This is a genomic window from Bradyrhizobium sp. NP1, assembly GCF_030378205.1.
Taxonomy (GTDB): Bacteria; Pseudomonadota; Alphaproteobacteria; order Rhizobiales; family Xanthobacteraceae; genus Bradyrhizobium.
In genome coordinates, this window is the sequence record NZ_CP127385.1 from 3041164 (window position 1) to 3480787 (window position 439624).

Here is a 439624-nt window from a genome sequence, read left to right on the forward strand (position 1 = left end):
CATCCTTCTCGTCGCGGCAATCGTGGTGCTTACCCAGGCTTTCAAATACTTTCGTGGCGAACAAAGGCTTGGGGAGCCGGAGTCTGCGACATGACGACGGAGAGCTCCGATGCCGTGCGCAGCGACTTCTTCGAGAAGGTGACTGGGCGCGCCGAGTTCATCTCCGACCTGACGTTGCCTGGAATGCTTCAGGGGAGGGTGCTCAGAAGTCCTATTCCGCATGGTTTCATCAAGAGCATCGACGTCAGCGCGGCGCTTGAGATGGAGGGCGTCGTGACCGTCCTGACGGGAGCGGACCTGGTGGGACTCGATGCGAACTGGGGGTTGTTCCTGAAGGACAGGCCGGTCATCGCGGTCGATCGCGTCCGCTACGTCGGCGAGCCCGTCGCAATGGTGGCGGCGATCGACGAACGAACGGCGGAAGAGGCGCTGGAGCTCATCCAAATCGACTACGAACCGCTGCCATTCGTGACCGATGCCAGTGAAGCGATGGGCAAGGATGCTCCGCTCCTGCACGATGAGCACCGGACGCTGAAGGACTTCTACTTCAAGGGTGAAGCCAAGCCGGTACCAGGGACCAACATCTATCAGAACTATCGGTACGAACACGGCGACGTGGAAAAGGCATTCGTCGAGGCGGACCGCTGTTTTGAGGATGAGTTCGACTTTCCCATGGTCTTCCACTACGCGATGGAACCACATTGCGTCGTGGCATCCTTCGGCGAAGATGGACTGACCGTATGGAGCTGCGGGCAATCGCCAACCGCGGTGCAGAAGGTGCTGGCGCGCATCTTCAATCTGCCGCTGGCAAGGGTTCGGGTTCTGTCGCCCTATGTGGGCGGCGGTTTCGGAGGCAAGGCTTCCGTCAAAATCGATCCGCTCGTCGCGGCTCTTGCCTGGAAGGCGCGCAGGCCGGTTCGTGTATGCCTCTCCATCTCGGAGTCCATGCTGACCGCGCGGCGGCTGAGCGCCCGCGTCAGCATCAAGACGGCCGTTCGGAACGACGGCACTCTCCTCGGCAAGAGCGTGCGCGTCATCATGAACGGAGGCGCCTATGCTGATACAGGTCCAGCCGTCGCGATAAAGGCCGCCAATCGCGCAATCGGGCCGTATCATTTTCCGAATCTTCGGCTGGAAAGCCTGGCGGTCTACACCAACACGGTGCCCGGTGCGGCGTTCCGATCGATTGGCGGCCCGCAGGCGGTCTGGGCGACCGAATCGCAAATGGATATCATCGCGACGACGCTCGGGCTCGATCCCGTCGAGTTTCGTTACCACAACATGCTCAAGCGCGGGGAGCATGTACGTCCGGACCTGCGGCCGATCGACGTCGATATGGCGGAAGCAATGGGGCTGGCATCGCAGGCCATGAGCCGGCTCGAAGCGGGCGCGCCGGGACTGCGACTTTCAAACGGGACGGCGCTCGGCGTGTCCGATCCCGGCATTCTTCCTGTCGCCTCGCTGATGCTGAGGCTGAAGATCGATGGCTCCGTGCTCGTCGTATGCAACAGCGTGGAGATCGGTCAGGGGGTCCGCGAGGTTTTGCGCCGCTTGGCGGCCGAGCACCTTCATCAGAAGCCATCTGCGGTGTCTGTTTTGACGCCGGACACTGCGACGGCGCCTTTCGATTGGGGGACCGGTGCAAGCCGGTCATCACTGATGATGGGGATGGCAATTGAAGACGCGGCCAGGGATATCAGACGACAGCTCTGCGAAGTTGCCGCCATTGTCCTGGGCGTAGACCCCTCCACAGTCGATCTCCGCGATGGTGGAGTGGTCGCCGGCGATCGCTTCGTCACCTTCATGGAACTGCTGCACGCCTACTATGGCATCGATAGCGGCGAGATCGTCGCCATCGGTCGCATATCGCCACATTCCCGGGATGGAAACCTGGCGCTGGCGCCGTTGTTCTGGGAGACGGCCGCCGGCCGATGCGCCGTTGAACTCGACGAGGATACGGGAGAAATTCGCGTCCGTCGCTACGTCAGCGTTGCCGATATCGGCAGGGTCGTGAATCGAGCCGGCGCGGAGGGGCAGGACGAGGGCGCCGCCATCATGGGGCTTGGGCACGCCCTGTCCGAAGAACTTCTTTACAGCGACGGACAGCCGATCAATGCAACCATGATCGACTATCACGTCCCGACGATCGACGAAGTCCCCGACGTCTTCGCAACTATCCTGATCGAGAATCGCGATGGCCCGGGCCCTGGGGGCATGCGGGGCATGGGGGAGGGCGCGATCCTGCCGATGGCACCTGCGATTGCAAACGCGCTGGCTGCCGGCTTCGGCATCAGAGTGCGCGAGCTTCCTCTCACGCCCGAGCGAGTGTGGCGTGCGCTGCAAGCGAAGAAAGGTGCCTGACGATGGATTTCAGGATGGAAGCGTCGCTTCCGAGTGCTCCCGATAAGGTGTGGCTCGTCATGGTCGACATCGGTCGCATCGCGACGTGTGTTCCGGGCTGCGAACAGGTCGAGGAGCACGAATGGCTCAAACGCTATAGCGCCGTGCTCAAGCAGAAGATCGGTCCCTTCAAGCTGGAGGTGCCCGCGGAGATCGTTGTCGATGAGCACGAAGAGCCGAACTTCGTGCGCGCTCATGCCGTCGGCAAGGACAAGATTACCAAGACGACCCTGACCGTGAGGTTCGATGTCAAGCTGAGCCCTGCGGGCGCCACCGGAAGCAAGCTGACGGTCGATGCGGATTTGCAGATCGCCGGCCGGCTGGCCTCGCTCGGCTATTCGCTCATCAAGAAGAAGGCCGAAGAAAATTTCGCCCAGTTCGACCAGCGGCTGCGGGCCCAGTTGGAGAACATCTGAGTGCTGCTGTCGAAATTCCAGTACCATCGACCCGCCAATCTGGCCGCCGCTCACGAGATGATCGCGGCCTACGGGAGCGATGCGACGGTCTATGCCGGCGGGACGGAACTGCTTCTCGCGATGAAGGCGCGTGTTCTGAGATACGAGCACTTGATTGATCTGAAGCATATCGCAGCGCTGAACGAGCTGCGACGTGAGGACGGCTGGATCGCCGTCGGTCCGCTCGTGACGCATCATCGGCTGGCGACCGACGATATAATCCGCCGGCTGGTTCCCTCCTACGCCGCACTCAGCGACAACATCGCCAATATCCGCGTAAGGGTCGCCGGGACACTCGGCGGAAACTTGTGCTTCGCCGAACCGCACGCGGACCCACCGGCGTTGCTCGCCGCCATGGGTGCAACCGTGACGCTCAGTGGCCCGAACGGTGGCAGGTCAGTGCCGGCCGGCGACTTCATAGAGGGCGAGTTCACGACAGTTCGAGCCGACGACGAGCTGATGACGGAGATCCGGATTCCGATCACGAAACCGGGCGACCGCTATTCCTACAAGAGCTTCGGACACCTGGAGCGCCCGGCCGTCGGGGTTGCGGGCGGCCATCTCCGGCGCGACGGCAAAAGCGAATACAGGATTTGGATCGGCGCGATCAGCGATCGCCCCTTGCATATGAATATGGTCGAGGACGAGCTGGCAGGTGTGCCTCCGGGCGAAATTATGGATGTTCTGCGGCAGGTGACCGAGAAGGCCGCTTCCGAACTGCCGGCCCACGACGACTTGCATGGAGGCGCGGATTACAAGCGGCACCTGGCTGCAGTGCTGATGCGCCGGGCAATTCTGGAGGCCGCGGGTGCGGCAGGGGATTTTCCCAATGGTTGATACCCAGACTGTCGAGATCGCGATCTCAGTCAATGGGTGCGATCGGCGTCTTTCGGTCGAGCCGTCGGATCTGTTGATCGACGTGCTGCGCGATCGGCTCTCCCTCAAGGGAACGAAGCGCTCGTGCGATGTCGAAGTATGCGGCGCGTGCACGGTGCTTGTCGATCGCCTTCCGGTAAGCAGCTGCACGACGCTTGCGGTGGACGTCGATGGCAGATCCCTGACGACGGTCGAGGGTCTGGACGAAAATGGTCGGCTGAGCCGCGTTCAGCAGGCGTTCGTTGATCACGCTGCGATGCAGTGCGGCTTTTGCACGCCCGGAATGGTTCTGGCTACGACCGCATTGCTCGAGATCAATCCGAAGCCTTCCGAAGCGGAGATTCGTCACTTTCTTCGCGGCAACATCTGTCGCTGCACGGGCTACATCAAGATCCTTGAAGCGGTGAAGAGCCTTGTCTGACATCTCCATCTCAAGTGATGGGCGTGACGCGCCATCGGAGTTCAACGAGAAGGCCGCGGTCGGCGAAGCGGGAGGAGCTTCAACCTTCTGGATCGCAAATCATTTGTTTTTGCGCGATCCGGTCGTCCTGGCCACGCGAGCGCTTTCGCAGACGGAGCGTATGAGTGTCGCGTTGATGGCAGTGAGTCCGTTGACGCTGCACCCGGTGCAGATCGCGATGGCGGCAGCGACGCTGGACGAAGCGTTTCCCGGACGTGTGAAGCTGTGTCTTGGCGTCGGTGCGCCGGCCGACCTCAAGGCCCTTGAAATCGACGGATCGAGACCATTGAGGGCGATGCGCGAAGCACTGCGCATTATCCGCGCGCTGCTGGCTGGCGAAACCGTCAATTATCACGGCGAGACGTTTACCGTAGCAAGCCGGCGTTTGGTGACGGAGCGTCGGCCTGTTCCGCTCATCCTTGCGGCTTCCGGACCGCAGACGCTGAAGCTCGCCGGGGCAGAGGCCGATGGTGTGCTGATAAGCGCCGGCTCGTCCGTCCAGTTCGTCGAGCAGACGCTCAAGCATGTCGATGAGGGCACGAATGGGCGCAAGGTGCGGACACATGGACTTGTCTATGCAGCGGTCGGCGAGAGTGAAAGTGTAGCCAACGACCGCTTGAGGCGAATATTGGCGATCCTGCTGCGCGGTCCTCATCACCGGGCGAACCTTGATGCTGCGGGAAGCGCCCTGGACCAGGCAGCGCTAAACCAGGCTGTTGTTGCAGAGGACTGGGACCGCGCCCAGGCGATGATTACCGACGACATCGTTGCGCGTCATGCCGCCAGCGGCCCGCCGGCGCGGGTGAGAGAGCGGTTGGCCGCTTATCACGCCGCAGGCCTGGACGAAGTCATCGTCGCCGGCGCACGCGACGGCGATCAAATCCGCAAGATCCTGAGATCATTCAAGGGGTGAGAAGATGAAGTTCAGTGTGTGTCTTTCGACCGGCTTTGAAGGCGTGATGTACCCGATCCCCTTTGCCGGGCCGGAGGATTTCATCCGGCAGGCGCAGCTCTGTGAACGCCTGGGCTACGATTCTGTCTGGGGAAATGACCACATTACCACGCAGGATTATGTCAGGGATCTCTTCCCGGGAAGACCACCCAACTTCTATGAACCATTGGTGGTACTCGCAGCAATCGGGGCGGCCACAAAGAGACTGAAGCTTGGCACCGCGCTTACCGTGCTTCCGATGCGTGATCCCGTCTATCTCGCGAAGCAGGCCATCACGCTGGACCAAATGTCGAACGGCCGGTTCATCATGGCTGTGGGTCTCGGCGCTTACCGCGAAGAATTCCTCGCCTGGGGAGGTTCGCGTGCCGCCAAGGCGAGACGGGGCGACATGATGGACGAAGGGCTCGAGGCGTTGGAGCTGCTGTTCAACGAGAAGAGCTGCAGCTATGAGGGCAAATACTACACGTTCAAGGACGTGGAGATGTTTCCCAAGAGCACGGTTCAGCCCTTTCCGCTGTATATCGGGGGTCACAATCTTGAAGCGGTTGAGCGGGCGGCCCGCTACGGACAGGGTTGGCTGCCCGGATGGCGTCCGCTTGCGGAAATGGAGCAGCGGATTGCTGACCTCAAGGTGCGCGCCGCGAAGCTGGGACGCAATCCGTCCGAGATCGAAATCGCTCCCCAATTCTCGGTTACCGTCGACAAGACGCTGGAGGCCGCCGAGAAGCGGTATATGGAGAGCGGGCTCGTCGCTCATCGCGTCTCGCTGTCCTATACGGGACGTGACCTGAGCCATCAGGTCGTCGCAAACCTCGTCGGCTCGCCCGACGTGATCCTCGAGAAGATCGACAAGCTCCGCAGCATCGGCGTCGATCATTGCAGCGCGCTGATGTTCCCCGCCGATTCTGTTGCCGAAATGAACGAGCAAATTGAATGGTTCGCTTCGGATGTGATGGCAAAGGTGCCCAAATGAGCGAGGCTGGGGCGCCGGCTTCGTCGGACGAGTTCGATTGCTTCGACCTTGCATTGCTGACCCGGGCCGAGCGCTACAAGATCCTCACCGGTGCGGTGATTCCGCGACCGATCGCGTTCGTGACTTCACTGGGTCCGGACGGATTGGTGAATGCCGCTCCGTTTAGCCAGTTCGTCATTTTGGCGGTGGATCCCGGTCTGCTCGGTTTCTCCGTCGGCCCGCGACTGGCCGGGTCACATCCGAAGGACACGCTGGCGAATGTCAGGGCGGCGCGCGAGTTCGTCATCAACATGGTCCCGGAGGGGTGGGAGGATGTCGTGCAAAGGGCGAGCGACGAGCATCCCGCGGATGTCAGCGAAGTCGATCTGCTGGGTTTCAGGACGACGCCATCGACGCGGATTAAGACCCCAAGACTGTCGGGATCGAAGATCCAGTTTGAATGCGTCCTGGACCAGATTGTCAATTTTGGCGATGCGCCGAATCATCTTGTCGTCGGGAAGGTCGTCGCGATGCACGTGAAGTCTGGTTTGGCGCAGGATTGCAAGATCGATCCCAAGGCATATTCTCCGATCGCGAGAATAGGTGGTCGCAACTATGTGCGGTTAGGCGATCTGGTGAAAGCGTGAGCCGGATAGATATCGTCTTTTCTTCGTCGCCGCATCCGCGACTGACAATGTCTTGCGAGCTCTGGGTTTCTCTGCGCAATGGCCAGCTGATATGATGCTGGCGCACATCATGGCTATAGGTCAGGAACGGGCCTCTCATGGATAAGGTCGTGGCTGGGTCGGGAAGCCAAACTGTTTCTCGTGCGTTAAACGTCCTGGAGATGCTCGGAAACTCGGGTGAAATGGGCGTCAGGGAGATCGCGCGGAATCTCGGCATTGCTCCGAGCATGGCCCAGCGCCTGGTGAATGCCCTCGCGCGGGCGGACTTCGTGGAAAAGGCGGCAGAATCGACCAAATGGAAGATCGGCTACAAGGCGTTTCAGGTCGGCTCCGCTTTCTTGTCCAGCGTCGATCTGAACGCCGCGACCACGCCGGAGTTGCACTTTCTCGCGGATGAGAAGCAGGTCAACAGCTTTCTCGGCGTTCTGCGTGATCAGTCCGTGATCTATCTCGCAGCCGTTCAGAGTGGAGGCGGAATAACGATCACGAATGCTCCGGGATCACGCACCTACCTGCATTCAACTGCCCTTGGCAAAGCATTGCTGTCATCCAAGACCGACGAGGAGGCCGGGCACTTGTTGGGCCCGGCTCCCTACAAGCAACTGACCAGGAAGACCAGGCGGTCCTTTGCCGCCCTCGTGAAGGATCTCAACGAATGCCGGCGGTTGGGATACGCGATCTCTGACGAAGAAAACATCGATAACGTGTTTGCGGCAGGGGCGCCCGTGCGCAACGCAAGCGGTCAGACAATTGCGGCCTTGAGTGGCGCGGTCCCGCGACAAAAGCTCAGCGCGAAAGCCATAAGTGAGCTCTGCCAAACGGTGAAGGATGCCGCCGCGAGAGCTTCTCGGCGGCTGGGGGCTCCAGGCTAGACGTAACGGTCAGGCGGCACTGACCGCAAATATCCCGAGCACGGCATCTTCCAACTTGTTCAAAGCTGTTCCAGCCACGTTGCGACGCGAAGCAGATGCTGATCGGCGAAACGTGGTGCGACGATTTGCAGGCCTATCGGCAAGCCAAGCTTGCCGTGGAGTTTTGGCAGCGTGATGCAGGGCGCATGCAGAAGGGTCCAGAACGAATTCATGGCCGGATCGCCCGTGGAGGCGTGACCTTGGGGCGCCTCTCCGGTTGCGGCAAGGCTCAGGACCGTTCGGCCAGCCAAGACACCGGCGAGCTTCTCGCGGCAGGCTTCGCCGAGTTCGACGGCCTGCTCGTAGTCGGAAATTGAGATGCGCGACGCATGTTCAAAGCCCTGGCGGAATTGTTCGCTGAGCTTGTCGGCGTGATGGATATACTCGGTCAGGAAGCCATGCCGCATTTCGAAGTCGTGGATGAGCTTCGCGGCTTCCGGCAGTGACGCGAACTCTGCCGGCAGCTCGATTTCATCGATCATCAGCCCGCGGCCGCGCAGCGCCTTCACATAGTCGACCATTGCCTCGCGCGCGTCAGCATCGGCCCGCGCCCATGCTGGCCCCTGGCAGAAGGCGAGGGGAGGCGGGCGGTCGCCGGCCGCTGCCGGCTCTGTCATGGCCGCATGGTCGGCAAGGATGCCGTAGACATGAGCGCATTCCGGCACGCTGGTCGCAAAGACGCCAACCGTATCCAGTGAATCCGCGAGCGGGCGGATGCCGACGCGACTGATGCGGCCGAAGCTCGGCTTGAAGCCGACAACGCCGCAATAGGAGGCCGGGCGGATCACCGAGCCCAGCGTCTGCGTGCCGAGCGCGACTGGGACCATGCCGGAGGCGACCGCCGCGGCGGAGCCGCTGGAGGAGCCGCCTGGCGTGTGATCGGGGTTGCGCGGGTTGCGCGTGCGCGAAGGGGGCCACGCGGCGAACTCGGTGGAGACGGTCTTGCCAAGCACGACGGCGCCGTTGGCGCGCAAGCGGGAGACGACGGCGCAATCCGAGGCGGGCCGGTGGCCGCGATAGATCGGCGAGCCGTAGGATGTCGGCATGTCGCAGGTGTCGTGGTTGTCCTTGACGCCGACGATCCAGCCATGCAGCGGCTTCCCGGCGTGGATCCGATCGGTTTGTGCGGCCGCGTTCAACGCCGCTTCGCGGTCGAGAAATTCCCAGGCACGAATCGAGGGGTCGATCTCTTCGATGCGATCAAGGCAGGCCATCACTCGGCCAACTGCGGAGAGCTGCGTCTGCTTGTTCATTCTGATCTCGCTATCGATAAAGGTTAAGGGCGATGCCGGACCGCGTCCGATCTAATGATCCACCCAATCCGGCCACGGCCGGGCGGTTTCGAAAGCCGCCGCGGCGGCCAACACTGCGGTGTCGGCGAAACGGTGTCCGACGATCTGCAAGCCCACAGGCAGGCCGTCCTTGGTCCGGCCCGCAGGCACGGAGATTGCCGGCTGCCCGGTGAGGTTGAATGCAGGACAGAATGGTGACCACCCGTAGAACGAGACATTGCGTCCTGCCACCTGGCCGGGGGTTTCCATCCCCAGCGCAAACGGCGCGCAGGCCACGGTCGGCGTGATCAGGAGATCGCATTCCTCAAATGTCTTCCGCACCCCTTGCCACCAGTCATTGCGGGCAAGGCAGGCACGGTAATAGGCATCAGCCGGAAGCCGCCTGCCCTCGAGAATGAATTCACGCAGCGTGGGCTCGATGTCGTTGGCGCGGTCGGGGAGAAACGCGCCGAGCCGGTCGGCCGCCCCGGTGACGAAGATCGTCTGCCAGAAAGCCATCGGAGATGACCATTCGAGCTCGCGTTCGACGACATCGTGTTTCATCTCGGCGAAGGCTGCGACTGCCTTGCGGCAGACATCAACGATCTCTGGATCGATCGCCTCGGAGAATCCGAGGTCGGGTGCGAAGATGATCTTCAGAGGTCGTCGTGTCGGCTCCCGCACCGCTTCATCGGCCCGGCGTGCGGGCAGGCAATAGGGATCGCGGTCATCGGGCTGTGCGATGGCGTCGAACGCGATCATGGCGTCATCGATGGTGCGCGCCATGGGCCCGATATGCTGCAGGCTCCAATTGGCACCTGTCGGGTAGTTCGGGACCCGTCCATATGAGGGCTTGAAGCCGACTGTCCCGGTAAAGGCTGCGGGAATTCGCAGCGACCCGCCACCGTCCGTTCCGATGTTGATCGGCGCGAGCGCGGCGCAGGCCGCGACCGCCGCGCCGCCGCTCGAGCCCCCGGGGGTCACCGTCGGTCGCCAGGGATTGGGCGTCGCTCCGAAGAGGAAGTTTTGCGTCACGCCGACCCAACCGAAAGCGGGGGTATTCGTCTTGCCGAGCAGGATGGCGCCGGCCTGTTTCAATGCTGAAACGGCGGCCGCATCTTCCGTCGGCACGAAATCCGCAAACAGCCGCGAGCCGAAAGTGGTGCGGACACCTTTCGTCGGCAGCGTGTCCTTGACCGAGAAAGGGATGCCGAAAACGGACGAGAGCGACTCTTTGTCACCCGACCGCAGGCGAGCCTCGGCCAATTTTGCTTCGCGCCGCGCGGTCTCAGCCGTGACCAGGACAAAGGCTTTCAGCGCCGGGTTAAGCCGCTCGATTCGCTCAAGAAACGCATCCACCACGTCGACAGGCGAAAGCGAGCCATCCCGATAGCGCCGGGCGATCGTGCTCACGCTTAGCCGGCAAATCTCAGCATCCATAAGGGCGTCCAGCTCAAAAATTGATCTTGACGCTCCCATCCTGCCGTGGTCCCTTCTGCTTTGCAAACTGAAATTTCAGTTTCAATAAATCTGGGAGCGAAAGTGACATTGCAGCCCGCCCGCGCGTCTTCGGAGGCCGGTCCTCTGCGCAACAGCGCCTACGACCGGCTGCTGGACGCGATCATTTTCGGGGAGCTGCAGCCTGGATCGTCGGTCGACGAGAAGTTTCTGGCGGGGCGTTTCGAGTTCGGGGTCGCGGCGATCCGCGATGCGTTGCTGCGGCTGTCGCTGGAGGGAATTGTCGAACGGCAACCGCGGATCGGCACCCGGATTTCGGATCTGAGCCTGCGCGAGATGCAGGATGTTTTCGAAGCCCGCGTGCTGATCGAAGGCGGCTGCGTGTCATTGGCAGCCGAGCGCGCGAGCCCGGAAAATATCGCTGCGATGCGATCTGCGCTTGACGGCTTCGAGGCCGTGATCGAGCGGCGGGACTTCCGAAGGCTCGTTCACATGGACCAGCGCTTTCACCGCGCGCTGGCGGCCGCGACACACAACCGTCAGATCGAGCAGAAAGTCGTGCAGCTCCACGATGCCGCGTGCCGGTTTTGGTATTTCGGCTTGCATCGCATGGATTCGCGCACCGTGCTCACCGACATCGCCACGCATCTAGACGTCGTTTCGGCCATCGAGCAGCGCGACGCGCCGGCGGCGGTCGCCGCGATGCGCGCAGTGCTCGGGCATTTTCCGGAAACCGTGCGGAACTTCTTTTCGGCAGGCCCAATACCATAGCATGAGGAGTTACTTCGGATGTCTCAACCAACGCTGCGTGGCGGAAGCGAAGCCGACCGGAAGATCATTCTCGACAAGCACCAGAAATACCTCGAAGCCAACGCAGAGTTCGACTGGGTGACGTTGCGCGACCAGCTGTGGAGCGCCTCGCCCGACAGCGTGTTCTTCAATCTGAATGGTCATACCTATCGAGGTCGGGACCACTGGATCCAGCTCTGGAAGTTCTACAAGGGGCAGCTCACCACCGGCTACTGGGAGCCCTACGATATCGGTGGCGTGGTGACCGGTGACATGGCGACGGTCTGGTGCCATCGCAAAACCAAGGCCGCCTGGGTCGGCGCCAATCCGCGCCCGGACGGCAGCGCTCACGAGGACCGCCAATTCGTTTCCCGTTCGACGATGGTATTTCAGAAGGAAGCCGGCGACTGGCGCGTCGTTCACGTGCATTTCTCCGAGCACGGCACGAGCCCACGGCCCGGCGGGATCTGAGCTTCGCTTCCGCGCCGCATCGAATCGAATCGAGTAGTCGGGATCAACTCCCAATGATGGAGAGAATGATGAAGAATCGGCGACAGGTCTTCTCGCGCATGGCCGGCTTGCTTTCCTGCGCCGTGCTGGGCGTCTCCGCCATGATGCCCGCGGGAAAAGCGGCGTCCGAGCCGCCGATCAAGGTCGGTGTGGTGCTGCCGCTCACCAGCGTGCTTGCTGCCTATGGCAAGCCCTATCTGGATGCGATGCAGATGGTCGTGGACGACGCCAACAGCAAGGGCGGCATCAATGGTCGTCAGATCGAGCTCGTGGTCGAAGATAGTCAAGCCTCGAACACGGTGGCAATCAATGCCTTGAACAAGGTGCTGCAATCAAACCCGGTGGCGGTGTTCGGGCCGGCGCTGGGTACCCAAATTCTCGCCATGATGCCGATCACCGAAAAGGAGAAGGTATCGCTGATCGGCGGCCCCAGCACGCGCCGCGTCTCGCAGCAGGGCGCGAAGTTCTTCTTCCGCAACTCGCCGCACGACGCCATCGGCAAGGAGAATACCACCCGCTTCCTGGTCGACACCCTCGGCAAGAAGAAGATCGGGATCATGCATGTCGGCAATGAGTGGGGCTATTCCGGCCGCGACAACGTCACCGACTTCCTGGACAAGCTCTACAAGCTCAAGCCGGTATCGATCGCATCGTACCAGCCGACCGACAAGGACCTCACCGCGCAGATTCTCCAGATGCAGCGCGACGGCGCGGACGCCATCGTGATCCAGGGGCATCCCGTCGACGAGGCGCTCGCGATGCGGCAGACACGACAGCTCGGCATCAATGTGCCGATTGTCGGCTCCGGCTCGCTCTGCTTTGCCTATTTGCGCAATCTGGTCGACCAGGCCGATATTTCCGGTCGGTACTGCGAGGCTCCCGGGGCATTTCCTTCGCTCAGTGCCAACAAGGACGCGACGAAGTTCGCCGCCGACTACAAAGCCAAGACCGGATTCGAACCTGAAATCTACACGCTGCAGTACTACGACAGCATGGGAATGCTGATTGAAGTCATGCGCAAATACGGCGTCGACCGTGACAAGATCCGGGAAGGAATGAGCCAGCTCTCCTATCAGGGGCTGGCGGGGACCTACAAAGCCGACAGCGAGGGCAATCTCCGCCACGATTCGGTGATCATGGAATTCATGCCCGACCACAGCGTCAAGGTGGTCGGAGAGAAGCGCCAAAGCTAGCCCCGGATCGATCCTCCAATCGCAGGGCGGTGGTGCATGGCCCAGGTGCTCGCAACGGGACTGGCGATGGGATGTATCTATGCCCTCGTCGGCCTCAGCTTCATCCTGATCTACAACGCGACGCATGGCCTCAACTTCGCGCATGGCGAACTCGTCATGCTGAGCGCGTTCGTCTTCTACTCGGCAATCGGCACCGGCGCGCCATATTGGGCGGCCGTGGCGATGACCTTCGCAGCGATGGCAATGTTCGGCGCGGTCTATCAGCGGCTGCTGTTTTATCCGCTGCGTGATCGGCCCATGCTGACCTTCGTGATCGCAACGATCGGCTTTTCGATCTTTGCACGCAACTTCGCCCTGCTTGTGTGGGGACCCAACCCGCTGCGGGTGCCGTCGGCGTTCTCGAACAGCTCCGTCAAGGTATTCGGCATCGTGCTCGCGCCCGAGCACCTTTTCATCGTCGCGGTCACGATGTGCGTGCTCGCGGCCCAGTACGCCGTTTTCTTCCATACCGACCTCGGTCGGCGGCTGCGCGCAACCGCGCAGAATATCGAGATGGCGCGGCTGATGGGTATTCGGCCCAACCGCATGATCGCGATCACGTTCGTGGTGTCGGCGCTGCTATGCGGCATCGCGGGAGTGCTGGTGGCGCCGATCTTCCTGGTCGACACCGACATCGGCCTCAACCTGATCCTCAAGGCGTTCATTGCCGTGATCATTGGAGGCTTCGGCAGCGTGCCGGGCGCAGTCGTCGGCGGTGTCCTCGTGGGCCTGCTGGAGATCCTCGTCGCGGTGTTCGTCTCCTCCGTCTACAAGGATGCGATCTGCTTTTCGTTCTTGATCCTGCTGCTGATCGTCTTTCCGCAAGGAATATTCGGCGAGCGCGTCGCGGAGAAGGCCTGATCATGCGCCGTCTCGCGATTCCCGTCCTTCTGATTGCGATCCTGCTGCTGCTTCCGCTCGTCGTCACCTCCAGTTATTACCTTCGCCTCATCAATCTCGCGCTCGTCTTTGGACTGTTGGCGGTCAGCCTCAACGTGGTGCTCGGCTACGCCGGCCAGCTTTCGCTCGGCCATGCCGGGCTGTTCGGCATTGGCGCCTATGTGAGCGCGCTGGCCACGTCCGGGCAGAGCGGTGCGCTGTTCTGGCCGGCCTTTGCAGCTTCAGGCCTGGTGGCCGGCGCGGTCGGCCTTCTTATCGGCTTTCCTGCGCTGCGGCTGAAAGGGCACTATCTCGCGCTGGCGACGCTCGGCTTCGGCGAGATCATGCGCAACATCTTCTTCAACTGGCGCGAGGTTACGCATGGCATGGACGGGATCGGCAATATTCCTCCGCCCTCGCTGGGATTCGTCGACTTCGGGGGAGATGCCCGCTTCTTCTATCTGGGCCTGCTGACGTTGTCGGTCACGATCCTGCTGGTTCGACGGCTCGAGCGGTCGAAATACGGACGCATGCTCGCGGCGATCCGCGATGCCGAGCTGGCTGCCGGCGCCGTAGGGGTCAACGTGCCGCGACAGAAGGTGATGGCGTTCTTCATCAGCGCGGTTCTGGCGGGCTGTGCCGGATCTTTGTATGCGCATCTCACGAGCTATATCAGCCCCGACGTCTTCGTGTTCGACGTCAGCGCGCAGGTGCTGAGCATGGTGCTGATCGGCGGCATCGGGACCACCATGGGCCCTGTGCTGGGCGCGGTCGTCCTGACCTTCCTGCCGGAAATCCTCCGAATTTCGAAGTCCTACTATCAGCTGATCTATGGCGCCGGCATCGCCGCGATGATCATCTTCTTTCCCGGCGGCCTGCTCGGACTGGCCAGACAGCTCTGGGGCCTGTTCGGAGCCGAGAAGACCGTCGCGCCGTCCGCCCGCGATGATCTCGACGAGGAGGTCGCGCCGGTCGCTGTGGTGCCGCGGACGCAGCCGGCTGGCGGCGGATCGGCCATGCTGGTCGCCGACGGCGTGACAAAGCGGTTCGGCGGGCTCACCGCCCTCAGTGATCTTTCGCTCGAAGTACGTGAAGGCGAGATTCATGCTCTGATCGGCCCCAACGGATCGGGGAAGTCGACCTTCATCAATGTCGCGAGCGGCATCTACCGGCCGACCAGCGGACAAATCAGTTTCCTGGGCGCGCCCATCGCAGGCCGAAAGCCGTGGCAGATCGCGGGTGTCGGGCTCGCCCGCACGTTCCAGAACTTGCGTCTGTTCCAAAGTCTTTCGGTATTGGACAACGTGCTGGTTGGCTGTCGCACCGAGCATCCGGCCGGCTGGCTCGGCGTCCTCTCGGCATCGGAGCTGGCGCGGTCCGAAGATACGAGGCTGCGCGCGATCGCAGAATCAGCGCTCGCATTCGTCGGGCTGTCGAGATTGCGTGATCATCCGATCCGCACCCTGCCGCACGAGCAGCAGCGCATTGTCGAAATCGCGCGCGCGATTGCGATGCAGCCGCGCCTGATCATGCTCGACGAGCCGGCCGCGGGCATGAACCCGGCCGAGGTGGAGCGGCTGATTTTGCGCATCAAGCGATTGCGCGATTCCGGAATGACGATCCTGCTGGTCGAACACAACATGCCTCTGGTGATGAGGCTGGCCGACCGGATCACCGTGCTCAATCACGGCCGCAGGATTGCCGAAGGCGATCCGGCAGCCATTCGTGACAATCCGGAGGTCATCCAGGCGTATCTCGGCCACGGCACGAAAAAGAGACTCGCGCGATATGCCACTGCTTGAGATCAAGGATCTGCGGGCCTGTTACACGGATGCGGTCGAGGTGCTGCACGGCGTCAGCCTCAGCATCGACGCCGGTGAGCTCGTCGCGCTGATCGGCGCCAACGGCGCGGGAAAAACCACGACGCTGAAGGCGATCATGGGATTGGCGCAGACGTCGGCCGGACAAATATCGTTTTTGGGAGAAAGTATCGTCGGCCGTGACACGCCCGACATCGCGAGGCGCGGCCTGTCGATGGTGCCCGAGGGGCGTGGCGTATTTCCCGGCCTCAGCATCCATGACAATCTGAGGATCGCGGCGACGCCCTGGATCAGGCGCGGTCTCAGCGTCGTGCGCGATTTCGATCTGGTGTTCGATCTGTTTCCGGTGCTCGCAGAGCGCCGCAACCAGTTGGCGTGGTCGCTGTCTGGCGGCCAGCAGCAGATGCTGGCGATCGGCCGGGCGCTCGTGGCGCGTCCGAAGCTCATGCTGCTCGACGAGCCGTCGCTCGGGCTTGCGCCGAATCTCGTTGATCAGGTCTTTGACGTTCTCCTCAAGATCAACCGTGAGGGGGTCGCCATTCTTCTTGTCGAGCAGAACGCCTTCATGGCACTCGAAGTCAGCAATCGTGGCTATGTGATCGAGCGCGGGGCCGCTACCATCGAGGGTCCCGCGGACATGCTGCTCAATGACGAACGCGTCAAGGCTTCTTATCTGGGAGGTTGAGATGTCCAAATTGCCGGCGATTGGTATGCGGGTGCATGGCGGCATGGCGCCTCGGCGTTGCATCGACCTGGCGGCGGGAGCCGACAAGCACGGGCTTGCGTCGGTATGGTTCGCGGAAAATCCGTTCAATCGCGGCGTGCTGCCCGCCGTCGCGGGGGCGGTGCTTGCGACCAAGCGCATCAAGATAGGCATCGGCGTTTTCAATCCGTACAACCGGCATCCGACCCTGATCGCAATGGAGATCGGCGCGCTCGACGAGCTCGCCGAGGGGCGTGCGGCGTTGTCGCTGGGCTCCGGCATTGGCGATCGCGTGACGCGCATGGGCCTGTCCTACGAGAAGCCGCTGGGAGCGGTTCGCGACGCGGTCACCATCGTGCGTGGAATGATGAAGGGGGAAACGGTCACCCATCAGGGCGCGGTGTTCTCGGTCTCCAACGTCAAGATGGAGTATGTTCCACCGCGGCCGCAGATGCCGATCTACGTCGCCGCGATGGGCGACCAGGCGCTGCGGCTCTGTGGGCAGATCGGCGACGGCGTGATGATCTCCAATATGTGTCCGCCTGGCTATACCGAGCGTGCGCTTCAGGTGGTTCAGGAGGGGGCGAACAAGGCGGGACGGCCGCGGCCGAAGGAAGTCGTGCAGTATGTGCTGTGTTCGGTAAACGCCGATCGCGGCGAGGCGCGTGCGGCCGTGCGGCGGACCATTGCCGAGATGCTGCCGGCCTATTGGGCGATGGGCGCGCGCTGGCCGGCGGTCCGCGAGGCGATGCACGGCAGGAGCGGCATTCCGGAGCAGGAATTTGTTGCGGCGATCGATCGCCTGAAGGCGGGCGATGACCCGCAGCAGGTGCTCGACGACCGCTTCGTCGACGCCTATTCGATCTCCGGCACGGTGGATGATTGCCTGAAGGCCGCGGCCGGGTTCGGAGCCGTCAATGTGACCGAACTGGTGGTCACCTTTGTTGGCAAGGCGCCGCTCGATGAGATGGCGCTGCTCGGCCCTGCCTTGAGGGCGAACGCATGAAGCTAAGCTGCACCGTCAATGGCGAGGAGGTCCAAGCGGACGTGCCGCCCCGGCTGCTGCTGTCGGATTTCATCCGTCACGAGCTGCGGCTGACGGGGACGAATGTCGGCTGCGAAATGGGCGTGTGCGGGGCATGCACCGTCATCGTCGACGGCGAACCGGTCCGATCCTGCCTGATGTTCGCGGTGCAGGCGGATCAACGAAGCATAAGCACGGTGGAAAGTCTCGACCAGAATGGCAAGCTGGGGCCGCTGCAGCAGGCCTTTCACGAAAATCACGCGCTGCAGTGCGGCTTCTGCACGCCCGGAATGCTGATGACGCTCGCGTCGCTGGCGGCGCAAGGGACGCTGCCCAAGACCGAGCACGAGGTCCGCGAGGTTCTGTCGGGCAACATCTGCCGCTGCACGGGATACCAGAACATCGTCGATGCCGTTCTCAAGGTCGCGTCGTGAAGCCGGCGCCGTTCGATTTTTTTTGTGCCGGGACCGTCGACGAGGCGGTTGCGCTGCTGGCGCGCCTGGGCGAGGACGCGAGGCCGGTTGCCGGCGGGCAAAGCCTGGTGCCGGCCATGAATCTTCGAATGGCGACGCCGACCGCGCTGGTCGACATCAGCCGGATCGCCGAGCTGCGTGGCTGGAGGCAGGTCGGAGACCGCATCCATATTGGCGCGGCGACCACCCAAGCCGAGCTGATGCGGGATTCGGATCTCGCCGTTCGTCTGCCGCTGCTGGCCGCTGCACTGCCCAACATTGGCCACGTGCAGACGCGGAGCCGGGGGACGATAGGCGGCAGCCTGGTCAACGCTGACCCGTCGGCCGAGATCGGTCTCGTGGCGGCGACGCTCGAGGCGATCCTGGTGTTGCGTAGCGCCCAAGGCGAGCGTCGCCTCGCTGCGCGCGAATTTCAGTTGGGCGCCCTGACCACTGCGATTGCGCCGGGCGAACTGCTGGTCGAGATCATCATGCCGACCGCGCCGGCGGGTGCGCGCTGTGCGTTTCGCGAGCTGGCGCGCCGGCACGGCGACTTCGCGCTGGTTGCCGTTGCCGTGCAAAGGTCTGCCGGCGAGCTCAAGGTCGGCATCGGTGGCCTTGAGGAAGCGCCGCGGCGCTGCGACCGGCTGACCGCGCGGCTCGCGGAGGAAGGCTTTGCGGCTGACGCGATCGACGATGCAGTCCGCGTCGAGCTTGCGGATGTAGCTCCGCTTTCGGACATTCATGCCAGCGGCGACTATCGTCGGCATCTTGCGGCGGTGTTGCTCAAGGATTGCCTGATGGACGTGTTGCGATGAAATCAGGATCATCATCCCGCCACGCCGGCCCGCTGCGCAAGGAAGACGCCCGGCTGCTGCGGGGGCGGGCGAAATATGTCGACAATATCCACCTCGATCGCATGGTTCACGGCGCCTTCATCCGCAGTCAGCTGGCTCATGCGCGGGTCGTCAATGTCGATGGGGCCGCAGCACTTGACGCCGGCGCGCTGCTGGTCCTGACGGGCAAGGATCTGCCTTTCGCCGACAAGCCATGGGTCACGCGATACTGGCACGAGGCGATCCGCAACGGGCTTCCGTCCTTCCTCGCGCGCGATCGCGTCCGCTATGTCGGCGAGCCGGTTGCGTTTCTGGTGGCGGCCGACCGGTATGTCGCCGAGGATCTCGCCGCGTTGGTCGAGGTCGAACTCGAGGCGCTGCCGGCGCTCGGCTCGACACAGGCGGCATTGGCCGCCGGCGCGCCACGCCTGCACGAGGATTGGGTCGACAATGTCGCGGCCGCCTTCAGCAGCGCGCATGGTGATGCGGACAAGGCCATGGCGGCCGCGGCGCATCGGGTCTCCCGTCGTTTCAGCTTCGCGCGGCAGACGCCGCTGCCGCTGGAAGGGCGGGGCATCGTCGCCGAATTCGATTCCGACCGGACAAGCCTCACGGTCTGGATGTCGACGCAGGCGCACTACAATGTGCGGCAGAACCTGGCCAGCATTCTCGACATTCCGGAATATCAGGTCCGGGTCATCGCCGAGGACGTGGGTGGCGGATTTGGTGCGAAGTCGCGTTGCTATCCGGAAGAGATCATCGTCTCGCACGCGGCGCGGCTGTTGCGCCGGCCGGTCAAGTGGATCGAGGATCGGTTCGAAAACCTGCAAGCCACGACGCATTCGCGCGCCATCGACGTCGATCTCGAGCTTGGCTGCGACGCGGAAGGACGCCTGTTGGCACTCAGGGCCGACGTCGTCACCGATGTTGGCGGCTATGTCCACAACAGCGGCATCATGACCTCGGAGATCGTTCCGGCTCACATCGCCAACGGCTACCGAATCGCGAACGTGAGGGTCGATGTCCGGTGCGTCGGCACCAACAAGACGCCGATCGCGACCTATCGCGGCGCAGGCCAGCCCGAGGCCGCCTTTCCCATCGAGTGCCTCGTCGATGTGCTCGCGAAGGAAGTCGGCATTTCCGCGCTAACCTTGCGCCAGCGCAACCTGATCGAACCGGCTGACATGCCGTATCGATCGGGTGCGAAGCTCGCGGGCCTGCCGATCTGTTTCGAAAGCGGCGATTTTCCTGCCTTGCTCGCGAAGGCGGTGTCCGATAGCGGCTACAGCGAACAGGCCAAGATATTGCCCGGCGGCGAGCGCGAGGCATGGGGTCTCGCTTGCGGCATCGAGGCCGGTGGCCTCGTGAACTTTGAATCCGCGCTGGTGCGCATCGACGCAGCAGGGAACGTGGTCGTTCTGTCCGGCATGACGACGCAGGGGCAGGGCCAGCTCACGACCTACGCCCAGGTCTGTTCGGAAGCGCTCGGCGTTGATTTCGAGCGCGTCCAGGTGCGGCTGGGAGATACCCAGCTTGTCCCGTTCGGACGCGGCGCCTTTGCCAGCCGGGGTGCGATATTCGGCGCCAGCGCCGTGCATCAGGCGACCCTCGCGCTTCGCGCGAAGGTGCTTCAAAAGGCTGGCGTCCTGCTGCAATGCGATCCGGCCGATTTGTCGATTGCCGGCGGCTTCGTGGTCCGGGCAGACGGGGAGGCGACTGCTCTCGACATCGGCCAAATCGCGCGCGCGGTGATGCCGGGCGGAGCGCTGTTCGAGGGCGATGGCGCGCTTGAGGCCCAGCATGTCTTCAAGTCTGATCAGCCGCTCACCTACGGACTTTCCGTTCATGTCGCCTGCGTTCGCCTTGACCCGCGAAGCGGTTTTTTCACCATTCGCGATTATCTCGTCGCTCATGATGCGGGACGCAGCCTGAATTCGATGGTCGTCGAGGGGCAGGTCGTCGGCGGCGCCATCGACGGCATCGGCGGCGCGCTGTTTTCGGAACTGGTCTATGACGAGCAAGGCCAATTGCTGACCGGATCGCTCGCGGACTATCTTGTCGCGACCGCGCCGGAAGTCCCACGCGTCCGGCTCACCCATATGGAGACGAGGCCGCAAACCAATCCGCTCGGCGTGCGGGCCGTCGGCGAGGCGGGAGTCATCCCGGCGGCGCCTGCGATCGCCAACGCGCTGGCGCGCGCAATTGACGATCGGCACAGTGGCCACGAAGCGGCGCTGTTCGCGTTGCCTCTGAAGCAGGAGCGGGTCTATCGTGCAATCCTTGCGGCGAAAGATCGATCGCGGAGCGAGACATGAAGCGGCTTGATCCGGCGGACGCGCGGTTCGCAGCCATTCCGACTCCGGCGCTGGTGCTGGATGTCGCCGCACTTGACGCGAACATCGCCCGGATGGCGGCGGTGGCGTCCCGCCACGGCATCGGGCTTCGCCCGCACGCGAAATCGCACAAGTCGGTGGAGATCGCGCGCCGGCAGTGCGCCGCGGGCGCGATCGGGATTGCGTGCGCCACGTTGGCGGAGGCCGGAGACCTGATCGAAGCGGGGATCCCCGATGTCCTGGTCACGTCTCCGCTCGCCGGCGCGGAAAAGTGCGCCCGGTTCGTGGAGCTCAGCCGGAATGGCCGGATCGCAGCGGTGGTCGACGATGCAAGTCAGGTCGCAATGCTCGGTGCAATGGCCGGTGGCGCTGTCCTGGAGTTGGCCATCGATGTCGATGTCGGCCAGGCACGAACCGGCGTCACGACCGTTGAAGACGCGGTCACGCTCGCGAAAGCCATTGCCGCCGATCGGTCGCTGCGCTTTGTCGGCATTCAGGGCTATGCGGGCCATGCCCAGCACATCACAGACTTCGGTGAGCGCACGGACGGCGCCCGCCGCGCGGCAGCACGGTTGCGCGAGGTCGTCTCGGCGTTGGCCGGCGTCAAGCTTGAGCCTGGCTTCGTCTCCGGCAGCGGCACCGGGACGAGCGAGATCGACATGCGCGAAGGGCCGTACACCGAACTGCAGGTCGGCTCTTATGTCCTGATGGACGCCGAATACCGCACCATACGAGACGACAACGCCGATCCGCCGCCGTTTCTTCAATCGCTCTACGTGCTTGCGACCGTCGTATCGACGCAGCGACCGGGAGAGATCACGGTCGATGCCGGAACGAAGGCGTTAGCGGTCAACGGACCGCCGCCGGATTTCCTGATCGGCGTGGCAGGAGGCGCGCGTTACCGTTTTTGGGGCGATGAGCACGGAGTCATCGCTTTGCCTCCGGGAGCGCCGGCACCGCCTGCGGGATCGCGCGTTCTGATCCCTGCAACGCATTGCGATCCGACCGTGAACCTGCACGCGGCCTATCACGTCGTGATCGATAACGGTCCCGTCGAGGTCTGGCCCATCGGTGGGCGCTACCGGCCCCTGACGCATGGCTCGGAGGTTTGGAGAATGCCGCGCGATGATGGGGCATCAGCATGACCTACGATCTCGTCCTGCGTGGAGGCAGGGTGATCGATCCGTCGCAGCAGCTCGACATGATCGCCGACGTCGCCTTCGAGGGCGGCAAGGTCGTAAAGCTGGCACCCCGGCTCGACCTTGCCGGCTGTGCCGATGTGCGTGACGTGTCCGGATCGCTTGTGGTGCCCGGATTGATCGACCTGCATACCCATGTCTATTGGGGCGGCACCTCGATCGGCATCGACGGCGAGGAATTTGCGCGCAGGAGCGGGGTCACGACCGCGGTTGACACCGGATCGGCCGGTCCTGGAAATTTCGCCGGCTTTCGCAAGCATGTGATCGATCGATCGCACATCCGTATTCTGGCCTATCTTCATGTCTCCTTCGCGGGCATTTTCGCCTATTCAAGGACGGTGATGGTCGGAGAAAGCGAAGAGATGCGGCTGATGGCGCCGGCCGACGCCGTCCGCGTCGCCGACGAAAACCGCGATGTGATCATCGGCATCAAGGTCCGTGTCGGAAAATATTCGTCCGGAACCTCAGGCCTGCATCCGCTGAACATCGCGCTTCAGGTCGCTGACGAAACCGGCCTGCCGCTGATGGCGCATATCGACGATCCTCCGCCTTCCTATGAGGAGGTCTTGGACCGCTTGCGTCCAGGCGACGTGCTGACGCACGCCTTTCGGCCGTTCCCGAACGCGCCGACGACACGGCAGGGCAAGGTGAAGCAGGCCGTGCTGGATGCGCGCGGCCGCGGCGTCCTCTTCGACATCGGTCATGGTAAGGGATCGTTCGCCTTCTCGATTGCGCGCGCGATGCTCGCCCATGGCTTCAAGCCGGACACGATCTCGTCTGACATCCATTCGCTGTGCATCGACGGACCCGTCTTCGACCAGCTCACGACGCTGTCAAAATTCCTCTGCCTTGGCATGTCGCTTCCGGACGTGATCGCGGCGTCCACCGTCAACGCGGCTTCTGCGCTCCGGCGGCTCGAACTCGGAACGCTGCGCGCCGGCTCAGCCGGCGATGCAACGGTGCTGGCGCTTCGGGAAGGGCGCTTCGACTATGTCGACGTTACCGGCGAACACCTGACGGGAGACAAGCGACTGACTTGCGAGGGCATCGTCGTCGGCGGCCGATGGTGGCATCCGAGATAGGATAGGTGGGCGGTTAAATGGTGGATGTCGCGCTTGGCCGGCCCAGCGTCAACAATGCGTTTTTCATGCGGTCCTGATCCACTTCCGACGACGGCTTCTCCTCGAACTGACTGATTTGTCCGAGGCGGCAAGCTAGCTTTCGGAGAGGTGATTTCCACACCTGGCAGTTGAAGGCGTTGCGCTGGCGGCGGCTCAGACGTGCCTCGTCAGCTTGATGTCTTCAGTTGTGTGGAGGGAACGGCTGCATTCCTTTGGCCGGGCGGACGATAAACAGGCTCGATAGGTGGCCTGGGAATTTCTCTCCTCTTGATCCGATAGGATGCGCCAAGCAGGAGCAGGAACAAGGCTCTGTTGGCAACATAGCGAGCAGCGGTTCGGGAGCATTCTGATCCCTGCATAGCGAGCGTCCCCTCGGCGGTCCATATCGACCACCTCCACATACGGCCACGCTTCCGGAGAGTTGCTTCGTAGATCGCGAACTGATGCGCCATGGTTCAATGATTTTCTCGAGGTTTCGCTCAGAGATTAGTCGTTACGACAGCTCAAAGGTTCATGTGCTTTTGTTGCTGCGGCGGCGTTGGGCTGGAGCATTCCGGTTACTCAACGCACCATGCAGCACATCGACCTCTGCTCCTTCATCGAGCTTGATCAGTTTTGCGGAGTTGTGCTACGCGACGCTGCTTTGGAGCTATAGCCGGTGACCTTCAGCGGGCTCATGTCGCGGCGCTCCGAAGCGTCGCGATCTCGTCAAGGGGCCGACCGCGGGGCGCGGAGCGGTCATGCCACACGACGCCATGGGCGGCATCAACGCGAACCGATTCCCACTTCGCTCGAAGACGTTCTACGCTGGTTTCGTTTTCCGTTGCTCAAGATAGCCTCGCAGCCGGATCCTGTGGTCGTCTAACGTGAACATGAAGCTCTGGACGTAAGCTTCGTAGGAAATACAGGTCTGGAAGTCGGCTTCTTCCCCGCGCGCCACGCTGAACTTCGTTGCTGCGACCGCCCGACGTGGGCCGTTTGCTTCGATTTGTGCGGCGAGTTCCTGCGCGCGTGACAGCAGCCTATCGGCGGGGCAGACCTCGACGAAAAGGCCGGCAGCCTTGCCTTCCTCGGCGTCGATCGCGGCTCCCGTCAACAGCCATTGCTTGGCGCGCAACGTTCCGACGATCTTGGGTAGTAAATAGGCGCAGCCCATATCGCAACCAGCTGCGCCGACGCGCCCGAAGGCGAAATGATAGCGGGCCGTCGGCGCCGCGATGGCAAAGTCGCAGGCCAAGGCAAGCGCGGCTCCTCCGCCGACCGCGATCCCGTTCACGGCGGCGATCACCGGGAGGTCGATTTCGCGGATGCGCTGGGCCAATTTGAAACAGTCACGCAGAAGCTGGAACTGAAACTCGCCGTCGAGACCGTCTGGATGGATAATGGTGCCGAGTTCTGCCCCGGCGCAGAACACGGTGCCGGCACCGGTCAGGATCACCGCACGAATGCCGGCGTCTCGTTCGAGTTCATCAAGCGCGCCGGTGAGGTGTTGCAGCAGCTCCGGATTCAGGGGGTTGCGCTGCCGCGGGCGGTCGAGCGTAATGGTTGCCACGGCTCCCTGCCGCGTGACCCGGATGGGACCTTCGCCACTCGGCATGTCCCGGTTCGCCGTATCCTTCATGACCCATTCTCCCTTGAATTCAAGAACGTCGCCAGGGATGCCGGCGCTTTCGCCGCCTGTAGTGCTTCACGTCGCGGTATGATTGCGCGATCACCGTTACACAATGTCTCACGACTTGATGCGCGCGAGCAGACGCCTGGCTCGTATCAGATGCGGCCGGTCGAGCATGTTGCCGCCGAGGCCGATGACACCCGCAGCCGGGTTGCTTGCAAACGCATCCACCACGGCTTGCGCGGCCGCGATCGCGGCTTGCGTCGGCGTGAAGATTTCATTGATGACCGCGACCTGTGCCGGATGGATCGCCATTTTTCCGGTAAATCCGTCTCGAAGCGCCTCTTCGCATTCGCGGCGCAGCCCTTCGAGATCCCGGAAGGCCGGAAAGACGGAATCGATCGGCTCGGCGTCGGCCGCGACAGCTCCGAAAAGGCAGAGCGAGCGGGCGAGGCGAAACGGTTCGGTATACCGACCATTCTCATCGCGATTGGTCTGCGCGCCAATGGCCGCGGAGAGATCCTCGCCGCCCCAGGTCAAGGCGATCAGTCGCTTGCTCACGCCTTGATAAGTACCGAGATTGAAAACCGCTCGGGCGGTTTCCGTTGCAATCGCCATGATCTTGATGCTGCCCTCGCTGAGACCGTGCGCTGCCTCTCGCGACTTGAGCCTGGCATCGAGATCGCCCACATCCGTGCCGCCTTCGGCCTTCGGAAGCACGATGGCGTCAGGCCGCGCAGGCACGACGGCGTCGAGATCGTCGTCGGTCAAGCTGGAGTCGAGCGCGTTCACCCTGACCATGAGGAGCGGTCGGTCGGGCTTCGCGCCGTGAGCTACGAGGAAGGCATGCGCCAAATTCCGCGCGAGCGGCTTGTTGGCGTGGGAAATCGAGTCTTCGAGGTCGAGGATCAGCGCATCCGCTCCGGCATCGAATGCCTTGGCAAGCTTCTTCTCTGAATCCGCGGGTACAAACAGCAGCGAACGCATGGGCTATCCCGTTTCCTGCGCGACAGATAATCCATTGTGGCAAGCGAGCTTGTCGCATTCACTGACGTGAACCAAGCCTGATTTCATCAGCGCCATGGCGTTATTCCGCCGGATCACGCTACACCGGCTGTCGAAGCATGACGCCCCGCGTTCGCGCTCGCTCCAGCATCCAGACCAATGGGCAGGAGAGGGCGACCGATGCCGCGAGCGCGAGAAGTCCGATGGAGAAACCGCCGGTCGCGTCCTTGATCATCCCCAGCGCCAGCGGCCCGAAATATCCGCCGAGGTTGCCGACCGCGCCGATGATCGCGATGCCTGCTGCCGCGGCGCTACCCGAGAGAGTTGCCACCGGAAGAGCCCAGAACGGCGGTATGGCGGAGAATACGCCGACCGAGGCCAGCGTGAAGCCGGTCATGATCAAGGCCGGCGTGCCACCTTTGGCGGCAAGGAGTAGTCCCGCGACGGCGACGAGCGCCGGCAGGATCGTATGCCAGAGGCGCTCGCCGCTGCGGTCGGAGTGAACCGACCACGGAATCATCAGCGCGGCTGTGACGACGGAAGGTATCGCAACGAGCCAGCCGACTTCGCTCACCGAGAAGCCGAGCGCGCGCACGACTTGCGGCATCCAGAAACCGACTCCGTAAAGGCCCGTGACCACCAGGAGATACCACAGGCAGTAGCCAAGGACACGCGGGTTGCGCAGGGCCTGGCCGACGCCGTGGATGCGCGCCTCGGCCCGCTGCGCGTTCTCCGCTGCGAGCTTGCTCGTCAGCCAGGCGCGCTCGTCACGATCGAGCCATTCGACGCTTTCGGGCCGGTCCGGAAGCATGAACAGGACATAGACGCCCACCAGCACCGTGGGCAATCCTTCCAGGATGAACAGCCATTGCCATCCGCGCAGTCCGCCGGCGCCGTCAAGTCCGAGAAGAGAACTCGATATCGGTGCGCCGATCAGCGTCGACAGCGGGGCCGCGGCGAGAAACAGCGCGATCATGCGCGAGCGCGTGCGCTCGGGAAACCAGTACGTCAAATAGAGGATCACGCCCGGAAACAGGCCAGCTTCGGCGAGCCCCAGCAGAAAGCGCGTGGCATAAAAGCTCACCGGCCCCGACACCAGCGCCATCGCGGCGGAGATCGCGCCCCAGGTGATCATGATACGAGCCAGCCAGACGCGCGCCCCGAAGCGCTCCAGCGCCAGATTGCTCGGTACTTCGCCGAGGAAGTAGCCGACGAAAAACAGGCCGGCACCCCAGCCGTAGATCGTGGCGGTGAACGCGAGATCCTTGTTCATCGTCAGCGCCGCGAAGCTGACATTGACGCGGTCGAGGTAGCTCAGGAAGTACATCAGGATGATGATCGGCAGCAGTCGCCATCCGATCTTGCTTACCGTTTGCCGTTCCAGCGTCTTGTCCATGGCATCGCTCCCCATTTTGTCGTCTTTTTTGTTTCGATACACCGCGCGGAAGCAGTTGGATTCGGTGCGGCCTATCCAGCCGCGTCCGCCGGACGGCGCCGCATCAACGCCACGCGCTGACAGTTCGCCACTTCCTGACCCCCCTGGTTGAAGGCCCTGTGCCTGAAGGTGACGAGACCGGCGTCTGGCCGCGATTTGCTTGGCCGTATCGCCTCCACGCTGGTGACGACGCGAATGCTGTCGCCGTGGAAGACCGGGGCAGGGAAATTGACGTCCGTCATGCCGAGATTGGCGACCGTCGTCTTCAAGGTGGTGTCGTGCACCGAGATGCCGATCATCAGGCCCAGCGTGAACAGCGAGTTGACCAGCGGCTTGCCGAATTCGGTGCTGGCGGCGAAATGGAAGTCGATATGCAGGGGTTGCGGGTTGAGGGTCATGTTCGAGAACAGCATGTTGTCCATTTCGGTCACCGTTCTGGTGATCGGATGATCGAACGTCTGCCCCACCGAAAACTCCTCGAACCACAATCCCGGCATGATCGTCTCCTTATGACCTCATGATTTCAGCGGTTCGGCCAACTCGACCGAAACGATCAATGCATTGGCGGCGACCGTCTCGCCCGGTGCGGCCGCTACCCGCGCAATTCGGCCGGCCGACGTCGCCTTCAGATCGGTGAAAAGCTTCATGGATTCGAGGACGGCGATGGTCTGTCCCGCCGTGACGTTGTCACCCACCGCGACCATGATGTCGGCGATAAGGCCCGGCATCGGGGCGATGATGCTGGAGCCGTCTCCGGCGCTCGCGTTCACAGCCCCGTTCAGGGCCGCATCGACGGCCGGCTGTACCTCGAAAATTGCCTCGACGGACCGGGCGCGGATGAAAACGCTGCGGCCGCCGATCGCGAAGGGAAAGCGATGCGAGGTGCCGTCGAGCACCGCGGTCAGGATACCATCTGCAACGGTGGCATCGATCACGAGCTCGCCGTCGGCATCGGACACGACAAAACGTCGAGGCCCGCCGGTGAGCTTCACCCTCGCGCCCGTCTGTTCGGACGTCACCGAGAAATGCGCGACGGCGGGACGCCCCGATTTGTCGAGCATGCGAAAGCCGGAGAGGCCTGTCCACGGCGAGGCCTGGGCCTCCGGCGGACGCCACCCGATCCACGCGGCCACGGTCGCCAGACGACGCGCCAAACAAACATCGGTGCCGTTCAGCGACCAGCCATCCGGCCAGTTGTCCTCGATCAGCCGGGTGGTGGCGCGGCCTTTGGCAAAATCGGGCGTTCGGATTGCGTCGCACAGGAATGCCCGGTTCGTTGCGGGCCCGAGCACGGTCAGTTCGTCCAGCCCACGGCTCAGCCGCGCCAAAGCCTGCGCACGATCGGCGCCGGTTGCGATGACCTTCGCCAGCAGGCTGTCATAGTGAAGCCCGACCACCGTTCCACTCGTGACGCCCGTATCGATCCTGATTCCGGGCGGCGGCGACCACATTTCGATTCTGCCGGCGTCGGGCCGAAAGCCCTTGTCGGCCCGCTCGGCCGTGACCCGCGCCTGGATCGCATGACCTTCGCTGCGGATATCGCCCTGCAGGAACGGCAGCGCTTCGCCGGCAGCGACCCTCAACTGCCACTCGACCAGATCGAGGCCGGTGATTTCCTCCGTCACCGTATGCTCGACCTGAAGCCGCGTGTTCATTTCCAGGAAGAAAAATTCTTCCGTCGCCGCATCGACGATGAACTCCATGGTTCCGACGGAATCATAATCGATGGCGGCGGCGAGCTGCACCGCGTGGCGATGCAGCGCGGCGCGGGTTGCGTCCGACAGGTTGGGAGCGGGAGCTTCTTCGAGGAGCTTCTGGTTGTTGCGCTGAACCGAACAATCCCGCTCGAACAGGTGAACGAGGTTGCCGTGCTTGTCGCCCAACACTTGCACCTCGATATGGCGGGGCCGGGTGATGAGCTTTTCGATCAGCAGGCGTCCGTCGCCGAATGAAGCCTCGGCCTCTCGCCGCGCGGTCGAAAGCGCGGCCGGCAAGGCGTCAAGGGAGGCGACCTGCCGCATGCCTTTTCCGCCACCGCCGGCGGTCGCCTTGATCATGACCGGCAGGCCAATGCGTTTGGCCTCGGCAACGAGGCTGCCGTCAGTCTGATCGTCGCCATGGTAGCCGGGCACGACGGGGACGCCGGTGGCCGTGGCGAGCCGCTTGGCCTCGATCTTCGAGCCCATCTTGGCGATGGCTTCGGCATGCGGTCCGACCCAGACGATGCCGTTCGCCTGGCACAGATGCGGCAGCTCGGTTTTTTCGGACAGAAAGCCATAGCCGGGGTGAATGGCTTGCGCGCCCGTCGCCTGCGCCGCTGCGATGATCCGGTCGGCGCGCAGATAGCTGTCGCGCGCCGCCGCGGGACCGATCGGCACGGCGACATCGGCAAGCCTCACATGCACGGCGTCGCGGTCGGCCGCGGAATGGACGGCGATCGTACGCAATCCCAGGCGCTTCGCCGTTCGAATGATCCGGACCGCGATCTCGCCGCGATTGGCGACCAGAAGAGAGCTGAACATTGCGGCACTCACATTCGATAGACGGGTCGGGGCGACATATCGCGCGGTTCGTCCGCGGACAGTGCAAGACAAAGGCCGAGGACGTCCCGGGTCTGTGCTGGCTCGATGATGCCGTCGTCCCAGAGCCGGGCGGTAGCGTAATAGGGATCGCTTTGCCGCTCGAACTGGTCGCGCGTACGCCGGTCGAGCTCGGCGAGCGCAGCCTCGCCGGCGGCGCCCTTGAGGCTCTGGCGACGCAGCTCGGTGACGACAGTTGCCGCAACATCCGGGCTCATGGTCGCAAGGCGCGAGTTCGGCCAGGTGAACAGGAAGCGCGGACGGAAGCCGCGGCCGCACATTCCGTAATTGCCCGCCCCATAGGAACCGCCGATAAGCACGGTATATTTCGGCACGCGCGCGTTGGAGACGGCATAGACCAGTTTCGCCGAGTGCTTCGCGATGCCGGTGCGCTCGGCTTCGGTCCCGACCATGAACCCGGTGATGTTCTGAAGAAATAGAAGCGGAATGTGGCGCTGGTCGCACAGCTCGATGAAATGCGCTCCTTTCACCGCCGATTCGGAGAACAGCACGCCATTGTTGGCCAGGATGCCGACCGGAAAGCCGTGAATGCGCGCGAAGCCCGTCACCAGCGACGAGCCGTAGGCCGGCTTGAATTCCTGGAAGTCGCTGCCGTCCACGATTCTTGTGATCACCGCGTGCACGTCATAGGGCTTCTTGAGATCGACGGGGACGAGCGACAACAGCTCTTCCGGATCTTCCGCGGGCGGAACCGATGCGAAAGGTGGTCGCGCAACCCGCCGCAGCGCGCCGAAGCCAAAGATGATTTCACGCACGCGCCCGATCGCTTCCGTTTCCGTATCAGCGACATGGTCCGTGACGCCGGAGACCGTCGCGTGCATGTCGGCGCCGCCAAGTGTTTCGCCGTCGACGATCTCGTTGATCGCGGCCTTGACGATGGGAGGCCCGCCGAGATGGATGCGCCCCGTGCCGCGCACCATCACGGCCTGATCGGACAGGGCAGGGATGTATGCCCCGCCGGCCGTGCAGCCCCCGAATACCGCCGAAATCTGCGGTATGCCCGCCGCCGACATCCGGCATTGGTTGTAAAACGTCCCGCCAAAGTGATCGCGGTCCGGAAACACGCGATCCTGTTCGGGAAGAAAGGCGCCGCCGCAATCGACCAGGTAAACGCAGGGAAGCCGGTGCTGCTCGGCGATCTCCTGCGCCCGCAGATGCTTGCGAACGGTCTCGGCAAAGAACGAGCCGCCTTTGACGGTGGCATCGTTGGCGATGACCATGCAGGGCGTGTCGTGAACGATGCCTATACCCGTGACGATACCCGCCGACGGCAATTCGCCGCCGTAGAGCCCGTGCGCCGCGAGCGGCGAAAGCTCGAGAAACGGACTTCCCGGATCGAGCAGCAGATCGATCCGGTCGCGCACCGGGATCTTGCCGCGCGCGCGATGCCGCTCGACGAGAGCCTCGCCGCCGCCCTCCAGCACCGATCGATGCTGGTCCCGCAAGGTTTCGATCAACCCCTCGAACTGAAATGCGGGCATTCAGCTATCCTCTCGTTTCAGCGTATGGGCAGGCGCGCGGCGGATCATTTGATCATCGGGCAAGGGCTGTCAGCCAAAGGCCGGATCGCCTCTTCGGCCGGGATTTCCCGGACCAGCTTGTAATAATCGTACGGTCCCTTCGATTCCGCCGGGGCCTTGACCTCGAACAGGTAGAAGGGGCGCAGGATGCGGCCGTCCTTTCGGATTTCTGCCGACGGCAGGATCCTGTCGCTCACCTTGGTTTCGAGCATCTTGGCGGCGACGGCCTCGGCATTGTCGGTCCCGGCGGCCTTGATCGCCTTCAGATAGTGGGTCACGGCGCTGTAGACGCCGGCGTGGACCATGGTCGGCATCCGGCCTCCCATTCGTTCGCCGAAGCGTTTCGACCAGGCGCGCGATTCCGGTGTGAGGTCCCAATAGAAGCTTTCGGTCAGGTTGAGGCCTTGCGAGAGCTGCAGTCCGAGGGAATGGATGTCCGACAGAAAGATCAGCATGGCCGCAAGCTTCTGCTTGCCGGCGGCGATGCCGAATTCGGACGCGCCCTTGACCGCATTGATCGTGTCGTTTCCGGCGTTGGCGAAGCCGATGACTTTCGCGTTGGAGTTCTGGGCCTGAAGCAGGAACGAGGCGAAGTCCGCGGTGCCCTGCGGATGGCGCACGCTTCCGACCACCTTTCCACCGGCTTCAGAAATGTAACGCCTGGCATCAGCCTCCATCGCGGTGCCGAACGCGTAGTCGGCCGTGATGAAGAACCAGCTGTCCCCGCCGGATTTCGTGACCGCCGACGCCGTGCCCCGGGCGAGCGCGATGCTGTCGAACGTCCATTGCGTTCCAAACGGCGAGCAGGCCTTGCCGGTGAGATCGGAGCTGCCGGCGGCCGAGAACATGACGATGCGCTTGCGTTGCCGCGCGACCTCCTGGACCGCAAGGGCCACCGAGGACACCGGCACGTCGACCACCGCGTCGACATGATCGACGTCGTACCAGCGCGAGGCGATGGCGGAGCCGACATCGGGCTTGTTCTGGTGATCGGCGAAGATGATTTCGACGGGTTTCCCCAATACGGTGCCTCCGAAATCCTCGACCGCCATGCGGGCTGCGACCACCGAGCCCTGTCCCGACAGGTCCGCATAGATGCCTGACTGATCGTTCAACACGCCGATCTTCACAACATCGTCCGACACCTGCGCGTTTGCCTGCGTGGCAAACAGCGCAAGACCTGTCGCGATGACCCGAAACGCCGCCTTCATTGCTTCCTCCGGCTGGGTTGCATTCGGCGGCTTGCTGCCGCTCGATCGAGGAGCTATACCTAACAATCGTTAGGCAGGGAAGTGGGGAAATCGGAAATGACACTTGTCGGAGCGACATATCAGGAAGTTTGCGCCAACTTCCGATGGGAGATCCCGACCGAGTTCAATATTGCGGAGGTGATATGCGACCGGCATGTCGGCTCCAATCGCACCGCCTTGCTGGTCGAAACCGCCGGCGGCCGCATGGCGGAGATGAGCTTCGAACATCTGCAGCAGCGCTCGCGACGGCTCGCCAACGCGTTGAGTTCGGCCGGTATCGCAAAGGGCGACCGGGTCGGAATTCTGCTGCCGCAGTGCCCCGAGACGTTGATCGTTCACCTTGCAGCCTATCGGCTGGGCGCGATCGCCTTGCCCTTGTTCACGCTGTTCGGTCCGGATGCGCTCGAATATCGCCTCAACGACAGCGGGGCCAAAGCGGTCGTTTCCAACGCGGCCGGCATCGAAAAGCTGCTCGGGATCGTGGATCTGCTCGCGGCACCACCTGTTCTCATCAGCATCGACGAGCGCCGCGATGGCCGCGTGCTGCAATGGGATGCATTCCTCGCCGCCGCCTCGGCGGATCACACAAGGGTTGCGACCGCCGCCGAGGATCCGGCGATCATCGTCTACACGTCCGGCACCACGGGCAATCCGAAAGGGGTGCTCTATCCCCATCGAACCCTGCTAGGGCATCTTCCGGGCGTGGAATTGCCTCATGATTTCTTCCCGCGGCCGGGCGACCGCATGTGGACCCCTGCGGATTGGGCCTGGGCCGGCGGTCTGATGGACGTGCTGCTGCCGTCGCTTTTCCATGGCGTGCCGGTGGTCGCGAAACGGATGCAGAAATTCGATCCGGAAGAAGCCTTCGCCCTGATATCGGCGCTCGATATCCGCAACGCCTTCATGCCGCCGACCGCCTTGAAGATGATGCGGCAGGTCGAGGCTCCGCAATCGAAATTTCGCTATGCGATGCGCAGCATCGCGAGCGGGGGAGAACGGCTCGGCCAGGAGATGCTGGAATGGGGGCAGCGGACGTTCGGGCTGACCATCAATGAGTTCTACGGTCAGACCGAAGCCAACCTCACGGTGGGCAATTGCGCGTCGATCATGAAGTTGAAGGATGGCTCGATGGGTCGGGCGATCCCGGGACATGTCCTGGAAGTCGTGGACGATGATGGACGGCCGGTGCCGCCCGGCACCGCCGGCACGATCGCGGTGAGAACTCCCGATCCGGTATTCTTCCTGCGCTACTGGAACAAGCCCGACGCGACGAGGGAGAAGTTCCGCAACGAATGGCTTCTGACCGGCGATACCGGTCACCGCGACGAAGAAGGCTATTTCTGGTTTCACGGGCGCAACGATGACGTCATCATTTCGGGGGGCTATCGCATCGGCCCGACCGAGATCGAGGACTGCCTGATGCGGCATCCGGCGGTGGCCATGGTGGCAGTGATAGGCGTGCCCGATAAAGTCCGCGGCGAAGTGGTGAAGGCTTTCATCGTTCCACGGGAAGGATTTGTCATGGACGACGCGCTCCACGCGGACGTCCAGGCCTTCGTCAAGTCGCGCCTTTCGGCGCATGAATATCCGAGGCAGATCGAATTCCGCACCGAGCTGCCGCTGACTATCACCGGCAAGATCCGCAGGATGGATTTGCGCAAGGAACCGCAGGCGAAATCATGACCTATTCGACGCTGTCGCTGGATTGGCCGGGTGCCGGGATCGGGCGGGTTCGCCTGACCCGCGAAAGCGAGATGAATTCGCTCCGGCTTGAACTTCTGGAAGAACTCGACCGGGCGATCGATGCGGTGATTGCAGCGCGGGCGCGTGTGCTGGTCATCACCGGAACGGGGCGTGCCTTTTGCTGCGGAGCGCACCTCAAATATTTCGCCGGACCGGAGCGGGTCTTCACCGATCGCTTCGAGACCCGCGACCGCTATTTCGGGAAGATCGCGCGGCTGTTCGACAGGATCGAGGCGATCGGGATTCCCGTGATCGCCGCGGTCAACGGCTTTGCGATGGGAGGTGGTTTCGAGCTCGCGCTGGCATGTGATTTCAGAATTCTCGCCAGCACCGCGCGGGTCGGCCTGCCGGAAGCGAGGCTGGGCGCCACGCCGGGCGCGGGCGGCGTGCAGAAGCTCGCGCGCTACGTCGGACGCGGAAAGGCGCTGGAATGGATCATGCTGGCCCGCCATGTGGGCGCCGTCGAAGCAGCCGCCTCCGGGCTGGCCTATCGCGTGGTCGAGCCGGACGAAGTCGATGACGCGAGCCTGCAGCTCGCGCAGGACCTGATGGCTCTCAGTCCCCGTGCGCTGACGCAGTGCAAGGCGTCGATCCACGTTTCCGGCGATGTCGACTTGCGCAGCGCCCGGCGTTTTGGCGTCGAGGCGCTGTCCGCATTGGTCGATTGCGACGACTGGCGCGAGGGCATGAGCGCCTTTATCGAGAAGCGGCAGCCCAATTTCGGGACAAGCCTCAAAGGAAACGATTGATGGGTCGGCTTTTCGGCGAGTTCACGACGGGGCAGCGTTTCGAGACGCCGGGACGGACCATCACCGAAGCGGACATCGTCGCGTTCGCCGGCCTGACGGGCGACTACAATCCCGTGCATATGGACGAGGTCTTTGCTGCCGAAACCGAGTTCGGCGGCCGGATTGCGCACGGGCCATTGGGCATCGGCCTGGTGTTCGGGTTGGCGTCGCGGCTTGACCTCATCGACGGAACGGTGGTCGCCCTGCTCGGGGTGACGTGGGAGTTCAAGGCGCCGGTCCGGCCGGGCGATACGGTCAGGGCCCTGATCGAGGTCATGAGCACGCGCGGCGTCAAGAATCCGGACCATGGTCTATTGGAGCTGGGCTTCACCCTGCTTGATCAGCACGGCACGATCGTGCAAACCGGGTCGGCACGTCTTTTGATGCGACGGACGCCGCATCCAAAAGCCAAATGGGGCGGCGTCGAGGCTGGAGCGGATGATGACAGGTATGGCCGGGACGGTCCCTCAACGATCGCGCCGCAAGGGAGCCATCGGTGATCGCGCGAAACCGGCGGCTGTCGAAGCGCCGCAGGAGCACGTCGGAGCTGCGGGCCTGATCCTCGACACCGCGGCGAGGCTGTTGCGGCAGAAGGGATACGAGGCCACCACGATCCGCGCCATCGCGCTCGAGGTCGGTATCAAGGCGGGAAGCGTCTACCATCATTTCCCCTCGAAGGACGATATCGTTGCGCGGGTCGTCAACGAAGGTGTGAGGGTGGTGCACGAGGCTGTGGTCAGCGCGCTCGCAGCTTTGCCTCCGAAGACCAGTCCGCGGAAACGGCTGGAAATCGCGGTGCGCGCGCATCTCCTGTCGTCGCTGGAGCACAGCGACTACACCTCGGCCAGTATCAGGGCTTTCGCCTTCCTGCCGCCGAATGTCCGCCAGGAATGCCGCCTCGAGCGCAAGAAATATGAGGACGTCTGGCGGAAGATCATTGCGGATCTGGGAAAGGCCGGAATCATCAAGCCGGGGACGTCGCAGGACGCGGTGCGTCTGCTGCTGCTTGGTGCGGTGAACTGGGCGGGCGAATGGTATCGCCCGGGCCGCCTCAGCATCGACAAGATCGCGCGCGATTTCGCGGCCAGTATTTTTCCGGCGCCGTGACAAGCGGCAGGCGTCACCCTGCCGCTTGAAGTGTGGTGATGCCGGTAGAAGAATCAGACGTTTTTGACCGCGGCCAATACCGCCTGCACCGCCGCCGGATCTTCCAGTCCGGCGGTATCTCCGCGCACGATTCCGGTTTCGGCCGCCTCGCGCAGAAGCCGTCGCATGATCTTGCCGGCGCGTGTCTTGGGGAGTGCCGCGGACACATAGACCCGGCCAAGCCTCGCTATCCCGCCGATCTCGCGTTCGACCGCCGCCGCCATGCCCGCGCGCACCACCGCAGGATCGGCGCCGGGCCGCAGTGTCACGAAGGCAACCGGCACCGTGCCGCGCAGTGCGTCATGTACGCCAACCACGGCGACCTCCGCCACACCCGCCTGGCTTGCCGCCGCGCTTTCGATCTCCATGGTGCTGATGCGATGGGCCGCGACGTTGATGACGTCGTCCGTCCGCCCGAGCACCCAGATTTGTCCGTCGGCGTCGATCACCGCCTCGTCCGAGGTGGCGTATCGATGACTGAAGCGGGTGAAATAGGCGGTGCGGTACCGTTCCTCGTCGTCCCAGATCGTGCGCGCCAGCGTCGGAAAGGGGGCGGTCAGCACCAGATTGCCGCGTGTCCCGGCCGGAACGGGCTTGCCCGCGTCATCGACGACGGCACATGCATGACCGGGCACAGGGGTTCCGCAGCTTCCCGGCTTTAGCGCGCCAACGCCGTAGACCGGATAGGTCCAGGTCGAACCGGTCTCCGTTTGCCCATAGGCATTGACGACCGGCACGTCGAATATGCGCTGCGTCCATTCCGCCGTGTCGGGGTCGAGCGGCTCACCCTGCGTCGTGACCAGGCGCAGGCCGTGCGGGGCATGCGCCTTTACCGCATCGTCGCCCGCGGCTCGCAGCATGCGTAGGCCGGTGGGGGCGACGAGGATCTTGGTCACGCCGTGCCGCTTCGCGCTGTCCAGCAGCCGGGTCTGTTGGGGATAGTCGAGCGCGCCCTCATAGCAAAACAAGGTGAGGCCGTGCGAAAGCCCGCCGGTGACGGCCTGGATAGGAAAGGTCAGCCAGCCAACGTCGGCTGCGCACCAGTAGACATCGTCCGGCTCCGGGCCAACCTGCCATTGCACGTTGGCCCAGGTTCCGACCAGAAATCCCGCGGTGCTGTGCACGACGCCCTTCGGCTTGCTCTCGGTCCCCGACGTGAAGATCAGGAAGGCGGGCTCGTTGGCTTCGATCTTTTCGCAGGGACAATCGGCAGGCATCGATTTCAGCAGCGCCTCCCAGCCGCTTTCGTTCGGCTGCAAACTCGGCGCGGCGCCGGTGCGGTTAACGACCACCGTGTGGCGCAACTGCGGGGCGTCCTTGCGTGCCTCGCGAAGATTGCCGAGCAGCGGAACCGTGCGCCCGCGTCGATAGGAGCCATCTGCCGTTATGACGACGACGGCCCGCGAGGCCTGTAGCCGCAGCCGTATGGCATCGGGCGCAAAGCCGCTGAACAACACGGTGTGGATCGCGCCGATCCGGTTGCAGGCATGGATCGCGACGAAGGCTTCCGGAAGGTTCGGCAAATGGATGGCGACGACGTCGCCGCGTCGCACGCCGAGTGACTTCAGGGCATTGGCGCAGCGGCAGACCTCGTCGCGCAACTCGCGATAGGTCAGGCGACGTATGTCTCCCGGTTCTCCCTCCCAGATAATGGCGTGCCGATCCGCACGGGCCGGGTCTTCGGCGTGTCGATCGACGCAATTGTCGGCGACATTGAGCTGGCCGCCGACGTAATAGCGGGTTTTTCCGAAGTCGCCGTCATGCAGGCGGTCCCATGGGCGCTGCCAACGCAGGCGCCGGGCTGCCCACTCCCAATAGGCGTTGTTGCCGCGACTCTCGGCCGCCCGCGCCTCTTCCAACAGGGCGGCCTGGCGCGGAACATGCCATCGGCCTGGCAGCGGCTGCAGCGGGATCGCGGTCAACGCTTCGATGGCGTCCATGGTGCTTCCTTCCAATATGCCCGTGTTTTCACAGGTCGTCTGGATCGCTGGGAACGATCGGGTTGCGGCGGCCTGGCTCCTCTCGGGCTTGGGCGAAACCTCTTGAGGTGACGCGTCCTGCCTCTCGGGGATGAACCGTCGTATCGATTGCGGATATTTCCTACCTAACGTATGTTAGGTAGATCAAGCAGCAAACCGGCTGCCGCGTCAAGCCGGCAGTCGCAGCCGACCGAAAGGGGACACCAGATGGATGAAGCGAGCAGGCCGAATGTTCTGAGGGCGGGCGGCCGGAACTCGGCCTTCTTCACGGAGGAACATGAGATGCTTCGCGACCAGGTTCGCCGCTTCGTCGAGGAAGAGATCAAGCCGCACGGCGAGGCATGGGAAGCGCAAGGCTTCGTCCCGCGCGATGTGCTGCGGCGAATGGGATCGCTCGGCTTTTTCGGGATTCGCTACCCCGAGGCCTATGGCGGATCGGACATGGACACGCTCGGCAGCGTCGTGTTCGCGGAAGAACTCGGACGATCCACTTTCTCCGGTGTTGCCATTACCGCGCTGGTCCACACCGACATGGCTTCGGTGCATGTGTTCAATGCCGGGACCGAAGCGCAGAAAAACCGATGGATGCGCAAGATCATTGCGGGCGAGGCGATCTGCGCGGTCGCGGTCACCGAGCCGGACGCCGGCTCCGACGTGAAGGGCATCCGCACCACGGCGCGCCGATCCGAGGCCGGCTACGTCCTCAACGGGTCCAAGATGTTCATCACCAACGGGGTCTATGCCGATCTCTATTGCGTGGCTGCGAAGACCGGCGACATCGGCAGCGGCAGCAAGGCGGTGACGATGTTTCTCGTCGAAAAGGGAACGCCGGGTTTGCGCGTGAGCCGGGCGCTCGACAAGCACGGCTGGCGCTCATCCGATACAGCCGAGCTGGTGTTCGAGAACTGCCTGGTACCGCATGACGCGGTCCTGGGAGAGGAAGGTCGCGGCTTCTACGCCATCATGCGAAACTTTCAGAACGAGCGGACCGTGATCGGCGCCATGGCGATGGGGGAGGCGCAGGCCGCGCTTGATCTCACGGTCGCCTATCTCAAGACCCGCAAGGCCTTCGGCGCGCCGCTATGGGACAAGCAGGGCATCCGGCAGCGCATCGCGATGCGCGCGGCTGAAGTGGAAGCCGGCCGTCAGCTTGTCTATTCCGCCGCCTGGCGCGACGCGCAGGGCCACGATGTGACCCGCGAGGTTTCGATGGTGAAGGCCTATTGCGGCGAATTGGTCAATGCCGTGATGTACGACTGCGTGCAGTTTCACGGCGGCATGGGCTTCATGCGCGAGAGCACCATCGAGCGGATGGCGCGCGACGCCCGTGTGCAGGCGATCGGGGGCGGAGCCACCGAAGTCATGCTTGAAGAAGTCGCCAAGCGACTTTGAGGAAGCAGCCATGGATGCCTCGGACGGTTCCCGGATATCACTCGACGACAAATATGCTGCGGATGCGGGCCGCATTTATTTGACAGGCGTACAGGCGCTGGTTCGCCTGCCGATGGTGCAGCGGCGCGCCGACCGGGCGGCCGCCTTGAACACTTCGGGCTTCGTGTCCGGCTATCGGGGCTCGCCGCTCGGGACATACGATCGCGAATTGTGGGCCGCGAAGCGGCACCTCGAGAAGGAAAATATCGTCTTCCAGCCGGGTCTCAACGAGGATCTGGCCGCAACCAGCGTGTGGGGAAGCCAGCAGGTCGGATTGTCGCCCGGGGCGACCCGCGACGGCGTGTTTGCGATCTGGTACGCCAAGAGTCCCGGCGTTGATCGATCGGGCGACGTGCTCAAGCACGCGAACGCGGCCGGCACCGCGCCGCTCGGAGGCGTGCTCGCGATTGCGGGCGACGACCACGCGTGTAAATCCGCCAGCCTGCCGTCGCAGTCGGACTATGCGTTTCTCGATGCTTCGATTCCGGTGCTGCATCCCGCCAACGTGGCCGAGGTGCTTCGCTTCGGCATGATCGGCTGGGCGATGTCGCGCGCGACCGGACTTTGGGTCGGCATGAAGGCGCTGGCCGATACCATGGACTCGGCCGCCGTGGTTGATCTTGCCAGCGCAACGCCACGGCTCGTCATACCCGACGGGCCGGGCGATGTATCGATCCGGTGGCCCGACAGCCCACTGGAACAGGAGCGTCGGCTGTTCGACGTCCGCCTTCCGGCGGCGGTCGCCTTCGGCCGCGCCAATGGATTGAACTCCGTCGTGGCCGATCCTGGCATCAGCCGCCGCCGATTGGTGATCATGGCGGTCGGCAAGTCGCGCCTCGACGTCATCCAGGCGCTGGCGCTGCTCGGCATCGGCCGCACGGAGCTGGACCAGTTTGGCATTGGGTTCTGCGCCATCGGCATGCCATGGCCGCTCGACCCAACCTTTGTTCGCGATCATTGCGCCGGAGCCGGTGAAGTTCTGGTCGTCGAGGAGAAGCGGCCGCTGGTCGAGGATCAGCTGGCCCGCATTCTTTTCACGATCGATGCAGACCGGAGGCCGGCGTTGGCCGGCAAGGTCGACGTGGATGGCAAGCCGCTCCTCTCCGCGCGCGCCGCCTTTAGCGCGGATCATCTGGCAGGGGTCATCGGGGAACGGCTGGCGGGGCTGGGGCTTGGCGACGCAATTTCACCGCGCCTCGTCGCGCTCCGCACTATGGCGCAAGAGGCAGAACCCGCGCTTGCCAGGCGGTTGCCCTATTTCTGCTCGGGCTGTCCGCATAACCGCTCGACGGTTGTGCCGGATGGAAGCCGGGCGCTCGCCGGAATCGGCTGCCACTACATGGCGCAGTGGATGGACCGGGCCACAACGACGTTTACCCAGATGGGCGGCGAAGGCGCGAGCTGGATCGGGCAGGCGCCGTTCACAAGAACGAAGCACGTCTTCGTCAATCTCGGCGACGGCACCTATGCGCATTCGGGGCTGCTCGCCATTCGGGCCGCAATCGCGGCCGGCGTCACCATGACGTACAAGATTCTCTACAACGACGCTGTAGCCATGACCGGCGGCCAGACGGCTGAAGGCGGCTTCAGTGTCGCGCAGATCGCCCGCCAGCTGGCAGCCGAGGGGGTTCGCCACATCCGTATCGTCGCGGAAGAGCCCGAACGCCACCATGGCGAGGTCATGCCATCAGGCGTGCTGATCGATCCGCGCGACCGGCTCGAATCCGTGCAGCGCGCCTTGCGAGAGACCGAAGGGGTCTCGGTCCTGATCTACGATCAGGTCTGTGCCGCCGAAAAGCGCCGTCGCCGCAAACGCGGCCAGATGCCCGACGCCGGCAAGCGTATCGTGATCAATGAGGCGGTATGTGAAGGCTGCGGGGATTGTGGCCAGCAGTCGAATTGCGTGTCCATTATTCCGCTGGAAACCGAATTCGGCCGCAAGCGACAGGTCGATCAGACGACCTGCAATCAGGACGCGACGTGTGTCGATGGTTTCTGTCCGAGCTTCGTTACGGTCGAGGGAGGTATCTTAAGGAAACCCGGCATCGACAGCGCGCGACCTCCGCAAGTGCCTGCTCCGGCGCTCGATCTGCCGCGTTCCGCCAATCTCGTGGTCGGAGGTATCGGCGGTACCGGTATCGTTACTATTGGGGCGATCATCGGCATGGCGGCGCACCTGGATGGGCGGGGCGTATCGGTGATGGATCAGATCGGTCTTGCCCAGAAGGGCGGCGAGGTGACCACCCATATCCGGATCGCGGCGAATCCCGATGCGATCGGTCCGGTACGCTTCGCGGCTCGCGAAGCCGATACGCTGATCGGCTGCGATCTTGCGGTCGCCTCAAGTCCGGAGGTGCTCTCGCTTCTGTCCGAGCGCGCGCTTGCGATCGTCAATGACCATGTCGTGATGACGGGCGAGTTCACGGCGCAGCCGGACGTCGTTTTTCCCGACGCGCTGATGAAGCGCCGGATCGAAAGCCATTCCGACGCGACATTTACGGATCTTTCCGAACTTGCGACCCGACTTCTGGGAGACGCGGTCGGCGCCAACATGATGGCGCTCGGCATGGCCTGGCAGAAGGGACGCGTCCCCGTCACCGAAGACTCCATCCTTCGAGCGATCGAGCTGAACGGGGTTGCGATTGCGATGAACAAGGCGGCCTTCGCCTGGGGACGCGCGATCGCCAGTGATCCGGGCGCGGTCGCGGCGCGAATGCCAGGCTCCGGCGCGGCGACGTCCGCGACGACGCTCGACGCGATTGTTGAAATTCGCGCGGCCGAACTCGCCCGCTATCAGGACGAAAGGCTGGCGCGGCGGTTCAGGGCTCTGGTGGCGAAGGCCGCGGACGCCGAGAGAAATTGCCTCCCAGGTTCGAGCGAACTGGCCGAGACCGTTGCTCGCGCCTTTCACAAGCTCCTCGCCTACAAGGATGAGTACGAGGTGGCGCGCCTCCATGTCCAAACCGGCTTTCTTGACCGGCTCGCGCGGGAATATGATGGCGGCACCATCGCCTTCCACCTGGCGCCGCCGCTGTTTGCGCGACGCGACCCCGTCACCGGCCATCCGCGGAAGATGCGCCTCGGGCAATGTGTCGTTCCGGTTTTCAGGATTCTTGCGCGATTGAAATTCCTGCGCGGAACGTGGGCGGACCCGTTTGGATACACCGCCGAACGGCGGCTGGAGCGGCGAATGATCGACGCTTATGAAGCCTTGCTCGTATCGCGCATCGTTCCCGGTCTCACAGTCGAAAATCACGCGCTGGCCGTCGAGATCGCGCGCCTGCCGCTTTCGGTCCGGGGTTTTGGCCACGTGAAGGCGGCTGCCGAAAAGGTCGCCGCGGCAAAGCTTGCTCGATTGCTGGACCGATGGTCCGGCTATTCGGCAATGCAAACGGCCGCCGAATGAAGAGAGCGGGGATACGATGCAGGAACCGGCAATAACTGCGACGATCGCTGAGCAGGTCGCGACAACGGGAGACAAGCGTGTGCGGCGTTCGGACGTATCGCGTCGGCAGATCCTGGATGTTGCCGCGAAACTGTTCCGCGCGCGAGGTTATACCGAAACCTCGCTCCGCGACATCGGCAAGCAAGCAGGCATGAAGGCGGGAAGCATCTATCACCATTTCGTATCGAAGGAGCAGCTCGCCACCGAAGTTTTTGGGATCGGCGTGCAAAGGGTTCATGACGCCGTGGTGACGGCGGTGGAGGGGCTTGGCGCGACGGCGAGTGCACAGTCGAAGCTTCAAGCGGCCATGGCAGCGCATCTCGAGACGCTGCTCGATGAGAGCGACTATACGTCGGCCCATATTCACTGCTTTCCCTATGTTCCGAAGACGCTGCGGGATCAGCTCAGTACCGCCCGGCGGGAATATGAAGCGCTATGGCGGGTGCTCCTGAACGACTTCGCAGCCGACAACTCTCTTCCTCCCGGCGCGGACCCAAGCGCGGCACGCCTCGTCATCCTGGGGGCGCTCAATTGGTCGCTGGAATGGTACGATCCGGCACGAGGCAAACCATCGGAGCTTACTCAAACCTTGCTTGCAGCGTTTTCACGTTGAAGCGGAGATGCGGAGCTCCCGGAGTACGCTTTCGCTCGATGTGGTAAGCTTCGTTGAACGGAGCAAAGCGTTCTCGCCCTGTACGCCAAAAAGTCGCAAGCTCCACGGTCGTGCGCGCTCACGTGGCGCGGCGGGTAGCCGCTCGGAGCCGCGGTCGAGCTTGCACCGATTTCGCCTCTATCTGTTGAGGTTCCACAGCTAGGGCGTCGAGCCCGTCGCCAGGATTCGCTTCCGCAGCGATTCAATGTGGGCTTTCATCGCCTCGGCAGCGGCGCCGGAATCATGCTTCTCGACAGCCTTGAGCAATTTGTGGTGCTCCGAGCTGGTCATGTCATAGTCGGAAAACTGCCAGTGCGGCATGAACCACAGCCGAGACATGCGTTCGTGAATGGGCCGCAGCACCTCGACAATCAGCTTGTTGCCGGCTACCCGCGCGATCGTCGTGTGAAAGCGGCGATCAAGCTCCATCAGGCGGATCGAATCGGACTTTTCCCGGAGCTTTTCGTACTCGTTCAGGATTTCCTTCAGTTCGGCGACATCGGCCATCGTCGCCCGTTCCGCGCATTGCGACGCGCAGTAGGGCTCGATCAAAGCGCGCACTTCGAGCGCCGTGAAGATCTCGGTGAGCGAATCGACCTTGATGAAAATACCCTTGCGCGGGATGATCTCGAGCAGGCCCTCCTGCTGGAGCTGATGCAGCGCCTGGTGCACGGGTGTGCGTCCAAGCTTCAAATCCTCGCAAATGGTGCTTTCCTGCAGGAACTGGCCGGGTACATAGCGGGCGGAAACCAGCCGCTCCTTGATCAGGTCGTAGGCCAGAGCCTGAAGCGTCTGGCCCGCGACGGGTTTTGGCGAAGAACGTGAGGCTGACGGGCTGGTTCTCGCGCGCGCACTCCGCGCCATGAGAAAACTCCAAGATGAGAATCGATAGAGATACGCTTAATATATCAATTGCACCCGGCCTTCAATGAAGGCGCGGCGACGCATCCTAGCGTCGGCCGGCCCCGATATGGGCGACGCCTTCGATTTCCACAAGGATTTCGGGCGAAGCCAGGTTGGAGACCTCGACGAGCGCGGAGGCGGGGAAATCGCCGGTGAAGAACTCCCGGCGCGCCTTCCAGACCTGCTGACGATTCTGGATGCGTGTCACGAACACGTTGATCTTGACGATGTCCGCCATGGCGCCGCCGGCCGCCTCGATCAGGGCCTTGAATTTCTCGAAAATCGCCTTGGTCTGCTCATACTCGTCGGCACCCGCGATGGACTTGCCGTCCATTCCACGCGCGGTCAGTCCGGAAAAATAGGCGATGCCGCCGACGACGAGGCAATTCGACCAGAGACCCGGCTCGGCCTCGGCGACGGACGGCGATGTGATGCGACGAATTTCCATGGGAGACTCCTTTCAGTACCGACTCAGGATGGCGTTTCGGTCATGCGCCCGATCGCGCGGGCGATCGCGCGGGGAATGAGGTGGGCGCGATAGCTCGCGCTCGCATGCATGTCGTCATTGAGATCGTCAGGCGCGACGATGTAGTCGCGCAGCGCGGCAGCCGACAAATTGTCGCTCAAAAGCCGCTCGCAGGTCTTGTCACGATAGACGCATGTCCGCGCACCGTTGATCGCGACGCGAACATGGTCGCCGAAGTCGGCCACGAAGGCACCCACCGTGACATAGCCGGACGCCGGATTGGCGACCTTGAAGTAGCCGGCGCGGCGGGCTTTCGGAAAGCGGACGGCAACGATGATTTCATCCGGCTCGAGCGCCGTGCTGAAGAGATCGGTGAAGAACCGATCCGACGCGATTTCGCGGCGATTGGTGATGACCCTGGCATCGAGCCCGAGCACCGCCGCCGGATAGTCCGCCGCGGGGTCGTTGTTGGCGATCGAGCCGCCGATCGTGCCGAGATTTCGCACCTGCGGATCGGCGATGCCGCACGCGAGCATGGCAAGCCCCGCTGCGCCGCTATCCTTGAGCCGGGCAACCTGTGCATGGCGGACCATGGCTCCGACTGTCACCCCATCATGCCCGATCGAGAGGTCGGAAAGACCGGCGATATCCTGCAAATCGATCAAGAGCGACGGCGCATTCAGTCCGTGCTTCCAGGCAGGCAACAAGGTTTGGCCGCCGGCCAGCAGTTTGGCGTCCGGATCGGAGCCGAGAAGGCGCTCGGCCTCGGCGAGGCTCGACGCACGGATATAATCGAAGGCGTGCAAATCGGGCCCTTTCGGTCAGCGGGCGTTCGAGCCGCGCATGGCGGCTGCGCCGGCGACGACGGCGTCGACGATGTTGAGATAGCCGGTGCAGCGACACAAATTGCCATGCAATTGATCGCGGGCCACTTCGGGGGTCACTTCCTCGTTCTCGCGTGCGATGGCCATGGCCATCATGATCATCCCGGGCGTGCAAAATCCGCATTGCAGCGCATGATGGGCCATGAACGCCTGCTGCATCGGGTGCAGGTCGTCGCCTGCGGCAACGCCTTCGATCGTCGTGACCGATTTCCCGTGCGCCTGAACGGCGAGCATGGTGCATGACTTCACGGCCTTTCCGTCGACATGCACCGTGCAGCAGCCGCATTGGGAGGTGTCGCAACCCACATGCGTGCCCGTGAGCCCCAGATGCTCGCGGACAAACTCGACCAACAGCAGGCCGGGATCGATCGTCTGCCGAACCGGGCGGCCGTTCACCGTCAATGCGAGCTCAAACATGCGGACTGCCATTTCGGAAGGCGTCACTCGGGCTTGGCGAGAAACTCGCCGATGGTCTTGTCGGTGTGGAAGACGGGCTTTTCGTAGTAATGCGGGCCGTCATAGATCTCGATGAGCAGCGACCGTTTGCGCGCGATGGTGGGCCCGTGCGGGCTGTCCTTCGGATTCATGTAGAACGAGCCGGCCCGCAAGGTCAGGTTGGAGCCGGAATATTCATATTCGCCCGAAATGCAGTACATGAACTGATTGGAGGCGTGCGAGTGGGCGACCGGCACGCCGCCGCCTTCCTGGAAGTCCAGCAGAGCGATGCTCGCGCCGCTGGTGGGATGCTTCCAGAGAAAATACTGCTTGAATCCGTATTCGGGAAAATCGAGCCAGTTGTCCTTGTCCAGCTTGGCGGTGTCGATCAAAACTTCCAGGCTCATCAGTTTCCTCCGGGTGCCGTGATTGTGATGCTGCGCAAGCAGTTCGAAGACCGCTCGCGGAGTGAAGGGCAGGTTGATCGGCATATCTATCCGCGCGCCAAGCGCGTCGGCGACGGCTTGCGTGATCGCGGGCGGAGCGCCGATGGTCCCGACCTCGGCTCCGCCCTTTACGCCAAGCGGATTGGTCGAGGTCGGCACCGAGTGCTCGATCGAGGTGATCGGCGGAATATGCTGGGCGCGCGGCATCGCGTAGTCGAGAAAGCTGGTAGTGAAGAGCTGGCCGCTCGTGTCGTAGACCACGCGTTCGCCGATGGCCTGGCCGATGCCCTGCGCGGTCGAGCCGTGAAGCTGGCCCGCGAGCAGCGTCGAATTGATGACGTTGCCGACATCGTCGGCGGCCACGTAGCGCACGACATTGACGGTGCAGAGATCGGGATCGATCTCGACCTCGGCGATATGACAGCCATTCGGGTAGTTCTGCGGCGTCGCCGCGAAGTAGCCGACGGCTTCGAGGCCGACCCCGAGATGAACCGGAAAGCCGAACGGCTGATAGGACGCTTTCGCGGCATCGCGCAGATGGATGGTCGCGTTGCTCGAACGATGGCTGAATATCCCATCCTCGAAGCTCACCTCGGCCGGGTCCACCTTCATCATCCAGGCGGCGATATCCCTGGCCTTCGCAACAATGATGTCAGCCGCGTTCTTCAGCGCTGAACCGCCGACGGTCAGGGAGCGGGAGGCGTAGGTACCTCCGCCATGCGAGACCTTGTCGGTGTCGCCCTGGATCACCCGGATGTTGTCGGGCGCGAGCCCCAGCCACTCTGACAGAAGCTGGGAATAGAGGGTTTCGTGCCCCTGGCCGTGCGAGAATGTGCCGGCGAGGACGCTGACGGTGCCGCCCGGATCGAACCTGATTTCCATCCGTTCGTTGCTGATCGCCGCCACTTCGACGAAGCAGCAGATGCCGCGGCCTCGCAGCTTGCCGTGCCGCTCGCTTTCGCTTCGCCGCGCGGGAAATCCGTCCCAGTCGGCGGCGAGCAGCGCCTTGTCCATCACCGCTTCGAACTCGCCGCAATCGAACTTGTCGTTGACGGCGGTCCTGAACGGCATGGCCGTGGGCTTCACGAGATTCCGGCGGCGGATAGTGACCGGATCGAGCCCGAGATGTCGGGCCGCCGCATCCATCGCCCGCTCGATGAAATAGGTCGCTTCCGGCCGTCCGGCGCCGCGATAGGATGTGGTCGTGCGGGTGTTGGTGAATACGCCTTGCAGCCGCACGTGCGCCGTCGGGATAGCGTAGGGACCGACGATCATGCGCGCAGTGAGGAACGGCGAGACGCCGGTGGCCGGTCCAAGGCGGCATCCGAGATTGTGCCGCGTCGTCACGTCGATCGCGAGAATGCGGCCATCTTCGTCAAGCGCGATGCGGCCATCGGCGGCCTGGTCGCGGCCGTGGAAATCCGCCAGAAAACTTTCGCTGCGGTCGGCGGTCCATTTCACCGGCCGGCCGAGCCGACGCGATGCCCAGAGCACGAGAACGTCCTCGGGATAGAGCCGTCCCTTGGTTCCGAAGCCGCCGCCGACATCCTGCGCGACGACGCGGACCGCGTTTGCGGGCACTCGCAGCACGTTTTCGGCAAGCAGGCGGCGTACGCTGTGCGGATTTTGTGTCGAGGTCGTCAACGTCCAGCGTTGGTCGGATGGATCGTACCAGCCGATCGAACAGCGCGGCTCAAGCGCCGCGCCGATCAACCGAGGCTGGCGGGTCGCCACGTCGATGATATGAGCCGCGCGAGCAAAGGCCGCCTCGGTCGTCTTGACGTCGCCCAGCGTGACATCGAAACACACATTGCTCGATTTGTCGGGATAGAGCCGCGGCGCGCCGTCGGCGAGCGCATCCTCGATCGATACGACGGCCGGTCGCGCCTCGTAGGAGACGGCCACGAGTGCCGCCGCGCGCCGGGCGGCGATCCGGCTCTCCGCGATCACAAGCGCGACCGCATCGCCGACGGCGAGAACGCGGTCCGCGATCAGCGCCTGAAAGGGCGTGCGCTGCCAGCCGTTGCCGGCGACCGCGGCGGGAATGCTTTCGCACGGGATATCGCCGAACTTGTCGGCCGCGAGGTCGGCGCCGGTCAGGACGGCGATGACGCCGGGCAGGGCGGCCGCCTCGGTGGTGTCGATCGCCACGATATCCGCGTGCGCTTCGGTCGAGCGGACAACGACCGCATGGCAAAGCCCGGGGAGCTTCAGATCGTCGACGAAGCGCCCCTGGCCCGTGACAAGACGCCGGTCCTCCTTGCGCCTGAAAGCGCCGGTCGATCCAGGCTGATCTTGAGCGGTGATCATTGCAGGCGCGGTCAATCGAAGAATGACGGCGGAGGAGCCATGCCCCATTGCGTCGTCTCGTGGGCCTGGCCGACGAAATACACCGGCTCGTAGTCGTCATTGACGAGATCGGTGTCGGTATAGTGCTCGATTCGATTGCCGAACGGATCGAGCCAATAATCGTAGATCAGGCTGCCGAGATAATGCCGTCCATAGCCGGCGTCGAGCTTCCATCCCTTTGCCGCCAGATGCTCATGCCCCGCGATGACGGCGTCGAGGTCGAGCACCTCGTACGAGCTGTGATGGCAGCCGAAATTCTTCGATTCGTTGACGAGGATGCAGTGATGCTCGACATATTCCTTGCCCTCGTCGTAGCGAAGGAAGGTACCCTTGATGATCGGGTCGGGATCGCCTGGCGCGCAGATATAGTCCGACGGCACCAGCCGGAAATACTTGCGGAACCAGTCGACCTCGGCCACCGCGTCCTTCACCCAGAGCACGAAATGACCAATCCGCAGTACCGGCGTTGCTTCGGCGCGCTGGCGAACGGTGCCGTTGAAACGCAAATGCTCGGAGGCGAAATTCATGCGGTAGGAGCGGCGGATCGGCTGCGCGGCGACTTTTGCGGCGCCGTGCTCGATCCAGATCGAATGACCGTTCGGCGTCGTCAAGGTGACGCGAAAGCCGCCACCCGGATCGAGGATCGGCTCGACGGCCGACGCGCCGGGAATGCCTGCCGCCTTCTCCAGCTCCTCACGGCTTTCGACCGTGAATGCGCCGCCGAGGAATTTCGGTTCAGCGCCGAGCCGGGTGACATGGATGTGATGCGCATCACCGGTGCCGCGCATGAAGAGGCCGGTTTCGGTTCTGGCCGACCGCATCATGCCGAAGTCGACCAGGAACTGCTCCATCACGTCGAGATCGGGGGCCTGGTAAGCCGTGTAGGCGACCCATTTCAAACGAACCCGTTCCACGCCCGACCTCGCCCTGCTGTCAACATGAGATACTATTATGATATATTATGTGCATTGTCCAGAATTCTGCTATTTCCCTGACCGGACGGCGCGAGCAGCCGGTCCGGCGTGAACGGAGGGGCGGGCAGGCGGCGTCCCGAGGCGCGCGAGATCGCACTGCCGATTGCACAAACCGTCGCAAGGCATGCCGCCTCGCGGATCTGGCCCGGTTCGGCCTGTGTTTCATCGACGCTCGACGCGGTGAAGACCGTGACGTCGGGCGCCTGAATCGTCGCCGGAAAATCCTTCGGAAACAGTACGGCTTGGCTTGCGCTCGCCGCTTCGCTTCGACGCAACGCGATGAAGAACGCATCCATCACCGCCGCCTCGGCGATCTCGGCGCAGCCCGACGGCAACGGGTTCGCGGAGACGACGGCCACCACCTTGCGCAGGCTGACGATCGCTGTCTCTGCGTCGAATTCGAGGTCGACGAGGGCGATGGACGTGATGCCTGCGTGCTCGACCAGCGCCACCGCCGCGGCTGGAAGATGCCGCTGCGCCGATTGAACGGGAGGATTGCGCCGCGACGGCCAGTCGAAAGCAGCGGCGGCCTGATCGAGCGCCGGCAACGCGCCGGCCTCCGCCACGCGCGAGCGCAATGCCTCCAGCGGATCGATGTTTTTCAGTGCGTTATCCTGATCCACCGCCTGCTGGAGCGACAGCGCCGCGACGATCTGATCCCTCGAGGGAAGCGCCTCGTGCGGGATGAAGGTTTCATCCGGCTGCTCGCCGGCGGCGATGACGGCATCGATGATGCTCGAATAGCCCAGACACCGGCAGACATGGCCGGCCAGTGCATGCCGGACGTCGTTTCGGGTCGGACGCGGATTTGCGGCGAGCAGCGAAGAGGCGGAGATCAGGATTCCGGAAGCGCACGCACCGCATGGATTGATGTCCGTGCGGGCAAACAGGCGCCTGAGCGGATTGAGCTTTGCGCCGCGTAGTCCGGCGGCGGTGACGACGCGCCCGCCGCGGCTCGCGCCCGCCAATGTCAGGCACGCGAGCACGGGCGCGCCGTTCAGGAGAACGGTGCAGGCGCCGCATGTGGCGGCCTCGCAGGAAGGTTCGTTTTTCGGCTCTGCACAGTCGTTCGCCTTCAAAGCCTGCCGCAGCGTCGCGCAGGTGTCGACTTCCATCTCTACGGGACATCCGTCGATGTCGAGCGCCAGATACATCGCCTACAACATGCTTTCTGCGTCATCGAAGGGGTTGTGCTTGGACCGAGCCCGGCTCGCCGCTTGTTCGAGCGAGTCGCGCGCCAGCACGGCGGCCAATCTGATCCGCAATTCGCGATCGGCCAGCGGCGTGTCCAGCGTTCGCAGGCTTTCCGCGGCCTCGCGTCCGGCCCGCTCGTAGCTCGCCGTCCTTGCGGGCGCGCCGCGCAACAGGGATTCCGCGGCCGATATGTGCAATGGCGCGGGCAGGCATCCTCCCAGCACAAGCGTGGCTTGTTCGATCGAATTGGCGTCGGCGCTAAGCGCCACATAGGCGGCGGCGATCAGCGGCTTATCCGCAACCACGATCTTGCGGAAGGCGCTGCCGGCGTCGGGCGAAGGCGGCTGAACGAAGATCTCGCGGACGATCGTTCCGCGCCCGAGCGAGAACCGTCCAGCGTGGTCATAAAGATCGTCGAGCTTGAGGGAAACGGTGTCCCCGTTTGGCAAGACGGCGCGTGCGGTTGCTCCCAGCGCCATCAATGCCGGCATCAGATCGTAGTCGGGGCGGCCGCAGCAGACGTTGCCGACGACGGTCGCCATCTGGCGGATTTGCGGGAGCAGCATTTGCTCGACGGCTTCGTGTAGCGCGGCCCAGCGCTTGGCGACCCATAGATGGTTTGCGATCGCATCGATGCGTACCAGGGGGGCGATCGAAAGCCCGATCTTGGGATGAGCTGTCAGCCGATCCGCACCGGCGATATCGGACAGCGCGATCAGCCGGTCGGGACGAACTACCCCGGCGCGCAGGCTCATGGCGACCTCGCATCCGCCGGCGACGACAACCGCGCCGGGCTCGAAAGCCATGCGCGCAGCCTCCGCGAGCGAATGGGGACGAAGCCAGGCGGTCTCGCCGGCTTGGGGGCTGTCGCTGCTGCGGGTTTCCGATTCCTTCATTTCGGCAAATACCGGCTATCTCTTGTGCGCATGATATATTAGAAGATGGTAGATGCAACTGGGCTTCCGGAGCCATTTTGAGGAAACAGGCGATGACTCTCTCGGTTGAGGCGCGTGACATGCTTCGCGGCGTGAATGTCGCGACGCTGACAAACTGTCTGCTTTCGCGCGGGCTGCGCAATATCTTTCTCCACGGCATCTCGCCGGTCGCCGCGACCGCGGAGAACATGGTCGGAGAGGCCTTCACCATGCGCTTTATCCCCGCGCGCGAGGACATCGACAATATGGCGGCATATGCCCGGCCCGATCACGTGCAGCGGCGGGCCATCGAGGAATGTCCGGCTGGGTCAGTGCTTGTTATCGATTCGCGCGGCGATGCCCGCGCGGCCTCCGCCGGTGATCTTCTGGTCGCGCGGCTAAAGGCGCGAGGGGCGGCCGGAATCGTCACGGATGGCGGCTTTCGCGATGTGGCCGGCGTGGCAAACACCGGCCTGCCGGCATACCAGAAACAGACCGCCTCGCCGGCGAGCCCGATCATCCATCATGCGGCCGATCTCAATCTGCCGATTGGCTGTGCCGGCGTTGCGGTCTATCCCGGCGACATCGTGGTCGGCGACCGCGAAGGCGTCGTGGTCTTTCCCGCGAAATTTGCCGAGGAAGTGGCGCGTGAAGCCTATGAAGCGACGCTTTATGAAGAATTCGCCGATGCCGAGATCCGCCGCGGCCGATCCATCTTCGGCCTGTTTCCCGCCACCGACGAAAGCCGCAAGCAGTACCAGGAATGGCGCAAGCAGCAAGGCAAGGTCACATTGCCGCGGTAATTCCTCGCATGCTTGACCGAACTTAAGAAATATCATACGTACATCAAGCGAATATTTCACGGATTGATCGCATGTTGCGGGTCTTGATCGCAGGGGGCGGGATCGGCGGGCTGACCGCGGCGCTGCATCTGAGGCGGCGTGGCTTCGAGGTCGAGATTTTCGAGGCGGCTCCCGAAATCCGCGAGCTCGGGCTCGGCATCAACATCCAGCCGCACGGTGTTCGCGATCTCGTCGTGGTCGGTCTGGCGGAAGCGATCGCGCGCGATTCCTGCGCCGTGGCGAAGCTGGCTTATTTCAACAAGCACGGCCAGGAGATCTGGCACGAGCCGCGCGGTCGCGCGGCGGGCTATCTCTATCAGCAGGCTGCCATCAATCGCGGCCGCTTGCAGGGGCTATTGCTGGAAGCCGTATCGGCGGCGCTCGGGCCTGACCGGATCCACGCCGGACATCGTCTCGAACGTTTCGAGCAGTCCGAGCAGGAGGTTGTCGTGCATTTCGCGGCCGGTCCCGATGGGCAGCGGCCGTCGTCCCGGCGCGGCGATATCCTGGTCGGCGCCGACGGCATCCACTCGGCCGTGCGCAAGACGTTCTATCCGAACGAAGGCCTGCCGAAGTTTGGCGGGCAGATCATGTGGCGCGGCATCTCCCGCGTTCGCCCCTTCTTTGACAGCCGGACCATGATCATGGCCGGACATCGGGACAAGAAGGTGGTGGTCTATCCGGTTGATGCTGCTGTCGGCGAGGATGGGCTCATCAACGTCAACTGGGTGGCCGAGGATACCATCACGGACAGTATGCCGCCGCGCGAGGACTGGAACCGGCAGGCGTCCGTGCCTGACGTCGCGGCAAGGTTCGTCGACTGGCGCTTTTCCTGGCTGGACGTGCCAACCGTGCTCGCGGCTGCGCCCACCTGCTACGAGTTTCCCAAGGTCGATCGCGACCCTGTGACGCAATGGAGCTTTGGTCGAGTCACATTGCTGGGCGACGCGGCTCATCCGATGCATCCGGCTGGCTCGAATGGCGCCACGCAGGCGATCATCGACGCGCCAGCGCTGGCGGACAGTCTGGCCGAAGGCGGCAATCCCGTGGCGGCGCTGCGTGCCTATCAGGACAAGCGCCTTCCGGTCCTGGCCGAGCTGGTGCGTATCAATCGCGAGAAGATGGGGCCGGAGTCGGTAATGATTCTCGCCGAACAGCGCGCGCCGAATGGGTTTACCAACGTGCTCGATGTGCTGACGCAAGAAGAACTGGACAACGCGTCGAATGCATACAAGGCCGCAGCCGGGGCTGAGCGCGCGAAGGGATAGGACTTTGGGACGGCACGGCGTTGGCCGGCCGGTTATCATCGATCCAGGCAGGGGGGAGTGATGCGAGTGAATAAATTCTTTCAGGGGGCCATCTTGGCTTTGGCGTTGACCGGTTTTGGCCACGGCGCATGGGCCGGCGAAGTCGAAGACCGCCTGAAGCCGCTGCTTGAAAAGCTCGGCTACGCCGACGGCAAGCTTCCGGTGCCAAAGCCGGCGATGGGCAATTATGTCGACGCCATCCAGGTCGGCAAGATCCTGTATCTGTCGAGCGGCGGGCCGCAGACCCCGTCGGGAGAGTTTGTCAAGGGTCGCGTTCCCGACCAGGTCAGCATGGAGGCCGCGGAAACGGCCGTTCAGCTCGCCTGCGTTCGGCAGCTTGCGCGGATCAAGGTCGCCGTCGGCGATCTCGATCAGGTTAAGCGCATCGTCTTTCTCCGCGTCAAGGTTCGCACGGTCGAGGGCTTTAACGACCTGACCAAGCTGTCCGACGGCTGCTCGGCGATGCTCGTGACGGCGTTCGGCGATGCGGGCAAGCACACAAGGACCGGCGAAGGATACGTTGCATTGCCCTTCGGTCTGACTTCCGAAGTCGAAATGACGGTCGAACTGAAGTAAGCCCCGAAGGTCCAGCTCCGAGGAGACAGACGATGTTCATCAACCGCCGACTTCTTCTTTCGGCCGCGGCGATGATCGCGGTGCACATCGTGCCCGCTGCTGCCCAAGACAAGACGCCGGTCAAGATCGGCTTTCACGCGGGCCTGACCGGACCGGCGTCGGCGGACGGCCTGTCGGCCGAAATCGCGGTCAAGCTGGCTGTCGAGGAGGCGAACAAGGCCGGCGGCATCGACGGGCGGCCGATCGAGCTCGTCAGCTATGACGATCAGGGCAAGCCGGACCAGGCTGTCCCGATCGCCAACAAGCTGATCGGCGACAAGGTTGCCGCCGTCATCTCGGCCGGCTTCTCCGCGCCCACCAAGGCCGCCGCGCCCGTGTTCCAGGAAGCGCACATTCCCTATGTTGTCGCCATCGCGTTGCAGCCGGATATCACGAAATCCGGCGATTATGTCTTCCGCGTCGGCAGCATGGGCGAGGTGGAGGGGCGTGCCGGGGCGAAGCTGATCGGTGACGTGCTGAAGGCGAAGTCGATCGTGCTGCTCACCATCAAGACCGATTTCGGCAAGACCGTCGCGGCCGGCCTCAAGAGCGCGGCGGACAAGTTCAACTTCAAGATCGTCAGGGAATACGAGTATTCGCCGGCCGACCGCCAGTTCGGTCCGATGATCGCCAGCATCAAGGAAGACAAGCCTGACCTGATCTACGCGTCGGGCTTTTATTTCACCGGCGGCCCGCTGCTCAACCAGATTCGCGCCGCCGGCGTCAGCGTGCCGTTCGTCGGCGCGCAGTCCTACAGCTCCACCAAGTTCATCGATATCGCCGGGCCCGCGTCGGACGGTGCCATCATCACCAATGTGATCGACTGGTCCGGCACGACGCCACAGGAAAAGGCGTTCTTCGACGTCTTCGAGAAAAAGGCGGGCTTCCGCCCCGAGGCCGCGGGCTCGCAGGCCTATGCAAGCGCTGAAGTGCTGATCGCGGCGCTGCGGGCCGCCAAGAGCACCGATCCGGCCGCCATTCGCACGGCGCTGGCGGCAACCAGGATGCACACCGTGGTCGGAGATCTGAGCTTCAACAGCCTGCACGAGGTGCAGCGATCGTTTCCTGTCAGCATCGTGAAGGACGGCAAGTGGCAGTCCTATGGCGTGATCGAGGATCCGGTGCTGCTCGCGCCACCGACGCAGTAGCGATCCCGAGGCGGAGCCTTTCGTACCGCATCATGAAACTGATCTGGGAGCTGGCATTCCAGGGACTGCTGAACGGCTGCATCTACGCGTTGATCGCGGTAGGTCTTGTCATGGTCTATGGCCTGCTGCGGGTGCTTCACATCGCGCATGCCGGGCTGTTCACGCTCGGCGCCTACGTCTCGCTCACCATCACCAATGCCAGCGGCAGCCTGGCGCTGGCGCTGGCCTGCTCGGTCGTCGTGGTGGGCTTGGGCGGCGTTGCGATCTATCGCTTCTGCTATGAGCCGATCCTGAACCGGCCGCCCTACGTGGTCCTGATCGTATCGATCGGCCTCTTCATCACAATGGAAGAGGTCTTTCGCATCGTGTTCGGGCCTTACGGTCTATCCTACCTCAAGCCGCCGCTGCAGGAGCGGTTCAATATCCTGGGCATCGGCGTGACCGCGGCAGAACTCAGCGTCATTGTCGTCACGCTCCTCTTGTTCGCGACGCTGGATGCTTTCAACCGCCTGACCCGCATCGGGATCGCATCGCGGGCGACGGTGTCCGACCCGCAGATGGCTTCCTCATTCGGCGTCGATATCCGGCTGATCCGGGACATGACCTTCTTCATCGGATCGGCCTTCGCCGCGGTGGCGGGCACGATGGTCGGGGTGCTGAACAACATCGTCGAGCCGACGATGGGAAGCGTGCCGAGCTACAAGGCCTTGGCCATTATTGTTCTGGGCGGCATGGGCAGCATCAGGGGCGCACTGGCTGCGGCCCTGTTTCTCGGCCTGATCGAGGCGTTCGGCACGACCTATCTTGGAACGCTGCTCGATCGCGACGCCATCGCGTTTGCCGTGCTGCTTGTCGTGCTGATGTTGCGGCCCGCGGGCCTGATGGGGAGGACCGCGTGAGCGCCTATGTTCTCTCGATCGTGTCGCTCGTCGGCATCAACATCATCCTGGCGCTCGGATTGCATCTGATTTCAGGGCTTTGCGGTCAGGTGAGCCTCGGCCATGCGGCATTCTACGGCGTAGGCGCCTATACCGCGGCCCTGCTGGCCAAGGCCGGATATCCGATCGGGTTCACGCTTCCGGCCGCCATGGCGGCGGCGGCCGTGGCTGGCTTTGTCGTCGGATTATGCAGCCTGCGCGTCCGCGAGGACTTTCTGGCGATCGCAACCATGGCGGCGGGCTTCATTTTCCTCGGCGTCGTCAAGCAGAACGATGCGCTGGGTGGCGAGATCGGGATCAGCGGCATCGCGACGCCTTCTTTCGGACGCGACGGCTTTGTCGCCCTCGAGCTGGTGACGACCGTCCTGGTGATCCTGTTTTGCCTGCACGTCCGGCGCAGCTGGCTCGGCTTCGGCTTTTCGGCTGTGGCCGACGACGACGTCGCGGCGCAGATGATCGGAGTCGACAACAGGGTCTACAAGCTGACGGCATTCTGCATCGGGACGGCGCTGGCAGGACTTGCGGGCGGTTTTCTGGCCTACTATCTGCGCGCCGTCAGCCCCGACGCCTTCGGCTTCACCACGTCGATTTCGGTGCTGTGCATGGTCGTGCTGGGCGGGATGCAATCCATCACCGGCTGCATCGTCGCGACGACGATCCTGACGATCATGCCGGAACTGCTGCGATTTGCCGACAACTACAAGCTCCTGATCTTCGGCGCGTTGCTGTTTCTCACCATGCGATTTCTGCCCGAAGGCCTTGGCGGTCTGCTCGCTCTGGTCAGGCGGAAGGAAGCCGGCTCGCCATGACCGCCAGCGACGCAGCGTTTCCCGCCCTTGAGGTGAAAGATATCGCCGTGCAATTCGGCGGCATCCGGGCGATCGATCATGTCTCGTTCGCCGTCGGCAAGGGCGAGCTCGTCGGACTGATTGGACCGAATGGCGCGGGCAAGACGACCATGCTGCGCGTCGTCTCGGGGCAGGTTCGGCCGCAGGTCGGCCAGGTCCTGCTCGATGGACGCGATATGCGCCGCTTCCGCGTGGCGCAGCGGGCGCGCGCGGGCCTCGGCATGTCCAATCAGATCGTCCGTCCGTTTCGCCATCTCACGATTCTCGACAACGTCGCGCTCGCCGTCGGGCACGACCGTACCGCGTCTCCCTTGGTGGCGATCGGAAGCGTCAGCCGCAAGCGGCAGCGAGAGCAGGCAATGGAGCTTCTTGCGCTCGTTGGGATCGCCTCGCTTGCGCATGCCGAGCCTCGCTCGCAGCCGCTTGGCGTCCTCAAGCGCCTGGAAGTCGCACGCGCACTCGCGATGAAGCCGGTCGTCCTGTTGCTCGACGAGCCGCTCGCCGGTCTCAACCAGGCCGAGGCCGGCAAGCTTGCCGATACGATCCTTGAGCTCAACGGCGGGGGGGTTACGATCGTGCTGATCGAGCACAACCTTGCGGAAGCACAACGCATCTGCCGGCATTTTCTCGTCCTCGATAACGGGCGAAAGATCGCCGACGGTCCGGTGGCCGCCGTGATGGCGGACGATGCGGTCATTACCGCCTATCTGGGTGAGGGGTGGCGGAATGCTGCGCATTGAGAACCTCACCTGCCGCTACGGCAAGATCGAAGCCGTGAGCGGGATCAGCCTCGAGGTGGGCGAGGCCCAGATCGTCGCGCTAGTCGGCGCCAACGGCGCCGGAAAATCCTCCACGATCCAGAGCGTCGCCGGGCACGTGCAGCGTACGGAAGGCCGCATCTACCTTGCTGGCGAGGATATCACCGCGCTGCCGCCGCGGGAGCGCGTCCGCAAAGGCGTTGCGGTCGCGCCCGAAGGCCGTCGGCTGTTTCGCGACCTGACGGTGCGCGAAAATCTGCTGATGGGCGGCTTCTGCCGCCCCCGCGAACGCGAGACGGCGAATCTAGGGCGGGTGCTCGACCTGTTTCCGCGACTGGCCGAGCGCATGCATTCCCGCGCGGACAACCTCTCCGGAGGCGAACAGCAGATGGTCACGATCGGACGGGCCATGATGTCGGAGCCGCGGCTCCTGATGATCGACGAATTGTCGCTGGGCCTGATGCCCAAAAACGTCGACCTCTGCTACGAGGCCATCGAGCGTCTCAGGCAGCAGGGCCTCTCGATCCTTGTGGTAGAACAGAACACCACCAAGGCGTTGCAGGTGGCGCAGCACGCCTATGTTCTTAGCTCCGGACGCTTGATCTGGAGCGGTAGTGCCGCAGCGGCTCGCAGTGACCCCTCAGTTGTTCAGGCCTATATTGGTTCAGCCTAGCATGAACTGCGAAACGATGATTGACCCGGATGTCAAGACCATCCAGGGCGGTGGCTGACGCCGAACACGGCCAGCCCTGCCGGGCACCGCCCAGCCGCATCGAGGCGGTCTTTGTGAGCCCGTCAGGTGTCAATTTTCTGCGTGAAAATCCACTGCGTGCCCCGTTGCGATAACGCCGCTGGATCTACTGCTCGAGCGGCGGGATGGCCTCGCCGTGTCGCCGTTCGGCCAGGATCGTCATCAATCTGGCCTTCGCGGCTTCGAGGTGCTGACGACAGAGCCGACCGGTTGATATCGTGGCAAGGCGAAGGGAAGGATCATCGTCAACGTCTGAGAGACGTGAGCGTCGCTCGCCGGTGACACGCCTAGCCGGCGGTCTGTCGCGCGCCCTTTTCAAGCGACTTCGATATGACGGGTCGAGGCCCACCGCAGGACGGTGCCTGGAATCCGGCCACCGCGAAGGTCGTCAATTGCCGGATCGCATCATCGGCGCTCCCGGAGCGGACGCGTTCAGAGCGCTTGAGCCCGCGCGGCAGCCGCGTCATGCGCGAGGGGCCGCCCATGGCGTAGATGATCGCGCCGACCATGTAGTTGTAGCGCCAGAGCACGTCCTCGATCGCAAGATGGGGCAACAGCTGACACAACACCTCGATATAGCGCGTACGGACTGGCTCGTAATAGGCTTCGAGGAACCCGGCTTCGCCGGGACTTGAGAACGCATGAGAAAGAAACTGCATCACGACCAGCGCGCGGCCGCTGCCGGATGCATCGGCGATTAGTTGTAGTGGAGGCGTCACGAAGGCTTCGACGACCTTTTCAAGCGCGGGCAGTTTCTTGTCGCCCGATTGCGCCAGAAGATTGTCGAGCAGTTCGAGTCTCTGATCGTTGAGCGGAACGACTCGGCGGCGAAAAATCTCCTCGAACAGCTTCTCCTTCGACGTAAAATGATAGTTGACGGCGCCGAGATTGACATTGGCCTCGCTCGCAATGGTTCGGATCGAGACCGCCTCGGGGCCGTGCGTCGCAAACAAGCGTTCGGCGGTATCGAGCACGTGCTGCCGGGTGGCCTGGCCGCCGGCCGCTCCTCGCTGGACTTTTCCTTTCTTGGCCTTCGCCTTCGCCGCCTCATTCACATTTCGTACTCCGTCCGTCGCGGCCCTTTCCCGACAACCCGACATGTCGGACCGACCGCAGATGTGACACGATTTCGCCAGCCTCGAAATAGCTTTCACAAGCCGCAATCAAGCGGCGCCCATGGCGCCGCAGACCTGTATCGCTCGCGATTGTCCTGCGCGGTGCCGCTTCGCTTTGTCGCGGCAAGCAGGCGCGTCCGGGCGTCGATGCGCCATCGAGACTGACGGCTCCTGACGCTATCTTGTCCTCGCGCTGCGGGGGCTGCCCTGACCCCGCGGGACAGCGGCTATTGACTTTTGCCTGCAAATTCATCAAATAGCTTTTAGTTCATACAGACGTATGAATCAAATGACGTAAGTGAGATATGCAGAGCAGAACGATCCTCACCTGTGCGGTTACCGGCGGTGACGACAATGCCGGTCGTTATTCGCAGTTGCCGGTCACGCCCCGGCAGATCGCCGAATCCTCGATCGAGGCGGCGAAGGCGGGTGCCGCGATCGTGCATCTTCATGTTCGTGACCCCGCGACGGGCAAGCCGAGCATGGAGCTCGCGCTCTATCGCGAGGTGGTCGAGCGGATTCGTTCGTCCGAAACCGACGTCGTGATCAACCTGACCACCGGTCCGGGTGCGCGCTTCGTGCCCGACATCACCGCGGTAAACGCTGCGGCGCCCGGTTCCAATGTGCGGCCGGCGGCCGAACGCGTGCGGCACATCATCGAGCTTCAGCCGGAAATCTGCAGTCTCGACATGGGCACGCTGAATTTCGGCGCCGGCGCGCTGATCAACACGCCGGCGCAGATCAAGGTTATCGCGGCGGGCATCCGGCAGGCCAACGTGAAGGCGGAGCTGGAGATCTTCGATACCGGTCATCTTGCGCTCGCGCGCCAGATGATCGCCGACGGGCTGGTCGATGAGGACGCCTTCTTCCAGATCGCGCTCGGGATTCCCTGGGGCGCGCCGGCGACGCCGCAATCCATGATGCTGATGAGCCACGCGCTGCCGCATGGCGCAAACTGGGCGGCCTTCGGCGTCGGACGCTCGGAATTTTCGATGGTCGCGCAAGCCGTGCTGCTCGGTGGCCATGTGCGCGTCGGGATGGAAGACAATTTCTTTCTTGATCGGGGTGTGCAGGCAAAGACCAATGCGCAGCTCGTGGAGAAAGCCGCCGCAATCGTCCACTCGCTCGGGGGGACGCTGGCCTCGCCGGCAGAGGCGCGCGCGATCATTGGCATTGGAAAGAACTGATCCAATGGCTGGACTCACGGTCGCATGCGTGCAACTCAATCCGGGCGACGATCTCGCGGCAAACGTCGCGACGGCATCTGAATTCATTCGGCAGGCGGCGGTAGGCGGGGCGCAATTCGTCGCGCTGCCGGAGTTCTGCACTTTCCTGCATCGGAGCGGAACTGCGATGCGGGCCGCGGCCAAGCCGGAAGACGAGCATCCGGGCCTGCAGGGATTGCTGGTTGCGGCACGAGATTCCGGCGTCTGGCTGCTTGCGGGCAGTATTGTCGTGAAGTCGGAGGACGACGCCGGCCGCCTCGCCAATCGCAGCTATCTGATTTCGCCGGAAGGCGCATGTGTTGCGACCTACGACAAGCTGCATATGTTCGACGCGATCCTGCCCGACGGAAGGGAGACTCTGGAATCGCGCTCCTATCGCGCAGGCCGGCATGCGGTGGTCGTCCGTCTTCCTTCGGCCACGCTTGGCCTCAGCATCTGCTACGACCTGCGGTTTCCCTCATTATATCGCGCGCTTGCGCGCTCGGGCGCGGACATCCTGATGGTGCCTTCGGCGTTTGCGGCCGCGACCGGCAAAGCCCATTGGCACACCTTGTTGCGGGCGCGCGCGATCGAGAACGGATGCTTTGTCGTGGCGCCCGCGACGTGCGGCATGCATCCGGGCGGATGGCAGACGTTCGGCCACTCCATGATCGTCGATCCCTGGGGCGAGATCCTCGCCGAGAGCGGTCAATCGCCCGGCCTTGCGACGGCGACGATCGATCTTTCCGCGGTCGCCAGCACGCGGTCGCAGCTGCCGACGCTGCGCTCCGATGTGAGCTTCGACGTCGAGGAATTTGATTCCACAAACCCGGTCAAGAGGCCGTCAGATGAACTCTCCCATCACTAACGCTCCCCAGTTGCGATCGAACTTCGTCGACGCGCGGTCGATGCCGTGGCAATCAACCGATTTCGAGGGCATCGAAATGAAGATCCTCTACAAAGACAATGAAGGCCGCTCGACCATCCTGTTCAAATTGGCTCCGGGCGCCGTCGTGCCGCTGCATGAACACACCGACCTTGAACAGACCTTCATGCTCGAAGGGGCGCTCGAGGATGACGAGGGCGTGGTTGCGGCCGGCAACTTTGTCTGGCGTCCGGGCGGCAACATGCATATTGCGCGCGCGCCGAACGGCGCTCTCTTCCTGTCAGTGTTCAATCGGCCGAACCGGTTTTTCGACGGAACCAAGTTCTTCACCGCCAAGAGTTGAAACGCCGGGAACTGACGCTTCGAGAACTGAAGCCAGGAATTGAAAACGTTGGATCGAGGACCGCTCATGACCGAGGGCTTGCAGACGCCCGTCGCGCTCAATATGAAACGCGTCGAAAAGACCTATATGCTCGCGAACGGCACGTCGGCGATCGCGCTCGCGCCAGTCACGACGCGAGTTTTCGCCGGCGAGTTCGTGAGTTTCGTCGGTCCCAGCGGCTGCGGCAAGACGACGCTGCTCAAGATGTGCGCCGGGCTCGTATCGCCCTCGCGCGGACATGTCGGCCTGGGGGAAACCGACGTCCCGGTAGGGCCCGGCTCCTATGGCTTCGTCTTCCAGTCGGCCGCGCTGCTGCCGTGGAAGACGGTGCTCGCAAATGTGATGCTGCCCGCGAACATTCTTCACCTCGACAAGCAGCAAGCGAGGCAACGCGCGCTGCAATTGCTCGACATGGTGAAGCTGTCGCGGGCGCCGAACAAATATCCGCACGAGCTGTCCGGCGGCATGCAGCAGCGCGTATCGATCGCGCGCGCCATGCTGCATGATCCCGAGCTGATCTTCATGGATGAACCGTTCGGCGCGCTCGACGCCATGACGCGCGAGGAGTTGAACATCGAACTGCAGAGACTGCATCAGAAGAACCGCAAGACGGTGCTTTTCGTGACCCATGACATCGACGAAGCCGTCCTGCTCTCGGACCGCATTCTCGTTCTGTCTGCCGGCCCGGGCCGCGTGGTCGCCGAGCTGAAGATCGACCTGCCGCGGCCGCGAAGTGCCGCCGACAAGCTGTCGCCGGAGTTCCGGCGCTACGCCCTTGAAATCCGGGCCCTGCTGGATGAACAGCGCGATCCTGCCGAGGAGATGCATTGATGTCGGTGACTTCGGATACACATCAGGACCGGAAAGTCGCCGCCGGCGAGGCTCCGTCGTTGCCAAGGCCTCAATTCAATATCCCGACCCGGCTCTCGTCGTTCATTCTGGTCGTGCTGTTGCTTGGCTTGGCCGAATATGCCGCCAGGGGCGGCCACGTCTCCCGCCTCATCCTGCCGGCGCCGAGCGAAGTCGTGTCCGTTCTGTGGGACGGCTTCAAATCCGGCTTCCTTCTCGAACATGTGCTGTCTTCGACCTATTCGACTCTCGTCGGTTTCCTGCTGGGCGCGGCGATCGCGATCGGCGCCGCCGGATTTCTCGCCACGATCCCGGCTCTCGAGAAGATATTGACGCCCTTCATCGTCGCTTTTCAAAGCCTGCCCAAGATCGCAATTGCGCCCCTGATCGTGCTTTGGCTCGGTTTCGGCGACCTCTCGAAAATGACGATCGTGATCGTCGTCTGTTTCTTCCCGATCATGATCAATGCGCTGCAGGGCTTCAAGATCCGCGACCGCAACCATTACGAGCTGTTCAAGTCGCTTGGCGCCACGCGCATGCAGATGTTCTTCGGGCTGCGCCTTCCGCACGCCATTCCCTACATCTTCGCCGGCCTCCATATCGGCGCGATTTTTGCCCTGATCGGAACCGTGGTCGCCGAGTTCGTCGGCACCGACAAGGGACTTGGCTACGTCATGTTGCAAGCCAAGGCCAATTTCGACGTTCCTTCCGTGTATGCGTGCCTGGCGCTGTTGATGCTCATGGGCATTCTGCTGAATGCGTTGATGAGCTTTCTCGAAAGGAAAGTCTCGTTCTGGGCGAACGACGTGAGCGCGATGCCGTAGAGCAGCCTCGCGTCAAGTCCATCAAAAACAGGGGAGGAACCATGTTCTGCTACGGTCGCGTCTACTCGATCGGGATTTCGACAATGTCGGCCGCTTTGCTGTGGCTCGTCGCGGCAGTTCCTCTGCGCGCGCAGACAGCGATCACCGTTGCGATGCCGACGGCGGTACTGCAGCCGCTGACCGCATACTACACATCGATTCCCGCGACGCTGTTCTGGAAGGAAGAGGGGCTCGACGTCACGATCCTGGCGCTGAGCGGGGCCAACACGGCGGCGCAGGCGCTCGATGCGAACCGGGCTCAGGTCGCCTTCACCGCCAATACCGCATTGTTCTCGTTGTTGCAGGCCTATCCCGACACCAACCTGGTCGCGTTCTACACCTTCATCCAGAACTTCCAGAGCATGCCGCGGGTTCTGCCGGATAGCCCGGTAAAGACCGTGGGCGATCTGGAAGGAAAAACCGTCGGCCTGCAGTCGCTTGGCAATTCCCAGGTGCAGACCACCAAAGCCCTCGTCAAGCAGGCGGGCAAGGATCCCAACAGCATCAAATTCGTCGCCGTCGGCGAGGGCGCGGAAGCAGCCTATGCGCTGAAAACCGGACGGGTCGACGCGCTGGCGCTGTTCGATGGCCTTTACGCGCTGATCGAGGCGGAGGGCACGCCGATGCGCAAGCTCGAGAGCGACGCCGCTTCGCCGGACCGGGTGGGCTTTCAGTCATCCATCTTTACCAAGCGCAGCTATCTAGAGCAGCATCGGGATGTGCTCGTGAAGCTCGGTCGCGGCGTGGCCAAGGCAACGATCTTCGCGGAAGAAAACCCGGAAGCCGCAGTCCGCATTCACTGGAAGGTCTACCCGGCGACCAGGGCGCGCGGCAGTTCCGACGAGCAGGCGATGCGATTGAGCCTTGCCACGCTCCGAGCCCGGCTGAAGAACGTGACCGTGGTTGACGGTTTGATCGGCAATGCGAGCCGCGATCAGATCGCAGGCTATATGCAGCTGATCATCGACGGCGGCGTGCTGAAGCAGCCGCTCGATATCGACAAGCTCTGGACGCCCTCGCTTCTGAAAGAGATCAACGATTTCGATAAGGAAGCGGTCCGGCGCATGGCGCGCGAATGGAAGCCGTGAATCAACTGGACACGACGAGCGAGCACGGTCCGGAGGAGTGGATGCCGGCTTTCCGAGAAAGATCATGCTCAAACAACAAGATGGAGCGAGCGGGCTTTCGAAGAAAAGTCATCGCGCTCCGGTTCTGGAGTTGACCGAGTGAATTCGACGTTCTGCCTTACCGCCGTCGGCGACGTCTATCTGGCGAAGCGGCTGCGCGACGAAAGCCATCCCGGCTTTCTCGAAGTCGCAAGCCTGCTGCGCGCCGGCGAGGCCCGGTTCGGCAATATCGAGATGCTGCTGCACGACTACGACAGCGCGCCGGCCGCGCAATGCCAGGGTGCGTGGGCGGCAGCCCCCACGCATCTCGCGGAGGAGATCGACTGGCTCGGCGTCAACCTCGCGTCGCTTGCCCATAATCACACCAGCGATTACGGCCATGGCGGCGTGGCGAGCACACGGCAGGCGCTCGATCGGCTGAAGATCACTCACGCCGGCACCGGCCTTCATCTCGCGGCCGCGCGGGCGCCGAGCTATCTCGAAACGTCGTCGGGGCGATGTGCGCTGATCGCCGCGACCTCGACATTTCTGCCGCAGGCGCCTGCGGGATATCAGCGCGCCGATGCCTTGGGACGGCCGGGGGTGAACCCGCTTCGCTTCGAGACGGTCTATGAAGTCGACGATACAGCCTTCAAGGCGCTGGAACGGCTGCTTGCCGAAATTCCCGCAAGACCCCTCAGGGGTCATCGCGAAGGCCCAATGCAACACCGCGGCGCCGCCGATGGCGCTCTCGACTTCATGGGCAATCGGTTCGTGCAGGCGAAAGCCTTCGCGGTCCGTTCACGCTGCAATCTGGTCGATCTGGTTGAAATCTGCGCATCCGTCGCGGAGGCGAGAAGCCAAGCCGATTGGGTCGTGGTGAGCATTCACTCGCACGAATACGACCGGACGCAAGAGGAGCCGCCGGCGTTCGTCACCGAATTCAGCCGCGCCGCGATCGACGCCGGGGCCGATATCGTGATCGGGCATGGCCCGCATGTGCTGCGCGGCGTTGAGGTCTATAATGGCCGGCCGATCCTCTACAGCCTCGGCGCCTTCGTTTTCCAGCCCTATCTGTTTCCCCAGCAACCTGCCGACTTCTATGAGGCGCTCGGGCTCGATCGCGACGCGAGCCTTGAGGACGCCTATGCGCTGCGCAGCAAAGGCGGCGGCTTCTTCGAAAACCGCAAATTCTGGGAGACGGTTGTCGTTCGCTGCGAATTCGGCCCGGCTGAAACCCGTCTCGTCTTCCATCCGATCGATCTCTTGACCGGTATCGAGGACACCACGGGCCTGCCCATGGTCGCCAAGGGAGAGCAGGGGCTTGCAATCCTGAATCGATTGATCGGGCTCAGCGAACCCCTGACACAACGCTTCACCATCGATCGCAACGCCTGCACCGCAACGCTCGTCATCCACCGCAACCAATCCAAATCATCGTAGGGAGCATTTATGAAACTCTGGTACCAGCTCGTCTCTTCGGAATCCGGAATGAAGGATTTCATCAGCGCCACCCAGGCGCTTTGCGATCGTGCTGCCGCGCCCGGCACGAAAGTGGAGGTGCGCGGCACCACCGAGGGTGCGCTCGGCGACCAGTTCCGGCTGTTCTGGCACTATGATGTACGCGAGATCATCGCTAACGCGCTCAACGTTCGCAAATCGGGAGGCTATGACGCGTTCGTGCTGGCGAACTCGCTCGACCCGGCGCTGGTCGAGCTGCGCGAAATGCTCGATATTCCCGTCGTCTCCTTCATGGAAGTGTGCTGCTTCATCTCCTGCACGATGGGAGAGCGTTTCGGTCTCGTCGTCCCTAACCGGAAAATGACCGCGCGATATCGTGAAATCCCGATCGGCTACGGCTTGCGGGACCGGCTCGCCTCGGTCGAGGCGATCGAGTTTGACAATATCCGCGGCTTCAACGACGTCTTCGTCGACGAAAAGCTCGGCGACCGCTGCGTCGATCAAATTCTGGCGGCCAGCCGGCGTGCGATCGACAATGGTGCGGAAGTCGTCATTCCGGCTGGCCCGCCGGCGACGCTGCTGGCGCAACGCGGAATATTCAAGCTCGGCGGCGTGCCGCTGCTCGACAGTTACAGCCTGCTGGTGAAGGCGGCGGAAATGATGGTGTCGATGCACAAGCTGACGGGCGTGCATGTCAGCCGGCATCTTCTCTATGAAGCGCCGAGCTCCGAATACATCCAGCGGGTAGCCAATGTCCGCAACATCGACGCTCTCCGCGCCGGCTAAAACGTCCACTTAACGAGGAAAGGAACTACCGGAAATGGAAAAGAAAATCATGCTTGTGGTCGAGTTCGAGATCAAGCCCGAGCATCGCGACAAGTTTCTGACGCTCATTCATGGCCATGCGCGCCGGACGCGAAGCCGGGAGGAGGCGTGCCTGCAGTTTGACGTCCTCATTCCGCAGGAGAAAGGCAACAAGGTCTTCCTGGTCGAGGCCTACAAGGACAGCCAGTCGCTCGACAGCCACTTCAAGAACTCCGGGCTGGATTACGTGCGCGAGATCTACAAGGACTGGATCGTCAGTCGCACCATCACGATCTGCGATAATCTGATCTGACGACCATCGCCGCCATGGATCGCTCGCGACTGGCCATCAACCAGATTACGACCCCGCGTTGGTCGCTGTCGCAGGCGATCGATGGCTATGCGAGGGCCGGTGCGACCGGCATCGGCATCTGGCGGGACAAGCTCGCGGAGGCAGGCCTTGCCTCCGCGCGCGCGATGATTCGGGACGCGGGCCTTTGGGTGCCGAGCCTGTGCAAGACAGGTGACGTCGGGCGGCTTGATACGGAAGGCGCAACGGCGGCTGTCGACGACTGCCGCCGGGCCATCGACGAAGCGAGCGAGATAGGCGCGGCTTGCGTCGTCTTCGTAAGCGGAGGTTCCGCGCCCTCCCGGGCCGGCGTTGACGAGGCCCGCAAGCGTGTCGCCGACGTCCTGCGGGCGGCGGCCGACTACGCGCGTTCAACCAATGTGCGGATTGGGCTGGAGCCCTTCCATCCCATGCATACGGCCGAACGCGGCTGCATCAACACCCTGTCGCAGGCCTTCAGGCTCCGGGATTCTATCGGAGACGGCGTGTCGGTCGTGTTCGATATTTTTCATTGCTGGTGGGACCCAGGCCTTCTGTCCCATATTCGAGGACGCGACCTTTCGGCGATCGCAACGGTTCATCTGTGTGATTGGCGCGTGCCGACCCGGCATCCGGTGCAGGATCGGGCGATGCCGGGTGACGGCGCCGCCGATGTCGCGAACGTCGTGCGCGAATTCGAGCGGAGCGGATATCGCGGCCCCTACGAGATCGAGGTCTTTTCCGACGATTGGGCCGAGCGCGATCCGAGCGAAGTTGCCGACATCTGTGTCAAGCGCTACGATTCCCTGGCGTAAGCAAGCGCAATCGAGGCCGCCTCGGTCCGAGGATTGTCGTGTGATCGGGCAGCGTTCGACACAGCGAGAGCTCTGATTTCCTAGTGAGCAGGCGGTCCGAGGCGTCATGCTGACGTCGAATTGACGAGAGCAGGGCAGCGACCTGTGAACGAGAAGCTGATCTCGTTTGTTTGTCGGCGGTGGCGAGCAGACCTGCCTTCGTCTCGTCGGTGGGGTAGGGGGCTGCCGTCCAGCGCAACGGTGAAGAATGCTGAGGTCGCCCATCCGGAGGCGGGCATGAAGAATCCGAGTGCAATTATTGTCGGTGCCGGTCCTGCTGGCCTTGCCTGTGCGGCTAGTATGCGCGCTCAGGCGATAGACGTTACGGTATTGGAAAAGGCAAACGCGGTCGGCTCAACGTGGCGACGTCACTACGATCGCCTTCATCTCCACACGGATAGCAGCCATTCGGGTCTGCCCGGAATGGAGATGCCACGCAGTTTTCCGACCTACCCCTCGCGAACACAAGTCGTTTCCTATTTGGAGAGTTACGCGGCGCACTTTGGCATCCGGCCTGTTTTCGACACCACAGTAACTGGCATCAGGCGGTATGGTTTGCAGTGGTGTGTGGAAACAACTCGAGTACCCGTGTCAGCGGAGGTGGTGGTCGTTGCTACCGGATGGGCCGATTTTCCCTACCGGCCGTTTTGGCCCGGATCGGAGGCGTTCCGCGGAGACTGCATCCATAGTTGCGAATATCGTAACGCTTCGCCCTATTTGGGAAAGCGCGTTTTGGTTGTTGGATTTGGCAATTCCGGCGGTGAAATTGCGCTCGATCTCGCGGTCGCTCGGATCGACACCACCTTGGCGGTGCGCGGTCCGGTTCAAATCCTGCCCCGCGATCTATTGGGCATTCCAATTCTGACCTGGGCAATCGCACAACGGAGCCTGCCGGCCAAATTTGTCGATTACGTCAACGAGCCGATCATACGTTTGGCCATTGGGCCAATTGAGCGGTTCGGATTGCGCCGCGCCGGCAAAAGACCTCGCCGCATGGTCGAGGAGGACAGACGAGTTCCATTACTCGATGTCGGTACACTGGCAAAGATCAGAGACGGGTCGATCAAGGTGCGTAGGGGCGTCGATCGTTTCACGCCCGACGGCGTGGTCTTCTCGGACCTCAGTGCAGAGCAGTTTGATTCTGTCATACTTGCGACCGGCTTCCGCCCCGATCTGCGGCAACTGCTTTCGGATGCGAATGATGTGTTGGACGAAAACGGAAAACCCGTGGAGACGGGAAAGACGACGAAAGAGCCTGGGTTGTATTTCTGCGGCCTTACCGCATCTCCTACCGGGCAATTGCGCGAGATTGGCCTGGAAGCCAAACGTATCGCTAAACTCGCGAAGCATTACCTGGCGAGCGTTCGCACCTAGCGACACTCTGCCAACTCCGCGGCTTCATGGCGCGCGTGCATTGGAAGGCGGCGTGTGCACGACGTGTGCACCGGGAGATCAAGAAAAATGTTGTGACAACCAGTGTGAGCAGGCCCTTTGGCGTGAGGCACGGCGACGATGTGCACGACAAAGGTTCTCCGGGGGGAAGAGGAGGTGTGCGAGCGACGGAGTAAGAGCAAGCCTTAGTTGTCGGAGGTGAAAGACAGTCACACGTCACTGCGCAGGAGGCGCGCCAATCCGTGCCGTCTTGCAACCTGGCCGCAACAACAGGCCTTCGAACAAGCGTCCGAGATGGCTCCGCTAGCGCGTATCCCTCAACAGGTCACGTGAAAGAGCCCGATCCTCTTCGCGCGCGACCGGTTGAATGTCCGGATCGCCTCGGGTGTCGGTTTCAACAAGACTTCGCAGTCCTTTCTTTCGAAATAGGCTTCAGCTTCCGGTGACAGACGCACGTTGCCCATCTGACCCGAGCCAATGACGACTTGGTCGCACCCCTTTTCGAAGAGAAATTTTGCCTCATCTTCTGAAAGCACGTGCGAGGTGCCATAGAGCTTCTTTGATAAATTTTTTTTCCGTTTTACCACTTTGCCGGAAAGGCGAACGATCACATCGTGCTCATACGTCTTTCCGTCAATCGTAATCGCGCCAAATATGGTGCTGTCAATCGTCATCGCGAGCTCCCAGACTACTCAGGCCCCAAATCGCGGCGTTTCAGTGCGCCTTCATGGGAAGGACAAAGATCTGGCCGGGATAGATATGATTTGGATCTCGGATCCGCTCTCGGTTCGCCCTATACACGAGCATGTATTGCGTGCCCGCCCCGTAAGTGGTGCGGCTGATCCGCCACAGGCTGTCACCAGGGGATACGACCCGGGTCAAACTCCGGTGCGCGACCAAGGGGGACAATGAACGTCCATTTGAAGGAGCGGCGGCAAACATGTGCGGCCGCTGCAAAGTAGCATTGTCCAGCAGTTTCGCGGCGGGCAAACGGGGTTGTGGCGACAGACGCGCTTGAGAAGACTTACCGGTGTGATCCAGCGGTAACCCCTGCGTCGTCACCGTCTCTGCAGCATTGAGCGGCGGCGCGTCGGCGCGCGACCGGGCCGCGCCAGAGTCGGACCTCACTTCGTCGAGTGCGACTGCGACACCCTGTTTCGACGTTGCCAGCGTGCCGTCCAGTGATCTGGCGGTCAACGTCAGCTCGTAGCTCCCGGGGGGCAGGAGCGGGGCCATGACGAACTGTCCAGATGAATCCGCGACCGTTCGATCAAGACGCTCGCCACTGCGCAACAGGTCCACGATCGCGCCAGGGTCCGCTCTACCGGCGATAACCGCGTCGCCCGTTGGTTCAATGCGAGCGATGTCGAAGACGGGCACAGACTTATCCGTGACCGGATCAGTGACCGGCGAGGCTGGAGATACGGCAGATGCAGCCGCCCCGGCGGCTGTTTGAGTCTCCGTCGCCGTGAGCGCAGGCGAGCTCTCAATCGGAGCGCCGGATGCAGGATACGAGGGCGTCGACGCCGTGGGTGCGAGACTCGCCTCAACCGCCGGCTCGCGCGGTACATCCTTGACGGCCACAACAAGCGCTATGGCGGCAAGCGCGACAAACGGAACGAGTATCCGGCCTATCGACGTAGCGGTCATCATAACGACCCCGATCGATAGATGCTTAATCAGCAGCTGAAACCCTGCGCCGATTTTTTCCGGTCATCAAGTCTGCCCGGCCGCAAATTTATCAGTCAATGGCGCTGACCAATCCGCCTCAACGACTCACGCGGTGGAACCAGACGGGATCGAGTGTTGATGCGGCTGCATTCGCTGCGAGCACGGCCGCGGCTCCGGCGCGTGCCGCCCGATACAGGTGAACGGCGGGCGTCGGCCATTGAGCACCTCTGGCACTCTTCAGCCGCAGCACTTGAAACAAGCATGGTAAGAGTCGCGGCAAGAACCCTCATTGTTCTGCCCCCCGCTATTGCGATTTGCACCACCTCGGTCGACCGCTTTCGCGATCGAGGCGGCCTGCCTCGTCTCTCATCTGGGCCGCGAGCCGATCGAGCTGACTCGCCAGGCCGGTAAAGCTTCGCGCAATGTTCTTCAGTATGGACGCGCGATTCTTGGAAACTCCGGGGGCTTGCGCGAGCGTTTTATATTCGCGTGCGAGCACTTGGCATTGTGCGGCCGTCAGCATTTATGGCTCCTACGAGTGCGAAAACCAGGTTCTCGGAATACTCAGACGTCGTCCTTTGTTAAGCACTTCATACGAAAAGAGCACGCGGCTCGGGCGCTGATGAGCGCAGGATCCGCCAGCTCCGGCCGAGTTCAGGCGGAGATCTAGCCAACCCCAAAAGGCGCTGGATATTCCTTGCTGCCGAATTGTTCGGGTAGCCGTTAATGTGTGGTCGGGTTAGGCAAGAGGACAGCACCGCGGTCGCTGATTGCGCCACTTAAGTAAGTAACTCGGTCCCAATCCGCGCCTCGGGGCTGCTCTCGCAAGTTGCCGCCATCATCGATCGTGGAACATGGAGTCAGTGCGTGAGACAGTGAAACGCTCTGCGGGGCGGAGCTTGCCAGCATCGCGGTGCGTCGGCTCCGCAATGGTTTTTTCGGCACCAATCGGTTCGGAAGCGGTACCCGACCGGTTCCACACCAGTACCGTGTCCACGCGCACGGTACCGTTCTCGTCCGAAGGGCTGCACCGTTCCCACTACAGCTTGTAGCCGATCTTTCGCAGCAGGTCTTTCCGCCACGCAATGTCGGCGTCGGCTTCGACACCCAGCGGCGAGGCGCCATCCACCACGCCGAGCACGCCGCGGCCCAGCTCAGTTTGTGCGACGATCACCTGTGTCGGGTTGGCCGTCGCGCAATAGATGCGGCAGACCTCCGGCACGGCGCGCACAGCAGCCAGCACGTTGACGGGAAAAAATCCGTCGCCCAGGAAGATCAGGAAAGCGTGGCCGGCGCCGATGGCCAATGCGTTGTCGCGTGCGAGGGCGAGGGCGGCTTCGTCATTGCCCGACCAGCGCACCAGCCGCTTACCGGAGGCCTCGCAGAAGGCCAACCCGAAGCGGATGCCCGGAACCGCGCCCACCAGCGCCTCGTGGAGGTCTTCCACGGTCTTGATGAAATGCGACTGGCCAAAGATGAAGTTGGCGGCGTCCGGCTTGACGATGGGCACCACGGTGAGTTCCATGGCTCCGCTCCTGCAGGATGAGCTACGCAAATCCATGGTAGGCCGCCGGAAGGTGATTGCAAGCCGCCACAAGCTATCGATCTGTGCTCGCTGATGTGGCGAGAGCCAATCTCGCACGAGCCGCTGGCATGAGGCGACCGGCGCCGGAAACCACATCGATGGCCGCGGGTTAGATCTTGCCGGCTGGAGGCCCCGACGGGAGGAACCCCCGAGATGGACGAACAAACGAGAACTGAACTTTGGGACCTGGCCGCCGGCACATTCATCGCAGTCTCGGTAGTCAGCAGCCTCGCGTTTGTCATTGTCAGCGCGATTCGCTAAGCGCGCGCGGCGCCGTGTCCTAATTCCCACAGTGCGAGCTGAACGGCGCCGCTGTGTCAGCCAGCGAACAGACTTGTTTGATCCACCCTTCAAGCTACAGGCGTTTGATTACCGATTGATACTGGCGGGTCGCCCGGTGGCCTTGGTAGGTGGCCACCGGGCTTTCGCGTCGTGGTGGACGAGGGCGATTTTCCTTCGCCGAAAAAATTTACGCAAAGGCACTTGGCTGCGAGAGGCTAGCTCACCAATAGCCCCAGGGTCCGTAAGGCCTGTAGAACCGGGCGATCCCAGGTTCCTGGATTGCTTGCCAAGGACCGTAATCGTAATAGGGGCCATAACCGACGTATGCTGGATAGTTGCTATAGCCGGCGTAGTAGCCGCCATAGTACGGGGCGCCATAGTAGCCGTAAGCGCTGCTTGCGATCGCGCCACCGACTAGGGCACCGGCTAAAGCGCCCGCTCCCCAACTCCAACCTCGTCCCCAGCCTCCTCTGTATCCCCAGCCGCCGCCGCGCCAGCCGCCCCACCGGACTTGGATCGAACTGTCGGCAACCAGCGATTTCATCGCTGTCAGGTTAGTCGGTAACGGTGCCGCACAGAGCGAAGCGGCGCTGAAGGCCATCAAGGTTCCAGCCAATGCGCATGCGAAGCCCAATCTGATGGTATGCATGTTTTCCTCCATCACTTGGTGCCAGAGGCTTCCGAACAGATACTCCGCAGGTTCGGTGATCAGTGGACGCGACGCTCCCAGCACAGTAGCCATTCCGGCATCACGTCGAGCGCATGGCACAGCTTTATCAGCTCGATCGGGTAGAGCTCTGCTCGCCCGCGCTCCCAGCTCACGATCTGTGCCTCACTGTAGCCCGTCAGTTCGGCGAGCTCCCTGCGATCAATGTGGGCCTTGGCCATCGCGCGCGTCAGGCGCTGGCCAATCCGCTGCTGCTTGGCGACGTAGTTCTCCCTGGGCATCGCCATGCCTCCCTGATCGGACTACATCCTACACTGAATTTGTCTGCGATGGCAGTCTCGGGTGAGTTTGGAGCATCGTCACGACGAGACTGGAGAATCAGCTCGCTGGAAGATATCACCGGCCCTGCGAGCGCCTTTCCCTCTCACGTCAACTCAGATGGTCACGCCCGCGCCGGCACGACTTTGTTGCCCGCCTTCACCGGCGCGCTCGACGCGAAGCAAAGCTATTTCACGCTGCAGAGTAGAAGTGGGTGTAGGGCAGGGACGTGATACCGAGTTGGACGTACCAAGCACGCTCAAATACACGGTTTTAGACGGGCTGGACGGCTTCGACGGACCTCTGACCTTACTCTAGGTATCGTCTATACTAGGCACGCCGTCCGACGGTCTGCCCTCGACCAGCCGCAAACTGAAAGAGGGTTATTTAGCGCGGACTTCCCAGCTATGGCGAGATCTTTGTCCGCCGGGTTCGGTCGATCGGCATTCGAGACCGCCCGACGTCTTCCCGCTCACCCTGGCAAAACGCCTACGCAGAACGGTTGATCGGCTCAATCCGGAGGGAATGCATCGATCATGTCGTGGTCCTCGGCGAACGCCATCTGCGCCACGTTCTGCTGTCGTACACTACAACGCGACGCGCACTCATTTGTCATTGAACCAGGATGCCCCGATCCCCCGCGGCGTCGAGTGGGCCGGGACTATCGTCCGCCGCCCGATCCTGGGCGGACTGCACCATCAATATGGCCGGATGTGATTTACGGTAGGCACAGCTGAGAACGCGGGGGCTTCGAGGTCAGTTGATCAGCCGCGCCTTTCGATCGCGGCTGCAAGACGATCCCTGGTATAAGCGGCAAGTTCGGTCAATGCCTCGACGGCGAGCGTCTTCTTGCGATCGGCGATGGCCGCAAAGATGCGCTTATGAAACGCGACGATCTCTTGTCGCTCTCGCACACGGAAAATAATCATATTGCTGATTGGCTGAAGGCCTTCGATGACCGAATGCATCAGAAATTGCATGAGGGAATTCGCGCTAGCGTCGACAATGGCGCGATGAAACCGGACGTCGGATTCGCAGAACTCCTCGTCAGTGAGGCTTCCCTTCCTCTGCAACTCAAGTTCAGTCCTCATAAGCTCCAACTGATCGTTGGTGCGGTGTTCGCATGCCAATTTGACGCAGACCGATTCAAGCTCCAGTCGCGCAGTCACGATTTCATCGACGTTGATGTCGCCGACCGCCACCATGAGCGTGGTCGTATTGGCAAGCGAACGTCCCGCTTCCGGCGGCGCAGGCGCCGTGACGAAGTTTCCACCGGCTGGACCGCGGCGCGACCTGATCAAATGTTGGGCCGCCAAGCGCTTCAACGCTTCGCGAATCGTCGGTCTGGATACGTTGAACTTCGCAGCCAGCTCGTCCTCCGACGGCAGTCGGACGTCGACTTTAAGCCTGCCTTGAAGGATCGCGGCCCGAATATTCTCCGCAATTTGCTTGGCGGCACTGGCTGTTACCACGTCGCCCAGATCGACCTGAAGGTCTACCGCTTTCGCCATCTACCTTCTCTGATTCCAGTCAAGAGTTTCACTGGTAGCAGTAGCGGCAAGCCGCGCCTTCCACAAGAGTAAGCACCTTAATCGTATATTTGTTTGACAAATAGATATTTGACGTTAGGTTTCATTCCCGAAATCCGTAGCGGCGCGGCAGAAGGCACCGTGTCCAATGCGATGGGCGTTCGATGGGAAGGAAAACAAGCATGGTTGATGCTGTTCCGGTCGGTGAATTGCCACCAGTAGGCATCGTCCCCCGGCGAATGCATGCGCAGGTCATCAGAAGCGATCGGTTGGGCGATCCGGTGAAGGCATTCCGGATCGAGGAGATCGACACGCCTAGGCCCGGAAAGAAAGAAGTCCTGGTCGCGGTCATGGCCGCCGGCCTCAATTTCAACAACGTCTGGGCGGCCCGCGGAGTCCCAATCGACGTAATTGCTGCTCGGAGGGCCCAGGGTTCTCCTCACGACTTTCACATCGGTGGAAGCGATGCCTCCGGGATCGTGTACGCGGTGGGAGAAGGGGTCACAAACATCAAGGTCGGCGATGAGGTCGTCGTGCATCCGGGCTTTTGGGATCCTAATGATCCGGATGTCCTTGCCGGCCGTGATCCGATGCTCGCGAACAGTGCGCAAATCTGGGGGTACAACACGAACTTCGGTTCATTCGCGCAGTTCTGCCTCGCCTACGATCATCAAATCCTCTCGAAGGCAAAACATCTCACCTGGGAGGAGGCTGCGGCTCCCACGTTGGTCGGAACCACGGCCTATCGAATGCTCCATGGTTGGCAGGGGCATACGGTTCAAGAGGGGGATGTCGTCTTGGTTTGGGGCGGCTCCGGAGGCGTCGGGTCACAGGCCGTCCAAATCGCCAAGGAAGCCGGCGCGTTGCCGATCGCGGTGGTCTCCGATGCGAAGAAGGGAGAATACTGCAAGTCGCTGGGGGCGATCGGATTCATCGATCGTCGAGAATTCAATCATTGGGGTCAGCCCCCGCACTGGACCGACGACAAAGGGCAAAAGGCCTGGACGGCGCAAGCGCGCGCATTCGGCAAAAAGATTTGGGACATCCTGGGCGAAAAGCGCAGCCCGCAAATCGTTATCGAGCACCCCGGAGAGGATACGATTCCTACCTCGATCTTCGTGTGCAACGCGGGTGGCATGGTCGTGATCTGCGCGGGGACGACCGGCTACTCGGCCGTGGTCGACCTTCGATACCACTGGGTTCGCCAAAAGCGGCTGCAGGGCTCCCACGGCACGAACACCGAGCAAGCCAAGGCCTACAACGAGCTCGTAATCGCCAAGCGAATTGTTCCCTGCATGGGAGAGGTGCGCTCATTTGATCAAGTTGGTCAGGCTCACCAGGACATGATGAACGGCAAGCTTGCCCACGGTAACACGACCATCCTGGTTGGAGCTTCCAAAGCTGGCCTCGGCGCTTCGAATTGACGATGCGACTTCTCATTGCGTCGCGCGGAATACTGTCGGCACACGCCGACACTGCCATTGAGCGGCCATTCCCTGGCTAACCTTCGAGCAACTCGAAGTACGAGCTCAAGCCGCTGATGAAACAAACTCAAGGGAGGGTAAGATGAAGACTACGGTGTGCGCGTTGGCTCTCGCGTTGCTTCCGACGTGCATAAATGCGCAGACGATGCCAACCTTCAAGGCCGGCGTTCTAAACGACCAATCGGGCGTGTATGCGGACATCGACGGTCCCGGTTCGGTTCTCGCTGCGAAGATGGCGGTTGAAGATTTCAACCCGGAAAAGCGCGGTTTCAAGGTCGAGGTGCTCGCGGCCGACCATCAGAACAAGGCGGATGTCGGCGTCAACATCACCAGGAAATGGTTCGATATCGACAAGGTTGATGCGGTCGTCGACGTTCCCACCTCCTCTGTAGCCTTGGCTATCTCGCAGCTCGTTAAAGACAAGGACAAAACGTTCTTGATTGACGCGGCCGGTTCTTCAGACCTCACTGGCAAAGCCTGCACGCCGAACAACGTTCACTGGACTTACGACACCTGGGCCCTCGCCAACGGTACCGCAAAGGCGGTCGTCGGGACGGGCGGCAAGACCTGGTATTTCCTGACCGCAGACTATGCCTTCGGGCACGCGCTCGCGCGCGATGCGACGGACATCGTGAAGGCTCAAGGCGGCACGGTTGTCGGTCAGGTGCTCGCTCCGTTCCAGACGACGGACTTCTCCTCGTTCGTGCTCCAAGCACAAAGCAGCAAGGCACAGATCATCGCCCTGGCAAACTCCGGCGGCGACACCGTGACGTCGGTAAAGCAAGCGCAAGAGTTCGGATTGACCGCCGGAGGCCAGAAGCTGGCGGGTCTTCTGGTGTTCGTCTCGGACGTCAAGTCGATGGGCCTGCAAACCGCTCAGGGTCTGCTTCTTACAGAAGCATTTTACTGGGATCTCAACGACAAGACCCGGGCATGGTCCAGGCGTTTCGCGGCCCGCAACGAGGGACGTTACCCGACCATGAACCAAGCGGGCGTCTACGCGTCCATGTTGCATTGGATGAAGGCCATTGAAGCGATGGACAAGGAAGAGGCGCGCTCGGGAACGGCTGTCGTTGAGAAGATGAAGCAGATGCCGACGGAAGACGATCTCTTCGGCAAGGGATCGATCAGAAAGGACGGTCGCAAGATTCATAACATGTATCTGTTCGAAGTGAAAAAGCCCAGCGAGTCCAAGATGGACTACGACTTCTACAAACTCATCGCCACGATCCCGGGAGACGAAGCCTTCCGTCCAATGGATCAAGGCGGCTGTCCTTTAGTAAAATAGCGGGGTCCGTTGGTTCGATCTGGCTCGAAGAACGTCTCGCTCGCTATGCTGCTGGTGGCAGAGATAGCGGCTATGTCGACCTGGTTTGCAACGAGCGCGTCCATCAATGTCATCAAGGCCTCGTGGCATCTTTCGTTGGTACATGAGGCAATGCTCACGAATGCCGTTCAGGCCGGCTTTGTCGTTGGAACACTCGTCAGCGCCGTGCTCGCACTTCCGGATCGCGTCGACTTGCGAAAGGTATTTGCCGGATCGGCTTTGACCGCTGCCATAGCCACCTTGTCGATCGTGTTCTTCGAGCCGACCTCGCTCTTCGTGCTCGTACTGCGCTTCATTACGGGCGCCTGCATGGCCGGCGTCTACCCCGTAGGCATGGCCATCGCATCCACTTGGGCCACGGGGGACCTGGGCTTGCTCATCGGCCTTTTGGTCGGCGGACTTACTTTGGGCTCCGCCGCTCCTCACATTGTGGCTACTACGGATTGGACAGTCCCCTGCGTGGCGGCTGGCTGCAGTACCTTGCTGGCGGCCGTTGCAATATGCTTTGTCGGGCTTGGCCCAAACGTCTGGGCTGCGCCGAAGTTCAAAGCGTCCCATATCTTGCAGGGTTGGAAAAACCGGGCGGTCCGGACGGCGAATTTTGGCTATTTCGGTCACATGTGGGAGCTCTACGCAATGTGGTCGTGGATCGGTTCGTTTGTCCTTGCGAGCTTTGCGGACGCACAACAGCAATCTCCTGTCAGCGCTACTCTTGTGACGTTCGCAATAATCGGATCGGGAGCCGTGGGAGCCTTGGTGGGCGGTTGGTTGGCAGACCGATGGGGAAGAACAGCCGTAACCAGCCTCTCCATGATGGTAAGCGGTTGCTGCGCGGTTCTGATTGGCTTTACATTTGGGGCATCGCCCATTCTCACCATCTTGGTCGGCGTCATATGGGGGGTCGCCGTGATCGCGGACTCAGCGCAATTCTCCGCATCGGTTGCGGAGCTTTGTGACGCGCCGCTCCGTGGAACGATGCTCACTCTTCAAACGAGTCTCGGTTTCCTGATCACTCTTGTAAGCATCCAGGCCATGCCATTCGCTGTCAAAATGGTTGGATGGCATCTCGCATTTTCTGTACTTGCGATTGGGCCGTTTCTCGGCACAATCGCGATGTTGCAGCTTCGCCGCATGCCGGAATCAAAAAAGCTTGCCCAAGGACGCCGATGAAGGGAGACGGTCAATGAACCTAGCGTACGTCCAATATCAACGCGTCGACTCGGCGGCGCACATCGTTCTAACGCGTCCCGAAAGGACAAACGCGCTCAATGGCCAGATGCTCGCGGAAATCATGTTGGCAATGGACGCGGCGGAAGCGGATGCCGAAGTGCGAGCGATCGTGGTGAGCGGCAGCGGGACTTCGTTTTCCTCCGGTTTCGACCTCAAGGAACAGATGGAGAAGCGGCCGACCGGCGTCACGCAGTGGCGTCCTCTGCTTCAGAAAGATTTTGACGTCGTCATGCGCTTCTGGCGAAGCCCAAAGCCGACGATTGCGAGCGTGCGAGGCGCGTGTCTCGCCGGCGCGTTCGAGCTGATGATGGCTTGCGACATCACCATCGCTAGCGAAACAGCATTTTTCGGAGAGCCCGAGCTGAAGTTTGGCGCGGGTATCGTCGTCATGCTTCTTCCGTGGTTAGTTGGCCCGAAAGTGGCAAAGGAGATCATTCTAACAGGAGAGGATAGAATCTCCTGCGACCGAGCGTACCAGCTCGGTCTGGTGAACCGCATTGTCGCGGACGCGAAGCTCGAAGAAGTTGTGGCAGGGGTAGCTCAGCATATCGCTGCGATAGATCCCGATCTCGTCAAGCAGACGAAGCGCGCGCTTAACAAGTCCTTCGAAATGCGCGGGCTCACGGAAGCGCTCGATGCCGCGCTTGACATTGATCTTCAGATTGAGGGCGGTGGCTCTCCTGACAAGATCCAGTTCATGGAAATTGCCCGCTCGCAGGGTCTGAAGGCGGCCTTGACTTGGCGTGACAGCCGCTTTCCGAGCCGCAGCCAATGACAGTGCGTTTGAATGATTGGATCCTGCGTCAATCAGGCAACGACATTGGCCTTGAAGGCGCCGATTCAAAGTTTACCCACTCTGAACTTGCTCGCGAGGCTTCGCTGCTCGCGAGCAAACTTCGAGACGCTGGAGCTACACGCTCTGAACCGATCATCCTTCAAATTGGTAACGAGCCAACGGATGTCATCGGCTTCCTGGGGATCTGGGCCGCCGGCGCGGTCGCCGTCCCGGTGCATGTAGGGGCGGCGGCATCGACTCGTGAAATGGTCGCGCGTCGAACGAGAGCGCGCTTTTCGGTGGCTGCGAGCTCCGTGACGTCAGTTGCGGAAGGTGTGCCACCGAATAGGCCGTTGCTTAATGATGCGGCTCTTATCGTTTTTACGTCAGGCAGCACAGGGGTGCCAAAGGGAGTGGTGATTGGGCACGAAGGCTTCATAGCGAAGCTCGAGATGCTCTCCGGGCTCCTGCCACTTACGAGAACCGACGTCGTGCTCTGCCCCTTACAACTCACGTTCATCTTTGGAATGTGGGTCACCTTCTTGGGCCTCGCGAGCGGTGCTCGTGTCGTCCTATTACCGAAATTCTCCATGGACACCGTTGGCGGGTTGCTGCGCGACTGCACGACGCTTGCAGTCGTCCCCACGATGCTCAAGCTGATCGTGGCAGGTCCCAAACTGGACTCTTCCAAATTGCGCAAGATCCTCACCGGGGGGGAGTCACTGGGGTTGACGCTTCCGAGTAAGCTCAAGGAGCATTTTCCGGCAGCGGAATACTTCGATCTGTTTGGCTTGACGGAAACCGGATCCTGCGACTTCTGTCTAACGCCTTCGGATCAATACATCGGCCTTGGTACCATTGGTCGCCCAGTCCCCGGCGTGCAGTTCAAACTGGTCCCGGCTGAGTTTTCCCGATCGGAGAAAGAGGGAGAACTTCGGATCAAGACGTCCTCTCGAATGCTCGGTTACCTCGACGATCCAAGCTTGACGGATGTTTCGTTTGAGGGCGCGTACTTCAAGACAGGCGACCTGGCAAGGATACGGGATGATGGGCTGGTAGAACTCATAGGTCGATCCAAGGAGATCATTTCGAGGGGAGGGAACAAGATTGCTCCGCTCGAAATCGATAATCTCTTTGCCGAGCACCCCTCAGTAGCCGCCGCACTGTGCTTCGGTGTCCCACATGCCGATCTGGGCGAGGCGCTGCACATGATGGTCGTCCTACGCTCCCCAACCAATGTTACCGATCGAGACTTGCGCGCTTGGGCCTCCACAAAAATCGAAAAATACAAGATCCCTGATCAAATCCATGTCGTCGAAGCTTTGCCGCTTGGACGTACCGGCAAGGCCGATAGACGAGCGGCAGCAAGCTCGATTCTATCGAAAATAAGTTAGCAACTCGGCCGGGACTAACTTCTTCCACGAAGTTGACGGGCGGCGGCATCATGCCGACGTCCCGCTTACTTTTCCTACCTTGCGCAGACGGGTTGACGTTTGACGGCAGCTTGGGCGTCGGCAGGCCAGGTTGGAAGAGGCGAGCCTAATTTACCCGGTTCGTCCCGCCGCGAGGCAGCAAAACAGGCTGGCGCCGATCGGCAGAATGTCGTCGTTGAAATCGTACTCGGGGTGATGAACCATCGGGGAGGCCGGGCCGGTCCCCTGGCCGATCAGCAGATAGGCGCCTGGGCGTTGCTGCAGCATGAACGCAAAATCCTCCGCGGCCATCAGTGGTGGAAACGCAGCGGCAAAGCCGTCGCGGCCCAGCGTGGTCTCGATCGCAGCGGCTGCCCGGCGGCTCGCGGCGGCGTCGTTGACCAGCACCGGGTATTCCCGCACGTAAGTGATCTCGGCCTCCGCGCCATAGGCCTGCGCGACATGCTGCACGGTGCGGGTGAAGCCGGCCTCGATGATCGCTCGCGTCGCCTCGTTGAGGGCGCGGACGGTTCCGGCGAAATGCGCCTCGCTCGCGATCACGTTGTGGGTGGTGCCGACATTCATCTGGGTGACGCTCAGCACCGCGGCCTGCAATGGATCGGTGTTGCGCGCAACCAGCGCCTGCAGTGCCACCACGACATGCGCCATCGTGAGACCAGGATCGACCGTCTTGTGCGGCATGGCGGCGTGTCCGCCGACGCCCCGGATGGTGACCTCGAAGCGGTCGAACGACGCGAGGGCCGGGCCCGGACGGACCGCGGCCTGGCCGAACGGCAACAGCGGCATATTGTGCAGCGCATAGATCTCGTCGCAGGGAAAGCGCTCGAACAGGCCGGCCTCGACCATCGCGCGGCCGCCGCCGAGCCCTTCCTCGGCGGGCTGGAAGATGATCACGACGCGGCCGTCGAAGTCGCGCGTGCCGGCGAGATGCTGTGCGGCGGCGAGCAGCATCACCGTGTGGCCGTCATGGCCGCAGCCATGAAAACGGCCGGGAATGGTCGATCGCCAGGGGCGGTCGCCGGCCTCGTCCATGGGCAGGGCGTCCATGTCCGCGCGCAGGCCGATGCTGCGCGCACCCGGCCGCCCCTCGATCACGCCGACGACGCCTGTCCCGGCGAGCCCGGTATGGACCGTGATGCCGGCCGACCGCAGCCGCTCGGCGACGAACGACGCCGTTTCGGTTTCCTCGAAGCCGAGCTCGGGCCGGGCGTGCAGCTGGCGGCGCCAGGCCGTCAGCTCGTCCTGACGGGCGACGATCGACGGGATCAGGTTCATGGCAGAGGTTTCCCTTGGCGCGATGAGTTTCGTCGTCAGGTCGCCGCGCTCTCGGCGCCGGCGTTGATTGCCTTAAAGGACGCGGCGGTGCTGAAAGTGCCGCGCCCGATCGCATAGATCTCACCCGCGTCGTCGCTGATCTCGACGTCGGCAATCGACATCGTCTTGCCGGCCCGAACCAGCCGTCCGGTGGCGATCAGGTCGATCTTCGCCGGCGACTTCAGGAAATCGACGCGGAAGTTCGCCGTGGGCGTCGGCCGGCCGGTTTTGAGGCCGCAGGCGACCGCGCCGGCGACGTCGATGAGCGCGGCGATAACGCCACCATGATACGCGCCCACGTCGGGAAAGATGCTGAGCTTGGGGTCATAGGGCTGGCGCAGCACCACGACGCCGGCGGCGACATCCGCCCGGTCGAGCTTCAGTCCGATGAGCTGGTGAAAAGCGGCCGTTTCCACGATGCGGCGAAACGCGTCAACGTCGAGCATCATCACGAAACCTCGTTGGCAGGAGTGACTTCGAAGGCAAAGGTGAACGCGCCGAGCGCGTTCGTGATGGGTTGCAAGTGCGCCGGCGCGGCGCGCACCTGGACGAGCAGGCCGTGCCGCGGATGGGGCGCGATGGTCACGGTGGCGGGCTGGTCGGGGCCGGTGACCGCGCGGACGACGTCCTCGACCACGCGCTGCGTGATGTGCAGCTTCAGGGGCTGCTTGTGCACCTTGCCCACCGCAGTGACCGGCAGCTGCGGCAGGACGATGATTTCCTTCGGAATCGCGGCGCGTTCCCGGATCCGCTCGCCGGCGAAGGCGAGCAGCTCGGCTTCATCGACCGCAGCGCCCGGGCGCAGCTGGACGTAGGCGACCGGAATTTCACCCGCATAGGCGTCCGGCCTGCCGACCGCCGCCGCTAGCGTGACGCTGTCGTGCGCGGCAAGGACGTCCTCGATGGCGCCTGGATCGATGCCGTGGCCGCCGCGCTTGATCAGCTCCTTGGCGCGCCCGGTCACCCAGACGAAGCCGTCGCGATCGACGCGGCCGAGATCGCCGGTGTCGAGCCAGCCATCCGCAAAGAACGGCTGGTCCTTGGCGTCGCGGTTGAGATATCCGGCGAAGACCATGGGGCTGCGGATCGCGAGCACGCCGATGTCCTCGCCGGCGTTGCCGATCGCGCGTCCGTCGGCATCCGTCCGCACGGCCTTGACCTCGCAATAGGGCAGCGGCAGTCCGACCGAGCCTTGCCGGTTGGCGCCGTGAGAGGGGCCGCTGGTCACGGCGAGCGTCGCCTCGGTCAGTCCCCATGGCTCGACAACGGGAACGCCGAGGCCGTTGCTCAGGCGTTCGCCGACCGCGCGCGGCAGCGCCGCGGCGCCGTTGACCAGCAGGCGCAAGTTGGGAAGGCGCGCGCGATCCGGCAGGTCGGCGGCGAACTGCGCCATGACGGTCGGAGGACCGACGATCACGCTGACGCCATAGTCGACGACGGTCGCGGGAAGGCCGGCGATCACCCCGTCGCCGCGATAGCCCAGCGGTCCGAGGATGACGAGGCGGCTGCCGGCGCTGAGCGGAAACAGCGAGCAGGCGAACAGGCCGCCGACGTGGAACATCGGCATCGCGCAGAGCACGCGGTCCTGGTCGCCATAGCCATAACCGAATCCCGAGATCAGCGCGGCCGCCGCGATGTTGTGCGCTGTCAGCGGCACGAACTTCGGCAGGCCGGTGGTTCCGCCGGTGTGAAACAGCGCGACGCGATCCTGCGGCGCACGCGGCTGCAACGGCGGCGCGTCCGCGGCCGGGGACGGCAGGTGCGCGGTGTCGATCTCGATCAGGGTGAGGGCACGCGCGATGCAGCGCTCACGCAGCGTGGCGAGCATTTTCGCCAGCACGGCAGGCGGGTGGGCCGGAACGAGGACGACCCTGGCGCGGCACTCGTCGATGAGCGTGAGGACCTGCGCCGGTTCGAGATAGAGGTTGATCGGCGCGAGCGTTCCGGTCGCGATCGCCGCGATCGTCGCGGCGATGGTCGCCGGGCCGTTGGGCAGCAGCGTCGCGACGACGTCGCCGGACCTGATCCCTGCCTGTCTCAGTTGTGCGGCGATGGCGCGCGCGCCGTCATGCAGCTGTCGGCGCGTCGCGGCGACGGCGATGTCGCCGGCGCGCCCGGACGGGACATAGTGGATCGCGTCCGCGCCACCGTCGCGGTCGGCGTGCGCAGTGATCATCGCGATGATGTCGCGTCCGTCGAGCCGCTCGGCGAGTGGAACGGCGGCGAACGCGGCGACGTCCGCGGACGTCGCAAAGCGGTGAGGGGGGCTGCTCATGCGGTCACGGCTTCACGATGACCTTGCCGACGACGGCGCGCTCCTCGATGGCGCGGACGGCGGCGATGCCGTCCGCAAGCGCACACACGCGATCGATCGGCGGATCGAGCCGGCCCTGGGCGACGAGGTCGAGGCAGACCTCCTGATCCTCCCGCGCCCAGCCCGTCGAGCCGATGATGCTCATTTCCGACATGAACAAATAGGGGATGTCGGTGACGGCGGCGTAGCCGCCGGTGCCGCCGCAGCACAGCAGGCGACCGAACCGCTTGACGCAGCGCATCGACGGCGCCCAGGTGTCGCCCGCGGTGAAGTTGACGACGACGTCGACGCCGCCGCCGCGCAGCAGGCTGCCGGTCGTCTCGCGCACATGCTTGTCGATCTTGACGGTGCTGTAGTTGACGGCTTCGTCGGCGCCGAGGTCGAGCAGCCGCGCGCATTTCTCGTCGCTGCCGGCCGCGGCGATCACCTTGCAGCCGGCAAGTTTTGCGAGCAGCACGCAGGCCGTGCCGACGCCGCCGGATGCGCCGAGCACGAGAACGGTCTCGCCCGCCTTGATCTGTCCGCGGGCGTGCAGCATGCGATGCGCGGTGCCGTAGGCGCAGGGCAGCGCGGCGGCCGCCTCGTCCGAGACATTGTCGGGGATGCGCATCAACTGGCTGGCGCGGATGGTGCAGTATTCGGCCATCGCGCCGTTGCGCGTCTCTCCGAGCATTTCGAAGTGGCCGGTGGTCCAGTCGACATGATGCGAGACAGGCAGCACGCGCTCACCGATCGTCCAGCCTTCCACGCCGTCACCGAGCTTGTCGATCACGCCAGCGCAATCGCCACCCGTAATTCCCGGCAGCTCGATCTTGATCCCGGGCATGCCGCGTCGCGAGAAGATGTCGAGGTAGTTCAGGCCACAGGCGCGGACACGCAGGCGAACCCAGCCGGGTGCGGGCTCGGGCAGCGGCAGGTCGCCGTACTGCAGAACTGACAGATCGCCGTGCGTCTTGAAAAAAACTGCCTTCATCCGCGCCTCAATTCGCTCAACAAATCCTCTTGCATATTGTGCATATGATTGCACAATATGCAATGATAGAAAACGGCGGAGGGAAGAAGTCATGTGGAAGCGTGTTGTGTGGGCGCTGGCGATCGCCGGTGTCGTGACATCGAGTGCATCGGCGCAGAGCAAGCGCATCGCGATCGCCGGATGGGGGCCGCATCCGACGCTCAACGAGACGATCGCGGGTTTCAAGAAGGGGCTCGCCGAAGGCGGCTTCGTCGAGGGGCGCGACGTGACCTTCGACGAGACCAACGTCAATTTCGATGCGGCGCTGATCCCGCAGATGCTGACGCGGCTTGCCGGTGCGCAGCCCGATCTGATGGTGACGGTGGCGACTCCCGTCTCGATCGCCGCGCGCAATCAGCTGCGCACGCGCAGCTTTCCGATCGTGTTCATGCCGATCGCCGACCCGGTGCACGCCAAGCTGGTGCCGTCGTGGGACAAGGGCGATCGCCTGATGACTGGATCCTCGGTCGCGCTCGACTACGTAGCGGGTCTCACCTTCTTCAAGGGACTGCTGCCGAACATGAAGCGGCTCGGCGTGCTCTATGATACCGGCGACGACAGCTCCAAGGCGGCCGTCGATGGCATGGAGGCCGCGGCCGCCGGCAGCGGCGTCACGATCGTGAAGATCGGCGTCGACAATCCCAACGAACTGTCACAGCGGGTCCAGTCGGCGGTCGGACAGGTCGATGCCCTGTTCACCGTGGCATCGGGACGCATCCAGCAGGGCATGGCGGCGATCTCGGCGACCGCCGATCGCGCCAAACTTCCGGTCATCACGTCGATTCCCGACGCGGTGCGACAGAATTACGCGCTGGCGGCCTTTGCAGTGTCGTTCGCGCAATCGGGCGAGGCGGCCGGGCGCATCGCGGCGCGTATTCTAGAAGGGATGGATCCTGCGACCATTCCGCCGTATCGCGCCACCGCCGCCGAGCACGTTCCGATGATCAGCAGCCGCAAGCTCACCACGCTGGGGCTGCAGGTGCCGCCGGCCCTCAGCGCCTGCAACTGCCTCGTGGATTGAGATCGATGATCGTCGCTTCCAGTCTACGCAAGGTCTTCAATACAGGGACGGCATCCGAGAAGATCGCGATCGCCGGCCTCGATCTGCAGGTCGCGGCCGCGGACGTCATCGCCGTGATCGGCGGCAACGGTGCGGGCAAGAGCACGCTGCTCAACCTCCTGGGCGGTGCGCTCAGCACCGATGCCGGCCGCATCACGATCGACGGAACCGATGTGACGCGCATGTCCGAGCATGTCCGATCCAGCCTCATTGCGCGCGTGTTCCAGGATCCCATGATCGGCACCGCGCCCTCGCTCACGGTCGGGGAGAATATGACGCTGGCCCTGATGCGGGCGAGCGGCCGCGGGCTGCGCCGCGCAGTCACGCGCAGCCGCTTCGAGGACTACCGCGCGGTGCTCGCCGGGCTTCGGCTCGGTCTCGAGGATCGGCTGGACGCACAGGCCGGCAGCCTGTCCGGCGGGCAACGACAGGCGCTGGCGCTCGCGATGGCTACGCTGCGGCCGCCGAAACTATTGCTGCTCGACGAGCACACGGCGGCGCTCGATCCGCGAACGTCGGAGCTCGTGATGGAGGCGACCGCGGCGCTCGTGCGCCAGGGCCGCCTCACCACGCTCATGGTGACCCACAACATGCAACATGCGCTGTCGTATGCGTCCCGGATTGTGATGATGGATGCCGGCCGCATCGTTGCCGATATCGGAGAGGAGAAGGCGACCATGACGGTGGCCGATCTGGTCTCGCGCTTCCATCTCACCGACGATCGCATCGTCCTGGCGCGGGCAGGTGCAAGATGATCGGCGTCTTCCTCAATCTCGTCCCCGTCACCCTGGTGCAGAGCCTGGTCTACAGCCTCGTCGCCATCGCGATCATGATCCCGTTCCGGACGCTGTCGCTGCCGGACCTGACGGTGGAGGGCAGCTTTCCGCTGGGCGGCTGTGTCGCGGCCGCGCTGGTCACGGCGGGGCTCAATCCCTGGGCGGGGACCGTACTCGCCGTCGCGGCGGGTGTTCTGGCCGGCGCCGCGACGGCCCTGATCCACCTGCGGCTGCGCATTCCCTCGCTGCTCGCCGGCATCCTGGTCGCGACGATGATCTGGAGCGTCGACCTGCGGGCGATGGGCATGCCGAACCGCTCGGTCGCGCCGGAGCTGTCGGTGTATGACGCGATCACGCCCGACATCCTGCTCAGCAACTGGCTGCAGGTGGCGCTGTTCGCCGGCCTCGTCAGCGTGGTGGTGCTCGCCCTGATCGGCTTCTACCGCACGGAGATGGGGCTGTCGCTGCGCTGCGTCGGCGCCAACGCGCGGCTGTCGCCTGCGCTCGGCATCTCGTCCAGCGCCTATGTGGTGCTCGGCTTCGGCCTCGCCAATGGGCTGGCGGCGCTGGGCGGCGCGCTGGTGGTGCAGCAGCAGGGCTATGCCGACGTCACCATGGGCTTCGGCATCCTGGTCAATGCGCTCGCCGCGCTGATCATCGGCGAGGCGATCGTCGGTCAGGCATCGATCGAGCGGCAGATCATCGCGCCGGTGGTCGGCTCGATCGTCTATTACCAGCTGGTCTCGCTGGGACTTGCGACCGGACTGCATCCATCGGATCTCAAGTTCCTCACCGGCGCTTTCGTTCTGATCACGCTTGGGCTGCCGCTGCTGACCGGCCGGGTCCGGCTGGCGAGCGGCACATGAGCTGGACGCGGGCAACACCGGCGGTGCGGCGACAGCGCCGCCGCCTCGGCCTGATCGGCGGCATGAGCTGGCGATCGACCGCGCTCTATCATGAGCGTCTCAACCGGGCGGCCGAGCGTGCATTCGGGTCCCACGGCACCATCGTGGGACAGATCGACAGCCTCGACTACGCGGAGCTGTTGTCGCTGGCCTCGCGCGGCGACATGGCGGCGATCGAGGCGCATCTGGTCGACGCCGCGACACGGCTGCGCCGCGCAGGCTGCGAGGTGATCGCGCTGACAGCGGTCACCGCCCACCGCTGGCACAAGGCGGTCGCCGCCGCGGTCGACGTGCCGGTTCCGCATGTGCTGGCCGCCGTCGCGAGGACGCTTCGGGCGACCGGCACCGGCGACATCGGCGTGCTCGGCACTGCGCTGACCTGCCGTTCGGACGCCGTGCGCAGCCATCTCGGCGAGGGCCGGCGGCTGCTGTTTCCGGACGACGGCGACCAGCCGCGTATCGACGACCTGATCCAGCGGATCTTGACGGTTCGCGACGCCGGCGCCGAAGGCCGCGACACGCTGGCCGCCGTCAGCCGGACGCTGCAGGGGCGCGGCGCACGCGCCATCGTGCTCGCCTGCACGGAGCTTCCGTTGCTGCTGCCGGTCCCGGCAGTCGACCTGCCGGTTATCGACGCCGTCGCGCTCCACGTCGACGATATCTTCGACCGCATCTGTGAGTGAAACCATGGCCGACCATCCCATCGCCGAAATCGATCACCTCCTGACCTACGTGCGCGACCTCGACGCCGCTGCGTCGCTGTTCCGCCGCATGGGATTCACGCTGTCGCCGATCAGCCGCATCGAGCCGATGGGCATTTCCAACCATCTCGTCCTGATGCAGCCGCAGACGGCCGGGTTCGCCAACTACATCGAGCTGATGGCGTCGCACGATCGGACCCGCCTGCCGCCGGCGATGGTGCGGACGCTGTCGGGCGAGCAGGGCGTCAAGTCGATGGTGCTGGGCGCCCGTGACGCCGCGGCGGCTCATGGGGTGATGACCGCCGCGGGCTTCGATGCAGGGCAGCCTGTCCATGTCCGCCGCCAGTGGGTGATCGCGCCCGGCGAATCCGTGTTTCCGGAGTTCGACGTGATCCTGCCGGTCGAGACACCGCTCGCCTTTAATGCCTGCCGCTACTACGACGTCGGGCTCTATCTGCGTCCCGCATGGCTCTCCCATGCCAACACGGCGCGGCACCTGAGCGGCGTGTTCGCTATCGCGGCCGATCCGGCCCGCTGGCGGGACGAGTTCACTAGGCTGTTCGCAGGGGGGCAGGACGGCCGCCCCAGTCCGGGGCAGGTCTGGCTGGACGTCATCTCGGCCGCAGATGCACAGAGCCGCTTCGGCGCGGGCCGCGACCTGCAGGGCGCCGAGGCGCGCTATCTCGGGTACGAGATCGCGGTTGATTCCATCGCCGCGCTGCGAGCGTGTCTTGAGCAGGGCGAGGTCCGTCACCGCGTCGACGGCGACGTCGTTTACATCGACCCGGAAATCGGCTTTGGAAACCTGATCGTTTTCCGACAGCACGGGCGCTAGCATGGCAAGAAAGACGAGGTCGACAGGGCGCGGGCAACCAGCCAGCGCACGGACGTCGGCCGCCGATCGGGTCCAGGGAATCCAGTCGGTCGAGATCGGATTGGCGGTTCTCGATGTCCTGGCGGACAGTCCGGGGCCGCTGACGCTGGGCGAGGCGGCGCGCCGCGCCGGGATGTCGTTGAGCCAGACCCGCCGCTACCTCGTCAGCCTCGTGCGCTGCGGTCTCGCCACCCAGGACGACGCGACCGGGCTCTATGATCTCGGCTCGCGCGCGCTGCGTGTCGGCCTTGCCGCGCTGGCGCGCGTCGAGGCCATCGATCTTGCGACGGCCGCACTCAAGGAACTGGTGGCCAAGACGCTGGAAGGCGGCACGCTGGCGGTGTGGGGCGACGGTGGTCCGACCGTCGTGCGCTGGTTCAGGGGGGGAGGCATCGGCGTCACATCACTGGGACTCGGTACCGTGTTTCCACTGTTTGCGTCCGCGACCGGCCATGTCTTCCTGACCTACCTGACGGAGGACAACACCCGCACGCGGCTCGAGCGCGAGCTGGGCGCCAAGTTTCTCGCATCGCCCGAAGGGCGGCGGGCGGTGGACGCGGTCAAGGCCAGGGTGCGCAAATCGGGCTTCAGCTGGCTCAAGGGCCACTTCGTCGAGAACATCCGCGGCGCAGCCGCGCCGGTGTTCGATTCCCAGGGCGAGCTCGTCGCGGTGCTGGCGATCGCAGGCCCCGACCGGCAGGCGACGGCCACGGATCCCGCCGTGCAGGCCTTGGTCGAGGCCGCCGCGCAGGTGTCGCGGCAGCTCTGCTTCTCGGGTGTTCCTCGGGTGAACCAGAAATGATTGACGATCCAGCCATCGCTTCCCTGCTGTCGGGCGCGGCCGGGGCCGGCCTGCAGCACGCGGCCCCGCCCGCCATCGATCGCGACTGGGCGACGCAGGCGCTCGCCCTGATCGAAACCGATCAGCGGCGGTCGGCGGACGCCCATCTTCTTCATTTCGACGTGCCGGCACTGAGCGGGCTATCGATTTACCTAAAGGATGAATCGACCCATCCCTGTCGCGCAATGCGTTCAGAGCGGAATCGATGCGTGGCGGTATCGCACCCCGCTCCAGCACGCAGAAGCGCCGAAGATCGACAATCGCGTCGATGATTGCGTCTAACTGAACTCACTCATTCAGGCCCGGCCATTGTGCGCACCGATCTCAAGTTCATCGGTGACCTCGGTGCGCAGTCCTCGGCCAGAGGAGCTCCGCCGCCGCCGCAACAGCGCGCTTGTGCGCTCGTCTGGCGTTCCGGGCGCAAAGATCTCCAGGCGAATCCAGCAGATCGCGGCAACTCGCACCGAGAGCGACGTTTTTATCGCGCTCGATTGCCGGGCGCGTCGTTAAGTTGGGCCGGCGGGATGATCGAGTGACGCGAGGCAAAATCTATCAGAGCGGTTCGCGTGGCACTGCCCGGCTCCAGCAATTCCCTGTGCGTGCCGAACAATGTCACGGCGACCTCGATCTCTCCTTGCCAATTGGTGATCGCAGACGAAATCGCGATCAAACCGGGAATGTAGCGACCGTCGACATGCGCGATACGCTCACGCCGGATTTTTTTTATCAGTGCCTCGACGCTACCCAAATCGGGATCCAGATCGGGCCAGCTAATCCCACTTGTAGCGGCCCGATTGATTTCGGTTCGGAGCCGCGGCATCAGCTGTTGACGGGGTAGATAAGAGAGAAAGACACGTCCGGTCGCGGAGTCCAGCAGGGGAAATGTGCTGCCAAGGCCGATCGACGTCGTCGTCAGACTGGGGCCTCTCTCCAGTCTGACCACAGTCGGGCCACTGTGGCTCCACACCGCAAGCAGCGCGGCTTGTCCGGTCGCCTCGGCCAGTTCTTCAAGCTCTTCGGACGCTCGGACGACGAAGTCATTCCGGCTGATTGCCGCGACACCCAGCTCTGCTGCCTCGCGACCGAGGTCATACCGGCCGGACCGCTCCTTCTGCACGGCAAGGCCCGCATGAATGAAGCTCGCCAGATATCGATGCACTTTGCTTGGAGGCATCCCCGCTTCGCGCGCAATATCCGACAGGGCCGCCGGCCCATCGAAGGATCGCAGGACCCGCAGGACCGAAAGCGCTGCGTCGAGAGCCTGGATGCCGCCCGGGGCCGTCCCACCGCTGTCTTCGCCAGTGTCTTTCGGAGGCGTACGTTTCATTTCAACAGTTCCTTGAACTCGGGCGGCACGCTCGCGCCGCGGAGTTCACCCGTGCCTGTGACAGATGCCCAGGCGCGCTGTTCGAATCCGCTCGCAACCTGCATGTTCCCCACCGAAAGCTTGTAGTCGATTCGAAACCGCCGCTCCCGCCACTCGGTCACTCCCGCACTGACCACCAGTTCATCGTCGTAGCGGGCAGGACCCACAAACTGGGCGCCGACATTGACGAGCGGCGTGACGCTCTTGAAGCGGCGCCGCAGCTCGCGCTGGCTCAATCCATGTCTGCGCAGCCAGCGCTGATAGGTGCAGTCAAACCAGTAGAAGTAGTTGGGATAAAAGACGATTCCGGCTTCGTCGCAATCGCCCCACTCGATCGTAAAAGCTGTCTCAAACATCCGAAACCCTCGCGCCGAACAATGCCGGGCCGAAGCTTAGGCCCGGTCTTGAGATTTCATATAGAAAAAGTAATTCCTCCTTGCGTAAAAATGTGTTGCATATCAGGAAATAGATTGCATGATGCGTAATTGGACCAGTAAGCAAAAGCAAACAGGCAAGGAAGGTCATGCGGCTCGGTCGCATCGCTGTGTTGGGGGGAGGCCCTGCGGGGCTGTACTTCGCCTACCTATGGAAACGCCGGCATCCCCAGGATCAGGTCGATGTCTTCGAGCAGAATCCCGAGGGCGCCACGTGGGGATTCGGAGTCGTTTTCTCCGACAAGGCGCTCGACTTCCTTCGCGCCGATGATCCTGAGACGGCGGAAGCCGTCTCGGCTCGCATGGAGACATGGCGTGACATCACACTCGTTCACCGCGGTGAACGCGTCGTGCTCGATGGCGTCGGATTCTCCGCGGTCGGACGGCTCGATTTCATCACGCAATTGACCGAGCGCGCGCGATCCGCCGGTGCGGATCTCCGGTTCGGCACCGCCGTGCGCTCCGTCGATGAACTCGCGGGATACGATCTGATCGTCGCCTCCGATGGCGTGAACTCGCTGGTCCGAAGGACCTACGAAGGCGACTTCAAGACCTCCCTCTCATATGACGACAACAAGTTCGCCTGGTACGGCACCACCAAGCGCTTCGAGACGCTGACCCAGACCTTCGTCGAAACGGAGTTCGGCAGCTTCAACGCCCATCACTACCGATACTCGCCCACCATGAGCACGTTCATCGTCGAGTGCGATCGCGCAACGTGGCTGCGCGCCGGCTTTGCCGAAAAAACGGAAGAAGAGAGCAGGGCCGTTTGCGAGAAGGTGTTCGCCGACACCCTCAAAGGGCATCCTCTGGTCAACAACAAGTCGATCTGGCGGAATTTCCCGTGGCTGTGGAATGACCGCTGGTCGCACCGAAACATGGTGCTCGTCGGAGACGCGCTTCACACTGCGCATTTCTCGATCGGATCAGGCACGCGCCTGGCAATCGAGGACGTCATCGCCCTCGTCAATGCCCTGGGCAGTGAACCGCACGATCTCCGCCGTGCACTGGAAGCTTATGAGACCGCACGACGCCCGGCGGTGGAGAAGCTGGTCAAGGCCGCAAAGACGAGTGCGTCCTGGTACGAACGCTTTGCAGAGCACATGAAGCTGGCACCGCTGGATTTCGGCTACAGCTACATCACTCGCTCCGGCCGGATCGACGACAGTCAGCTCCACGCGATGTCGCCACGCTTCATGGCGCGCTACGACGCGAATTCATCAGCCCCCAACAAATCGCGATAATGAGGAACGCTCCCATGACGGACGGAATCGGCCATGCGATCGTGGACCATGTGCCAGACGACGCTCCCGGTGCGCAGGAGATCGGCTTCGAGATTCCCGAGCGCTACAACGCCAGTGAAATCCTGTTTGGCAATCTGCAGGCGGGCCGCGCCGACAAGGTCGCCATCTACACCGCGGCAGGCAACACCAGCTACGGTGAACTGTGCGTCAAGGCCGCCAAAGCCGGCAACGCGCTCAGGTCGCTCGGACTTGCCGCGGGTGACCGCGTGCTTCTCCTGCTGAACGACACGGCGTCCTATCCGGCGGTATTTTTCGGGGCAATCCGCGCCGGCTTCGTGCCGATGCTGATCAACACGCTTTCGCCGAAGGACCTCATCGGCTTCTACTTGCAGGACTCGGCCGCGCCGGTCGCCGTCGTCGACGCCGAGTATGCTTTCCTGTTCGACCAGGAGACGATCGCGGGGACGCGGCTTCGGGCACTGATCGTCCTCAACGGTGACGCTGCGTGCGAACTCTCCTCGATCAATCTGCTGAATGGCGACCAATGGTTCGCCCAGTTTCCTTCGGAGCTGGAAGCGGCGCCCACAAGTCGCGACGACATGGCTTTCTGGATGTACAGCTCAGGCAGCACCGGCCGGCCGAAGGGCATCGTGCACCTGCAGCACGACATGGCCTATACGGCGGAGAGTTTTGGCCGTCACATCCTGGCGATCGAAGAGAACGATATCTGTTTCTCGGTGCCGAAGGTCTTCTTCGCCTACGGCTTCGGCAATTCGATCACGTTCCCGTTCTCCGTCGGTGCCAGCACGGTCCTGCTCGCCGGTCGGCCCGAGCCGAATGCGGTTCTCGATATGATCGAGCGATTCAAGCCGACGCTCTTTTTTGGGCTGCCGACCCTCTACACCGCGCTGCTTCATCACCCGCGCATCGAGTCTGCCGACCTCTCGAGCGTGCGCCTTTGCCTGTCGGCCGCCGAGGTGCTGTCTCAGGACATTTTCAACGACTGGAGGCGACGCTTCGGACACGAGATCCTGGAAGGGCTCGGATCAACCGAGGTCCTGCACATCTATCTTTCGAATACGCGCGGCCAGAGAAAAATCGGAACGGCCGGCAAGCGTGTGCCTGGATACGAGATCCGATTGACCACGCCGGAAGGCGAGCCGGTCGGGCGAGGCGAGGAGGGCGTCATGTGGGTCCGCGGCCATTCCAGTGCGCCTTGCTACTGGAATCGACCGGACAAGACCGAACAGACCATGCGCGACAGCGGCTGGATCTGGACCGGCGACAGGCTTGTCGAAGACGCTGACGGATTCTTCACCTTTGTCGGTCGCGTCGATGATCTCATCAAGGTGAGCGGTCAATGGATCTATCCCCTCGAGATCGAGCTCTGCCTGTCCGAACATCCTGCGGTTCGGGAGTGCGCCGTCCTCGGAATGGAGCTTCCCGACCGTCGCATGACGACGAAAGCATTTGTGATCCTTCGCGACGGTTACTGGGCGAGCGAACTGCTGACGCGGGAACTGCAGGATCACGTCAAGTCGAAGCTGCTTCCCTACAAATATCCGCGCCTGATCGAATACTGGTCCGATTTGCCGAAGACCGGAACGGGCAAGATCGATCGGCAGAAGCTGCGTAGCGCGCCAATGGGCGCCTGAACAAGCGGCTAGTCGTTCTCGTCCTCAAGCACAGCGAGACAAACGATGTCCCACGATACGATCATCGCTCCGACCGCCGACACAGCGGAACGCCGGGCCTTCTACGACAAGATCGACAAGAAGAACCTCACGGCTCTGTGGCTGTCGCTGGCCGACCTCGTGACCCCCGAACCGAGGAGTGCCTGTCGCCCGGCGTCCTGGCGCTTTGACGACATCCGCGCGTATATGCTCGAGGCCGGAGGTCTCATCACCGCCAAGGAGGCGGAGCGGAGAGTTCTCGTCCTCGAGAATCCCGGTCTTCGCGGACAATCCAGGATCACGACGGATCTCTACGCCGGCGTGCAACTGGTCATGCCTGGCGAGGTCGCGCCGGCTCACCGCCACACCCAGTCGGCACTGCGGTTCATCCTCGAAGGCGAGGGCGCCTACACCGCCGTCAATGGCGAACGCACTATCATGCATGAGGGCGACTTCATCATTACGCCTCCCTGGGCCTGGCACGATCACGGCAATCCCAGTCCCAACCCGGTCTTCTGGCTGGATGGTCTCGACATCCCTGTCCTGCAGATGCTGGACGCGTCGTTCGCCGAACATCTCGATGTCGACGAACAGCCGATCACCCGACCAGTCGGCGACAGCGACGCCCGTTACGGCCACAACCTTCTCCCTGTGGATCACAAGGGAGGCGGTGGCACCTCGCCGGTGTTCAACTATCCATACGTGCGAACGCGCGAGGCGCTCGAGCGGCTGCGGCGAGCCGCCGCGTGGGACCCTTGCCACGGTCTCAAGATGCGCTACACCAACCCGATTACGGGCAATTACGCCATGGCCACGATGGCGACCTTCATCCAGCTCTTGCCGAAGGACTTTGCAACCGCGGCTTACCGGTCGACGGATGCGACGGTCTTCGTGCCGATCGAAGGGAAGGGCCGCAGCGTCATCTCGTCTCGATCCGGCGAGGATATCGTTATCGAGTGGGGCAAGCGAGACATCTTCGTCGTCCCCTCCTGGCATCGCGTGCGTCACGAGGCGATCGACGGCGACGGGGTGATCTTCTCATATTCGGATCGACCAATTCAGGAAGCCCTACATCTGTTCCGGGAGGACCGCGGCAATGCCTAATGCCATCACCCACTCCGATTTCGTCCTGCCACCTCCGCCGCAGGCCTCGGTCGCGGTTCACAACTCGACAGCGCGCTTTCCGGTGCGTCGTATCATCTGTGTCGGCCGCAACTACGCGGCGCATGCGCGGGAGATGGGGCGCGATCCCGATCGTGAGCCGCCGTTCTTCTTCATGAAACCCGCTGATGCGGTCGTGGACGGGGGGACGACCGTTCCGTATCCGCCCCAGACGAAGAACTTCCACTACGAAATCGAGCTGATCGTCGCGATCGGGAAGGGCGGGACAGACATCGCGGTCGAGCACGCACCCGATCATGTCTGGGGCTACGGCGTAGGCGTCGATCTGACCCGTCGCGATCTGCAGCTTCAGGCCCGCGAGCAAGGCCGTCCCTGGGACTGGGGCAAAGGTTTCGACCGGTCGGCGCCGATCGCCCCGTTGCGGCCGCTCTCACAGGTCGGGCACCCCAAGGCCGGACGCATCTGGCTCGCCGTTGACGGCGTGCTCAAACAGGATTCCGACATATCAAAGCTGATCTGGCCTGTGCCGGATATCATCTCTATCTGCTCGCAATCGATGGCGCTTGGACCCGGCGACATCATCATGACGGGGACACCGGAGGGTGTCGGCCCTGTGCAGCGCGGCGAAGTGGTAACGGGAGGGATCGAGGGCCTAGGCGAAATCAGGATCTCTGTGAAGTAAATGCTTTGACGTTGGCCAAGGAGTGAAGGGCGGTCCTCGGGAGGGAGCGGTTATCGGGCGCAATCCGGATGCCCGTCGGAAACCCGAAAGTCGGAGAGCGTAGGTCGCGATGAGAAACCGGGAAATGCCGAACGTGGGGAATGAAATCTGCAAACTTGGCCGCGCTCGCACAGCCATCCTATGAGAGGTGCGGATCCTTGGATCCCCGGTCTTCTCAGCGTGGCGCATCAATAAAATTCGGCGTTTGTCATCGGTCCATATCCCGACCACGTCCGAAAGCCGAAAGGTGCGATAGGCGACGTTACGCTCGTGTGCCGCGCCGTGCTGATCGCGGGGACGAAAACGTTTGAGCGCTCCATACAACTTGTCGGGTCACCTGCGTCCGAACAGTCCGCCCACCACGCCGCCAATCAGTCCACCTGGACCGCCACCACTGCGGTGATGGTGAGCACCACCCGCGCCGCGGCGATGGGCCGGACGGTCGTCATCGGATCTGTAGTTGCCGACGAAGCTGGCGTGCGCCCCTGAAACGGACTCGGTCAGCAGCGCGTGATGCTGCACCGTGTTGAGGAAGCCAGTCTTGGGATAGCCGCGCGCCGCCTGCCAGCGCGTGATGACGGCGCGGGTCGGCTCGTCGAACCGACCGCTGACCTTGGTATCAAAGCCGAGACCGGTCAGCCGGCGCTGCACGTCGCGACGCCTTCCCTTGTCGAGGCCTATCTGATCTTCGGTTTCCTGAGTTGCCTCGAAGGCTGCCGGATCGACGGATGCCAACAAGCTGCGGTCGGCCGTGCTCGGACCGGCTTTGGCAACATTTGCACTGACGAGAAATCCTAAGACTGACAATGCGATGATGAGGACACGCACGGCTTATTCTTCCCTGATCTTAAAGTCTCTCAGTGATTTCGCTTTGAGAACCGATCGGTTCAAATACACCGCCCTGAAACTCGAACTTCCGGCGGCGTCCAAATCAAAGGTCAACTCCGGCTTCGTCGCTGAGCAACGGTTATCTGGGTCATTTGTTCCTCAGCGCGCGTCGAATGCTACGCCGCATTACACTTAGAAGCCCAACAAAAGAAACGGCACGGAGAGGAGGGTCTGCGCGCCCGACGTCCGCTTTTTAAGCGGGCATTGGCTTGATCGCCCTCATCAGGACACTCGAAACTGGGAATTAGGACAGTGAGCAAAATTGAACAGCGGCGGCGAGATGGCTGTGATCGGCTGTGGCCGAATGGGGCCCGGCAGCTCGCGCCGTTCTCCCGAAGATGACCCCAGTTTCCCCGAAGACTGGGCCGATCTCGTTTGTTCACTGCCAACCCTGATCGGACGCAGCACGTCACCCTTGCTGTTTGGCTGGTTGATCGAGTCGGGATCGACGGGCGTGTCAGCGTCGGTTATCTCTTGGCGGCGCTGCTGCTGATCATTGCAGCGGGAACGGAGCTCGAATTTGGAATTGATGCGGGAGGGAAATCTCTTGAGAGCATCGCCGCGCCGCTTTCGAAGTGATGCGGATTTATGCCGGACGGCCTCGAATCGATCACCCGTGTCACGCTCTGATCCACGTCATGGATCGGATCTCTAGCTATCCATCGCGCTGAAACATTGCTCACGCCAGCGGATCTCCATCGGCAGTGCGATCTTCCGGAATCTAACTTCAAAACACGCTTTCGGCCGCCAATATAGATCTACCGCTTCGTACTTAATTCAGCCATCTCTGTCGAATGCTTCCGGAACATGGCGAGGCGTTTGCTTGTGTATTCTGCAATGACACTGGGAAATTCAAGGGGCGACCTGACCGCCGCAAGCCTCTGGGCGAACTCAAAGGTAAATTGCATGTTGGCTTGTGCTATTTCCAAAAGCTTGTCTTGATAAGCCCGCACTTTTGCGTTGGCAGAGGAGAGAAAATCAATCCCTTTCTTTGAATCCTTCTCCGTCATCTGTTTTGCATCTTGAAGGGCTGTCTCTGCATTCTCAACGAGAAGCTCCGGATTCTCAACAAAGAGGGCGTCTTGTTGCGAGTCCTCATGAAGCTTTGAACGCTGTTCGTTCGAGTCCGCACCGACGGAGCGCGGAACGCTCACTTTTGGGCTTCTGACAATAGCTTGAGCGGCCCGTTGGGCCTTCGCGACTATTCTCGGGCTGTGGGTGTGCTTTGACCCTCTTGCCGGTTTACGTTTGCTCATCTGATGCTCCAAGGATGATTGCTCGACTCGTAAAGGTCGTGACCAGTCAACATGCCGTGCCGTGCAACGTTCCGAAAAGTTCCACCTGATTAAGAGGTCAGATATCACATGTTCGTTGGGGCGCGCCGGCATCGTTCCTTTATCGACGTGCGATCGTTTGGAGTACCAGGCCATCGCCTGCCATGCGGGGGTATCGCATGATCAGGAAACGCAACCGTTTTAGACAAACGACGCTTGAAGAACGTCTGGCGAATTCAGCACGGACGTGCAGCGTCAGGCGATGGCGCAGCTGCCGCCAGGCACCGAGCAGCTAGACAAATCTTGCGAAGAATCCAACAAGGCTGGCGGCGCAGCATCTCGACTTGCCTTATGCCTTCGGCGCCCAGGCCATAGGCCACTTGCCCTCGCTCAATAACTGGCCGCCGATCCGTAGGGGGCGGCGAGTCAAAATCGAATTCCAAAAGATCTGACCCTGCCCAGGGCGTAGATTATGCCCGCATCTAATTCCGTTTTTGGCGCGGAACGTGCCAGATCGCGACTACTCTTCGTCGCGGCGGTGGAGGTGCCAATTGAGTGAAGGTCGCCGCGCGTATGCACTCCGGCTTCGTGTGCAGCACTACGTGTGCGCCGACAGGTCAAAACGGGTACAAACGTGTGCAATTTCGTCTAGTTTGGAGTGCACACGTTCTTCTTCCATCCCATTGAGAGTGTAGGGTAAACGATTGAAATATCAAGACTATCGCTTTTCCGTGGCGCCGATGATGGATTGGATCGAAAGCACAATTCTCTCAATACGATAGAGGGCGCCGTGTGCACGACGTGTGCACCGGGAGGTCAAGAAAAATCCATCGACGGCGAGCGTGGGCGATCGCTCTTTGGTGTGATGCGCGTCCCTACGGGTTTGGGCGGCCAAGGGAGTTAGGCCGCAAGGGCAGGGCACTCGCGTGCGACTTAAGGGCTGATCACGCTCGTTGCGAGCCCACAATTGTAGCGGTCAAGCGCCTCAAGCGCGAAGCGCGCCTCGATCGGTCGAGCCTCGCACAAAACAGATCGCCTTCGCCCGTCTCCGGCTTTCTCGGTCGCGCTCTTCGCCGGTATACCGGCAGCCCGCGCCACAAACATCCACAGGCCAACTGCGCAGGCTGGATCAGCATGCATCCATGCAATAGTCTCCATCCGTTTGGTGCAAATTATCCGGCGGGTCAGCGGTCGCCTGGTTGGTTTAAGGATTGGATACTTCCTCGATGAGTTCACCTTCACGATTGATTGTCGGAATGACCGGGGCGTCCGGCGCGATTTACGGTGTTCGGCTGCTGCGCTTGTTACAGCCTATCGCGATCGAGACCCATCTGGTGATGAGCCGGTCCGCCAGGATCACCTTGACGCAGGAGCTGGACCTCAAGCCGTCCGACGTCACGGCGCTGGCGGATGTTGTCCACCAAGTCGACAACATCGGCGCCACGATCTCGAGCGGCTCGTTTCGGACGCTTGGCATGATCATCGCGCCATGCTCGATGCGCAGCCTGTCCGAGATCGCGACGGGCGTGACGTCGTCGCTGATCACCCGCGCCGCCGACGTCGTTTTGAAGGAGAGCCGGCGTCTGGTGCTGATGGTGCGTGAAGCGCCGCTGCATCTCGGCCACCTGCGTTCGATGACGGCGACCAGCGAAATGGGGGCAATCATCTACCCGCCGGTACCGGCATTCTATGCCCGCCCGGGCAGCCTCGAACAGATGGTCGATCATACGCTGGGACGGGTGCTCGACCTGTTCGACATCAAAACCGATGTCGTCAGCCGCTGGGAAGGCCTGAAACCAAAGGAAAGAGATCCGGTGTGAGCATGTCGCGGCAACCAGCGCCGGAGACGGCTGTGAGTCAGCGATGACAGCAGGTCAACCCGAACCGAATCTCGAAAGCTGGGCTTTTGCCCTGCAACTTTACGCCAAGCCAGGGGTTGCCGATGCCTGCCTCAGACTACAGGCCGAGGCCGGCGTCGATGTGATGATGCTGCTGACGGCCGTGTTCGCGGCCGTCAGGCGCGGCATTGTGCTGGAGCCGCCTGCTATCCAGGATATGAACGAAGTTTGCCGCCCGTGGCGAGAGCAGATTGTGCAGCCGCTGCGTGGGCTGCGCGTGGCGTTGAAATCCGGACCGCTGCCGGCGCCCACCGGGGGCTCGGAACAACTACGGACACAGATCAAGGCTGCGGAACTGGCTGCCGAACGGCTGCAGAATGATTTGCTGACGGAATGGTTGGAGCAAAAGGCGCCAGCGCCGCGACCGGTCACGCACGAGGATGTCCGCGCCGTGGTTTGCAGCGTGGTGCTGCTTGCGCTGGAAAAACGTGAAAGCGAAATGAATTCCGATATTTTGTCTTTGGTCGACGGAATCGTTGCAGCTGCGGGGTAAGGCTCGCGCTCGACGATCGAAGGGCCGGCGCCTCGTTCGGATTCTCCATCAGGTCGCGGACACGCTTGGTTGTGCAGCGATGGGCGCTCTACGCAATATTGTTCCTAACGCCTTGGCGATCTCCTCCGGCAGCAACTGGCGCCAGCGCCCTAGGACGTGACCATCCGGCCGGATCAAGTAGGTAGTGCCCGGCCGCGCCTCAAAGAGGCCCGCCAGGCGTCCGGACGGATCGTGAATGACGCCCGGAGCGGCCGCATCGAGCGCGAGAGGAACGAATCTGATCGGCAGTTCCTGGCCGAGCCGCGCTTCGACCTCCTCCATGTTTCCTGATGGCTTGCCGTCGGTCGTGAAAACAAAGCAGGTGAAATGAGGGCCAAGCAGGTCTGTCAGAAAGCCGCGATCCGCGTTTCTAATAATGGGACATTCAGGCAAGACGTCGCCGGGCGCAGGACCCTTTTCGAAGACCGTCTCATCGACCGTCCAGTTCAGGGGGGAGGCGGTCAGCTGGCTTGCTGAATGCCATCTCGGATCGAGCAGCGACGCAGCCCAGGGATGTTTGGCTGCCAGCGACAAAACGGCGTCTCGCAACACGCGGGCGCCCCGAGAAGGAGGCGAATAGAATTCAGCTCGTCGGATCGCAAAATGATGATTGCGACGAGCGACCGCAACGCGCTCGGTCGAATAAGACTGCAAGAGGGCAGGGTCGGCCTGCCCTTTGAGAACAAGGGCAAGTTTCCAGGAGAGGTTGTGAGTGTCCTCTATGGCAGAGTTGAAGCCTCGCACACCGAAGATAGGCATGATGTGAGCCGCGTCCCCGGCAAAGATGACGCGGTCGTGCACATAGGATGAAAGCGTCGTCGCGGTCACCCGGTAGAGTGACAACCAGACCGGTTCCCAAGGTGCGTCAATTCCCATCCACTTCAACTGCCGTGAGATGAAATCGAAGACTTTCTCCTGCTTGATTTCCTCCTCTTCGTTCTCACCTTCACGAATCTGGCAGTCGAAGCGCAACATGCCGTTCGGCTTCTTGAACATGATCAGGGTTCCGCCGGGTCGCGTCGGGGGATCGAACCAAAAGCGACGTCCCGGCGGCAGGTCTCCGCTATCAACCCTCACGTCGGCAATGATGTACCGGCCGGAATGGCGATTTCCTTCCATGCGCAGGTCGAGCGCCTTGCGCACCGTGCTGTGGCCACCGTCGCAGGCGACCACCCAGTCCGCCTCTAGTTCATAGCTGCGGTCGGGAGTCTCCACGCTTATGCGAACGCCATCGTCGATTTGATCCACCGCCGTGACCCGCGTCTGCCAGCGAATATCGATCAGGCCACTACGCTCGGCATGTTCAACCATGACATGCTCCATGTAGTTCTGGAGCTGGCTGATCGTCGGAGGATATTTCTGGAAGGCGTCGTTTGGAAGTTGCGTGCGCAAGACTTCCTTGTCACGGAAATAAGTCCAGCTCGTCGACCACCCGTAGCTGGTGCGGACCATCTCATCCGCAATCCCGATGCGCTCCAGTATTTCCATCGTGCGCCGGGTGAAGGCGCCGGCCCGGCTACCGGAACAGACGGTATCATCGGCCTCGAGAACGATGGTCGCGATCCCATACCGGGCAAGTCCGAGGGCCAATGCAAGCCCGGTGGGCCCGCCACCCGCGATGACGACGGGCTTGCGGCTTGGTTCGCGACCAGCCACCAGCGCCGGAATTTGAACGGAGTGATGGGTGTAAGGGAAATATTCCGAGAAGACGGTTTCCATTGGAGAGGCCGTTATGTAAGCGCCTGAGACCAGTCAGCCATGACCTGACATGCGAAGCGCTTCTGCTCCGGCTGATCGCTGAGATAATGATTGCCGCCTTTTACAGCGGTCAGTTGTTTGCGATCGTGCGGGATCGCATCGAAAAAGAGCCGCGCATAGCTCGGATAGCAACCGGGGTCTGCCGTTCCATAGATAACGTGCACCGGCACGCTCACCCGCTTCAGGCATTTTGGTCCGTCGCCGTTGGAGCAGCGATTGCTCCATTGCGACAGCCAGGAGCGCAAGCTCGTATAATGCCCAAGCGAAGCCGGAATGAGGTTTGCCGTATATGGCTCGCCCCAATGCGTCGTCGCTTTGCGGTCGGACGGGTCGAGCGACAGGTCAAGGTTGCGCGGATCGGCGACGGTGCCATGCACGACGAACGGAAGATCGTGCACTTTGCCCTTCGTTCGCTCCATCACATCCGTCAGCCTGGATAAAGCCCAGTCGGTGATCCGGTCGTTGCGGGCGATCTGGGCGGTGCGGAAGCGCTTCAAGAACTCCGCCGAGTAAGGCGGCCCGTTGGCCGGGTCGAACATGTCCAGCTCGGGGTCGCGATCGAACGGATCGGCTTCGTTGCGGATGGCTGGATCAAGCTTTTCGGTCAGGACGATGCTGCGTCCGGGATGAGCCATCAGCAAAATCAGGCCGTCGGCCGGCGGCAGATCGGCTTTGGTCAGATCCGGCGCGCCGCCGCCGGGAGGGGCGGTGATGCTCGGATCCTCGGCTTCGCTCTGGTAGAGGGGGACGAGCGATCCACCACCCGAATTGCCGACGAGCACCACACGCTCATAGCCCTCCGATTTGAGGTGCCGGACGATCGAGCCGAGGTCGAGGACGCAGTTTTCGAGGAGCAGCGTCGATTCATTGTTCAGATATCGGGTAGAAACCCCAACGGCATCGACGCCGAGTTCGGCCATCGTTGATAGGGCATAGTGACCCATGAAATTTGCTGACGGATGGACAAAGACCAGCACCACGCGTGAGAACTTGCCCGCTTCCGCCCGCCAGCGCGTGCACCACAAGACGCCGGCCATCCTTGCTACTCCCGATTGAAGATCAATCGGGCCTCTTGGTGCGGCCATCACCGGGACTGCTAACAATTCGCGTGCAATCATCTCTCGTTCCTTGGGAAGCAATGCACAGGTCAGGCAATTTCCAACAGACGGTGCCTGCAAGTGGCATCTAGTAAATTGCAAAAATTTAGAGATGACTACCAAAAACTGATATTGGTTCGCGATTTTTTTCTACCTTTTGCCTAGTCGACGAGATTTGCGTCATTTTTTCTCTGGACATTTTGCGGCATGGCCGACACAGTGTCATTTCGACTTGATTGCGGCAGTAGCCGCCTGGCTGATGGCGCAATAGTCGCATGGCCTGGGTCGCTTTGCTGTTTCTTCGGGCGTGGTGTGATGACAGATCGCATGAACGGACAGGACCTCGAGGACCTCTATGTCAGGCTTGCCGACAAGCTGACGGCGGCAGGCGACGATTATCCGGCGGTGCTCTCGCGCCTTGTTCTGTTGATGATGAATCATATTGGAGCGCGTGATCTGCTCGCAGGTTTCATTGACGAGGCAGCCGACATCAAGACGACGGCGGTCACGCAATGAACACGCGAAGACCCATCCACAAGAGGCTGCGACGCTAGTGCTTGTGGCAAGCCCGCGGAGGAGGTCGCGCTCACGGTCGCTGCGGAAATTCCGCTTCGATTGGATGATATCGCTTCTGGCTCTGCTGGTTCTGTGGGAATTGCTGTGCCTGAGCGGACTCTTTCCGCCCTCCATTCTCGTTCCTCCACAAACCGTCGTGTCGACGTTCATCGAGCTCTGTCAGAGCGGCGATATCGCAACCAATCTCGCCGTGAGCCTCAAGCGCCTTGCGCTCGGCTACATCAGTGGCGCCGTGGCGGGGATTGCGTTCGGCTTGCTTTTGGGTCTGGTGCCGACGGCGAACCGGTATCTCGGCATGATCTTCAACATGCTGCGCCAGATCCCGGTCATCACGCTCGCGCCGCTTCTCATGCTGGTCTTCGGTATCCAGGAGACCTTCAAGGTGATCATGATCGCGGTCGCCACCTTCTTTCCCGTGGCGCTGAATACGCTTGACGGGACCCGCGCTGTACCCGCGGCTTATTTGGAGGTCGCCTCGGCCTTATGCTTCCGCTGGTGGATGCTTATTCGCCGGGTCATTCTGCCGGCGGCGCTTCCGGCAATCGTGACGGGTCTGCGCGGCGCGCTGTCGCGGGCTTGGCTCATCCTGGTCGCGGCCGAGCTTTTCGCGTCGAGCGAAGGGATCGGCTATCTCATCGATTGGGGGCGGCAGTTGTTTCAACTCGATATCGTCATGGTCGGTGTATTGCTGGCTGGCCTGATCGGATTGCTGCTCGACATCTTGCTGCGGCGAATCGAGCAGCATCTCACCCGCTGGAACGCGCAGAGGATCTGATGGAAGGAGCCATGGTGCAGGGCCAGATGCATGAATCCCCGGGCCTCGCCAGCGGATTGCAGGTGAGCCACGTTGGCAAGACCTACGATGTTGTCGGTACGTCGTGGCGGGTACTGGATGACATCAACTTTTCCGTGCGCGAAGGCGAATTTGTCTCGATCGTCGGAGCCAGTGGTTGCGGAAAATCGACGCTTCTGCGCCTCATCGCAGGTCTTGATCTCAACTTTGAAGGGAAGATCACGATCGACGGTCAGCAGGTTCTCGGGCCGAGTCTCGATCGAGGAATTGTTTTTCAGGACCATCGGCTGTTTCCGTGGCTCAATGTCTTTGACAACGTCGCCATGGCCTTCGAAGCCCGGCCCAAGCCCGCCGCTGAACAGCGTGCCTTGATCGAAGAACATATCGAACTGGTTGGCCTTCGGGGCTTCGAAAAGGCTTTGCCGAATCAACTGTCCGGCGGCATGGCGCAGCGTGCGGCTATCGCGCGTGCCCTGGTCAATCATCCCAAGATGGTTCTGTTGGACGAGCCGCTCGGAGCGCTCGACTATTTTACCCGGATGCGCCTGCAACTCGAGCTGCAGACGATCTGGATGACGAAACATGTGACGATGATTTTCATCACCCATGACATCGACGAAGCCTTGTTCATGAGCGACCGGATCGTCGTTCTCAAGCCGCGCCCGGGGCGTATCGAGCGTATTGTCGATGTGGATCTTCCACGTCCGCGCGACCGTGAAAGCTCCGACTTTATCAAGCTGCGACACGAAATCCTGAAGGAGTTCGAAGTATGAGAATGCTGACGATCGGGCTCTCGGTTCTGACGGTTCTCTCGGGGCTTGCGGGTGTGCACGCCGAGACGCCTCCTGCCGAGCTGCGCATTGGCTTGCCATCGCAAGTCAGTTCTTCCGGCAAGCCGGAACTCGGCACCGCGACGGGCTACATCGACCGCTTTGTGCAGGCCGATTTCGCCGGTGGCCCTACCAAGATCGTTTGGGTCCCTGTCCCCGGTGGGGGGCCCGGTGTCAACGAAGCGCTCGGTGGGAAGCAGATCGATTTCGCCTACTACGGCGATTTTCCTGCTACCGTCGGCCGTGCAGGAAATTTGACGACCAAGCTCATCCTCGGCGGCAGACGCGGCCTGAACTCATATCTGCTGGTTCCCGTCGGTTCGACGGCGACCTCTATCAAGGATCTGAAGGGCAAGCGCATCGCCGTCAACAAAGGCCGTCCATGGACCTTTGCTTTCGCGAAACTACTCGCGACGAACGGTCTCAAGGAGAGCGATTTCCAGATTTTCAATCTGAGCCCCGGCGACGGTGCCGCGGCGCTGATCAGCGGCAATATCGATGCTCTCTATCAGCCGGAGCCTTTTGGTCTCTCCATGGAGGAAAAGAAACAGGCCCGTGTGATCTGGTCGACCCGCGATCTTCCACTCGGATGGAAATTCACGCTCGACCTGTTCGTGGTCGATAAATTCGCGGAGCAGTATCCGGAAACGACGCAGAAGCTGGTTACCGCCTTCGTCAAGGCTGCCCAGTTCGCGTCCCTGCAGGAACACCGCGACGAGTTGTTGCACTCGTTCGTCACCGCTGGCGTAACCTACGAAATGCTGGCCAAGGAGATGGAAAACGAGCCCCTCCGAGAGATCATGGTGCCACTGGTCGATGATTTTACGCGCGCGCACTATCTGGAAATCATGAATTTCATGAAAGACCAGAAGATGATCCGCAAGTCCTTCGCCATCGAGGAGTTCATCGATCCTCGTTTTGCCTCGGCGGCCTTCAAATCACTGGGCTTGGAGAATTACTGGCCGGCCGCAAATGCTGACGGCAAGCCGATCAGCGCAGCCTCTACGCCGGCGACCGCGTCGAGATAAAGATCCGGCTTCCTCTTTCCAAAAGTTTTGTCGGCCTGTTCGTTTTGGGCAGTTCGCCGGAAAATGTGAGTTGGGAACTTTCGATGGCAGTCGGACCAACGCCGGTAGCAGGGCCGAAAATGGCAACAACGCATGGCACAACATCCGTTATCATCGCCGGCGCGGGTCCGGTGGGCCTGGCTCTCGCCTGTGAGCTCGGTATGCGCGGCATCGCCTGCACCGTCGTCGAAAGGCGTGACGGGACGATCAGCCTGCCGCGCATGAGCGCGGTCAGTGCACGCAACATGGAGTTCTGTCGCCGTTGGGGCATTGCGGAAGAGGTCCGTACGGCAGTATGGCCCGAAAGTCATGCAATGGACTTCGTTTATCTGGACAACCTGCGCGGCCACGAGTTTGCGCGCAACAAGCTGCCGCCGTCGGCGGCCCGAGGCTTGCTCGCCTTCACGCCGGAAGGCGGCTGCCATTGCCCGCAGATCTACTTCGATCCCATTCTGGCCAAACATGCGGCGAGCTATGCCAGCGTGACGCTTCGATATGGGATGAGATTGGATGATTTCGAGGAGACGGCCGACGGGGTTTCCTCGACTCTGACCGATCTTGCGACGGAGCGAACGGAGGTCCTGGCGGGGAAATATCTCGTTGGTTGCGATGGCCCCGGCGGGATGGTCCGTGAGAAGCTCGCCATCGGTTTGGGCGAGATGCGCATCGTCGCTCATAGCGTCAACATCTTCTTTCGTTCCAGCGCCCTTGCCTCTCTCCATGACAAGGGTTGGGCCAGGTTCTATCGTTTGATCGACGCAAGCGGCTGCTGGGCCGAGTTGATTTCGATCGACGGCCGCGAATTGTGGCGTCTCACCGTCTTCGACGACGAGGCTTTCGTTCGCGATCCGGAGGCTGCGCTGGTCAAAATGGCGGGAACGCCATTTCCGTACGAATTGCTGTCGGTGATGCCATGGGAGCGCCGCGATGTCGTGGCCGATGCGTATGGGCACGGCCGCGTGCTGATCGCAGGCGATGCCGCGCATCAATGCTCCCCGACCGGAGGGCTTGGCATGCATACCGGCATCGAGGAGGCCGTCAATCTCGGCTGGAAACTTTCTGCTCTGATTGAAGGTTGGGGTGGCCCCCAACTGCTGGCCTCTTACGAGGCGGAGCGTCGGCCTATCGCGTTGCGCAATGTGGCGGTCGCGACGCGCATCTATGGCCAGATCCGCAATATTCCCGGTCAAACGATCGGCGGCGAGTCCGGTGCGGCGCTGGATGAATGGCGCAAAAACCTTGGTGCTTTCTCGATCAGCGAAGAAGAGAAAATGACGTATACCTACGAGAATTCGCCGATCGTGCAGCGGGACGATGCCGACGCGGGAGCCGGAAGCCGTGCGCGTCCGGGCATGCGGGCACCACATGCCTGGCTTGCCGACGGACGCTCGACGCTCGATCTGTTCGGCACCGACTTGACGCTGCTTTGTTTCGAGGCAAGCCCCGAAATCGAAAGTTTGGTCCAGGTCGCGCGGGAGGACGGCGTGCCCCTGCGAACGGTCGCTATCGACGATCGCAAGGCGGCGGCGCTTTATGGTGCGGCCTGGGTCCTGGTTCGGCCCGATGGACATGTCGCATGGCGCAGCAGCGGCGTCTTCGATGCCAAGGCCATCATGTCGCGCTGCCGAGGCCTGTAGCTCGGAACCGCACTCTGTCAACAGGAATGGTTGCAGCAGCGGCGGTAGCAGAGGCGAGCGCGCAATCTCAGCGTGGTGCAGGCCAGGTGATGATACGTTTTTCGACGGCCACGGCGCCGCGGGTCATTGCATAGCCGATTACGGCGACGATCGCGACGCCAAGGAGTATGTAGTCCATCCGGGTTTCGATCCGCGCTGCCGTCAGGAGGCTGCCGAGCCCCGCGCCGGTGTTCATGAAGAGCTCGCCGCCAACCCCGGATATCCAGGCGAATGCGATCGCATGCCGCACGCCGGTCAGAATGAACGGCAAGGCGGATGGCAGAAGCACGCGCCTGAAAGTCTGCCAGCGACTGAAGGTCAGCGCTTCAGCCAGTTCGAGGTATTTCGCCGGCACGGCGCGCAGGCCTTCCTGCGTCTGCAACATGGTCGGGAAGAAGGCGGCAATCGCAATCAGGACGATCTTCGCGAGATCCTGCGTCCCGAACCACAATGTCACGAGCGGAATGAGACCGAAGATCGGGATATGCCGAAGAAGCGTGAAGCCGGAGTCCGTCAGGCGTTTCACCCAGATCGAAACGCCCAGCAAGAGACCGATGATGAGTCCCGCAGCGGTGCCGGTGAGAAATCCGACGATGACACGCCCGACGGTCGCTTCGAGGTGTTGCAAGAGATCGCCGCTGGCGGATAGCTGGACGGCCGCGCGGCCGATCTGCTGCAGGCTCGGGAGAAATGGCGATTGCATCCATTCGGCCGCCAACTGCCAGACCGCGAGCAGCCCGGCAACGACGACGATGCCACGCCATTCCGAGGTGCTCGCACGTTGCCGCGGTCTCGTCGCCTTCGCTTCCGTCGGAATGGAAACCATGCCTCAATCTTCTCCACCGGTCAGCTTTGTGCCCGGATCTCCATGGCACCAATCGCCTCGATTTCCGCGCGCATCCATTCTCCGGCCTTGACTGGACCTACGCCTTCGGGCGTGCCGGTCATGATGATGTCACCGGGCAACAAAGTATAAAACGTCGACGCGATCGCGATCTGTTGCGCCACATTGTAGATCATATGCTTGGTGTTCGAAGACTGGCGTTTTTCGTCGTTCACCCACAAAGTCATATCGAGATCATCTGGGTCGGCAATTTCGTCGCGGGTCACGAGCCAAGGACCGACGACAGCATAGGTATCGATCGATTTGCGCAAGCTGCGGTCTTCAGGTCCTCGAAGCGTCATGTCGAGACCGATCGTATAGCCGGCCACATGGTCGAGCGCCTCGGCTTCGGTGATGTTCTTCGCCTTCCGGCCGATGACCGCGACGAGTTCCAGCTCATGGTCCGTGCGACGATCGGGAAAATGGAGAACGAGGGGATCACCGCTGCCGCACAGCGCGGTGTTAGCCTTGAGAAACAACCCTGCTTCCTTGAGCGTCTGCCGAGGCCGTCCTTGTCCAATCACGGGATCGCGGCCCGCCTCTTCAATGTGCTTCTTGTAGTTGGACGGTACGCCGATCACCTTGCTGGGATTGGCAATGGGATTTTCGAGCTTCACCTGGGCCAGATCGAGGCCGGGAGCGTTAGCAGCCCGCGCCGCGAAAGCCGGCAGCAGCTCGTCGAGGTGAGCGATGAGCTGGTCCTCCTGGGGGAAGGGATAATGCAGGGTAGGCAGCTGATTGAGGCAATCCGTCACGTCGTGGACGTTCCCGCCGTTGACGACCCCGATCCGATCGGAATTAAATCTGCAGATTCGCATCGCCTCACCCGTGCTTGTCATGAGCCGTGTCGAGGCGGAAGCCAGCCGGAGCGTGCGGCATGATCGCCGGCGTGGCCGTGACCAGGGCTCCCGGTGTCGTCGCCCCGGCACATGCCGGCCGCGCCACCGTCTTGGGGAAAAAAGTCAGATCGAACTGCACGATCGCTCCTCAATGAAAAATTCAACGACACGACATTTGGAGGCGCTCTGAACTCTCGCTTGCGCGAGAGGACTTGTGCTTCTCCGGGGGGCGGTGCGGTTCTAGGCCTCGGCGACCTGATCGCGGTACATGGAGAGTGCACGAATGGCGGGCTCGTCATGGACCCCGAACAGGATTGTCGGTTCGCTCTTCGATGGATTGGCAAATGTGTGCCAAACCCAGTTCGGCAATGCGAATGTATCGTGCTGCCCCCATGACAAGGCCTTGTCGTCGACGGTCAAGGTGCCATGTCCCTGGATGACGAAATAGATGCTGCTGGTTGTGCGGCGATAGCGGCGGGTCGTCTGCCCCGGATGCAGCCATTGCAGCGTGCAACTCATCGTCGGGAACAGCGACCCTCCTGTCATCGGATTGGTGTATTCGAGCATGACGCCGTTGGTTGGCGTACCCGGACCCTGGCTCGCCATTTTTTTCAGCAGGGGATAAGTCTCACTCCACGGGAAGCGATACTGGACCCAATCCTGCGGCTCCCCCCATCGCGGGCGCAGCCACGCCGGCCCGTCGCCCGGCATGACGTTGCGATGGGCCTGACGGGGCTGCTCGTGCGGGCTGAAGAACATCTGATTGAGCCGCGCATAGAGCGTGACGTCGAGAACATCGAGCCAGGATACGTTACCCGCCGATCCATTGTAGTGGTCGTGCAGGCTGTAGGAGGGCGTGAGAATGAGGTCGTAGTTGTCCATCGGACAGGGAACGCCGTTAACCACCGTTTCCAGCTTGGGGGCTCCCTCGATGACGAAACGAAGCGCATTCATCGAATGATTGTGAGCCGTGGCGATCTCGCCGGGGCCGATGAGTTGGATACCCGACGATAGAGTATGGGTTGTGCCGCGGGGCAAGGCGGGGTTTAGAAAAGTCAGGACCCGGCGCGCACCTTCGGTATCGGGGAGGATCGAGAATGTCTGCAGCAGATGATCTCGGACGGTTTTCCAGTTCCAAACATGCGGCGCGCATGCCGGCTTCGGACCGTCGCCGAGCGTGACCAGGTGCGGTTCGATGACCCAGTTGCCGACCAGATGGTCTTCTGCAACACGCGTATTGAAGGCGGCAAGGGCGCCGTTTTCTTCCGTCACGATCTGCTCTCCTTGTCGTTTCGTAATTCGGATTCGGTGCGAGTTGCGAACTTCAGAGGCAGTGCGGTCGTGAACTTGATCTGTTCCATCGCGAAACTCGAGCTCACGTCCGTCAGCTCGATGCGCTCAATCAATCTTTTGTAGACCGCGTCGTAACCGGCGATATCGGGAACGACCGCGCGCAGGAGATAGTCGACATCCCCGCTCATGCGGTAGAACTCAACAATTTCGGGGATATCCATGACGATCGCGGAAAATTTCTCAACCCATGCGGCGTTGTGTTGATTTGTGCGAACCGCGATGAACACCGTAACGCCGACGTGCAGCTTGGCCGGGTCCAGCAACGCGACGCGCTTGCGAATGATGCCTTCTTCTTCGAGTTTTTGAATGCGGCGCCAGCAGGGAGTCGGCGACAGGCCGACCTCCTGGGCTATTTCGGCGACTTTCAGCGTCGCATCCTCCTGCAGGATCTGCAGCAGAGTGATGTCGAGATCATCCATGGGCAAACCCGCAACCTAAGGCGTCACCAACAGGATTTGTTACCACAGATGCCATGTCCGACATACCGGCGGTTAGGGGCGCGTCCAGGACATTACGTAATCCGCGACTTCGATCTTGGTGGACTCCCGGGCAATTCGAAGGGGGCGGAACGTGTCGAGCATGATCGCGCATTCTTCGGATCGTTGTCCGACCTTGGCGCCGGCATTTTTCAAGACGCTTGGATGCGGACCATGTGTATGACCGGATGGATGCAGCGACAGCCCTCCGCGAGCGATGCCTCCCTTGCGGCTGAAGAAATTGCCTTCGGCGTAGAAGATGACTTCGTCCGAATCGACATTTGAATGGAATGACGGAATCGGCATCGCGCGCGGGTCGTAGTCGAGCATCCGCGGCACAAAGTTGCAGATGACCAGGTTGGTCGCTTCGAAAACCTGATGCGCCGGGGGCGGCCGGTGAAAGCTGCCGGTAATCGGCGAGTAATCCCGGACATTGAGGATATAGGGATAGTTGCAGCCGAACCAGCCCACGACGTCGAAGGGATGGGTCTGATAGACGTAGCGCGTCATTCCCTCGCGGGTGCGTACCATGACCTCGACATTTTCGCCCTCACGGAGCAAGGGGCCTGTCGGTCGCTTCAGGTCCAGTTCGGAGTAGGGCGCCATCTGGAGATACTGCCCATACTGCGTGAGGTAGTGGTTCGGCGGGCGCACATGACCGGCAACCTCAAAAACCAGGGCGCGCAAGATCGAATTCGGGACGAAGCGATGGGTCGTCCCCTTGGGCAGGACGACATAATCGCCCTTTTCAACGGCCAGCGTACCAAACACGGTTTCCACCGTCGCCTCGCCATCGTGCACAAAGTACAATTCGTCAGCCATGGCATTGCGATACAGCGGCGATGCCTTGTCCGCGTTCACAAAAGACACCATGACGTCATCGTTGCCGCACAGTGCGGTGCGGGCGGTCAGCGTATTGCCGGTCTCGACGAGGTCGGAGGTGTTGAAGAGGCGCGGGATCAACGGAGTGTTGTCGTAGAGCTCTGGCGCTTTGAAATTGGCTCGTTCGTAGGAGAGCACGCCGGTCGGGGCCTCCTTGTGATAGAGCAACGACATGTCGGAGGAGAAACCTTCTTCCCCCATCACCTCGGCTGCGTAGAGGCTGCCATCCGCTTTTTCGAACCGAGAAAAACGCTTCCTGGGTATTTCGCCGACCTGCATGAAATAAGGCATTGGGCCATCTCCGTTGAAGGCATATCATTGCGCACATTTTCAATACTGCGCAAGATATTTCTCTATGATGATCTCTTGGCGAAAAGAAACTTGATCTTTGGGTCGGTTTCAGCAAAATAATGAAAATCGTTCGATGGCGGTGCCGGGGCGCTTTCGCTGCGTTTCGTGCGACGGCGATTTGCGGCCGGAAGGATTCTCCGAGCGGGTCGGCTGTCGCGCAATGACAAAAAAGAGGGGACGCTCGGATGCTGTCCGATGGAGTGATGAGCTTGGTTCGGAGCCGTCCGCCGCAGATCCGGAGCGAGGCCGTTCGCTTTGGTTGGCCGCTCTCGCTTGCGGAAGCCGAGGTCTTCGAGCAACGCGGATATCAATGGGCGAGGGGTGTCGGACCTGTCCGGCATCGCCGTCGATCTGATCGAGGTCGTTGGAGCTCGAGCGTTCGCGTTTGCAAATCCCGGGATTGCCTACTCCGGCCGGCCGGGATCATCCGCAGCGCAACATGACATTGAATCTTTCTTCGCCAAACGGCACCCCCACCCAGACGGCACGGAGATAAAATCGGATGGACGAGACATTTCGCCAATTCCTCGACCGCTTGCGCCAATGCAAGGAATTGATTGACTTCCGTCAGCCGATCGATATTCGCCATATCGCGACCCTGGTCGATCAGTCTGACAAGGCTTTGTATTTCCATAATGTCATCGGCTACGACATGCCGGTTGTCTCGGGAATTATCCGGTCGCGCGAACGGGCCATGATGGCTATGGGTGCGACGGAATATCTGCAGATCGAAGACAGACTCAAGAACGGCATCAACAATCCGATTTCGCCCCAGCGTGTCGCCAGTTCGCCGACGCGCGAGATCGTGATGTCCGGCGATGATGTCGATCTCTACAAGCTTCCGATCCCGATGTCGTCGATCTACGACGGCGGCCCGATGATCACTGCCGGCGTGGTCATCGCCAAAGATGCCGAGTTCGGCATGAACACCGGGATCTACCGCTTCATGGTCAAAGAGAAGAATCTGACCGGCATCGATATCGTCACTCCGAACAACATGCGGTTGTTCGTGCAGCGGGCATTCGAGACGCAGCGGCCTTTGCCGATTTCGATCAGCATCGGCACGCACCCTATCGAACTGCTTGGGGCTGGTTTCCGCGCACCGCTGGGCGCAGACGAAATGGCGATCGCCGGCGGCATTCGCGGGCGCCCGGTTCAACTGGGAGCCTGCGAAACCGTCGATGTTCCTTATCTTGCAGATGCTGAAATCGTCCTGGAGGCTGAAGTCCTGCCGACGGGCTGGACACACCCCGAAGGCCGGTTCGGTGAATTCACCTGGTTGATGGGGGGGCTCCACTGGAATCCAATCGTCCGCGTGAAAGCGGTGTCGATGCGGCGTGATGCGGTCTATTATGCCCTGCACATGCCGTGGGAAAACACCTGGTTGATGGCCCCGACCCGCTATACTGCGATCCGGCAGGCGTTGCGGACTGCAGGCGTGGCCGTCAAGGATATCAATATGACGATGGGCGGCGTCACCTTCTGGCATGCGGTCATCTCGATCAAGAAGCAGGCCGGTGAGGGAAAGAACGCGCTTCTGGCTGCTCTGTCGGTCATGGATCTGAAGCATGTCGTCGTCGTCGATGACGATATCGACGTGTTCAATCCCGTCGAGGTCGAATGGGCGATCGCGACACGGGTCCAGGGCGATCGCGACATCATGATCATCAGCGGTGCCCGCGGCAAGCCTTTGGATCCGAGTCTCGCGCCGACGCCACACGGTGTTGTGCCGACAACCGCGAAGGTTGGGATCGACGCGACGATTTCAGAGGGAATTCCCAAAGAGCGCTATGAGCGCATCACTTACGCTTACGCCGATACTGCCAAGATTACCGATTACCTTGGCGGCAAATCCGATCATAAGGGCGAGACGGCCTCTGCGTCGGTCATTGACAAGCTCGCGGATGAGATCGCCGCCATCCTCGGCGAAACGCCGCTTTATTTCACCGAGGTCGCCGAGCGCTTTTCCAGCTATGAGTTCAATGCGGTGGCGCGGGCAGTTGGCCTGTTGCACGAAAAGGAAAAATTATGGCAGGACCCCAGAGGCCGCCTGTGCCTGCGAAATTCCGCCTTCGCTGCCAAGTTGCCGCATTGACCGCGGCGCGCGGGAGTACAAAGGAAAAGGCTTTCCAGCGGCGATTGCGGACAATCATCACGTTCCGACTAGTCTTGCTGGCGTTTTGCCCGTTGTTCGCTGTCTCGTCACATCCCGAGACGGCGAGCGCTGCGACCGTGCTTCGCATTGCCTCGGCACAACAATCGATCGCGTCCATCCCGGTGGTCGTCGCAATGCAACAGAAGTTGTTCGAGGCGGAGGGTATTGCGGCCGAGATCATCGATTTCGAAGGAGGCGGGCCCGCCGTTCAAGCCTTGGTGGGTGGCGGAGTCGATCTCTGCATCTGTGGCGGCGATCATGCGATGAGATTGGCCAGTCGCGGTCTTGGAGGCGCCGTTTTGGTCGCCTTGCTCGACAAGCATCCGTATTCGCTGTTGGCTCCGGTCGGATCGACCATAGCCGATTTGAAAGGCCTGCGCGGCAAACCAATCGGGATCACTTCTCCCGGCAGCCTCACAGACAACACGCTTCGCTATATGATACGGAATCTCGGCCTGGACCCAGACACCGATTACGAAATTATCGCTGCGGGTACGGGAGCTTCTATGCGAGCTGCGCTCGACACCGGCTCGATTGCAGCCGGCATGTTCACGACGCCTGACGTCCAGGCGAACATCGCGACAGGGAAATATAAATTCATCGCGGATTTCCGCGACCTTGACCATATGGCCCTGGATCTCATCGCCCTTGGCAGCTGGCTGAAGGAAAATGACGCGACTGCGCATGCAGCGGCGCGGGCCATCGTCAAGGCTGAGAAGATCATTCAGACGGATCAGAAAGCCGTGCAGGCAGCTGTCCGCGAGCGCTTTCCAGCTCTGTCGCCGGATCTCGTCGCAGCGGTCGCCAGGGATGCGGCCGAGCGCAATCTGTCCCATGACGGACGCGCGAAAGAGGCTGGATTCAAAACCGCGCTCGACATGTTGCGGGTTGCCGACCCGAGTGTGAAGGCGGTCACCTACAAGGATGTCGTTGCGCTTCGCTATCTACCTTGACCGCCCATGGCTGAACCAGGCATCGCAGAGGAAACCTCGACCACGAGACCGCTCGTGCGCGGTGGCGTGGATTATGCGACCTTCTGCTGGCGTCTGGCTTTGATCATCGGGTTACTGTTGATCTGGGAACTTGCCGCCGGCCGTCTGTTCAACGAGTTCTGGAGCAGCCGGCCAAGTCTGATCGGTGAACGGCTCATCGCATTGCTGAGAAGCGGAGAACTTTCTCGACACGTCTACGCCACGGTTGCAGAAGCTTTGCTGGGGCTGTTGCTGGGCGCGGTGGTCGGAACGCCGATTGGCGTGGCCCTGGCGCGCTATCGGCGCGCGGCGAAAATTGTCGACCCCTTCGTCATGGGCCTTTATGGCCTGCCTCGCGTCGCGCTTGCCCCGATGTTCATCTTGTGGTTCGGGATTAGCCTCTTCGCGAAAATCATGATGTCGTTTTCAATGGTTTTGTTCGTTTTCATTATGAACGTTACTGAAGGAATTCGTACCGTCGATCCCGATATCATCGATCTGATGCGTACGATGCGCGCGTCACGATCCTACATTATGCGCAAGGTAACGCTTCCTTCCATTGTTCCATGGCTCATTGCGTCCTTTCGCATCGGGATCGGGCTGTCCCTGGTGGGGGCTGTCGTCGGTGAGTTGATCGGCGCGAACCGCGGCTTGGGCTGGTACGTGACGCGCGCCGGCGGCCAGCTCGATACGACCGGCGTCTTCACCGGCTTGTTCCTTCTTATGCTTGTTGCGATGATCGCCAATCAAATCATTTTCATGATCGAAGGAAGGGTGCTGCATTGGCGCCGCGGGCAGAGATGACGGCTGCGGCAGAGGCAGAGGCCTCACGCATACTGCTCGACAACGTCTCGATTTCCTACGAGACCGACCACGGTCGCTTACAGGTCGTCGACCGCGTCAGCCTGACCGTGGATAAGGCCGAATTCGTTGTCCTTGTAGGACCGAGCGGCTGCGGCAAGTCGACGATCCTGCGGGCGATCGCTGGCCTTAACGCCGCCGAGAGCGGATCGATCACAGTCGATGGAAGGAGGGTCAACGGGCCGCCCGAGCATATTGGCTTCATGTTTCAGAAAGACACGCTTCTGCCTTGGCAGACGGTGCGCGAAAATATCGAAGTAGGTCTCGCTTTGGCCGGCGTCTCGCCGTCGCTCTGGACGAAGCGAGTTGCAGAGTTGCTGGCCCTTCTGCGTCTATCCGAGTTTCGAGATGCCTATCCAGCGCAATTGTCCGGTGGCATGCGCCATCGCGTTTCGCTCGGGCGTATGCTGGCCTATGAACCGGCCGTCATGCTGATGGACGAGCCATTCGGAGCCCTTGATTTCCAGACCAAAGCCGTGATGGGGCGTGAGCTTTTGCGCATTTGGGAGGCGGAGCGGCGCAGCATCCTGTTCGTCACCCATGACATCGAGGAGGCCGTTGCGCTTGCCGATCGCATCATAGTTTTCTCGCCACGGCCGGCCCGCATCCTCGCGGAGCATCGAATTGCACTGCCCCGGCCCCGCAACCTGCGTGCTCTGCGTGCGAGCACGGACTTTACTGGATACACACGCGCAATATGGGAAGCCCTCGGCAGCGAAGAAGAATAAGGCATTCGATCGCAGAGAATGGATCCTGCCGACCGCGCCGTGTGGGGCAACGACGCGCTAGACAGCAGGGCGTCCAGCACCATTGCGCCGCGATCATGGAGCGAAAGCCCGAAATGAAACATCCGCTCCAATTCGACGAGCGTCTGGTTTGGCACCGCGATCAACCGGTCGCTCGCCGCCGTGATCGATTTTGTCGCAGCCCATGGGCTTTCTGGCGATGAGCGATTTGAACATATTAGTAGGAGCGCAGTGAGATTATCAAAGAGGTTCAAGTCATCGGATATGGAGCCATTAGATCGAGCAGATCGTAGGAAATTTGGATAGACAGGCGACATAACGATATGTATCAATACCTCATAGAACATGTCAGGGAGAGTTGAATGCCGACAGGAACGATGCGCGCGCTGGTTTTGGGAAGCCATGGCGGGCTTGAAAATCTCAAGATCGTGAATGATCGGCCGATACCGACTGCCACCGACGGACATGTGGTCATTCGCGTCGGAGCCTCCTCCTTCAACTACCACGACGTCTTCACCGTGCGCGGCATGCCGGGCATCAAGGTGCCGCTCCCGGTGGTGATCGGCCTCGATATGGCTGGCGAGATTTCTGAAGTCGGAGCCGGCGTCCAGGGCTGGAAAAAGGGCGACCGCGTTCTGGTCAATCCACTGAACAAGAAGAAGGGGCTGCTCGGCGAGATGATGGATGGCGGCATGGCCCAATACTGCCTGGTCGCTGCCGACCAGTTGATCCGAATGCCGGATGACGTCTCCTACGAAGAAGCCGCCTCGCTTCCGGTCGCCTACGGGACAGCGCATCGCATGCTGGTGACCCACAATACGATCAAGGCTGGCGACCGCGTGTTGGTGCTTGGTGCATCCGGCGGCGTCGGCACGGGGTGCGTGTTGCTAGCCAAGCTCGCGGGGGCTGAAGTCATCGCCTGTGCGGGTGGCGAGGACAAGATGCAGCGTCTTCGTGATCTGGGTGCCGATCATGTGATCAATTACAAGGACGTCGACTTCTCGAAGTGGGCGATCGAAAAGTACGGCAAGCCGCAGCGCCGCACCTATGACGGCGGCGTCGACGTCGTTGTGAACTTCACCGGCGGCGACACCTGGCTGCCCTCGCTGCGTTGCCTCAAGCGCGGCGGCAAGTTGCTCGTTTGCGGCGCGACCGCCGGGCACGATCCGAAGGAGGACCTGCGTTACATCTGGAGCTTCGAGCTGCAGGTGATCGGCTCCAACAGCTTCTACGACGATAACCTTGCCGATCTGATGCGTCTGATTGCGGCAAAGAAGCTCAAGCCGGTGATCGACAAGGTTCTTCCGCTCGACCGGGCGATCGAGGGTCTGCGGTTGATCGAGAACAGGGAGGTTCTGGGTAAGGTGGTGGTGAACCCCTCAGCCTGATCTTCCAGGAAACAATCAATGTGAAGGATCGATGATGACCGAGAAGCTTACACCCGCCGCTGTCGAGGAAATGATCAGGACCCGCCCCTTCCACGAATGGCTTGGCTTGCGTGTTCAGAAGGTGGACGAGAGCGGTATCGAGCTGACCGCCACCTGGCGCGAAGAGTGGGTGGCCAACCCGGAGCGCCGCTATACGCATGGCGGCATCCTGGCGACGCTCGTCGATTTGGCGGCCGATTGGGCGCTGGTGATGCATACCGGTCGCGGCGTTCCGACAATCGACATGCGGGTTGACTATCACCGCGCCGCGATGCCTGGCGACTTGACGGCAAAGGGCCGCATCGTGAAGCTGGGCAGCCAGTTTTCCGTCGCGGAAGCCAGCGTCCACGACAAGGATGGTGCTCTTCTTGCCAGTGGCCGAGGGGTCTATCTCACAGCGTCTCCGAAGGCCTGATCGGGTAGCCTTACGTGGTAGTCCCGCCCCAAGACAACAATGGCCTCAGGACGGCGGCAGAATCTGCCATCCTGAGGCGTGAGGGGATGTTTGATCACGCGGTTCTGAACCTCCACTATCATCTCGATGCCGGCGAGGAATTGTTTGGTTCGCTCGGCTTCAAGATCTCGCCACGAGGCTATCATAGCCTTGGGTCGATGAATCATCTGATCGTGTTCGGCACTAATTACCTCGAGCTCATCGGCCTCGATCCGGCGAATCCCAATCCGCGGAAAGAACTCCTCGATTGGCCTGTCGGTCTGAACGGCTTGGTCTACAGCAGCGACGATATCGAGGTCACGCAAGCGCGGCTGCAATCTCAGCAACTGCCAGCCCTCGAGCCGAAAGCCTTCAGCCGGCCAGTCACGATTGACGGCGAGACCGCCGAGGCGCGGTTTCGCACCATTCACATGGATCGCGAGTTCTTTCCGGCTTCCCGTCTCTATTTCTGCGAACACCTGACGCCGGGCCTGGTCTGGAATGGGGCGTTCATGCAGCATCCGAACACGGCGAACTGCTTGAAGCGGGTGTTGGTCGCCGCTGATGATCTCGATGCGCAGGCCGGTCGGCTCGCCCGGGCGGTCGGAGTAAGGCCCGGCCCGGACGCTACTGTCGACGTCGGTGGCACGCGCGTTGAATTCATGTCGCGACAACGTCTCGCAAATCTCTATCGCAATAACGTTGATCTGGAAGGGGCGCTTCCGCGTGTCGTGGGAATGAGCATCGCCGTCCGCTCGCTGAATGCATTCAGGGCCAGTTTGGATTCACGGTGGACCGACAAGCTGGTCGGGTTGGACCGTCATCACTTGATCGCCCCCGCTGCTGAATGCTTCGGCGTGATGCTCGAATTTCTCGAACCGAATGTAAGTTTGGCATGATCTCATCACTCAATTTAGGGGCCTTGATCGATCCTGCACGCCAGCCGGACAAGGTCGCTGTGATCGACTTCGACGGCGAGCGGGCCCGCGAGGTGACATATAGTGCACTCGACGCGCTTGCTGATGGCGTGGCGAGGGCTCTCGTCAGTCGCGGTTTTGAGCGAGACGACCGGATCGCCATCCTGGCCGCAAACAGTTCAGACTACCTCGCGGCTCATCTCGGCATCATGCGCGCCGGGCTCGTGTCCGTGCCGATCAATTTTCGTCTGCCGCGCCATCTTGTTGAGTTCATTATCCAGGACTGCGGGGCGCGGCTGGTGTTCTGCGATTGCGAGCGCCGCGCTGTTATTCCCGCCGATGTCGTCGCGATCGATTTCGACGACGCGGAGTTCGGTGCGTTCGTCCAGCCGGGATCTTTCGATGCAATCGAACCGAAAAAGGGCGAAGCGGCGACGATCCTGTATACATCCGGCTCGACCGGCAAGCCGAAGGGTGTGGTTCTGTCTCATGACGCCCAGCGCTGGGTGGTGGAGATGCGGCTCGGGCCGCAGGGCATCGAGGATCAGCGCATGCTGATCGCGGCCCCGCTCTACCACATGAACGCGCTCGCGCTGTCGCTCCTGGTCTTCGCGGGAAATGCCAGCATGGTTCTCATGCCGCAGTTCAAGGTGAAGCCGTATGTCGAGTCGATCGGTCGCTTCCGCCCCACTTGGCTGACCTCAGTGCCGCCGATGATCGCCATGATGCTCGATGACAAGCAGGCGATGGCCAGCGCAGACCTGTCGTCGGTACAAAATCTCAGGATGGGCTCGGCGCCGATCGGTGCTAGCCTGCTCGACGAGATCAGGCACACCTTCCCCAAAGCCAAGATCCTGAACGCTTATGGCACAACGGAGGGCAGTCCGATTGTCTTTGGACCGCATCCGCAGGGCAAGCCGACGCCGAACCTGTCGCTCGGCTACAAGCATTCGCAGGTAGATTTGCGGCTGATGGATCAGACCGGTGCGGAGGCGGACGAAGGCGTCCTGCAGTTGCGGTCGCCGGGGATGATGAGTGGCTACCACAACCGCCCCGACCTGCCGCGGCCTTTCACGGATGACGGTTACTACGTCACCGGCGATGTATTCAGCCGAGATGCGGACGGCTTCTACTATTTCGTCGGCCGGGTGGACGACATGTTTGTCAGCGGCGGGGAAAACATCTTTCCTGGTGAGGTCGAACGCATGCTGGAGTCCCATCCGGATGTGATCCAGACCTGCGTGGTGCCGATAGATGACCCGATCAAGGGGAAAAAGCCGGTCGCGTTCGTGCGGCTCGCTCCCAGCGCGACCGTCGACGCCAGCGCGCTGAAGGCTTTCGCTCTGGAGCGCGGCGCGGCCTATCAGCACCCGCGCGCGATCTGGTTCCTGGACGAATTCCCGCTCGCATCGACCAACAAGGTTGATCGCGCGGCGCTGGCCCAGCGTGCGCGCGAGCTCTCGCAAGAATCATAGACCGTCAGATCCGCGGATTGCCCAGGCGGGCTCGGCGCTCTTCCGTCCGGTCCGCGGGGGACTGTGATCGGAAAAGACAGGGCAGGACACCGGAGCCGTTATGGCGAGCGCACAGCAGGAAATTTTCACGACGCGACCTGAGATCACCGGCTCGTTCGGGGTGGTGGCCTCGACGCACTGGATCGCCACGGCGGTGGGCATGGGCATTCTGGAGCGCGGAGGCAATGCCTTCGATGCGGGCGTCGCGACGGCACTTGCTCTCCAGGTCGTCGAGCCGCATCTCAACGGACCGGGCGGGGACGTCCCGATTCTGGTCTATGACGTGCGGCGCGGGAAAACGGAGGTGATATGCGGCCAGGGACCGGCTCCCGCCGCCGCGACCATCGCGTGCTTTCATCAGATGGGACTCGATCTCGTCCCCGGCTCCGGGCTGCTGGCCGCCTGCGTACCGGGCGCCTTCGACGCCTACATGCTACTGCTCAGAGACTACGGCACCATGTCCGTCGAAGACGTACTCGCGCCGGCGATTGGGTACGCCAGGAACGGTTATCCTTTGGTGCAGCGCATCTGCGACACGATCGCAACCGTCGAAAAGCTGTTTCGCGAGCATTGGTCGTCGTCTGCCGCTGTCTATCTGCCGCATAGCGCCATTCCGGCGGCCGGAACGATCTTCCGCAACGAAGCGTTGGCTGCGACCTATTCGCGCCTGCTCGCCGAAGCGAAAGCCGTTGGTGGCGGCCGTGACGCCCAGATCGAATGTGCACGCCGAGTCTGGGCGCAAGGGTTCGTCGCCGAGGCGATCGACGATTTTTGCAGAACCAATGCCGTCATGGATTCAACCGGCGTGCCGCGCCAGGGCCTGCTCACCGGTGCGGACATGTCGAGCTGGCGGGCGTCAGTCGAAGCGCCCATTAGCTACACCTACAGGGATTACGTCGTCTACAAGCCCGGTCCGTGGACGCAGGGGCTGGTACTCCTGCAACAGCTCGCACTGCTGAAGGGCTTCGACTTGGACAGACTCGACCCCTGCGGTGCCGAGTTCATCCATCTGCAGGTAGAGTGCGCCAAGCTCGCCTTCGCCGACCGGGACGTGTTTTACGGCGACCCGAACTTCGGCGAAACGCCGGTCGAGCATCTGTTGTCAGAGACTTACAACGCCGAGCGCCGAATGCTGATTTCCGAGCAGGCATCGATGCAGCTGCTGTCCGGCAAGATTCCCGGTTACGGCAAAGCGGTCGCGATGCGCAAGGGTGGCGTGCGCCAGTCCGTGTCGGCCACGGGTACAGGAGAGCCCACGGTTGGCCGACTCCGTGCCGAGCGCGGAGATACCGTGCATTTCGATATAGTCGATCGACATGGCAACATGATTTCGGCGACCCCGTCAGGGGGATGGCTGCAATCCTCGCCGGTCATCCCGAGCCTCGGTTTCTGCCTGGGCACCCGCGCGCAAATGTTCTGGCTGGATGAAGAGCATCCAGCTTCGCTGCAGCCCGGAAAACGGCCGCGCTCCACCTTGTCACCAACTCTCGCTCTGCGCGGCGGTGAGCCGTATCTCGCTTGGGGAACCCCAGGGGGCGATCAGCAGGATCAATGGGCGACACAATTTCTGCTACGTCACATTCACGCCGGGCACAACCTGCAGCAAGCGATCGATGCGCCGGCCTGGCACAGCGAACATTTTCCGGCGTCGTTCTGGCCTCGCCTCGCGCGTCCCGGGGTGCTGATTGTTGAAGGGCGCATTTCCGACGACGTGGTCAAGACCCTTCGCGGTCGCGGCCATATCGTGGAGGTCGGAGAGGATTGGTCCGAGGGCAGGCTGACGGCGGCCTCACGCGAGGGCGGCTGGTTGAGGGCCGCCGCAAATCCGAGAGGGATGCAGGCCTATGCTGCTGGGCGCTAGGCCGCCGACTCCACGGGGCATCGCATGCCATGGGTCACTACCTGATATGTTCCAGATATTTAGTCCCGGCATTTGCTGGAGCGGATTGATCTTCCGCGCGGCTTGCGCTGATAATTCTTATCGGCTTCTGGAAGTGTTCTAGGGCATGATGCGGAAAAGTGGATACCGGTTTTCCGAAAACATCATGCCCAATCAAAAAGCAAAAGCGCGATGGTGATTCAACCTAAAGCCATCGCGCTTTAATCGGCGTGCCGGGGCCGGCAAAACCGTGCGCTACACGAACCGACCTTCTTCACTGACGCCGATCTTCACGTCGAGCAGTGAGGTGCTCGACAGCAGGGCATCCAGCACCATCGCGCGCGAGGAGCGCACTTGATCGACGGTGACCCGTTCAGCCGTTTCGGCGTCGCCTTCGGCCAAAGCGACGATGATTGATTGATGCTCAGAATGCATCTCGCTGCCGCGGTCGCGCAGAGAAAGACCGAAATGGAACATGCGCTCGAGCTCCATGAGCGTCTGCTTCAGAACAGCGACGAGCCGCTCATTGCCGGTGGCAGCCGCGATGCTGAGATGGAAGTCGCTATTGCGCTGTAGGAAGATCGCTTCGCTTTCCTTGTTGCCGGGCTGATAGTCAGTGCGGCACAGCCGGTCGAGGCGGTGAAGATCGGCGGAGTCGACCCGCCCGGCCGCGAGCTTGACGCAGGCCACCTCGACAATTTCGCGAAGCTGGAACAGGTCGTTGAGATCGCGCAGGGTGATCGGCTTGACGCGATAGCCCTGGCGGCGCACCGGCTGAAGCAAACCGATCAGCGACAGACGATCCACGGCTGCTCTGGCAGCCGCCCGGCCGACGCCGAACTGGTTTGCGAGGTCGACCTCGGTCACGATCGATCCCGGCATCAGTTCGCAACGCACCACTGCCTTGTGAATAGCGTTGAATGCTACGTCACTTTGCCGCAAGCCAACCTTTTTCCGAGGTGGATCTCGGAGTGATACAACATGTCCCATAGACAAATTTTAGCAGAAGATTCAAGAGCTCGCAACCTCTTGAAAATGTCAAACGACCACGGGCGCTGGCCTCGCTGCGGCCGGGCTCCTCCCTGTCGCCGACTTTCGCGATGCGTGACGGCAAGCCGTATATCGCCTGGGGCCCGCCCGGCGGCGATCGATCAGCAGGATCAACGGGCGGTACGGTTTCTGCTTCGCCCATGCCGGGTACCACCTGCAGCAGACGATCGATGTGCCCGGCTGGCACACCGAACATTTCCCGGCTTCGTTCCGGCCGCGCCTGGCGCGGCCCGGCGTCCTTGTTGTCGAAAGCCGCGTTGTGCTCGATGTCGTCGAGAATCTGGGCGGCGGCGGCCCCATCGCAGCCGCGAATTCGCACGGCAGGAGCGAAATTCGTCTGGCGTCAAGACGGCGCAGCAGGAGGAACGCTGCAAGTCTTGGCTCTGATTCCGTCGGAATCAGGGGGGCGCGGCGGTCGGTTTCACGACCCTAACGCATCGTTGATCGCGACTGCCCCGGTCTGTTCTCCGGGGTGACGAACGTCGAGCAAATGGCTGCGGCTTTAGAAATGTGAGATGCGCACCTCAAAGATGTTGATATCGGCGTCGGTTCATATAATAAAATGTCTTGAACATGTTTAAAGAGGGAAAAAGCAACGCTAGCGAGGTCCAAACGATACCTCGTAGGGGAGGATTCGAGATGCATCCAAATTACGTCGCGCTCGCTATTGTCGCGATCTACATTATCGGCTTGGGGGTCGTGACATCGATTATCCAGCGCTCGGTGAAAACGGCCAATACCTTCACTACTGGCACCACTGGCAAGACTGGCGTTCCGGCCGTTCTGGTCGGCCTGATGCTGATGTCCGAATTCATCGGTACATCGGCAAGCGTGGGCACCGCGCAGGAGGCTTACAAGCTCGGCATTTCGGCCTCCTGGAACATCCTCGCTTTGGCGGCCGGCTTCATCTTCTACGGTTTCTTCCTCGCCGCGAAATACAAGAGGTCAGGTCACAACACGATCTCGGCCGTTCTCGCCGAGGTTTACGGCCAAAAGACCAGGCTCGCGACCTCGCTGGTAATGATCTTCGCGCTGGAGATCGTTGCGGTCGCAATCTATGCCGGTGGTGGAACGATCCTCAGCGCTCTGCTGGCGATCGACCGCACTATGGCCATTGTTATCTGCGGCGTGGTGTCCGTGCTTTACGTGTTCATGGGCGGCATGAAGTCGGTGGTTTACACCAACATCGTGCACTCCTTCGCCAAGTATCTGGGCGTCGGCGCTGCGCTCTATTTCGGTCTTACCCAAGTCGGCGGCTTCTCGCAGCTTCAGGCCAAGCTTCCGCCCGAGATGTTCTCCTGGGTCAATGTCGGTTGGGGTCAGATCTTCGCGTGGTTCATCGCCGGGGTTGGCGCGACGTTTTCGACCCAGTACGTCATCCAGGCGATCAACACGGTTGATGATCCGCGCAGTGCGAAGATCGCGAGCTTTTCGACCGCGCTGTTCCTCGTGCCGTTCGGCGTTATCACCGCGCTGGTCGGCATGTGCTCGTTCGCGCTGTTTCCGAACATCAAATCGATCAACGCGTTCTCGGCGCTGATCGCGCAGATGGATGGCCTGATGGCCGGCGTGGTTGCGGCGGGCCTTGCGGCTTCGCTGTTCGGATCGCTCGCCGCGTTCGCGGTTGCAACCGCAACCCTTCTCTACAAGGATTTCTATGCCGGGCTAATTGTAAAGAATCCGACCGAGAAGGGTTCGCTGCGGTTCATCCGCATCGCCACCATCGTCATGGGTCTGCTGCCAATCGTCCTTGCGATCTACACGCCGAACGTCTTGTCGGTGACCTTCCTCGGCAAAGCGTTGCGAGCCTCGCTGTCAGTGCTTGTCCTGTTCGTTTTCTACACGCCGACGGTCGGTAACAAGACTGGCGCGTTCCTGAGCATCCTGGCATCGCTCGTCGCGACTATCGCCTGGTTCATCATGGGTAATCCCTACGGCATCGACAACGCCTATGTCGCGCTGGTGGTGCCGCTCGTAGTGATGGGCATCAGCAACCCGTTTAAGGGCGCCCCCGATGCGCAGCCGGTCTTGGCTTCGGCCAGCCGCCCGGCTTCGGGAGGCGAATAACGAGAACTCACGTGGGCCGGAGCGTTCCAGCGGGGCACTCCGGCCCGCGTGTGAGGTGGAGCGGCAGATGAAAAGCCTGAGGGAATCGAAGCTGAAAAAGACGTTGGGCGAGGAGGTTGGGATCTTGGTGCCGGCCTCATAAGAATCGGCGCACGAGAGGTGAGGGACGCGGCGGATCGCCGAAGGAGGTTCGGGGGGTGAAGCCGGTCATCGCCGGCTCGGCGCAGAATCCACCCCTGGTTTCGCACCACCAACGATGCCGTACCGCAGCGCGCGCAAGTCAAACGCTTTATTTTCGGAGCTCTCGCAATGACCATGGTCAGCCAACATTATCTGCAAGCGCGTAAGCTGCTGGACGATTTTAGGACGGATCTTGCCGGGCCGGATCGTCTCGAGCGTATGGCTTCCGACCTCATCGGCAAAGACGCGCCGATCGTCGGACCATTCGGCTCGAAACGACTTGTCTATGCCGACTACGTGGCCTCCGGACGCGCGTTGATGAGCATCGAGCAGTTCATTCTATCGAATGTGCTGCCATACTACGCCAACAGTCATACCGAGGCGTCCTATTGTGGCGGTGCCATGACCGGATTTCGCCGCGCGGCGCGCGAAACTGTCGCGGCCTGCTGCGGCGCCACCGACGAGTATGCCGTGATCTTCACAGGCTCTGGCGCGACTGCCGGTCTGAATCGTCTGGTCAACCTGCTCGGCGTGACCGAAAGCATGGCTGCCGGTGTGCGACCGCGGATCATTATCGGTCCTTATGAACATCATTCGAATATCCTTCCCTGGCGCGAAAGCGGCGCAGAGATTGTTGAGATTCGGGAAGCCGCATCGGGTGGGCCCGATCTCGGCGAAATCGATGCGGCGTTGGCGGACGCCGATGGCCGCCTCGTGATCTGTGCACTTTCTGCAGCATCGAACGTCACCGGCATCGTTTCCGACGTTGCCGGGCTGACCAAGCGGGTGAAGGACGCCGGGGCCAGAGTGGTATGGGACTACGCGGGCGCAGGTCCGTACTTACCTATTGTGATGGAGCCCGCCGCGGGCGCGCTCATCGACGCGGTCGTAGTATCGCCGCACAAGTTCATCGGCGGTCCGGCGGCTTCGGGCATCCTGATCGTATGCCGCGACGCCGTGGACGTGAAGAAGCCGACGTGGCCCGGCGGTGGTACAGTCAAGTTCGTCACGCCGACCGAGCACGACTATAGCGAAAGCCTTGAGGTGCGCGAGGAAGGCGGAACGCCCAACGTGGTTGGCGATATCCGCGCCGCGCTCGCCTTTCTCGTCAAGGACGCGATTGGCGTCAACACCATGGCGAAACGCAATGCCGAGTTACGTGCGCGCGCGTTGGCGGCGTGGAGCGGGATCGACCGCCTCGAGCTTCTCGGTAACACGCGGGCCGAAAGCCTTCCGATCTTCTCGTTCAGGATAGGGGACGGCAACGGAGGTCATATCCATCAACAACTCGTCACACGAATGCTGAGCGACCGCTTCGGTATTCAGGCGCGTGGCGGCTGCGCTTGCGCTGGGCCCTACGTTCATCGCCTGTTGTGCATCGACGATGAGGAATCGAGCATGTTGCGCCGCCTGATCGCCGATGGCGATGAGCTTCGCAGGCCGGGCTTCATACGGCTCAATTTCGGCGTCCTGCTGACCGACGATGAGGTGGACTTCATTCTGGGGTCGGTTGTTCAGCTTGCCAACGATGCGACTGGATTCGTGGATCGCTATTCGGTCGATGTCAGTCGGGCGATTTTCTTTCCGCGCGAGGCGGGAGATGCGCAGATTGTTTCGGCAGCGAGTTGAAGAAAAGCGAACCCTGCCGAGCGTTGCGTCGGAGTTGCTGGCGTTTCCAGATAGCCAGCGCCAGGCGGTCACGGCACCGCTGCGTGTTATCCTTGCAGCGGCGTGAGATCGGTGGCGGCGAGTTTGGGGCGGATCAACATGTTGAAGGAACTTATTCGGACAGCGAATTTCTCCACAAGGCTGAGTGGCTCGAGACGCCGTCGCTCTATCGCAGCATCGGATTGAGGGACGCGGGCCTTTGCGAAGGGTAGAAGTCCTTTCCGAGCATCTCCTTCAGCGTCGACACATCCAGCATCGACTCGGCCAGCAGCTTCTTGAGCTTGCGGTTCTCCGCTTCGATATTCTGGTCGGCGGGGTTTGTTCCAGTCAGCTTTGTCTAGTTTGATCTGGCCGTTCACCCTCTATTGAGGTGTTGGGCCATTTGAGCTGAGGCTGGACTCAGATCCTTCTTGTTAGAGCAATCGTGCTCCGCATTGCTCTCTCTTGCTCGCCACCATCTTTATTCTACTTGAATAGGAAGCGCATTCAGGCAAAGGATGCGCGCAAACCGCTTTGAGAGGTCAGCCAAGACCCTGCACTGCCATGGTGTTTGTCCAATTGCGACGAATGGTTAAATAATTGAAATCGCAAGACTATCGCTTTTCCGTGGCGCCCATGATGGACTGGACTAAAATAGCAATCTGTTCAAGATATTAGAAGCCGGCGTGTGCACGACGTGTGCACCGGGAGATCAAGAAAAATCTTGTGACAACCAGTGTGAGCAGGCCCTTTGGCGTGAGGCACGGCGACGATGTGCACGACAAAGGTTCTCCGGGCGCAAGAGGAGGTGTGCGAGCGACGGAGGATGAGCAAGCCTTAGTTGTCGGAGGTGAAAGACAGTCACACGTCACTGCGCAGGAAGCGCGCCAATCTGCGCCGTCTTGTAATGCCTCCTGAAGATTGTTCGCTTTACCAGCCAAGTACAGGCCCTGCCGTCCCGCGCGGTCGGCGAATCTCGCTCCAGAGACGAAGGCGACTTGATCTGCATGTGTTCCAAATCAGGAACCTGACAAGCGCTCAGCGCAAGAATCTTCGGAGGTGTGAGGAGGCTCACACCCTCACGTCGCGCTTCGCACTAATCAGGTCGCTGCAAAAGTTTCCTGAATTTCAGCTGAACAGGAGATTTCGCATGAAGCCTCTGATTATTATTTTTTTCATCGCCGCTATCGGTCTGCTTACAGCTGTTACCGCCATCCCGCGATCACACTCGGGCTCGACGAGTGGGCGCGCCGGAACAGCAAGCATGTCGACATTACAAGACATGCAAAGCGCCCGCGGCGCAGACAAGCTGCCGGCTGAGGACTTTGACGATCGGTCATTGGTCTTTCCGAGGGCAACGAAGCGCTAAGTAGAAGGCCACGTAGCAGACACAGCGAGGGCTCGCAAAAGGCTCCGCGCTTGAAGGAACATCGAGGGCGAACGAAGCTTGGTAGAGCGGCGAGGCCTACGGGCTCAAGAATGCGACCGGAATCGGGTAGCTGTGCCCCAAAAGGCCAAGTGATTCCAATTCGTCTCGATGAGCGTCGACTTCCAAAAGGGCCAAGAGAAACGCCAGCACGACTACTGTATAGATAAGGGACGGTGACGTTTCAGCGCGCACGTCTCCGCGGCGTGGCGGAAGCGAATCGCGAAATGATCGCCACAGCGAGATGAAATGCAGATACGTTCTAGGTCGTATTTGCATGCCGTCATCCTCGACGTGTGGAACAACCATAGGATCTGGCTATATTGGGTTCAAGCCGAACCTATTGCGGCGTTGCGTAGCAGGCTCCGTCCCGCGGCGCAGCATGGAAACTGAACAACGACCTCGGTCGTTGATGCGGGTTGCGAAAATGCAAAAATTCCTGCGTGGCCGCGAGCGACGTGCCTAGGCTGATCCGAAAAACCGCCGATGAATTTCGTCCCGAGTCTCAGCATCATCGCTGCCCTGCTGGCGATTTATTCAACGCCGGCGCAAGCGCAATTGACAGGCCACGGTGGGCCCGTGCGGGCGATTGCGATTTCCGGTGACGGCAATAGCGTCCTGTCGGGCAGCTTCGACACTGCCGCCATCCGATGGTCGCTCAAGACCGAATACGCCGAGCAGGTCCTTCGCTTTCATTCGGACGCCGTGAACGCAGTCGCCTTCCTGAAGGATGGGCGCATGGCGACCGCCGGAGCGGACGCGCGGATAGCGATCTGGACGCCTGGCCGGCCGCGGCCGGATCAGGTTTTGGAGGGCCATCGCGCGCCAATCGCTTCGCTCGCTGTCTCGCCGGACGGCGCGAAGCTCGCCACTGCGTCGTGGGATCACACGGTTCGCGTCTGGTCGCTTGCTGACGGTGGCCAGCAGGTGCTGGAGGGGCATGCGCAGAACGTAAATGGAGTCGTTTTCACTCCGGACGGACGATCGCTCGTCAGTGTCGGTTACGATCACGAGTTGAGGATCTGGCCAAGGACGGGCGGAACGCCGGACGTCATCGTGCTCCCGTCACCTCTTAACGCACTGACGGTCGCTCCTGACGGCGAAGTCGTGACGGGTGGCGCCGATGGAAAGCTGCGCTTTCTCACCTCGGAGGGTCAGGAAACGGGCGAGGCGCAAGCCGGCGCGACGCCAATCATCGCGCTGGCGATGTCGCGGGACGCCACGTTGATCGCTGCTGCAGCAATTGGCGGCGTCGTGGCCATCTTCGATCGAAAGGCGCGGAGCATCGCCCGAACGTTGGGCGATTCCGGTTCGCCGGTGTGGTCAGTCGTGTTCCTGCCGGACAACGTAACATTGCTGACGGGCGGAGCCGACGGCAAGATCCGACGCTGGAATGCGCGGACTGGCGATCCCATCGGCTCTTCGTTGCAAGCCACGGCACGCGATCCGCTTGCCGCCTATGCGGGAGATCACGGTGCCGAGGTGTTCAGGGCGTGCATTGCCTGCCACACCTTGTCGGACAAGGAGGTGCAGCGCGCGGGCCCCACGCTTGCGGGCTTGTACGGCCGCAGGATTGCGTCCCTTCCCGGCTACCGCTTCTCAGAAGCCCTGAAGGGCATGAACATCGTGTGGACGCCGGAAACAGTATCAAAGCTGTTCGAGGTCGGTCCGAACGCCTATACGCCGGGGACAAAGATGCCGGAGCAACGCATTGGATCGGCGGAAGACCGCAAGGCGCTCACCGATTTTCTCGCGCGTGCGACATCGAACTAGTGTGGCGGTTCAGAAATCCGCATCATTATCGCAGCAAGTTCGTCATGCGGACTTCTGAACAAAAGCCACTAGAATCATATGTTTGCTAGTGTCCTTTCGAATCCGAAGTTCGCTAAGTGCCCGTCGCGAAATGTTGCGAACTTCGGATTCGGGACACTAGACTGTCATCGGATCCGCGGATCAACGAAAGTCTCACCTGTTGGGCTCGTGCTTCGGCTTGTTTGTCTAGAAGCCGGGCCATTCCTCGACTGGAAGGTCCGTCAAATCCGGACGGTCTTTGAGCATCGTCGTGACGTCAATGTTGGGATGGCTCTTCATAGCCTCCGTCACGCAATTGTTGACGTATTTCCGGCGCGAGAGCCACTTGATCTTCTTGCCTTTGGCCTCCGCCTTACAGGCCACGATCGCCCGCTTGAGGGCGGCCTTGTCAGCCTTGGATGGGCTCGCGGCCTCGGCAGGCCAAGGCATCACCGCAGCGATGCTAACGAAAAGCACGGCAATGATGGACGCAACTGTGGTGAATCGAGACATAACCCGCCGCCGGTTTTTTTGTTGCTCCGCGAATAGCTGCTCGTTTGTGTGTCAGAACCTCAATCCTTGTTTTCGCGCCGGCGCAAATAGTCGTCCGTCGTGCGCGGCGGCGCGCGCGCCGGAATGTCCTTGAACGGATCGAACTGCTGCTCGCTCATGGCGATGACGCGGCAGTCCGCGCACATTCTGACCACGTCCATCCGCTTGTCGCCTGTGGGATACATCCAGTGCCGGCCCTCGAGTTTCGCGGCGATCTTGTCGATCGTGCTCTTCACGCCAAAGGGCTTGTTGCAGCGGATGCAAAACGCTGGCTCTTCTTCCTTGATGATCTGGGCCGCCGCCCTGGCTGCACGGAAATCGATCTGCGGCTTCAGCGTAATGACCTTCTCCGGGCAGGTGCTCTGGCACAATCCGCACTGCACACAGGCGTCTTCGACGAATTTGAGCACGGGACGTTCGGGATCATCGCGGAGAGCGCCGGTGGGACAGACTGAGACACAGGACAGGCACAAGGTGCATCCCTCGATGTTGACGCTGATCGTGCCGAGCGGCGCGCCTTCCGGCAGCGCAATCACGTCAACGGGGCCGGGTGCCACGCGGTGCAGCTCGCTCAGGGCAAAGCGAAGCAGATCGGGCCGCTTGCCGACCGTCTTGAAAGTGGCGGGGCGCTCGACGGCCGGAGCTGGCCCGATTCTCTTGAGCGTCTCGCCGAGCGCATCAGGATCCTCGGTTTCGACCGTTGCGACCGGGCAGCCCAAAAATCCAAGGCCGGAAAGAATGGCATCGGCCGTCGCAATCGTCTGCGAAAGCCCGGTGACGTCGTGCAATGGCTTTGCGCGGAGAAGGAAACGCACACCAGCCGCGCCGTAGGCGAAGGCGGCCACGATCGCCTCCAGACCAACTTGCGTCACCTCATTCACCGCAAAGGGCAGCACAGTAGCCGGCAGACCGTCACCATGGCGGGCGAGCGCATCGATCAGCGCGCTGCCGTGTCGGCTGTCGTGGAACAGCACGACGGCATTGGCGCCGCCGGCTTCTCGGTAGGTCAAGAGCATCGCTCGCAATTTGTGCAGCAAGGTGTCGCCAGGCGGCAGGGCATAGGTTGCAGCGCCCGTCGGACAGGCCGCGGCGCACTGGCCGCACCCGGCGCAGATCTCCGCGTCGATTTTGACGTGATCGCCATGCGGCGTGATCGCGCTGGTTGGGCAGAGATCAAGGCAACGATGACAACCGGTCAGCTTCGAGCGCGAATGGGCGCAAAGCGATGCGGTGAAGTTGACGTATTTCGGCTTGTCGAAATTGCCGACAAGGTCGCGCGCCTTGAGCACCGCACGCAGCATCGCGGTCGGATCTCGCGGATCCGCGCGGAGATAACCGTCGCGCAAATCATATGCGGGAAAAAGCGGTGTTCCGCCGGAGAGGTCAAGGACGAGGTCGCAGCGCGAAGTCAGGCCATTGCGCGAGGCTTCGAAGACGAGCGAATCGCGCGAGGAGGGGTCGGGGGCAGCGTAGTCGTCGACCGTCAACTCGAAGGTTCCCAGATAGCCCTTGGCATTGCGGATCGTTCCCTTGACGATGGGGAACGATGTCGTGGCCGGAGGCGTAATCTGCGCCGGCTTTGTGATCATGACCGTTACGTCGAGGTGATCGGCAAGCAGTTGGCCTGCCTCGACTGCAACGTCGTCGCGGCCGTAGATCAGAACCACGCCGTCGCTCTTCAAGGCAACGAATGGATAAGCGGGCTCAGCTTCGGACGCAGCTGCGAGCAGCGCTGCCATTTTTGGGCCTGCCTTGGCTCCCTCGACCGACCAGCCGGCCGTCTCGCGCAGGTTGACGAAGTCAATTTTCCCGGCACGTTCTCCGGCCTCGCGGCGGAACAGCGGGGCCTCCTGTGTGCAGCCGACGAGGAGCGATCCTTCTGCCCTCGCTGCACTGCGAAAATGATCAAGCTCGGCCCGGCAGAGCTGGCGGAACTCGGCGATTTCGCTTTTGCGGCATCCTCGCTTAACAGCGGCCGTATCGAGATGCATCGTGTCTTCGCACGAGCAGATCAGGATCGATTTCGACGGATCCGGCATGCGCACAGCCTTTTACCTCGCAAAGAGGTCGGCGGAAGGACGGCGAGCGGACTCGCATAGACCCTTCTGCTTCATCAAGCTATTCTCACAAAGGGAGAAAAGGAAGCTGGAGGTCCGACTGACACCGACAGCCGCCAGGCGCTCATTGGTCTCGGAGCCAATCAATCTGCCTCCGCCATTCACGCTGGTGAGGCTGCGCGAGAGCCGTGACGCCTTCGCCCACGCCATCGAAATCGCCGAGGAGAGTGGGGCAGGTACGCTGACCTATGTGGGACGGTTCGACCTTGCCGAGTTCGCCGTCGTGCTTGAACCCGGCGAGGCCTTGCGCGCCGCGCGCCGGGCCTTCTATGCCGCGATGGTGGCGCTAACCGACGCCCTGCGCGCGTATGCACCGCCAAACAAGGAGATCGCGATCGACTGGCCGGACGCGATCCGTGTCGACGGCGGCCTTGTCGGTGGCGGGCGGCTTGGCTGGCCGTCGTCCACGAAAGAGGATGAGCCGCCGCGCTGGCTGGTGTTCGGCGCCATGATCCGGACAGTCGCGATGACCGACGGTGAAGCGGGCGTGCGTCCGCTTGCCTCCGCACTCGACGAGCAGGGCTTTGGCGAGGCCGGCGCGGTTCAGATCACGGAAAGCTTTGCACGGCATCTGATGCTCATCACCGACACCTGGCAGGTCGATGGTTTCGACGCCGTCGCGCGCGAATTCTTGCTCCGGTTGACGCGTGAGCAGCAGGCCGCTCATGTGATCGACGACAATGGCGATCTCCTGGTACGCCGTATCGGGCGCGACAGGCCAGATCGGCGCGATTTGAGGAAAGGCTTGCTATCGCCCTCCTGGCTCGATCCGAAGCTCGGAGGGCCGCGCCTATGAAGCTCTTGCGCACCATCGCGCTCGACCCTTCCGACACTTTCATTTTCGACGTGCCGGCGAAGCCCGGCGATTGGGCGGTGTCCGGCGCATTCCGCTTTTGTGATCGCGATCCGGCGAGCCTGAGCGGCAAGGATCGCTCGGCGTTCCGCAGCGGTTTTCTCGGCGTGCGGTCCTGGGGCTGGTCGACGCTGGCGCAAATCGTCCACGCGACCGAGGACGATCGCCGAACGTTGGTGGAACTCCTGGCGAGGCAACTGGTCGAACGGTTCGGTGCGCCGGACCTTGCAACCGCGCGCCTGGCGGCGGAGGAAGAAGTCGGATTTGCGCAGTCGCTCTGCACGCATCCCATTAGCACGCTGATCGCCGTCCACCGCTTGGCAAGCGATGGCGAGGTCCGCGAGTCATTCCGCAGATTGCAACTTCGAGAGGGGCAGGGTCACGGTAAGGCGTTCTCGTTCATGGAAATGGAGGATGACAACGAACCCAGCGATCTTAACGTTGCGAACGTGAGCGAGGAGCCGCCGCGCCGATGAAGGATTTCTGGATCGCCTGCGGCCATCACCTGCTCGATCGCGATGCGAACGGCGGGCTCGTGGTCACGGATGAGTTCCTGAAAGCCTATTTCGTGCGTCCTGAGCTGATGCCGCCGGACGTTGCTTGCGCGGTCGAGCGCCGGCTGCAAGGGGAATTGCTGGCCGATCCGCGCCGGGCAATCAGCGCGGAAGAGGTTGCCGCAATCGCCGATTTGGATGCTCGGGAGAATTGGCAATTCGTGCTGGCATTTCGCGACCTTTTGCTGTGTCATGCCACGTTGGAGGCGGCCTATCTCGCCTTGATCCGCTCGGGATCCGTCAACTTACCGCCGCTGTTTGTGAACCAGCTCGTTCACGTGATCCTGCGCAACGCGCTTGATGGATGCGAGGATCCATTCGTGCTGCGGGCGGCGGAGCTGTTCTTTCGGCCGCAGCGCATCATTCCGCATGAACATTCCCTGCTGCTGGGCGACGAGGAAGTCATCGGCAGCCCTAGTCCGACCCCGGTGTTGTCGCTGATGTCCATGCTGGGCGCAACGTCCGGCGCCCAAGTCGATGTGCTCACCGAGGAGAACGCTGCAAGCTATTGGCAGCGCAGTGACGAGTTCGATCTTGCGCTTGATTGCACGGGCGGAGGACCGGGGCCGGCAGCGCTGGCAGATGCAATGAGACGCTGGATTTCCCATTTGCTGGGGATTGACGTCGGAATCGAGCCACTCACGGCACTGCGCGACGCAAAACTCACCTGGTATGTTGGGCTCGATGCTGAGGCCACCCGCATCGGTGACCGGCTCTGGCATGGAGAGGAGCTGGACGACCACGCCGCGAGCCGTGTGCTGACGCTATTTCGCCTCACCTTTCCCGATACCGGCCTGGTCGTTGATGCCGTCGGGCGCGAGCCGGTCTATCTGATCCTTGCAATGACCTCCGACCAGCATGTCCGGATGAAGCCACAGAATCTGTTGATGGGACTGCCGATCAGGCACCTGGAGGCTGCTACGTGAGCCGCGGCGTCGTTCCTTTGTTGCGTATTCCGGTCGGCGTCGTGGTCGAGCGCCGCAAGGCGGATTCCTCATGGACCGATTTTGTCTGGCGCGGCATCGGCGTATTGCCGGATGAGCCGGAGATAACGCCGTGGACTGTCATCCGGGAACAGGAGGGAACGACGCTCTTTTACGCCGGGAGCGCGACGGTCGATCTCTATCGTTCCGAAACTGCGCGCTACCGCGACAATCTTGCCACGGGTGTTCCCAGCATCTGGATCGTATTGAGCCCTTTGGAAGGGCCCTGGCCGTATGCGGTCACGGCCGTCACCGCGGACCCCGCGGAAGGGGAGGCATTCACCGAAGCCGGCGCCAATCTGGTCGAGGCGGTGCCGATGCCAGAGGTGCTGCATGAGGCGATTGAAAAATTCATCGCCGAGCACCACGTCGAGGCGGAGTTCGTCAAACGCGAGCGGCGCCGCGCCGATCCGGAGGCGCTTGCGCGGCGGCACCGTGAAGATGGGCACGAATGAGCGACGAGCAATTCCTGGCGCGCTGGTCGCGCCGCAAGCAAGAGGCGAAGGCTGGTCACGTTGAATCAGCCCCCGAAGAGGCTGCTGAGACGCAAGGGTCGGCGCCGTCCGACCGTGCCGCGGCGGAACCGATTCCCCCGGAGCGGGATCTTTCGAACTTGCCCCCAATTGAATCAATTGATGCTGTCACCGACGTCACGGCTTTTCTGCGCGAGGGCATTCCGCAGGAGCTGCGCCGTGCGGCGCTTCGTCGCGCCTGGAGCGCCGATCCCGTTATCCGCGATTTCGTGGGGCTGGCGGAAAACGCCTGGGACTTCAATGACTCGAACGCCATGCCTGGCTTCGGTCCGCTGGACTATTCGCCCGAGCAGGTTGACGCACTCGTCCGCCGCATCGTCAGAGGGGTGGTGGAGACCGCTGATTGCCTCCCCAATTCGCTCGCAGAGGTGGCCGAAGACGCTGCGCGATCGGCCCCCGCGGATGCCAGTTTTGCGGAATCACCCAGTCCGGTGAAGGCGACCACGGATCCTCGACCGTCAGAGGAGACCGCCGCAGCGGAATCGCTGTCAAATTCTGTTGCATCGCAACCAGCGGCTGCGAGTGAAGAAACTCCCCCTGCGCCCCGGACGCATGGCGGAGCGTTGCCTCGCTAGACTGCGACTAAATGCGATAGCCTCAGGCTATGGCTATCAATTGACCGCTCCCCGGCACGCGCCTAATCTTTGTTAAGCGAACGCAATCAAGCGCTTGGCCCCTTGGATGGGAGGTCGGCATGCGCGATGCGGGCCTCGAACTTGCCATCGATGCGGCGGGCGGCGTTGCTCAGCTTGCCCGAAAAATCGGTATTGCCCAGCCCTCAGTATCGAACTGGAACACGGTGCCGGCGCAGCGCGTGATTGCGGTCGAAGCCGCCACAGGCGTGTCGCGCAAGGTGCTTCGTCCCGATCTCTACAGTGAGCCTGCTGTTACGGACGACGCGGTTGATCCGATCGATGCTAGGCGCGTACAGGAATACGCGCTGTTGGCAACCTTGCTTGCGTCGGCGCCGTCGGCCGCATTGCTCGAGCAGATCGCGCAACTGCGCGACGATGCGACGCTGCTGGGACGAGCCCACGCAGCTCTCGCGGAAGCCGCGGTAACGGCGGTCGCATCCGAAGTTGAGCGCGAATATTTCGATCTGTTCGTCGGTCTCGGCCGCGGCGAGTTGCTGCCTTACGCATCCTATTATCTGACCGGTTTTCTCAACGAACGCCCGTTGTCGCGCCTGCGCGACGATCTCGCCACGCTCGGCATCGAGCGGGTGGAGAACAATTTTGAACCCGAGGATCATGCGGCGACCCTGTGCGAGATCATGGCGGGTCTTGTGGCGGCGCGGTTTCCTGCATCGCCGGATGCACAGCGCGCCTTCTTCGAGAAGCATGTGTCCCGCTGGATGGGACGTTTATTCGCCGACATGGAGAAGGCGGAAAACGCCAAATTCTATCGATCGGTCGGGACGCTTGGGCGCGCGTTTTTGGAGATTGAAACTGAAGCTTTCACATTCGCCAACTGACCAGCGCCGCTGGTCCAGGAGAGATGCGATGAGGGACGAGAAGAAGACGACGGTTGCCCGCCGCGATTTCCTTCGCAAGGTCGGCATCGGCACGGTCGGTGCGGGGGCGACGCTGGCAACACCCTTGCTGACGCCCGCGCAGGCCGACAGCGAGACCGACGACGAGAAACGCAAGGCGCGTTACAAGGAAACCGACCATGTGAAAGCCTACTACCGCGTCAATCGTTATCCTTCTTGAAGGAGGCGGCCGTGCTGATCAAGAGAACATCACAGCGTTCCGAATCCGCTTCCCGCGGATCGATTGCTGCAGCCCTGTCCGGGCAAGGCAACGGCCTCGACCGCCGTGCGTTCCTGCGCCGATCAGGCCTCGCCGGTGGCGCTCTCGCCGCGTTGGGCACGCTGCCAGTCGGCAGCGTCCGAAAGGCGCAAGCGGCCATGGCAGGTCCTCTCACCTCGGGAGCGACCACTCGCAAGAGCGTCTGCACGCATTGCTCGGTTGGATGCACCGTGACCGCGGAAGTGCTGAACGGGGTATGGATCGGCCAGGAGCCGAGCTGGGATTCCCCGATCAATCGCGGATCGCACTGTGCCAAGGGTGCTTCCGTGCGTGAGCTTGTGCACAGCGAGCGGCGGCTGCGCTATCCGATGAAGCTCGTGAATGGGCAATGGACACGCGTGTCCTGGGACACCGCGATCAACGAGATCGGCGACAAGCTCCAGGAAATACGCGAGAAGTCGGGCCCCGATTCCGTTTATTGGCTCGGGTCGGCCAAGATGACAAACGAAGGCGCCTATCTGTTCCGCAAGCTCGGCGCGTTCTGGGGAACCAACAACACCGACCATCAGGCGCGCATCTGCCATTCGACAACCGTCACCGGCGTAGCCAACACCTGGGGTTACGGCGCGATGACCAACAGCTTCAACGACATCCGCAATGCCAAGACCCAGATCATCATGGGCGGCAATCCGGCCGAGGCGCATCCGGTATCGCTCCAGCATCTGCTCGAAGGCAAGGAGCTTCAAAAGGCCAACTTCATCGTCATCGACCCGCGCCTGACGCGAACCGCGGCGCACGCAACTGAGTATGTGCGCATGCGGCCGGGCACCGACATCCCGGTGCTTTACGGCATGATGTGGCACATCCTCCAGAACGGGTGGGAGGACAAGGAGTTCATAAAGCAGCGTGTCTACGGTTTTGATGATCTCCGGAAAGAAGTGGAGAAGTGGAATCCCGAAGAAGTCGAACGCGTCAGCGGCGTTCCCGGCGAACAGCTCAAACGCGTCGCCAAGCTTTTGGCCACCGAGAAGCCGGCAACGCTGATCTGGGCCATGGGGCAGACCCAGAAGACCGTCGGTACCGCCAACGTGCGGGCAAGTTGCATCGCACTGTTGCTGACCGGAAATGTCGGCGCCCCCGGCACCGGTGCCAACATCTTCCGCGGCCACGACAATGTGCAGGGAGCGACCGACGTCGGGCTCGATATCGTCACGCTGCCGTTCTATTACGGCCTTGCCGAGGGCGCGTGGAAGCACTGGTCGCGGGTTTGGGAAGTCGACTACGACTATCTGTTGTCGCGCTTCGACTCCAAGCAGATCATGGAAACCCCGGGTATTCCTCTCACCCGCTGGTTCGAAGCGGTGACGCTGCCGAAAGATCAGGTCGCGCAGAAAGACAATGTGCGGGCGGTTTTCGTGCAGGGACACGCCAGCAACAGCATCACCCGCATTCCGGAATCGATGAACGGTTTGAAGGCGCTCGACCTGCTCGTCGTCGCCGACCCGCATCCGACCACCTGGGCCTCGCTCGCGGTGGAGGCCGGACGTAAGGATGGCCTCTACATTCTTCCGGTTGCCACGCAATTCGAGTGCAAGGGGTCGCGCGTCGCCTCGAACCGCTCGCTGCAATGGGGCGAGCAGATCGTCAAACCGGTATTCGAATCGAAGGATGACCTAGAGGTCATGTATCTGGTGGCGAAGAAACTCGGCTTCGCCGACAAGATGTTCAAGAACGTCAAAGTCGAGAACAATCTTCCCGAGGCTGAGGATATCCTGCGCGAAATGAACCGCGGCAGCTGGTCGACCGGTTACTGCGGCCAGTCACCCGAGCGTCTCAAGGCGCACATGAAGAACCAGGCCAAGTTCGACTTCTTGACCATGCGCGCGCCCAAGGACGATCCAGAAGTCGGTGGCGACTATTACGGCCTGCCCTGGCCGTGCTGGGGGTCGCCGGAAGTCAGGCATCCGGGCACCCCGCTGCTCTACAACACCAATCTCCACGTGATGGATGGCGGCGGCACGTTCCGGCCGCGCTTCGGTATTGAGCGCGAGGAGAAGCTACCTGACGGCACGACGCGGAAGGTCAGCCTGCTCGCAGACGGTTCGTACTCAAAGGATTCGGAGATCAAGGACGGCTATCCGGAATTCACGCTGGCGAGCCTGAAGAAGCTCGGCTGGGACAAGGATCTGACCGAGGCGGAAATGGCTACCATCACCAAGGTCAACTCTGCCAATCCGGATACGGTGTCGTGGTCGCTCGACCTGTCTGGCGGTATCCAGCGCGTTGCGCTGATGCACGGCTGCGTGCCTTACGGTAACGGCAAGGCGCGCATGAATGCGTTCGGCTTGCCCGATCCGATTCCGGTTCATCGCGAGCCGATCTACACGCCGCGCGTCGATCTGGTCGCGAAATATCCGACGCTGCCCGACGCCAAGCAGTTCCGAATGCCCAATATCGGCTTCTCTGTGCAGAAAGCGGCGGTCGAGAAGGGGATCGCCAAGCAGTTCCCGCTCATCCTCTCCTCCGGTCGGCTCGTCGAGTATGAGGGCGGTGGCGAGGAGACGCGAACCAACCCGTGGCTCGCCGAGCTTCAGCAGGACATGTTCATCGAGATCAGCCCGGCTGATGCCGCCGATCGCGGCATCAAGGACGGCGGCTGGGTCTGGGTCACCGGCGCCGAAAATAATTCGCGCGCCCGGATGAAGGCGCTCGTAACCGAGCGTGTCGGCAAGGGCGTCGCCTGGATGCCTTTCCACTTTGGCGGCTGGTTCGCAGGCAAGGATCTTCGCGGCAACTATCCGAAGGGCACCGACCCGATCGTTCTCGGCGAAAGCGCGAACACGATCACCACCTACGGATACGATCCGGCGACCGGCATGCAGGAGCCCAAAGTCACTCTTTGCCAGATCGCGGCAGCATAGGGAGCAACGACCATGGCACGTATGAAATTCCTCTGCGACGCCGACCGTTGCATCGAGTGCAATGCCTGCGTCACCGCCTGCAAGAACGAGCATGAGGTGCCCTGGGGCATCAACCGGCGCCGCGTCGTCACCCTCGATGACGGCAAGCCAGGAGAACGATCGATCTCGATGGCCTGCATGCACTGCACCGACGCGCCCTGCGCGGCCGTCTGCCCTGTGAATTGCTTCTACACGACTGCCGACGGCGTCGTGCTTCACTCCAAGGATCTGTGCATCGGTTGTGGCTATTGCTTCTACGCCTGTCCGTTCGGTGCACCGCAATACCCGAAGGTCGGCAATTTCGGCTCCCGCGGCAAAATGGACAAATGCACGTTCTGCGCCGGCGGCCCCGAGGCCGACGGCAGCAAGGAGGAGTACGAGAAATATGGAGCAAACCGTCTCGCCGAGGGCAAATTGCCGCTCTGCGCCGAGATGTGCTCGACCAAGTCGCTGCTTGCGGGCGACGGAGAGATCATCGCCCAGATCTACAAGGAACGTGTGATGAAGCGCGGTTACGGCTCCGGGGCCTGGGGCTGGAAGACCGCCTATCACGAGACGATCGAGTCCTGACGTTGCCCGTGGTCGCGCAAGATCGGGAGGAACTGATGGCGTGTTTTGCACGATTAATTCGGCTAGCGATTGGCGCGGGCGCGCTCCTGTTGCTCGTCTCCGCGGCTTCACCGTCCATTGCCCAGCAGATCAATCCGACTGCAAGCGCGGTAAAGGAGCGGCAGCTCTTGCAGGAGCTGAACCGGATCCAGGGACGCGTGAGCATTCCTGATCAGCGCTCAGGCGTGCTGGAGCAGCCTGCGGGGCGCGAGTGGCGGGAATTCCGAAATGTCACCCTGCGCTGGATCGGTGGCATCGCCATTCTTGGCATGCTCGCGGCGCTGATCATCTTCTACCTCCGCCGCGGCATGGTGCGACTGGAGAGCGGTCGTTCCGGCCGGACCATCGTGCGCTTTACGTCATTCGAGCGCTTCGTGCATTGGATGACCGCGACCTGCTTCATCATTCTGACGATTTCCGGATTGAACATAACCTTCGGACGTCCGTTGCTCCTGCCGCTGATCGGCCACGAGGCGTTTTCCGAATGGTCGCAGTGGGCCAAGTATGCGCACAACTATTTGAGCTTCCCGTTCACCATCGGCGTCGTGCTGATCTTCTTGATGTGGATTGCAGGAAACATCCCCAATAAGGTGGACGTCGACTGGGTCAAGCGCGGTGGCGGTATGGTGGGTCACGATCATCCGCCGGCCTATCGTTTTAACGCCGGCCAGAAGGCGATCTATTGGATCGTGGTGATCGGCGGTGGCCTGGTGGCGGCCACCGGATATGAGCTGATGTTCCCCTTCTATCTGTCAGGTATCGAAGGGATGCAGCTTGCGCAGATCGTCCACTCGATCGTGGCGATGCTGTTCGTGGCGGCGATGGTGGCGCACATCTACATCGGCACGATCGGCATGGAAGGCGCGTTCGAGGCGATGGGCAGCGGCACCGTCGATGTCAACTGGGCGAAGGAGCACCATAGTCTCTGGCTTGAAGAGCAGAATGCGCGTACCGGTGCAAACGACGCGCGACCGCATCCCGCCGTCACTGCGGCGGAGTAGTAGGGACACGCGGTCTTAGGCGTTCAGCGCACGCTCGCTAAAGCCGCACGCCCGTCGTTGCAAAGGCCTGTTCGACCGGCTCCTGCACGCGGTTGAGAACCACGGCCCCGACTGCCGCCACGACGATGGCGACCATGCAGGCGAGCAAGAAGACTCTCATTGCAGTTCTCCCAAAGAGACCGGGATGTCGCAAGAGTTTACACAAAACGGCTCGTCGCGGACAATGCTGTCCTGTGCCGGTGAGGAGCTATGGTTCGAAGTGCTTGCAGGTATAGCCTGTGTGTACCGAAAGCCGTATCCGTGTTGATGACGTGATGGAGTCGCCTAAGCTGGCGGAATGATCGGGCTGCTCTGTTTCGCTCTGGCCGTCCTGACCTCGCCGTTCAAGTCGAAGTTGCGGCTTGAAGCTGAGAACGCGGTGCTTCGACATCAATTGATGGTCTTGCGGCGGAGGTTGCGTGGTCGCGTCCGGCTCACGAACCATGATCGCTGGTTCCTGATCACCGAACACGGTTACGGTGCGATTTTTCGTTGCCATCATGACTCAAAACCGCCGATTCTGCCTTTTGCTTTCCAATCGGGCGCAGTCCGCCAACCCGCGCGGCAATGAGGCCGCTCGCATCGTCGGTGTTTTCAATGTCACTCCTGTTTCAGGAGTGCGCCGCTTGAGTTACGATTGGAGCTTGGATCAAGGAAACTGGTCATGACTACGTACACGGTCGGGTTGAAACTCCAGACGCGCGCCAAGGCACTGACGATCGAAGCTGAAGACGCATTACTTGCAGCCCTCAAGATCAAGCTTGAGAACCCCGAGGCGCTCATCACGTACGTTCGCAAATCGAATCGGCGTGGTGACCGTCGCCACCCACATGAAGCGCTGGGGAATAGGAAATTGGCCTAACCAATATCGCGCGGATCGTTGCATTTCTCCGTTCGCCGGCGTGGGCTGTGCTGGACTGACCTCTCAGCCTGAACTCCGCTCATTTAGATTGCGATGCTCTCCAACCTGGCCGCGACGACGGGCCTTCGCGCCGGCACCGACGGTCGCCCGCGTGGCGGCGCCTGAGTAGTCGCCGGCCAGCATGCCGGGACGTCCTCCGGCGGGGGCATAGACGGCCCAACTGATGCGGCCGCCCGACGTGGCCCCAATATTAAGGCCCAACGTGTCCACGGTGCCGACGTAGGCGGGCCGCGTCGCATGGAAGCCTAGATGCATATTTTCGCGGTGCGTCCAGCAATCCCCCACGAAGGCAGCAGCGTGGCTGAGTGTAGGGCAACGACATCGGGCCGCGCGGCCCAATGCTTTGTCAACCCATTTGCCATCGAGGATGTAGACCTGCATGCAAACCGGATAGCGCGGATCGTACATCTGCGCCATTGCAGGCGATGACGCCAAGATCGTGCTCATCATGGGGGTCGACCAAGCCCTCGCCCGCCAGGGTTTACCACCTGCCGTCCTATGACGTGCGGTTGAGAAAAATCGGCAGCCCCCGCTTGTTGGCGTAGATGGGGCGGTAACGCTCCGTGTTGTAGGTGCTGGCAACGTCCAGTTTGCGCGGCCCGAGCTTGGCGTCAGGGATGGGCACGAGGTCGTAGCAGCCCTCCACCAGCGCCGACATGAGGCCGGTCTTGCCTTCCAGCATCGCATCGTAGGCCATGTTACCGAAAGTCAGTGCCACAAGCTTGTCGATGAAGTCCGGATCGCCCGATCGCAGGTCGTAGGTGAGATCAGAGACGATGGTCTCCTCGCCGGTGCGCCGCTTGATCTCGTCGGCAAGCGATTCCGCCACGTTGGCCTTCTTGCGGTGACCGTAGGCGTCGGGTTCGCCGTATTCCTGCAGCCTGAAGCCCTCCCACTCGGCGCCCTCGCTGAGCACGACCAGCGCGTAGTTGCTTGGGTTGGCGCGCTTGTCCTCGAGTAGCAGCTGGATCAGCTTGTCGAGGTTAACCTTGTACTCTGGTATGACGCATCGTATCGAGGTCGCGTACGCAGTGTAGAGAGCGGTAAATCCGGCGTCGCGGCCAAAGACGCGGAAAATGCCAATTCGCTCATGCGAGCCGACGGTGGTGCGCTGCCGCTGGATGGCATCGCTGGCGCGGGTGATCGCGGTCGAGAAGCCGATACAGTACTCGGTGTTGCGGACGTCGTTGTCCATCGTCTTTGGGATGGCGATGATCCTGACGCCGAGTTCATTGAGCTTGGCCGCATAACTGAGCGTGTCGTCGCCGCCGATGGCGATCAGGTGTTCGATGCCCAGTCCCGAAAGGTTCGCCAGCACCTGGCCAGTGAGGTCCCACGTCGCGATGCCGTCCTTGGTGCTCAGCGAGACTGGAGCATCCTTGCCGACGAGATGATTGGGCAGCTTTTTTATTTTAGACGGATTGATGCGGCTCGAGTGCAGCACGGTACCGCCGCGCCGGTCGATGGTGCGGGTGTTTTCACGGTTCAGCGGAATGACATAGTGAGACCTGCTGGCCGTGTCCTCAAGGTTCAGGTGCGTGAGGGCCTCCCAACCGCGGCGCAGACCGATGACCTCGATGTCGTTCTCACTGCCGCGATAAGTCACGCTCTTGATGACGGCATTGAGGCCGGCGACGTCGCCGCCGCCCGTAAGAATACCGATGCGTTTTTTAGCCATACCCACCTCCTGGGATCGGCATGTCGCAATAGCGCCTGCATCTGTCGATCAAATGCACGGTGAATGTCGCTCCAGCTACGGTGAATGCCGCTCCAGCTTCTGGAGGTCACTACTCGGCCGCTTCCGGCTTACACTCGTCGCGCAGCCGAAAACGCTTCACCAGCGCGGACACGGTATCGCGGAAGCCGCCATACTCCAGCTCGGAATAGGGCAGCATCGCTGCGCCAGACCAGCCCTGGCTGCGCATCTCGATGGCTTTGCGCTGCGCGCACCGGCGGACCTCGTCCCACGCGGGGTTGTCGAAGAAGTCGGTATAGGACTCGGAAAAGCGGCCTTCCTTGTCGATCGAAAAGCCGGCGCAAGAAACGATCGGCAGGCAGTACATCCCTGTCACTGGTGTATTAAGTGGCACGGGCATGAGCGGCATCACGTGCGAGCCGCGCGCATCGCCGCCCACGAAGTGCGCCTTGGCGAACGGGGAGATGATTTCCTCTGGCGCCGGGAAAATCCCCTGGTTCCGGACGATCGCGACCGGATCATCCTTGCCGGTATATTTGCCTGCGATCGAGTGCAGACGCTGCGCCGAGATGGCAACGGCGACTTTGCCATATGTTTGAGAAATGATGCGATCAATGCCGAAGCGCTCGTTGTCGCGGAGCAGCGCGGCAATGTGGTAGCTGTCCGCGGGCGCATCGAGTTCGATCACGCTGTCGCCGGCCGTGTTGTCCATGTCGATGACATGGAAACGGAATCCCTTGATCATCTGGGGCAGCATCAGCCCTGCGCAATACATGGGATCGGCAAAGGCAAGGTAGAGCGGTAGATTGTAGGCGCCGGGGCCGCATTTGTCGGCGGCGAACACCATGAAGGACTCTGCGGGTCTCGGGCCCGAGAGGCTGTGGTCGAAGCTGAGCTCGGCGACGGCCGGGCCGGCACCGCGAATGTTTCCGGAAGGCGCGTCTGCGAGAAGGTCCTGACCGGCGCCGTAGAGACCGGAAGTTTTCGCAACCGAAGTGGCCGCGAGAAACGCCTTCCACGCGAGTTGATGGATCTCGGAGCTACCTTCGCCCTTTATGTGCGTCATGATGATCGCAATGTCGTCGCCGGTATGGCAGACGAAACCGTCGATCAGCAGATCATTGCAGATCGCCTTCGCCACCTCGCGCTCGACAGTCGCCATCATGCGTGAAGACGGTTTCGTATGCCCGCCAACCGAGCCAACGTCAGCCTTGATGACTGAAAGGGTGAGTCTCATGAGCGCATCTCCGACCGGCACAGCCCAACACTTCGGCCTCGGCGCTCGCTGCGCCGGGGCACGGCGCTGCTCATTCGCGGACAAAACGTCGGTCGCTGCGATAGGTTCCACGCGCCCCGTTCCACCGGTGATCGGGATCATGCAGAATTTTCCTTAGGACGGATGCGCACCATTTGCTGCGCTGCACGAGCCGGGTTGTGGTCCGACTCAGATCTCCGGCGAGGTCCGCTTGCGCGCCGCTCTTAAGGGCATACCAGACGCGCCCTGACCCGCTGGGTCTGGGGAAGGGGTGTCGTGGTGCTGGCACTACGTTAGGCGGCTGTGTGACGAGCGGCGAGACCTTTCAATTTCGACCATCTAATCCACAACAGCAGGCGGAATTTACTACCCACAGGCGGAGACCGGTTGACCGATCCCCGTCGTCAGCGCCTCTCAAAAGCTGTGGGATTGTTGTAGCTGTCGCCAAAAGTGAGAATGGGCAGGTCCATGGCCCCGAGGCGGCATCGTTCATCCATTTGATGTTGTCGAAAGGGGCAATCTCATCATGCAGCTCGCGGATATCGTACCGCTGTCATGGGCTTGCCATCGGGGCGCAGCGGCAGTGGCCTTGGCGGAACACGATCCATAGCCATGAACCTTACCTCGCAATCCGCACTCGACATGCAAAAGCCCTAGCTTTTCAGCTAGGGCTTTGAGCGATTGGCGAGATGGCATCTGCGGGTTCAGGTCCCGAGGGAGCAGGTCCCTCCATCTCCACCTTCCTCTCCCATGTCTATGGGGAGTTCAAAGACCTCCATCAAGGAAGCCGATAACGGGGATGCTGTCCATCACTAGGAGCAGCCCCTGACTATAACCTAGTTACTTTGGCGGGGGTATCCAGCCAGCAAGGCTGCCCTTTTTTGACTTTCGACTGCAATGCGCAAAAGACCAAACCCCCGGGGAGCTGTAGCTTCCCGGGGCCTTTTCGGAATCGTCCAGATTGGTACATCCGCAATCCGACCTGACCCTAGACTGTCGTAGTCACTCCGCCTCGTGTGCTACATGTGGCAAGCGGTGCGCCATCGGCGAGATCTTTTCATGCTAGAAAGGTCTTGGCGGCTCGCTCCCGCTTATTCCAATCAGCGCGTCGCCGGTGCTCGACCGCCAACGCTTTGCGCGCCTGTTCGCTGGAGCAGACCAGCAACGCCAGCTCACGTGCCTGCCGAAGATCATCGACGGGCGGTTGGCCCCGAGGCAACGGTGTCCGCCTAGCCAAACTAAGGCGTTTCAGTCTGCCGATTCGGAGGGGCGCCTCGAAGCGCGGAGGCATATCCGAACACCGTGAGGCCGGTGAGGCTCAGGCGAAGCCGAAATGGGCGCGCTGAGCGCCCATTTCGGTAGGGAAAGGTTTGAGCAGACCCTTGAGTTCGAGGGTCTTGGGCTGGCGACCATCGAGGATTGCCTCAACGATGTCGGGAGCCAAAAGCGTCATCCGAAGCACGCGGCAGACATAGGATTCGTTGATGCCGTCCCTATGCGAAAGCTCGGCGGCCGATGCATATAGTCCGGTTTCGATCGAACGTCGCCAGCAATAGGCCTTCGCCAGGGCGTTGATCAAGCTGTTGTCGCATCTTGGGCGTGACGGTTGCCAGTCGTCCGCTCCATCCGGAACGACAATCTGTTTCTTGCCTCCGCTTTGCCGAAACGATACCGGAATGCTGACGACCAGCACGCGACCGTTGCGCGTGATTTGCGCCGGGCTTCTGGTTGATGGCTTTATGCCGCCTCCGCGGTTAATCCTGGCTCAACTCCTGATGCTCCCCATTGGGAGCCTGGGGCGCGGTCAAAGGTCCACCCGGATTTTACGCGGTCAACCCGGCTGCCTGGTTCGAGGGGAAGAGGTTCAGTTAGAAAACAAAAAGACCACCCGTCCGGTCTTGGGCGTGAAGCAGACCTTGTAGGTCGACCGGCCGGGGTCCGCTCGCGGACCCAGGGCGGTCATTCCCCTATTCCAAACCGGGTGCCGCTCATCCCATTCTGAAGCGTTAAGCTCCAGCTATTCATAGATCATCAGCCGAATTTCGAAGAGTTTTCGTGCTGACTCGACCAGATCCCGGGCTCGCAACACCCGATGCTTGCCGATTGCTTGAACAGGATATTCCCAGGATGCTTTCGGATCAGGCCTTCGAGACAAAACCAGATCACGGCTGTTCTTGAAGGATCGGTGCACCGAGTTCATCGAAACGAAAGAGCTGGAAGATCCGCTGGCCGTTGAAGTCGAGCACTCTCAAATCGTCGGTCTCGTGCAGATCGCTCTCGACAGCTTGAAAATGCCCGCCGTAGCGCTCCCTCGCGAGCGACACTGGAACCTCAAATGCGACGAACTTGCCAATCCCTTTGTGCTTGAGCTTCTGGAGGAGATTAGGATCGTGCAAGGACTCGTGCGACGTGAGAATGAGCAACGGACCGCTCGCCGTGAGCAGCAAATGCGATTTCATCGGACGCTCCTTCGCGTTTGGACTGAATTCACGCGTCATGTCCAGGCTTGGTTGTACAGTGTCGCTGACATTCCCCAATATAAGCCAGTTGACCGTTGATATAGCGATTCCGGGGGCGGACATGATCTTGTACTCTTGGACGGTCCCGGGATGCTCGGTTGCATCGAGGTAAGTGACGCGCATGTCCGGGAAGTCGGGCACACATTGCACCTTCTAGCTCGCGCTGACGAGGTGATCGAATGAGTGTGTTCACTTCCGAAATTGGCCCGGCGAAGTGTGGACGGCGCCGACGACGTCAGGTGACGGGAGAGAACCAGAAGCGACCGGCCGACTGTCAAGACGGCCGAGATTGGCCGGTCCGGCTTACAGTCACCACCGATCAGGAATAGAATGAGCCGATGTCCGCAGCGCTCATGCCCTTAGGCGAGCTCCCGTGAGGCAGCGTGGCTCAACTTCCATCATGCCCGCCGGCAAAAACTGAGGTTTGCCCGGCGATCCATACGACGAATTCCATGACCGAACCCGCGCGTTTGGAAGGCGTTCCTGGCCGTTATTGGCACCGGCTCGAAGATGGGCGTATCCAGTGCGATGTCTGCCCGCGCTATTGCAGGCTCAACGAAGGTCAGCGTGGCCTATGCTTCGTGCGTGGCCGGCAGGATGACCGGATCGTGCTTACGACCTACGGCCGCTCCTCGGGGTTCTGTGTCGATCCAATAGAGAAGAAGCCACTGAACCACTATCTGCCCGGAACTCCCGTGTTGTCCTTCGGCACCGCCGGATGCAATCTGACGTGCAAATTCTGCCAGAACTGGGACATCTCCAAAGCGCGAGAACTCGACCGGCTCCAGGACACAGCGGCGCCGGAAGATATTGTCGAGGCCGCGATTGCCACGGGCTCGCGCTCCATCGCCTACACCTACAATGATCCCGTCATCTTCCTCGAATATGCCGTGGACGTTGCAAAGGTGGCGCGCCGTCGCGGGATCAAGAACGTGGCGGTCACAGCGGGCTACATTGACGCGGCGGCTCGGGAGGAGCTTTACACCTTCATGGATGCCGCCAATGTCGACCTCAAGGCATTTACCGAGGAGTTCTACAAGCGGCTGTGCACCGGCCATCTCGGCGCCGTCCTCGAGACGCTCGAGTATCTGAAGCAGAGGACCAAGGTCTGGTTCGAGATCACGACGCTGCTGATCCCGGGTCACAATGACAGCCCGGGGGAAGTTGGGCTCGGATGTCCTGTCAGATCGAGCGGGCTTTCCGGTCTGCTGAAGTCCTCAAAAAAGCCGCCGCTGATCTCGATCGAGGAGCACTTGCCACCTATGGGATGTGGGCCGAGGCGATGGAACAGATCCACAAATACGGCACCATGGTGAAATCGCCGACTGGCTATCCGATCCAATCGCCTTATCTCGCGATCGCGAACCGCCAAGCTGAAATCATGATGCGTATCGCGTCGGAATTCGGTTTTACGCCCGCAAGCCGCAGCCGGATTTCGGTTCCGGCGCCAGATCAGCTGCCGCTATTCGATTCTGCCGATGGCGAGCACGAATGACTATGCGTCGCTACTGTGACGCTTGCTAGCGAGGTAGGAGCGGACATGGCCCGCGCTGAATGCCTCTTCCGTTCATGCCCCTCTCGGACGTGCCCGACAAAAATAAAGAGGGCCTGGAGGAGCCCCAGGCCCTTTTCAACAATCGGCGTTGCACCTTTGCGTCAGTCGTCATACTCCCTCGAAATGTCCTGGCCAGTGTAGTCAGGCATGAACGACGCCGCCACAAGGCTTACTACCGCGCAAGCGGCGATGTAGATGGAAATCGCGTAGCCGGAGTGATAGGCGGCGAATAGGGCTGTGGCGATGAGGGGCGCCGGACCGCCGGCAATCACCGATGCAAGTTGATAGCCTAGTGAAGCACCGCTGTAGCGCAACCGTGGCGTAAAGGCCTCTGCGATTAGAGCTGCCTGCGGCCCATATTGCATGTCGTGCGGGATGAGCGACAGCACGATTGCGATGAACACTGCAGAGGGAATTGCGGTGTCCACCATTCCGAAATACAGGAAGCCGAACAGGCCCACTGCCGCCGCGCCGATCAGATACATCTTCCTGCGTCCGATGAGGTCGGAGATGTGGCCTGACAGCGGGATGGTGACGAACGAGACGCAAGATGCAACCAGCACTGCGCTCAGGATCAGATCGCGCGACATGTGCAAGGTGCCGACGGCGTAAGCGAAGATGAATGCGGTGAAGATGTAGAACGGCGCTTGCTCGGACATCCGCAGCAATGCCGACAGGATTATCTCCTTCGGATGCTTCTTGAAGACCTCGATGATGGGGGCCTTCTCGATCTTCCTGTTATCCAGGAGCTGCTGGAACACTGGCGTCTCAAGGATGCCAAGGCGAATCCATAGTCCGACACCGACGAGAACGATGGAGAGCGCGAAAGGAATTCGCCAGCCCCAGGTGTTGAACTGGTCACCTGACAATTGGCTGAATGCGAGGATTGCAAGGTTTGCCAGAAAAAGGCCGCACGGCACGCCGAATTGTGGCCAGGATGCCACCAAACCGCGTTGACCGTGGGTGCGCGACCATTCCATCGCCAGCAGCACCGATCCGCCCCACTCGCCACCAACGCCGATACCCTGAAGCATCCGCAGCACCGTAAGGATGACGGCGCCCCAAATGCCGATTGATGCGTAGGTAGGCACGAATGCGATGAGGAAGGTCGCGATACCCATACACAGAAGCGTGGCGATGAGTGTCGCTTTGCGGCCGATGCGATCACCGTAGTGACCAAATATTGCGGCACCGATCGGGCGCCCGACGAAGCCGATGAAATAGGTGCCAAAGGCCGCGAGCGTCGCCGTTAACGCATCTTCGTTCGGAAAATAGAGCTTACCAAAAATAAGCCCGGCAGCAGTGCCATAAAGGAAAAAGTCGTACCACTCGATTGCGGTGCCGATGGTTGAAGCGATGACCGCCTTGCGCAACTGCGCACTATGATCAGATGCGGACAACGTCGCATGGGTAACTGCCATAGCCATTGAATTGCCCCCTGGTTGGTTGTTTCCTTGCCCTGTGCGAACCTACTCTCAACGGCTCTTTTAGAGTGGATGCTACAACCAGCTCACGGCAACTGAAAGGTATCTCTCCGAAGGCACTCATATTGCTGCACCGCAGGAGCATTGTGCGAAGGTCTTGTTATGGGGCACTTCTCGGAAGTGCGGTGGGACCGTCCTGCTTACCGTGCAACAGCAGACGCGGGATGCGTCGATGGTCGCCGCTAGGGTTGCTTTACCGGCCACATTAAACGCACGAGCAAGCAGACGCGGCACTGGCAAATGGCATCCCCAATCACGTCGGCAGGAGCTTATCGCCTTCAGGGCTTCGGGGCATTCTGGTCCTCGACCTTGGTAACGGAATATCCGGCTTTGCGAAGAGCAACCAGCACAGCCTTGGCGAGATGAATACTTTCTTCGTCACTTTTCGTAACTTGGTCCCACGTCGTGCCGTGCCCCGAACTGGGATGATCAATGAAAGCGGTTTTGATGGCGCTTGTTATGACGATAAGGGCGTCTTCTGACATCTAGGTCTCTCGCCGCTTTCCGCTAAGCGTATCACGCTTTCGACAGGTACGATGGCTCAACGGCGCCATGCGCAAGCGTCGCAGTCGTCAGCGCCAAAACCGACCGTTACAGCTTTTGTTAGATCCCGTTCCAGCCGTCGCGGCTTTTTCGGCGCGATCGAAAGAGATGGCGACTACGACAGCAGCACTGTCTTGAAGTCGCCTCGCGGCCAGCCATGTTAGCTTAGTCGATGAGACGCGTAGGACTTATCGACATCACGGTAGGCAACGCGGCGCGCCTTGGCGCATCGCAACGTTGCACCACGCGACGCTGCGCGTCGCACCACATCGCTACGCAACGCGCGAGCCGCTGGGGACATCCCGGCGGCTCTCGCGCGTTTAGCGCGGACGGTCCGCCTCAAGCGCTCAAGCTCCTCTGGCTGCGAGACGGTATGGCGTTTTTGAGGGTAACCGCCGTACAGAGGGCTGCCGACGAAATTGAATTCGCTCCGCGCAAAGATGACGATAATGCCGAAGGCGCGAGGCAAGGACCCCAGCAGACATTAGGCGAGAGCGATGGCCTCGATGACCGTCGCCGTAAACGCGGCGGCGTGAGTTGTTAAATCAAGTAGTCAGGCTCTTCTTTCGCAACATCTCCCCGTGAGGAGGAATTCCACCGCTCATCTGCTTGGATTGTTCTGGTGTTATACCAAACTGATTTCGCAGAAATTCGGTTTGCAGTTGCATCACTTCGTTTATGTCCTTGGTATTCATTAATTTACGCACATGTTCAAAAGCTGCCTTCAGGTTCTTCTCGGTGATTGCAAGTGCCTGTTGTGCTGCGTCATTCATCGGACTCGAGACCATAGCGACGGATTTGCTTGCCGATTCCATAAATGACGAAATTGCTCTTTCAGCTTGGTCGACGCTCTTTACTGCGAAGTCGCGCACTTGTGGGGGCACTTCCATTGTCATTTTTGGGTTTGACATGTCACTCTCCCCTTTCAGGCTCATTTCGGCGAAGCGTACCGTGTTGAGGGCTGTGCGTCCTGTAGAACGAGGCTCTCAGGGTAATAATCTAATAAGCGATAGTGGTGGCGCGATCGGGCATTGCAGCTCAAGTCGGGCGCGCCCCTAGAGAAGGCCTGAGGGCAGGACTTTTCCCCCAATGGTAATTGAAACTTCATAGACTAGAGACAGACTTAGCCTGCTGGGGATTTGAGGGCCCGGCCACGGAAATACCAGCGCCGCCCTGTGATCATATTCCGCCGGGCGGCGTTTTGCGCATTAAGATGTCCTAGTTCCGAGCTGTGTCTAGCTGGCGAGTTCGCAGCATGGTCGGAGGGTCGGCTTGATTTCCAACATTACATAGGACGCCGATAACAGCGGATCGAGCATCGCCGCGCACGAGCGAAGACGTAATAACTTATATGGAAAATCGGATGACGACGCTGTTTGCATCAGCCCGTTGTTGGCACGAAGCTGCCGACCCGGGATGTCTGCTATCCGGTCGCTACATGGGGTAAACCGGACATGGCCCAAAAGGCCCAATTCGGTAGCGATTGACCCAGTGCAGACTTGGCCTACAGGCAATCCTTCGGCGAACCACCATTGGAATATGTGCTAGTGTTGGGTGTTGGCCGTCGAGAGCAGCCCCGAGAACTAGTGATACTTATCGGAGCCCCGAGTGATCATGAGGCGGCGCGAAGTAATCCTTATGGTTGCAGGCGCTGCTGCAGGTTATTCCCGTATGGCTTGGGCCCAGCAGCCCCTGCAGATGCGTCGGATCGGCGTGGTCATGCTATACCCTGAGAACGATCCGCAGGGACAGCTCCGCGCCACGGCATTCCAGCGTCAGCTTGAGAAGGTCGGCTGGACAATCGGGCGAAATCTTCAGGTCAATTTTCAATGGGGTGCTGGCGACGCCGATTGGGTGCGGTCAGCCACCGACCGAGCGCTGCGTCAGACACCTGATGTACTTCTGGCGAACGGCGATTCAGCCGCGCTGACAGCGCACCAGTCCACCAAAGCAGTACCGATCATATTTATCGGCAGCGGCGATCCAGTGGGTGACGGCCTAGTGCAAAGTCTCGCTCATCCCGGCGGCAATGTGACGGGCTTTGCGGTGATGGAGCCGAGCCTCGGCGCAAAATTGCTTGGGATGCTCAAGCAGATCGCGCCGCAGGTCGCCCACATTGCCATTTTGATGAATCCAGACAATGGAACGCACAAGCGCGTCCTTGCCTTGCTTGAGGCAGCCGCCCCCGGCTTTTCCGTCGACGTCGTGTCGGCATCGGCGCGCGAAACAGCCGACATCGAAACAGCGATGACGCAGTGGGGACAAGAGCCGGGGTATGGTGTGATCGTGCCGTCTGATCCGATCACCAACTCTCGCCGCAAACTATTCATTGAACTCGCCGCACGTTACCGATTGCCGGCGATCTACGCATTGCGCGCGGCCGTTGCCGATGGCGGCCTGATGTCCTACGGAGTTGATCTGATCGAGTTGTTCAGACAGGCAGCGATCTATGCGGACCGCATTCTCAAAGGCGAGAAACCCGCTGAACTGCCCGTTCAATTGCCGACCAAGTTCGAGCTGGCGATCAATTTGAGGACCGCCAAGACGTTCGGCCTGGAGGTGCCGTCCTCGCTGCTTGCGACCGCCGACGAGGTGATCGAATAATTGAGCATGTCTGTCATGGACCCGAAGCGGACCAACGGGCATGTCCACTTTTGCCCCGCTATTGGGGGACAAGCGGACATCAATTCTGCCTCATCTGACCCGCCTCGGTCTGCTCGGCATTCCCGTTCACCCCGCGAGCCTGATCCGGCTTGCCTGCGCAACTTTCATGATGCTTGGCGTCGTGCTGATACGGACGTAGCTGCAGAAGATGATGCGGCCGTAGTCGCTATGGCGTAACCTTGAAGCGCCCGCGTCGTCACACCAACCAGCCAACGGCGCTGTCGCCTTGTGAGAGGTCCAGCGATGCCCGCAGATCATGATACGCGCCAAGATACGCGTCCCTTGGGTCGAACCGGCATCCATGTGCTGCCCTTGGGCATCGGCGCGAACAAGTGGCGGCGTGCCGATCGTGGGGCCGTGTTGGAAACGTACAGGACCATTCATGATGCCGGCCCGTGCATGATTGACACGGCTGAGATCTATTTCTCGGAGCGCGTCGTGGGTGACTGCTTGCGCGCCGGTCCCATCCGCGCGGTGATAGCATCGAAATTCCTTCCCTTTCCGGGCCGAACCTCTCCGCGCCGCCTGATGAGCGCGCTTGACGGTTCGCTCGCGCGCCTGGGCCTCAAGACAATTGATCTCTACTATGTCCATTATCCGCTGCCCTTGATCGACGTGGGAGTGTTTGCCGAAGGCCTCGTCGAAGCGGTGAAGTCCGGCAAGGCGCGCGCGGTCGGCGTGGCAAATTTCAATGCGGACCAGATGCGCCGCATCGCCGATCACCTCGCAAGGGCAGGCGTTCCGCTTGCCGCCAATCAGGTCAACTACAGCCTGCTCCGGCGAGCAGCGGAAACAAATGGCGTGCTCGAAGCCTGCCGTGAACTCGATGTGGCACTGGTTGCGTATTTTCCCCTTGCGTCTGGCCGCCTCGCGCAGTCGTCAGACAGCATGGGCACGAATGCGCTGCTCACTTGTCTCGCCGATATTGCCAGCGCGCATGACGCCAGCATCAGCCAGGTAGCCCTGAACTGGCTGTTGGCGCGCGACAGTCGCGTGATTCCCATCCCCGGCGCGACCAAGCCTCATCACGCCAGGGCCAATCTCGATGCACTCGGTTGGCGCTTGAGTGAGACCGAGTTCGACGCGATCGACCGAGCCTCAGCAAAGCGTGGAACATGAATCCGGCGCCCATCAAACCCCTCATCTCGACCTCTGACCTCGACAAGATCGACGACCGCGTCGGGACCATTCTCGCTGTTGAGGACGGCGCATTCGGAGAAGCTCGTACGGCTGCGTGTCGATTTCGGCGACCACGCGCGCTCCATTCTCGTCGGCATGAAAAAGGAGCGGCCATCTCCAAAGGAGATTGAAGGCCGGCAGGCGCTGTTTGTCGTGAACCTCGCGCCGCGAAAGGTGGCGGGGCGAGATTTCCGAAGGTCTCCTCTTCGATATCGGTTATGCCGATGAGATCACGCCGGTGCTGGGGCAGGCGGAGAGGCCCGTTTCGAACGGCGCCCGCGAGGCTGAGGGCCCTGTGGAGCGTCTGTTAAGCTTCGCGAAGCTTCCAATGACAAGCGACGGCGAAGCGCTTAGTGAGCCGGGAGCGGCGACCTGTTCGGCCAAAAGTGGACCAACTATGCTCACTTGAGTTTTGTCGGCCGTGACCTCAAGCAGACCTTCTATTTCTCTACCGCGCAGCCATGATGGAGCTATGACGCGACTTCCCGTCGACACTTTTTCCATCTGCCCGCGGGCGCTGTTTCGCTGTTCCTAACGAAACGGCGGTTTCTCGGGCCTTCCGCGCGATGGCCGGCTTGCTTTCTAGTGTCGCGGAATTGGTCGTGAGCGACGTCGGCTCAATCGCCACGCGAACAGACATCCAACAAGCCAATGTGTTTCTACTAGCGCAGGAGTCTGCGGCCGTCTGCGCTGGCGGCGGTTGATGGCTACAGCCGAACAAGTTCGCAACCAGCGCGCCGACCAGGAGCGTTCTCATGTAATCCTCCCAAAAAGAGGCTGAGTTCCGCCCACAATTCTTGCGGCGTGATAATGTTCGCGCTGATCATCCATCAGACGTGCAAAAGCGTTAAACGCGCATTAAGCTTGGCCCCCCGGCCGGCCGAGAGAAGCTCCACCGTGGTTAATGTCTGCGCGGACTAAGGATGTCACTTGCTCAAGCCCGATCTCGATCAGGGAGGCGGAGCGGGACTTCCGGTTATGGCCCATTGCAACGGAAATCCATGTCCCCTGGAACGTCGGTGATCAGGGTAAGAGCAGACTCGTTATGCTCAACGCGAGTTTTGTCGCTCCTGGCCCGATGCCGACCTTGGGGCGTATGTCACCCTCCATGTCCTAATCTAGAGTTGGCCCAGCACCTAGGCATGCCCAAGGCATAATTCATTCGATTTGTGCCCAGTGTCAGTTTTGTGGCTCATGACTCCAAACGCGCGTAACGCCGAGGCCGCAGGCAGTTTTCCTGAAAGCGACGCTCAAGGCTTGGCAGAGTCAGACCATGCCGTTACCCTTGCTTGTAGTTGCCGACACGGCAGCGTCGAAAACAGGAGGCATTTATGGTCAGGTTAGTTACGCGTGGATGCTTCACTCAGGATTATGCCAAGGGTTTGGTTGGCGCACCGGAGGACCGAGAACCGGCCGTGCGCAAGCTGATCGAGGGAGCCGGTGGCAAGCTGTTGAGCTTTTATTTCACCACTGGCGACGCCGACTTTTTGCTTATTTCTGAGGCTAACGATTCAGAGATCATCCTCGGCGCTTTGTTGGCGGCGATCTCGGCCGGCACGATTACCAACGTGAGCACTAACAGAGCTTTCACCGGAGCGGAATTTAAGGCGGTAGCCGAGAAAGCTTCCAAGGCAGTGAGCCTCTACCGAGCCCCCGGCAAGAGCTGAACGCCCCACGAAACACGATTGAAGGGCCGTCCTCGGTTGGCGGCCTTTCACTTTGAGTGTCGTTTGCTCGCCCGTAGCGATGAAAATCCGCTTCCGTCAATACGCGCGAAAAAGAGTGGACCCGGCTCAGCGCGAGCATTTCCCAATTTGGTAGTGGGCCACGCTCTCGGCGATCTCTTCGGTCCGCCAGCCAAAGCCATTGGCGGTAATTTGCTGATTTGTGCTGCAATGCATTCACTGGTTTGCGAACTTCCGTAAGTCTTGGGCTGACCATACAAAGGGTGAAGTGGTCGCATACCGCTCGATTGAAGCGTGATATCGTCCACTCCATTGCATGGGCCTGACCCCCGTGGGAGGGTCACATGGCCATCGACATCCGGCGGCGAGAAATCATTGTCATGTTTGGCAGCGCGGCAGTCGCGCTGCCTCTCTCGGCGCATGCGCAGCAGCCAGAGCGGATGCGGCGGGTCGGCGTGTTGATTCCTCTTGCCGAGAGTCATCCGGAAGCACAGCCCCGCGCTACGACATTTCGGCGAGCGCTTGCAGAACTGGGTTGGACAGATGGCCACAATGTCAGCATCGACTATCGCTTTGTAGAAAGCGCCGAGCGCATGCGGGCGCAAGCCGCCGAGCTAGTCGCCCTCGCGCCGGATGTCGTCGTCGGGAACACCACGGCCGTCGTGACTGCGTTCCAGCAGGCGACGCGCACGATTCCGATTGTTTTTGCCGGTGTCATGGACCCGGTCGGCCAAGGCTTAGTGCCCGGCCTTGCTCATCCGGGCGGCAAGATAACGGGTTTCGGCCTTGAGGAACCTAACATGGGAGGGAAATGGCTGGAGTTGCTGAAGGCAATTGCGCCCCGCGTGGTCCGCGTCGCGGTCATCTTCAACCCCGAAACGGCGCCCTACGCCCGATTGTTCCTGCCGTCGATTAAACATGCTGGCCTCTCCTTGTCGGTCGAGCAGATGCATGAGTCCGGTTGTGGCACGAAACGGACGTTGATCCAGCGACCATTGATGTCTGTTACCGGGGGTTAAGCGGACTTCCCGGTTGCACGGCCCGACGTCTGATTTTGACCCACAGGGGAAGTGGCGGCTAATTTTGCTGTGATGCAAAACACATCGTTCAATTCTAGGGACGTGGTAGGGTGTAGTCGCCTGCTTAAGGGGGCGACCATGAAGCGACGCGAGTTCGTCACGCTTCTCGGTGGCACGGCGGTGACATGGCCACTCGCCGCGCGCGCGCAGCAGCGCGCTATGCCGGCGATCGGCTTCCTCAGCAGTACATCGCCTCAGGTCTACGCGGCCCGTCTGCGCGCGTTCGCACAGGGGTTGAAAGAGGAGGGATATATCGAGGGCCAGAATGTGGCTATCGAATATCGCTGGGCGGGGGACCATGAGGATCGACTGCCGGTGCTCGCGGCTGAATTGGTTCACCGTCAGGTCGCCGTGATTGCGGCGGGCGGTACTCCTTCGTCAGTGGCGGCAAAGGCGGCGACTACCGCAATTCCGATCGTGTTCGAGACAGCGAGTGACCCGGTTACGCTCGGCCTTGTAGCAAGCTTAAATCGGCCGGGCGGAAACTTGACGGGTGTGACTAATTTGAACGTCGAGGTAGGGCAAAAGCGGCTGGAGTTGCTGCGCGAATTGATGCCTGCGGCAACCAACATCGCCGTCCTTGTCAGTCCTTCCGCTCCGGCTCTTACCGAGCAATTCATGGGCAACCTGCAGGCGGCGGCTCCCGCCCTCGGAATGCAGCTCCATGTTGTGCAGGCGAGCACCGATCACGACTTGGATACGGTCTTTGCAGCATTGCGAGCCGACGCGCTCGTTGTCGGCCCCTATCTATTCTTCAATTCGCGCATGGAACAGATTGGCGCACTGTCGCTCCGCCACGCCATGCCCACGCTCTTCACGTATCGCAAGTTCGTCGCAGCCGGCGGGCTGATTAGCTACGGAGCCAATGAAACGGAAACTTACCGTCTGGTCGGCATCTACACCGGAAAAATTCTCAAAGGAGCGAAGCCGGGTGATCTGCCGGTCCAACGGTCGACCAAGGTAGAGCTGATAATCAACCTCAAGACTGCAAAGGCACTCGGGATCACTGTTCCGCTCGCGCTAAGCGGCCGAGCCGACGAGCTGATCGAGTAGAAATGCATTTGCGCTGCATTGGGCCCGGTCTTCGCGAAGCCGATTGGAAGTGGAATATTGTCATACGCGTAGGGCTGAAGTTCGAGTGGCACAAACTCATGCCGCGGCACCTTGCGCATGGCCGTCATGACACGTTCGTCAAAGGCACTCTTGCCGATTGTATCGCGCCGCGCAAAAGCGCCGGCGGCGATGATCGCGAGCATGTGTTCACGCATGGCCTCAAGGACTTCTGCTCGCATTTGCAACTTTCACGGCACACGGCGGTACACCTGCGCACGCCAAGCCGGGCTACTGCGCCAACTGGCCACCCGTCACGCCGCTCCCGCGGGCAATGCGGACCAGGTTCCTCAAATGGAACTCTTTCGCTCATGACACGCTCAGGACGTCGCAGGTCCATTGAGGACACGAGAGGCCTTCAAACGGGCGAGAAAGATTGTACATTCTCGACACCTGTCCTTGAAGCGGAACATGCCGAAATCTTCTAGCGGAGCGGCGGCGACCGTGCCGGTGGCAGGCATTTTGCCAGCAATCCGACGCCGTTCCTTTGCTCGCGCTGCGAGCATTTAAAGTTCGAGGCTCGCGCCGCTCGCGTAGCCTACTCCTGCAGCGCGGAACGCTTTGGTGAAAGCAGCGGAGGATCACAATGAGCTGGTCCTATATCCCGAGATGGAAATTCACTGACAGCTGCGGAAGGCCGCGTGTGCCCAGGGGGCATCCCCGTTGGCTGCACCATAACGGCCATATGCTGCCTGCACGCAGGTCTGACACGAGGCTCAGGTCCAGATTTGATCTGGACATGCTTCGCCTGTCTGAACCGGATGATAATTTCTGACTACGAATTTGGCCAATTCTGCATTTCAATTTGCGTCATCCTCAAACCTAAGGAGATCGACATGGCCAAAGGCCAACAAAGAAGCAATCGGGAGGCCAAGAAACCCAAAAAGAAGAAGATCAAAGTCATTGCCGCAGCACCAAGCCAAAAGGGTGCGGGATGGCAGCCGACCTTCGCTGACGCCAAAAGTAAATAGAAATGGCTGGCGTCATCTGACGCGTTGTCGGGAGATCCATAGATCCGCGTCCGTCCAGCGGCTGCACGTGCGGAGTGCTGCACGACAGCTAGATTGGCCGCTCCACGTCATAGACGCACCGCCGCGGATCTTGTCCCGCGTTCAAAGCACCGCTGGCAACACGCGCTCGTCGCGTAAACGATCGGGCGGTTACAAGCTTCGGGCGGTTGACCTGGACGTAATGGAAAGGAGTAGGTCCAATGCGCTCACACGTGGTCGATTTCTCGGCTACGAGTTCGACAGGATGGTCATGCTGTTTTCGATGGTTTACGGCCAAAGGGAGATACCGTGCGCCATCTCGACCTCCGCCATGGATGATCTGGAAGGTGTAGCGCGGTCCAGACCCAACCAGCGCGAGGCACAATTCATGAGAATCCGCGATCGGATTGAAGAGCGTGCTGCTCTCAAATTCCTAGCTATGGAGTTCGAAGGCACTCCTCCAGGCATTATCTTGCGCAGTATCGACTTCAAAACATAGTTTACGGAGAAGTCAGAGCAATATCCGCAATTCCATCGGGAACGCCTGTGCTTTGGGCTTGCACTAAGACAACTTGGCGTGCTCGGGCTCACGAGGGCTTGTATTCGTTGGCTCGCAGCAGATAACGATCGAACTCGATTTACTTTCTTGCGACGCCGGCGCAGGGAGTTCATCGTACTTGTCGACGGCGCTGTGGCGGCGTCGCAGGAGGGTTTTAACGCGTCCATTTATTGCGTCCCTGTGACCCAGGTGACAGAAGGCTCGGCTGGCATTCGCGACAATGACAGGCATTGCTCCCTGGAACACCAAGCTGACGGGGATCGACGATGACCGACCTCGGCGAGATCAAACGCGATCGTCCCTGCAATCGACGCTGGCTTCTCCGCCACGGAGCGCTGGCACTCCCGTTCATATTTGCCAGCATGCCAGCGCGCGCCGCGGAGTCCGTCGGCTTGGTCGAAGACGTCACGGGTGAGGCATTCGCCGAGCTCGAGGCGGTTCGCCGCACGCTCGATCGCGCCGCGCCAGTTTTTCTCGGAGAGGAAGTCATAACCGGCGTCGCGTCGCGCCTGGGAATGCGGCTCGGCCGCGATACGAGGATAAGGCTTGGCGAACAAGCGCGGCTGAAGATCGATCGGTTTCTCGTCGATGCTGGCGGGGAAATGACACTGCGCTCCGGGCCGTTGCTGTTCGATCAACCGCCGCGCCGTGCGGGAGTGCAGATTCGCAGCCCCTTCGCGCTGATCGCTGTACGCGGGACGCGATTCTTCGCCGGGCCGAGCAACGACCGCTTCGGCGTGTTCGTTGTGCGCGGCTCGGTGGCGGTGACTTCGGCGGGTCAGCAAGTGATCCTTCGCGAAGGCGAGGGTACGGACGCTGTCTCGCCCGGCACGCCGCCGACGCCGGTTAAACGATGGGGGCCAGAACGCATCCGCGCAGCGCTCGCAAGCGTCAGCTGAGTGCGCGACGCAGATTGACTTCTCTATTGGAAAAACATGCCAGCAAACGAAGTGGTTCTTTCACTGTTGTCGCAGACATTCGCCGTGGTGGCGCGGCGGCATCTCGATGGGTAGGATGCGTCGAGCGTTGCAGCAGCGCCTGCCGGTTGCGGCGGGAGCCGCGACGCTGGCCGTGTTTCTGGCGGCAGCTAACCTGCTTCCCAAGACCATAAGCGAGGTGCTGCGCGACGGCGCCTTCGACATCATGCTCGCCGGCGACCAACCGCTGCGTAGACCCGTGGTATCCGACCTCAAGGTGATCGTTGTCGACATCGATCGTGCGTCAATCGATGCGCTGGGCACCTGGCCGTGGCCGCGGGAGACAATGGCACGGCTCGTCGAGGCGGTGGCGGCCGGGCGGCCCGCTGCTATCGCGATCGATGTGCTGTTCGCCGAGCCCGACGACCGTTCGCAAGCTGCGCTCGCCCGCCGGCTCGGATTGGTGACCGGCCGCGCCGAGATCAGTACGCTGGGTGAAAGCCTGCCGGACGGCGACAAGCGGCTGGCGCGAGCGATCAGCAGCATCCCCGTCGCGCTCGGCTTTGTGCTCGATCCCGATCGCGACGGCGCATTGCCGGGTGCCGCAATCGTAAGCCGCGGGTCCCTACCGTTCGACGATTTATGGCAGGCCGCGGGCGCGATCGGGCCGACGCGGCCGCTGGCCGCCGCGGCGAGCGGCCTCGGTACGCTCTCATTACCTGGCAGCGCCGATGGGGCCATCCGCCAGATTCCGGTCTTCGTCGCCGCCGCTCGTGTCCTGATGCCGGGTCTCGCTGCCGAGGCGCTGCGCCTCGCATCGGGTGCCGCGAGCTATCTCATTGAAGGAGAGCCCCCGACGCTGGTGGTCGGCAGCAGGCGAGTTGCACTGTCGCGCGATGGCCTGCTCCGGCTCGTGCCGGCGACGCCTTGGCGTCGCGTCGCCCGCACACTATCCGCGGTCGATGTCCTCGAGGGACGGGCCGACGGCGGCAGGTTGGCGGGCGCACTGGTGCTGCTTGGCGGTTCCGCGCCAGAGCTCGGCGGCTTGCGCAAAACACCTGCGGATCCGCTGACGCCGTCGGTGCAGATCCAGGCCGATGCGGTCGAGCAGATGGTCGCTGGCCGCGTGCCGCGCACGCTGGCTGGCGCGGCCATCGTACAGCCGCTCACGGTCCTGGTGATTGGGGTGCTTGCCGTCGTGTTAGGCGCTGCCTTGTCGCCGGTTACTGGCAGCGCAATCTTGACCGCCGCGATCGCGCTGCTCTGGATCGCCGCAATCGCCGTGTCGGGTCTCACGGATCGCCTCGTCGATCCGCTGACCCCCTCGATCGCGGCCATGCTGGTGTTCACCGTGACGGCCGGTACCGCCTACTCGTTGACGCGCCGGCGGGAGGCGTTCGTGCGCCATCGGCTCGAACAGCATCTCGCGCCGGCGGTCGTCCGCCGCATCGTCGAACAACCGGATCTGGTCAAGCTCACTGGGGAGCGGCGCGAGGTCACCTCGCTCTTCACTGACATCGAGGGTTTCACCGCGACGATGCATCGCGCCGGCCCCGAGGAGCTGGTTGCAACGCTCGACCAATATTTCGAGGGCGTCGCCGGCATCGTGATCAAGCATGGCGGCATGATCGATAAGATCGTCGGAGACGGCGTGCATGCTCTCTTTAATGCACCCCTCGACCTTGAGGATCATCCACAACGCGCCGTCGAATGCGCGATCGCCATTCAGGCGTGGAGCGAGGGCTTTCGCCGCCGCGCCCCCGCCGTCGCAATGGAGCTGGGCCGCACCCGCATCGGGATCGAGACCGGGCCCGCCGTCGTCGGCGACGTCGGCATTCAATCCAAGCTCGACTACACCGCTCACGGCGATGCCGTCAACATGGCGGCGCGGCTCGAAGCTTGCAACAAGGAGCTCGGTACGGCGATCTGTGTCGGGCCAGGTGCAGCTGCGCGATGTGACGCCGCGCTGCTGCGCCCGCTTGGGCAGCTGGCGGTCCGCGGGCGCGCGGAGCCGATCACTGTCTTTGAACCGTGGCCGAGCGACGCGCCGTCCGCCTGGCGCGAAGCATATCTGGCGGCCTACGCCATACTCGACCGTGATGCGACCCACGCCGCCATGCTGTTGCAAAAGCTGATGGCCGAGCGTCCCGTGGACCTGGCAGTGCGCCGGCTCGCCGAGCGATTGCCCTCGATACGGAAGTCCAGTCTGCCGCCGGCATGACAGGCGGCGCTATGCCGGACCGCGCACGGATCTCACTTGACCTTTTCGGCGTCCGAGCTGTTGGCTGGCTTTCCGGTCAACGGCTCACCCTTCCGATAGGCCGCCTTCTCGTAGCGGTTGCCGTTCTTCGTGATTTTAGTGGTCCACCCGGTGTTCCAGGTGATCACAGCGGCATTGCCCTCTTCCTTCCAGCTGCCTGTCATTCCCTCCCCTCGGGTTGCCTTGGCTGCCCCACCGCCCGATAGGGTTATCTCGAACTGTTTCCCGGCCGTGTCCTTGACTTTCCACACGCCCTCAAAGTCGCTGGCCGCAAAGCTAGCCAAGCTCATCGTCCCGATCAGCCAAGCTGCCATAACGGTCACAATCCCTGTTCGTTTCATGACGTCTTCCTCTCAAAAACAACGCCACCATGGAAACTATTTCATTGATGGAAGGGTTCCGCCGGACGTCTCCTGCAGCCTCTTTGGGTCAAATCAGACGCCAGCGGCTTTCTCACGAAGGCAGAGACGTCGCGGGCGAAAGGGCTACCCGCCTGTGAGATGGTCCTCGATATTATTGGCGACCCCGTCACACACGGACGCCAGCTCAAGCATCTCGTTTTTAATGACAGGATCGTCAGTCTGCTCGGCAAGTTGCCGATACTTGGCTGCTTGGTCCAGGAGATAGTCAGCCCAATCCATGTCGCACAATCCAATGAGCCGGGGTCGTGACAGCGAACGCATGGCCAAAGGTGGTTCGTGTCCGCTCAAAGCACGACAATATCAGAGCGGCCTAGTCCAAGGAGGAGAAATCAAAATGCGCCGGGCGGCCTATGGCGATGGCCTCGCAATACGACTTACGCCGATCGGAGGGGCGCCAGCGCGCGAGTTCCGCTCGCCCTACGCAGCCGAGACCAGCCAGTCCGCTTATCGGAGTAGACCGGAAGTGACGAGCGCACGGTTAGAACGACGCGATTGACCCTTATGAGACATGGGCGAAAGAACCAACACGCCAACGTTCTGTCGTCATTTCGGAAAATATGTATTTCCTGGGGCTCACGGCCAACCGTCGAGTGGAACGAGACGGACTACGACGTGGTGGGCGAGGGCGCGCCGGTTGGCGGGATATCGACTATGTCGGGAGCGAATTTTAGTTTAGATTGATGGCCGCGGGCGCGATTATTCGGCAGCCTGAAACGACTCTGCATGCGCTCCGTGATTGATCAGGAGAACAGTCATGCGATCGTTTCAAAGAGTTGCGGCGAGCATCGCATTCTCGGCGCTGATGGCGGCAGGCGCGACCTGCGCCCGTGCCGAAGACGCTCCGCTCGGCGTTCGGCTGGTCGATCAAATGAACGCGCTTTACGGCGCGCATCCGGGCGTTCGAGCGAACCACACCAAGGGCGCCGTGTTCGAAGGCATGTTCACGCCGGCGCAAGGCGCCGATGCGCTCAGCTCGGCTGTCTTTCTTAAAGGTGCACCCACGCCGCTGATTATTCGTTTTTCCAATGCGGGCGGCGTGGCGGACGCGCCCGACACCCACCCTTCGACCGACCGTGTCCGCGGCATGGCGATCAAGTTCCGTCTCTCGGATCGGAGCGAGGCCGACATCATCTGCATATCGGCAAACGGGTTTCCGGTGGCGACCGGCGAGGATTTTCTGGCTCTGCTCCAGGCGGTCGGCGCAAGCGGTCCCGACGTGCCCAAGCCGACGCCGGTCGATAAATTCTTGTCGACCCACCCGGCCGCACTCGCTTTTGTGACGGCGCCGCGGCCTGTGGCGGTCAGCTACGGCACGCAGCCGTTCTTCGGCGTCAACGCGTTCAAGTTTACCAATGCGCAAGGAACAAGCAAGTTCGGCCGCTACCGCATCGTGCCCGAGAGCGGGCCCGCCTATGTGAGCGACGAGGAGGCCGCGAAGCGTCCTCCGAATGCACTAGCCGACAATCTGCGGGCATCGCTCGAAAAAGGACCAGTCAAGTTCCGCCTCCTGGTGCAGGTTGCCGCCGCCGATGATTCGATCACGGATGCCACGAAGGTCTGGCCGGACAGCCGGCCGACGGTGGAGCTCGGCGAAATCGCGGTCATCAAAGCGTTGGACACGAAGAAAGTCGTGAACGAGTTGCTGTTCTTGCCAACCAACGTGACGAGCGGCATTGACCCCTCGGATGACCCGATCATCAACACGCGCACCGAGGCCTACGCGGAATCGTTCGGCCGCCGTACCAAATAGATCGTCCGCCTGAGACACACGTCCCTTCGTCTCTTTCTGGATGGTCAATGGCTGCAGATCGGTGAGCCGGAGCCAGTTGCAAGGGGGATGCTTTCATGACGCGCATCGATGCAAACGGGATGATCTCGCGCGGAAAGTCGGAATAGCGCTCACGCCGAGTCCGACACGTTCACGCCCGATGGGAGCGGCGCCAACTGCGGGTACGCGTGCCATACGATAGGGGCGGCAAAAGATTGCATTTTCACGGCGTACCCAAAGAGGTAAACGGAGACGATGTCCGCCTTTGGCACGGGTCGGAAGCGGCAGGTGCGACTCTCCAAAGATCAGCAGTCGGTCGACAACACAGCACGCGGAGACGGCAATGCTGAGGGACGACAACGGTAATGGAGGCGGTCGGCCGAGCACACCCCGTAACGTGCTTGGAGCGCGGCTCGAAGTCTGCTCGATAAGCCCAATGACGGGGTTCTTTCGAGACGGCTGCTGCGACACTGGGCGAGAGGACATCGGTAGCCACACGGTCTGCGCCGTCATGACCGCCGAGTTTCTCGAGTTTTCCAAATCCCGCGGCAACGATCTTTCGACACCGATGCCGGAATTCGGCTTTCGCGGTCTGAAACCCGGCGACCGTTGGTGCCTCTGTGCTCCGCGTTGGCAAGAAGCACTCGAGGCGGGCCAGGCGCCCCGCGTGGTCTTGCGCGCCACTCACGAAGGCGCTCTGGGCCACTGCTCGCTCGCCGATCTCAAGCGCCTCGCAGTGGACCTAGCCTGACTCCTGCACTTGCCGACGAGGTGATCGGATAGGTGCGCCGATGTCGGCTCCTGGCGCGCGATGTCCGACTTGAGTCTGGGATGCGCACCGAAGCGGACGTCGGCCTCGGCGACCGGCACGCCTAGCCTGTAGTTGGCAGTCGGCGTATAAGAATCTCCCATGGGTTGGGATGCGGAAGACGTAGCACTGCTCAAAAAGCTCTGGGTCGTAGGACAGAGCGCCGCGCAGATCGCGCGCCGTCTCGGGTATAGCCGTAACGCGGTCTCCGCCAAGCTAAATCGTTTGGGCCTGAAGCGCGGTCGCAAGCCGCCAACAGCAAAACCCAAGATACGGCCGGTTCCGAAGCGAAGGCCAGTGTTGTTGGCTGCCTGTGTCCGCCCGGTGGCAAAGGTGGTGTCTTCGCGGAAGCTGAGGCAGCGTAAGGAATTCACCAAGCGCCAGCTTTACGCCATGCTAGCTGAAGCGGTCAGGAATACGGGCTGACGCTTACCTGCCGCCGAAAAACCGTTTGCCGCCGCGTCAATCAGTTGTCTCGGGAGAGCGCAAAAATAGCGGCGTTTCTTCGTCGTGGTCCAGTCCGCTAAGTGGCTCAATATCAGGCTGCGGAATTTTGTAGGACTTGCATTCCAAACGAGCCCATTTCAGTGCCTGAGAATAGTTCGGACAACGGAGAACCATTTCCTGGCCGCGAACCAAAACTACGACATCGCAAGTCGGCGACGCTGGATCGTGTCGGATGAAAACCTGCGGGGAAGCGAACTTCTCAGTCATTTGCTAACGCCAAGCGCTACGAACGTGCCGAGGCCACGGACCGGCATGAATGTGACCCGGTCACATTAAGCGCGCCCGCGCCCAGCTGCGTGATCCTGCGGCGCCGCGCTACAGGTACCGATGGTTAGCCGCTGCCGTCAGGGGCCTACGGCAGCGACCCACCGCTGGGCCTAGGCCTTACGCTCGCCCGCGAATCCTCTGCCCGCTCCGGACTGCGCACTAGGCCGCCACTTTGTGCGGCTCCGGAGGCGTCGCCGTTTCGACTAGGTTCGGGGACGTGTCCAATCCTTCCATATCCTTCGAGAACACCATCGCCTTGTTGTCGACGAACGCGCGCGGGTCGAATGAATCGTGGGCCATCACGCCATGAATCTTACGACGCTGCATGCCGATGTTGCCGGCGTCGTAAATCGGGAAGCACAGGGCCTCACGCATATATTTCTCAAGCGGATGGCTCCTGTCATAGCTGTTGACGCCCATGATGCGCATGCACGTGTATACGACCTCGACACAGGTCTCTCCGCCGAAAATCTTCGACCAAGCGCCTGGGACATGGCCCTCGCTGTCATAGAGATCGAGGTATTGCGCCGATTTCCAGGAGAGATAGCGCGCAGCCTCGATCTTCATAGCCACATCCGACAGCAGATAACCCACATGCTGATGTTGCATGATCGGTTGAGCACCACCTGCCGTGTGGCCCTTGGCCCATTCGAGGGTATATTCGTAGGCAGCTCTGGCGACACCGACTGCGGCGATCGCCGCGACCGGGCCCGACCATGTGAAGGCCTTACTGATGACGAGGTCGCCGTTGCCTTTCGTGCCGGAAATAACGTTCTCTTCGGGCACGCGCACGTTGTCGAACACGAGTGAATTGTTCTGACACAGGCGATGGCCCATCGTGTCGATGACCTTCTCGACGCGGAAACCCGGCGCGCCTCTCGGCACGAGAATTGCGCTCAGACCCTCCTTGCCGCCCTTCGTTTTGTCCGTCCTGACGATGCATACGTTGACGTCGGCGCCCTGTTTGTCCCACCCGCCGGCATTGCACGGCCAGTATTTGCGTCCATTCAGCACGTACTCGCCGTTCACCAGTTCGGCGGTGAGACCGATGCCTATGGGCAACGGCTGCGGTGCATCGAAATTTGCGGTGCCGCCGGGACGGCCCGCTGCCTCGCTCACCACCCAGCCAGCAAGATACTCTCCCTTCGCATCCGTGCAGGCCGGCCGAAGCCACTTCTCCTTTTCGGCATCGGTGCCGAACCAGACGACGTTCATAAGGCCCAAACCATTAACCAGGAGCGTCGTCGCGAAGCCCGGGTCGACGGCGCAAATCTCCTCGGCGACCAGCTGGAGGTCGAGGTTACTGACGCTGCCACCACCGTACTCCTTGGGAAGGAATCCCATGGCGAACCCACGCTTGTAAGACTCGACGTAAGCCGGTTTGGTCTTGGCGAAGGCCTCATGCGGGTCGCGCGTTGCATCTGCATCGGGAACGAGCGGAGCGAGCACGTTCTGCGCGAAGTCACGGGCTGCCTCCCGCAACTCCTGCTGTTCTTTCGTCAGTCTGAAATCGATGGCCATTGCTGCGCCTCCTCAATGAGGGTCCGAGGGCAGCGCGTAAGTTCGACGCTCGGCGGTGCGCGCCCTTGCCGATGGCTCTCGCGCTCCCCCTTTTTAGTTAAGTTACCACGAACGGCGACGGTCGCGCTAGATGCAGATGCACCATGCGCCAGCCGATGGCCCGCTGCAGGCGTTGATTGATTTTCTGCGAACGAGCCTAAAGAGGAATGCGAAGTGCAGGAAGAAAAAGGCGCAAGAACCTAGAGACCCTCAAGTCCAACCGGCGCGAAGAGCAGTCCAGCCAATTAACTTCTTTATTCACGAACTCCGCAACACTTTTGAACTGTTTCCTCGATCAAGTGCGGCGAAATCCCAAGCTCGGTAAATCCAGGCATCTCCGGCGATGCCACGGTGTCGATCTGCATGAGCTCCACCTGATTGCAAGTGAGGTGTGAGCCCGGAAGGCTTTCGGAGACCCGTGACAGCGCGTGCCTCGTAGTCTTGCAGATTCTCTGATGAAGCGGCGTCGCCTAGGCCTCGGGCTGGCATTCGGCGCAGGTGTAGCCCATCGAATCCAGGACCGCGGTGATCGCGATGCCGGCGGCCTCGGGCGAAACGCCGGGTGGCGGATCTATGCTGGCGAATTTGAACGTACGCTCACGGCGTGCGGATCCGCGCGGTCATGCTTCCAGCCGTGGTACTCGCACTCGCGAATCGCACCCGCCTCCAGCGGCACGGATGTCGCGCAGCCGCGCAGCGTCCGGATCGCAGGTCGATTTTCCTTCGTCATCAGCATCCTGAAGGCTCCTGCAATACGGAATCCTTTGGCCTTTTGAGTAGTTCCCGTTGCGATGACGGGACAGGGATTCGAGAACGTGGTGGGCGGAAGAGGTCTAGCGCCACATGCCTCGCATGCGAGCCCCGATGTCAATCCGTGGGTCTTGGCTTGGGCCCGGCGCAGGCAGGCCAGGCGACGCCAACGGCCAACTTGTGCGCTCGAACAGTCCAAGCAGCTTCTCGGGAATGAAGCGCGTTCTGGATGCGTAGACATGCCGGTCGCCTTGCGAACGCTGACCGTGCGTGAAGAAGCGCTGAGGCACGACAAGATGGAGATCATCCTTTGCCCGCGTCATGGCGACGTAGGGCAGCCGGCGTTCCTCCTCGAGCTCGGCCGAGGTGCCGGCCCCCAAGTCCGACGGCATGCAGCCGTCGACCACGTTCAGCACGTAGACCGACTTCCATTCCTGGCCTTTGGCCGAGTGAATGGTCGACAGGATCAGGTAGTCCTCATCCAGCAAAGGGACACCAGCCTGGTCGCTGGTCGCATCGGGCGGGTCCAGCGTGAGTTCGGTAAGAAAGCGCTCGCGCGAAGGATACCCGCCAGCGATTTGCTCGAGCTGAATGAGGTCTGCGCGCCGAACGTCGGCATCCTCGTGGATGCGGTCAAGATGCGGTTCGTACCAGAGGCGAACGCGTTCCAAGTCCGATGGCCACTCCGAATACCGGAGGTTTCCGATCGTCTCGGCAAAGGTGGTCCAATCGTCGCCGGCGCGGGCCGGGGCGGATAGCGTGCAAAGTGCATTAAGCGGGTCGGGCGCTTCTGACATGTGATCGAGGATGCGTTGCGCCGAAGCCGGGCCGATGCCTGGCAGCAGGTGTAGGACGCGAAAGCCGGCCACGCGATCGCGCGGATTCTCCACGAACCGCATCAGCCAAGGACGTCCTTGACGTGCGCCGCGTCGAGAAACTTCAGGCCGCCGAACTTCACGAAAGGGATATTGCGACGGGTGAGCTCGACTTCCTGCGGCCCGGTATGCGATGACGTGCGGAAAAGCACCGCCTGTTGCTTGAGAAGGGCCCCTTCCTCGCGGCTCTCGAGGATTTGTTCGACGATGTAGCGCGCCTGATCTGCCTCGTCGCGTACGGCGACGAGGCTGGGTTTTACCGGTGAGGTGCGCTCGGTCCATAGGTTCTTGGTGAAGCGCTCCCTGGCGAGGTCGATGACGCCGTTTGCGGCGGAAAGGATCGGCTGAGTCGAGCGATAGTTGCGGTCGAGCGTGACGATCTCCGCCTTCGGGCTGAACTGCTCAGGAAAATCGAGAATGTTGCGAACCGTAGCGGCGCGAAAAGAGTAGATCGATTGCGCGTCGTCGCCAACCACCGTGAGGCCGCGCCCGGCGGGCTTCAAGGCGAGCAGAACCGACGATTGCAGCCGGTTCGTATCCTGGTATTCGTCGACAAGCACGTGGTCGAAGCGGCCGCCGATGTCGTCGGCGATGGCCGCATCTGTCATCATCTGCGCCCAGTAGAGAAGGAGATCGTCGTAGTCGAGAACGTTGTGCTTCTGCTTGGCTTCAACGTAAGCCGCGAACAGCTCCTTGAGCTCGGCGGCCCAGCCGGCGCACCACGGGTAGAATGCGCCGAGCACTTCTTCGAGCTCGGTCTCGGCATTGACACAGCGCGAGTAGATCGAAAGGCAAGTGCCCTTGGCGGGAAACCGCCTCTCGGTTTTCGACAGTCCGCGTTCGTGCCGGACCAGATTCATGAGATCGGCCGAGTCCTCGCGATCATGAATGGTGAAAGCGGGATTGAGTCCGATCTGGTCCGCGTATTCGCGTAGCAGCCGCGCGCCGATACCGTGGAACGTGCCGGCCCAGCTCAACGCCTCGTTCATAATGCCAGCCTGCTCACCGAGGACCTTTCGCGCGATCCGTTCGACCCGCTTCGACATCTCGGATGCTGCGCGGCGCGAAAAGGTCATCAGCAGGATCCGGCGAGGGTCGGCGCCGCTGACGATCAGATGGGCGACGCGGTGCGCAAGCGTGTTCGTCTTGCCGGACCCGGCGCCGGCGATGACCAGGAGGGGCACTCCGACATGACCATCGGCGGTGACCCCGTGCTCGACGGCGCGACGCTGCTCTGGATTGAGCATTTCGAGATATGATGCTGCGGTCGTCGCGAGCACGAATGGTCCCCCTGTTCGAACGCCACGCTCGATGATTCTTCTTGGAACCGCAACGAGATAACGTGCAGTCGTGCCTTTCGCGGGCGGCCGCTGAAGACGTTTGGGTGCCTCACGCCGCCATCTTGTCCTCCTTGTCCGCTCCGCGCATGACGATCTTCAGCGCGTCGTCGGGGAGGGGGCGCTGCAGGGCCTTTGCCTCGTCCCAAGGTGCGCGCATCCAGACATCGCGTTCCTTCTCGGTGGTCAGGATCACTGGCATGGCCTTTGAGTGGATCGGCTCGACGACGGCGTTCGGCGATGTTGTGAGGAACCCGCAGACGAGGTGAGGGCCTGGAATCGGCATCGACTTGGTGCCGCGGTCGCCCCTGAACTCGGTCCAGATGCCCGCGAAGCAGAACAGCGGGCGGCTGTCATCGAGCGCGAACCAGACGACGTCTTTCTTTTTCGTCTCCGGGTTTGGCTCCGGTGCGTATTCGGCGAAGCTGTTGGCCGGCACCAGGCAGCGTTGCTGCGGCTCGGCGAGCCGGTCGTGCCAATACTTCCACGACGTGTTGCGGATGTTCGTGATGGGGGCACCGGGTCTGTCCGGTGGCGCCGGCATGCCCCAGCGCATCTTCATGATCTCGAGCGTGTCTCCTTCGGCATTGCGGACGACCGGCGCTAGGTAGTCGGGGAAGACGCCCGGCATCGGTTCGAGGTTGCCGACATATCGGTTCATGCGCCGAAACAGGGCGGCTATTGCGGCCGGGTTGGTGGTGATCGAATAGAGATTGCACATTCAGCGTTTGCTCTCGCTCATGAACTGGCATAGCAGCGCCTGATCGCCCGTCATCAAGAACTACCTGTCCGGATGTTTCATTTCCAACTCACCAAACCCGACTATCCCGTGTAGGTCCGAAAGCGCCCGCGCGCGTAGGCGTGCGAGACGGCCTTCTTCAACTCTGAAATCTCGGACTCCAGGAAATGGTTCGCAACGATCAGTGCGCGAATAGCCACGCGCATATCGCCGCCGCAAACGGCGATCGCCTGCTCGACGGCGGCATCCAGCCCATCGTCCTGTTCGTTCGGCTTTGATGCCGAGGACATCGCGCTGTTCCAGGTTGACCGTCGAGGGCGCGATGCGCCAGAAAGCACTCAGCTATGTCGCGGTGAAGACAGTTTGCAATATCGTTGCGGTGCACAAGCCGCGAACAGCCTTGACGCCTTCATTGCTCGCCGTCCCGTCAACTGTGTCCCGCTCAGCCTCGACCAATATGGCCGCACGGTAGCGACCTGTTCGGTCGCAGGCAGGGATCTTGGGGAATGGCTTGTGCGCAACGGTCTCGCGCTGGATTGGCCCCAATACTCGAAGGGCAGATATCACGAAGCTCAGCGCGAGGCTGAGCGCAAGGGCCAAGGACTTTGGAAGGGCAGCTACGTCGAGCCGTGGCTATATCGTGCATGCATCCGCGCCCACGGAGAGCCGTCCGCCTGTTCGGACGATGCAAATGCCCATCCTTGATGGGCTCCACTGCGAGGCGTCAATCCACAACGGGCGATGGCCGATCACCGTACTCGGCAGGCGGGTCTAGCGCGGTTCGGGCGACTCACGGTACCCCATCAATCCCAACCACCTTACTGCACAATGGGAATGAAATGGTTGCAGCCACCCGTGAATTGCCGACCTCTGGTTACGCGCTTGAAGTGGACGGCCGACTCAAAGCCGAATTTGCAACCAGAGACGGCGCCAGGGCAGGTGGAGAAGAACTAAAGAAACGTTTTCCCATGCTTCAGATCAGGATCTATGACGCGCAGACGAATGCGCGCGAGGAAATCTAGGTCTCCGACTGACGGATTCTCCCACTTTCCCGCGTGCGGCTTCCGCTGCAGCGGGCTTATATGAGCTGAGTCAACGGCGCTCGGCCGGCGTCGGCGGCCAGCCTTGGGGCCTCGGATGCCGTGATCGTCCCCTGCTGGCGAATCCGGACATGAGTGCCGGAACGGACTAGGAGCGATTGACCCTTATCGTCGCTTTGCTACGAGCCTTCGGTGCAGTGCAGCAGATGCCGAGTGTAGTTAGGCGAGCGCGATGTGCGGCGGCTGGCTTGCCTGCTCGTCCGGCGTAAAGTCGACGGCCCGCTCGCCCCCAAGCCCCTGCCTCCGACGTAGCTTCGCGACGCTGGCGGCACCTGACGAACCAACCGCAGCGGCACCAGCAAGCCCGTCAACTGAAGAAACCATGTCGCAGCAAATCGGCGCCCGCGGTAATGACCGCGATCAACACCAGCTTCTTGAATGTCTCAGGAGCAATTTTATCGCGCATATGTTGTCCGAGGTACATGCCGAGCACGACTGGCAACGTCGCAGCCGTCGAGACTAAAACGTCAAGCCAATTGAACTGGCGGCTGGCCGTCAGAAGAATTGCCAGCAAGCCGGAGGAAACGACGAGATACAGCGATGCTTCCTTTGTGAACGTCTTTCCGCTCAGTCCCTTTGCGAGCAGAAATATGAAGACAAGCGGTCCCGACATCGCTGCGATGCCTCCCAGAATCCCGCCGAAAAATCCGAATGTGATGCCGGTTGGTAAAACCAAGCGAGACTGAAGCTGCAGCTTCGGCGCGAGCAGCGTGATGCCGCCGACAACCATAAGCACAAGGCCTGCGATAATCTTTGCAACGTTCGCATCGAGCGCCAACAAGAGTCGAACTCCAAGGAAGAGGCCGGGAATCATGCCGAGAAACACCGGCATCAATTGCATGAGGCATCGTCCAGTCTTTCCGCCCTCCAGCGCCTGCGACACGTTGCTGAAGATCAAAGGCATGCTCAGTAGCATCGCCGCTGATTTGATATCGATGAACAGCGACAGCAGCGGCAGCGCGACGACTGGCATGCCGACCCCGATTATCCCCTTCAGGAAACCGGCGACGATCAAGCTGCAAAGCACGGCAGCAATGATACTTGCTTGCTCGAAATGAAGGGTGCGGATCAACACGGGGTTTAACTCCTGGAAAATCATATTCCGTGCTCAGGCTTTCGCGCCGGTCCACATCCCCCTTACCCCCTTTCATGGGCCGCCGGGCCTACGGCGTGTCTCAGATGCTTTCGACGATGACGACCTCCAATTCACTCGCGCCGTCCTTCTTGCGGTGCGCCGCGGCCTCGAGGTACTCGGGCGATTCGTGGCAGGCGACCGCCTTCTCGAAGCTCGGGAACTCGATGACGATGAAGCGGTGGAATTTCTCCGGGCCCTCGAGGATCTTGAACCTGCCGCCGCGCGCCAGGAACTTGCCGCCGAACTTTTGGAGGATGCCTGGTACGAGGTCGGCGTATTTCTTGTACTGATCGGGATTGTTGACCTTCGAACGCGCGACCCAATAGGCGACCATCTCATCCTCCATGCCAACTGTGAGCGTCCCTGCTAGACTAGGGCTACAGCGCATTCTTGCGGCGAGGTTCGCAATTGTCTCGCGCGAACAGTTTGGCCCATGCCGGACTGTCTTCGATTGATATGCTTCCGGTATCAGCGATAGGGTTAGCGATGGTCGCGGCGGCAAATCTGGTGGAGGTGGCCGCTCTCGTGGGTGACACTGCGCGAGCGACGATGCTTAACGCCCTTATGGGCGGCCAGTCGCTGACGGCCACTGAGCTTGCTTACTGCGCCAATGTCTCTCGCTCGACGGCGAGCGGCCACCTGAGCAAGCTGGTTGCCGCGCGGCTTTTGACTGTCATTCGCGACCGCCGCTTCAGCTATTATCGGATCGCGTCCCCGCTGGTCGCGACAATGCTGGAGAGCATGAAGGTCGTCGCCGCCATAGAGGTGCCACCCCGCCGTCATCCGCGGTCAGCAAACGACGAGGCACTCCGTTTTGCCCGAAGTTGCTACGATCACCTAGCTGGCCAGGTAGGAGTCGCTGTTACCGATGCACTTGTGGCCATGGGGCACATCGTGCTCACCGATGAAGGCGGCGAGGTCACGTCTTCGGGCGGGCGTTTCCTTTCCGCGTTCGGCGCCGATCTGACGCCACGGACTCGGCGGATTTTCTGCCAGCCTTGTCTCGACTGGAGCGAGCGTCGTTATCACCTCAAGGGACTTGTCGGAGCTCGGATTCTGGATCGTCTATTGGAGCTCGGATGGCTCAAATGTGTGTCGGACAGCCGTGCACTCCAACTAACGTCGTCTGGAAAGGCAGGCTTGTCCGAAACCTTCAAGATCGAGATCAACAACGAGGGTGTGCTAACCTGTCGGTTCTGCGACCCACGACGGCTGACAGCTTAGGCTGAGCGAAGCGTCATCTCGCGAGAAAGGTTGCTCTTTTTCTTGCAGTGCGAAGTGAAGCGTTTGGCCCATTACGTCGTTCGTGCCCTTATGCGTTTGGCGGCTTTCGGTCGAAGCAGACAAAAGACATTTGGGCGGCCCCCACGTCTGGCGGGGTCGCGCTCTATCTCGCGGCCAAGCGACCGCTCGACCGAGCCCGCGAACGGTCTCGGCCCATTGGGGTCACGATCGCTCCGCCAAGAACATCGGCAACACGCTACGCCCGCCTCCAAGACGCAAACAATCAGGACTGGAGCCCTTGTCTCGCCTGCATGCTGCGCTATGGCAGCCGCATCAACTTATATCCGGTCGAGCGCCCATGGCTCGTACCAAAATCCTGCATACTCGTGGCAGCTCGGCTCCAAGATGGATGGGACTCGTCTCTCTCGTACGGCTGATAAGGCCAACCCGGCATCCTCAGTCACACATCCGTCCCGGCTCTGGCCCGGAAGCGTGGGCCAAACTCTTTCAACTGGGTTAAGCAGTGACGATGGCGCCGGTCGGAACCTTGCCGGTTTCGACGTATCGCCAGAGGGCGATCACCAGCTTGCGAGCAAGCGCGATGATCATGATGCGCCGGACGCGACCCTTGAGGTCTCCGACGCGGCTGTAATACCAGAGGGACAATTCGCTCTTCGATTGGTATCTGAGCCACAGCCACGCCATTTGCACGGCGATCACGCGCGCCCGCGTGTTGCCGGCCTTGTTGATTCCCTGCTCGTGTTTGGTGTCTCCGCTGTCATAGGGTGCTGGCGTCAAGCCGACGTAGCTGGCGACTTGCCGGCGGTTTTGGAACGGTCGATAGAAGACTTCCCGCGTGAGCACCGTCGCGAATTCGGCACCGATGCCGTGCAACTTGACGAGCCGGCGCATCTTCTCGGTGCACGCATCACTAGCTGGTTCGCTTCCTTTGACGAGCCGGTCGCGTTCGGCTTCGACTTCCCGGATTTGCTCGGCGACCACCTTGAGCCGCTTCCATTCGCGCTCGATCTCGATCTTCAGCCGCGCCGGAATCGGCCGACCATCGCCGGTCTGCATCTTATTCAGACGCTCACACCATTTTGCATCCGTGATCCGGAGCGCCCGGATGCCATGCGTTATCAAAAGGGCCTTGATCCGGTTCAGGTGGCCGGTGCGCTCACGTACCAGTCGCTGCCAAGGTGAAGCCGGTGCGGTAGGCTTGTCCCGAATCCCCATGGCGCGCAATCGACGTGTGACATGGTGCCATAAATGCGATCCCGGTCCCGGATCATGTAGTGCGGAGCCTCATCCCAAGGAAATGTCTCGGTGATTTGGCGGGCAACCCATTCTGCCGTCGGATTTGCTGTGACGTTGATCCAGACGAGCTCTCTGCGGTCTAGCCGGACAACGACGAAAGCATAGAGGAGGTCGAACCCGATAGTTGGAACAACGAACAGGTCCATGGCGGCAATCTCCGGCGCGTGGTTGCGCAAGAAGGTCCGCCATCCCTGGCTGGGCGGCTGCCGTCGTTTGACCATGAACTTGGCGACGCTCGACTGCGCGATCTCAAACCCGAGCTTGAGCAGTTCGCCGTGGATGCGCGGCGCGCCCCAAAGCGGATTTTCGTTGCTGATCCGCCAGATCAACACGCGCAGCTCGGTCTCGATCTGCGGTCGGGGCCTCCTGAAGATCGCGATTTCCAACGCCAGTAGCAGCGAAAACCGCGCCTGTGCCAACGCACGAGCGTCTCAGGTCGGATGATGGCGAGGACCGACAAGATTGATGGAAACCAGCGATACAGCTGGATAAAGAACCAGCGATCATGGTTCGTGAGCCGGACGCGACCCTGCAGCCTCCGCCGCAACACCATCAATTGATGTCGAAGCGCCGCGTTCTCAGCTTCAAGCCGCAACCTCGACTTGAACGGCGAGGCCAGGACGGCCAGAACGAAACCGAGAAGCCCGATCATCCCGCCAGCTTAGGCGATTCCATCACCAACACGGATAAGGTTTTCGGTACACACACATCACCTACACGTCCCCTTTGTCCGTGCTGGGCGGCCAGGCCGCCTTTACCGTCCTCGCCGCTCCGGGAAATGTGGGCGTCGGCATCGGCGCCACGCTGACCGGCCCGCGAGGCAACTCCATCTCGGGAGCCACAATCGACAATCGAACGACCCTCTCGGACGTGTTCTATCAGGGGACGCTGAAGTGGAATCAGGGCGTCCACAACGAGATGGTCTACATCACCGGCAACATTCCGAGCGGCACCTACGATCCGAACCGCCTGGCGAATCTGAATCTCGGCTTCGTCGCTTACGACGCGGGAGCAGGTTACACCTATCTTGACCCGAAGGCAGGACATGAGTTCTCGGTCGTCGGCGGGTTCACTTACAGTCTGATGAACCCGGATCTGCAGTACCAGAACGGTGTCGACTTCCATCTCGATTGGGCCGCTTCGCAGTTCGTGAGCAAGAACGTCCATATCGGCCTGGCGGGATATTTCTACCAGCAGGTCACCGGTGACAGCGACCCCGGCGTGAAACTCGGCGACTTCAAGGGACGTACAGTCGGAATTGGTCCGCAGATCGGTTTCATCATTCCGATCTCACAGGAGTATCAAGGCTATTTAAATCTGAGGGGTTATCGCGACCTGGACGTGGAGAACAGGGCCAAGACATGGACCACGTTTGTTACCTTCGCGATTTCGCCGGCTCCGCCCGCGTCTGTTGCTCCGATCAGCCGGAAAAATTGAGGCTTTCACAACAAGCGCAATGCCAATGGCGAGGTCGGCTTCGGGTCAAAGTCAGAAGAACTCAGCATGAGCACATATCTTCCGGGTTACCCCTGAAAGCCGACATCGCTCGATGCAGTTGGCACGTCTCAAGCAGTGCGGGCGCTGTCCGCCTCAATCACCCGCGCCGGGATTTGGCGAGAAGTATTGGAGTTTGTCCGGCTTCCCCTCCCACTCCTTAGAGTCGGGCGGGGGCGCTTTTTTGACCATAATATTTGGCCAGATTTTCGCGTATTCCGCATTCAGCGACAGCCATTTCTCTAGCCCCGGCTCGGTGTCAGGCTTGATTGCGTCGACCGGGCATTCCGGCACGCAGACCCCGCAGTCGATGCATTCGTCCGGGTGGATGACGAGCATGTTCTCGCCCTCGTAGAAGCAGTCCACGGGGCACACTTCGACGCAGTCCATGATTTTGCAGCGAATACAGCTCTCGTTGACGACGAAGGTCAATTAAGCGTCCTTTCAGCAGATCGCAGCGGTGAACTCATTCATGGTATCCGTCCGTCCTCGCGGTGCTCGTTCATGGGTTGAAAATGGACGCACAGAAGACCTACGTCCTCTGGCTGAATCGGAACACCGAGGAGCAGGCATTCAACGGCTGAGGGGCCCGTGCTAGGCAGGTTGCCGCACATCTCTCTGCCGAAGTGCGTGCAGTCCGGGCAAACACCGAACCGCCGATGCGCACCGCCCGTAGCTAGAGTGGACAGCACTTGGTGCAGGGCGCGACGCATCGCAGTTCGCTCTGTCGCGTCGAGCGAATCCACGGCGCGCACCAGAACTTCGAACGGATCGCGTGCAAGCGCTTTTTTGCCCTTGCTCGTCAGTCGCAGACTTACGCTTCGCCCGTCCGTCTTGAATGGCTGTCGGACCAGGTACCCACCCGCTTCAAGCGCCTTAATGGCTTGTGTTGCAGTGCCGCGGGTTGTCGCTTGAAATTCCGCGAACGCCGACGGGGTCCGCGAGAACGGGTTGGCACGTGCGAAGAAGCGGAGCGCCATCCATTGGGCCGGACTGAGTTCACCGTCATAGCCCTCAGCTTGTACGAGCCGTCCCACCTGCAGCAGGAGCTCTGCCGTTTCGCGCGCTGACATGACTGCCTCTTTGGAAATATAATAGTGTTTCGAAATTAACTTGACAACCGATCGGATGCAGATAATTGTGTTTCGAAACTAGTTTGAGGGCTTGATCATGGCCCGCAACGCGGCCCTGCCGATCCTTACGGACGAACCCGGCCTCACCCATTATCTTGAGGAAATTCGGCGGTTCCCGATGTTGGAGCGCCAGGAAGAATACCTACTAGCCAAGCGCTGGCGCGAGCACGGTGATCGCGACGCGGCGCACAAGCTGGTCACCAGCCATCTGCGGCTCGTGACCAAGATCGCCAGGGACTATCGCGGCTACGGCCTGCCGATCTCTGAGGCGATCTCCGAGGGCAATGTCGGCCTGATGCAGGCGGTCGAGCGCTTCGAGCCGGAGAAGGGCTTCCGGTTCGCCACCTACGCCGTGTGGTGGATCAAGGCGGCGATCCAGGAATACATCCTGCGGTCGTGGTCGCTGGTGAAGATGGGCACCACGGCCAACCAGAAGAAGGTGTTCTTCAACCTGCGCAAGGCCCAGAGCAAAATCTCCGTCCTCAACGATGGCGATATGCAGCTGGACCAGGTGAAGATCATCGCTCGGCGGATCGGCGTCACCGAAACGGATGTGATTTACATGAACCGGCGGCTCGGCGGCGACGCCTCGCTCAACGCCGCGATCCGCGAAGACGGCGATTCCGGCGAGTGGCAGGACTGGCTGGTGGACGAATCCACGGACCAGGAGACGACGCTCGCCGCGAGCGAGGAGTTCGATAACCGCCGCAAGACGCTGTCCAGCGCGCTCATCGTGCTCAACAAGCGCGAGCGGCGCATCTTCGAGACACGACGGCTCGCCGAGGAACAGATCACGCTCGTGGAGCTGGCCGAGGAATTCGGCGTCTCGCGCGAGCGCGTGCGCCAGATCGAGGTGGGCGCCTTCGCGAAGGTGCAGAACGCAGTGAAGCACCGCGTCGGGGCGATAGCGACCCCGGAGCCACTCCAGATGCGTTAGCTTCCAACCCTCTCCCATGGTTGGAGAAACTGACGATGGACGTGTCGTTATGGGTGCGTTTTACGGCAACCGAGCGACGCGAGAGGGGCGCCGCTCACCGGGTGCTGATCGAGCCCTCGCTCGACGATCCATGCGCGGCACTTTGCATCATCGACCGGGCGCCTACGCCGCGCGCTGCAGATGGAAAGTTATCCGGCGTTTCATAATGAAGTCGGGGTGCCGATCGTGCGCATTGGTTGCCGCGAGTTCAAGTGCATTGGGGATATACCGCCGCAAGATCACCCACACATCTACCTAAAGATGGGCGATGCCAGTGAGATCGTCTGCCCCTATTGCTCTACGCTATTCCGGTTCGATCCGAGCTTGGGCGCACCGAAGCTGACCCGGCAGATTGTGCTTACGGTGATACGGACCGAGTTGAATTGCAGTAACGCTGCTTCCTTCGTCATGCCGGCCGCAGCGCCTTTACGGTTTCGGTACACAGGCTTGACCTTGACGCCCGCGCGTCGCAGGTTTCGGGGCGCCGCGCGCAGCTCGCGCGCCCAACAGATAGGATCTATCTTTCATGGCATTCGTGCAGTTCACGCAACCGGACGATCAGCCCATCGTCATCAACACGGATAGGATCGTGACCGCCACACCACTGCCTGACGGACAAGGCACGCGCATCACCTTGAACAACGGTGGCTATGAGGACGTGAAGCAACTCATCGCTGACGTGCTGCGGCAGTTGAACATAAGCGCGTAGGCTCAGGACATCGCCGCCTGGGCGAACCATTCCGCCGATCAAGTGAGATCGTGCACTTTTCTTGAGTGTCAGCGCTGAGGTCGTGCGACAGCCGTTACCGACCGGCTCGCCACGCGGTTAGGCGCGGGATCCAACGCGGCACATTGATGCGCAACGCTTCGTATTCCGCCCTGAATGACTTCTTTAGCGTCGGCTCTTCGTAGCCCACGACAAACAAGTGGCAGACGAGCCAGAAGACCACGCCGTAGGCGAACAGCCGCCAATCGCCGAACAGGACCGCTTGGCCGAAAATGACGGCGGCAACCGCCAGGTAGATTGGATTGCGCACATACCGATAGAGGCCGGTAACGACTAGATGTTGGGTCGGGGCGATCGGCGCCGGCGTGCCGAGCCCCTGCAGCGCGAAACGCGCGAATGAATCCACGAGCCCGGCTACGCCGGCAAGAATGAGCGCGGCGCCGACGAAGCGCGTGAGCTCGACGCCGAGAAACGACAACCTGAACTCCCAGCGCGAAATCCACCACGGGACCAGCCCGGCCACCACGCAGGGCGCGAACACGAAGAAAATGGCGGTGCCGATGACGGCGGCGGTTCTTCGCATGGACACGATCCGTTCCCTGCTATTCTAGCACTCCGCACCGGGAGCGTATCAGGCCCGATGTCGCAGTTGGGTCAGACTCGGTAATGCTCTGATCGGGCAAATGTTTTCCGCTTTCGCCGGAAGCGGACATGGCGATCGGCGCGCCTACGGCGTTGGGCCGGCAACTGCGGCGTGATTCAAGCCTCCAAAGCGGGAGGCCGGATCGTGCGCTACGAACTCTCAGACGGTGAATGGGCAACCATCAGACCGATGTTGCCGAACAAGGCCCGCGGCGTGCCGCGGGTAGATGATAAGCGTATCTTGAATGGCATCTTTTGGGTGCTGCGGTCCGGTGCGCCGTGGCGCGATCTACCGATCGCCTTCGGTCCCTACACCACTTGCTACAACCGCTTTGTGCGCTGGCGTCGTGCCGGGGTCTGGAGCCGGATCATTGACGCGCTCGCTGCCGCCCATGATGCCGCCGTCCAAACGATCGACACGTCTATCGTGCGCGTGCACCAACACGGTGCATGTCTCGCCCGAAACAAGAGGCAGGCCAACCGAAGTTGGTTGGCAGCTATTCCGCGGCCTTGACCCGGTTCTCCGCCGCAACTTCCGCGTCGATCCGCTTCGTCAGTTCGATCCGGCGCTCGATCGCCTTGATCCGCCGATCTTTCAACATGAAGTCGGGCCGAGCGCGCAGTTCGGCCAGATACGACCCCAACGTTTCCACGTCCGCGGAAAGGTCCGGCTCGTCGTCCAGTATCATGGACAGCCTGCCTGCTGTCATCGAAGAACACCTCCCTTACCCGCAATAACTATCCCGCGCGCAGGTCAAGCAGCGGCCCTACGCCGTACCGATTTCCAAGACAACTTGACCCGTCTCAACGCCGGCTGGGCCGCCCTGGAAGCCGCCGCCTTGCCGGATGTCGACGCCGAGCTCGACCTTATTGCCCGTCCTGTGGACGCACCATGAAGCCCGACGTGGTGTTCTTCGGCGAAAACGTCCCTTGGGACCGGGTGGTCCGGGAGCAGGGCCCCATTCAGGGGCTCGTTTTTCCTCTGCACGAGACTCACTTTCCGCTGCAATACGCACGCAAGAAGGGAACATGACCCCCGACGCGCGATTCGCGTAAGGTTCATTATGCGAACTTCGGCGAGAAAACCCGCCAATTCGCTCGTCTTCCGATTTTGAGACCAACCTGCCAACAAGTGCCAGGGAAGCGAGAGAGCTCAGTGGCCATTTGAGCGTGCCGTTGTCAAAGCGCTCGCCGCGAAGGGTGCGCGTGCTCAATCACGTCGATATGCGTTGAGCGAAAGAAAGGCGCCGAGCCCCATGAGGACGATGGCTCCTGCAATGATCGCGCCGGTGATCTGGCCAATTCCGGCGGCAATCGCGGCGAGTCCGGTTGGAAAGAGCATTCGGGCAAGGCCACCCAGGACGAACAGCCAGCCAAGGATGGTCACAAGCACCGGCCATCCATTCGTCCAGCGATTGTGAACGCGCACAATGGCAAGCCCAGCCACGAACAAGAGGATGCCAGAGACGAAGATGAGCGCAGGGTCGCGGGAAACCTGTTCCGCCAACGCAGAGAACGAGCCAATGTTCAGCAACATGCCGGCAGCGATGGCGACAAGGGTGGGACCGATCAGGCCGGCGATCGTTTTCGAGGTGGTCATCTATGCTCCGTTACGGATGCGCGACCCGGCTTATGATAAGCTTGGTTCAGTCCCGTCGAGTTGAGAGAATCGGACGGACAGAATCTCTTTCATCGTCATTCTGCCGTTGGCGAGCTTCTCGGCCACAATGAGCTGCTGCGTATTGGGCAGGCCGGCCGGTATCACCATTTTCCCACCCGCTTTCAATTGGTGGATCAGCGGAGGAGGAATCAGATCGGGAGCGGCCGTCACGATCACTTTGTCAAAGGGGGCGTGCTCTGACCAACCGTGATAGCCATTGGCAATCTTGAGTTCGACATTGCTGCAGCCCTGCTGTCGGAGTCGTTGTTTCGCCGCTTGGCCAAGCTCTTCGATGATTTCAATGGAGTATACTCTGCGGGCCAGCTGCGCGAGGATAGCGGCCTGATAGCCAAGACCGGTACCGATTTCGAGAACGCTGTCGTCGGCCTTGATGTCGAGCAGATCGGTCATTAAGGCGACGACAAAGGGCTGCGAGATGGTCTTCGCAAAGCCGATTGGAAGTGGAATATTTTCATACGCGTAGGGCTGAAGTTCGATTGGCACAAACTCATGCCGCGGCACCTTGCACATGGCCATCATGACGCGTTCGTCTAGCGCATTCTTGCCGATCGCGTCGCGCAGCTGAAAGGCGCTGGCGGCGATGACCGCGAGCATGTGTCTACGCAGGGGCTCAAGGTCTTCTGCTCGCATTGGCAACTTTCACGGGCACGCGATCGGAAAGCTTGTCCTACTGATGTTCCGGCCGAGCCGCTTACACCGTCGTCATCTCGCGCCTGAGCTGGGGGGCGAAGATGGTCTTGGGTATCAGCGCGTGGACGCCGCGCACGATGTCCACCACTTGGGTCACGCGAAAGCTCACCGCAACGCTGCACAGCGCGTAGGCGTCGAGCTCGCTGAGCTTCGCCCGAGTCGCCACAAACTTGATCGCGTTGCGCGCTGCGAGGGTCATCGCCGCGTTCAGGTCTTTGTCGAGGCCGATGATAATCCAGTGCGAGTCTGTCTCGGCCACCGGCCAAGCCAGGTTCTTCTGCTTGCGCAGAATGACCTGGATGCGCAGCTCCTTCATGCGCGTCTCAAGGGCCGTAAGCGAGATCTCGCCGTCGCCCTGCACCGCATGGCTGTCGCCCGTATAGATCAGCGCGCCAGGCTTCCATACCGGGATGTAGAGCGTCGAGCCTTCGGACAACTCGCTGAGATCGAGATTGCCCGCGTGCGGACCCGGCGGCACCGAGCTCGTGACGCCGGGACTCAAGGGCGGGAAATAGCCGTCGGGTGGCGCAACCCCCAAGGTGCCCTGGAAGGGCTTCAACGGAATGGTGATGTTGGGCATGAACTTGCCCTTCATCGCGCGGAGGTCGAGATCGACATACTTGACCTGCCCCTGCGCGTAGTCCTGCGGCAGCAGGCCGGTCCCCAGCGAGCCCGGATTGTTGAAGACGGCGCCCCATTCGTAGGGACGGATCCGCTCGTAGCGGATCTCCAACACGTCGCCCGGCTCGGCCTTATTCACGGCGATCGGTCCGATGATCGAATGTGGGCCTCTGCCTGGATTACTAACGCGCAGCTTCGCAAGCGTGTCGACCGTTACGCCCGGCTGCATTTCGTTGAGGAAATGCGACCACGTATCGGGAAAGCTGATGACATCGCCCGAATCGATCGTGAGGATGGGCGCCAAATTGGCGTCGTAGACGCCGAGCTGCACCGTCTCCTTGGTCGAGGGAACCACGTGCACAAGGCCTCCACGATGGGATTCGCGCTTCCGCGCCGTGCCGGACTCTTGCGCCCGCGCTAGCCTCGCGAACCATGGCTCGACCGCGGCGAGCGCACCCATGAAGCTACTTGCTTGCAGGAACTTACGGCGCCAATGGCCGCGCGCCGACAGATAGCCGTCGAGAGTCTCCTGATCGACCTCGTCCATATGGAGGAGGGCATCTGAGGCGCGATTGTTGAAGGCGGCATCCTTGATATCCTCGCGGATGATGCCCGTGCCTTTCTCGTCGCCGCAGCCGAAAAGATTGGCGCAGGCGTGATGGTGAGGATGCTGGGCGTGCTCAATTCCGTCGCCGTGGGTCTCCGACATGATGACCCCCTAAGAAAGCGTCCGCGCGCCACGCGGCGTCAGTGGACCGCGACCTGCGCTCACTCACTGTCAAGCAACGTGCCATGGAAACGCCGCCTTGCCTGGCTCGATGGGCAGATGGCGGAGTGATCGCGGCCTCTCACAAAGCTCACGTCGCTTTGGCGTACCGAGAAAGGTTTCAGTACCACGTGACTCGCCCCCCGTCGACATTGAGGTGGTCGCCGGTGGTTTCCCGTTCGTGGTGGACAGGTTCGGCTCCGCCCGTGCATGACGTCTAGCTCTGTTCGTTCCAAGAGCTACCGTCGAAGGTTAGGCCGGACGTGTCTAGCGCTGGCCTCGACCGCCGCTGCCGCCTGTGGTGGGTTGCAATCACCTTCTGGTGGCCTACCATGGATAGCGTTGCCCCACCTTGAAGGAGCGCAGCCATGGAACTCACCGTGGTGCCCATCGTCAAGCCGGACGCCGCCAACTTCATCTTTGGCCAGTCGCATTTCATCAAGACCGTGGAAGACCTCCACGAGGCGCTGGTGGGCGCGGTTCCGGGCATCCGCTTCGGGTTGGCCTTCTGCGAGGCCTCCGGTAAGCGGCTGGTGCGCTGGTCGGGCAATGACGAAGCCGCCCTCGCCCTCGCACGCGACAACGCATTGGCCATCGGCGCCGGCCACGCTTTCCTGATCTTCCTGGGCGACGGATTTTTTCCCGTCAACGTGCTGGCTGCTGTGCGCGCCGTGCCGGAGGTCTGCCGCATCTATTGCGCGACGGCCAACCCGACACAGGTGATCGTCGCGCAAACGGAGCTGGGCCGCGGCGTGCTCGGCGTGGTGGATGGCGCCTCGCCGCTGGGCGTCGAAACCGACGCCGACATTGCGTGGCGGAAAGACCTGCTGCGCAAGATCGGCTACAAGCTGTAGTGGCTGGATGAAGCCGAAGTCGACAGGCCTGCACGGACAACACGGCGAGCCCAACGCCGTCAACTCGATCGCCAGACGCCCGGCTCGTTCGCGTATACCTGAGGTCGTGAACGGCGCGTATTCCAGGAGGTTTGCATGGGCACAAAGACAGCCTACAGATCTTTTCGCTACAAGGCCAACACAGCCTGGAGTTCCGCCCGACGGGGCACGCTTTCTGCGTCGGGAAAACCGAACATCGATGTTGGCAGTCCGCCTGAGTTTAAGGGCGAGCCAGACATTTGGGCACCTGAAGAGCTATTCGTGGGCTCGGTCAACACATGCATGATGCTGACCTTCCTCACGCTCGCCCAAGCGAAAGGTCTGACTCCGTTGCGATATGAGAGTGAGGCGGAAGGCCTGCTCGAAAATATCGAAGGCAAGTACCGCATCACAGAAGTTAAGGTTCGACCGCGCGTAAGCCTCAAAGATAAAGCCGAACTCGAACGCGCCCGCGAAATCTTGGAAACCGTCGAAGCACAGTGCTTCATCTCGAACTCCATAAAATCGAAGGTCTCGCTCGCTGCTGAGCTTGTCCTTGCTCCCTCGCCAAAGTGAAAACGAATTGCGTCGGCTGTGCGAGTCCGGTTCTGGCCCAAATGCGATGGGATGTTTCTTATCAACTCTTTATGCGGTAAACTTCTTTCCTCAAGCCAGCTGCTCATGCATCCGCCACGGCAGGGCGTACGGAGCATAGCCATGGCCGAAGCCACCTCGTTTAGAAAAACTAGCTGCGCTGGTTCCCAGCAATAGGAACGGGCTCGAGCCATGCGCGTGCTAAGCATGAAGTAGCCTCTGCAAATAGCGGCCGTCGTGGCTTGCTGATAGTAGTTGGATGGCGGTCGCGCTTTCCCACGGCTGGGCGCCAACGTCGTACAGGCATATTTGGAACACAAGGAGGTGCGTGATGGCGACGACCGCCACCCAGGTCACTCTCGATACGCCGGCGGCGGAGTTTCGGCTTCCGGCCACCGACGGCAAGACTTACGCACTGGACGACGTTGCGGGCGAAAAGGGAACGGTCGTCGTCTTTATCTGCAACCATTGCCCCTATGTCAAAGCGGTGATCGACCGCATGGTTGCGGACGCCCGCGTGCTGATGTCAGAGGGCGTAGGCTTTGCGGCGATTTGCTCGAACGATGCGGCGAGCTATCCCGAAGACTCATTTGAGAATATGAAGCATTTCGCGAAGGCTCATGATTTCCCGTTTCCTTATCTTCACGACGAGACCCAGACAGTCGCGCGGGCGTATGGGGCGGTCTGTACGCCGGACTTCTTCGGTTACAACGCCGACCGCAAGCTCAAATACCGCGGCCGGCTCGACGAAGGTCGCACAACTCCGCCCCGCGCGGGGGCGGCCCGAGAGCTTGTCGAGGCCATGCGCGCGATTGCGACCACCGGTGTGGCGCCGGCTGACCAAAAGGCGTCCATTGGCTGCTCGGTCAAATGGAAGGACGCATAAACCGAGCCCTTGTCATGGCGCCCCACCAGCTACCCGGTTGGAGGCGCAGTCGAAAATATGGACATGCGGTCCGAACGGGTTCCTCAGCATCTCGCTCGCGCTCGGGGATTTGAAGGCGGCAGTCGCAATGGCCGCATTGAAGTCGCCCCTTTTTTACTTTTTGGGAGACGTAGCCATTGGCTTTGCTCACGGCTGCACGCTTGGCAAAGCGGAGAAGGTTCGATCCCAGTTCCTCTCGCTCCAGCGAGAGCTGTCACAAAGGTGTCCTTGATGGATTGAACTGACCCGCGCTAGCTGACGTTGGCTGTCACTGGATCGAATTTGATGGGGCGGCCCAACCGCGAAACAATCGATCGAGCGTAGCTGAGGTCCGCACGCTCACTTCTGAAAACTAAAAGCTGAGGTGTCGTGGCTGTCGAGCCCAACGGGTAGTCCGCATACCTTGCTGCCAATTGGCAGCTGACGCGAACGCCATTCTGACAAGGGGAAATTCTCTAACGATCTCAACAGGTGAAAAGGCTGTGAATTGTCAGAATCTGCGTTGAGAGCACAAAGGAAATTTGAAGACTTCCAAGCTGAATACGAGGGTTCGATTCCCTTCACCCGCTCCAACAACTTGAGCTGTCAGCTTTTCATTCTGACAAGCCACGCATTCCCGTTCAGGCAAATGCGATAGCGAGCAAGCCCGAGCAGAGGATGAAAAGACCGGTAACGGTTACAGCGAGGAAGCTGTAAGAAGCGAATTCTTCGCGTGTCATGATACACACCCTCCGCTCGGCAATGCTGGTTGCCACCTGCAATCGGCTGTTCCAGATCAGCAGCGAGACTAGAGCGATTGAGGTTGATGACTCAATTGGACGCTGGTTCGCGTCCGATACCGAAAACGTATCGGGAGACTTATACGAAGGTTTGTGATTTGCCTTTCACGTCCCGTCATTCTGGACGTTCAGGCTTGTCCGATCCCGACGAGCGCTCGCCCGGACTGGGGAACACCGGGTCGAGTCGTGAGACGGTGAAACGGCGGGCCCCGTCGCGACCGATCAGGCGGCGATCCTCGCGAAACGCTTGCGGTATTCGGCTGGCGTAACGCCGACATGCCGCGCGAAAGCGCGGCGCAGGGTGTCCGCATCCGCAAAGCCGCAATGCGCCGCAACCTGTTTGGGCGTCGCGTGGCCGACCTCCAGCAAGCGCCGGGCGGCGTTGACGCGCGCCTCCTCGACCCAGGTCGCCGGCGTGATCCCGACCTCGCTTCGAAACAGACGCGCGAAATGGCGCGGGCTCAGCTCCATGCGCTTGGCGAGGTTGGCGACGCAGTGATCGAGCGCCGGATTGGCGGCGACCCACCGCTGCAGCTCCTGAAGCGCCGCCCGACCCGCCGGAGCCGCTTCGCCCTTGCGGCTGAACTGCATCTGCCCGCCCGGACGCTTGAAGAACATGACGAGCTGCCCGGCAACCCGCATGGCGATGTCGTGTCCGAGATCCTCCTCGACCAGCGCGAGCGCCAGATCCAGCCCCGCGGTCACACCCGCCGCAGTGCGCAGTGGTCCGTCACTGACATGGATCGCGTCCTCGTCGACGCTGACCGAGGGATAACGATCCGCCAGTTGCCTGGCGACCGCCCAATGTGTCGTCACGCGCCGGCCCTCGAGCAGGCCCGCCGCGGCTAGATAGAACGCACCGCTGCAGACGGAGCCGAACCGGCGCGCCGCCGGCGCCTTGCGCCGCAACCAGTCGACCACCTTGCCGTCCGCTGGAACATCCACCGCGTTCGGACATCCCGCGATCAGCAGGGTGTCCGGCTTCATGTCCGCGTCGATGCCGATGACGCGATCGGGCATCAGCCGCGCCCCGGAAGAGCTACGGATCGCGCCTGGCTCGGCTGCGACCACCAGCAGCGCATAGGGTGAGTTCCCGGCCTGCACGTTGGCCTCCGCGAACACGTCGAGCGGCCCCGAGACATCGAGTAGTTGCACGCCTGGCAGCGCCACAATGGCGATCGTTCTTGCTTTCATCACCCACGTCCGTTCAAGCCCGGTTTTGGCAGAATTTGACGTAATACGTCATTTGAAGACAGTCCAGCCCCATTTTACTTTTTCGGCGAACACAACAACTGGAGCAAGTCATGAGCCTGTCCACCGAACTTCTGAGCCGGCCCATTGGCGTCAGCATTCCCGACAGCAAACTCGCGCGGGAGATAACGGAACTGGTGCGCGACACCGAGACAGCGCTGCTGTTTCACCATTCGAGCCGCGTCTATTACTGGGGCGCGCTGGCCGGCAGGCGCCGCGGTCTCCGGTTCGATCCTGAACTGCTCTATGCCGGCGCGATGTTCCACGACATGGGATTGACCCATCAGCACAGCAGCCCAGATGAGCGCTTCGAGGTCGACGGCGCCAACGCCGCCCGCGACTTCCTGCGCAGCCGCGGCATCGCACAACACGACATCGATACGGTTTGGACCGCGATCGCCTTGCACACCACGCCGGGCATCCCGCAGCACATGCACCCGGTCGTGGCCCTGGTGACGGCCGGCGTCGAAATGGATGTGCTTGGCATGGCCTATGCCGAGTACAGCGACGCGGAGCGCGAGGCGGTGGTGCATGCACATCCGCGCAACGCGCATTTCAAGGAAGACATCATCCAGACCTTCTACGACGGCATCAAGCACAAGCCGGAGACGACCTTCGGCAACGTCAAGGCCGACGTGCTCGCCGACAAGGATCCGCATTTTGTCCGCGGCAATTTCTGCAGCGTGATCTGCAACTCCGCCTGGCGCGGGTAAGTCTTCACACCTGCTCAGATCACGAATTCGAGCGCCGGTCGGGCGCGCGAAACTCGCACGTCATAAGTCAACCATGCCCAAAACTCAGGAACCTACGATGTCCAAAACGGAACGATTTACCAATGCCACCGGCGCGCCGGTCGCCGACAACACCAATATCATGACGGCCGGCCGGCGCGGCCCGGCGCTGCTGCAGGACATCTGGCTGATCGAGAAGATGGCGCATTTCGACCGCGAGGTGATCCCGGAGCGGCGCATGCATGCCAAGGGCTGGGGCGCCTACGGCACCTTTACCGTCACGCACGACATCACCAGCTACACCAGGGCCAAAATCTTTTCCAAGATCGGCAAGCAGACCCCGATGTTCGCCCGGTTCTCCACCGTCGCCGGCGAGCGCGGTGCCGCGGACGCCGAGCGGGACATCCGTGGCTTCTCGCTGAAGTTTTACACCGAGGAGGGCAACTGGGACATCGTCGGCAACAATACCCCGGTGTTCTTCTTCCGCGATCCGCTGCGCTTCCCCGACCTCAACCACGCGATCAAGCGCGACCCGCGCACCGGCCTGCGCAGCGCGGACAATAACTGGGATTTCTGGACCCTGTTGCCCGAAGCGCTGCACCAGGTCACCATCACCATGTCCGACCGCGGCATCTCGAAGAGCTTCCGTCACATGCATGGCTACGGCAGCCATACCTTCTCGATGCTCAATGCCGCCAACGAGCGGGTCTGGGTCAAGTTCCATTTCCGCACCCAGCAGGGAATCCAGAACCTCACCGACGCCGAGGCCGAGGCCCTTGTCGCCAAGGATCGCGAAAGCCACGGCCGCGACCTGCTCAACGCGATCGAGGCGGGCGACTTCCCGCGTTGGAAGCTCTTCATTCAGGTGATGACTGAAGCCCAGGCGAAAACTCATAAGCACAATCCCTTCGACCTGACCAAGGTCTGGCCGCAGGCGGAGTATCCGCTGATCGAGGCCGGCGTGATGGAGCTCAACCGCTACCCGGACAACTACTTCGCGGAAGTCGAGCAGGCCGCCTTCTCGCCCGCCAACATCGTGCCCGGCATCGGCTTTTCGCCCGACAAGATGCTCCAGGGCCGGCTGTTCTCCTATGGCGACACCCAGCGCTACCGGCTTGGCATCAACTTCAACCATATCCCGGTCAATGCGCCGAAATGCCCGTTCCAAAGCTACCACCGCGACGGCAAGATGCGCACCGACGGCAATCTCGGCGGGACGCTTACCTTCAATCCCAACAGCGCCGGACTCTGGGATAACCAGCCCGATTTCGACGAGCCGCCGCTGCCGATCGAGGGCGAAGCGGCGCACTGGGACCACCGCGTCGACGATGACCATTGGGAGCAGCCCGGCAACCTGTTCCGGAAGATGACCCCGGCGCAGCAGCAGGTGCTGTTCGAGAACACGGCGCGCGCGATGGGCGACGCGAGGACGCACATCAAGCAGCGTCACGTCGACAATTGCACCAAGGCCGATCCGGCCTACGGCGCAGGCGTCGCCAAGGCGCTAGGACTCAAATTCAAGCCGCAGGTGATCGCCGCCGAGTAGGATAGACCTGAACCACGCTCGCGTGGTGTCGAACAGCATGAGTGTCGGGGATTGCTAATTCAACGCGGCGGGTTAGCGCCCGTCGCGGCCTGATGCCGGCTTCTCGGACGCGGCGTTGCCCGGGTTCAGCCGGTTTCAGGTGCCTGGCTTAGGCCATCCAGTCCCCGGTGCCGATCTTGACCGCCACGTCCGCGCCGAGCGCGGCGTGGGGCCATGCCCCATTTTTCGCGCTGCCGGGCACGCCGAAAAAATAGGCCAATCGACGGCTTAGGACGTTCTTTTCCAATTTCGAATGAGCCCATGGGAGGACTTCGATCCTCTCGTCGCCGCCCATCGCCTGGCTCCGATGGGCGGTCGCGGCACGCTCAGTGTGACCTGCCACGTTCCGCGAATTCCACACCCGTTGCGAATGTAGACGACTGTTGCCCTTCGGTGACGGGCAAGATGGGTATCCAAGTGTAGATTTGTCCCGACCGAAGTTTTCGAATCCTTATTTTTTGCATTCTCATTTTCAAGGACACTTTCATGAAAAGACTTGGACTGAAGGTCGCTGCCGCGCTTTTGATGTTCGCTGGCGCTGCTTCTGCCGCTGATTTGCCGGCCCGTACCTACACGAAGGCGCCGCCGCCCATCGCACCCGTCACTAACTGGACGGGATTCTACGTCGGTATCGACGGAGGCTACGGCTGGACCAACAACACCGGGAATGGGACTTTCTTTACGCCCGCGGGGATTCCATTCGGTCCCGGCACCGCGGCGCCTCCCGGCAACGTGGCAAAGGCGCAGGGCGGCCTCGCCGGCGGCACCGCCGGCTACAATTGGCAAACCGGCGCGATCGTTTGGGGTATCGAGACCGATATTCAATGGTCTGACATCAAGGGTTCGGGATCGGTCATTGACCCTTGCTGCAGTCCCACGTTCCCGGGACCGAACGGCGTGTATAGCGCGTCGCAGAACCTGACCTGGTTTGGCACGACGCGCGGCCGCGTTGGCTGGCTGGCTACTCCCAACCTCCTGCTCTTTGCGACCGGCGGCGCGTTCTACGGCCACGAGAATGTGTCGTCGACCATCTTCTTCCCCGCATCGGGCTTTATGTATCCGGCGTCCAACAGCACGACGCGCGTCGGCTGGACGGTTGGCGGCGGTTTCGAATATCTCTTCGCCAGCTCTTGGTCCGCCAAGGTTGAGGGCCTCTACTACGACATGGGGAACATCAACAGTTCATTCACCTGTCCGGCCGGCGTCGCGACCTGCACCGTCGGCTTCACCCAGACTGGCACGTTCGCTTTGCATGGAGCAATCGTGCGCGCCGGTCTGAACTGGCACTTCAACCCCGGCCCGGTTGTCGCAAGGTACTGATGCGCACGGCTCAGGTTTGAGCAAAACAAAAAAGCCCCGGCGCTCGGCCGGGGCTTTTCTTTTCGCCAAGAGCACAGAGCCTATTCGGACGGGGATCCTTCAGGCTGACTCGAAACGTACAGCGCGACAATTCCTGTCAGCGCTTCACCGCTTCGCACGCGAGCCCATTTCGCACCAACTCCCTACCGACGAGTACGGCGAAGAGAATCCAGAAAGAAGCTGCGCCGGAGTGAGCCAGCCCATCGTTCGTCATCCGAAGAAGAGCACGTATCCGCCCAGAATGAGCACGTCGAACCATTCGGAAAACGGTTGGACATTTGTCGCCAGCAGCAACGATGCGAGCAGCACGCCGAGCAGAAACAATTGAAACTTGTACATGGACTTCCTCCGAGAGAATTCGCGCCTGATGTGAGCGATCCGCGCACGGACGCGTCGCAGGAGCGCGTCACGCCAAGGCATGAGCCATGGTCGGCCCACGAAGCGCGCGCCAAAGCGCCGATTGCGGAGCCGGCCGACGATCGCCGGCGTGTCTGCGGAACAGCGACCGTGCGCCGAACCGGTCGCTACTTCGCCGGCGCCTGATCGCAGGACACCGTCGGATTCATGTCGGCGAACGTGCCGTGCGGATTCGATCTCCAGGCCCAGACGTGCAGCTCGTAGAACGGGCCGGGGCCGTAGCGATTTGGCGCGTTGGTGAAATTGAAGAGCTGCCCCTCGAGCGAGGCGGGTCCTTTGGAAGCGATGTATTCGACCGCGATCAGCTCCATTTTGCCGTCGGTTTTCGGCTCGTACATGATCGCTTGCGGGCGCTCGATATCAACGCTGTCGCCGATCAGCGAGGCGTTGACATAGTGCACCCCCATCGCGCCGCCATCGGCGCCGCCGGCGCAAGGTATCGGAGTGTAACCTTCCGAAACGGCGACAGCGACGTCCTTGAAACGGTCGTTGGCGAGACGCACATGATCGGAAAGCGTGTGGCCGCCATCCGCCACGGCGGCGGTTCCAATTGCAGAGAGCGACAGGTAAGCGAGCCTTGCGGCCCAAGCCCAGGAAACGAGACGCAATTTTGTTCTCCTGATTTGATGCCCCGGCGGCAGCGTCACGAAGCGAGTGCCTCGAGTGCAGCGTGTTGTCCGAGGAGGGCAGGAGATATCGGGGGCCGTGGCAAAAGACTTTGCGGTAAGCTTTGCTTTCGCGCTAGATCTGCTTGATTTTTGATCGAGAAGGCTTTGTCGTCGCGTGCAATTTACCTTTGGCGATCACGCGCTTGACACTGACAAGCGGGAGCTGCGCCGCTCCGGCGAGCCGATTGCTGTCGAACCTCAGGTTTTTGATCTCTTGATCTACCTGATCCAGAACCGCGACCGCGTCGTCAGCAAGGATGACCTGTTCGCGGAAGTCTGGGGCGGCCGTATCGTCGCGGACTCGACGCTCGCTACCCGCATCAACGCCGCGCGCAAGGCGATCGGCGACAGCGGGAACGAGCAGCGGCTGATCCGCACGATTGCCCGCAGGGGCGTCCGGTTTGTCGGCGACGTGCAATCTCGGGAAGCAGCAATCGAATTTGCGCAAGCTGCCGATCCATCGCTCGACGAGCGCCTTTTCGCGGGCCAGGCCGGGCCGCCGTCGGACCGGCCCGCGATCGCGGTGCTTCCCTTCGTCAATATGAGCGGCGAGGCGGAGCAGGAGTATTTTTCCGACGGGATCAGCGAAGACATCATCACGGCCCTGTCGAAGCTGCGCTGGTTCTTCGTCATCGCGCGCAACTCCTCATTCGCCTACAAGGGCAAGTCCGTCCACATCAGGCAGATCGCCAAGGAGCTCGGCGTCGACTACGTCATCGAAGGGAGCGTGCGCAAGGCGGGCGAACGCATCCGCATCGCCGTTCAGCTCAACGACGTCACGACCGGCAGCCATCTCGGGGCGGAGCGGTACGATCGCGAGGTCGCCGGCGTCTTTGCCGTGCAGGACGAGATAACCGAAGCGATTGTCGCCACGATCGAGCCTCAGCTCTACGCCGCGGAGAATTTTCGCGCGCGGCGCAAGGCGCCCGAGAGCCTCGACGCATGGGACCTGGTGATGCGCGCGCTGTCCCATTTCTGGCGCATGACCCGCGAGGACAATTTTGCGGCCCAGGCGCTATTGGAGCGGGCCATCGCGCTTGATCCGAACTATGCGCAGGCGCATGCCGTGCTCGCGGTCAGCCATACGTTTGGTGCTCACATGGGCTGGCAGGATGCCGCAACCGCGACGCCAATCGCCGAACGCGCGGCACTGGCGGCGGTGCGAGCCGACGGCGAGGACCCTTGGGCGCATCTCGCGATGGCCGCCGCCTGTTCCTATCTCGGACGTCTTGACGATGCGCTCGCCGCGTATGAACTGGCGCTGCGTCTCAATCCCAACTTCTCGCTGGCGCAGGGCTATTATGGCCTGGTGCTGTCGTGGACCGGGCGCGGGCGCGAAGGCACCGAAGCCGTGCGGCGCGCGCTCAGGCTTTCTCCGCGTGATCCCTTGTCGGCAATCTATTATGGCGTTGCAGGCTACGCCGCGTTCGTGGAGGGAGATTACAGCCAAGCGATCCGGCTGTGTCGCGAGAGCGTTCGGCAGCGCAACGATTTTGTCGGCGGCTACCGCGTGCTTGCGGCGGCCGCCGGAATGGCCGGCGAAACGGAGCTCGCGATCGCCGCGCTGCGGGAGTTGCGTCGCGTCCAGCCCAACATCTCGCTCGCCTGGATCGGGAGCCAGTTGCCGTTCCGGGCAGAGCAGCGCGAGCGCTTTCTGGAAGGTTTGCGGCGCGCAGGGCTCGATTGAAGCGGTGCGAGATCGCGCAGCGAAGGGGCCGCCCGCTGCTGTTCTGGTCGCAGCCGCAGGATGCGCGTCGGCCACGGCACGTCAAGCGAAGCGCTGCCGTTCCGGTCGAAAATACGAGAGCCGTCGGACGCTCAGGGCGCCCTATTTCTTGCACAGCCCCTTGGCTTTGCGCTCCTCCATCGACTGCAGGCACCACGACGAGCACCCGCAACTGGCGGTGGCGCACTTTTTCGTACACGCATTGAGGCAGGCATTAAGATCGCAATTGACGGCCAGCGCCGGCGGCGCCAAGGCGGCGGACAGCCCGTAGACGAACATCATGAACAGGAACGCCAGGAAAATACGTGGCATGGCAAATCTCCAGCAATAGACAACGTATTGAAATGCGCGTCTGTCACTCTACCACAGCCGTACCCTTGGTGAAGCACCAAGCCCTCACGCCGAGCCGCGCGCGAAGAAGGCGACGAGCAGGCCGAAGCCGAGCATCGCCACGAGGTTGCCCGTGAAGGTCCACGCCGTGAACGGCGGGATGCGGCCGATCTCCGACAGCGGCACCACCGCGTAGTTCATCACCAGGAAGACGCCGACGCCGTAGGCGAGGCCGCCTGCGATCCAGTACGGCTTGAGCTCGGGGATGCGGTTGCTGGCGAGCACGTAGAGTGCGGCGATGATCAGCGACATCACCCATTGCAGCACGAGGCCCAGCAGGACCGCGGGGAGGCCGCCCTGAAACGACGCCTTGCCGAGCACGCCGCTTGCGATCACGAGCAGGATCGCGAGCGGGTTTATGCCATTGATCAGCGCGGCCGCGCCGATATCGAGCGTGCCGGCGATCAGGCCGGCAAGAAGGATCGCGATCGGAGTGGAGAATGACATGACCATGGCAAGGCTCCGCTTGGCTGAGGCGCAAGGGAAGGCACGCGCGCAACCGGTCGCGGCGCCGCCGCCATTGCCCTTGTGCCTGGTTTTAGTGTTGACTGTATAGATCGATACATACAATCTGTCAACGCGCGCCGGCGGTGTTTGAGAGCGCGGGAAGGATGAGGCGATGAACGACACCCGGGAACGGCTCTTGATCACAGGCGAAAGGCTGTTCCGCACCCAGGGCTATTCGGGCACCGGCCTGAAGCAGCTCGCGCAGGAGGCCGAGGCGCCGTGGAGCTCGATGTATCACTTCTTTCCGGGCGGCAAGCAGCAGCTCGGCGCCGAGGTGATCCGCTTCGCCGCCGAGCGCTATGCGGCGCTGATCGCGAAGGCCTTCGCTGCCTATCCCGATCCCGCCGATGCGGTGGCCGCTGCGTTCAAGGCCGAAGCAAAGATCCTTGCTGAATCGAATTTTCGCAACGGCTGCCCTGTCGCCGCGGTGACGCTCGACGTTGCCAGCACGGTCGAGGAGTTGCGCGAGCCCTGCGCGGAAGCCTTTGGTCTGTGGATCACGACGATTGCGCAAGGTCTCGCCGCGGGCGGCTTGCCGGCGAAGGACGCGCGCGAGCTCGCAAGCCATGTGCTGTCCTCGCTGGAGGGGGCCATCCTCCTGAGCCGCGCCGAGAAGAGCGTGGCGCCGCTGGAGCGCGCTTCCGCCTTCGTGGTGCCGGCGGTGCGGGCGAGGCTGCAAGCGAGGGGACGGAACAACCGCCGGTAGCGGCGCTTTCACCGGTCATCGCGTGATGACAAATTGGCGGGACCGTCGCGCATCGCCGCGACGTTGTGATGCTCGGTGCAGGTGACAGGAAAGTCTGGTCGCCGTCGTGCGCCGGCTTGAACACATTCCTTCGCAACCATGCCGATGGCATTGTCGCAATGGAACTCGTCGTGTCCTTTCTGCAACATTCGCCAACAAAGCGTCGCGAGCATTGATGGTTGGGTCGCTACTCATTGTCGCATAATGAATGCCGGGTTATTTTAACTGACCTCAAGTGGCGGTGGAGATTCCAGTGTTGAAATACATCATCCTAGGTGCCGCATCGCTGGCCTTTGTCGGAACAGCTTTTGCGGCGGACTTGCCTCATCCGCAGCCGGTCGTGCAGAGCGGACCAATCGGCAAGTTTCCGGTCGGAAAATACCCTGTCGGCAAGTACCCCGTGGGCAAATACCCTGTCGGCAAGGGTCCGGTCGTCACAACCAGGGGTTAGTCCGAGGATCGATTGATGCCCCCGGCCTTCCAGGCTGGGGGCGGTCGTCTGGCCACGGACTACACCTATGACATCGGCCGTCTTGGCTGCACGAGGGCGTGAAAAAGTGATGACGGTAGCTCGAAGAAAATCCGCCCTGCGGTTTGTTCTCGGCGTTGGTGTGCTTGCAGCTGCGGTGGGCTCCGGATTCGGAAGCGCCAACGCACAACAACTTGCTGCGCGGACCGATCAGCAGAAGCAGAGCAGCGCGCCAAGAGTCAGGCCCGGTACAGCCACGGCCTCTGCTTCCCCAAGCGCCTCACCCACCACACCAGATGTAAAGCCGGTCCGAGGATCTGCCTCCAAAGGACCATACTATGTGGATTTTCGCGCCCGCACGGCAGCATCTTACGGGCATGCATTTGTTTGGTACGGCAAGACAACGGAAAAGCAGGTCGAGGTTGCCGGTCTGCATCCGAAGGGGGAAATGCTGCCGTACATGATAGGACACCTGACGTTTGTGCCCGCTGAAACGGGCGCAAGCTATGGTGATCTCGACGAGCAATATTTGACGGCGAGCTATCGAGTTTACTTGAGCGAGGCCGACGCCAAACGGGTCTTCGCCTATATCAAGCATCTTCAGGCTACCTCGCCGTTATGGAATGTGGAGACGACCAACTGCACTTTTTTCATCGGTCGCATAGCCAGCTATATGGGATTGAAGACGCCAATCCATTTTTTGATGATGCCTGAACAATACGTAAACCTCCTCAAGTCGCTGAACGACGGGCGTCAAACGGTGCGCCTGGATCCCGCCACCCAGGATTTTTGACCTGCGCGTACCGAAAACTTGAACCCCGGGCGTAGTGGTGATGGAGACCGCGAGGATCGGGGACAATGTGGTGCTGCCGCTCCGCTGAGCCGGCCGAGGGCATAGAGCAGGTCGAAACCGATCGTCGCGACGACGAAGAAGTCCATGGCGGCAAGCTCTGGCGCATGGTTGCGCAGGAAGGTCCGCCATCCTGGCTGGGTGGCCCCCCCGTTTCACGATGTGCTCGGCGACGCTCGACTGCGCGATCTCAAACCCGGCTTGAGCAGTTCGCCGTGGATGCGCGGCGCGCTCCAAAGCGGGTTGTCCATGCTCATCCGCCGGATCAGCGCACGCGGCCTAGCCTCGATCTGCGGCCGACCTCCCAAAGATCGTGACTTGCAGCGCCAACGGCAGCGAAAGCCTGAGCGGTGCCAGCGGACGAGCGTCTCGGGCCGGATGAAGGTAAGAACCTGAAGGATCGGCGGAAACGAGCGGTAAGGACGATCGGGAACCAGCGACCATGGTTCGTGAGCCGGCCGCGACGATGCCTTGCCTTGATCTGCCGTCGGTTCTTCGGGAACTTGTTTCGCCCCAGGCCGTCCACTTAACGTCGTTCGCTTCATCGGGGATAGTGAGGATACGCCGAGAGGAGAAAACCGTCATGAGCGAGCAAAAGAAGCCGAGCGGACCGGACCTGACCCAGGGCGTGATGCTTGCCGAGTTCGCCGACGGCAAGCTGCTCGGCCATGTCGGAGACGACGAGGTGCTCCTGGTGCAGCTCGGCGCCGAGGTGCTGGCGATCGATCCCTATTGCAGCCACTACCACGGCCCGCTCGCGGAGGGGTTCGTGGTCGGCGACACGATCCGCTGCCCCTGGCACCATGCCTGCTTCTCATTGCGCAGCGGCGAGGCGGTTCGGCCGCCCGCGCTGAGCGACCTTGCGGTCTGGCAGGTCGAGCACGAACGGGACAGGATCTTCGTGCGGCGCAAGCGCGAGGTCTCGCGCGCCGCTCCCCGTCATACGGCTGCGCCCGGCAGGATCGTGATCGTTGGCGGCGGCGGCGCCGGATTTGCAGCCGCCGAGATGTTGCGGCGGGAGGGGTTTGCCGGCGCCATCACCATGCTCAGCGACGATGCCGCGCCGCCAGTCGATCGGCCCAACCTGTCCAAGGATTATCTGGCGGGAAGCGCGCCCGAGGAGTGGGTGCCGCTGCGCCCGGACGATTACTACCGGGAGGCGGGCATCGACCTCAGGCTCAATACGGCTGTCGCCGCGATCGATGCGAAGGGCCGCAGCGTCGCGCTGGCCGACGGCGGCGCGGTGCCGTTCGACCGGCTCTTGCTCGCAACCGGCGCTGAACCCGTGCGCCTGCAAATCGCAGGCGCCGACCAGCCGCATGTGCGGACGCTTCGCACGCTCGCTGACAGCCGCGCGATCATCGCGGCGGCCGAGGGCGCGAAGCGGGCGCTGGTGATCGGCGCGAGCTTCATCGGGCTCGAGGCGGCCGCATCCCTGCGCGCCCGCAATCTCGAGGTTCACGTCGTCGCTCCCGAGCTGCGGCCGATGGAGCGTATCCTCGGCGCCGAGATGGGCGACTTCGTGCGCGCGCTGCATGAGGAGCACGGCGTCATCTTTCATCTGCAGGACACGGTGGCGCGAATTGACGGCAAGCGCGCGTTCCTGAAGGGCGGCGGCACGATCGAGGCCGATGTGGTCGTCGTCGGAATCGGCGTGCGGCCGCGCGTCTTGCTTGCCGAGCAGGCCGGACTTGCGACCGACCGCGGCGTCACCGTCGATGCCCAGCTCGAGACCAGCGCGAGCGGCATCTTCGCCGCCGGCGACATCGCGCGCTGGCCCGATCCGCACAGCGGTGCCAACATCAGGGTCGAGCACTGGGTCGTCGCCGAACGGCAGGGCCAGACCGCGGCGCGCAACATGCTGGGGCAGCGCGAGCGCTTCGATGCCGTGCCGTTCTTCTGGAGCCAGCATTACGACGTGCCGATCAACTATGTCGGGCATGCCGAGAAATGGGACGAGATCCGGATCGACGGCAGCATCGCGAACCGGGACTGCCTCGTCGAATACCGCGTCGACGGCCGCGTCATGGCGGTGGCCTCGATCTATCGCGACCTCGCGAGCCTCAAGGCCGAGCTGGCGATGGAGCGAAGCGGCTAGGGAGCGCTTTGCCTGCGCGCTACGCCGATTTTCAGGCAACGACACTTCGGCCAGCGCCGAAGCATGTGGTGCTCCGGCCGTGCTTGAGTGCATCCCGATCCCTCTGGAGGCATAGCCATGAAACGGGAAGTCGTGCGCGTCGAGCCGTATTCCACCTACCTGGAGCGCTGGAACGCGCCGGCGTCACCGGTGACGCGCGCCGGCAACATGATCTTCGTCTCTGGCCTGCCGCCGTTCGACCCCGAGACGGGCGAGATCATCCGCGCGCCGATCGAGCGCCAGACCGAGCTCGTGCTGGCGCAGCTCGGGCGCTGCCTTCAGGCCGCCGGCGCGTCTTTCGACAATGTGATGAAGTGCAACATCTTCTGCACCTCGGCGGCGTATTTCCCGGTCGTCAATGCGATCTATGCCCGGCACTTTCCGAAAGATCCGCCGGCGCGCATCTATGTCTGCATCCCCGAATGGACCGGACCGTTCGACATCGAGATCGACTGTATCGCGATGGTGTAGAGGCGGGCGGGGCGCCTGGCAGGCGACTCAGCAGAACGCGTCAGGCGGTGACGTCCAAGACCTGGCCCTGCTTGTCCGCGTTCTTCTCGAGCTGCTCCTTGATCAGTTGCTCGATCTTCTGCTCGACGGCCTTCTGCTGCTCGGGAGGCATCGACTTCAACTGGTCTTCGGTGAGCCCCATGCTTTTGAGAATATTGGCGCGCAGCCGCTCCATCGGGCTCATTTTGGCGTAGTTGAGAAACGCCTGCTCGACGCTGTCATCTTGCGAAGGGACGGCGGTCAACGACGCCGTCGCGCCGCTGCCGCTCGTCGAGCCGATCGGGCTCGGATTGCGCGTGCCGAGCAGCCCTGAGGTGAGGGAAGGTATTTGCATTGTGCACTCCGTCGCCGGCCAGCAAGCAACGGGCGTGCCATCAGCGGCGTGAGGCAAAAACGCCTTGTTTTGCAGCGGCTGGGTCGGGAAACGGCCGCACGCAGAATTTTTTGCCCGGTGAAATTTTTCTCGTTGCGCAATTTCTTCCGGCCGGCGTGCGCTGGCAGGGTTCCGTGAACCGGCATCCAGCGGCGTCAGGCGGGTAGCGGCATGCCGCGAACGCAGTGCACGGCATGCCAAAATGGTGTATCGGCAAAGGGTGAGCGCGGTGAGGCATTCCCGCGCCACCCCCACGCCGAAAAGCCCGGAGGAACGCATGTCGGCCTTGCCGCTCTCAGGCATCAAAGTTCTTGATCTGACGCGCGTGCTCGCGGGGCCCTTGTCGGCGCAGATGCTGGCGGATCTCGGCGCCGACGTGATCAAGATCGAGCGGCCCGGCACCGGCGACGACGCGCGCGCCTTCGGACCGCCCTACCTTGCCGACCCCGAGGGCAGGGCGAACAACAACAACTCGTTCTACCTCTGCGCCAACCGCAACAAGAAGTCGATCACCATCAACATCGCCGATCCCGAGGGGCAGGCGATCGTCCGCGAACTCGCCAGGAGTGTCGACGTCTTCATTGAGAATTACAAGGTCGGCGATCTCCAGCGCTATGGCCTCGACTATGAATCGATCCGCGCGGTCAATCCCGGCATCATCTATTGCTCGGTCACGGGCTTCGGGCAGACCGGCCCCTACGCGCCGCGCGCCGGCTACGACGCGATCTTCCAGGCGATGGGCGGGCTGATGAGCGTCACCGGCCACATTGACGGCGAGCCCGGTGCCGGTCCCATGAAGGTCGGCCCCTCCATCGTCGACTACATGACCGGCATGAACAGTTCGATCGGCATTTTGGCCGCGCTCTATCACCGCAAGGTCAATGGCGGGGAGGGGCAGCACATCGACGTCTGCCTGTTCGACACCGTGATCGCCTCGCTGTCGCATTACGCGCAGATCTATCTCGTCAACGGCAAGACGCCGCCGCGCCGCGGCACCTGGGGCAATGGCGGCATGCCGGCGGGCGTGTTCCGCTGCGCCGACGGCGAACTGATGCTGGTGGTCGGCAACGACGCGCAGTTTGCGCGCGCCTGCGACGTGCTCGGCGAGCCGGAGCTCGCGACCAACCCGAAATTCGTCAGGAATAACGACCGCGTCGCGCACGGCAAGGAGATCATGGCGATCTTCGCCGGCCTGTTTTTGAAGAACAAGGTCGCCTACTGGCACGACGAGCTGGAGAAGGCCGGCATTCCCTGCGGTCCGGTCAACGATTTTGCGCAGGTGTTCGCCGATCCGCATGTGCGCGAGCGCGGCATGGAGGTCAAGGTCAACCATCCCTTCGAGCCTCAGCTCTCGCTGATCCGCAACGCGCTGAGTTTTTCCGCGACCCCCATCACCGACTATCGCGCGCCGCCGCTGCTCGGCGAGCACACGGTCGAGGTGCTGGCCTCGATCGGCTATGACGAGGCGAAGTGCGAGATGCTGAAGAACGAGGGCGTGATCTAGCCTTTCACGCGCTTGAATTGATTTGCGGCAACGGTTGTTGGCTCACCCTCCCCTCGAGGGGGAGGGTGGGGTCTCGGTAGACCTCGATCAATAACGCGTCAGGCCCCTGCGGCGACCCCGGCGGCCGCGCGCGGCTTTTCCTTCGCAGCTCCTTCCGTCAGCGCCATCGTCGCGACCCTCACGATGCGCTCGATCACATCATCGACGTCGTCGAGGTTGCATTGGCCGTCCGACAGTTTTAGGAGCCGCTCGCTGTCGCGTACGGTCTGGTGCGCCATGGCGAGCGCGAAGTGCAGGCCCCAATAGAGCTCGACCTCGTCGCGCTCCGGCAGCGCCCGGCGCAACGCGGCGGTGAACTTGCGCAAATGGTCGATCTCGCGGTTCTTGATGCGGTGGATCGGCGGCACCGCCTCGATCGAGGCGCGGATCATGAAGCGCGCCGCCGCCGAGTGCTCGGAGGCCGCGCCCAGCGAGCCGCGCAGCGCCGGTCCCACCAATGCACGCAGGATGTCGGCGACCTCGGCGTGGTCGCCGCCCTTTTCTTCCGCCGCGCGCAACTGGCGTAACCGCTCGCGGTTCAGCGCCAGGCTGCGGGTGACGAACAGCTCCGCGATCAGCTCGTCCTTGGAACCGAAGTGATAGTTCACAGCCGCGAGGTTGACCTCGGCTGCCGCCACGATGTCGCGCAGCGTCACCTCGCCGAAGCCGCGCTCGGCATAAAGCCGCTCGGCGGCGGCGAGGATGGCGCTGCGGGTGCGGTCGCTCGGCATGATCAGGGGTCCCGTTTTCGGGCGTTGCATTTCAAACAATTGTATGAAACTATCGTTTGAAGACGGGAAAATGTCAATCCGCATCGCAAGGCGCGGATCGGCGGCCCGGTCCCGCGGCCGCGATGTCACGGAGTCGTGACGGCTCTTGCGGCCGGCAGATGGCGGGCAGAAAGTGCCCGCCAAAGAATTCGTTCAGCCAGTGAGCAAGCCAAGCGAGGAGCGCCCCATGGATTTCACGATGTCGGACAGGCAGAAGGAATGGCTAAGCCGAGTGCAGTCCTTCATGACCAAGCACGTTCGTCCCGCGGTGCCGATCTACCAGCAGCAGGACGCCGAAGGCGCGCGCTGGAAGGTCATCCCGATCCTGGAAGATCTGAAGAAGAAGGCGCGGGCCGAGGGCCTCTGGAACATGTTCCTGCCGCCGTCCTCGCATGAGGACGAGGAATTCCGGGGCGCGGGATTGACCAACCTCGAATATGCGCCGCTCGCCGAGGAGATGGGCCACATCGGCTGGGCCTCGGAAGTCTTCAATTGCTCGGCGCCCGACACCGGCAACATGGAAGTGCTGATCCGCTACGGCACCAAGGAGCACAAGCGGCAGTGGCTGCGCCCGCTGATGGACGGCGAGATCCGCTCCGCCTTCCTGATGACGGAGCCGGCGGTGGCGTCCTCCGACGCCACCAATATCGAGACGCGGATCGAGCGCGACGGCGACCACTATGTTGTCAACGGCCGCAAATGGTGGTCGTCGGGTGTCGGCGATCCCCGCTGCAAGATCGCGATCGTGATGGGCAAGACCGATCCGAAGGCGCCGCGCCACCAGCAGCAGTCGCAGATCCTGGTGCCGCTGGATGCCAAGGGCATCACGGTGGAGAAGATGCTGCCGGTGTTCGGCTACGACGATGCGCCGCACGGTCACGCCCAGGTGCTGATGGAGAACGTCCGCGTGCCCGCCAGCAACATCCTGCTCGGCGAGGGCAGGGGTTTCGAGATCGCGCAGGGGCGGCTCGGCCCGGGCCGCATCCATCACTGCATGCGCACCATCGGCAAGGCCGAGGAGGCGCTGGAGAAGATGGTGAAGCGGCTCTCCTCACGCACCGCCTTCGGCAAGAAGATCATCGAGCACTCGGTGTGGGAGCAGCGCATCGGCGAGGCCCGCACCGATATCGAGATGAACCGGCTTCTGTGCCTCAAGGCCGCCGACATGATGGACAAGGTCGGCAACAAGACCGCGCAGCTCGAGATCGCCATGATCAAGGTCGCCGCGCCCAACATGGCGCTCAAGATCATCGACCACGCGATCCAGGCCTTCGGCGCCGCCGGCGTTTCCGATGACGCGGGCCTTGCGCGCGACTACGCCTCGATGCGCACCATGCGGCTCGCCGACGGTCCCGACGAGGTGCATAACCGCGCCATTGCCAGACTTGAACTTCGGAAGTATGCAAACTCTCCGATGAACTAAGAGAGGGAGAGCGCGGATAGCGCTCTCTTTGCCGTCATTCCGGGATGGTCCGAAGGACCAGACCCGGAATCTCGAGATTCCGGGTTCGATGCTGCGCATCGCCCCGGAATGACGGATCAGAAAATCGGGGGAGCGTCAGCGTGGCCGAGGGCGTCAGGAAGGACGAGGAGTTTTCGGGCACCAAGCCGGTCGAGGAGCGGCATCGCTTTGACGAGCTGCGCCTCGATGGCTGGATGCGCGAGCATGTCGAGGGCTATGCCGGCCCGCTGGTCGTGCTGCAGTTCAAGGGCGGCCAGTCCAATCCGACCTACCGGCTCGACACGCCCGGCCGTTCCTACGTGATGCGCCGCAAGCCGTTCGGCAAATTGCTGCCGTCGGCGCATGCGGTCGACCGCGAATTCCGCGTCATCGACGCGCTCGGCCGGCAGGGCTTTCCGGTCGCGAAGGCCTATGCGCTCTGCACCGACGATGCCGTGATCGGCGCCGCCTTCTACATCATGTCGATGGAGGAGGGGCGGGTGTTCTGGGACCCGACGCTGCCGGCCCAGCCGCCGGAGGCGCGGCGGAAAATCTTCGAAAGCAAGATCGAGACGCTGGCCAAGCTGCACTCGTTCGATCCCGAGAAGATCGGCCTTGGCGATTTCGGGCGGCCCGGCAACTATTTCGCACGCCAGGTCGATCGCTGGACCAAGCAGTATCGTGCTTCGGAGACCCAGCACATCCCCGAGATGGAGAAGCTGATCGAGTGGCTGCCGCGCACGCTGCCTGAGCAGAAGCGCGTCTCGATCGTGCATGGCGACTACCGGCTCGACAACATGATCTTCCACGCCACCGAGCCGCGGGTGCTGGCGGTGCTCGATTGGGAGCTATCGACGCTCGGCGATCCCATGGCCGATTTCACCTATCTTCTGATGCAATGGGTCATGCCGGGATTGGCCGGCGCCGATTTCAAGGCGCTCAACATTCCGACCCAGGAAGAGGCGGCACGGGTCTATGTTGACGTCACCGGCATGGCGATGCCGGATTTGAACTGGTACTTCGCCTACAACCTGTTTCGGCTTGCCGGCATTACGCAGGGCATTGCCGGCCGCATCCGCGACGGCACCGCGGCAAGCGCCAAGGCCATGGAGTCGGCGAAGCGCACCGTGCCGCTGTCGAAGGCATCCTGGGAATACGCGCAGAAGGCCGGCGCGGTGTAAGACAAGGAAGCGCGAGACAGGTGGCTCGCGCTTTTTTGTTGCGCGATGCCTCGCGCCAAGGCGGGTTCCTTCGGGCCTGTATAGCCTCATAACCTCCATGCTCTCGCCATGCTTTGGTCAAACCGGGCTTGTGTGTGATGGGCAGGGCAGAACGTGATCGAGCCGGCGCTGGTCCGCCGGCCGTCCCCGATCGCGGGTGACATTGGACTCGAGCAGGAAGCGCCAATGCAATTCACGCAGAACCTGAAAGACGATCCGCACGACGTGCTGGTGTTGACGCCCGACGTCGTTCTCGCCGCGCGGCAGGACGTTTCGCGCGCCGACAAGATTTCCGAGATCGAAAGCGTATTGGCGAGCGCCGGCCGCGCCCCCGATGCGCGGGCGCGCGCGGCCGCCGATTTCTCCGCCGGCCCGTCGGTGCCGCCGGTCGACACGACGTTTCGCGCGACCGATGTCCGCGGCGCAAGGCGCGGTTCACGCTCCGGCTTCCGCACCTGGGCGGCGCGCGCGGCTGTCGGCTTCATGTTCGCGCTGGTCAGCGCGATCGGCGCCGCCGCCTGGCACACCCATGGCGGGGCGGCGAGGCAGATGATCGCCACGTGGATTCCGCCGCTCGCGCTGATCGCGCCGTCCGAGAGCCAGGCCGCGCCGGAGCCGGATCAGCCTGCGGCGCAGGCCGCTGCAGCAACCTCCGATGCGCCGTCGCAACCGGCCGCCGCGACCGACGCCAGTGCGGATGCGACGCCAGCCGCCGCGCCAGGCCCTTCGACGTCAAGCACTTCGACGTCAAGCGCTTCCACCTCGAATGCTCCTGCTTCGAGCGCGTCCGCCTCCACCGCCACGCCAGCCGCGGCAGCGCCTGCGGCCGACCAGGGGTCGCAATTGCAGTCGATGTCGCGCGATCTGGCGGCCGCGACGCAGCAGATCGAGCAGCTCAAGGCCAGCATTGCCGAGCTCAAGGCAACGCAGGAAAAGATGTCGCGCGAGATCGCCAGGGCCGATGCAAAGGCCGATGTGAATGCGCGGCCGAAGGCCGCGCCGCGCCCGGTCGCCGCGGTGGCGCCGCCCGTGCACCGGCCGATGCCGCAGACCTATACTTACCGGCCTGCGCAGGCCGCCGCCGCGCCGATGCCGCCGCCGCAGACCATTGCGCCCGCGCCTTACGTGCCGCCACCGCCGCCGCAGGCACCGCTCGATCCCGAGCTCGCTTCCGTGCCGCGGCCGCCGATGCCGGTGCGCTAGCAGGCCACAACGTCATTGCGAGGAGTGCAAGCGACGAAGCAATCCAGTCTGCTCGTGACCGGATTGCTTCCTTTCGCTTGCAATGACGGCGGAGGCGCCGCCGCTCACACCGGCTTGCCGGCATACGGCATCGAGGCGGTGAGGCCGCCATCGACCGGGAATGCCTGGCCGTTGACATAGGACGCCTCGTCGCTCGCCAGGAACAGGCCCATCGCCGCGATCTCGTGCGGCTGGCCGGCGCGCTTCAGGGGATTGAGCTGGCCGATCTTGTCCTCGGTGCCGCGATCCTTGGCGCGATCGAAGATCGGTTTGGTCATGCCGGTCTCGATCAGCCCCGGACACACCGCGTTGATGCGCACGCCGGTGCCGGACAGCGAATAGGCCGTCGTCTGCACCAGGCTGATGACGCCGGCTTTGCTTGCGGCGTAAGGATGCCCGCTGGCGCCGGCCTTCAGCCCCGCGACCGACGCGGTGCAGACGATCGAGCCCGCGCCTTGCCGGATCATGTGCACCATCGCGTGCTTCACGGCGAGGAACGGACCGATCAGGTTGATGCGCAGGATTTCCTGCCAGTGCTCCGCCGTCTGCTCGGCGAGCGGGACCAGCCCTCCGCTGATCCCGGCGTTGGCCCAGATCGCGTCCAGCCGGCCATATTTTTCGACCGCCGCGCCGATGAAGTCGATGACGTCCTTCTCCGAGCCGGCATCGGCGATCACGGCCTCGGCCTTGCCGCCGGCCTTGCGCACGGCGTCGGCCGTCTCCCTGACGGCCTCGCTGCGATCGACCGCGATCAGCCTGGCGCCTTCCTTCGCAAACAGCAGCGAAGCCGCGCGCCCGATGCCGCTGCCGGCGCCGGTGATGACGACCGATTTGTCCTGAAGGCGGCCCATATGCGTCTCCCTGGATTGTGCTGCGAGCGGTCGCGAAAGTGATCCCGCTACGCGGAATTCAAACAGGATTCCAAACAGCGAAGTGACTTGAGGCGATACAAGCTCTGACGTACAGCGACAGCACGGAGAAGGGAAGGGCGTCGCGATGACCAGTGAAGATCGGCCGAATGTCGTCACGACGCGATGGTGGTGGGTGCGTCACGCGCCGGTGCGCAGCGACGGCGGCAACATCTACGGCCAGACAGACATCGCCTGCGATACCAGCGATCGCGAGGTGTTCGAGGCTGTTGCCAAGATCCTGCCGCGCGATGCGGTCTGGGTCGCCAGCAACCTGATGCGTACGCATCAGACCGCGGAAGCGATCTGGGCCGTGGGTTTTCCGAAGCCGACCCAGATGGCCAGGGAAAAGGCCTTCGCCGAGCAGCATCTCGGGCAATGGCAGGGCACGAACCGGGCCGCGTTCCTCGCGTCCCGCCCGGCCGGCAGCCACTGGTTCGCCGATATCAACGAGCCGGCGCCGGGCGGCGAAAGCTTCATGGACCTCTACAATCGCACCAGGGGCGCGATCGAACGTGTCATGACTGAGCATGCGGGCCGCGACGTGATCGCCGTGGCCCATGGCGGCACCATCAAGGCCGCGGTCGGGCTCGCGCTCGACGGCCAGCCGGAAAAAGGCCTCGCCTTCGATATCGACAATTGCTCGGTGACGCGGCTCGACCATTTCGCAAGCCCCGGCCGCTCGATCTGGCGGCTTCCCTTTGTGAACCAGCAGCCATGGATCGCGGACGCAAGGCACGCCGCGATGCATCAGCCGGCGGGACCTGAAGTGACGACCAGCAAGCTTGCGTGAGTCTGAAGCAACAACGATCGGGAGGAAAACATGAGTCTGTTCGATATGTCCGGCAAGGTCGCTGTTATCACCGGCTCGACGCGCGGCATCGGCCGCGCCATCGCCGAACGCATGGCCGAGCACGGCGCCAAAGTCGTGATCTCCTCGCGCAAGGCCGATGTCTGCGATCAGGTCGCAAAAGAGATCAATGACAAGTTCGGCAAGGGCAAAGCGGTCGCGATCGCGGCAAACATTTCAAGCAAGGAAAACCTGCAGCACCTCGTCGACGAGAGCAACCGCGCCTTCGGCAGGATCGACGTGCTGGTCTGCAACGCGGCGTCGAATCCCTATTACGGGCCGCTCGCCGGCATTTCCGACGACCAGTTCCGCAAGATCCTCGACAACAACATCGTCGCCAACAACTGGCTGATCTCGATGGTGGTGCCGCAGATGATCGAACGCAAGGACGGCTCGGTCATCATCGTGTCCTCGATCGGCGGCCTCAAGGGCTCGACCATCCTCGGCGCCTACGCGATCTCGAAGGCCGCCGACATGCAGCTCGCGCGCAATCTCGCCTGCGAGTACGGCAAGCACAATATCCGCGTGAACTGCATCGCGCCGGGCCTGATCAAGACCGATTTCGCCAAAGCCTTGTGGGACAATCCGGAGAACCTGAAGGCCTCGACCGCGCGCTCGCCGCTGTTGCGCATCGGCATTCCCGACGAGATCGCAGGCGCTGCCGTGTTCCTGGGCTCGAAGGCCGGCGACTTCATGACCGGCCAGACCATGGTGATCGACGGCGGCGCCACGATCAGTTGAGGCGGAGCGTCATTCCGGGGCGTTCGCCTCTGGCGAACGAACCCGGAATCCCGAAGTCAAGGCGCGAGATTCCGGGTTCGCGCTCACGCGCGCCCCGGAATGACCCTTCGGCTCACTCCACCGCGGCGTAGACCAGATTGCGCACCAGCGTGCGGGTGTATTCGCGCTGGCCGGGGCCCTGCGACATGAACACGGCGAACAGCTCCTCGGCCGGATCGATCCAGAAGAACGTGCCGCCGATGCCGCTCCAGAAGTACTGGCCGACCGAGCCGGGAAACGGCGCGATGCCTCCTTGCGTGCGCACGGCAAAGCCGAGGCCGAAGCCATGACCTGCGGATAGCAGCGTGCCGTTGATCTTCACCCGCGGCCCGAGATGGTCTGACGCCATCAGCGCGAGCGTCTTGCGGCCGATGATGCGCGCGCCGTCGAGCTCTCCGCCATTGAGCAGCATCTGGCAGAAGCGCGCATAGTCCATGGTGGTGGAGACGAGCCCGCCGCCGCCGGATTCCATCGCGGGCCTGTCCAGCATGTTGAAGAGCTGCACCGGCTCATCGGTCCAGGGATCGGCCGGGAACGGCTCGGCGAGCCGGGGGGCGTTCTCCGATCCGGTGTGGAAACCGGTCTCCGTCATCTGCAGCGGTGCGAGGATGCGCTCGGTCAGGAAGGCGCCCAAGGGTTTGCCGCTGACCACCTCGAGGATGCGGCCGAGGATGTCGGTGGAGCGGCTGTAGTTCCATTCCGCGCCGGGCTGGCAGATCAGGGGCAGGCTCGCGACGAGCGCGGCGTGCTCTTGATTGGTGATCTTGCGGCTGCGCAGCCGCGAGTTCTGGTAGAGCTGCTGCACGAGGCCGTTGCCGGTGTGGTCGTAGGTGATCCCGGACGTGTGGCGCAGCAGGTCCTGGATCGTGATCGGTCGCGCGAGCGGCACGAGCTCGAGCTTGCCGTTGCTCTCGACGCCGACCTTCTGGTCGGCGAATTCCGGGATGAACTTGGCGAGCGGGTCGCTCAGCAGGAGGCGGCCTTCCTCCAGCAGCATCATGATGCCGACCGAGACGATCGGCTTGGTCATGGAGAAGATGCGGAAGATGGAATCGCGCGCCATCGGCGCTGACGTCGCCGGATTTTGCCGGCCGATGGTGTCGAACCAGCCGATCTGCCCCTTGCGTGCGACCAGGATGGTCACGCCAGGCAGGGTTCCCTTGTCGATCTCGCGCCGGAAGGCGTCGGACATGGCCTGCAGCCGCGCCGGCGAAAGCCCAAGCGAGGCGGGCTTGGCCTGGGGCAGGGAAGGTGTCTGCGGAACGGTGGCGCGGCTGGCGGTTTGGGCGTCCATGATCTTCCCGACCTCTCCTTGTTGCAGGACGAGAACTGTGACGGACAAGTTTCGGATTGAACAGGTCGCGCGGCGCTAAGCGCCCTTGCATTGGGGCGGTGCCCTATGCTTGAAACGGCGCGGATCGAAGCGGCGCGTCGGTCCATGCAGGAGTGTAGCTCAATTGGTAGAGCACCGGTCTCCAAAACCGGGGGTCGCAGGTTCGAGCCCTGCCACTCCTGCCAGCTAAATCAAGGGGTTACGCGAGACGGCGAGACCTCTTCTTGCGGAAGAAGATGCAGCCGAGGCCGTGCGCTTTGAACGCCGTTGGTCGCCGGCAGGTGGTTGCCGCGTCGTCCAATACCTTGACCTTTTGCCGGTCTCGCAGTAGATACCCGCCACCTGCTGCCGGCCCGCTTTGCTGCGGATCTCCGGCGCGGCGTTAACAAATCCCCGGACAAACGAGCTCTGTTGGTAGCTCACCTTCAAGCGAGGGTTGGGCAAAGGTCGGCTGTCCGGATTCCCAAGGCTTTGATGAATTCGTTCCCCCTGGGACGGATATGGACTGCTCAACGATGGCTTTCAGCCCGTTCAAATTCCTGCAGGAAGTGCGCTCGGAGACCGCCAAGGTCACCTGGCCGACCCGCCGCGAGACCACGATCACCACGATCATGGTGTTCGTGATGGTTGCGCTCGCCTCCATCTTCTTCTTCGCCGCGGATCAGGTCATCCGCTACGTCGTCACTCTGTTGCTGGGCATCCACTGATGGCAAACGCAGCAATCCAGACCGCGGACAAGCGCTGGTACATCGTCCACGCCTATTCGAACTTCGAGAAGAAGGTCGCGGAATCGATCCGCGAGCAGGCCAAGCAGCGTGGGCTCGAGGAGCTGTTCGAGCAGGTGCTGGTGCCGACCGAGAAGGTCACCGAGGTGCGCCGCGGCCGCAAGATCGACGCCGAGCGCAAGTTCTTCCCGGGCTACGTGCTGGTGAAGATGAAGCTGACCGACGAGGCGTTCCATCTCATCAAGAACACGCCGAAGGTGACCGGCTTCCTCGGCGCCGAGAACAAGCCGATGCCGATCTCGGAAGCCGAAGCCATGCGCATCCTGCACCAGGTGCAGGAGGGCGTGGAGCGGCCGAAGGCGTCGGTGTCGTTCGAGATCGGCGAGAACGTGCGGGTGGCCGACGGGCCGTTCGCTTCCTTCTCGGGTGTGGTAGAGGAAATCGACGAGGCGCGTTCGCGCGTGAAGGTCGCGGTTTCGATCTTCGGCCGCGCCACGCCGGTCGAACTGGAATTCGGTCAGGTCGAGAAGGTCTGACCGGCAGCACGCGAAGCCTCGGCTTCGTGTGAAGAGAGGCCGTGGGAGGAGAGGGCGGTTAGCCAGCCGCACTCGAACCGGACCACGGAACCTGAAACCGCCGGCGATGTGACCGGCACAACAGGAGTGTGAGAATGGCAAAGAAAGTGACCGGATACCTGAAATTGCAGGTGCCGGCGGGTGCGGCCAATCCGTCGCCCCCGATCGGTCCCGCGCTTGGTCAGCGCGGTCTCAACATCATGGAGTTCTGCAAGGCGTTCAACGCGCAGACCCAGAAGGAAGAGAAGAACACCCCGATCCCGGTGGTCATCACCATCTATGCGGACCGTTCCTTCACCTTCGAGATGAGGACGCCGCCGATGTCCTACTTCCTCAAGCAGGCGGCCAAGATCCAGTCCGGCTCGAAGGCGCCGGGCCGCGACAAGGCCGGCAAGGTGACGAAGGCGCAGGTGCGCGAGATCGCCGAGAAGAAGATGAAGGACTTGAATTGCGACTCCATCGAAGCGGCCATGAAGATGGTCGAGGGCTCGGCCCGCTCGATGGGCCTGGAAGTTGCGGGGTAAGCGCCATGACAATTGGAAAGCGTTTGAAGAAGGCCCGCGATGGTGTTGACCGCACCAAGCTTTATCCGCTCGACGAGGCCATCAAGATGGTCAAGGAGCGGGCGAAGGCGAAGTTCGACGAGACGATCGAGATCGCGATCAATCTCGGCGTCGACCCGCGTCACGCCGACCAGATGGTGCGCGGCGTGGTCAACCTGCCGAACGGCACCGGCCGCACGTTGCGCGTCGGCGTGTTCGCGCGAGGCGCCAAGGCGGAAGAAGCCAAGGCCGCGGGTGCCGACGTCGTCGGCGCCGAGGACCTGGTCGAGAGGGTGCAGGGCGGCAACATCGACTTTGACCGCTGCATCGCCACCCCCGACATGATGCCGCTGGTCGGCCGGCTGGGTAAGGTGCTCGGTCCGCGCGGCATGATGCCGAACCCGAAGATCGGCACGGTGACGATGGACGTCACCAACGCGGTGAAGGGCGCCAAGGGCGGCTCGGTCGAGTTCCGGGTCGAGAAGGCCGGTATCGTGCAGGCCGGTGTCGGCAAGGCCTCGTTCTCCGAGGACAAGCTGGTGGCCAACGCCAAGGCGCTCGCGGATGCGGTCGCCAAGGCCAAGCCGGCCGGCGCCAAGGGCACCTACATCCAGCGCGTCGCGGTGTCCTCGACCATGGGGCCGGGCGTGAAGGTGGAACCGAGCTCGATCCTCGGCTGAGGATTTGAAGCGACAAGGACAGGCGAGGGCGGAATTGGGCAACCGATTCCGCCCTTCGCGTTTCGAGGGATTGGTCGATGCCGGAAAAGGTCCTGATCTATTCGCGCTTTCCCAAGGCGCTGATGCTGCGGATCGGTGAGCGGTTCGATCTGCTCGATGCCGGCGGCAAGCCGCCGAACGAGGTGTTTCCGCAAGCCGAGCTCGCCGGCCTCCGCGCCATGATCACCGCCGGCAGCACGCCGCTCGGCGGCGAGGCCATGGACCGCATGCCGAAGCTAGGCGCGATCGTCTGCTATGGCACGGGTTATGACGGCGTCGACCTCAAGGCGGCGGCGAGCCGCAACATCGCGGTCGGGCACAGTCCCGGGGCCAACGCGGCGTCGGTTGCCGATATCGCCATGACCTTGATGCTGGCGGCGACGCGGCGGCTCCTGGTTGCGGACCATTATGTGCGCAGCGGCGACTGGGCCGCCGCAAAGCCCTCGCCGATGATGCGCCCCCGGGCCGGCATGCCCGGCCGCAAGATCGGCATCTTTGGCATGGGCGAGATCGGCCGCAAGATCGCATCCCGCGCCGCCGCCTTCGAGGCCGAGGTCGGCTATTTCAGCCGCAGCCGACACGATGTGCCCTATCAATTCTTCGACAGCCTTGCAGCGCTGGCCGACTGGTGCAGCGTGCTGATCATCGCGGTCCGCGCCGGCGCCGAGACCCACCATGCCGTCAATGCCGACATCCTCAAGCGGCTGGGCGAGGAGGGCACGGTCGTCAACATCGCCCGCGGCTCGGTCATCGATGAGGCGGCGCTGGTCCAGGCGCTTGCCGACAAGACGATCGCCGGCGCGGGGCTCGATGTCTATGCCAGCGAGCCGCACCGCCCCGATGCCCTGACCGCCTTTCCGAACGTGGTCTTCACCCCCCATATCGGCGGCCATACGCTTGAGTCGCACACCGCGATGCAGGATTGCGTGATCGCCAATCTGACCGCCTTTTTCGAAGGCAGGCCGCTCGCCCATCCCGTCAGCTGAGGCGCTCTCCCGGCCAGGCGGGCGGCGCGTGGCGCAGCTTGTCCGGGTTGCGCACGAGGTAGATCGCCGCGATCTTCTCGCCGTCGATCGCGATGCTCGTGGTGAAATCGATCTCGCCGTCGAGATAGATCAGGGCGCCCGCCGTGCCGTTGATCATCATCGGCACCATGCGAATGTCGCGGCCGGCATTCTTGTTGGCGACGCCGACGAAGAAGCGCGCGACCTTCTCGGCGCCAAAGATCTGATTGCGCGGCGCCGCCTTGTGACCGCCGCTGTCGGCAATCAGGAGCGCGTCTTCGCGCAATAGTCCGGCAAGCCGCGAGACGTCGCCACTTGCGGCCGCCTCCGCGAAGGCCTGCAGCAGCCGGGCGTGGTTCTCGGGCGGTGCGGCGGGCGTGGGGCGCTGGTCGCGAACCGCGCGACGCGCGCGGGCCGCAAGCTGGCGGCAGGCGGCCTCGCTGCGATCGAGCATGCGGGCGACGTCGGCGAACGGCGTGTCAAAGACGTCGTGAAGCAGGAACGCCGCCCGCTCCAGCGGCGACAGCCGGTCGAGCGCAAGCAGCAGCGCGAAGGAGAGGTCGTCGGCAAGCTCGGTTGCGCGATCCGCCGAAAGGTCCTCGGCATCGAATACCGGCTCGGGAAGCCACGAGCCGACATAGACCTCGCGCTGCGCCTTCGCGCTTTTCAGCCGGTCGAGGCAAAGCCGGGTCACGATGGTGACGAGAAAGGCTTCCGGGTTCTGGACATCCTGCGCGGACGCGAAGCGCAGATAGGCGTCCTGCACGACGTCCTCGGCGTCGCTGCGGCTGCCGAGCATGCGATAGGCGAGCCCGGTCAGCCGCCCGCGATGCGGCGCGAGGGGATCTTGGTCACGCGGCTTGCTTGATGACATCGACATGGTGGCCGCCCACGCTCACGCGACGGCACTCCTTCGCATATCCGAGCGCCAGCTTGATCATCGGGAAAAGACGGCCGATTTGCAGCGCCATGGTCAAGTCGATCACGCCCTTGTCCCCCCACTGCGCCCGGACGGCGTCGCGATATTCGTCGTCGTTGGGCCGGCGGCGGATGATCGCGTCGGCAAAGCGGAAGGCAAGCACCGTCGCTTCCGTCATGGCCCTGGTGTCGCGGCGAAGCACGGCCTCGATCTGGTCTTTCGCCACACCTGCTTCAAGCGCCATGTCGACCGCCAGCTGGGTGCACGGCCCGCAATCTTCCGCCATCGCGCCGGCGATCTTGGCGGCAAAGCTTGCTTCCGCCGGAACCACCTCGCGATGGTTGGCCGCCTTCATCACGGGAGCGAATTTGAAGAAGGCCGCGGGCGAATCCCGCAGCACCGCCTCGACGTAACCCGTGTCGTAGCCGTAGCGCTTGCTGAATGCCCGCAGCATCCGGCGTGCGATGAACTTACGCATGGTGTTCTCCTTTGGCTGGCCAAGCTGAGTAGACGGCAAGCACTGCGGGCAGCACGACGGTCGCGAGATCAGCCGCCGCATGATGGTCGTGACCGCCCGCGATCATGACGAGATGGATCGCGGCATGAGCGGCCAGGAAGGCGGCGCCGGCAAAGGCTGCCGGCCAATACACCGGTCGCCAGGCCCTCGCGACAAGCGCCAGGCCGGCCGCCAGGAACGCGGCACCGACGTCCTGGACAAAATGCGGGTTGAACGGGCCGGTTTCGGGTACGCCGGGGACGCTTGCCCACCAGGTGGAACCGGCAAACAGCATCACAAGCCCGTTGGCGACGTTGAATGCCCCTAGAATTCCCGCGATCCATCGCTGCATGGTGACCTCTGCCGCACCAGACGAGCGGCCAGGCCCCGGTGTGACATCGCGGGGAAGAATTCTTGCGGGCGGCCCTTCGGGGCAAAACTGGTCTGAATTTTGCTCTTGGCAAGCCGTTCGAGACCGGCTAAACAGCCGCCTCCGGACGTGCTGGCGGTCGCTGGCGCGTTCGTGCGCGCATTCCAAAACCGAACGAACAGGAGACCATTCCTTTTGAGGCGTCCGCTTGGATTACTCGAAAGGATGGAAAACCGCGTCGCTGCGGGATGGAACGCGCGCAGGGAGCATCCGGCATGCTGGATGGTCCCGTCCTGTCCGAGACTGCAGGCGCCCGCGATGAAACTTGAACGTTTCTTCAACGGCTTAATCGCATGGCCTGCATAGACGGGTGAAGACCGGATTTTTGCCCCGCGGCCTTGCCGGTGGGGCTGGTTTGGTTCGAACCTCGACACTCCGCGGCCCGCAAGGGTTCCGGAAGGGCAGGCTACCGAATGTCGTCTGGCCCGGCGTGTCCTTGAAGACCTCAAGTCTTGAAGGCCGGCTTTCGGGTTGGGCGATCAAAGCAACCCGGCGGTCCGAGCCTTCAGAACGCGAAGACCGCCAACCGGAGAGAGCTTGCTGTGGAACGAGCGGCAAAGAAAGAGGCGGTCGAACAGCTCAACGCGGTCTTCAAGACCACGAGCGTCGCGATCGTTGCTCACTATTCCGGCCTCACCGTGGCCCAGATGCAGAACCTGCGCAGGCAGATGAAGCAGGCGGGCGCGGCGGTGAAGGTCTCGAAGAACCGTCTCGCCAAAATTGCTCTTGAAGGCACTGACGTCGCAGCCATCGGTCCCCTGTTGAAGGGGCCGACCGTGATCGCAACTTCGAATGATCCGGTCGCGGCGCCAAAGGTTGCCATCGAATTCGCCAAGGCGAACGAACAGTTCGTCATCCTCGGCGGCTCGATGGGCAAGACCGTCCTGAATGTTGACGGCGTGAAGGCGCTCGCCTCGCTGCCGTCGCTCGACGAACTGCGCGCCAAGCTTGTCGGCCTGATCCAGGCTCCGGCAACCAAGCTCGCCCAGCTCGCCAACGCGCCCGCGGCCAAGCTCGCACGCGTCATTCAGGCTCATGCCTCAAAGGGCGAAGCGGCCTGACACCCTTCGCAAAACTCAAAACTGGTTCGAACCAACACTTCAAGGAACTGATCAATGGCTGACTTGCAGAAAATCGTCGACGACCTGTCGAATCTCACTGTGCTCGAGGCTGCCGAGCTCGCCAAGCTTCTCGAAGAGAAGTGGGGCGTCTCGGCCGCCGCTGCCGTCGCGGTTGCCGCGGCTCCGGGCGCTGGCGGCGGAGCTGCCGCTCCGGCCGAGGAGAAGACCGAGTTCACCGTCGTTCTCGCCGCTGCCGGCGACAAGAAGATCGAGGTCATCAAGGAAGTCCGCGCCATCACCGGCCTCGGGCTGAAGGAAGCCAAGGACCTCGTCGAAGGCGCTCCCAAGCCGGTGAAAGAGGGCGTCAACAAGGACGAAGCCGACAAGATCAAGGCCCAGCTCGAGAAGGCTGGCGCCAAGGTTGAGCTCAAGTAACCGCACGGTTACGCGAGCGAAATCCCGGGCGAGCGCAGCGAGACCCGGGATTCAGTTCCCCGGGGGCGAGCGCAAGCCGAAACCCCCGGGATCGCGATCGAGACGAGGGCCGGCTCCAGCCGGTTCCGGCCCCGAACGAGACAAGCAAAAGGCGTGCGACGGGACCGGTCCGGAGCAGGCCAGACACGAAAAAGTGTGGGGATTCGAGGGTTTGCCCCTCGAAACTTCACGATTGCCATCCCATATCGGGCTGGCAGCACGAAAGCACGGTCGCGTGGCGGGAGCGAAAGTTTCCGCGCGAGGTCGTTGGGAGATAGGCGATTTCGGGCTTTTGCAGTCCGTAAAGATGATGGTTTGACGGGCGGGCGCGACGATGGTCGCCCCGCACGTCGTTTTGCGTTTTGAAGGTCTGAAGAACAAATTCAGGACCCCTGACCCTGAACTTGGGCTTCGGCCGCTCGAAATGGATCGAAATTCAACCCGGACGCGGCGCTTGCCGCGCTCTGGAACGCCGCCGGCAGAGGGTGGCGCGAGAGAGAGGCCACGATGGCGCAGCAGACATTCACCGGTCGCAAACGCGTTCGCAAGTTCTTCGGACACATCAAGGAAGTGGCCGAGATGCCGAACCTCATCGAGGTTCAGAAGGCGTCCTATGACCAGTTCCTGATGGTCGACGAACCCCAGGGCGGCCGGCCGGACGAGGGCCTGCAGGCGGTGTTCCGCTCGGTGTTCCCGATCTCCGACTTCTCCGGCACCTCGATGCTGGAGTTCGTCCGCTATGAGTTCGAGCCGCCGAAATACGACGTCGACGAGTGCCGCCAGCGCGGCATGACCTTTGCCGCGCCGCTCAAGGTGACGCTGCGGCTGATCGTGTTCGATATCGACGAGGAGACCGGCGCCAAGTCCGTCAAGGACATCAAGGAGCAGGACGTCTACATGGGCGACATCCCGCTCATGACCATGAACGGCACCTTCATCGTCAACGGTACCGAGCGCGTCATCGTCTCGCAGATGCACCGCTCGCCCGGCGTGTTCTTCGATCACGACAAGGGCAAAACCCATTCCTCGGGCAAGCTCCTGTTTGCCGCGCGCGTGATTCCCTATCGCGGCTCCTGGCTCGACATCGAGTTCGACGCCAAGGACATCGTGTTCGCGCGCATCGACCGCCGCCGCAAGATCCCCGTGACCTCGCTGATGTTCGCGCTCGGGCTCGACGGCGAGCAGATCCTGTCGACCTTCTACAAGAAGATCATCTACAAGCGCACCAAGGAAGGCTGGCGCGTGCCGTTCGACGCCGCGCGTTTCCGCGGCTATTCGACCATCAACGACCTGATCGACGCCGACACCGGCAAGGTCGTGCTGGAGGCCGGCAAGAAGCTCACCGTGCGCGCCGCGCGTCAGCTCCAGGAGAAGGGGCTGAAGGCGCTGCGCATGTCGGACGATGAGCTGGTCGGCAACTACGTCGCCGAGGACCTCGTCAACCCGAAGACCGGCGAGATCTACGCCGAAGCCGGCGAGGAAATCACCGAGAAGCTCCTGAAGCTGCTCAACGAGCAGGGTTACAAGGAGCTGCCGCTGCTCGACATCGACCACGTCAATGTCGGCGCCTACATCCGCAACACGCTGCACGCCGACAAGAACATGACGCGCGAGGACGCGCTGTTCGACATCTACCGCGTGATGCGTCCGGGCGAGCCGCCGACGCTGGAATCCGCACAGGCCATGTTCCAGTCGCTGTTCTTCGACTCGGAACGTTACGACCTGTCCGCGGTCGGCCGCGTCAAGATGAACATGCGCCTCGACCTCGACGCGCCCGACACCCAGCGCACGCTGCGCAAGGAGGACATCCTTGCGGTGATCAAGACGCTGGTCGACCTGCGCGACGGCAAGGGCGAGATCGACGACATCGACCATCTCGGCAACCGCCGCGTCCGCTCGGTCGGCGAGCTGATGGAGAACCAGTACCGCATCGGCCTGTTGCGCATGGAGCGCGCCATCAAGGAGCGCATGTCGAGCGTCGACATCGACACCGTGATGCCGCAGGACCTGATCAACGCGAAGCCCGCGGCAGCCGCGGTGCGCGAGTTCTTCGGCTCCTCGCAGCTCTCGCAGTTCATGGACCAGACCAACCCGCTGTCGGAGATCACCCACAAGCGGCGCCTGTCGGCGCTCGGACCGGGCGGCCTGACGCGCGAGCGGGCCGGCTTCGAGGTGCGCGACGTGCACCCGACGCATTACGGCCGCATCTGCCCGATCGAGACGCCGGAAGGTCCCAACATCGGCTTGATCAACTCGCTCGCGACCTTCGCGCGCGTCAACAAGTACGGGTTCGTCGAGACGCCCTATCGCAAGGTCAAGGACGGCCGCGTCACCGACGAGGTGGTGTATCTGTCGGCGATGGAGGAGGGGCGCTACCGCGTCGCTCAGGCCAACGTGCCGCTCGACAACCGCGGCCGCTTCACCGAGGACCTCGTGGTCTGCCGTCACGCCGGCGAGAACATCCCGGTCACGCCGGACAAGGTCGACTACATGGACGTGTCGCCGAAGCAGCTCGTTTCGGTGGCTGCGGCCTTGATCCCGTTCCTCGAGAACGACGACGCCAACCGCGCGCTGATGGGCTCGAACATGCAGCGCCAGGCGGTGCCGCTGGTTCGTGCGGAAGCGCCGTTCGTCGGCACCGGCATGGAAGGCGTGGTCGCCCGTGACTCGGGCGCCGCGATCGCGGCGCGCCGTTCGGGCGTGATCGACCAGATCGACGCCACCCGCGTCGTCATCCGCGCCACGGAAGATCTCGATCCGACCAAGTCGGGCGTCGATATCTACCGGCTGATGAAGTACCAGCGCTCCAACCAGTCGACCTGCATCAACCAGCGTCCGCTGGTGAAGGTCGGCGACACCGTCAAGAAGGGCGACATCATCGCCGACGGTCCCTCGACCGATCTCGGCGAGCTCGCGCTCGGCCGCAACGTGCTGGTCGCGTTCATGCCGTGGAACGGCTACAACTTCGAAGACTCGATCCTGCTCTCCGAGCGGATAGTGAAGGACGACGTCTTCACCTCGATCCACATCGAGGAATTCGAGGTGATGGCGCGCGACACCAAGCTCGGCCCTGAGGAAATCACCCGCGACATTCCGAACGTCTCGGAAGAAGCGCTGAAGAACCTCGACGAGGCCGGCATCGTCTATATCGGCGCGGAAGTGCGCGCCGGCGACATCCTGGTCGGCAAGATCACGCCGAAGGGCGAAAGCCCGATGACGCCGGAAGAGAAGCTTCTGCGTGCGATCTTCGGCGAAAAGGCCTCCGACGTCCGCGACACCTCGCTGCGCGTGCCTCCGGGTGTGCAGGGCACGATCGTGGAAGTGCGCGTGTTCAACCGCCACGGCGTCGACAAGGACGAGCGTGCGCTGGCGATCGAGCGCGAGGAGATCGAGCGTCTCGCCAAGGACCGCGACGACGAGCAGGCGATCCTTGACCGCAACGTCTACAGCCGCCTTGCCGAACTTTTGGAAGGCCGCCAGGGCATTGCCGGTCCGAAGGGCTTCAAGAAGGACACCAAGATCACCCGCGCGGTGCTCGACGAGTATCCGAAGTCGCAGTGGTGGCTGTTTGCCTCGCCCAACGACAAGCTGATGGGCGAGATCGAAGCCATGCGCAAGCAGTACGACGAATCGAAGAAGGGGCTCGAGCAGCGCTTCCTCGACAAGGTCGAGAAGCTGCAGCGCGGCGACGAGCTGCCGCCCGGCGTGATGAAGATGGTCAAGGTCTTCGTCGCGGTGAAGCGCAAGATCCAGCCCGGCGACAAGATGGCCGGCCGTCACGGCAACAAGGGTGTGGTGTCCAAGATCGTGCCGATCGAGGACATGCCGTTCCTCGAGGACGGCACCCATGTCGACATCGTGCTCAATCCGCTCGGCGTGCCCTCGCGCATGAATGTCGGGCAGATCCTCGAGACGCATCTCGGCTGGGCCTGTGCCGGCCTCGGCAGGCGCATCGGCCAGACGGTCGACGCCTATCTCGGCAGGCAGGACGCCAAGCCGCTGAAGGAGACGTTGAAGCGGATCTATGGCGACGACGAGACGATCAAGTCGCTCAACGACAGCGAACTGATCGAGCTCGGCCGCAACCTGAGCCACGGCGTGCCGATTGCAACGCCGGTGTTCGACGGTGCCAAGGAAGCCGACATCGAGGAGATGCTGAAGCTTGCCGGTCTCGACGCCTCGGGTCAGTCGACCGTCTATGACGGCCGTACCGGCGATCCCTTCGATCGCAAGGTGACGGTGGGCTACATCTATATGCTCAAGCTGCACCATCTCGTGGACGACAAGATCCACGCCCGTTCGATCGGCCCGTACTCGCTCGTCACCCAGCAGCCGCTGGGCGGCAAGGCGCAGTTCGGCGGCCAGCGCTTCGGCGAAATGGAGGTGTGGGCGCTGGAAGCCTATGGCGCGGCCTACACGCTGCAGGAAATGCTGACGGTGAAGTCGGACGACGTGGCCGGCCGCACCAAGGTCTACGAGGCGATCGTGCGCGGCGACGACACGTTCGAGGCCGGTATTCCGGAATCGTTCAACGTGCTGGTCAAGGAAATGCGCTCGCTCGGCCTCAACGTCGACCTGCACAATTCCAAGGTCGGCCCGGCCTCGACCTCGGAGGCCGCCGAGTAAACGAGACTTTCATGCCCGACCTGGAACGCGAGGCGCGTCCTCGCATCCCGGGCCGGGCATCGGCGCCTTGCCGGTCTGCCGGGCAGGGGGCCTGACCAAGAGATTTTCGAATTTGCTGCCGGACGGCGACCGGCACGCGAGGAGAAGACGATGAACCAAGAGATTATGAATCTTTTCAATCCGACGACGCCGGCCCAGGTCTTCGACCAGATCCGGATCTCGATCGCGTCCCCGGAGAAGATTCTGTCCTGGTCCTACGGCGAGATCAAGAAGCCGGAGACCATCAACTACCGCACCTTCAAGCCCGAGCGCGACGGCCTGTTCTGCGCGCGCATCTTCGGGCCGATCAAGGACTATGAGTGCTTGTGCGGCAAGTACAAGCGCATGAAGTACAAGGGCATCATCTGCGAGAAGTGCTCGGTCGAGGTGACGCTGTCGCGCGTCCGGCGCGAGCGCATGGGCCATATCGAGCTCGCGGCGCCCGTTGCGCACATCTGGTTCCTGAAGTCGCTGCCGTCGCGCATCGGCCTGCTGCTCGACATGACGCTGAAGGATCTCGAGCGCATCCTGTATTTCGAGTACTACGTGGTGCTCGAGCCGGGCCTGACCGCGCTCAAGGACCGTCAGCTGCTGTCGGAGGACGAGTACCTCAAGGCGCAGGACGAGTACGGCCAGGACTCATTCACCGCCATGATCGGCGCGGAGGCGATCCGCGAGCTGTTGAAGGGCCTCGACCTCGAGAAGCTCGAGGTTACCTTGCGCGCCGAGATGGCGGACACCGATTCCGACATCAAGCACAAGAAGCTCGCCAAGCGGCTGAAGATCGTCGAGGCGTTCCGCTTCTCCGGCAACAAGCCGGAGTGGATGATCATGACGGTCGTCCCGGTGATTCCGCCGGACCTGCGGCCGCTGGTGCCGCTCGATGGCGGCCGCTTTGCGACCTCCGACCTCAACGACCTCTACCGCCGCGTCATCAACCGCAACAACCGCTTGAAGCGGCTGATGGAGCTGCGCGCGCCCGACATCATCATTCGCAACGAGAAGCGCATGCTGCAGGAGGCGGTCGACGCGCTGTTCGACAACGGCCGCCGCGGCCGCGTCATCACCGGCGCCAACAAGCGCCCGCTGAAGTCGCTCGCCGACATGCTGAAGGGCAAGCAGGGCCGTTTCCGGCAGAACCTGCTCGGCAAGCGCGTCGACTATTCCGGCCGCTCGGTGATCGTGGTCGGCCCCGAACTGCGCCTGCATCAGTGCGGCTTGCCGAAGAAGATGGCGCTCGAGCTGTTCAAGCCGTTCATCTATTCGCGGCTGGACGCCAAGGGCCTGTCCACCACCGTGAAGCAGGCGAAGAAGCTGGTCGAGAAGGAGCGGCCCGAGGTCTGGGACATCCTGGACGAGGTGATCCGCGAACATCCGGTGCTGCTCAACCGCGCGCCGACGCTGCATCGCCTCGGCATCCAGGCCTTCGAGCCGGTGCTGATCGAGGGCAAGGCGATCCAGCTCCACCCGCTGGTCTGCGCCGCGTTCAACGCCGACTTCGACGGCGACCAGATGGCCGTGCACGTGCCGCTGTCGCTCGAGGCTCAGCTCGAAGCGCGCGTGCTGATGATGTCGACCAACAACATCCTGCACCCCGCGAACGGCCAGCCGATCATCGTGCCGTCACAGGACATCGTGCTCGGTCTCTACTACCTCTCGATCATGCGCGAAGGCCTGCCCGGCGAGGGCAAGATCTTCGGCGACATGGCCGAGCTCGAGCACGCGCTGCACTCGAAGGTCATCCACCTGCACACCAAGATCAAGTATCGCTGGCACGGCACGGATGAGTCCGGCAACATGGCCAAGCGCTGGATCGAAACCACCGCGGGCCGCGTCATGCTCGGCAACGTGCTGCCGAAGCACCCGAAGATCTCCTACGACATCATCAACAAGCTGATGACCAAGCGCGAGATCTCCGGCGTCATCGACCAGGTCTACCGCCACTGCGGCCAGAAGGAGACGGTGATCTTCTGCGATCGCATCATGGCGCTCGGCTTCTACAACGCCTTCAAGGCCGGCATCTCGTTCGGCAAGGACGACATGGTCGTGCCGCAGGGCAAGTGGAAGATCGTCGATACCACGCGTGCGCTGGCGAAGGATTTCGAGCAGCAGTACAATGACGGTCTCATCACCCATGGCGAGAAGTACAACAAGGTGGTCGACGCCTGGTCGAAGGCCACCGAGGAAATCGCCAAGGAGATGATGAAGGAAATCTCGGCGACCAAGAAGAACGCCAAGGGCGCCGACGCCGACATCAACTCGATCTACATGATGGCGCATTCCGGCGCGCGCGGCTCGCCGGCGCAGATGCGCCAGCTCGCCGGCATGCGCGGCCTGATGGCCAAGCCGTCGGGCGAGATCATCGAGACGCCGATCATTTCCAACTTCAAGGAAGGCCTGTCGGTGCTCGAATACTTCAACTCGACCCACGGCGCCCGCAAGGGCCTCGCGGACACCGCGTTGAAGACGGCGAACTCCGGCTACCTGACGCGGCGTCTGGTCGACGTGGCGCAGGACTGCATCATCACGCAGGACGATTGCGGCACCAAGCTCGGCATCAAGATGCGCGCCATCGTCGATGCCGGCACCGTGGTCGCTTCGCTCGGCTCGCGTATCCTCGGCCGCGTCGCCTGCGACGACGTGCGCGATCCCGCCTCCAACAAGGTGCTGGTCAAGCGCGGCACGCTGATGGAGGAGAGCCATGTGGATGCCATCCACCAGGCCGGCATCCAGGAGGTGAAGATCCGCTCGGCGCTGACCTGCGAGCTGGTCAACGGCATCTGCGGCAAGTGCTACGGGCGCGACCTCGCCCGCGGCACGCCGGTCAACCACGGCGAGGCGGTCGGCGTCATCGCTGCGCAGTCGATCGGCGAGCCCGGCACGCAGCTCACGATGCGCACCTTCCACATCGGCGGTGCGGCGCAGATCAACGAGCAGTCGTTCGTCGAATCCAACTTCGACGGCAAGGTGGTGATCAAGAACAAGGCGATCGCCCGCAACAGCGAGGGTCACCTGGTCGCGATGGTCCGCAACATGGTGGTTGCGATCGTCGATGCCGACGGCACCGAGCGGGCGACCCACCGCATCCAGTACGGCGCGCGCATGCATGTCGACGAGGGTGACACGGTCAAGCGCGGCCAGCGCATCGCCGAGTGGGATCCCTACACCCGTCCGGTGCTCACCGAGGTCGAGGGCACGATCGGCTTCGAGGATCTGGTCGAGGGTCAGTCGATCTCCGAGACGCTCGACGAGTCCACCGGCATCGCCAAGCGCGTGGTCATCGACTGGCGCACGACGCGGGGCGGGGCCGATCTGCGCCCGGCCATCGTGATCAAGGGCAAGGACGGCAAGGTGCTCAAGCTGTCGCGCGGCGGCGACGCCCGCTATCTGCTCTCGGTCGACGCGATCCTGTCGGTCGACGTCGGCGCCAAGGTCAAGCCGGGCGACATCCTCGCCCGTATCTCGACCGAAAGCGCCAAGACGCGCGACATCACCGGCGGTCTGCCGCGGGTGGCGGAGCTGTTCGAGGCGCGCAGGCCGAAGGATGCGGCGATCATCGCCGAGATCGCCGGCACCATCCGCTTCGGCCGCGACTACAAGAACAAGCGCCGTATCTCGATCGAGCCGATGGACAAGACCGAGGAGCCGCGCGAGTACCTGATCCCGAAGGGCAAGCACATCCACCTGCAGGACGGCGATATCGTCGAAAAGGGCGATTTCATCGTCGAGGGCAATCCGGCGCCGCACGACATCCTGGCGATCAAGGGCATCGAGGAACTCGCTGCCTATCTGGTCAACGAGATCCAGGAGGTCTACCGGCTGCAGGGCGTGCTCATCAACGACAAGCACATCGAGGTGATTGTCCGTCAGATGCTGCAGAAGGTGGAGATCACCGACCAGGGCGAGACCGATCTGATCGTGGGCGAACAGGTCGACAAGATCGAGTTCGACCAGGTCAACGACAAGGCCAAGGAAGAAGGCAAGAAGCCGGCCACCGGGACCCCGGTCCTGCTCGGCATCACCAAGGCGAGCCTGCAGACCCGCTCGTTCTTCTCGGCGGCGTCGTTCCAGGAAACCACGCGCGTGCTCACCGAGGCCGCTGTCAACGGCAAGGTCGATCCGCTCGAGGGCCTGAAGGAGAACGTCATCGTCGGGCGGCTGATCCCGGCCGGCACCGGCGCCTCGATGGCCCGGATCCGCGAGGTCGCACTCAAGCGCGACAAACTGATCCTGGACGAGCGCGAGAAGCAGGCGGCCATCGTGCCGTCCGCGCCCGAGGCCGAGCCGCTGGCCCTGCCTCCCGCCGAATAAGGTTCCCGTAAGACTACGGGTTCACGTGAAAAAGGCCGGTAACTTGCCGGCCTTTTTTACTTTTCCGAGCGTGTTGCGGTGCACGAACGCGCTTTGTTCATCTTTCCTTCAGGCAGAAAAGCGCTTTTGCTAGGGTGACTTAAAGCGTGACCGGGAAGGGCGGCGTTGCCCTTTCGCCAAAGCAGGTCATGCAGAACGAAAGAGCTGAGGCGGGCGGCTACGGCGGAAAGCAGCCCTGCTTCAGGCGGACGGTTCCTCTGGGGCCGGCCGTGATGGGGCAGTGGATTGGACATGCTTGATCTTGCAATCGTAGGCGGCGGCCCCGGTGGGCTGATGAGCGCCTGGTATCTGAAACGAAAGCTGGGTGACCTCTGCCGCGTCACCATCTTCGAGGCGTCCGATCGCCTTGGCGGCAAGATCGTCACGCGCAAATTCGACACGGCGCCCGCGATGTACGAGGCGGGCGTGGCCGAGATCTACGACTACTCGATGACCGGCCCCGATCCGCTGCGCGAGCTGATCCAGCATTTCGGGCTGCAGACCATCCCGATGGACGCCGAGCAGGTGCAGCTCGACGGCGAATTGCTGGCCGACGTTCCCGGCATGCGCCGTAAATACGGCGCGAGGACTGCCGATGCCATCGAGACCTTCCGCAGCAAGTGCGCCGAGATGGTCTCGCCGCTGGAATATTACGAAGGCGTCGGCGCCCACGACAACGAGCATCCCTGGGCCTATCTGACGGCCGAGGAGCTGCTCGACCGCGAGGTGAACGACCCCGTCGCCAAGCGCTTCTTCAAGGTGATGGCGCGCTCCGACATCGCGACCGAGAGCCACAACACCAACGGGCTCAACGCGCTCAAGAACTTCGTCATGGATATCGACGGCTATATCGGCCTGTACTCGATCCAGAACGGCAACGAGCAGCTGATCGAGTGCCTGCAGTCCGAGGTCGACGCCGACATCCAGCTCAATCATCGCGTGCTCAAGGTCGGCAAGACCGATGCCGGCCGCTACCGCCTCAACATGATGAACGGCAAGGGGCCGGAGACGCGCGACTTCGACCTCGTGCTGATGTGCCTGCCGCACTCCTGGCTTGCCACCATGCGCTGGGACGGCGAGGCGCTGCGCAAGTCGATGGTCAAGCATGTCTCCTATTTCGACCGTCCGGCGCACTATCTGCGGGTCTCGATCCTGTTCGACGAGCCGTTCTGGGGCGGCAAGATACCCGGCGCCTGGTTCATGTCGGAGGCCTTCGGCGGCTGCTGCGTCTACAACGAGGGCGCCCGGCACGACGTCGGCAAGCATGGCGTGCTGAACTGGCTGATCGCCGGCTCCGATGCGCTCGCCTTCGCCAATCTTTCCGACCAGGAGCTGATCGATGCGGCGCTGAAGTCGCTGCCGGCCTCGCTTGGCGATGCGCGCGCGCATTTCCTCGAAGGCAAGATCCACCGCTGGCTGTCCTCGGTGAACGCGCTGCCCGGCGGCCTGCCGGCGCGCGACGTCATGACCAACCACAGGCCCGAGCCGAAGCAGCATCCGGGCCTGGTCGTGGTCGGCGACTACCTGTTCGATTCCACGCTCAACGGCCTGCTCGACTCCTCCGACGCCGCCACCGACATCATCCTGACCGAGATGATGCGGCTGCGCCGCGCGCGCACCCAGGACGGCAAACTGCGCTCGGACAAGATCGACCGCGACTATTTCGCCAATTACCGCGGGCTCGGGCCCTACGACCTAGCCTGGAGCCACTTCACCGATCCCGACTACCTGACCGGCCTGATCCGGATCGTCTGGGGCAGGGCGAAGGGCTACAAGCTCCTGGTGGCGGGCTCGGCCTCCGGCGAATTGGTCGGCGCGCTGCGCGAGCGCGGCATCGAGGCTTTCGGCATCGAGAACAACCGCTTCATCCACGCCAGGACGCCGAAGGCGTTGCGCAAGTTCAACAAGCTCGGCTCGATCACCGACATGCCGTTCAAGGACGGCGAATTCGACTTCGTGTTCGAGACCAGCCTCTGTCACGTTCCGGAGAAGCAGGTGGTTCGTGCCATCCGCGAGCTCAACCGCGTGGTCAAGACCGGCCTGATGTTCGGCTCGGTCACGTCGGACATGGCCCCCGGCCTGATCGATCGCTACGACCTGCTGCGCGGCGTGAGGAAGCTCGGCACCTGGTGGGAATGGTCGGAACTGTTCTTCAACAACGGCTTCGATCTTTCGATGCACCGGCGCGACTGCGCTGATGCGCTGTGGGAGGCGACCCTTGCCGCTAACAAGGGGCCAGGCCAGTGGTATGCCGACGCTGACAGCCTGCGCTACTCGTTCTTCGACAAGGTCGAGGACGACGAATAACCATCCCGACCAAGGTTACGGTCGAAACTTTTGCTGAATGCGTGCCGATCGCATAGGATCGGCGCGGTGGCGTCCCCCGCCATCGCCTTGTTGATTCTGCGGTCAGGCCGGCCGTGCAGCATCGGTTGGTTTCATGGCGCCCAAGCCTCCTCCATCGCCGGATAACAAGACCTCCACGGATGAACCCGTACTGGAGGCCGATGAGAAGCGGATGGGGAAGGCGACGCCCCCCGCCGGTCCGCCGGTCTCGGACCGGCCCGCGGCGGCAGCTCCGTCCGACGAGGATGACGAGGACGATGAGGACGAGCTTGAGCTCGAGGACGACGATGAGGACGAGGACCTCGTCGTCTTTACCGCCCGCGAGGCGGCCGGCGCGCTCGCCACGATCTACGGCTTCGTCAAGCCGCACTTAAAGAACTACAAGCGGCTGCTGGCCTTCGTCGGGATTGGCGTCATCATCGAGACGCTGTTCAACGTCTTCATGCCGCTCAGCCTCAAATTCCTGATCGACGACGCGCTCGGCGAGGAGGACTTCGAGGCGCTGTACAAGATCCTCGGCGTGCTGGCGGTGGCTGGCATCTTCACCTCGATCGTCGCGGTCTGGTACGAGCGCTGGGACGCAAGACTTGCAGCCGGCCTGATCGCCGACGTCCGCACCCGCCTGTTCGAGCATGTGCAGAACCTGCCGGCGTCCTATTTCGCGCGCACCCGGCGGGGCGAGATCCTGTCGCGCTTCTCGGTCGACCTGTCCGCCTTCGAAGGCGCGATCAAGAGCTTCGCTAACAGCGCGGCGCTGCCGTTCCTGGAGCTGATCGCCGGCATCATCCTGATGCTGTTCCTGAACTGGCAGCTCGCGGCGATCGCGCTGCTGGTGTTCCCGATCACGCTGATCGGTCCGCGCATCCTCACGCCCAAGGCGGTGCAGGCCAATTACGAGCAGAAGCTCAACGAATCCTCGCTGCTCGGCATGGTGCAGGAGAACGTCGCCGCCCAGGCGGTGATCAAGGCGTTCAGCCTGCAGCGCAAGACGCTCGGCTGGTTCACCCTGCGCAACGACGAGGCACGGCGCAAATTCGCCTCCGCCGCCTTTCTCTCGACCATGGTCGAGCGCACCGTGACCATCTCGGTGCTGCTGTTGCACCTCGTGGTGCTCGCGATCGGCGCCTATCTTGCGACCAAGGGGCAGATCACCATCGGCACTTTCGTGACCTTCGAAAGCGCGTTCTGGGAGGTGTCCTACAACATCGCCCATGTGATGCATTTCATCCCGATCACGATCCAGTCGGCCGCCGCCGTCCGCCATATCCAGGAGATGCTGGACGAGCCGACCCGCGGCGCCGACCGTCCCGGCGCGCCCGACTTGCCGCGGATCAGCAACGACATCACCTTCGACCGCGTCACCTTCCAGTACGAAGGTGGCCAGGAGCCGGTGCTGGACAATTTCAGCCTCAAGCTCAACGTCGGCAAGACGGTCGCGATCGTCGGTCCCAGCGGCTCCGGCAAGAGCACGCTGCTCAACCTGATCCTGCGCCTCTACGTGCCGGACGAGGGGCGCGTGGCCATCGACGGCGTCGACATCCGCCGCGTCACCCGCCAGTCGCTGCGCCGCAGCATGGCGGTCGTGTTCCAGGAGAACATGCTGTTCAACATGTCGATCAAGGAGAACATCCGGCTCGGCAAGGAGGGCGCGACCGACGAGGAGGTGATCGCGGCCGCGCGCAAGGCCGAGATCCACCGCTACATCATGAGCCTGCCGCAGAAATACGACACCCCGGTCGGCGAGCGCGGCGACACGCTGTCGGGCGGCCAGCGCCAGCGCATCGCGATCGCCCGCGCCATCATCCGCAACCCTTCCGTGCTGCTGCTCGACGAGGCGACGTCGGCGCTCGACCAGACCACGGAGGCGGCGATCAATCGCACGCTGCTCAACGTCGCCAAGGGCCGCACCATGATCTGGTCGACCCACCGGCTGACCTCGGTGGTGGACATGGACGAGATCGTGGTGATTTCAGGCGGCAAGGCGATCGAGCGCGGCTCGCACGCCGAGCTGCTCGCCAGGAACGGCGTCTACCGCAGGCTCTGGGACGACCAGACCCACAAGTCGCACCATGCCGATCAGGCGGACGACGACAATGAGGATGAAGACGAGGACGACGACGACGAGGAGTGATCGTCGAACTTCGTATCCATCTGGCGGCCGATCCGCCGCAACATGCCGCGCGCGGACCAGTTGAAGAAGCGCGCCCAGCGCTGCAGGGCCCAGTAGAGGCCGTGGTCGATCGACACCGATCGGAAGTGGTGGGCTTTCGCCCATGCCCAGGCGTCGCAGGCCTGCTTGACCGGATCGTCGTAGTAGGCGGCGATCTTGGCCTCATCCATGCCGTCGGAGGCGAGCCAGGCCGGGATATGGACGTTGCAGAGCCGCTCGACGTCCGTGAACACCTTGTCGGTGCCGGTCCCGGTGACGGGGCAGGTGGTCTGGAAGGCGTCGCCCACCAGCACGATTCCCGGCTGCCGGTAGCCTTCGTTCACGGTGAGATCGGCCGGCCGGACCTTGAGCTCGCCATCGATCTCGAACGCGCCGGTCAGCCGCGCAAGCCGCGGCAGTGCGGCGCGCAGGGTCGCAGCCGGCGCGTGCCGCAACTCGCGCAGCCAGGGATCGTCGATTGCGCGATAGGTGAACAGGTTGGCCCGCATCCGGCCGCCGACCGGAAACAGCGAGATGTAGGGAATGCGGTCGCTCGGCCGCTCCGAGAAATAGGTCATCGCCGGGAAAGCAAAGGATGCACGGCCGACCGGCACCATGTTGAAGCCGATCGAGATCGAGTGGCAGTCGCTGACGACCTGCCGCCTGATTCCGAGCGTCTGGCGCAGCCCCACATTCAGCCCGTTGGCGAGCACGACGAGGCGTGCGGAAATAGCGCTGCCATCCGAGAGCGAGACGGTCTGGCGGTCAGGGCTCGTCGCAATCGCCACCGCCTTGGCCCAGACGCGGTCGACCGAATCGGGAATCTCGGCCCGGATCGTGTTGACGAGATCGTCGTAGAGCATGCCGAACTGCTGGCTCGGCACCTTGTCGAGCAAATAGCCGAAGCGCGCGATCCAGTTCGCGCCATCGAGGCTCGTCTTCGGCAGCACGGCTTCCGCGAGCCCGGTGCGACGGAAGCGTTCGACCTGCACGCCGCCGCTCAGCTTCTCGACTCGGAAATCGGGAGGGTAGGCACGATGCGGATCGATGAGAATCGCCGGGATATCGGCGCGGCCCAGCATCGCGGCGGCCGTCGCGCCGGCGAGGCCCCCTCCGACGATCGCAATGTCCGTGTATCTCATGGCCTGATCCGAGGGCTCAACCACCCCTCCTTGCGCCCGAAACTGCAAACAAAGCCTTAGTGTCGGTATCGGGGTGATTAATGTCCGGGTAAAATATGGACGGGGTTGCCGGGAACAGGCCTAGTGCCTATCTCGTGCAAGCCTGACGCGGCGGTCGCGCGCGGCAGGATTTCCCAAGCGGCAGAGGTGCTTCCTGCAATCTCCTCTGACCATCGTTTCGCCTTGACTTGGCTGTGCAGCGCTTATAAAAGGCGCGCACTTAACGACAGGCGGTGAGCTACGCCCGCGTCGGAACGGACCACCCGTTGAAGATCTCCTCGTGGAGACCGAGACGGGCACCACCCTCGACGAATGCCGCTCAAACGCTGTCGATTATAGCTAGGCAAATGCCAGGACGATTTTAGTTCTTAAGAGCCAGTCCTCTTGAGAGTTAACTCGGATGCATGACCTCGGTGACAGACCGAACGGCGAACGCTGATCGGTTGCAATCGCGGTCCTCTGTGGCGTCGAAGCGCTTCCCGCTCAGCAATGAGCGGTTGGCGCAATTTCGCTTTGCGCGGATGTTTTTCGCGCGGGCGCGATCCCGGCGGGGCGGTAACCCCGAGCAGGAATTTCGCGGCAGGCCCATCGGCTTGCCGCACGAACGAAAAGGTGAAGGCCAGGATGCCGACGATCAACCAGCTGATCGCAGCGCCGCGTACGGTGCAGAAGTCGCGCAAGAAGGTGCCGGCGTTGCAGCAGTCGCCGCAGAAGCGCGGCGTGTGCACGCGCGTCTACACCACGACCCCGAAGAAGCCGAACTCGGCGCTCCGGAAAGTGGCCAAGGTGCGCCTGACCAACGGCTTCGAGGTGATCGGCTACATTCCGGGTGAGGGCCATAACCTGCAGGAGCACTCGGTGGTGATGATCCGCGGCGGTCGCGTCAAGGACCTGCCCGGCGTGCGCTACCACATCCTCCGCGGCGTGCTGGACACCCAGGGCGTCAAGAACCGCAAGCAGCGCCGTTCGAAGTACGGCGCCAAGCGTCCGAAATAATCGGGAAAAGATCAGATGTCGCGTCGCCATTCTGCCGAAAAGCGTGAAGTGCTCCCGGATCCGAAGTTCGGGAACATCGTCATTACGAAGTTCATGAATTCGGTGATGTATGCCGGGAAGAAGTCGGTTGCCGAGAACATCGTCTACGGCGCGCTCGGCATGATCGAAGCCAAGACCAAGCAGAACCCGCTCGGCGTGTTCGAGCAGGCGCTGGAAAACGTGATGCCGACCATCGAGGTGCGCTCCCGCCGCGTCGGCGGCGCCACCTACCAGGTGCCGGTCGAGGTCCGCACGGTGCGGCGCCAGGCGCTCGGCATCCGCTGGCTCATCGCGGCCGCGCGCGAGCGCAACGAAAAGACCATGACGGAGCGGCTCTCGGCGGAGCTGCTCGACGCGTCGAACAACAGGGGGAACGCCGTCAAGAAGCGTGAAGACGTGCACCGGATGGCGGAAGCCAACCGCGCCTTCTCGCATTATCGCTGGTGACGGCGAAACGAACGGAAATCTAAGGAAAGCCCCATGCCCCGCCAACATGCCATCGAGGACTACCGCAACTTCGGTATCATGGCGCATATCGACGCCGGCAAGACCACGACCACCGAGCGCATCCTCTATTACACCGGCAAGAGCCACAAGATCGGCGAAGTGCACGAAGGTGCCGCGACGATGGACTGGATGGAGCAGGAGCAGGAGCGTGGCATCACGATCACCTCGGCTGCGACCACCGCCTTCTGGAACGGCAAGCGCCTGAACATCATCGACACCCCCGGCCACGTCGACTTCACCATCGAGGTCGAGCGTTCGCTGCGCGTGCTCGACGGCGCCGTGTGCGTGCTCGATTCCAACCAGGGCGTCGAGCCGCAGACCGAAACGGTGTGGCGCCAGGGCGACAAGTACAAGGTTCCGCGCATCGTCTTCGCCAACAAGATGGACAAGACCGGCGCCGACTTCTTCAAGTGCCTGTCCGACATCGTCGACCGCCTCGGCGCCAAGCCGATCGCGATCCAGCTGCCGATCGGCGCCGAGAACAACTTCAAGGGTCTCGTCGACCTCGTGAAGATGAAGGGCATCATCTGGAACGACGAATCGCTCGGCGCGAAGTTCGACTATGTCGACATTCCCGCTGATCTCGTCGACCAGGCCAAGGAATACCGCGAGAAGATGGTGGAAGCCGCCGTCGAGCTCGATGACGACGCCATGGCCGCCTATCTGGACGGCAACGAACCGGACGAGGCGACGCTGAAGCGGCTGATCCGCAAGGCGGTGCTGACGGGCGCCTTCTATCCGGTGCTGTGCGGCTCGGCGTTCAAGAACAAGGGCGTGCAGCCGCTGCTCGACGCCGTCGTCGACTATCTGCCGTCGCCGGTCGACGTGCCCGCGATCAAGGGCACCGACGAGGACGGCAACGAGGTCGTGCGTAGGGCCGACGACAAGGAGCCGCTCGCGCTGCTCGCGTTCAAGATCATGGACGACCCCTTTGTCGGCACCATCACCTTCTGCCGCATCTATTCCGGCATCCTGCAGAGCGGCACCGGCGTCATCAACTCGACGCGCGACCGCAAGGAGCGGATCGGGCGCATGCTGCTGATGCATGCCAACAACCGCGAGGACATCAAGGAAGCCTATGCCGGCGACATCGTCGCGCTGGCGGGCCTCAAGGAAGCGCGCACCGGCGACACGCTGTGCGATCCCAACCATCCGGTGATCCTGGAAAAGATGGAATTCCCGGAGCCGGTGATCGAGATCGCGATCGAGCCCAAGTCGAAGGCCGACCAGGAGAAGCTCGGTGTCGCGCTGGCGAAGCTTGCCGCGGAGGATCCGTCGTTCCGCGTGTCGACCGATCAGGAGTCCGGCCAGACCATCCTCAAGGGCATGGGCGAACTCCATCTCGACATCAAGGTCGACATCCTCAAGCGCACCTACAAGGTCGACGCCAACATCGGCGCGCCGCAGGTGGCGTTCCGCGAGCGCGTGACCAGGCGGGTGGAGCACAGCTACACCCACAAGAAGCAGACCGGCGGTACCGGTCAGTTCGCTGCGGTCACGATCATCGTCGAGCCGAATGAGCCCGGCAAGGGCTACGAGTTCGAATCGAAGATCGTCGGCGGCGCGGTGCCGAAGGAGTACATCCCTGGCGTCGAGAAGGGCGTGGAGAGCGTGTTGAGCTCGGGCGTGGTCGCCGGCTTCCCGGTGGTGGACGTCAAGGTGCAGCTCATCGACGGCAAGTACCACGACGTCGACTCCTCGGCGCTCGCCTTCGAAATCGCCACGCGGGCCTGCTTCCGCGAGGCGCTGCAGATGGGCAAGTCGGTGCTGCTCGAGCCGATCATGAAGGTCGAGGTGGTGACGCCGGAAGACTACACCGGCTCGGTCATCGGCGACCTCAACTCGCGGCGCGGTCAGATCCAGGGTCAGGACATGCGCGGCAACGCCAACGTGATCAACGCGATGGTGCCGCTCATGAACATGTTCGGTTACGTGAACAACCTGCGCTCGATGAGCCAGGGTCGCGCGACCTTCACCATGCAGTTCGATCACTACGCAGAAGCGCCGGCCAACGTGTCGGCAGAAGTCCAAAAGAAGTTTGCCTGATTGTCGTTGACGGCAGTCAACGATTGAACGGAGAGTCAAATGGCCAAAGCAAAGTTTGAACGTACCAAACCGCACTGCAACATCGGAACGATCGGTCACGTCGACCATGGCAAGACGTCGCTGACGGCGGCGATCACCAAGGTGCTGGCGGAAACCGGCGGTGCAACGTTCACGGCATACGACCAGATCGACAAGGCGCCGGAAGAGAAGGCGCGCGGCATCACGATCTCGACCGCGCACGTCGAGTACGAGACGTCGAAGCGCCACTACGCGCACGTCGACTGCCCCGGCCACGCCGACTATGTGAAGAACATGATCACCGGCGCCGCCCAGATGGACGGCGCGATCCTGGTCGTGTCGGCCGCCGACGGCCCGATGCCGCAGACCCGCGAGCACATCCTGCTCGCCAAGCAGGTCGGCGTGCCGGCGATGGTGGTGTTCCTCAACAAGTGCGACATGGTCGACGATCCGGAGCTGCTCGAACTCGTCGAGCTCGAGGTGCGCGAGCTGCTCTCGAAGTACGACTTCCCGGGCGACAAGATCCCGATCATCAAGGGTTCGGCGCTCGCCGCCCTCGAAGACAAGGACAAGAAGCTCGGCCACGACGCCATCCTCGAGCTGATGCGCAATGTCGACGAGTACATCCCGCAGCCGGAGCGTCCGATCGACCAGCCGTTCCTGATGCCGGTGGAAGACGTGTTCTCGATCTCGGGCCGCGGCACCGTGGTGACCGGCCGTGTCGAGCGCGGCATCATCAAGGTCGGCGATGAAATCGAGATCGTCGGTCTGCGTCCGACCCAGAAGACCACCGTCACCGGCGTCGAGATGTTCCGCAAGCTGCTCGACCAGGGCCAGGCGGGCGACAACATCGGAGCGCTGCTCCGCGGCACCAAGCGCGAGGAAGTCGAGCGCGGCCAGGTGCTGTGCAAGCCGGGTTCGGTGAAGCCGCACACCAAGTTCAAGGCCGAGGCTTACATCCTCACCAAGGAGGAGGGCGGTCGTCACACCCCGTTCTTCACCAACTATCGTCCGCAGTTCTACTTCCGCACCACCGACGTGACCGGTGTCGTGCATCTGCCTGAAGGCACCGAGATGGTGATGCCGGGCGACAACATCGCGATGGAAGTGCACCTGATCGTGCCGATCGCGATGGAAGAGAAGCTGCGGTTCGCGATCCGCGAAGGCGGCCGCACCGTCGGTGCCGGCGTCGTCGCCGCGATCATCGAGTAAGCAGCGAATAGCAAGTGGCGAATGGCGAATAGAGCAATCTGTTCGCTGCTCGCCGCTCACTACTCGCCGGACAATCACTGTGTCGTCCGCATGCCGCGGACGATGACCGGGAAAAGAGACAACGGCAATGAACGGCCAGAATATTCGCATCCGTCTCAAGGCGTTCGACCATCGAATCCTCGATACGTCGACCCGCGAGATCGTGAATACGGCGAAACGGACCGGTGCGCAGGTGCGCGGACCCATTCCGCTGCCGACCCGCATCGAGAAGTTCACCGTCAACCGTTCGCCGCACGTCGACAAGAAGAGCCGCGAGCAGTTCGAGATGCGCACCCACAAGCGCCTTCTCGACATCGTCGATCCGACGCCGCAGACGGTCGACGCCCTCATGAAGCTCGATCTGGCCGCCGGCGTCGACGTCGAGATCAAGCTCTGAGCATCGCCGCTTTGGGAGCGGCACGCTCGCAAGGAAGATTAGCTAGTCCCTCGGGACAGAAGGAACAGGAAGCACCAAGATGCGCTCCGGAGTGATCGCACAAAAGGTCGGGATGACGCGGGTCTTTACGGAGGCCGGCGAGCATATCCCCGTGACCGTGCTGAAGCTGGGCAACTGCCAGGTGCTGGGCCACCGCACCAAGGACAAGAACGGCTACGTCGCGCTGCAGCTCGGCGCCGGCGCCCGCAAGACCGTCTACATGCCGAAGGCCGAGCGCGGCCAGTTCGCCGTCGCCAAGGCCGAACCCAAGCGCAAGGTCGCGGAATTCCGCGTTTCCGAGGATGCGCTGATCCCGATCGGCGCCGAGATCCAGGCCGACCATTTCGTCGTCGGCCAGTTCGTCGACGTCACCGGCACCTCGATCGGCAAGGGCTTTGCCGGCGGCATGAAGCGCTGGAATTTCGGCGGCCTGCGCGCCACCCACGGCGTGTCGATCTCGCACCGCTCGATCGGTTCGACCGGTGGCCGCCAGGACCCCGGCAAGACCTGGAAGAACAAGAAGATGCCCGGTCACATGGGTGTCGACCGCATCACCACGCTCAATCTGCGCGTGGTCCAGACCGACGTCGAGCGCGGCCTGATCCTGGTCGAGGGCGCGGTCCCCGGCTCGAAGGGCGGCTGGATTTCGGTGCGCGATGCGGTGAAGAAGCCGCTGCCGAAGGACGCGCCGAAGCCCGGCAAGTTCAAGGTTGCGGGCGGCGAGCAGGCTGCCGAGGCGCCGGCCGAGCAGGAGGGCGCGTGAGATGGAACTGAAAGTCACCACCCTCGACGGCAAGGCCGCCGGCTCCGTGCAGCTCTCGGACGAGATCTTCGGCCTTGAGCCGCGCGCCGACATCATCGCGCGCTGCGTGCAGTGGCAGCTCAACAAGCGCCAGGCCGGCACCCACAAGGCCAAGGGCCGCGCCGAGATCTGGCGCACCGGCAAGAAGATGTACAAGCAGAAGGGCACCGGCGGCGCCCGTCACGGCTCGGCTCGCGTGCCGCAGTTCCGCGGCGGCGGTCGTGCCTTCGGGCCCGTGGTGCGTTCGCATGCTACCGGCCTGCCGAAGAAGGTGCGCGCGCTTGCGCTGAGGCATGCGCTGTCGGCCAAGGCCAAGGATGGCGGCCTGCTCGTGATCGACAACGCGGAAATCAAGGAAGCCAAGACCAAGGCGCTGGCCGGCCACTTCTCGGGGCTCGGCCTGACCAACGCCCTGATCATCGACGGCGCCGAGCTCAACAACGGTTTTGCGGCCGCGGCCCGCAACATCCCCAACATCGACGTGCTGCCGATCCAGGGCATCAACGTCTACGACATCCTGCGTCGCCAGAAGTTGGTGCTGACCAAGGCGGCGATCGATGCGCTGGAGGCGCGCTTCAAATGAAGAACATCGAGCCGCGCCATTACGACATCATCGTCGCGCCGGTCGTGACTGAAAAGGCCACGCTCGCCTCCGAGCACAACAAGGTGCTGTTCAAGGTGGCGGCGAAGGCGACCAAGCCGCAGATCAAGGAAGCGATCGAAAAGCTGTTCGACGTCAAGGTGAAGAGCGTCAACACCCTCGTGCGCAAGGGCAAGAGCAAGGTGTTCCGCGGCAATTTCGGTTCGCAGTCTGACACCAAGCGCGCGATCGTGACCCTGGAAGAGGGCCACCGCATCGACGTGACCACCGGTCTATAAGGCGACACGACGATGGCACTGAAGACATTCAATCCGACGACGCCTGGCCAGCGCCAGCTCGTCATGGTCGACCGCTCGGCCCTCTACAAGGGCAAGCCGGTCAAGGCTCTGACCGAGGGCAAGCAGTCGAACGGCGGCCGCAACAACACCGGCCGCATCACCGTGCGCTTCCGCGGTGGCGGCCACAAGAAGGCCTACCGCGTGGTGGACTTCAAGCGGCTGAAGCTCGACGTGCCGGCGACCGTGGAGCGGCTGGAATACGATCCGAACCGCACCGGCTTCATCGCGCTGATCAAGTATCAGGACGGTGAGCAGGCCTATATCCTGGCGCCGCAGCGGCTCGCCGTCGGCGACACCGTGATCGCCGGCAACCACGTCGACGTGAAGCCCGGCAACGTGATGCCGCTCGGCAACATGCCGGTCGGCACCATCGTGCACAACATCGAGACCAAGATCGGCAAGGGCGGGCAGCTCGCGCGTTCCGCCGGCACCTACGCCCAGCTCGTCGGCCGCGACCAGGACTACGTCATCCTGCGTCTGAACTCCGGCGAGCAGCGCCTCGTGCACGGCCGCTGCCGCGGCACCATCGGCGCGGTGTCGAACCCCGATCACATGAACATCTCGATTGGCAAGGCCGGCCGCAAGCGCTGGCTCGGCCGCCGCCCGCATAACCGCGGCGTCGCCATGAACCCGATCGACCACCCGCACGGCGGCGGCGAAGGCCGCACCTCGGGCGGCCGCCACCCGGTCACCCCGTGGGGCAAGCCGACCAAGGGCAAGAAGACCCGCACTAACAAGTCGACCGACAAATTCATTCTCCTAAGCCGCCACAAGCGGAAGAAGTAAGGAACGCCGGACATGGTTCGTTCAGTCTGGAAAGGCCCGTTCGTCGAGGCGTCGCTGCTCAAGAAGGCAGACGCGGCGCGTGCGTCCGGCCGTCACGACGTCATCAAGATCTGGAGCCGCCGCTCGACCATCCTGCCGCAGTTCGTCGGCCTGGTGTTCGGCGTCTACAACGGCCAGAAGCACGTGCCGGTTTCGGTGAACGAGGAAATGGTGGGTCACAAGTTCGGCGAGTTCTCGCCGACCCGCACCTTCCACGGTCATTCGGGCGACAAGAAAGCCAAGAAGGCTTGAGGATTAAGCGATGAGCAAACCTAAGCGCGCACGGCGCCTCGCCGACAATGAGGCCAAGGCGGTCGCCCGGATGCTGCGGGTGAGCCCGCAGAAGCTCAATCTGGTTGCCCAGATGATCCGCGGCCGCAAGGCGTCCGCGGCGCTGGCCGACCTGCAGTTCTCGCGCAAGCGGATCGCGGTCGACGTCAAGAAGTGCCTGGAATCGGCGATCGCCAATGCCGAGAACAACCATGACCTCGACGTCGACGATCTCGTGGTGTCGGAGGCTCATGTCGGCAACGGCATCGTGATGAAGCGTTTCGCGCCCCGCGGCCGTGGCCGCTCGGGTCGCGTGTTCAAACCATTTTCGCAGCTGACGATCGTGGTTCGTCAGGTCGAGGCGGCCGCCTAAAGAGGCGCCAGGAGAAAACGATGGGTCAAAAGATCAATCCGATCGGTCTGCGTCTCGGCATCAACCGGACCTGGGATTCCCGCTGGTTCGCCGGCAAGGCCGAATACGGCAAGCTGCTGCACGAGGATGTCAAGATCCGCGAGATCCTGCACAAGGAACTGAAGCAGGCGGCGGTCGCGCGCATCGTGATCGAGCGCCCGCACAAGAAGTGCCGGGTGACGATCCACTCGGCGCGTCCCGGCGTCGTGATCGGCAAGAAGGGCGCCGACATCGACAAGCTGCGCAAGAAGGTCGCCGACATCACCTCGTCCGACGTCGTCATCAACATCGTCGAGATCAGGAAGCCGGAGCTCGATGCGACGCTGGTCGCCGAATCGATCGCCCAGCAGCTCGAGCGGCGCGTCGCGTTCCGCCGCGCCATGAAGCGCGCGGTGCAGTCGGCGATGCGGCTCGGGGCGGAAGGCATCCGCATCAACTGCTCGGGCCGCCTGGGCGGCGCGGAAATCGCCCGCATGGAGTGGTATCGCGAGGGCCGGGTGCCGCTGCACACGCTGCGCGCCGACATCGACTACGGCGTCGCCACCGCCTTCACCACCTTCGGCACCTGCGGCGTCAAGGTGTGGATCTTCAAGGGCGAAATCCTCGAGCACGATCCGATGGCCCAGGACAAGAAGATGGCCGAGGGCGAGGGCAGCTCGCGGCCGCGCCGCGACGCGCCGGCCGCCGCCTGATGCGAGCGGCCACGAACAGAGGTTTGAGGGCTTGAAGCCATGATGCAACCAAAGAAAACGAAGTTCCGGAAGGCGCACAAGGGGCGCATTCACGGCACCGCGACGTCGGGCACGACGCTGTCGTTCGGCCAGTACGGGCTGAAGGCGCTGGAGCCCGAGCGCGTCACCGCGCGTCAGATCGAGGCCGCCCGCCGCGCGCTGACCCGCCACATGAAGCGCGCAGGCCGCGTCTGGATCCGGATCTTCCCCGACCTTCCGGTGTCGAAGAAGCCGGCCGAAGTCCGCATGGGCTCCGGCAAGGGGGCGCCCGAGCTGTGGGTGGCGCGGGTCAAGCCCGGCCGCGTGATCTTCGAGATCGACGGCGTGACGGTGCAGACCGCGCGCGAGGCGCTCGACCTTGCCGCCGCCAAGCTGCCGATCAAGACGCGCTTCGTCGAGCGCATTGCGGAGTAGTTGACATGGCCGAGATGAAGATTGCCGACATCCGCGCGATGAGCCCCGACCAGAGGGAGGACGCCATCCTCGATCTGAAGAAGGAGCGCTTCAACCTGCGCTTCCAGCGCGCCACCGGGCAGCTGGAGAACACCTCGCGCCTGCGCGAGGCCCGCCGCGACATCGCCCGCATCAAGACGATCGCCGCGCAAGCGCGCGCGAAGAAGAAGTAAGAGGTTCGAAGATGCCGAAACGTACGCTTCAGGGCGTGGTCGTCAGCGACAAGCAGACCAAGACGGTGGTGGTGCGCGTCGATCGCCGCTTCACCCATCCGATCTACAAGAAGACGATCCGCCGCTCGAAGAACTATCACGCCCACGACGAGCAGAGCGAGTTCAAGCCCGGTGACATGGTCTGGATCGAGGAAAGCAAGCCGATCTCCAAGTTGAAGCGCTGGATCGTGATCCGGGGCGAGCACAAGAAGACGGCCTGAAGACCTGCTCCGGCGCGGCCGGAAGCGGTTTTGGGCAGAAATTTTAGAGCGCAGATCTGCGCGAGAAGAGAGGACGAGGTGCATCAATGATTCAGATGCAGACCAACCTCGACGTGGCCGACAATTCAGGCGCACGCCGTGTCATGTGTATCAAGGTGCTTGGCGGCTCCAAGCGCCGCTACGCCACCGTGGGCGACGTCATCGTGGTGTCGATCAAGGAAGCGATTCCGCGCGGCAAGGTGAAGAAGGGCGACGTCATGAAGGCGGTCGTGGTGCGGGTCCGCAAGGACATCCGCCGTCCCGACGGCTCGGTGATCCGCTTCGACCGCAACGCCGCGGTGCTGATCAACAACCAGTCGGAGCCGGTCGGCACCCGTATCTTCGGGCCGGTTCCGCGCGAGCTGCGCGCCAAGAACCACATGAAGATCATTTCGCTCGCGCCGGAGGTGCTGTGATGGCTGCCAAGATCCGCAAGGGCGACAAGGTCGTGGTGCTGTCCGGCCGCGACAAGGGCCGCACCGGCGAGGTGTTCGAGGTGCGCCCGGCCGCCAACCTGGCGCTGGTGCGCGGCGTCAACATGGTGAAGCGCCACCAGAAGCAGACCCAGGCGCAAGAGGGCGGCATCATCTCCAAGGAGGCGCCGATCCACCTCTCCAACGTCGCCTATGTCGACAAGGACGGCAAGCCGACCCGCATCGGCTTCAAGGTCCATGCCGACGGCAAGAAAGTGCGCATCGCCAAGCGCTCGGGAGCAGAGATCGATGGCTGAGACCGCCTATGTGCCGCGCCTGCGCGCGGAATATGACAAGAAGATTCGCGGTCAGCTGACCGAGAAGTTCGGCTATGCCAACGTCATGCAGGTGCCGCGGCTCGAGAAGGTCGTGCTCAACATGGGCATCGGCGAGGCCGTCAACGACCGCAAGAAGGCCGAGACCGCAGCCGCCGACCTGACGCTGATCGCGGGCCAGAAGGCGATCGTCACCTATTCGCGGATCGCGATCGCGACCTTCAAGCTGCGCGAGAACCAGCCGATCGGCTGCAAGGTCACGCTGCGCAAGGCGCGCATGTACGAGTTCATCGACCGGCTCGTGAACGTGGCGCTGCCGCGGGTGCGCGACTTCCGCGGCCTCAATCCGAAGAGCTTCGACGGCCGCGGCAACTACTCGCTCGGCATCAAGGAGCACATTATTTTCCCCGAGATCGACTTCGACAAGGCGGGGGAGAGCTGGGGCATGGACATCACGGTGTGCACCACTGCGCGCACCGACGAGGAGGCTCGTGCCCTTTTGACCGCATTCAATTTCCCGTTCCGGCAGTGAGACGCTGAACAGCAGCCTCTCAAACGCGGAAACCCAGGAGCCACGCATGGCAAAGAAGAGTTCAGTCGAGAAGAACAACCGGCGCAAGCGCATGGCGAAGAACGCCGCGCCTGCTCGCGCCCGGCTGAAGGCGATCATCGCCGACAAGACCAAGCCGATGGAGGAGCGCTTCGCGGCGACGCTGAAGCTCGCCAAGCTGCCGCGCAACTCCTCGACGACGCGCATCCGCAACCGCTGCGAGCTCACCGGCCGGCCGCGCGCGAACTATCGCAAGAACAAGCTGTCGCGCATCGCGCTGCGCGAGCTCGGCTCGAAGGGCCTGGTCCCCGGGCTCGTGAAGTCGAGCTGGTAAGGAGGGTCGTTTAAATGTCTACGCACGATCCGATCAGCGACCTGATCACCCGCATCCGCAACGCGCAGATGCGTTCCAAGTCCAAGGTCTCGACCCCTGGCTCGAAGATGCGCGAGAGCGTGCTCGAGGTGCTGAAGTCGGAAGGCTATATCCGCGGCTACACCGCCGTGGAGCACGCCTCCGGCCGCAGCGAGCTCGAGATCGAACTGAAGTATTTCGACGGCGAGCCGGTTATCCGCGAGATCGAGCGGGTCTCCAAGCCGGGACGGCGCGTCTACACGTCGGTGAAGAACCTGCCGCGCGTGAACAACGGCCTCGGCATCTTGGTGCTGTCGACGCCGAAGGGAATCATGGCCGACCACCAGGCGCGCGACGCCAATGTGGGCGGCGAAGTTCTCTTCACGGTGTTCTGAGAAGGAATTTGGCGATGTCTCGTATCGGCAAGAAGCCCGTCGCGATCCCGTCCGGTGTGACGGCGAGCGTGGAAGGGCAGACCGTGAAAATGAAGGGCCCGAAGGGCCAGCTTCAGTTCGTCGCCCATGGCGACGTCGAGGTGAAGTTCGAGAACGGCGTCATCACGGTAGCGCCGCGCGTCAAGACCAACCGCGCCCAGGCGATGTACGGCACCGCGCGCGCCCAGGTCGCCAACCTCGTCGTCGGCGTGACCAAGGGTTTCGAGAAGAAGCTCGAGATCACCGGCGTCGGCTATCGCGCCGCGATGCAGGGCAAGAACCTGCAGCTCTCGCTCGGCTACAGCCATGACGTGGTCTATTCGATCCCGGAGGGCATCACGGTCACCGTGCCGAAGCCGACCGAGATCACGGTCACCGGCAGTGATTCGCAGCGCGTCGGCCAGGTCGCGGCCGAGATCCGCAGCTATCGCCCGCCGGAGCCCTACAAGGGCAAGGGCGTGAAGTACGTCGACGAATTCATCTTCCGCAAGGAAGGCAAGAAGAAGTAACGGAGCCGGCAATGTCGAGAAACAAGGTCACGAATGCCCGGCGCAAGCAGCGCGTGAGGCTGGCGTTGCGCCGCTCCGGCGGCGGCCGTCCGCGCCTGTCGGTGTTCCGTTCGTCCAAGCACATCTATGCCCAGGTCATCGACGACCAGAAGGGTGAGACGCTCGCGTCCGCCTCGTCGCTGGAGAAGACGATGCGCGAGGCCGGCAAGACCGGCGCCGACATCGACGCGGCGAAGGCGGTCGGCAAGCTTCTGGCCGAGCGCGCGGCGCAGAAGGGTGTCAAGGAAGTGGTGTTCGACCGCGGCGCCTATCTCTTCCACGGTCGCGTCAAGGCGTTGGCCGACGCGGCGCGCGAGGGCGGGCTGAGCTTCTAGTCAACGGGATATGAACAGAGGCCTGTGCCTCGGCTTTAAGGATTGGATTGCACCATGGCAGGTGAACGCGAACGCGGCGGCCGCGAACGGAGCAGGGAGCGCGAGGAGCGCGAGAGCGAGTTCGTCGACAAGCTCGTCCACATCAATCGTGTCGCGAAGGTGGTCAAGGGCGGCAAGCGCTTCGGCTTCGCGGCGCTGGTCGTGATCGGCGACCAGAAGGGCCGGGTCGGGTTCGGCCACGGCAAGGCGCGCGAGGTGCCGGAAGCGATCCGGAAAGCCACCGAGGCGGCCAAGCGCAATCTCACGCGCGTGGCGCTGCGCGAGGGCCGCACGCTGCATCACGACATCGCCGGCCGCCACGGCGCGGGCCGCGTCTACCTGCGCGCCGCTCCGGCCGGCACCGGCATTATCGCCGGCGGCCCGATGCGCGCCGTGTTCGAGACGCTCGGCATCCAGGACGTGGTGGCGAAGTCGATCGGCTCGTCCAACCCCTACAACATGGTGCGCGCGACCTTCAACGCGCTGAAGAACCAGGATTCGCCGCGTTCGGTCGCGGCGCGCCGTAACATCAAGGTGTCCGCGCTGCAGGCGCGCCGCGTCGGCGGCGATGCCGAGGCCGCGGCCGACTGACAACAGGCGGAGTTTTGACGATGGCCAAGGCCGCAAAGACGATCAAGCTCGAGCAGACCGGCAGCCCGATTCGCCGCCATCACTCGCAGCGGTCGACGCTGATCGGGCTCAAGCTCAACAAGATCGGCCGCGTCGCCGAGCTGCCGGACACGCCGGCGGTTCGCGGCATGATCGAGAAAGTTCACCATCTCGTCCGCATCGTCGGCGAGAAGTAAGATTTAAGGAGAAGGGCGATGAAGCTCAGCGATATCGCCGACAACGCCGGCGCCCGCAAGAAGCGCATGCGGGTCGGCCGGGGCATCGGCTCCGGCAAGGGCAAGACCTCGGGCCGCGGCGGCAAGGGCCAGACCGCGCGTTCAGGCGTGCGCATCAAGGGCTTTGAAGGCGGCCAGATGCCGCTGCACCGCCGCCTGCCCAAGCGCGGCTTCACCAACGTGTTCCGCCTGGAGTTCGCCGAGATCAATCTCGACCGGCTGCAGCAGGCGGTCGACGCCAAGCAGCTCGACACGGGCGCGACCGTGAACGCGGAATCGCTGGTCAAGGCCGGCGTGCTGCGGCGCGCCAAGGACGGGGTGCGGCTGCTCGGCCGCGGCGAGCTCAAGGCCAAGCTCACCATCGAGGTGCATGGCGCCTCGAAGTCGGCGATCGCGGCGGTGGAGAAGGCCGGCGGCTCCGTGAAGATCCTCGCGCCCGCCAAGACGGACGACGGCGAGGCCGCGGCGTAACGGCCCGCGTAACATCTACGTCATCGCCCGCACACTTGCGGGCGATCCGCCCGACCCGAAGATGGACTTCATCGAGCCGAGCACCAGATAATATCCGACGCCTGCTGGTGGTCCCGCAATCGCTCGCGGGAGGGCAGTGCAAGGGGTGGCGGGAGAAAGCCGAACATGGTCTCAGCAGCGGAACAACTGGCGGCAAACCTCAATTTCGGGGCGCTCGCCAAGGCCGACGAACTGAAGAAGCGCATCTGGTTCACGCTCGGTGCGCTGCTCGTCTACCGGCTCGGCACCTACATCCCGCTGCCCGGCATCGACCCCAACATCTGGGAGCAGGTGTTCCGGACCCAGGCCGGCGGCATCCTCGGCATGTTCAACATGTTCGCCGGCGGCGGCATCCACCGCATGGCGATCTTTGCGCTGAACATCATGCCGTACATCTCGGCATCGATCATCATTCAGCTCCTCACCACGGTCTCGCCGCAGCTCGAGGCGCTGAAGAAGGAAGGCGAGGCGGGGCGCAAGACGCTCAACCAGTACACCCGCTACCTCACCGTGATCCTCGCCGCGTTCCAGTCCTATGGCATCGCGATCGGCCTCGAAGGCGCCGGCAATGTCGTCAGTGATCCTGGCCTGTTCTTCCTGCTGTCCACCACGATCACGCTGACCGGCGGCACCATGTTCCTGATGTGGCTCGGCGAGCAGATCACCTCGCGCGGCATCGGCAACGGTATTTCGCTGATCATCCTGTCCGGCATCGTCGCGGAACTGCCCTCGGCGCTTGCCAACATGCTGGAGCTGGGCCGCCAGGGCGCGATGTCCACCGGGTTGATCCTGATCGTCATCGTGATGGTGGTCGCGGTGATCGCCTTCATCGTGTTCATGGAGCGCGCGCAGCGCAGGCTCCTGATCCAGTATCCGAAGCGCCAGGTCGGCAACAAGATGTTCGAGGGCCAGTCCTCGCATTTGCCGCTCAAGCTCAACACCTCGGGCGTGATCCCGCCGATCTTCGCGTCCTCGCTCTTGCTCCTGCCGACCACGGTCGCGAACTTCAACGCCGGCCGCGGGCCGGAATGGTTCCAGTGGATCACGACCCAGCTCAGCCATGGCCGGCCGCTGTTCCTCGCGCTTTACCTGGCGCTGATCGTGTTCTTCGCCTTCTTCTACACCGCGATCGTGTTCAACCCGACCGAGACCGCGGACAATCTGAAGAAGCATGGCGGCTTCATCCCGGGCATCCGGCCGGGCGAGCGCACCGCGGAATATATCGACTACGTGCTGTCGCGGATCACGGTGGTCGGCGCGATCTATCTCGCCATCGTCTGCCTGATCCCCGAAATTCTGATTTCCTACGCTTCCGTGCCGTTCTACTTTGGCGGCACCTCGCTGTTGATCGTGGTCAGTGTGACCATGGATACGGTGGCGCAGGTTCAGGGCTACCTGCTTGCCCATCAGTACGAGGGGCTGATCCGGAAGTCCAAACTGAGGGGCCGCCGCCGCTAGAAGCGGCCGATGCGGTGAACCGCAACTAACGGGTGAGTTTCGCTCACCGTCCGCCGGGGGGCGAAACTGATGAGACTGATACTTTTGGGACCGCCCGGCTCGGGCAAGGGAACCCAAGCGCAGCGGCTGGTGCACAAGCACAACATCGTTCAGCTCTCGACCGGGGAGATGCTGCGCGCAGCGGTCGCGGCCGGCACGCCCGTCGGGCTGCAGGCCAAGGACATCATGGCGGCCGGCGGCCTGGTGCCGGACGAGATCGTGATCAGCATCATTTCGGACCGCATCGACCAGCCCGACGCCAGGAACGGCTTCATCCTCGACGGCTTCCCCCGCACCGTGCCGCAGGCCGAGGCGCTCGATGAGCTGCTGAAGAGGAAGCACATGAAGCTCGACGCCGTGGTCGAGCTGCGCGTCAACGAAAGCGCGCTGCTTGATCGTGTCGAAAAGCGCGCCGCCGAAACGCGGGCACGCGGCGAGGAGGTACGGGTCGACGACACGCCGGAAGTGCTGGTCAAGCGGCTCGCCAGCTACCGCCAGCTCACCGAACCCTTGATTCATTACTACTCCGAGCGGCGCAAGCTCCTGACCGTCGACGGCATGATGACCATCGAGGCCGTCACCCGCGAGATCACGCGGATCCTGACCGCGCTGGGCGCCGTGGAGGGAAAAGCCGCCCCAACGGCCCAGAAGGGCCTACGCAAGGCCGCCAGACCGGCCGCCCGGAAGGCCGGCAAGGTGGCCCGAGCTGCCAAAAAGACGTCCAAAACTGCCCGGAAGGCGGCTAAAAGCACCTCCAAATCGAAGAAAAAGGCGGTCAAGAGGCCGACCAGGAAGGCCGCTCCGAAACGGGCCAAAAAACTCACGAAAAAGCGAGCTAAACGCTAGAGAGAGTTGACGAAACGCCCTTGAATCCCTTAATAAGCCTCGCATCCAGATCGGATAGTTTTCAGACGATGCCGGGCCCCGGGAGATCCAGGGGGAGGGCGTCGTGTTCGCGTTTGCGGACACCTGCCCGAGAAAGCAGATAACGGCCTGCCCGAGAGGGAGGCGACAGGAGAGAAATCCGTGGCTCGTATTGCCGGCGTGAACATCCCGACCAACAAGCGCGTCATCATCGCGCTCCAGTACATCCATGGCATCGGCCAGAAGAACGCCGCCGACATCATGGAGAAGGTCAAGATTCCGCTCGACCGCCGTGTCAGCCAGTTGACCGACCAGGAAGTTTTGCAGATCCGCGAAGTGATCGACCGCGACTATGTCGTCGAGGGCGACCTTCGCCGCGAGACCGGCATTAACATCAAGCGTCTGATGGACCTCGGCTGCTATCGCGGCCTGCGCCATCGTCGCGGCCTGCCGGTGCGCGGCCAGCGCACGCATACCAACGCGCGCACCCGCAAGGGTCCGGCGAAGGCGATCGCCGGCAAGAAGAAGTAAGCGAGCGAAATAGCGAACAGGGAGTAGCGAATAGTTTTCTATTCGCCATTCGCTACCCACTATTCGCGATCAGGTGTAGCCGCTGGCATTACGGCGGCGTTGAGATCTTCAGGAAAGGTTGAGAATGGGCAAGGAAGCCACCCGCGTTCGCCGTCGTGAGCGCAAGAACATCGCCTCCGGCGTCGCGCATGTGAACTCGTCGTTCAACAACACGACCATCACCATCACCGACGCGCAGGGCAACACTATTGCCTGGTCGTCGGCCGGCACCATGGGTTTCAAGGGTTCGCGCAAGTCGACCCCCTATGCCGCGCAGGTCGCGGCGGAAGACGTCTCCAAGAAGGCGCAGGAACACGGCATGCGCACGCTGGAAGTCGAAGTGGCCGGCCCCGGTTCGGGCCGCGAGTCGGCGCTGCGCGCGCTGCAGGCTGCGGGCTTCACCGTCACCTCGATCCGCGACGTGACGACGATCCCGCACAATGGTTGTCGCCCGCGCAAGCGGCGGCGCGTTTGATGCCGATCACGGCGGGCATTTCGTCCGCCGCATCGGTTCTCGAGATTATTTGCGACGCTGCGGTCGATTGCGCAGCACTCCAACGCCAGTCATTTGCTATCAGCTGGCCTTATGGGTGAAACAGTGACGATCCAAAAGAATTGGCAAGAACTCATCCGTCCCAACAAGCTCCAGGTCACGGCCGGCTCCGACTCGAACCGCTTCGCGACCCTGGTTGCTGAACCGCTCGAGCGCGGCTTCGGCCAGACGCTCGGCAATGCGCTGCGCCGCATTCTGCTCTCCTCGCTGCAGGGCGCCGCCGTGCAGTCGGTGCATATCGACGGCGTGCTGCACGAATTCTCCTCGATCGCGGGCGTGCGCGAGGACGTCACCGACATCGTGCTCAACATCAAGGACATCTCGATCAAGATGCAGGGCGAAGGCCCCAAGCGCATGGTCGTGAAGAAGCAGGGTCCTGGTGTCGTCACTGCCGGCGACATCCAGACCGTCGGCGACATCACGGTGCTCAATCCCGACCTGCAGCTCTGCACGCTGGACGATGGCGCCGAGATCCGCATGGAGTTCACGGTCACGACCGGCAAGGGCTACGTCGCCGCCGAGCGTAACCGCCCCGAGGACGCGCCGATCGGCCTGATCCCGGTCGACAGCCTGTTCTCGCCGGTGCGCAAGGTCTCCTACAAGGTCGAGAACACCCGCGAGGGCCAGATCCTCGACTACGACAAGCTGACCATGACGATCGAGACCAACGGCGCGATCACGCCGGAGGATTCGGTGGCCTATGCCGCGCGCATCCTGCAGGACCAGCTCAACGTGTTCGTCAACTTCGAGGAGCCGCGCAAGGAAGTCGCGCAGGAGATCATCCCCGATCTCGCCTTCAACCCTGCCTTCCTCAAGAAGGTCGACGAGCTCGAGCTGTCGGTGCGTTCGGCCAACTGCCTGAAGAACGACAACATCGTCTACATCGGCGACCTCGTGCAGAAGTCGGAAGCGGAGATGCTGCGCACCCCGAACTTCGGCCGCAAGTCGCTGAACGAGATCAAGGAAGTGCTGGCCCAGATGGGCCTGCATCTCGGCATGGAAGTGCCGGGCTGGCCGCCGGAGAACATCGACGAGCTCGCCAAGCGCTTCGAGGATCACTACTGATCCGAAATGAAGGCGCGGTGACGTGTCACCGCGCCTTCACGGGCGAACGCAGGCAGCCCACCTGAGCAACATGTCCGACGAACCGTCGCGGCAGGCACAAGCAAGGAACAGACTATGCGTCACGGAAGGGTTCATCGGAAACTCAATCGCACCGCCGAGCATCGGCGCGCGATGTTTGCCAACATGGCGGCCGCGCTGATCAAGCACGAGCAGATCGTCACCACGCTGCCCAAGGCAAAGGAGCTGCGCCCGATCGTGGAGAAGCTCGTGACGCTGGGCAAGAAGGGCGGCCTTGCCAGGCGCCGCCAGGCGATCTCGGAGATGCGCGACGTCGACATGGTGAAGAAGCTGTTCGACACGCTGGCGCCCCGCTACAAGGATCGCCAGGGCGGCTACACCCGCATCATCAAGGCCGGCTTCCGCTACGGCGACAACGCCGCGATGGCGGTGATCGAGTTCGTCGACCGCGACGTCGACGCCAAGGGCCAGGATTCCGGCCCCGTGCCGGAGCGGGAAGCCGCGGAAGCGGCCTGATTCCGCCTTCATTTCGAATCGAAAAAAGCGGCGCTTCGCGCCGCTTTTTTGTTGCTTGCCGGGTGTATAGCGGCAGGATGGCCGCGGCGTTGCGCGCCCCCTCAACGATCGGAGCGAGACGATTGTGGCAGGCCTGACAGACGGTGCGCAGGCGACCCGGTTTTTGATCAGGGCCCTGAAGGCGCGGTTCCGCGACGAGCGGGCCGAGCTTGCGGCGATTTCGCGCCTGCTCGCGCCGACCGATACGGTGTGCGACATCGGCGCCAACAAGGGCAGCTTCACCTTCTGGCTGGCGCGCTGGTGCTACAAGGGCCACGTATTCGCCTTCGAGCCGCAGATCGACATCGCCGAGCGCCTGGCGCGCGACTGCCGCTTGTTCGGCTTTTCCAATGTCCGGGTCGAGCCCGCCGGCGTCCATTCGAGCTCCGGCACGCTGGAGCTCTCGGTGCCGCGCGGCCACGGCCCCGGCGCGTCCTTCAATGCACCCGCGGCGGCCGCCGACACGGTCGCGGTGCCGGTGCGCGTCGTCGCGCTCGATGACTATTTCGCAGGCACCGAGCGCATTGCGCTTTTGAAGATCGACGTCGAAGGCGCCGAGCTCGATGTGTTCCGCGGCGCCGAGCGGATTCTGAAAACCTCTCATCCGTTGCTGGTGTTCGAATGCGAGAACCGGCATTTGCGCGGGCATTGCGTCGAGGACGTGTTCCGCTATCTCGGCTCGCTCGGCTATTCCGGCTGCTTCGTCTGCCACGGCCAGGTGCGTCCGCTCTCCGAGTTCGACCCGGCGGTGCACCAGCGCGCCGACGGCGACTGGTTCTGGAAGTCGAAGGACTATTGCAACAACTTCATCTTCGCGAAAGCGTGAGCCGGAGCGCCGAAGGTGCCCGCTTGCTTGCGCGCGGGCGGGCGCGTCACGATATGGCGCCTGACGGGCCTGACGGGCCTGACGCGCTTCGGGCGAAGCCGAGGCGCGGCCCGAAACGCCAGCGTGGAGATCGCTCATGATTATCGACCTTTCCGGAAAGACCGCCGTGGTGACCGGCTCGACGGCCGGTATCGGCTACGCCATCGCCAGGGGACTTGCGGCCTCGGGCGCCAGCGTCGTGATCAACGGCCGTGGCCGGGAGAAGGTCGATGCGGCGGTCAAGCGGCTTGCCCAGGAGGTTGAGAAGGCCAAGGTCACAGGCGTCGCCGCCGACGTCTCGACGGCATCCGGCTGCGACGCGCTCATCGCCGCGCAGCGTGAGGCCGACATCCTCATCAACAATGCCGGCATCTTCGAGCCGAAAGGCTTTTTCGAGATTCCCGATGCGGACTGGAGCCGCTTCTTCGAGGTCAACGTGATGTCGGGCGTGCGGCTGTCGCGCGCCTATATGCCCGGCATGCTCAAGCGCAACTGGGGGCGCATCGTCTTCATCTCCTCCGAATCCGCGCTCAACATACCCCGGGAGATGATCCACTACGGCATGACCAAGACCGCGCAGCTCGCGGTCGCCCGGGGACTGGCCGAGATGACCCGCGGCACCGCGGTCACCGTCAACTCGGTGCTGCCGGGCCCGACCTTGTCGGAGGGCGTCGAGACCTTCGTGAAGAGCCTGGCGAGGCAGAACAACCAGTCGGAGGAGGAAGCGGCGAAGAGCTTCGTCAAGCAGCATCGCCCGACCTCGATCCTGCAGCGCTTTGCCAGCCCCGACGAGATCGCCAACATGGTGGTGTTCGTGGCCTCGAAGGAGGCTTCCGCCACCAATGGCGCGGCGATCCGCGCCGAGGGCGGCATCGTCAACTCGATCGCGTGAGCCGGTCATGCCGGCCTATGTGATTGCCGAGACCGAGGCGCGCGACCGCGCTGCGCTGGATGCCTATCGCGCGCTCGCGGCCGATTCGATCGCGCGCCATGGCGGACGTTACCTCGTGCGCGGCGGCGGCACTGAACTGGTGGAGGGCGGTCCGCCGCCGAAGATGATCATCATCGTCGAGTTCGCCTCGATGGCCCGCGCCCGCGAATGGTACGCCTCGGCCGAATATGCCGAGGCGCTGAAGCTGCGCGCCACCGCGCTCGATCGCCGCCTGATCTTCGTCGAAGGCGAGGCGCCGGCCTGATCCCCGATCGGCCGCGCGGGCCTACCACCCCTCCAGCACGATCTTGCCGCGCGACTGCCCGCTCTCGAGCAGCGCATGGGCGCGCTTGAGGTTCGCCGCGTTGATGGCGCCAAAGCTCTGGTTCAGCGTGGTGCGCAGCACGCCCTTGTCGAGGAGGTCGGCAACATCGTTGAGCAGATGATGCTGCGCGATCATGTCCGGCGTCTGGAACGAGGAGCGCGTGAACATCGATTCCCAGTGCACCGAGATCGCCTTGCCCTTGAAGACGGCGACGTTGAACTCCGCGGGATCGTCGATCAGGCCGAATTTGCCCTGCGGCGCCATGAAATCCGCGATCGCCTTGTAGTGCTGGTCGGTGAAGGTGAGGCTCGCGACGAGGGCGACCGGCGGCAGTTTGAGCTTCTCGATCTGCTCCTTCATCGATTTTCCGTGATCGACCACCGCATGGGCGCCGAGATCGAGGCACCATTTTTGCGATTCCGGCCGCGTCGCAGTGGCGACCACCGTCAGGCCCGTGAGCCGGCGGGCGAGCTGGATCAGGATCGAGCCGACGCCGCCGGCGCCGCCGACGATCAGCAGCGTGCGGGGATCGAGGCTCTTGCCGGGCACAGCGCCGAGCCGGTCGAACAGGAGTTCCCACGCAGTGATCGAGGTCAGCGGCAGCGCAGCGGCCTGCGTGAAGGACAGCGTCTTCGGCTTGTTGCCGACGATCCGCTCGTCGACCAGGTGGAATTCCGAATTGGTGCCCTGGCGCTGGATCGAGCCGGCGTAGAACACCTCGTCGCCCGGCTTGAACAGCGAAGCGTCGGGGCCGACCGCTTCGACCACGGCCGCCGCGTCAAAGCCCAGGATCTTGGTCTCGCCCGCGGGCGGGGCGGCGCGCTTGCGGACCTTGTAGTCGACCGGGTTGACCGAGATCGCCTTGACCGCGACGCGGAGGTCGCGCCCGCGCGGTTCCGGCTTGGCCGCCTCGAAATCGACCAGCGAATCCTTGTCCTCGATCGGCAGCGACTTCCGATAGCCCACGGCTTTCATGGCTTCTCTCCTGTGTTCGGCACGGTCGCGGGTAAATGTCGCGCTGGCACCTGCTTGGCAAGTACTGTAAATTCAGGGATATAGTCCCTTTTTGGATACTATTGGGAAAATCGTGGGAAAGAGCACGTGAAACGGCGGAATTTCGCCCATCGTCCGGGCTGTGCGGTGGAAGCAACCCTCGATCTGATCGACGGCAAGTGGAAGGGCGTGATCCTGTTTCACCTGCAGAACGGCACACAACGCTTTGGTGAGTTGCGGCGGCTGATGCCAGGCATTACCCAGCGCATGCTGACCAAGCAGCTCCGCGCGCTGGAGGCGGACCGGCTGATCGTCCGCACTGTCTATGCCGAGGTGCCGCCGCGCGTCGAATATTGTCTGTCCGAGATCGGCGAGAGCCTGCGCCCGGTGATCGATACACTCAAGGCGTGGGGCGAGAGCCACCGGGAAAGGCTATCCTGTGCGCCGCCTTCTCCATCGATTCAGGTGCCGGAACGGGTCGCCTGATTTCGCCATCCTTCTTCGTGACTTTCAGGATTGTTGCATGACCCTTGTTCGCCTTTTCGCCGCGCTCTTCGTTTCCGCAATCCTCGCGCAGCCTGCCGCCGCGCAGGACCGCCGCGTGCCGTCGTCGGCCGCGGAGCTGAAGCTCTCCTACGCGCCGATCGTGCAGCGGGTGCAGCCGGCGGTGGTGAACGTCTATGCCGCCAAGGTGGTGCAGAACCGCAACCCGCTGCTCGATGATCCGATCTTCCGCCGCTTCTTCGGCGTGCCTGGCCAGCAGCCCGAGCAGATGCAGCGCTCGCTCGGATCGGGCGTCATGGTCGACCCCGCAGGCCTCGTTGTCACCAACGTCCACGTCATCGAGGGCGCCGACCAGGTCAAGGTGTCCTTGTCCGACAAGCGCGAGTTCGAGGCCGAGATCATGCTGAAGGACCCGCGCTCCGACCTCGCGGTGCTCCGCCTGAAGGACGTGCACGAGAAGTTCACGACGCTCGACCTCGCCAATTCCGACGAGCTGATGGTCGGCGACGTCGTGCTCGCGATCGGCAATCCCTTCGGCGTCGGCCAGACCGTCACGCACGGCATCATCTCGGCACTGGCGCGCACCCAGGTCGGCATCACCGACTACCAGTTCTTCATCCAGACCGACGCCGCGATCAATCCCGGCAATTCCGGCGGCGCCCTGGTCGACATGAACGGCAGGCTCGCCGGCATCAACACCGCGATCTATTCGCGCTCCGGCGGATCGCAGGGCATCGGCTTCGCCATCCCCGCCAACATGGTGCGGGTCGTGCTGGCCTCCGCCAAGAGCGGCGGCAAGGCGGTGAAGCGGCCCTGGCTCGGGGCCCGCCTGCAGGCGGTGACGCCCGAAATCGCCGAGAGCCTCGGCTTGCGCTCGCCCTCCGGCGCGCTGGTCGCAAGCGTGGTGCCGAATAGCCCCGCGGCGCGGGCCGGGCTGAAATCGTCCGATCTCGTCGTGGCCGTCGATGGCCAGACCATCGAGGATCCCAACGCCTTCGACTACCGCTTCGCCACGCGTCCGCTCGGTGGCACGGCGCAGATCGACGTGCAGCGCAACGGCAAGCCGGCGAAACTCACCGTGCCGCTGGAGACCGCGCCCGACACCGGCCGCAATGAAATTGTCCTGACCTCGCGCTCGCCGTTCCAGGGCGCCAAGATCGCCAACATCTCGCCCGCGGTCGCCGACGAGCTGCATCTGGACGCCGACACCGAGGGCGTCGTGGTGACCGAGCTCGCCGATGATTCAACCGCCGCCAATGTCGGCTTCCAGAAGGGCGACATCATCCTCGCCGTCAACAACCAGAAGATCGGCAAGACCACCGACCTCGAGAAGGCGACCCGCGAGAGCGCGCGGCTCTGGCGCATCGTGCTGGTGCGTGGCGGCCAGCAGATCAACGTCACGCTCGGCGGATGAGCGCGAAGCGACCATCATCGCAAACGACGAACCTGTTCACCGCCGCAGGGATGGAGCAGGACGCGCCGCGTCCGCTGGCCGACCGGCTGCGCCCGCGCAAGCTCGGCGAGGTCGTCGGCCAGGACCATATCCTCGGGCCCGACGGCGCGCTGACGCGGATGCTGGAGACGCGCACGCTCGGCTCGCTGGTGTTCTGGGGACCGCCGGGCACCGGCAAGACCACGGTGGCGCGGTTGCTTGCTGATGCCACCGACCTGCATTTCGAGCAGTTGTCTGCGATCTTCTCCGGCGTCGCCGACCTGAAGAAGGCGTTCGATGCCGCGCGCGCCCGTCGCGAAACCGGCAAGGGCACGCTGCTGTTCGTCGACGAGGTGCATCGCTTCAATCGCGCCCAGCAGGATTCCTTCCTGCCCGTGATGGAAGACGGCACCATCGTGCTGGTCGGCGCCACCACCGAAAATCCGTCGTTCGAGCTCAACGCGGCGCTGCTGTCGCGCGCCCGCGTGCTGGTGTTCCATTCGCTTGACGCAGCGGCGCTGGAAAAGCTGCTCGCCCATGCCGAGGAGATCGAGGGCAGGAAGCTGCCGCTCGATGCGGAGGCGCGCGCAGCCCTGGTGCGGATGGCCGATGGCGACGGCCGCGCCGCGCTGACGCTCGCCGAAGAGGTCTGGCGCGCCGCGCGCACGGAGGAGATTTTCGACGCCGCCGGCTTGCAGGAGATCCTGCAGCGTCGCGCGCCGATCTATGACAAGTCCGCCGAGGGCCACTACAACCTGATCTCGGCGCTGCACAAGTCGGTGCGCGGCTCGGACCCGGATGCGGCGCTCTATTATCTCGCGCGCATGCTCGATGCCGGGGAAGACCCGCTGTTCCTGGCGCGCCGCGTGGTGCGGATGGCGGTCGAGGACATCGGCCTTGCCGATCCTCAGGCGCTCGTCGTCGCCAATGCGGCGAAGGAGGCCTACGACTTCCTCGGCTCGCCCGAAGGCGAGCTCGCGATCGCTCAGGCCGTGATCTATGTCGCGACCGCACCGAAGTCCAACGCCGCTTACGCTGCCTATGGCGCGGCAATGCGCGCGGCAAAGGAGGGAGGATCGCTGCTGCCGCCCAAGCACATCCTGAACGCGCCGACCAAGCTGATGAAGCAGGAAGGCTATGGTTCCGGCTACGAATATGACCACGACGCGCCGGATGCGTTCTCCGGCCAGGACTATTTTCCGGAAGCCCTGGGCCGCCAGGCCTTCTACGATCCGCCGGACCGCGGCTTTGAGCGCGAGATCAGGAAGCGGCTCGACTATTGGGCGAAGCTGCGCAGAGAGCGAGGCAGGGGCAGGGACGAATGACGGGGTGGTTACGCGGCAAGCGCTCTCGCACCGCGACGATACTTTGCCTGCTTGTGTTCTCCGCAATGACGGGAATGGCGCGCTCCGCCTTCGCTGAGACCGTCGAAGTTGCGCCCGGCGTGCAGGTGACGAAGCGGACCTATGCGGTCCCGCTCAACGAGCAACCCTTCTTCGGCTTTGCCGCCAAGACCGCCGCGCAGCGGGAAGCGGACGACGCGTTCGTCAAGGCGCTGCTCGATGCGACCGGAACGCGCGAAAAGGCCTTCGACGAAACCGCCAAGCGTGGTTGGCGGGCGCTCGGCGCAGGCCGGCTGGGCGAGGCCGCGCAACGGTTCAATCAGTCGTTCCTGGTCGCACCCGAGCAGAGTGGCGTCTACCACGGTTTCGCCGCGATCGCGCAGATGCGCTTCAACGATGTCGCGTTCGCCGAAGAGCTGTTCCAGATCGCGCGCAAGCAGCCCAATCCACTCAAGGTGCTGAATGCCGACTATGGTCGTCTGCTGCTGATCGCCAAGCGTCCGCAGGACGCGCTCCCGGTTCTTGAGCAGGCGGTCAAGGACACGCCGGATTTTGGCGATGCCTGGATCAATCTTGGCTGGGCGCGATTTCAGACGGGAGATCGCGCGGGAGCCTGCGCGGCGACGGACGAAGCGGCCAGACAACGACCGTCGACCAACGCGAGCGTTGATCTCATCCAGTTGAGGAATGGCGCGCAGTGCAAGTGAGCGCCGGTTCCTCAACCTGCCGCTCTTTTTCAAGCTGATCGGGAAATCATCGCGCGTGCCAGCGAAAAGATCCAGAGCAGCTTCAACGGTTGGCGTCCTTCGTCGCGCAGGCTCGTGGCAATGACTGCAGCTTAGGCCGCCGCGCGCTCCTTCAGCCAGCCCAGCACTGTTTCCAGGCAGGCAACGACATCGTTGATTTCAAGAAGGTGTTGCAGCTTGTCGATGTCGTCGGTGATCAGTTGCGCCACGAGATTCGCCAGCACCGCCGGCTCGCCGGAATAGCGATAGAGCGCCTGCGGCTGCGGCACCCTGGCATAGGCGCGATATGCCTCCATGAGCTGCGCCGCGAGCCGGAAGGCATCGACGTCGGACGCCCTGACATCGGCAATCGGTTCGACCTCGGCGGCGAGGAATTCGCCGGGGAGCGGCCGCACCACCCGGACACGGTCGAGGCACTGCACCTTGCATTTGAGGTTGCCGTTCGGCATCGCCTGCTGGCTGATGATGCTGGCCGTCACCCCGATCGTGTAGAGATCGTCAAATCCGGGATCGTCGTCGGCCATGTGGCGCTGGGTCAGCACCGCCAGACGCCCGTCATTGGCCAGCGCGCTCTCGATCGCGCGCCGCGTCTTGTCGCGCCCGACGAAGATCGGCGTGATCATCTGCGGGAAGAACACGACGTCGCGCATCGGCGCGACCGGCACCCCCGTTGCTGGCGGCGCGCCGGTCACTGGCCTCGAAGCCGCGGCCGCTGGCAGGCTTGACTGGATCGCAGCCGACAGCACGTTCCAGTCGTGGAAGCCCAGGGTTTTGGCAACCAGTTCGAGGCTTTCGCTGTGGGTGAGGGAGACCGATTTTGACTTGAGCGCATCGCGTAAGCTTTGCGCCATGGCCTTGGCATCGCGGAAGTCGCGCATGGAAAATCCTCTGCTTGTCGCGAACGAGAGATCGTCAGGCGCTTGCGTTGCTGACTCGTTCGCTCCCGAGCAAAGGAGGCCTGAAGCGGCTCGATACGTTCACCATACCCTTGATGGGCGCAAGCGGCGGGTCGTATCCACCCGCGAAAAATATGCCTCGCGTCGGCCGCACTGTCAACGCGGCTGCCAGCGTGCGCCGCTGCGATGCTATTTCTCGCCCTTCACAAAGCCGAGAATTTCGTCGGTCAGCCGCGTATCCCCGGTGTTGATCGAATAGACCTCGGACATGTGACTGTGTTGCGGCAGCATCACGGCTCGCGCGCAGCCCTGTACGCGCTTGCAGGCCGCCTGCTTCATCAGCTCGTACTGCTCGACGAAGCGCGGCGGATCGAGCTCGGCGGATGCGATCATGAAGGGAATTTTCGTGGCCAGGAGGCCGGGAAGCGAGGAACGCTCGGCGTAGCGCGAGGGATCGGAGCCGTAATAGGCGATCTCGGCGTCGCCGACCGGGCTCGCGGTGAGATCATAGATGCCCGACACCATGATCGCGCCGGCCAGGCCTCCGTCCTTCACCTTGTGGAATGCGGGATGCGAGACGTAGTTGGCGACATGGATCGCGCCGGCGGACTGCCCCATCAGATAGATTCGCGCCGGATCGCCGCCGCGCGCGCCGATCTGTTGCGTCACCCATTGCACGACGCCGGCGAGGTCCTCGGCGCCGGCGGGGTAGGGGAATTGCGGCGCCAGCCGGTAGGTGGCGTTGACCCCGACGAAGCCGTTCTTCACCGCCCACAGCATCACATTGTCATAGAACGGGCTGTTGGGGTTGCGCTTGTTGCCGGCGACAAAGCCGCCGCCGTGGATATAGATCAGCACCGGCCGCGCTGATGCGCCGGCCTCCGGCGTGAAGACATCGAGCAGGTTGCGCTCGGCCGCGCCATATTTGACATCGCGCTCGACCTTGACGCCCGCATAGGGCTCCTTTTCCTGCAGCGGCGCGTAGAGCGCGGCGGTCTTCGGCGGGTCGACCGTGCGGCCGATTTCGATCAGCTTCCAGGCGATATCGTCCGGCATCGGGCCTTGCTGCGCGCTCACCGATACCGCCGAGGTCGCCAGGATCAGGGCCGCGGCCCGAACCGATTTTCCGAGTGTCATTGCAAACTCCCGTCTCTTGCGCGGTCGCAAGATGGCTGATCGGAGGGCGGATTTGTAGCGTTTTTGCCGTGACGGGGTGCGGCTTTTCGGCTACCTCACGGAAATCATGAGCCGCCGCATCAAGCGAACATCGTCAGAACCGCGTAAGCAGCGCCCGAAGGGCGAGCAGCGCCATCGCGCCTCCGGCGGACATTCCGGCCGGGATGAACGGCCGCAGCATCGCAGCGCGCCCAAGGGCGACCGACCGCTGGGTAATCGGCCGGGTGGCAAGCCGCCGCGCTTTGCCGAGCCGCCGCGCGAGAAGCCGGCCGCCTTCCGGGAGGAGCCGGCAAAGCCGGAGCCGCAGCTCCCGACCAAGGTGCAGACCGTCGTCGTGACCGCCGACGAGAACAACATGCGCGTCGATCGTTTTCTCGAAGCGCGCTTTCCGGGGCTGTCCTTCTCCCACATCCAGCGCATCGTCCGCAAAGGCGAGCTGCGCGTCGACGGCAAGCGGGTCGACAGCAAGGACCGCCTGGAGGAGGGCCAGAGCGTGCGCATTCCGCCGCTCAAGCTCGACGCGCCCAAGGCCGCGCGCGCGCTGTCGGAAGCCGAGAGCCGGACGCTCGACGCGCTGAAGGCGATGACGCTTTACGAGGACGACGACGTGCTCGTGCTCAACAAGCCCGCCGGGCTTGCGGTGCAGGGCGGCTCCGGCACCACGCGGCATATCGACCAGATGCTCGAGGTGATGCGCGACGCCAAGGGCCAGAAGCCGCGGCTGGTGCATCGCATCGACAAGGAGACCTCCGGCTGCCTTCTGGTGGCAAAAACCCGCTTCGCCGCCACCCATCTCACGGGCGCCTTCCGTCACCGTTCCGCGCGCAAGATCTACTGGGCGCTGGTTGCGGGCGTGCCGAAGCCGAAGCAGGGGCGCATTTCGACCTATCTCGCCAAGGAGGAAAGCGAGGAGGATTCGATCATGCGCATCGCCGCGCATGGCGATGAGGGCGCAAGCCACGCCGTGACCTATTACGCGGTCGTGGAGGCGTCGGCGAGCAAGCTTGCCTGGGTGTCGTTAAAGCCGGTGACGGGACGGACGCATCAACTGCGCGCGCATATGGCGCATATCGATCATGCGATCGTCGGCGACCCCAAATATTTTAATAAGGAGAACTGGCAGCTGCCGGGCGGCCTGCAGAATCGCCTGCATCTGTTGGCTCGCCGGATTGTGATCCCGCATCCGCGCGGTGGCGTGATCGATGTGAGCGCGCCGCTGCCGCCGCACATGCTGCAGTCCTGGAACCTGCTCGGCCTCGAGGCCGACCGCTTCGATCCGATCGAGCACGCGCCTGAAGAATAATTTAGCTTGCACGCGTCGCGGCGGATCACGACATGTCCTCCATGAAAAGGCTTCCGATCTTTCTTGCGCTGATCTTCACCTTGCTCGCGGGGCAGGCGGCATATGCGCAGACGCCGAACGGTCTCCTCGGCGGATCGCTGCTTTCCCCGCCACTGCCGCCCCCGCTGCCGCCGCCGAAGATCGGGGTTCCCGTGGTTCCCCAGCTCGACGCACCACCGCAATATGATTACCGGCCCGCGCCGCGGCCCTCCTTCAGCGACCGCGTGGCGCGCTGCCTCGACGAGGGCGCAGCCGCCGGCCTCGGCCCCGGCGACCGCGCCGCCTATTCGCGAAGCTGCGCCAATCAGCAATAACGGATAGGCGCGGCTTTATTTGCCGCACCGGCTGGCCTATTTTGCGCTCCCAATCGACGACCATGAGAAGCTGACAGGCGCGATGCGCGAATTGTTCGAAGAAGGTTTGGGACCTTCGCCCCTCGATCCCGGAGAGGCGGTGCGCCAGGCTGCGCGCACCCCGCAGCGCAAGCGCTTCTACACGAGCGTCGAGGCGGTCGAGGCCGACGGCGGCTTTGCCGTCACGCTCGACGGCAAGCCGATCAAGACGCCGTCGGGCAGGAAGGTCATCGTGCCCCGGCGCGAAATTGCCGACGTGATCGCGGCCGAATGGCAGGCGCAACAGGACGTCATCGATCCCCTCACCATGCCGATGACGCGCCTTGCCAACAGCGTGGTGCAGGGCGTGCTTGACCGCGTCGATCTGGTCGCCGACGACGTCGCGAAATATCTGCGTTCGGACCTGCTGTTCTACCGCGCCGGCCACCCGGAAGCGCTGGTTGAGCGCGAGGCAAGGCACTGGGACCCCGTGCTGTTCTGGGCCGCAGAGACGCTCGGCGCCCATTTCATCCTCGCCGAGGGCATCGTGCATGTGCGCCAGCCGGATGCGGCGGTCGCGGCCGCCCGCGCGGCATTCCCCGACGACCCCTGGTCGATCGCGGCCTTGCATGTCGTGACGACGATCACGGGTTCGGCGCTGCTGGCGGTCGCGCTGAAGCATGGCATGCGCAGTCCCGACGAGGTCTGGGCCGCGGCCCATGTCGACGAGGACTGGAACGGCGAGCAGTGGGGGATCGACGAGGAGGTCGCCGCCCGCCGCGCCGCGCGGCTCAAGGAGTTCCGCGCCGCCGCGCAACTGCTCGACCTGATGCGCTAGACGAGCGCCGGGGTTAACGAGAGGTTTACGACGGCTGGGCTAGCCTTTCGGCCGATGGCCCTGTCAGTCAACCCGACGCTTCCTGTCATTGCCGCCACGCCGAGCGGGGCGGTATCCGGGCTTGCGCTGCAGGCCGGCACGATCGTGAATGCCGAGGTGCTCAACACGCTCGCCGAGAACCTGGTGCAGATCGCGATTGCCGGGCTTTCGCTTGATGTGCTGACCGAGGTGCCGCTGCAGGCGGGCCAGAAGCTCCAGCTTGCGGTGTCGCAGACCGACGGCGGCATTCGCCTGTCGATCGTGCCGCCGAACGCGTCGGGTGTCACGGCTCCCTCGCTCGACAGCGTGACGTTGACGCCGAATGCGCCGCTCGCCGCGCCTTCCGCGTCGCCTGCGGATGCGCTTTCCCAGAATCTGCTGAGCCCGGCCGAGCGCGTGGCGGTCGCGGTTGCCACGCAAAGCGCGGCCGCGCAGCAGGGCAGCCAGGCGCCGCTGTTCGCCGATCTCTCGGCGCTCGTCACCTCGACCAATCTGCCGCCGGCGTTGCAGCAGGCGGCAGCGCAAGTGCTGGCGCAGCGCACCGATCTCGATGAGAGCATCGGTGGCGGCGATATCCAGCAGGCCTTTGCGAAATCGGGCCTGCTGCTGGAAGCCACGCTCGCGTCCGGATCGGTTGGCCCCGGCGCCGGCGTGCCCGACCTGAAGGCTGCGCTGATCGTGCTGCGCCAGGCCTTGGTGGCGCTCGACGGCGCGCAGGGCGCCACGACGCCGCAGCCGGCGGCACCGGGCCTTGCCGCCACCGCTGGCGGCGCCGCGACGACGGCGCCAGGCGTTGCCGAGAGAGCACCGCCGCTTGCCCCTTCATCGCCCGAGACCGAGTTGCAGGAGATCCTGCTGCCGCAGGCGCGGCTGCCGGCGGCGGTCGATTCCGCCGAGGCAAGCCTCGCGGTGCGCCTGTTGCCGGAGGCGCTGCTGCGCGCCGCGCCGCGCACGGCGACAGCGGGCGACCTGCTGACGCTGTTGCAGGAAGCGCTGCCGGACGGGTCGCACGCCAATGCAGCGCAGGCGGCCGCACTGCCCAATGTCGGCCGCGAGGATCTGCTCTTGCGCACCAGCACGCCGCCGCCGCCATTTCGTGGCAGCCTGCCGTCGGCGCAGCCGGTGGCCGCGCCGTCGATCGCGCCGGATGCGCCGCTCGCCGCAACCACGCATCATCTCCTGACCGAGACCGACGCAGCACTGGCGCGCCAGACGCTCTTGCAGGTGGCGTCGCTGCCGGATCGCGCCGATCCGCAAAACGCCCCGATCGACCCTTCGGCGCCGCGCTGGCATTTCGAAATTCCCTTCGCAACCCCGCAAGGCACGGCACTGGCGCAGTTCGAGATCGCGCGCGACGGCGGCGCCAGCGAGGTCGAGGCCGCCAAGCGCATCTGGCGCGCACGCTTCTCGCTCGACGTCGAGCCGGCGGGGCCGGTGCACGCGCTGATCTCGCTGACCGGCACCCGCACCTCGGTGCGGATGTGGGCGGAGCGGCCGGCCACTGCCGCGCAACTTCGCGCCGGGGCATCCGACCTCAGCCGGGCCTTGAGCGAGGCCGAGCTTGAGCCCGGCGACATCGTGATCCGCGACGGCACGCCGCCGCAATTGACGCCGGCGCGCGCCGGGCATTTCCTGGATCGTGCGTCATGAGCCGCGAAACCAAAAATCCTTTGGCCGTCGCGCTGCACTATGACCGCACCGGCGCGCCGCGGGTCGTCGCCAAGGGCAGGGGCACGATCGGCGAGAAGATCATGGAGATCGCCAGGGCCAACGACATCCCGATCGAGGAAAACGAGGTGCTGGCGGGCGCGCTCTCCAATGTCGAGCTCGGCGAGGAGATCCCGGCCGAGCTCTACAAGGCGGTCGCCGAGGTGCTGGTCTTCGTGCTCAAGCTGTCGCGGCCGGCGCCGCGCTAGTGGAGTGGATTTGACATTCGCTCCCCCACGAGCCCCGAGTCCGCCAAGCGAATGTCAAATCCGAAACTCCACTAGAATCTTAGATTGCTAGTGGTCCTTTGATTCTAACATTCGCAAAAGTGCCTCCCAAAGCGGGTAGCGAATGTTAGAATCGGACCACTAGCCGGTCATGATTCCACCACGATAGCGGCTGTATCGTCGCGCGCCTTTCAACGAGCCCCGGAACGCGTCCCGTGATCACCCGCCGCCATGCGCTTGGCCTGCTTGCGGCCGCCGGCCTCCTGCCGTCCGCAAGCCGTGCCGACGTCATCTATCCCAAGAATGAAATCCGCGAAGGTCTCGCCAAGCACTTCGCCGACGCCGGTACGCAAGGCACCTTCGTCGGCTATGTTGTCGAGGACTACACCGTATTCGCCAGCGACAAGGATCGCTCGGGCGAGGGCAAGCTGCCGGCCTCGACCTTCAAGATCCCGAACTCGCTGATCGCGCTGGAAACCGGCGTGGTCGAGGACCCCGACAAGGACGTCTTCAAGTGGGACGGGGTGAAGCGTCCGATCGAGGCCTGGAACAAGGATCACACGCTGCGCAGCGCGATCGCGGCCTCCGCCGTGCCGGTCTATCAGGAGATCGCGCGCCGCATCGGGGCGGAGCGGATGCAGAAATATGTCGACCTCTTCGAATACGGCAACCGCAACATCGGCGGCGGCATCGACCAGTTCTGGCTGACCGGCGACTTGCGGATCGATCCGGTGCAGCAGGTCGATTTCGTCGACCGGCTGCGCCGCGGTGCGCTGCCGATCTCGAAGCGCAGCCAGGATCTGGTGCGCGACATCCTCCCCGTGACCAAAGTCGGGGAGTCCGTCATCCGCGCCAAGTCCGGCCTGCTCGGGGCCGAGCGCGGCGAGCCCTCGCTCGGCTGGCTGGTGGGCTGGGCGGAGAAGGGCAGCGCACACACCGTGTTCGCGCTCAACATGGACTGCACCGAGCCGCGCCTGGTCGCCGCGCGCATGAGCGTGGCGCAGGCCTGCCTTTCCGATCTCGGCGCGATCTGACGGGCGATCGGCGTGATCCTGCTTTAAGGCGCTGGTCCGTCTCGCTGGCCTCGACTAAAGTCGCGCCACAATCAAGAACGCCGGAGGAAATCCCCATGCACTCAGCTTCAGTCTGGATTGCATCGCTGTCGCTCGCCGCGGCCAGTGGCTGGCTCGCCGCCTCGATGATGGCCACACCTGCGACCAGCAAGGAGCCGCGCTTTCCGCAACTGACGATGGACCAGCTCGACGAGAAGCAGAAGCCGCTCGGCGAGCAGATCATGAAGGTGTCGAGCGTCGGCCTCGGCGGACCCTACAACCCGATGATCCGAAGCCCGGTGCTCGGCCAGCGGCTTTACGATCTCTTCTATTATCTGCGCTGGCAGACCTCGGTGCCGACAAGGCTCAACGAGTTCGCGATCCTGATCATCGGCCGGCAGTGGCGCTCGCAGGTCGAGTGGTTCGCGCATGCGCCGCTGGCGGCCAAGGCCGGCCTATCCGCCGACGTGATCGCCGAATTGAAGCAGGGCAAGCGGCCCTCGAAGATGGCCGAGGACGAGGCGCTCGTCTACGACTTCGTCACCGAGCTCACCACCACGAAGAAGGTTTCCGACGAGACCTATGCGCGGGCGAAGAAGGTCTTCAACGATCAGCAGATCGTCGATCTCACCGCGGTTGCCGGCAACTACGTGATGGTCGCGATGATGCTGGCGATGGCGGAGGAAACCGTGCCGCCCGGCAAGGAGGCGCCGTTCAGGACCGGGGAGGACTGAGCGGCTCGCCGCCGGCGTCCTTTGGCGGCGTCGTGCCCGCCAGCGCCTGGTCGATCGCACAGGCGCCGATCTCGCAGATCGTCTGCGAGATCAGGTCGCCGCCGTTGGCAAAGCCGTCGGCCAGCGAATCGAACTGCGCGCGCGCCGTCCGCAGCAGCTCGACGGGGACGGCGACCACGGCGCTGGAGAGCTCGGCAAAGGGCATGCGCAGCTCGTCGAGCTCGGCGCTCACCCGGGCCAGCCGGTTTTCGGCATCCTCGGCGCGCGCGAGCAGCCGGCCCGCCTGCTGGGTGAGGCTTGCGCGCTCGATGTCGGCGACCTCAGCGGCCTGCTCGAGCTCGGCCTTCAGCGCTTCCGCTTCCGCGCCGAGATTTTCCGCCGCGATCTCGGCGACCGCGCGCAGCTCGTTGATGCGCTCATGCTGTTCCTGCAGCTCGTCGGAGAGCCGCTCCGCGCTCACGGCGCGCTGCGTCAGCGCCTCGATCATGGCGGCGGCCTCGGTGAGCATCTCGGCGTTCTTGCCGCCGGTCATCATGCTGGCGAGACGGCGCAGGAAATCGACCGTCTCCTGGGTCTTGTCGTCGGGCGAAAGGGGCAGAATCGTCGCGGACATCGACGTGATCAGGGGCAATCGGATTTTGACAATGACGTTTCACAAAATACGCGCCGAATGCTGCCCGTGGAGGAAGCGGCATGCCGGCCCGGCCCTTATACGTGATTTCAAACCGCTGTCAGGACCCCAATTTGGGTATTTCCCGCTTTTTCAGCTCTCGCCGCGGCCGATCCGGCCGAGATGGGTGAAGGTAAATCCGGCGTCGTATTTGAGCCCATAGCCGAGCGCGCGGTCGATCCCGATATGGGCGAGCCAGATCATGGCAACCGACAGCACAAGCGGCGAGCCCGCGGCAAATCCGGCGGTCATCAGGGCGACCGGAGCCATGTAGCTGTGGGCCGCGTTGTAGGCGATCGCGCCGGCCCTGGGGCCAAGGAGATAGGCGGCAAAGCTCAGATCGGGGGCGAGGAACAGGATCGCGAACAGCCACCACGAACCCTCCCATACCGCATAGAGCAGCACCATGCCGGCGAACAGCGTCAAGCCTTCGAGCCGCAGCAGGATCCTGACCCCGCCGGACACGGCGCCCGCCTGATCCGGTGTCGCGGTTTCACCCATAGCCCGTCTCCTGATCGAATCGGAAAAGGCGCTTGTAGTGCCAAATGGCGGTTTTTCCGCATGCAAAGGCGGTTTCCGCTCCGCAAAAGGCCGTGTTAGAACCCCCAGAAATCTGGTCGAAAAGCGGGCAGGGAGCCACATGAAGCACATTCTGGACAGCCTCGAGGCGCGGCGCGACAGCGCAAGGTTGGGCGGCGGCGAAAAGCGCATCGAGGCGCAGCATGCGCGCGGCAAGCTGACGGCGCGGGAGCGCATCGAGCTCATGCTCGACAAGGGCTCCTTCGAGGAGTTCGACATGTTCGTCGAGCACCGCTCGAGCGAGTTCGGGATGGACAAGACCAAGGTGCCCGGCGATGGCGTCGTCACCGGCTGGGGCACCGTCAACGGCCGCAAGGTCTTCGTCTTCGCCAAGGATTTCACCGTGTTCGGCGGCTCGCTGTCGGAGACGCATGCGCAGAAGATCGTCAAGATCCAGGACATGGCGATGAAGGCGCGCGCGCCGATCATCGGCCTCTATGATGCCGGCGGCGCCCGCATCCAGGAAGGCGTCGCGGCATTGGCCGGCTATTCCTACGTGTTCCGCCGCAACGTGCAGGCGTCAGGGGTGATCCCGCAGATTTCCGTGATCATGGGGCCGTGCGCCGGCGGCGACGTCTATTCGCCGGCGATGACCGACTTCATCTTCATGGTGAAGAACACGAGCTACATGTTCGTTACGGGTCCGGACGTGGTGAAGACCGTGACCAACGAGGTGGTGACCGCCGAGGAGCTCGGCGGCGCCAGCGTGCATGCGACGCGCTCTTCGATCGCCGACGGCGCCTTCGAGAACGATGTCGAGGCGCTGTTGCAGATGCGCCGCCTGATCGACTTCCTGCCCTCGAACAACAGTGACGGCGTGCCGGAATGGCCGAGCTTCGACGACATCGGCCGGCTCGACATGTCCTTGGACACGCTGATCCCCGACAATCCCAACAAGCCCTACGACATGAAGGAATTGATCCTGAAGGTCGTCGACGAGGGCGACTTCTTCGAGATTTCGGAGGCCTTTGCCAAGAACATCGTCACCGGCTTTGGCCGCATCGCGGGCCGCACCGTCGGCTTCGTCGCCAACCAGCCGATGGTGCTGGCGGGCGTGCTCGATAGCGACGCCTCGCGGAAAGCCGCGCGCTTCGTCCGTTTCTGCGATGCCTTCGAGATCCCGATCGTGACCTTCGTCGACGTCCCGGGCTTTTTGCCGGGCACCGCCCAGGAATATGGCGGGCTGATCAAGCACGGCGCGAAGCTGCTGTTCGCCTATTCGCAGTGTACGGTGCCGCTCGTCACCGTGATCACCCGCAAGGCCTATGGCGGCGCCTTCGACGTCATGGCCTCGAAGGAGATCGGCGCCGACATGAACTATGCCTGGCCGACCGCGCAGATCGCGGTCATGGGCGCCAAGGGCGCGGTGGAGATCATCTTCCGCAGCGATATCGGCGACGCCGGCAAGATCGCGGCGCGCACCAAGGAATATGAGGACCGCTTCCTGTCGCCGTTCATCGCGGCCGAGCGCGGCTATATCGACGACGTCATCATGCCGCACTCGACCCGGAAGAGGATCGCGCGCGCGCTCGCCATGCTCAGGGACAAGAAGGTCGAGACGCCCGCGAAGAAGCACGACAATCTGCCGTTGTGAGGATGGCTTGACGATGTTTTGGTCGGCGCAGTTTCGCAGGACCATTGCTGGCCGCCTAGCGGTCATCAGCGCGTCGGCGGCCATTGCTATCTCTTTTCCCGCCGCAGCAGCGATAAAAGACCGGCGCCATGCCGTGACGGTTTACGCTGGGGAAGCGATCGTGCTGGATGGACACGCTCAAGCCGATCAGGGATGCAACCCAAAGGCGCCTCCAACGTTTCGACTGGACATGGCACCCCAGCACGGCGTGGTCTGTACGCGAATCAATCAAATCAAGGTGGAAGAGGCGTATGCAGGAGACGATGCCTGCTACGGTCGCATGATAAGCGGGATCGAAATAATCTATCTGCCCCAACAAGATTACGTCGGACCAGATCAGTTGCGTTTCGAGAGCATGGGCCCGCCGGCCAGCTTCAATGTCGAGTTTGATCTGACGATCGTGCGGGCGCTGCCTGGCGCGGCGGCGCTTGAGCCGCTGGACATCAACGTTGTTCCAGCGGAGGCCATGAAGCCTGGCGGACCAGTGCCGTCATGCACGGAGCCCGTATCGTGACCGTGCGAGCTCGTAGAGCTGAGGAACGAAGCGTAATCCGCCATCCCCCTTGTCGTTAGGGCTGCGGGACACGAGCTAATGACCGACGACGAGCCGACCGACGAGATTTCAGAGATCGAAGCGCGGATCGAGGAGCTTGCCGAGAGCGCCGACCGATGCCGGAGGATCATTCTGGGGTCGCAGGTCGCGATATCAGGCGGCTTTGTATTGCTGCTGATCACGCTGTTCGGCCTGTTCGGCTCCGCGCAGGTCGCCGCGCTGGGATCGATTGCCCTGGTCCTCGGCGGAATCGTGTCGCTCGGATCGAATGTCAGCACGTTGCGGCAGACTGAGGCCGCCATCAGCGCCGCCGAGGCGCTCCGTTCGGACCTGATCAGCAGGATCGACCTTCGCGTGGTCGGTGACGCGCCTATGAAGCTGATGTGACGCGCCGGCTCGCGAACGCGTGCGGTTTCACTCAGAACGTTGCGTGTAGGGCGGATTAGCGAAGCGTAATCCGCTGGTCCCCCGCCAGCGTCATCGTTTCGTCAAATGATCAGCCGTAGCGGTGGTCCGGGCGCCGCGAGCCCTGTGAAATAACCCCAATACCAGGTTGCATTGTCTGAAAAATGCACGCAGAGTGAGGGCATTGGGGTGGGGGCTTTTCATGTTCAAGAATGTCTCGGCTATTGCGCTGACTTCGGCTGTTCTGATCGCAACGGCGCATGCCGGTCCGCTTGAGGATGCGCTCAACATCCAGAAGACGAAAAATCCGTTGGGCACGCTGATGCGCAACAACCATGCGTGCAACCTGATCAGCCCGCCGACGCCGCTGCTTCTGAACGACACCCAGGCCGGAACGGCCACGCCCGGCAACATCACCATCGCGAAATTTGCGGCAGACGGCACGACCTACGATTTGCGAAGCCTGGGCGACATGTGCCCGACGCCGATCGTGACCGACAAGTTTCCCGTCAGGGTCAACAACCTCAACAGCAGCATCACCACGTCGATCGCCTACAAGGACGACATCACCGCGTCGCTGAAGCTGACGCTGGGTTCCTGGCTCAAGCTGATCGACTTCGATGCGTCGAACATCGAGGAGGTGGGGATCTGGATCACGACGGCCGAGTCGCCCGCCTTCAATCCGGACATGAACCGCTCTGCCGCGGCGCTGAAGAAAAAGGATCAGTCCTGCACGGTCGCGACCCAGTCTCCCAAGCAGGCCTCGATCATCGACCGGGCCTGTGTCGGCAAGATCACGATCTCGCTGGTGGCGAAGAAAGACATGTCGCTGAATGCCTTCGACCTCCAGTTCGCCAAGCTCACCGTCGGGCTGAAGGCGTCGTGGATCCGCGACATCAGCGGCGCGGCGTCCGACTGCACGGTCGACGCGTCCGGAATTGCGACCGGAGCGGCGCCTGCGGGCGGCGGAGGAGGTGCGACGGCCGACAAGGTCCCGACATCGGACGGAACGCTCGTCGACATCACGGCTGGCAATGTCGACCTGCAGTTCAAGTCGCCCAGCTCCAATGTCGTGACGAAACCCACGCCCGGGCAGGTCGCCGGTGTGTCGAAGCCCGCCACGCCGCCTGCCAGCCCCGGTGCCAAGCCGGCGAATCCGACGACGGACAAGCCGGCCGATCAGGCGGGCAGCAAGCCGGCGCAACCGGCCGCCCAGGACAAGGTCTGCGCCAAGAACGTGGTCTATCAAACCAACGGGTTGATGGTGGTGGGCGTCGACATGATCAAGGCCGCGTCGTTCCTCAACAACAACTGATGTTGCCGGGGGCGCATCATGCAGATCAGGCTGTTTTTGGCGTTGCTCAATGCAGTGGCGCTCGCCGGCTGCGCCCAGGTGCCGACGTTTCGCAACGTCGTCTACGACAAGGTGAGCCCGACCGCGCAGGTGCTCACGCCCTATGGGTTTCCGAAATGGAAGACGACGGACTACCGGCTGTCGCCGGGCATGGTGTTCAACGCAACCATGTCCGATCCCACCAGCGCCCTGACCAGGAGCGCGGGAACGATTGGCGCCGTCGATGGATGTCCTCAAACGATCTTCACGCTGAAGAACACGCCCCGGGTGGCGCCCCTGATGAATCCGGTGCATGCGCCGTACGACATCAAGATCCTGGTTGCGTCACCATTCACGAACAAGGCCGTGCTCGATTCCTTCCGCAACCGGCCCGACCTGCAGGATATTCCCGATAACGCGTTCGCCTATATCCGCCAGATCGACTACGACATCACCAACATCAGGGTGTTCGAAGCGACGCCCGAACAGCTCAGTCAGGCGATCAGGCAGGTTCGGGGCGACGCGTATTGCTCGCTCAAGCTCAACCCGTTCACGTCGCAGGTGGTGCGCCGCATCTACACCGGCAATGTCAGGATAGCCGTCCGGTGGGATCGCGGATATCATATCGCGCTGGGGGGAATGGCGAGCCGCATCCAGAACTCCCTCCGGTATGATGTCGATGGCAACAAGGTTATCTTCGCCGTTGAAACCGACAGAATCGGGTTCTAGATGCGGGAAGCCGTTCTCGATCATTCGGCGCGGCAAGGCGATAGCGAGCCTCGGCTTCCTCATCTGCGCGCTGGCGCAGCCTCTCGGCGGGCGCGCCTCCCATGCCGGCAGCCTGTCCGACACGATCGCCGTGCTTCGGCAAGAGGGCAGGATTTTCGTCCCGCCTCTCTTCTATCGTGCAACCTGTGACGCACAAGGCTGCCGGGTGGATGGCGGGGAGCGCGTGCCTGCGATCGGCAGCATCGTGCGGAAGGACGCCGGCCAGCCCGGCGGATATGAAATTCGCTGTCTTGCCGCCGGCGAGGAATACCCGCTTCAGACGCCGCAGCATGCCGCAGTCCCGGTCGTATCCCTGGCGTACAGCAAGGCCGACCTGACCAGGCTTTTCGGCGTTGAGAGCGATGGCGACAAAAGCGCCGCCCTCGTTGCGTCACTGGTGGGGGAAGCGACCCTGGAAGGGCTCGATCCCTATACCGAAATGGCCTTCAGCGGAAAGGACATGCGTCGTGCGGCATCCTCACTGCCCGCGGACTGCCGGATGCGCGTCATGCAGACGAGGCCGGCCGGCGGGATGATCGTCGAGCGCGTGTTCGCCAGGCTGGTATTGAAGGCCACTCTCAAGGAAGGACTGGAATTTCAGGACCTGAAATCGAAACTCCTGGAATTGCAAAAGCTGCTGCAAGCTCACTATCGCGCCAGGATTGGCGTGAGCGAGCGCTCTGGAGAAAAACGTCTCGAGATCTCCACGCTCGATCACCGGCTGGTTTCGTTTCGTGTCACGCCGCTCGATGATTTGAAGGTTCACCACAAGGACTGGTTCGAATAGTCGGCGGCAACGGCTTCCGCCTTCGCTGTCCGAGCTTCGTCGAACAAACCGCTCTATTGATTATGTCGGCCGGGTTTTCCGCCGGCCCGTACCGATCAGATACCCCTGCGGAATATCTTGGGCTCGGGCCATCGCTGGATGTCGGCCTTGCCGCGCGAGCATGCGTCGGCAAGGGCCTGTGTGTCGTCCGAACGGGTCGATGCTGCCTCGCGGGACATCATGTCCAGCTCATCGCAAAGGTGTTCCTTCCTGATGATGCCGTATCGCACCAGGACGCGGCCAAGCGCGACCGACACCAGCGTTTCATGGTCTTTCTGTTCCAAGCGCATCTCCATTCCCCCAACCTGTGCCGCTGCGTCTTGCCGAGCATGGGATCAGCTCGCAGGGCGGAATAGCGGCAGCGCAATCCGCCATTTTTCGGTACGATGAGCAAGGCGGGTTGCGGCTTCCGCCTTTTGTTCGTCGTGCCTTGGCGAACAACCCGCCACGCCCGCGTCAGGAACTGGAATATCTTCCCATGTCCACATTGTTCGCCTTCCTGCATCACCTCTGCGCCTTCACGCTCGTCGCCGCGGTCGCGATCGAGTTCACGCTGATCCGCGGGGATTTGACGCTTTCATCGGCGCGCCGGCTTCAGGCCACCGACCTCGTGCTCGGGATCGCGGCGGGCCTGCTGTTCATCATCGGTCTGCTGCGCGTGTTCTATTTCGAGAAGGGCGCGAGCTATTATTTCCACAGCCACGCTTTCCTGACCAAGTTTGCGCTGTTCGTCATCGTGGGCTTGCTGTCGATCATCCCGACCAAGGAATTCTTGTCCTGGCGCGGCGCGATCAAGGCAGGCCAGGTGCCGGTGATCGATGCCGGCAGACGCCGGCGCGTGACCATGGTCATCCACGCCGAGCTTGCGGCGATCGTGGTCATCCTGCTCTGCGCGGCCATCATGGCGCGGGGCGGGTGGGTGTAGGGTTCCGCTCAACAGAATGTGCCGTTTGTACCGGCGTCGCGCTTGGCAATTCCCGCGTCCGGGGCGTATCCTCGACAGACCGGCCAGGAGCGCGCAAATGACTTTTGTCAGTGTGCTTGCTGTTTGGATTGCCTTGTCCGCAGGCGGAATCGCGGTGGTCTATCGCGTCGGCCTCTACATCGCGCGTTGGTCGCCCGCCGTCAGCATTGCCTGCCTCGTCGTCCTTTCCCCACCGGTATTGGTTGGCGCCTGGATGGTCGCCCACCAGATTGTGCGCGTGGAGCAGGCAAGTTGCGAAGAGAGAGACCCGAGCGTGGAGCGCCTGAGCGGGATGTCACCGGCGGAATTCCACGCCAGGTGCATAGCGACCAGGGACAATTCGGAGTGGCTTGCCTTGCGCAGATTGTGAGGTGAGCAGGGCGGAGCCACGGGGGACCCGCCCGCTGATCAGCGGGCCCGGAACAAAGTCCATGAACACGCGTCGCAAACTGCTATTTGCGCTCGGAGCGAGTGCATTCTTCGCACCACGAATATTGTTCGGCCAGCAGGAATTAGCAAGAAGGCGTCGAATAGGCTTCTTGACGCGGGAGACCGACGCCTCTGTCTCGACTCAAATAGATGCCTTTCGCCAACGTCTGCGCGATCTCGGGTGGGTTGAGGGAAAGAACATCGGCATCGAGTATCGGGACGCAAGCGGCCAACTCGATCGTCTTCGTGTGCTCGCTGGCGAACTCGTCACTCTCAACGTGGATGTCATCGTTACGGTGAATACGCCGCCCACCCAGGCCGCCAAAGAAGCAACCAGTTCAATTCCGATTGTGATTGCCGTCTCTGCTGATCCGGTGGGAGCCGGATTGGTCCGGAGTCTTGGAAAGCCCGGCGGGAACGTAACTGGGCTATCGCTGCTTGCCCCGGACACGGATCAAAAGGCGCTGGAGTTTCTTAAGCAGATGCAGCCGAAAACAACCCGAGTGGTGATGATTGTTGACCCGAAGAATCAAGGCATGATGCTTCGGTCCGATGCAATCCAGATCGTGGCGCCGAAGCTCGCAATAGAGATTGAGTCAATCCCGATCCTCAGTTCAGGCGAACTTGTCGAGGCGCTAACGGCTGCCACGACGAACCCCCCGGACTCTCTCTTTGTGCTTTCTCCGATATATGCAGCTTATCGGATGGAGATCGTGGAATTCGCGACAAGGATGAAAGTACCGATATTGTTTGATACCAGCGGGCTTGCCAGCGAACCTAATGCCCTTTTGTCCTATGGGGCGGACATATCGGACCTGTTTGGGCGAGCCGCTACATTCGTGGACAAGATATTGAGAGGCGCCAAGCCGGCCGATTTGCCAGTCGAGCAGCCGACCAAGTTCGAGTTGGTGATTAACCTCAAGGCAGCCAGGGGGTTCGGGATCGACGTGCCGCCAATGTTGCTGGTGCGTGCCGACAGGGTAATCGAATAGGTCGGGCGCTGCCAGATGGATCGAACGATTGAGAGCCTGATGGATTCCGCATCGGCCAGCGGCCGGAGATCGCACGGAGGGCGGGGCCACGCGGACCCGCCCTCTCAAATCGAGGCGAAGATTTGCGCGAGCTACGCCGCCTTGTGCTGCTGCTTCATGAATTCCGCCGCTCGCTTCTTCAGTTCACCGGGCGAGACGTCCTCGACATGGGTTCCGATGTACCAGCGGTTGCCGGCCGGGTCCCTCACGCCGCCGGAGCGGTCGCCATAGAATTGATTGGCTGGCTCCATCTCGGCCGTCGCGCCGGCCTTGACCGCTTTCTGGTAGACGGCATCCACATTGGGCACATAGAGATAGAGCGTGGTGGATGTCGGCTGCGCCCGTTCGGACGCCTCGGAAATCATCACGACGGAATCGCCGATCTTGAGTTCGGCATGCATGATCTTGCCGTCCGGCCGCATCATCGGCTCGAACAGGGGCTGCGCTCCGAAGGCTTCTTTCATGAAGCGGACAATCTTTTCCGCGCCGTCGACGACGAGATAGGGCGTGATGGAATGATAGCCGTCGGGAATGGGCTTTGCCTGTGCTGCCATTTGTTGGCTCCCTTGGTTGTTACTGAACGCAGAACGACCCAACGCTCCCCATATTTCGGATTCACCTCCCGCTCTTTGTAGAAAGTGTGACGGCCTCGCGCGCGCGCCAGTGCGATGGTAAGTTCCATCCATCTGCGCACCAAAAACGAGAACCGCCCCGGGAGGAACGCATGGCATCGGCCTTTTTCATCGTCCGCGCCACCGTCAAGGACGCGACCAGGCGCGAGGCGTTCGACGCCTGGTACGCGAAGGAGCATCTGCCGGATGCCGCCAGATCCTTTGGCGTTGCGAAGGCTTGGCGGTTCTGGAGCAAAACCGATCCGGCGATCCACCAGGCCATGTACCAGTTCGATGACGAGGCCGCGCTCGAGCGCGCCGTTGGTGGCGACGAGATGAAGCGGCTGATCGCGGACTTCAACCGCGACTGGCCGGATGTTTCTCGCACGCGCGAGACGCTCTTGCTCGCCGAGGAACTTTCGCGCTGACGGCAGAGCCTGCGAAGCTGAACGGAAAATTCAGCCGCCATTCATGCCGGCGCGGCGACACTCGCTTCATACGGTCAGACGTCTTGCACGGAGGAGTGGCCATGGAACGCCGGGATTTTCTCAAGCTCGCCCTTGGATTCACCGCAGGAGCCGCCGCGCTCGCGGCGAGCGCGCAGGCCGCACCGCTGCTGCCGCAGCCGCTCGCCGGTGAGATGCGGCCGCCGGATGTCGAAGCCCATCCCGCCGTGACCACGCGCCAGGAAGCGGATCAGTTGCAGCCCCAGGAAGTGCGCTGGGGCCATGGTCATCACTATGGCTGGCATCGCGGTCATCACTGGGGCTGGCGTCACCACCGCTGGCATCGCCATCACTGGCACCGGCGTCACTGGTGGTGACGGCGGCCGTCGTCCTCGCGTTGATCTGGAATCGCCACCATGGCGGCCTGTTTGACGGGAGCCGGGGATGAGGACGCTCGCTGCTGCATTCGTCTCTGCTGTCGGCTGGCATTCCGGTCCGTTCGGCCGCCGCTGCTTCCCGAACCGCTGGTAAGCGGGCGCGGGGGACTGCCAACAAAAAACCCCGCGCGAAGCGGGGTTTCTGTCGAAAGAATGCCGGCGCGCTCAAATCGGGCGGCAACGGCCATAACGCCAGAAGAATCCGGGAGGACAGACGCGGCGGCCCGGTACGACGACGACGGGCGCAGCGGGCGCGACCACGACGGCGCCGCCATTGGGCATGCAGCGGCCATAGGGACCGCGATGCCAGCCGGGTCCGCAGCCGCCGGCTGCATTGGCTGCGCTGAGACCTGCCAGCGAGCTCGCCAGTACAACCGCAGCGAAAAGATACTTCATCTTTTTCTCCTCCATTCGTTTTGCATCGTCCCGCGACAAGACCGGACGGCCAGCGGAAAGGCTGGTGATTCGACCGGCAAATACCCGCTAAGCCGCGAGCACTCGACGCCGAGCATAGTGCCACCGGCTGAATGCGTTATGAACAAGGCAGCTTTTCGGCGGCGGGCGCGTCATCGCGCCCCGAGGAAGCCCAGCACCAGCTCGTCGTATTTTTCCGGCGCCTCCAGGAACACCAGGTGACCGGTGTTCGGGATCACCTCGGCCCGCGCATCGGGCATCAGATTGGCGAGCGCCTTCGCCAGCTCGGCGTTCTGGCCCATCTTGGCGCGCAGCGCTTCCGGCGCATTGGGCCGGCCCGGCGCGTTGTGGTCGTCGGCACCCATGATGAACAGCGTCGGCTGCGAGATCAGCGGAATCTCGTGCACCACGGGCTCGCGATAGATCATCTGAGCGGAAGAGACGAAGGCGCGCAGCCAGCGCGGGTATTCGGCGCTGCCCTTGAGGTTGAAGCGCGACTCGATGAACGGCGTCACCTGGTCGGGCGGCAGCTTCAGCGCATAATTGGTCTCGAGCTGCTTGCGATAGCCCTCCGCTGTCAGCCTGTCCTCGGCTTCGAGAATCTTCTCGGTCGGCGTCGGCGGCACATAGAGCCGGTAGTCCTCGAGCCCGATCGGCGCCGTCAGCACCAGGCGGCTGACGCGATCGGGATAGGCGCGGACGATGCGCACCGCGAGCATGCCGCCCATCGAATGCGCGACGATATCGGCCTTTGCGATCTGAAGATGGTCGAGCAGCGCGATGGTGTTGCGCGCGAGCGTGTCGAAATGCAGCTCGCCGGCGGGTTTTGAGGATTTGCCGAACCCGACCTGGTCGGGCACGACGACGCGGTAGCCCGCGCCGGTGAGCGTCCTGATCACGGGCGCCCAGTAGCTTGACGGGAAATTGCGCCCGTGCAGCAGCACCACGGTGCGGCCGTTCGGCTGGCCGGAGGCGCCGATATCCATATAGGCCATCCGCAACTGCTCGCCGTCATTGACGAGCGGCAGCAGGTTGACCGGGTAGGGATAGGCGAAGCCTTCGAGCGCGATGCCATAGGGCTCGCGCGCCGCCTGATCGGCGGCGAACAATGGTGAGGCGAGAAGGGCGCTTGCGAGAAGCGCGCCAAGCAAAATGTGTTTCATCGATACTCAGGAGGATGGATTGGTCTTCTTGTCATGGCCGGGCTTGACCCGGCCATCCACGTCTTCCTTTGCGGCTATCACAAGACATGGATGCCCGCGACAGGCGCGGGCATGACGATGCAAACAACATCGTGTGATCGCTGGTCGCGAACTCTTTTGCGAGCTTCGGGTCCGAAAGGACTAGCCTTCGCCGTTACCGAACAGCGCCGTGAAGCGCCTCTCGCCGTTGCGGCTGAAGGTGACCACGCGGCTGCCCGGCGTCGGGTCGCGTGCGGCCCATTTCAGTTCGGTGAAACGCGTCATCATGGCGGCGCCGAGCGTGCCGGCGAGATGATGCCGCCGCTCGCTCCAGTCGAGGCAGGCCTTGCACACCGGGCGGCGCGGATGGCTCAGCATGTCGGGCGAAATCTGCAGATTGTCGGCCAGGAAGCGTTCGCCGTCGGCGGTCAGCTCGATGTCCTGCTTCTTCTGCCGCAGCAGCCGCCTCTGCCGCATGCTGTCGAGCATCTGCACGCCGAGATCGCCGGCGAGGTGGTCGTAGCAGATCCGCGCGCGCCGCAGCGCCGGATCCTTCGGCCCGGTGCGCACCCGCATGTGGCCGGCGCGCGCCGCAAGCCCGGCAAGACCTTCGAGCACGCCGGCAACGTCGGAATCGGTGAGGCGGTAGTAGCGGTGGCGGCCCTGCTTTTCCGGCTCGATCAGCCCGCCCGCCTCGAGCTTCGCAAGGTGCGAGCTTGCGGTCTGCGGCGTGATGCCGGCCTCCTGCGCGAGCTCGCTTGCGGTCAGCGCGCGGCCGGTCATCAGCGCGGTCAGCATGTTGGCGCGGGCGGGGTCGCCGACCAGAGAGGCGACCATCGCGATGTCGGGGCCTACTTTCATGCTTCGATGATAACCGAAGCATTGATGCCGAGCAAGCGGCTATAGCGACGGCATCACGCAGCCAACCGAGGTTCCCATGGCGATCACCGTATTCATCCGCTACCAGCTCGATCCGTTCAAGCGCGCGCAGTTCGAGGAGTATTCCAGGCGCTGGCTCAGCATCATCCCGAAATGCGGGGGCGAGCTGATCGGCTACTTCATGCCGCACGAGGGCACCAACAACATCGCGTTTGCGCTGATCTCCTTCGAAAGCCTCAGCGCCTACGAGGCCTATCGCGGCCGCCTGCGCAACGATGCCGAGGGCATGGCGAATTTCCATTTCGCCGAGGAGAACAAATTCATCCTCGCCGAAGAGCGCACCTTCCTGCGCAAGGTCGTCGCGTAACGCGCTGGCGGCAGATGGCAGCACGAATGTCGAAGCCGGGACACTGGCGGGCCTCCGTCGGCCTCGCTATCTAAGCGCGGCGAACGATCAACGATGGAAAGGGACAGACCATGCCGGTCACCACAGCGGAGAAACGTGCGAGCTTCCGTCAATTGCATCAGGCCGGCTGCTTCATCCTGCCCAACCCGTTCGATGTCGGGACTGCGAAGGCGCTGCAGAGCCTCGGCTTCAAGGCGCTGGCCTCGACCAGCGCCGGCTTCGCCTGGACCATCGGCAAGGCCGACAATCGGGTCACGCTGGAGGATGTGCTGGGCCATCTCGAGTCGCTCTGCGCGTCCGTCGATCTGCCGGTCAACGCCGACTTCGAGGGCGGCTTTGCGGTCGAGCCGGCCAAGGTCGGCGCCAATGTCGCGCGCGCGGTCAAGACCGGCGTCGCGGGCCTCTCGATCGAGGACTCCACCGGCGACAAGGCCAAGCCGCTGTTCGAGCGCGAGCTTGCGATCGAGCGCATCCGCGCCGCGCGTGCGGCGATCGATGCCGACAACAGCGGCGTGCTGCTGACCGGCCGCTGCGAGGCGTTTCTGTGGGGACAGGCTGATCTCGGTCTCGTGCTCGATCGCTTGCGGGCCTATTCGGACGCCGGCGCCGATTGCCTCTATGCGCCGGGCATCAAGACAAAGGAGGAGATCGCCGCTGTCGTGAAGGCGGTGCATCCAAAGCCGGTCAACCTTCTGATCGGCGCGTCCGGCCTGTCGCTGAAGGAGGCCGGCGAGCTCGGCGTCCGCCGCATCAGCGTCGGCGGCTCGCTGGCCCGCAATGCCTGGGCTGGCTTCATGAAGGCGGCAAGGGAGATGGCGGAGCAGGGCACCTTCACCGAGCTCGCGCATGGTTATCCCGGCGGCGAATTGAACAGGCTGTTCGGCTGACAGGCGCAAAAAAAACAGCGGGCACTCGTGGTCCCTTGATTCCAACATTCGCTCCCCGCTTTGGGAGGCACTTTTGCGAATGTTGGAATCAAGGGACCACGAGCAAACCAAACTAGTACTCTAGTGGAGTGTTGGATTTGACATTCGTTTTTCGAACGCGCGGGCTGGTTGGAGCGAATGTCAAATCCACTCCACCCGCCCGCTGTTTTGGTTATTGCCGGCGCTTTGCGACTTACCGGTTATCGTTGTTCTGCCCGGCGGTCGGATTGGCTGCGTGGTCGATCTCGCTGCCGGTGTGCGACGCCGGCGGCTGATTGGTCGCTGCGCCCGTGGTCATGCCGGGTTGATTGTTGGATTTCGGCGTCACGTCACGCATGCCGGGCGGTGCGGCAGGTGAGGCTGGCTGGCTCTGCTGCGCGGTCTGGGTCGGCGGCGCGGTGCCCGCCTGATTGATGGTCGTATTGTTCAGTCCGTAGAACACGGCGCCCAGCACCAGCGCAATGGCGAGCGCGAACAGCGCGACCCGGCCAGTGGTCGCCGGACCTTCCATGAGTTCCGGATCCGCCTGGAGCTCGCTGTCGAGACGCGCGGCCTGGCGGAATTCGTCTTCCTTTTGCGAACGATAGGGATCATTCGGGATGTGCTCGTTGGCCATGACGGTCCTCCGTTTGCCCCGACGGACAACCGGAATCGGCAGCGCCGGTTCCCGGTGCAGCGCGTGCCACGCGGGCATTTCGCCGCTGTTCAGGCGGGAACCCGCAGCGTAAGTTCCTTCATCTCCCGCCCTTGAGTCCGCGCGATGTGGAACCTGCCGCCAAGCGATACCGTCCTGCATGTGCTGCAACTGGTGGCGCTGACGGCGCAAGCGATGACCGCGGCGCTCGCCGCCGGCCGCCGCAGCATGGACTGGATGGGGGTCGCGATGCTCGGCTGCGTCACCGCGCTCGGCGGCGGCACCATCCGCGATGTCCTGCTCGGGCACTATCCGCTGGTCTGGGTGCAGAACCCGTTTTATCTGGCGCTGACCGGCATCGCGGCGCTCGTCACCATCGTGGTCGCGCGCACGGTGCAGCGGCTGACGCTCGCCTTCCTGGTGCTGGATGCGATCGGGCTCGTCGTCTTCACCATGGCCGGCTGCGACGTCGCCTGGCAGATGGGGGCGTCGCTGCCGATCGTGATCGTGGCGGGCATGATCACCGGATGCGCCGGCGGCGTGCTGCGCGACATCCTCTGCAATGACGTGCCGCTCCTGTTCCGCGCCGAGCTCTACGCCAGCGTCTCCGTGATCACCGGCCTGTTCTATGCGACGGCCTTCGGGCTCAAGCTCAATGACGAGCTGTGGACCGTGCTCACCTTCGTGCTGGGCCTGTCGCTGCGGCTGCTCGCGATCCGCTACAAATGGGAAATGCCGAAATTCGTCTTCAACAGCGAGCAGCGCTGAGCGGTATCCTCATGGTGAGGAGGCGCGCGGTCCGCAGGATGAGGATACGGCGAGGCGGCCTACATGCCCTTCCTTGCCTTCGCGACCTGCTCGGCGGTCACCGGCGGCGCCGCATTGCCCCAGGAATTGCGGATGTAGTTGGTGACGTCGGCGACTTGCTGGTCCGATAATTGCCGGGCATAGGCCGGCATCTGCCCGGTGTTGGGCGCGCGCGGCGTCGTGATGGTCTGCGCGCCGTCGAGGATCACGCGCAAGCTGCTTGCGGGATCGGCCGACTGCAGCAGCGCATTGCCCGGCAGCGGCGGATAGATGCCGGGCGCGCTGGAGCCGTCGGCCTCGTGGCAGGCGACGCAGAGATGGCCGTAGATCGCGGCGCCCGACTTCATGCTGGCTTCCGGCGGCGGCGTGACCGCAGGCTCCGGCGGTCCCGCCGGCAGGCTCTTCAGGTACACGGCGATGGCGTGGACATCGCCGTCGCTCATCTTCGATGTCGAGTTGAGCACCACTTCCGCCATCGGTCCGCTGGCATGGCTCTTTGCGTTGCGGCCGCTCTGCAGATATTCGACGATGTCGTCGATCCGCCACGACGCCAGCCCGCTGCGCTCGGCGGCATCGAGCCGCGGCGCGAAGAAGCCGGCGACCGGCCCGCCGGCAAAAGCCTGGCCGCGCCTGTCGGCGCCGAGGATGTTCTTCGGCGTGTGGCAGCCGCCGCAATGGCCGAGACCCTCGACGAGGTAGCGGCCACGATTCCATTCAGGGCCCTTGCGCTGGTCGGGGTCGAGGATGCCGGGCCGCAGGAACAGGTAATTCCAGGCGCGCATCAGCACGCGGAAATTAAAGGGAAAGCGCAGCTCGGGCTGCGGCGTCTCGTTGCGGAAGGGCTCGAGCGTCGAGAGATAGGCGCGGATCGCCAGGATGTCGGGACGCGTCAGGCGGGTGAAATAGGTGTAGGGGAAGGCCGGGTAATAGCGCGAGCCGTCGGGATCGATGCCATAGCGCAGCGCGCCATAGAAATCGGCATCGCTCCAGCTGCCGATCCCGGTGTCGCGGTCCGGCGTCAGGTTCGGCGTATAGACGCCGCCGAATGGCGTATCGATCCGCTTTCCCCCGGCAAACGGCTTTAAGGGGTCGGCGGTGTGGCAGCTTGCGCAGTCGCCGGCCTCGACCAGCGCCTTGCCGTGCGCCACCATCTCCTCGGAAGGCTCGGCGGCCGCGGCGCCGCGCGCGAATGCACTGCACAAAAGCAGGCCGGCAAGCGTGCTGGCAAGAGTGCCGGCCAGGATACGGGCAACATTAATGGCAAGAATCGTCCGCATGATGGGCTCGCTTCCCTGCTTCCCCTGCCGCCGGCCGCATCATGGGGGCGTCACGTCATTTCGCGATGGCGGCGGGCGGCGACACAAATCAAATACCCGTGCCATGGCTTTCGGCACGAAATTGCGAACTTTGCGTTGGTCCCGCGCGCGTCCAGATTCCTGATGCGCAGGGTGAAAAAACCGACATAGAGTAGCAATCACAGCCAGCATGACTAGCTGAAAAGATCACTGGCGACCAACGGCTTAAGAGGGCTTCAATGGGCATCAACCAGGGTCCGATCAGTCTCGACCAGAAGTATACCCAGTCGACCGGCCATGTCTTCATGACCGGCATCCAGGCCCTGGTCCGCCTTCCCATGGCGCAGATCCGGCGGGACCGCGCGGCAGGCCTCAACACCGCCGGCTTCGTTTCGGGCTACCGCGGCTCGCCGCTCGGCGGCTATGACCAGCAGCTTTTCGCCGCGAAAAAACACCTCGAACAGTACAACATCAAATTCCAGCCCGGCGTGAACGAGGATCTGGCCGCGACCGCGATCTGGGGAAGCCAGCAGCTCAATTTGTCGCGCGGCGCCCAATATGACGGCGTGGTCGGCATCTGGTACGGCAAGGGGCCCGGCGTCGATCGCTGCGGCGACGTGTTCCGCCACGGCAATGCGGCGGGCTCGGCCAAGAACGGCGGCGTGCTGTGCCTTGCCGGCGACGACCATGGCGCAAAGTCCTCGACCGTCCCGCATCAGTCGGACCACGCCTTCATCTCCGCGCTGATGCCCTATCTCTATCCGTCCAGCATCCACGAGATGATCGAGATGGGCCTTCTGGGCATCGCGATGTCGCGCTACTCCGGCTGCTGGGTCGGCATGAAGGTGATCACGGAAGTGGTGGAAACCACGGCCGAGATCGATCTGACCGACGAGATGACGCCGTTCGTGATCCCGACCGATTTCGAGCTGCCGCCGGGCGGGCTCAACATGCGCTGGCCCGACGACCGCTACGAGCAGGATCTGCGGCTGCAGGACTACAAGGGCTATGCCGCGATCGCCTTCGCGCGCGCCAACAAGGTCAACCGCATCACGATGGATTCCCCGAACGCCCGCTACGGCATCATGGCGTCGGGCAAGAGCTACGAGGACGTCCGCCAGGCGCTGCGCGAGCTCGGCATCACGCCCGAGGTCGCGGCGCAGATCGGGCTTCGGCTCTACAAGATCGGCATGCCCTGGCCGCTCGAGCCGGAAGGGGTACGCAATTTCGCGGTCGGGCTCGAGGAGATCTTCATCGTCGAGGAGCGGCGCGAGATCGTCGAGAACCAAGTCAAGCAGGAGCTGTTCAACTGGCGCGACGACGTGAAGCCGCGCATCGTCGGCAAGATGGACGACCACGACAAGCGCTTTCTCACCTTCGCCGCCGAGCTTTCCGTCTCTTCCCTTGCAAGCTCGCTGACCGAGCGCCTGCTGCGCCTTAACCTCAATCCCGAAATCGCCAACATGCTGCGCGCCAAGGCCGACTGGTTCAACGGCCGCGAAGCCTCGCAGGTGCAGGCGGTCTCTCCCGTGACCCGCACGCCGTATTTCTGCTCGGGCTGCCCGCACAACACCTCGACCAAGGTGCCGGAAGGCAGCCGCGCCTTTGCCGGCATCGGCTGCCACTTCATGGCGCTGTGGATGGACCGCAGCACCGAGACCTACACCCACATGGGAGGCGAGGGCGTGCCGTGGGTCGGCACCGCGCCCTTCACCAAGGAAGAACATGTGTTCGCCAATCTCGGCGACGGCACCTACTTTCACTCGGGCACGCTCGCGATCCGCCAGGCGGTCGCCTCCGGCGCCAACATCACCTACAAGATCCTCTATAACGACGCGACCGCGATGACCGGCGGCCAGCATGTCGACGGCGAATTGTCGCCGCAGCAGGTCACCTTCCAGCTCCATGCCGAGGGCATCCGCGAGATCTACCTGGTCTCGGAGAACCCGCATCTCTACCCGGCCTCCGACATCGCGCCCGGCGTCAAGCTCGCCCATCGCGATGATCTCGACGCGGTCATGAAGACCTGCCGCACGGTGAAGGGCACGTCCGCGATCGTCTTCGTGCAGACCTGCGCGGCCGAGAAGCGCCGCCGCCGCAAGCGCGGCCTGATGGAGGACCCGGCACGCCGTCTGATGATCAATCCCGCGGTCTGCGAGGGCTGCGGCGACTGCTCGGTGCAGTCGAACTGCATCTCGGTCGAGCCGCTGGAGACCGAGCTGGGACGCAAGCGCACCATCAACCAGTCCTCCTGCAATAAGGATTATTCCTGCCTGAAGGGCTTCTGCCCGTCCTTCGTAACCGTCGACGGCGGCAGGCCGCGCCGCCGCGCACCGGCCGAGCTCGGCGACATCGGCGCCCTGCCGGAGCCGCCGCTGCTGCCGCCGCTGGAGCGGCCCTACAACGTCGCGGTCGCCGGCGTCGGCGGCACTGGCGTCTTGACCATCGGCGCGCTTCTCGGCATGGCCGCCCACATCGAGGGCAAGGCCTCGATGATCCTCGACATGAGCGGCCTCGCGCAGAAGGGCGGCGCGGTGCTGAGCCACGTCCGGCTCTCCGAGCACACCGCCGACGTCACCTGCTCGCGCATCGTCACCGGCACCGCCGACCTCGTGCTCGGCGCCGACGAGGTGGTCGCGGCGTCAAAGGATTGCATGACGCTCTGCGAAGGCAGCCGCACCACCGGGATCATCAACAGCCACATCATCCCGACCGCGGATTTCATCCTCAACCGCGATTTCAACTTCCAGAACCGCAAGGTCACCAGCGTGCTGGAAACCGTGCTGCGCAAGGACACCTCGGCCTTCTTCGATTTCACGAAGCCTGCGGAGATGCTGCTCGGCGATTCCATCGCCACCAACATCATGCTGATGGGCTATGCCTACCAGAAGGGCTTGCTGCCGCTGTCGGCAGAGGCGATCGAGAAGGCGATCGAGGTCAACGGCGTCTCGATCAAGATGAACACGGAAGCCTTCCGGCTCGGCCGCCTCGCGGTCGCCGATCCCGCGCGGCTGGCCGCGATGATGAAGGACCATGACGAGCCGGCGGTCGCCAAAACGTTGGACCAGATGACGCTCGACGAGATCATCGCCCATCGCATGGCGTTCCTGACCGGCTACCAGAGCGGCCGGCTCGCCCGCCGCTACCGCAAGCTGGTCGATCGCGTCCGCGAGGCGGCAGATAAGGGCGGCTATGGCGATGCGCTGCCGCGCGCGGCCGCCATCAATTACGCGAAGCTGCTTGCCTACAAGGACGAATACGAGGTCGCGCGGCTGTTCACCGACGGCGCCTTCGAGCAGCAGTTGCGCGACAGCTTCGAAGGCGACTACAAGATCAGCTTCAACCTGGCGCCGCCGATCCTCGGCGGCGGCAAGGATGCGCTCGGCCGCCCGAAGAAGCGCGCTTTCGGGCCCTGGGTGATGCGGCTGTTCCGCGTGCTGGCAAAGCTGCGCGTCCTGCGCGGCACGCCGCTCGACGTCTTCGGCTACAACGCCGACCGCAGGCTCGAGCGCGATCTGATCGCGGGTTACGAGAAGGACGTCGACACCGTCCTCAGCCTGCTGTCGCCGGCCACCCACGACACCGCGGTCGAATTGCTGTCGCTGCCCGATCGCGTCCGCGGCTACGGCCCGGTGAAGGAGAAGGCGATCGCCGACGCGAAGCCGCGCTACGCGCAGCTGGCCGCCGACCTCGCCAACCCGCCGCCGGCGCCGCGCCAGATCGCGGCGGAGTAGGACGTTCGCTACCCTCCCCTGGAGGGGGAGGCATAGGCCGCCTGCGGCGGCCGTTCTTAAAGAACGCCGAAGCGAAGCTTCGGCTATGCGCGAATGAAATGAGCGATCGGGGTGGGGTGCCTCTTCGCTGGACGACTTCACCCCACCCCGGTCCTTATCTCGCTTCGCTCGATGGCGGCCCGACCCTCCCCCTCCAGGGGAGGGTGAGCGCGTTACCGCCTCTACATCGAACAACGCCACGCATTCCCGTCATGCGCGAATTGCCCGTCGTGCCATTCTGCCGCACGTGTCCACGCTTGCGCCGTCGGGCAAATCACAACGATCTTCTTGCGCATCCCGCCCCGGCAAGAGGGGCGTTACGGCCAATCGTCACGAAACGTGAGGCGGGATGCGATGGACGCAACGATGCTGTCAGACGAACAGCACCAATGCGGACGGCGAAGTCGTGTGGTCCTGATGCCCCGACGCTGGCATCAAGTTTCGCGCCTTACGCGTGATGCGACGGTGGCAACAAAGCCCGGTCACCGGGGAGAGCACGAAGGAAACCGTAAAACCATTGCGCAGGGAGTGCCGTGAAGCGGCTGTACCTGTGGTGACTAACTCGTGTGCTTTTTGCCTTTCGCACGCGAGGCTGCGGGTGCCAGCTCAAGCATCCGGCATTCCCTGCGCCCTCTGTCTTCCATGAGGGTCATTTTTGCAAAGCCTGGACGCAAGACGCGCCGCGGGAACGCAGAGTGACGTCCGGAACCCCGCCGTCATCGCCCGCGAAGGCGGGCGATTCAGTATTCCGGGACATCAACGATGAACTGAAAGGCGGCGGCGCACTGGATACCCCGCATTCGCGGGGTATGACTGTGGCGGGTTCGACCGCACGCCCGCAATGTCGGTGAGGGACATTCGCCGCTGCCATCTCGCCCTGCGGAATATTTCGGCGCTTGCCAAGGCCGCCACGGCGGGTCAAGAAATCGAGCAGAGATCTTTCGGGACAAGAAACGCCAGCGGAGAGCCATTTGACCATCAAGGGCAAGGCCTGCATTGCCGGGATCTACGAGCACCCGACCCGGCATGCGCCGGACAAATCCACCGCGCAGCTTCACGCCGAGGTCGCCAGGGGCGCGATCGAGGACGCAGGGCTGACCAAGAACGACATCGACGGCTATTTCTGCGCCGGCGACGCGCCGGGTGGCCTGATGCCAATGGTCGATTATCTCGGCCTCGACATGAAAAAACTCCGCCACATCGATTCCACCGAGACCGGCGGCTGCTCCTATCTGATCCATCTCGGCCACGCGGCGGAGGCGATCGCGGCGGGCAAGTGCCAGGTCGCGCTGATCACGCTTGCCGGCAAGCCGCGCACCGGCCCGATGCCGCCGCGCGCGGCAGGCCCCGAGGCCGATTTCGAGACGGCTTACGGCGCCACCACCCACAATGCCTATGGCATGTGCGCCATGCGGCACATGCACGATTACGGCACCACCAGCGAGCAGCTCGCCTGGATCAAGGTCGCGGCCTCGCATCATGCGCAATACAACCCGCATGCGATGCTCAAGGACGTGGTCACCGTCGAGGACGTGCTGAACTCGCCGATGATCTCCGATCCGCTGCACCGGATGGATTGCTGCGTCGTCACCGACGGCGGCGGCGCGCTGATCGTGACCACGCCGGAGATCGCGAAGAGCCTGAAGAAGCCGCTGGTGCGCCTGATCGGCCATGGCGAGGCCACCAAGGGTCCGCGCGGCGGCAAGGATCTCGATCTCACTTATTCCGCGGGCGTCTGGTCCGGCCCGCGCGCCTTCGAGGAAGCGGGCGTGACGCCAAAGGACATCAAATACGCCTCGATCTATGACAGTTTCACCATCACCGTCCTGATGCAGCTCGAGGATATCGGCTTCTGCAGGAAGGGCGAGGGCGGCAAGTTCGTCGCCGACGGCAATCTGATCTCCGGCGTCGGCAAGCTGCCGTTCAATACCGACGGCGGCGGGTTGTGCAGCAACCATCCGGTCAACCGCGGCGGCATGACCAAGATAATCGAGGCGGTGCGGCAGCTGCGTGGTGAAGCACATCCCAAGGTGCAGGTGAAGAACTGTGATCTCGCGATCGCGCATGGCACCGGCGGACTTCTCGGCGTGCGCCACGCCGCTTCGACCTGCATTCTGGAGCGCGTGTGATGAGCGAAGCGAAGCAATATCCGGCCCCCATGGTCAACCCGGAAACCGCGCCGTTCTGGGAAGCGGCGAAGTCCGGCAAGTTCATGATCAAGCGCTGCACGGCCTGCGGCGAGGCGCATTATTTCCCGCGCTCGATCTGCCCGTTCTGCTTCTCCGACAGGACGGTGTGGGAGGAGAGTTCGGGGGAGGCTTCGATCTATACGTTCAGCCTGATGCGCAAATCGCCGACCGGGCCTTACGCGATCGCCTACGTGACGCTGAAGGAGGGCCCGTCCTTGCAGACCAACATCGTCGACTGCGACATCGAGAAATTGAAGATCGGCCAGAAGGTGAAGGTGGTGTTCAAGCCGACCGACGGCGCGCCGCTGCCGTTCTTTACGGCGGTGTAGGAGATTGCGCACGAAACCCGCCAGGCAACAGCTCGTCATCCCCGCGAAAGCGGGGATCCAGTAAACACCGGTGGCTACTGGATGCCCGCTTTCGCGGGCATGACAAGGAGAAAAAAGCGGAGGAAGCGGCAACATGCCGATCAAATACGAAGAGCTGATGGCTCTGAAAAATCTCGGCCAGAAATACAGCTACGGCGACCGCGAGGTGATGCTGTACGCCTATGGCATCGGCCTGGGCGCCGATCCGATGGACGAGCGCGAGCTCGCCTTCGTCAACGAGGCGGCGGCGACGCCGCGTCCGCTGAAGGTGGTGCCGACCTTCGCCTCCGTGGCGGCCTGGGGCGCCGGGCCCGGCGAGATGAACCTCAACCGTGTCATGGTGGTCGATGGCGAGCGCGACATCACCTTTCACAAGCCGTTTCCGATGGCCGCCCACATCACCGCCGATTCAACCGTGCTGGCGGTGTTCGACAAGGGCAAGGACAAGGGCGCCGTCATCCGCCATCAGACGATCCTGAAGGATGCCGGCGGCGAGAAGCTCGCCACGCTCGTCGCCTCGCGCTTTGCCCGCGGCGACGGCGGCTTCGGCGGGCCGTCCGAAGGCCAACCCGAGCCGCATCCGGTGCCGACGCGGGAGCCAGACAAGGTCGTCGAGATTTCGACGCGGCCGGACCAGGCGCTGGTCTACCGGCTCTGCGGCGACCGCAACCCGCTGCACTCCGATCCCGGGTTTGCCAAGAAGGCCGGTTTTCCGAAGCCGATCCTGCACGGCATGTGCACCTATGGCATCACCTGCCGCGGTGTGTTGCAGACCTATGCGGACTACGATCCGGCCGCCTTCCGGCAGCACGTGGCGCGATTCTCCTCGCCGGTCTATCCAGGCGAGACCGTGACCATGGAGATGTGGAAGGACGGCAATGTGATCTCGTTCGAGGCCAAGGTGAAGGCGAGGGGCGTCACCGTGATCAGGAACGGCAAGACGGTGCTGGGCTGACCTGATGCGAGTGCTGCGCTGGAAACGGTCGTCGTCATGCCCGGCCTTGTGCCGGGCATCCACGTCTTCCTTGATGTGGATGCAAAGCAAGACGTGGATGGCCGGGACGAGCCCGGCCATGACGGCTGAGTAAAACAACAAGCACTAAACGGGAGAAACACTATGGGACTGCTCGACGGCAAGGTGGCGCTGATCACGGGCGCGGGCGGCGGCCTCGGCGAGGCCTATGCGAAATTGTTCGCGCGCGAGGGCGCGGCCGTCGTGGTCAACGACCTCGGCGGGCCACGCGACGGCTCGGGTGCCGATCTCTCGATGGCGGAACAGGTGGTGGCGGCGATCAAGGCCGAGGGCGGCCGGGCGGTTGCCAACGGCGCCGACATCTCGACGATCGAGGGCGGGCAGTCGGTGTTCAACGACGCCATCAAGCACTTTGGGCGCGCCGATATCCTGGTCAACAATGCCGGCATCCTGCGCGACCAGACCTTTGCCAAGGCAGCCGAAGCCGACTGGGACAAGGTCATCAAGGTGCATCTGAAGGGAACCTTCTGTACCACGCTGCCGGTGTTCAAGTGGATGCGCGAGAACGGCGGCGGCGTCATCGTCAACACCTCCTCGACCTCGGGCCTGATCGGTAATTTCGGCCAGAGCAACTACGGCGCGGCCAAGGGCGGCATCTGGGGTCTCTCCAACGTACTCGCGATCGAGGGCCGGAAATACAACATCCGGATCTGGACACTGGCGCCGGGCGCGCTGACTCGCATGACCTCAGACCTGCCCCGCTACAAGGAGAACCCCGGCGCCGCCCTCGGCCCCGACGGGATCGCGCCGGCCGTGCTATACATGGTCAGCGATTTGTCGGGCGACCAGACCGGCAAGGTGCTGGGCGTATCCGGGCCGCGCGGCGTGCGCGAAATGCGGATGATGGAGATGGAAGGCTGGAAACCGCCGTTCACGGGGTGGAAGGCCGAGGATATCGTGACCCATGCCAAGGATATCTTCTTCTCCGAGGAGGAGCTCAAGAAATCCCTGCGGCGGGTTTAGTTGTTGTCCTTCCGGGGCGCGAGCGCTAGCGAGCGAATCTGGAGATAGCGAGATTCCCCGATGCGCAATTGCGCATCTGAGGTTTGCGTGCCCTCAGCGACAAGCGCTTCGCGCTTGCGCGGGGAATGACGAATGAGAGATAGAGGCACAAATGACAAAACTCACCGCTGAAGCCAAGGGCACGTTCGCGATCGCGCCGACGCCGTTCCATGACGACGGCCGCATCGACGAGCGGTCGATCGACCGGCTGACCGACTTCTACGCCGAGGTCGGCTGCGAAGGCGTCACCGTGCTCGGGATCCTCGGCGAGGCGCCGAAGCTCGATGCGCAGGAGGCCGAGCAGGTCGCGATCCGCTTCGTCAAGCGGGCGAAGACCATGCAGGTGATCGTCGGCGTCTCCGCGCCCGGCTTCGCCACCATGCGCTCGCTCGCGAAGGCCTCGATGGATGCCGGTGCCGCCGGCGTCATGATCGCGCCGCCGCCGCATTTGCGCACCGACGACCAGATCACGGCCTATTTCAAGCAGGCGCAGGAGGCCATCGGCACCGACATTCCCTGGGTGCTGCAGGACTATCCGCTGACGCTCAGCGTCGTGTTCACGCCGGCCGTGATCCGCAAGATCGTGGTGGACAGCCCCTCCTGCGTGATGCTCAAGCATGAGGACTGGCCGGGGCTGGAGAAGATCTCGGCGCTGCGCGGCTTCCAGAAGGACGGCTCGCTGCGGCCGCTGTCGATCCTGTGCGGCAATGGCGGACTTTTCCTCGATTTCGAGATGGAACGCGGTGCCGCCGGCGCGATGACCGGTTATGCCTTCCCGGAAATGCTGATCGATGTCGTCAAGCTGTCGAAGGCGGGAAAACGCGATGCCGCGCACGATCTGTTCGACGCGCATCTGCCGCTGGTTCGCTACGAGCAGCAGCCGGGCGCGGGCCTTGCGGTGCGCAAATATGTGCTGCAGAAGCGCGGCATCATCGCCTCCAGCGCCCAGCGCAAGCCGGGCGCCACCATCACCGCGACCGCAAAGGCCGAAGTCGACTACCTGCTGTCGCGGGTGGCGCGGGTCGACCGCCGCGCCAATCTGGCGCCGCAATCGAGCGCGGCGGGCTAGGTCATGGCTGAAATCGCTGCACCGCGTCTGGCTTCCACGATCCTGTTGTTGCGTGACAACACAGATGCTGGCGTTGACGGCAAGAGCCGCAACGAGATCGAGGTCTTCATGATGGTTCGCCACCATCAGATCGAGTTCAATTCGGGCGCGCTGGTGTTTCCCGGCGGCAGCATCGACGCCGACGACCGCGCGATTGCGGCGAGGGCCGAGTTGTACTCCGGCGGGGAAGGGCTTGACGAGGCGGGCTTGAGTTTCCGCATCGCTGCGATCCGCGAGACCTTCGAGGAAAGCGGCATCCTGCTGGCGCGGCCGAAAGGCGCGGCGGCGCGGGTCGACGCGGGGCGTGCGGGACAGATCGAAGCGGCGCATCGCGCGGCGCTCGGCGAAGGCAAGACGACATTCTCGCAGGTGCTCGCCGACAACGAGCTGGTGCTCGCGCTCGACGAGCTCGTGCCTTACGCACACTGGATCACGCCGGAGACGATGCCGAAGCGCTTCGACACCTGGTTCTTCGTCGCCGCGGCGCCGCCCGACCAGCTCGGCGCCCATGACGGCAAGGAATCCACCGACTCGATCTGGGTGTCGCCGCGCGAGGCGCTGGAAGGCGGCGAGAGCGGCCGCTTCAAGCTGCCGTTCCCGACCACGCGCACCCTGATCAAGCTCGGCAAGCAGCCGAACGTCAAAGCCGCGCTGGAGGAGATGAAAGGCAAGCCGATCGTGGCGGTGATGCCGGTCATGACGAAAACAGCGACCGGCCGCCAGCTCCGCATCCCGCGCGAGGCCGGCTATGACGGCGAGGTGTTCGAGGTCGGCGCGACGGGATAGCTAGCATAGTTCGATACGTAACGAAGTATTTTGGCGTGAGCGCCGCTATGTTTCGCCCCGATCGCAAACGGGAGCGGAATTTCGGCCATGGAGGAGCCAGCGTCGCAGCGTCCGAATCCGGGCGTCGAACTCGCGCTGTTGTTGGTGCTCGCGACCCTCTGGGGCGCGTCCTACAGCTTCATCAAGCTCGGCGTCGCCACCATCCCGCCGATCACCCTGATCGCAGGGCGCACTTTGCTCGCAGGCCTGCTGCTGCTTGGCGTGATGCGCTGGCGCGGGCTGGCGATGCCGACGGACGGCGCGACCTGGCGCCGCTTCGCCTTTCAGGCCTGTCTCAACAGCGTCATCCCCTGGACCCTGATCGCCTGGGGCGAGCGGTTCGTCGATGCCGGGCCTGCCACCATCCTCAATTCGGCGGCTCCGATTTTCACCTTCCTGTTCACCGCGCTGGTCACGCGGCACGAGGCGGCCGGCCCGCGAAAACTGTTCGGCGTGTTCGCGGGCATGGCCGGCATCTGCCTGATCGTGGGGGTGAGGGCGTTCGACCACATCGGCCAGGAATTCTGGGCGGAAGTCGCGATCGTCGCCGCCACGCTCTGCTACGCGGGGGCCGCGATCTTCAGCCGGGGCTTTGCCGGCCTCGACCCGATCGCGCCGGCAGCGGGGTCGCTGATGTGCGGCGCGGCGGTGCTGATCCCCGTAAGCCTGGTGGTCGAGCAACCCTGGGCGGTTTCGCCGTCACCCTCTTCGCTGCTGGCCCTGGCGGGGCTTGCGGTCTTCTCCACCGCGGCAGCCTTCGTGATCTACTTCCGCCTGATCCAAACCCTCGGTTCGGTCGGTACCACCGCGCAGGCCTATCTGCGGGTGCCGATCGGGGTCGCCATCAGCGTCGTCTTCCTCGGCGAAAGCCTGTCGCCGACGGCGTGGGCAGGCCTTGCCTGCGTGGTTGCCGGGGTGGCGGCCATGACCGTGCCGCCGCGCCGCGCGGCCGCCGCCCGGGCGGTGTGACGACCGGCACACCCGGCCCCCGGCATGCCCCGCGGCGGGGGCGTGCCGAAAATCCGCCATGCCGGCCTGGCAGGCTGACGGCATTGCCGGAGGGGGGATTCCCCCTGAAATCACATAGTTCGTGTATATTGCGGCGCCAGAAGCCGGTCCTAAATAGCCATGCCACCCGCCATCGCTGCGATTTTGCAACGAATTCGATCGTCCCCGTTGTCGATCGGCCGCCTCACCTTTAGCAGCTTCCTGCTTCTGCTCGTCGTCATCGCGACGACCAGCATCGCCAGCGTCGTCGCCATGCGTCATATCGGCGCGACTTTTGCCGAGCTGCAGCGGCTGCAAGACGTCGGCGACCTCGCCGAGGAGATCGACCGGCGCATGAACGATCTGCGGCTGGCGGCCCGCGATTTCGTCGCCGAACCCGGCGATCAGGCCGGCCGGATCGGAGAGGCGGCGTCCTCTTTGAGCGCGCTGCTCAAGAAGACCCGGCTCGAGCTCGCGCCCGAGCAGCGCGACATGATCGACGGCATCAGCCAGCGGCTGTCGACCTATCGCTCCGGCATCGAGCGGATCTCGACCCTGATCAACCGCCGCGCCGAGCTGCTCGTGGGCCTGCCGGAGCTGCGCGACCGGTTCGACCAGGCCGTCGCCGCAAACCCCGATCCGACGCTGTCGGCCACGCTGTCGCAGGCGCAGAGCCACATCGCCGCCGCGCTGCTCGCGCACAATCCGTCCGCCGCCGAGCAGGCCGCAGAGAGCATACGGGCCTTGCCCGTCACCGACCCCGGGCTGCGTGCTGCCATCACCGACTATGCCGAACGGATCATCGCGGTCTCGGTGCGCGAGCGCCAGATCGCCGATATCGACCGCGAGGTGCTCGGCGCCGAGGGCCGCCAGATCCAGCGCGCGACCGAGCTTTTGCGCGAGGTCAGCGCCAGCCGCGGTCATATCCTGTCGCGCGACTTCGCCCGTACGCTCGCCGAAACCACCTGGCAGAGCATCCTGCTCGGCACCCTCGGCGTGCTCGTCGGCATATTCGCCGCGCTGTTCGTGGTGAGCCGTACGGTGCGCCCGCTGATCTCGATCGCAAGCTCGATCCGGGCGCTGGCCGGCGGCCAAAAGGACACCCTGATCCCTGCAACCGACGTCAACAACGAGATCGGCGATATCGCGCGCGCCGCCGAAGTCTTCCGCCGCACCCTGCTCGAGGCCGACACCGCGCGCGAGGCGGCCGTCCACGCGCTCGCCGAGCAGCGGCTCGCCGAGGAAAGCTACACCAAGCTGTTCGAATCCTCGATCGAAGGCATCTATGTGACGACGCCGGGCGGCGCGCTCCTGAACGCCAATCCGGCGCTGGCGCGGATGATGGGCTACGACACGCCGCGGGCGCTGATCGACAGCATCACCGACATCGCAAGCACGATCTATGTCCACCCCGAAGCGCGCGACGAATACCAGTTCCTGATGCGGCGCGACGGCATGGTGCGCGATTTCGAGTATCAGGTGCGCCGGCGCGACGGCGGCGTGCTCTGGCTTTCCGACAGCGCCACCGCCGTGCGCGACGAGAAAGGCGAGGTGGTCCGCTACGAGGGCACGGTTCGCGACATCACCGACCAGAAGCGCGCCGAGGACGCGATCGCGGAAGGCCGCCGGATGCTGCAGACCGTGATCGATACGGTGCCGGCGGTGATCAACGTCAAGGACTGCCAGCTTCGCTATGTTCTGATGAACCGCTACATGGCCGGCATCTTCGACATCGAGCCGGCTGACGCCATCGGCCGCACCACCACCGATCTGATGTCGCGGTATGGCGCGCAGAAGACCGACGAGAACGACAAGCGGGTGCTCAGGGCCAAGAGGGGCCTCGGCTTCTACGAGGAGGAGTATGTCGATTCCACCGGCAACATGCGGCAATGGCTGGTCAACAAGCTGCCGCTGCTCGATATCGACGGCCAGATCGAATACATCGTTACCGTCGCGCTCGACATCGGCGAGCGCAAGCGCGGCGAACTGGAAATGCGCAAGGCGCGCGACGCCGCCGAGACGGCGCTGCGCAACCTGCGCGAGACCCAGGCCTCGCTGATCGAGGCGGAGAAGCTCGCAGCGCTTGGGCGCCTTGTCGCGGGCGTCGCCCACGAGGTCAACAACCCCGTCGGCATCAGTCTCACGGTTGCTTCCGCGCTCGAGCGCAAGACCGCATTGTTCACCGACGAGGTCGCGCGCGGCGATCTCAGGCGGTCGAGCCTCAACGAGTATCTCGCAACCTGCCGCAGCGCGGCCTCGCAGCTCGTCGCCAACCTCAACCGCGCCGCCGAGCTGATCCAGTCGTTCAAGCAGGTTGCCGCCGACCGCAACTATTCGGACCAGCGCAGCTTCGACCTCGCCGACCTGACCGAGCAGGTGGTGATGAGCCTGCGGCCGGGGCTGCGCAAGCACAACCTGACGCTGATGGTGGATTGCGAACCGAATCTCACCATGAACAGCTACCCCGGCCCCTACGGCCAGGTGCTGACGAACCTGTTCCTCAATTCGGTCGCGCACGCCTTTCCCGACGGCCGGGCCGGCACCATCGACATCCAGGCCCGCGCCGCCGGCAAGGACCATGTCGAGATCATGTTTTCCGACAATGGCTGCGGCATGAGCCTCGACGTCCGCCGCCGCGCTTTCGATCCGTTTTTCACCACGCGCCGGGACCAGGGTGGTACCGGGCTCGGCCTGCACATCGTCTACAGCATCGTGACCAACCGGCTTGGCGGCCGGCTCGATCTGGATTCCGAGCCCGGCCATGGCACGCGGATCCGGATGCTGCTGCCGCGGGCAGCGCCGATCGAGCAAGCGGCGGAGTAGCGCTATGGCGTTTTCGAGCGAACTGGGCACCGGTTCGCGCGACGAAAACGCGTCAAAACAAGAAGCCCGAGCATCGGTTCTGATTCAATCAGAACCGAAATGCTCTAGTCCAGGTCGGCGAGCTTGCGCAGCGTGGCGCTGAAGATCTGGCTCGCCTTGCCGACCAGCGCGGTTCCCGTCATCTCGCCGCGGGTGTCGGTGAAGGTGCCGGTGACGCCGACGCCGACAGGATTCGGCTCGCCGAACAGCGGATTGGCCTCGGGGCTGGACGTATGGCGCTGCACCAGCACCTCGCCTTTGAAGATGTTGTCCTTCACCGTGTAGCTGCCGGTGTAAAATAAATAGGCATCGCCGCCGCGAATCTGGCCATCGCGGAACATGACGACGCCGCTGCCCTTGCCGACGCGTCCATCGAGCAGGGTGACGTGAATCGAATACAGGCCGTTCTTCATGACGTCCCCGCCTGGCGGCTTCCGCCGCCCCGCGGCAGCCGTCCACTCGTTATGCCAAAGCAGGCCGGAGCAGGCAACGCGGCACCGTGACCGCACGGCGCGGCGCCGGCCTCTCGTCGCGCGCGACTTATCCACATCATTCCAGCTGTGTGACACCGGGATGACAGGTCGCGCGGAAGGAATTGGTCCGCGACATGCATGACCAGTGTTGCACCCGGCGGAGCATTTTCCGGCCAGTGGCAACCGGTCGGCCGCGAGAAGATGCTTCAGACCTGAAAGCTGGGCGCGTTCCAGCTGCAAAGCCGGCGGCCACCTTCGCAGCGTGCGTACTTGGCGGGTGCTGGAGCAGAAAAACGTGAGCGACGGGATCCTTTCCGGCGGCGGGGCGCCGCGTCCTAGAAATGAACCGAATGCCGTGGGTGCGCGTTACGTCGCGGCGAGGCGTGCAATGTCGTCATTGAGGATTGCCACGGTGCTCGTAACGGTTGCGGTGGTGGGGGATCTCGTCCACGCGCGCGACCGTGGCCAGTTCGCCAACACGTCGCCCGAACTGAAAGCCTGGTTCGATGGCTTGCGGAGCGGGAAGGGGCCGTGTTGCTCGGATGCCGATGGCACAGCGATCTCGGATGCGGACTGGGAGAGCAGGCAAGGCCACTACCGCGTCCGCATTCCGCGTTACGACAGCACAATCGAAGGCCAGAAGCAGGAACTGGTCTGGATCGACGTGCCGGACGAGGCGGTCATTTCCGAGCCGAACCGCGTGGGGCGGACAATGGTCTGGCCGATCTACGGCTATCTTGGCGTGACGATCCGCTGCTTCATGCCTGGCAGCATGACCTGACCGGCGTCACGCGTATTTCTTGTCGCGCTCGAGCAGTTCGATCGAAATCCCCTGCGGACCGCGGATGAAGCAGATCCGCACGCCGGGCCGGATCGTGGTCGGCTCCTTGGTGAACTCGACGCCCTTGGCCTTGATCTCGGCTGCAACCAAGTCGATGTCCTTGACGGTCAGGCCGAAATGGTCGAGCCCCTGGTAGGGCGTGACCGGTGGATTGTTGACGCCGTCGCCGGACGTGACCGGCGCGATGAACACGTTGGCGCCGCCGAGCTTCACGTCGATGCGTCCCGGGCCGCGGATGATCTCGCCGCCGAGCACGTCACGCAGCCAGGCTGCGGTTGCCTCCGGATCGGGGCTACGCAGGTGTACGTGATCCCAGGTGACGGTCGGCATCGGCAACTCTCCTTCTGGCGTCTTCTGGCGCGCGTCTCATGGCAGGCGACGCGCATTGGCCGCTCGTTGACGCGGCGGCGCGACTTTAGCGACAACGCTCCGGCGTGGCCATCCCGGCGGCTCCTTCGCAGGCGCGGGATCAGAAAATTGCCGCCTTCCCCTGCAACCCTGTGATGCTGTCGGCGTTGATTCGAGCGGCGAACCGTATGGCGCCCACTGTCAGGGGAGCCGTACGGGGGCCACCGTGCGGCTTTGATTTTGGCCTGCAGAACGCCGGGTCAAAGCCGTCGGGGCATTTGAGGGCTTGGCTATGACACTGAGAGCGTGGTCGTGGTTTGAGCGGGGCGGGCGGCTTGACCGGAGCGACTTTTCAACCCAGCTCGTCGTGCTCGTGCCGGTGCTGGCGATTGCCGGTCTGACCGGGTGGATGATGGCATCCAGCCCGAGCAGCGCCAGGAGCCAGTCCGCGATTCCCGCAGCATCCAGCGCCGTGGTGGCATCCACCGACAAGACGTCGCTGGTCGACCCAACGCCCGATCCGGCGGAGCAGCAGTCGGTTCCCGCCGAGAGCGCGCCGCCGCAACCCGAACCCGGCCAGCAGGCGGTGACGCCCGAGACGTCGCCGCTCGACGGACTGAAAATCGCTTCGCAAGCGTGGCGGCGTGGCGGGCTTGGTTCGAAAGCGCTCGTGACCTTCACCCTGCGCAACAACAACGACTATGCGGTCAAGGACATCGAGATCGCCTGCGCCTTCGCGCGGCGGGACGGCAGTCACCTGACCGACCGCACACGCGTGATCCGCGACACCGTCAACATGAAAAGCCGCAAGACCTTCGCGCGCATGCTGGTCGGCTTCGTCAACGTTAACGCGAGCAAGGCCAAATGCTCACTGGTGACGGCGAGCCGGGCCTGATCCGCAGGACCGCCCGTTAGCCCCGCGGCGCCATCGGCCACCCCCGGTTGATCAACGCTAAAGAGCGCGCGATCGCGTTTACCACGGTCCAAGCAAGACCGGGTCAAGGGCAGTGCAGTCGCAAAAAAGTGACCCGGCCGTTGAACCTGCCGGGTGGCGCCCGGAACCAACCTTCATATCTCCAGTTAGCCAATGTCCTGCGCCTCCGCGTGGGTGGAGCGGTGCGTAAAATGTTAGTGCTGCGCTATTTCCTGTATGTCGGTGGAGCGCTGCTTGCACTGATTGTGCTGATTGGCGGCGTGATCTCCCAGCCGCCCGCGGCTGACAACCTGGCTTCCGGCCCAGATGTCCCCCCGATCAGGATTCACTCCGACAGGAAATTGCCTGAGCGGGTGGTGTTCGACACCACCCATCCTGTGGTTGCGCCCGTGAAGGCCGCCATAGCGGAGGTCGCTCCTGCGCCGTCACCCGTGATCGCCGAGTTCCCGCCGAAAGCCCGTGTGCGCGAGGCGTTTGCGCAGTTGCCGCTGCCTGCTCAGGCACCGGCCGACATCAAGAAGCCGGCGGTCAAGCCGAAGCACAAGGTTGCGAGACTGCATGCGCCGCCGCGTCAGCCCATGATGATGCAGCAGCCGATGCTGGTCGCCCAGCAGCCGCATTTCGGGTTCTTCAGCACGTGGTGAGCGGGCTGGCGGCCTAGCAGCCGCGGCAGATGCTCTTGATCTTGCTGTTCAGCAGCTTGTCCTCTTCATCGGCTGCCGCCTTGACGTAGTCGTCGTTGCCGTGGCGGTGATCGGAGGCAAACGCCCCACCGCCAGCCAACCCATGGCCGCCGAAATGATGGCCAAGACCGTGGCCGCCGAAATGTCCCCCAAAACCGTGGCCGCCGCGCGCCTCGGCAGGCACCGCGCTCGACAATACGGCGATCGCAACAAGGCCGGCGACCACGTCTTTCGACACCATCATGTGTGAGATTCCGGATACGTGAAGTACTGGAGCATTCCCTCAGGCTAGCCGGGCGCCGCGGCGAAAGCGGGGCGAGCGACACTTCCGTGCGAGCCGGGCAGCGGGCGGGCCGATCCGGCGCGCGGATATCGCAGCCGCCTTTTGCAGCTGGCGTCGCTGGAGCGCTTGCCCGTTGTGTTCACGGCCTGTTCAGGCCCGTAATCCTAAGTCATGCGGCAGAGCGGAGGGTGACCATGCGGTATCTTGTTCGTGCCGTTGGGGGGCGAGGCTTGCGGCGGGGAGGCTTGCGGCGGGGAGGCTTGGGGCGGGGAGGCTTGGGGCTGGCCGTGCTTGTGTGGGCGACCGCGGCGCTCGCGCAATCGACCACGCCGCCGCCCGCTCCGGCGGCCCAGGCCAATGCGGCGCCCGCAGCACCCATTGCGCTCAGCAAGCGACTGGCCTGCCGGGCCGGAGCGCAAAGCAAGAGCGGGCAGGAGCGGCAGGATCAGATCCAGCTCTGCATGGCGCAGGCGCGGCTCGACTGCCTCAAGCAGGCGATCGATCAGAAGGTTGTGGGGCCGCAGCGGCAGGAATTCGTCAAGAGCTGCGTCGGCGTGCCCTGAAGGATCGCTGGCGCGCAAGTCGACGCGCAAGTCGAGCTCATCCGGCAAGCAGGATTTTGTCCGCGGTGACGAGCTGCTCGGCGAAAAAGCCTGCATCTGCGGAGACATCGTCATGTAGCTGCTTCAGCACCACCGCCAGATCACGCGCGCCAGCAGCAGCGGTGGCAGGATCAGCTTTGCGGGCGAGCGCCGAGTAACCGCTCGCCATCAGGCCGCAAGTCGCATGACCGCCCGACTCGAACGAGCGCTGGGCGGCTTGAAAATCGGACAGTGCCTCGGCGGGCTGGCCCGCCGCAAGCTTCAGCGCGCCGAGAAGCCAGCAGGCGGTTCCTTCTTCCTTGCGCCCGAGGGCCAGCTCGCGCACCAGGTCACGGGACACGTTCGCCAGGTGGAGGGCGGATTGCAGATAAGGCGGCTCGATCCGGATGCCTTCATCGCCCCATCCTGGCCAGCAATTGGCGGCAGTGTTGTAGCTGATCGACTGCGCGGCCTTTTTGAGCTTCTCGGCTATCGTTGTGTTGGTCGCTGTGTTGGCGTGATCCAGGCAGAACTTCACGGCCGCACCGCCAACGGCGATCATGCTTTCGACGTCCTTGCGATCCCTGTACAGGGCTTTGCCGAGATCGGCGAAGGCGGTCGCAGCGTCTATCGGATCCTCCATCGATTTCACAATCGAAATAGCGCTGGAAGCTCCGTCCGTATCGCACGCCTGCAGAGCGCGGTGGAGAGCCGCGTCTCGTCCTGCATCCTTGTGACCAGTCGTCATGTCGGCGGACCAAAAAATCGGGAGGGACCGTGCTGTTCTGAAGTGCCGCCAGTCGGCATACACCCGAGACGCCGCTCCCCTCAATTCAAGCGCAGGATGTTTCGGCAATTTGATCGTTTCGCCGCCGCCATCGTGAAGCGAATTCGTCGGAATCCCGCAGGTTACGCCGAAACAGCTCTTTTCCTGGACGTGTCATGTCCCGGATGTGTCACGCCTCCCGCCAATGGCCAGGTTTCCTTTTGTCGTTCAGGCGTCGAATCCGAGCTACATGTGGTCGATGTCCATGCCTCTTTGACCAGTCGATCGCCCTGTGCCGCGTCTCGAACGTTTGCAGCAAGTGGTCGGCGTGATCTTCGACCGCGTAGTCCTCTACCGGACTTCCGTCGGGTCGACCCTTTGGTCGAGGTTCAACGAAAACGATGGACATGCTCCGCCTCCAAAACAAAACTCAGCCTGCAAAACAAAAGAAAGACGGCTCCAACGGTGGGCCCGATGGAGCCGTCGTTGCGGCTTAGGGGTGTGGCGGGGGGTGCCACAGACCATCAACGAGCGGCTTGTCAGATCGTTCCTGAGCACTGTCCGTCGTTGGCGGCGGACTGGATGATGCTGGCGCGCGGCCACGCAGCGCGACACGCGACAAATGAAGTAACGTCGCCTCCGATTGAACCAAGCGCGCGCGCCGTGGTTAGTCCCCCATGGAACGCGACATCGAAAAACGTGCGGAACAGGCCCTGGTCGTAGCGACCCTGAGCACGACGGCGCTGACGGTCTATTTCCTGTTCTTATTGGCAGGATAGCTGCTCTTATTGGCAGGCTAGCCGCGCGGCTTGCGGCCCGGATGCTCGATTTCTCTCGCTATTGCAGGTCGCGGGGTGCACCATTCGCGAGGGGCCTCGAAGCAGGAGGCCGATCGTGCAAGACAATATCTTCAACAGTAAAGGTATCCACGTCGGGGTAGTGGATGGGCCGGTCATTTTCGATCTCGACGGCAACAAGCTTTACGATCTCAGGGGAACCAGGATTTATCAACCGTCCGGCGAGTTCGTCGGTCTTCTGGATGACCGGAGCAGTTCAGAGAGGCGGCTCGGCCGGTCCACCGATTGGCTGTTTCCGTTGAAGAAAAGCCGACTGAACGCGGCACTGGCGCTCTCAATCTCTGTCGGCATCATCGTCTTCGGAGTCTGGGTTATTGCCACCGACAAAGCTGAATTCAGCGAGTTTGCGATTTGGTTCGTTCTCGGCTTTCTGAGTATCGCTGTCGGGTGGATTAGCCTTCTCGCCGAGATTCGCGACCGCCGCATTGGTTAGACATTTAAGGCTGATAGCCGGAATGCGGGTTGCCGCCATCTCGGTCAGGCACTGCAACAACCAAGCCGAACCAATGTTGTCTTGCCTTCTTGGCGATAGCTTGTCGCAATCCGCCTGGTTGGGCGATGAATCAGCATCTTTCCCTCGTTAGTCTCGTGGTCGCAGACTATGACGAAGCGATCACCTTCTTCGCCCCTGCGCTGAATTTCGAACTCTGCGAAGACACGTCGCTCGGCGGCGGCAAGCGCTGGGTCGTCGTGCGCCCGCCGGGCCGCGTCGGTTCCGGCCTGCTGTTGGCGCGGGCGGACAATCCGGCCCAGGCGGCGCGCATCGGTGACCAGACCGGAGGGCGGGTCTTCCTGTTTTTGGAAACGGATGATTTCGATCGCGACCATGCGCGCATGACCGCCGCTGGCGTGCGGTTCGTTCAGGGGCCTCGGCATGAGCCCTATGGCGTCGTGGCGGTTTTCGAGGATATCTGTGGTAACCGCTGGGACTTGATCCAGCCGGAGCCGACACAGGATCACGAAACAAGGCCGTAGCCGATGACACCACGCCAAGTCGTAGAAGAATGGGTGCGCCGGTTTAACTCCGGTGAGGCCGACAGGCTGGCCGAACTATACCACGAGGACGCGATAAACCATCAGGTCGTTCAAGAGCCGATTGCGGGCAAGGCCGCGATCCGCGAGATGTTCCGGCGCGAGTTCGAGACTGCGGACATGACCTGCATTCCCGAAGTCATTCACGAAGCGGGCGATGTCGCCATTCTCGAATGGAGAGACCAATGGGGCTCCGAGGCTGCGGCTTCTTCACGGTGAAGGACGATCGCATCGTCTTCCAGCGCGGTTACTGGGACAAGCTGTCGTTTCTCAAGATGCACGGCCTGCCACTTGATTGACGGAAGCGGCTTGCGCGTTGTGCCGCCGTGCAGGACCTGATGTTCCCGCTCGGCCGGAGAGCGCCCTGGCGAACATGGCGCGCCACGGCCGATGAAGATGGGCACTATTGCTTCGCCGTGGCGCTATGATGCAGAGGCCTTCGTTGCTATCCAACCGGTGAATCTGCGATGGCCTGCGATTTCACGCTACAGCCTTGCTGGCGGAAATCTTCCTAATTTCGAAGCATGGTCCGGCCCCTGCGAGTCTGGTCGACGTAGCGGTGACGGCCGGCTCTTGCGGTTTGCGCTTAGGCGGCTCGGCTACAACTGCGGCACCCCGAAGCCGTAGTAGGAAGCGTGTCCCGACAACGGTCACATCAAGCGTTGTCAAAAAAGAGTGATTAGCGAAATCGCTCGCAGCCAAAAGCGAGGAATAGACGATCGGTCTAATTTATGGCTACCTCAGAAAACCGCGGTGATATCAGACTGCATTCCTTGATGGGCTCGGTCGCTGCCGAGCGCCGACCGCCTGACCGGTTGATCAGGGGGCATCCTCAACAAACAACGTCCGCCGATCCCTTCACGGTTGGCGGGGTTTCCAACATCAGAGGTCACACATGGTTCGCAATATCGCGCTTGGAATGACGATTGCTATCGGAATGGCTCTGACCGCTCCGGTGGCCATGGCCCAACAAAAGCAACATGTCAGCTATAATACCCCGGCAACTCAGACGACATACACCCAACAACATGTAATCGATGTTGGCGATATTCCGGGACATCAAGCTCGGCTCTTTGAAATTCGGCGGACCTATGGGAACGATGCCCCCACAATCAATGGGTCGAAGCTGAAAGAGCAGTGGACGCGCGGCATGTCGGACTACATCGACAATAATGGTCCGGCCATCATCTACAACGTCTGGATACTAGAGAATGGGGACAAGTTTTTTGTCAGGACATCTCTGGTCGCCCAAAGCAGCGGAGACGGGAAGCTTACAAACATGACGTCGGGCGTCATTACTGGAGGCACAGGTAGCCTCGCCAGAATTCGTGGCATCATTAGTAGCCATGGCCCGTCCGAGCCGAAGGCCGGCGTCAATGCCAATCAGACCGACATCGACTATTGGATGGAGTGAGAAGGTCTTCGGGGCGGCTTCAGGGAGCAGGTCAATCCAAACAGGCCAGTTACTTGGTGGCTTGCTCTCCTAGACGTTCGGTCTATCATAATCCGCATGAGCAAGACACTGCCTGTCCGCCGCCGCGGGCGACCGCCTAAGGAACTTGCGGGCTATAGTGCGACCCGTGACGCGCTAGTCCGTGCAGGTGTCGTAATGCTGACGGAGAAGGGCTATTCCGCGACGGGGATCGAGGAAGTCTTGCGTAGCGTCGACGTGCCGAAGGGATCGTTCTACCACTACTTTCCGAGCAAAGAAGCATTTGGAGCGGCACTGATCGACAGCTACGCTACCTATTTTTCGCGGAAGCTCGACAGCTTCTTCCTGAGCGAGCAGCACCCCCCACTCGAAAGGCTTAGGGGTTTTACCGACGATGCTGCGTCTGCCATGAAGCGCTTCCGTTATACGCGAGGCTGTTTGGTAGGCAATCTTGGCCAGGAGATGGGCGCACTTCCGCAATCTTTTCGCCAGCAACTATTCGATGTGTTCATCGACTGGCAGCAGCGCACAGCCAAGTGCTTGAGAGGTGCTCAAACGACAGGTGTGATCTCTTCCAGCCACGATTGCGACTGGCTTGCCGAATTCTTCTGGATCGGCTGGGAGGGCGCGGTCCTTCGCGCCAAACTCGAGCGCCGTTCCGAGCCGCTTCACTCCTTCTCGAAAGGTTTTTTCAAGCTCCTCAGTGAATGAGGCTTTGCCCGGAACTAGACGATCGGTCTAATAAAATTCACTGCCTTCGACGCTGACCCAGACAAGCCGGAGCCGCACGATAAATACCTCCGTTACGACATCCGCGATCCAGACCATCCCCAACATGATTGGGGGTGGGCATGTCGCTGCCTCCGGCGGCAGGTCGCAGGATGTCTTCAACCCGGCGCTCGGCGTCGTTAGCGGTCGGGTAGGCCTCTCGACGGACCTCGACGTCGATGATGCCGTGACGTGGGCGTCGCAGTGCTGCGGCGACATCGAAAACCATCGCCGCCACGCTGGGAGGATTCCAATGCCGTACCGCCCACATGGGCCCATGGTGGTGTTTCTGTTCTGCCTGCTCGGCCTTATCGCCATGGCGCGGCCCGCGAGCGCGGAAGTCACGCGGATCGAGTTCACGTCGAAGCAGCCTTTCGGCACATTTCGCGCCGGCGACTATGTGATCTGGCAGGGCAAGATCCACGGCGACCTTGCGCCGCAAGAAGCCATTCCGGGGATCGACAAGGCAGCGCGCAATGAACGCGGGCGCGTCGACTACTCGGCGAAGATCGTTCTCGTGATGCCGGCCGCTCCTCGCGCCGGCAACGGCGCATTGCTGGTGGACGTGCCCAACCGTGGCCTCGCCAACGCGGAGATGCTCTATAACTCGCCGCGCGATATACCCTTCCTCTCCGGCACATTGGAGCAGGGCACGGGCTTTCTCCAGGATCACGGCTTCACGGTCGCGGAGGTTTATTGGGAGCTCGGACAGGGCGCGGATCTGCCTTCGTTCGCCGACGGCGACGGCAAGACACACTACGTCGAGGGGGTGGGCTTTGCGATCGTGCGCGACGCCGCGGACTTCCTCGCGCACGCGGCCACCGACAGCGCCGGATCGCCCAACCCGCTCAACGGCGCGATCAATCGCGTGCTCGCGAGCGGCAGGTCCCAGGATGGACGGTTCCTGAAGTCCTTTCTGCTGAACGGCTTCAACATGGTGGGCAACCGGCGCGCATTCGATGGGATGCATGTGTTCGTCTCGGCCGCGGGCCTTCTGCCGATCCTGCAGATGGGCCTTGGGCCGAATTCGAGCGGCGCCGATGCTCCCACCTTCGCCAATCCGGACTTTCCCGGGGTGAATGACGGGCCGCTCACGATCGGTGAGATCACGGCCAAGGTCGAGGCGCGCCGCGAGGTCCCGCCGAAGATGCTGCTGGTCACCTCGACCACGGATTACTATTCGCTACGGGCTTCGCTCGGTCGCACGGGCGCGTCCGGAACCGCGGATCAGCCGCTGCCTGCCAATGTGCGGATGTACGACATTGCCGGTGGGTCGCATGTGATCGTTCCCAAGGCGCCGACCTGCACGTTGCCGCCCGGCCGTATCGATTGGGCCCCGCTGTCGCGAGCCCTGCTGTTGCACCTTGATTCATGGGTCGGTCGCAACGCCGAGCCGCCCGCGAGCGAACTGATGCCACTCGAGCCTGCGAGCGGCGAGCCACCCGCGCTGCGTGCCCCGACCCGGCTTTCCGCCGCCGTGATCCAGGTGCCGAAGCGCGATCAGGACGGCAACGCGCTCGGCGGCGTGCGGCTGCCGGATCTCGCGGTGCCGACCGGCACCAACGGCGGGCAGAACCAACCGCAGACGTTCACCTGCATGCTGGTCGGATCCTTCTCGCCATTCGCGGCGACGAAGGCGGAACGAGAACGCAGCGGCGACGCCCGCCCATCGATCGAGGAGCGCTATCACGGCCGCGATAATTACGTGAACCGGATCCGGATTGCCGCGCAGGACCTCGTGGCGCGCGGGTTCATGCTGCCGGAAGACGCGGCGGTGATCATTCAGGAAGCCGCGTCGAGCAACCTGTTCGCGCCCGCGCCCGCGAATGCCGAACCACGTTGAGGGTCGCTCGACCACGTGGGCGAAGGCAGTCTGCCATACGTTCCAATTCGCAAATCCGCGAGAGCCTACGATTTCTCACTCAATCCCTCGGAGGTCGTCCGCTCTTGCTTCGATAACGGCCGTTTGTACCCGACACACAAAGTGACGGGATGGGCCAAAGGGCGAACTGCTCCTTATTCGATCACCTCGTCTGCACGGGTAAGAATGGTTTCTGAAATACTCAAGCCGAGAGCTTTAGCTGCTTTGAGGTTGATGATGAGGTCGAACTTTACCGGCTGCTGAATAGGCATGTCAGCCGGCGTCGCTCCACGCAAAATCTTATCGGTAAACTCTGCAGCACGTCTGAAAAGGTCGATGAAGTTTGGTCCGTACGAAATCAGACCGCCTGCGTCCACGAATTCTCTAAAACCAAAGATTGTTGGGATCTTTGCGGCGGTAGCTGCTTTGATGATTTTTGATTTATTGGCATTTGTGAGGGGCTCACTCCACACATAAAGCGCGTCAGTTTGGCCCGAGACTGCTGCCATCGCTGCTTCAATACCGTCGGCTGTTTGGACCTCCAGTATGCTCGCTTCTAAGTTCAATTTGGCGGATGCCGTTCGAATGCCAATCATCTCTTGCGTAACACCTGAGTAATTGGTGTTTACCAGTGCAGCGACACGGCCGACATTGGGAATAATTTCCCGTAACAATTCAAGACGTTTGCTGCTGAGTTCACTGGGCTGAATGGAAAGTCCTGTCACATTTCCACCAGGCCGGGCCAAGCTTCCGACGATTCCGTTGGCGACTGCATCGCCATAGGCGGCGAATACAATTGGAATGGTAGACGTGGCCTGTTTTGCGGCCACAACGCCGTATGCCGACGTAACGATCACGTCAACCTTTTGATGCACGAGCTCAGCAGCGAATTCGGTGGTTTGTCGAACGTCGCCTGCCGCCCAGCGATACTCGATCTTGATATTGCGTCCATCTGTCCAGCCAAGCTCGGACAGTCGCTGCGCGAATGCCGCTACCCATGCGCCATGAGAAGCTTGTGTTCCTGCCACGAGGAAGCCGACGATCGGTAGCTTTTCCGACTGCTGGCTATGAGCCGCTGAGGTTAAGACCACAGCAACGCTACCCACAGAAAGTATGAACTCCCGTCGCCTCATCCAATCATCCAGCGTGGAGGCCATCCCAGCGGATCAAACCATACGGAAAGCCGTTCGGCCAGTACGCCTATCAAGGGTCGTGCGGCCTAGGAGCGTCGGAAACGGGTCATTCCCGTCGACATTGTCATGTCAGCTCCCGTCCAGGCCGAGACCGTGCGCCTGATCTTCGGCCTGGCGCGCGAGGGCAGCGGAAGCTCGGGGCCGATGGGCGTCAAGTTTATAGCCACGCACCTCGATGCATCAGGAATTCGCACCCGCGACGGCGGACGCTGGGGTGTCGATGCCGTCCATAAGGTGCTGACCCGGACGACCCACATCGGCCGGTTGTCCGGGTCGCACCGTCCCCATGGAAAAACTCGACAATCTGATCGCGGAGTACATCGAGCAGCGTTTGTTGCAGCCCAAGCGTCTTGAGCAACTTTTGTCGCACGTACTCGACCGCCGCACTGAGCGAGCGGAACGGCGAAAGTCGCACATCGCCGAATTGCGCAAGCGAGCGGCCGAGGCAGACGCCAAACTCAAGCGGGGATCGGATCGCCGAGCTGAAGGCCACGCGCGATCAGGCCCGCCTTGACGCGGAGCGGGCCGAGGATGCGATCGAACGGGCCGGACAAGCTATCACACCGCAGGCGCTAAAGACGTTTGCCAGGACAGCCCGCAAGCGGATGCGGACCGATGGCGGCGGCTACCGCCGCGACCACCTTCGCGCGCTCGCCCAACGGGTCGAAGTCGATCAGAAAGAACTGCGCATCATGGGTTCGAAAAGCGCGCTCCTGCGCACGCTGGTCGCGGCTTCAAGCGCAAAAACGGCAGGTTTTGGCGTGCCCAGTTCTGTACCGAAATGGCGCGCTCGGAGAGATTCGAACTCCCGACCCTCGGAATCGAAATCCGATGCTCTATCCAGCTGAGCTACGAGCGCGTGGCCGTTCGGATATCAGAGTTGGCTGGTCAGTTCTAGAAGCTCGGTTCTAGAAGCAGGGGTGGCGTCGGCCGTCCTGGCCGATATAGGCGGCCGCGCCCTGGAAGCAGAGGTTGGACGAGGGGCCGTCATAATAGGCGAAGGTGCCGGGCACCACGCCGGGACCGTAATTGTGGAGATAGCTGATCGGGTAGGGCAGCCCCCAGTGATGGGCGTGGTAATGGTGGTGGCGATGACGGTGGTGGGGCGCCTCGTCGGCTAGGCTCGGCGCAAGCGAAGCCGCCAGCATCGCAGCAGCGGCAAGAACCCTCACTGTCATCATTTCGATTCTCCGCAACCCATGTCCCTGCCGGCCCGAAACCGGCCAATCCGGCTCCCTTTACCGCGAAATGGCCGAAAAAGCTGCGGAATTTCAGCCACAGGTGACAAATTTTGCCGTTTTGGGCATGCTTAACGAATTCCCAACACAGTCCCGCCAGAGTCTTTCGCTCTGGTCCCGCCCGGGATCCGCCTTTTTCGTGTTCCAGGACCGTTATCCGATCCGACGATGCGCATCACGTCCCTCGCCCTGTTGTGCCTTTTCCTTGGCTTGGCGCCGGCCCGCGCCGAGCTGCACATCACGCGCGACCATGGCGGCTATGTCGAGGAATACAAGGCCAAGTACAAGCGCATCCGCGAACGCGGCGAGCGCGTGATCATCGACGGCATCTGCAATTCGGCCTGCACGCTGGTGTTCGGCATCGTGCCGATGAACAAGATCTGCGTCACGCCGAAGGCGAGCATCGGCTTCCACCAGGCCTATTACGACAAGGCCTTCACCTTCGGCATCAAGGTCACCAGCGTCGAAGGCACCTCCGACCTGATGTCCTATTACCCCGACACGGTGAAGGAGTGGATCCGCCGCAATGGCGGGCTCACCACCGAGATGAAGAAGATCAAGAACGGCCTGGATCTCTGGAAGATCGTCGATCCATGTCCGGAAGAGTGGTGATCTCCGGCAAACGCGAGGCGTCTGCCGGCCATCTTCGATCAGCAAGCTGAAGCGACGCTATCGCCGTCCAAAAGGACTTCTAGAACATCACGACGCCTCGGATCGACTCGCCGCGCTTCATCAGGTCGAAGGCGTTGTTGATCTCGGCAAGCGGCATCACATGCGTGATCATGGGATCGATCTGGATCTTGCCCTGCATGTACCAGTCGACGATCTTCGGCACGTCGGTGCGGCCCCTGGCGCCGCCGAACGCGGTGCCTTTCCACACCCGCCCGGTGACGAGCTGGAAGGGGCGCGTTGAGATTTCCGCGCCGGCCGGCGCGACGCCGATCACGATCGACTGGCCCCAGCCGCGATGACAGGCTTCCAGCGCCTGCCGCATCACCATGACGTTGCCCGTGCAATCGAAGGTGTAATCGGCGCCGCCGATCTGGTCGGCGCCTGATTTCGTCATGTCGACGAGATGCGGCACGAGGTCCTTGCCGAGCTCCTTCGGATTGACGAAATGCGTCATGCCGAAGCGCTCGCCCCAGGCCTTGCGATCGTTGTTGATGTCGACGCCGATGATCATGTCGGCGCCGGCGAGCCGCAGGCCCTGGAGCACATTGAGCCCGATGCCGCCGAGCCCGAACACGATGGCTTTGGCGCCTTGCTCGACCTTGGCGGTGTTGATGACGGCGCCGATGCCGGTGGTGACGCCGCAGCCGATGTAGCAGACCTTGTCGAAGGGGGCGTCCTCGCGGATTTTCGCGACCGCGATCTCCGGCAGCACGGTGAAGTTGGCGAAGGTCGAGGTGCCCATGTAGTGGTGAACAGGCTTGCCGCCGATGGAGAAGCGCGAGGTGCCATCAGGCATCAGGCCCTGGCCCTGCGTGGCGCGGATCGCGGTGCACAGGTTGGTCTTGCGCGACAGGCAGGAGGGGCACTGCCGGCATTCCGGCGTGTAGAGCGGGATCACATGGTCGCCCTTCTTCACGCTGGTGACGCCGCGGCCGACATCGACCACGATCCCTGCGCCCTCATGGCCCAGGATCGCCGGGAACAGGCCTTCCGGATCGGCGCCCGAAAGGGTGAACTCGTCGGTATGGCAGACCCCGGTCGCCTTGATCTCCACCATCACCTCTCCCTCGCGCGGGCCCTCGAGCCTGACGGTGGTGATCTCCAGCGGTTGGCCTGCGGCAACCGCGACGGCGGCACGAACGTCCATGGAATTCCTCGTTCTCTTGAGCTTTTCGCTATGTGATATCGGACGGCGACCCCTGCCGGGATCGGCCTTGCGGCCCAGCATATGATCAGGCAGGTAAGCCCGCAAATGAAACACGACTTTGACAAGCTTGCCGCGCGCGCGGCGCCGGCGGTTTTCGTTCTGCTCTGGAGCACCGGCTTCATCGGCACCAAATACGCAATTCATGGCGCGCAGCCGCTGACCTACCTCACCATCCGCATGGTGCTGGTGGTGATCTTGATGGGAATCATTGTCGTCATCGCGCGGCCGAAATGGCCCGGCCGCAGCGGCATCTTCCACAGCGTCGTCGCGAGCCTGCTGGTGCACGGCTTCTATCTCGGCGGCACCGCGGTTGCGATCGCGCATTCGATCCCGGCCGGTCTCTCCGCCCTGATGCCCGGCCTGCAGCCGGTCCTGACCTCGACGCTTGCCAATCGCTGGCTGGGCGAGCGCGTCACCGCGATACAATGGGTCGGACTGTTGCTCGGGCTCGGCGGCGTCGTGCTGATCATGCACAACCGTCCGCTCACGGGCGATGCCGGCTGGGGCTGGCTTGCCTCCGCCGTATCGCTGATCAGCATCACACTCGGCACGCTCTATCAGAAGCGCTATTGCGGCGGCATCGACTGGCGCTCCGGCAATCTCGTCCAGTACATCGCGGTCATGATCTTCTTCGCCATCGGCGCGCTGCTGTTCGAGAACAATGAGGTGCACTGGACGCAGGAATTCGTGCTCGCGGTGGCATGGCTTGCGGTGGTGCTGTCGATCGGCTCGATCGGCCTGCTGTACTGGCTGATCCGGCATTCGGCCGCGACCTCGGTGGCGAGCCTGTTCTACCTGGTGCCGGCCGTGACCTCGATCATGGCCTACGCCCTGTTCGGCGAGCAGCTGGATGCGATCGCGATCGCCGGCATGGCCGCCTGCGCCGCCGCCGTGCTGCTGGTGAACCGGCGCGCCTAGAGCGTTTTCGAGCGAACTGGATACCGGTTCGCGTGAAGAAAACGAACCGAACACGTTCTAGCCGTGGCGTGTGGCGGCGTAGGCGGCGAGCGCGCGCTCGCGGCCCAGCCTGTGATCGATGATCGGCTCCGGATAGGTCTTGCCAAGAATGACGCCGGCGCTCGCAAGCTCCAGCGGAGTCGCGCGCCATGGCTGATGGATCAGCTTGTCCGGCAGCTTTGCAAGCTCCGGCACGAAGCAGCTGACATAGGCGCCATCGGGATCGAACTTCTCGCCCTGCAGCACCGGGTTGAAGACGCGGAAATAGGGCGCGGCATCGGCGCCGCAGCCGGCGACCCACTGCCAGTTGGCGGGATTGCTGCCGGCATCGGCGTCGACCAGCGTGTCCCAGAACCATGCTTCGCCGAGCCGCCAGTCGATCAGGAGATGCTTGACCAGGAACGACGCCACCACCATGCGCACGCGGTTGTGCATGACGCCGGTATGCCAGAGTTCGCGCATCCCTGCGTCGACGATGGGATAGCCGGTCTGGCCACGCTGCCAGGCGCGCAGCGCGCGCGCATCCTGGCGCCACGGAAAGGCGTCGAAGGCCGGCTGCAGGTTGCGCGTGGCAAGGTCGGGCACATCGAACAGCAGGTGCCGGCAGAACTCGCGCCAGCCGAGTTCGCTCAGGAATTTGTCGACATCCGGGGCGAGGCGAGGCCGCTCGGCCGCGGCAAAGTGCGCGGCATGCCACACCTGCCGCGGGCTGATCTCGCCGAAGCGCAGATGTGGCGACAGCCTCGAGGTGGCCGGCCGGTCCGGCCGGTCGCGCGCGCTGGCGTATCCCGCCGCGTGGTCGAGAAACGCCTTGAGGCGGTCCTGCGCCGCGTCCTCTCCGGCCGTCCACGTCTCGCGCAGGCCAGTGGCCCAGTCGGGCTGCTGCGGCTCAAGGCCCCAGGCTTCGATCGTTTCACTTGGGGACGTGCCGGCCGGCCGCAGCGAGCGCGGTGCTGGCAGAGGCTTCGGCGGATCGCCGGCCGCCAGGACCCGCCGCCAGAACGGCGTGAACACGCGTGGGCCGCGCCCGTCCTTGTTTCTCGCTTCAGCGGGTGGGATCAGCAAATCGCCGGCAAAGCTTTGCGAGCGGACGCTGATCGTTGCGAGCGCGGCTTCAACCTCCCTGGCAACGGCCTGATGCGGCGCCTGCGCGATTTCATTCCAGAATACCGATCGAGCCTCGGTTTCGTGCGCGAGCGCGCCGATGATCTGCGCCGCCGGGCCCTTGCGCAGGATGAGCCGGCCACCAGCCTTGCCGAGGTTTTGCTGCAGGCAGCGCAGCGACTGCGCAAGCCACCAGCGTGCGGCGCCGCCGAGCGGCCTGGCCGCGGGTGGCCTCAACGCCGCGCTTTCCTCGTCAAGCACGTAAAGGCAGATCACAGGCAAGCCGGTGGCGACCGCCGCGTTGAGCGCCGGATGATCGGAAAGCCGCAGATCATCACGGAACCAGACGATGACAGAATTCGAAAACGTCATGCTTGTCGGAGCGGTTTCAACGGCTTGCTGCGCCCACTTCGTTCTAATCAAGAGCCGACCATTAACCCGCTACCGCGGCTTGGCGGCGGCCTGTCGCAAAAGACTCCCTGATAGATTACGAACGCGCCCGGCTTGAGTTTCACGGTGCGCGGCCAGGCCGCGCGAAACCGTCCGCATGGCTCGCTAGCAGGTCTTGTGAAGAACGGCGCGGGCGCGCTCGCCGTCAGACCGGTCATCTATCGACGCTGGTCGGTCTGACGGCGCTGGCGTTGCTGAAGCAATGGAACCGGGCGGCTGCGAGCGCCGACATCGCGTGGGGGGCGCCGGTGGCGGCGGTCGCCTCGACCGCCGCCTTGTTGCGAACCGGCTCGCACCGCAAGCGCAGCCGGTTCGGAGAGCCTCCGCGCCGTTACTTCGGCTGAGGCACGATGCGGATGTAGGGTTTCGGCGCTTTCCAGCCCTGCGGGTAGATCGTCTTGGCCTCGTCGTCGGAAACCGAGCCCGCGATGATCACGTCCTCGCCCTGTTTCCAGTCGGCGGGCGTGGCAACCCGATGCTTGGCCGTCATCTGCAGGGAATCGATCGAGCGCAGAATTTCCTGGAAGTTGCGGCCGGTGGTCATGGGATAGACCATCACCAGCTTGATCTTCTTGTCGGGTCCGATGACGAAGACGTTGCGGACGGTCTGGTTATCAGCCGGTGTGCGGGTGAGGGGATCGCCCGAGGTGGAGGCCGGCAGCATGTCGTAGAGCTTCGACACGTTGTAGTCAGTATCGCCGATCATCGGATAGTTCGGCGCGGCGCCTTGCGTCTCCTTGATGTCCTCGGCCCATTTCGAATGGCGGTCGACGGGATCGACCGAGAGCCCCATCAGCTTGACGCCGCGCTTGTCGAACTCGGGCTTCAGCCTGGCGAGCGCGCCGAGCTCGGTGGTGCAGACCGGCGTGAAATCCTTGGGATGCGAGAACAGCATGGCCCAGCCATTGCCGATCCAGTCATGGAACTTGATCTTGCCCTCGGTGGTTTCAGCCTCGAAATCGGGGGCGACAGCGCCTATCTGAAGTGCCATTTGGTGACCTCATGTCATTCTAGTTGCAGGGAAATTTGCCTTTGCCAGTATAATGGGCGAGGGCGGCCATGTGAACGGCTTGCGCGCAGAAGGGTAGATCATTCTCCGATCCGTGGAACCCCTGGCAACTTCTTTTGATCGGTTGCCCCGCGGCGAAAAACCACAATCGCCGTAAAAACCCCGATTGCCCCGATATCGCCTTTTGTGCTGCCCATCACCGCCGCTCTCGAACCGAACCAGAACCAGCCGCGACCAATCGGCAACCATGTCGAAATCTAGCAATCACGGTTTCGAATCATTAACCACTCGTTTACGCCCGCATGAAAATGCTGGCCAAGCAAGAAACCGAGAAGTGTGACTATGTCTGCCCCTGTGCGTGCCGAACTGACCAGCGTCCTTGAACCATCCTGCCGCCAGACCGCCGCCCGCGCGCTCACCGTCGTGCGCGATGGCGTGATCACCGGCGAAGGCCCGACCACCAGGGGCCGCGTGCATTTTTCCCGGTCGCTCGATGCCGACGATGCGGCCTGGTGCGTCCGCATCCTCACCGCGCCCGCGGTCGAGCACCAGCCGGTGAGCCGTGAAGAGGCCAACGCGCTGTTCGAGATCAACGAGGCCGCGGCCGAGCGCTCCGATGGCGGCCGTTTCGACGACCTGCTCGCGAAGGCGATCGCCCATCATGCCGCCTCCGAGTCCGGCCTGCCGGTGCCGCCGCGTACGGTCGCACTGTCGCCGGACACCGCGATCGAGAGCTGGGCGCCGACCAGGGGCGCCAATGTCGACACCGAAGTGCTGGAATGGATCGCCAGACAGATGCGCGGCAAGCGGCGCAGCAACCGCGCGCTGATGGCGATGGTTGCAACGATCGTCGGTGCGACCGCCATTCCGCTTTCGCAACTGCCTGCCGTGCTCGACATCGGCATGCTGTGATCCTCGGATCGGCTGGACGATCTTGCAGACGGCGGGCCTAGTGTCCCGGACACGAAGTTCGCATCATTTTGCGGCGGGCTCTTTTGCGAACTTCGGGTCCGAAAGGACACTCGCAAAATTTATGATTCTAGTGTGGTTTTAGTTCGGAAGTTCTCTTGACGAACTCGCCGAACAAATGAAGAGAACTTCCGAACCACCACACTAGCCCGCCGTTTTGTTTTTCAGAGCACGCGCGTTCTCAAGCCGGCTCGCATGTGCCGACTGGAACCATCCGGCATCCGCAGCGGTTCTACCGTCTTTGGGACGGAGACATCCGATGGCGCGCAAGGCGAAAAAGCGCAAATACTCGAGAAGCGCGGGCAGCGACGTAGAGAACGAGATGCGCCGCTACAAGAAGGGCACCGCGAAGAGCGGCCGTGGTGGCAGGGCCGGCAAGGTCAAGAGCCGCAAGCAGGCGATCGCGATCGGCCTTTCCAAGGCCCGCAAGAAGGGCAAGAAAGTGCCGAAGAAGAAATCCGCCAGAAGTCGCTAGATGTAACGCCCTGCTATTTCCCGGCCGTCTTCTGCTTGCCGCCGTCCGCCTCCAGCCCGACGGTGCGGCCGGGGAAGCCGGCGGCGTCGAAATAGCGCTGGGCTCCGACGCGCTGGAAGTTGAGCACGGTGCGCAGCCCGTTCGCGGCCGGCTCCGACTTGACCGAGCCGGCGAATGCCTTAGGCGTCGCGCCATTCGGCATCGCTTCGGTCATCACGCGTCCGATCAGTTCGCCCTTGGCGTTCTGTTTCAGGCCGAGGATGCGCGCCGCGGTCGCGCCGACATCGGCATTGCTGACGGGCAGGGGATCGACAAAGCCCGACTTGAAATCCGGGCCGATCGCGGCCGTGAAGTTCAAGGTGTCGCCGCGACCGAAGCTGCCATGCATGCCCTGGCCCTGGCGCAGCACCGTGTCGGCGATCTCGACCGAGCAGTTGGTCGGCTCGTCGCATCCCGACGAATAGGAGCGGAAATTGACGACGATCGAGGGCGTCGGCGTCACCGCCGTGCCCTTCATGCCGATCTGCGACATCGGCAGCGTGCCCGGAAAGCGGCCGAGCGCGTCGTCGACGAAGAGGCCGCTGACATAATCCTGGTCGAGCAGCGCCTTGATGGTGCGCGCAGCAAGCTTCCTGTCCTTGTTCGGCAGGTAGATCAGGTCCGAGCCGCCATTGGTGGCGACGACCAGATCGGGCTTGGCCGGATCCTTGCCGAGCACGCCGTTGCCCGCCTTCGGATGGGCGCCTTCGGCGACGCGCGCGTTCTTGTCGTTGGGATCAAACAGCGGCAGATCGAGCGCCTTTGCGAGATCGAGCGCGACGAAGCCCATGGGCAGGAAATCCTTCGGGGTGTCGTCATAGCTTAGCTTGGCCGACGGGCTCGTCTTGCTCTCCTTGGAGATCGTGGAGAAGCCGTGGTCGGAGGTGACGACGATGTTGGTGGTGGCGGCAAGCCCGAGGTCGTCGAGCGCCTTGCGCAGTTGCGCCAAATTGTCGTCGGCGTTCTTGATGCCGGCCATCGAGGTCGGCCCGTTGATCCCCGGCGTGACCGTGTTGAGGCTGTCGCCCGTGTTGTGCTGGCTGCCGTCGGGGTCGCGCGACCAGAACACCAGCACGAACGGTTTTGCGCGCGCCTTGAACATCGGCAGCACGACCTTGGTGGCGACGTCGGCCATATAGGCCTGCTGTGCGACATTGGCGACCGTGGTGCCCGGCGTCTTGGCGTCGCCCGCCTTGCCGTTGTCGCCGCGCGAGGGCGTCGCCAGCGCAAGTCCGGCCTTGGTCAGCGCGTCCTTCATCTCGTCGGACAGCGGAACGCCGCTCTTAGCGCCGGTCGAGTCGTCGATCACGATGGTGTTCTTGCCGCGGTCGGTGTGATCGAAGATCAGGGTCGGGCCGACCTTGCCGATCGCCGCCGTGCTGAATCCCTGTCCGCGCGCCATCTTCAGGATGGTTTCCTCATTGAGGTAGTCGCCGCCGAAATGCTCGTCGACATCGCCGAGCACGGCGTCGTTCTCGATGAAGGGCACCACCGTGTCGCCCGCCGGCGCGGAGCTGAACGCGGTGTAGATGGTGTTGCTGAAGGTGCCGGTGTCGCCGAGATAGTGGCCGCTCGCGATTGCCGATCCGTTCGCCATGGTGAAGGTCGGAAACAGCGAGTGCGAATTCCTGAAGTGAACGCCCTGGTCGCGCAGCGCGGCCATCGCGGGTGCGGTGGCAGGCGTGACGATGCGGCCGCGCAAGCCGTCCGGAATGAACAGGATCAGGTTGTGCGGCGTGTTGTTCTGCGCGAAAGCGGGGGCAGCGCCGAGCGCGAACAGGCTTGCGGACAACAACAGGATGGCGCGGCGCATGGCATTCCCCCGAGGCATGGCAAATGGCGGATTCTGGTCGCCGCCTGTCTAGTTCTGCCGTGCGACGGATTTGTTACAGCGGTCCTTCGCGCGAGCCCAGCCTAGGTTCCCGATTTCCGGTGCGGGCGCAACTCTCGGCCGCCATCCGGGCGGCAGGCAGGGGTGAGGCGCGCGACCCTAGAATGAGTCCGCCAGCGCAATTTCCGCCTCCAGGGCGCCTATGCGCCGGAGCGCCTCGGCTTGGGTCAGATTTTCCTCGAATTGGCGCGGCTGGTAGGCTTCCCGGCTAAGCCTTTTCAGCTTTCCGGCCTGGGCGCGCGTCATTTGTGAACGTAATCGCTCTTGAACATCGGTCATATCCGCCTCCAAATAGGGTCTGGGGCTTGACTCTATGTTCTCTTTTTGTTCTAACAAGCCATGGACAACAGAATTAATGAGATCCGGCGCAAGATGAGTGCCTTGCGTGCGGACATGATCGAAGCCGAGGCCACGGTCCGCGAGCAGGTCAAGCTAGGCCTGGACTGCGCGGAATCCGCGACGCGGCTGATCGCGATGCGGCGCGAACTGGTCGTTCTGATCGACGACTGGAAAGCGGCCGGCGGCACCGATCGGCTGCCTACCGTGCAGGAGCGGCTGAAGTCCTCTCCGCGTGCGGCGGAGAAGAGCGAGAAGCCGCGGGTCGTCGCGCACGACTGAGCGCAGCAGACGTATCAGCGAGCGGCGATACGCTCCGACATCGCCTTGCGCAGGATGCGTGACAGCTGCTCCACCGAGTAGGGCTTCTGGATCAGTTCGAAGCCGCGGTCGGCGTTTTCCGCGAGCACGTTGCTGTACCCGCTGGTGAGCACCACCGGCAGGCCGGGATAGCGCGTGCGGATGATGCCGGCGAGCTCGACGCCATCCATGCCGGGCATGATCACGTCGGAGAACACCAGGTCGAATTCGTTCTCGGCCAGGATCGCAAGCGCGGCATCGGCGTCGGCGACCCGGCGCACCGTATAGCCGAGATCCTCGAGCAGCTCGGTCGAGAAACGCCCCACATCGTCATTGTCCTCGACGACCAGGATGCGGTAGCCGCGCCCGGCGCTGGCGGGCTCGCTCGCGCCCGCGGCAAGGTTCGCGCCGCTCTCCGCGATCGCGACCCGCGGCAGGTAGATCGTGAAGGTTGAGCCGCGTCCAACTTCGCTTGCAACCTCGATATCGCCGTCTGACTGCTTGGCGAAGCCGAATGCCTGGCTCAGGCCAAGCCCGGTGCCCTTGCCGACCTCCTTGGTCGTGAAGAAGGGCTCGAAGATCGCCGCGAGATGCTCGGCTGGGATGCCGGTGCCGGTGTCGGTGACGGAAATCGCAACGAAATCCCCCGCGCGTGCCGGCTGGCCGCGCAGTACGGGGATCGCGCCGCTCTTGCGGACGGAGAAGGTGAGGCGGCCTTCGCCTTCCATCGCGTCGCGCGCGTTGATTGCCAGGTTCACCAGGGTCGTCTCGAACTGCGCGACGTCGGCGATCGCGAAATATTCGGGACCATCGACTGCGACGTCGATCGCGATCCGGCCGCCGACCAGCGGGCGAATGAGCTGCGCGACGGTTTCCACCTGGCTGCCGACATTGAACACCTGCGGCTTGAGCGGCTGGCGCCGGGCAAAGGCGAGCAGCTGCGCGGTCAGCTTGGAAGCGCGCTCCACCGTCTCGGCGATCGCATCGACATAGCGGCGCCGCCGATCGTCGGAGAGCTCGCGCCGGCGCAGGAAGTCGGTGGCCGAGCGGATGATCGTCAGCAGGTTGTTGAAATCGTGCGCGACGCCGCCGGTGAGCTGGCCGACCGCCTCCATCTTCTGCGACTGGCGCAGCAATTCCTCGGCCTGGCGGCGCTCGGTGACGTCGACCGCTTCCGGCACCACGCCGGAGACCTTGCCGTCCTGGTCGAACACCGGCCGCATCACGCATTCGAAATGGCGGTCGCCAACCGGCAGACGCAACCGCACCTCGAGCCGGACCTCGCTGCCGTTGCGCGCCTTCAAAAAGGCGCCGCGGATGTTCTCGGGCATGCCTGGAGTTGCGGTAAACCAAGGCGTCTCCCAGAACGGGCGGCCGATGACGTCGCGCGCCGCGGCGCGGATCCCGACAAGAGCGATCTTGTTGACGTAGAGCACCTCGCCGTCGAGGCCGAGCAGCCCCTGATACTGATGGCTGGTCTCCAGGATGGCGCGGAGCTGCGCCTCGCTCGACTGGAGCTGCGAGGTGCGTTGGCGGATGCGCTGCTCCAGCGTCTCGTTGAGCCGGCGCAATTCGATCTCGGCCCGCTTCGAGGTCGTGATGTCGTGGGCGACGCCGATGAAGCCGATATGCTTGCCGGCGGCGTCCCAGCGTGGCTGTGATTCCGATCGCATCCAGCGCCATTCGCCGTCGGCGCGCCGATAGCGGGCTTCCAGCACGAAGGGTTTGAGGGAGGATTCGCCGGCGATCTGTTCCTGCAGGATGCGCGGCAGGTCGTCGGGATGCAGCACCTTGCGCCAGTCGAAATTGATCGCTTGCTCGAACGGCAGGCCGAGGAAGTCGAGATAGGCCTGGTTGGCGAAGGATCGGTTGCGGTCGAGCTTGGTGACCCAGATCGGCACCGGGGCGCTGTCGGCGATCAGGCGGAAGCGCTGCTCGCTTTCCCGCAGCGCCGCCTCGGCCAGCACCTTTTCCGTGGTCTCGGCGACCGCGCAGAACATCCCGGCGACCTTGCCCTGTTCGTCACGCACCGGCGAATAGGAGAAGGTGAACCAGGTCTGCTCGTCGAAGCCGTGCCGGTTCATGATCAGCGGCAGGTCCTGACGGTAGGTCGCTTCGCCCGCCATCGCGGACGCGATCAGCGGGCTGATGTCGGGCCAGATTTCGTGCCAGATGTCGTGGAAGCGGTCGCCGAGCGACTTCGGATGTTTCTCGCCGAGGATTTCGACATAGGCGTCGTTGTAGAGGAAGCCGAGCGCCTCGCCCCAGGCCACGAACATCGGAAATCGGGATTCCAGCAACAGCCCGACGACCGATCGCAGCGATTGCGGCCAGCCACTCGGAGGCCCAAGCGGGGAGCTGGACCAGTCGTGCACGCGCATGAGCGCGCCAACCTTGCCGCCACCGGCCATGAACTGCAGCGATCGGTCGGTGGAATCGTTCATCGCGCCTGTAGCGATCGGTCGGGAAAAAAACAAAACACGGAAAGTCGCAAATGCAAGGGAAGTGCCGCCACGTTATCTGATCTGGGCGCGAGGACAACGGCTTTGCTGCCGACGGGGTTCCGCCGCCGGAACGGACGTCAGTGGATGGCGGCCGCAAGCGCCGCAAGCAGCGCCGGCGGCATGACCACAAGGCCAAGGGCGAAGAAGCGCCAGGCGCTGACATGCAGGCCTTCACGGCGCAGCGCCACCAGCCAAAGGATGGTCGCAAGCGAGCCGGTGACGGAAAGGTTCGGGCCGAGATCGACGCCGATCAGCATCGCACCGACCACGGCAGGCGGCAAATGATCGCTGGCGGCGACCGAGCCGGCGAGCAACCCGACCGGCAGGTTGTTGGCGATGTTGTCGGCGATGGAGATGGCGATCCCGACCATCCACGCGGTCCGGGTGCTCGACTGCGCGACCGACTCGTGCAGCAGCGCGCTCACATGCCCGATCACGCCGGTCCTGATCAGCATTTCCACCATCACGAACAGCCCGGCCACCAACGGCAGCACGCCCCAGGAGATGTCCTTCAGCACAGGCCAGGGCGACTGGCGGCTGAGGATGAGGACTGCGGCCGCGGTGACCACGCCGCAAAGGAAGGTCGGCAGGCCCAGTTGCAGGTCGAGCGCGGAAGCGCCGAGCAGCACGATGCCGATCGCGACGATGCCGAAGGCGGTGAACCGGCCCTCGCGGCTCAGCTTCGGCTTGATGACGTCGGCCTCGATCTCCTCCTCGTTCAGCGCGCGGCGCTGGGTCAGGCGAAGCACGACGTAGGTAACAATGATGGAGGCGGCGGAAGGAGCTGCGAACTGGCGCAGCCATTCGACGAGGTGCGGCATGCGCGCGCCGAACACGACGAGGTTGGCCGGGTTCGAGATCGGCAGCACGAAGCTCGCCGCATTGGCGATGAAGGCACACACGAACAGATAGGGCAGGGGCGAGGCCCCGGCCGCGCGGGTCGCCGCATAGACCGCCGGCGTCAGCACGATCGCAGTCGCATCGTTCGACAGGAACACGGTGACCAGCGTGCCGACCAGATAGACCAGCAGGAACAGCCGCTGCGGCGAGCCGCGCGCGTGGCGGACGGCGAGGGCGGCGAGATAGTCGAACAGGCCCTCGCGCCGCGCCAGTTCCGCGATCAGCATCATGCCGATCAGGAAGAGATAGACGTCGACGCCCTTGCGCACGCCGGCCGCCGCCTCGTCCCAGGGCAATAGCCCGAGCAGCACCAGCGCGAGCGCACCCGCGACCGCCCAGATCGCCTCGGGGAGACGAAAGGGGCGGATGATCACGCCTGATGTGGCAAGCGCGATGATGCCCCAGGCTATCACGCTGTCATGGGGGGCTGTTGCCACGTCAGTCCTCTCGTACAATCCGGTCGGCGATCATTCCGCAGCGATACCCGACGCAAGCCCCGCTGTCTGCCCCCGGCGGCCGTTGCGTTTGCCGGGTGGGCCGCCGGTCTCCGGCAGTGCCAGGGCGCAGACAATCCCGCCGACGGCCGCTACCGCCCCGAGTGTGAGGAAGGCGGCGCTGTAGCCCGCCTTTACCACGACCACGCCGGCGAGAGTCGTCGAGAGCGCGGCGCCGATGCCTTGCGCGGTGATGATCGCGCCCTGCGCGACGTTGAAGCGGCCGGTATTGCGCATGAGATCGGCGACGATCACCGGGAAGATCGCGCCAAAAATGCCGGCGCCGATGCCGTCGAGCAGTTGCACGCCGACCAGCCAAGCCCTGTCGTCGGATAGGGTATAGAGAGCGCCGCGAACGGGAAGGATGAGAAGCGCGAGAAGAAAGAACCGCTTGTAACCCCAGCGATCGGCCTTCGCGCCGACCAGCATCGCCATCGGCACCATCACGATCTGGGCCGCGGTGATGCAAGCCGACATCAGGCTGGTGCCGATGTTCTTGTCCTGCAGCGCAAGCTTCTGGCCGACCAGGGGCAGCATCGCCGCGTTGGAGAGATGAAACAGCGTCACGCACAGCGCAAAGATCAGCAGCGGCCGGCAGGTCAGGAGAACGCCAAGGCCGGAGGGCCGCTCGCGCCCTTGCCCGGCCTCGTCGAGCCCGCGCGCGAGCTCATGATCGATCGCCTGCTCGGGGATCGCGAGGATGCTGGCGATGCTCGCGACCGACATTGCCGCGAGCAGATAGAAAACGACCTCGGGCCCGAACTGGTAGGCGGCGATGCCTGCGATCGTCGCGGCGGTGGCATTGCCCGCGTGGTTGAAGGTCTCGTTCCGGCCAATCCGCGCGGTGAAGCGACGGTGGCCGACGGTGCCGAGCGAGATCGCGGCGATCGCTGGCGGCAGCACGACGCCGGCCGCGTGCGCAAGGCCTTGCGACACCGCGACGGGCCAGAAGCTTGGAAAGAGCGGCAGCAGCAGCGACGCGACCGCGATGAACAGCGCGGCTGCGGCCATCACGACGCGCTTGGCCCTGGTGGCGTCGACCAGGGCGCCGGCCGGCGTCTGCGCGAGGATGCCGGCGATGGTCGCGATCGACATGACCATGCCGATCCGCGCCTCGTCCCATCGCTGCTCGGTGAGAAGGTAGATCGCGAGATAGGGCCCGAGGCCATCGCGCACGTCGGCGAGGAAGAAGTTCGCCGCATCGAGCGCGCGGCCTGCTCGAATTGCGATACGCACCGTCCGTGCCCTTGTTGTGGCCCTCAATCCGGCATTGGCGACCCTGTGTCGAGAACAGCGGTCGATCAGCGCGGTTCCGCGATGTATTCGGGCAGGTATACTGGAACCTGTCGGCTGGTTCAGCGTTTCGCGGGACCTCGGAGGCCAGATGCTTGAAGGCTTCACCAAGCGCGACTTCGCAATTTTCATCGGCGGGCTCGTCGTCGCCGGCGCGCTGGTGGTCGGGGCCGTGGATTTCGTGATCTACCGCTACGTGTTCTGAGAACCGGCTCCGCGGTTCACGTCCGCGACGGCTCGTCGGGAACGAATTGTCGTCTCCCGCATTGGCTTGCCGTTCGTACGAGAAATGACCTTCCCCCAAGACGGCTCCGGCGCTTTCGCAAGGCGTCAGGGCCGTTTCTTTTTTGCGCGCGCCGAGTTGACTTGATAGGAACAAAAGAAGAACATTCTGCAAGAACGCTCCACCAGGATACCGCCATGTCGTCGACTTCGCAGCCGGCCCCAGCAGAGGATGATGAGCTGGAGACGGCAGTCGATCAGGCGCTCGCCGCCTGCGACGGTGACATGCGGGCCACCATCCGGGCGCTCATCATTGCCAATCAATATCTGGAATCCGAGGTCACCGACCTCATGAAGGCGGTCTCGCATGCCTACGCCCGCGGGCGATTCCAGACCTATTCCGGCTGATCGTATCTCTGGTGGTCCGACGCCAACATTCGCATCCCTTTTGTGGCAGGCACTTTTGCGAATGTTGGCGTCAAAGGACCACTAGCAAATATAAGATTCTAGTGGAGTTTTGGATTTGACATTCGCTTTCGGGATTCGCGGCTGGGCGGGTGGCGAATGTCAAATCCACTCCACTAGAGCGGCGGATCGGCGGCCGGGGCGGGCCAGGACGGTTGCCTCGGTCGCGTTTTGCTGTACGACAGAATTGTTGCGGCTGTTGCGCCGTGCCAGATTGCTCCCGCCCAAGGTCCTGCAAACAAACGCATGTTCAAGAAAATCCTGATCGCAAATCGCGGCGAGATCGCTTGTCGCGTCATCAAGACCGCCCGCCGCATGGGGATCAAGACGGTTGCCGTCTATTCGGAGGCCGACCGCGACGCGCTGCATGTCGAGATGGCTGACGAGGCCGTGCTGATCGGACCGCCGGCGGCGGCCGAAAGCTATCTCCTGATCGAGCGGATCGTCGAGGCCTGCAAGAAGACCGGCGCGGAGGCCGTGCATCCCGGCTACGGCTTCCTGTCTGAGCGCGAGGCGTTTCCGCGCGCGCTGCAAAAGGCCGGCGTCGTGTTCATCGGTCCCAATCCCGATGCGATCGCGGCGATGGGCGACAAGATCGAATCCAAGAAGGCCGCCGCAAAAGCAAAGGTGTCGACCGTGCCGGGGCATCTCGGCGTCATCGAGGACGACAGGCATGCGGTGAAGATCGCCGACGAGATCGGCTATCCCGTGATGATCAAGGCCTCCGCCGGCGGCGGCGGCAAGGGCATGCGGATCGCGCACTCCAAGGCCGAGGTCGCCGAAGGCTTCAACCTGGCGAAGGCCGAGGCGAAGTCCTCGTTCGGCGACGATCGGGTGTTCATCGAGAAGTTCATCGTCGATCCCCGCCACATCGAGATCCAGGTGCTGGGCGACAAGCACGGCAACGTCATCTATCTCGGCGAGCGCGAATGCTCGATCCAGCGCCGCAATCAGAAGGTGATCGAGGAGGCGCCGTCGCCGCTGCTCGACGAGACCACGCGCCGCAAGATGGGCGAGCAGGCGGTGGCGCTGGCGAAGGCGGTGAACTACGACTCCGCCGGCACGGTCGAGTTCGTCGCGGCCCAGGACAAGAGCTTCTACTTCCTGGAGATGAACACGCGTCTTCAGGTCGAGCATCCCGTGACCGAACTCGTCACCGGCATCGACCTCGTCGAGCAGATGATCCGCGTCGCCGCCGGCGAAAAGCTCAGCCTCGCGCAGAAGGACGTCACCCTGACCGGCTGGGCGGTGGAATCGCGCGTCTATGCCGAGGACCCGTTCCGCAACTTCCTGCCCTCGGTCGGACGGCTGGTCAAATACCGCCCGCCGGCCGAGGCGAGCCAGGACGGCATCACGATCCGCAACGACACCGGCGTGCAGGAGGGCGGTGAAATCCCGATCTTCTACGACCCGATGATCGCCAAGCTCGTGACGCACGCGCCCTCGCGCGCGGCGGCGATCGAGGTGCAATCGACCGCGCTCGATGCGTTCTATGTCGATGGTATCCGCCACAACATTCCGTTCCTCGCCGCGCTGATGCATCATCCGCGCTGGCGCGAGGGCCGGCTTTCGACCGGTTTCATTGCCGAGGAATTCCCGAACGGGTTTTCGGCGCGGCAGCCGGAAGGCGAGGTGGCGCGCCGGCTCGCCGCGGTGGGGGCGGCGATCGACCATGTGCTCGGCGAGCGCAAGCGGCAGATCTCCGGCCAGATGAACGGGCGGCTGGTGCAGCGCGAACGTCGCCGCGCGGTGTGGCTCGACCGCGAGGAGGTCGCGCTCGACGTGGCGCGCGAGGACGGCGCCATCGCGGTGCGCTTCGTCGATGCGGCCGGCGCCGTTGGTGCGCCGCATCTGCTGCTGTCGCCGTGGAAGCCGGGCGAGCCGGTCTGGCAGGGCACGATCGATGGCCAGGTCGTGGCCGTGCAGGTGCGTCCGGTCGCCAACGGCTTCCGCCTCGCGCATCAGGGTTTTGAGGTGCCGGTCTATGTCTTCACCGAAGCCGAGGCGACCTCCGCCCGGCTGATGCCGGTCGTATCCGCCTCCGACAGCGGCAAGAAGCTGCTTTGCCCGATGCCGGGCCTCGTGGTGTCGATTGCCGTGACCGAGGGCCAGGAGGTCAAGGCCGGCGAGACGCTTGCGGTCATCGAGGCCATGAAGATGCAGAACGTGCTGCGCGCCGAGCGCGACGGAACGGTGAAGAAGGTCCACGCCGCTCCCGGCGCGACGCTCGCGGTCGATGCGCTGATCCTGGAGTTTGCGTAGTCCGTCATTCCGGGGCGCCTCGACGAGGCGAACCCATCTCGAGATTCCGGGTCTGGTGCCGGCGCACCATCCCGGAAGGCGGAGAGCCCTCAAGAGGTGCCGATGACCTTCCGTCAACGCCGAGAGAAACTGCGTGCGATCCTGGCGGGAGCTTCCTGCATCCATCCGGGCTCGGTCTATGACGCGATATCGATCCGCATCGCGGAGGACCTCGGCTTCGAGCTCGGCATGTTCGGCGGCTCGGTGGCTTCGCTCGCGATCCTCGGCGATCCCGACGTCGCGCTGATCACCCTGACCGAGCTTGCCGAGCAGATGCGGCGGATGTCGCGGGCATCACCGCTGCCGGTCCTGGTCGATGCCGATCACGGCTATGGCAATGCGCTCAATGTGCGCCGCACCGTGCAGGAGCTGGAGGCTGCGGGCGCCGCCGGGCTGACCATCGAAGACACCTTGCTGCCGCAGGCGTTCGGCGAGGCGAAGACCCAGCTGATCTCGATCGAGGAGGGCGTCGGCAAGATGAGGGCCGCGCTCGATGGCCGCAGCGATCCGTCGCTCGTCATCCTCGGGCGAACCGGCGCGGCTTCGATCACCTCGCTCGACGACGCGATCCGCCGCGCGAAGGCCTATGAGGCGACCGGCGTGGATGCGCTGTTCTTCACCGGCCTCAAGGCGCGCGAGGAGCTGGAAGCGATTGCCGCGGCGACGCGGCTGCCGATCGTGCTCGGCGGCGCGCCGGAGCAGTTCTCGGCGATCGATTACCTCGCAAGCCAGCGCGTCCGTATCGCGTTGCAGGGGCACGCGCCATTCGCCGCTGCGACGCAGGCCGTCTACGACACGCTGAAGGCGCTGCGCGAGGGGGCGTCGCCGAAACAACTCAAGGGCCTCGCATCGGCCGAGCTGACCGGGCGGCTGACGCGGGAAAAGGCGATGGCCGCGCGCAGCCGCGACTTCCTGGGACTGGAACGCGGATGAGCGACGTCATCGTCCATGTCATGATCCGCGGCCGCGTGCAGGGCGTCGGCTACCGCGCCTGGGTCGAGCACCAGGCGGCGGCGAGCCGGCTCGAGGGCTGGGTGCGCAACCGCCGCGACGGCAGCGTGGAGGCGGTGTTTTCCGGGCGTTCGGAGATCGTCGCCAACATGCTCACCCGCTGTCGCCGCGGACCGCCCTCGGCGCGGGTCGACGCCGTCGCGGAAGAGCCGGCAAGCCCGGATTTGCTGAAGCTGCGGGAGCCAGGTGAGCCGTTCTCGGTACTGTCCACGATCTAGTGATCCGATTCCAACCTTCGCTACCCACGTTGGGAGCCACGTTTGCGAACGTCAAATCCGCTCCACTAGGCAGCGGAAATCACGATCGCCCGAATCCGGCCCTCGATCGGACCATTGCCGAAGCGACGGGCGAGCGCGGCGGCGGCTTCGCGTGTTGCGGCCTCCAGGCCCGGCGCGCCGCGGGCTTCGATTTCCGGCCGCATCGGCGTGCCCTGGCAGAAGGCGGTCGCGGGATCGCTGGGCGAGCCGGCGCGGCTCCGATGCGCGACCGCCTCGATCGCTATATCGCGAAAGCCCGCTTGCATCAGGTCGGCGCGAATGCGTTCGACATCGTGATAGCCGTGCGGTGTGCGCGCCAGGAATTGCGGCGGATCGTCCGGAAACACCCGCTGCAGGGCCTGGTGAACGACATGGGCAAAATCGTTCTCCTCGATCCTGTCCCACACGTTGAAGAAAAAACGCCCGCCGGGTTTCAGAACGCGCCGCGCTTCCGCATACCCCTTGATGCGGTCGGGAAAGAACATCACGCCGAACTGGCAGGCGACGACATCGAAGCTCGCATCATTGAAGGGCAGGGCGAGCGCGTCCGCTGGCCGCCACTTGATCTGCGGCTTGTCGGCAAGGCGAGTCTTGGCTTGCGCCAGCATCGGCTCGTTCAAATCGGTCGCCGTGATCGATGTGCTGTCCGGCAACAGTGAGGCGAGCGCCGTGGTCACGGCGCCGGTCCCGGCCGCCGTCTCCAGCACGTCGTGCGGTTCGTGTGCCTTGATGCGGCGGGCGAGATCGCTGGCATAGGGCTCGAAGATCATGGGCACCAGCAGCCGGTCGTAGAGCTGCGGGATCGAGCCGGTGAACGCCTTGTCGGAAGCAACCATGGCTGGCTCTCCGTCTTCCGGGACATGCGGGATCATGCAATGCGGGCCGGGCGAAGCCAACGCCGTCAACGGCGCGGAGCCGGCCGAGGACCTGCCGAAATGTCGCAGCGGGCCTGGCCCGGCTTGACATTGCTTTGGTTCTGTCTGATATTTCTGTTATGACAGAAATATCAGGAAATAAGAAACTTCCCGCCGCCGTCCAACGCTTCATCCTGCACTGGGGCGACATGGGCGATGAGTGGGGGGTCAACCGCTCGGTCAGCCAGATCCACGGCCTGCTTTATCTGGCGGAAGCGCCGATGACCGCCGAGGACATTGCCGACACGCTCGGCATGGCGCGCTCGAACGTCTCCAATTCGATCAAGGAACTGCTGGCCTGGAACCTGATCCGGCGGGTGCCGATCCTCGGCGACCGGCGCGATCATTTCGAGGCGGAGACCGACATCTGGGAGGTCGCGGCGCGGATCGCGGCCGGACGCAAGGAGCGCGAAATCGATCCGGCGCTGGACGCGCTGCGGGCCTGCGTCTCGGATGCGGCTGACGATCCGACCATCAGTCCGGTCGCGAGCAAGCGGCTGAAGGAGATGCTGGCTTTCACCGAACTCGTCGACCGCTGGTACATGCAGATGCTCAGCGTGCCGCGATCGAAGCTGGTCGCCTTGGTCAAGCTCGGCGAGAAGATCGTGAGCTATCTGCCCATCGGAAAATCAAAATAGGGCTGGCCGCAGCGGGAGTGCGCGATGGCATCGACAAGAATTCCGAGATCGCGAACGCCCGATGCCAGATTGCTCGATGACAGCCGCTTCCGCGCGCTGCTTTCGGATGAGGACTGGGGACGTCTTCCGGTCGCGATCTGGCGACGCTTCTCCAAGCGGCTGTCGGACGGCAAGACGATCGTCTATGTCGGTCTGGTCGACGAAGCGTGCCTCAGCCGGATCGGCTGGTGGATTGCGCAGCTCCTGCGGGCGATCGGCGGGCCGCTGCCGACCAGTGCTGCGACAGGTGTTCCCATCATCGTCACGGTGACCGAGGACGCGAGCGCAGGTGGCCAGACCTGGACGCGCATCTGCGCTCGCAGGCGCAGATTCCCCCAGGTGATTCGCTCGGCAAAGTGTTTTGCCGGTCCGACCGGCCTCGAGGAATATGTCGGCTTTGGCATCAGCATGGCGCTGCGCGTCAGCGTCGAGCAGGAAGTGCTCGTGTTCCGCAGCGTCGGCTATTCGTTCGGCGCAGGCCGGCTGCGGTTGCCGATGCCGGCATGGCTGACGCCGGGCGTGCTTACGGTGACCCACAAGGATCTCGGCGGCGGCGAATTTCGCTTCACGCAGGAAGTCGTCCATCCCCGTTTCGGGGAAATCATTCGCCAGTCCGCTGTGTTCAGGGAGGCTTCGTCATGACGCCGCTGCTATGGACGCTCGTCGCCCTTCAGATCGCGATGGGGGCATTCGATACGCTTTACCACCATGAACTCACCGAGCGGCTGGCGTGGCGGCCCTCGCAGCGCCACGAGCTTAGGCTCCATGCCGTGCGCAACATGCTGTACGCCCTGCTTTTCCTGGTGCTCGGCTGGCTCGAAATTCACGGCATCTGGGCGATCCTCGTCATCGCGGTGCTCGTCGTCGAAGTCATCATCACGCTGATGGATTTCGTCGAGGAGGATTTGAGCCGCAAATTGCCGGCGAGCGAGCGCATCAACCATACGCTGCTTGCCATCAACTATGGCGCCATCCTCGTGCTGCTGCTGCCGGTCCTAATCGATTGGGCGATGCAGCCGACCGCGATCAAGCCGGCCTATGCGGGGCTGTTCAGCGCGCTCGCGACGGCGGCTGCCATTGGCGTCGCGCTGTTTGGCGTGCGCGACCTTGCCGCCGCCGGCCGCCTGGCGCGGCTTAACGCTCCGCCCGCGGGTGAACTCGTCGATGCGCTGCCGGCGCGGCAGGTCGTGCTGGTCACCGGAGCCACCGGCTTTGTCGGAAGCCGGCTCGTCGCCGGCCTCGTCACGGCCGGGCATGACGTGATCGCGTTGGTTCGCAGCCGAGCGAAAGCGGAAGCACTGCCGGCGCCGATCAGGCTGATCACCAGCCTCGATCAGCTGCCGGCGGATGCGCGGATCGACGCCGTCGTGAATCTTGCGGGCGAGCCGATCGGCGACGGGCTTTGGACCGAAGAAAAGCGCCGCAGGATCATCTCGTCCCGCGTCGACATGACCCGCGGTGTCATCAAGCTGATCGAGAGACTGGAGCGCAAGCCGGCGGTCCTGGTCAGCGGATCGGCGATCGGCTGGTATGGGCTCTGGCAGGACCAGGTGCTCACCGAGTCCGCAAAATCCCACGGCTGCTTCAGCCACGAGATCTGTGAAGCCTGGGAGCAGGCGGCGCACCCGGCGACGGAGCATGGCGTCAGGCTGGTTCACCTGCGGATCGGGCTCGTGCTCGGTACTGATGGCGGCTTTGTCACGCGTATGCTCACACCGTTCGAGTTCGGCCTCGGCGGGCCGCTCGGCTCCGGGCGGCAGTGGATGTCGTGGATCGAACGCGACGATCTGGTGCGCCTGATCGCCTATGTCATCGCCCGGCCGGAAATCTCAGGTGCCGTCAACGCCACCGCGCCGATTCCCGTCACCAACCTGAAATTCACCGAAGAGCTCGGCCGGCGGCTGCATCGGCCCGCGATTTTCCGTGTCCCGGCGGCGCTGCTGCGCCGCGTCGGCGGAGACTTCGCCAACGAGCTTCTGCTCGGAGGCCAGCGGGTTCTGCCGAACAAGGCGATGATGAACGGTTTCGTGTTCCGTCACGAAACCCTGCGCAGCGCTTTCGAGGCGATCCTCTGAGCAGCGGCGCGCGGGCTGGCCGCCCGCGTCAGCGCGGCAGCTTCGCGATCGCCTCGCTCAACTGATGGATCTCGTAGGGCTTGCGCAGGATCGGGAAGGTGCCGCGCACGTTCCGGGCGGCATCGCTGTAGCCGGTTACAAGCAGGATCGGCAGGTTCGGGCGCTTCTCCTTCAGGCGGTGCGCAAGGCTCAGTCCGTCCATCTTGCCGGGCATCACGATGTCGGAGAAAACAAGATCGATGCCGTCAAGCTCGATCTCGACCAGCGCGGTCTCGGCATCGGCTACGCGGCGCACGGTGTAGCCGAGCTGTTCGAGCAGACTGCAACTCACCGAGGCGACATCGGGATTATCCTCGACCAGCAGCACGGTTCCGCTGCGGTTGACCTTCGCCACCTGCGGGGTCCGGACTTCGGGCTCGCCGCCCTCGCGCGGCAGCAGCAGCGTCACCCTGGTGCCCGCGCCGAGTTCGCTCTCGACGTTGACGGTGCCGCCGGCCTGGTGGGCAAAGCCGTGCACCTGGGAGAGGCCAAGGCCGGTGCCCTTGCCGACCGGCTTGGTCGTGAAGAACGGATCGAAAATCTTGCCCTGGATGTCGGGCGCGATGCCGGTTCCGCTGTCGTGGACGCTCACTGCGACATAGTCGATGGCATCAGGCCCTTCGCCGATTGTCCGATTGCGGGCACTGACCGTGATCGTGCCGCCGTCGGGCATGGCATCGCGCGCATTGATGACGAGATTGACCAATGCGGTTTCCAGTTCCGCCACGTCGACCCTGACCGGCCACGCATTCTCGTCGACATCGAACGTAAGCCGGGAAGCGCCGCCGATACCGGTATGCAGCACGTCGCGGATCTCCGCGATCTGCGCGGCAACGTTGACCACCTCCGGATTGACGCTCTGCCGCCGGGCGAAGGTCAGCAACTGGCTGGTCAGCGCCGCTCCGCGCTTGGTCGCCATGTCGATCGCCGCAATTGCTCGCTCGAGCTTCGGAGCGTTGCTGATCCCTTTCTTCAGGACGTGCAGGCTGCCGCTCACGATCATCAGAAGGTTATTGAAGTCATGCGCGACGCCGCCGGTAAGCTGCCCCAGCGCATCGAGCTTCTGCGACTCCGCGAGATGCTTCTGCATCTGCTCGAGCTTGAGCTGGGCGTTACGACGCTCCGTGATGTCGCGGGTGATCTTGGCGAAGCCGACCAGCCTGCCGCCCTCATAGATCGGATCGATGATCACGCTGGCCCAGAAGAAGGTTCCGTCCTTGCGGACGCGCCAGCCTTCCTCCTCATAGCGGCCCTGTTCGCGCGCGATGCCGAGTGCGCGCGCGGGCTTGCCGTTGGCGCGGTCGGTTTCGGTATAGAAACGGGAAAAGTGCTGGCCGAGGATTTCCTCAGTCGAATAGCCCTTGATCCGCTGGCCGCCGATGTTCCAGCTGGTGATGATGCCGGTGGGGTCGAGCATATAGAGCGCGTAGTCCGCGACGCCCTCGACGAGAAGCCTGAAATTGCGCTCGCTCTCGAACAAGTCCCTTTGTTGCTTGTCTATTTGGACCATCAGAACCCCGCCTCGAAGCTGGCCAAACGCACCAGAAAGGGTTTCGTTCCCTCTCGACGGGCAACTATCGATGGATTGGAAGAAAATGTAGTTTTGGCAACATGTTATCGAATAGTCGAGGATATCGGAAGTTCAAGGCCGGCGGCGGGGTTTCGTTGCGACCGCGGGGCCTGGGGCGCGGCGGCCCGTCGTGCCGCGATCTAGCCGGCCTTGGCGAGGCTGCGGAACGTCGCTGCGACGGTGCGCAAGGCGGCGAGCTTGACGGGGTCGCTGACCTTGGAATGCAGCACCACCTTCGAGGAGCCGAGCCGTGGCAGGCCGAGCGCGGGGCCGACATCGGCGAGGCCCGGCGGCGCAATCCGCCGCGCCAATGGCGCGACCGCGAGCCCCGCGAGCGCGGCTGAGGCAACTGCCATGACGCCGCCGCCGACGAAGGTTTCGCTCCACTTGATGCCAGCCTTGTCGAGCGCACGAAGCGCGATCGCGCGCACGCCGCAGGGTGGCGCTAGCGTGGCCAGCGGCAGCCGATCGCCGCGCCGTGTCCGCCAGCGCGCGGAGGCGTACCAGCCGTAGTCGTCCTCGGCGAGTTTCTCGCCGCTGCGCCGGCCGCCTTCCTGCCGCACGATCACTGCATCGAGCCTGCCGGCATCATAGATTTCGACGAGTTCGTGCGAGAAGCCGATGCTGAGCGCGAGCGACAATTGCGGCGAGACCGCATGCAGCCGCTCGATCAGCGCCACCAGCTCGGGGCCTGCGACATGATCGCTGATCCCGAGTGACAGTTGCTGCCGTGCCGGCTGCGTTCCCGACAGCGCCTCGGCATGCGCCGCGATCAACGCCTGTGCGCGATCGAGGAACGCCGCGCCTTCGGCGGTCAGCCGCACGGCGCGCGGCGAGCGCTCGACCAGCCGCCGGCCGAGCAGGGCCTCGAGCCGCTGCAGCTTCATGCTGACAGAAGCCTGGGTGGTGCCGAGCGCTTCCGCGGCACGGGTGAAGCTCTTGAGTTCCGCCACCAGCACGAAGGCCTGGACGGTCGGAATATCGAGGGTGGCATTCATAAATATGTCTTATCATTGTTATCGATCGAGATAAGGTACCAAAATGATGCCGGCCGGTCTACCTGGAGGTCGCGCGTCCCCGCCCACCATCGGGAGAACGATCATGCCCCTCATCACCGTCAGCTACTCGACGTCGCGGCAATCGCCTTCGCTGAAGGCAGACATCGCGGCCGCCGTCTCCGAACTGACCGCGACGATCCTGCGCAAGGATCCGAAGGTCACCGCGGTCATCGTCAAGCATGTCGATGCGGCCGACTGGTTCGCCGGCGGCCGCTCACTCGCGGAGCAGAAGCTCGCAAGCTTCTGGATCGACGTCCATGTCAGCGAGGGGACCAATACCAAGGACGAGAAGGCGGCCTGGCTCGCGGCGCTGTTCGCGCGCATGGGCGAGCTGCTGGGGCCGCTGCACCATGAGAGCTACGCCCATGTCGACGAGGTGCGCGGCGATGCCTATGGCTTTGGCGGCCTGTCGCAGGAGCGGCGCTACATCGCCGGCAAGCTGGAAGTGGCGCCGCAGCGCGCCGCGGCGTGAGCTGCGTCAGGCGGCTGTCTCGGGCAGCCGCACGCCGGTCGCGCCGAAGACTTCCTCGAATGCCTGGCGGAGCGTGATGTCAACGTCGGCCAGGCTGACCGGAAGGCCGAGATCGACCAGCGAGGTGACGCCGAAGCGGGGATCGGAAACCCCGCACGGCACGATCGCCGAAAAATGCGCTAGGTCCGGCTCGACATTGATGGCGATGCCGTGGAACGACACCCAACGCTTCAGCCGCACCCCGATGGCGGCAATCTTGTCCTCGAAGCCTTCGCCCTTGTCGGGCCGCCGGACCCAGACGCCGACGCGGTCCTCACGCCGCTCGCCGCGCACGTTGAAATGCGCCAGCGTGCGGATGATCCATTCCTCGAGGCCGGCCACGAAGGCGCGCACGTCCGGCTGCCGCCGCTTCAGGTCGAGCATCACATAGGCCACGCGCTGGCCGGGCCCGTGATAGGTGATCTGGCCGCCGCGGCCGGTCTGGAAGGTGGGAAAGCGGGGATCGAGCAGGTCCGACGCCCTGCCGCTGGTGCCGGAGGTGTAGAGCGGGGGGTGCTCCAGCAGCCACACCAGTTCCGGCGCTTCCCCGGCCGCGATCGCCGCCACCCGCGATTCCATCGCCGCGACCGCCTCGGGATAGGGAACCGGCCGGTCCGAGACGCGCCATTCCACGCCTTCCGGCCGGTTCAGGGTCGCAAATCGCGTCAAATCAAGGTTTTGGCGGTCATTAACCATCGGCTAACCATAACGTGGTGATCTCCTGGGTAGCAATTGTGCAGTCCTCGTGCGGCGGTAGTGAAGTGCCAACCCTCGATAAAGTCACCGTAGACCTGATGGTGGTCCTTGGGACCACCACCATGCCGATCCATCAGGTAATGCGGCTTTCCCGCGGCGCCATCATCGAACTGGACGCGACCGAGGCCGACGAGGTCAAGGTGCTGGCCAACAGCCTGCCGGTTGCGAGCGGCGTGGTGCTGGTCGACCGCAACCGAATCGCCGTCGAAGTCAAGCAGATGCTGCCGCGGCTGCCGGGCACCCGCTGATCGCGCCGCTCGCGGCAAAAAAGCCTGCCAGTGCGGCCTTGTCCGGCAACTTTCGATTTGTTACATCGGCGCCGTGATCCGGCCGGGTCCGGGGACCCGGGTCGGCCGACCTTAGCGCTCGTGGCGGAATTGGTAGACGCGCTGCCTTGAGGTGGCAGTGAGTAACATCGTGGGGGTTCGAGTCCCTCCGAGCGCACCATTTCCCCGCAGACGGAATTTTCCTGATATCGGCAGGCTGCATGCGGTTGGCTCAACGGTAGCCCGAGCGCTTCTTCTGATGATCCGCGAGCATTGCGGGATCGTCAGCTTCCAGCGCTACAGCCGAGGCGCCTCTTTGCTTCGCTCCGCCAGCTTCACCATCAACTGGAGGGCCTGATTGGTTGGAGTCGGAATGCCCAGCTCGGTGCCTTTCCGCACCACGTAGCCGTTGAGAAAATCGATCTCGCTTGGTTTGCCGCGCGCGAGATCCTGCGCTGTTGATGACAGCTGGTTCGGCATGGCGGCGGGGATTTTCAATATCTGTTCCAGCAGATCTTCCGGCATCGATACGCCGCATGCACGGGCGACCATCACGACTTCCTGCACCGCCCTCGCCACGACATCCTTCGTACCTTCGACCTCCGACATCGGTCCGTAGGAGATGCCCGCGACGGCAGAAAGCGCGTTGTAGGCGCAGTTCGTGGCCAGCTTGCTCCACTGGATCCTTTCGATATCGTCTGAGATCGCCGTCTGGATGTCGGCTGCCTTGAGCGCTTGCGCCAGGGTCTCGCTCGCAGGCGAAGCGCCGATCACGAGCGCTCCGCCTCCGTGGTGCTTGATGTGGCCTGGCCCGGCCATTTCGCTGTCGACGTAGACCACGGCGGGAATGACAGGGTGGCCGGTGATGGCGCGGAGACGCTGGGGATTGTCGACACCGTTCTGAAGACTGAGAACCGACGCTTCCGTGCGCAGGCGTCCGACCAAAGACCGACCTGCTTCTTCGGTATCGGCAGACTTCACGCAGAAGAGCACCAACTCTGGTGAGCCGAGGGAGCTTGTATCCGTGGCCGCCCTGGCCGGCAAATACCCCTTGAAAAGTTGCGTATCCAGGAGAAGGCCATGCGCGTTGATCGCGTCGACGTGCGTTCGCCTGCCGATGAACGTCACGTCATGGCCGGCCCTCGCCAGCAGACCGCCATAATAGCACCCGACGGCCCCAGCCCCGACGACCGCGACTTGCATGCTTGTCTCCCGTGTTAGGCTGAGGCAACTCGGAATACCCAATCCGAAGAGATGGTTCAATTCACAGACAGTGTCGTACTCGACCTGTCGGGTTGGTGTTCCGGTGGGCTCTATTTTTTTCGGTCCCACGTGAACTAGATCACAGCCGCCGCGCCCGGGCCGTCGCAGAATGCAGATCGCGGAGGGCTCAAGTCATGCCCCCACCGTTTGCGAAAATCCCACGACGTATCAAATTCGACGTGATGGTCCTTGTGGTCGGAGCGGTTGTCATGCTCGCGACCGCTCTGTGGTCAGAGCCCGCCAGGGACGGCATTGTTCAGCGCGCGGCTCATAGTGCTCAGTCGGCGGGCCACCTGCTGTGGCACTATGTGACCGAGCGCAAGAAGGTCCCCATGCCCAAGTTAAAAGCTCCACTTTAGAGGCGGGATCGAAGCCCGCGCCCTAGCGGCCGCATTATGTGGAAAACTCGCCGATATTTTGTGCCGGCGGCTGTGTCGTGGCTGCCACTGAAGCTCAGAAAAGGGCGCACACACCCGAAGATGCCGCGACGAAACCATTTTCCCGGAGCGATGAAACCATCCTGAAACGCCGAGCTCTTATTAAGGCACGAGCAGCTCGCAGACCGGAAGGGTAAGTTCGATGTTTGAGTTAGCCTCTGCGTTAATTGCATTGTTCAGCGCCGGTATTTTCCTGGCGCATGCGGTCGAGGCCTATCACGCCCAATAGAAAGAGCGGGACCGAAGCTCCGAACCCACGGCCCGGTTCGTTGCCCGCAAACAACTTTAGTAGACGTGGCGATAACGTCGTCCCGCGGGCACTGGCGTGCTCCCAAAATAGGGGTTGATGACGCACTGAGCCGCGCGGCCCGACGCAGACATGTTGCATTGGGGCAGCGACGTGTAGCGGCATTCGTAATAGTTCGCTCCCCGGGTATACACGTGCAGGCAAACCGGATAAGCCGGATTGTATGTCTGGGCCGCCGCCGGCGCTATTGAGACCGTCCCGATCGCCAAAGTCGCAAAGGCCAGAATGCGCATCAGAACCTCCTTGGGAATTGGCGGCTCGGGTAGCTCTGCGCTGACGCTGAAATAGGGATTGGCGCCGCAATCCCCCCAACTTTGCGCATTCGGTGCACATGCGGCGATAACCTCAATTGCACTCTAAAGACGCGGATCGATTGTATTTTGTGGTGCCCTCAATCGAGGAACCGACGATGAAGGATCGGCCGCTGGTCAGATCACGTGTTTTGCATCCGAACTACGTCAATCCAGACGGCGCAACTGGCGTGTCCGCGGGCGGATACTTGTGGAACGGAAGGAGCGCCTCCGAGTGGGGTGGCGGCTAGTTCACTTGCTATAAGCCGTAAATGCATTTTGCTTAATTCATCTCTATAAGAAATTGAAATTGCTGTCATATTCGACGTGGCCGAGCGCGCCATTTCCCCGCAGACGGCATTTTCCCGATATCGGCAGGGCGAACGCGGTCGGCAAAAGCGCCTGCGCGCGATCGGCAGCGAATCGTGGCGCCGCTTGGTCAGCCCGAGCCGTCGCCGAGTCCATATTGCTCATAGATGCGCAATGGGTCGATTTCGGGAAACAGCCGGCACTTGGCCTGCGCCAGATGCAGCGTGACGGCGGCGGCGTCGCGCCCGTTGGCGAGCAGCTTGCGGATATCCTCCATATGCGCCCGCGGCTGATGCTTGGGCGGAAGCTGCTCGAGCGCGACGAAGGCCGTGGCGAGCGCCTCCGTGACAACCCATTCGTCGTGGCCCGTGATTCCCTTGCGCGGCATCGGCTCACTCCACGTCTCAAGTGGCGCGCATCATCCTAGCTCAGCCGCGCGCGAACCGCCATTCGATGCAGTGACGGTCGGCGTCGCTATTCCACCCGGATGCCGGTGGACTTCACCACGGCTGACCACTTTTCGGTTTCCTCCGACATCAGCCTGCCGAATGCGGCCGGCGGACTCGGCAGCGGATCGCCGCCGATTGCAGCAAAGCGCGCCTCCATGGCGTCGTCGGCAAACGCGGCGTTGATCTCGCGGTTCAGGCGATCGACGATGTCGGCGGGCGTCTTGGTCGGCACGGCGATGCCGTACCACTGGCTCGCCTCATAGCCGGGCAGGGCGGTTGCAATCGTCGGCAGATCCTTCAACAGCTCGGCGCCGGAGGCCGCGGTCGTCGCCAGCGCGCGCAGCCTGCCGATGCGGATATAGTCGGCCGTGCCGGGGGCGGCGGCGAACAGCACCTCGACCTGTCCGGCTATGAGGTCGGACAGGGCCTGGCTCTGGCCGCGATAGGGGATGTGGACCATGCGGGTCCCCGCCATGGAATTGAACAATTCGCCCGCCATATGCGGTGCGCTGCCGGTGCCGGCGGAAGCCATGTTGATCTTGCCCGGGCTGGCCTTGGCGTAGGCGATCAGTTCGGCGAGCGTCGTCACGGGCAGGGACGGGTGGACAAGCAGCACCATCGGCACGCGGATGACGCCGGCCACGGCTGCGATGTCGCGCAGAAACACGAAATTCAGCTTGGGATAAAGCGTCGCATTGACGGCATTGGGCACGGTCGCGAGCAGCAGCGTGTAGCCGTCGGGGGCTGCGTTGACGACCGCTTCGGTGGCGATGTTGCCGTCCGCGCCGGTGCGGTTTTCCACCACGAAGGGCTGGCCAAGCCGTTCCGACAGCCACTGGCCGATCAGCCGCGCGGCGATATCGACGCCGCCACCCGCCGCAAAGCCGGCGATGATGCGCACCGGCCGGCCCGGATAGGGAGCCTGCGCGACCGCCGCGCCGGGCAAGGCGGCTAGCGCGCCAGCGCCGGCCAGGAATGCAAGGGCATTGCGTCGTTTCATGATCGTCACGGCCGTATCGTCTCCCGAACCAAGCGAGCAGGTCGATCGCAGGCTGCCCAGAATGCAATCCGCACGAAGCTCCCGGCCCGGTTCCATTTCCGCACGGTCGCAATTTGCCATGGGGCATCTTGCAATGTGACCGCGCCCCGGTAAAAGGCCGGGACGCGCAGGCGCCTCCAACTGGCGGGCTGCCGATCCGCGCTCGAGCATCACGGCTGTAACAATGTCAGCGTAGATCGACACGCGTTCACGTCCGGTCGGCCATCCGGCCTGCCCGGAGCGATCCCCAGTCGCGTTCCGACCGACTGCCCACCTCACCGATCCCATCGACCGGAGCGCGCATGAGTCTTCTGAGCTTCGTCTACCGCTTCCTCTCCAATTTCGCGTTCCTGGCGCTGGTCTATTTCAGCCTCAACTTCATGGAGAAGTACAACAACCGCGCCATCCTCGCCATCCTGGTGCTGGTCTATGCCGGCATGCGCGCGGCTTCCGCGCTGCGCTCGTTCTATTTCTTCCAGAAGATCGAGCGGCTGGAAGTCGAGACGCGGCGGCTGATGTCGGTGGTCACCGAGGGCGGTGGCACGATCGGCGCACGCAAGCAGACGGTTATCGACGTCAGCCTGCTGCGCCGCGACGGCGAGCTGAAAGCCTACATGGATCTGTTCTTCCTGGCCTGCGTGGTCCTGCTTTGCGTCGCCAAGATCGTGACCGACTAGCGGTCCGATTCCAACATTCCGCGGTCGGCCGGCCTCGATTGACATGCGCAACCCGCTCGCCAAAACTCGCGCGCTTCGTTGGCCGGTTCCACTGCGTCGATCATGAGCCTGACCGCTGTTCACCTCTCACCCGCGTCGTCGCGCGCCTCTGCCGCGGCGTCACGCTGGATCGTCGGCAGCCTCGTGCTGAGCGCGGTGCTTTGGCTCATCGCGCTCGCCGGTTTGCTCGCGCTTGCCAAGCGCGTCCATGACGACATTCCCGCCTCGCTTGCCGCCAATCTGCCGCTCTTGAAAACAAGTCCGGTGCTGATCTTCGGCGGGGAGAGCCGCACCGCCTATCAGGTCGATCCGGCGCTCGCCGCGGAATTGATCGGAAAGCCACCCGGTGCCGCGGTCAACATCGCCTATGACGCCGGCGAGCCGCTCGCCATGCTTGCGGTGATGCGCCAGATGCCGGAGCGCTTCCGCGAGGCGCATACCGTTGTGAGCGTGGCGCCGTTCCTGTTCAATGAGGGGGTGCGGTCGGCCGCGGTCTATCCGCTCGACGTCGCCGCGCGGCTCAGTGTCGTCGAACTGATGCGCACGTTCCTGCCGCTGCGGATCGGCACGCTGATCCGCTTCGTTCGCGAAGCCTTTGCGGCCCGGCTTGCGGCGGACGAGGACGTCGCCGATCTCGGCGCCGCGCCGCCTGGCTTCGGTCTGCGGATCCTCGCCCGTACCCAGCCGGAAGACCGCTGGCCCGCCGACATCGGTTCGCATGCGCACTACGCCGGCTGGGACATGTCCGGACCGAAGGCCAAGTTCAGCATTGCGGCGCTGTGCGACATGACCAGGCTGACGCGCAAGCTGACGGTCGTGATACCGCCCTGGGCGCCGCGCTATGACCCGGCGTCGGACGCGGCATGGCGCGAAAGGGATGACCAGTACGCGAACCTTGTTCGCGACGCCGGCCAGCGCTGCGGCTTCGATGTGCTCGACATCAGGTCCATCCCGGATCTCGCGCAGCAAGACTACGCCGACGAGATGCACGTCAACGCCTCGGGCGTGACGATCTACACGCGGTACCTCGTCTCAAAGCTGAACCCTTAAAGCCCATGCTGTTCAGCTCGTTCACCTTCGTCTTTCAGTTCCTGCCCGCGACCATCCTCGCCTTCGCGGCGGCACGGCGCCATTCGCCGCGCGCCGGGATCATGGTGCTGGTTGGCGCGTCGCTGGTCTTCTACGGCGCCTGGCGGCCGGTCTATCTGCTGCTGTTCCTGGCCTCGGTGCTGGCGAACTTCTCGCTCGGATTGGCGATGGACGATCCCGCGCGGCGGCGCGTGGTCGGCATGACCGGCGTCGCGCTCAATCTGTCGCTCTTGTGCTTCTTCAAGTACACCAACTTTCTGCTCGACAATTTGCGCATGGTGAGCGGCGCCTCGCTGCCGTTCGCCGACATCGTGCTGCCGCTCGGCATCTCCTTCTTCACCTTCCAGCAGATCGCCTATCTGGTCGACGTGATGCGCGGTGCGAAAGTCGAGCGCGACATCGTCAGCTACACGCTGTTCGTGTCCTTCTTCCCGCATCTGATCGCCGGCCCCCTCGTGCACCACGCCGAGATGATCCCGCAATTCAAGCGGGGACGTACCGGCCGCTCCGCGCTGCTTGCCGCGCGGGGGTCGGCGATCTTCGCCGCCGGCCTCTTCAAGAAGGTGTTCATTGCCGACAACCTGGCGCAGTTCGCCAATCCCGTGTTTGCCCATGTCGACGGCGGCGGCGCGGTGACTGCGTCATGGGCGTGGCTGGCGACGCTCGCCTACACGCTGCAGATCTATTTCGATTTTTCCGGCTATTCCGACATGGCGATCGGGCTTGCGCTCATGTTCGGCATTCGCCTGCCGGTCAACTTCCGCTCGCCCTACAAGGCGACCTCGATCATCGATTTCTGGCGGCGCTGGCACATCACGCTGTCGCGCTTCCTGCGCGACTATCTCTACATCCCGCTTGGAGGCAACAGGCGCGGCGCGAGCCGACGCTATGCCAATCTGATGCTGACGATGCTGCTCGGCGGGCTCTGGCACGGGGCAGGGTGGAATTTCCTGGTGTGGGGCGGACTGCATGGCGCGTATCTCTGCGTCAACCACGTCTGGCTGATGTGGCGTCCCGAGAGAAAGCACCGGCCGTCGCCGACCTGGACAGGCCGGGCGTTTGGCTGGACGCTGACATTCATCGCCGTGGTCGTCGCCTGGGTGTTCTTTCGCGCCAGGACCATGGCGGGCGCAGGCCAGTTGCTGTGCGGGTTGGGAGGGGTTGCCGCGCGCGGCGACGCCTACGTGTCGCCGGGCATCCTGCGGGTGATGGACCTGCCGCTGATGGTCGGCGCGGAGCGGCTGTTGCTGATCGGATGGGGCGCGGCGCTGGTGGCGCTCGCCTTCGCGCTGCTGCTGCCGAACGTGCCGCAGATCTTCCGTTATCATGAATATCGCCGCGGCCCGGAATCGACCGCGCTGGTGCGATGGCGGCCGAATCTCGCCTGGGCCGTGCTGACGGCCGCAGCCTTCGTGGTCTCGCTGCTCGGCATGTGGCAGCGGGTCGAGTTTCTCTATTTCCAGTTCTAGGGCATCGGCTCCGATGAAATCAGAACCGTTGCTCTAGATTCTTCTCTGACGCGTTTTCTTGACGCGAGCGGGTGTCCACCCCGGATCAAGTCCGGGGCGGGCTTTCGCTCGAAAACGCTTCTAGCTGCGCTTCTTCAGGCTGGCGACGCGGACCGAGCGACCCGCGGCCTTGCCGGCGTGCTTCGCCGGCTTCGCGCCAGCGCGCGCCGCCGGATGCGCGGCATGGGCGACATGGGCACGCGATCCGTGCCCGCGGGCAACGACCGCTGCAGCCCCGCGCTTGGCTGCTCCCGCTTTCGCGGCGGCCAGCGGCGCCTCGCCCTTGGCCATGGCGTCGGCCGGCATCCCCTCGCGTCGCGGCTGGATCGAGGCGAACGCGGCGCGCGCATCCTTCGGCAATTCGAACAGGCTCTGCTGGGGCACCGGCAGGCTGATCGCGGCCTTCTGCACCGCGAGCTCGTCGGTCCGCGGCCAGGCCGTCGGTGCGGCGCCGAGCCGCTTCACGCGGCTGAACGGCTCGGCGGAAAGGAACAGTGCGCCGTCGGGCGTGTCGAAGCTCGGCAGAACCGGCGCGGGCAGCGTTTGCGGTTCGGCAAAAACGAAATTGGGAATTTTCGGCCAGCGTGCGATCGGCACATTCTCCGACGGCGGATGCATCTGCCACTCCGCCGGGTCGGTCGGCGTCGCCGGCCGATCGGGCGTCGCCGCCACCACATGCACGATGCGGTAGCCGCGCGCCTTCAGGTCATGCAGGATTGCCGGCAGCGCGCCCGCGGTGCGCGCCTGGATGTCGTGCAGCAGGAGAATGCCCTTGCCCTTGGCCTCCAGGCGCTTCATCGCAAGGTCGTGGACGCGCGCCGACGAGATGCGATGCCAGTCATCGGCGAGAAAATCCGCGCTCCAGAGCTGGATGCCGCGCGAGGCCAGGTAGTTCTCGACGCCTTCGGCGCGCAGCAGGCCCGGGATGCGGAAGAAGGGCGAAAGCGCGCTCGGATCGGTGAGGGCGGCCGTGACCGAGGCGATGCCCTGGTCAATCTCTTCCTGCGCCTTCTCGACCGGCATCTTCTGGAAGGTCAGCGGATGGTTCTGGCTGTGGGTGCCGATGCTGTGGCCGGCTGCCACCAGCTTGCGCACGCCCTCCGGATTGGCCCGGGCCTGGCTGCCGATCAGGAAGAAGGTCGCCTTGACGCATTGATCGGCGAGGGTCTGCAGCACCTGGTTGCTGTGCTTGGGCAGCGGGCCGTCGTCGAAGGTCAGCACCACCTCGTGATCCCGCAGCGGCAGCGTCTCCGGATATTGCATGGTGCCGATGCGCGGATGTTCGCGCGGGTCGACCACGATGGTGCGCGAGGTGCCGAGCGCGTCGGGATGGCCGGGGCAGTCGGCGGCATGCGCGGCCTGTGCAATTGCGCCGATGAGGAAAGCGGCGCAAAGGGCGATCCGCGATTGGGTCTTCGAGCCGACCGAGCCGTTACCGATCATCAAGTACCACCGCATTCACGCCTGACGCATCACCGCCATTTGCACGTCATCCTTGCCGCCAGCTTGCATCAATTCGTCTCAGCCCTGTCGGCACGGGTTCAGATAGGCCGAATCATTACATACTGCGCGATGAATACGGCCTTAATTGTCGATTCTCACACACGTTTGAGCCGCGGTGTCCCTGAACCGCACAGCTCCGGCCGCGGCGCGTTGCCGCATTCAGGGCGCCTGCTCGGCCTCGGCCGACACCGCGCCGGGGACGATGTGCACGACGTGATAGTCGTTGTCCTTCAGATACCGCAGGAAAGCCGGCAGCATCGCCGCGGTCTGCGCCTTGGGGTCGTGCAGCAGGATGATGCCCTTGCGCGCGACCCTGAGGCGGTCCGTGAGCAGCTTCAACTCCTGCTTCGGCGTCATCTTGTTCCAGTCGCTGGCCCAGAGGTCGGCGCCGAACACGATGATGCCGCGCGATTGCAGCATATCGAGTGTCGCCGGCGTGGACTCGAAGCCGGGAAAGCGGAAGAACGGCGTCGAAGGCTTGGTGGTCGCAACCCCGTGAAGCGCGGCTTCGACTGCGGAGATGCCGTGATCGATCTCGTCGAAGGCGTTCGCCCGCGGCATCCGCATCAGGCTGAAATGGGTCCAGGTATGATGCCCGATGCTGTGCCCTTCGGCCGCGATCCGCCGCACCAGCTCGGGATGCTCCGATGCCGGCTTGCCGATCAGGAAGAAGGTCGCGCGCACGCACTCCTGCGCCAGCGCCTTGAGCACCTTCGGCGTCGTCGGCGGCCACGGACCGTCGTCGAAGGTCAGCACCACCTCGTGGTCGCGAAGCGGCAGCGTCTGCGGAAAGCTCTTGGTCCCGACGCGCGGATAGGTCGCCGCATCGATGGTGAGGACGCGCGAGGTGCCGAGCGTTCCGGCGCGCGGACAGTCGGCGCCTCTCGCGGCTGCGACGAGGCCGAGCGAGGCCAGGGCGGCGAGCGCCACCTTGCGCGGAATACGGGATCGACGTCGTCGGCGCGTGTTTTTCATTTGCGCTTGGTCTTGCCGATTGGGTAATGCCTGCAGCAGGGATACGGTGGATGCGTAACAAACCCGGAAGCCCAGCTCAATCGAGTTGAATTATTCTGTCAAACCGGCGAGGCAGCGCCATGGTCGAACATTTGGACGTTGCCGATCATGCCGGCGTCTCCGTGCTCGACCGTCTTCCGATGCGCGACGAAGACGGCCAGATCAGGCCCGAATTCATTGAGGAAATCACCCGCCGCATCAAGGCCGCCGACGCCGGGTTCCTGCGCGCGGTGGTGGCGGAACTGCACGAGGCCGACCTTGGCGACCTGATCGGCGCGCTCGGGCCGGAGGACCGGGTCAGACTGGTCGAGCTCGCCGGCGCCGATTTCGACTTCTCGGCGCTGAACGAGGTCGATGAATCCGTCCGCGAGGAAATCCTCGAGGAGCTGGAACCGGAGACGGTCGCCGAAGGCGTGCGCGAGCTCGAGTCCGACGATGCGGTCGAACTGCTCGAAACGCTCGACGAGGAGGAGCAGGAGGAAATCCTCGAAAAGCTGCCGCCGTCCGAGCGCGATACGCTCGAGCGCAGCCTGCTCTATCCCGAGAACTCCGCCGGGCGGCGGATGCAGAGCGACTTCATCGCGGCGCCGCTCGGCTGGACGGTCGGCCAGGCGATCGACTACATGCGCGAGACGCCCGATCTGCCGGAGCGCTTCTACGAAATCTACGCCGTCGATGCCGACCGGCATTGGCTGGGCGCCATTCCACTCGATCGCCTGCTGCGCTCGCGCCCGCCGGTGCCGCTTGCCGAGCTGATCGACGAGGATCGCCGCCGCGTCTCCGTGCTCGACGATCAGGAGGAGGTGGCGCGGCTGTTCGGCAAATACAACCTGGTCGCTGCTCCCGTGGTCGACACCGAGAACCGGCTGGTCGGCGTCATCACCATCGACGACGTCGTCGACGTGATCGAGGAGGAGGCCGACGAGGATCTGAAGGCGCTCGGCGGCGTCACCCGTCACGAAGAGCTGTCGGACAATGTCTGGACGGTCGCGCGCGGCCGCTTCAACTGGCTGTTGGTGAATCTCGCGACCGCCTTCCTCGCCTCGTCGGTGCTTGGCCTGTTCGAAGGCCAGTTGCAGCAGATGGTGGCGCTCGCCGTGCTGGCGCCGATCGTCGCGAGCCAGGGCGGCAATGCCGCAACCCAGACCATGACGGTCGCGGTGCGCGCGCTCGCGACGCGCGAACTCGGTCCCGCCAACGCGCTGCGGGTGATCCTGCGCGAGAGCCTGGTCGGGCTCGTCAACGGCGTCGCGTTTGCCGTCATTACCGGCGTCGCCGCCATCGCCTGGTTCAGGATACCGGGGCTCGGCCTCGTCATCGGGCTTGCCATCATCTGCAACCTCGTTGCCGGCGCGCTCGGCGGCATCCTCATTCCCATGGTGCTGGAGCGGGTGCGCGCCGACCCGGCGGTGGCCTCCGGTACTTTCGTCACGACGGTCACTGACGTGGTCGGATTCTTTGCCTTCCTGGGCATCGCCACGCTCTGGTTCGGATTGAAATAGCGCGCCAGAACAAGCGCTTATATCGTTAATCGATCCTTAAGCGGCATCGCCGACAATGCCAGCCTTGGGGGTTGGATGATGCGGCGCTTGCGATTGAAGGCGGACGGACGGATCGTCGAGCTGCGCGACGGGCAGGAAGTCCCGCTGCAGCCGGCGATGCCGGGCGCGGCCGCCGAGCCCGGCACGCTCGAGGTGCGCGATTTGCGCCGCCGCGCCTGCCTGACCCAGCAGCAATTCGCCGAAAAGCTCGGCGTGCCCGTCGAGACCATCCGCAACTGGGAGCAGGGCAAGCGCGCCCCGCGCGGCCCGGCTCGGGCGCTGCTCGCGGTCATCGCGCATGCGCCCGAGATGGTGTTCGCCGCTCTGGCCAAGGCCTGATCGGGCCGCAGGGCAGCACGGACAGGGCGGCACAGGTTGGTGCGTTGGCAGCGTGAGGTCGGGGCGCCATAATGCGCTCCTGGTCGGTCCGGATCCGCAAAATGCTCTTTGTCGAGGCCAATGGCGCGAGAATTCCAGCGATCGGGCTCGGCACCTGGGAGCTCCGCGGGCGCACCTGCGCGCGGCTGGTGGCGCAGGCGCTGAAGCTCGGCTATCGGCACATCGATACCGCGCAGGTCTACGAGAACGAGCGCGAGGTGGGCGAGGGATTGCGCACCTCGGGCGTCAGGCGCGACGAGGTCTTCATCACCACGAAGGTCTGGACCACGCATTTCGCCCCGAACGAGCTCGAGCGTTCGACCAAGGAAAGCCTGGTCAAGCTCCGGCTTTCCGAGGTCGACCTGCTGCTGCTGCATTGGCCAAATCCGCAGGTGCCATTGTCGGAAACGCTGGGCGCGCTGGCGCGGGCGAGGGAGCTCGGCCTCGCCAGGCACATCGGCGTCTCGAATTTCACGGTGGCGCTGCTGGAGCAGGCGGTTGCGCAATGCCCGGCTCCGCTGGTCTGCGACCAGGTCGAGTATCACCCGTATCTCGACCAGACCAGGGTGAGGGAGGCTTGCGCGAGCCTTGGCCTGGCGCTGGTCGCCTATAGTCCGGTTGCAAAGGGACGCATCAAGGGGGACCGGACGCTCGCGCGGATCGGCGAGCGCTACCGCAAGACAGCGGCCCAGGTATGCCTGCGCTGGCTGGTGCAGCAGAATGTTCCGGCGATCCCGCGTACCTCGAAGCTCGAGCGGCTCTCGGAAAACATCGACGTCTTCGATTTCGAGTTGTCGGACGAGGAGATGGCGCAGATTTTCCAGATGGGCAGTGCCGGGACGCGGCTGACCAACTTTGGATTTGCGCCGAAATGGGATTGAGGTCGCGCCGTCGCCGGCTATTGTAACCCGCGGGGGTCTAGCTTGAACGACGGCGATGGAACTGCGGCAGTTCATCCGGACTGATGTGACGGCGTCGGCGATTGCGCATCTGTCGATCCTGGCGCTGGTTTTCGTTTTCACCGAGGTGCATCCGTTCGGAACGGTGACGGCGGAGCCGATCGCCGTCGACATCGTGACACCCGACGAGGTGCCTGCGAAACAGCCGGAATTGCCGCCGTCGCCGCCGCCGACGCCCGATCCGCCACCACAGGACAAGCTTGAGGCGGCCAAGCCCGAGCCCCTGAATCTACCCGCGCCGGCGCCGCCTTCGGCCCAGCAGCAGCCGTCGCCGCCGGCCGAGCAGCCTACACAGGCACCCGCGCAGAAGCAGGCAGCGCGTCCCAACCGGAAAGAGGCGGCCGCTCCGCCGCCGCCCGCCCAGCCGGCCCCGCCGCCGGCGCCGCAGCCAGAGCCACAGCAGATGGCTGCCGCCGCGCCCGCCTACAAGCAGCCCGAACCCGACCTGACGCTGAAATATCACGTCATGCTCGGCCTGCCCGAAGCTCTGCCGCCGCTCCCGGCGGCACCGTCGAGCCCCGGTGACAGGCCGGGCGACGGCGTCGACGCCACCGCCTCGAGCGAGGCGAACATCGCCGCGAGCGCCATCGCCGAGTTCCGCCGTCACCTGAAGGCCTGCTCGAAGCTGCCGGCGTCGGTCGATCCGGCCGACAAGGTCAAGATCAGGCTGCGTGTGATGATGACGGCCGACGGGCGGCTTGCCCGCGAGCCGATCCTGATCGAAGCCAGCGCTTCTACGAAGGGGCCGCTGTTGATGCAGAGCGCGATGGCGGCGCTCGCCGCCTGCCAGCCCTATGCGATGCTGCCGGCCGAGCGTTATGGCGAGTGGAAGGTGATCGACCTCTCCTTCACGCCGGACGATTTTTCCTCCTGAGGAAATCTGTATTTGCTGGTGGTCCTTTGATTCTAACATTCGCAAACACGCCCGCCAAAACGGGATGCGAATGTTAGAATCGGACCTCTAGCTGCCCATCGCGCGCCAGGCATTGGAGGCGAACTGTCGCCGCCACGTCACCACCACGACCAGTCCCGTGGTCGCGAACAGCACCCAGGGACTCACGAACCAGCCGAGATAGCCGAGTGCGAAAAAGAACGCGCGTTGTCCGCGGTTGAAATGCCGCCCGGCCGCCTCGAACAGCCGCGTGGTGCGGATCACATGCGCCTGTGCTTCGGGCGTGTCGCGCTGGCTCGCCGGCGGCATGCCGCCGAGCAGGATCGCGACATAGTTGAACAGCCGGTAGGCCCAGGCGAACTTGAAGAAGGCGTAGACGAAGATCAGGATCAGCCCGACGCATTTCATTTCCCAGAGCGCCGGTGAGGGGCTGAGGTCGACCGGCAGCTTGCTGAGCACCGCGAGCGCATCGTTGGTGGCGCGCAACAAGGCGAGCCCGCCGCCGAGCGCGATCAGGCTGGTGGAGGCAAAGAACGCCGTGCCGTTCTGCAGCGAGGCCATGATCTGCATGTCGACCATGCGCGTCTCGCGGTCGAGCATGCGGCGGATCCAGACCTCGCGATAGACGTTCATGCGCGCCGACAGGCTGTCGCGTCCGTAGGCGGAGTGCTCCAGCGTGATGGCATAGCCGAGCCATTCGACGACAAAGAAGCCGACCGCGGTGATGTCGACCCAGTGTCCGCTCATGCCCGATCCCCACCCGCCGTTGCGACCCTCGCTGCGCAGGTTGAACGCGCCGCAGCGGTTATGGCAAGATGGAAGAAAAGGACTTCCGCAAAATGGCTGACCTGAAGCTCGTCATCGGCAACAAGAACTATTCCTCGTGGTCGATGCGGCCGTGGCTTGCGATGCGCGCCGGCAACATCGCGTTCGAGGAAATCTTCGTCCCGCTCTATACCGAGGATCCGGCGGACAAGGCGCGCATCGTAAGCTTCAGCCGGGCCGGCAAGGTGCCGGTGCTGATCGATGGCGTTATCGCGGTCTGGGATTCGCTTGCCATCATCGAATATGTCGCAGAGCGTTTTCCCGAAGCAAGGCTGTGGCCGGAAGACCGCGCGAGCCGCGCGCATGCGCGGTCGATCTCGGCCGAGATGCATTCGGGCTTTCTGCCGCTGCGCAACGAGTGCGGCATGAACCTGCACCGTCCGGTGCGCGCCGTGGCGTTGTCCGACGACGCCCGGGCCAACATCGCGCGCATCCAGGAGATCTGGCGCGAATGCCGCGAGCGCTACGGCGCGAGGGGGCCGTTTCTGTTCGGCGCCTTCAGCGGAGCCGACGCGATGTACGCGCCGGTCGTGCATCGCTTCCACACCTATGCCATCGAGGTCTCGCCGGAGGCGCAAGCCTACATGGCGACGATGATGGCGCTGCCGGCGTTCCAGGAATGGACGCGCGACGGCCTTGCCGAGACGCTGCTGATCGAAAAATTCGAGACGGCGTGATTCACCCTTGCGCGAATGTGACGGTATTCGCGGCTTGACGGATCGGTGCCGACGCGGTCGAATCCATCGTTCGATTTCGCCCGCGTTGGACCGGCTGAGTGCAGGCCGCGACCACGCATCCAACCGGAAGGTCTCGTCATGGGAATTCTCGACGCCATTGAAAATTCGCCGGCCTTGAAGAGCGCATTCAGCCAGCTCGGCGCGGCCGTGTTGCCGGTCGTGATGAGCGAGGTGATGGGCACTGGCAGTCAGGGCGGACTGAACGCGATCGTCGCCAAGCTGCAGCAGGCAGGTTTCGGCGATCAGGTGAAGTCCTGGATCGGGAGCGGGGCCAACCTCCCGATCACGGCGGACCAGTTGCGGCAGGTGCTGGGCAATGACACCGTCAGGCAGCTGGCCGCCAAGTACAACATTCCGGTCGACCAGCTTGCCGAAATCCTGGCGCACCAGCTTCCGCTGGCGGTGGATCACGCAAGCCCCGACGGCAAGCTGCCGCATACCGCCTGAGACCCCTGCGGCAGCTCGAACTGAGAGCTTCGAAGGCCCACGGACGGAACTTCCTCCTTCTCGTATATCGCGCTGAAAAACCTGAAAAAAAGCCCGTTTGCCATGCCCTGATGTCGCTGGCCATTTGTACCGTCGGCATGCTATATGAACGGCGGGTTTCCAGCCGGATCTGCAGCGGGGACCGTGGGCACGTCCGGCGCTTTTGCGTGCATGGAGAGGGCGTTGAGACACAAGTTCAGCGTTGGAGAGACTGTCTATTTCACTGCCAGCAACGTTTCGCGTCCGGCCGCCAGTGGCACCTATGAGGTCGTCCGTCTGTTGCCGACCGACGGCGACGATTGCCAGTACAGGATCAAGAGCGCGACCGAAGCATTCGAACGGGTGGCCAAGGAGAGTCAGCTCGCACTCCCCTGAGGCATTCCGCGCGGAGGCTTGAAAGCTGCGGTGGGTTTCGTTCGCGCTGCCGTCAAAAGGCCGGCTTCGCAGCAGCAATCTTCGTGAAGCGAATTGCCGCTCGCGGGATTTGCCTTCAATAATTGTGCTCTCAACGGGGTGAGGGGACTTCGCGCATGAACTGGGCTTGGCCTGCCTCGCTCGACCATCTCTTGCGATCGCCGGCCTTCCCGATGTGGGCGACATTGGCGGCCGCGGGCTTTTTCGGCATCGTCACGCTGATCACGGTGTTGCGGGCGGAGAGGTCGGTCGCCAATGGCGCGCTGACAGTGATCACGTTATTGGCCGTCGGCATCGCGGTTGCCACCACCACCCGTGGATCAGGCCCCACCGGACGCGGTGCGGCGGGCGAAGTGAGGCTGGCGCCGCAACCAGGCGTCGCTTCGCCGGCGCTCGCCTGCATCGATGACCTCGCCGGCGATATCGTTCAGGCCGCCTGCGAGAAGGGGCTGTTCGGCTCGGCGGAATCGACCGCGGCGGCGGTTGCCTATGCGGCTGGTCAGGTTTCGCGGTTGACCGCGCTCGGCGATGCCAGCGCGAACCGCAGCCTTGGCTCCGAAATGCTCGCGCTGCGGCGGGCGCTGGAACGCGACCGCTATGGCCTGGTGGCGCAGGCGCTGCTGGCACGGGATCGCTGCACGCCGACGCAATGCGCCGCTTTCCGCAGCCTCACCGATCCGCGCCAGATCGCTTCCAACATGGAGCAGCATATCTATGACGGGCTGGTCACGCGCTATGCGCCGTCCTGGAACGCGCCTCCGGCGCCTGCGCCGGGCGCGGCGCTGGCCGGGTTCGCGCCGACGCTGCCCACCGGCAAGCCGACCAATGCGGAGTTTCCGAGCGCCGCCAACACCCCGCCGGTCAGCATCATGACGGCGGAGCCGGGAACCTCGGCGGCCCGCGCAGCGGCGCCTCCCGCGGCCACGGCGCCATCGCCCGCCGCGCGCCCGTCGGCGGCGGCAGCCAGCGCTCAGGCATCGGCCAAGAAGCCGCCGGCGCCGAAGCCGCGCCCCCCTGCAGCCGCACCGGTGCAGATCGCGCCCGCCGCGTCCGCGCCGGAATCTGCGCCCGCCGCGTCCAACGACTGATCCGCGCGGCGCGATCGGCATCGGCCGGTGCCTGGCCGCCCACAAGCCGTCGGGGGAAACAGGGTATCAACACGGTTTTGCGTTTGACATCGGCCCGTCCGATCGCGGAAACACGACCACGCTTATCACTTCCACAGTGCGCTGGTTCCTCGATGCCGCTCCACCTGATCAAGCTTGCCGTCGGCTGCGACTCCGTCACCGAACTGAAGGGCTGGGTCGCCGAACGCATGAAGACCGCGAAGAAGAAAGGCCTGCCGCAGCGTCACACCCACACCACCCGGATGACGCCGAAGCGCATCGAGGAGATTCTCGACGGTGGTTCGCTCTACTGGGTGATCCGCGGTGAAATCGCCGCGCGCGAAAAAATCATCGGAATCGAACCGTTCCGCGACAAGGATGGCATCGGGCGCTGCCGCCTGGTGATGCAGCCCAAGGTCATCCCGGTGTCGCCCCGTCCGATGCGTCCGTTCCAGGGCTGGCGCTATTTCACCGAGGATTCGGCGCCGCCGGACCTGACCAAAGCGGAGGCCGGCAGCGTCGCGGCGATGCCCGAGCCGCTGCGCCGGGAATTGCGCGACCTCGGCCTGCTCTGATCAGGATTGCCAGCGCCGATCAGACCGCGATGTTGTCGATCAGGCGGGTGGTTCCAAGCTTCGCGGCGACCAGGATCCGCATCGGCCCGTCGCTTGTCGCGGCGATCGGCGCCAGCGTCTCGGCGTGGCGCACCTCGAAATAGTCGAGCGCAAACCCCGCCGCCTTGATCACCTCGCTGCCGGCGGCCATCGCCGCCGCCACATCCTCGCCCGATCGCAGCCGCGTCGCGGCCTCTTTCATGGTTCGGTAGAGGATAGGCGCCAGGCGCCGCTCGTCCGGCGAAAGGTAGACGTTGCGGGAGGACATCGCGAGGCCGTCGCGCTCGCGGATCGTCTTCGAGCCGATCACCCGGACGCCGAGGTCGAGATCCCTGGCCATCTGCGTCACCACCCGCAGCTGTTGAAAGTCCTTTTCGCCGAAAATCGCGACGTCGGGTCGGCATTGGGTGAGCAGCTTGCCCACCACGGTGGCGACGCCGCCGAAAAAATGTGGCCGGAAGCGATCCTCCAGGCCCGCGGTGGCTGGCCCTTCCGGGCTGATCCGCGTCGCAAAGCCCTCCGGATACATCGCCTTCACGTCTGGGTGCCAGACCAGGTCGACATTCTCGGCCGCAAGCCTGGCGATATCGGCTTTCCAGGTGCGCGGATAGGAGGAGAAATCCTCCGTCGGCGCGAACTGGGTCGGGTTGACGAAGATCGAGACGATCACCCGGGTCGCGCGCCGCTTCGCCACGCGGACCAGCGAGACGTGACCGTCATGGAGCGCACCCATGGTGGGCACCAGCGCAACGGTCGCCTTTCTGGCGCGGAGGCCGTCGACGGCGCGACGCAGCGCAGGAACTGTGCGGACGATCGTGGGACTTCGTGACATCTGGGCTCAATCTTCTTGAAAGGGCGGGAAAGCCGCGGCTCGCGGCGCTCTGGCGGGAGTCCGACCTTACCAAGGCCGCCGCTCCGCCGCCAAGCCGGTGCCCCGGATCACAGAGCCGCAGACTCCGATCCATCATGATCGTGTTGATGACGGCCACGGCTGATTGATGCGGCAACACTGCGTTCAGCGATTCAGATTAAACATGAGCCCGCGATTTGCGCGTCCGCGATGCATTTCACTTGACCGAAGCGTTGCGTGACTTGAAGATATTCGCAGGGGTCGACAAATGCTGGTGCAGGCTAGCCAGGGACAATCAGGCTCAGCCCACGTTGTGGTGCTAGGCAATGAGAAGGGCGGGTCGGGCAAGTCCACCACCGCCCTGCATATCGCGGTCGCGCTGCTCAAGGCCGGCCAGCGCGTCGCCACCATCGATCTCGACTGCCGCCAGCAAAGCTTCACCCGCTACATCCATAACCGCAGCGCCTGGGCGCGCCGCACCGGGCTCAACCTCGAAATCCCGGTGCATCGCTGCATCAAGCTCGGCGAGACCATGCTGATCGCCGAAAACGAGAATTCGGAACTGCAGCAGTTCGTGGAGGCGGTCAGCACGGTCGAGCATACGTTCGACTTCATCGTGGTCGATACGCCGGGAACGGACAGCTACCTGATGCGGCTGGCCCATTCGATGGCCGACACCCTGGTGACGCCGATCAATGACAGCTTCCTCGATTTCGACGTGCTCGGCACGGTCGATCCGGCAACCTACGCGGTGACGGGCGAGAGCCACTATGCCGAGATGGTTCGCGAGACGCGGCGCAAGCGCCGCCAGCTCGACGGCGCCACCACCGACTGGATCGTCGTGCGCAACCGCCTGTCGATGCTGGGCTCGCGCAACAAGCAGCTCGTCGCCGACGGGCTCAAGGAACTGTCCTTCCGGCTCGGCTTCCGCTCGATCGACGGCTTTGCCGAGCGCGTGGTCTACCGCGAATTCTTCCCGCGCGGCCTGACGGCCCTCGACGATATCGACGAGGCGACCCTGGGCACCCGGCCCAATCTCGGCCATGTGACGGCCCGCGAAGAGGTCACGAGCCTGCTGCGGCAGCTCAAACTGCCGCTGGACGAGCGGGGCAGGCGTCGCGCCGCCAACCGGGCCGAATGGTTCAGTCAGGTCGACAAGCCCCTCGAGATCCACGACATCATTGGCGCCTGAGCCGTTGCGACAAGGCGCTGCATCCACCCCGTAACAGTCCGGATGGCGGTCCGGCCTGGCCACCCCAAGTGCAGGGCGCTGGCGGCCTTCTTAATGGCGTTTTTACCCAGGATTTGAACCAGACCTTCAGCTGAACCCTACAAAGGTAGCGGCCTGGAACCTTTTGGTTCCGTCGAGATTGTTTAGGGCGGAAATACGCGGAAAGGTTGCGCTGCACAACGATCAGGCGGTCAATTCACAACTTTTAGACTTCCTGTCACGTGGGTGTGACGTATATTACCAAAAAGGGACCGCAAGAGTCCCACTCGCAGGGAAGGATCGGGGCGCGAACGCCTCAGACTGAGGACGAACATGAAGCGTGGAATAGCGGTTCTGGTTTCGGTCGGCGCGTTGGTGGCGGTTGGTTATTTCACCGCCAGCAAATGGGCCATCAGTCATGAAACCATGGTGTTCACCGACGCGTCGCGCAACGATCGGCCTGTGCAGGTCGACGTCGCGGTGCGCCGGGACAAGCTGATGCAAGCCGAGGCCGGCATGATCAAGCTGCCGGTTGCGATCCTCAATCACGGCAACACCGTCAAGTTCACCGAATACTCGTTCCTCGCGAATGTGTTCGCCGCCCGCGGCTATATGGCGGTCAGCATTCAGCACGACTTGCCGACCGATGCGCCCATGGTCACCAAGGTCGGCGAGATCTATGTCGGACGTCTCGCGCAGATCCAGCGCGGCGTCGCCAATATCCGCTTCGTGGTCGACAAGATGAAGAACGCCCAGCCCAACGCCGACTATGACCATCTCACCGTGGTCGGACATTCCATGGGCGGCGACATCACGATGTACTTCGCCAAGCAGTATCCCGACCTCATCAAGAAGGTCGTGACGCTGGATAATTTGCGGGTGCCGTTCATGACCGACGGCAAGTTCAAGATCCTCTCGTTCCGCTCGAAGGATCCGCAGTTCAAGACCGACCCGGGCGTCATTCCGGATTCCGACGTATGTGAAAAGGCCGGCATCACGGTGGTGCAGACCCCGTTCCAGCACAACGACATGCGCGACACCGGGCCTGATACCGCCAAGGCGTCGATCCAGGCCATGCTTGACAAGTTCCTGAGCGATACCGACAGCGACGTTTCGGCGGTCGACACCCGATCGGTGAACTTCAACGATCCCGGTCCGGTTTCGCCTTACGTGCCCGTCGGCAAGAAGCGGGCGGCGTCTTCTGTTACCAACTGACCGGCGGCAGCAGGCTTTTATTCCCCATCGCGCTTTCCTCTCGCGCCGGATAGCCGGCGCGGCAGCGGTGTATTGACCGCGCGCGGGCAGGGGCCCACATAGAGTTCGCAGCCCAACGGCAGGCGCTGATGTCCGGCGAACCCATCAAACCCCAATCAGGCGAAGCCAATAAGGCGGCCGCAACCGGCAAGACCGGCTCGCTGCCCGACGCCACGTCCTCGGCAGCAGAGGATATTGCCGCCTTCGTCGCCAAGGCGCGCGCAATGTCGCCCCATGCGCTAGGCAGCCGCGGGCGGCTGATCTTCGCGCTCGACGCCACCATGAGCCGGCAGCCGACCTGGGACATGGCCTGCGCGCTGCAGGCCGACATGTTCCGCGAGGCGGGCGCGATCGGCAGCCTCGATATCCGCCTCGTCTATTACCGTGGCCTCAGCGAGTGCCGCGCCACGGGATGGATCTCCGACAGCGCGCAGCTGGCGAAATTGATGAGCAAGATCGATTGTCGCGGCGGCAACACCCAGATCGGCAAGGTGCTTTCCGAGGCGCGGCGCGAAGCGGCGGCTTCCGGCGTGCGCGCCGTGGTGTTTGTCGGCGATGCCATGGAAGAGCGGATCGACGATCTCTGCGCCAAAGCGGGGGAGCTCGGCCTGCTTAACGTGCCCGTCTTCATGTTCCAGGAAGGCCATGACGCCGACGCGGAGGCGGCCTTCAAGGAGATCGCGCGGCTGTCGCGCGGGGCCTATTGCAAATTCGACCCCGGCGCGGCGGCGCAGTTGCGCGAGCTCCTGCGTGCGGCGGCGGTCTATGCGGCCGGCGGGCGCGAGGCGCTGCTGCGGCTGTCGAAGTCCGCATCCGGCGCGGCGAGGCTGATCGGGCAGATGAAATAGGCGCGGGGAGCCTCGTTCCAGCGCCAGGCTGCGAGGAGCGGTGTGGCGCGGCTGCCGTGGACTGCGGAAGCAGGCAGAAGGGGCATCCTGCTTTTTGGCGTCGGGACAGCTATATTAGTGCGATGCCAACGCTGATCGCCGGCACCATCGCCGTCATCGTCCTCTACCTGCTGCTCCAGATGTTTCGCGCGGCCAATCCCGCGGTGCTGGCGCGTGCAATCAAGATCGCGGGCGGGGTCCTTGCGCTGGCCGTCGCCGCCTTCACGGGCCTGCGCGGCGAGCTCGCGGTCGCGATTCCGCTTGCGATCTTCGGCGCGGGATTGCTGGGCTGGGGGCCGGGCGGCATCCCAGGTTTCGGCAATTTCAGCTCGATTTTCCGCGGCGCCGCCGAGCGCTCGGCAGGCCAGACCTCCCAGGTCCGCTCGCAGTTTCTCGAGATGACGCTCGACCACGACAGCGGCGCGCTCGACGGCCGCATCGTCGCCGGCCCGTGGGCCGGCCGCGCGCTCGGCGAGTTCGATCTGCCGCAGCTGACGGCGATGATGCCGGGCTTCGACGCCGAAAGCGTAGCGCTACTTGAAAGCTATCTGGACCGCCGGTTTCCCGCTTGGCGTCAGCACGCGGAGCGCGATACGGCAGGGGGGCAACGCCGCGCGGCGGCGGGCGGAAAAATGACGGAAGAGGAGGCCTATCAGATCCTTGGCCTGCAGCCGGGGGCGAGCCGAGACGAGATCGGTCGCGCTCACCGTTCCCTCATGAAGAAACTGCATCCCGACCAAGGGGGGTCGACATACCTCGCGGCCCGCGTAAACGAGGCCAAGGATACTCTGCTTAGCACGCATAACGACTGACTCCGGCAACGCCACCAAACGCTACAGCCGCAGAGGCTCCTGCTTTCGAGTCTGGCCGCCACCCGCCGCACCGTTGCCCGGCGCGGTCGAACTTTTGCAGAAAGTTTTAACTGTAAAATCTTGACGAGAAGTTTGCAGGCGGACGGCCGCCGTCAGGCGCTTTTAAAAAATGCGGCAAAACAAGAAGGCCGGCGGCGGTTTTCCGGCGCCGGCCTGGCGATGTTTTGAAGCGCGAAAAGCTAGAGCCTGTTCGGTCCTGATGGAATCAGGGCCGATGCTCCAGCTTCTTGTTCTGACGCGTTTTCTTTACGCGAACCGGTACCCACTTCGCGCGAAAGCGCTCTAGTTGCGGACGGTGATGCAGGAAATGTCGGAGCGCCGCAGCGCCTTGCACACCGCTTCGGCCTGATCGCGTTCCAGGCCTGCGAAGCGGGCACGGAATAGTTTTCGGTTGTCCTTGGCGACGACCGGCTCGGTGAAGGGATCGGCCTTGTTGAGCAGGCCGCGGGCCTGATTGCGTGCGGCTTCGATGCGCTGCTGCGCCTCGCCTTCACTTTCAAGCGCGCCGACCTGCACGATCCACCCGCTATGGGTCGCGACCGGCTTGATCGCGCCGTTCTGCTGGACCGTTTGCGTCGCTTGCGGTTGCGCTTGCGGGGCAGGGGGCGCATAGGCCAGCGCCTGGGACGGGAGAGTTGCGCCGACGCTCGAGGCAGGCAGCACGCCGAGCAAGCCATTGCCGGTGCCGTGACCGGGCGGCTGCGGCGGCAGGTCGGTCCGGGCGCTCTCAGGCCGCGCCAGCTCTGCGCGCGCCTGCTCCGGCTTGCTCTCGGCCTTGGCGACAACCGAATTGGAGGTTTCCGCCACCTCGGGCCGCGGGATCGCGCTGGTGACGGGCGTCGACGGTTGCGGCGCGCCGGCGGAGGCCAGCTTGATCGGCCCGGCCTTGACCTGCACGGTCTTGACCCTGACCGGCTTCATCGGCTCGGACGAGCCGGGAATTGCGGCGATCGCCTGGGTCTGAATGACGCCTGATGTCAGCGGAGCGGGCTGCTCGATCTTGGCCTGCGGCGGCGGCATCGCCGCTGTCGCCGCGGCGATCGCCGACATCCGCGACGCGGGCGCGCGCGCCGGTTCGGCCGGGGCTGCGGGTTGAACGGCGCCCTCGACCTGGACCATCTGCGTCGGCCGCGATTGTGCCTCGGCTTCAGCCACCTCGGCGTTGGCATCCGACGTGCCGCGCTCGGTGATCGCTGCGACAGTGTGCTGGGTTGATGCCTTATCGAGATTCTCGGCAAGCAGGTTGCGCATGATGGCGTCGCGCGACCCGCCGCTGCGGCCGCCCATCACGACGCCGATCAGATGGCGGTTGCCGCGGCGCATCGAGGTGACGAGGTTGAAGCCGGAAGCGCGGGTATAGCCGGTCTTGATACCGTCGACGCCTTCGACGCTGCCGAGCAGGTGATTGTGGTTGCGGATCGACTGACCGCGATAGGTAAACGACGTGGTCGAGAAGTAGCGGTAGTAGCGCGGAAAGCGCTCCTGGATGGCGCGGCCGAGCATCGCCTGGTCGCGGGCCGTGGTGACCTGCTCGTCGTCGGGCAGGCCCGAGGCGTTGCGATAGGTGGTGCGGCTCATGCCGAGCGCGCGCGCCTTGCGGGTCATCAGCTTGGCGAAATCGTCTTCGTCGCCGCCGATCGCCTCGGCGATCACGACGGCGGCGTCATTGGCCGAGCGCGTGACCAGGCCCTTGATGGCGTCTTCGACCCGGATGGACTGGCCGGGTTTCAGCCCAAGCTTGGTCGGCGCCTGCTCGGAAGCGTGCTCCGATACCTGCATCTCGGTATCGAGCTTCATCTTGCCGGCCTCCAGCCGTTCGAACAGCAGATAAAGCGTCATGATCTTGGTGAGTGACGCCGGGTGGCGGAGCCCGTCGGGGCTGGTCGCTGTCAGCGTGGTCCCGGAATTGGCGTCGACGATGATGGAGGAGAATTGCGGACTGTAGCTGTCCCGCGCTTCCTGCTGGTGGCGGGCATAGTGCCGATGACGGTGGTTACGGCGTGCTTCGGCGCTGTCGCTGAAGAAGATGACAGCGGAGGCGACTGTGACCAGCCCGAAAACGCCAACTCGCACCAAGCGCGAGGAAGCCAGGTTTTTACGAAGCATGAAATCCCCGTCCCAGTTTCTGTCTTGATCACCGGTTCGTGAGGCAAAATTGTGCCCGACGGGTCGGCGACCCCATTACCTGCCTGCAGCGATCGATCTCGGAGCGCCATCGCCCCGACGATGCTGTCAGGCCGCTTTTCTGGCCAAGGTTCTGTTCACAAACGGCTTTCGGCCAATTGTGGGAAGGCGAACAAGCCCGGGAATCAGGGTAGGTCGCGCGGGTTGCCAAAAGATTAATGAACCCTTGCGTAAATTGCGGGGATTTCAGGCTTATTTTCGTTTATTTTGCGTTGCACAAGATTCTTGACTTTTATTGTGCGGTGCACTATAAAAGGGCGCAGATCAGGAAGCCGGGATGGTCCGGCATCGGATCACCGCCAGCCCAGGGATGAGGATTTCCACCATGTTCAAGATTGAAGACATTCAGAACTACAGCAAAGAGCAGCTCGAGGGCGTTCAGGCCATCGCGGCCGCCTACGGCGACTACAGCAAGAAGTCGTATGAAGACGTCAAGACGTTCGTTGAGAAGCTCTCGGGCGTGAAGTCGCTCGACAAGGCGCTGGAAGTGCAGACCGAGTACGCCAAGTCCGCCTACGAGCAGTTCGTTGCGGAATCGCAGAAGATCGCCGGCCTCTATGCCGACCTCGTCAAGCAGAGCTACAAGCCGCTGGAAGGCCTGGCCACGAAGTTCACGCCGGCCGTGGCTCGCTAACGAGCCTCGCGACGATTGCCGACAAAGCAAAAGCCCGGCCGTGACGGCCGGGCTTTTTTCGTGTCCGATCGGGCGTTGCGCTATTTCGAAACGCGAAGCTCGGCGATCTGGGTGCCGATCTGCTGGAACGCGCTGACGATCTGGGTCGACGACGTCAGCATGTAGAAGTTGCTGGGGTTGCTGGCGCAGTACGGCAATACCGCGGACTGGCCGGCGCCGTCGGTGTCGATCTGCACGGTGTAGATCGTGAATTTCGACTTGTTGGTGGTCGGATCAATGACGGCCTTGATGTTGTCGCACAGCGACTTCATCCGGGTGTCGACCTGCGAGCTTTGGGCCGAGCCATTGCCATACCAGCGGTCAACGGTATTGAGACCGTCGGTAAACAGGATGATGATGTCCTGGAAAGTCTCGTTCGAAGACTCGGTCGGAGCGTTCAACGGATCCTGCTGCATCAGCGACAACCAGCCCCATTGCAGGCCGACCGTCTGGTTGGTACCGCCGCCCGGCGACATCGCATTGATCGTGCTGTTGACGTTGCTCCAGTTATAGGTGAGCGGAAGCAGCTGCGCGGCCGGGCAGCTGCCCTCCTGGTCGGCAATGAACTGCGTTGCCTTGACGGTGCTGGAGGGGGCCGTCGCATCGATATCGTAGCTCTGGTCGCGGTCGGTCACGCAGCCGTTCCAAAGCGAATGGCTGGTGTTCGATCCCGCGCTCCACGAGTATCCGTGCCCGGTGCAGGTTGCCTTGCTCATCCAGCTGTAGCTGGAGTTCTTGCAATGGCCGGTCGGATCGAACAGGTCCCAGCGCAGCCAGGTCGCGCTCGCGTTCGAGGTGCCGATATTGACGTCGACCTCGAAGGGAACCACCGAGATGTAGACGTCGCCGTTCTGCTGGGCGAGGCCGGAGAGCTGGGTGACAAGGTTCGTTGCCGCGGTCTTGAGCGCGCCGATCTTGTTGTAGCTCGCCATGGAGCCGGTGTTGTCGAGCACCAGCGCCACACGCAGCTTGCTGGCGCCCCAGGTGGTCGTCGCCTTGGTGCCGAAATTGATGTTGGGATAGCCCGCCATCTGCATGAACTGGCTCGCGATCGAGCCGGAACCGTTGACCTGGATGGTCGCGGGCGTGCCCGTCGACTGGGGGGTGTAGGTCACGCTGACCGTGATCCCCTTCGCATCCTTGTTGGTATAGAGGGCGTTGAAATAGGCCTGCGCCTTGGCGTTGATCTGCGCAGCCGTGATGACGCCCTGCGTCAGGTCCCTCGACAGCATCAGGGCCGTCGAGTCGAGGGCGGCCTGCATCGACGAGCGCGCGGCGTTGGCGCGGCTATAGTCGATGGCGGCACCGACAAAGCTGAGAATGGGAACGATCGCGATGGCGAAAATTATCGCGATGTTGCCCTTATCGTCCCGACCGAAGCGGCGGGCCCGCTGGCAAAACTGACTAACAACGGCGTTACCGGGCATAGCGATCACCGAAATTGGGGTTATCGCAGCCATTTCGGGGGATGCCGCTGAACAGGTCGTAAACTGCTGCCTATAAAAACGGGTCAATAGCCGACAAAGCGGGGAATCGGCCCCGGCGACCGGTTTCTATCGTCAACGCCAGCTAAACGGGGCTCCCCGCGACTTTGTCAAACGGCGCAGGATTGATTAACCTTGCGCGGACTGCCGGGAGACGGAGTCGGACCGGCCGCGGGTCGCAGTGCCCTATCCGGGCGTGCTTGCGGCAAGCCCCGGTCCGACCCATATCTCTTTCCGCTGCCGGTTCGGCTGACGGGGCCGTGCTGGAAAGCGGTGGTCATGGGCGCGTGCCCGGGAAACTGGCTCCCGTCGGGGGGGACATTGCCCGGTTGCCGTCCGTCGTGCTGTGGGGATTTCGAGCGCCTGTGCCATGCCGCAACTAGCTTCCAATTCTGCATCGATCGTTCCGGCCGCGAGCGCGGTCCTGCTGCCCCGGATGGGCAATGGGGAAAACCGAGCCGGCGGTACCGGCGGTCCGGCCACATCCGTCATCACCAAGGTCAAGCCGAAGGCGAAGCGGCCGAACCTCTATCGCGTCCTGATCCTGAATGACGACTACACCCCGATGGAGTTCGTCGTTCACGTGCTGGAAAAATTCTTCCAGAAGGATGTCGAGGCCGCGACCAAGATCATGCTGCACGTCCACCATCATGGAATCGGCGAGTGCGGCATCTACACCTATGAGATCGCCGAGACCAAGGTGACGCAGGTGATGGATTTCGCGCGCAAGCACCAGCATCCCCTGCAATGCGTGATGGAAAAGAAATAGGCTTTCCCGTCGCTCGCCAGATTCCGTCCGGGAAGGTACGAAGTTTGCATCAAAAAAACGTGGAAGTGGAAGACGAGCGGCGGAACCGGACTTTTTGCCGCCGCTCGGATACCTATATGTGACAAAGGTTGTTGTTGCCTCACCCCGCAACGGCGATCATGATGGCCGGGGGCCATAGAGGACGCGAATGCCGACTTTTTCCCAAAGCCTTGAACAATCCCTGCATCGCGCACTGGCGATTGCGAACGAGCGTCATCATCAATATGCGACGCTCGAACATCTGCTGCTGTCGCTGATCGACGATTCCGATGCAGCAGCCGTCATGCGCGCCTGCAGCGTCGATCTCGACAAGCTGCGCACCAGCCTCGTCAACTATCTTGAGACCGAATTCGAAAACCTCGTCACCGACGGCAGCGACGACGCCAAGCCGACGGCCGGTTTCCAGCGCGTGATCCAGCGCGCCGTCATTCATGTGCAGTCCTCGGGCCGCGAAGAGGTAACCGGCGCCAATGTGCTGATCGCGATCTTCGCCGAGCGCGAAAGCCACGCCGCCTATTTCCTGCAGGAGCAGGACATGACCCGCTACGACGCGGTCAACTATATCAGCCACGGCATTGCCAAGCGGCCCGGAGTCTCCGAGGCGCGGCCGGTGCGCGGCGTCGACGAGGAGACCGAGACCAAGGGCAACGAGGACGCCAAGAAGAAGGGCGAGGCGCTCGAAACCTATTGCGTCAACCTCAACAAGAAGGCGCGCGACGGCAAGATCGATCCGGTGATCGGCCGCAACGCCGAGATCAACCGGGCGATCCAGGTGCTGTGCCGCCGGCAGAAGAACAATCCGCTGTTCGTGGGCGAGGCCGGCGTCGGCAAGACCGCGATCGCCGAGGGTCTCGCCAAGCGCATCGTCGACAGCGAGGTCCCGGAGGTGCTGGCCGCCGCCACCGTGTTCTCGCTCGACATGGGCACGCTGCTCGCCGGCACGCGCTATCGCGGCGATTTCGAGGAGCGCCTCAAGCAGGTGCTGAAGGAGCTCGAGGCGCATCCGAACGCCATCCTGTTCATCGACGAGATCCATACCGTGATCGGGGCAGGGGCCACCTCCGGCGGCGCGATGGACGCCTCCAACCTGCTCAAGCCCGCGCTCGCCTCGGGCACGATCCGCTGCATGGGCTCGACGACCTACAAGGAATACCGCCAGCACTTCGAGAAGGACCGCGCGCTGGTGCGGCGCTTCCAGAAGATCGACATCAACGAGCCGACGGTGGAAGACGCGATCGCGATCCTCAAGGGCCTGAAGCCCTATTTCGAGGACTACCATCGCCTGAAATACACCAACGAGGCGATCGAGGCGGCGGTGCAGCTTTCCTCGCGCTACATCCATGACCGCAAGCTGCCCGACAAGGCGATCGACGTGATCGACGAGTCCGGCGCGGCGCAGATGCTGGTCGCGGAAAGCAAGCGCAAGAAGACGATCGGCCTCAAGGAGATCGAGACCACGATCGCCTCGATGGCGCGGATACCGCCGAAGAGCGTCTCGAAGGACGACGCCGAGGTGCTCAAGCATCTCGAGCAGACCTTGAAGCGCGTGGTGTTCGGCCAGGACAAGGCGATCGAGTCGCTGTCCGCATCGATCAAGCTCGCCCGCGCCGGCCTGCGCGAGCCGGAAAAGCCGATCGGCTGCTACCTGTTCTCCGGTCCGACCGGCGTCGGCAAGACCGAAGTGGCAAAGCAGCTCGCGGCCTCGCTCGGGGTCGAGCTCCTGCGCTTCGACATGTCCGAATACATGGAGCGGCATACGGTGTCGCGCCTGATCGGCGCGCCTCCCGGCTATGTCGGCTTCGACCAGGGCGGCCTGCTCACCGATGGCGTCGACCAGCATCCGCACTGCGTGGTGCTGCTCGACGAGATCGAGAAGGCACATCCGGATCTCTATAACGTGCTGCTGCAGATCATGGATCACGGCCGGCTGACCGATCACAACGGCAAGCAGGTCAACTTCCGCAACGTGATCCTGATCATGACCACCAATGCCGGCGCGGCCGATCTCGCCAAGCAGGCGTTCGGCTTCACCCGCCACAAGCGGGAAGGCGACGACCACGAGGCGATCAACCGGCAGTTCGCGCCCGAGTTCCGCAACCGGCTCGACGCCATCGTTTCCTTCGCGCACCTCAATGCCGACGTGATCGGCATGGTGGTCGAGAAGTTCGTGCTGCAGCTCGAGGCCCAGCTCGCCGACCGCGACGTCACCATCGAGCTGTCGGAGCCGGCCAAGGCCTGGCTGATCCAGCACGGTTACGACGAGCAGATGGGGGCGCGGCCGATGGCGCGCGTGATCCAGGAGCACATCAAGAAGCCGCTCGCCGACGAGGTGCTGTTCGGCAAGCTCAAGGGCGGCGGGCATGTCCGCGTCGTGCTGGTCAAGGACGAGGCCTCCGGCGAGGAGGGCAGGGAAAAGATCGGCTTCGAGTTTGTCGAGGGCCCGGTCACGCCGAAGCCCGAGAAGCTGCCGGTCGCGCGCAAGCGCAAGCCCAAGCCGGGTGGTGGTCCAGGCGGCAACGCCAAGGGGCCAACGTCGAGGGGCCCGCTGGTCAAGGCCTAGTGGAGCGGATTTGACGTTCGCTGCCAGAACCGAATGAAGTGAAGCCGGCGGTCGCAAGGCCGCCGGTTTTCCTTTGCCGCCTGCCTCAATCGCCCTTCAGGCGCTGGTTTTCCTGGACCGCGACGCGTTCGGCGCCCTGGCTGCCCGTGGGCGACAGTCTCAGCATGCTCAGCACCGCGCCGAGGAGCGCAAAGCCGACGCCGGCCAGCAGCGAGAACTGCGTGCCCTCGCGCGGATATTGCGCCAGGAACAGCGCCACCAGCGCCGCGCCCACGGTCTGGCCCAACAGGCGGGCCGTGCCGAGCATGCCGCTGGCGCCGCCCGTTCGTTCGCGCGGCGCGGCCGCGATCAGGGTCCGGTTGTTGGGGGTCTGGAACAGGCCGAAGCCGACGCCGGCGAGCGCCATCCGCCAGACAATGTCGGCAGGCGCCGGATGATCGGGCAGCATCGCCAGCGCGCCGAGCCCAAGCGCGAACAGCACGAGCCCGATGCCGCCCAGAAGTCCCGCCGGGTAGCGCTCGACCAGCCGGCCGGCGAGCGGCGCGACGATCGCGACCGCGATCGGCCAGGGCGTGATCAGGAGGCCGATTTGCACGGCGGAGTAGCCGAAGCGGCTTTCGAGGTAGAAGGGGATCGCGACATAGGCCAGCATCTGCGCGCAGAACGACGCGATCGAGGTCGCGATCGACAGCGCAAAGACGGGAATGCGCAAGAGGTCGATCGGCAGCAGCGGCGGACCGTCCATGTGCGTCTCGCGATAGACCAGCATGACGAGAGCGATGGCGGCGATGCCGAATTCGACCAGACCGAGGCGAAGCGGTTCGCCGTGGCCGACGCTGTCGATCGCGGCGATGCCGACGCCGAAGGCGATCGCGCTCAGGCCCGCGCTTTGCCAGTCGAATGAATGGCTCGCGAGGGTGGTATGCGGCAGGGAGCGCCAGCCGAGCGCAAGCGCGGCGATGCCCAGCGGAACGTTGACCGCGAACAGGAACGGCCAGGTCGCAACCGCCAGGATGCCGGCCGCGACCGTCGGACCGATGGCGGCGGAGACGGCAACCACCATGGCATTGATGCCGATGCCGCGCCCGAGCTGCGCGCGCGGATAGGTGAAGCGCACCAGTGCGGTATTGACGCTCATGATCCCTGCCGCGCCGAATCCCTGCACGACGCGCGCGATCGTCAGGAGCGGCAGCGTGTGCGCCAGCGCGCAGAACAGCGAGGCCAGCGTGAACAGCGCAAGGCCCGCGAGATAGACGCGCCGGTAGCCGACGATCTCGCCAAGCGAGGCGAGCGGCAGCAGCGAAATCGTGATCGCAAGCTGGTAGCCGTTGACGATCCAGATCGAAAACGCCGGGCTCGCCTGCAGGTCATTCGCGATGGTCGGCAGCGCCACGTTGGCGATGGCGCCATCGATCACGGACATCGTGATGCCGAGCGCAATCGTCAGGATCGCCCAATGGCGCTGCGGCAGGGGCAGGCCATCGGGATGCTCGAGATAGGCTGATGACATCGGCTTGAAGCGGACCCTGTGGGCTGATTCCGCCAGAATAGCCGGAACCGGGGCTAACCGGGTAGGGAGACGGGAGTTCCGGGTGCCGGCCGGCCTCACCGCCGGTCGCCTACCAGCGCGACGCCGCCTTTCCGTAGACGAACAGCGCCACGAGGCCGAGTGTCACAGCGGTCGAGAAGATGATGATGATGCGGTCCCAATCCGGCCGCTTCCGCTGGTCGCGGTTCAGCGTCAGTGCCGAGAACATGGCTTTCAGGGCAAATCTGCGCATCGCCAATCCCACGTCAGGACGCCACCATATCATGGCGCGGACAAGCGGGCTTGAGGCAGATCAACCGAGTGAAGCGCGCGGTCTTCTCCGACGGCGCGATGGCTTCCTCAACCCTCGCCGAGAAGCTGCTTGATGCGGCGCTGCAGCTGACGCTTCTTGATTTCGCTGCGGCGCAGCCGCTCGTCGAGGTCGCTGACCGGCCGGTCTGAGGTCATGATGCGGAAAGCGAGCCCGACCTTGTTGGCCTGGCGCCAGACCAGCCTGGCAAGGAAGGCGCGGCCTTTGCGGGCGACCCGCAGCGTGATGTGTTCCGGCAGCCGCGCCGCCGAGTTGAGTTCGACGCAGGCGCCATGCTCGCTGATGTTGCGCACCACGCAGTTCATCGTCGAGCCGTCGCGGTTGATCTCGGCGACCCCGCCGTAAAGCACCTTGCCGCGCACGCTTTCGCGTCGGTCGCGCATCTGACCATCTCCCCGGAAAATGACGGCAGGAGTCTACGCCGGCTTGGGGCCAATAGAAGGCGCCGGCGAGCGATATGTGCCGTTAACGTAAATCGTCATTGACCGAGCAGGTGCAAAAACGAGGACCTATGCCGTGGCCTCGCGCAGGCCCTTTGCGACTTCCTTCTGGGCATCGAAGTCGCGCCGCCGCCGCGCCAGCTCTTCCGGGCTGACCGCCGCGACATTGTTATAGTCGCGCTTCCAGGCGGGGTCTGCGCTCCAGCGCAGCGGCGACTGCACCGTGGTTTGTGGCGCGATTGCGCTTTCGAGCACGCGCAGCGCCAGCTCCAGCGTGAAGGCCTGCGAGGCCTCGTCATGCGGCTTGCCGGCGGAATTGCCGAGCGGGAAATCGCTGAACAGGAAGCGCGGCACCGCGGCATGCTCGACGATATCCTTGGCGCAGCCCATGATGACGGTGGGGATGCCATTGCTCTCCAGGTGTCGCGCGACGAGGCTCACGGTCTGGTGGCAGACCGGGCAGTTCGGCGCCAGGATCGCGGCATCGACGCCGTCGGCGCGGCAGCGGGCAAGGATCTCCGGCGCGTCGGTCTCGATCGTCACACGGTGGCTGCGGTTGGTGGGCACGCCGAAGAAGCGGGGCGCGACTTCGCCGATGCGGCCTTGGCGGGCCGCGGCATGCAGCTGCGGCAGCGGGAACCAGGTTCCGGGATCCTCGGCCGAGGTGTGCACGCGGTCATAGGCAATATGGGAAATCCGCAGGTCGTGGGACTTCGATGCGTCGCCGTCATAGACCGAATAGAACTTGGCGCCGCCATTATATTTGGCGCCCGGACCCTGATCGCCCTTGGCGGGATCGAACGGGGCGGCCGTCGTGACGATGGTGACGCGGGCGCCGTCGAGCGGCTTTGCGAGCCGCGTGAACGGCGCCTCGACATGGTGCGCCCAGCGGTAGGGGGTGGCGTATCCGAGCGCCTGATAATACGCGCGGGTCCGCGCCATATAGGGTATCGGCGCGTCGTCGTCGGGGGCAAAGCCGAACGGCTCGTCGGATGGGGCATTCATGGCTAGCGTTCCCTTGCTGGGTGACGGTCCCGCCGTTGAAAGCGTATCATGCGCGAACCGGCTATTGCCGGCAACCGCCGCCCGCACGCCCGCGGCTCAGCGGGCGTGGTCCAGCAGATCGCGATGGGCGGCGCAGACATGGTGCGCGCCGGCGCTCATGAGCTCCTCGCGGTTGCCATAGCCGTAGAGCACCCCGATCGCGGTCATCGCGTTGCGGCGCGCACCGATCATGTCGTGGCTGCGGTCACCGATCATGATCGCACGTTTCGGATCGACCTTTGTCTCCTGCAGTGCATATTGCAGGAGCTCGCCCTTGTCGGTTCGTGCGCCGTCCAGTTCGGAACCGAACACGCGCTCGAAATAGGTCCGCAGCCCGAAGTGATCGATGATGCGCTCGGCATAGACGGCCGGTTTGCTGGTCGCAACGAACATGCGCCGGTCGGATGCCGCAAGCGTCGCGAGCGTATCCTTGATGCCGGGATAGGCCTCGTTCTCGAAAATCCCGATGTCGGAAAACCGCTCGCGGTAGAGCAATAGCGCCTGGTCGGCCAGATTGTCGCTGCCGAGAATTTTTGCGAGGCTCGCGTGCAGCGGAGGCCCAATGCACCAGATCAGCTCGTCTTCCGTCGGGACTTCGTGGCCGAGCCTTTCGAGCGCATATTGAATGGAACGGGTAATGCCGGCCTTGGGATTGGTCAGCGTGCCGTCGAGGTCAAAATAGATGGTCGTCATTCCGGCCAATCCGGGTTTTACCTGCATGCCTGCGTGCTAGAGGCCTGGCGAGCGATGTCAAGCGCCGATTGGGAAAATGGCTTGAAACCATGCGGATAGTCGCGGTCCCCGGGTTGTGCGTCTTTGCGGCGCTGTTGCTGATGACCATGTCGGCGGCCGCCGAAGACGCCCCGCCCGCGAAGACCGGCGTGGCGATCCCGAGCGTGGAAGAACTCGCGACCCGCGACGAGGCCAACAAGGGCCTCCTGCAAACGCCGGAGGAGACCGCGCGCGAAAGCGATACCCGCGAGGCGATCTGCCTGATGATCGAATCCGCGGCAAGGGCCAACGACCTGCCGCTGGAGTTTTTCGCGCGCGTGATCTGGCAGGAGAGCCGCTTCCAGTCCGATGCCGTGGGGCCGATGACGCGCAACGGCCAGCGCGCGCAGGGCATTGCGCAATTCATGCCGGGCACCGCCAACGAGCGCGGGCTGCTCGACCCCTTCAATCCGGTGCAGGCGCTGCCGAAATCGGCGGAATTTTTGAGCGAGCTGCGCAGCCAGTTCGGCAATCTGGGCCTGGCCGCCGCAGCCTATAATGCCGGGCCCCGCAGGGTGCAGGAATGGCTCGCGGGCACCGGTCCGATGCCGCAGGAGACGCGCAACTATGTCTCCGTGATCACCGGTTCGAGCGTGGACGAATGGGCGCGTGCCGGGCGCGGCGGCAAGATGCCGGCGACCGCGCGGCCGACCACCTGCCGCGAATTGATGGCGCTGCTCAAGCGCGCGCCGAACCCGTTCATCGCAGGGCTCGAACAGCATGTGCAGATCGCGGCGGCAAAACTCTGGGGCGTGCAGCTCGCCGCCGGCTTTGACCGCGACAAGGCGCTGGCGATGTATGCGCGGGCGATGACGCGGCTTACCGCCGTGATCGGCGACCACGATCCGAGCATCCTGGCGACCGTGATGCGCAGCCGCGGCAGTCACATGTTCTATCAGGTGCGGATCGGTGCCGACACGCGACCCGAAGCGGACGGTCTCTGCAACCACATCCGCCGCGCCGGCGGCGCCTGCTTCGTGCTGAAGAACATGTTCGTGCGAGGCTAGGCCGCTCGGGCTATGGCTGCGGCTCGCACAGCCGCATGGCGGCCAGCGTGGGCTGCGCTTGGCGCAGAGCGCCGGTCCGGCAATGGCGGTTGACGAGGGCCAGCGTGATCCGCGTTATGCGGCTTCCATGTCGCTCCCGCCGCTCGATTCCCCGCAATGGCAAGGTCCTTTCCGTGCATTCGCATGGGGAGTGCGCTCGGTCGCCTCCACCATCCTGACCCTGGTCCTGTTCGTCACCTATCTCGGCATCGGCGCGCTCGCCCATGATACGGGCTTCAGCCTGGCCTGGACGTTGCTCTCGACGCTGCTGGTATGGGCAGGGCCGGCGCAGATCATCGTCATCACGACGCTCGGCTCCGGCGCGACCATCCTGCAGGCCGCGATCGCGGTCACCGTGAGCGCCGTCCGCCTGTTTCCCATGGTGGTGTCAGTGCTCCCCATGATGCGAACGCCGGAGACGAAACGGCGTCAGCTCATTCTGGCGGCGCATTTCACCGCCGTGACGCTGTGGGTCGAATGCCACCGCTTCCTGCCGCAGGTGCCGCGCGACAAGCGGATCGCTTTCGTGCAAGGGCTCGGCACGGGGCTGGTCTTCGTCAGCCTTTGCGCCAATACGATCGGCTATTTCCTTGCCGCCAACCTCTCGCAGACCCTTGCCTCCGCCATTCTTTTGCTGACGCCGCTGGCGTTCCTGTTCTCGACTGCGCGCAATTCCAAGGAATTCGCCGACATCGCGGCGCTGGCGCTGGGGCTTGCGCTCTATCCGGTCGCAGCTCAGATGAACAGCGGCCTGGACATCCTCGTCAGCGGCGTGGCTGCGGGAACCATTGCCTATGGCATCCATCGCTGGAGGGCGCGCGCATGAGCGGCTGGCTTTCCGATTTCGTCGGCGACTGGCATGCAATCGTGGTTCTGCTCATCGCGGGTGTGCTGCCCAACCAGGTCTGGCGGATGCTTGGCCTGTGGTTCGGCGGCGGGATCGACGAGGGCTCGGAGCTTCTGGTCTGGGTGCGGGCGGTCGCGACCGCAATTCTGGCCGGCGTGATCGCGCAGATCATCGTGCAGCCGCCGGGCGCGCTCGCAAGCGTCCCGGCCTCGCTGCGCTATGGCGCGGTGGCGGCAGGCTTTGTCGCGTTCGCGCTGACCCGCCGCTCGATCTTTGCCGGGGTCGTCTGCGGCGAGATCTTCATGCTGGCCGGAAAATGGTGGTTGGGCTGACGCCGCCGATCCTCGTCATTGCGGGCTGCCCGCAATGCGCTAGAATCAAAGATCAATAGGTAGCCGCTGGGTCAATTTATATGGTGCGAGAAGCTGAAATCCGCGAGGGCGAAGTCGCGGTCGACATGCCGCCGGCAAAGGATGCCGGCCTGATTTTCATCGGCCGCATTCGCACGCCCTGGACCTCGCGGCTGGCGACGCCGCGACAGGGCCGGCACGACGGCCCGGTCTGCCGGCTCGAGATCTTCGAGCCGTGGACGCCGGCGATCAAGGGCGTCGAATTCTACTCGAACCTCGAAGTGCTCTATTGGCTGCACCACTCGCGGCGCGACCTCGTGCTGCAGAGCCCGAAGAACAACGGCGCGACCCGTGGCGCGTTTTCGCTGCGGACGCCGGTGCGGCCGAATCCGATCGGGACCTCGATCGTCAAGCTGGTCGGAGTCGAGGGCAACACCATCCTGGTGCGCGGACTTGACTGCCTCGACGAGACGCCGCTACTCGATGTGAAGCCCGATCGTTGCGAGTTCACGCCACTCGCGCCGCCGCAGCCGGGCGATTTCGAGACGGAGTGAAGGATATTCTATTTCAGCGCCGCGATCAGTTTCGTGGCGTTGTCCTCCAGAACCTTGATGTCTTCCTTGCGGCTGGCAGGCGGCAACAGCGCAATCCCGTCATGGCGCGGCATCACGTGCATGTGCAGGTGAAACACCACCTGGCCGCCGGCCGGCTCGTTGAACTGCTGGATGGTGATGCCGTCGGCCTTGAATGCCTTCATCGCGGCGGCGGCGATCATGTGCGCGCCGCGCGCGACATGGGCGTAATCTTCCGGGCTGATGTCGAGGATGTTGCGGGCAGGGGCCTTCGGGATGACGAGCACATGGCCCGGCGATCGCGGCATGATGTCGAGGAAGGCGAGCACATGCGCGTCCTCGTAGACCTTGTGGCAGGGGATCTCGCCGCGCAGGACTTTTGCAAAGATGTTGTTGGGATCATAGGCAGTCATGGCGGCTCCTTGAATTTTCGCTTCACTTTTCGCCGCCCGGCGCTGGCCGGTCAAGGCGCCTCGTCGACCTTGCGGAAGGGACCGGCCTCGGCGAGCTCGCGCCCGACCTCGTCGACATAGGCGCGCTCGCGCTTCAGATAGTCGGCGACCGCGCGGCGCAGGCCGGGATCGGCGATGTAGTGCGCGGAATAGGTGGTCTGCGGCAGGTAGCCACGCGCGATCTTGTGCTCGCCCTGCGCGCCGGCCTCGACCGTCTGCAGGCGATGTTTGATGGCGAATTCGATCGCCTGATAGTAGCAGACCTCGAAATGCAGGAACGGGTGGTGCTCGATCGCACCCCAGTTGCGGCCGAACAGCGTGTCGGAGCCGATGAAGTTGATGGCGCCTGCGATCCAGCGATTGTTGCGGCGGGCCATCACCAGCAGCACGTCGTCGGCCATGCTCTCGCCGATCAGCGAGAAGAACGCGCGGGTGAGATACGGCCGGCCCCATTTGCGCGAGCCGGTTTCCATGTAGAAGTCGAAGAATGCGTCCCAGGCTTCTTCGGTGATGTCGGCGCCGCGCATCCAGTGGATGGTGATGCCGTTGGTGACCGCCTCGCGCCGCTCGCGCTTGATCGCCTTGCGGTGGCGCGAATTCAGCGTGGCGAGGAAATCGTCGAAGCCGGCAAAATCCTGGTTCTGCCAGTGAAACTGCTGGTCGGTGCGCTGCAGAAAGCCCTGCGCGGCGAGAAAGCGCCACTCCGCCTCGCGCGCGAACGTCACATGCGCCGATGACGCCTTGCTGACGCCGCAGAGCGCGACGAGGCCGCTTGCCAGCGCGCCGCCGATCATCTCGCGATCGGCATCGCCGCGGATCAGAAGGCGCGGGCCGGCGGCGGGCGTGAAGGGGACCGAGACCTGCAGCTTCGGATAATAGCGTCCACCGGCGCGCTCATAGGCGTCGGCCCAACCGCGGTCGAAGACATATTCGCCCTGCGAGTGCGATTTCAGATAGCAGGGAACGATGCCGGCAATGCGGCCGTCCATTTTCGCGATCAGGTGGCGCGGCGCCCAGCCGGTGCGTATGGTGGCCGAGCCCGAGGCTTCGGCAGCCTTGAAAAAGGCATGGGAAACGAAGGGGTTATAGGCGGGTTTTAAGCCCGGACAGGAGGCCGTGCCTGCCGAGGCGGCGAAAGGGCTTTGCGGATTGGCGCAAGCGTTCCAGTCCGCCGGATCGATTTCGCTGGCGGAGGGGACGGCTTCGAGGGTGATTTCGGGTGATGCCATCGCGGCTCTTTGGATCGACTCTAAAAACATCGTGCGTCGCAGCAGCGACTTCAAGAGCCGGAAAGCTCACGGTTCCGGCACGAAACCCTCGAAGATCATCTGATCGGCATGGCGCGCGGCCCGGGCGCGTTGCTCTGATGTGCGCACGGTCCAGGTGAGCAGCGGGCAGCCGAACACGTTGCGCGCGATCCAGGGCGCCGCCGCCGGCAGCTCGTCCACCCAATAGGCGACGAAGTGCGGCTCGGTGTGGAAGGCATGGCGCAGATGCGTCATCTCGCGCCGCTGCGCGGGCGATGCGTCAGGCCAGTCGCTTTCGGTATAATGGCGCTCGGCCACGATGCCGCGCGGCCGCGACGGCATCAGTTCGCGCAGCGCCATCACCTGGTCGGGATCGAAGGACATCCCGACCGCAGGCCCCGAATAGGAGGCCAGCACCTCCGCCATGCGTTTCACCAGCCGCCGGTCGCCGTCGAAATGGCTCTTCACCTCGATCACCAGCGGGACGCGGCCCGCGGTGAGGGTGCAGAGATCCGACAGCGTCATCATCCGCTCGGGCGTGTCCTTGAACGCGACCGCCTTCAACTCGGCTGCGGTCTTGTCGCGCAAGCGACCGCTACCGTCGGTGAGGCGGCCGAGCTCATCGTCATGATGCACCATGGCCTCGCCGTCGGCGGTGAGCTGGACGTCGCATTCGATCGCGAAATTGCCCGCAACCGCAGCCGACGCGGCCGCCGGCATGTTCTCGACGATCCCGCGCGCGCGATCATGCAGGCCGCGATGGGCGACCGGTCGTGCCGTCAGCCAGGGCGGTGCGCGCAATCGGCTCTCCCGTCAGGAGACCTCGAAGATGCCTTCGACCTCGACCGCGGCGTCGGCGGGTAGCGCGGCGACGCCCACCGTGGTGCGGGCGTGGCGGCCCTTGTCGCCGAACACTTCCACCATCAGGTCGGAAGCGCCATTGAGCACCTTCGGTCCGTCGAGGAAGTCGGGCGCCGAGTTGATGAAGCCGCCGAGCCGGACCACGCGCGCGACCTTGTCGAGGTCGCCGATCGCGGCCTTGACCTGCGCGAGCAGGTTGATGCCGCAGCCGCGCGCGGCCGCCTGGCCCTGCTCGACGGTGACGCCGGCCCCGAGCTTGCCCTTGGCGATCAGCTTGCCCTGCGGATCGAGGCAGACCTGACCCGATACGATCAGCAGGTTTCCGGAGCGCACGAAGCCGACATAGTTGGCGATCGGCGAGGGGGGCTGGTGCAGCGTGATGCCCAGCGATGCCAGTTTTTGTTCGATTGCTCCCGCCATGTTCTTGTCCCGGATTGTTTGAACCAAGCCCGATCCTGAATCGGGCGGCCCTGTTTCGCCGATTGCCCCCTCGCATGCAAGCGCGCCCGCGGTCGCAGCGGGGCACGCCGTCGGCGCCGCCAAGCGTCTGGAAAAGCTGCGTAAAAACAGGGCACTTGCGGCTTGCGCTCCACTTTATTGTGAGCTTGCCCCAGTTGCGGCGCAATGGGGCGGACACTACAGTGACGAATCTCTCCCCATGCGAGGATTTTCTATGGCTCGACCGTTCCGGAATTTTCCCGGCGTGCTGGCAATTGCCGTTGTCGTGGCCGGCTGGAATTCGCCATATGAAGATGCGCACGCGGCGGCCGGCGCGCCGTTCTTGCCGCATCAGGCGCTCTACGAACTGAAGCTGCTCAAGTCGCGCGGCTCGAACGCCATCAACAACGCGCGGGGGCGCATCCTCTACAACTTCTCCGGCAGCCCCTGCGAAGGCTACACGTCGGAATTCCGTCAGGTCTCCGAGCTCGACAGTGGCGAGGGCAAGGTCACGCTCTCGGACCTCCGCTCGACCTCGTGGGAGGACGGTTCGGGCAACAGCTACCGTTTCAAGATCGACGCGCGCAACAACGACAACGACTCCAGCCCCGTCGACGGTATCGCCGAGCGCAGCGGCGACCACATCACAGTGAAGCTGAAGCAGCCGGAGGCCAAGACCTTCACGCTCGACGGCTCGGTCGTGTTCCCGACCGAGCAGATCCAGCGCATCATCGCCGCCGGCAAGGAAGGCAAGTCGGTGCTGGAGCTGACCGTCTATGACGGCTCCGACAACGGCCAGAAGGTCTACAACACGCTGTCCGTCATCGGCCAGCCGATCAAGGGCGACAAGGCGATGTCTTCGCCCGATCCGTCCATCACCAACGAGCAGATGAGGTCGCTGACGCGCTGGCCGGTGACGGTGAGCTATTACGACCGCGACGCCAAGTCGACCGACGGCGAGCAGACGCCGGTCTATGCGATGCAGTTCGAACTGTTCGAGAACGGCGTGTCGCGCGCGCTCGTGCTCGACTACAACGACTTCGTGATCGCGGGCGCGCTCGGCAAGTTCGACGTCAAGGATGCCAAGCCCTGCAAGTGACCGCCGAAGGCGGTTCATTCCGCCTTCTCCGGCCCGTCATAGGCGATGCCGCGGATCACGGCGGCCTGCCCGAATTTCTTGCGCAGATCGTCGATCGCGCGCTCGGCGTGCGCCGAGCGGCGGTCGAGCATGTCGGTGTCGTCGGCCTGCGATCCCGGCCGCAGCGCGCTGACGCCCGTGCCCATCAGGCGGAACGAGGTGCCGTCGATTTCGCGTGCCAGCATCTCGCGCGCGATCGCGAAGATCTTGCTCGCCAACTGCGTCGGTGCGGCGATCGACTGCGAGCGGGTGCGCTGCCGGAAGTCGGCGGTCTTCAATTTCAGCGTGATGGTCGAGCCGGCAAGCTCGCCGTTCTTCAGCCGCGTCGAAACCTTCTCCGACAGCCGCCACAATAGCCGCTCCAGCGTCGCGAAATCGCTGATGTCGGTCTCGAAGGTGGTCTCGCTCGAGATCGTCTTGGCGCCGCGGTCGGCGACCACGCGGCGGTCGTCGATGCCGCGCGCGAGCCGCCACAGCCTGCGGCCTTCGGTCGGGAACTGCTTCATCAGCTCGATCTCGTCGGCGCGCTGCAGGTCGGCGATGATGCGAAAACCGCGCTGTGCGAGCCGCTCCTGCGTCGCGGGGCCGACGCCGAAGATGAAGCCGACGGGCCTGTCCTTGAGCATCTCGCGCGCTTCATCCTGGTCGAGGGCGGCGAAACCGCGCGGCTTGTCGAGGTCGGAGGCGATCTTGGCGAGAAACTTGTTGCAGGAGAGCCCGACAGAGACCGTGATGCCGATCGTGCGCTCCACCTCGCTGGCAAAGCGCGCCAAAACCTTGGCCGGGATCATGCCGTGCACGCGTTCGGTGCCGGAAAGGTCGAGGAAGGCCTCGTCGATCGACAGCGGCTCGACCAGCGGCGTCAGCGCCTGCATGGCGTGGCGCACCTCGCGGCCGACCCGGACATATTTCGCCATGTCCGGGCCGATCACGGTGGCCTGCGGGCAAAGCTCGAGCGCCTTGAACATCGGCATCGCCGAACGCACGCCAAACGTTCGCGCGATATAGCAGGCGGCCGACACCACGCCACGCTTTCCCCCGCCGATGATCACCGGCTTGTCGGCGACCTCAGGGTTGTCGCGCTTCTCCACCGTCGCATAGAACGCGTCGCAGTCGATATGGGCGATGGTGAGCGCGGAAAGCGCGCGGTGGCGCACGAGGCGGGGGGAGCCGCATCGGTTGCAGCGCCTCGCAAGTGCCTCCAGGTCAGCCAGACAATCCCGGCAAAAGCAATTCGGCGCTGGCGCCGGGGCGCTCACGGGGTGTCGCGCTCCCACTTGGCATCGTTGAGGACCTCGCGGGCGGCTGCGACGTTGGTTGGATGAAGGCCGACGGTCTTGGCGAATGCTTCCACGGTGGCGTCGTCCCGCGTGACGAAATCGAGCACGCTGGCCAGAAAATGCGGATCGGCGGCGGCGCTGCGCAGGGTCTCCGGGCCGATGCCGCTTTCGGCCAGGAACCGGCCCAGCCGCTCGGGATCGGCGGCCAGAAAAGAAAGGGCCTGAACCGCAACAATTTCAGCGACTTCGCGAGGGTTGTGAACAGGCTTTTTCAACGATCGGTTTGCCTTTCCGTTAACTTATGCTGTCTAATTTGCCGCCATCATGCCCGAGTCTTCGCGATCGGTTCAAGCAAGTGGAAACCACTTGGTCATATGGAACCAGGGCTTAACGGCTTGGAGCGAATCTGACGCTAGTTTGAATTCACATGTCGGCACGTCCGAGAAGCGCTGTCCGCATCGCTGATCGAAGCGTGCTTCCTAAAGAAACAGGGAGGGGCGGGATGGCAAAAACCGTCCTGATCGTGGAGGACAACGAGCTCAATATGAAGCTCTTTCGCGATCTGCTGGAAGCGCACGGCTATCAGACCTCGGGCACCAGCAACGGCTACGAGGCGCTCGATCTCGTGCGCAAGACGCGCCCCGATCTGATCCTGATGGATATCCAGCTGCCGCAGGTCTCCGGCCTCGAGGTGACGCGCTGGATCAAGGACGATCCGGAGCTGCGCGCAATTCCCGTGGTCGCGGTCACCGCGTTCGCGATGAAGGGCGACGAGGAGCGCATCCGCGAGGGCGGCTGCGAAGCGTATTTGTCCAAGCCAATTTCGGTGGGCAAGTTCATCGAGACGGTACGGCGTTTCGTTGGGTGAGGAGTGAGTTTCGATGTCCGCGCGTATCCTGGTCGTCGATGACGTTCCAGCCAACGTCAAGCTTCTGGAAGCACGCCTGGCGGCCGAGTATTTCGACGTCTTCACCGCATCCAACGGCGCCGAGGCGCTGCAGCTCTGCCAGCGCGCCGAATGCGACATCATCCTGCTCGACGTGATGATGCCCGACATGGACGGCTTCGAGGTCTGCCGCCGCCTGAAATCCAATCCCGCGACCCATTTCATTCCCGTGGTCATGGTCACGGCGCTCGACAGCCCGTCCGACCGCGTGCGGGGCCTGGAAGCCGGCGCCGACGATTTTCTCACCAAGCCGGTGTCCGACATCGTGCTGCTTGCGCGCGTGCGCTCGCTGACGCGGCTGAAGATGATGACCGACGAGCTGCGTACGCGCGCCATCACCTCGCTGGAGATCGGCATGGAGGCTCCCGAGCGCCATGCGGTCGCCGATACCGGCAAGGGCGGGCGGATCCTGCTCGTCGACGACCGGCCCTCGTCCTACGAGCGGCTCGCGCAGATGCTGAGCGCCGAGCAATCGGTCGACGTCGAGCCCAATCCGGCGGAAGCGCTGTTTCACGCCGCCGAAGGCAATTACGACCTGCTGATCGTGTCGCTCAGCCTCGAGAACTTCGATGGCCTGCGGCTGTGCAGCCAGGCGCGCTCGCTGGAGCGCACCCGTCAGCTGCCGATCCTTGCGATCTCGGATGCCGACAACAATGCGCGGCTGATGCGCGGGCTCGAGATCGGCGTCAACGACTATCTGTTGCGCCCGGTCGATCGCAACGAATTGCTGGCGCGGGCGCGCACCCAGATCCGGCGCCGCCGTTACACCGACCATCTGCGCGACAACGTGCAGAATTCGATCGAGATGGCGATCACCGACGCGCTGACCGGCTTGCACAACCGCCGCTACATGGAGAGCCATCTGGCGACGCTTGCCGAGCAGGCTTCGAGCCGCGGCAAGCCGCTGGCGCTGATGATGCTCGACATCGATTTTTTCAAGTCCATCAACGACACCTACGGCCATGACGCCGGCGACGACGTCCTGCGCGAATTCGCAACGCGCATCCGCAAGTCGATCCGGGGCATCGACCTTGCCTGCCGCTATGGCGGGGAGGAATTCGTGATCGTGATGCCGGAGACCGACCTTGCGGTGGCCGGCATGGTGGCGGAGCGGCTGCGCCGCTCGATCGCGGGCGAGCCGTTCGGGGTCAACAAGGGCGCCAGGCGCATCGAGGTCACGATCTCGATCGGGCTTTCGACGCTGGAGGCGAAGGGCGAGGCCGTTTCCGACCTGCTCAAGCGCGCCGACACCGCGCTCTACCGCGCCAAGCATGATGGCCGCAACCGCGTGGTGGCGCAGGCGGCGTAGGCCTTCAGTTTCCGGTTTGATTGTCAAAGAGCCATTGCGCTGTCGTCGCCGGCTTGACGGCGGAGGACGTGGTTTCCCGTTCCCGCGGCGGATTACGCCCGAGTTTTGTCAAACATCACCCTCGATCGGAGAAGAGGGCGCAGGGAATGCCGGGTGTCCAATGCACCCGCAGCCTCGCGTGCAAATGAAAAAAGCACACGAGTTAGTCACCACAGGTACACCGAAACGAGCCGGCATTCCCCGCGCGATGGTTTGAACGGTTTCCTTCGTGCTCTCCCCGGTGACCGGGCTTTCTTGCCACCGTCGCTCGCAAGATGTTCGCGAGCTTGATGCCAGCGTCGGGGCATCAGGACCACACGACTTCGCCGTCCGCATCATTGTCGTTCGTCTTTCGACGCTGACGCGTCCATCGCATCCCCCGCCCAACACTCGTGACGATCGCGAAGCGCCCCTCTTGGCAGGCGCGGGATGTGCCGATGGAAGCCACTGATTTGCCCGACGCATCAAGCGCAATATTTTTTGCGCGAGGACTGGACGACCCAAATCAGCTTGAGATCGTTCAAGAAATTCGATTTTAGGCGCAGCGGTCTTTGGGGCCAAAAAACGCTACGCGACGGGTGGATTTTCGTGTTGCGCTTCTGATTGCGCTCCGAGCCATCGCCACAGCAGATGGTCGAGCGACAGGGTGCCGGCGCCACGGCAGAGCAGCACCAACAGCATCGCAGCCCATTGGATATGCGTCGGCCAGGCCTGAGGGTACACGAAGATCTCGATCACGGCCGTCATGCCGAGCAGCACGAGCGCGGCAAACCGCGTCATCAGCCCGAGCATCAGCAGAACCGGAGTCGTGAGCTCGATCGTGACCGCCAGATAGGCTGCGACCTCGGGCGGGATCAGCGGCAACTGGTATTCATCCGAAAACAGCGACAGGGCCGTGTCCCAGTTGGCGAGCTTGGTCATTGCGGAATTCCAGAACACGGTCGCAACCGCGAACCGCAGCGGCAGCGCGAGCCATGTATAGGAAATGCCTTCCAGCAGTCGGCGTGCGCGACTGAGCGTGTCCGCGACGAACGTCGGCCGAATGGCGCGCATGCGCTGGGTCACGAGATCACCCATGCTGTGGCCGAACCCGCGTTGGTCGCCAGTTCGAAGCTGCAAAACCGGCCGGCGGCAAGATGCTCCGCCAGCGCGCGAGCATGATCGAAGCGCGGCCCGTCTTGCGGATCGCCAAGCGCCGCCGCCAGCGGCTCCCCGGCACAGAGGCGCCGGAGGAACTGCCATGCCGGGCCGTCCAGCCGCTCGACCGCGACGCCGTCTGGACGACGCTCCACCACGAGGTGAACCGGACCGGTGTCCACGTCGATCTTTCCCAAGGTCTCATCGTCTTCGGTCAGAACTGCGCGCCAGATCCTGTCGGCGGGGTACGCCAGGCGGAGCAACGCAAGCGACGGCTCCGCGATCAGGCGGATGCGGCCCTGATCGTCGGGCGCGACATCGGCGAGTGCCGCGGGATCGAGGGCCCCGGCCTCCGCCGCGTGCAAGGCCGAATGCACGGCCCACTCCAGCTTCGCCACGTCATGCAAATAGGGGACGGTTGTCGCTGGCCCAAACGTGCGCAGAAATTCGGGAAACGTGTCGCCATACTGATCCAGCCACGCCGCGCAGGGCGGATGCCGCGCGATGAAGACCTGCGCGGCACCTTCGAAGAAGGCCTCGCCAACCAGTTTCGCCACGGCCGGGAAACACAGCCGAAGCGCTTTCGTCAATGAAACGAGAAATGTGTTGCGATAAATATCGAGCCGTTCCGGCGGCACATGTCGCGCAAGCGCAGCCGAGACGGCGGCCGATTCGCGGCGGACCAGGCTCTGTCGCATCGCGGACTGCAATTCATGCAGCGTCGGCATGAGGGGCCTCGTTCTTCAATGCCGTGATGAACGCTTGCGCACGTCCGGCTTCCTCCAGCAGAACGTCCAGTGCCGGCACATCATTGTCCCACTCGATCAGGGTCGGAACCGCGCCGAAGCGCGCGATGGCTTGCCGATAGAGCGCCCACACCTCTTCGCTGACGCGCGAGGCGTGATCGTCGATCCGCAGCATGCTGCCGTCGGCGAAGGTACGCAGGCTGTGGCCTGCAAGGTGGATTTCGCCGATCGCGTCACGCGGCAAGGACGCCAGATAGAGCGACGCATCCCAGCCATGGTTGTGGGCGCTGACGCAGATATTGTTGACGTCGCAAAGGACGCCGCAGCCGGTGCGCGTGGCGACCGCCGCCATGAACTCCCATTCGGGAATGATGGAATCGGCGAATACAACATAGGTCGACGGGTTCTCGACAAGAATGCGCCGCTTCAGACAGGTCTGGGTCTGGTCGACATGACGGCAAACGACGTCCAGCGCCTCCTCCGTCATGGGCAGGGGAAGCAGATCGGCGAGGTAGGTTCCGTCGACCATGTTCCAGGCGATGTGCTCCGACATCAGGCCCGGCTCGATGCGCTCGGCCACCTTGCGAATGCGTTCGAGATGCGCGGGATCGAGACCTTCGGCGCTTCCGAGCGACAGGCCGACCCCGTGCAGCGAGATCGGCGTATCGTGCCGGATCGCCTCCAGGTCGCGGACCGGCGTGCCGCCCCCCATGTAGTTTTCGGTGTGCACTTCCATCCACGACACATCGGGCCGCGTGTCGAGCACGGCCTGATGATGCTGGAAGCGCAGCCCGATCCCGGCCTGGGCCGGAATGGGGCTGGCTCGACTGACCGCTGCGGCGCGCATCGGCGTGCCGTCGGTCAGGTTGCGGTGGTCTTGCCGCCTTGAATCTTGCCGCAGTCGCCGGCGGGAAGCAGCACGAAGGATTTTGGATCGCGCGCCTGCGTCGACTGGCCGGCACAGGAGTGGGCGCCCTCGGCGCAATCGTTCTTGGCCGCAGCGTTGATGCCGTAGCACTTCTCCAGCTTGTCCTTGGCCATCCGGGCCATGTTGTCCTTCACGGCCTGTGGCGGCTCTTTCATGCCTTGCGCCTGAACGGTTGGCGCCTGCATAGCGAGCGCGAGCCCCACGGCGGTCGTCAGGGTGGATGCGATGAGCACACGGCGATTCATGATGTTATCCTCTCCTATCTGGCCCCTGCGGGGCTCCCATGGGAGAGGTTCGACGGGGTTTCCAAAAAGGTTACCGCGTCGGAAGAAAATAATTGGCTACCTGTCCCCGGGAACCGGGTGTACTCAATGAACTCTCGAAGGCGCCGCTCTGCGGCCGCCGGAGCAGTGGAAACAGGCCCCTTCGATGCCGGAAGGTAACCCGCCATCTGCGCCGCATCTCTTCGTGATCAGGCCGAACCAGCCCGCTCGGCAGGGCACGGCGTCCGACTGGTCGGGAAGAATGGCGCTCGCCCAAGCCGGCAATCGTCAAGAATATCGCGCGCTGTTGCTGGAAATCGAGCCCTATATCCGTTCGATCGCCAGACGGTGCTTCAAACATGAAGCGGACGTGGAAGACGCAGTTCAGGACGTCTTGCTGACCATTCATGCGATACGGCACACCTATGATCCGGGACGTCCCTTCGCGCCGTGGCTCACCGCCATCGCAAATCGGCGCCTGATCGACCGGCTGCGCCGCCAGACCCGCAAGGCCGCGCGCGAAATCGAGCTTACGGCCGAACATGAAACCTTTTCGCAAGCTCCAGCGAACCGTGATGAGATGGCCGAGCGGGCCTTGCTTGATGCCATCGAGCGGCTTCCGCCAGATCAGCGCGACGCCGTGCGGATGTTGAAATTGAACGAGATGTCGTTGAAGGATGCTTCAAAAAGCAGTGGCCGGTCGGTGTCCGCCTTAAAGGTCGCCACACACCGCGCCGTTGCAAATCTGCGTCGATTGCTCAAGGGCGGGCACGTGCCATGAAGACGTCCGAGCTGATCGACAGGCTGGCCGATACCGCTGCTCCCGTGCGCCCGTTGCGACCACCGCTTGTGCGCGCGGCGCTGTGGCTGTCGGTCGCGGCGGCCGTGCTCGCGCTGCTCGCTGTCGGCCACGGCGTCAGGCCGGACTTGCCGGCGCGGCTTCACCAGGGCGTTTTTGTGGTGAGCCTGGGCGCGGCACTGGTCACGGGTATTCTCGCCGCGATCGCAGCGTTCAATCTCGGCCAGCCCGAGAGCTCGCGGTGGTGGTGCCTGCTGCCGGTCCCCGCTTTAGCGGCGTGGGTCTCGACGATCGGCTATGGCTGCCTGACCGATTGGGTGGATATCGGCCCGGATGGCGTCCGCATGGGCGAGGCGGTCCGCTGCTTTTCGACGCTGTTGCTCACGAGCCTTCCGCTGTCGGTCGCGATGCTCGTCATGCTTCGCCACGTCGCCGTGCTGCGCCCCACGATCGTCAGCATGACGGGCGGGCTCGCCATTGCCGCGATGACGGCCTTTGCGCTGTCACTGATTCATGACCTTGATGCCACGATCATGATCATCGTCTGGCAGCTCGGAACGGCGGTCGCGATCGCGGGGCTCGCCGGCATCCTGGGCCGTTCGAGCTTCGCATGGGCTGCAACCCGCATTTCTCCAGGCGTTCCCGCTTCGCTGACGCAATAATAGTGCTTCGGGCATCTGCGGGATGCGGCCGACCTGGCCGTCAGGGGAGGCTTCACCGTCATTCGCGGATCGACAATCCACGAACTTGACGCCAGCGTCGGGGCGTCAGGACCACACGACTTCTTCGTCCGCATCATTGTCGTTCGTCTTTCGACGTCGACGCGGCCATCGCGTCCCGCCCCCAACACTCGTGACGATCGCGAAGCACCCCTCTTGGCAGGCGCGATGCGCGGATTGAAGCCCCCGACGCATCAAGCGCAATATTTTTGCGCGAGGACCAGCCTGTTCGTTGAGTGTCTTGCTCGCTACAAGCGAACGTCCGCTATAGGTCCGACTTGGACATCTGGCGATGTTCGTCTCCGCGCCGTTGTTGAGGGCATAACGGACATCAAACGCCTGATCCTCGCTTCTTATGAGTACACGCCCTAGGAGTGGGCAGCCGCAGCGAACTTGCCGACGCTGGATAGAAGCAGCCTCAGGCTTTGGGGGGCTACGCTGAAATTTTCTGCTCATCAGAGCATTGCCGGTTTTGACCCTTAACGGTCATGGTCCGCGGCGGGCGGCCCACACAGGAGGCCGCCCGGTCGGCGGCCTCTTTCATTTTCAAGCAGACGGACCACGTCGGCTATTGGCAGATACTGTTCCAGACTGTTTCCGATGCTGCGGGTTCCGGTGGCAACCGGCTGCGCTCACTCGGCCGGGGCAATGGAGGTCTTGCTGGCCGTCATCGTCCGAAGTTTGGCGTAAGGGCGGGCCTCAAGGAAGGCGCGGGCGCTATCAGCCATGATCAGCAGGCCGCCGGCCAGCAGCATGACATCCTTCAGCACGAGCCGCCCGCCGCCTGACAGATAAGGGAAGCCGTGCTGCGCATCGCCAAGCGCAGAGACCCACGCGTCCGGCGTCGTGATCAGGAAAGACAACGTCACGAACGGCGTCAGGAACGAGAGCGTCGCGCCCACGATGCCCCATCGGCGCGAGAACACGCCCAGTAGCGTCAGCAGGCCGATCATTATCTCTAAAGTTCCGAGCCCGTCGGAAAAGCCATAGGTATTATTCGCGGTCTGCCAGGCCCGCTCGGCCGGCTTCAACTCACCCTCGTGCGTGAGGTGCGCCTTGTACTCGGCCGGATGCTCGTAGAAGAACGACATGAACGGGCTGTTGGCGACGAAGGGCGTGATGCTGTCGGCTTCATAAGGCGCGAATTTGAGCGCGCCGATCCACAGAAAGACGATCGCGATGGCGACGCGCATCAGCGGGATGCCGACCCGATCGGAATGAGCGATCCAGGAAAGCGGCAGACGAAGATAGCTGATCATGAGTTCTCCTCAGGCGTTGGGATTGATTTCGGCGGCGGCGTCGAATGCGTCGAGCGCGCGGGCGGAATAGACGACGGCCGCGCCGGCATTGACGGAGACCGCAACACCCAGCACTTCGGCTATCTCTTCCCTGGTCGCACCCCGTCCCCGGGCCTCCGCGGTATGTACCGTGATGCAACCGTCGCAGCGCAGGGTGATGGCGACCGCAAGCGCGACGAGTTCGCGGGTCTTTTCGTCGAGGTGACCGGCCTTCTGGCCGGCCCGGCTGAGGGTGGTGTAGCCCTTGATGATATCGGGGTTGAGCTTGCCGAACCCGCCGACCCCGGCGAGAAGCTGCTGCCGATATGTATTCCAATCCAGCATGTGCATGACGCTCTCCTTTTCGATGCGATGTGAAACGCGGAATGAATGGTAGGATTGACTGTATTCAACGCGCCGCGTTGCGCGCGGGCCGGGCGCCGTCTTGAGAAGCGTGACCGGACTGCGTTGCCGATGACGTCCCCTCGGACAGCGGCCGGCCCAGCGCCGCCTTCATCGCGCCGATCTGCCGCCGCTGCCCGGCAATGATGTTCCTCGCGATCCGGCGCAATTTTTCGTTGTGGCCGTAGTGCAGTTCGGCCTCCGCCATATCGATTGCGCCCTGATGGTGGGGGATCATCATGGCCGTGAAGTCTGCATCGACATTGCCGGACGGCTTCACCGTCATGTCCTTCATCATCTTGCTCATGGCGGCCTGGTTCTCGGCCATGAAGGACGCTTCCGCGATTTGCTTAAGGGACCGTTCGGCTTTGTCGGCCGAGGCCGCCTGTTGCGCCGAGGCGTGAGCGGGATAAGCCAGGACCATCAACGCAAGGGCACCGCTGATGAATGTTTTGTTCATCGCGTATTCGTGATCGTTGCGCGTCGGAACCGCGCGCTTGGGTTGGTGCATCCGCATTACATTCTCCTCATTCATTCGATGCTTTGAGAAATCGGGGCGAACGAGGAATTGGCGATGCTCTCGCGGCGCAAAATCTATGCCGGCAGGATCAAACATCCAGACGACGCGACAGAGCCGGCTACTCTCGACCCGTTCAGTTCGATTGCTCCCCTGTTCCGGGTGCGCCCGGAAATTCAGGACGTGTGCCGATTTGGCTTGCAATGGGAGGTCGTGCACGAAGCGGAGCCGGCGGGTTTTGCTCAATTTCACATCGTGACCAATGGAAATTGCGTGCTGGAGCGGTATTCCGGGGAAACGTTCAAACTGGAAGCCGGCAGCATTCTCCTGCTCCCGCAGGGCGACTCCCACGTCGTGCGATCGGCGAGCCGTGGCGGAAGCTCCGCAGCGCCGATCAGAACCGAATACAACAACGCGATCAGGATTAAGACCAACACCCGCGGCGCGACCGAGACCGAGATGATCTGCGGCCGGCTGCGGTTGGACGGGGCCATGTACAGCCTCGTCACTGCCGCATTGCCAAAGGCGATCGTGCTCAGCATCGGCAGAGGGGATCTGTCCGACCGGATGCGGATGCTGGTGCGGGCGATCGATGAGGAGCTGCAGGCCGCGCGTCCGGGCGCAGCGACGATTGCCACCGAGCTTGCCACCGCTCTCTTCGTGATGATGCTTCGGCTGCATTTCGAACAGTCCGCGGCAGCGAGCGGCATATTACGGCTGCTCGCATCGTCGTCCTCGGCCAGAGCCGTCGCCGCCATGTTGAGAGCTCCCGCGCATCCATGGACGCTGGACGAGCTTGCGGCGGAAGCGCATGTTTCGCGCGCGACTCTGGTTCGGATCTTCCGCAGGGAGGGGGATATTGCGCCGCTTGGCTTCCTGAGCGAGTTGCGACTTGGTCTGGCACGCCATCGCCTCGGCTCGACAACTGGAACCCTGGCGCAGGTGGCGGCGGCGGTCGGCTACGATTCCGAGAGCGCATTCGTGCGCGCGTTTCGGAAACGTTACGGGATTTCGCCCGGTCGACTCCGCTCCGTCATAACGGGCGATCTCGCGGAGAAAGCTCACCCGATTCCATGATAGCCGAACGCAGCGTGAGGCTGACAGCACGGCCGTAATAAAAGCAGGAAAGGCCGCTCCGGTTGGCGGCCTCTCTTTCATTTTCAAGCAGGCGGAGCGGCCATCGCATCCCGCGCCCAACACTCGTGACGATCGCAAAGCGCCCCTCTTGGCAGGCGCGGGATGTGCCGAGGAAAGCCATTGATTTGCCCGACGCATCAAGCGCAATATTTTTTGCGCGAGGACTGGACGACCCAAATCAGCTCGAGATCGCTGGACAATTTCGATTTTGCGCGCAGGCGTTTGCGCCGAAATCGTCGTACGATTGCGAAGAACAGTTCCCGACGCGAGGGTCGCTAGGATGGGGCTGCCGCAGCGAGCTTGCCGACGCTGGAGAGAAGCAGCTTCAGGATCGGCGATTTGTTTGCCTTGTGGTACGCGATGACCAGGTCCAGCGTGGGCGCTTCTCCCTTCACCGGGCGGGTGGTTATCGTTTCGGGCAGATACCGCTTTGTGTAAGCCGGCAGCAGCATGACCGCGCGCGTCGATGTGATCATTGATATCGCATGGACGACATTGTGAACTTCCTGTTCCGGCTTGAGATCGATGCCGGTCCGGTTGAAATACTCCAGGACGACGCGGCGCACCGCAGGGGCGGCTTTGGATGGGAAGTAGAACGTTTCATTGACGATCTCTTGCGGCGCGACGGCTGCTTGCGACGCCAGGCGATGGTCGCTCGGAAAGACAAAGACCAGCGGGTCCGTTCGCACGCGTTTATAGGCCAGATCTCCCATTTGCTCTTCCGGCCGCATGAAGGCTGCATCGAGCTTGCGTCGCATCAAGGCCTTCGCAAGCAAAGGGGAGTAGTCACTCGACAGCCGGATTTCGATGCCGGGAAACTGGTCGCGAAGCACGTGGTTCACCTCGGGCAACAAATCGATTTCGGCTCCCGACAAAAAGCCAAGGGCGAATGTCGGTCTCGCCGGCTGCGCCGCGCGCAGCGCTGCTTCCTTTGCTGCCTCTGCTTGAAGCAGCGTCATTCGTGCATGGTCCAGAAAGGCTTTGCCGGCCGACGTGAGTTCGACACCGTGAGCGCCACGGGTCATCAGTTGAACGCCGACTTCCTGTTCGAGATCCCGGATTTGCCGGCTGAGTGATGGCTGGGAAGTGTGGAGCGTTTGCTCGGCGGCAACGGTCAAACTGCCCGCGTCGGCGACAGCAACGAAGTAGCGGAGATGCCGGAGCTCCATCACTGCCTCCCATGTCTTGTAAGCATGGGCCCAGCTTACAAAGTCTTTTTCGAGCCGAACAGCGTGGATTATACCGCAGAAGCCAGCTTTGCGCGGGGTCTGCCTGCCAAGCAGAGCGTGGCGCGGCCTTGATCCGTCCGGCGCGGCACGGAAGGCCTGCGCCGTCTGCCGGAGCGTGCACATGTGCAAGGGCGTTCGAGCGTCGCTGTTGCTTCTTCTGCTGATGGCAGGATCGGGCGGCGCCGCGGCACAATCCCCCAGTGATCAACCGAGGGCGAGCGGCATGGAGAAAGACGTCGCGAAAATCAAGCAAGCCATGCTCGGAAATTGGGAGAGCATCGCGCCCGAGGTGCGGCCGAGCAAGAACCCGGACGGCTCGCTCAAGCCGTTCTATCTCAAGCGCGCTTTCAAATATCTGCCGTCCGATCGGTTCGAGCTCGAGGTCATCAACTCAGCCGACCCCTACGGTGCGGTGCCGCTCGCGCGGATCAAGATCGGCGGCCACATGCTGTGGCAGGGGCCGCATCCGATCGCTCTGGGCGCGCAGAGGGTCGACTTCGTCGCTGATGAAGCCTACGAGGTGACGCCGCTTGCGCCGGGATTTGCCGACGTCCTCAACAAGGTCGCCTCAGTGGGATACGCCACCTGGGCGGTCAACTCACCGCAGAGCATATTCGGGAAGGCCTTCGCTCCTTTCGGCCTCAAGGAAGGGACGAACTTCATGGAATACGACCTGGTCTACCTCAAGGGCGACCTGCTGTTCTGGGGGGCTCGCAACATTGACGGCCGCGGCTTTGATGCGGAGCAGAACCGCCCGACCAACCTGCAGATCCCGCTGGTCCGAAAATAGCCGGGGTCTGGTGCATCGTTCGAACAACGGCCGGCAGATGCAACTGGCAAAAAACGTCATCGACGTCGGACTTTCGACGAACAATCTGGAGCCAATGCTGCGGTTCTGGCAGCAGGACGTCGCTATTCGCTTCGATCATGTGTTGCCGGTTCGCCGCGGGCAGAAGCAGTACAGGCATGATGTGCAAGGCTCCGTCATCAAGCTCAACCATCATGTGGAGCCCTTGCCGGAGGCCGCACCCAGCGGTTACCGCGAGCTGATCATCGCCAGAGAAGATCTGCAGAAACCGCGACGGATGGTCGATCCTGACGGCAACCGTGTCCGACTGGTGCCGCCGGGTCATGAGGGCGTCACCCAGATAGGCGTTGCCATGGGGGTCCGCAGCCTCAGCGAACACCGCAGGTTCTATGGCGATATCCTCGGCTTCGCCGAACAGTCATGGTCGGGCGGCCCGGCCTTTCGCCTCGGAGACAGCCTCGTTCTTCTCGAGGAAGACGTTGCGGCGACTATCGATCCGGTTCGCCAGGCGCGCGGCTGGCGCTACATCACCCTGCAGGTCGCCGATATCGACGCCGTCCATGGCGCGCTGCGAGCCAAGGGCGTGCGCGAGGGCTTTGCACCGATAACCCTTGGAGACGTGGCGCGGATATCGATGATCCTCGATCCTGACGGCAATTGGATCGAGCTTTCGCGCCGTGCCTCGATCGTTGGCGGTCTGACTTGAGCGGCGCAGGGAAACCGTCTTTTCCGAGGACGAGCAATGCGTACGGGAGGGAGCGCGACATGCCAGCCACGTCACCCGAAGAGAACAAGAAACTCGTGCTGAAGGCGTTCGATGCGCTGTTCAACAAACGCGACTATGCGGCGGCGGAGCGCTTCTGGTCGGACCGCTATATCCAGCACAGCGCCCATATTCCGCCGGGCCGGGACGGGTTGTTCAATCTCGTTCGCGGCCTTCCCGGCACACTCCGCTACGAAAATCACCTGATCCTCGCCGAAGCAAACTACGTCATCGCCCATGGGCGCTTTTCGGGCCACGGGCGTCCGAGGTCATGGATCGCCGCCGATATCGTGCGCTTCGAGGACGGCAAGCTCGCCGAACACTGGGACGTCCTTCAGGACGAGGCGACGCAGGCGGAATCTCTTAGTGGTCTCCCAATGTTCGGCGAGGGCTTCCCGGTCTGAGCGCATGACGTGGTGCGCTTCCGCACTCCCGCGTCCGAACGGTGAGGACGTCGCCGAACAATGTCCACGATCATCGAAAAGGAAGGAGCGCGATGAGCTTCAGCATCGAGGTCAGACTTTTTATCGACGCGCGGGATTGGGCCCTGTGAAGGTGAGGTGAGGCCAAAGCCCCGGAGTTCGCAATCAGCGTGCGTCATTCATAGCCGGCACGACGCACCGTGACGCGGCATAACCCGTCGCAGCCGATCTTCCGTGCGGCGCCCAGCGAGAAGTCCAGCACTCTGCCGCGCGCAAACGGGCCGCGATCAAATACGGGGCATTCGATCTTTTTTCCGTTTTCGAGATTGGTGACGATGAAGACCGTGCCCAGCGCCTCGGTGCGATGCGCGCAGGAGATTTCGTGGGGCTTGAAGCGCTTGCCGCGCGAGTCCCATTTGTCTTCCCAGTAGATGGAGGCTTCCTCGTTGTCGGCAGGCGGACGCGCGATGCGGCCCATCCACATCTGCTGGAATGAGTCGGCCCGCGCCGGCCAGTTATCCAGCCCGAGCGCAAGCGCGGCCAGCGTCATTCCCAGAGCAGCGCGGCGATACCCTGCCATAACCCCAACACAACCCACCCGATGTAAGGGCAAGCTATGATTAATGCGTTGGTTACTACTTGGGCGCGGTTGTGTCCGAATTGGGCGTTCAGTTGGGCGGCGGCGGGGCAGGGCACAAATCCCGGCCCGGCGACGACCAGGTGATCGAATGAGAGCCTGCTGAGCGCGGTAACGCCCACGTTGCGCTTTTCAGCGGTGAGGTTTTGCGGTCAGCGCCGGGTTCGAAACGCCCTGCAAGCGCACGTAACGCCAAGATCGAGCTTCACCCGAGGCGCAAATTCTCGGCCGACATCTTTCCCGAGCGGCCCGGTTTCAGCTCGTAACTGACACGCGCGCCGTCAGCGAGCGACGTGCAACCGGCCCGCTGCAAAGCGGTAATGTGCACAAAGACGTCGGCTCCGCCGTCATCGGGCTTGATGAAGCCATAGCCCTTCGTCGCGTTGAACCATTTTACAGTCCCCATGGCCATGTCGGCGTCCTCGTACTTCAGATAGAAATAATTGCAGCAGCGCATCGACGTTTGCGCGGTTCGCGACACGATCTCGATCGGCTGATTTTCATGCGTCAAGATTCAGGATGCGAAACTCGAACCGGCGTGCTGCGAAGGACCTTTCGGCCTCGAAGCGCGCCTTGTCCCTGACGCTGAGTTGTCTCAGTCCGGACCGCAACGCCGCTTCGGCTTCCTTCATGTAATTTCGCAGTTCGCGTCGCTCAAAGGGCGTAATCGACGGCTCGGCGACAAGACGCCAGGCCGTTCGAAGCCAGGCCTTCAGCGCAACAACATCGTGATCCAAATCCTCGGGCATTGAAGCACCGGGCGTCCGTTGCAAAGAAATTCAAGTTCAACAGGGCTACTTGACGACCGCCTCGCCTGGCGGCGGCTGGTCTCAATCAAAATCTCGATTATTATTGATCGGAAGCATGCATTTAGATGGTTAACGAAGGGTTATTGACGCGCCCGCCGCTTCGGACCGGCGATCCCCCGATGTGCGGGCGACGCTCCCCGGTTATGGCGAGCCGAGGTTGGCTGTGTGACATCCGTCGCCGGTCTTTCAACCGGCGGATCGGCGAGCATTCGGCAAGTTCCACGCTGGCAGGTTCGACCGATCGGCGTTAGTCTTTTGAACAGAAGCTGGCGTGGCGCGATCGGATGGAACGCATGTCGTCGCGTTTTTCGAATGCGAGGGGCAGGCCGGGACGGCTGCGGCCGGTGCCTCTCGCCGTTGCCGGTCTGATCGCCTTGATGGCGGCGGGGGATGAGGCGGGCGCCAGGGGCGGCCGAGGCGAAGCCGAGTCGATCCAGTCGCGCACCGCCGGCGAGCCCATCATGGCCATCGTTTCGCTCCGCAGCCAGCGGATCACGGTCTATGACATCAAGGGCTGGATCCTGCGCGCGCCGATATCGAGCGGCCAGAAGGGACGTGAGACGCCCGCCGGGATCTTCAGCGTCATCCAGAAAGAGGCCGAGCACTACTCGAACCTCTATGACGATGCCTACATGCCCCACATGCAGCGCATCACCTGGTCAGGCATTGCGCTCCACGGCGGCCCCTTGCCGGGATATCCGGCGTCGCATGGCTGCGTCCGGATGCCGTTCGACTTCGCCGAGCAGCTGTTCGACGCGACGCGGCTTGGCTTGCGGGTCATCGTGGCGCCGGCCGACGTGGCGCCGGTGGAGATAGCCCACCCGGCTCTGTTGCAGCCGAAACCCGGTGCGGACGCCTTGGCCGCCACCCGGACAGCAGAGGCGGACGAGGCGACACGGAAGGCGGATGAGGCGAAACGCATCGCCGGCGCCGCCTTTCGGGACGCCACGCAAGCCATGGTGCCGGTGCGCGCGGCGGAAAACCTGAAGCTGCGGGCTTCGGCGCAACTGGCGGACGCCGAGGCGGCCCTTGGTTCTGCAACCGCGACCGAGGCGCGGGAACGGGCCGAAGACGCCAAGGCGAAGGCGACCGCCAGGATCGCCGAGCTGGAAGCGCAGTGGACCGCTGCCAAGGCCGAGCTGCAACCGAAGCTCGATGCGCTGTCGGCCGCGCGTCAGGCGGCTGACGCTGCGGAGACCGCGCGGATCGTCGCGGCTGAGGCGGCACGGCAGGTCGCGCGTGCGCTCGAGCCGGTCTCGGTGCTGATCAGCCGCAAGACACAGCGGCTTTACGTCCGGCAATCCTTCGAGCCCGTGTTCGAGAGCCCGGTCACAATCGTGGACCCCGATCGTCCGATCGGCACGCATGTCTTCACCGCGATGGAACGCGCTGGCGGCGATTCAAGCGTTCGATGGAGTGTCGTCTCATTGGACGGCGGACGTCCGAATGGCGGCACGAACGATCCCCTTCGCGGAGCGAGCGCGGGCGGTGGCCGCGACGTCGAGCCGGCGTCGGCGGCTCCGGACAATGCGAAGGCTGCGCTCGACCGGATCGTCATTCCCCAGGATGTGCTGGATCGCATTCCGGGGGTGGTGCCGCGATCGTCCCTGATCGTCACGGACGAAGCCGTCAGCACGGAGACCGGCAAGGGGACGGATTTCGTGGTCCTGCTGAGCGGCGAGCCGCAGGGAGGAATCAAGTTTCGACGCCGCGCCCCGGTCGCCGAATTCGGCTACGCGCGGCCGCGCGCTTTCATGCCTTTTTGGCGCTCGCCTGTCGCGGCTCCGTTCTGGTGATTTTTTCTCGCGGCCGGCGGCTGCGATCATGATCGATTTTTAAAGGGAGGACGTTCCATGAAATACATTTCTCATTGGAAGTTGCCTCAAGGCACCGTGAATGCCGCGATCAAGCGATTTCTCGAAACGGGCGGCTCGCCGCCGGAAGGCGTGAAAATGCTCGGCCGCTGGCACGGCATGAACGGCGAGGGGTTTGCGATCTCCGAGTCCTCGGACCCGAAGGCGATGTATCAGTGGTACGCGCAATGGATCGACGTGCTCGATCTGAAGGTCACGCCCTGCGTGGAGGACGCCGAGGCCGGTCCGATCCTCGCGTCATTGCCCAGGCGTTGACCCGCGATCCGGTTCTCTTCGCAGCGGCCCGTCACTGCAGGCTCCGCTTCCAGTAGCCCGTGCCGAGCTTGCCGGTGATGACGGCAGACGCGTCGCGGACCTCGTAGGAGCCTGCGTCCGCGTAGCCCGCAAGCCCTCTTGTGGCGTGCAGCGACCAGTGGCCGTTCAGAGCGGTGATGGTGCCCTCGTGCGCCGGCGCCGCGCGCCGTCCCTCGGCGCGGAATTGGTAGGTGCCGTCGCCCATGATGCGCCAGACCCAGCGCGACGCGCCGCGGTCGTTCGGCACCATGATCTCCCAGGTCCCGACCAGCGCGGGATCGATGGCCAGGGGCGGAGGGGCGGGCACCGCCGGCGATGCAGCCCCAGCCGCTGGCGCGATATTCGCCTGCGTCGTGCTGGCCTGGTCCGCCGGCGGCCGGTCGGCAAGATAGATCGCCCTGCGCGAGAGCGAGCCGTAGACGAAGGGCTGCTGCTGGTTTCCGGTCGCCTCCATGACGTCGTCGCGGACATTGCGGAACATGAAGGTGACTTCGATACCCGGCTTCTCGATGTTGCGCAGGAGCGCCGCCGTGAATGGGCTGTTTCGCCCGTCGCCATCGAGTGCGGTGGTGCCGTCGCGCGCGGCATAGGCGACCAGCACGTTGCCGACCGGCTCGATACGGCCGAGCCCGCCGCCGCTGATGGCGCGCAGCGCCAGCGACCGGTTCATCTTCGCGGCGAACGGGTTGTTGCGGCAGGCATCGAGGATGACGAGGCCAAGGCTCGTGGTGTTCGACACCTGCAAGATCACGCTGCGCAGGCTGATCGCCTCGCTTTCCGCATCGGTATCCTTCTTCAGTTCGGCATCGACGGGGATCAACCAGTTCTCGCCGCTGATTTCCATGCCGTGGCCGGCGAAATATACCGCCGCCATGTCGGCGCCATCGGCATCGCGCCCCAGCGCGATCAGGCTGCGCCGCAGGTCGTCAAAAGACGCGTTGGTGATGAAGGTCACCGCGAAGCCGAGGCGCTTGAACGCCGCGGCGACATTGCCGGCGTCGTTCTGCGGATTGGGCAGCGCCGGTACGTTCCGATAGGCGCTGTTGCCGATCACCAGCGCCACGCGCTTGCCGTCCGCGGCGGCGGGCGCCACGGCGAAGCCCGCAAGCGCGGCGATGACGCCCAGTCCCAGAACAAACCGGCGTCGGTTCATATTGGCTCCCGATCGGACCTGACGACAGCATTTTTGTACAGCAGCCGGGGCGAAGCAGCCATGGGAATGGCCCGCCGGAAGGCATCAAAATCGCAAGCACAATGAACCGGACTTGCGAGGCGAGGGACGAATGATGAGACGACAGGCAAATGTCAGGAAGTTGGATGCCGACCGGAGGAATGAGAGTAACGTCCGGCGCGGCCGCGAGCGTCGTCGACCTGATCGAACAGGACGTGCCGCATTCGCCGCGCGCCCCAAACTGCGCCACCTACTTCGCGTTTCTGTTTCTGCTCGCCCCTCTCAGCGGGGCCGGAGACGGTGCCAAATTCGCCGTATCCGTCAGCTGAATACAGGTCAGAAGATCGACGTAGCTTTGAAGACCTGCTGCAACGGCCTCGCCTTCGCAGCGATCGCGAATGGAAACCGGTGTGGTTTGCCAGATGGTGCCGAGCTGCTGCTGCGCGGAGGTCTCGTCGCGCAAACAGTCCGCAAGGCTCTGAGCTTCGGCCAGTTTCATCGCTTGATCTACAGCGGTCGTCTCTTTGCACGTCGCCTCGACGGTCAGCCGCGGAATGTGATCCGAAACCGGTGTCACCGGTTGGCTGGTCAAGAGCGCGAGCGAGAACAGCACAACACTCATCCTGTAATCCTCCTACTTGCCTGGGATGACAGGACGCAACCTCGAACCTCACCGCCCGGCCAGGCTTGATCCAGGTCAAAGCCGCAACCGGCCATTCAGGATGGGACCTCGACCCCGGCATTGCGCAGCAGCACTTTCGCCGCCTCTTTCGCCGCGCGCGCCATCGCGGGGTCATCACGCACCAGGTCTTGCGCGATCGAGCCGTCGACCAAAAGCGCAAGCTGGGTCGCAAGCGCTTCGGCGTCCTTGACGCCGAGCTGGTGCAGGAGATCGCGAAACCACAAGCGGCGGCTCTCCTTGAAGGCGACCGCCGTCTTCTTCACCGATTTGTCGTCGGGGCCGAGCTCGGCGACCGCGTTGACGAACGGGCAGCCGCGAAAATTTCTCGAAGCAAAGCGCCGCTCGAGCGAATCGAAGGTGGCGAGGATCTGCTCGGCCGCCGGCTTGTCCGACGGCTTCGGCTTCACGAAGCGGCGTTCGAGATAGGCCGCAATCAGCGCGTCCTTGGACGGGAAGTGGTTGTAGAGCGTGCGCTTGCTGATGCCGATTTCGGCCGCAATGGTGTCGACGCCGACCGCGCGGATGCCCTGCAGGTAGAACAGCCGGTCCGCGGTCTCCAGGATCCGCTCCTTCATCGTGGGTTTGGCTTGCAGAGATGCCATGCGCCAGGGGGTATCCTCGTGCCTTGACAGCGTGGCCGATCTATAGCCCAATTACACAGGTCTGTGTAATCTAATAATCGCGACTCGGAGGTCGCTTTGTGTCGCGCGGCGGCCGCGCGGGAGAACAAGAACAATGCCCCTGCTGAAGGTCCTGCGTCCCACGCTGCCCATCCTGGTCGGCGCATCCATCATGCTGACGCTGGGCATGGGGTTGCGGCAAAGCCTCGGAATCTTCCTGCAGCCCTTGACGCGCGACATAGGGATCTCGGTTTCGGATTTCACGCTTGCGGTCGCCGTGCAGAACCTCGCCTGGGGATTCCTGCAGCCGATGGCGGGCGCGCTGACCGTGCGCTACGGCTTCCGTCCCGTGATGATGATCGGCTCGGTCTTCAATGTCATTGGTCTCGCGCTGATGGCGATGGCGCACGGGCTGACCAGCATCATCATCGGCGGCGGCATCCTGATCGGGATTGCGCTCGCCTGCACGGCATCCGCGATCGCGATGTCGGTCTCGGCGCGCGCGGTGCCGGCAACCGTGCGCTCGACCGTGCTCGGCATGGTCTCGGCCGCAGGCTCGCTCGGCTCGCTGCTGGCGGCGCCGATCGGGCAGGTGCTCAGCGAGGATTATGGCTGGCGCGCCGGCTTGGCCGGCTTCGTGGTGCTGTCGATCCTGATGATCCCTGCGGCCTGGTATGCCGGCCGCGTCGACCGCGTTCCGCTGCCGAAGACCTCGGGCGACGAGATCGGCAATACCAGCGCTGGTGTCGCGGTGAAGGCCGCGTTCTCCAACGCCTCCTTCCTGGTGATGACCTGCGCCTACATGGTTTGCGGCATGCAGCTCGTCTTCCTCACCACGCACCTGCCGTCCTATCTCGCGATCTGCGGCATGGACCCGATGCTGAGCGCGCAGACGCTGGGCGTGATCGGCGGCTTCAACGTGCTGGGCAGCCTGTTCTTCGGCTGGGCCGGCGGGCGCTGGAACAAGCTGATGCTGCTCGGCATGATCTACGTGTCGCGCTCGCTGATTCTCGCCTGGTACTTCATGCTGCCGCCGACGCCGGCCTCGACGCTGCTGTTCGGCGCGCTGATGGGCTTCCTCTGGCTCGGGGTCGGTCCGCTGGTCGCGGGTGCGGTGGCCGAGATGTTCGGCCTGCGCTGGCAGGCCATGATCCAGGGGCTCGCCTTCATGAGCCACCAGCTCGGCTCCTTCCTCGGCGCCTACGGAGGCGGGCTCATCTACGACGCGCTCGGCTCCTACACGATGGCCTGGCGGATCGGCGTCGCGCTCGGCCTGGCCTTTGGCATCATCCAGATCGCGTTCGCGCTGATCCGGCCGTTGTCGCCGCCGCCGGTGCTGAAGGCTGCCTAGGCCAATCCATTCCGTCTTTGCGTCTTCAAGGTGCGGCCGCTGCCAAGCCAAACGGCAGTGATCGATCTGCCTATTTCCTAATCAGGTCATCGCTTCTCTGCTGTCAAGAACGGCAATAGCCAACCGCGCTCGCAGGCTTCCGAACTGGAATCGACAGCGATTCAATAGGTTATCTCAATGGCCTCACTGGCACGAATTTTGACTGGCTTTAGCGGGGAATTGAAGGCGGAAGCGTCGTGGACGCGTTCCGTCCTTGCTGATCAGGGAACGCTGGCGAGCCATGAGGCGAGCCGCTGCCAGTTTCTGGCCGTCCAAGCTCGGCGACTTTGCCATGGCGCCGGGCGTCGCCGGGCTTGTGCCAAAGGTCACGACTGATTTTTCGGCCGCCTCTCGGCAGGCGAGGCCGCTTGCGGCTCTTCCACGACATTGCGGGAATCGAACAGGCGGGCGTAGCGCCGCTCATTGCGCGCGCCACGCGCCGTCATGGCTCGAAGGAGCGGCAAAGCGGCTCCGCAAGCCCTCACAGACTTTTCTTGTGACAGGAGGAAGATGATGGAAGCAGGGACATATGCGCGCCAGCGGCTCGTGAAATTTGCGGTCGCGGCGTTGGGGATTGCGTTCTTCTGTCTTGCGCTGGGCGACATCGCGGCCGCGCAGGACGCGGCCGCGCCAGCCTGCGGCGGCAAGGTTCTCGAAAAATGCACGCCGAATTCCGGCGACACGGCCTGGATGCTGACGTCCGTGGCGCTTGTGCTGATGATGACAATCCCCGGCCTCGGCCTCTTCTATGGCGGCATGGTGCGCAAGAAGAACGTCGGCGACACGGTGATGACTAGTTTTGCCGTCACCTGCCTCGTCACGATCCTGTTCGCCATCCTGACCTACAGCATGGCATTCCGCGCCGGCACGCCCTTTGTCGGCGGCCTGGATCGCATGTTTCTCAGGGACATCCTGAGCGACATCGGCAAGGGAGGTATCGGCAATCCCAATCCGCTTGCCGCGACGATCCCCGAAGCCGTCTATATCTGCTTTCAGATGACCTTCGCGATCATCACGCCGGCGCTCATCGCCGGTGCATTTGCCGAACGCATGAAATTCTCCGCCATGCTCTGGTTTATCGGCCTGTGGGCGATTTTCGTCTACGCGCCGATCGCGCACTGGGTGTGGGGACCTGACGGGTTCCTCTCCTCCGGCAACGATGCCGCGTGGGTGAAGGTGCTCGATTTCGCCGGCGGCACCGTTGTGCACATCAACGCAGGCGTGGCAGGGCTGATGTGCGCCATCATGCTCGGCAAGCGCAAAGAGGCCGGACCGGCCCACAACATGGTGCTCACGTTCATCGGCGCTTCGCTGCTGTGGGTCGGCTGGTTCGGCTTCAACGCCGGCTCCGCCGTCACGGCAGGGATGCAGGCCGGAATGGCAATGCTCGTGACGCAAATCGCCACCGCCGTTGCTGGCTTCACCTGGATGCTGGTGGAGTGGGCGCTCAAGGGCAAGCCGACCGTCGTCGGCATCTGCTCGGGTGCGGTCGCCGGCCTCGTTGCCATCACGCCGGCCTCCGGATTCGTGGCACCGATCGGCGCCTTTGCCATCGGGGTAGGCGCGGGTGTCTTCTGCTACTGGGGATGCACCAGCCTGAAACGCATGTTCGGCTATGACGATGCGCTGGATTGCTTCGGTGTGCACGCGATCGGCGGCATCGTCGGGGCACTGCTCACCGGGGTGTTCGCGGTCGAGCAATACGGGGGAACGGCGGGCGTTCTGGAAGGCAACCCCGGCCAGTTCGTCAACCAGTGCATCGGCGTCGCGATCGTGTTCGTTTATGACGCGGTCGCCAGCTTGATCATTCTTTCCGTGGTCAAGATGTTCGTCGGCCTCCGCGTGGCGGAGGAGGCGGAGCGCGATGGCCTCGACCTCGCGTTGCATGGCGAAGTGGTGCACTGAGCCACGAAGGCAGCGCCCCGCGGCGTCGAGCGTCGCGGTCAACAAGCTGTCGGATAGTTGGGTGGAAGCAGCCCTGGCGCCCGCGTTGCAACGGGCGCCAGGGCACGAGGAGGTGACGTGATGACCGAGACCTTTGCCCAAGGCGTTCTGCTGCTCGGGCGGGTACCCGATGTCGCGCCGCCAGGGTCGATCGCGAAGAATGCGGCAGCGCCGGCGCTGCCGTCCATCCATTCCTGACCGACGGCCCGATTTGCTGCTCGCGCGATCTTTCGGCGAGGTAATCACATGAACTGGTTCTATTGGAACACGGCGTGGTCGCTGTTTTTCAGCCTCGTTTGGTTCATGACCATCACGCACAATCCTGATGCGCAGATCTCGGATGCGCATCTGCGCGATGAGGCGTTCGGCGGCTGAAGGAAGGGTTGGGTCAAGGAACGGATCGGGCCGATGCCTGGACGCCCGAGGGGTTCTGTCGCGCCCAGGGCCTCCCGCTTCAGCTTCGATAATAGCGCCACATCCTGAGGAACGTCCGATGGATTTCATCGGGCGGGCGGTCGAACGGCTCCAGGTTGACGCGCACCGCGCCGCGATGATCCATCCGCCACGGCAGGCGCATGAGCAGGCGATAGGCCGGCTGCTTGCGCCAGTCGGCGACCAGTGCGCTGCCCAGGGGAGCGTTGAGCGCGATTTGCAGCTCGTGGACCGTCATCGCACGCTCGGCGATCTCCACGAGATCGATGCGTTCGATGGCTCGCCAGCGGATCAGTCCAAAGGCCTGGATGAAGACGCCATACTGATTGGCGCCGATGGTCGGACGCCCGGTCTCCAACAGGGGAATGTTGTAGTAGGTGAAGCCGGCCGCCGTCATTGCGAGCGCCAGCCAGTAGAGGGCGCCCGTGATCCAGGTGGCCGTGAAAAAGACCGCGGCGAGCGCAGCCGTGATGTAGACGGGAAAGTAGCTGTCGTCGCGTCCGTAGGCGACCGAGTAGCCGCCGATGTTTTGTTCGTCCAAGGGTGCGATCAAGGGTGCGATCATGCGAACCTTATGCCTGGACCTGCTAGTCGAGCGGATTTGACGTTCGCTACCCGTCTGCCGCGATTTTTATGCGAACGTCAAATGCTCCACTAGAACAAATAATTTGCTAGTGGTCCTTTTGATTCTAACATTCGCAAAAGTGCTTGCCGCGATGGGATGCGAATGTTGGAATCGGACCACTAGGCAAGCGTAAGGGATGACGACCGGCCGCAAAAGAAAACGGAGCCCGCAAGGCCCCGTTTTCTGCGTTCCGCCGATCCTAGCTGATTGGCTTACTTGATCTTGGCTTCACGAAATTCGACGTGCTTGCGCGCGACAGGGTCGTACTTCTTCTTGACCAGCTTGTCGGTCATGGTGCGCGAGTTCTTCTTGGCGACGTAATAGAAGCCGGTATCCGCCGAGGAAACCAGCTTGACCTTGATGGTGACCGCCTTGGCCATATCCTGAAAACCCTTGATGTCGAGAATGCGAGGGCGCTGCCCCTGAGAGGCGCGCGCAGTTGCAGCGCAAACTAGCCGCAAAAGCCCGGAAGTCAAGGTTTTACGGGCCGAAACCGGCCGAATTGTGCCTGTCAGGCCTCGAAAAACCGGTTTTTCGGCCTCGGAAGCCCGAGATTCTCCCGCAGGGTGCGGCCTTCATATTCCTTGCGGAAAATACCGCGCCGCTGCAGTTCCGGCACCACCTTGTCGACGAAATCGTCGAGTCCCCCGGGCAGATAGGGGAACATGATGTTGAAGCCGTCGCTGCCGCGGTCGGTGAGCCATTGCTCCATCTGGTCGGCGATGGTTTTGGGCGTGCCAACGAAGGCGAGCCCGCCATAGCCGCCGACGCGCTGGGCGAGCTGGCGCACGGTGAGCTTGTCGCGCGTGGCGACATCGACGATGCGCTGGCGGCCGCTCCTGCTGGCATTGGTTTCGGGGATCTCCGGCAGCGGCCCGTCGGGGTCGAAGCCCGAGGCGTCGGTGCCGAGGATCACCGACAGCGAGGCGATGGCGCTGTCGTAATGCACCTTGCTGTCGAGCAGCGCGCGCTTCTCCCTGGCCTCGTCGACGCTGTCGCCGACCACCACGAAGGCGCCGGGCAGGATCTTGATGTGCTCGGGATCGCGCCCCGCCTTTTCGGCGCGGCCCTTGATGTCGGCATAGAGCTTCTGGCTGTCGGCGAGGCTGCCGCCGCCGGTGAACACGGCCTCCGCCGTCTCGGCCGCGAGCTGCCTTCCGTCGTCGGAGGCGCCGGCCTGCACGATCACGGGCCAGCCCTGCACCGGGCGGGCGATATTGAGGGGACCGCGCACCTTCAGGTACGCGCCCTTGTGGTCAAGCACATGCATGCGCGCAGGATCGAAATAGAGCCCTTGCTCGACGTCGCGCACGAAGGCGTCATCGGCAAAGGAATCCCACAGGCCGGTGACCACGTCATAGAACTCGCGCGCCCGCCTGTAGCGCTCGGCGTGCTCCATGTGATCGTCGAGCCCGAAATTCAGCGCCGCATCGGGATTGGACGTCGTGACGATGTTCCACCCCGCCCGCCCGCCCGAGATGTGGTCGAGCGAGGCGAAGCGGCGGGCGATGTGGTAGGGCTCGTCGAAGGTGGTCGAGCCGGTCGCGATCAGGCCGATGCGCTCGGTGACGGCCGAGAGCGCCGACAGCAGCGTGAACGGCTCGAACGATGTCACGGTGTGGCTGCGCTTGAGCGCATTGACCGGCATGTTCAGCACCGCGAGGTGGTCGGCCATGAAGAAGGCGTCGAACTTGCCGGCCTCGAGTTTTCTGATCAGCGTCTTGATGTGTTCGAAGTTGAAATTGCCGTCGGGCCAGGCGCCGGGATACCGCCAGGCGCCGGTGTGGATGCTGATTGGGCGCATGAAGGCGCCGAGCTTGAGTTGACGTTGAGCCATCGCCCAATTCCGCGTGCTGGTTATGGTTGACAATCAGATATGGACGAGACCGCGCGGCGTCACCGTGGGGGCGGCAGAAAGTTATTCCGTTTTCCGGGGAATTTTCAAAACGGACATCTTCCGCGGCGCGGGCCATCGACATGCTGGCGGCCGAGCACAATTCCGCTCGCGTCGCCGTTTTCGGATGGGCCGCGCCGCTTGCGCCGTCGGCGCGGCTCAAAGCCTGGGAAGGACGACCTTGCCGTCCTCGATCTTGATCAGGAAGACGTTGGGCCGGCTCTGTCCGCTTTCCTTGCCGGCAGGGCCCTGCTTGTCGAACTTGATCCTGCCGTTCAAGCCGATGTAGTCGACTTTCCACATCGCCGCCTTGATCGCTTCCGGCTCGGCCTTTCCGGCTTTCTCGACGGCAGCCGCGATGGTGCGAATTCCCTCATAGCCTCTGAAGCTCTCGGTCACGCCGGCCGCATCGTAGCCGCGCCGCTTCCATTCGCCGAGGAAGTAGTCGGCGGCCTTCGGATCGGGCATCGTTTGGGGAAACCATGGCGCGAAGGTAGCGACATGCAGCGAGCCGTTGGCCGCGGCTCCGGCCTGGTCAATCAGCTGATCCGGGTTCTGCGACGATCCGGTGGTCAGGATCTGCTTCTTCAGGTCGAGCGCCGCAGCCTGTTTCAACATCAGCGTGAGCTGTTCGACGGCCGCCGTCACGATGATGGTGTCGGAATCGGTCGACTTGATCTTGGACAACTGCGCGCTCATGTCCTGCGCTGTCGGGTCCATCGTCTCGACGACGCCGGTCTTGACGCCGACCTCCTTGAGGACATTGCTGTAGTCGACGGCCGCGCCGCGTCCCCAGTCATTGTTGATGACGAGAAAATCCGCTTTCGCCATTTTCAGCTTCGGCAGCACGTCCTTGATGCCTTCGGCCTCGACCGAGGACGGCAGCGATATCCGGAACACGTAAGGGTTTCCCGACGTGGTGATCTTGTCGGAGGACGATACCTCGACGACCATGGGCACGCCGTATTCCTGCAGCTTCGGCATCACCGCGAGCGTGAGGGTGGAGCCCCAGGCGCCCATCATCACCGGCACCTTGTCCCTGGTGATGAGCTTCTCGGCGACAGCAGCGGCTTCGGTCGGATTGCTCTTGTTGTCCTCGATGACGAGCTCGATCTTCTTTCCAAGAACGCCGCCGTTCGCATTGATCTGGTCCGCGGCGATCTTTGCGCCGTTGACGATGTAGGTCCCGGAAGCCGCAAACGGACCGGTCAGAGGTTCATTGACGCCGATCTTGATGGTTTGCGCGAGACCATCGGCCGCGCAGGCGATCGAAAGCAGCATCGCTGCGGCGAACGTTCCCGATATTGCTGCAAATGACTTCATTTCCTTCACCCTCCACTGAACGACCCTGTCTTCAAATCGATCCTCGTTACATCGGGCGCGCCGCCGGAATCATCGTCGCGCGGAACAGCAGTGATCGGGCTTGTGGACCTCGGCGCGGCACATGCAGGAAGACGTTATCGGCACGTCCGCGAACGAGAGAGCGGCAGCGAGGCGCTCGCGCAATGCGGGCAGCTCGGTCGCCTCGTTGCGGCGCTCGAGGCATTCGACAAGGCCGTGCAGCGCCCACACATTGTCCGGATGTTGCGCGCATCGCTGGATCCGGCGGGTCAGGCCGAGATCGTCGCGATATATCGCCTCGGCCTCGGCGAGATGGCCTTGCTCCATCAACAGCGCCGCGAGCGCGTGCCGGGGCGGGTGCATCCAGGCCCAGGGTTCGATGTATTCCAGATTGTCGTCGCGCCGCACGCTTTCGCGCAGACACTCATACGCCGCTTTGTGATTTCCCCGGTGATATTCCAGCTCGCCCTCGAGCATCTTGGCGCCGACCGCGAGGATGTCGCGCGAGGGATTGTTGAAGAAGCGGTGCCCGGGCGGAAGGCGTTCCACGCTTTGATGGAAGCGGGCGCGCTGTTCGTCGGCCTCGCTGAACCGCTTCTGGTAGGCATATGCGACAGCCTTGGCGTAGTGCTGCATCGGCGTCGAAATGCGGTACAGCTCGGGATCATCGAGCTCGGGCTCGTCGATGATTTCCTGCCAGCGGCCGAACCTGACCATGACATGGCTTCTCATGGCGAAGTAGCCTTCCAGGCTCATCGTGAACTTCGGCCGGTCGGGCACGCTCAGAACTTCCCTGGTGAGGATGCTGCGTATCTTGTCGGCGGCGGCGAGCGCGCCCGCGTAGCGGCCGGCGAGCATGCAGGTGTGCATCATCAGGTGCAGGTCGTGGCAGCACGCTACGGTGTAGAAGGTGAGCGGGCCCGCATAGTCGAGAAACATGTTGTCGGCGCGGAGCGCCCGGGCGCTCGCCTCGATGGCCTTGTCATAGAGGCCGCACAGGACGTAGACGTGTCCGGGCATGTGGTTGAGGTGCCCGGCGTCGGGGCAGAGCGGCGCCAGCGCGTCGGCGGCGGCCATCGAGCGCTCCGGCTCATTCGACATTTCCGTGGCGTGGATGTGCAGGTGAACGATCGCCGGATGCTGCGGCGCCCCGGCCTTGAGCGCGCGGTCCATCGCGCGCTCGCAGGCCTCCAGTGCTTCCACGACGTCCGACCCGGCGGCGGGCATGCCGGTCTTCATGTTCCAGAGGCGCCGCGGCGTCCGCATCAGCAGGGCTTCGACATAGAGCGCGGTGACGTCGTCATCGTCCGGGAAGGCGTTGTGGACGTTGCGCATTTCTGCGGCGTATTCGTCGTCCCAGCGATCGAATTCGTGCGGCTCGACCGCGTGCGGCGACTGAAACCGCCTGGCCAAAGCCTCGACGAGGCGGTTCTCGACATCGCTTGCCGAGGCGGCGAGCGAGCGGGCCAGGCGGATATGTTCGTATGCGACTTTGGTGCAGGCATCGGCCTCGCTTGCGCCGTGCTCCCGCCAGGTCAGATTGTAGAAGGGCCCGGACCCGAAGGCGATGCCCCAATGCGCCATCACGCAGCCAGGGTCGAACTCCAGCGCCTTCCTGAAGCATCGCACGCCCTCTGCCTTGTTGAAGCCGTAACACCAGTTCAGACCGAGATCGAACCAGCGCTGTGCTTCGCGGGAGGTCGTGGAGACCGTCCGGCTGTGTGCTCCGAGATTAAAGCGATCCATATCGGCAAATTCCTCTACAGCGCCTGTCTCTGCTTCTTCCGCCGCCCATCGATCTGCGGCTACGGGTCTGCGACGACGGATGCCCGGCGTCGCCGTCACGTCATTGCGATACGTTTCCCTCCATTTCGACGATCGCCGCCCGGTCTTACGCCGGGATCGGATAGCCAGCCTTCTCGGCGAGCGAAGCCAGATGATCGGTGTAGCGGTAGCGCGCCGCGTCGGGCCGCTCGAAGCGCCTGATGCGCGCCGCATGCAATGCGCCGGCAATCCGTGCGTCGTTGTGGGCGTCGAGCAGCGCCGCGCTCACGGCCTCCGCGGTTGCGGCAGGAATGTCGGGCGAGGCGATCAGCGCCGGCATCGGTGAGGGGGCGGTCGTTTCGATCGTCCGGGCGAGCGCAGTATAGGGGTGGTTCGCGGCCTTGAGGAGGTCGTGGCAAAAACTGTCGACGGGCGCGACATCAACGGTGCCCTCCGCGACGGCGCGAAGCGCTCCCAGCGGATTGATCAGGTGGCCGACCGATCGGGAATACAATCGATGCTGTGACGACGAGCGGTAGCCCAGCAAATGATGTCGCAGCATGTTGAAGCCGGAATTGGAGTCTTCCAGCGTCCAGCCGATGGTGCCGCCGAAGGTGTCGTTCAGCGATTTGTAGTCGCGGTCGCGGCGCACCACGATATCGGTGTAGTAGATGGGCTGATCCCGATAGCGTTCGGGGCTCGGGACCGGCGTCGCCAGGAGATGCGGCTTGCGCGCCGCCTGCGCGATCGGCCAGCCGCACATCATGACGCAGCCGAGATGCGGTCGCTGCCAAAGGTCGGACAATTTCGCCGGCGGCGGATGGTCGACCAAACGCAGCGCGACCCCGGTCCTGTCGGAGAGCCATTCGAATATGTGCGCCCATGCATCGGCCGCCTCGTCGGTGACCGCATACATGCGGGCGTTGGCGAGCAGGTATTGCGTGTCGTCCGCCGATGGAGTCGCAATATCGCGCACGGGGCTCTGTCCAAAAAAATGATCAGTGGACTGATGAATTGATTATGACACAATGTGGGCCTGCCCACAAGCGGCAGGACGGGGAGGGGCGCGCGACGGGGACATCGGCCGGCCCGGCCGGCTGCATCCGATCTCCGGCTATCGTTCGGCCGCGGCGACGCTACAATCGTCGCTCCAGCCGGCACAATCGGGGGAAGTTCTTCTCCCCTTGCACGATGGATCAGGGGGTATGGCAAAGACGACGAAATCGAACACGGCTCTGGAGGAGAGGCCGGGCTTTCTGGTGCGCCGTTTGCACCAGATCTATGTCGCGATCTATCTGCAGGAATGCGAACGCTTCGGGACCACGCCTGTGCAGTCCAGCGTGCTGCAGGTTCTGCTCGCGAAGCCCGGCATGGATCAGGTTGCGCTCGCAGGAGAAGTCGGCGTCGACCGGACGACCACCTCGAGCGTGCTGTCCCGTCTCGAGAAGCGCGGGCTGGTCCGGCGCGAGGCCAGCCGGGAAGACCGTAGAACGCGGCTTGCCTTCCTCACTGACGAAGGCAAGGCGATGATCCGCGCCATGAAGGGATCGATCGCGGCGGCCCACCAGCGCTTGATCGAACCGCTGGAGAAGAACGAGCGCCGCCAATTCGTCCGCCAGCTCTTAACGCTCGTCGAGGCGAATAACGACAAGGGGCGCGCGGCGCTGCACAATCTCTAGCCGCATGGCGCGGCCGTTGAGCACGTGATCGGCCTACGCGCCCAGAATATCCCGATGCATCTTGCCGCCGTAGAAATGGAAGAACGGCACCGGCGCGTCGTGACGCAGCGGGCCCGTGGCAAGCCGCCGTTCGAGCTCGGCGAGCACGTTCTTGGTCATGGCGTGCGCATCCGCAAGCGGCTGCGAGCCGATCTCGACCCAGACCAGCTCGACCAGCTCGGCATCGGCATGGACCACGCCTTCGACACGATGGGCGATCGCCGAGGCGTCAGCCGTGAAGAAGCGGGTATCGAAGCGCCGCACGCGGCCGGGCGGGGTGATGGCGCGCGCGATCAGGAACAGGCCGGACGGATCGGGCAGGAGGTCCGCATCCGCAAACGGCTTCCACGGCCCGTCGAGCTTCGGCTTCGCGCCACTGACGTTGCGGCCGAGGCAAAGCCCGGTCTCCTCGCAGGCCTCGCGGATCGCGGCGATCGCGAGCGATTTGGCGCGCGAGGCCGTGATCTTGGGGCTGCCCTTGAGCAGGTTCTGCTCGAGCTCCGCCGGAATCGGGGCCGCGACCGCAACGCGGTTGTCGGACTTGTCGACCCGTCCGCCGGGGAAGACGAACTTGCCCGGCATGAACACGACCTTGTCGTGACGGCGGCCGACCAGCACTTTCGGCGTGGGGCCGCTGCGGTCGACCAGGATCAGCGTCGCCGCGTCCTTTGGCCGGTAGTAGGGATGGTGGTCGGCTTCCGTCCCGACCTGAACGCCCGCGGGCTCGCTCATGCCATCGCCGCTCTTGTCGTCGTTAGGGCCGCTCCAGCGGCGGCATGTCGTCCGGGGCGTTTTCGTCAAAGCCGTGCATGCGCAGCGCCCATTGCGCGGCGACGACAGCGCCCTTGACCGGCTGCAGCAGGAGGATCGAGGCGAGGAACGTCACCGGCAGGTAGATCGCAAGCTGCAGCCAGACCGCCGGCGAGTAATTGGTCTCGATCCACAGCGCAATCGGAACCACGATGTGGCCGACGATGACGATCACGAGATAAGCCGGCAGGTCGTCGGCACGGTGCGGGGTGAAGTCGAGCCCGCAGGAGGAGCAGTTGTTGGCGACCTTCAGGAATGCGCGGAACAGCTTGCCTTCGCCGCAGCGCGGGCAACGGCAGCGAAAGCCACGCTTGAACGCGCTCCACAGATCGCGCTTCTCCATGGCTCCCGTCTCCCGGGTCCAGGTCCGCACGCCCGTCTGCGTCACCGTGCTCATCGCTTCCATGATTTGCCTCTCTTCGACTTGCCGGGCTTTGCCTTGCCTGGCCGCTGCTTGTCCCGCTTGCCCTTGTCTCGCTTCGGCTTGGCGGCGTGCCGCTCGTGCTCCGCACCCGCCTTCCGCCGCCGTTCGCCGCGCAAGGTGTCCCGCTTCCTGCCATGTAAGGCCGGCTGGCCCTCCGACAATAGCTCGAAACGCAGGGCGCCTGCGATCGGTAAAGCTTCTACCAGACGAACATCGACCACGTCACCCAGCCGGTGCATGGCACCGCTGCGCGAGCCGATCAAGGCGTGGCGCGTCTCGTCATGGTTGAAATATTCCGATCCGATCGTGCGGATCGGGATGAGGCCGTCGGCGCCGGTATCGTCCAACCTCACGAACAGTCCGGCGCGGGTGACGCCGGAAATACGGGCCTGGAAGGTCGCGCCGACGCGATCGGCGAGGTAGTGCGCGATCAGCCGATCGGCCGTCTCGCGCTCGGCTTTCATGGCGCGCCGCTCGGTCACCGAGATCTGTGCGGCAATTTCACTCAGTTCTTCGGCCGTCGTGTCGTCCGGCAGCGCGCCGTCGCCAAGCCCGAGCGCGCGGACCAGCGCGCGGTGAACGATCAGATCGGCATATCGCCTGATAGGCGACGTGAAATGAGCATAGCGGCGCAGGTTGAGGCCGAAATGGCCGTAATTCTCCGCCGAATATTCCGCCTGCGCCTGCGAGCGCAACACCACCTCGTTGACCAGCGGCTGATAGTCCTCGCCCTCGACCTGCGCCAGCACGCGGTTGAAATGGGAGGGGCGCAGCGCGCCGCTCTTCGCAAAGGAGATGTCGAGCGTCTTCAGGAATTCCTGGAGGTCGTGGACCTTCTCGACCGTGGGCTCGTCGTGGACCCGGTAGATCAGCGGCAGGCCCTTCTTCTCCAGCATTTCGGCTGCGGCGACGTTGGCGAGGATCATGAACTCCTCGATCAGGCGGTGCGCGTCGAGCCGTTCCGGCACGATCACGCGGTTCACCGTGCCGTCCGCCTTCAGGAGGATCTTGCGCTCGGGGATGTCGAGGTCGAGCGGGTCGCGCTCGTCGCGCGCGCGCTTCACGGTCTCGTAAGCCGCATAGAGCGGTTTTAGGACCGAAGCGAGCAGGGGGCCGGTGGTGTCGTCGGGCCGGCCATCGATCGCTGCCTGCGCCTGCGCATAATTCAGCTTCGCCGCCGAGCGCATCAGGATGCGGTGGAAGCTGTGCGAGCGCTTGCGGCCGTCGGCGCCGATCACCATGCGCACCGCGAGCGCGCCGCGCGGCTCGCCGGGCACCAGCGAGCAGAGATCGTTGGAGATGCGCTCCGGCAGCATCGGCACGACGCGGTCGGGGAAATAGACCGAATTGCCGCGGGTCACCGCGTCGTGATCCAGCGCGGAAGCAGCGCGCACATAGAAGGCGACGTCGGCGATCGCGACATGGACGATGTGGCCGCCCTTGTTGCCGGGGTCGGGATCGGCCTCCGCATGCACGGCGTCGTCATGGTCCTTGGCATCGGGCGGATCGATGGTGACGAGCGGCAGCGCGCGCCAGTCCTCGCGTCCGCGCAATGTCGCGGGCTCGGCGGCTTCGGCCTCGCGCAGCGCGTCTTGCGAAAAGGCCTGCGGGATGTCGTGGGCGTGGATCGCGATCAGGCTGATCGCCTTCTCGCTCTTCACGGAACCGAGCCGTTCCTTGACCCGGCCGGAACCAAGCCCGAAGCCGCGGGTGCGGATCAGCTCGACGCTGACGAGGTCGCCGTCCTGTGCATCGAGACTGTCGGCCTTGCTGATGTTGAGCTCGCGTCCGGCCTGCTTCTTGTCGACGGGAACCAGCCGCCCGCCGCCCTCGGGAAGTGCGCGGAAGATGCCGAGCGCGCGCAGCTTGCCATGATCGACGACCTTGATGACGCGGCCGGAATAGATCGCGCCGTCGGCGTCTGTCGAATGCTCGACATGGAGCAGGGCGCGGTCGCCGACACCGACCGAGGTGCCCGGACGCGGCCGGCGCGGCAGATGGATGCGGATCTTCGGCGGGGCGCCGCTTGCCTCTTCGTCCCACTCGGTGGGGCTCGCGATCAACTCGCCGTCGGCGTCGCGGCCGGTGATGTCGGCCATCACGGTCGCCGGCAGCGCCGCGGTCTCGTGAATCCTCTTGCCGCGCTTGGACAGCGCGCCTTCGTCGACGAGCTCGCGCAGGATGCGCTTGAGCTCGGCGCGGTCGGCGTTCTTGAGCCCGAAAGCCCGCGCGATCTCTTTGGTGCCGACTTCACCGGGATGAGCGCGGATGAAGGCGACGATGGCGTTGCGGTCAGGAAATCCGGTGTCGCCCCGCTTCGCCACGTTACAGGCGGGCCTTGCCGGCGCTCTTCTTGGCCGGCGTCTTGGCGGCCGGCTTGGCCGCCGACGTCTTGGCCGCACGCGCGACCGGCGCCCGCGCCTTGCTGGTCGATTCCGACTTCGCCTTGGCGGGCGCCTTCTTCACCGCGGCCTTCTTGGCGGGTTTTGCCTCGGCGTCGGCCTCCGACGCTGCCGGCTTGGCCGCCTTCGCCTTCTTTGCCTTCGCGGACTTGCCCTTGCCGCCGCCCTTGGCGGCACGTTCGTCGATCAGCGCGATCGCCTCGGCAAGCGTGATCTGGTCCTTGTCCTTGTCGCTGGGGATCGTGGCGTTGACGCCGCCCGCGGCGACATAGGCGCCATAGCGGCCGTTCTTGACCGCGACCGCACCCAGTGTCGGATGGTCGCCGATCACCTTGCCGGGGTCGGCGCCGAAACGGCGGCTCGGGCCCTTGGCGGCCTTCTCGGCGATCAGCGTCACGGCGCGGTTCAGCCCGATATCGAACACCTCGTCGCCGGCTTCCAGGCTCGCATAGGTCTTGTCGTGGCGCACGAACGGCCCGAAGCGGCCGATGCCGGCCGTGATCGCCAGGCCAGTCTCGGGATGCCGGCCGATCTCGCGCGGCAGCGACAGCAGTTTCAGCGCAAGCTCAAGCTCGACATCGCCGGGCGAGGTGCCCTTGGGAATGCCGGCGCGTTTCGGCTTCTCGCCTTCGGCATAGTCCTTCTGCTCGCCGAGCTGGATATAGGGCCCGAAGCGGCCGGCCTTGACGGTCACGTCGAGCCCGGTTTCGGGATCCTTGCCCAGGACGCGGTCGGCGCTGGCTTCGCTGTCGGCGGCGAGCGGGCGGGTGTAGCGGCATTCCGGATAGTTCGAGCAGCCGACGAAGGCGCCGAACTTGCCGGCCTTGAGGTTGAGGCGGCCGGTGCCGCAGGTCGGGCACTGCTTGGGATCGCCGCCGTCGGCGCGGACGGGGTAGATGTGCGGGCCCAGCATCTCGTCGAGCACGTCGAGCACCTCGGCGACGCGCAAATCCTTGATGTCGTCGACCGCGCCGATGAAGTCGCGCCAGAAATCCTTCAGCACCTGCTGCCAGGAGATCTCATTGTTGGAGATGCGGTCGAGCTGCTCCTCGAGATCGGCGGTGAAGTCGTATTCGACATAGCGGCGGAAGAAGTTTTCCAGGAACGCGACCACGACGCGGCCCTTGTCCTCGCCGTGCAGGCGCTTCTTCTCGAGCTTGACGTAGCCGCGGTCCTTCAGCACCTGCAGGATCGAGGCATAGGTGGAGGGTCGGCCGATGCCGAGCTCTTCCATGCGCTTCACCAGGGAGGCTTCCGAGAAACGCGGCGGCGGTTCGGTGAAATGCTGGGTGACGGCGAGGTTCTGCCGCTTCAACGCTTCGCCCACGCTCATGGCGGGGAGGCGGCGCGAATCCTCGTCCTCCTCGTCGTCGCGGCCTTCCTGGTAGAGCGCGAGGAAGCCGTCGAACTTGATCACCTGACCGGTGGCGCGCAGCTCCAGCATGCGGGAACCGGCCTTCGCCGCGATGTCGACCGTGGTGCGCTCGAGCTCGGCCGATTCCATCTGGCTGGCGATGGTGCGGGTCCAGATCAGCTCGTAGAGTCTCGCCTGGTCGTTATCGAGCCGTCGGCGCATGTCGGCGGGCCGGCGCGACAGATCGGTTGGACGGATTGCCTCGTGCGCTTCCTGCGCGTTCTTGGCCTTGGCCTGGTACTGACGCGGCGCGTCCGGAACATAGGCGTTGCCATAGTCCTCGCCGATCACCTTGCGCGCCTGGGTGATCGCGGACGGATCAATCTGCACGCCGTCGGTCCGCATATAGGTGATGAGGCCGGTGGTCTCGCCGCCGATATCGATGCCCTCATAAAGCCGCTGCGCGATCCGCATCGTGTGCGCGGGCGCAAAGCCGAGCTTGCGGCTTGCTTCCTGCTGCAGCGTCGAGGTGGTGAAGGGGGCCTGCGGGTTGCGGCGCGCCGGTTTCGCATCGACGGTCGTGACCGTGAAGGTGGCGGCCTCGAGCGCCTTCTTGAAGTCTTCCGCTTCCGCGCCCGAGCCGATGTCGAGCCTTTGAATCTTCTTGCCGTCGGCGCCGACCAGGCGCGCCTCGAAGGCGTCGCCGCGCGGCGTCAGAAGCGTCGCGACCAGCGACCAGTATTCCCTCGGCACGAATTTCTCGATCTCGAGCTCGCGGTCGCAGACGAGCCGCAGCGCCACCGACTGCACCCGGCCCGCCGAGCGCGCGCCGGGCAATTTGCGCCAGAGCACGGGTGAGAGGGTGAAGCCCACGAGATAGTCCAGCGCGCGGCGCGCCATGTAGGCGTCGACCAGCGCACCGTCGATCTGGCGCGGGTTCTTCATCGCCTCCGAGATCGCCTGCTTGGTGATGGCGTTGAACACCACGCGCTCGATCTTGTGATCCTTCAGCGCGCGCTTCTCCTTCAACACCTCCAGCACATGCCAGGAGATCGCTTCGCCCTCGCGATCGGGGTCGGTCGCCAGAATCAGCCGATCGGCGCCCTTCAGGGATTTCGCGATGTCGTTCAGCCGGCCGTTCGCCTTCGGATCGACCTCCCAGATCATCTTGAAATTCTGGTCGGGATCGACAGATCCGTTCTTGGCGGGGAGGTCGCGGACATGGCCGAACGAGGCCAGGACTTCGTAAGACGAGCCTAGATATTTGTTGATCGTCTTGGCTTTCGCCGGCGACTCCACAATGACGATATTCATGTCATTCCAAGGGTTTACGGAAAAAATAAAGGCCGGTTCCGCGAGACTCGCGCCAGCCGTTTCGATCCGAACATGGGTGCGCGGCACGCCCCTGTCAAATCGACAGATATTGAAAGCGCCTCGGGCGACCCGGAATCAATGTCCTATAAGTTGTAAAATATGCATCAAAAGTTGTATTTTCCGGCATGACCGGCAGCTTAGGCCGACAGCCGCCGCTTGCGCGTCGGGCGCGGCTTGAGGGCGGTATCGGAGGCCTCCAGCGCCCGCCCATCCTCTGACAGGACCTGGAGCCGGCCGACCGGCCGGCCCTTTTCGCGATCGACCAGGGTGGTGGCGATCTCCTCGGGCGCGTCGTCGAATTCCTCGCTCCATTGCCTGAGCGCGACCAGGACCGGAAACACGCCGCGACCCTTACGCGTCAGCAGATATTCCTGGTAGGCGCTGCCGTCGGAGGCGGGCGCCGTCTCCAGGAGGCCCTGGTCGACCAGCAGCCGCAGCCGATGGCTCAGGATGTTCTTGGCAAGCCCCAGGCTCTTCTGGAATTCGCCGAAGCGGCGCTTTCCCAATATCGCGTCGCGGATGATCAGAAGCGACCACCAGTCGCCGATGGCATCGAGCGACCGCGCGATCGGACATTGGTCGTGCTCAAAGCTTGTTCGTTTCACCATGGCGATCTTCCGGGCCCGGCATCACGGGCTTGTGTGGTTGCATTATAAAACCACATGCTCTATCTCGCAACTAAGTTTAATAATGCAACCACCGGAGAGGACCATGAGACTCGCAGGAAAGACGGCACTGGTTACAGGCGGCAACAGCGGCATCGGGCTCGCCACCGCAAAACTGTTCGTGGCCGAAGGGGCGAAGGTCGCGATCACCGGGCGCAACGCCGAGACGCTCGCGGCGGCCCAGAAGGAACTCGGCCCGCAGGCGATCGCGCTCGCGGCCGATGCCACCGACGTCGCGGCGACGGAAGCCGCGATCAAGAAGGCGGTCGAAAAATTCGGCAAGCTCGACATCGTGTTCGCCAATGCCGGCATTCCCGGCTCGACGCCACTCGGGTCCACCACGCTCGCCGCCTTCGAGCAGGTGATCCGCACCAACATCACCGGCGTGTTCTTCACCGTGCAGGCGGCGCTGCCGCATCTCAACGACGGCGCCTCGATCATCCTCAATGGCTCGGTGATCTCCGTGCTCGGCAATCCCGGCTACGCGGCCTATGCCGCGAGCAAGGCCGGCGTGCGCGGCATGGCGCGCGTGATGGCATCAGAGCTTTCGCCGCGCGGCATCCGGGTCAACGTGGTCTCGCCGGGCGCCGCGCGGACGCCGATCTGGAAGGGAGCAGCGCCCACAGCGGACGCATTTTCCGCGCTCGAAAAGCGCATCGCGCTTTCCACGCCGCTCGGACGCATGGGTGAGGCTGATCACATTGCCAAGACCGTGCTGTTCCTGGCGTCCGATGATGCGGCCCACATCCAGGGCGCGGAAATCTTCGTCGATGGCGGCGCCACCGGCTCGCCCGCGGGCGCGCCGGTCTATCGCGGCTGAATGCGGGCTCGCGGGAGCTTCGCCCGGAGCTCCCGTGACCGCGCAGGATAGTTGCGGCCACGCGCGGGCTCGACCGTACGCAAGACGTATTTGACGGAGGCGTTGAACCTCCGCCCACCATACGCAGACACCTTAGCGGGGTGGGGTTTTCGACTCTTATTTATTGGAGCCTGTTATGCCGAAGGCTGCCCCCATTTCCGCTTCGTTTATTGCGTCTTCCATTTCGTCCCGGAAATCCGAAACCACACCGCTTCATCCGGCGATCCTGTTTTCCGCTATTTGCCTGTTGGTATTGGTCGTCGCGTTCGTGTTCGGTGAGCCCGGCGTCTGGCTGTGATGGCCCTCACTCCGAGATCGGAAAATCGCGGACGTATTTGACATCGGCCACGACGCCGCAATTGCGGCGGCTCGCACGGTTGCGATGGAGGGTTTCCTCGTCCGTGGGACGTATTTCGGCAAGCCGTTGAACCTTAAGCGACGCTGCCAAGACTGCTTAGGCAGGCTGGGGGTTTCGATCTTTATTTATTCGGAATTTATTTGGAGTGTGACATGCCGAAGGCCGCTCGTATTTCCGTTTCGCTTCCCGTTTCTTCTCAAAAAAAATCCGAAGGCCATCAGCTTGTTTCGATAGCCCTGTTTTCCGGAATAGGTTTACTGGTTTCCCTCATTGCGATCCTTTGCGGCGTGCCCGGCGTCTGGTTCTGAGCCTGCGACATCGCGAAACCGGACCGCCGTCGAACGACGGTCCGGACACCGATGCCGTGATCACGCCGCCTGCAATGCGGTGGCCGCCTGCAGGGCCTTGGCCAGCGCCTTCTCGCGGTGTTCGGGGCCGACCCGAACGCCATCGGTCGAAATGAATTCGAGCCGCGTCACGCCGATGAAGGCGAACACACCGCGCAAATAGCTTTCGAGGTGTTCGAACGCTGCGGCCGGCGTGCCCGGACCGTAAACCCCGCCCCGCGAGATCGCCACGATCACCCGCTTGTCGCCGGCGAGCCCGATAGGGCCTTCGGCGCCGTACTTGAAGGTCTTGCCGGCGACGAGGATACGGTCGATCCAGGCCTTGAGCTGGCTCGGAAGCGTGAAGTTGTACATCGGCGCGCCGATCACGACGATGTCGGCGGCGAGGAATTCGTCGAGCACCGCCTGGCCCACGGCGAGATCCTGCGCGACCGACGCATCGGGTGCATCAGCGCCTTGCGCGGCGGCGAGATGCGAGCCCGAGAGATGCGCAAGCGGCGCCGTCGTCAGGTCGCGATAGGTGATGTCGAGGCGAGGATTGGTTTGTCGCAGCCGGTCGACAATGGCGGCCGATACTTTGCGGCTGATGGAGTGCAGGCCGAGCACGCTGGAGTCGATGTGAAGGAGTTTCATGGCTGTCAGTCACCTTTGGTATAAGTTTGTAACTGGCGCTATATGAGTGACTGTCCTAAACCGCCGCAAGAACGCACATTTTTGAAACCCGGTCACACCGATGAAACCTGAGCACAGCCGTGTGCCTGTCCTGCCGCCCCAGCCGCATCTCGACAGCGACTGTCGCGGCGTCGCGTCGATCCTCGCGCGGGTCGGCGACAAATGGAGCGTGTTCGTGATCATGATGCTGGGCGACGGTCCGCGCCGCTTCAACGAGATCAAGCGCATGATCAACGGCATCTCGCAGCGCATGCTGACATTGACGCTGCGCGGGCTCGAGCGCGATGGCCTCGTCACGCGCACCGTGTATCCGACCATTCCGCCGCGGGTCGACTACGAGCTGACGGAATTGGGACGCGGCCTGTGGCAGCCGGTGCAGGCGCTCGGCCAATGGGCGATGGCGCACCAGGCCGAGATCGAAAAGTCGCGGACGCATTTCGACGGCCGCAACGACACGCATTGAATCAAGTCAGCGACACCAGGCCGCCGCCGTGGCGTTCGAGGCGGCCTGCGAGCTCCAGCTCCAACAGCACGGTGCGCACCACCGCCGGCGAGGTGCCGGCGAGCCGGATCACGTCATCGATCGACACCGGGGTGGGTCCGAGCAGGCCAACGATGCGCTCGCGCTCGTCGGCCTCGGGATCGGGCAATAGCGGCCTGCCGTCGGGTTCGCGCACGGGGAGGCGAAGCGGCCGTTCCATGATCGGCTGCACCGCCTGGATGATGTCGCTCGCTTCCGTGACCAGCATCGCGCCCTGCTTGATCAGGTCATTGGTGCCGGCTGCGCGCGGATCGAGCGGCGAGCCGGGGACAGCAAAGACCTCGCGGCCCTGCTCGGCCGCCATGCGCGCGGTGATCAGCGAGCCGGAGCGATGCGCCGCTTCCACCACGACGACGGCGAGGGCCGCACCCGAGATCAGCCGGTTGCGGCGGGGAAAGTCGCGCGCGCGAGGGACGTGACCAAGCGGCATTTCGGAAATGGCGCCGCCGCCGGCGGCGATGAGCTCGGCGAGCAGCTCGTCATGCTCCGGCGGATAGATGCGGTCATGGCCGCCGGCCAGCACCGCGACCGTGCCGCTTGCGATGCTCGCGCGATGCGCCGCCTGGTCGATGCCGCGCGCCAGCCCCGAAATGACGACGAAGCCGGCTTCGCCAAGATCGTGCGCGATCGCGCTCGCGAATTTCAGCCCGGCGGCGGAGGCGTTGCGCGAGCCGACAATGGCAATCATCGGCCGCATCATGGTTTCAACCTCGCCGCGCACGCCGAGCAAGGGCGGCGCATCGTCGAGCGTCGCAAGCCGCGGCGGATAGCCAGGTTCTTCGGGCGCAAGCAGGGCGACGCCAAGATCGCGGCTGGCGTCAAGCTCGGCCTGGGCTTCGTCCTCGCTGCAGATCCGCCCCGCCCGCGTTGCCCCGCCGCGCCGCGCGAGATCGGGCAACCCTTCCAGCGCTTTCCGCGCGCTGCCGAAATGGCGCAGCAGCGAGCGGAAGGTCCGCGGGCCGACATTCTCCGAGCGGATCAGCCGCAAGCGGGCGATGCGGTCGGCGTCAGTCAGGCTTTTCGTGTTGTTGATGGCATCCACGCCAATATCATGAAGCAACCTTGGCGCGCGGGGAAGGGGGCGGCCCGCCATCGTCATGGCTGGGTTGGCCCGGCGTGAATGTCGGCGCGCCCCGAAAGGGGTAAGATAGCGGCAAGCGGCCCGCGGACGCCGGGCTCGTGAAGGAGGAAACGATCCCATGATTTCGCTGGCCGACCTTCAGCGCCGCATCGATGCCAATGAGCTGTCGCCGGAGAAAGCCCTGGCGCAATCCGTTGCCGCCATCGACGCACAGGAAACGGCGCTTCGCGCCTTCGTCTGCCGCGACGACGCCCCGCGCGCGCAAACATCCGGCCCGCTGCGCGGCATTGCAGTCGGGATCAAGGACATCATCGACACCGCGGATTTCCCGACCGAGATGGGATCGCGGATCTACCGCGGCAACCGGCCGCGCGTCGACGCCCCGATCGTGATGCTCCTCAAGCGCGCCGGCGCCACCATCATCGGCAAGACCGAGACGACGGCCTTTGCCGCCAACGATCCGACGCCGACGCTCAACCCGCATAACCATGGCCATACGCCGGGCGGCTCGTCGTCGGGCTCGGCGGCAGCCGTCGGCGCCGGCATGATTCCGCTGGCGCTCGGCACGCAGACCGCGGGCTCGGTGATCCGTCCGGCCTCCTATTGCGGCGCCGCGGCGATCAAGCCGTCGTTTCATCTTTTGCCGAAGGTCGGCGTGAAATGTTTTTCCTGGACGCTCGACACCGTCGGCCTGTTCGCCGCCGGCGTCGAGGACCTCGCGCGCGCCCTTGCGGCGATCACCGGCCGCACCGAATTGCTGCCCGGCGCGATCGCCGCGCCCAAGATCGGCGTGGTGACGCAGGATTTTGCCGGCGCGCCGGACGCGGCGGGTGCGGAAGCCTTGCGTATCGCCGGGCGTGCGGCGGAACGGGCCGGCGCTTCGCTGAGCGAATTGAAGATGCCCGACGTCATCGCGGAAGCCTGGCGCATCCACTATGTCGTGCAGGAATTCGAGGCGCATCAGGCCTTCGCCTGGGAATATCTGGAGAATTACGAGGCGATGCCGCCGCTGTTGCGCGGCCGGCTTGACGCGAGCAAGGGCATCACGGCGGCCGAATACGACGCGGCGCGCGCGGTCATGGTGCAGGCCCGCGCCGCGCTTGCGGAGGCGTTCAGGGAGGTCGACGTCTTGCTCACGCTATCGGCGCCGGGCGCGGCGCCGAAGGGGCTCACCTCGACCGGCGATCCCCGCTACAACCGGCTGTGGACGCTGACGGGCAATCCTTGCGTCAACGTGCCCGCCTTCACCGCGGAAGGCGGGCTGCCGGTCGGCGTGCAGGTCATCGGCGCTTATGGCGACGACGCCAGAGCGCTCGCGGCGGCGCGCTTCCTCGAAGCCGCGCTGGCACGCTAGTGGAGCGGATTTGACGTTCGCTGCCTATCTTTGGAATCGGACCACTAGGTAACCCGGCGCACGAAGCTCGCGTTGAGCTCCTTGACGCTGCGCGCGCCACATTGCTGCATCGCCGCGCGGGTTTCGGTGCGCATCAGCTCGAGCACCCGTTCGACGCCTTCCTGGCCGAATGCGCCGAGCCCCCACAGATAGGGCCGGCCGACGCCGACCGCCTGCGCGCCCATCGCCAGCGCCTTGACCACGTCGGTGCCGCGGCGAAAGCCGCTGTCGACCAGCACGGGGATGCGGCCATTCACGGCTGCGACGATCTCCGGCAGCGCATCGATGGTGGAGCGGCCATTGTCCTCGCCGCGGCCGCCATGGTTGGAGACTAGGATGCCGTCGAGGCCGTTCTGCGCGGCGCGGTCGGCATCGTCGGCCGTGATGATGCCCTTGAGCATGACCTTCATGCGCGTGACGTCGCGCATCCGCTTGATCGTGTCCCAGCTCAGGTTGGAGGATTCGCCGCCGCCGGTGATGCTGGAGAGATCGATGCCGTCGTAATTGTGCCGGCGCGCCGCCCGCGCCGCGAAGCTGGAGCGGTCATGGCAGGCGGAGCAGTCGCGACTGTCGGCGCGCATCAGGCGGAACAGGGTTTCCTGGTTGCGGCCGGCGAGGCGGTCGACCGTCACCATCACGACGGGGCATCCGGCATTTTCCGCGCGCTTGATCAGGGCTTGGGCCACCTCCCATTTCGGCGAGGCGTAGAGCTGGAACCAGATCGGCGCCCCGCGCGCCTTGGTGACGTCGTCGACCGAGAAGTTCGAGGATGTCGACAGGATTTGCAGATGGTTGCCTGATCGCGCTGCCTTCGCGACGGCGACCTCGCCGTCGGGGTGGAAGAACTGGTTGCCGCCGGTGGGGCAGATGAAGATCGGCGAGTCGTATCTGCCGCCGAAGATCTCGATGCCGGCGTCGACCTTCGACACGTCGTTGAGGCGGTGCGGCATGAGCTGGAATTTCAGGAAACCTTCGCGGTTGGCGCGCAGCGTCACTTCGTCGTCAAGGCCCGAGGCCATGTAGCCGAAATGCGCGGGCGGCACGTTGCGGTAGGCCACCGGCTCGAAGTCGAACACGTTGATCGCATCCTTCGGGCTCTTGATCGGCTCGGCGGGCGGCGCGGTCCAGATCATGGGATCGGGCCATTTCGAGGGTGTTTCGGCCGCGAGCGCGGGCGTGGCTGCGTATAACGGGCTTGCGGCAAGGTATTGCAGAAAACGCCGCCGGCTGGCGGCGCGAATATCGGGCGATGCCATCGCATTCCTCCCCTGTCCGTCTTGTTTGTTTTGGGGAGAAGGAGGCTAGCATGCCTGCGCGAGGCTGAGCCATGGCTCGCGCGAATGTGCCCGATCAGGGCAGGTGTGCGAAAAGGCCTATCGCTTTTCGCCGATCCGCCCTTCGGTGCCCGCCTGCAGCCGCTTGATGTTCTCGCGGTGCTTGTAGAACAAGAGCAGCGTCAGCACCGAGAACAGCGAGGCGAGCGCGAGGTGGCCGAACCACCACAGGAAAATCGGCGTGACGACGCTTGCGACCAGCGCCGCGAGCGAGGAGTAGCGCGAGGTGAAGGCGGTGGCGAGCCACACCACGCAGAACACCAGCGCCGCCGGCCAGAACAGGCCGAGCAGCACGCCGATATAGGTCGCCACCCCCTTGCCGCCCTTAAATTTCAGCCAGACCGGAAAGAGATGGCCGAGGAAGGCGCCGAGTGCGGCGATCATCGCCGCGTTCGGCACGCTGTTATAGCCCGAGGCCTGCGCGAGGCTGCCCGCGAGGACGACCGCGGCGGTGCCCTTGAGCATGTCGAGCAGCAGCGTTGCCGCAGCCAGCCCCTTGCGTCCGGTGCGCAGCACATTGGTCGCCCCGATATTGCCGGAGCCGATCGCGCGCAAATCCTCGGTGCCGGCCAGTTTGGTCAGCACGAGCCCGAACGGGATCGAGCCGAGGAGATAGCCGACCAGGAAAGCCACGATCAGGAAGCCGTCACCCGACATGGCCGCTGCTCCCGTGCTCACGAACTTGCCGCGCATCTTGCTCTTTTGACGCGTTTTCTTGCCGCGAACCGGTGCCCACTTCGCTTGAAAACGCTTTAGACATGCTCATACACCGTCCGTCCGCCGACGATAGTACGGACGACGCGGCCGGAGAAGCGGGCCTCGTCGAACGGGGTGTTTTTACATTGCGATTTCAGGTCGGCGGGATCGAGCACCCAGGGGACGTCGGGATCGATCACGATCAGGTCGGCAGGCGAGCCGGCGCGCAGGCTTCCGCCGGGAAGTCCGAGCAGTTCGGCCGGGCGGGTCGACATCGCCCGGATCAGGGTCTTGAAGTCGATCTCGCCATTGTGGACCAGCCGAAGGCCCGCGGGCAGCATGGTCTCGAGTCCGACCGCGCCGAACGCGGCTTCGGCAAATGGCAGCCGCTTCACCTCGACGTCCTGCGGGTTGTGGTCGGACATGACGACGTCGATGAGGCCCGAAGCCAGCGCCTCGACCAGCGCCTTGCGGTCTTCCTCGGTGCGCAGCGGCGGCGACAGCTTGAGGAAGGTGCGGTAGGGGCCGATGTCGTTCTCGTTCAGCGAAACGTGATTGATCGAGACCGACGCGGAGACGTGCAGGCCCTGGTCACGCGCGCGCCTGAGGATCTCGAGCGAGGCGATGCAGGAGAGCGAGGCCGCGTGATAACGCCCGCCGGAGAGGGCCACGAGGCGCATGTCGCGCTCCAGCATCACGGCCTCGGCCGCGTCGGGAATGCCGGCAAGGCCCAGCCGCGCGGCGAACTCGCCCTCGTTCATCACGCCTTCGCCGACCAGATGCGGGTCCTCGGTGTGATGCACGATCAGCGCATCGAAGTCGCGGGCATAGGTGAGCGCGCGCCGCATCACCAGCGCATTGGTGATGCTCCTGTCGCCATCGGTGAAGGCCAGTGCGCCGGCCGCCTTCAAGAGGCCGATCTCGGTCATTTCCTCGCCGCGCAGGCCCTTGGTCAGCGCCGCCATCGGATGGATGTTGACGATCGCGGTGTCGCGCGCCCGCCGCAGCACGAAATCGACGGTGGCTGAATTGTCGATCGCGGGCGAGGTGTCCGGCTGGCAGATGATGGTGGTGATGCCGCCGGCGGCCGCCGCCTGGCTCGCGGAGGCAAAGGTCTCGCGATGGCTCGCACCGGGCTCGCCGACGAAGGCGCGCATGTCGACCAACCCGGGCGCCACGACCTTGCCGGCGCAGTTGATGATGTCGGTGCCTTCGGGGACGCCGGCGACGCCGATGCCGCGCCGGGCGTCGCGGATCAGACCATCGGCGATCAGGACGTCGCCGGGGCCGTCGAAATCGCGCGAGGGATCGACCACGCGGGCATTCGCAAGCAGGATCGGGCGGCGATCTGTCAGCATGATCGGCATCTATTGTTCCGGTCTTCGGAGCACTTACGCATTGGGCAGGTTGCGGGCGAGCGCTTCCAGCACGGCCATCCGCACCGCCACTCCCATCTCGACCTGTTCGCGGATCAAGGACTGTGCGCCGTCGGCGACGAAGGAGTCGATCTCGACGCCGCGGTTCATCGGACCCGGATGCATCACCAGCGCATCGGGCTTGGCGTAGGCGAGCTTTTTCTGGTCCAGTCCGAAATAGTGGAAATATTCGCCGGAGGAGGGCACGAACGAGCCGTTCATGCGCTCGCGCTGCAGCCGCAGCATCATGACGATGTCGGCGCCGTTCAAACCCTCGCGCATGTCGCGCGTGACCTCGACCCCCATGCGCTCGATGCCGGGCGGCAGCAGCGTCGAGGGCGCAACCACCCGCACCCGCGCCCCCATCAGGTTGAGCAGCAGGATGTTGGAGCGCGCCACGCGCGAATGCAGCACATCGCCGCAGATCGCGATCACGAGCCCGTCGATGCGGCCCTTGTTGCGGCGAATGGTCAGCGCATCGAGCAGCGCCTGGGTCGGGTGCTCATGCGCGCCGTCGCCGGCATTGATCACGGAACCGTCGACCTTGCGGGCCAGCAGTTCCGTCGCGCCGGAGGCATGATGCCGCACCACCAGGATATCGGGATGCATGGCGTTCAACGTCACCGCGGTATCCAGCAGCGTCTCGCCCTTGCGGGTCGACATCGAGGACACCGACATGTTCATGACGTCGGCACCCAGCCGCTTGCCGGCGATCTCGAACGAGGACTGGGTGCGGGTCGAGGCCTCGAAGAACAGGTTGATCTGGGTGCGGCCGCGCAAGGAGGCGCGCTTCTTGTCGACCTGGCGGTTGAGCTCGACATATTCCTCGCCGAGGTCGAGCAGGCCCGTGATGTCGGCAGCGGAAAGTCCCTCGATACCCAGCAGGTGCCGGTGACCAAGGACGAAACTCGATTTTAATGCGGGGGTCATTAAAGCGAGAGCTATAGGCGCGGATGCAGGGCGGGGCAAGGCCCAATGGGGGGCTTAATAGTTATCCCCCGGTCACTCGCCACCGCAGGGTAAACCGACCAGGGACCGTTCCCGCCGCGTGCGGCGGATCTGGTTGGTCGCCGGGCCGTTTTCGGCCCGCGGTGCGTTCCAGAACAGGGCTGCGCGGCTCGGTGAATTGACCTCCGTTGGGCGCTATCTTATCCTCAAAAGCGCGGTGCAAGCCGCACCCGGGCCCGCGGGAAGGGTTGAACCCACTTGCAGTCTTGAGCTCCCAGCGCAGACCTTTGTGCAGCCGAATTTGCGGGTCATCGGCGTTTCATGCACGGAGGTTCTATGAAGCGGCTCCCGGACCGGCCCAATCTCGACAATTTGAAGAAGCAGGCAAAGGACCTGCTCGCCCTCTACAGGCGCGGCGAACCAGCCGCGCTGTCCCGTTTTCGCGCAGGCTTGCCGGCGGCGGCAGGCAAGGGCGACCAGGAAATCGCCGCGCTCGATCTGCGCCTGCATGACGCGCAGTCGTGCCTGGCGCGCGAATATGGCTTCCCGTCATGGACCGATCTGAGGAGCTTCGTCATCGCCCGAAGCGCATATTCCACCGACCGCGCGCGATCGATCCTCGACTGGCTGCGCCTTGTCTATCCCGGCGACACCAGCGGCACCACGAACCGCGCCAGTCCCGCTGCGGCGGCCCGGATGCTGGCGGACGGTCCGGACCTCGATGACGGCGATCCCTATCTCGCCTGCGCTGTTGGCGACGAGGCTGCGCTGCGCAGGATGACCGAACAGGATGCCGCGTGGCTGAACCGGCCCGGTGGCCCGCTCAACCTGCCGCCGCTGGTTGCGGTGACGCATTCGAGCATGGTCCGGATACCCGTCTTTCGCGACCGCCTGCGCACTTGCGCGAAATTCCTGCTGGAAGCCGGGGCCAGCCCCAACCAGTCCATCGGCAGCCGCTGGGAGCCGGCGTCCTTGAGCGAGCCGGCGGATACGGTCCCGTTGTCGGCGCTCTATGGCGCGGCCGGGCAAAATCACGATCCTGAGATGACGAAGCTGCTGCTCGATGCCGGCGCCGATCCGAACGACGGGGAATCCCTCTATCATTCACTCGACATGCCGGCCTGCACGCGCTTGCTGCTCGATGCCGGCGCGCGGGTCACGGGCTCGAACGCGCTCTACCGCGTGCTCGACCTCGACAGCCTCGAGGCGCTGCAGCTCCTGCTCGCGTCAGGCGCGGACCCGAACGAGCCGGCCACCAGCCGGCCGACGGCCGATTGGGGCACGCCACTGCTGTGGGCCATCAGAAGGCGGCGCTCGCCCGCGCACATCGCGGCGTTGCTCGCCGCGGGCGCTGATCCTGCGGCGCGCACCCCGGAGGGGACGGGCGCCTATGCGCTTGCGCTGCAGTT

The 439624-nt window shown here is 63.3% G+C and carries 454 protein-coding genes, 3 tRNA genes and 5 pseudogenes (2 of these 462 running past the window's edge); 292 read left to right on the forward strand and 170 right to left on the reverse strand.

All coding sequences use genetic code 11. The features are described from left to right. From QOU61_RS14315 to QOU61_RS14355, 9 genes are all read left to right on the forward strand, one after another. On the forward strand, positions 1-94 hold the end of the coding sequence (locus QOU61_RS14315; protein ID WP_502876959.1) for a tripartite tricarboxylate transporter permease. Its footprint begins 1418 nt before the window's first position; only the last 94 of its 1512 coding nucleotides appear in the window; its start codon lies off the left edge, out of view; its stop codon occupies positions 92-94. Continuing rightward, positions 91-2361 carry a xanthine dehydrogenase family protein molybdopterin-binding subunit gene (locus tag QOU61_RS14320; protein ID WP_289659403.1) on the forward strand — a complete coding sequence of 757 codons (2271 nt, stop codon included), beginning with the start codon at positions 91-93 and terminating at the stop codon, positions 2359-2361. Before QOU61_RS14315 ends, QOU61_RS14320 begins: the two co-directional genes overlap by 4 nt. Positions 2362-2375: 14 nt before the next feature. Then, the gene (locus QOU61_RS14325; protein WP_289659405.1) at positions 2376-2816 is read left to right on the forward strand and encodes an SRPBCC family protein; all 441 of its coding nucleotides are present in this window, start codon (positions 2376-2378) and stop codon (positions 2814-2816) included. Beyond that, positions 2817-3692, forward strand: a complete 876-nt coding sequence (locus QOU61_RS14330; RefSeq protein ID WP_289659407.1) for an FAD binding domain-containing protein — start codon at positions 2817-2819, stop codon at positions 3690-3692. It begins immediately after the preceding gene. After that, complete coding sequence (locus QOU61_RS14335; protein WP_289659409.1) at positions 3685-4152, forward strand: (2Fe-2S)-binding protein; 468 nt, start codon at positions 3685-3687, stop codon at positions 4150-4152. The genes QOU61_RS14330 and QOU61_RS14335 overlap by 8 nt, the downstream gene beginning before the upstream one ends. Continuing rightward, on the forward strand, positions 4145-5104 hold the full coding sequence (locus tag QOU61_RS14340; RefSeq protein ID WP_289659411.1) for an LLM class flavin-dependent oxidoreductase: 960 nt from the start codon (positions 4145-4147) through the stop codon (positions 5102-5104). The genes QOU61_RS14335 and QOU61_RS14340 overlap by 8 nt, the downstream gene beginning before the upstream one ends. 4 nt (positions 5105-5108) lie before the next feature. Beyond that, positions 5109-6116, forward strand: a complete 1008-nt coding sequence (locus QOU61_RS14345; RefSeq protein ID WP_289659413.1) for an LLM class flavin-dependent oxidoreductase — start codon at positions 5109-5111, stop codon at positions 6114-6116. Further along, positions 6077-6742 (forward strand): flavin reductase family protein, encoded by a 666-nt coding sequence (locus QOU61_RS14350; RefSeq protein WP_289659415.1) that lies wholly within the window; start codon positions 6077-6079, stop codon positions 6740-6742. The genes QOU61_RS14345 and QOU61_RS14350 overlap by 40 nt, the downstream gene beginning before the upstream one ends. 137 nt (positions 6743-6879) lie before the next feature. Further along, positions 6880-7653 (forward strand): IclR family transcriptional regulator, encoded by a 774-nt coding sequence (locus QOU61_RS14355; protein ID WP_289659417.1) that lies wholly within the window; start codon positions 6880-6882, stop codon positions 7651-7653. Between the two features lie 59 nt (positions 7654-7712). On the opposite strand, the gene QOU61_RS14360 is transcribed toward QOU61_RS14355, so the two are convergent. Both QOU61_RS14360 and QOU61_RS14365 read right to left on the reverse strand, forming a co-directional pair. Further along, complete coding sequence (locus QOU61_RS14360; RefSeq protein WP_289659419.1) at positions 7713-8945, reverse strand: amidase; 1233 nt, start codon at positions 8943-8945, stop codon at positions 7713-7715. Between the two features lie 51 nt (positions 8946-8996). Further along, on the reverse strand, positions 8997-10376 hold the full coding sequence (locus QOU61_RS14365) for an amidase (RefSeq protein WP_289659421.1): 1380 nt from the start codon (positions 10374-10376) through the stop codon (positions 8997-8999). A 129-nt stretch (positions 10377-10505) separates the two neighbouring features. Here QOU61_RS14365 and QOU61_RS14370 point away from each other — a divergent pair, with 129 nt between their 5' ends. The 12 genes from QOU61_RS14370 (at position 10506) to QOU61_RS14425 (ending at position 23280) form a co-directional block, all read left to right on the forward strand. After that, entirely contained in the window at positions 10506-11192 is a 687-nt protein-coding gene (locus tag QOU61_RS14370) for a GntR family transcriptional regulator (protein ID WP_289659423.1), read from the forward strand. An 18-nt stretch (positions 11193-11210) separates the two neighbouring features. Then, the gene (locus tag QOU61_RS14375) at positions 11211-11681 is read left to right on the forward strand and encodes a YybH family protein (RefSeq protein WP_289659425.1); all 471 of its coding nucleotides are present in this window, start codon (positions 11211-11213) and stop codon (positions 11679-11681) included. A gap of 68 nt (positions 11682-11749) precedes the next feature. Next, positions 11750-12913, forward strand: a complete 1164-nt coding sequence (locus QOU61_RS14380) for an ABC transporter substrate-binding protein (protein WP_289659427.1) — start codon at positions 11750-11752, stop codon at positions 12911-12913. Positions 12914-12949: 36 nt separating this feature from the next. Then, positions 12950-13813 (forward strand): branched-chain amino acid ABC transporter permease, encoded by an 864-nt coding sequence (locus tag QOU61_RS14385; protein WP_289659429.1) that lies wholly within the window; start codon positions 12950-12952, stop codon positions 13811-13813. 2 nt (positions 13814-13815) lie between these two features. Then, on the forward strand, positions 13816-15633 hold the full coding sequence (locus tag QOU61_RS14390; protein WP_289659431.1) for a branched-chain amino acid ABC transporter ATP-binding protein/permease: 1818 nt from the start codon (positions 13816-13818) through the stop codon (positions 15631-15633). Beyond that, the gene (locus QOU61_RS14395) at positions 15626-16336 is read left to right on the forward strand and encodes an ABC transporter ATP-binding protein (protein WP_289661519.1); all 711 of its coding nucleotides are present in this window, start codon (positions 15626-15628) and stop codon (positions 16334-16336) included. The genes QOU61_RS14390 and QOU61_RS14395 overlap by 8 nt, the downstream gene beginning before the upstream one ends. A 1-nt stretch (position 16337) precedes the next feature. Next, positions 16338-17360, forward strand: coding sequence for an LLM class flavin-dependent oxidoreductase (locus QOU61_RS14400; RefSeq protein ID WP_289659434.1), 1023 nt, complete (start codon positions 16338-16340; stop codon positions 17358-17360). Further along, on the forward strand, positions 17357-17812 hold the full coding sequence (locus tag QOU61_RS14405; RefSeq protein WP_289659436.1) for a (2Fe-2S)-binding protein: 456 nt from the start codon (positions 17357-17359) through the stop codon (positions 17810-17812). The genes QOU61_RS14400 and QOU61_RS14405 overlap by 4 nt, the downstream gene beginning before the upstream one ends. Then, on the forward strand, positions 17809-18648 hold the full coding sequence (locus tag QOU61_RS14410) for an FAD binding domain-containing protein (RefSeq protein WP_289659438.1): 840 nt from the start codon (positions 17809-17811) through the stop codon (positions 18646-18648). Before QOU61_RS14405 ends, QOU61_RS14410 begins: the two co-directional genes overlap by 4 nt. After that, a complete protein-coding gene (locus QOU61_RS14415; protein WP_289659440.1) occupies positions 18645-20981 on the forward strand; it encodes a xanthine dehydrogenase family protein molybdopterin-binding subunit in 2337 nt (778 codons plus the stop codon). The genes QOU61_RS14410 and QOU61_RS14415 overlap by 4 nt, the downstream gene beginning before the upstream one ends. After that, positions 20978-22144 (forward strand): alanine racemase, encoded by a 1167-nt coding sequence (locus tag QOU61_RS14420; protein WP_289659442.1) that lies wholly within the window; start codon positions 20978-20980, stop codon positions 22142-22144. Before QOU61_RS14415 ends, QOU61_RS14420 begins: the two co-directional genes overlap by 4 nt. Continuing rightward, a complete protein-coding gene (locus tag QOU61_RS14425; RefSeq protein ID WP_289659444.1) occupies positions 22141-23280 on the forward strand; it encodes an amidohydrolase/deacetylase family metallohydrolase in 1140 nt (379 codons plus the stop codon). The genes QOU61_RS14420 and QOU61_RS14425 overlap by 4 nt, the downstream gene beginning before the upstream one ends. 841 nt (positions 23281-24121) lie before the next feature. Here the strand turns inward: QOU61_RS14425 and QOU61_RS14430 are convergent. From QOU61_RS14430 to QOU61_RS14460, 7 genes are all read right to left on the reverse strand, one after another. After that, positions 24122-24940: an enoyl-CoA hydratase/isomerase family protein gene (locus QOU61_RS14430; protein WP_289659446.1), complete on the reverse strand. Its 819-nt coding sequence runs from the start codon at positions 24938-24940 to the stop codon at positions 24122-24124. Positions 24941-25048: 108 nt separating this feature from the next. Next, entirely contained in the window at positions 25049-25918 is an 870-nt protein-coding gene (locus tag QOU61_RS14435) for an HpcH/HpaI aldolase/citrate lyase family protein (RefSeq protein WP_289659448.1), read from the reverse strand. A gap of 118 nt (positions 25919-26036) precedes the next feature. Next, complete coding sequence (locus tag QOU61_RS14440) at positions 26037-27332, reverse strand: MFS transporter (protein ID WP_289659450.1); 1296 nt, start codon at positions 27330-27332, stop codon at positions 26037-26039. Positions 27333-27403: 71 nt separating this feature from the next. Next, the gene (locus QOU61_RS14445; RefSeq protein WP_289659452.1) at positions 27404-27868 is read right to left on the reverse strand and encodes a MaoC family dehydratase; all 465 of its coding nucleotides are present in this window, start codon (positions 27866-27868) and stop codon (positions 27404-27406) included. Positions 27869-27886: 18 nt separating this feature from the next. Next, positions 27887-29893: an acetyl/propionyl/methylcrotonyl-CoA carboxylase subunit alpha gene (locus QOU61_RS14450; protein WP_289659454.1), complete on the reverse strand. Its 2007-nt coding sequence runs from the start codon at positions 29891-29893 to the stop codon at positions 27887-27889. Between the two features lie 8 nt (positions 29894-29901). Continuing rightward, entirely contained in the window at positions 29902-31452 is a 1551-nt protein-coding gene (locus QOU61_RS14455; protein ID WP_289659456.1) for an acyl-CoA carboxylase subunit beta, read from the reverse strand. A 44-nt stretch (positions 31453-31496) separates the two neighbouring features. Continuing rightward, on the reverse strand, positions 31497-32702 hold the full coding sequence (locus tag QOU61_RS14460; RefSeq protein WP_289659458.1) for an ABC transporter substrate-binding protein: 1206 nt from the start codon (positions 32700-32702) through the stop codon (positions 31497-31499). A gap of 96 nt (positions 32703-32798) precedes the next feature. Between QOU61_RS14460 and QOU61_RS14465 the strand changes: the two genes are divergently transcribed. Genes QOU61_RS14465 through QOU61_RS14480 form a run of 4 tightly spaced genes read left to right on the forward strand, consistent with a single transcriptional unit; the run spans position 32799 to position 36379 of the window. Beyond that, positions 32799-34424, forward strand: coding sequence for an acyl-CoA synthetase (locus QOU61_RS14465; RefSeq protein ID WP_289659460.1), 1626 nt, complete (start codon positions 32799-32801; stop codon positions 34422-34424). Further along, complete coding sequence (locus tag QOU61_RS14470) at positions 34421-35233, forward strand: enoyl-CoA hydratase/isomerase family protein (RefSeq protein ID WP_289659462.1); 813 nt, start codon at positions 34421-34423, stop codon at positions 35231-35233. Before QOU61_RS14465 ends, QOU61_RS14470 begins: the two co-directional genes overlap by 4 nt. Next, positions 35233-35772: a MaoC/PaaZ C-terminal domain-containing protein gene (locus QOU61_RS14475; protein WP_289659464.1), complete on the forward strand. Its 540-nt coding sequence runs from the start codon at positions 35233-35235 to the stop codon at positions 35770-35772. Before QOU61_RS14470 ends, QOU61_RS14475 begins: the two co-directional genes overlap by 1 nt. After that, on the forward strand, positions 35714-36379 hold the full coding sequence (locus tag QOU61_RS14480) for a TetR/AcrR family transcriptional regulator (protein ID WP_289659466.1): 666 nt from the start codon (positions 35714-35716) through the stop codon (positions 36377-36379). The genes QOU61_RS14475 and QOU61_RS14480 overlap by 59 nt, the downstream gene beginning before the upstream one ends. 53 nt (positions 36380-36432) lie before the next feature. Here the strand turns inward: QOU61_RS14480 and QOU61_RS14485 are convergent, their stop codons facing one another. Continuing rightward, on the reverse strand, positions 36433-38358 hold the full coding sequence (locus QOU61_RS14485; RefSeq protein ID WP_289659468.1) for an AMP-binding protein: 1926 nt from the start codon (positions 38356-38358) through the stop codon (positions 36433-36435). 321 nt (positions 38359-38679) lie between these two features. Between QOU61_RS14485 and QOU61_RS14490 the strand changes: the two genes are divergently transcribed. Genes QOU61_RS14490 through QOU61_RS14500 form a run of 3 tightly spaced genes read left to right on the forward strand, consistent with a single transcriptional unit; the run spans position 38680 to position 43886 of the window. Beyond that, entirely contained in the window at positions 38680-39789 is a 1110-nt protein-coding gene (locus QOU61_RS14490; RefSeq protein WP_289659470.1) for an acyl-CoA dehydrogenase family protein, read from the forward strand. A 10-nt stretch (positions 39790-39799) separates the two neighbouring features. After that, positions 39800-43234, forward strand: a complete 3435-nt coding sequence (locus tag QOU61_RS14495; protein WP_289659472.1) for an indolepyruvate ferredoxin oxidoreductase family protein — start codon at positions 39800-39802, stop codon at positions 43232-43234. Positions 43235-43250: 16 nt separating this feature from the next. Then, the gene (locus QOU61_RS14500; RefSeq protein ID WP_289659474.1) at positions 43251-43886 is read left to right on the forward strand and encodes a TetR/AcrR family transcriptional regulator; all 636 of its coding nucleotides are present in this window, start codon (positions 43251-43253) and stop codon (positions 43884-43886) included. Between the two features lie 198 nt (positions 43887-44084). Here the strand turns inward: QOU61_RS14500 and QOU61_RS14505 are convergent, their stop codons facing one another. From QOU61_RS14505 to QOU61_RS14540, 8 genes are all read right to left on the reverse strand, one after another. Beyond that, positions 44085-44789 carry a GntR family transcriptional regulator gene (locus tag QOU61_RS14505; protein ID WP_289659476.1) on the reverse strand — a complete coding sequence of 235 codons (705 nt, stop codon included), beginning with the start codon at positions 44787-44789 and terminating at the stop codon, positions 44085-44087. A gap of 85 nt (positions 44790-44874) precedes the next feature. Then, positions 44875-45276 (reverse strand): RidA family protein, encoded by a 402-nt coding sequence (locus QOU61_RS14510; RefSeq protein WP_289659478.1) that lies wholly within the window; start codon positions 45274-45276, stop codon positions 44875-44877. A 23-nt stretch (positions 45277-45299) separates the two neighbouring features. Then, complete coding sequence (locus QOU61_RS14515) at positions 45300-46100, reverse strand: FAD binding domain-containing protein (protein ID WP_289659479.1); 801 nt, start codon at positions 46098-46100, stop codon at positions 45300-45302. Positions 46101-46115: 15 nt separating this feature from the next. Beyond that, on the reverse strand, positions 46116-46595 hold the full coding sequence (locus QOU61_RS14520) for a (2Fe-2S)-binding protein (RefSeq protein ID WP_289659481.1): 480 nt from the start codon (positions 46593-46595) through the stop codon (positions 46116-46118). Positions 46596-46618: 23 nt separating this feature from the next. Continuing rightward, positions 46619-49369 carry a molybdopterin cofactor-binding domain-containing protein gene (locus QOU61_RS14525; protein ID WP_289659483.1) on the reverse strand — a complete coding sequence of 917 codons (2751 nt, stop codon included), beginning with the start codon at positions 49367-49369 and terminating at the stop codon, positions 46619-46621. An 11-nt stretch (positions 49370-49380) separates the two neighbouring features. Then, positions 49381-50322, reverse strand: coding sequence for a VOC family protein (locus tag QOU61_RS14530; RefSeq protein ID WP_289659485.1), 942 nt, complete (start codon positions 50320-50322; stop codon positions 49381-49383). A gap of 35 nt (positions 50323-50357) precedes the next feature. Continuing rightward, entirely contained in the window at positions 50358-51536 is a 1179-nt protein-coding gene (locus QOU61_RS14535; protein WP_289659487.1) for a (2Fe-2S)-binding protein, read from the reverse strand. Positions 51537-51539: 3 nt separating this feature from the next. Then, complete coding sequence (locus QOU61_RS14540) at positions 51540-52382, reverse strand: FAD binding domain-containing protein (RefSeq protein WP_289659489.1); 843 nt, start codon at positions 52380-52382, stop codon at positions 51540-51542. Between QOU61_RS14540 and QOU61_RS14545 the strand changes: the two genes are divergently transcribed. The 9 genes from QOU61_RS14545 to QOU61_RS14585 all read left to right on the forward strand — a co-directional run bounded on the left by QOU61_RS14545 (position 52381) and on the right by QOU61_RS14585 (position 59619). Beyond that, the gene (locus QOU61_RS14545; protein ID WP_289659491.1) at positions 52381-52506 is read left to right on the forward strand and encodes a hypothetical protein; all 126 of its coding nucleotides are present in this window, start codon (positions 52381-52383) and stop codon (positions 52504-52506) included. The genes QOU61_RS14540 and QOU61_RS14545 overlap by 2 nt on opposite strands. Before the next feature lie 58 nt (positions 52507-52564). Further along, the gene (locus tag QOU61_RS14550) at positions 52565-53293 is read left to right on the forward strand and encodes a ribonuclease activity regulator RraA (RefSeq protein ID WP_289659493.1); all 729 of its coding nucleotides are present in this window, start codon (positions 52565-52567) and stop codon (positions 53291-53293) included. 71 nt (positions 53294-53364) lie between these two features. Then, positions 53365-54600: a flavin-dependent oxidoreductase gene (locus QOU61_RS14555; RefSeq protein ID WP_289659495.1), complete on the forward strand. Its 1236-nt coding sequence runs from the start codon at positions 53365-53367 to the stop codon at positions 54598-54600. 93 nt (positions 54601-54693) lie between these two features. Further along, positions 54694-55215 carry a RidA family protein gene (locus tag QOU61_RS14560; RefSeq protein WP_289659497.1) on the forward strand — a complete coding sequence of 174 codons (522 nt, stop codon included), beginning with the start codon at positions 54694-54696 and terminating at the stop codon, positions 55213-55215. 32 nt (positions 55216-55247) lie between these two features. Continuing rightward, positions 55248-56402, forward strand: a complete 1155-nt coding sequence (locus QOU61_RS14565) for an ABC transporter substrate-binding protein (RefSeq protein ID WP_289659499.1) — start codon at positions 55248-55250, stop codon at positions 56400-56402. Positions 56403-56434: 32 nt separating this feature from the next. Next, a complete protein-coding gene (locus QOU61_RS14570; protein ID WP_289659501.1) occupies positions 56435-57301 on the forward strand; it encodes a branched-chain amino acid ABC transporter permease in 867 nt (288 codons plus the stop codon). Further along, positions 57298-58149 (forward strand): branched-chain amino acid ABC transporter permease, encoded by an 852-nt coding sequence (locus tag QOU61_RS14575; RefSeq protein WP_289659503.1) that lies wholly within the window; start codon positions 57298-57300, stop codon positions 58147-58149. The genes QOU61_RS14570 and QOU61_RS14575 overlap by 4 nt, the downstream gene beginning before the upstream one ends. Further along, complete coding sequence (locus QOU61_RS14580) at positions 58146-58928, forward strand: ABC transporter ATP-binding protein (protein WP_289659505.1); 783 nt, start codon at positions 58146-58148, stop codon at positions 58926-58928. Before QOU61_RS14575 ends, QOU61_RS14580 begins: the two co-directional genes overlap by 4 nt. After that, the gene (locus QOU61_RS14585) at positions 58915-59619 is read left to right on the forward strand and encodes an ABC transporter ATP-binding protein (protein ID WP_289659507.1); all 705 of its coding nucleotides are present in this window, start codon (positions 58915-58917) and stop codon (positions 59617-59619) included. The genes QOU61_RS14580 and QOU61_RS14585 overlap by 14 nt, the downstream gene beginning before the upstream one ends. A 365-nt stretch (positions 59620-59984) precedes the next feature. Here QOU61_RS14585 and QOU61_RS14590 read toward each other — a convergent pair whose 3' ends face one another. Then, positions 59985-60752 (reverse strand): TetR/AcrR family transcriptional regulator, encoded by a 768-nt coding sequence (locus QOU61_RS14590; RefSeq protein ID WP_289659509.1) that lies wholly within the window; start codon positions 60750-60752, stop codon positions 59985-59987. A gap of 365 nt (positions 60753-61117) precedes the next feature. On the opposite strand from QOU61_RS14590, the gene QOU61_RS14595 reads away from it, so the two are divergent. The 11 genes from QOU61_RS14595 (at position 61118) to QOU61_RS14645 (ending at position 70924) form a co-directional block, all read left to right on the forward strand. Beyond that, the gene (locus QOU61_RS14595; protein WP_289659511.1) at positions 61118-61999 is read left to right on the forward strand and encodes a beta-keto acid cleavage family enzyme; all 882 of its coding nucleotides are present in this window, start codon (positions 61118-61120) and stop codon (positions 61997-61999) included. Between the two features lie 4 nt (positions 62000-62003). Continuing rightward, positions 62004-62885: a carbon-nitrogen hydrolase family protein gene (locus QOU61_RS14600; protein ID WP_289659513.1), complete on the forward strand. Its 882-nt coding sequence runs from the start codon at positions 62004-62006 to the stop codon at positions 62883-62885. Beyond that, positions 62866-63246, forward strand: a complete 381-nt coding sequence (locus tag QOU61_RS14605) for a cupin domain-containing protein (RefSeq protein ID WP_289659515.1) — start codon at positions 62866-62868, stop codon at positions 63244-63246. The genes QOU61_RS14600 and QOU61_RS14605 overlap by 20 nt, the downstream gene beginning before the upstream one ends. A gap of 66 nt (positions 63247-63312) precedes the next feature. Next, positions 63313-64116 carry an ABC transporter ATP-binding protein gene (locus QOU61_RS14610; RefSeq protein WP_289659517.1) on the forward strand — a complete coding sequence of 268 codons (804 nt, stop codon included), beginning with the start codon at positions 63313-63315 and terminating at the stop codon, positions 64114-64116. Then, a complete protein-coding gene (locus QOU61_RS14615) occupies positions 64116-64958 on the forward strand; it encodes an ABC transporter permease (RefSeq protein ID WP_289659519.1) in 843 nt (280 codons plus the stop codon). The genes QOU61_RS14610 and QOU61_RS14615 overlap by 1 nt, the downstream gene beginning before the upstream one ends. 41 nt (positions 64959-64999) lie before the next feature. Continuing rightward, positions 65000-66085 (forward strand): ABC transporter substrate-binding protein, encoded by a 1086-nt coding sequence (locus QOU61_RS14620; RefSeq protein ID WP_289659521.1) that lies wholly within the window; start codon positions 65000-65002, stop codon positions 66083-66085. Positions 66086-66223: 138 nt separating this feature from the next. Further along, positions 66224-67546, forward strand: a complete 1323-nt coding sequence (locus QOU61_RS14625; RefSeq protein WP_289659523.1) for a CapA family protein — start codon at positions 66224-66226, stop codon at positions 67544-67546. Positions 67547-67594: 48 nt separating this feature from the next. Next, positions 67595-68350 carry an aspartate/glutamate racemase family protein gene (locus QOU61_RS14630; RefSeq protein ID WP_289659525.1) on the forward strand — a complete coding sequence of 252 codons (756 nt, stop codon included), beginning with the start codon at positions 67595-67597 and terminating at the stop codon, positions 68348-68350. Between the two features lie 34 nt (positions 68351-68384). Then, on the forward strand, positions 68385-68681 hold the full coding sequence (locus QOU61_RS14635; RefSeq protein WP_289659527.1) for a putative quinol monooxygenase: 297 nt from the start codon (positions 68385-68387) through the stop codon (positions 68679-68681). A 14-nt stretch (positions 68682-68695) separates the two neighbouring features. Continuing rightward, positions 68696-69511 (forward strand): sugar phosphate isomerase/epimerase family protein, encoded by an 816-nt coding sequence (locus tag QOU61_RS14640; protein ID WP_289659529.1) that lies wholly within the window; start codon positions 68696-68698, stop codon positions 69509-69511. A 276-nt stretch (positions 69512-69787) separates the two neighbouring features. After that, complete coding sequence (locus tag QOU61_RS14645) at positions 69788-70924, forward strand: flavin-containing monooxygenase (protein ID WP_289659531.1); 1137 nt, start codon at positions 69788-69790, stop codon at positions 70922-70924. Positions 70925-71259: 335 nt separating this feature from the next. Here QOU61_RS14645 and QOU61_RS14650 read toward each other — a convergent pair whose 3' ends face one another. The 5 genes from QOU61_RS14650 to QOU61_RS14670 all read right to left on the reverse strand — a co-directional run bounded on the left by QOU61_RS14650 (position 71260) and on the right by QOU61_RS14670 (position 75428). Next, complete coding sequence (locus QOU61_RS14650; protein ID WP_289659533.1) at positions 71260-71616, reverse strand: Mth938-like domain-containing protein; 357 nt, start codon at positions 71614-71616, stop codon at positions 71260-71262. 40 nt (positions 71617-71656) lie between these two features. Continuing rightward, complete coding sequence (locus QOU61_RS14655) at positions 71657-72322, reverse strand: LysM peptidoglycan-binding domain-containing protein (RefSeq protein ID WP_289659535.1); 666 nt, start codon at positions 72320-72322, stop codon at positions 71657-71659. 1330 nt (positions 72323-73652) lie between these two features. Further along, the gene (locus QOU61_RS14660; protein WP_289659537.1) at positions 73653-74138 is read right to left on the reverse strand and encodes an adenosine-specific kinase; all 486 of its coding nucleotides are present in this window, start codon (positions 74136-74138) and stop codon (positions 73653-73655) included. Between the two features lie 562 nt (positions 74139-74700). Next, positions 74701-75222: a hypothetical protein gene (locus tag QOU61_RS14665; protein WP_502876927.1), complete on the reverse strand. Its 522-nt coding sequence runs from the start codon at positions 75220-75222 to the stop codon at positions 74701-74703. Further along, a complete protein-coding gene (locus tag QOU61_RS14670; protein WP_289659539.1) occupies positions 75189-75428 on the reverse strand; it encodes a helix-turn-helix domain-containing protein in 240 nt (79 codons plus the stop codon). Before QOU61_RS14670 ends, QOU61_RS14665 begins: the two co-directional genes overlap by 34 nt. Positions 75429-75967: 539 nt before the next feature. Between QOU61_RS14670 and QOU61_RS14675 the strand changes: the two genes are divergently transcribed. Further along, positions 75968-76084, forward strand: coding sequence for a hypothetical protein (locus tag QOU61_RS14675; protein WP_289659541.1), 117 nt, complete (start codon positions 75968-75970; stop codon positions 76082-76084). Between the two features lie 145 nt (positions 76085-76229). Here QOU61_RS14675 and QOU61_RS14680 read toward each other — a convergent pair whose 3' ends face one another. Then, complete coding sequence (locus QOU61_RS14680; protein WP_289659543.1) at positions 76230-76976, reverse strand: FadR/GntR family transcriptional regulator; 747 nt, start codon at positions 76974-76976, stop codon at positions 76230-76232. A 200-nt stretch (positions 76977-77176) separates the two neighbouring features. Between QOU61_RS14680 and ccrA the strand changes: the two genes are divergently transcribed. The 5 genes from ccrA to QOU61_RS14705 all read left to right on the forward strand — a co-directional run bounded on the left by ccrA (position 77177) and on the right by QOU61_RS14705 (position 83204). Beyond that, complete coding sequence (ccrA, locus tag QOU61_RS14685; RefSeq protein ID WP_289659546.1) at positions 77177-78418, forward strand: crotonyl-CoA carboxylase/reductase; 1242 nt, start codon at positions 77177-77179, stop codon at positions 78416-78418. Positions 78419-78560: 142 nt separating this feature from the next. Continuing rightward, positions 78561-79766 (forward strand): ABC transporter substrate-binding protein, encoded by a 1206-nt coding sequence (locus QOU61_RS14690; RefSeq protein WP_289659548.1) that lies wholly within the window; start codon positions 78561-78563, stop codon positions 79764-79766. A 45-nt stretch (positions 79767-79811) separates the two neighbouring features. Continuing rightward, positions 79812-80975, forward strand: a complete 1164-nt coding sequence (locus QOU61_RS14695; RefSeq protein ID WP_289659550.1) for an MFS transporter — start codon at positions 79812-79814, stop codon at positions 80973-80975. A gap of 13 nt (positions 80976-80988) precedes the next feature. Then, the gene (locus QOU61_RS14700) at positions 80989-81810 is read left to right on the forward strand and encodes an enoyl-CoA hydratase/isomerase family protein (RefSeq protein WP_289659552.1); all 822 of its coding nucleotides are present in this window, start codon (positions 80989-80991) and stop codon (positions 81808-81810) included. Then, complete coding sequence (locus QOU61_RS14705) at positions 81807-83204, forward strand: class I adenylate-forming enzyme family protein (protein WP_289659554.1); 1398 nt, start codon at positions 81807-81809, stop codon at positions 83202-83204. The genes QOU61_RS14700 and QOU61_RS14705 overlap by 4 nt, the downstream gene beginning before the upstream one ends. Positions 83205-83354: 150 nt before the next feature. Here QOU61_RS14705 and QOU61_RS14710 read toward each other — a convergent pair whose 3' ends face one another. Genes QOU61_RS14710 through QOU61_RS14725 form a run of 4 tightly spaced genes read right to left on the reverse strand, consistent with a single transcriptional unit; the run spans position 83355 to position 87844 of the window. Then, on the reverse strand, positions 83355-84518 hold the full coding sequence (locus QOU61_RS14710) for a M20 aminoacylase family protein (RefSeq protein WP_289659556.1): 1164 nt from the start codon (positions 84516-84518) through the stop codon (positions 83355-83357). A 35-nt stretch (positions 84519-84553) separates the two neighbouring features. Then, positions 84554-85006, reverse strand: a complete 453-nt coding sequence (locus QOU61_RS14715) for a PaaI family thioesterase (RefSeq protein WP_289659558.1) — start codon at positions 85004-85006, stop codon at positions 84554-84556. Beyond that, positions 85006-86832, reverse strand: coding sequence for an AMP-binding protein (locus tag QOU61_RS14720; protein ID WP_289659560.1), 1827 nt, complete (start codon positions 86830-86832; stop codon positions 85006-85008). Before QOU61_RS14720 ends, QOU61_RS14715 begins: the two co-directional genes overlap by 1 nt. Positions 86833-86836: 4 nt before the next feature. Beyond that, positions 86837-87844 (reverse strand): quinone oxidoreductase family protein, encoded by a 1008-nt coding sequence (locus QOU61_RS14725; RefSeq protein ID WP_289659562.1) that lies wholly within the window; start codon positions 87842-87844, stop codon positions 86837-86839. A 91-nt stretch (positions 87845-87935) separates the two neighbouring features. Between QOU61_RS14725 and QOU61_RS14730 the strand changes: the two genes are divergently transcribed. The 7 genes from QOU61_RS14730 (at position 87936) to QOU61_RS37195 (ending at position 93312) form a co-directional block, all read left to right on the forward strand. Continuing rightward, the gene (locus QOU61_RS14730; protein ID WP_289659564.1) at positions 87936-88904 is read left to right on the forward strand and encodes an ABC transporter substrate-binding protein; all 969 of its coding nucleotides are present in this window, start codon (positions 87936-87938) and stop codon (positions 88902-88904) included. A 5-nt stretch (positions 88905-88909) separates the two neighbouring features. Beyond that, the gene (locus QOU61_RS14735; RefSeq protein ID WP_289659566.1) at positions 88910-89698 is read left to right on the forward strand and encodes an ABC transporter ATP-binding protein; all 789 of its coding nucleotides are present in this window, start codon (positions 88910-88912) and stop codon (positions 89696-89698) included. Further along, entirely contained in the window at positions 89695-90585 is an 891-nt protein-coding gene (locus tag QOU61_RS14740) for an ABC transporter permease (protein WP_289659568.1), read from the forward strand. Before QOU61_RS14735 ends, QOU61_RS14740 begins: the two co-directional genes overlap by 4 nt. Further along, a complete protein-coding gene (locus QOU61_RS14745; protein WP_289659570.1) occupies positions 90582-91307 on the forward strand; it encodes an aspartate/glutamate racemase family protein in 726 nt (241 codons plus the stop codon). The genes QOU61_RS14740 and QOU61_RS14745 overlap by 4 nt, the downstream gene beginning before the upstream one ends. Positions 91308-91311: 4 nt before the next feature. After that, complete coding sequence (locus QOU61_RS14750) at positions 91312-92160, forward strand: VOC family protein (RefSeq protein ID WP_289659571.1); 849 nt, start codon at positions 91312-91314, stop codon at positions 92158-92160. Positions 92161-92260: 100 nt separating this feature from the next. Further along, the gene (locus QOU61_RS14755; RefSeq protein ID WP_289659572.1) at positions 92261-93001 is read left to right on the forward strand and encodes an IclR family transcriptional regulator; all 741 of its coding nucleotides are present in this window, start codon (positions 92261-92263) and stop codon (positions 92999-93001) included. Further along, entirely contained in the window at positions 92998-93312 is a 315-nt protein-coding gene (locus QOU61_RS37195) for a hypothetical protein (protein WP_354142526.1), read from the forward strand. Before QOU61_RS14755 ends, QOU61_RS37195 begins: the two co-directional genes overlap by 4 nt. A 206-nt stretch (positions 93313-93518) precedes the next feature. On the opposite strand, the gene QOU61_RS14765 is transcribed toward QOU61_RS37195, so the two are convergent. After that, positions 93519-94367 carry an IclR family transcriptional regulator gene (locus QOU61_RS14765; protein WP_289659573.1) on the reverse strand — a complete coding sequence of 283 codons (849 nt, stop codon included), beginning with the start codon at positions 94365-94367 and terminating at the stop codon, positions 93519-93521. Further along, the gene (locus QOU61_RS14770) at positions 94364-94762 is read right to left on the reverse strand and encodes an acyl-CoA thioesterase (protein ID WP_289659574.1); all 399 of its coding nucleotides are present in this window, start codon (positions 94760-94762) and stop codon (positions 94364-94366) included. Before QOU61_RS14770 ends, QOU61_RS14765 begins: the two co-directional genes overlap by 4 nt. Before the next feature lie 167 nt (positions 94763-94929). Between QOU61_RS14770 and QOU61_RS14775 the strand changes: the two genes are divergently transcribed. From QOU61_RS14775 to QOU61_RS14790, 4 genes are all read left to right on the forward strand, one after another. Next, the gene (locus QOU61_RS14775) at positions 94930-96084 is read left to right on the forward strand and encodes an FAD-dependent monooxygenase (protein WP_289659575.1); all 1155 of its coding nucleotides are present in this window, start codon (positions 94930-94932) and stop codon (positions 96082-96084) included. Positions 96085-96098: 14 nt separating this feature from the next. Then, positions 96099-97739 (forward strand): benzoate-CoA ligase family protein, encoded by a 1641-nt coding sequence (locus QOU61_RS14780; protein ID WP_502876928.1) that lies wholly within the window; start codon positions 96099-96101, stop codon positions 97737-97739. A 63-nt stretch (positions 97740-97802) separates the two neighbouring features. Beyond that, positions 97803-98861 (forward strand): gentisate 1,2-dioxygenase, encoded by a 1059-nt coding sequence (gtdA, locus tag QOU61_RS14785; RefSeq protein WP_502876960.1) that lies wholly within the window; start codon positions 97803-97805, stop codon positions 98859-98861. Then, complete coding sequence (locus QOU61_RS14790) at positions 98854-99561, forward strand: fumarylacetoacetate hydrolase family protein (RefSeq protein WP_289659578.1); 708 nt, start codon at positions 98854-98856, stop codon at positions 99559-99561. Before gtdA ends, QOU61_RS14790 begins: the two co-directional genes overlap by 8 nt. Positions 99562-99933: 372 nt before the next feature. Here QOU61_RS14790 and QOU61_RS14795 read toward each other — a convergent pair whose 3' ends face one another. Continuing rightward, the gene (locus tag QOU61_RS14795) at positions 99934-100428 is read right to left on the reverse strand and encodes a peptidoglycan-binding domain-containing protein (RefSeq protein WP_289659580.1); all 495 of its coding nucleotides are present in this window, start codon (positions 100426-100428) and stop codon (positions 99934-99936) included. A gap of 435 nt (positions 100429-100863) precedes the next feature. On the opposite strand from QOU61_RS14795, the gene QOU61_RS14800 reads away from it, so the two are divergent. Then, on the forward strand, positions 100864-101067 hold the full coding sequence (locus QOU61_RS14800; protein WP_289659581.1) for a hypothetical protein: 204 nt from the start codon (positions 100864-100866) through the stop codon (positions 101065-101067). A gap of 179 nt (positions 101068-101246) precedes the next feature. Here QOU61_RS14800 and QOU61_RS14805 read toward each other — a convergent pair whose 3' ends face one another. After that, complete coding sequence (locus tag QOU61_RS14805; RefSeq protein ID WP_289659583.1) at positions 101247-101744, reverse strand: phasin family protein; 498 nt, start codon at positions 101742-101744, stop codon at positions 101247-101249. 1244 nt (positions 101745-102988) lie between these two features. Here QOU61_RS14805 and QOU61_RS14810 point away from each other — a divergent pair. Both QOU61_RS14810 and QOU61_RS14815 read left to right on the forward strand, forming a co-directional pair. Further along, positions 102989-103582: a UbiX family flavin prenyltransferase gene (locus tag QOU61_RS14810; RefSeq protein WP_289659584.1), complete on the forward strand. Its 594-nt coding sequence runs from the start codon at positions 102989-102991 to the stop codon at positions 103580-103582. Positions 103583-103625: 43 nt separating this feature from the next. Then, a complete protein-coding gene (locus QOU61_RS14815) occupies positions 103626-104153 on the forward strand; it encodes a TIGR02444 family protein (protein ID WP_289659586.1) in 528 nt (175 codons plus the stop codon). 48 nt (positions 104154-104201) lie between these two features. On the opposite strand, the gene QOU61_RS14820 is transcribed toward QOU61_RS14815, so the two are convergent. Together QOU61_RS14820 and QOU61_RS14825 are read right to left on the reverse strand one after the other, a co-directional pair. Continuing rightward, entirely contained in the window at positions 104202-105911 is a 1710-nt protein-coding gene (locus tag QOU61_RS14820) for an FAD-dependent monooxygenase (protein ID WP_289659588.1), read from the reverse strand. An 11-nt stretch (positions 105912-105922) separates the two neighbouring features. Beyond that, positions 105923-106987 (reverse strand): alpha/beta hydrolase, encoded by a 1065-nt coding sequence (locus tag QOU61_RS14825; RefSeq protein WP_289659590.1) that lies wholly within the window; start codon positions 106985-106987, stop codon positions 105923-105925. A gap of 267 nt (positions 106988-107254) precedes the next feature. Here QOU61_RS14825 and QOU61_RS14830 point away from each other — a divergent pair, with 267 nt between their 5' ends. The 5 genes from QOU61_RS14830 to QOU61_RS14850 all read left to right on the forward strand — a co-directional run bounded on the left by QOU61_RS14830 (position 107255) and on the right by QOU61_RS14850 (position 111950). Next, positions 107255-107563 (forward strand): DUF2783 domain-containing protein, encoded by a 309-nt coding sequence (locus QOU61_RS14830; RefSeq protein ID WP_289659592.1) that lies wholly within the window; start codon positions 107255-107257, stop codon positions 107561-107563. Positions 107564-107702: 139 nt separating this feature from the next. After that, entirely contained in the window at positions 107703-108398 is a 696-nt protein-coding gene (locus QOU61_RS14835; RefSeq protein WP_289659594.1) for an ABC transporter permease, read from the forward strand. After that, the gene (locus tag QOU61_RS14840) at positions 108398-109189 is read left to right on the forward strand and encodes an ABC transporter ATP-binding protein (protein WP_289659596.1); all 792 of its coding nucleotides are present in this window, start codon (positions 108398-108400) and stop codon (positions 109187-109189) included. The genes QOU61_RS14835 and QOU61_RS14840 overlap by 1 nt, the downstream gene beginning before the upstream one ends. A 2-nt stretch (positions 109190-109191) precedes the next feature. Beyond that, positions 109192-110274 (forward strand): ABC transporter substrate-binding protein, encoded by a 1083-nt coding sequence (locus QOU61_RS14845; RefSeq protein ID WP_289659598.1) that lies wholly within the window; start codon positions 109192-109194, stop codon positions 110272-110274. Between the two features lie 119 nt (positions 110275-110393). Next, positions 110394-111950, forward strand: coding sequence for an FAD-dependent monooxygenase (locus QOU61_RS14850; protein WP_289659600.1), 1557 nt, complete (start codon positions 110394-110396; stop codon positions 111948-111950). 67 nt (positions 111951-112017) lie between these two features. Here QOU61_RS14850 and QOU61_RS14855 read toward each other — a convergent pair whose 3' ends face one another. From QOU61_RS14855 to QOU61_RS14880, 6 genes are all read right to left on the reverse strand, one after another. Continuing rightward, positions 112018-112815 carry an ABC transporter permease gene (locus QOU61_RS14855; protein ID WP_289659602.1) on the reverse strand — a complete coding sequence of 266 codons (798 nt, stop codon included), beginning with the start codon at positions 112813-112815 and terminating at the stop codon, positions 112018-112020. A 20-nt stretch (positions 112816-112835) separates the two neighbouring features. Then, a complete protein-coding gene (locus QOU61_RS14860; protein ID WP_289659604.1) occupies positions 112836-113711 on the reverse strand; it encodes a fumarylacetoacetate hydrolase family protein in 876 nt (291 codons plus the stop codon). Further along, a complete protein-coding gene (locus QOU61_RS14865) occupies positions 113695-113850 on the reverse strand; it encodes a hypothetical protein (RefSeq protein WP_289659607.1) in 156 nt (51 codons plus the stop codon). The genes QOU61_RS14860 and QOU61_RS14865 overlap by 17 nt, the downstream gene beginning before the upstream one ends. A 101-nt stretch (positions 113851-113951) precedes the next feature. Then, positions 113952-114983 (reverse strand): cupin domain-containing protein, encoded by a 1032-nt coding sequence (locus QOU61_RS14870; RefSeq protein ID WP_289659609.1) that lies wholly within the window; start codon positions 114981-114983, stop codon positions 113952-113954. Then, positions 114980-115483 (reverse strand): Lrp/AsnC family transcriptional regulator, encoded by a 504-nt coding sequence (locus QOU61_RS14875; protein WP_289659611.1) that lies wholly within the window; start codon positions 115481-115483, stop codon positions 114980-114982. Before QOU61_RS14875 ends, QOU61_RS14870 begins: the two co-directional genes overlap by 4 nt. Before the next feature lie 72 nt (positions 115484-115555). Then, positions 115556-116713: a homogentisate 1,2-dioxygenase gene (locus QOU61_RS14880; RefSeq protein WP_289659613.1), complete on the reverse strand. Its 1158-nt coding sequence runs from the start codon at positions 116711-116713 to the stop codon at positions 115556-115558. Between the two features lie 562 nt (positions 116714-117275). Between QOU61_RS14880 and QOU61_RS14885 the strand changes: the two genes are divergently transcribed. From QOU61_RS14885 to QOU61_RS14925, 9 genes are all read left to right on the forward strand, one after another. Further along, the gene (locus QOU61_RS14885; RefSeq protein WP_289659615.1) at positions 117276-118868 is read left to right on the forward strand and encodes a UbiD family decarboxylase; all 1593 of its coding nucleotides are present in this window, start codon (positions 117276-117278) and stop codon (positions 118866-118868) included. Between the two features lie 137 nt (positions 118869-119005). Beyond that, positions 119006-119881 (forward strand): ABC transporter substrate-binding protein, encoded by an 876-nt coding sequence (locus QOU61_RS14890; protein ID WP_289659617.1) that lies wholly within the window; start codon positions 119006-119008, stop codon positions 119879-119881. A gap of 6 nt (positions 119882-119887) precedes the next feature. Beyond that, positions 119888-120703, forward strand: a complete 816-nt coding sequence (locus QOU61_RS14895; RefSeq protein ID WP_289659619.1) for an ABC transporter permease — start codon at positions 119888-119890, stop codon at positions 120701-120703. Beyond that, a complete protein-coding gene (locus tag QOU61_RS14900) occupies positions 120700-121488 on the forward strand; it encodes an ABC transporter ATP-binding protein (protein WP_289659621.1) in 789 nt (262 codons plus the stop codon). The genes QOU61_RS14895 and QOU61_RS14900 overlap by 4 nt, the downstream gene beginning before the upstream one ends. A 395-nt stretch (positions 121489-121883) precedes the next feature. Then, on the forward strand, positions 121884-122894 hold the full coding sequence (locus tag QOU61_RS14905) for a zinc-binding dehydrogenase (protein ID WP_289659623.1): 1011 nt from the start codon (positions 121884-121886) through the stop codon (positions 122892-122894). A 34-nt stretch (positions 122895-122928) separates the two neighbouring features. Next, on the forward strand, positions 122929-123348 hold the full coding sequence (locus tag QOU61_RS14910; protein WP_289659624.1) for a PaaI family thioesterase: 420 nt from the start codon (positions 122929-122931) through the stop codon (positions 123346-123348). Between the two features lie 86 nt (positions 123349-123434). After that, complete coding sequence (locus QOU61_RS14915) at positions 123435-124265, forward strand: VOC family protein (protein ID WP_289659626.1); 831 nt, start codon at positions 123435-123437, stop codon at positions 124263-124265. Beyond that, positions 124262-125758, forward strand: a complete 1497-nt coding sequence (locus QOU61_RS14920) for a class I adenylate-forming enzyme family protein (protein WP_289659628.1) — start codon at positions 124262-124264, stop codon at positions 125756-125758. Before QOU61_RS14915 ends, QOU61_RS14920 begins: the two co-directional genes overlap by 4 nt. Positions 125759-125858: 100 nt before the next feature. Then, the gene (locus QOU61_RS14925; protein WP_289659629.1) at positions 125859-127658 is read left to right on the forward strand and encodes a gamma-glutamyltransferase family protein; all 1800 of its coding nucleotides are present in this window, start codon (positions 125859-125861) and stop codon (positions 127656-127658) included. Positions 127659-127931: 273 nt separating this feature from the next. On the opposite strand, the gene QOU61_RS14930 is transcribed toward QOU61_RS14925, so the two are convergent. Together QOU61_RS14930 and QOU61_RS37345 are read right to left on the reverse strand one after the other, a co-directional pair. Continuing rightward, positions 127932-128543, reverse strand: a complete 612-nt coding sequence (locus QOU61_RS14930; RefSeq protein WP_289659630.1) for a GntR family transcriptional regulator — start codon at positions 128541-128543, stop codon at positions 127932-127934. A 61-nt stretch (positions 128544-128604) separates the two neighbouring features. Then, entirely contained in the window at positions 128605-129045 is a 441-nt protein-coding gene (locus QOU61_RS37345; RefSeq protein ID WP_502876929.1) for a hypothetical protein, read from the reverse strand. 320 nt (positions 129046-129365) lie between these two features. Here QOU61_RS37345 and QOU61_RS14940 point away from each other — a divergent pair, with 320 nt between their 5' ends. The 4 genes from QOU61_RS14940 (at position 129366) to QOU61_RS14955 (ending at position 135819) form a co-directional block, all read left to right on the forward strand. Then, positions 129366-130793 carry a sodium:solute symporter family protein gene (locus QOU61_RS14940; RefSeq protein WP_289659631.1) on the forward strand — a complete coding sequence of 476 codons (1428 nt, stop codon included), beginning with the start codon at positions 129366-129368 and terminating at the stop codon, positions 130791-130793. A 309-nt stretch (positions 130794-131102) separates the two neighbouring features. Next, the gene (locus tag QOU61_RS14945) at positions 131103-132602 is read left to right on the forward strand and encodes an aminotransferase class V-fold PLP-dependent enzyme (RefSeq protein ID WP_289659633.1); all 1500 of its coding nucleotides are present in this window, start codon (positions 131103-131105) and stop codon (positions 132600-132602) included. Between the two features lie 1168 nt (positions 132603-133770). Continuing rightward, positions 133771-133989, forward strand: coding sequence for a hypothetical protein (locus tag QOU61_RS14950; RefSeq protein ID WP_289659635.1), 219 nt, complete (start codon positions 133771-133773; stop codon positions 133987-133989). Positions 133990-134532: 543 nt separating this feature from the next. Beyond that, complete coding sequence (locus QOU61_RS14955; RefSeq protein ID WP_289659637.1) at positions 134533-135819, forward strand: c-type cytochrome; 1287 nt, start codon at positions 134533-134535, stop codon at positions 135817-135819. Positions 135820-136044: 225 nt separating this feature from the next. Here QOU61_RS14955 and QOU61_RS14960 read toward each other — a convergent pair whose 3' ends face one another. Both QOU61_RS14960 and QOU61_RS14965 read right to left on the reverse strand, forming a co-directional pair. Next, positions 136045-136287: a hypothetical protein gene (locus QOU61_RS14960; RefSeq protein WP_289659639.1), complete on the reverse strand. Its 243-nt coding sequence runs from the start codon at positions 136285-136287 to the stop codon at positions 136045-136047. 122 nt (positions 136288-136409) lie between these two features. After that, entirely contained in the window at positions 136410-138380 is a 1971-nt protein-coding gene (locus tag QOU61_RS14965; protein WP_289661525.1) for a 4Fe-4S binding protein, read from the reverse strand. A gap of 193 nt (positions 138381-138573) precedes the next feature. Between QOU61_RS14965 and QOU61_RS14970 the strand changes: the two genes are divergently transcribed. From QOU61_RS14970 to QOU61_RS15015, 10 genes are all read left to right on the forward strand, one after another. Next, positions 138574-139302, forward strand: coding sequence for a biotin/lipoate--protein ligase family protein (locus QOU61_RS14970; protein WP_289659640.1), 729 nt, complete (start codon positions 138574-138576; stop codon positions 139300-139302). Next, positions 139299-139835 (forward strand): DUF6505 family protein, encoded by a 537-nt coding sequence (locus tag QOU61_RS14975; protein ID WP_289659641.1) that lies wholly within the window; start codon positions 139299-139301, stop codon positions 139833-139835. Before QOU61_RS14970 ends, QOU61_RS14975 begins: the two co-directional genes overlap by 4 nt. Continuing rightward, a complete protein-coding gene (locus tag QOU61_RS14980; RefSeq protein ID WP_289659642.1) occupies positions 139832-140839 on the forward strand; it encodes a DUF6352 family protein in 1008 nt (335 codons plus the stop codon). The genes QOU61_RS14975 and QOU61_RS14980 overlap by 4 nt, the downstream gene beginning before the upstream one ends. Next, complete coding sequence (locus tag QOU61_RS14985; protein WP_289659644.1) at positions 140836-141351, forward strand: DUF3305 domain-containing protein; 516 nt, start codon at positions 140836-140838, stop codon at positions 141349-141351. The genes QOU61_RS14980 and QOU61_RS14985 overlap by 4 nt, the downstream gene beginning before the upstream one ends. Next, the gene (locus tag QOU61_RS14990) at positions 141348-142004 is read left to right on the forward strand and encodes a DUF3306 domain-containing protein (protein WP_289659645.1); all 657 of its coding nucleotides are present in this window, start codon (positions 141348-141350) and stop codon (positions 142002-142004) included. The genes QOU61_RS14985 and QOU61_RS14990 overlap by 4 nt, the downstream gene beginning before the upstream one ends. Positions 142005-142123: 119 nt before the next feature. After that, the gene (locus QOU61_RS14995) at positions 142124-142903 is read left to right on the forward strand and encodes a Cro/CI family transcriptional regulator (RefSeq protein WP_289659647.1); all 780 of its coding nucleotides are present in this window, start codon (positions 142124-142126) and stop codon (positions 142901-142903) included. Positions 142904-142931: 28 nt separating this feature from the next. Then, positions 142932-143141 (forward strand): twin-arginine translocation signal domain-containing protein, encoded by a 210-nt coding sequence (locus QOU61_RS15000; protein ID WP_289659649.1) that lies wholly within the window; start codon positions 142932-142934, stop codon positions 143139-143141. An 11-nt stretch (positions 143142-143152) separates the two neighbouring features. Next, positions 143153-146101 (forward strand): formate dehydrogenase subunit alpha, encoded by a 2949-nt coding sequence (locus QOU61_RS15005; RefSeq protein ID WP_289659651.1) that lies wholly within the window; start codon positions 143153-143155, stop codon positions 146099-146101. 12 nt (positions 146102-146113) lie between these two features. Next, on the forward strand, positions 146114-146710 hold the full coding sequence (gene fdh3B, locus QOU61_RS15010) for a formate dehydrogenase FDH3 subunit beta (protein ID WP_289659652.1): 597 nt from the start codon (positions 146114-146116) through the stop codon (positions 146708-146710). Positions 146711-146745: 35 nt separating this feature from the next. Further along, complete coding sequence (locus tag QOU61_RS15015; RefSeq protein WP_289661527.1) at positions 146746-147750, forward strand: formate dehydrogenase subunit gamma; 1005 nt, start codon at positions 146746-146748, stop codon at positions 147748-147750. A 37-nt stretch (positions 147751-147787) separates the two neighbouring features. Here the strand turns inward: QOU61_RS15015 and QOU61_RS15020 are convergent, their stop codons facing one another. Next, the gene (locus QOU61_RS15020) at positions 147788-147910 is read right to left on the reverse strand and encodes a hypothetical protein (RefSeq protein ID WP_289659653.1); all 123 of its coding nucleotides are present in this window, start codon (positions 147908-147910) and stop codon (positions 147788-147790) included. A 177-nt stretch (positions 147911-148087) separates the two neighbouring features. Between QOU61_RS15020 and QOU61_RS15025 the strand changes: the two genes are divergently transcribed. Both QOU61_RS15025 and QOU61_RS15030 read left to right on the forward strand, forming a co-directional pair. Further along, positions 148088-148360 carry a hypothetical protein gene (locus QOU61_RS15025; RefSeq protein WP_289659654.1) on the forward strand — a complete coding sequence of 91 codons (273 nt, stop codon included), beginning with the start codon at positions 148088-148090 and terminating at the stop codon, positions 148358-148360. 93 nt (positions 148361-148453) lie between these two features. Continuing rightward, positions 148454-148651, forward strand: a complete 198-nt coding sequence (locus tag QOU61_RS15030) for a hypothetical protein (RefSeq protein WP_289659655.1) — start codon at positions 148454-148456, stop codon at positions 148649-148651. 63 nt (positions 148652-148714) lie between these two features. On the opposite strand, the gene QOU61_RS15035 is transcribed toward QOU61_RS15030, so the two are convergent. From QOU61_RS15035 to QOU61_RS15055, 5 genes are all read right to left on the reverse strand, one after another. Next, positions 148715-149161, reverse strand: a complete 447-nt coding sequence (locus QOU61_RS15035; RefSeq protein WP_289659656.1) for a DUF992 domain-containing protein — start codon at positions 149159-149161, stop codon at positions 148715-148717. A gap of 46 nt (positions 149162-149207) precedes the next feature. Then, positions 149208-150389: a 6-phosphofructokinase gene (locus QOU61_RS15040; protein ID WP_289659657.1), complete on the reverse strand. Its 1182-nt coding sequence runs from the start codon at positions 150387-150389 to the stop codon at positions 149208-149210. Positions 150390-150498: 109 nt separating this feature from the next. After that, the gene (locus tag QOU61_RS15045; RefSeq protein WP_289659659.1) at positions 150499-151644 is read right to left on the reverse strand and encodes a fructose-1,6-bisphosphatase; all 1146 of its coding nucleotides are present in this window, start codon (positions 151642-151644) and stop codon (positions 150499-150501) included. Between the two features lie 1336 nt (positions 151645-152980). After that, entirely contained in the window at positions 152981-153355 is a 375-nt protein-coding gene (locus QOU61_RS15050; protein ID WP_289659661.1) for a hypothetical protein, read from the reverse strand. A 469-nt stretch (positions 153356-153824) separates the two neighbouring features. After that, the gene (locus tag QOU61_RS15055) at positions 153825-154322 is read right to left on the reverse strand and encodes a hypothetical protein (RefSeq protein WP_289659662.1); all 498 of its coding nucleotides are present in this window, start codon (positions 154320-154322) and stop codon (positions 153825-153827) included. Positions 154323-154633: 311 nt separating this feature from the next. On the opposite strand from QOU61_RS15055, the gene amrS reads away from it, so the two are divergent. Next, a complete protein-coding gene (amrS, locus tag QOU61_RS15060) occupies positions 154634-155497 on the forward strand; it encodes an AmmeMemoRadiSam system radical SAM enzyme (RefSeq protein WP_289659663.1) in 864 nt (287 codons plus the stop codon). Continuing rightward, entirely contained in the window at positions 155449-155676 is a 228-nt protein-coding gene (locus QOU61_RS15065; protein ID WP_289659665.1) for a P27 family phage terminase small subunit, read from the forward strand. Before amrS ends, QOU61_RS15065 begins: the two co-directional genes overlap by 49 nt. Positions 155677-155837: 161 nt before the next feature. Here the strand turns inward: QOU61_RS15065 and QOU61_RS15070 are convergent, their stop codons facing one another. The 3 genes from QOU61_RS15070 to QOU61_RS15080 all read right to left on the reverse strand — a co-directional run bounded on the left by QOU61_RS15070 (position 155838) and on the right by QOU61_RS15080 (position 158674). After that, entirely contained in the window at positions 155838-157163 is a 1326-nt protein-coding gene (locus QOU61_RS15070; RefSeq protein WP_289659667.1) for an MFS transporter, read from the reverse strand. 335 nt (positions 157164-157498) lie between these two features. Beyond that, the gene (locus QOU61_RS15075) at positions 157499-157705 is read right to left on the reverse strand and encodes a hypothetical protein (RefSeq protein WP_289659669.1); all 207 of its coding nucleotides are present in this window, start codon (positions 157703-157705) and stop codon (positions 157499-157501) included. A 603-nt stretch (positions 157706-158308) separates the two neighbouring features. Continuing rightward, the gene (locus QOU61_RS15080) at positions 158309-158674 is read right to left on the reverse strand and encodes a phasin family protein (protein ID WP_289659671.1); all 366 of its coding nucleotides are present in this window, start codon (positions 158672-158674) and stop codon (positions 158309-158311) included. A gap of 703 nt (positions 158675-159377) precedes the next feature. Here QOU61_RS15080 and QOU61_RS15085 point away from each other — a divergent pair. The 7 genes from QOU61_RS15085 (at position 159378) to QOU61_RS15110 (ending at position 165423) form a co-directional block, all read left to right on the forward strand. Continuing rightward, the gene (locus tag QOU61_RS15085; protein WP_289661529.1) at positions 159378-160367 is read left to right on the forward strand and encodes an ABC transporter substrate-binding protein; all 990 of its coding nucleotides are present in this window, start codon (positions 159378-159380) and stop codon (positions 160365-160367) included. A 40-nt stretch (positions 160368-160407) separates the two neighbouring features. Beyond that, complete coding sequence (locus tag QOU61_RS15090; RefSeq protein WP_289659673.1) at positions 160408-160566, forward strand: hypothetical protein; 159 nt, start codon at positions 160408-160410, stop codon at positions 160564-160566. Between the two features lie 143 nt (positions 160567-160709). Next, positions 160710-161546 (forward strand): aldo/keto reductase, encoded by an 837-nt coding sequence (locus tag QOU61_RS15095; RefSeq protein ID WP_289659675.1) that lies wholly within the window; start codon positions 160710-160712, stop codon positions 161544-161546. 78 nt (positions 161547-161624) lie between these two features. Further along, positions 161625-161834 carry a hypothetical protein gene (locus QOU61_RS37200; RefSeq protein ID WP_354142527.1) on the forward strand — a complete coding sequence of 70 codons (210 nt, stop codon included), beginning with the start codon at positions 161625-161627 and terminating at the stop codon, positions 161832-161834. Positions 161835-162937: 1103 nt separating this feature from the next. Continuing rightward, positions 162938-163273, forward strand: a complete 336-nt coding sequence (locus tag QOU61_RS15100) for a GYD domain-containing protein (RefSeq protein WP_289659677.1) — start codon at positions 162938-162940, stop codon at positions 163271-163273. A 362-nt stretch (positions 163274-163635) separates the two neighbouring features. Beyond that, positions 163636-164310 carry an ABC transporter substrate-binding protein gene (locus QOU61_RS15105; RefSeq protein WP_289659679.1) on the forward strand — a complete coding sequence of 225 codons (675 nt, stop codon included), beginning with the start codon at positions 163636-163638 and terminating at the stop codon, positions 164308-164310. A 138-nt stretch (positions 164311-164448) separates the two neighbouring features. After that, positions 164449-165423 (forward strand): ABC transporter substrate-binding protein, encoded by a 975-nt coding sequence (locus QOU61_RS15110; RefSeq protein ID WP_289659681.1) that lies wholly within the window; start codon positions 164449-164451, stop codon positions 165421-165423. 77 nt (positions 165424-165500) lie between these two features. On the opposite strand, the pseudogene QOU61_RS37205 reads toward QOU61_RS15110, so the two are convergent. Beyond that, positions 165501-165662, reverse strand: a pseudogene (locus QOU61_RS37205) (protein-L-isoaspartate(D-aspartate) O-methyltransferase); the annotation flags it as partial. A 654-nt stretch (positions 165663-166316) separates the two neighbouring features. Between QOU61_RS37205 and QOU61_RS15115 the strand changes: the two are divergent. The 4 genes from QOU61_RS15115 to QOU61_RS15130 all read left to right on the forward strand — a co-directional run bounded on the left by QOU61_RS15115 (position 166317) and on the right by QOU61_RS15130 (position 170166). After that, positions 166317-166451, forward strand: coding sequence for a hypothetical protein (locus QOU61_RS15115; protein ID WP_289659682.1), 135 nt, complete (start codon positions 166317-166319; stop codon positions 166449-166451). Between the two features lie 283 nt (positions 166452-166734). Continuing rightward, positions 166735-166968 carry a DUF1488 family protein gene (locus QOU61_RS15120; RefSeq protein WP_289659684.1) on the forward strand — a complete coding sequence of 78 codons (234 nt, stop codon included), beginning with the start codon at positions 166735-166737 and terminating at the stop codon, positions 166966-166968. A gap of 326 nt (positions 166969-167294) precedes the next feature. Beyond that, on the forward strand, positions 167295-167927 hold the full coding sequence (locus QOU61_RS15125; protein ID WP_289659686.1) for a FecR family protein: 633 nt from the start codon (positions 167295-167297) through the stop codon (positions 167925-167927). A gap of 127 nt (positions 167928-168054) precedes the next feature. After that, complete coding sequence (locus QOU61_RS15130) at positions 168055-170166, forward strand: CHASE2 domain-containing protein (protein ID WP_289659688.1); 2112 nt, start codon at positions 168055-168057, stop codon at positions 170164-170166. A gap of 32 nt (positions 170167-170198) precedes the next feature. Here the strand turns inward: QOU61_RS15130 and QOU61_RS15135 are convergent, their stop codons facing one another. Both QOU61_RS15135 and QOU61_RS15140 read right to left on the reverse strand, forming a co-directional pair. Beyond that, a complete protein-coding gene (locus tag QOU61_RS15135) occupies positions 170199-170546 on the reverse strand; it encodes a hypothetical protein (RefSeq protein ID WP_289659690.1) in 348 nt (115 codons plus the stop codon). A gap of 144 nt (positions 170547-170690) precedes the next feature. After that, entirely contained in the window at positions 170691-170846 is a 156-nt protein-coding gene (locus tag QOU61_RS15140; RefSeq protein WP_289659692.1) for a hypothetical protein, read from the reverse strand. Between the two features lie 649 nt (positions 170847-171495). Here QOU61_RS15140 and QOU61_RS15145 point away from each other — a divergent pair. The 3 genes from QOU61_RS15145 (at position 171496) to QOU61_RS15155 (ending at position 173629) form a co-directional block, all read left to right on the forward strand. Beyond that, entirely contained in the window at positions 171496-172377 is an 882-nt protein-coding gene (locus QOU61_RS15145; RefSeq protein ID WP_289659694.1) for a catalase family peroxidase, read from the forward strand. Positions 172378-172738: 361 nt separating this feature from the next. After that, positions 172739-173146: a DUF2237 family protein gene (locus QOU61_RS15150; RefSeq protein ID WP_289659696.1), complete on the forward strand. Its 408-nt coding sequence runs from the start codon at positions 172739-172741 to the stop codon at positions 173144-173146. 159 nt (positions 173147-173305) lie between these two features. After that, positions 173306-173629: a GcrA family cell cycle regulator gene (locus tag QOU61_RS15155; RefSeq protein WP_289659698.1), complete on the forward strand. Its 324-nt coding sequence runs from the start codon at positions 173306-173308 to the stop codon at positions 173627-173629. Positions 173630-174136: 507 nt separating this feature from the next. On the opposite strand, the gene QOU61_RS15160 is transcribed toward QOU61_RS15155, so the two are convergent. The 5 genes and pseudogenes from QOU61_RS15160 to QOU61_RS15180 form a co-directional block, all read right to left on the reverse strand. After that, entirely contained in the window at positions 174137-175498 is a 1362-nt protein-coding gene (locus tag QOU61_RS15160; RefSeq protein ID WP_289659700.1) for an acyl-CoA dehydrogenase family protein, read from the reverse strand. A 610-nt stretch (positions 175499-176108) separates the two neighbouring features. Continuing rightward, complete coding sequence (locus QOU61_RS37350) at positions 176109-176273, reverse strand: hypothetical protein (RefSeq protein WP_502876930.1); 165 nt, start codon at positions 176271-176273, stop codon at positions 176109-176111. Positions 176274-176370: 97 nt separating this feature from the next. Next, a pseudogene (locus QOU61_RS15170) lies at positions 176371-178409 on the reverse strand (ATP-dependent helicase). A 142-nt stretch (positions 178410-178551) separates the two neighbouring features. After that, on the reverse strand, positions 178552-179220 hold the full coding sequence (locus QOU61_RS15175) for an SOS response-associated peptidase (RefSeq protein WP_289659702.1): 669 nt from the start codon (positions 179218-179220) through the stop codon (positions 178552-178554). A 101-nt stretch (positions 179221-179321) separates the two neighbouring features. Beyond that, positions 179322-179528: a hypothetical protein gene (locus QOU61_RS15180; protein ID WP_289659704.1), complete on the reverse strand. Its 207-nt coding sequence runs from the start codon at positions 179526-179528 to the stop codon at positions 179322-179324. Positions 179529-179601: 73 nt separating this feature from the next. Between QOU61_RS15180 and QOU61_RS15185 the strand changes: the two genes are divergently transcribed. Then, complete coding sequence (locus QOU61_RS15185) at positions 179602-179943, forward strand: thermonuclease family protein (protein ID WP_354142529.1); 342 nt, start codon at positions 179602-179604, stop codon at positions 179941-179943. Positions 179944-180077: 134 nt separating this feature from the next. After that, positions 180078-180260: a hypothetical protein gene (locus tag QOU61_RS15190; protein WP_289659706.1), complete on the forward strand. Its 183-nt coding sequence runs from the start codon at positions 180078-180080 to the stop codon at positions 180258-180260. A gap of 385 nt (positions 180261-180645) precedes the next feature. Here QOU61_RS15190 and QOU61_RS15195 read toward each other — a convergent pair whose 3' ends face one another. Together QOU61_RS15195 and QOU61_RS15200 are read right to left on the reverse strand one after the other, a co-directional pair. Then, complete coding sequence (locus QOU61_RS15195) at positions 180646-181413, reverse strand: sulfite exporter TauE/SafE family protein (protein ID WP_289659708.1); 768 nt, start codon at positions 181411-181413, stop codon at positions 180646-180648. A 100-nt stretch (positions 181414-181513) separates the two neighbouring features. Continuing rightward, entirely contained in the window at positions 181514-181807 is a 294-nt protein-coding gene (locus tag QOU61_RS15200) for a DUF1330 domain-containing protein (protein ID WP_289659710.1), read from the reverse strand. Between the two features lie 152 nt (positions 181808-181959). On the opposite strand from QOU61_RS15200, the gene QOU61_RS15205 reads away from it, so the two are divergent. Then, complete coding sequence (locus tag QOU61_RS15205) at positions 181960-182697, forward strand: ArsR/SmtB family transcription factor (protein ID WP_289659712.1); 738 nt, start codon at positions 181960-181962, stop codon at positions 182695-182697. A gap of 516 nt (positions 182698-183213) precedes the next feature. Here the strand turns inward: QOU61_RS15205 and QOU61_RS15210 are convergent. Together QOU61_RS15210 and QOU61_RS15215 are read right to left on the reverse strand one after the other, a co-directional pair. Next, on the reverse strand, positions 183214-183933 hold the full coding sequence (locus tag QOU61_RS15210; protein WP_289659714.1) for a transposase: 720 nt from the start codon (positions 183931-183933) through the stop codon (positions 183214-183216). Further along, positions 183858-184433, reverse strand: coding sequence for a hypothetical protein (locus tag QOU61_RS15215; RefSeq protein WP_289659716.1), 576 nt, complete (start codon positions 184431-184433; stop codon positions 183858-183860). Before QOU61_RS15215 ends, QOU61_RS15210 begins: the two co-directional genes overlap by 76 nt. 313 nt (positions 184434-184746) lie before the next feature. Between QOU61_RS15215 and QOU61_RS15220 the strand changes: the two genes are divergently transcribed. Then, positions 184747-185451: a SphA family protein gene (locus tag QOU61_RS15220; protein WP_289661532.1), complete on the forward strand. Its 705-nt coding sequence runs from the start codon at positions 184747-184749 to the stop codon at positions 185449-185451. A gap of 153 nt (positions 185452-185604) precedes the next feature. On the opposite strand, the gene fdxA is transcribed toward QOU61_RS15220, so the two are convergent. Then, positions 185605-185940, reverse strand: a complete 336-nt coding sequence (fdxA, locus tag QOU61_RS15225; protein WP_247315912.1) for a ferredoxin FdxA — start codon at positions 185938-185940, stop codon at positions 185605-185607. 38 nt (positions 185941-185978) lie between these two features. Beyond that, a complete protein-coding gene (locus QOU61_RS15230) occupies positions 185979-186581 on the reverse strand; it encodes a MarR family winged helix-turn-helix transcriptional regulator (RefSeq protein WP_289659719.1) in 603 nt (200 codons plus the stop codon). A 97-nt stretch (positions 186582-186678) separates the two neighbouring features. Between QOU61_RS15230 and rpoH the strand changes: the two genes are divergently transcribed. The 3 genes and pseudogenes from rpoH to QOU61_RS15245 all read left to right on the forward strand — a co-directional run bounded on the left by rpoH (position 186679) and on the right by QOU61_RS15245 (position 188326). After that, positions 186679-187578 (forward strand): RNA polymerase sigma factor RpoH, encoded by a 900-nt coding sequence (rpoH, locus tag QOU61_RS15235; protein ID WP_289659721.1) that lies wholly within the window; start codon positions 186679-186681, stop codon positions 187576-187578. 180 nt (positions 187579-187758) lie between these two features. Continuing rightward, positions 187759-188009, forward strand: a pseudogene (locus QOU61_RS15240) (zinc-finger domain-containing protein). 134 nt (positions 188010-188143) lie between these two features. Further along, a complete protein-coding gene (locus QOU61_RS15245; RefSeq protein ID WP_289659723.1) occupies positions 188144-188326 on the forward strand; it encodes a hypothetical protein in 183 nt (60 codons plus the stop codon). Between the two features lie 94 nt (positions 188327-188420). Here QOU61_RS15245 and QOU61_RS15250 read toward each other — a convergent pair whose 3' ends face one another. Further along, on the reverse strand, positions 188421-188927 hold the full coding sequence (locus QOU61_RS15250; RefSeq protein ID WP_289659725.1) for a methyltransferase family protein: 507 nt from the start codon (positions 188925-188927) through the stop codon (positions 188421-188423). A 249-nt stretch (positions 188928-189176) separates the two neighbouring features. On the opposite strand from QOU61_RS15250, the pseudogene QOU61_RS15255 reads away from it, so the two are divergent. Then, positions 189177-189458 (forward strand): annotated as a pseudogene (locus tag QOU61_RS15255) (transposase); the annotation flags it as partial. Positions 189459-189483: 25 nt separating this feature from the next. On the opposite strand, the gene QOU61_RS15260 reads toward QOU61_RS15255, so the two are convergent. Further along, positions 189484-189675, reverse strand: coding sequence for a hypothetical protein (locus QOU61_RS15260; protein WP_289659727.1), 192 nt, complete (start codon positions 189673-189675; stop codon positions 189484-189486). Positions 189676-189878: 203 nt separating this feature from the next. On the opposite strand from QOU61_RS15260, the gene QOU61_RS15265 reads away from it, so the two are divergent. Then, the gene (locus QOU61_RS15265) at positions 189879-190019 is read left to right on the forward strand and encodes a hypothetical protein (protein WP_289659729.1); all 141 of its coding nucleotides are present in this window, start codon (positions 189879-189881) and stop codon (positions 190017-190019) included. Between the two features lie 177 nt (positions 190020-190196). On the opposite strand, the gene QOU61_RS15270 is transcribed toward QOU61_RS15265, so the two are convergent. The 3 genes from QOU61_RS15270 to QOU61_RS15280 form a co-directional block, all read right to left on the reverse strand. Next, complete coding sequence (locus tag QOU61_RS15270) at positions 190197-190586, reverse strand: hypothetical protein (RefSeq protein ID WP_289659730.1); 390 nt, start codon at positions 190584-190586, stop codon at positions 190197-190199. 30 nt (positions 190587-190616) lie between these two features. After that, positions 190617-191261: a protein-L-isoaspartate(D-aspartate) O-methyltransferase gene (locus tag QOU61_RS15275; RefSeq protein WP_289659732.1), complete on the reverse strand. Its 645-nt coding sequence runs from the start codon at positions 191259-191261 to the stop codon at positions 190617-190619. 97 nt (positions 191262-191358) lie between these two features. Continuing rightward, positions 191359-192687, reverse strand: coding sequence for an acetamidase/formamidase family protein (locus QOU61_RS15280; protein WP_289659734.1), 1329 nt, complete (start codon positions 192685-192687; stop codon positions 191359-191361). Between the two features lie 425 nt (positions 192688-193112). Here QOU61_RS15280 and QOU61_RS15285 point away from each other — a divergent pair, with 425 nt between their 5' ends. From QOU61_RS15285 to QOU61_RS15295, 3 genes are all read left to right on the forward strand, one after another. Then, positions 193113-193598 (forward strand): adenosine-specific kinase, encoded by a 486-nt coding sequence (locus QOU61_RS15285; RefSeq protein WP_289659736.1) that lies wholly within the window; start codon positions 193113-193115, stop codon positions 193596-193598. 135 nt (positions 193599-193733) lie between these two features. After that, on the forward strand, positions 193734-194192 hold the full coding sequence (locus tag QOU61_RS15290; protein ID WP_289659737.1) for an OsmC family protein: 459 nt from the start codon (positions 193734-193736) through the stop codon (positions 194190-194192). Between the two features lie 349 nt (positions 194193-194541). Further along, entirely contained in the window at positions 194542-195096 is a 555-nt protein-coding gene (locus tag QOU61_RS15295; protein ID WP_289659739.1) for a thioredoxin family protein, read from the forward strand. A gap of 1040 nt (positions 195097-196136) precedes the next feature. Here QOU61_RS15295 and QOU61_RS15300 read toward each other — a convergent pair. After that, on the reverse strand, positions 196137-197108 hold the full coding sequence (locus QOU61_RS15300) for a GlxA family transcriptional regulator (RefSeq protein WP_289659741.1): 972 nt from the start codon (positions 197106-197108) through the stop codon (positions 196137-196139). 110 nt (positions 197109-197218) lie between these two features. Here QOU61_RS15300 and QOU61_RS15305 point away from each other — a divergent pair, with 110 nt between their 5' ends. Continuing rightward, on the forward strand, positions 197219-197878 hold the full coding sequence (locus QOU61_RS15305; RefSeq protein ID WP_289659743.1) for an HD domain-containing protein: 660 nt from the start codon (positions 197219-197221) through the stop codon (positions 197876-197878). 97 nt (positions 197879-197975) lie between these two features. Next, positions 197976-199442, forward strand: a complete 1467-nt coding sequence (locus QOU61_RS15310; protein WP_289659745.1) for a catalase — start codon at positions 197976-197978, stop codon at positions 199440-199442. A 148-nt stretch (positions 199443-199590) separates the two neighbouring features. Here the strand turns inward: QOU61_RS15310 and QOU61_RS15315 are convergent, their stop codons facing one another. Then, the gene (locus tag QOU61_RS15315) at positions 199591-199776 is read right to left on the reverse strand and encodes a hypothetical protein (protein ID WP_289659747.1); all 186 of its coding nucleotides are present in this window, start codon (positions 199774-199776) and stop codon (positions 199591-199593) included. Positions 199777-199967: 191 nt separating this feature from the next. Between QOU61_RS15315 and QOU61_RS15320 the strand changes: the two genes are divergently transcribed. After that, entirely contained in the window at positions 199968-200801 is an 834-nt protein-coding gene (locus QOU61_RS15320; RefSeq protein WP_289659749.1) for an outer membrane protein, read from the forward strand. A gap of 249 nt (positions 200802-201050) precedes the next feature. Here the strand turns inward: QOU61_RS15320 and QOU61_RS15325 are convergent, their stop codons facing one another. Both QOU61_RS15325 and QOU61_RS15330 read right to left on the reverse strand, forming a co-directional pair. After that, positions 201051-201179, reverse strand: a complete 129-nt coding sequence (locus tag QOU61_RS15325; protein WP_289659751.1) for a hypothetical protein — start codon at positions 201177-201179, stop codon at positions 201051-201053. 185 nt (positions 201180-201364) lie between these two features. Continuing rightward, positions 201365-201823 carry a hypothetical protein gene (locus tag QOU61_RS15330; RefSeq protein WP_502876961.1) on the reverse strand — a complete coding sequence of 153 codons (459 nt, stop codon included), beginning with the start codon at positions 201821-201823 and terminating at the stop codon, positions 201365-201367. A gap of 217 nt (positions 201824-202040) precedes the next feature. Between QOU61_RS15330 and QOU61_RS15335 the strand changes: the two genes are divergently transcribed. Then, complete coding sequence (locus tag QOU61_RS15335; RefSeq protein ID WP_289659753.1) at positions 202041-203612, forward strand: winged helix-turn-helix domain-containing tetratricopeptide repeat protein; 1572 nt, start codon at positions 202041-202043, stop codon at positions 203610-203612. Between the two features lie 141 nt (positions 203613-203753). Here the strand turns inward: QOU61_RS15335 and QOU61_RS15340 are convergent, their stop codons facing one another. Further along, positions 203754-203963, reverse strand: a complete 210-nt coding sequence (locus QOU61_RS15340) for a hypothetical protein (RefSeq protein WP_289659754.1) — start codon at positions 203961-203963, stop codon at positions 203754-203756. Positions 203964-204047: 84 nt separating this feature from the next. Continuing rightward, positions 204048-204494 carry a hypothetical protein gene (locus tag QOU61_RS15345; protein WP_289659755.1) on the reverse strand — a complete coding sequence of 149 codons (447 nt, stop codon included), beginning with the start codon at positions 204492-204494 and terminating at the stop codon, positions 204048-204050. A gap of 166 nt (positions 204495-204660) precedes the next feature. On the opposite strand from QOU61_RS15345, the gene QOU61_RS15350 reads away from it, so the two are divergent. From QOU61_RS15350 to QOU61_RS15370, 5 genes are all read left to right on the forward strand, one after another. After that, complete coding sequence (locus QOU61_RS15350) at positions 204661-205254, forward strand: TetR/AcrR family transcriptional regulator (RefSeq protein ID WP_289659757.1); 594 nt, start codon at positions 204661-204663, stop codon at positions 205252-205254. 292 nt (positions 205255-205546) lie between these two features. Beyond that, positions 205547-205744 carry a hypothetical protein gene (locus QOU61_RS15355; protein ID WP_289659759.1) on the forward strand — a complete coding sequence of 66 codons (198 nt, stop codon included), beginning with the start codon at positions 205547-205549 and terminating at the stop codon, positions 205742-205744. A 67-nt stretch (positions 205745-205811) separates the two neighbouring features. After that, positions 205812-206555, forward strand: a complete 744-nt coding sequence (locus QOU61_RS15360; protein ID WP_289659761.1) for a hypothetical protein — start codon at positions 205812-205814, stop codon at positions 206553-206555. Between the two features lie 640 nt (positions 206556-207195). Then, on the forward strand, positions 207196-208710 hold the full coding sequence (locus QOU61_RS15365; RefSeq protein ID WP_289659763.1) for an FAD-dependent oxidoreductase: 1515 nt from the start codon (positions 207196-207198) through the stop codon (positions 208708-208710). A 117-nt stretch (positions 208711-208827) separates the two neighbouring features. Then, on the forward strand, positions 208828-209220 hold the full coding sequence (locus QOU61_RS15370; protein WP_289659765.1) for a RidA family protein: 393 nt from the start codon (positions 208828-208830) through the stop codon (positions 209218-209220). A gap of 40 nt (positions 209221-209260) precedes the next feature. Here the strand turns inward: QOU61_RS15370 and QOU61_RS15375 are convergent, their stop codons facing one another. Then, positions 209261-209935, reverse strand: a complete 675-nt coding sequence (locus tag QOU61_RS15375) for a hypothetical protein (RefSeq protein ID WP_289659767.1) — start codon at positions 209933-209935, stop codon at positions 209261-209263. Between QOU61_RS15375 and QOU61_RS15380 the strand changes: the two genes are divergently transcribed. After that, the gene (locus tag QOU61_RS15380) at positions 209910-211136 is read left to right on the forward strand and encodes a CaiB/BaiF CoA transferase family protein (protein WP_289659769.1); all 1227 of its coding nucleotides are present in this window, start codon (positions 209910-209912) and stop codon (positions 211134-211136) included. The two genes, QOU61_RS15375 and QOU61_RS15380, sit on opposite strands and share 26 nt — an antisense overlap. Before the next feature lie 98 nt (positions 211137-211234). Here QOU61_RS15380 and QOU61_RS15385 read toward each other — a convergent pair whose 3' ends face one another. Beyond that, positions 211235-211906 (reverse strand): TetR/AcrR family transcriptional regulator, encoded by a 672-nt coding sequence (locus tag QOU61_RS15385; RefSeq protein WP_289659771.1) that lies wholly within the window; start codon positions 211904-211906, stop codon positions 211235-211237. Positions 211907-212132: 226 nt separating this feature from the next. Between QOU61_RS15385 and QOU61_RS15390 the strand changes: the two genes are divergently transcribed. The 3 genes from QOU61_RS15390 to QOU61_RS15400 all read left to right on the forward strand — a co-directional run bounded on the left by QOU61_RS15390 (position 212133) and on the right by QOU61_RS15400 (position 215809). Further along, positions 212133-213368 (forward strand): acyl-CoA dehydrogenase family protein, encoded by a 1236-nt coding sequence (locus tag QOU61_RS15390; protein ID WP_289659772.1) that lies wholly within the window; start codon positions 212133-212135, stop codon positions 213366-213368. A gap of 140 nt (positions 213369-213508) precedes the next feature. After that, on the forward strand, positions 213509-214567 hold the full coding sequence (locus QOU61_RS15395) for a phosphotransferase family protein (RefSeq protein ID WP_289659774.1): 1059 nt from the start codon (positions 213509-213511) through the stop codon (positions 214565-214567). A gap of 225 nt (positions 214568-214792) precedes the next feature. Next, positions 214793-215809 (forward strand): FtsB/FtsL family cell division protein, encoded by a 1017-nt coding sequence (locus QOU61_RS15400; RefSeq protein WP_289659776.1) that lies wholly within the window; start codon positions 214793-214795, stop codon positions 215807-215809. Between the two features lie 104 nt (positions 215810-215913). Here the strand turns inward: QOU61_RS15400 and QOU61_RS15405 are convergent, their stop codons facing one another. After that, on the reverse strand, positions 215914-216699 hold the full coding sequence (locus tag QOU61_RS15405) for an SDR family NAD(P)-dependent oxidoreductase (RefSeq protein WP_289659778.1): 786 nt from the start codon (positions 216697-216699) through the stop codon (positions 215914-215916). A 145-nt stretch (positions 216700-216844) separates the two neighbouring features. Here QOU61_RS15405 and QOU61_RS15410 point away from each other — a divergent pair, with 145 nt between their 5' ends. After that, the gene (locus QOU61_RS15410) at positions 216845-217549 is read left to right on the forward strand and encodes a histidine phosphatase family protein (protein ID WP_289659779.1); all 705 of its coding nucleotides are present in this window, start codon (positions 216845-216847) and stop codon (positions 217547-217549) included. Positions 217550-217579: 30 nt separating this feature from the next. Further along, positions 217580-218347 (forward strand): SDR family NAD(P)-dependent oxidoreductase, encoded by a 768-nt coding sequence (locus QOU61_RS15415; RefSeq protein WP_289659780.1) that lies wholly within the window; start codon positions 217580-217582, stop codon positions 218345-218347. A gap of 112 nt (positions 218348-218459) precedes the next feature. Here QOU61_RS15415 and QOU61_RS15420 read toward each other — a convergent pair whose 3' ends face one another. Then, positions 218460-219680: a serine hydrolase domain-containing protein gene (locus tag QOU61_RS15420; RefSeq protein ID WP_289659781.1), complete on the reverse strand. Its 1221-nt coding sequence runs from the start codon at positions 219678-219680 to the stop codon at positions 218460-218462. A gap of 148 nt (positions 219681-219828) precedes the next feature. Between QOU61_RS15420 and QOU61_RS15425 the strand changes: the two genes are divergently transcribed. The 6 genes from QOU61_RS15425 (at position 219829) to QOU61_RS15450 (ending at position 223266) form a co-directional block, all read left to right on the forward strand. Next, a tRNA-Trp gene (locus QOU61_RS15425) sits at positions 219829-219904 on the forward strand. Positions 219905-220234: 330 nt separating this feature from the next. Beyond that, positions 220235-220426, forward strand: coding sequence for a preprotein translocase subunit SecE (gene secE, locus QOU61_RS15430; RefSeq protein WP_289659782.1), 192 nt, complete (start codon positions 220235-220237; stop codon positions 220424-220426). Then, entirely contained in the window at positions 220426-220980 is a 555-nt protein-coding gene (gene nusG / locus QOU61_RS15435) for a transcription termination/antitermination protein NusG (RefSeq protein ID WP_289659784.1), read from the forward strand. The genes secE and nusG overlap by 1 nt, the downstream gene beginning before the upstream one ends. A gap of 134 nt (positions 220981-221114) precedes the next feature. Continuing rightward, the gene (gene rplK, locus QOU61_RS15440) at positions 221115-221543 is read left to right on the forward strand and encodes a 50S ribosomal protein L11 (RefSeq protein WP_289659786.1); all 429 of its coding nucleotides are present in this window, start codon (positions 221115-221117) and stop codon (positions 221541-221543) included. Between the two features lie 5 nt (positions 221544-221548). After that, positions 221549-222241, forward strand: a complete 693-nt coding sequence (gene rplA / locus QOU61_RS15445) for a 50S ribosomal protein L1 (RefSeq protein ID WP_289659787.1) — start codon at positions 221549-221551, stop codon at positions 222239-222241. Positions 222242-222318: 77 nt separating this feature from the next. Continuing rightward, positions 222319-223266 carry a 2-hydroxyacid dehydrogenase gene (locus QOU61_RS15450; RefSeq protein WP_289659788.1) on the forward strand — a complete coding sequence of 316 codons (948 nt, stop codon included), beginning with the start codon at positions 222319-222321 and terminating at the stop codon, positions 223264-223266. Here QOU61_RS15450 and sigJ read toward each other — a convergent pair. The 3 genes from sigJ to QOU61_RS15465 are packed head-to-tail and all read right to left on the reverse strand — an operon-like array spanning position 223259 to position 225051. After that, on the reverse strand, positions 223259-224164 hold the full coding sequence (gene sigJ, locus QOU61_RS15455) for an RNA polymerase sigma factor SigJ (protein WP_354142530.1): 906 nt from the start codon (positions 224162-224164) through the stop codon (positions 223259-223261). The two genes, QOU61_RS15450 and sigJ, sit on opposite strands and share 8 nt — an antisense overlap. Beyond that, positions 224136-224681: a carboxymuconolactone decarboxylase family protein gene (locus tag QOU61_RS15460; protein WP_289659790.1), complete on the reverse strand. Its 546-nt coding sequence runs from the start codon at positions 224679-224681 to the stop codon at positions 224136-224138. Before QOU61_RS15460 ends, sigJ begins: the two co-directional genes overlap by 29 nt. Next, complete coding sequence (locus QOU61_RS15465; protein ID WP_289659792.1) at positions 224674-225051, reverse strand: hypothetical protein; 378 nt, start codon at positions 225049-225051, stop codon at positions 224674-224676. Before QOU61_RS15465 ends, QOU61_RS15460 begins: the two co-directional genes overlap by 8 nt. A 620-nt stretch (positions 225052-225671) precedes the next feature. Between QOU61_RS15465 and rplJ the strand changes: the two genes are divergently transcribed. The 6 genes from rplJ to QOU61_RS15495 all read left to right on the forward strand — a co-directional run bounded on the left by rplJ (position 225672) and on the right by QOU61_RS15495 (position 240156). Next, a complete protein-coding gene (rplJ, locus tag QOU61_RS15470; protein WP_289659794.1) occupies positions 225672-226190 on the forward strand; it encodes a 50S ribosomal protein L10 in 519 nt (172 codons plus the stop codon). Positions 226191-226244: 54 nt separating this feature from the next. Next, on the forward strand, positions 226245-226625 hold the full coding sequence (gene rplL / locus QOU61_RS15475) for a 50S ribosomal protein L7/L12 (RefSeq protein WP_289659796.1): 381 nt from the start codon (positions 226245-226247) through the stop codon (positions 226623-226625). A 546-nt stretch (positions 226626-227171) separates the two neighbouring features. After that, a complete protein-coding gene (gene rpoB, locus QOU61_RS15480; RefSeq protein WP_289659798.1) occupies positions 227172-231290 on the forward strand; it encodes a DNA-directed RNA polymerase subunit beta in 4119 nt (1372 codons plus the stop codon). Positions 231291-231440: 150 nt separating this feature from the next. Further along, a complete protein-coding gene (rpoC, locus tag QOU61_RS15485; protein WP_289659800.1) occupies positions 231441-235640 on the forward strand; it encodes a DNA-directed RNA polymerase subunit beta' in 4200 nt (1399 codons plus the stop codon). 291 nt (positions 235641-235931) lie between these two features. Then, entirely contained in the window at positions 235932-237986 is a 2055-nt protein-coding gene (locus tag QOU61_RS15490; protein WP_289659802.1) for an FAD-dependent oxidoreductase, read from the forward strand. A gap of 133 nt (positions 237987-238119) precedes the next feature. Next, positions 238120-240156 carry an ABC transporter ATP-binding protein gene (locus tag QOU61_RS15495; protein WP_289659804.1) on the forward strand — a complete coding sequence of 679 codons (2037 nt, stop codon included), beginning with the start codon at positions 238120-238122 and terminating at the stop codon, positions 240154-240156. Here QOU61_RS15495 and QOU61_RS15500 read toward each other — a convergent pair. After that, a complete protein-coding gene (locus tag QOU61_RS15500; RefSeq protein WP_289659806.1) occupies positions 240102-241316 on the reverse strand; it encodes an FAD-dependent oxidoreductase in 1215 nt (404 codons plus the stop codon). The genes QOU61_RS15495 and QOU61_RS15500 overlap by 55 nt on opposite strands. Positions 241317-241979: 663 nt before the next feature. Here QOU61_RS15500 and rpsL point away from each other — a divergent pair. The 34 genes from rpsL to QOU61_RS15670 all read left to right on the forward strand — a co-directional run bounded on the left by rpsL (position 241980) and on the right by QOU61_RS15670 (position 263096). After that, on the forward strand, positions 241980-242351 hold the full coding sequence (rpsL, locus tag QOU61_RS15505) for a 30S ribosomal protein S12 (RefSeq protein WP_289659809.1): 372 nt from the start codon (positions 241980-241982) through the stop codon (positions 242349-242351). A gap of 15 nt (positions 242352-242366) precedes the next feature. After that, a complete protein-coding gene (gene rpsG / locus QOU61_RS15510; protein ID WP_289659811.1) occupies positions 242367-242837 on the forward strand; it encodes a 30S ribosomal protein S7 in 471 nt (156 codons plus the stop codon). A 33-nt stretch (positions 242838-242870) separates the two neighbouring features. Beyond that, on the forward strand, positions 242871-244943 hold the full coding sequence (gene fusA, locus QOU61_RS15515; RefSeq protein WP_289659813.1) for an elongation factor G: 2073 nt from the start codon (positions 242871-242873) through the stop codon (positions 244941-244943). A gap of 39 nt (positions 244944-244982) precedes the next feature. Then, positions 244983-246173: an elongation factor Tu gene (gene tuf / locus QOU61_RS15520; RefSeq protein ID WP_289659815.1), complete on the forward strand. Its 1191-nt coding sequence runs from the start codon at positions 244983-244985 to the stop codon at positions 246171-246173. 127 nt (positions 246174-246300) lie between these two features. Then, on the forward strand, positions 246301-246609 hold the full coding sequence (rpsJ, locus tag QOU61_RS15525; RefSeq protein WP_002712302.1) for a 30S ribosomal protein S10: 309 nt from the start codon (positions 246301-246303) through the stop codon (positions 246607-246609). A gap of 79 nt (positions 246610-246688) precedes the next feature. Then, positions 246689-247411 carry a 50S ribosomal protein L3 gene (gene rplC / locus QOU61_RS15530; RefSeq protein ID WP_289659983.1) on the forward strand — a complete coding sequence of 241 codons (723 nt, stop codon included), beginning with the start codon at positions 246689-246691 and terminating at the stop codon, positions 247409-247411. Position 247412: 1 nt separating this feature from the next. Continuing rightward, positions 247413-248033 (forward strand): 50S ribosomal protein L4, encoded by a 621-nt coding sequence (gene rplD / locus QOU61_RS15535; protein ID WP_289659986.1) that lies wholly within the window; start codon positions 247413-247415, stop codon positions 248031-248033. Next, positions 248030-248329 (forward strand): 50S ribosomal protein L23, encoded by a 300-nt coding sequence (locus tag QOU61_RS15540; RefSeq protein WP_289659988.1) that lies wholly within the window; start codon positions 248030-248032, stop codon positions 248327-248329. The genes rplD and QOU61_RS15540 overlap by 4 nt, the downstream gene beginning before the upstream one ends. A 12-nt stretch (positions 248330-248341) precedes the next feature. After that, on the forward strand, positions 248342-249175 hold the full coding sequence (rplB, locus tag QOU61_RS15545; protein WP_289659990.1) for a 50S ribosomal protein L2: 834 nt from the start codon (positions 248342-248344) through the stop codon (positions 249173-249175). A 12-nt stretch (positions 249176-249187) separates the two neighbouring features. Further along, complete coding sequence (gene rpsS / locus QOU61_RS15550) at positions 249188-249466, forward strand: 30S ribosomal protein S19 (RefSeq protein ID WP_025588653.1); 279 nt, start codon at positions 249188-249190, stop codon at positions 249464-249466. Between the two features lie 10 nt (positions 249467-249476). Continuing rightward, entirely contained in the window at positions 249477-249857 is a 381-nt protein-coding gene (gene rplV / locus QOU61_RS15555; protein WP_289659995.1) for a 50S ribosomal protein L22, read from the forward strand. A gap of 20 nt (positions 249858-249877) precedes the next feature. Next, positions 249878-250588, forward strand: coding sequence for a 30S ribosomal protein S3 (gene rpsC / locus QOU61_RS15560; protein WP_289659997.1), 711 nt, complete (start codon positions 249878-249880; stop codon positions 250586-250588). A 39-nt stretch (positions 250589-250627) separates the two neighbouring features. Further along, on the forward strand, positions 250628-251041 hold the full coding sequence (gene rplP, locus QOU61_RS15565; RefSeq protein ID WP_289659999.1) for a 50S ribosomal protein L16: 414 nt from the start codon (positions 250628-250630) through the stop codon (positions 251039-251041). 5 nt (positions 251042-251046) lie between these two features. Next, positions 251047-251253, forward strand: coding sequence for a 50S ribosomal protein L29 (rpmC, locus tag QOU61_RS15570; protein ID WP_289660002.1), 207 nt, complete (start codon positions 251047-251049; stop codon positions 251251-251253). An 11-nt stretch (positions 251254-251264) separates the two neighbouring features. Continuing rightward, positions 251265-251513 carry a 30S ribosomal protein S17 gene (rpsQ, locus tag QOU61_RS15575; protein ID WP_289660005.1) on the forward strand — a complete coding sequence of 83 codons (249 nt, stop codon included), beginning with the start codon at positions 251265-251267 and terminating at the stop codon, positions 251511-251513. Between the two features lie 86 nt (positions 251514-251599). Further along, positions 251600-251968 carry a 50S ribosomal protein L14 gene (gene rplN / locus QOU61_RS15580; protein ID WP_011441195.1) on the forward strand — a complete coding sequence of 123 codons (369 nt, stop codon included), beginning with the start codon at positions 251600-251602 and terminating at the stop codon, positions 251966-251968. Beyond that, complete coding sequence (gene rplX, locus QOU61_RS15585; protein ID WP_289660012.1) at positions 251968-252282, forward strand: 50S ribosomal protein L24; 315 nt, start codon at positions 251968-251970, stop codon at positions 252280-252282. Before rplN ends, rplX begins: the two co-directional genes overlap by 1 nt. Beyond that, positions 252275-252832 carry a 50S ribosomal protein L5 gene (gene rplE / locus QOU61_RS15590; RefSeq protein ID WP_289660014.1) on the forward strand — a complete coding sequence of 186 codons (558 nt, stop codon included), beginning with the start codon at positions 252275-252277 and terminating at the stop codon, positions 252830-252832. Before rplX ends, rplE begins: the two co-directional genes overlap by 8 nt. Positions 252833-252878: 46 nt before the next feature. Next, positions 252879-253184, forward strand: a complete 306-nt coding sequence (gene rpsN / locus QOU61_RS15595; RefSeq protein WP_289660016.1) for a 30S ribosomal protein S14 — start codon at positions 252879-252881, stop codon at positions 253182-253184. Between the two features lie 14 nt (positions 253185-253198). After that, positions 253199-253597, forward strand: coding sequence for a 30S ribosomal protein S8 (gene rpsH, locus QOU61_RS15600; RefSeq protein WP_289660018.1), 399 nt, complete (start codon positions 253199-253201; stop codon positions 253595-253597). 14 nt (positions 253598-253611) lie between these two features. Further along, a complete protein-coding gene (gene rplF / locus QOU61_RS15605) occupies positions 253612-254145 on the forward strand; it encodes a 50S ribosomal protein L6 (protein WP_289660020.1) in 534 nt (177 codons plus the stop codon). Between the two features lie 11 nt (positions 254146-254156). Beyond that, on the forward strand, positions 254157-254519 hold the full coding sequence (gene rplR, locus QOU61_RS15610) for a 50S ribosomal protein L18 (RefSeq protein WP_289660022.1): 363 nt from the start codon (positions 254157-254159) through the stop codon (positions 254517-254519). Between the two features lie 54 nt (positions 254520-254573). After that, positions 254574-255149, forward strand: coding sequence for a 30S ribosomal protein S5 (gene rpsE / locus QOU61_RS15615; protein WP_289660024.1), 576 nt, complete (start codon positions 254574-254576; stop codon positions 255147-255149). A 20-nt stretch (positions 255150-255169) separates the two neighbouring features. Continuing rightward, a complete protein-coding gene (gene rpmD, locus QOU61_RS15620) occupies positions 255170-255364 on the forward strand; it encodes a 50S ribosomal protein L30 (protein ID WP_289660027.1) in 195 nt (64 codons plus the stop codon). Between the two features lie 18 nt (positions 255365-255382). Continuing rightward, positions 255383-255874 (forward strand): 50S ribosomal protein L15, encoded by a 492-nt coding sequence (gene rplO, locus QOU61_RS15625; protein ID WP_289660029.1) that lies wholly within the window; start codon positions 255383-255385, stop codon positions 255872-255874. A 165-nt stretch (positions 255875-256039) separates the two neighbouring features. Next, positions 256040-257371: a preprotein translocase subunit SecY gene (gene secY / locus QOU61_RS15630; protein ID WP_289660031.1), complete on the forward strand. Its 1332-nt coding sequence runs from the start codon at positions 256040-256042 to the stop codon at positions 257369-257371. 69 nt (positions 257372-257440) lie between these two features. Continuing rightward, a complete protein-coding gene (locus QOU61_RS15635; RefSeq protein WP_289660032.1) occupies positions 257441-258256 on the forward strand; it encodes an adenylate kinase in 816 nt (271 codons plus the stop codon). Between the two features lie 180 nt (positions 258257-258436). Next, positions 258437-258805, forward strand: coding sequence for a 30S ribosomal protein S13 (gene rpsM, locus QOU61_RS15640; protein WP_289660033.1), 369 nt, complete (start codon positions 258437-258439; stop codon positions 258803-258805). A 124-nt stretch (positions 258806-258929) separates the two neighbouring features. Beyond that, positions 258930-259319, forward strand: coding sequence for a 30S ribosomal protein S11 (gene rpsK / locus QOU61_RS15645; RefSeq protein WP_007603045.1), 390 nt, complete (start codon positions 258930-258932; stop codon positions 259317-259319). 111 nt (positions 259320-259430) lie between these two features. Beyond that, a complete protein-coding gene (locus tag QOU61_RS15650) occupies positions 259431-260462 on the forward strand; it encodes a DNA-directed RNA polymerase subunit alpha (protein WP_289660054.1) in 1032 nt (343 codons plus the stop codon). A gap of 114 nt (positions 260463-260576) precedes the next feature. Further along, positions 260577-260996, forward strand: coding sequence for a 50S ribosomal protein L17 (rplQ, locus tag QOU61_RS15655; protein WP_289660057.1), 420 nt, complete (start codon positions 260577-260579; stop codon positions 260994-260996). Positions 260997-261120: 124 nt separating this feature from the next. Further along, positions 261121-261861 (forward strand): FkbM family methyltransferase, encoded by a 741-nt coding sequence (locus tag QOU61_RS15660; protein ID WP_289660060.1) that lies wholly within the window; start codon positions 261121-261123, stop codon positions 261859-261861. A gap of 136 nt (positions 261862-261997) precedes the next feature. Further along, positions 261998-262792, forward strand: a complete 795-nt coding sequence (locus QOU61_RS15665; RefSeq protein WP_289660064.1) for an SDR family NAD(P)-dependent oxidoreductase — start codon at positions 261998-262000, stop codon at positions 262790-262792. Between the two features lie 7 nt (positions 262793-262799). After that, on the forward strand, positions 262800-263096 hold the full coding sequence (locus QOU61_RS15670) for a DUF1330 domain-containing protein (protein WP_289660066.1): 297 nt from the start codon (positions 262800-262802) through the stop codon (positions 263094-263096). Between the two features lie 21 nt (positions 263097-263117). On the opposite strand, the gene QOU61_RS15675 is transcribed toward QOU61_RS15670, so the two are convergent. Continuing rightward, complete coding sequence (locus QOU61_RS15675; RefSeq protein ID WP_289660068.1) at positions 263118-264131, reverse strand: zinc-binding alcohol dehydrogenase family protein; 1014 nt, start codon at positions 264129-264131, stop codon at positions 263118-263120. A 126-nt stretch (positions 264132-264257) separates the two neighbouring features. Between QOU61_RS15675 and QOU61_RS15680 the strand changes: the two genes are divergently transcribed. From QOU61_RS15680 to QOU61_RS15695, 4 genes are all read left to right on the forward strand, one after another. After that, on the forward strand, positions 264258-264635 hold the full coding sequence (locus QOU61_RS15680; RefSeq protein WP_289660071.1) for a winged helix-turn-helix transcriptional regulator: 378 nt from the start codon (positions 264258-264260) through the stop codon (positions 264633-264635). A 37-nt stretch (positions 264636-264672) separates the two neighbouring features. Further along, positions 264673-266067: a DegQ family serine endoprotease gene (locus QOU61_RS15685; RefSeq protein WP_289660074.1), complete on the forward strand. Its 1395-nt coding sequence runs from the start codon at positions 264673-264675 to the stop codon at positions 266065-266067. After that, complete coding sequence (locus QOU61_RS15690; RefSeq protein ID WP_289660076.1) at positions 266064-267410, forward strand: replication-associated recombination protein A; 1347 nt, start codon at positions 266064-266066, stop codon at positions 267408-267410. The genes QOU61_RS15685 and QOU61_RS15690 overlap by 4 nt, the downstream gene beginning before the upstream one ends. A gap of 74 nt (positions 267411-267484) precedes the next feature. Next, complete coding sequence (locus tag QOU61_RS15695; RefSeq protein WP_289660078.1) at positions 267485-268135, forward strand: tetratricopeptide repeat protein; 651 nt, start codon at positions 267485-267487, stop codon at positions 268133-268135. Between the two features lie 131 nt (positions 268136-268266). Here QOU61_RS15695 and QOU61_RS15700 read toward each other — a convergent pair whose 3' ends face one another. Both QOU61_RS15700 and QOU61_RS15705 read right to left on the reverse strand, forming a co-directional pair. Then, positions 268267-269052, reverse strand: a complete 786-nt coding sequence (locus QOU61_RS15700) for an LON peptidase substrate-binding domain-containing protein (protein WP_289660081.1) — start codon at positions 269050-269052, stop codon at positions 268267-268269. A gap of 207 nt (positions 269053-269259) precedes the next feature. Further along, the gene (locus tag QOU61_RS15705; protein WP_289660084.1) at positions 269260-270207 is read right to left on the reverse strand and encodes an alpha/beta hydrolase; all 948 of its coding nucleotides are present in this window, start codon (positions 270205-270207) and stop codon (positions 269260-269262) included. Between the two features lie 106 nt (positions 270208-270313). Between QOU61_RS15705 and QOU61_RS15710 the strand changes: the two genes are divergently transcribed. The 7 genes from QOU61_RS15710 (at position 270314) to QOU61_RS15740 (ending at position 276517) form a co-directional block, all read left to right on the forward strand. Next, complete coding sequence (locus QOU61_RS15710) at positions 270314-271549, forward strand: RluA family pseudouridine synthase (RefSeq protein WP_289660087.1); 1236 nt, start codon at positions 270314-270316, stop codon at positions 271547-271549. 32 nt (positions 271550-271581) lie between these two features. Then, positions 271582-271902: a hypothetical protein gene (locus tag QOU61_RS15715; protein ID WP_289660090.1), complete on the forward strand. Its 321-nt coding sequence runs from the start codon at positions 271582-271584 to the stop codon at positions 271900-271902. Positions 271903-271984: 82 nt separating this feature from the next. Then, entirely contained in the window at positions 271985-272758 is a 774-nt protein-coding gene (locus QOU61_RS15720) for an ATP12 family chaperone protein (protein ID WP_289660093.1), read from the forward strand. A 54-nt stretch (positions 272759-272812) separates the two neighbouring features. Beyond that, a complete protein-coding gene (gene fliK, locus QOU61_RS15725) occupies positions 272813-274447 on the forward strand; it encodes a flagellar hook-length control protein FliK (protein WP_289660095.1) in 1635 nt (544 codons plus the stop codon). Next, the gene (locus QOU61_RS15730) at positions 274444-274713 is read left to right on the forward strand and encodes an EscU/YscU/HrcU family type III secretion system export apparatus switch protein (protein ID WP_289660097.1); all 270 of its coding nucleotides are present in this window, start codon (positions 274444-274446) and stop codon (positions 274711-274713) included. Before fliK ends, QOU61_RS15730 begins: the two co-directional genes overlap by 4 nt. A 233-nt stretch (positions 274714-274946) precedes the next feature. Beyond that, positions 274947-275765: a class D beta-lactamase gene (blaOXA, locus tag QOU61_RS15735; protein ID WP_289660099.1), complete on the forward strand. Its 819-nt coding sequence runs from the start codon at positions 274947-274949 to the stop codon at positions 275763-275765. Positions 275766-275860: 95 nt separating this feature from the next. Further along, on the forward strand, positions 275861-276517 hold the full coding sequence (locus QOU61_RS15740; RefSeq protein ID WP_289660101.1) for a carboxymuconolactone decarboxylase family protein: 657 nt from the start codon (positions 275861-275863) through the stop codon (positions 276515-276517). Here QOU61_RS15740 and QOU61_RS15745 read toward each other — a convergent pair. Together QOU61_RS15745 and QOU61_RS15750 are read right to left on the reverse strand one after the other, a co-directional pair. Next, positions 276498-277130, reverse strand: coding sequence for a hypothetical protein (locus QOU61_RS15745; protein WP_289660103.1), 633 nt, complete (start codon positions 277128-277130; stop codon positions 276498-276500). The genes QOU61_RS15740 and QOU61_RS15745 overlap by 20 nt on opposite strands. Positions 277131-277280: 150 nt before the next feature. Continuing rightward, entirely contained in the window at positions 277281-277688 is a 408-nt protein-coding gene (locus QOU61_RS15750; protein WP_289660105.1) for a DUF4260 domain-containing protein, read from the reverse strand. A gap of 139 nt (positions 277689-277827) precedes the next feature. On the opposite strand from QOU61_RS15750, the gene QOU61_RS15755 reads away from it, so the two are divergent. The 6 genes from QOU61_RS15755 (at position 277828) to QOU61_RS15780 (ending at position 283245) form a co-directional block, all read left to right on the forward strand. Further along, positions 277828-279360 (forward strand): acyl-CoA carboxylase subunit beta, encoded by a 1533-nt coding sequence (locus tag QOU61_RS15755; RefSeq protein WP_289660107.1) that lies wholly within the window; start codon positions 277828-277830, stop codon positions 279358-279360. A 7-nt stretch (positions 279361-279367) separates the two neighbouring features. After that, on the forward strand, positions 279368-279913 hold the full coding sequence (locus tag QOU61_RS15760; protein ID WP_289660110.1) for a hypothetical protein: 546 nt from the start codon (positions 279368-279370) through the stop codon (positions 279911-279913). Positions 279914-279991: 78 nt separating this feature from the next. After that, complete coding sequence (locus QOU61_RS15765; protein ID WP_289660113.1) at positions 279992-280339, forward strand: hypothetical protein; 348 nt, start codon at positions 279992-279994, stop codon at positions 280337-280339. Between the two features lie 220 nt (positions 280340-280559). Further along, the gene (locus tag QOU61_RS15770; protein WP_289660116.1) at positions 280560-281672 is read left to right on the forward strand and encodes a hypothetical protein; all 1113 of its coding nucleotides are present in this window, start codon (positions 280560-280562) and stop codon (positions 281670-281672) included. An 18-nt stretch (positions 281673-281690) separates the two neighbouring features. Continuing rightward, positions 281691-282419: a hypothetical protein gene (locus QOU61_RS15775; RefSeq protein WP_289660119.1), complete on the forward strand. Its 729-nt coding sequence runs from the start codon at positions 281691-281693 to the stop codon at positions 282417-282419. Then, positions 282394-283245 carry a hypothetical protein gene (locus QOU61_RS15780; protein WP_289660120.1) on the forward strand — a complete coding sequence of 284 codons (852 nt, stop codon included), beginning with the start codon at positions 282394-282396 and terminating at the stop codon, positions 283243-283245. Before QOU61_RS15775 ends, QOU61_RS15780 begins: the two co-directional genes overlap by 26 nt. Before the next feature lie 95 nt (positions 283246-283340). Here the strand turns inward: QOU61_RS15780 and QOU61_RS15785 are convergent, their stop codons facing one another. Next, complete coding sequence (locus QOU61_RS15785; RefSeq protein WP_289660123.1) at positions 283341-283568, reverse strand: hypothetical protein; 228 nt, start codon at positions 283566-283568, stop codon at positions 283341-283343. Between the two features lie 194 nt (positions 283569-283762). On the opposite strand from QOU61_RS15785, the gene QOU61_RS15790 reads away from it, so the two are divergent. The 3 genes from QOU61_RS15790 to QOU61_RS15800 all read left to right on the forward strand — a co-directional run bounded on the left by QOU61_RS15790 (position 283763) and on the right by QOU61_RS15800 (position 285669). Beyond that, positions 283763-284209, forward strand: a complete 447-nt coding sequence (locus QOU61_RS15790; RefSeq protein WP_289660126.1) for a DUF2214 family protein — start codon at positions 283763-283765, stop codon at positions 284207-284209. Positions 284210-284306: 97 nt separating this feature from the next. Then, on the forward strand, positions 284307-284618 hold the full coding sequence (locus QOU61_RS15795; protein WP_289660127.1) for a hypothetical protein: 312 nt from the start codon (positions 284307-284309) through the stop codon (positions 284616-284618). 61 nt (positions 284619-284679) lie between these two features. After that, complete coding sequence (locus QOU61_RS15800) at positions 284680-285669, forward strand: ABC transporter substrate-binding protein (RefSeq protein WP_289660130.1); 990 nt, start codon at positions 284680-284682, stop codon at positions 285667-285669. Positions 285670-285800: 131 nt separating this feature from the next. On the opposite strand, the gene QOU61_RS15805 is transcribed toward QOU61_RS15800, so the two are convergent. Then, entirely contained in the window at positions 285801-286262 is a 462-nt protein-coding gene (locus QOU61_RS15805) for a VOC family protein (protein WP_289660132.1), read from the reverse strand. 170 nt (positions 286263-286432) lie between these two features. Between QOU61_RS15805 and QOU61_RS15810 the strand changes: the two genes are divergently transcribed. Together QOU61_RS15810 and QOU61_RS15815 are read left to right on the forward strand one after the other, a co-directional pair. Then, positions 286433-286747, forward strand: coding sequence for a hypothetical protein (locus tag QOU61_RS15810; protein ID WP_289660135.1), 315 nt, complete (start codon positions 286433-286435; stop codon positions 286745-286747). A 101-nt stretch (positions 286748-286848) separates the two neighbouring features. Next, positions 286849-287142, forward strand: a complete 294-nt coding sequence (locus QOU61_RS15815) for a twin-arginine translocation signal domain-containing protein (RefSeq protein WP_289660137.1) — start codon at positions 286849-286851, stop codon at positions 287140-287142. Between the two features lie 225 nt (positions 287143-287367). Here the strand turns inward: QOU61_RS15815 and QOU61_RS15820 are convergent, their stop codons facing one another. The 3 genes from QOU61_RS15820 to QOU61_RS15830 all read right to left on the reverse strand — a co-directional run bounded on the left by QOU61_RS15820 (position 287368) and on the right by QOU61_RS15830 (position 289658). Continuing rightward, complete coding sequence (locus QOU61_RS15820) at positions 287368-287598, reverse strand: GCG_CRPN prefix-to-repeats domain-containing protein (protein WP_289660139.1); 231 nt, start codon at positions 287596-287598, stop codon at positions 287368-287370. A 170-nt stretch (positions 287599-287768) separates the two neighbouring features. Beyond that, a complete protein-coding gene (locus QOU61_RS15825; RefSeq protein ID WP_289660141.1) occupies positions 287769-288779 on the reverse strand; it encodes an alpha/beta fold hydrolase in 1011 nt (336 codons plus the stop codon). 180 nt (positions 288780-288959) lie between these two features. Then, the gene (locus QOU61_RS15830) at positions 288960-289658 is read right to left on the reverse strand and encodes an ArsR/SmtB family transcription factor (protein ID WP_289660143.1); all 699 of its coding nucleotides are present in this window, start codon (positions 289656-289658) and stop codon (positions 288960-288962) included. A 76-nt stretch (positions 289659-289734) separates the two neighbouring features. On the opposite strand from QOU61_RS15830, the gene QOU61_RS15835 reads away from it, so the two are divergent. Continuing rightward, on the forward strand, positions 289735-290043 hold the full coding sequence (locus QOU61_RS15835; protein WP_289660145.1) for an NIPSNAP family protein: 309 nt from the start codon (positions 289735-289737) through the stop codon (positions 290041-290043). Between the two features lie 110 nt (positions 290044-290153). Continuing rightward, complete coding sequence (locus tag QOU61_RS15840) at positions 290154-290969, forward strand: isocitrate lyase/PEP mutase family protein (RefSeq protein ID WP_289660148.1); 816 nt, start codon at positions 290154-290156, stop codon at positions 290967-290969. A gap of 232 nt (positions 290970-291201) precedes the next feature. On the opposite strand, the gene QOU61_RS15845 is transcribed toward QOU61_RS15840, so the two are convergent. Next, a complete protein-coding gene (locus QOU61_RS15845) occupies positions 291202-291624 on the reverse strand; it encodes a hypothetical protein (RefSeq protein ID WP_289660150.1) in 423 nt (140 codons plus the stop codon). Positions 291625-291768: 144 nt separating this feature from the next. On the opposite strand from QOU61_RS15845, the gene QOU61_RS15850 reads away from it, so the two are divergent. Then, complete coding sequence (locus QOU61_RS15850) at positions 291769-292410, forward strand: trimeric intracellular cation channel family protein (protein ID WP_289660152.1); 642 nt, start codon at positions 291769-291771, stop codon at positions 292408-292410. Between the two features lie 59 nt (positions 292411-292469). On the opposite strand, the gene QOU61_RS15855 is transcribed toward QOU61_RS15850, so the two are convergent. Then, positions 292470-293726 carry a cytochrome c gene (locus QOU61_RS15855; RefSeq protein ID WP_289660155.1) on the reverse strand — a complete coding sequence of 419 codons (1257 nt, stop codon included), beginning with the start codon at positions 293724-293726 and terminating at the stop codon, positions 292470-292472. Between the two features lie 257 nt (positions 293727-293983). Between QOU61_RS15855 and QOU61_RS15860 the strand changes: the two genes are divergently transcribed. From QOU61_RS15860 to QOU61_RS15900, 9 genes are all read left to right on the forward strand, one after another. Further along, positions 293984-297478: an indolepyruvate ferredoxin oxidoreductase family protein gene (locus QOU61_RS15860; protein ID WP_289660157.1), complete on the forward strand. Its 3495-nt coding sequence runs from the start codon at positions 293984-293986 to the stop codon at positions 297476-297478. 1010 nt (positions 297479-298488) lie between these two features. Beyond that, positions 298489-299646 (forward strand): thiolase family protein, encoded by a 1158-nt coding sequence (locus QOU61_RS15865; RefSeq protein ID WP_289660160.1) that lies wholly within the window; start codon positions 298489-298491, stop codon positions 299644-299646. After that, a complete protein-coding gene (locus QOU61_RS15870; RefSeq protein WP_289660163.1) occupies positions 299646-300035 on the forward strand; it encodes a Zn-ribbon domain-containing OB-fold protein in 390 nt (129 codons plus the stop codon). The genes QOU61_RS15865 and QOU61_RS15870 overlap by 1 nt, the downstream gene beginning before the upstream one ends. A 133-nt stretch (positions 300036-300168) precedes the next feature. Next, positions 300169-301029: a MaoC family dehydratase gene (locus QOU61_RS15875; RefSeq protein ID WP_289660166.1), complete on the forward strand. Its 861-nt coding sequence runs from the start codon at positions 300169-300171 to the stop codon at positions 301027-301029. A gap of 162 nt (positions 301030-301191) precedes the next feature. Continuing rightward, positions 301192-302070, forward strand: a complete 879-nt coding sequence (locus tag QOU61_RS15880; RefSeq protein WP_289660168.1) for an SDR family oxidoreductase — start codon at positions 301192-301194, stop codon at positions 302068-302070. A 151-nt stretch (positions 302071-302221) separates the two neighbouring features. Beyond that, on the forward strand, positions 302222-303178 hold the full coding sequence (locus QOU61_RS15885) for a dihydrodipicolinate synthase family protein (protein ID WP_289660171.1): 957 nt from the start codon (positions 302222-302224) through the stop codon (positions 303176-303178). A 3-nt stretch (positions 303179-303181) separates the two neighbouring features. Further along, complete coding sequence (locus QOU61_RS15890; RefSeq protein WP_289660174.1) at positions 303182-304003, forward strand: NUDIX hydrolase; 822 nt, start codon at positions 303182-303184, stop codon at positions 304001-304003. 87 nt (positions 304004-304090) lie between these two features. Further along, positions 304091-305011 carry a DMT family transporter gene (locus QOU61_RS15895; RefSeq protein WP_289660176.1) on the forward strand — a complete coding sequence of 307 codons (921 nt, stop codon included), beginning with the start codon at positions 304091-304093 and terminating at the stop codon, positions 305009-305011. A 159-nt stretch (positions 305012-305170) separates the two neighbouring features. Further along, the gene (locus QOU61_RS15900; RefSeq protein ID WP_289660179.1) at positions 305171-307852 is read left to right on the forward strand and encodes a PAS domain S-box protein; all 2682 of its coding nucleotides are present in this window, start codon (positions 305171-305173) and stop codon (positions 307850-307852) included. A gap of 104 nt (positions 307853-307956) precedes the next feature. Here QOU61_RS15900 and QOU61_RS15905 read toward each other — a convergent pair whose 3' ends face one another. Further along, a complete protein-coding gene (locus QOU61_RS15905; protein WP_289660182.1) occupies positions 307957-308304 on the reverse strand; it encodes a GrlR family regulatory protein in 348 nt (115 codons plus the stop codon). Positions 308305-308719: 415 nt separating this feature from the next. On the opposite strand from QOU61_RS15905, the gene QOU61_RS15910 reads away from it, so the two are divergent. Further along, entirely contained in the window at positions 308720-309145 is a 426-nt protein-coding gene (locus tag QOU61_RS15910) for a hypothetical protein (protein WP_289661539.1), read from the forward strand. Positions 309146-309151: 6 nt separating this feature from the next. Here the strand turns inward: QOU61_RS15910 and QOU61_RS15915 are convergent, their stop codons facing one another. Continuing rightward, positions 309152-309535 (reverse strand): VOC family protein, encoded by a 384-nt coding sequence (locus QOU61_RS15915; protein WP_289660184.1) that lies wholly within the window; start codon positions 309533-309535, stop codon positions 309152-309154. Positions 309536-309920: 385 nt separating this feature from the next. On the opposite strand from QOU61_RS15915, the gene QOU61_RS15920 reads away from it, so the two are divergent. Continuing rightward, positions 309921-310448, forward strand: coding sequence for a hypothetical protein (locus QOU61_RS15920; RefSeq protein WP_289660188.1), 528 nt, complete (start codon positions 309921-309923; stop codon positions 310446-310448). 230 nt (positions 310449-310678) lie between these two features. Beyond that, positions 310679-311131: a hypothetical protein gene (locus tag QOU61_RS15925; protein ID WP_289661541.1), complete on the forward strand. Its 453-nt coding sequence runs from the start codon at positions 310679-310681 to the stop codon at positions 311129-311131. A 13-nt stretch (positions 311132-311144) separates the two neighbouring features. On the opposite strand, the gene QOU61_RS15930 is transcribed toward QOU61_RS15925, so the two are convergent. Continuing rightward, a complete protein-coding gene (locus QOU61_RS15930; protein ID WP_289660190.1) occupies positions 311145-311414 on the reverse strand; it encodes a hypothetical protein in 270 nt (89 codons plus the stop codon). Positions 311415-311740: 326 nt separating this feature from the next. Between QOU61_RS15930 and QOU61_RS15935 the strand changes: the two genes are divergently transcribed. Next, positions 311741-312016: a hypothetical protein gene (locus QOU61_RS15935; RefSeq protein WP_354142531.1), complete on the forward strand. Its 276-nt coding sequence runs from the start codon at positions 311741-311743 to the stop codon at positions 312014-312016. 37 nt (positions 312017-312053) lie between these two features. Here QOU61_RS15935 and QOU61_RS15940 read toward each other — a convergent pair whose 3' ends face one another. Beyond that, positions 312054-312677 (reverse strand): hypothetical protein, encoded by a 624-nt coding sequence (locus QOU61_RS15940; RefSeq protein WP_289660192.1) that lies wholly within the window; start codon positions 312675-312677, stop codon positions 312054-312056. 1017 nt (positions 312678-313694) lie between these two features. On the opposite strand from QOU61_RS15940, the gene QOU61_RS15945 reads away from it, so the two are divergent. From QOU61_RS15945 to QOU61_RS15970, 6 genes are all read left to right on the forward strand, one after another. Beyond that, positions 313695-314090, forward strand: coding sequence for a hypothetical protein (locus QOU61_RS15945; protein WP_289660195.1), 396 nt, complete (start codon positions 313695-313697; stop codon positions 314088-314090). 125 nt (positions 314091-314215) lie between these two features. Next, on the forward strand, positions 314216-314632 hold the full coding sequence (locus QOU61_RS15950; protein ID WP_289660197.1) for a VOC family protein: 417 nt from the start codon (positions 314216-314218) through the stop codon (positions 314630-314632). Positions 314633-314635: 3 nt separating this feature from the next. Beyond that, positions 314636-314908: a YybH family protein gene (locus QOU61_RS15955; RefSeq protein WP_289660199.1), complete on the forward strand. Its 273-nt coding sequence runs from the start codon at positions 314636-314638 to the stop codon at positions 314906-314908. Positions 314909-315584: 676 nt separating this feature from the next. Then, on the forward strand, positions 315585-316103 hold the full coding sequence (locus QOU61_RS15960; RefSeq protein ID WP_289660202.1) for a hypothetical protein: 519 nt from the start codon (positions 315585-315587) through the stop codon (positions 316101-316103). Positions 316104-316199: 96 nt separating this feature from the next. Continuing rightward, on the forward strand, positions 316200-316832 hold the full coding sequence (gene acuR, locus QOU61_RS15965) for an acrylate utilization transcriptional regulator AcuR (RefSeq protein WP_502876931.1): 633 nt from the start codon (positions 316200-316202) through the stop codon (positions 316830-316832). 310 nt (positions 316833-317142) lie between these two features. Further along, positions 317143-318732, forward strand: a complete 1590-nt coding sequence (locus QOU61_RS15970; RefSeq protein ID WP_289660207.1) for an alpha/beta hydrolase domain-containing protein — start codon at positions 317143-317145, stop codon at positions 318730-318732. Between the two features lie 173 nt (positions 318733-318905). Here the strand turns inward: QOU61_RS15970 and QOU61_RS15975 are convergent, their stop codons facing one another. Continuing rightward, complete coding sequence (locus tag QOU61_RS15975; RefSeq protein WP_289660209.1) at positions 318906-319907, reverse strand: ABC transporter substrate-binding protein; 1002 nt, start codon at positions 319905-319907, stop codon at positions 318906-318908. Between the two features lie 102 nt (positions 319908-320009). Between QOU61_RS15975 and QOU61_RS15980 the strand changes: the two genes are divergently transcribed. Beyond that, positions 320010-320297 (forward strand): recombinase family protein, encoded by a 288-nt coding sequence (locus tag QOU61_RS15980; protein WP_289660211.1) that lies wholly within the window; start codon positions 320010-320012, stop codon positions 320295-320297. Next, the gene (locus QOU61_RS15985; protein WP_289662324.1) at positions 320230-320457 is read left to right on the forward strand and encodes a hypothetical protein; all 228 of its coding nucleotides are present in this window, start codon (positions 320230-320232) and stop codon (positions 320455-320457) included. The genes QOU61_RS15980 and QOU61_RS15985 overlap by 68 nt, the downstream gene beginning before the upstream one ends. A gap of 268 nt (positions 320458-320725) precedes the next feature. Here QOU61_RS15985 and QOU61_RS15990 read toward each other — a convergent pair. Together QOU61_RS15990 and QOU61_RS15995 are read right to left on the reverse strand one after the other, a co-directional pair. Next, positions 320726-320802: transfer RNA gene (locus QOU61_RS15990), tRNA-Arg, on the reverse strand. A 49-nt stretch (positions 320803-320851) separates the two neighbouring features. Further along, positions 320852-321121: a hypothetical protein gene (locus QOU61_RS15995; protein ID WP_502876962.1), complete on the reverse strand. Its 270-nt coding sequence runs from the start codon at positions 321119-321121 to the stop codon at positions 320852-320854. A 228-nt stretch (positions 321122-321349) separates the two neighbouring features. Here QOU61_RS15995 and QOU61_RS16000 point away from each other — a divergent pair, with 228 nt between their 5' ends. Further along, the gene (locus QOU61_RS16000; protein ID WP_289660217.1) at positions 321350-321793 is read left to right on the forward strand and encodes a hypothetical protein; all 444 of its coding nucleotides are present in this window, start codon (positions 321350-321352) and stop codon (positions 321791-321793) included. A gap of 79 nt (positions 321794-321872) precedes the next feature. Here the strand turns inward: QOU61_RS16000 and QOU61_RS16005 are convergent, their stop codons facing one another. Then, positions 321873-323000, reverse strand: coding sequence for an S-(hydroxymethyl)glutathione dehydrogenase/class III alcohol dehydrogenase (locus QOU61_RS16005; RefSeq protein WP_289660219.1), 1128 nt, complete (start codon positions 322998-323000; stop codon positions 321873-321875). Between the two features lie 105 nt (positions 323001-323105). On the opposite strand from QOU61_RS16005, the gene QOU61_RS16010 reads away from it, so the two are divergent. Beyond that, a complete protein-coding gene (locus QOU61_RS16010; protein WP_289660222.1) occupies positions 323106-323978 on the forward strand; it encodes a DMT family transporter in 873 nt (290 codons plus the stop codon). A 57-nt stretch (positions 323979-324035) separates the two neighbouring features. On the opposite strand, the gene QOU61_RS16015 is transcribed toward QOU61_RS16010, so the two are convergent. Together QOU61_RS16015 and QOU61_RS16020 are read right to left on the reverse strand one after the other, a co-directional pair. Next, positions 324036-325493 carry a cryptochrome/photolyase family protein gene (locus tag QOU61_RS16015; protein ID WP_289660224.1) on the reverse strand — a complete coding sequence of 486 codons (1458 nt, stop codon included), beginning with the start codon at positions 325491-325493 and terminating at the stop codon, positions 324036-324038. A gap of 409 nt (positions 325494-325902) precedes the next feature. Further along, complete coding sequence (locus tag QOU61_RS16020) at positions 325903-326562, reverse strand: peroxiredoxin (protein ID WP_289660227.1); 660 nt, start codon at positions 326560-326562, stop codon at positions 325903-325905. Between the two features lie 360 nt (positions 326563-326922). Here QOU61_RS16020 and QOU61_RS16025 point away from each other — a divergent pair, with 360 nt between their 5' ends. Together QOU61_RS16025 and QOU61_RS16030 are read left to right on the forward strand one after the other, a co-directional pair. Next, positions 326923-327492 carry a hypothetical protein gene (locus tag QOU61_RS16025; protein WP_289660229.1) on the forward strand — a complete coding sequence of 190 codons (570 nt, stop codon included), beginning with the start codon at positions 326923-326925 and terminating at the stop codon, positions 327490-327492. A 316-nt stretch (positions 327493-327808) separates the two neighbouring features. Next, positions 327809-328015: pseudogene (locus QOU61_RS16030) on the forward strand (DUF6496 domain-containing protein); the annotation flags it as partial. A gap of 22 nt (positions 328016-328037) precedes the next feature. Here the strand turns inward: QOU61_RS16030 and QOU61_RS16035 are convergent. Continuing rightward, positions 328038-329876 carry an alkaline phosphatase family protein gene (locus QOU61_RS16035; RefSeq protein WP_289660234.1) on the reverse strand — a complete coding sequence of 613 codons (1839 nt, stop codon included), beginning with the start codon at positions 329874-329876 and terminating at the stop codon, positions 328038-328040. A 177-nt stretch (positions 329877-330053) separates the two neighbouring features. Next, a complete protein-coding gene (locus QOU61_RS16040) occupies positions 330054-330233 on the reverse strand; it encodes a DUF3072 domain-containing protein (protein WP_289660238.1) in 180 nt (59 codons plus the stop codon). A gap of 114 nt (positions 330234-330347) precedes the next feature. On the opposite strand from QOU61_RS16040, the gene QOU61_RS16045 reads away from it, so the two are divergent. Next, positions 330348-330572: a hypothetical protein gene (locus QOU61_RS16045; protein ID WP_289660241.1), complete on the forward strand. Its 225-nt coding sequence runs from the start codon at positions 330348-330350 to the stop codon at positions 330570-330572. Positions 330573-330586: 14 nt separating this feature from the next. Here the strand turns inward: QOU61_RS16045 and QOU61_RS16050 are convergent, their stop codons facing one another. From QOU61_RS16050 to QOU61_RS16060, 3 genes are all read right to left on the reverse strand, one after another. Further along, complete coding sequence (locus QOU61_RS16050) at positions 330587-333034, reverse strand: PAS domain-containing hybrid sensor histidine kinase/response regulator family protein (RefSeq protein ID WP_289660242.1); 2448 nt, start codon at positions 333032-333034, stop codon at positions 330587-330589. A 137-nt stretch (positions 333035-333171) separates the two neighbouring features. Beyond that, positions 333172-334431, reverse strand: coding sequence for an arsenic transporter (locus QOU61_RS16055; RefSeq protein ID WP_289660244.1), 1260 nt, complete (start codon positions 334429-334431; stop codon positions 333172-333174). A 30-nt stretch (positions 334432-334461) separates the two neighbouring features. Beyond that, positions 334462-335724 carry an MFS transporter gene (locus QOU61_RS16060; protein WP_289660246.1) on the reverse strand — a complete coding sequence of 421 codons (1263 nt, stop codon included), beginning with the start codon at positions 335722-335724 and terminating at the stop codon, positions 334462-334464. A gap of 477 nt (positions 335725-336201) precedes the next feature. Between QOU61_RS16060 and QOU61_RS16065 the strand changes: the two genes are divergently transcribed. From QOU61_RS16065 to QOU61_RS16080, 4 genes are all read left to right on the forward strand, one after another. Then, positions 336202-336411, forward strand: coding sequence for a hypothetical protein (locus QOU61_RS16065; protein ID WP_289660248.1), 210 nt, complete (start codon positions 336202-336204; stop codon positions 336409-336411). Positions 336412-336714: 303 nt separating this feature from the next. Continuing rightward, positions 336715-338730 carry an acetyl-CoA carboxylase biotin carboxylase subunit gene (locus tag QOU61_RS16070; RefSeq protein WP_289660250.1) on the forward strand — a complete coding sequence of 672 codons (2016 nt, stop codon included), beginning with the start codon at positions 336715-336717 and terminating at the stop codon, positions 338728-338730. A gap of 102 nt (positions 338731-338832) precedes the next feature. Then, positions 338833-339702, forward strand: coding sequence for an isocitrate lyase/PEP mutase family protein (locus QOU61_RS16075; protein WP_289660254.1), 870 nt, complete (start codon positions 338833-338835; stop codon positions 339700-339702). Further along, positions 339699-339998: an acylphosphatase gene (locus tag QOU61_RS16080; protein ID WP_289660256.1), complete on the forward strand. Its 300-nt coding sequence runs from the start codon at positions 339699-339701 to the stop codon at positions 339996-339998. The genes QOU61_RS16075 and QOU61_RS16080 overlap by 4 nt, the downstream gene beginning before the upstream one ends. A 65-nt stretch (positions 339999-340063) precedes the next feature. Here QOU61_RS16080 and QOU61_RS16085 read toward each other — a convergent pair whose 3' ends face one another. After that, positions 340064-340873: a class I SAM-dependent methyltransferase gene (locus QOU61_RS16085; RefSeq protein ID WP_289660258.1), complete on the reverse strand. Its 810-nt coding sequence runs from the start codon at positions 340871-340873 to the stop codon at positions 340064-340066. 158 nt (positions 340874-341031) lie between these two features. Here QOU61_RS16085 and QOU61_RS16090 point away from each other — a divergent pair, with 158 nt between their 5' ends. The 3 genes from QOU61_RS16090 to QOU61_RS16100 are packed head-to-tail and all read left to right on the forward strand — an operon-like array spanning position 341032 to position 343703. Continuing rightward, complete coding sequence (locus QOU61_RS16090; protein ID WP_289660261.1) at positions 341032-341589, forward strand: GbsR/MarR family transcriptional regulator; 558 nt, start codon at positions 341032-341034, stop codon at positions 341587-341589. Positions 341590-341613: 24 nt separating this feature from the next. Continuing rightward, positions 341614-342270, forward strand: a complete 657-nt coding sequence (locus QOU61_RS16095; RefSeq protein ID WP_289660264.1) for a DUF4166 domain-containing protein — start codon at positions 341614-341616, stop codon at positions 342268-342270. Further along, positions 342267-343703, forward strand: coding sequence for a TIGR01777 family oxidoreductase (locus QOU61_RS16100; protein ID WP_289660266.1), 1437 nt, complete (start codon positions 342267-342269; stop codon positions 343701-343703). The genes QOU61_RS16095 and QOU61_RS16100 overlap by 4 nt, the downstream gene beginning before the upstream one ends. A gap of 28 nt (positions 343704-343731) precedes the next feature. On the opposite strand, the gene QOU61_RS16105 is transcribed toward QOU61_RS16100, so the two are convergent. Then, positions 343732-345252, reverse strand: coding sequence for a PAS domain-containing hybrid sensor histidine kinase/response regulator family protein (locus tag QOU61_RS16105; protein WP_289660268.1), 1521 nt, complete (start codon positions 345250-345252; stop codon positions 343732-343734). A gap of 200 nt (positions 345253-345452) precedes the next feature. After that, positions 345453-346310 (reverse strand): LysR family transcriptional regulator, encoded by an 858-nt coding sequence (locus QOU61_RS16110; RefSeq protein ID WP_289660271.1) that lies wholly within the window; start codon positions 346308-346310, stop codon positions 345453-345455. Between the two features lie 103 nt (positions 346311-346413). Between QOU61_RS16110 and QOU61_RS16115 the strand changes: the two genes are divergently transcribed. After that, entirely contained in the window at positions 346414-346842 is a 429-nt protein-coding gene (locus QOU61_RS16115) for a tautomerase family protein (RefSeq protein ID WP_289660273.1), read from the forward strand. 6 nt (positions 346843-346848) lie between these two features. Here QOU61_RS16115 and lipB read toward each other — a convergent pair whose 3' ends face one another. After that, positions 346849-347577, reverse strand: coding sequence for a lipoyl(octanoyl) transferase LipB (lipB, locus tag QOU61_RS16120; protein WP_289660275.1), 729 nt, complete (start codon positions 347575-347577; stop codon positions 346849-346851). Positions 347578-347642: 65 nt separating this feature from the next. Here lipB and QOU61_RS16125 point away from each other — a divergent pair, with 65 nt between their 5' ends. Together QOU61_RS16125 and QOU61_RS16130 are read left to right on the forward strand one after the other, a co-directional pair. After that, positions 347643-347885 (forward strand): FliM/FliN family flagellar motor switch protein, encoded by a 243-nt coding sequence (locus tag QOU61_RS16125; RefSeq protein ID WP_289660278.1) that lies wholly within the window; start codon positions 347643-347645, stop codon positions 347883-347885. Between the two features lie 114 nt (positions 347886-347999). Further along, positions 348000-348084: transfer RNA gene (locus QOU61_RS16130), tRNA-Leu, on the forward strand. A 116-nt stretch (positions 348085-348200) separates the two neighbouring features. On the opposite strand, the gene QOU61_RS16135 is transcribed toward QOU61_RS16130, so the two are convergent. The 4 genes from QOU61_RS16135 to QOU61_RS16150 all read right to left on the reverse strand — a co-directional run bounded on the left by QOU61_RS16135 (position 348201) and on the right by QOU61_RS16150 (position 351958). Beyond that, a complete protein-coding gene (locus QOU61_RS16135; protein WP_289660281.1) occupies positions 348201-349106 on the reverse strand; it encodes a ketopantoate reductase family protein in 906 nt (301 codons plus the stop codon). 782 nt (positions 349107-349888) lie between these two features. Beyond that, positions 349889-350143 carry a DUF3551 domain-containing protein gene (locus QOU61_RS16140; protein ID WP_289660283.1) on the reverse strand — a complete coding sequence of 85 codons (255 nt, stop codon included), beginning with the start codon at positions 350141-350143 and terminating at the stop codon, positions 349889-349891. 496 nt (positions 350144-350639) lie between these two features. Further along, positions 350640-350897: a hypothetical protein gene (locus QOU61_RS16145; RefSeq protein WP_289660287.1), complete on the reverse strand. Its 258-nt coding sequence runs from the start codon at positions 350895-350897 to the stop codon at positions 350640-350642. 86 nt (positions 350898-350983) lie between these two features. Continuing rightward, on the reverse strand, positions 350984-351958 hold the full coding sequence (locus QOU61_RS16150) for a tripartite tricarboxylate transporter substrate binding protein (protein WP_289661546.1): 975 nt from the start codon (positions 351956-351958) through the stop codon (positions 350984-350986). Positions 351959-352299: 341 nt separating this feature from the next. On the opposite strand from QOU61_RS16150, the gene QOU61_RS16155 reads away from it, so the two are divergent. From QOU61_RS16155 to QOU61_RS16165, 3 genes are all read left to right on the forward strand, one after another. After that, positions 352300-352674 carry a hypothetical protein gene (locus tag QOU61_RS16155; RefSeq protein ID WP_289660288.1) on the forward strand — a complete coding sequence of 125 codons (375 nt, stop codon included), beginning with the start codon at positions 352300-352302 and terminating at the stop codon, positions 352672-352674. Positions 352675-352776: 102 nt separating this feature from the next. Beyond that, on the forward strand, positions 352777-353763 hold the full coding sequence (locus tag QOU61_RS16160; protein WP_289660289.1) for a hypothetical protein: 987 nt from the start codon (positions 352777-352779) through the stop codon (positions 353761-353763). A gap of 5 nt (positions 353764-353768) precedes the next feature. After that, complete coding sequence (locus QOU61_RS16165; protein WP_289660291.1) at positions 353769-355271, forward strand: MBOAT family O-acyltransferase; 1503 nt, start codon at positions 353769-353771, stop codon at positions 355269-355271. Positions 355272-355391: 120 nt separating this feature from the next. On the opposite strand, the gene QOU61_RS16170 is transcribed toward QOU61_RS16165, so the two are convergent. Together QOU61_RS16170 and QOU61_RS16175 are read right to left on the reverse strand one after the other, a co-directional pair. Then, complete coding sequence (locus tag QOU61_RS16170; RefSeq protein ID WP_289660293.1) at positions 355392-356753, reverse strand: polysaccharide deacetylase family protein; 1362 nt, start codon at positions 356751-356753, stop codon at positions 355392-355394. Between the two features lie 219 nt (positions 356754-356972). Continuing rightward, positions 356973-357788: a polysaccharide deacetylase family protein gene (locus QOU61_RS16175; protein ID WP_289660294.1), complete on the reverse strand. Its 816-nt coding sequence runs from the start codon at positions 357786-357788 to the stop codon at positions 356973-356975. Positions 357789-357907: 119 nt separating this feature from the next. Between QOU61_RS16175 and mgtE the strand changes: the two genes are divergently transcribed. The 4 genes from mgtE to tolA all read left to right on the forward strand — a co-directional run bounded on the left by mgtE (position 357908) and on the right by tolA (position 361579). Beyond that, positions 357908-359329: a magnesium transporter gene (mgtE, locus tag QOU61_RS16180; protein ID WP_289660295.1), complete on the forward strand. Its 1422-nt coding sequence runs from the start codon at positions 357908-357910 to the stop codon at positions 359327-359329. 75 nt (positions 359330-359404) lie between these two features. Continuing rightward, positions 359405-359707, forward strand: a complete 303-nt coding sequence (locus QOU61_RS16185; protein ID WP_289660298.1) for a helix-turn-helix domain-containing protein — start codon at positions 359405-359407, stop codon at positions 359705-359707. 101 nt (positions 359708-359808) lie between these two features. After that, on the forward strand, positions 359809-360627 hold the full coding sequence (locus QOU61_RS16190) for an aldo/keto reductase (protein ID WP_289660300.1): 819 nt from the start codon (positions 359809-359811) through the stop codon (positions 360625-360627). Positions 360628-360682: 55 nt separating this feature from the next. Further along, positions 360683-361579, forward strand: a complete 897-nt coding sequence (gene tolA, locus QOU61_RS16195; protein WP_289660301.1) for a cell envelope integrity protein TolA — start codon at positions 360683-360685, stop codon at positions 361577-361579. Between the two features lie 87 nt (positions 361580-361666). On the opposite strand, the gene QOU61_RS16200 is transcribed toward tolA, so the two are convergent. Continuing rightward, positions 361667-362344: a DUF599 domain-containing protein gene (locus QOU61_RS16200; protein WP_289660302.1), complete on the reverse strand. Its 678-nt coding sequence runs from the start codon at positions 362342-362344 to the stop codon at positions 361667-361669. Between the two features lie 92 nt (positions 362345-362436). Between QOU61_RS16200 and QOU61_RS16205 the strand changes: the two genes are divergently transcribed. From QOU61_RS16205 to QOU61_RS16225, 5 genes are all read left to right on the forward strand, one after another. Then, on the forward strand, positions 362437-363099 hold the full coding sequence (locus tag QOU61_RS16205) for a glutathione S-transferase family protein (protein WP_289660303.1): 663 nt from the start codon (positions 362437-362439) through the stop codon (positions 363097-363099). Positions 363100-363237: 138 nt separating this feature from the next. Beyond that, positions 363238-363606, forward strand: coding sequence for a YidB family protein (locus tag QOU61_RS16210; RefSeq protein WP_289660305.1), 369 nt, complete (start codon positions 363238-363240; stop codon positions 363604-363606). A gap of 210 nt (positions 363607-363816) precedes the next feature. Then, positions 363817-364020 carry a hypothetical protein gene (locus QOU61_RS16215; RefSeq protein WP_289661548.1) on the forward strand — a complete coding sequence of 68 codons (204 nt, stop codon included), beginning with the start codon at positions 363817-363819 and terminating at the stop codon, positions 364018-364020. Between the two features lie 155 nt (positions 364021-364175). Next, complete coding sequence (locus QOU61_RS16220) at positions 364176-365147, forward strand: hypothetical protein (protein WP_289660306.1); 972 nt, start codon at positions 364176-364178, stop codon at positions 365145-365147. Positions 365148-365299: 152 nt separating this feature from the next. Further along, positions 365300-365740, forward strand: coding sequence for a DUF1489 family protein (locus QOU61_RS16225; protein WP_289660307.1), 441 nt, complete (start codon positions 365300-365302; stop codon positions 365738-365740). 19 nt (positions 365741-365759) lie between these two features. Here the strand turns inward: QOU61_RS16225 and panC are convergent, their stop codons facing one another. Further along, positions 365760-366611, reverse strand: coding sequence for a pantoate--beta-alanine ligase (gene panC / locus QOU61_RS16230; RefSeq protein WP_289660308.1), 852 nt, complete (start codon positions 366609-366611; stop codon positions 365760-365762). 286 nt (positions 366612-366897) lie between these two features. Between panC and QOU61_RS16235 the strand changes: the two genes are divergently transcribed. The 4 genes from QOU61_RS16235 (at position 366898) to QOU61_RS16250 (ending at position 370792) form a co-directional block, all read left to right on the forward strand. Then, positions 366898-367821, forward strand: coding sequence for a division plane positioning ATPase MipZ (locus tag QOU61_RS16235; protein ID WP_289660309.1), 924 nt, complete (start codon positions 366898-366900; stop codon positions 367819-367821). A 351-nt stretch (positions 367822-368172) separates the two neighbouring features. Beyond that, the gene (locus tag QOU61_RS16240) at positions 368173-369054 is read left to right on the forward strand and encodes an alpha/beta fold hydrolase (protein ID WP_289660311.1); all 882 of its coding nucleotides are present in this window, start codon (positions 368173-368175) and stop codon (positions 369052-369054) included. A 128-nt stretch (positions 369055-369182) separates the two neighbouring features. Next, positions 369183-369941: a vWA domain-containing protein gene (locus tag QOU61_RS16245; protein ID WP_289660312.1), complete on the forward strand. Its 759-nt coding sequence runs from the start codon at positions 369183-369185 to the stop codon at positions 369939-369941. 122 nt (positions 369942-370063) lie between these two features. Then, entirely contained in the window at positions 370064-370792 is a 729-nt protein-coding gene (locus QOU61_RS16250; RefSeq protein ID WP_289660314.1) for a DnaJ domain-containing protein, read from the forward strand. A 342-nt stretch (positions 370793-371134) separates the two neighbouring features. On the opposite strand, the gene QOU61_RS16255 is transcribed toward QOU61_RS16250, so the two are convergent. Continuing rightward, positions 371135-372958 (reverse strand): D-alanyl-D-alanine carboxypeptidase, encoded by a 1824-nt coding sequence (locus QOU61_RS16255; RefSeq protein ID WP_289660315.1) that lies wholly within the window; start codon positions 372956-372958, stop codon positions 371135-371137. Positions 372959-373361: 403 nt separating this feature from the next. On the opposite strand from QOU61_RS16255, the gene QOU61_RS16260 reads away from it, so the two are divergent. Next, on the forward strand, positions 373362-373670 hold the full coding sequence (locus tag QOU61_RS16260; protein ID WP_289660316.1) for a phasin family protein: 309 nt from the start codon (positions 373362-373364) through the stop codon (positions 373668-373670). Positions 373671-373750: 80 nt separating this feature from the next. Here the strand turns inward: QOU61_RS16260 and QOU61_RS16265 are convergent, their stop codons facing one another. After that, positions 373751-375136, reverse strand: a complete 1386-nt coding sequence (locus QOU61_RS16265) for a TadE/TadG family type IV pilus assembly protein (RefSeq protein WP_289660318.1) — start codon at positions 375134-375136, stop codon at positions 373751-373753. A 493-nt stretch (positions 375137-375629) separates the two neighbouring features. On the opposite strand from QOU61_RS16265, the gene clpS reads away from it, so the two are divergent. After that, positions 375630-375962 (forward strand): ATP-dependent Clp protease adapter ClpS, encoded by a 333-nt coding sequence (gene clpS, locus QOU61_RS16270; RefSeq protein ID WP_289661550.1) that lies wholly within the window; start codon positions 375630-375632, stop codon positions 375960-375962. A gap of 187 nt (positions 375963-376149) precedes the next feature. Next, positions 376150-378561, forward strand: coding sequence for an ATP-dependent Clp protease ATP-binding subunit ClpA (clpA, locus tag QOU61_RS16275; protein ID WP_289660319.1), 2412 nt, complete (start codon positions 376150-376152; stop codon positions 378559-378561). An 85-nt stretch (positions 378562-378646) separates the two neighbouring features. On the opposite strand, the gene QOU61_RS16280 is transcribed toward clpA, so the two are convergent. The 5 genes from QOU61_RS16280 to QOU61_RS16300 form a co-directional block, all read right to left on the reverse strand. Then, complete coding sequence (locus QOU61_RS16280) at positions 378647-380071, reverse strand: MFS transporter (protein ID WP_289660320.1); 1425 nt, start codon at positions 380069-380071, stop codon at positions 378647-378649. A 109-nt stretch (positions 380072-380180) separates the two neighbouring features. Further along, positions 380181-380342 (reverse strand): hypothetical protein, encoded by a 162-nt coding sequence (locus QOU61_RS16285; protein WP_289660321.1) that lies wholly within the window; start codon positions 380340-380342, stop codon positions 380181-380183. Positions 380343-380449: 107 nt separating this feature from the next. Next, a complete protein-coding gene (locus QOU61_RS16290) occupies positions 380450-380803 on the reverse strand; it encodes a PilZ domain-containing protein (RefSeq protein WP_289660322.1) in 354 nt (117 codons plus the stop codon). A gap of 126 nt (positions 380804-380929) precedes the next feature. Then, the gene (locus tag QOU61_RS16295; protein WP_289660323.1) at positions 380930-381865 is read right to left on the reverse strand and encodes a glycine/sarcosine/betaine reductase selenoprotein B family protein; all 936 of its coding nucleotides are present in this window, start codon (positions 381863-381865) and stop codon (positions 380930-380932) included. A gap of 96 nt (positions 381866-381961) precedes the next feature. Then, entirely contained in the window at positions 381962-382597 is a 636-nt protein-coding gene (locus tag QOU61_RS16300) for an HAD family hydrolase (RefSeq protein WP_289660325.1), read from the reverse strand. Between the two features lie 89 nt (positions 382598-382686). On the opposite strand from QOU61_RS16300, the gene QOU61_RS16305 reads away from it, so the two are divergent. The 4 genes from QOU61_RS16305 (at position 382687) to tsaA (ending at position 385472) form a co-directional block, all read left to right on the forward strand. Further along, positions 382687-383682: a lytic transglycosylase domain-containing protein gene (locus QOU61_RS16305; protein ID WP_289660327.1), complete on the forward strand. Its 996-nt coding sequence runs from the start codon at positions 382687-382689 to the stop codon at positions 383680-383682. A gap of 127 nt (positions 383683-383809) precedes the next feature. Beyond that, positions 383810-384547 (forward strand): AzlC family ABC transporter permease, encoded by a 738-nt coding sequence (locus QOU61_RS16310; protein ID WP_289660329.1) that lies wholly within the window; start codon positions 383810-383812, stop codon positions 384545-384547. Further along, complete coding sequence (locus QOU61_RS16315) at positions 384544-384900, forward strand: AzlD domain-containing protein (protein ID WP_289660331.1); 357 nt, start codon at positions 384544-384546, stop codon at positions 384898-384900. Before QOU61_RS16310 ends, QOU61_RS16315 begins: the two co-directional genes overlap by 4 nt. Positions 384901-384980: 80 nt before the next feature. Continuing rightward, on the forward strand, positions 384981-385472 hold the full coding sequence (tsaA, locus tag QOU61_RS16320; protein WP_289660332.1) for a tRNA (N6-threonylcarbamoyladenosine(37)-N6)-methyltransferase TrmO: 492 nt from the start codon (positions 384981-384983) through the stop codon (positions 385470-385472). An 8-nt stretch (positions 385473-385480) separates the two neighbouring features. Here the strand turns inward: tsaA and QOU61_RS16325 are convergent, their stop codons facing one another. From QOU61_RS16325 to QOU61_RS16340, 4 genes are all read right to left on the reverse strand, one after another. Continuing rightward, on the reverse strand, positions 385481-385903 hold the full coding sequence (locus QOU61_RS16325; protein WP_289660334.1) for an HIT family protein: 423 nt from the start codon (positions 385901-385903) through the stop codon (positions 385481-385483). A 50-nt stretch (positions 385904-385953) separates the two neighbouring features. Next, on the reverse strand, positions 385954-387171 hold the full coding sequence (locus QOU61_RS16330) for a GNAT family N-acetyltransferase (protein WP_289660336.1): 1218 nt from the start codon (positions 387169-387171) through the stop codon (positions 385954-385956). Positions 387172-387237: 66 nt separating this feature from the next. Beyond that, entirely contained in the window at positions 387238-387990 is a 753-nt protein-coding gene (locus tag QOU61_RS16335) for a glycerophosphodiester phosphodiesterase (protein WP_289660338.1), read from the reverse strand. A gap of 12 nt (positions 387991-388002) precedes the next feature. After that, complete coding sequence (locus QOU61_RS16340) at positions 388003-388470, reverse strand: RidA family protein (RefSeq protein ID WP_289660339.1); 468 nt, start codon at positions 388468-388470, stop codon at positions 388003-388005. Between the two features lie 253 nt (positions 388471-388723). Here QOU61_RS16340 and QOU61_RS16345 point away from each other — a divergent pair, with 253 nt between their 5' ends. Beyond that, the gene (locus QOU61_RS16345) at positions 388724-389587 is read left to right on the forward strand and encodes a cell envelope integrity EipB family protein (RefSeq protein WP_289660340.1); all 864 of its coding nucleotides are present in this window, start codon (positions 388724-388726) and stop codon (positions 389585-389587) included. Between the two features lie 14 nt (positions 389588-389601). Here the strand turns inward: QOU61_RS16345 and QOU61_RS16350 are convergent, their stop codons facing one another. Continuing rightward, positions 389602-390885, reverse strand: a complete 1284-nt coding sequence (locus QOU61_RS16350) for a DNA polymerase IV (RefSeq protein ID WP_289660342.1) — start codon at positions 390883-390885, stop codon at positions 389602-389604. Further along, entirely contained in the window at positions 390882-391181 is a 300-nt protein-coding gene (locus QOU61_RS16355; RefSeq protein WP_289660344.1) for a DUF3572 domain-containing protein, read from the reverse strand. Before QOU61_RS16355 ends, QOU61_RS16350 begins: the two co-directional genes overlap by 4 nt. A gap of 227 nt (positions 391182-391408) precedes the next feature. Here QOU61_RS16355 and QOU61_RS16360 point away from each other — a divergent pair, with 227 nt between their 5' ends. Then, on the forward strand, positions 391409-391774 hold the full coding sequence (locus QOU61_RS16360; protein ID WP_289660346.1) for a response regulator: 366 nt from the start codon (positions 391409-391411) through the stop codon (positions 391772-391774). A 13-nt stretch (positions 391775-391787) separates the two neighbouring features. After that, positions 391788-393161 carry a PleD family two-component system response regulator gene (locus tag QOU61_RS16365; protein WP_289660347.1) on the forward strand — a complete coding sequence of 458 codons (1374 nt, stop codon included), beginning with the start codon at positions 391788-391790 and terminating at the stop codon, positions 393159-393161. Between the two features lie 606 nt (positions 393162-393767). Here QOU61_RS16365 and QOU61_RS16370 read toward each other — a convergent pair. From QOU61_RS16370 to QOU61_RS16385, 4 genes are read right to left on the reverse strand one after another with little or no spacing between them, the layout of a single operon-like run. Next, on the reverse strand, positions 393768-394277 hold the full coding sequence (locus tag QOU61_RS16370; RefSeq protein ID WP_289660350.1) for a DoxX family protein: 510 nt from the start codon (positions 394275-394277) through the stop codon (positions 393768-393770). Continuing rightward, the gene (locus QOU61_RS16375; RefSeq protein WP_289660352.1) at positions 394262-395065 is read right to left on the reverse strand and encodes an HvfC/BufC N-terminal domain-containing protein; all 804 of its coding nucleotides are present in this window, start codon (positions 395063-395065) and stop codon (positions 394262-394264) included. Before QOU61_RS16375 ends, QOU61_RS16370 begins: the two co-directional genes overlap by 16 nt. Beyond that, positions 395049-395930, reverse strand: a complete 882-nt coding sequence (bufB, locus tag QOU61_RS16380) for an MNIO family bufferin maturase (protein WP_289660354.1) — start codon at positions 395928-395930, stop codon at positions 395049-395051. The genes QOU61_RS16375 and bufB overlap by 17 nt, the downstream gene beginning before the upstream one ends. Positions 395931-395944: 14 nt before the next feature. Continuing rightward, positions 395945-396256 (reverse strand): BufA1 family periplasmic bufferin-type metallophore, encoded by a 312-nt coding sequence (locus tag QOU61_RS16385; RefSeq protein WP_289660355.1) that lies wholly within the window; start codon positions 396254-396256, stop codon positions 395945-395947. 184 nt (positions 396257-396440) lie between these two features. On the opposite strand from QOU61_RS16385, the gene QOU61_RS16390 reads away from it, so the two are divergent. Beyond that, the gene (locus tag QOU61_RS16390; protein ID WP_289660357.1) at positions 396441-397055 is read left to right on the forward strand and encodes a sigma-70 family RNA polymerase sigma factor; all 615 of its coding nucleotides are present in this window, start codon (positions 396441-396443) and stop codon (positions 397053-397055) included. Beyond that, positions 397052-397735 carry an NrsF family protein gene (locus QOU61_RS16395; RefSeq protein ID WP_289660359.1) on the forward strand — a complete coding sequence of 228 codons (684 nt, stop codon included), beginning with the start codon at positions 397052-397054 and terminating at the stop codon, positions 397733-397735. Before QOU61_RS16390 ends, QOU61_RS16395 begins: the two co-directional genes overlap by 4 nt. Before the next feature lie 689 nt (positions 397736-398424). On the opposite strand, the gene rclC is transcribed toward QOU61_RS16395, so the two are convergent. Genes rclC through QOU61_RS16410 form a run of 3 tightly spaced genes read right to left on the reverse strand, consistent with a single transcriptional unit; the run spans position 398425 to position 399988 of the window. Further along, positions 398425-399051, reverse strand: a complete 627-nt coding sequence (gene rclC, locus QOU61_RS16400) for a reactive chlorine resistance membrane protein RclC (RefSeq protein WP_289660362.1) — start codon at positions 399049-399051, stop codon at positions 398425-398427. A 9-nt stretch (positions 399052-399060) separates the two neighbouring features. Next, positions 399061-399420: a carboxymuconolactone decarboxylase family protein gene (locus QOU61_RS16405; RefSeq protein WP_354142532.1), complete on the reverse strand. Its 360-nt coding sequence runs from the start codon at positions 399418-399420 to the stop codon at positions 399061-399063. Positions 399421-399478: 58 nt separating this feature from the next. Beyond that, positions 399479-399988: a DUF305 domain-containing protein gene (locus QOU61_RS16410; RefSeq protein ID WP_289660364.1), complete on the reverse strand. Its 510-nt coding sequence runs from the start codon at positions 399986-399988 to the stop codon at positions 399479-399481. Positions 399989-400045: 57 nt separating this feature from the next. On the opposite strand from QOU61_RS16410, the gene QOU61_RS16415 reads away from it, so the two are divergent. After that, complete coding sequence (locus QOU61_RS16415) at positions 400046-401065, forward strand: AraC family transcriptional regulator (RefSeq protein ID WP_289660367.1); 1020 nt, start codon at positions 400046-400048, stop codon at positions 401063-401065. Positions 401066-401400: 335 nt separating this feature from the next. On the opposite strand, the gene QOU61_RS16420 is transcribed toward QOU61_RS16415, so the two are convergent. Further along, on the reverse strand, positions 401401-402294 hold the full coding sequence (locus QOU61_RS16420; protein ID WP_289660370.1) for a LysR family transcriptional regulator: 894 nt from the start codon (positions 402292-402294) through the stop codon (positions 401401-401403). A gap of 283 nt (positions 402295-402577) precedes the next feature. Here QOU61_RS16420 and QOU61_RS16425 point away from each other — a divergent pair, with 283 nt between their 5' ends. Genes QOU61_RS16425 through QOU61_RS16435 form a run of 3 tightly spaced genes read left to right on the forward strand, consistent with a single transcriptional unit; the run spans position 402578 to position 404329 of the window. Then, complete coding sequence (locus tag QOU61_RS16425) at positions 402578-403144, forward strand: hypothetical protein (protein WP_289660372.1); 567 nt, start codon at positions 402578-402580, stop codon at positions 403142-403144. Next, complete coding sequence (locus QOU61_RS16430) at positions 403074-403868, forward strand: VOC family protein (protein WP_289660375.1); 795 nt, start codon at positions 403074-403076, stop codon at positions 403866-403868. The genes QOU61_RS16425 and QOU61_RS16430 overlap by 71 nt, the downstream gene beginning before the upstream one ends. A gap of 59 nt (positions 403869-403927) precedes the next feature. Further along, positions 403928-404329, forward strand: coding sequence for a nuclear transport factor 2 family protein (locus tag QOU61_RS16435; protein WP_289660378.1), 402 nt, complete (start codon positions 403928-403930; stop codon positions 404327-404329). Positions 404330-404522: 193 nt separating this feature from the next. Here QOU61_RS16435 and QOU61_RS16440 read toward each other — a convergent pair whose 3' ends face one another. The 3 genes from QOU61_RS16440 to QOU61_RS16450 all read right to left on the reverse strand — a co-directional run bounded on the left by QOU61_RS16440 (position 404523) and on the right by QOU61_RS16450 (position 405757). Continuing rightward, positions 404523-404897: a septal ring lytic transglycosylase RlpA family protein gene (locus QOU61_RS16440; RefSeq protein WP_289660380.1), complete on the reverse strand. Its 375-nt coding sequence runs from the start codon at positions 404895-404897 to the stop codon at positions 404523-404525. A gap of 292 nt (positions 404898-405189) precedes the next feature. Beyond that, positions 405190-405396 (reverse strand): cold-shock protein, encoded by a 207-nt coding sequence (locus QOU61_RS16445; protein WP_289661553.1) that lies wholly within the window; start codon positions 405394-405396, stop codon positions 405190-405192. Between the two features lie 88 nt (positions 405397-405484). Beyond that, complete coding sequence (locus QOU61_RS16450) at positions 405485-405757, reverse strand: hypothetical protein (RefSeq protein WP_289660382.1); 273 nt, start codon at positions 405755-405757, stop codon at positions 405485-405487. Between the two features lie 329 nt (positions 405758-406086). Between QOU61_RS16450 and QOU61_RS16455 the strand changes: the two genes are divergently transcribed. Both QOU61_RS16455 and QOU61_RS16460 read left to right on the forward strand, forming a co-directional pair. Then, complete coding sequence (locus QOU61_RS16455) at positions 406087-407589, forward strand: L,D-transpeptidase family protein (RefSeq protein ID WP_289660384.1); 1503 nt, start codon at positions 406087-406089, stop codon at positions 407587-407589. 57 nt (positions 407590-407646) lie between these two features. Further along, positions 407647-407922, forward strand: a complete 276-nt coding sequence (locus QOU61_RS16460; RefSeq protein WP_289660386.1) for a DUF3303 domain-containing protein — start codon at positions 407647-407649, stop codon at positions 407920-407922. Positions 407923-407953: 31 nt separating this feature from the next. Here the strand turns inward: QOU61_RS16460 and QOU61_RS16465 are convergent, their stop codons facing one another. From QOU61_RS16465 to QOU61_RS16475, 3 genes are all read right to left on the reverse strand, one after another. After that, positions 407954-409114 (reverse strand): caspase family protein, encoded by a 1161-nt coding sequence (locus QOU61_RS16465; RefSeq protein ID WP_289660387.1) that lies wholly within the window; start codon positions 409112-409114, stop codon positions 407954-407956. A 268-nt stretch (positions 409115-409382) separates the two neighbouring features. After that, positions 409383-409754, reverse strand: a complete 372-nt coding sequence (locus QOU61_RS16470) for a hypothetical protein (RefSeq protein ID WP_289660388.1) — start codon at positions 409752-409754, stop codon at positions 409383-409385. Between the two features lie 95 nt (positions 409755-409849). Next, the gene (locus QOU61_RS16475) at positions 409850-410389 is read right to left on the reverse strand and encodes a TetR/AcrR family transcriptional regulator (RefSeq protein ID WP_354142539.1); all 540 of its coding nucleotides are present in this window, start codon (positions 410387-410389) and stop codon (positions 409850-409852) included. A gap of 160 nt (positions 410390-410549) precedes the next feature. Here QOU61_RS16475 and QOU61_RS16480 point away from each other — a divergent pair, with 160 nt between their 5' ends. The 3 genes from QOU61_RS16480 (at position 410550) to QOU61_RS16490 (ending at position 414143) form a co-directional block, all read left to right on the forward strand. Continuing rightward, positions 410550-411785, forward strand: a complete 1236-nt coding sequence (locus tag QOU61_RS16480; protein WP_289660392.1) for an MFS transporter — start codon at positions 410550-410552, stop codon at positions 411783-411785. A gap of 549 nt (positions 411786-412334) precedes the next feature. Then, positions 412335-413729, forward strand: a complete 1395-nt coding sequence (locus tag QOU61_RS16485) for an ammonium transporter (protein WP_289660395.1) — start codon at positions 412335-412337, stop codon at positions 413727-413729. A 285-nt stretch (positions 413730-414014) separates the two neighbouring features. Then, positions 414015-414143 carry a hypothetical protein gene (locus tag QOU61_RS16490; protein ID WP_289660397.1) on the forward strand — a complete coding sequence of 43 codons (129 nt, stop codon included), beginning with the start codon at positions 414015-414017 and terminating at the stop codon, positions 414141-414143. 79 nt (positions 414144-414222) lie between these two features. Here QOU61_RS16490 and QOU61_RS16495 read toward each other — a convergent pair whose 3' ends face one another. The 6 genes from QOU61_RS16495 to QOU61_RS16520 all read right to left on the reverse strand — a co-directional run bounded on the left by QOU61_RS16495 (position 414223) and on the right by QOU61_RS16520 (position 420800). Continuing rightward, positions 414223-414765, reverse strand: a complete 543-nt coding sequence (locus QOU61_RS16495) for a hypothetical protein (RefSeq protein WP_289660399.1) — start codon at positions 414763-414765, stop codon at positions 414223-414225. Between the two features lie 272 nt (positions 414766-415037). Beyond that, positions 415038-415205, reverse strand: coding sequence for a 50S ribosomal protein L33 (gene rpmG / locus QOU61_RS16500; RefSeq protein ID WP_007603295.1), 168 nt, complete (start codon positions 415203-415205; stop codon positions 415038-415040). Between the two features lie 131 nt (positions 415206-415336). After that, the gene (locus QOU61_RS16505; RefSeq protein ID WP_289660454.1) at positions 415337-416662 is read right to left on the reverse strand and encodes an LLM class flavin-dependent oxidoreductase; all 1326 of its coding nucleotides are present in this window, start codon (positions 416660-416662) and stop codon (positions 415337-415339) included. Positions 416663-416878: 216 nt separating this feature from the next. Then, complete coding sequence (locus tag QOU61_RS16510; protein WP_502876932.1) at positions 416879-418042, reverse strand: ABC transporter substrate-binding protein; 1164 nt, start codon at positions 418040-418042, stop codon at positions 416879-416881. A gap of 69 nt (positions 418043-418111) precedes the next feature. Further along, positions 418112-419806, reverse strand: coding sequence for a tetratricopeptide repeat protein (locus QOU61_RS16515; protein WP_289660456.1), 1695 nt, complete (start codon positions 419804-419806; stop codon positions 418112-418114). Positions 419807-419951: 145 nt separating this feature from the next. Continuing rightward, a complete protein-coding gene (locus QOU61_RS16520; protein ID WP_289660458.1) occupies positions 419952-420800 on the reverse strand; it encodes a phosphate/phosphite/phosphonate ABC transporter substrate-binding protein in 849 nt (282 codons plus the stop codon). A gap of 229 nt (positions 420801-421029) precedes the next feature. Between QOU61_RS16520 and QOU61_RS16525 the strand changes: the two genes are divergently transcribed. Next, positions 421030-421503, forward strand: a complete 474-nt coding sequence (locus QOU61_RS16525; protein ID WP_289660461.1) for a MarR family winged helix-turn-helix transcriptional regulator — start codon at positions 421030-421032, stop codon at positions 421501-421503. 33 nt (positions 421504-421536) lie between these two features. On the opposite strand, the gene QOU61_RS16530 is transcribed toward QOU61_RS16525, so the two are convergent. The 5 genes from QOU61_RS16530 to QOU61_RS16550 form a co-directional block, all read right to left on the reverse strand. Next, positions 421537-422274, reverse strand: a complete 738-nt coding sequence (locus tag QOU61_RS16530) for an NUDIX hydrolase (protein ID WP_289660464.1) — start codon at positions 422272-422274, stop codon at positions 421537-421539. 22 nt (positions 422275-422296) lie between these two features. After that, on the reverse strand, positions 422297-422758 hold the full coding sequence (locus tag QOU61_RS16535; protein ID WP_502876933.1) for a DUF983 domain-containing protein: 462 nt from the start codon (positions 422756-422758) through the stop codon (positions 422297-422299). Then, positions 422746-425178, reverse strand: a complete 2433-nt coding sequence (gene rnr, locus QOU61_RS16540) for a ribonuclease R (protein WP_502876934.1) — start codon at positions 425176-425178, stop codon at positions 422746-422748. Before rnr ends, QOU61_RS16535 begins: the two co-directional genes overlap by 13 nt. Next, a complete protein-coding gene (gene topA / locus QOU61_RS16545) occupies positions 425102-427846 on the reverse strand; it encodes a type I DNA topoisomerase (RefSeq protein ID WP_289660468.1) in 2745 nt (914 codons plus the stop codon). Before topA ends, rnr begins: the two co-directional genes overlap by 77 nt. Before the next feature lie 197 nt (positions 427847-428043). Further along, on the reverse strand, positions 428044-428514 hold the full coding sequence (locus QOU61_RS16550) for a winged helix-turn-helix transcriptional regulator (protein WP_289660471.1): 471 nt from the start codon (positions 428512-428514) through the stop codon (positions 428044-428046). Between the two features lie 103 nt (positions 428515-428617). Between QOU61_RS16550 and QOU61_RS16555 the strand changes: the two genes are divergently transcribed. From QOU61_RS16555 to QOU61_RS16565, 3 genes are all read left to right on the forward strand, one after another. Continuing rightward, positions 428618-429391, forward strand: coding sequence for an SDR family oxidoreductase (locus tag QOU61_RS16555; RefSeq protein WP_289660474.1), 774 nt, complete (start codon positions 428618-428620; stop codon positions 429389-429391). A gap of 175 nt (positions 429392-429566) precedes the next feature. Then, the gene (locus QOU61_RS16560) at positions 429567-429728 is read left to right on the forward strand and encodes a hypothetical protein (RefSeq protein WP_289660476.1); all 162 of its coding nucleotides are present in this window, start codon (positions 429567-429569) and stop codon (positions 429726-429728) included. A 212-nt stretch (positions 429729-429940) separates the two neighbouring features. Then, complete coding sequence (locus QOU61_RS16565) at positions 429941-430096, forward strand: hypothetical protein (protein WP_289660478.1); 156 nt, start codon at positions 429941-429943, stop codon at positions 430094-430096. Between the two features lie 60 nt (positions 430097-430156). Here the strand turns inward: QOU61_RS16565 and QOU61_RS16570 are convergent, their stop codons facing one another. Continuing rightward, the gene (locus QOU61_RS16570; protein WP_289660480.1) at positions 430157-430768 is read right to left on the reverse strand and encodes an FMN-dependent NADH-azoreductase; all 612 of its coding nucleotides are present in this window, start codon (positions 430766-430768) and stop codon (positions 430157-430159) included. A gap of 100 nt (positions 430769-430868) precedes the next feature. Here QOU61_RS16570 and QOU61_RS16575 point away from each other — a divergent pair, with 100 nt between their 5' ends. Beyond that, positions 430869-431270 (forward strand): winged helix-turn-helix transcriptional regulator, encoded by a 402-nt coding sequence (locus QOU61_RS16575; protein WP_289660482.1) that lies wholly within the window; start codon positions 430869-430871, stop codon positions 431268-431270. Between the two features lies 1 nt (position 431271). Here QOU61_RS16575 and dprA read toward each other — a convergent pair whose 3' ends face one another. After that, positions 431272-432390 (reverse strand): DNA-processing protein DprA, encoded by a 1119-nt coding sequence (gene dprA, locus QOU61_RS16580; protein WP_289660483.1) that lies wholly within the window; start codon positions 432388-432390, stop codon positions 431272-431274. Between the two features lie 157 nt (positions 432391-432547). On the opposite strand from dprA, the gene QOU61_RS16585 reads away from it, so the two are divergent. Continuing rightward, complete coding sequence (locus QOU61_RS16585) at positions 432548-433783, forward strand: amidase (protein ID WP_289660485.1); 1236 nt, start codon at positions 432548-432550, stop codon at positions 433781-433783. Positions 433784-433827: 44 nt separating this feature from the next. On the opposite strand, the gene QOU61_RS16590 is transcribed toward QOU61_RS16585, so the two are convergent. The 4 genes from QOU61_RS16590 to QOU61_RS16605 form a co-directional block, all read right to left on the reverse strand. Next, positions 433828-435078, reverse strand: coding sequence for an alpha-hydroxy acid oxidase (locus tag QOU61_RS16590; protein WP_289660487.1), 1251 nt, complete (start codon positions 435076-435078; stop codon positions 433828-433830). 117 nt (positions 435079-435195) lie between these two features. Then, a complete protein-coding gene (plsY, locus tag QOU61_RS16595) occupies positions 435196-435813 on the reverse strand; it encodes a glycerol-3-phosphate 1-O-acyltransferase PlsY (protein WP_289660490.1) in 618 nt (205 codons plus the stop codon). A gap of 95 nt (positions 435814-435908) precedes the next feature. Continuing rightward, positions 435909-437210, reverse strand: a complete 1302-nt coding sequence (locus QOU61_RS16600; RefSeq protein ID WP_289661556.1) for a dihydroorotase — start codon at positions 437208-437210, stop codon at positions 435909-435911. A 33-nt stretch (positions 437211-437243) separates the two neighbouring features. Then, positions 437244-438197, reverse strand: a complete 954-nt coding sequence (locus QOU61_RS16605) for an aspartate carbamoyltransferase catalytic subunit (RefSeq protein WP_289660492.1) — start codon at positions 438195-438197, stop codon at positions 437244-437246. Positions 438198-438551: 354 nt separating this feature from the next. Here QOU61_RS16605 and QOU61_RS16610 point away from each other — a divergent pair, with 354 nt between their 5' ends. Then, positions 438552-439624, forward strand: the 5' portion of a protein-coding gene (locus QOU61_RS16610; RefSeq protein WP_289660494.1) for an ankyrin repeat domain-containing protein. The gene runs 586 nt beyond the window's last position; the window shows 1073 of its 1659 coding nt (coding positions 1-1073); the start codon lies at positions 438552-438554; the stop codon falls past the right edge of the window.

Excerpts from the sequence above, each read along its gene's own strand:
- QOU61_RS15715 (WP_289660090.1), top strand. The coding sequence starts at position 271,582 with ATGTCCTCCATGAAAAGGCTTCCGATCTTTCTTGCGCTGATCTTCACC.
- secY (WP_289660031.1), top strand. The coding sequence starts at position 256,040 with ATGGTCTCAGCAGCGGAACAACTGGCGGCAAACCTCAATTTCGGGGCG.
- QOU61_RS16370 (WP_289660350.1), bottom strand. The coding sequence starts at position 394,277 with ATGGGTGATCTCGTGACCCAGCGCATGCGCGCCATTCGGCCGACGTTC.
- rplF (WP_289660020.1), top strand. The coding sequence starts at position 253,612 with ATGTCTCGTATCGGCAAGAAGCCCGTCGCGATCCCGTCCGGTGTGACG.
- QOU61_RS15405 (WP_289659778.1), bottom strand. The coding sequence starts at position 216,699 with ATGGGCCGCCTTCAGGACAAATCGGTCGTCATCACCGGCGCCGGCAGC.
- QOU61_RS14405 (WP_289659436.1), top strand. The coding sequence starts at position 17,357 with ATGAAGCTAAGCTGCACCGTCAATGGCGAGGAGGTCCAAGCGGACGTG.
- rpsJ (WP_002712302.1), top strand. The coding sequence starts at position 246,301 with ATGAACGGCCAGAATATTCGCATCCGTCTCAAGGCGTTCGACCATCGA.
- QOU61_RS14840 (WP_289659596.1), top strand. The coding sequence starts at position 108,398 with ATGGAAGGAGCCATGGTGCAGGGCCAGATGCATGAATCCCCGGGCCTC.
- QOU61_RS14485 (WP_289659468.1), bottom strand. The coding sequence starts at position 38,358 with ATGGACGCCATCGAAGCGTTGACCGCGATCCCGCTGCAGCCGCTGCCA.
- QOU61_RS15285 (WP_289659736.1), top strand. The coding sequence starts at position 193,113 with ATGGAACTCACCGTGGTGCCCATCGTCAAGCCGGACGCCGCCAACTTC.
- QOU61_RS15495 (WP_289659804.1), top strand. The coding sequence starts at position 238,120 with ATGGCGCCCAAGCCTCCTCCATCGCCGGATAACAAGACCTCCACGGAT.
- QOU61_RS16555 (WP_289660474.1), top strand. The coding sequence starts at position 428,618 with ATGAGACTCGCAGGAAAGACGGCACTGGTTACAGGCGGCAACAGCGGC.
- QOU61_RS14630 (WP_289659525.1), top strand. The coding sequence starts at position 67,595 with ATGAAGGATTTCATCAGCGCCACCCAGGCGCTTTGCGATCGTGCTGCC.
- rplD (WP_289659986.1), top strand. The coding sequence starts at position 247,413 with ATGGAACTGAAAGTCACCACCCTCGACGGCAAGGCCGCCGGCTCCGTG.
- QOU61_RS15030 (WP_289659655.1), top strand. The coding sequence starts at position 148,454 with ATGACTACGTACACGGTCGGGTTGAAACTCCAGACGCGCGCCAAGGCA.
- QOU61_RS14900 (WP_289659621.1), top strand. The coding sequence starts at position 120,700 with ATGACGGCTGCGGCAGAGGCAGAGGCCTCACGCATACTGCTCGACAAC.
- tsaA (WP_289660332.1), top strand. The coding sequence starts at position 384,981 with ATGGTGCGAGAAGCTGAAATCCGCGAGGGCGAAGTCGCGGTCGACATG.
- QOU61_RS15040 (WP_289659657.1), bottom strand. The coding sequence starts at position 150,389 with ATGGCTAAAAAACGCATCGGTATTCTTACGGGCGGCGGCGACGTCGCC.
- QOU61_RS15290 (WP_289659737.1), top strand. The coding sequence starts at position 193,734 with ATGGGCACAAAGACAGCCTACAGATCTTTTCGCTACAAGGCCAACACA.
- QOU61_RS15250 (WP_289659725.1), bottom strand. The coding sequence starts at position 188,927 with ATGCGAAGAACCGCCGCCGTCATCGGCACCGCCATTTTCTTCGTGTTC.
- QOU61_RS15310 (WP_289659745.1), top strand. The coding sequence starts at position 197,976 with ATGTCCAAAACGGAACGATTTACCAATGCCACCGGCGCGCCGGTCGCC.
- QOU61_RS16480 (WP_289660392.1), top strand. The coding sequence starts at position 410,550 with ATGCCCCTGCTGAAGGTCCTGCGTCCCACGCTGCCCATCCTGGTCGGC.
- QOU61_RS14565 (WP_289659499.1), top strand. The coding sequence starts at position 55,248 with ATGTTCATCAACCGCCGACTTCTTCTTTCGGCCGCGGCGATGATCGCG.
- QOU61_RS16190 (WP_289660300.1), top strand. The coding sequence starts at position 359,809 with ATGCTCTTTGTCGAGGCCAATGGCGCGAGAATTCCAGCGATCGGGCTC.
- QOU61_RS15065 (WP_289659665.1), top strand. The coding sequence starts at position 155,449 with ATGTGGGCCGAGGCGATGGAACAGATCCACAAATACGGCACCATGGTG.
- QOU61_RS15410 (WP_289659779.1), top strand. The coding sequence starts at position 216,845 with ATGACCAGTGAAGATCGGCCGAATGTCGTCACGACGCGATGGTGGTGG.
- QOU61_RS14880 (WP_289659613.1), bottom strand. The coding sequence starts at position 116,713 with ATGCCTTATTTCATGCAGGTCGGCGAAATACCCAGGAAGCGTTTTTCT.
- QOU61_RS15385 (WP_289659771.1), bottom strand. The coding sequence starts at position 211,906 with ATGCCGAGCGACCGCACCCGCAGCGCCATCCTCGCCGCCGCCGAGCGG.
- QOU61_RS16385 (WP_289660355.1), bottom strand. The coding sequence starts at position 396,256 with ATGAATCGCCGTGTGCTCATCGCATCCACCCTGACGACCGCCGTGGGG.
- QOU61_RS14425 (WP_289659444.1), top strand. The coding sequence starts at position 22,141 with ATGACCTACGATCTCGTCCTGCGTGGAGGCAGGGTGATCGATCCGTCG.
- rplO (WP_289660029.1), top strand. The coding sequence starts at position 255,383 with ATGAAGCTCAGCGATATCGCCGACAACGCCGGCGCCCGCAAGAAGCGC.
- QOU61_RS14925 (WP_289659629.1), top strand. The coding sequence starts at position 125,859 with ATGGCGAGCGCACAGCAGGAAATTTTCACGACGCGACCTGAGATCACC.
- QOU61_RS16390 (WP_289660357.1), top strand. The coding sequence starts at position 396,441 with ATGCCGGAAGGTAACCCGCCATCTGCGCCGCATCTCTTCGTGATCAGG.
- QOU61_RS14345 (WP_289659413.1), top strand. The coding sequence starts at position 5,109 with ATGAAGTTCAGTGTGTGTCTTTCGACCGGCTTTGAAGGCGTGATGTAC.
- QOU61_RS14435 (WP_289659448.1), bottom strand. The coding sequence starts at position 25,918 with ATGCGTTCGCTGCTGTTTGTACCCGCGGATTCAGAGAAGAAGCTTGCC.
- QOU61_RS14910 (WP_289659624.1), top strand. The coding sequence starts at position 122,929 with ATGACCGAGAAGCTTACACCCGCCGCTGTCGAGGAAATGATCAGGACC.
- QOU61_RS14670 (WP_289659539.1), bottom strand. The coding sequence starts at position 75,428 with ATGCCCAGGGAGAACTACGTCGCCAAGCAGCAGCGGATTGGCCAGCGC.
- QOU61_RS16200 (WP_289660302.1), bottom strand. The coding sequence starts at position 362,344 with ATGAGCGGACACTGGGTCGACATCACCGCGGTCGGCTTCTTTGTCGTC.
- rpsL (WP_289659809.1), top strand. The coding sequence starts at position 241,980 with ATGCCGACGATCAACCAGCTGATCGCAGCGCCGCGTACGGTGCAGAAG.
- QOU61_RS15340 (WP_289659754.1), bottom strand. The coding sequence starts at position 203,963 with ATGCCACGTATTTTCCTGGCGTTCCTGTTCATGATGTTCGTCTACGGG.
- rplX (WP_289660012.1), top strand. The coding sequence starts at position 251,968 with ATGGCTGCCAAGATCCGCAAGGGCGACAAGGTCGTGGTGCTGTCCGGC.
- QOU61_RS16420 (WP_289660370.1), bottom strand. The coding sequence starts at position 402,294 with ATGGAGCTCCGGCATCTCCGCTACTTCGTTGCTGTCGCCGACGCGGGC.
- QOU61_RS14775 (WP_289659575.1), top strand. The coding sequence starts at position 94,930 with ATGCGGCTCGGTCGCATCGCTGTGTTGGGGGGAGGCCCTGCGGGGCTG.
- QOU61_RS14990 (WP_289659645.1), top strand. The coding sequence starts at position 141,348 with ATGAGCGACGAGCAATTCCTGGCGCGCTGGTCGCGCCGCAAGCAAGAG.
- rplB (WP_289659990.1), top strand. The coding sequence starts at position 248,342 with ATGGCACTGAAGACATTCAATCCGACGACGCCTGGCCAGCGCCAGCTC.
- QOU61_RS15460 (WP_289659790.1), bottom strand. The coding sequence starts at position 224,681 with ATGCGTAAGTTCATCGCACGCCGGATGCTGCGGGCATTCAGCAAGCGC.
- QOU61_RS15045 (WP_289659659.1), bottom strand. The coding sequence starts at position 151,644 with ATGAGACTCACCCTTTCAGTCATCAAGGCTGACGTTGGCTCGGTTGGC.
- QOU61_RS14445 (WP_289659452.1), bottom strand. The coding sequence starts at position 27,868 with ATGCCGGGATTGTGGTTCGAGGAGTTTTCGGTGGGGCAGACGTTCGAT.
- QOU61_RS14695 (WP_289659550.1), top strand. The coding sequence starts at position 79,812 with ATGCTGCTGGTGGCAGAGATAGCGGCTATGTCGACCTGGTTTGCAACG.
- QOU61_RS15415 (WP_289659780.1), top strand. The coding sequence starts at position 217,580 with ATGAGTCTGTTCGATATGTCCGGCAAGGTCGCTGTTATCACCGGCTCG.
- QOU61_RS15540 (WP_289659988.1), top strand. The coding sequence starts at position 248,030 with ATGAAGAACATCGAGCCGCGCCATTACGACATCATCGTCGCGCCGGTC.
- QOU61_RS16485 (WP_289660395.1), top strand. The coding sequence starts at position 412,335 with ATGATGGAAGCAGGGACATATGCGCGCCAGCGGCTCGTGAAATTTGCG.
- QOU61_RS14470 (WP_289659462.1), top strand. The coding sequence starts at position 34,421 with ATGACCTATTCGACGCTGTCGCTGGATTGGCCGGGTGCCGGGATCGGG.
- QOU61_RS15900 (WP_289660179.1), top strand. The coding sequence starts at position 305,171 with ATGCCACCCGCCATCGCTGCGATTTTGCAACGAATTCGATCGTCCCCG.
- QOU61_RS15805 (WP_289660132.1), bottom strand. The coding sequence starts at position 286,262 with ATGGCAGCACAGGCAAAGCCCATTCCCGACGGCTATCATTCCATCACG.
- QOU61_RS16535 (WP_502876933.1), bottom strand. The coding sequence starts at position 422,758 with ATGGAAGCGATGAGCACGGTGACGCAGACGGGCGTGCGGACCTGGACC.
- QOU61_RS14715 (WP_289659558.1), bottom strand. The coding sequence starts at position 85,006 with ATGATGCTCGACGTTGACGCGTTTCGCCGCATCGTGGAAACGGCCGCT.
- QOU61_RS14895 (WP_289659619.1), top strand. The coding sequence starts at position 119,888 with ATGGCTGAACCAGGCATCGCAGAGGAAACCTCGACCACGAGACCGCTC.
- QOU61_RS14955 (WP_289659637.1), top strand. The coding sequence starts at position 134,533 with ATGAATTTCGTCCCGAGTCTCAGCATCATCGCTGCCCTGCTGGCGATT.
- acuR (WP_502876931.1), top strand. The coding sequence starts at position 316,200 with ATGAGCAAGACACTGCCTGTCCGCCGCCGCGGGCGACCGCCTAAGGAA.
- QOU61_RS14855 (WP_289659602.1), bottom strand. The coding sequence starts at position 112,815 with ATGGTTTCCATTCCGACGGAAGCGAAGGCGACGAGACCGCGGCAACGT.
- sigJ (WP_354142530.1), bottom strand. The coding sequence starts at position 224,164 with ATGTCGATGTCATCAAGCAAGCCGCGTGACCAAGATCCCCTCGCGCCG.
- QOU61_RS15995 (WP_502876962.1), bottom strand. The coding sequence starts at position 321,121 with ATGACAGTGAGGGTTCTTGCCGCTGCTGCGATGCTGGCGGCTTCGCTT.
- QOU61_RS14335 (WP_289659409.1), top strand. The coding sequence starts at position 3,685 with ATGGTTGATACCCAGACTGTCGAGATCGCGATCTCAGTCAATGGGTGC.
- QOU61_RS14520 (WP_289659481.1), bottom strand. The coding sequence starts at position 46,595 with ATGTTTGAGCTCGCATTGACGGTGAACGGCCGCCCGGTTCGGCAGACG.
- rplV (WP_289659995.1), top strand. The coding sequence starts at position 249,477 with ATGAGCAAACCTAAGCGCGCACGGCGCCTCGCCGACAATGAGGCCAAG.
- QOU61_RS15100 (WP_289659677.1), top strand. The coding sequence starts at position 162,938 with ATGGTCAGGTTAGTTACGCGTGGATGCTTCACTCAGGATTATGCCAAG.
- rpoB (WP_289659798.1), top strand. The coding sequence starts at position 227,172 with ATGGCGCAGCAGACATTCACCGGTCGCAAACGCGTTCGCAAGTTCTTC.
- QOU61_RS15105 (WP_289659679.1), top strand. The coding sequence starts at position 163,636 with ATGGCCATCGACATCCGGCGGCGAGAAATCATTGTCATGTTTGGCAGC.
- QOU61_RS15245 (WP_289659723.1), top strand. The coding sequence starts at position 188,144 with ATGGCATTCGTGCAGTTCACGCAACCGGACGATCAGCCCATCGTCATC.
- QOU61_RS15345 (WP_289659755.1), bottom strand. The coding sequence starts at position 204,494 with ATGGTCATGTCATTCTCCACTCCGATCGCGATCCTTCTTGCCGGCCTG.
- QOU61_RS14725 (WP_289659562.1), bottom strand. The coding sequence starts at position 87,844 with ATGAAGGCAGTTTTTTTCAAGACGCACGGCGATCTGTCAGTTCTGCAG.
- rpsG (WP_289659811.1), top strand. The coding sequence starts at position 242,367 with ATGTCGCGTCGCCATTCTGCCGAAAAGCGTGAAGTGCTCCCGGATCCG.
- QOU61_RS16310 (WP_289660329.1), top strand. The coding sequence starts at position 383,810 with ATGTCGCTCCCGCCGCTCGATTCCCCGCAATGGCAAGGTCCTTTCCGT.
- QOU61_RS14860 (WP_289659604.1), bottom strand. The coding sequence starts at position 113,711 with ATGACAAGCACGGGTGAGGCGATGCGAATCTGCAGATTTAATTCCGAT.
- QOU61_RS14740 (WP_289659568.1), top strand. The coding sequence starts at position 89,695 with ATGATCGGCGTCTTCCTCAATCTCGTCCCCGTCACCCTGGTGCAGAGC.
- QOU61_RS16425 (WP_289660372.1), top strand. The coding sequence starts at position 402,578 with ATGGAGAAAGACGTCGCGAAAATCAAGCAAGCCATGCTCGGAAATTGG.
- QOU61_RS16300 (WP_289660325.1), bottom strand. The coding sequence starts at position 382,597 with ATGACGACCATCTATTTTGACCTCGACGGCACGCTGACCAATCCCAAG.
- QOU61_RS37350 (WP_502876930.1), bottom strand. The coding sequence starts at position 176,273 with ATGCTGATGACGAAGGAAAATCGACCTGCGATCCGGACGCTGCGCGGC.
- QOU61_RS16150 (WP_289661546.1), bottom strand. The coding sequence starts at position 351,958 with ATGAAACGACGCAATGCCCTTGCATTCCTGGCCGGCGCTGGCGCGCTA.
- rpsS (WP_025588653.1), top strand. The coding sequence starts at position 249,188 with ATGGTTCGTTCAGTCTGGAAAGGCCCGTTCGTCGAGGCGTCGCTGCTC.
- QOU61_RS14805 (WP_289659583.1), bottom strand. The coding sequence starts at position 101,744 with ATGAGCAAACGTAAACCGGCAAGAGGGTCAAAGCACACCCACAGCCCG.
- QOU61_RS37195 (WP_354142526.1), top strand. The coding sequence starts at position 92,998 with ATGATTGACGATCCAGCCATCGCTTCCCTGCTGTCGGGCGCGGCCGGG.
- QOU61_RS14980 (WP_289659642.1), top strand. The coding sequence starts at position 139,832 with ATGAAGGATTTCTGGATCGCCTGCGGCCATCACCTGCTCGATCGCGAT.
- QOU61_RS14960 (WP_289659639.1), bottom strand. The coding sequence starts at position 136,287 with ATGCCTTGGCCTGCCGAGGCCGCGAGCCCATCCAAGGCTGACAAGGCC.
- QOU61_RS14355 (WP_289659417.1), top strand. The coding sequence starts at position 6,880 with ATGGATAAGGTCGTGGCTGGGTCGGGAAGCCAAACTGTTTCTCGTGCG.
- QOU61_RS15930 (WP_289660190.1), bottom strand. The coding sequence starts at position 311,414 with ATGATGGTGTCGAAAGACGTGGTCGCCGGCCTTGTTGCGATCGCCGTA.
- QOU61_RS16330 (WP_289660336.1), bottom strand. The coding sequence starts at position 387,171 with ATGGCATCACCCGAAATCACCCTCGAAGCCGTCCCCTCCGCCAGCGAA.
- rpsE (WP_289660024.1), top strand. The coding sequence starts at position 254,574 with ATGGCAGGTGAACGCGAACGCGGCGGCCGCGAACGGAGCAGGGAGCGC.
- QOU61_RS14825 (WP_289659590.1), bottom strand. The coding sequence starts at position 106,987 with ATGGCCGGCGTCTTGTGGTGCACGCGCTGGCGGGCGGAAGCGGGCAAG.
- rpsK (WP_007603045.1), top strand. The coding sequence starts at position 258,930 with ATGGGCAAGGAAGCCACCCGCGTTCGCCGTCGTGAGCGCAAGAACATC.
- QOU61_RS16465 (WP_289660387.1), bottom strand. The coding sequence starts at position 409,114 with ATGAACCGACGCCGGTTTGTTCTGGGACTGGGCGTCATCGCCGCGCTT.
- QOU61_RS15970 (WP_289660207.1), top strand. The coding sequence starts at position 317,143 with ATGCCGTACCGCCCACATGGGCCCATGGTGGTGTTTCTGTTCTGCCTG.
- QOU61_RS16020 (WP_289660227.1), bottom strand. The coding sequence starts at position 326,562 with ATGGCACTTCAGATAGGCGCTGTCGCCCCCGATTTCGAGGCTGAAACC.
- QOU61_RS16575 (WP_289660482.1), top strand. The coding sequence starts at position 430,869 with ATGAAACCTGAGCACAGCCGTGTGCCTGTCCTGCCGCCCCAGCCGCAT.
- QOU61_RS16000 (WP_289660217.1), top strand. The coding sequence starts at position 321,350 with ATGCGCATCACGTCCCTCGCCCTGTTGTGCCTTTTCCTTGGCTTGGCG.
- QOU61_RS14475 (WP_289659464.1), top strand. The coding sequence starts at position 35,233 with ATGGGTCGGCTTTTCGGCGAGTTCACGACGGGGCAGCGTTTCGAGACG.
- QOU61_RS16255 (WP_289660315.1), bottom strand. The coding sequence starts at position 372,958 with ATGCTTCGTAAAAACCTGGCTTCCTCGCGCTTGGTGCGAGTTGGCGTT.
- QOU61_RS15350 (WP_289659757.1), top strand. The coding sequence starts at position 204,661 with ATGAACGACACCCGGGAACGGCTCTTGATCACAGGCGAAAGGCTGTTC.
- QOU61_RS14385 (WP_289659429.1), top strand. The coding sequence starts at position 12,950 with ATGGCCCAGGTGCTCGCAACGGGACTGGCGATGGGATGTATCTATGCC.
- QOU61_RS16410 (WP_289660364.1), bottom strand. The coding sequence starts at position 399,988 with ATGCGGATGCACCAACCCAAGCGCGCGGTTCCGACGCGCAACGATCAC.
- QOU61_RS14945 (WP_289659633.1), top strand. The coding sequence starts at position 131,103 with ATGACCATGGTCAGCCAACATTATCTGCAAGCGCGTAAGCTGCTGGAC.
- QOU61_RS14660 (WP_289659537.1), bottom strand. The coding sequence starts at position 74,138 with ATGGAACTCACCGTGGTGCCCATCGTCAAGCCGGACGCCGCCAACTTC.
- QOU61_RS14540 (WP_289659489.1), bottom strand. The coding sequence starts at position 52,382 with ATGGCTTTCGAGCCCGGCGCGGTTGTCGTCGCCGGCGGATGCGAGGTC.
- QOU61_RS16160 (WP_289660289.1), top strand. The coding sequence starts at position 352,777 with ATGAGCCTGACCGCTGTTCACCTCTCACCCGCGTCGTCGCGCGCCTCT.
- QOU61_RS15890 (WP_289660174.1), top strand. The coding sequence starts at position 303,182 with ATGGCTGAAATCGCTGCACCGCGTCTGGCTTCCACGATCCTGTTGTTG.
- QOU61_RS14680 (WP_289659543.1), bottom strand. The coding sequence starts at position 76,976 with ATGGCGAAAGCGGTAGACCTTCAGGTCGATCTGGGCGACGTGGTAACA.
- QOU61_RS14350 (WP_289659415.1), top strand. The coding sequence starts at position 6,077 with ATGGTTCGCTTCGGATGTGATGGCAAAGGTGCCCAAATGAGCGAGGCT.
- QOU61_RS14765 (WP_289659573.1), bottom strand. The coding sequence starts at position 94,367 with ATGAAACGTACGCCTCCGAAAGACACTGGCGAAGACAGCGGTGGGACG.
- QOU61_RS14585 (WP_289659507.1), top strand. The coding sequence starts at position 58,915 with ATGCTGCGCATTGAGAACCTCACCTGCCGCTACGGCAAGATCGAAGCC.
- QOU61_RS14735 (WP_289659566.1), top strand. The coding sequence starts at position 88,910 with ATGATCGTCGCTTCCAGTCTACGCAAGGTCTTCAATACAGGGACGGCA.
- QOU61_RS14850 (WP_289659600.1), top strand. The coding sequence starts at position 110,394 with ATGGCAACAACGCATGGCACAACATCCGTTATCATCGCCGGCGCGGGT.
- clpS (WP_289661550.1), top strand. The coding sequence starts at position 375,630 with ATGGGCAATGGGGAAAACCGAGCCGGCGGTACCGGCGGTCCGGCCACA.
- QOU61_RS15020 (WP_289659653.1), bottom strand. The coding sequence starts at position 147,910 with ATGAGAGTCTTCTTGCTCGCCTGCATGGTCGCCATCGTCGTGGCGGCA.
- QOU61_RS14710 (WP_289659556.1), bottom strand. The coding sequence starts at position 84,518 with ATGAACCTGATCCCGTCGATCGTCGCCCGTCAGGACGAGCTGACGGCC.
- QOU61_RS16375 (WP_289660352.1), bottom strand. The coding sequence starts at position 395,065 with ATGCCGACGCTGCATGAATTGCAGTCCGCGATGCGACAGAGCCTGGTC.
- QOU61_RS14645 (WP_289659531.1), top strand. The coding sequence starts at position 69,788 with ATGAAGAATCCGAGTGCAATTATTGTCGGTGCCGGTCCTGCTGGCCTT.
- QOU61_RS15730 (WP_289660097.1), top strand. The coding sequence starts at position 274,444 with ATGAGCCGCGAAACCAAAAATCCTTTGGCCGTCGCGCTGCACTATGAC.
- bufB (WP_289660354.1), bottom strand. The coding sequence starts at position 395,930 with ATGCGCGCCGCAGCGGTCAGTCGAGCCAGCCCCATTCCGGCCCAGGCC.
- QOU61_RS14750 (WP_289659571.1), top strand. The coding sequence starts at position 91,312 with ATGGCCGACCATCCCATCGCCGAAATCGATCACCTCCTGACCTACGTG.
- QOU61_RS15700 (WP_289660081.1), bottom strand. The coding sequence starts at position 269,052 with ATGCGCGACTTCCGCGATGCCAAGGCCATGGCGCAAAGCTTACGCGAT.
- QOU61_RS14390 (WP_289659431.1), top strand. The coding sequence starts at position 13,816 with ATGCGCCGTCTCGCGATTCCCGTCCTTCTGATTGCGATCCTGCTGCTG.
- QOU61_RS16070 (WP_289660250.1), top strand. The coding sequence starts at position 336,715 with ATGTTCAAGAAAATCCTGATCGCAAATCGCGGCGAGATCGCTTGTCGC.
- mgtE (WP_289660295.1), top strand. The coding sequence starts at position 357,908 with ATGGTCGAACATTTGGACGTTGCCGATCATGCCGGCGTCTCCGTGCTC.
- rpmD (WP_289660027.1), top strand. The coding sequence starts at position 255,170 with ATGGCCAAGGCCGCAAAGACGATCAAGCTCGAGCAGACCGGCAGCCCG.
- QOU61_RS14480 (WP_289659466.1), top strand. The coding sequence starts at position 35,714 with ATGACAGGTATGGCCGGGACGGTCCCTCAACGATCGCGCCGCAAGGGA.
- QOU61_RS15905 (WP_289660182.1), bottom strand. The coding sequence starts at position 308,304 with ATGAAGAACGGCCTGTATTCGATTCACGTCACCCTGCTCGATGGACGC.
- QOU61_RS15765 (WP_289660113.1), top strand. The coding sequence starts at position 279,992 with ATGACCGACGACGAGCCGACCGACGAGATTTCAGAGATCGAAGCGCGG.
- QOU61_RS15835 (WP_289660145.1), top strand. The coding sequence starts at position 289,735 with ATGGCGATCACCGTATTCATCCGCTACCAGCTCGATCCGTTCAAGCGC.
- QOU61_RS16175 (WP_289660294.1), bottom strand. The coding sequence starts at position 357,788 with ATGAAAAACACGCGCCGACGACGTCGATCCCGTATTCCGCGCAAGGTG.
- QOU61_RS15270 (WP_289659730.1), bottom strand. The coding sequence starts at position 190,586 with ATGACCACCTCGAAAACGATCGCCGGCCTGATCGGTCCCACCCTTGTC.
- QOU61_RS15695 (WP_289660078.1), top strand. The coding sequence starts at position 267,485 with ATGGCGCGCTCCGCCTTCGCTGAGACCGTCGAAGTTGCGCCCGGCGTG.
- QOU61_RS14995 (WP_289659647.1), top strand. The coding sequence starts at position 142,124 with ATGCGCGATGCGGGCCTCGAACTTGCCATCGATGCGGCGGGCGGCGTT.
- QOU61_RS14545 (WP_289659491.1), top strand. The coding sequence starts at position 52,381 with ATGCGCGCAGCCTCCGCGAGCGAATGGGGACGAAGCCAGGCGGTCTCG.
- QOU61_RS16105 (WP_289660268.1), bottom strand. The coding sequence starts at position 345,252 with ATGGTCCAAATAGACAAGCAACAAAGGGACTTGTTCGAGAGCGAGCGC.
- fdh3B (WP_289659652.1), top strand. The coding sequence starts at position 146,114 with ATGGCACGTATGAAATTCCTCTGCGACGCCGACCGTTGCATCGAGTGC.
- QOU61_RS15135 (WP_289659690.1), bottom strand. The coding sequence starts at position 170,546 with ATGAAACGAACAGGGATTGTGACCGTTATGGCAGCTTGGCTGATCGGG.
- QOU61_RS14875 (WP_289659611.1), bottom strand. The coding sequence starts at position 115,483 with ATGGATGATCTCGACATCACTCTGCTGCAGATCCTGCAGGAGGATGCG.
- QOU61_RS16295 (WP_289660323.1), bottom strand. The coding sequence starts at position 381,865 with ATGAATGCCCCATCCGACGAGCCGTTCGGCTTTGCCCCCGACGACGAC.
- QOU61_RS15940 (WP_289660192.1), bottom strand. The coding sequence starts at position 312,677 with ATGGAGGATCCGATAGACGCTGCGACCGCCTTCGCCGATCTCGGCAAA.
- rplN (WP_011441195.1), top strand. The coding sequence starts at position 251,600 with ATGATTCAGATGCAGACCAACCTCGACGTGGCCGACAATTCAGGCGCA.
- QOU61_RS14915 (WP_289659626.1), top strand. The coding sequence starts at position 123,435 with ATGTTTGATCACGCGGTTCTGAACCTCCACTATCATCTCGATGCCGGC.
- QOU61_RS15315 (WP_289659747.1), bottom strand. The coding sequence starts at position 199,776 with ATGGGCGGCGACGAGAGGATCGAAGTCCTCCCATGGGCTCATTCGAAA.
- QOU61_RS16290 (WP_289660322.1), bottom strand. The coding sequence starts at position 380,803 with ATGCGCGACCGACGCGAAAGCGTGCGCGGCAAGGTGCTTTACGGCGGG.
- QOU61_RS15825 (WP_289660141.1), bottom strand. The coding sequence starts at position 288,779 with ATGAAACACATTTTGCTTGGCGCGCTTCTCGCAAGCGCCCTTCTCGCC.
- QOU61_RS15840 (WP_289660148.1), top strand. The coding sequence starts at position 290,154 with ATGCCGGTCACCACAGCGGAGAAACGTGCGAGCTTCCGTCAATTGCAT.
- QOU61_RS14600 (WP_289659513.1), top strand. The coding sequence starts at position 62,004 with ATGGCTGGACTCACGGTCGCATGCGTGCAACTCAATCCGGGCGACGAT.
- QOU61_RS14620 (WP_289659521.1), top strand. The coding sequence starts at position 65,000 with ATGTTCTGCTACGGTCGCGTCTACTCGATCGGGATTTCGACAATGTCG.
- QOU61_RS14815 (WP_289659586.1), top strand. The coding sequence starts at position 103,626 with ATGACAGCAGGTCAACCCGAACCGAATCTCGAAAGCTGGGCTTTTGCC.
- QOU61_RS15230 (WP_289659719.1), bottom strand. The coding sequence starts at position 186,581 with ATGTCAGCGCGCGAAACGGCAGAGCTCCTGCTGCAGGTGGGACGGCTC.
- QOU61_RS16315 (WP_289660331.1), top strand. The coding sequence starts at position 384,544 with ATGAGCGGCTGGCTTTCCGATTTCGTCGGCGACTGGCATGCAATCGTG.
- QOU61_RS15160 (WP_289659700.1), bottom strand. The coding sequence starts at position 175,498 with ATGGCCATCGATTTCAGACTGACGAAAGAACAGCAGGAGTTGCGGGAG.
- QOU61_RS16170 (WP_289660293.1), bottom strand. The coding sequence starts at position 356,753 with ATGATCGGTAACGGCTCGGTCGGCTCGAAGACCCAATCGCGGATCGCC.
- QOU61_RS15925 (WP_289661541.1), top strand. The coding sequence starts at position 310,679 with ATGTTAGTGCTGCGCTATTTCCTGTATGTCGGTGGAGCGCTGCTTGCA.
- QOU61_RS15745 (WP_289660103.1), bottom strand. The coding sequence starts at position 277,130 with ATGTCCGCGACGATTCTGCCCCTTTCGCCCGACGACAAGACCCAGGAG.
- QOU61_RS15205 (WP_289659712.1), top strand. The coding sequence starts at position 181,960 with ATGGTCGCGGCGGCAAATCTGGTGGAGGTGGCCGCTCTCGTGGGTGAC.
- QOU61_RS16395 (WP_289660359.1), top strand. The coding sequence starts at position 397,052 with ATGAAGACGTCCGAGCTGATCGACAGGCTGGCCGATACCGCTGCTCCC.
- QOU61_RS16100 (WP_289660266.1), top strand. The coding sequence starts at position 342,267 with ATGACGCCGCTGCTATGGACGCTCGTCGCCCTTCAGATCGCGATGGGG.
- QOU61_RS16035 (WP_289660234.1), bottom strand. The coding sequence starts at position 329,876 with ATGCGCCGCGCCATCCTGTTGTTGTCCGCAAGCCTGTTCGCGCTCGGC.
- QOU61_RS16455 (WP_289660384.1), top strand. The coding sequence starts at position 406,087 with ATGTCGTCGCGTTTTTCGAATGCGAGGGGCAGGCCGGGACGGCTGCGG.
- QOU61_RS16095 (WP_289660264.1), top strand. The coding sequence starts at position 341,614 with ATGGCATCGACAAGAATTCCGAGATCGCGAACGCCCGATGCCAGATTG.
- QOU61_RS14455 (WP_289659456.1), bottom strand. The coding sequence starts at position 31,452 with ATGCCCGCATTTCAGTTCGAGGGGTTGATCGAAACCTTGCGGGACCAG.
- QOU61_RS14465 (WP_289659460.1), top strand. The coding sequence starts at position 32,799 with ATGACACTTGTCGGAGCGACATATCAGGAAGTTTGCGCCAACTTCCGA.
- rpmC (WP_289660002.1), top strand. The coding sequence starts at position 251,047 with ATGGCCGAGATGAAGATTGCCGACATCCGCGCGATGAGCCCCGACCAG.
- QOU61_RS16605 (WP_289660492.1), bottom strand. The coding sequence starts at position 438,197 with ATGACCCCCGCATTAAAATCGAGTTTCGTCCTTGGTCACCGGCACCTG.
- QOU61_RS16140 (WP_289660283.1), bottom strand. The coding sequence starts at position 350,143 with ATGCGCATTCTGGCCTTTGCGACTTTGGCGATCGGGACGGTCTCAATA.
- QOU61_RS15720 (WP_289660093.1), top strand. The coding sequence starts at position 271,985 with ATGCGCGAATTGTTCGAAGAAGGTTTGGGACCTTCGCCCCTCGATCCC.
- QOU61_RS16590 (WP_289660487.1), bottom strand. The coding sequence starts at position 435,078 with ATGGCATCGCCCGATATTCGCGCCGCCAGCCGGCGGCGTTTTCTGCAA.
- QOU61_RS15155 (WP_289659698.1), top strand. The coding sequence starts at position 173,306 with ATGGGTTGGGATGCGGAAGACGTAGCACTGCTCAAAAAGCTCTGGGTC.
- clpA (WP_289660319.1), top strand. The coding sequence starts at position 376,150 with ATGCCGACTTTTTCCCAAAGCCTTGAACAATCCCTGCATCGCGCACTG.
- QOU61_RS14375 (WP_289659425.1), top strand. The coding sequence starts at position 11,211 with ATGTCTCAACCAACGCTGCGTGGCGGAAGCGAAGCCGACCGGAAGATC.
- QOU61_RS16560 (WP_289660476.1), top strand. The coding sequence starts at position 429,567 with ATGCCGAAGGCTGCCCCCATTTCCGCTTCGTTTATTGCGTCTTCCATT.
- QOU61_RS15265 (WP_289659729.1), top strand. The coding sequence starts at position 189,879 with ATGAAGCCCGACGTGGTGTTCTTCGGCGAAAACGTCCCTTGGGACCGG.
- rplA (WP_289659787.1), top strand. The coding sequence starts at position 221,549 with ATGACAATTGGAAAGCGTTTGAAGAAGGCCCGCGATGGTGTTGACCGC.
- QOU61_RS14885 (WP_289659615.1), top strand. The coding sequence starts at position 117,276 with ATGGACGAGACATTTCGCCAATTCCTCGACCGCTTGCGCCAATGCAAG.
- QOU61_RS15295 (WP_289659739.1), top strand. The coding sequence starts at position 194,542 with ATGGCGACGACCGCCACCCAGGTCACTCTCGATACGCCGGCGGCGGAG.
- QOU61_RS15830 (WP_289660143.1), bottom strand. The coding sequence starts at position 289,658 with ATGAAAGTAGGCCCCGACATCGCGATGGTCGCCTCTCTGGTCGGCGAC.
- rplR (WP_289660022.1), top strand. The coding sequence starts at position 254,157 with ATGTCGAGAAACAAGGTCACGAATGCCCGGCGCAAGCAGCGCGTGAGG.
- QOU61_RS14495 (WP_289659472.1), top strand. The coding sequence starts at position 39,800 with ATGGATGCCTCGGACGGTTCCCGGATATCACTCGACGACAAATATGCT.
- QOU61_RS15855 (WP_289660155.1), bottom strand. The coding sequence starts at position 293,726 with ATGCGGACGATTCTTGCCATTAATGTTGCCCGTATCCTGGCCGGCACT.
- QOU61_RS16345 (WP_289660340.1), top strand. The coding sequence starts at position 388,724 with ATGGCTCGACCGTTCCGGAATTTTCCCGGCGTGCTGGCAATTGCCGTT.
- QOU61_RS16235 (WP_289660309.1), top strand. The coding sequence starts at position 366,898 with ATGCTGGTGCAGGCTAGCCAGGGACAATCAGGCTCAGCCCACGTTGTG.
- QOU61_RS16280 (WP_289660320.1), bottom strand. The coding sequence starts at position 380,071 with ATGTCATCAGCCTATCTCGAGCATCCCGATGGCCTGCCCCTGCCGCAG.
- rpsH (WP_289660018.1), top strand. The coding sequence starts at position 253,199 with ATGTCTACGCACGATCCGATCAGCGACCTGATCACCCGCATCCGCAAC.
- QOU61_RS15690 (WP_289660076.1), top strand. The coding sequence starts at position 266,064 with ATGAGCGCGAAGCGACCATCATCGCAAACGACGAACCTGTTCACCGCC.
- tuf (WP_289659815.1), top strand. The coding sequence starts at position 244,983 with ATGGCCAAAGCAAAGTTTGAACGTACCAAACCGCACTGCAACATCGGA.
- QOU61_RS16325 (WP_289660334.1), bottom strand. The coding sequence starts at position 385,903 with ATGACTGCCTATGATCCCAACAACATCTTTGCAAAAGTCCTGCGCGGC.
- QOU61_RS15015 (WP_289661527.1), top strand. The coding sequence starts at position 146,746 with ATGGCGTGTTTTGCACGATTAATTCGGCTAGCGATTGGCGCGGGCGCG.
- QOU61_RS16470 (WP_289660388.1), bottom strand. The coding sequence starts at position 409,754 with ATGAGTGTTGTGCTGTTCTCGCTCGCGCTCTTGACCAGCCAACCGGTG.
- QOU61_RS14770 (WP_289659574.1), bottom strand. The coding sequence starts at position 94,762 with ATGTTTGAGACAGCTTTTACGATCGAGTGGGGCGATTGCGACGAAGCC.
- QOU61_RS14415 (WP_289659440.1), top strand. The coding sequence starts at position 18,645 with ATGAAATCAGGATCATCATCCCGCCACGCCGGCCCGCTGCGCAAGGAA.
- QOU61_RS15145 (WP_289659694.1), top strand. The coding sequence starts at position 171,496 with ATGAACGCGCTTTACGGCGCGCATCCGGGCGTTCGAGCGAACCACACC.
- QOU61_RS14440 (WP_289659450.1), bottom strand. The coding sequence starts at position 27,332 with ATGGACAAGACGCTGGAACGGCAAACGGTAAGCAAGATCGGATGGCGA.
- QOU61_RS16080 (WP_289660256.1), top strand. The coding sequence starts at position 339,699 with ATGAGCGACGTCATCGTCCATGTCATGATCCGCGGCCGCGTGCAGGGC.
- QOU61_RS15670 (WP_289660066.1), top strand. The coding sequence starts at position 262,800 with ATGCCGGCCTATGTGATTGCCGAGACCGAGGCGCGCGACCGCGCTGCG.
- QOU61_RS16205 (WP_289660303.1), top strand. The coding sequence starts at position 362,437 with ATGGCTGACCTGAAGCTCGTCATCGGCAACAAGAACTATTCCTCGTGG.
- QOU61_RS14965 (WP_289661525.1), bottom strand. The coding sequence starts at position 138,380 with ATGCATCTCGATACGGCCGCTGTTAAGCGAGGATGCCGCAAAAGCGAA.
- QOU61_RS16250 (WP_289660314.1), top strand. The coding sequence starts at position 370,064 with ATGCCAACGCTGATCGCCGGCACCATCGCCGTCATCGTCCTCTACCTG.
- QOU61_RS14430 (WP_289659446.1), bottom strand. The coding sequence starts at position 24,940 with ATGAAGGATACGGCGAACCGGGACATGCCGAGTGGCGAAGGTCCCATC.
- QOU61_RS15465 (WP_289659792.1), bottom strand. The coding sequence starts at position 225,051 with ATGCAGCGATGGATCGCGGGAATTCTAGGGGCATTCAACGTCGCCAAC.
- QOU61_RS16135 (WP_289660281.1), bottom strand. The coding sequence starts at position 349,106 with ATGCAAGTCGCGGTCGTCGGGGCTGGGGCCGTCGGGTGCTATTATGGC.
- rplP (WP_289659999.1), top strand. The coding sequence starts at position 250,628 with ATGATGCAACCAAAGAAAACGAAGTTCCGGAAGGCGCACAAGGGGCGC.
- QOU61_RS15375 (WP_289659767.1), bottom strand. The coding sequence starts at position 209,935 with ATGCCTGAGAGCGGCAAGGCCGACATGCGTTCCTCCGGGCTTTTCGGC.
- rplQ (WP_289660057.1), top strand. The coding sequence starts at position 260,577 with ATGCGTCACGGAAGGGTTCATCGGAAACTCAATCGCACCGCCGAGCAT.
- QOU61_RS16005 (WP_289660219.1), bottom strand. The coding sequence starts at position 323,000 with ATGGACGTTCGTGCCGCCGTCGCGGTTGCCGCAGGCCAACCGCTGGAG.
- QOU61_RS14610 (WP_289659517.1), top strand. The coding sequence starts at position 63,313 with ATGACCGAGGGCTTGCAGACGCCCGTCGCGCTCAATATGAAACGCGTC.
- QOU61_RS15325 (WP_289659751.1), bottom strand. The coding sequence starts at position 201,179 with ATGTACAAGTTTCAATTGTTTCTGCTCGGCGTGCTGCTCGCATCGTTG.
- QOU61_RS14450 (WP_289659454.1), bottom strand. The coding sequence starts at position 29,893 with ATGTTCAGCTCTCTTCTGGTCGCCAATCGCGGCGAGATCGCGGTCCGG.
- QOU61_RS15790 (WP_289660126.1), top strand. The coding sequence starts at position 283,763 with ATGTCCACATTGTTCGCCTTCCTGCATCACCTCTGCGCCTTCACGCTC.
- QOU61_RS15850 (WP_289660152.1), top strand. The coding sequence starts at position 291,769 with ATGTGGAACCTGCCGCCAAGCGATACCGTCCTGCATGTGCTGCAACTG.
- QOU61_RS16015 (WP_289660224.1), bottom strand. The coding sequence starts at position 325,493 with ATGACGTTTTCGAATTCTGTCATCGTCTGGTTCCGTGATGATCTGCGG.
- QOU61_RS16285 (WP_289660321.1), bottom strand. The coding sequence starts at position 380,342 with ATGCGCAGATTTGCCCTGAAAGCCATGTTCTCGGCACTGACGCTGAAC.
- QOU61_RS16505 (WP_289660454.1), bottom strand. The coding sequence starts at position 416,662 with ATGGCTCAACGTCAACTCAAGCTCGGCGCCTTCATGCGCCCAATCAGC.
- QOU61_RS16110 (WP_289660271.1), bottom strand. The coding sequence starts at position 346,310 with ATGAATGCCACCCTCGATATTCCGACCGTCCAGGCCTTCGTGCTGGTG.
- QOU61_RS14665 (WP_502876927.1), bottom strand. The coding sequence starts at position 75,222 with ATGGCTACTGTGCTGGGAGCGTCGCGTCCACTGATCACCGAACCTGCG.
- QOU61_RS16040 (WP_289660238.1), bottom strand. The coding sequence starts at position 330,233 with ATGACCGATGTTCAAGAGCGATTACGTTCACAAATGACGCGCGCCCAG.
- QOU61_RS15675 (WP_289660068.1), bottom strand. The coding sequence starts at position 264,131 with ATGAAAGCCGTGGGCTATCGGAAGTCGCTGCCGATCGAGGACAAGGAT.
- amrS (WP_289659663.1), top strand. The coding sequence starts at position 154,634 with ATGACCGAACCCGCGCGTTTGGAAGGCGTTCCTGGCCGTTATTGGCAC.
- QOU61_RS15400 (WP_289659776.1), top strand. The coding sequence starts at position 214,793 with ATGCAATTCACGCAGAACCTGAAAGACGATCCGCACGACGTGCTGGTG.
- QOU61_RS14975 (WP_289659641.1), top strand. The coding sequence starts at position 139,299 with ATGAAGCTCTTGCGCACCATCGCGCTCGACCCTTCCGACACTTTCATT.
- QOU61_RS15950 (WP_289660197.1), top strand. The coding sequence starts at position 314,216 with ATGAATCAGCATCTTTCCCTCGTTAGTCTCGTGGTCGCAGACTATGAC.
- QOU61_RS16530 (WP_289660464.1), bottom strand. The coding sequence starts at position 422,274 with ATGAGCGAGCCCGCGGGCGTTCAGGTCGGGACGGAAGCCGACCACCAT.
- QOU61_RS16490 (WP_289660397.1), top strand. The coding sequence starts at position 414,015 with ATGAACTGGTTCTATTGGAACACGGCGTGGTCGCTGTTTTTCAGCCTC.
- QOU61_RS14380 (WP_289659427.1), top strand. The coding sequence starts at position 11,750 with ATGAAGAATCGGCGACAGGTCTTCTCGCGCATGGCCGGCTTGCTTTCC.
- QOU61_RS16525 (WP_289660461.1), top strand. The coding sequence starts at position 421,030 with ATGGCAAAGACGACGAAATCGAACACGGCTCTGGAGGAGAGGCCGGGC.
- QOU61_RS16405 (WP_354142532.1), bottom strand. The coding sequence starts at position 399,420 with ATGCACATGCTGGATTGGAATACATATCGGCAGCAGCTTCTCGCCGGG.
- QOU61_RS15795 (WP_289660127.1), top strand. The coding sequence starts at position 284,307 with ATGACTTTTGTCAGTGTGCTTGCTGTTTGGATTGCCTTGTCCGCAGGC.
- QOU61_RS16245 (WP_289660312.1), top strand. The coding sequence starts at position 369,183 with ATGTCCGGCGAACCCATCAAACCCCAATCAGGCGAAGCCAATAAGGCG.
- nusG (WP_289659784.1), top strand. The coding sequence starts at position 220,426 with ATGGCAAACGCAGCAATCCAGACCGCGGACAAGCGCTGGTACATCGTC.
- QOU61_RS14550 (WP_289659493.1), top strand. The coding sequence starts at position 52,565 with ATGACTCTCTCGGTTGAGGCGCGTGACATGCTTCGCGGCGTGAATGTC.
- QOU61_RS15390 (WP_289659772.1), top strand. The coding sequence starts at position 212,133 with ATGGATTTCACGATGTCGGACAGGCAGAAGGAATGGCTAAGCCGAGTG.
- QOU61_RS16050 (WP_289660242.1), bottom strand. The coding sequence starts at position 333,034 with ATGAACGATTCCACCGACCGATCGCTGCAGTTCATGGCCGGTGGCGGC.
- QOU61_RS16085 (WP_289660258.1), bottom strand. The coding sequence starts at position 340,873 with ATGGTTGCTTCCGACAAGGCGTTCACCGGCTCGATCCCGCAGCTCTAC.
- QOU61_RS15275 (WP_289659732.1), bottom strand. The coding sequence starts at position 191,261 with ATGCTCGCGGTCATCGCCGCCAGCGCCTTTCAGCTGCGCGACGCGATC.
- QOU61_RS16145 (WP_289660287.1), bottom strand. The coding sequence starts at position 350,897 with ATGCCGCGCAAGGGAATCACGGGCCACGACGAATGGGTTGTCACGGAG.
- QOU61_RS15035 (WP_289659656.1), bottom strand. The coding sequence starts at position 149,161 with ATGATGAGCACGATCTTGGCGTCATCGCCTGCAATGGCGCAGATGTAC.
- rpsQ (WP_289660005.1), top strand. The coding sequence starts at position 251,265 with ATGCCGAAACGTACGCTTCAGGGCGTGGTCGTCAGCGACAAGCAGACC.
- QOU61_RS15980 (WP_289660211.1), top strand. The coding sequence starts at position 320,010 with ATGTCAGCTCCCGTCCAGGCCGAGACCGTGCGCCTGATCTTCGGCCTG.
- QOU61_RS15450 (WP_289659788.1), top strand. The coding sequence starts at position 222,319 with ATGCCGGAAAAGGTCCTGATCTATTCGCGCTTTCCCAAGGCGCTGATG.
- QOU61_RS16600 (WP_289661556.1), bottom strand. The coding sequence starts at position 437,210 with ATGCTGACAGATCGCCGCCCGATCCTGCTTGCGAATGCCCGCGTGGTC.
- QOU61_RS15845 (WP_289660150.1), bottom strand. The coding sequence starts at position 291,624 with ATGGCCAACGAGCACATCCCGAATGATCCCTATCGTTCGCAAAAGGAA.
- rpsN (WP_289660016.1), top strand. The coding sequence starts at position 252,879 with ATGGCAAAGAAGAGTTCAGTCGAGAAGAACAACCGGCGCAAGCGCATG.
- QOU61_RS15260 (WP_289659727.1), bottom strand. The coding sequence starts at position 189,675 with ATGATACTGGACGACGAGCCGGACCTTTCCGCGGACGTGGAAACGTTG.
- rplL (WP_289659796.1), top strand. The coding sequence starts at position 226,245 with ATGGCTGACTTGCAGAAAATCGTCGACGACCTGTCGAATCTCACTGTG.
- QOU61_RS15360 (WP_289659761.1), top strand. The coding sequence starts at position 205,812 with ATGACATCGGCCGTCTTGGCTGCACGAGGGCGTGAAAAAGTGATGACG.
- QOU61_RS16440 (WP_289660380.1), bottom strand. The coding sequence starts at position 404,897 with ATGACGCTGGCCGCGCTTGCGCTCGGGCTGGATAACTGGCCGGCGCGG.
- QOU61_RS16460 (WP_289660386.1), top strand. The coding sequence starts at position 407,647 with ATGAAATACATTTCTCATTGGAAGTTGCCTCAAGGCACCGTGAATGCC.
- QOU61_RS15115 (WP_289659682.1), top strand. The coding sequence starts at position 166,317 with ATGGCCAAAGGCCAACAAAGAAGCAATCGGGAGGCCAAGAAACCCAAA.
- rpmG (WP_007603295.1), bottom strand. The coding sequence starts at position 415,205 with ATGGCCAAGGCGGTCACCATCAAGGTCAAGCTGGTTTCCTCGGCGGAT.
- QOU61_RS16515 (WP_289660456.1), bottom strand. The coding sequence starts at position 419,806 with ATGGATCGCTTTAATCTCGGAGCACACAGCCGGACGGTCTCCACGACC.
- QOU61_RS15685 (WP_289660074.1), top strand. The coding sequence starts at position 264,673 with ATGACCCTTGTTCGCCTTTTCGCCGCGCTCTTCGTTTCCGCAATCCTC.
- QOU61_RS15180 (WP_289659704.1), bottom strand. The coding sequence starts at position 179,528 with ATGTCCTCGGCATCAAAGCCGAACGAACAGGACGATGGGCTGGATGCC.
- QOU61_RS15200 (WP_289659710.1), bottom strand. The coding sequence starts at position 181,807 with ATGGTCGCCTATTGGGTCGCGCGTTCGAAGGTCAACAATCCCGATCAG.
- QOU61_RS15875 (WP_289660166.1), top strand. The coding sequence starts at position 300,169 with ATGCCGATCAAATACGAAGAGCTGATGGCTCTGAAAAATCTCGGCCAG.
- QOU61_RS14570 (WP_289659501.1), top strand. The coding sequence starts at position 56,435 with ATGAAACTGATCTGGGAGCTGGCATTCCAGGGACTGCTGAACGGCTGC.
- lipB (WP_289660275.1), bottom strand. The coding sequence starts at position 347,577 with ATGGTTAATGACCGCCAAAACCTTGATTTGACGCGATTTGCGACCCTG.
- QOU61_RS16260 (WP_289660316.1), top strand. The coding sequence starts at position 373,362 with ATGTTCAAGATTGAAGACATTCAGAACTACAGCAAAGAGCAGCTCGAG.
- fliK (WP_289660095.1), top strand. The coding sequence starts at position 272,813 with ATGGCCCTGTCAGTCAACCCGACGCTTCCTGTCATTGCCGCCACGCCG.
- QOU61_RS16565 (WP_289660478.1), top strand. The coding sequence starts at position 429,941 with ATGCCGAAGGCCGCTCGTATTTCCGTTTCGCTTCCCGTTTCTTCTCAA.
- rplE (WP_289660014.1), top strand. The coding sequence starts at position 252,275 with ATGGCTGAGACCGCCTATGTGCCGCGCCTGCGCGCGGAATATGACAAG.
- QOU61_RS15210 (WP_289659714.1), bottom strand. The coding sequence starts at position 183,933 with ATGGGGATTCGGGACAAGCCTACCGCACCGGCTTCACCTTGGCAGCGA.
- QOU61_RS14690 (WP_289659548.1), top strand. The coding sequence starts at position 78,561 with ATGAAGACTACGGTGTGCGCGTTGGCTCTCGCGTTGCTTCCGACGTGC.
- QOU61_RS15960 (WP_289660202.1), top strand. The coding sequence starts at position 315,585 with ATGGTTCGCAATATCGCGCTTGGAATGACGATTGCTATCGGAATGGCT.
- QOU61_RS15085 (WP_289661529.1), top strand. The coding sequence starts at position 159,378 with ATGAGGCGGCGCGAAGTAATCCTTATGGTTGCAGGCGCTGCTGCAGGT.
- QOU61_RS16185 (WP_289660298.1), top strand. The coding sequence starts at position 359,405 with ATGATGCGGCGCTTGCGATTGAAGGCGGACGGACGGATCGTCGAGCTG.
- QOU61_RS15705 (WP_289660084.1), bottom strand. The coding sequence starts at position 270,207 with ATGACACTCGGAAAATCGGTTCGGGCCGCGGCCCTGATCCTGGCGACC.
- QOU61_RS14400 (WP_289659434.1), top strand. The coding sequence starts at position 16,338 with ATGTCCAAATTGCCGGCGATTGGTATGCGGGTGCATGGCGGCATGGCG.
- QOU61_RS14650 (WP_289659533.1), bottom strand. The coding sequence starts at position 71,616 with ATGACGATTGACAGCACCATATTTGGCGCGATTACGATTGACGGAAAG.
- QOU61_RS15880 (WP_289660168.1), top strand. The coding sequence starts at position 301,192 with ATGGGACTGCTCGACGGCAAGGTGGCGCTGATCACGGGCGCGGGCGGC.
- QOU61_RS14745 (WP_289659570.1), top strand. The coding sequence starts at position 90,582 with ATGAGCTGGACGCGGGCAACACCGGCGGTGCGGCGACAGCGCCGCCGC.
- QOU61_RS14720 (WP_289659560.1), bottom strand. The coding sequence starts at position 86,832 with ATGAGCAGCCCCCCTCACCGCTTTGCGACGTCCGCGGACGTCGCCGCG.
- QOU61_RS16215 (WP_289661548.1), top strand. The coding sequence starts at position 363,817 with ATGGAGAGGGCGTTGAGACACAAGTTCAGCGTTGGAGAGACTGTCTAT.
- QOU61_RS16225 (WP_289660307.1), top strand. The coding sequence starts at position 365,300 with ATGCCGCTCCACCTGATCAAGCTTGCCGTCGGCTGCGACTCCGTCACC.
- QOU61_RS14505 (WP_289659476.1), bottom strand. The coding sequence starts at position 44,789 with ATGGCGCGGAGTGCGCGCGCGAGAACCAGCCCGTCAGCCTCACGTTCT.
- QOU61_RS14525 (WP_289659483.1), bottom strand. The coding sequence starts at position 49,369 with ATGATCACCGCTCAAGATCAGCCTGGATCGACCGGCGCTTTCAGGCGC.
- QOU61_RS16550 (WP_289660471.1), bottom strand. The coding sequence starts at position 428,514 with ATGGTGAAACGAACAAGCTTTGAGCACGACCAATGTCCGATCGCGCGG.
- QOU61_RS15120 (WP_289659684.1), top strand. The coding sequence starts at position 166,735 with ATGGTCATGCTGTTTTCGATGGTTTACGGCCAAAGGGAGATACCGTGC.
- QOU61_RS15365 (WP_289659763.1), top strand. The coding sequence starts at position 207,196 with ATGAGCGAGCAAAAGAAGCCGAGCGGACCGGACCTGACCCAGGGCGTG.
- panC (WP_289660308.1), bottom strand. The coding sequence starts at position 366,611 with ATGTCACGAAGTCCCACGATCGTCCGCACAGTTCCTGCGCTGCGTCGC.
- rclC (WP_289660362.1), bottom strand. The coding sequence starts at position 399,051 with ATGATCAGCTATCTTCGTCTGCCGCTTTCCTGGATCGCTCATTCCGAT.
- QOU61_RS14360 (WP_289659419.1), bottom strand. The coding sequence starts at position 8,945 with ATGAACAAGCAGACGCAGCTCTCCGCAGTTGGCCGAGTGATGGCCTGC.
- QOU61_RS16435 (WP_289660378.1), top strand. The coding sequence starts at position 403,928 with ATGCCAGCCACGTCACCCGAAGAGAACAAGAAACTCGTGCTGAAGGCG.
- QOU61_RS15710 (WP_289660087.1), top strand. The coding sequence starts at position 270,314 with ATGAGCCGCCGCATCAAGCGAACATCGTCAGAACCGCGTAAGCAGCGC.
- QOU61_RS14635 (WP_289659527.1), top strand. The coding sequence starts at position 68,385 with ATGGAAAAGAAAATCATGCTTGTGGTCGAGTTCGAGATCAAGCCCGAG.
- QOU61_RS15380 (WP_289659769.1), top strand. The coding sequence starts at position 209,910 with ATGTCGGCCTTGCCGCTCTCAGGCATCAAAGTTCTTGATCTGACGCGC.
- QOU61_RS15650 (WP_289660054.1), top strand. The coding sequence starts at position 259,431 with ATGGGTGAAACAGTGACGATCCAAAAGAATTGGCAAGAACTCATCCGT.
- QOU61_RS15870 (WP_289660163.1), top strand. The coding sequence starts at position 299,646 with ATGAGCGAAGCGAAGCAATATCCGGCCCCCATGGTCAACCCGGAAACC.
- QOU61_RS15090 (WP_289659673.1), top strand. The coding sequence starts at position 160,408 with ATGTCCACTTTTGCCCCGCTATTGGGGGACAAGCGGACATCAATTCTG.
- QOU61_RS15770 (WP_289660116.1), top strand. The coding sequence starts at position 280,560 with ATGTTCAAGAATGTCTCGGCTATTGCGCTGACTTCGGCTGTTCTGATC.
- QOU61_RS15740 (WP_289660101.1), top strand. The coding sequence starts at position 275,861 with ATGCACTCAGCTTCAGTCTGGATTGCATCGCTGTCGCTCGCCGCGGCC.
- QOU61_RS14640 (WP_289659529.1), top strand. The coding sequence starts at position 68,696 with ATGGATCGCTCGCGACTGGCCATCAACCAGATTACGACCCCGCGTTGG.
- QOU61_RS16165 (WP_289660291.1), top strand. The coding sequence starts at position 353,769 with ATGCTGTTCAGCTCGTTCACCTTCGTCTTTCAGTTCCTGCCCGCGACC.
- QOU61_RS15080 (WP_289659671.1), bottom strand. The coding sequence starts at position 158,674 with ATGTCAAACCCAAAAATGACAATGGAAGTGCCCCCACAAGTGCGCGAC.
- QOU61_RS16075 (WP_289660254.1), top strand. The coding sequence starts at position 338,833 with ATGACCTTCCGTCAACGCCGAGAGAAACTGCGTGCGATCCTGGCGGGA.
- QOU61_RS15775 (WP_289660119.1), top strand. The coding sequence starts at position 281,691 with ATGCAGATCAGGCTGTTTTTGGCGTTGCTCAATGCAGTGGCGCTCGCC.
- QOU61_RS14705 (WP_289659554.1), top strand. The coding sequence starts at position 81,807 with ATGACAGTGCGTTTGAATGATTGGATCCTGCGTCAATCAGGCAACGAC.
- QOU61_RS16360 (WP_289660346.1), top strand. The coding sequence starts at position 391,409 with ATGGCAAAAACCGTCCTGATCGTGGAGGACAACGAGCTCAATATGAAG.
- rpoC (WP_289659800.1), top strand. The coding sequence starts at position 231,441 with ATGAACCAAGAGATTATGAATCTTTTCAATCCGACGACGCCGGCCCAG.
- QOU61_RS15075 (WP_289659669.1), bottom strand. The coding sequence starts at position 157,705 with ATGTCAGAAGACGCCCTTATCGTCATAACAAGCGCCATCAAAACCGCT.
- QOU61_RS15895 (WP_289660176.1), top strand. The coding sequence starts at position 304,091 with ATGGAGGAGCCAGCGTCGCAGCGTCCGAATCCGGGCGTCGAACTCGCG.
- QOU61_RS16065 (WP_289660248.1), top strand. The coding sequence starts at position 336,202 with ATGTCGTCGACTTCGCAGCCGGCCCCAGCAGAGGATGATGAGCTGGAG.
- QOU61_RS16010 (WP_289660222.1), top strand. The coding sequence starts at position 323,106 with ATGAAACACGACTTTGACAAGCTTGCCGCGCGCGCGGCGCCGGCGGTT.
- QOU61_RS16115 (WP_289660273.1), top strand. The coding sequence starts at position 346,414 with ATGCCCCTCATCACCGTCAGCTACTCGACGTCGCGGCAATCGCCTTCG.
- QOU61_RS15985 (WP_289662324.1), top strand. The coding sequence starts at position 320,230 with ATGGAAAAACTCGACAATCTGATCGCGGAGTACATCGAGCAGCGTTTG.
- QOU61_RS14420 (WP_289659442.1), top strand. The coding sequence starts at position 20,978 with ATGAAGCGGCTTGATCCGGCGGACGCGCGGTTCGCAGCCATTCCGACT.
- QOU61_RS15820 (WP_289660139.1), bottom strand. The coding sequence starts at position 287,598 with ATGAAGTATCTTTTCGCTGCGGTTGTACTGGCGAGCTCGCTGGCAGGT.
- QOU61_RS15140 (WP_289659692.1), bottom strand. The coding sequence starts at position 170,846 with ATGGATTGGGCTGACTATCTCCTGGACCAAGCAGCCAAGTATCGGCAA.
- rpoH (WP_289659721.1), top strand. The coding sequence starts at position 186,679 with ATGGCCCGCAACGCGGCCCTGCCGATCCTTACGGACGAACCCGGCCTC.
- QOU61_RS15300 (WP_289659741.1), bottom strand. The coding sequence starts at position 197,108 with ATGAAAGCAAGAACGATCGCCATTGTGGCGCTGCCAGGCGTGCAACTA.
- QOU61_RS14830 (WP_289659592.1), top strand. The coding sequence starts at position 107,255 with ATGGCCGACACAGTGTCATTTCGACTTGATTGCGGCAGTAGCCGCCTG.
- QOU61_RS14810 (WP_289659584.1), top strand. The coding sequence starts at position 102,989 with ATGAGTTCACCTTCACGATTGATTGTCGGAATGACCGGGGCGTCCGGC.
- QOU61_RS15490 (WP_289659802.1), top strand. The coding sequence starts at position 235,932 with ATGCTTGATCTTGCAATCGTAGGCGGCGGCCCCGGTGGGCTGATGAGC.
- QOU61_RS15975 (WP_289660209.1), bottom strand. The coding sequence starts at position 319,907 with ATGGCCTCCACGCTGGATGATTGGATGAGGCGACGGGAGTTCATACTT.
- plsY (WP_289660490.1), bottom strand. The coding sequence starts at position 435,813 with ATGTCGGGTGACGGCTTCCTGATCGTGGCTTTCCTGGTCGGCTATCTC.
- QOU61_RS15280 (WP_289659734.1), bottom strand. The coding sequence starts at position 192,687 with ATGTCGGAGACCCACGGCGACGGAATTGAGCACGCCCAGCATCCTCAC.
- secE (WP_289659782.1), top strand. The coding sequence starts at position 220,235 with ATGGCTTTCAGCCCGTTCAAATTCCTGCAGGAAGTGCGCTCGGAGACC.
- QOU61_RS15500 (WP_289659806.1), bottom strand. The coding sequence starts at position 241,316 with ATGAGATACACGGACATTGCGATCGTCGGAGGGGGCCTCGCCGGCGCG.
- QOU61_RS14605 (WP_289659515.1), top strand. The coding sequence starts at position 62,866 with ATGAACTCTCCCATCACTAACGCTCCCCAGTTGCGATCGAACTTCGTC.
- QOU61_RS15000 (WP_289659649.1), top strand. The coding sequence starts at position 142,932 with ATGAGGGACGAGAAGAAGACGACGGTTGCCCGCCGCGATTTCCTTCGC.
- QOU61_RS16090 (WP_289660261.1), top strand. The coding sequence starts at position 341,032 with ATGACAGAAATATCAGGAAATAAGAAACTTCCCGCCGCCGTCCAACGC.
- QOU61_RS15305 (WP_289659743.1), top strand. The coding sequence starts at position 197,219 with ATGAGCCTGTCCACCGAACTTCTGAGCCGGCCCATTGGCGTCAGCATT.
- QOU61_RS14500 (WP_289659474.1), top strand. The coding sequence starts at position 43,251 with ATGCAGGAACCGGCAATAACTGCGACGATCGCTGAGCAGGTCGCGACA.
- QOU61_RS16155 (WP_289660288.1), top strand. The coding sequence starts at position 352,300 with ATGAGTCTTCTGAGCTTCGTCTACCGCTTCCTCTCCAATTTCGCGTTC.
- QOU61_RS15750 (WP_289660105.1), bottom strand. The coding sequence starts at position 277,688 with ATGGGTGAAACCGCGACACCGGATCAGGCGGGCGCCGTGTCCGGCGGG.
- QOU61_RS16475 (WP_354142539.1), bottom strand. The coding sequence starts at position 410,389 with ATGAAGGAGCGGATCCTGGAGACCGCGGACCGGCTGTTCTACCTGCAG.
- rplC (WP_289659983.1), top strand. The coding sequence starts at position 246,689 with ATGCGCTCCGGAGTGATCGCACAAAAGGTCGGGATGACGCGGGTCTTT.
- QOU61_RS15320 (WP_289659749.1), top strand. The coding sequence starts at position 199,968 with ATGAAAAGACTTGGACTGAAGGTCGCTGCCGCGCTTTTGATGTTCGCT.
- QOU61_RS15025 (WP_289659654.1), top strand. The coding sequence starts at position 148,088 with ATGATCGGGCTGCTCTGTTTCGCTCTGGCCGTCCTGACCTCGCCGTTC.
- QOU61_RS15810 (WP_289660135.1), top strand. The coding sequence starts at position 286,433 with ATGGCATCGGCCTTTTTCATCGTCCGCGCCACCGTCAAGGACGCGACC.
- topA (WP_289660468.1), bottom strand. The coding sequence starts at position 427,846 with ATGAATATCGTCATTGTGGAGTCGCCGGCGAAAGCCAAGACGATCAAC.
- QOU61_RS15150 (WP_289659696.1), top strand. The coding sequence starts at position 172,739 with ATGCTGAGGGACGACAACGGTAATGGAGGCGGTCGGCCGAGCACACCC.
- QOU61_RS16210 (WP_289660305.1), top strand. The coding sequence starts at position 363,238 with ATGGGAATTCTCGACGCCATTGAAAATTCGCCGGCCTTGAAGAGCGCA.
- QOU61_RS15420 (WP_289659781.1), bottom strand. The coding sequence starts at position 219,680 with ATGGACGCCCAAACCGCCAGCCGCGCCACCGTTCCGCAGACACCTTCC.
- QOU61_RS14580 (WP_289659505.1), top strand. The coding sequence starts at position 58,146 with ATGACCGCCAGCGACGCAGCGTTTCCCGCCCTTGAGGTGAAAGATATC.
- QOU61_RS16415 (WP_289660367.1), top strand. The coding sequence starts at position 400,046 with ATGCTCTCGCGGCGCAAAATCTATGCCGGCAGGATCAAACATCCAGAC.
- QOU61_RS14510 (WP_289659478.1), bottom strand. The coding sequence starts at position 45,276 with ATGGAAATTCGTCGCATCACATCGCCGTCCGTCGCCGAGGCCGAGCCG.
- QOU61_RS15110 (WP_289659681.1), top strand. The coding sequence starts at position 164,449 with ATGAAGCGACGCGAGTTCGTCACGCTTCTCGGTGGCACGGCGGTGACA.
- QOU61_RS16495 (WP_289660399.1), bottom strand. The coding sequence starts at position 414,765 with ATGATCGCACCCTTGATCGCACCCTTGGACGAACAAAACATCGGCGGC.
- QOU61_RS15800 (WP_289660130.1), top strand. The coding sequence starts at position 284,680 with ATGAACACGCGTCGCAAACTGCTATTTGCGCTCGGAGCGAGTGCATTC.
- QOU61_RS14790 (WP_289659578.1), top strand. The coding sequence starts at position 98,854 with ATGCCTAATGCCATCACCCACTCCGATTTCGTCCTGCCACCTCCGCCG.
- QOU61_RS15885 (WP_289660171.1), top strand. The coding sequence starts at position 302,222 with ATGACAAAACTCACCGCTGAAGCCAAGGGCACGTTCGCGATCGCGCCG.
- QOU61_RS14920 (WP_289659628.1), top strand. The coding sequence starts at position 124,262 with ATGATCTCATCACTCAATTTAGGGGCCTTGATCGATCCTGCACGCCAG.
- QOU61_RS14780 (WP_502876928.1), top strand. The coding sequence starts at position 96,099 with ATGACGGACGGAATCGGCCATGCGATCGTGGACCATGTGCCAGACGAC.
- QOU61_RS14325 (WP_289659405.1), top strand. The coding sequence starts at position 2,376 with ATGGAAGCGTCGCTTCCGAGTGCTCCCGATAAGGTGTGGCTCGTCATG.
- QOU61_RS14320 (WP_289659403.1), top strand. The coding sequence starts at position 91 with ATGACGACGGAGAGCTCCGATGCCGTGCGCAGCGACTTCTTCGAGAAG.
- QOU61_RS14595 (WP_289659511.1), top strand. The coding sequence starts at position 61,118 with ATGCAGAGCAGAACGATCCTCACCTGTGCGGTTACCGGCGGTGACGAC.
- QOU61_RS15665 (WP_289660064.1), top strand. The coding sequence starts at position 261,998 with ATGATTATCGACCTTTCCGGAAAGACCGCCGTGGTGACCGGCTCGACG.
- QOU61_RS16305 (WP_289660327.1), top strand. The coding sequence starts at position 382,687 with ATGCGGATAGTCGCGGTCCCCGGGTTGTGCGTCTTTGCGGCGCTGTTG.
- QOU61_RS16340 (WP_289660339.1), bottom strand. The coding sequence starts at position 388,470 with ATGGCGGGAGCAATCGAACAAAAACTGGCATCGCTGGGCATCACGCTG.
- rpsC (WP_289659997.1), top strand. The coding sequence starts at position 249,878 with ATGGGTCAAAAGATCAATCCGATCGGTCTGCGTCTCGGCATCAACCGG.
- QOU61_RS14730 (WP_289659564.1), top strand. The coding sequence starts at position 87,936 with ATGTGGAAGCGTGTTGTGTGGGCGCTGGCGATCGCCGGTGTCGTGACA.
- QOU61_RS15635 (WP_289660032.1), top strand. The coding sequence starts at position 257,441 with ATGAGACTGATACTTTTGGGACCGCCCGGCTCGGGCAAGGGAACCCAA.
- QOU61_RS15175 (WP_289659702.1), bottom strand. The coding sequence starts at position 179,220 with ATGTGCAATCTCTATTCGATCACCACCAACCCGGCCGCAATAGCCGCC.
- QOU61_RS14820 (WP_289659588.1), bottom strand. The coding sequence starts at position 105,911 with ATGGAAACCGTCTTCTCGGAATATTTCCCTTACACCCATCACTCCGTT.
- QOU61_RS14615 (WP_289659519.1), top strand. The coding sequence starts at position 64,116 with ATGTCGGTGACTTCGGATACACATCAGGACCGGAAAGTCGCCGCCGGC.
- fusA (WP_289659813.1), top strand. The coding sequence starts at position 242,871 with ATGCCCCGCCAACATGCCATCGAGGACTACCGCAACTTCGGTATCATG.
- QOU61_RS16510 (WP_502876932.1), bottom strand. The coding sequence starts at position 418,042 with ATGAAGTCATTTGCAGCAATATCGGGAACGTTCGCCGCAGCGATGCTG.
- rplK (WP_289659786.1), top strand. The coding sequence starts at position 221,115 with ATGGCAAAGAAAGTGACCGGATACCTGAAATTGCAGGTGCCGGCGGGT.
- QOU61_RS14950 (WP_289659635.1), top strand. The coding sequence starts at position 133,771 with ATGAAGCCTCTGATTATTATTTTTTTCATCGCCGCTATCGGTCTGCTT.
- QOU61_RS16265 (WP_289660318.1), bottom strand. The coding sequence starts at position 375,136 with ATGCCCGGTAACGCCGTTGTTAGTCAGTTTTGCCAGCGGGCCCGCCGC.
- QOU61_RS15755 (WP_289660107.1), top strand. The coding sequence starts at position 277,828 with ATGAAGCACATTCTGGACAGCCTCGAGGCGCGGCGCGACAGCGCAAGG.
- QOU61_RS14555 (WP_289659495.1), top strand. The coding sequence starts at position 53,365 with ATGTTGCGGGTCTTGATCGCAGGGGGCGGGATCGGCGGGCTGACCGCG.
- QOU61_RS15815 (WP_289660137.1), top strand. The coding sequence starts at position 286,849 with ATGGAACGCCGGGATTTTCTCAAGCTCGCCCTTGGATTCACCGCAGGA.
- QOU61_RS16585 (WP_289660485.1), top strand. The coding sequence starts at position 432,548 with ATGATTTCGCTGGCCGACCTTCAGCGCCGCATCGATGCCAATGAGCTG.
- QOU61_RS15190 (WP_289659706.1), top strand. The coding sequence starts at position 180,078 with ATGGTTGCAGCCACCCGTGAATTGCCGACCTCTGGTTACGCGCTTGAA.
- QOU61_RS14490 (WP_289659470.1), top strand. The coding sequence starts at position 38,680 with ATGCTTCGCGACCAGGTTCGCCGCTTCGTCGAGGAAGAGATCAAGCCG.
- QOU61_RS14700 (WP_289659552.1), top strand. The coding sequence starts at position 80,989 with ATGAACCTAGCGTACGTCCAATATCAACGCGTCGACTCGGCGGCGCAC.
- QOU61_RS16025 (WP_289660229.1), top strand. The coding sequence starts at position 326,923 with ATGTCTGCCCCTGTGCGTGCCGAACTGACCAGCGTCCTTGAACCATCC.
- QOU61_RS16240 (WP_289660311.1), top strand. The coding sequence starts at position 368,173 with ATGAAGCGTGGAATAGCGGTTCTGGTTTCGGTCGGCGCGTTGGTGGCG.
- ccrA (WP_289659546.1), top strand. The coding sequence starts at position 77,177 with ATGGTTGATGCTGTTCCGGTCGGTGAATTGCCACCAGTAGGCATCGTC.
- QOU61_RS15955 (WP_289660199.1), top strand. The coding sequence starts at position 314,636 with ATGACACCACGCCAAGTCGTAGAAGAATGGGTGCGCCGGTTTAACTCC.
- QOU61_RS15125 (WP_289659686.1), top strand. The coding sequence starts at position 167,295 with ATGACCGACCTCGGCGAGATCAAACGCGATCGTCCCTGCAATCGACGC.
- QOU61_RS14460 (WP_289659458.1), bottom strand. The coding sequence starts at position 32,702 with ATGAAGGCGGCGTTTCGGGTCATCGCGACAGGTCTTGCGCTGTTTGCC.
- QOU61_RS16365 (WP_289660347.1), top strand. The coding sequence starts at position 391,788 with ATGTCCGCGCGTATCCTGGTCGTCGATGACGTTCCAGCCAACGTCAAG.
- QOU61_RS16220 (WP_289660306.1), top strand. The coding sequence starts at position 364,176 with ATGAACTGGGCTTGGCCTGCCTCGCTCGACCATCTCTTGCGATCGCCG.
- QOU61_RS14905 (WP_289659623.1), top strand. The coding sequence starts at position 121,884 with ATGCGCGCGCTGGTTTTGGGAAGCCATGGCGGGCTTGAAAATCTCAAG.
- QOU61_RS14940 (WP_289659631.1), top strand. The coding sequence starts at position 129,366 with ATGCATCCAAATTACGTCGCGCTCGCTATTGTCGCGATCTACATTATC.
- QOU61_RS16445 (WP_289661553.1), bottom strand. The coding sequence starts at position 405,396 with ATGGCCATGGGGACTGTAAAATGGTTCAACGCGACGAAGGGCTATGGC.
- QOU61_RS16045 (WP_289660241.1), top strand. The coding sequence starts at position 330,348 with ATGATCGAAGCCGAGGCCACGGTCCGCGAGCAGGTCAAGCTAGGCCTG.
- QOU61_RS14535 (WP_289659487.1), bottom strand. The coding sequence starts at position 51,536 with ATGTATCTGGCGCTCGACATCGACGGATGTCCCGTAGAGATGGAAGTC.
- QOU61_RS15860 (WP_289660157.1), top strand. The coding sequence starts at position 293,984 with ATGGGCATCAACCAGGGTCCGATCAGTCTCGACCAGAAGTATACCCAG.
- QOU61_RS15070 (WP_289659667.1), bottom strand. The coding sequence starts at position 157,163 with ATGGCTATGGCAGTTACCCATGCGACGTTGTCCGCATCTGATCATAGT.
- QOU61_RS14845 (WP_289659598.1), top strand. The coding sequence starts at position 109,192 with ATGCTGACGATCGGGCTCTCGGTTCTGACGGTTCTCTCGGGGCTTGCG.
- QOU61_RS15370 (WP_289659765.1), top strand. The coding sequence starts at position 208,828 with ATGAAACGGGAAGTCGTGCGCGTCGAGCCGTATTCCACCTACCTGGAG.
- tolA (WP_289660301.1), top strand. The coding sequence starts at position 360,683 with ATGGAACTGCGGCAGTTCATCCGGACTGATGTGACGGCGTCGGCGATT.
- QOU61_RS15915 (WP_289660184.1), bottom strand. The coding sequence starts at position 309,535 with ATGCCGACCGTCACCTGGGATCACGTACACCTGCGTAGCCCCGATCCG.
- QOU61_RS16570 (WP_289660480.1), bottom strand. The coding sequence starts at position 430,768 with ATGAAACTCCTTCACATCGACTCCAGCGTGCTCGGCCTGCACTCCATC.